The sequence below is a fragment of the Photobacterium toruni genome, assembly GCF_024529955.1.
GTDB lineage: Bacteria > Pseudomonadota > Gammaproteobacteria > Enterobacterales > Vibrionaceae > Photobacterium > Photobacterium toruni.
The window spans coordinates 576,500-1,037,872 of record NZ_AP024855.1 but is presented as its reverse complement, the minus strand read 5'-3'; the positions used below and the strand labels follow the sequence as shown (position 1 = coordinate 1,037,872).

Here is a 461,373-nt window from a genome sequence, read left to right as displayed (position 1 = left end):
ATGATATTCCACTAAAATGAGACATAACCCTAGAGTTAATCTTTTAAAGATTGTCTAATCACTATTATTTCAGCTATAATCAAGTTCTCACGCTAGATTGACTGATTGATTAATAACAATTAGAAATATCTGATTAAAAGGTGCCTCTAGGCGCCTTTTTTATTATCTCGAAAAAATACGCTTTCATTATAATTGAACATATTTTATTCCGAGTAAAAACTGGTGGTATATAATACCACCAGAAAATCATCGTTACATATGTTTAACGCGACGTTTCACTTCTTCTTGTTTACCAAAGTTAAACGGACGTGCATCAGGGCTACCTAAGTATCCACATACACGACGAGTTACTGATACGCGAGATGGCTCATGGTTACCGCATTTAGGACAAGTAAAACCTTTACTGGTACAGTCAAATTCACCAGTAAAACCACAGTCATAACATTCATCAATCGGTGTATTAGTACCGTAGTATGGCACGCGGGTATAACTGTAATCCCACACGTTTTCTAACGCTTCAAGGTTATGCTGAATATTTGGGTATTCGCCATAACAAATAAAGCCACCATTTGCGATATCTGGGTATGCCATTTCAAAGTCAATCTTGTCATATGGATTCACTTTTTTCTCAACATCTAAGTGGAAGCTGTTGGTATAAAATCCGCGGTCTGTTACGCCCGCAACGACGCCAAATTCTTTAGCATCAATAGCACAGAAACGGCTACATAAATTTTCACTTGGTGTACTGTAAAGACTAAAGCCATAACCTGACTCTTCCTTCCATGCATCTGTCGCATCACGTAGACGCTGAACAATAGCAACCGCTTTTTCACGTAGCATTTCACTATCATAAACGTGAGTGTCATTACCATACAATGCATTCACTGTTTCATGAATACCAATGTAGCCTAATGAAATTGAGGCACGACCATGTTTAAAGATTTCAGATACATCATCATCTTCTTTCAAACGTACACCACAAGCGCCTTCCATATAAAGGATAGGTGCAACACGTGCTTTTACGCCATTTAATCGAGTAATACGTGTATCTAGTGCTCGACGAGATAACGCTAAACGTTCATCTAAAATCTCAAAGAAACGCGCTTCATCACCTTGTGCTTCTAGTGCAATACGTGGCAAGTTGATACTTACTACACCAAGGTTATTTCGACCTTCATGAATAAGCTCACCATTTTCTTCATAAGGACCAAGGAAACTACGGCAACCCATTGGCGTTTTAAACGAACCGGTTACTTCAACTAATTTGTCATAGTTTAGAATATCAGGGTACATACGCTTAGATGCGCACTCTAATGCCAATTGCTTAATATCGTAGTTAGCATCATCAGACTTATGGTTAAGGCCATCTTTAATCGCAAAAACAAGCTTAGGGAATACCGCTGTTTTATGATTTTTACCTAAACCTGCAATACGATTTTTAAGAATAGATTGTTGAATTAAACGCGATTCCCACGATGTGCCTAAACCAAAGCCAAAAGTTACAAAAGGAGTTTGACCATTCGCAGTATGTAATGTGTTTACTTCATATTCTAATGATTGAAATGCGTCGTAACATTCTTTTTCAATGCGTGCTTGTGCAAAAGCAATAGGATCAGCAATACCCCACTCTGTTGCTACTTCTAAATGCTTGGCATAGCTAACCGTTACATAAGGAGCTAATACCTCATCAATACGGTTAATCGTGGTGCCACCATAAATATGGCTCGCAACTTGAGCAATAATTTGTGCTGTTACTGCAGTTGCGGTTGAAATTGATCGCGGCGTATCAATTTCAGCATTACCCATCTTAAAGCCATGAGTCAACATGCCATTAAGATCAATTAGCATACAGTTGAACATTGGGAAAAATGGTGAGTAGTCTAAATCATGGTAGTGAATTTCACCGCTTTCATGTGCTTTAACAATGTCACGAGGTAACAAATGTTGAGTGGCATAATGCTTAGCAACAATACCAGCAAGTAGATCACGTTGCGTCGGGATCACTTTACTGTCTTTGTTGGCATTCTCATTTAACAAAGAAGCATTACTTTGTTCAATTAAGCCACGAATTTCATTATTTAAACGGCTTTTCTTCTCACGAGAAATATCACGATCATGACGATATTCAATATAAGCACGAGCAACAACCTTGTGTGGGCCCGCCATCAGCTGCGTTTCTACCGCTTCTTGAATGGCATGGATATCAACATTCTCAGTACCCGAAAATTGTGCTAATACCGCGTTAGCTACTGAGGTAGCATAGGCCTCGTCCATTGTATGGCACTCTGAATCGCTGATGGAATTTGCTGCTCCAATAACGGCTTCTTTAATGCGTAAAACATCGAAAGATACACGGCAACCATCACGCTTTATTACTACAGGATTCACACAAGGCTCCTAAAATCACAGAAAAATGACACTGTCACTTAAACACAAAATATAGTGTTCTATTTATAAGCGGCAACAAGATGTGGTGTATTAGGCGCGATCTAGCGCAAAGAAACCTTGATCGAGATCAATTTTTATAACGAGCAGTTTGTCTTGTGAACGATGATTATGAGCAGCCACAAAATTTTTAATGTAAGCTTATTTGTAAAGCTCATTGTCAATAAATTTATTATCACATTCAGCAAAAAATTTAAAAAAAACACTTGCCTTTCATGCAATACTTGAGACTATTCTAGTCACGATAATTATGGATGTAGCACAATGGATTTTTCGTCCTTAGATACGCGCCTTGATAATACGATATATAAAAATCTACGCATTGGCTTTATTTGGGCATCTAAAATTTCGTTAGTCACTTTAACGCTAATAACAATCGTTATTTGGATTGACTTTATTCATACCAAAAATAGCGATTTATTGCTAACCACCCTGCTTTTTGCCATTCAAGGGCTGCTTTTTGCATTCGGTTGGCTATTTTTTTCACATAATAAGACATTACAACATTATAAAATTATTGCTGCTATTTATGCTTTATTATTCGGAATAACATGGGGAGGGACGATAATTAATCTTAATAACTTAGGCCACGCCTATGTTATTGCCGAGATTGTCGGAAACCTCTTATTTTTGATTGCGCTACTTAGCTTTTACACATATCGAGTAGCTGTTTACCTTGCTACGCTGCCCATTCTTGCTTTTACAACTTGGTACAGTATTGAGGATCCACGGTTTAACCTACTTTTTGGGCTGACTAAATTTATTATCACTCTCATTATTATCGAATCCGGTCGACAACTACTTTTTAAATGGTTTACGACACGGACAACTCAAGAACATGATAATAAACGCTTACTTAATGAACTAGCACAATTATCTTTTACAGACCAACTAACACAAATTAATAATCGTCGTTTTTTTGATTTCGCCATCGATAAACAAATTATTAATGCTAAACATCATAATATTCCACTCTCAATCATTTTAATTGATATTGATTATTTTAAGCTTTTCAATGATAAAAATGGCCATGTCAAAGGTGATATATGCCTAAAATCGGTCGCAGCAACAATCAGCACGAGCTTACTAAGACACAATGACACCGTCTCTCGTTATGGGGGGGAAGAATTCGTTGTATTATTGCCCAATACTGATACTGATGGAGCATGCCGTGTCGCTAAGCGTATTAAACAAAACCTAGCAGCATTAGCTATTGAACATCCATGCTCTGAGATTGATAATTACGTTACGGTCAGCCAAGGAATTGCTACATGGCATATAAACCAACGACCAAATCAATTAATCGAGATTGCAGATAAGCATCTTTATAACGCCAAACGATTAGGCCGTAATCAATACTACAGCGCATAAAAATGAAAAATGTAATGGCATAATTACACTTAAATATAATGATAACGTCACTATCACAGTAATAAATTATAAATTATCTATTTTTCAACGCATCTAAGGCACAGTTAACGTCATGCCAATAATAATGACAAGACTGACTATGCCCTCTTCATCCACTATACTGCTTCTATTATTCACATTATTAGTTGCCAAAAATAGCTACGCACAACCCTTTACTTTAATGAGTTGGAACATGCAATGGCTGTCAACAAAACCAACATCACCAATTATACGATCTGCCGCAGACTATCAGGCTTTACAACAACTATTTATCACTTATTCTCCTGATATTTTGGCATTTCAAGAAGTTGATAGTACTGATGCGTTATATCAAATAATCGATCACCACCAATATCAAATATACGTTTCAGATCGCATTCATAGCCCACAAGATAGATTTAAAATAAATAACCAATATACGGGTTTTGCTGTTAAGCGTCATATCGTTGTCGATGATATAGCAGATTTATCACAATTAAGTTCACCAGCAGTCACATCAGATAATATACGACCATTTAAAAACAAACTACGTTATGGTAGCGTCATTAAAATAATTATTAATAAACAGCCCATAATAATACTCAACCTTCATCTCAAATCTGGTTGCTTTACTAATAAACAGCTTTCAAAGCAAAGAAGTAAATCATGCAAAACACTCGCACAACAGTTGTTCTTAATTAAACAATGGGTTAAGAAGAGTCAACAACACAAATCACAGTCTTTGATTATTGTTGGTGATATTAATCATCAGATCATCGATAACCAACAATTCATCGATAAAATTACAGATAACTCAACAAAAATTCATCGACTCTCTGCTGCTATTAATGCCAATTGTACCGTGAAATTAGCGACCCCAAAATATCGCTATCGTACCTACCACAAGCTAATTGATCATCTTTTTGCAACGACAAACATCACAGCTATCAGTCAGCATCAAATTCAATATAATAAACAACAACTTTCGCAGCACACACTTAGTGATCACTGCCCCTTATTATTTACGCTTTCGATTAATTTGATAGATAATACTTAACTACTCAGCAGCATAACCGCTATTATAATAGCGAACATCAGGAATAATATTATGTTTATTAAGAAGCCGATACATCGTTGCACGTGAAACACCCAAATCTTTCGCAGCAGATGCAACTTGTCCTTTGTGAGTTTCAAGCATTATCACTAACACATCTTTTTCTGCTTCATCTTTTATTGTTCGTAGACTCTGTTTAGTATTTGTTTTTTTAGGTAAATCAAAATGTTCAAGATTAACTTCATTACTGTCATTTAATAGTGAAACCCGTTTTACTTGATTAATTAATTCACGAACATTACCAGGCCAGTTATAACGTAATAATAATTGTTTTGCATCTTCACTATAGTGCATTGCTCGTGTGCTATATTCTTTAGAAAATTTTTGTAAATAATATTCAGCTAATAAAATAATATCAGCACCACGCTCTCTTAATGTAGGTACAGCAACGTGAAATACGTTTAACCGATAATAAAGTTCTTTATTAAATGTCTCATTTTTTACTGCCAGTTCTAAGTCAATGCTTGATGATGCAATAATGCGTACATCAAAGTAATCTTGATCATTTAATTTTTCATTTTCTGGTTGTTGTAAATAATTAAGTAATTTCAATTGTAATGGTTTAGATAATTCTTCTACGCTATTTAATAATACGGTGCCATTTTTAATCGTATTTTTATAGCTTGCATTCTGAAGTGGCTCTAAAAATCTCACTCGTTGATCATCTTCAGCTAATGAAGAACAATTAATTATAGTAATATCATCACTTCGACGTTTACTTAGGTTATGAATTGTCTTAGCAATAAGCTCCTTTCCAACCCCTTGCTCACCACTTAATAAAATATTAACATCAGTCATAGATACACGTTTTATCATATCTTTTAAATGCTTTATTGATTTAGACTCACCATATAATCCGATATCACATTGATGATTAGTATCAACCCAAGACGTCGATTCAATTTCCAACATTCCTAACTGATGGCCCACAGTATCTAATAATTGACTTGAGGGAATCGGGGTAGAGAAGAAATCAACACAGAAATTATTTATAAATTGGCAAATAGAATCAATTTTTAATTGTTCTTTTTTAATAAGAGCAATCCATTTAACATACTTGGTTTTATTTGCTCGTTGTGAAATGCTATTTAAACTAAAATCATTATTACTTAAATCAACAATACATACACATGGACTATATTCTTCTAATATTGCATCAGCCGTTCTCAAATCATAACAGCAATGTGTTTTCCAACCCGCTTGTTCTAATAATGCAATCCAAGGTTCATAAGTACAGCCAATGGCAACAAGACGTCCATTACTCTTCTTTTTATCATTTATAGCTACCATTAGAGTCACCTTTTAAGAAAATAGCCATGATCGATTTATATTAAAAAATATAGATAATATCAGCCTGTTTTGCATTGTATTAACATTAAGAATAGTAATAAAAATACACCATTCAAAAGTTATTAATAATACGAACACTGATATACTTGTTATATTTCATTGAATTAAAAAAGAGTTGCATAAAAAAAATCATATAATTTATTTGCTTTTTTTAAAAAATAAAAAAGACAAATTTGTATTTTATTGTTTATTTGTACAATTTACTGTTTATTAAAATGCAAATAGTTAGACATTGTTCTTATGATCTAAGATCATATTAATACAGAAAAAATCATGGATAACACAAGACGTTGCCTTATTTTTGTTTTATCCTTGCTTAAAATAACAATACGTAATAAATAGGACTACAGTATGTCTACTCCATTGGATGCAGCAATGATTGAAACGATTCAGAGTTTTGATGCAGAAAAACGTTACAAACACTTAGTAAAAGAAGTGGTTGCTAATCGTGAAATATGGATTCTCATCGATGAACATGGATGCGTAATGCTTAATACTGACGATGAAGATTGCGTACCTGTTTGGCCAAATAAAGAATTTGCAGAAGCATGGGCAACAGGCGAATGGGAAACATGTAAAGCTGAAGCTATTTCATTAAATAAATGGCATAGCCGCTGGACACATGGTTTAGAAGATGACGAACTAGCACTCGTTGTATTTCCTATTCCTGAACAAGAAGGTCTTGTTATTTATCCTGACGAACTTGATTACGAATTAAAAACATTAGCCAATAAACGTCGCTAATTAATTATATTTCAATGGGCTAGCATTTATTCTGCTAGCCTTATTTTTATGCCGTTATCTACATATAGGATCTTATGGAAACGCTCATTGAGAGAATCAAAAATACAAAAAATAATGTCAAATTTCAAGATATCATAACAGCCATTAATAATAACTATCATTATCAACCCACCCAATTCATTAATGGCCCAACAAATAATGCGGTAATTAATCTTGAGGGGACAAATGAAGGCTCATGTAAAATATTTGCGTTTGCACATTTACACCAACTCTCTAAATCTGAAACATTAGCTTGTTTCGGCACATTTTATCGTGATGATGTCATTAAGCACCCACACAATAATGATCATCAAAATATTCGTCAATTTATGATTTCAGGTCCCGCACATATTCATTTTGAGCGCTTTCCGTTAACCCTTAAAAAAGAGAAATAAAAACCACTGCTGAAATTTATTACAATGGTTTTTATCGAACTGCCCTATAAATTATAAAGGCTTTTTACAATGACTACACGTTTGTGGCGGCTTCATAAAAAAAGGAGAGCGGCTTGCCTGTCCACAACTATCGCAGAACTTTGTTGAACGAATAGTTAGTAACGTTACAGGAACTAATAAAATCAATATTGAAATCATCCATGCGGTAGGCGGTTGCATAAAAATAATAAAACCACCAATAACAACATTACTAAACACCGTATAAATCGGCCATAAACGACGTTTTTTAGCCACATCATTACCGCGTTGGAATAGCATCACACTTCCCACCGTTAAGCCTAACCAAATGACAATAAAACCAATTAATAAATTTTCCTGCATCTTCTTCCCTTAAAAATATCTCTTATCGCATTAATAGTACCCTCATTACTGTGCTGTATTCTACGCCTATTTAATTGCAGTCATTTCTGACAAAGCGCATAGACAACATAACAGCTAATGTCATGATGCCCGTTTTATGAACCATATTTACAAACAATGTAAATAAACTGTAAAAAATAATTCAAAACTATGAATATCAGCACAGTATTCAATCGTCATTCAGGGTAAAGTTACTAACATGTAAACAGATAACACATTACAACCGACATACCCACTTTTCGCTATGCCCGTTTTAGTATGTTTCGATATTGCAATTGCAATATTTTTAGGAGTTGTTTAATGAACATAAAATCTGTTTTACGTACAAGTTTTGTTCTTTTTTGTATGCTTAGCCGCACCGTTGTGGCAGCTCCAGCGATCGCTCCCGCTTTCAATACTCATGACCAATCACAAACACGCCAGACACAAGCTAGCCGTAAAGCTTTTCAGCGTGATTTAAGTGGTTTATACAGCATTCAATCATGGCGAGATGATAATCTGCGTCAGCCTTTTAACAATTTTAATGATCTTTATTTAGCATCAACTAATGCACAAGTAGAATTACAAACATTGCTACAAAGCGTTAGCCTTGCATCAACGACTGATATTGTTATTCCTAATATTAAATCAGCCCAGCGTTCACAACAAAAAATTGCAACTGAATTACATGGTGAAACAAATAGAATCACCGATATTGCACGCGGATCTATTGTTGCTAAAAATATTCCAGCATTAATTCAAGCTTATGAATTACTTGTAAAAGAGACAACGATTGTCAGTGTGAAGAATCGTTTCAAGAATCCAACGCCATCAGGTTACCGTGATTTGAACGTATTAGTTCGCTTACCTCATAGTCAAATTATTACAGAGGTTCAGCTGCACTTAGATGAAATATCAACAATTAAAAATGGTCCAGAACACGATCTTTATGAAAAAATTCAGCATATTGAACGTCTAGCACAGCAACAACAGCGCCCATTATCTGAATTTGAAACAGCACAAATTAATCAACTACGTCAACAATCTCACCAGCTATATCACACTGCATGGCTAGGTTACTTACAGCCACAAGCAGCATAACTGTCAGACTCAAATAAAGAATAAAGCCCGTGATGATATTCATTAATTGCGGGCTTAGTTGTTTATTTAGCAACCGCCCACCCACTTCCATTCACAATCATGTTATCTTCTACTCAACATAATAATAAAGATGACAGTATGCACCAACCTGATATTTTAGCGACAATCAGAAGCTTTACCGCTATTGAGCAAGCACTTGATTATTTCGATATTGGTTATGATAGCCAATTTATTAACATTAACCGCATACAGCTCATTAAACGATTTAATGGTTATTTAATTATAGAAAAACCAAATGATTGGTTTGCAGCTCGTAGAGCATTAAAGAATGCTTATTGCCGAGTACAACGTTCACAATTAGATAAAACCACAAGCCGAGCTTGCCGTGGTTGCACCAGCTGTCAAAGACGGTAAAGTAATGTGTTAATTAAAATGCTCCAAACCATCAAATACTATTTCAAAACGTCAAAATCATTTATTGAAAAAATACCACATAAGAATAATGTAACTTATTGATAAAACTAATCAATATCACCATGGTGTTTATTTTTTGTTATTACGAATGCACTTATTTGTTTTTTATTGTTTACACGTCTGCTATTGACAATATTATTTGTTTGACCATCATCATGGTTACACTAATTTACTTTCAATTTGCCTAATTTATCATCGTGAAAACGTTTTCAATCTTCTATTATCCTTCGCCATATAAATGGATGCTTTCCAATATGGAGATAGATAATGGTCACAATTTTTAGTCTTGTAATTATATTCCTTGTAGGTCTATTGATTTACAAGAAATACAACCCACAAACAACATTACTGCTAGGCGGTATTATAATGATGGCTGCGGCTATTATTTTTAGTACAGGTACGCCACTTCCTGAAAATATCTCAAGCGGTAATCAATGGCTTGATATCTTTACATTCCTAAAAAATACAACGGCAAAAACAGTCGGTACGCTTGGGCTTATCATCATGGCCGTAGGCGGTTTTGCTAAATATATGGATCACATCGGTGCATCACGTGCGTTGGTTAATATTGCAATTAAACCATTAGGCTACTTTAAAGCACCTTATTTTGTTATGGCTCTGGGTTATATCATGGGTCAGATTCTGAATATCTTTATTCCAAGTGCATCAGGTCTTGGACTGCTATTGATGGTGACTCTTTACCCTATTTTAGTACGTCTTGGGGTAAGTAAAATGTCTGGGGTTGCAGTTATCGCAACAGCCGCTTGTTTAGATTTAGGCCCGGCATCTGGTAACGTAAATTTAGCCGCACGTACTGCTAATGTTCCCGTAACTGAATATTTCATTACTTACCAGTTACCTGTTGCAATCGTAACAATGATAACTATCGCCACGCTACATTTTTTTGTACAACAATGGTTTGATCGTCGCGCTACAGCGAATGATATTGTTGAACTACAAACGGAAGAAGTTCAAGTCGCGCCACCAGCATGGTATGCACTATTACCTATTATACCTCTAGCACTGATCATGATCTTTAGCCCGATGGCTATCGCAACAGTAAAAATTGATGTCGTTACTGCAATGTTTATTTCGATTGCTGTTGCAATGGTATGTGAAGGTATTCGTCATGGCGCTAAACCTATCTTTAAAGATATTTTGGTTTATTTCGATAGCATGGGAAAACAATTTGCACGAGTTGTAACGCTGGTTATTGCCGGTCAAGTGTTTGCACATGGTATGAAAGTCATTGGCTTGCTTGATACTGTCATTAACTTTGCTATTAATGCTTCTGTATCACCTGCATTAATGATCATATTAATGGTAATTATTATTACTTTTGCCGCAATTTTAATGGGATCAGGCAATGCACCATTCTTCTCATTTGCAGCGATGGTGCCAGATATTGCTAATAAAGTCGGTGTTAATGCTGTTGTTATGTTGATGCCAATGCAATTAGCATCAGGTATTGCACGTTCAATGTCGCCGATTACAGGTGCAATTGTTGCTGTTGCAGGTGTTGCTGATGTGTCACCTTTTGAATTAGTGAAACGTACCGCGATTCCAATGATTGGTGCGCTGATTGTTTCAACTGCAATGTCACTGATTTTAGGCTTATAATTTATTGCCATATAAAGAAAACCCCGTTAGTTATTATAATGATAAGTAACTATACGGGGTTTTTATTGTCTCTTATTTATACTGACAACTAAGTTTATACCGACAAATAAGGTTAGATGCGTTCCCAAGGACCATTTGCATTGCCGGGTTTGTCACCTTTAGTCCACCATTTCGCGCGGTAATTATTACCATCAAAGATAACCTCATCACCACCAGTATACGTTTTCGATGCCGACCACCCGCCAACTTCACCAGTCTCTTCTTCTACCCATACCGATGATGTTCCAGGAGTTTCACCTTTAGTCCACCACTGTGCAGTATATGTAATACCGTTATAAACCACGGTATCGCCACTGTTATAGATACTATCGGCATTCCACGTATCACCTACAGTACCACCCTCTGCTTTTACATTAACAACAACTGTTTGTTGAGTAGATGCTTGACCATCAGAAACAGTAATTACGACATTAATAGCAGTATCTGTTGTCACCGTAGGTGCGGTGACAGTAATATTAGCTCCTGTTGCCGTAACCACTACCTGCCCAGTTGACGCCGAATAAGTGAGCATATCACCGTCAGCATCCGTTGCAGTTACTGCAATAACAACATTTTGACCACTTTCAACATCGACGGTTGCAGGTACCGTTAGCTCTGGTGCTGTATTTTCAATAACACCAGAGCCCTTCACATTAACAACCACAGACTTAGTTGCACTCTTGCGCCCATCAGTCACTTTAACCACTACAGATGCCACTATATCTGTTGCTGTATTTGGTGCAGTATAAGTAATGGTTGCTGTGCCATCGCCATTATCTGTTACTTGTGCTTCTACCGAGCTAAAACTTAATCTGTCACCCTCAGCATCAGTGGCTGAAACACTAAAACTGATAGTCTCGCCAGCAACTACAGATTGAGCACTTGGTACTGTTAATTCTGGTGCAGCATTTGGTGTTGTATCAGCACTAAAGACATCATCAATCGCTTCAGCTAGCGGCGAACTTAATTTAGTACACTCTTTTAACTTACTACCATGGTTAATAAAAGTACCTTCACACTGAATATCACCGTGTACTTGCCATACAATCACGCCACCTAAGTCATTATCAACAATGTACTGTGCTTTCTTTTTAATCGAAGGCACATCATCATAACTTAAGAAATATTTACCTTTCACGGCATAAGGGACTTCTGCATTTGCATCCCACTTATGTTCCCAGCCTGACGTTTTAACAATGTAGTTATAGTTCGGTGAACCTTCAAATTCTTTCCAGTTATCAACATCAACAGCACTCAATAGCGGACCATCAACAGACATATTATAAATACGCTTATCTGTTGGCGCACCTAAGTAAGCCTCAGCTTCGGTCGTTTGTACACCTCGACCATAAAATGCAGCACCAAAGTTGATTTTCTCTGATGGAATGCCTTTTTCTGCCATCCAAATACGTAATGTGTCTAGATCGAGTCCAGCATATTCTTCTTCTGGATATGGATATAATGGCGCATTATGCCCCGTTACATTTGACCATGCACCATTAAGGTCATAGGTCATCATATTAAAGTAATCCATTGATTTAACGAGGCGTGGCCAATTAAAGCCTTCGAGCTTAGCCGTAGATGCCGAAAATGCTGCGGTTAATAGTTTATCAGGGCCAATACGCTTACGAATATCTTCCATTAGTTGTTCAAAGTTAGCAAAATCCGCTGGATCTCCAGCAAAATTCATTCCACCAAACCCAGGATATTCCCAATCGATATCAATACCATGAAAACCTAATGCCATTAACTTATCTAAATCATTAAGGAAACGGGCCTTTTTAACAGGATCTGCTGCCATTTCGGGAAAGTGTTTAGACATACTCCAGCCACCTAACGACGCCATAACCTTAACGCCTTTTTGGTTAGCAAGATCAATCAGACCTGGTGCCCCCCCCTCTTTTTTAAGTGGAATCGGCATATTTCCTTCAATGCCTGTTGGCTTATGACGCCAACCATTACCACTTTTAACAAAACCCTGTGCTTTTACTTTTGCAGCATTTTCAGCATCCCATGGCTCATCAACGGGGAACTGGTGAATATATTCCAATTCACCCCACAAAATATGGAAATCCCAGCTTGAATAAACATCAGGGTGTAATAATGAACCTGGCTCTTGCACGCTACCTGGCTTATAAATTTGTTTATTTCGTAAATCACCACTGTGTAACGTACCGTCTTTCGCAACACCAAAAAATGAGAAATTAAGAATAGAGTAAATATCCATATCTACGTTTAAATGCGTCGCTTCACCTTTAACCGAAAAACCCGCATTAGTACCTTTCCATGCTTCCCACTGCGTTAAATAACCAATTACATTTTTATCATGAGTCGGTGCGGCTTGTACTTGAGATGCCGTACTTGCTAATAAAAAACCAGCAATAATGGCTGCAATGTTCGTTTTATTAAATCCCTTTTCCATTTTGTGCTCCACGTTATGATGAATAGCTAATTGCTATATCAGTTTTTATACGTTCAACTGATTTTATAACGATCAATAATGATGTCTGTCATTAACAATCTAGGCACAGTGTGAGTGATCTTTTTTAGTTTAGCGAAAAAAATTCATATTTTTAGGCTCAATAGCTAACATTAATGCAACAACAAGATCGAGTGACATCAATTTTTAGCCACTATATTCAAAAAAAAGTATAAATGGGCAGGCTAAATAAATAAAAAAACAGAGATAATATTTATATAAAAATATCATTCTATCGCTGATAGGATATTTTTTAGGACAATATTTGTGTAAATACACGCAAAAAAAAAGCGAATCGCATAGAACGATTCACTTACACTATTAACCACAATGGTAACAATATTATTATTAACGAATAAATTTATTATAGATAAACAATAGGATAAATGCACCTAATGTGGCCGTTACAATACTGCCTAGATTTACACCGTTAGCATGGCCAAGACCAATAAACTTACCTACAAAACCACCAACAAAAGCACCACCAATACCCAGTGCCATGGTTACAATCCAGCCACCACCATCTTCACCTGGCATTAACCATTTAGCTAATGCGCCAGCAATTAAACCTAAAATAATCCAAGATAAAATGCCCATGTTCTTTCCTCAATTGGCTAATTTTTCACTATTAAAAGAGTTAATGTGATTATGGTATAAATAGACATATATCACACTATTGAGTTCAATAAAAATTACATATCCATAGAGATAACTCATAAGTCATACCACTTGATAGTGATTTTCTAGCTTGTACATCCTCATATCAAGTAAACTACAATCTACTCACTAAGAATTAATAACACTTATTTTTCACGTTATAGAAAGAGAGAATGACACTTAATGAAATACCAATGGATTTTATTTGATGCTGATGAAACATTGTTTCATTTTGATGCCTTTCGCGGCCTTCAACTGATGTTTTCACGTCATAATGTTACCTTTACCCCCGCTGATTTCGAATGTTATGAAACCATTAATAGACCATTATGGGTTGATTATCAAAATGGTAAAATTTCAGCAACGGAGTTACAAAATATTCGCTTTAAATCATGGGCTACAACGCTTTCGTTATCCACAGAGCAGCTTAATCATGATTTCTTAATGGCAATGGCGGATATTTGTACTCCATTAAAAGGGGCCAAAACATTGCTAGAAGCATTAAAGCCACAGGTAAAACTCGGTATTATTACTAATGGATTTACTGCACTACAAGAAATACGTTTGCAACGTACAGATTTTAAAAAATTTTTTGATGTCTTGATTATCTCAGAGCAAGTGGGTGTCGCTAAACCTGATATTCGTATTTTTGATTATGCTTGCCAAAAAATGAACATGACTCAACGTCAAGATATTCTTATGGTTGGTGATAATCCTCAGTCTGATATTTTAGGTGGAATCAATGCTGGTATGGATACGTGTTGGCTTAATATCGATCAAAAGCCACAACCAGAAGGTATTAATCCTACTTATACCGTCTCTTCATTAACAGAATTACAAACATTGCTACTTAGTGAATAATATTTTATAAACAGCTGAATTATATTATGGCTATAATTCAGCTGTTTATATTGCATTCAGTTAATTAATATTAAAAAAATATCCTTACCATGCTTTACAAGCGTCTCAATTCCGATTAAGTTTGAGCCTCATTTTTATTTAGAGCGTATAAGCTATGTCTCAGAACATTAACAACAATCAGGATGCTACAACCATAGCAACCTTACAGATTGCTTGTACGCTAAACTCTGTCGTCGTCGTCATTCTCTGACGCTGACGGTTAACTTATTCGTCAGTAACGCTGGCGGATATGAATTTCACTTCTAAATTATCTCTTCCAGCATACTGACTCAGATTGTTTTATTTGAATTAAGGTATGTCATTTGAAAAGAAAAGAACTTGCAGCTATCGGTTTTATGACCTTTGCATTATTTCTCGGCGCTGGTAACTTAATATTCCCGCCCCTGATGGCACAACAAGCAGGTGAAAACTGGCTTATAGCTATTGCTGGATTTTTATTAACCGCAGTTGGTTTACCGGCATTAACACTCGTTGTTCTTGGTCGTTTATCTTCTGCTGATAAATTAACAGCAGCGTTACCTAAATGGATGGATCGCTCATTTTGGTTTTTAGTATTAACAACGCTTGGGCCCGCTTTTGTTTTACCTCGTGCTGTTACTGTTGCTTATGAAATGGGAATCAAACCGTTTTATTCTGGCAATGGATTAATGATTTTCTCTGCTATTTTTTGTGCTCTCACATTAGTACTTGCTTTAAAGCCAGGGAAACTCGTTGATTATATTGGTAAAGTAATGACACCCGCACTAATTGCAATGCTTGCATTACTGGCGATTTCAGCGATTATTAATCCACTAGGCTCACCAACAACGGCAATTGATACTTACCGTCAGGCTCCAACTGTGAATGGGCTGATTCAAGGTTACATGACATTAGATGCTATTGCTGCAGTCGCTTTTGGTTGGGTTATCATTCAAACTATTCGTAATACTGGCGTAAAATGCAATAAAGCCATTTCTTACTACACTCTTCGCATTGCTCTAATTTACGCATTTCTTATGTCGCTTTGTTACCTTGCTATGGGATATTTAGGCGCGACTTCTTCTGATATTGCACCACAAGCTACCAATGGTGGTGAAATCTTAACTCGTTATGCTGCAGGAGAGTTTGGAACATTAGGCCAACTACTATTAGCAACCATAACTTTAATGGCTTGTTTAACCACAACCGTTGGCTTAACCAATGCTAACGGCGAATATTATAAGAATACCTATGGCGTAAAATTCAAAGTAAGTGCCACCGTTATTATGCTATTAACGGCTATTATTTCTAACGTCGGTTTAGAAACAATTATTCAAGTAAGCCTACCTGCTATTTTGATTTTATGCCCAATTTCAATTTCGTTAATTATCTCAACCTTTTTTATTCGTAATAACTCAACACCAGAGCGACGTCACATCTCGATAAGTCAGACCACGGTTGTGATCGTAGCAACATTATTTGGCAGTATTGATGCATTAAACATTTTAGGTAAATTACCGACGGCAATAGCCTCATTAGCTGAACACTGGTTACCGTTATTTAGTTCACATGCATCTTGGTTAGTCCCAGTCGCTATCACTATTTTTATGAGTAAATTATGTACTCGCAACTCTACAATTCATAATAATGTCGCCATAAGCTAGCATTAGCGCAATGACAATGATCTTAGGGCTAGAGAATATCTAGTCCTAAGCATTAAGCATTAAGCATTAAGCATTAAGCATTAAGCATTAAGCATTAAGCATTAAGCATTAAGCATTAAGCATTAAGCATTAAGCATTAAGCATTAAGCATTAAGCATTAAGCATTAAGCATTAAGCATTAAGCATTAAGCATTAAGCATTAAGCATTAAGCATTAAGCATTTTAAACGTAAAAAAACGACAATTAACAACATAATTAATCAAAGCTGTTACGAAAACTCGATATATATACACGATAATCAACCAACCATTTAATATTAAACACTTTAATCATATTATTTTTACAACCATTAAAAAAAAGTTGAAGAAAGTTATTTACAACACTAAGTTTTCTTTATATTTTTAACCTGTAATTCATATATTCATTAATAGAAGTTGTTAAATTATGCATTCAACCCAGTTTGAACATAGAACACAAAAACAGTTAGCATCGATGATAGCGGTTAACGCTTGGATTGATGTTACTTCTATGACGATAAAAAAAATGTCTCGAATTATTTCCGCTTTTATCCTAGTGATTATTCGCTAGGCTGGCGGGCAAGCTTCCGTCAGCCATGCTGATGGGAGATAGTTTCAACTCTTCATATCATCTTTCAGCAAACCTGCGGAATTATTATTAAACAAAGCAACAGCAATATAAGACTTATACCTTTGAGTTATTAATTACTGTTCGACATTCACAACAATGCAGGTATAACATTTGAAAACACAAGACTTACTCGCTATCGGTCTAATGACCTTCGCCCTATTTCTAGGTGCTGGTAACTTAATCTTTCCGCCCGCGATGGGCTTAGATGCTGGTACATCATTAACTTCAGCTATGAGTGGTTTTTTAGTCACCGCTGTTGGCCTGCCTGCTTTTACTATTATTGTGCTTGGCCGTATTGGTAGCACCAAAAACCTAACTAAAGCACTGCCTAAATGGTTAGCCACCACTTTTTGGGTACTACTATTTACCGCTATTGGTCCAGCATTTGGTATGCCACGTGCCGTTACCGTTGCTTATGAAATGGGATTAAAACCTTTTTTCAAAGCGGATCATCTCGTTGCGTTTTCTATTATATTCTCTGCTTTAACGCTATTTTTAGCATTTAAACCAGGTAACTTAGTCAGTTACATTGGTAAGGTAATGACACCTGCCCTTATTTTATTATTAGCCGGATTAGGGCTAGCAGCTTTCTTTTCTCCTCTTGGTCTACCTGCTGCACCTTATGGTGACTATCAGCACAGCGCCGTTACCAGTGGTTTGATCCAAGGTTACATGACCATGGATGCTATCGCAGCAGTTGGTTTTGGTTGGGTTATCATTCAAGCAATTAAAGAGAAAGGTGTTGTTTCACAAAAAGGTATCGCAAATATCTCGTTTAAAGTTGCGATGATCTATTTTGTATTAATGGGCGGTTGCTATATTGCAATGGGTTATGTTGGCGCAACATCAACATCTATTGCAACTCATGGTATGAATGGCAGTATGATCCTAACGCGTTATGTTGCCGGTGAGTTTGGGGCTTATGGTCAATGGTTACTCGCAGCAATTATTATCATGGCATGTTTAACAACCACAGTAGGTTTAACCAATGCATGTGCTGAATATTATCAACAAACATTTAAGGCCTCATTTGGGTTTACTGCAACAATTATTGTGGTATTAACCGGTATTATTGCCAACTTTGGTCTTAATGATATTTTAAAAATTAGTTTACCTGCGATCTTAGTCTTATGCCCAGTCGCGATAGCACTAGTGTTAGCATCATTAACTGCTTCAGCTATTAATGTTTCAACCTTAACTCACACATCAGTCTTAGTAACCGCGATGGTATTTGGTGCTATTGATGCCGTTAGTATTTTAGGTAAAATGCCAGCAGATCTTAATCAATTCTTTAATGATGCATTACCATTATATCAAGCACATGCAAGTTGGTTATTACCAACATTATTGATCTTATTTATGACAACAATAATGGCTCGCTTACCTATTATTGCACGTAAGTTTAATATTGTTGATTATCGTCTTGATTCAGTAACAAACAATTAGTTCGATAAAACATAATGATAATTGGGGTTATCTATACCTGCTTTAAACGGACGATGAATGAATAATGCATAAAAAAGCCTCTTACAGCTTCAATAAATGAAGGGCTGTAAGAGGCTTTTTATTACACAAAGATCACATGATCTTATTCAGGTAAACGCTCACCTGTCATGAATGCGTGTAAAATCTCAGGGGTTAATTCACCCGCTTCTTCTAAACGCTTAAGTTCTGCCACAATTTTCTTTTGATCATCAATCGATGGAATCGGCAATTCTGGCTCTTTTTCATAATCATCAGGTAACGATATATTAAGATCGTGCATGGTAAACCCTTGGTTATTTAAAACAAATTAATACTTTGGCGATTATACACTGAAAATCAGCCAGAGGTCAGCTTTACCACATTGTAATGATTTGAATTACAATGATGCTTGATGTTGAGCAATTAATCGATCCATCGTTTCTTGTGCGCGTAATTGAGCATGTTCAAATGTCTCTTCTTGGCTCATCGGTTCTACCACTTCATAATAACATTTCAATTTAGGCTCAGTACCTGAAGGACGTACAACAACACGCGCACCATCTTCTAAGTGATAAATTAAAACATCGCTAATCGGTAAATCAATTGCTTCTACAGAACCATCAGCAAAAGTACGCAATGATGTTTTAAAATCTTCTGTACTATTAATCGCTAACTCTGCAATCGCTTGTGGTGGCATTGCCCGTAATGAATCGCCTATTGGTGCTGCTGTTGGATCAAGTGCAATACTGCGCTGCGCATTAATATATAAACCATATTCGCGATAAATGGCTTCTAACTGATCCCAAACGGTTTGCCCTCTCGCAGTAAGTTCTGCGGTTAATTGTGCAAAAGCAACTAATGCGGAGAGTCCATCTTTATCCCATACTGTCGAACCAATGGTGTAGCCTAATGCTTCTTCGTAAGCAAATAAGAATTGATTAGCATCAGTTTGGCGAGCCATTGCGACATTAGTAAGCCATTTAAAACCCGTTAGCGTTTGATAATATTGCGCACTAAGTGCTGCTGCAATTTTACCTAGCAAGGTTGATGAAACAATCGTATTACCGACTAAACTTGTCGATGCTTGCGCATGACTCAGTAAATAATAACCAAATAATGTTCCCACTTGATCGCCGGTTAACATCTGATATTCACCATCAGAACGACGAGCAGCAACAGCAAAACGATCGGCATCAGGATCATTTGCACACGCTAAAATAGCGTCATGTTGTTTTGCTTCTGCAATAACAAGATCCATCGCTCCAGGTTCTTCTGGATTTGGAAATTTAACCGTTGGAAAAGCACCATCAGGCTCTCGTTGCGCAGCTACACTATAAACATGGGTAAAACCAGCATCAGCAAGCAGTGTTTCAGCCATCTCAGCACCCACGCCATGCATCGCAGTATACGCAAGACCAATCGCTTGTGGATTATGATGATTATTTAATAGTGGTGTCGCGTTTATAGCTTGGCGATAATCTTGATAATAGCCATCATCGAGCCAAACCAATAAGCCTTTCTCCTCTGCTTCGGCTAAATCCATAAGATGTAATTCAGATTGGGTCGCTTTATCAATTTCGGCCGCAATACCGGCATCATGAGGCGGAATAATCTGTGCACCATTATTCCAATACACTTTAAAACCATTATAAGCTGGCGGGTTATGGCTCGCCGTAACAACAACAGCCGCAGCAGTATGTAAATGTTTAACACCAAAAGCGACAATAGGTGTCGCTGCTACTTTAGTCGTAAGATAAACTTTAATACCTTGGGCCGTTAACACTGCCGCGGTATCATGAGCAAATTGACGAGAATCGGGACGACCATCATAACCAATCACGACCCCTTTATATGCGGCGTCGTTATTCGTTTGAAGAAGATATTGACCAAGCCCAGTCGCCGTTTCTTGAATCACAAGTCGATTCATTCGGTTTGGCCCAGCACCAACAACTCCACGTAAACCTGCAGTACCAAATGCTAATCGTCCATTAAAGCGATCAGCTAGTTCTGCAAGTGCATTATCAGCAACTAATTGTTGTAATTCTTGGCATGATTTAGGATCTGGATCACGTTGTAACCAACGTATTATTTCATTATTCATTGTTATTATCCTAGTATGTTTATCATCATCACAACCAATAGTAATGGCTGAACTATTTTGATATCGACAGACACTACTATCGTTCGCTATTTATCATTACCATCGCTATAGCAATACAAATGATAAATACTCTCATTAAGATATTCCCTATTGAATTAAATTACAACTCTCTTGAAATAACATTTAATAAGTAAACAATGCCTTTATCTATCGCTATTACTGTTTTCGCGCACACCTTTAAAACAGTAATACCAAAAACATCCTCTTGCCAAATATTTTAAATGTAAAAAAAGCCTCAAAAAGAGGCTTTTTCATATTGCGGGGGATTTACCACATCAAATCATCAGGAATAACGAAATCTGCATACGGATCATCTTCATCAACAATACTGTCATCAACTACGTTATTAAGTACAATTGATTCTTGATCACGTAAAGCAATTTTATCCGCAACCGTCGCGGGAATAACTTCATAACCATCAAGATAACGAGCAATAGCAAGACGGCCATTAACAAGCTGTTTTTGCATTAACTTATCAACGTAAATTTTCTTAACCGTAGTACCGTCAGTAAAGTTATAACCAATATCACCGTTATTACGATCTAAGCGGTTCATTTCAATTAATTGTTTTACTTGTGAGATAAAGGCTTTTTGTAGTGCATCTTCATCTCGTTGACGATTGAGTGCTTTGTCTTTCTCAAGTTGAGAGACACGATTTTCCTCAACAGCAGCCTTTGCTTCTTTCGCTTGTGTGCGTGATTTCTTTGTTGTCTTACCGGCTTTTTTTAGCTTTTTCTTATCGATAAGACCTGCTTTTAGCATTTGCTCTTGTAGGCTTAGCTTTGCCATTGAAACTCCATCAATTATTCATTGCGATGAGTGATTATGTCACTCATTAATTTATAGCTATCATTATCTCTGTTTGGTCTAAAATAGGTCAAGCGTTGTCATTATAATTATTATCGATAAAAATGGATAAACCACTATTAAATACCGTTAAGCTCACTCTATATTATATGCGTTGAAAATCATAAACTGATCCTAATTTTAAAATATGAGTAAGCTCATCTAATGCGGTCTGAGACTGTAATAACAATGATGGATCAGCAAAATCAGCCTCTACTAATCGATCCCGATAATGTAAATGAATCCATGCTTGTAGTTGTTTAAATAATGAATCAGTCAATAATACTGCAGGATTAACCGCTTGCTGTTCTTCAACAGTTAATACCACTCTTAAACGCAAACATGCTGGACCACCACCATTTTGCATACTCTGGCTTAAATCAAATAAATCAACACGATTAATACCGAGGTTCGATTGCAATAACTGCTGAATATATTGCCATACTCGCGAATTATCCTGACACTGTTGCGGTAAAATTAAACTAACATCACCATTAGGCAACGTCACTAATTGTGAATTAAATAAGTAACTACTGATAGCATCACTGATACTTACGAGATCATCAGGTACTTCTATAATGGAAAAATTAGCCCCCATTTTCATATGGAGTTGCTGATAGAGATCAGCTTTATTTAAAAAAGCCTGTTGGTGACAAAATAACGTTTGCTGATTTCCAACCGCAATCACATCATTATGAAACACACCTTGATCAATTAATAACGGATTCTGTTGAGCCATCACAACCTGCTGCGGATCTAATTGATGTAATCGTGCAATAGCCGCACTCGCCTCATAGGTTTGTCGAGCGGGATATTGCGTTAGTGCCTGTTGCTGTTGATCAAAACCATAGCCGCCAAAAACAAACATTTCGACACCTTGATTTCCATACTGATCACAAAAACGCGTATGGTTAGCTGCCCCCTCATCTCCTAACTGTGCAGATGCAGGTAATGGCTGGTGATGACAAAAATGACGATCATCATTAAACATTGCAGCCAAAATACGCGCTGTTGTTTGATGCTCAATAGAACGATGGAAGTGGCTCACTAAATTAGCCGGCGTAAAATGTATCCGTCGATCATTTGTGTCTGCTGATGGTGAGACGGTTGCAGCATTAGCAGCCCACATGCTTGATGCTGAATAACAACTGGTTAATAGCTGAGGTGCATGTTGTGATGCTTGTTGTAACACACAACGATCACTGCCACTAAAACCTAATCGACGTAATATCTTGATCTCAGGCCGCATTTGAGGCGCAATAACACCTTGAATTAATCCTAAATTAGCTAGCGCATACATTTTCTCTAGCCCTTGTAATGCCGCATGCTTAGGGTTTGATACTTGGTGTTTATAAGTTACAGAAGCAATATTGCCTACAGATAAACCACTGTAGTTATGTGTAGGCCCTACTAACCCATCAAAATTAGCCTCATATGCCATTATCGATGCCCTCCATGCCTAATCTAAAGTGTGTACTATTATTATAGCTCGCACCAATTAAATTAATTTCAGTCTCCATTAAGGCGACTGGTTTACCATCATTCTAGAGAATAGTTAGCGGTGCTTTCACTATAAAACGCTACACTTTATAAAAATCACAAAAAAACACCATTTAATTATTGCGTAATAGCATCAACATCCTTTAAAATTAACTCATCCGATGAGTTTTATAAGTATTTGTTATAAAAAATACCCGTTGTACTACTGTGAATAATAGCTACAATGCTCAGCCCCAAACCAAAGCATGGCATTTCAAACTAAGGTTTTGCTCTATGAAAGTAAAAGTGGTCGATTTTATCAAACGTAAGCGTGAGGTGTTATCACATCACCAGTTTGAATTTAAAGACTGGCTATCACCATCAATTCGCGATTACTGGATCGAATTTCTCAATAAAGCCAACAGCAGTCACTTTGCAACTTGGGTAAAAGATCACAATCTTGTATCGATCTCTAATGGCGAGACAGTATCTGAACCGATTGAGATTGAAATGCATCCAGAAGCAGCCAAAGTCATGAATGAACTCACAGCATCGTTAGGTGAAGAGATTCATGTTGGTGAATGGCTAACCGTTGATCAATTACGTATCAATAATTTTGCCAATGTCACAGACGATCATCAATGGATCCATACAGATCCTCAAAAAGCCGCAGCAGAATCACCTTTTAAAACAACCATTGCACATGGTTTTTTAACGCTTTCACTCCTCTCTGTATTAACAGACAGTGTTGATCCTGCAAGCCCCAAATTTCCATCGGCAAAAATGACTGTAAATTATGGCTTAAATCAAGTTCGATTCCCTTATCCTGTTAAAGCAGGGGTTAACATTCGTGCTAGAACAAAAATTCAATCTGTAACCCCTATTAAACGTGGTTTAGAAATAGTGCAAGAGATCACTATTGAAATCGAAGGCTGCCGTCGTCCTGCCTGTGTTGCTGAGTCAGTCATGCGCCTTTATTTTTAGTTAGCAGCTAGTTCACATGCTATTTATTTAAAAAAAGCCGATCCGTCGGCTTTTTCTTTATTGGCATTAAATTTAAGAAAAAAAGCAAAAAATCACTACTTTGATGATGTTATCCATTTCAGATTGCATGGATTTAACAGCCTAAAACCTAACTTTTCATTAATAGCGGTTTACCTCTAGAAGAAGACTGGTATGGTAGCCGAACATTTTTTGGCTGGGTATCATTATGAACAAGTGGATTAAATTCATTCCCCTCATTTTATTGATTGGCTATTTCATCACTTATGATGTCTTTAACCAAACAAGTCAACCAACACCAACAGAACAAACAACAAATAATCAGTAACAAATCTCATTATGATAATTTTTTCAGATCATAAATAGATTAGAGGTAGCATGGTAATCAATCCATGCTCTTACTAATTTAGCATTAACTACACCTATCTATCACTGCTCGTTTTTCATATATTCTTCGATAATTATCTGCATATACTCTGTTACCTGCTCATCCTATTTACGTCTTTACTTCACCTATGTATTTGTAAAATAACAAATAGTAACCTTACCTTGCAATTATCGTTATTTGCATCTCAAAATTGTGATGCTATTCTTAATTTACGATCTAGAAAGCACTAAGATTCTCTAGGCAAGTCATAATTAAGAACATGTTACCAAATCACATTTGTTCCAGTTTATAGGATGTGATTTGGTTTTTTTTATCAATGAACATTAATAATTTTCCTCGCCGCTATTGACTGCTTTACCTCTTTTAAATGACAAGGTAAATTCATTGCATCCACATTTAGTCAGGTATGCATGATGTCTTCAAAAATTAGAGTTCTGATCTCAGACTCAACCAATCCATGGTTCAATCTTGCTGTTGAAGATGCTATTTTTCGCACAATGTCTCCTCAACAACGGGTGTTATTCTTATGGCGCAATGACAATACAGTTGTTATTGGACGAGCACAAAACCCATGGAAAGAATGTAATACACTAAAAATGGAACAAGATGGTATTACGCTTGCTCGCCGTCAAAGTGGTGGTGGTGCTGTCTTTCATGATCTTGGCAATACTAATTTCACCTTTATGGCTGGCAAACCTGATTACAATAAAACGGTATCAACTGATATCGTGTTGGCCGCATTAAAACAGCTAGGTATTAATAGTAAAGCAACGGGCCGTAATGACTTAGTTGTTGAAGATAATGAAGGCGAGCGTAAGTTTTCGGGATCTGCTTACCGTGAAACCATGGATCGTGGTTTCCATCATGGTACCTTATTATTAAGTGCCGATTTAACACGATTAGCAAACTACCTTAATCCTGATAAAAAGAAACTGGCTGCAAAAGGGATCACTTCTGTTCGTTCACGCGTGACAAACCTTAATCAAATTATTGCAAATATTGATCATAAAATGGTCTGTGATGCCATTATTAAAACGTTCTGTGGTTATTATAATGATCATGTTGAAGCTGAACATATCTCACCACAAGCCTTACCAGAATTAACTGGTTTTAATGATACCTTTGCTAAATTTAGTCGGTGGGAGTGGAATTTTGGTAATACACCTCAGTTCACACACAGCTTAGATGAACGTTTTACTTGGGGGGGAGTCGAACTACATCTTGATATTAATAAAGGTGTAATTACAGAGGTAAAACTATTTACTGACAGCCTAGATCCTGCGCCATTAGAACTATTAGAGCAACGATTACTTAATCTATCTTATAATACTGCGGCTATCACAACAGCCATCAGTAATTTAATCATTGAATATCCATACTATAATGATGTTTTGATGGATATAGATAAATGGTTACAAACTACAATTAATTAATATTATTAGAATTACAATAAAAGAGTAGTTGCATCAATATAATAACAAGACCGCGTTAATCGTCGGTCTTGTTATCAAAAAATAGCCTTTATTATTCCTTTTTATCACTACAATCATCACAACACGGATTTATCATTCTTTCTTGGCAATTGTATGGCTCAATATGAATAATAATATCAACCACTTCATTTAAGTTTTTTAATAAATGTGTTTTAAAATTTTCAGTAATATTATGAGCACGTTCAACACTCATTTCAGGATCAACCAACAAATGGAAGTCTAACAAAATTGTACTTCCTGTACGGCGACTTCTTATTTCATGCACTTCTTTAATATCTTTATCTTCAGCAGCATATGCTTGAATTTGTTTTTCAATATCAAAATCAGCTTGTGCTTCGGTTAACTCTAAAATAGCTGGCCATAAAATTTCAAAAGACGCTTTTAATATCATTACTGTTACGATTAATGCTGCAATTTGGTCTAAATAGTGAAAACTAGGAAAGAAATAATTTGCAATCACAGCAATAGCAACAGGCAATGAACTCAATGCATCAGAACGGTGGTGCCAAGCATTTGCATATAAAGCACGACTATTAATACTTTTCGCCTGAATGGCAGTCCAACGATAAAGTACCTCTTTAACAATAATAGATGCTATAGCAGCACTAAATGCTAACATTCCAGGTTGTGAATGTGCTTGTGTACTGATTGAATGAAGTGAATCCCAGCCGATACCGAGACCAACAATGGCTAAAATAAAACCAATAAAGATATTGGTTAACGTTTCAAAACGTCCATGCCCATACGGATGCTCTTTATCCGCAGGTGCTGTCCAATAACGCGATCCAATCAAAATAGCAGTATCGGTCACCAAGTCAGAAAAACTGTGTACACCATCGGCAATAAGTGCCTGACTGCCCGTCAGTTTACCGATGGTAATTTTTATAAATGCTAAAGCAATATTTGCAATAGACCCGACCCAGGTAACCTTCTGAATTAACTTAACGGCCTTTTTAGACATAACGCCCCATAAAATAGAAAAAATGGTAGCGATTATAATAACGAATTTAACTCACAAAATATGATCTTTTTTACCAGTATCGCTACTTTCCTTTGTAACTTTCAATAGCCTGATAACAATGACAATTAATCGTATGATCATTTACCATTCCTACCGCTTGCATAAAAGCATAGCAGGTTATATTCCCCATAAATTTAAATCCATGCCGTTTTAGAAATTGGCTCAAGGCAAGTGATGTCGAGGTGGTAATCGGCACATATTTCGTAGAGGGCCAATGATTAATTAAAGGTTCATTGTTGACAAATTGCCACAATGGAATGGCTAAACTGCCATACTGATGCTGAAGTGCTTTTGCTGCGCGTGCATTCGTAAATACTGAACGTAGCTTACCGCGATGCCGAACAACATCATAGCATTCAATAATTACTGATATACGTGATTCAATTTCTTGATCAGTATAAGTGGCAAGTTTATCAATATCATAATTTTCAAATGCATCCCGATACCCTATACGCTTTTTTAAAATAGTATACCAATTAAGCCCTGCCTGAGCGCCCTCTAATGTGAGAAACTCAAATAAATAACGATCATCTTTATTCGGTTTACCCCATTCATTATCATGATATTGATGCTCTAAATTCGAATGAGAAGCCCAAAAACACAATCTATTAGAATCTGTCATATCAACCTTAAATAATTATAATCAACATTTAAAAAATATTTTTTAACATATACAGATTTAATCAATAAGTATATCTAAGGATATCTCTCTTTAATATTAAGATATTTTAATATAAGTTATTCGCAAGCATCATTATTACCTAAAAATACTTATCAACATCACATTATCTACATTTACTATAAATATGTTTTTTTAGTTTGGTTTATTTACGGCATACTAATGACGTCTATAGCATAGATCGATTCATTAAGGGATTAAATATGAAAAATATTGCGGAATTCATCGCACAAATAGAAAACGAAAAATGCACATATAATGCTTGGGTATATGCAAAGGAAGGATGCTATAAACAACTAAGTAGTAGTAATACTACAAATTGCTATTCATACCTTAGAGAAATGACTGAATACCATTTACAAATTGTTGTTGAGTTAAACAATAATAAATCAGACAATTATTTATTATTGTCTGAAATAAATGTTGCGACTCATATTATATTTAACGATCAAAAAGTAACTGCCATTGCTGCATAATAATACGTATGAATAATAAAAAATTAGGCTAGTTTGACCTTCATAAAAAACAGATCGTAATGATCTGTTTTTTTTGCCAGAACCATTTGAGTATATTTTATCATTTGAATCATTAAACTAACAGTTACATATGCTTCTTGTTGGTTATAATAGACATTCTTTAATTATAAAACAAACATAAATTTATAAAATGGTGATGTACGTCAAAACCTTAGCGTGTCTTTGATAAATTATATAGCAATATCTCTTTCCCAACCTCACAAGCAGAGTAGCCTTGCTGCCATCCGTCGCTAAAACGGCTTGATGTACTGTTTAAGGTTACATCTTGCGTATAGCTATATCCCACCACTTGAGCTTTTGCTAACGCTGAGTCACATCCTTGGTTGTAGCCATAATGATAAAGACTATCATATTCAGTAGTATTCACATATTGATCGGGTAAAAAACGCATATCACCATTATTGGTGTGAGTACAACCAACCAGTAATAGCACAGTACTACATACTGAAATTATATTTTTTTGCATGCTATCTCCTTCCACCATGCTTTATTTAACTTATTTCAGTCTAGCAATAAATTGCATTTTTCACTGAAAATAAACGCGTCTCTTTGAGCCAATTCAAAAAAAAACCGCTAACATCACTGTTAGCGGCTTATTACTTATCATTAACAATATCACATTAACGATTAAGGATCTTGTGACTCAGGTTTTGGTAGGTAGTGTTCTGGTTTTAAACCTAAGAATTCAGGAAGTAATGTACCTACTGATATTGATGACCATGTACCGGTTAAGACACCAATAAACATCGCAATAGAGAAGCCCTGTAGCGATGCCCCACCTAATAACCATAATGAACCGATAGTCATCAACGTTGTACCGGATGTCACCATCGTACGCGAGAACGTTGCAATAATCGCTTCATTGTTAGTTGCTTCAATATCTTGTTTTGGTTTCGCAATGAGAAGTTCACGAATACGGTCAGCAATAACAATCGAGTCATTCAATGAGTAACCCAAGATAGCTAAGATCGCTGCCAGTACTGTTAAGTTAAACTCCATTTGTGTCATAGCAAAGAAACCAACAGCTAAAATAACATCATGCATTAGGGCAAGTAGTGCACCTGCAGCAAGACGCCATTCAAAACGGTAGCTTAAGTAACCTAGAATACAAAGCATAGTAACAAGTAATGCTAGACCACCTTGAGATGCCATTTCAGCACCTACTTGAGGGCCAACAATACTGGTATTTAATACTTGTACTTTTGCATGAAGCGGATCAAGTACTTGCGTAATATCTGGGTATGTTACACCTTTCGCTGGTACAGCATAGCGTAGGATCCAACGTCCAGGTTCATCTGCAGCAATTACCACGACATCTTGCTTAAAGCCAGCATCCATCAATGGTTCAATTTCACTGCTGGTGATTTGACTGTTCATCTGTACTTCACTAACAACACCGCCAGTAAAATCAAGACCCCAGTTTAAGCCACGAATACAAATAAAGCTGATCGAGATAACCATTAACGCAATTGACACAATACCGGTCATATAACGCAATTTAGTTAAGTTTGTAATAATCCAATTTTTCATTGCGTTAAACCCTTACATCTCGACGAGAATCACGACCCCAAACCAAGTTAATAATGGCGCGGGAAGTAAATATACCAGTAAACATACTGGTTAGAAGACCTAGACCTAACGTCAATGCAAAGCCTTGAATTGGACCATTACCGATAGAGTAAAGTACCACTGCGGTGATCATTGTTGTAAAGTTGGCATCGAAAATAGTACCAAATGCACTACTGAAACCACGATCAATCGCTTGAGCAAAACTGCGCCCTTCTCGAACCATATCGCGAATACGTTCAAAAATAAGCACGTTGGTATCAACGGCCATACCCACGGTTAATACCAAACCAGCAATACCCGGTAGGGTTAATACTGCCCCTGGAATCAAGGCAATTAAACCGAAAAGCATGATCATGTTAGTGATCAACGCAATGTTTGCAACCCAACCTAGGCGACGGTACCACAATGCCATAAATACTAATGTCACACCTAAACCTAATGCTAACGCTGCAAAACCATTTTTAATGTTTTCAGCACCCAATGTTGGACCAATTGTACGCTCTTCAACGATAGTTACAGGCGCAGTTAATGAACCTGCACGTAGTAGTAACGCTAATTGTTGCGCATCAGCAAGAGAACCTGCACCGGTAATACGGAAACGGCTACCTAACTGAGTTTGAATAGTTGCAACACTGATGATCTTATTCGTTTGCTGTGTTTGCCCTTTCGCATTACGAGTATATTCGCTGTAAGACGTTGCCATTGGCTGACCCACGTTATTACGTGAGAAATCTGACATCATGCTACCACCCGCACTGTCTAAGGTAATATTAACCTCAGGCGTACCCATTTCACCCATGCTCGCACGAGCATCGATAATATGATCACCCGTTAATACAGGCTTACGGCTCACACGTACTGGACGACCTTCTTTATCGTCAATGATCATGGTGCTACCTGTGCCTTCTTGCTTAACTGCATAGAAAGCAAGACTTGCCGTTGCACCAATAACGTTTTTCGCTGCAGCTGGATCTTGTACACCAGGAAGCTCAATACGAATACGGTTTTCACCTTGGCGCTGTACAGAAGCTTCTGTAATACCAAGTTGCTCAATACGACCACGCATGGTTTGCAAGTTCTGCTGTACTGTTAGGTTACGCAGATTCGTTTGCTCATCTTCACGCATAGACAAGACTAAGTTATCGCCTTCGCCATTCTTCGCTTGCCATTGTGGGTACTGAGTACGAAGGTATGTACGAATTTTATCATTCGCTTCTTCACTTGGCAGACGCACAATAACTTGGTTGTTATTGGTCATTTCTGAACGTGCCGCGCGAATATCTTGCTTACGGAAATCGCTACGAAGATCATCAGTCAGCTGCTGTGCATGCTGCTTATAAACTTCTTTCATATCGACATCAAGTAAGAACTGCACACCACCACGTAAATCAAGACCGAGCTTAATCGGCTCAAAACCTAGGCCTAACAGCCATTTCGGTGCAGCCGGTTCTAGTGCTAATGTTAAACGACCTTCATTGTGAACAATACTGTTTAATGCTTCTTTAGTATTCGTTTGTTCTTTAGTTGAATTAACGACCACAATAGTACGAGTTGGCTGCTGTTCAATAGTTTTGGCTTCAATGCCATTTTCTTTTAGAACACGTTGAATCTCAAAAGGTGTTGGCATTGCGCCGCCTTTCGCACTGATTTGTACTGCTGCATTTTCGCCATACCAGGTTGGAATAGCACTGAGCAACATAATCGAGACTGTCACAATTAACACAACATACTTCCATGCTGAGTAATGATTCAGAATCTGTTTATTATTCTTTTTTCTCATTATTTTAAGCCATATATCTAGCAACAAGCTCATCTTGTTGCGACCGATAACACATCAATAATTATTGTTAATTTTATCTTTCAAATAGAAACATTACCGCTTGTTATCATATTCACAGCCGATAACCGTTGGTATTAATAATAGCTATTGATAAATTGAATACATAAATTAATAAAACATTTATGTGTCGAGGAAAGCAACATCACTAAGTAAAGCACACCATGCCATAAATGACATAAGCACCAGTAATGTCTTATGCGGTAACGAACGAATGCCCGTAATGTGAATAGAGTAAATTAGATTCTTTCCAGCCAGAGACTCGAGATGCTGAAGATTTTATTGTTAAAATCCAATCAGTTTGAGGGCTGAGGGGTTCTGCATATCCAATAGCAAGCATTGGTATAGGAAGTAAGGGAAGTTCAAATGCCAGTTCAAAGGTTGGCGCTATTTCATCAGCACTATGATAAAAGCTATTCAAAGATCGTGTAGAGATATTAATCATATTACTTAAATTAATAACTTCAGCACGATGATGCTTTCCACTATGGAGCGGTAGTTTAATATTCGTTGGCGATGGAAAATTCCATACTAACCTTGTGCCGTAAAAAGAAACAGGTAAACCATTGTTACTTACATAGCGATCTGTAGGATGTTTTTGTCTCGGCGCTTGCTCAGTCTTATGTTGATGCGTAAAAGGCTGAACAGTGTGATTGGCTATATCCGTCGTCACCGTAGTAGTGTTCATTATATTAATATTCAATACTGGTGCTTCAATAACATCAGTATAAACCGGACTGGTTGACGTGAAATGCATAATATTTGGCTGTGGCGATGCGGAAGCAAATGAGCTTGCTCCTAAACATAACACCAATAGCATTATACGTAGCACAACTGACAACATGAGGTTTGACTAAACCAATCCGTAAAATAAAAGTAAGGGTTATGATAATTGGCAACACAAATTGTTACAAGCGATTAATTTCGAATAATTAATCCTGTTGATAATCTTCACTTATTTGCATAAAACACATACAACTCATTCCCATTTACGCAATAATGCAGTCTGTTATAATATTACAAATTGCTCACAATTAAAATCAAGGAAGTATTAACGATGACAGCAAACGTTGCTTTTTTAGGCCTTGGGACAATGGGTTACCCTATGGCTGGTCACCTCGCTAAAGCGGGATACCATGTTACCGTTTATAACCGAACTCAAACAAAAGCAGAGGCTTGGGCTCAAGAATATGATGGTACTATTGCCCTTACGCCTTGTGATGCAGCAAAAGAAGCCGACATTATTTTCACCTGTGTGGGTAACGATGATGACGTACGCGAAATTTATAAAGGCCCACAAGGTATTTTAGTCACCGCTAAGCCAGGGGCTATTTTAGTCGACCATACCACTGCCTCGGCTGATATTGCGCGTGAAATTGCAAATGCTGCTCATGTTATTGGTTGTGATTTTTTAGATGCACCCGTCTCAGGTGGTGAAGCGGGAGCTATCAATGGCTGCTTAACCGTTATGGTGGGTGGTAATGAAGCGGTATTTAATAAAGCCAAACATGCTATTTCACAATATGCAAAAGCAACAACACTCATGGGTGAAACAGGTTATGGTCAAATAACAAAAATGGCCAATCAATTATGTATTGCGGGTGTTTTGCAAGGATTATCAGAAGCCGTCACCCTCGCCAAAGCCGTTGGACTGGATATCCATACCATGACTGAAGTATTAAAGCATGGCGCAGCTGGATCATGGCAATTAGAAAATCGCGCGCAAACCATGGCGGTAGATTCCTTTGATTTTGGCTTTGCCATTGACTGGATGCGTAAAGATCTTGCGATTTGCTTTGATGCTGCCGAGAAACTTAATGTTGAGCTTCCATTAGCCAAACAAGTTGATGCTGAATATGAAAAATTACAACATCGTGGATTTAATCGCGCAGATACATCAATCTTAATCAAACAATTTGATAAATAGTAACTTAAAATACTAAACACTAGAAATAACAAAGCCGTAGCAACAATCTTTGCTACGGCTTAATCATTTTTTATATCTAGATTGTTTATCTAGAAAGCATATTAATTAAAGTGTGACAAAAATACCCGCTAAGGTTGCACTCATTAAGTTCGCTAATGTTGCCGCCATCACTGCTTTAAAGCCTAATTTTGCTACATCACTACGACGCTCAGGTGCCATTACGCCAATTGAACCAATCTGAATCGCAATAGAGCCGATATTAGCAAAACCACATAACGCAAAAGTAATAATAACTTGAGTATGCTCTGATAATGTCTCTTTAATTGAAGCAAAATCCATGAAGGCCACAAATTCATTTAGAATCAGTTTTTCACCAATAAACGTACCCGCTGCCATCATTTCGTGGGTTGGTACGCCAATAACAAATGCTAATGGTGAAAAGATATAGCCAAGAATAAGTTGCATGCTCAGTGGTGTCGTTGCAAACCATTGTGATACGGTATCCATGCCAATCGCAGAGGTTAAACTTGCTAGGCCATAACCTACTTGCTCTAGGCCAGCATTCGCCATTGCAATCACACTGACAAATGCAATTAACATCGTACCAATCGCAACTGATACTTTCATACCGTTCATTGCACCAGCCGCCAATGCATCAATCGCATTACTGTGCTCACTGGTTGCCATTTCAATTTCAACTTGTTCTTCTGGTACTTGTTGTTCTGGCACTAAAATCTTAGCCATTAACAAACCACCTGGCGCAGCCATAAAACTAGCAGCAATTAGAAATTTAAGATCAACACCTAAACCTGCATAACCACCTAATACTGAACCCGCAACAGATGCCATACCACATGTCATTACAACAAAAAGCTCAGAACGGGTCATTTTAGCTAAGAATGGACGCACCAATAATGGAGACTCACCCTGTGACAAAAATATATTACCCGTTGCAACTAATGATTCCGCGCGGCTAGTACCCAATAATTTCTGAATACCACCACCTAATACTTTAATTATCCATTGCATAATACCGAAGTAGTATAGCAATGAAATTAAAGCACTAATAAAGATCACCAATGGTAAGACACGGATCGCAAACACAAAACCGCTTTTCTCAATGTTAGATAAATCACCAAAAACAAACTGTATACCAACATCAGCAAAGCTTAATAAACCCGCAATACCGTGGCTCATTGCGCCAAGCATTTTTTGTCCAAGAGGCACATACAGTACCAATGCTGCAAAACCAGCTTGTAGCACTAAAGCACCCAGCACTGTGCGCCAGTTAATAGCTTTACGGTTATCTGAAAGTAAAATTGCGAATAAAACCAGTACGACAATACCGGCCAAACTAATTAACAACTGCATTATTTCGTCCTATTGTGTTGCGAATAATGTAGGTATTGATTGTGTTGTGGCATCGGAAAAACATTTGCTGAAGGGTCAACAAAAGATGGATATTACGCCAATATGCGTAAATAACTAAAGGGGTGTTCGTCCAATGGTACAACATACAAGTCACCTAAATTAACAAGCTATAGTTAACGCCGGTCCAACTCCGTGGGTCGTTCACATATCCTAGTGACAGCTTGTAATAAGGTGGCTGAACGTAATTGTTCTGGCCGAGGCGAGAGTATATAGAGATCTTGGTCACATTAAAAATTTAGTATAGTGTTTTTTTACATTTATACATAATTAGCATAAATAATAACCTGAATACGCCATTTTCAGACTATTATATTGAAAAAAATGCACAAAAAAGCCCAGTTATGTGTAGATAACTAGGCTTTAACAATTCAATATACCACCAGCAAATATAACCACTAAACAAAACAGATGACTAACTGTTATTTTGTTAATGCGTTATTTAGCCACTCATCAAATGCAGTTTTAGGCATTGCACCATTTAGCATGTCTACCATTTTACCGCCTTTAAAGACCATAATGGTTGGAATGCTACGAATACGGTATTGGCTGGCTAATGCCTGTTGCGCTTCAGTATCGATCTTAACAAAACGCGCAGTGCCATTACGTTCATTGGCAACATCTGCAAAAACGGGAGCAAAACCGACACATGGGTTACACCAAGGAGCCCAAAAATCAACAACGACAGGTTTATCACCATTGATTAAATTTGCAAAGTTATCTGGAGTGCCTTCTATCGGCATACCATCAAGCAATTTTTCTTTACAAGTTCCACATGTCGCTTCATCGTTAATACGATCAAGAGGTAAACGGTTCAACGCTTTACAATGTGGGCAGCGAGTTGTCATGGTTGTCATAATGAATATCCGAATCTAATTCTAAACTATTGCTATTTAATCTATCCCCATCATTATCAAAACAAAAGCTGTTTTTACTGATTAAGCTGATAGGAAAAACCTATGGATCTAGATTGGTGTTATATGATCAGTGGTTACCAATAAACTAAAGCAAAAAACTAAACGGATTAAAAATTGATCTTCTTTAATCCGTTTAATACCGTTAAACGATCTTATTCACTCAATGGCTGTTCTGCTACCGTCTTCTCGGCCTTAGAACAAGTCCAGCCTAACGTACCTAACTTAGCCGCAAAGGTTTGAGCTTTCGTTTCACAGTAACCAATCTCATGGCTTGCACTCCATAACACTTGGCTACCACTTGCTTTAGTATATTTAACATCACAAGGTACTTTGTGACCCGGTTGGCTATAAACTACCTCAACAGTACGCTCTGCGGTGCCATCTTTGCACACATACCTCTCTTGTGCTGATGCTTGAAAAGATAAAATAGACAACATCAACAATAACATTACTTTCATAATAACCTCAGGGTAAGAGCTTTCGCATTAAGTTTAGTCGGCTTTAGAACCAATACCTTTATCTATTGCATTCTAAACACTAACATTTGTATGATGTATACTCCATTAACATAAACAATAGAATTCTCTAATGACAAACTCTACCTCTGTTCCCGTTAAACGTATTCGTCGTATGCGTCGCACCGCTAATATGCGCGATCTTGTACGTGAACATGAATTTAAATTGGCTGATCTTATTCACCCTCTCTTCATTGAAGAACATTTAACAGAAGCAGTAGCCATTAGCACAATGCCCGGTATTTCGCGTATTCCAGAAACCATGCTAGCTGATGAAATAAATACCCTTTATAAGCTTGGTATTCGCTATGTAATGCCATTTGGTATCTCGCACACGAAAGATGAGATCGGCAGTGATACATGGAATGATAACGGCTTACTCGCACGTATGGTAAAAACCATTAAAGCCGCCTGCCCTGACATGATGGTGATCCCTGATATTTGTTTTTGTGAATACACTACTCACGGTCATTGTGGCGTTTACCATGATGAGCATGTATTAAATGACGAAACGCTAGAATTATTAGTTAAGCAAAGTGTCACAGCAGCAAAAGCAGGTGCCGATATGTTAGCCCCATCAGCAATGATGGACGGCCAAGTAAAAGCCATTCGTGAAGGATTAGATGCCGCTGGGTTTGAACATGTTGCAATTTTGGCGCATGCAGTAAAGTTTGCGTCTGCTTTTTATGGTCCTTTCCGTACCGCAGTTGATTGTGAATTAAGCGGTGATCGCAAAGCCTACCAAATGGATTGTGCTAATGGTCGTCAAGCCTTAGTCGAAGCTTTGCTTGATGAAGAAGAAGGTGCTGATATTCTAATGGTGAAACCCGGCACACCTTACCTTGATGTGGTTGCCAATCTTCGTCATAAAACCAATTTACCATTGGCAGTCTATCAAGTCGGTGGCGAATATGCAGGAATCAAGTTTGCCGCATTAGCAGGCGCATTAGATGAAAAGCGTGTGGTCTATGAAACATTAACTGGCTTTAAACGTGCCGGTGCTGATCTTATTGTCAGCTACTACACCAAACAAGTCGCTGAATGGTTGGCACAAGATAAAGCCTAATCGGTTCAATGAACTTGTCTTTAAGCATCATTGTTTCAATAGCAATGATGCTTTGAGGGTGTCCTATACTTTTAGAAGGCATGGACTTTTGATATATATTCTGTAGTAACCAATGATACTACTTATAACAAACAAAACATCGATTAATACCGCAACCGGTGAGCCAACGATCACATCATGCACACCCCACACTACTGTTCCTATAACCATCAGCCACCGCATTAGCTTATCATTGCTACTAAACGATGCTTTTGTATGCAATAACGATGCTGTACAGCTCAGAATACTTGTTAAACCACTGAAAGTTATAACAGTACCTAATAAAGTAACCAAATAGAACAGCCACTTTATTTTAGGGTTTGAGATAAAAATACCAGCTAAGTATCGGCACGATCCTATTATCAGCAAACACGCAGCCGTCCACTCATCAAGCAGCATGAAATGAGCTGCAATCAATAATGCAGATATACATAAAGCAGACAAAAGCACAGTACGATTTTTAAATTGAAACGATGCGATATCAAATAGCGCAGCTAAACCAACCAATATTTGGGAGGCGACAAAAAGGGACATAACCCCTCCAATAATAACCAAGTAATATAGAAAACGTCCTAGCCGCTCAAGGCTATGAAACGCTGAACAATATGATTCAGGTTATAAATTGCAGGGGAGGTATATCGCGACTGCGTGAGTCTGAAGAAGTTGAGAATGACAGGTAGAGGGAACTTGAACGTTAAATAGACTCATGTTGTATTCCTCCTGTCAGGGTCGCTAATAATAAGCGCGATCCTACAGGAAAATATCGAAGAAAAAAAGTGATGCCACCTTTCGTTACCATTCACCATAGCCCAAAAGAAAAAAAACTAACAAAACTAACAAAACTAAAGGACAGCCAAATATTTAAGCTCTTAAATTTAGCCCCTAATAAAATAACCATTCATCTAAAATAGACTCATTAACTATAAAAATTACCACTTAGTCTTTAATTTATTGGTAAATAAGTGCTAATACTATATTTCGCGATCGCCAATGCCCGCAATCCTAACGGTTATTACGCTATTTTCATCTAGTTATGAAGCTATGTCTATTTAGGGTGTAACTGGTGACTCGCTGATTTTCCTTTGCACCAATGCCCACCTGCATGTTGTTTGAAAGCACACATTCGAGACCATTTTCCACTTACATTGGCATAACGCTCCATAAACTGTTCACTGTGCTCAAGCCAAGCATCTGACGTTATCCCCAATTGTTGTAAAATCTTGGGCTGGTTAGATGTAATAAAGCCCTTTTTATCATTACGAATACATCGGCCTGTCCAGTCAATAAGCTCAAGATAATCGGCAAAAGCAACGTCTATTCCTGCTTTTTTAGCTTGGTGCTCAGCGCCTACAAAAGGTAATAATTGAAAATGGTTAGCGCGGGGTGATACTTTACTTGATCGAGAGATTTTAGGTTGATGATATTCGCGAATGCGCTGCTGAATCGAGGTGAAATCTGATTGCTCTAATGATGGCGCCACGCCCGCTCTAATAGGATTTAAATCAACGTACATCATGCACGATAGTAATGCTTGTTGATCCAAAAGAGCTTGCGACTTAAACCGTCCTTCCCAAAATGCGCCTTTACATTGATCTTCTTTATTAGCTTTTCGCGCGATCTCTTCATTTAAACAGCGCATAAACCAGCTAATACTGCCTAAGCGTTGTTGCCATTCAGTGACTAAGGCTGACAGTGCTTGTTGTTTATCCGGGCTAATTTGACCCTCTTTTAAAAAATCGACCGCTATAGGATGCCCATTAAACAACTGCAACCAACGTGATATCACTTCTTCTGGGGTTAGCTTTTGTTGTTGTTCAGTATCTATTTTTAGTACTAAATGGTAATGGTTATTCATCACCGCATAAGCACAGACATCGATACAAAATACCATCGACAATTGTTTGATTTTATTGACTATCCAACCACGGCGATGGTGATAATTTTTACCGTTATACGGATCGTTCCCACATAAATATGCCCGCCGAACACAGCGGTTAATCACATGATAAAAAGGCGTTATTTGAGGCTCTATCAATTTCCGTCTTGAGGTTGTCATTCGTTTCACCATAAGCAACTTGAAGCTTAAGTGTAGTCACTCATGGTTGATGCGCAATATTATGGCTGTCCTTTATTTTTTGCAGAATATAGGACAGCCATATCTTTACTTTAAAAATCAAATGCGCTGTGAGTCGATTTCCTATCACCATAGCGGCATTCACTGTAAGGAATAACAGAGGGTTAAGCTCAGCATTCATCATCAGGGATGACGATAATCAGCCCTGGCAATAATGTTAATTATTATCTGTTTTCTAAAGGGAAGTTCTGGGTGTCCTATTTTGATTTATACCTTGCGATGACAATGCTGAGATATACAATACGGAATGCAAACACGAAACAAAAACATTACCACACATTTCCGTAATATGATTATTAAGTTCACTATCTTTATAAGAATGATGTGCAAAATAATTTCTTGATGTAACGAACTTCAATAATTGTTTGAAAAAATACTTCTGATCTTTCGACCAATTCTTACCAACATTGCAAGCATCAACCTTTGAGAAGATATCTTCGGGTCTCTCTCTTAGCTCAGTTAAGCCCCAATTTTCTTTATCAGCAATAGCCTTGAATACAGAAGTGCTTTTACTATCACTAATAAGTCCTGGCAACTCTAGAAACAGCTTTTTTAAGAGATCTGGTTCTTGCGTTCCAGAGAGTGAACTAAATACCTCTCGTATAATGATCTCAGTTCTAATTGAAAGAATAAGGAGGTTATCAATAACTCTAGGTTGAACTAACCGGATATCACCCTTTTTATTTATTAGTTCATGGAGATCATAAAAACCTCTAATCCAAGGGTTGAAACTATCTAATGATTTTAAATAATCATATATTGTTGATAGATCATAACAAGACAACCAATCTTTTATATTTCCCGAATAATACGGAACATATTGTTTAAAAGACTCGAAAAATTTTACTTCCTCGAAATCTAGAACATCTTTCAACTGTGACCAACTCTGCATTTGACGATCTTTATAAATCCAAGTGTCTATTACCTCGCTTTCTTTCATCCCTGCGTAACAAAGCCACTCAAACAGAAAATATATATCTCTTTTTAAGAGATTTAGTGCAGATTCATAAGTTGCCAAACCTGATATTTTAGACTTATTTTTCCAATCATGATGAATCTCTAGAAGCGTTGTCATATCAGATTTCAAATCCAATATAGACGAATTACAGTGCGTTAACAGAAAGTCGGATATGTCGCTATAAGTAAATCTTATAGTGTTATTAGACATTTCAACCCTTGTAATAAATGACCTAAAAAGAGCCAATCTATTAAAGCTAGAGCTGTATTTATCAACCCATAACTTATTAACCTGATTATAGTTCTTCTTAAAAATATCAATACCATCAGTTTTACTGAGGTAGCGATCTATAAATTTACAATTCTGAACTGTCTCAAATATAATATAAGCACGCCAATAAGCCATATATGACTCATATGGCCTAAATTTATGGCCATTAGAATGTTCATAAGCAGCCAAATTAACTGGATGATTAGTCTTATATTTTTCTCTGAACAATTCATTAAGACTAGAATCATATGGATGTATGAAATCCAGTAGATCTGAATCATCGTGCGAAATGATATATACATCATGGTATGTAGCATTTTTCACAAAATCACTTGAACTTTCTTTTACTTGTTCACCTAGACAAGGGTAACGTTCCCAGTTAAGAAAATATTCTTTTGGTAGTTCAACGAAGAGCTCATCAGTATTGTCACCATCTAGAATTAGGTCTATTAGCTTAATATCGTAAGGTAGTTTCTTTATTCCAAATTTTTTTTCAATATAAGAAGCAAACCTCCCACCGCACAAGCGCATTGGTGATCCATTATGAAGTGATATATTTAAATAGCTCAAATAATAATCATCTTCACTATACGTAATGTTACGATGCATAATAAAACTCCATGTGAATAAAGGTATAACAACTTATTATATTAACAACTTGCCCGAATTTGTTCTTTGAACATACGCCCGTATTTATCTCTTAACAATATAAAAAACTTTATAAATCAGATGCGTTTTTACTTATGGATCCCGATAGTAATCACAAAATCGGGCACTTGCCATTTAGTTTCCGGTTTTTCTACTAACAACTGGTGCTGTACATAAATACAGTACAAAAGAGCTGCATCAAACGAATACAGGACAGCCATATATTTACTTTAAAAATTCAACGCGCTGATAGTAGATTCCCTATCGCCCTCGCGGGCATTCACTGTAGGGAATGACGGTAGTTGTTTGGGGGCATAAGCAACATCTGTAAACGTCATTGGCTTGAATGTGGGTTTCTCTGGAATAGATGATACAGGTTCTGCTGTTGGGGTGTTATCTGAACAAGAAAAAGGGACACCGAGTGGTATCCCTATTGGTGTACTGAGAGTACAGGCAAGATTCTTTAGCGTGTAGCGAGCATTATCAAAACAGTCTAATGCTCCATTTGTACTAACCAACTTGTTTTTAAGTTGCTCAGCGTTCGCTTTGGCGGTGATGGCACTTTTTGTTCTTAGGGATACGGTAACACTTGCTCGTGGTTTACCTGTATTGCCTACACATGTCATCCGCTGATGATAAATGTTACCTCTTTTAATAACCGTGAAGTAAATCCTGTCTGGTTTTTGGTTTAGTGACTCTCTTAGTGACCTATTTAGTGACGAATTCATGATTGTTAGCCTTTATGAGGCTTACGCTAACCCACTCAATACTTAATGTAATAAACCCAACTCTCGCGCTTCGGCGAGGGTTAACCCACTGGCTTGAATATCGCGTAGCATCTCAATGCGTCGTCTTGCAGCACCTTGCTGCTTCTTGCTATCTGCGATGTTGGTCGCCGAATCGTCTTTGTGTTCCCACTTAGATGAAACGGAAGAAATTTCTGAATAATCGATAGAGTTAATAGACACAATACCCTCCTAAAGAAACCTGTGTCGACATGCAGTACTTAGTATCAAAGGTTTTTAATTGAAAAAAGCACATAACAACAACTTTGTGAACAAGGCCATATTCGTAATAAAATAACCAAAAAATACTAGTAATAGATCTATTTATTGCGTAGTTTTGATCATTCACGTCTCACAAATAACAATGCTCAACCGCAAATATTTATTTCTCTATGTTGCCTTTTTGCCTCATGTATTTATTCGCTTTTATTTCTCAAAAACTGAACTAATTTCATAACGTCACGTTAAGACCATTAGAAGTAAAAATCATTAACGACATACACAGTTAATACACTTCGTTGTTTCACTATTAACAACAGATTAGGTATCATTTTACAGTCTAAAATGTGAAACTTTACATTACGAAAATTTACCTATAGCTCGCTATCTAAAAAGCGTACCGTATCAAGATAGCTTTAATTAAGGTCTACTATTATGAATGCAATGTTATCTGAACGTGCCCAATCAGGCGCTTTATCAAATCCAAACACGTTTGCTGAATATCTCACTTTTGTTTTTAAAGCAGATATTGATGCCAAAGCCGTTAGTGATGCTTTCGCTAAAATTCAGATCATTGAAAAATCTATTGGGCAAAAAGATTCAACCGCAGACCTTAGCTTTACAGTGGCGGTTTCTCACCATGGTTGGTCTACAGCTTTCCCAACAACGCCTGCACCTGCTTTACTGCAAGACTTTAAAGCGATGGCTGATGGCGAACGTCAATTCCCAAGCACTCCGGGTGATGTGTTTATCATGATTAAATCCGAGCGTATGGATTTAAACTACCAAGCAGCTAAATATTTGGCGCTAGCATTTGCTGACGTTGCAACATTAATCGAAGATATTCAAGGCTTTAAATACCTTGATAGTCGTGACATGATTGATTTTGTTGATGGCACAGAAAACCCTAAAAATGAATCTCGCATGAAAGCGGTATTAGTGGTTGATGATCTTGATATTCACCAAGGTGGTAGCTACTTAACGGTTCAACGTTACATTGATCGTCAAGGTCTATGGGATAAGCAATCAACAGAATACCAAGAGCAAGTTGTTGGTCGTACCAAGCTCGATGATATTGAACTTGATGATGATGTGAAGCCTGTTTGGGCGCACAATAATAAAAGTAAAGTGATCGTTGACGATAAAGAAATTAAAATGCTGCGTCAAAACCGTCCTTACGGTAATGCAATGGAGCATGGCACGATGTTCATCGGGTTAACTGCATCACCTATTACAATGAGTACATCATTACAACAAATGATCAATGCAGATAGTAATGGTCACTACGACCGTTTACTTGATTTTGTTGAAGCGAAAACAGGGACTAATTACTTTATCGTTTCACAAACATTACTCGATACTTTTGCGGATTAATATTCATAAATAATTGGTTATCTTTATCAGCCCATTAACGTTTATCGCTAATGGGCTGATTACATTGCGCCGTGAATAAATACGTAATTAGTCAATATAAATAGACGTATGTAAATATTTGTTATCACTAACTCATTGAATCTATTAATACGTATTTTAATTTACAGAATAATGGCTTGCTTCCTAACAATTTCTGTTGTCCCCTATAGACTTACTTATTATTAGCGTTTTTTTTATCATATCGATGAAAAAACATTTTCTCTGGGGGCAAGAATGTATAACACCCTTTTTACTCGCCTATCACTCGCTGCAGTTATTGCTGTTGTTGCGGGTTGTAGCTCAACACCACCACCACCGCCAAAACCTGCACCTGACTACAGTTTTAAAACCGTCACGAAAAAATTCATCGCTGCCGATAGCACTCGTAGTAATGGCGTTGTTGTTGATAAAGGGATGTTTTATCCTAAAGAGACTTTTTCTTATAGTTACCGTTATTGCTCAAATAGCAACCAACAAGCACAACTAGATATGGAACAGTTCAACCAATTAGCGGCTCAAACATGTTCGATCAACAAAGGTTCAATGGTTAATTTAGAGACGGGCACGTGGTGTGTTCAACATCCTAATACTGTTCAAGAAAAACCCCTCTTTGCAGCACGCATTTCTACTATTGATCTATGGGCTGATATTTGTTCTGGCGGTCCTTTCGTCACCATGCGCATTATTGAAAACCGTGATATTCCGCAATCAGCATGGATCGATGGAGCTGCATTATTAGGTTATCAACCCTATTCCGTACATCGTACATTAATGACGACCAAGGCTATTAATCACCTTGATGATGCGACGCCACCACCGACAGAAGAAGCATGGACGGAGGAGACTGCCTTTATTGCGACTCATGTAGGTGAAACTGTGTGTATGTATAAAAAGTCGAAGAACGATGCCTACGGGGTAACTTACAAAGGTACGATTGAAAGTGTAAAAGATGGCCGCGTTCGAGTGCTTGCAACGCGCAAGATCAAGGGGGATGTTCGTATTGCACCAATTTCAACGCCACTACCATGGCATAAAAAAGCCATTATAGAAGCTGATGCTAAATCTTGGTTTATCTGCCAATAACAACGCTAATTTGTATACCTATAAAGGCATATAACTTACGTAAAACAGCGCGACGATATTGCATTCAATACCGCCGCGCTGTTTATTCTAATATGTAGATGTTTGTTGATTTTTAATCGATTTACACTATAAATTGATTAAAGAAAGCCAGTGTTTCACACAATGCCTGATTTCGAATAACATCTTTTTCCATCAAAATTTCATGCCGCGCATTACGGATAATTTTCATATGACAATTTTCGTTCTGCCCACAAAATCGAAGATGGCTATTATTATCAACAATAGTGTCACTACCCGCTTGTAAAAGAAGTACTGGAATGGTTATTTTTTCAACATCACGAATGCAATGATTGGCCGCTTCAATTGCTTGCCATAACCAGCGCGGACTTGGGCCACCGATACGCAGCTCTGGATGGAGTTGATATAAATTTTTAGCCCAAACATAACGTAATTTACTTTGACAGACCGTGTTATTTTCAAAAGGCTCTTCATGATAACACCTTTGCCCAAGCACATATGATGGCTCATGTTGATAGTGCTCCATAAGCTTAGCAATGGATGACGCAATTAATTTTAGCGGCACTGGCATATGAATACCAAACATAGGGGCATTTAAGACGACGGCATCAAATTGACTATTATATTTTTCTAAGTAAAGAGTGCTGATTGCCCCACCCATTGAATGAGCCAATAAAAAACGATGCTGATATACTCTTTCTTTATCAACAATGTTAGTAATAAATGTGTGTAAGTCATCAACATAATCATCAAAACTATGCACATGACCAAGTTCGTGATCCGTTGTTAATCGACCAGAAGCACCTTGGCCTCGATGATCATACGCATAAACATCATAACCCTGTCGCGAGAATTCAAAGAAAATTTCTTGATACTTCCAAAAACTTTCATTACGCCCATTCACAATCACAATACAGCGCGTATTTATCGGATTAGTTACACTGATCCATTGGATCTGCACACCATCTTTACCACTAAATGCATTTTGTTTTCGCTGCAACCACATACTGTGAACATCATTTTCCATTAACTGTATAAACACCGACTCCTTGGTTGAAAACTCAACATTTTTCTGGCTCATTTATTCGCAACTTCTTAGTAAAAAAACCTCAAATATGTCACCTTGAAATGACACGCTTCAAATTTTAACATTAAGCATATTTCATTAAATCAACAGGTTCTTCTTCATTGTTATCTTTTATTTTAGAAGGTTTTTCTTTAATATTGATATTAATATGACGACCAACAGTATTTAAAAAATATTTACCCGATTGATACCCCAAATGATAATCCATCTCAAGTGATGCTAAATCACTACCGATCATTTTTGAACTCAACGTTTTTTGCGGATAAATTTCAAAAATAGTCACGTCATCGGGCGGATTACTTAAAAACTCTTGAGTTTTACGGTAATTATCTTCGTGCTCTAACAACATTTCAATCATACCTGCCGCTTTAGAATGCCCTAAAGCACGACGAATATTTGTCATCCAACAATGATCAAATGAGGTATCTATTGGTACCGTGCGTACGACAACAATATGACGATAACCGCGTTCATAAGCTTCTTGTACTGGAATAGGCGCACATAAACCACCATCAACCCAAAACTCATTTTGAGAAAATATCGGCTGTTTATTTAAAACGGGCACAGCGCAAGAAGCTTTTAATGCCAAAGACCAATTATCGCTGTTTAAATTAAAATACGTCGCTTGATGGCTTGTCACACCACTTGCTGATGCTAGCACTGTACGTGAGCGCATATTTTCACGTCCTTGCTGCCAATCAAGTTCTAGGTTGGTGCGTGTTTGTTTCATTAACCAGTCAAGATCTAACCCTTCTCGACCAAAGATAAAGCGATAAACATCAAAAAAATGATGATCTGTCGTCGCTTGTGTAATAACTTTATAAGCATGCTTATATTGACCACAAATATACGACGCTAAATTAAGAGATCCCGCTGATGTGCCCACCATCAACGAAAATGGATTAAAATCAGCTTCTAAAAAAGCATCTAATACGCCTGCGGTAAAAATACCGCGTTGACCACCACCTTCGGTAACTAAAGCTATTTTCGATATATCGGTTGCATCAAAAGAAAATCCTTCGATATTTTGTACTGCATAAGAGATGTGTTTACCAGTCATAACATTTTTACTTTTCTTTGGGCATTTGTCATACAAATTAATAAGGAGCGACAAGTATAGTCATTGTTGAGAAAAGTATAAATTACTCAAAATAATAACTGATATTCTAAATATGGATCGCTTGACTCATCATAATTACGTCTATCTATATAATTATTCAGTTACATAAGATAAAAATATTTTATGGACATTTACACGTGCTTTTAATTTTGCCGCTAACAAATACAACCCTCCTAATTTACGGTGCAAAAAAATAGCATCAACAGGCGGTGTATGCCAGTAACCTTGTTTCATGCTTAATTGACTGCCTGCATCACGAATTCGACGTACCATAGTTGATTGGCCAAAATCGTACTCACCTTGATATTTCAATGGCTCACAAGCTTGTACACACAGTGCTAATAACGCTTGTTGTGCTTGCGGTTCAATTGGCTGAGAGAAAAATCCAATCTGTTTTAATGCGGCCAGCATTTGAGATTGATCATCAACAATTGCTCCCGCCATTAATTGCCGATAACCTTCTGCAATCACTTCGGAATATTCCCGAGTGGCGCCAAAATCAAGTAACACTAATTTTTTAGCCTCAATATCGTAACGGTAATTAGCAAAATTAGGATCTGTCTGTACAAGCCTAAATTCAAAGATTTCTCGAAACAATAAGCTAAAAGCTAACTCAATAACATGATTACGCACAGTTTGAGGTTGATCGACTAATTGATCAACATCAACCCCACCAACAAATGTCATTGCAAGAATATGTTCAGTAGTCAAATCCTCTGCAATATTTGGTAGTACATAACGGCTATCCGTCGCTAATAATTGCTGATATTTTTTTACATATTGCGCTTCAAGTAAATAATCAGCCTCTGCATGCAGTTGCTTTTTTGCTTCACTCAATAATTCAGACACATCGACTTGTTTTGGAACTAAACCACTAATATTTAATAACGTAGCGACATTATTAACATCACTATCAATACTTTTATTAATCCCAGGATATTGAATTTTTAGAGCGAGTAGACGTCCGTCTTGTGTTGTGGCCTTATGCACTTGCCCAATAGATGCAGCAGCAATGGGATAAAAGGAAAACTGACTAAATTGCTGTTGCCAATCACTCCCCCATTGTTGTTCCAGCGAATGGTTAAGCTGACTAATCGGCATTGGCTTTGCATTTGCTTGCAAGCGAGACAGCAACTCTGTTAATTGAGGCGGTAATATATCCCCACTATCCATTGAGAGTAATTGTCCAACCTTCATTGCCGCACCGCGTAAATCAGCCAGTTGATCAGCAACACGTTTAATATTTGTTGGCGTTAATATTAAATCGCTCACTTTAGGTCGGTGCCCTGTGGCTAATTGCTTTGCTCCTTCAGCGACCATGCCGGATGCAACCTTCGTGGCTAATGATCCTAATTTAGCTAAGCGAGATAAACGACTACTAGGAACTTTCGCATATTGCTTTTTATCATTCATTTACATGATCCTTTACTATGAACTATCTAAAAAAAAGGCCGATAATGCCAGCTAAAAATAGCTTACATTACCGACCTTTTCTAACAATAGACCTTATTCGTATTCAGGTTCATTACGCGTTTTGAAATTTACGAGTAAACCCAACACAAAGACCACAACGGTTACAATAAAGATCGATTGGAACACATGGTGATACTGAGCAGCAGATGCAATCAAATCAGCAGCATTAGTTGCTTGCGTACCTGTTGATGTTAATTCGGCAATATTAGCGGCTAAGTAGTTAGCAACTGAGCCCCCCATTAGCATATAAATACCCGCGACGGTACCCGTTGCACCTTGAGGGTTCATACGTGTGATTGCAGATAGCGCTACGGGATCAATAAATAGCTCGGCAATACCAATTAAGAATAAACCAATAAACAACCATAGGAATGTTGTATGACCGCTAGCCATCGCTAATTTAGACGATAAAGCAATTAAACTAAAACCAGCAGTAAGCAGGAATAAACCCATATTCAGCTTAGTTAACGTACGTACAGATATTTGACGCGATGCCAACACTTTCCATAACCAAGCGACAGCAATACCACCAACAATAACTGCAACAGGGTTTACTGATTGGAAAAATGCGGTAGGAATATGATAGCCAAAGATATCGGTATCAATATTACGTTCAATAAACAAGCTAATAGAGCTACCACCTTGTTGATCAAATGCCCAAAACACCATACCAAATAGCATAAAGTAAATTATTGCATTTAATTTCTTACGATCTTCTGTATTACTCTTACGGTATAAACGAAACATCTGTAATGCAGAGAAAGCTAAGATAACAGCAAGAATATAACCAGCGAGCAAATCTTGTAATACAAACACTAAGCCAACGGCACAGACGATCACACCCAAAATGATCAGTTGCCAGTGACTAAAACCTGCAGTCTTTTGACGAAGTGCTGGTAAATTTACTTTTTGAACATGCGCAAAGTGTTTACGACCAGTACTAAAGATAATTAAACCGATTAGCATACCGATACCTGCAAGTGCAAAACCTACGTTCCAGCCCCAACGACTCGCAGCGTAACCACAGAATATCGGAGCTAATGCTGAACCAACATTACCGCCAATATAGGAAATAGAAAAACCAGATTCACGTGCTTCTTCATGGTCTTTATATAACTCACCCAATAAACAGCTTGAGTTAGTTTTAAAAAAACCATAACCACAAATAATCAATGCTAATGCCGCATAAAGTATCGTGTTGTCGTGACTAGGAATACTCAATACAGCATGCCCAGCAACCATTAGTGAACCACCAATAATCACTGACCAATAATTACCTAAATAGCGGTCAGCTAAGTAACCACCAAGAATAGGGGTCACATAAACTAATGACGTATAAGCACCATAAAGAGCATAGGCATGGTCATCAGACATTAAAAGTTTTTGCGTTAAAAAGAGAATTAATAACGACCGCATGCCGTAATAACTAAAGAATTCCCACATCTGTATTGCTATGAGGTGAAAAAGCCCTTTAGGCTGAGAGGATAATTGCATATTATTTCCTAATAAAGGGGCCATATAGGCTAACGGTAATAATTGTTATTTGATTTGAAATACCGTTGGTATTTAATACTGAAAATACACTGAACATCTACAAGCTCAAGCTTAATCTTGCTCCATATTTAGTATCTTAATTTTCATATAAATAAAACGAACATTATTGGCTATAAAAAAATGGCAAACGATTATATGCCATTTTGCGATATTATCTACTTATAGTTACATTATTGCAACCAAGATCACATAAAAAATCATATAAAACCAACCATGCGCATAATTATTCACTTTTAGTGCAATAAAAAAAGCCGCCAAATAATCTGTTGAAACATCAACAGTCATTTAACGGCTTTTATTTATTACCAACTAATAACAATAAAAATTATAGCGTTAGATCCAACTCATTATGTATTAATACGATACATTGCGAAGCGAATAACATTTTTGGCCCTAAGCTAATTTTTTCTGCACCTAAACGTTTTAAGCTATTAAAGCTTTTTTTCGGCATTGGCATATGATCGGTCAGTAAAAAACAAGGATTTGCGGCAAGTTCGATATCTCGAACAAAGTCACCCTTTTTATCAAGCATGTATAATTGATAATCTTCTGCAAGTTCACCAACTAACTTCTCAAAGCTGATAGTGCGAACACAAATACCAGGTTCGACATTACGCAATTGTTCTTTATTCATACCAATGGATTTATCTAACGCATGCGCTATTTTATCCAACCAAGCTTGCTCATGAAATCCAGATAAATTAGTGATCTCATTTGAATTGAAACTGATCGTGCGAGAAAAGTCTTGAGTACTTTCAAGAACTAAATGCACCATAATATCTTCACGATGTGATTGCGCTACAAAAATAGCATTCATTAAAACGTGAGCCAAAATCTCAGTGTGAGCATCTTGTCCAACGGATGCTAATAACATCTTACTGTCTGTTGGAGCAGAACGGGCTCGTAATACGAAAGCGCGCATAATCAATATCCTAGCTGTTTAAATTTTTCTCGTTAATCATCATAATAGAAAATTAACGATAGATTGCCGTTATTATCCTAGGTTTTACAGTCGATGTAACCTTAAATGATAAAATCAGCAAAAGAATACTGATTAGTCGCTATTATTAATAGATATTAGGAGGATCTTATGAAATTAATCATATTCTATGACAGCAGTTGTCCACTTTGTATTGCCGAAATGCGCCAACTACAAACACACAATAATCATCAACAACTTTCATTTGAAGATATTCTTGCCGCTGATTTTAATCAACGTTTTCCCTATATAAATATTACTGACGCATCAACAATATTACATGGGTTATATTTTCCTGATCCTCAACAATCACCACAATTATTACTTGGGCTAGATGTTACTTATCTTGCTTGGAAATCAATAGGAAAGAAAAAATGGTTAGCATTATTACGCTGGCCTATCATTCGTTTTTTTGCCGATAAATGTTATCTGTTTTTTGCCCGTAATCGCTACAAAATTTCTTATTTATTTACCGGAAAATCACGCTGCAAAAATTGTAAGATAGATTAGTGTCGCTGTCTGCGACAACGCTCAGAGCAATATTTAACGTCATTCCAGCATCGTTGCCATTTTTTTCGCCATGAAAAAGGACGTCCGCACACGACACAAATTTTTTGTGGTAACGCTGATTTCTTCATAAAAAACCACTATTTTAATTTTTTCAGCATATCGCGCAAGCAGTGAAAAGTTACATTATTGAGTGTAATTGATCTTATCGTTAGTTGAAAATATTCATCATGATGCATCAAATTATAATGCGTAATACAAACACGTAATATTGTTATCTCACGTACTTTGACAGCAAGAAAAACATTGATGGTTTGTCATACTCTCTTTAAATGCGACTTCATTAGCCGTTCACGATTAAGATCCTACTAAGCTCACAAAACACCGTAATCATCATATTAATTCTCTTGTTAATAACAATAAATAATGGAATATTCACCCTCATTATGAGTGCTTAGAAACACCACTCTCAATAATGTCTTCTTCAGGATGAATATAATGAATATTGTTGATCGTTTTATAAATTACACGCGCATTAATACCACCACTAATCGTGAAAATGGTGCTGCTGGTATTATGCCTTCATCGTTAGGACAAATGGAATTAGCGACACTATTAGCTGCTGAACTCACTCAACTCGGTTTACAAAATATTGTCTTACGTGAAAGTGCTATTTTAACGGCAACCTTACCGAGCAATAGTTCAAAAACGATCCCTACAGTGGCTTTTTTTGGTCATTTAGACACCAGCGCAGAACAAAGTAATGATACCCATGCCCACATCGTTAATTACACTGGCGGTGATATTATTCTTAATTCCGCATTAAATATCGTTCTCAAACAAGCTGAATTTCCAGAGCTAAACCAATATCAAAATCAAGATATTATTGTCACTGACGGCACCAGTTTATTGGGCGCAGATGATAAAGCTGCTATTGCTGCCATTATGCACGCATTGACGGTACTTATTGATAATCCTGATATTGAGCATGGCGACGTTAAGATCGCATTTGTTCCAGACGAAGAGCAAGGCTTACGGGGAGCAAAAGCCTTTGATGTTGAGGCTTTTGGTGCAGACTTTGGGTATACCTTAGATTGTTGTGGTATTGGTGAATTTGTTGATGAAAACTGGAATGCGGGTGATGTTGTCGTCACATTTACAGGTCAATCAGCTCACCCGATGTCAGCAAAGGGTAAACTTAAAAACTCACTGTTAATGGCACACAAATTTATTGCGATGCTGCCAGCAGGAGAGGCCCCTGAATATACTGATGGTCGTGAAGGTTATTATTGGGTCAAAGATCTAAGCGGTAACAGTGCTAAAACCGTATTAAAAATGGATGTAAGAGATTTCACACAACAAGGTTATCAGCAACGAATGCAATTTTTGGCCACCTTAGCCGAAAATTGCCAAGCGTTATGGGGCAAGGCTGCGGTTTCTATCACTCTTGCAGATCGTTATCAAAATGTAGCAAATAGCTTACAAGGTGATGCCAGTTTTCCGATTGCAATCGCCAAACAAGCTTATGCTCGTAATGATATTGAAATGAAAACAACCCCGATGCGTGGTGGTTATGATGGTGCGGTGTTATCTCAAAAAGGTTTACCTTGCCCGAATATTTTTACCGGTGCGCATAACTTCCACTCTATCTATGAATATTTACCTGTGCCGTCATTACAAGCAGCAAGCAATGTTGTGGTTGATGTGATCCGTATAACTGCTGAGCAGTATGGAAGGTGAAGACGAGGTTTCGAGGTTTCGAGGTTAATAACGTACCTTCTAATTATAAGTACACTGCTTATATTGATTGATTGTTTGTACTTACGTTATATATAAATAGACAAATAAAAAAATGGGCGAGTTACTGAGTAACTCGCCCATTATAATTTTTAATTACGCTACGATTAACGTAGGATCATTTGCTCGCGCTCAGGACCTACAGATACCATTTTAACTGGCACACCCATTAGTTCTTCAATACGAAGTACATACTGTTGTGCACCTTCTGGTAATTCTTCAAACTTACGGCAACCCGTAATGTCTTCATCCCAGCCCATCATTTGCTCATATACTGCTGTTAGAGATGCAGTTTGTGGCCAAATTGGGTTTTCAGTGTGATCGCCATCGTAAGCAACACAGATTTTAAGATCTTTCATACCGCTTAGGCAGTCAATCTTAGTTAATGCGATTTCTGTTGCTGCTTGTAATTCAATACCATTACGTGTTGCAACTGCATCAAAGTAGCCCATATCACGTGGACGACCCGTTGTTGCACCGAACTCTTTTGCATCTTCACGGAACTGGTCTTGATCTTCCATTGCAGTGATCAATGTACCTGTACCTACTGAAGAGCTGAATGATTTAGCAACAGCAATAACACGCTCAGGGTGAAGAGCAGGTAAACCACTACCGATACCAGCATAAGCTGCAGTTACGTTAGATGATGTAGTCCATGGGTATTCACCGTAAACTAAGTCACGGCCAGCACCTAGTTGTGCTTCAAACAATAATGTTTTGTCTTCTTTTTGTAGCGCTTTTAGTGGCTCAGTAACGTTACAAATGCTGTCACGCCAAGGTTGAGACACTTCAAGTAGCCACTCTGTCATTTCTTCAGCCGTTTGCGTAAATTCCATTGAAGGATATAACGCTTTAAGCTGTGGCAATTTCCAATCCATCATGAATTGAATACGCTCAAGTAGTACTGCAGGCTGCTTTAACCAACCAACAAGAATACCTTTCTTCATTACACGGTCGCCATATGCAGGTGCGATACCTTGACGTGTTGAACCGTAAGCACCGTCACCTAGACGTTGTTCTTCTAGTGTATCTTCTAGTGCGTGTAATGGTAGACATAGTGTTGCACGATCAGAGATGCAAAGTTTAACTTCAACACCTGATGTTGCTACTTCTTCGATTTCTAGGCTTAGTTTTTCTGGGCTGATCACCATACCAGGGCCTAAAACAGCGATACAATCGGGGTTAAATACGCCGCTTGGTAATTGGTGTAGTTTAAAAGTACCAAAATCGTTAACAACAGTATGACCTGCGTTATTACCACCTTGGAAACGAATACTTGCTGAAGCTTGGTCTGCTAAATAATCAACAATACGACCTTTACCTTCATCACCCCAGTTAGCACCAACAACAACAATAGACGACATAATTAACTCTCCTCAAAAGTGATGACTCTATCCTATGCTCAATAACCCAATAAAAATAATTAATAATCGTTATTAACTTGATAAGAATCTCTTATATGCCGTACATTACTTATTGTCTTTATTCAGATAATATGGCACCTAGTAATAACATTGAAACCAATATAGAAGGTAAAAATGATAGATTTGCATTGGCTTAATACATTTGTTGCACTTTCTAAACATCAACATTTTGGTAAAACAGCAACCTCGCTTCATATGACTCAACCAAATGTTAGTCTTCATATAAAACAATTAGAGCAGACCACGCGCGTCAAATTAATTGAAAGGAATCCATTTCGCTTAACACAAGCGGGAGAACGACTACTAAAAAGTGCCGAAAACACATTAATGGAATTACAAATTTGCCAAGCAGATCTTAATGCGATTAATGAACTAAACCAAGGCACCCTGACTATTGCAGCCAGTGATATTATTTCTCGGTTATTACTTATTAGCCCTTTTCAAGCATTTAAAAAAGAATATCCCGGTATCGATTTATCGCTTTTTAATACTACCTCATCACAAGCAACAGAATTGGTAAAAAGTGCTAAAGCGGATTTAGGTTTTGTTATTGCCCAAAAAGAAAGTCAACCATTACACTTTATGGAATTACGCCAAGTTAAATGGTGTGCGCTCGGTAATGGATTAGAACGTTGGCAACAATTGTCGCATGATCCTGATGCAGTCATTGAACCTCAATCTCTTGCAGCAGAAGAGCCGACACTCATCTTATTAGGCCATGATACACGTACTCGAGAATTGATTGATTTAGCGTTACCAAGCCTTCAATTAGCAAAATATCATGTAATGGAAGTGGGCAGTGTTGATGCTCAAATTGATTGGGCTGAAGCAGGATTTGGGGTCGCTATTGTACCGAGTTTTTCATTACATTCTAAATTACATCTACAAACCACTATTACACCGTTACCACATTTTCCAACCACCAGCCTTGGCTATATAGTGCGTCAAAATCAAGTATTATCACGTGCGATTAAACAATTATTACGCTGGGTGGATGATGAGATTCAACGCTCACAATAATTAGTCTGTTATTAGCCATATAAAGTCGTTAGAACATACCCTGATATCTATTTCCAATAAAGAGGCATCAGGGCATTTTCTTATTACTTAATCGTCATCATTTTGCTTAAGCGTATAAGCATCCGCTAAATCGCCAGTGATACGCTGACCATTTTTATCAAGTCGGAAAATACGATGCTCACCAACAAAATATTTCACTGATTGGTTACTGGTAAGATTCAATGTAATGGTGTCACCACGATCATTCCACTTAAAGTTACCTTTATTAACGAATGGCTTCGTGTCTTTACCTTGGTAGGTTTCATTTAAAACAAACGTACCGTCTTTATTTAACGTTAAGCTCGTCTCAATACCAGAACAATCACCACAAGGCTGAATACCATTATATTCACCCATCCAATCTAATGAATTTCTTGCATTATGCACGTCAGCCTGTTCAGTTGCAGAAACATCTGTGCTATTTTTTGCTTGATCACAACCTGCTAACGCAAGTACAACCATCGCGGCTAATAAATATTTTTTTTTCACCGTAAACTCCTTGTGAAAAAAAGAATAACCGAGCACTCTATTAGTAATGCTCGGCTTCTTAATGTACGTATCAATATTATTATTTATTCTATTGATTAATTTGTTAAATCAGTGACTTTTTTCTCAGCTGAATCAACAGATTTATTCATCATATCAGCAGCATCATTTATGGCTGATTTTGTTTTATCAATAGCTGTATCTTTTACTTCTGTTGCATTATCAGCAGCATCAGTTGCTGCATTTTCCATCGCATCTTTGGTATTATCTGCTACTTTTTTCGATGCATCAATCGCGTTAGTCGTTGCATCTTCTGCGCTATTTTTTAGCTCAGATGTTTTATCTTCAATCACATGCGTAGAGTCAGATACGGCTTGTTTAGAATCAGCCATCGCCTCATCAGAGCTACCCACTACGTCATTTTTCATTTCTTTCGCTTTATTAACAGCATCGTTAACTGTATTTTTCACTGTATCAGCAGAATCATTTACCGCTTTCTTTGTTGAATCAAGCATTGTATCTGTTGTGGAAGCAGCATCATCTTTGACTTGTGTCGTGGTTGCTTTTACTGAAGCCGCAGATTCTTTTGCCGAATCATGACTTGCTTGGTCACAACCCACAAGCACTAAACCTGCAATAGCGATAGCAATAATACTTTTTTTCATATCAACTCCTGTAAAATCCAACTTAAAATATAACCTTAACAGTATCTACGATTTATATGAAAAACATATCCAGTTAACGTCATGTCAAAGTCAATAATAGGTCATTTTCTTTGGTTATGCGGTATTAAATCTGTTTTATTTATAAAAATACAATCCTAAATACGATAAATTATATTTATATTTTTTAACAAATATCATCATCTAATAACATCTTATATCAACAATAAAAACACTGCCGTTTTATAATTAAGAAACTTTTGCAGGAAAATTAATCACCGTACCTTCAGCGGTTAATATATCTATAATCAAAGGTGCTCCATGCTGATCAAGAAATAATTCACCAATCGCACTTTGATTAATTAACCGATGATGACCCGCAATATCAGGATCCCGTTTTTCAATTAGTAACCGCTTACGTTTAGTTAACCAGTTAAGAGGTGAATGAGGGCTATAAAGGCACCGATCCATTACATCACAAAAACGCAACAATCGATTTGGAAATTCATTTTTCAACCCGCTACAGGTTATTTGAAATATTTTAAACTGCCCTTTCAAATTACGAAGCGTAATATCATAAGCAAATGAATAATGAACATCACCCGATAATATTATAAATGTCGTGGGTGTTTTAGTATGAGTAAAAATACTTAATAACGTATTTGCAGAGCCAGGATGTGCCATCCAATTTTCAGCATCTACCACTAAAGGCTGCCCTAATAGCGTCATCATTCGTTGTAAAGTTTCAATAAATTTCACCCCAAAAATAGGGGCTGCAGAAACAATAATCACCGCAGGCTCATGTAATAATTCTTGCTGCAATTCAACCAATGCTTCCCAATCCATTAACCCAGATGGTCGATTGGCACGAGATTCTGAACGCCAGCGACGAGTACGCGTATCTAACACGACAATTTTAGGCACCGTTGCAATGGTATAATGCCAATCTTCAAAACGGTAGAAATACGCTGCCAGCGTATCGTGTTTCTCAGTGGTCGGTTGCTCAAAAAACGTTCGCGCGAGGGCTAAACAAGCTGGCGTGAATTTTTCAGGTGCATTTCCCCAACCTTGACATAACCAATAGCTAATTAAAGCATTACCAATAATACGACGTGAAAATAGATTATTATAAGCCGCTGTTTCCCAACGTCTATTTAGCTGAAAGTCATCTGTAATATCATGATCATCAAAAATCATGTAGGTTGGAATATGCGCCATTAAACGACGAACATTATCAAGCCCTGCGACAAAGTCATCAATAATAGGTACTTCATGTTGCCATGTTTGCTGCCATTTAAGTGATACAGCAACCCCTGCATTACAGTACCCATTACGAACAAAACGGTCACGATCAACAAATTTCCACAATGTTGGTGACCATACCAATAAATACATTGCAAAAAATTCACTGAAACTAATTAAATGATTTTCACATTCTCGCGAACTAAAAATCGGCTGAGTTGTTGTAGGTAAATAATGCCGCCACCCACTTTCATTATTAATATAGTGTGGCAGTAATTTATCACGGCCGTAAAGCTTATGCGGATGTTGATATAAAGCTGTCGTATCTGCAATTTTTGCTTGTTCAAAGCTTTCATCAGGTAAGCCTAATAATACCGTTATTTGTTCAATTGCATCCAGCATTGGTCCCGCAACATGATCCGCATAAATTTGATCGCCACTCATCATTAATAAACTAGGGCGTTCCATCGCAGCTAACGTACTCACTTTATGATCAGCGGCAACTAAACTGTCTTTACTTGGATAATGCGGATTACGGCATGAACCATGTAATACGTAATCAGCCCGTTGTTGAATAACAACCTGTAATCGAGATTCATCGCCATACAATAAATTAGGAACTAATTCAGTTAATAAGCCTTCAGCCGTCGTTATTTGGTACTCCAAAGGAATATTCTGTGGAAAATCACCCTTAAAATGTGCAAGTACGACCCATGCCTGCTTGCCAATTTGAATTTGATGAGAAGAGTCAAATTTTGCCTCATAAAAAGGCGTTTCACTTGTACCTATGAAAACACTGAAATCAGCTTCAAATTGACGGGTTGTAACTAACCATAATGTTAATTCTTTAGCGGTTGCTTTACGTAAAATAGGCCCCGCTATAATTAATGGTAGAGGATCTCTTGCCACCATATTTTTCATTTTTTCTACCGTCTCTAAATCAGAAGTTGCTAGTTGTGTTGTGCAAACATTGTTTTAAGTTCTTGATACATCCAACGTAATACTGGGCCATTGCCTTGATCACGGCGCTTTACCAATCCCATATCTATCCAAGGTGAGGTGGGAATATTTTCAATGGATAACCTTACAACGCCATCTTTAAAAATTGAATAATTAAATACATGATCAGGCACAAATGCCCATCCCATATTTCTCAATACAAATGCTGTGATCGAATAATAACTATCAATGTGCCAATAGTTAGCTGAAAGTGCATCAGTATGGTAATACCCCATTCGATCACAAATTAACAATTGGCGATATTGACTTAGTTGCTGCATTGTTGGTGCTGATATTTTTGCTAATGGGTGGTTTTTCGCAACAATTAATGATGAATTAAATTCACAAATAGGAGTGAATTCCAAACTATTTGGTAATGTCTTACTAAAAAACAAAATCCCCAAATCTGCAGTTAAGTCATTAACTTGACTTGCAATATCATCTTTTGAACCACTAATAATCGTCAATTTTAATAATGGGAAAGTAACCGAAACTCGTTCAAAAAACTCTTCAAATACAGTCGTCGGTGTCGCTTCATCCATTGCAATCGTCAATGATACTTCTTCGCCTTTCGTCAACGTCAAGGCACGAGATTGTAAACGATCGCACTGAGCTAACACCACTTTTGCTTCTTCATACATTTGCTCCCCCGCAGGGGTTAACACCGGTAAACGCGCACTACGATCAAACAAATCAAACCCTAAATCCGCCTCAAGATTACTGATTGCAGTACTGATACGCGATTGTGCCTTACCTATTCGTCGAGCTGCACCTGAAAAAGAGCCTTGCTCTACTGAAATAACAAACGCATTAAGCTGATCTAATGTCCAATCCATCACTACTAAACCATCCGAAAATAAGATAGATATTATCTTTGAACAATCTAATAAACAAGGATAATACCGCTACTAATATGCGACTAATATAATGAGAATCCTGATGTCATTAACCCACTCTCCACCGCCAACACTCACTATTAACCAAAATTTTTGGCGTTATGCTATCCCCTCAATTGCTGCAATGTTAGTCACAGGGTTATATCAAATTGTTGATGGTATTTTTGTTGGCCATTATGTGGGTTATCAAGGATTAGCGGCGATCAATATGGCGTGGCCAATTACCTATTTATTGTCAGGTTTAGGATTGATGATCGGTATTGGTAGCGGAACACTGATTTCTATCGCCAGAGGAGAAAATAATGCACAGCATGCACAACGCGCACTGGATCATGCTGTATTATTAATTGCTGTCATCAGTGTTATTGCATTCGCGTTATTTGTACATTTTGGTGAAACATTATTAACCATTCAAGGTGCTAACCACACTATAAAAGCATTAGCATTCCAATATGTACAAAGTTTTGGATGGGCAGCCTTTATTACTATTTTTGCTGGTGCCATGCCAATGCTTATTCGTAATGATGATAGCCCTAAAATAGCAACTGGCTTATTAATTGCGGGAGCATTAACCAATATTGTATTAGATTATCTCTTTATTGGAGTTTTTAAGTGGCAATTACAAGGTGCAGCCATTGCAACCATTATTGCGCAAAGTATTACTGTTGTAGGAGGGATTATCTATTTTTATTCTTCATATTCGCCACTTCGCATCCATTTTATAATCAAAAACATTCAATTTAAGCATTGCTGGAAAATCGTTAGTCTTGGTTCATCCGTTCTAATCATGTACCTCTATGCAAGCTTTGTTGTGGCATTACATAATTATCAATTTATGCAATATGGTACTGAACTCACGGTAGGTGCATTTGCCATTGTCGGCTATATGATGACTTTGTATTATCTTGTTGCTGAAGGTATTGCTGAAGGCATGCAACCGCCAGTCAGTTATTACTACGGGGCAAAACAACCAATCAACATAAAAAAAACAACATATTTAGCAATTAAAATCACAATTATTGCAGGTATTACCTGGTTTTCATTGTTGTATAGTTTTCCACGTACATTAATTGGACTATTTAATAGTAGTCATTCCGCCTTAACTTCAGAAGCTATTGCAGGCATTCAACTTCACTTATTTGCAATGTTTTTAGATGGCTTAATTGTTCTTGCAACCGTGTATTTTATGGCTGTTAACAAAGCCGGCAAAGCGTTAGCTATTTCGGTCAGTAATATGTTAGTTCAACTACCTTTCCTATACTTTTTGCCACAATGGTTAGGTGTAAAAGGTGTTTGGCTATCAATGCCATTATCGACAATCTTATTAAGCTTAATAGTTATGCCCCTTCTATGGTCTGATATTCATCAACGCTGTAGACCAAATATTGATAGCTTAGTCAGTAGTCATTAATCCACAATCAATCATTTAGATAACAACTAGAATTGTTGAGTTATTTAACAATTCTAGTTATTTTACAATGTAAATCACCTCAAAAATTTAAGAGCCTTTCTTTTCAAAAAGCGAAGCAAAATGGGTATTAAGATCTATTCTTACTAGATAAGAGACGCCATCATAATTAATGCTCAGGCTGTTTGATACAATATGACATCATTGGCTTAATATTTGCTTATTTTTAAGAATAATAATCAATTTTGAGGCAAAACCTACAATGCATTCATTAATATCTGATTCAATATCATTACAAATTGGTGCGCTTCAAAATATGCAGCGCCAATTAACAACGACACAATCTGACGTGCTAATGGATCTGATCCAGCGTCAAACAGGTCAAATTATATTTTCAGGTATCGGAAAATCAGGCCATATCGCCAAAAAAATCACAAGCTCAATAAAAAGTCTTGGTATTAATGCTGCATTCCTTCATGCAAGTGAGGCTATGCATGGTGATATTGGACCATTAAATAATAATGATCTGGTTTTCTTAATTTCAAATTCTGGTGAAACAGCCGAAATACTTGCGCTACAGTGTCAACTTAAATGCCGACATATCCCTATGATTTCATTGACGAGAAGCCATACTAACAGCGTAGCAATACAAGCAGATCTTAATCTTATCGCAGGCTCAATAACAGAAGCCGATCCTTACAGTATATTACCCACCTCATCAACAACGTGTGCATTAGTCATGGGCGATGCTATTACGATTGCGATTGCTCACTATCATGCATTTTCTAAGACTATTTTTGCTAAAAACCATCCCCATGGCAACTTAGGTTTAAATGCTTTAAAGCCTCTTAAAACACAGTTGCAATCAGTGCCCATCATCGATCAAAACACACCATTACAACAAGTATTATCACAGTTATTATCAGGCCATCAAGGATGTGTTTTAGTCGGCGAACAGCAACGACTCCAAGGTCTCATTACCGAAGGAGATCTCAATCGTGCCATTTCTCACAACCCTCATCATTGGCAAAATATTCCAGCCAAAGAAATCATGTCTACCAGCCCAATAATTTTAGATGAGCAACATACGGTGCATGATGCCGAACAAGTGATGCAACAACACAACATTAATACTATTGTTATAACATATCATAATAATGACCAGCACATATTAGGTGTTTATACGCGTATTTACAGGAAGAAAATATGAAGATAATTGCAGTTGTTCCAGCCAAAGGGAATAGTGATCGAATACCATCAAAAAATAGTCAGCTTCTTGATGGTAAGCCTTTATTTCTTAATATGTTAGAGAAATTACTTAAGTGCCCATCGATCAATGAAGTATGGCTTGATACTGATAGTGATGAATTTATCGATATTGCCAGTGAACTTCCAATTCATATAATGAAACGCGATCCTCATTTATCAAGTAATAAAACAGATGGTAATGCGTTATTTTTAAATGAAGTGACACATATTGATGCAGATATTTATTTACAAGTTCTATGTACAAGCCCATTTATTGATATTAAAACAATTGAAGAAACTTTAGCGACACTGATAAATAATCCAAATTATGACAGTGCAGTAATGGTAAAAAAAGAAAAACAATATTTATGGAGTAATAACCGACCAGCTTATAATATTGATCATATACCAAACAGTATCGATCTTAATGATACGATCATTGAAACTATGGGTATGTATATTATGTACCGTGATAAAGCACTTCAATTAAAAAGACGTATCGGTAATAAGCCGTATCTCATTTATGCAACTCCCATAGAAGCCATTGACGTAAATTGGGCGGAAGATTTTCAATTAGCTAATTTGATTGCTGCAGGAATACGAGAAAAAGAAAACCATTTATTACAAAATATTTCAGCATCGATATCCAGTGCTATCTTATCCGATATATTAGATGAGTTAGGCTACTCAAACCAAGTCATAAAAAAACTAAAACCTTACTCTCCTACAAAAATTTTTGGGCGCGCAAAAACATTAAAATTACGTAAAAAACGTCAACACGAATCGCCTGCTGGTATTTATAATGCATTAAATACTTATAATTATATTGTTCCTAATGACATTATTGTTGTTGAGAATGAGATTTCAGATTATGCCTATTTTGGTGAGTTAAATGCAAACCTAGCCATTAGAGCAGGAGCTATCGGAACCATTATTGATGGCGTAACCCGTGATAGCCAAGATGTAGCAAATTTGAATTATCCTGTTTTTTCTAAAGGCTATAATTGCCAAGATGTGAAAAATCGCGCTGTCGTTGAACATTTCAATAAAACCATTGTTATTGACAATATTACGGTTGAACCTAATTGTCTAATTTATGCTGACAATGAAGGTATTGTTGTTATACCTCAGCAAGTAGAACACCAAGTAATTGAGCTTGCTCTGACTCTTACTCGTAATGAACGACATATATTAAATGATATATCAAATGATATTAATGTCGATGAATTGGTGGCGAAATATGGCTTTTTCTAATGTTCCTTTTTTTTCTATCATAATACCAATATACAATGTAGAAAATTATTTAGAAGATAGTTTACAATCGGTATTAGCACAAAGCTTCTTAAATTTTGAAGTCATCATGATTAATGATGGAAGCCAAGACAGTAGTGTTAAAATCTGTCAAAAATTCATCGAAAAAGATCATCGTTTTAGACTTATTGAACAAACGAATAGAGGGCTAAGTGGCGCTCGAAATACTGGAATTCGCCATGCGAAAGGGCACTTCATTGCCTTTTTAGATGGTGATGATTTATGGCATAAAGATAAATTAAGAGCTCATTATTATTTACATCAACTACGCCATGATATTTCGATGAGTTATAGTCAATCTACCTTTATAAATATGGATAATACCTCAATTAATCTTCAGCAAACACCTAAGCTAGATAACATATCAATAAGTGATCTTTATTGTAGAAATCCGATTGGGAATGGCTCTTCTGCAATAATAAAAACTACAATTCTAAGGGAAATAGGGTTTTATTGTCAAAAGCATCATTCTGATCTTCAATATTTTGATGAAACATTAACTCAATCAGAAGATGTTGAATGTTGGATAAGATTATATACGAAGACGAATCTAAAAATTAAAGGGCTCGCATTTCCATTAACAATGTACAGAATAAATATTCAAGGATTATCTTCTGACTATAAAAATCAGCTTTTAAATTGGTTAAAAATGAGTGTCAAAGTCAGTCGTTATAACAAAAATTTAATTAAAGAATATAAAAACAGAGCATTAGCTTATCAATTAAGATATATTTCACGTTGGGCAATAATAAAAATCAAAAAGAAAGAATCACTTTTTTACATATTAAAAGCTCTTCGAATTTACCCCAAAATAATAATCGAAGAACCAACACGAACAATTATTACATTAGGATCTAGCATCCTATTACTTATATTACCAAAAATAGTATTTAATAATTTATTTACTGCCGTTCAACAAAAATTTGGCCGTTATCTTCAAAGTCAATCGCATTAATATTACATTTATAAAAACAAGCACGTAACATCATGCCAATGAACAACCATCCTGGCCACATTACATATGACAATATTTCAATGTTTTCAGTAAATGAATACATTAAAAAAATAAAAATAACAAAAAAACCAGATAAATAATCACGCCGAATAAAACTTTTAAAAAACAAATATATCGTGGTAACGATTAAAGGAATAACATATAATAAAAGACCTATTATACCTTTTATGAATAACAATCCAATAAACGTATTATGACTGCCAATTGGCATAAATTGAACAATATGTGGCCCACGTTCAACATTTCCATGACCAAACCAAAAAGATTCATTATACCAACGATATAAACCAATATTATTTAATGTTTTCCTTATCATACTTGAATCTGAACGCATACTATTTATATAATTCATTAAATCAATAATACCGCCAATGATTTCATCAATAAAAATCCCAAAAAATAACAAAGAAAAAAGCATTATAAATAAAACAATAACAATATCAAAAAAGTAACTTATAAAATAACCAGATAGTAATAAAAACAATATTATTATTCCAGCTCTAGACTCAGATAATAATATTAAGAGAACAGCTGAAAATATAGCTATATATTTTTCTTTATCTGATGGTCGAGGTAAAATAATTGACAGTGCTAACAATGCATAAAAAGCTAATGCCGGTGACCATGGTGCAAATAATTGCCATCTTGGTAAACCAGTATTAATATCATTCCAATATAACCATACTTTAAAAAACTGCTCCCCCCCACCACCAAATATTTTTAATGGTGAAATATAAAGTAATGTTGGAAAATTTAAAAATGCAACAGCAATAAGAAAAGGAGAAATAATTAAACTTTGCCATAAAATATTTATTATGGCTTTTTGTAATAAACAATATCTAATTGGTAAAATAGTACCTATAAAAATAAATATACCAATTAACGCCCAACCTTTTGCCCACCCAACGCTTGACTTAACTATCATTAATAACGAATGGCCCGTATTTAAAGAACCAATAATGACAACAGCCTCAACCAACAATATTGATAAAATCCACATAATGGATAAAGAATGAATTGCAATTTTATTATTAAATATAATTAAAGTTGCTCGATACAATAAAAACCAAGCCAATATCGGACCTATAAGGTATAAGCCGCCAACTAAGTATAATGGGTAAGTAAATACTATAATATAATATATTATCTTTTCATCGGTATTTTTGAATGTTGCCTTCTGTAATAAATGCATAAAATCGCAACCCAAATAATAGTAGAAAATACTCCAATAATAATTACAATTAGATGTATATGTTTATTCTTCTCATTTACTATTTTAGCATCTTCCCATAAATGAATATCAGGATAAATATGTTCTGCGTCATCAATATACGCCTGTTCATTACTTAATTTAGAAAAATAAATAGCTTCATGAAGCTCCAATTTTTTAGTTAACATTTCCAATTGATTTTGTTTATCTAATATTTTTACTACAGTTTTCTTTAAATCTTTTATTTCAACATCAATTTGATTAAATTCATTAACCGTAGTTTGATATTTTATTTTATTTAGTACGTAAACTTTAAAAATTTCAGAACGTTCATCAATATCAATGCTTAAAATAAGTTTTTTTGTATTCTCATCATTTAATTTTTTATCTAAAGATAATAATCTGTAATTTATATTTTTAGTCAATTTTTTATATTCTTCTTTTAATTGTTTTAAATCCGGATTATTATTACCACTGGTAACGGAAAGTAATGATATTTTTGTAAATACTTCTGCTCTCTCTTGATGAAGTTTTTTCAAAATATAATCAGAATTAATAAATAATGCTAATGATGCTTCTTCTGCTGTTAATTGCAAGATATTCTCAAACTTTTCTAATTGTGTTGTTAGTGATACTAGTTCAATTTTCTTTTTGAGTAAAAGATCTTCTAATTCATATAACTTTTTTGCATAATAATTATTAGAGTCATCATGTAATAGATTATAATTAATTCTTATACTTCTAATTTTATCCGTTAATAACTCTATTTTGGCTTTTTCTTTGTTAACTTTAATTTCATTTGTTATATTCCTAAATTCAATATATTTTCTTCGATGATCATCTATTCTGTTTTTTAACTTATACAATAGTGTTTCTAATATCAAAACTAAATTATGATTATGATCACTAGTCATAGAAATTTTAATCAATGGCGTTTGAGGTACATTTATAATTTTAGGGGTCGGAATATCCTTTAATAACAGATCAAGTTCATGAGCAATCTCATATCTTAGTTCATTACTCATAATTATTTCTTTATATGTTTCTTTAGGATCAATCTTCATATTAGAAAATATTGATTTATTATTTGTTGTCATTTCACCAATACTCAGTAATTTTAATCGAGTATCAGATTGAGATGAAGGAAATATAATAGTCAATCTTCCTTCATATTTCCCTTTCAAAAAGGCACTTCCAAGCAATATACTCCAAATAAAAATGGAGCCTAGCATAAAAAAAATGAAATAATGCTTTAATACTTTAATTACCATCCTATCAACCCATGCATAAGAGTAATTGGTAGCAAAGTTTCGGTTAATGATTTGACAATAGCTAAATAGTTTGTCATTCCGGAATCATAACAAGCCATCTTATCCCCATTCATTAAATAAGGATTATAATGTGGGTTATTTCTATATTTAATCAAGTCATAAGTACTAATTTTTAATGCTACTAAATTCTCATCATTATTCAATGATGTGATAAGTAAAACACCACGATCACTATTTGTTGACTCTGTTCCTCCAATACAGTTAGCACCAAATGCCGCATCTATTAATCTAGAACCATATGGCATTTCTCGAGTATCTCGATTTATATTACTTAAATTATTATTTTCTGCCGGTATTGTTGTATTAGATAAAAATAACTTAATCCCAATAGGTGTTATTTTTGAAACACGAATCAATGTACTATCAACACATAATGAGGAACCAATATAGATTTCATCACCATTAACTAACGGTATATCCCTAAACCCTGCATCACTAAAAATACCATTAAAATCAATTGAATAACTAACTCCATTACGAACTAATCTCACATTCGTTATATCAGCAGTAGGTCTTATTCCCCCTGCCAATTTTATTGCTAAAGTAAGCATTTTATCTTCAGTGTGAGATATTCCTAAATCTTTATACTGATTTAATATAGGGTCGTTTTTATTTATAATAATAAATCCTGGTTTAAAGACTTCACCATTCACTTTTATAGAAATAGGTGCATATTTTATAACTGTTATGACTGAGTAAAAAATATCCTTTTTAAATATATGATTAGAGACATAAGAAGATGATATTTTTTCACTTAGCTCATCAATAGCTAAACCTTCAGCTTTTATTGGTTCAATCCATGGTAAATATATATTACCATTTGATTTTATTATATAATCTTTAGATAATGTCTCATTGTTCATTATTTTAATATTTAAAACATCACCCGCTGATAACATTTCATTTCTATTTAAAACTGCATTTATACTATTATTGATATTTCCTTTTATATTACGGTTTGTATATTTTTGGTCGCTATTATAGCTGCAGTTAGCATTACAATAATTTAAACAATTTGTTGCACTATAACTATTAATGGACTGTTTGTTTGAACAGCCAAATAACACTCCAATAATTAACAAAACAGTAACAATATGCATTACATTGCTCCTCTCGCATAAAGCACTGCTGGAATTGTTTTAATCAATATAAAGAGATCCAACATTATTGTTCTGGTTATTACATAATTTAAATCCAACTCAAATTGCTTTTTGCATGACAACTCAGAACGTCCAGAAATTTGCCAGAGCCCAGTCATACCTGGCTTTATGAATAAACGTAATTTATGTATCTGGGTATACTTTTCAACTTCTGATTCTAAAGCGGGTCTTGGCCCAACTAATTTCATATCCCCTTTTAATACATTAAAAAATTGCGGTATTTCATCAATAGAAAATTTCCTTAGCCAATATCCTATTTTTGTTATTCTTGGATCTGATTTATTTTTATACCTTATCCCATCACTAATATAATTATTCAATTCCTCTTCATCTAAAGTTATATTATTATCCATTGTAGTATATTTATACATAATAAAACGTTGCCCATTCTTACCGACTCTAATTTGTTTAAATATTGGATTTCTACGCTCCAAACAAAACAGCAAGCAATAAAGAGTTAGATGAAATGGACTCCATATTATTAATGCACTAACTGAAATAGCAACATCAATTGATCTTGATAACAAATTTAAAAAAAACAATTTAACATTTAAAATATTTGATATATTCCAATATATAAAATTTACATTTCCTACAATATACCTATTCCATAATCTTGTTGGCTCTTGATATAGTCTATATAACCACTCACATCCAATTTGCCTGATCATTAATGGTGCTCGTTGTACTTTACCTGCATAAAAATCAAACATTCCACCAACACAAATAATAACGTTAACAGATAATTTTTCATAATTATCGATAACCCATTGTTCTTGTATTGGCGTTCCAAACCCAACAAATAATATCTGTGTTTTTGATTTATTAATATAATCTATAATTACTTTATCATCATTGAAATAACCATGATGACTACCAGCGATATTAAGTTTAGGATAGATATTTTTAAACTTAGCTAATGCTTTTTTAGAAATATCGCCCTTTCCACCAAGGAAAAATACTGACCACTTTTCCTGTTCCGCTAATTCTAAAATCTTTGGACTAAAGTCAGTGCCATTAATATTATCTCCTGGTAGTATTCCTTTTAATTTTAAAGCCCATTTAAGACCAATACCATCAGGTAATACTAAATTAAATTTGGATAAATTTTTACGATAACAGTGACTATCTTTCAGCTTATTTAAACAATCAGCATTAATATAACCAATTAGACTTGGATTTTTCCTCGGTATCGCAATAATCAGCTGTTTTACTATATTTAAAGCTACATTTTGATGACCATTAAAAACATCAATCCCAAACCATCTTATTCGCTGATTAATTGGTTTATCTGATACTTTGAATAATAATGAGTAAGCATATAACAATGGATATACACATTTTTTCCACCAATAAATTTTCAATTCTACATCATCATTTAAATGATGATATTCAGCGGGTTTAATGCCTAAATTTTCATGTATATCTCGTGCAGAAAAAGCACCTACTCCCTGATTATCACTGCTATAAGCTATTTTTGGAGAATAACCAATAAGGTGTAAGTCTCCTTTTACTACCGCTAATAGCCTTGCTAATCGACTTGTCTCACAAAATCGATAATCAAATCCACAACAATATTCGTATCGGCTTAATACTCGTCCACATAAGCTATAGTTTTGAATCGCATAACAAACCCATACGGGAAAACTAACTACACTGTATAGCAGTGCTATTAAACGATCGAGTATAGATACATCAGTTATCATTACTCTATTCATCACTCTATTCATAACGCTACCTATGGATAATAATTAATGAAAATACAATGTGTTATATTTAACTATAATCTTCCAAAGCAAACGGACGAGACATATAACATTCTAATTAAGAATAACTTTTCTCCAGATCACATTATTGTGGTTGATAATGGTTCAGATAAAGCTCCACAGGCACTTTCAACCAATTTATCATTACCCTTTAATGTTCGTTTTTCTGGACAAGCAAATACAACCCTTCAATTTCTTATGCACTACCACCCATCTGAATATTACTTACTCATAACGACCAGTGCAGAACTTGATTCAAAACTCAACTACTTTCAGATCTGTCATCAGATTATTGCTGAACGTTCAAAATCTTTTGGTGTCGTCATGGCTTCCCTTATTGATGGTGAGACTGAGAAAATTACGCCACAGCAATCTCATCATGACTTAATGCATCAAATGACACCTTATCGTGCTGTTTATTCTGCTCAACCTATTATGACTCTAGTTTCGCACCAACTTTTATCTATCTGTTACAAAAAACATGCCGCTTATTTCAATACTGACTTAAAAAGAGGACACGGTATCGATATTGAGCTTCAACATATGGCTTTAAGTCACGGATTAACAACTGTTGTATCACGCGATCTATGGGTACATTGGAAGACAAATCAAGCACATAAATTAAACCTCGCGGATGAATCTGCTTATGAATATCGCTGCCAAGCTCAAGCTGAAATGGAAAAATGTTTTGCAAAAAGATACGGAGAGCAATGGGAAATACAATTTAGGTCGCAATTTGCAAAGGTAACTGACACAAAAATGAAAATAACGGCAAAAAACCGATACAAATTCGCATCCTTACGACAACTATGGTATCGAATTAAATTCTCTTTTTTTAAACTTAGAAAAAAAATCAAATAGTCTTTTAATTGGTATTAATCTTGCTAGATATAAATACAGTAAAAATAAGAATGCATTTAAGAATAGGATATTCTATGACGTCTTTTTTTAAAAAATCATCAGCTTATTTGATATCCAATATTTTAAATGGTCTATCATTACTGTTTCTATTACCGTTTTTAACCCGTTCTCTTTCTGCTCAAGAATATAGTCAGATTATACTATTTCAAACATTGATTTTTGGCTTATTATCTTTTATACACTTAAATGTTTTTCAGGCATCAAATATAAAATTCTTTGATAAAAATTCAACGGAAAAAGATATTCAACACTATAATACAGGCTGTATTATCTTACTTATTATTTCTATTACTTTATTTCTATTGATATTATTAAATAATCTCTCATTTCTATCTAACTTATTATCATTACCAGAGTCGTGGGTAATATATGCTATGGTTATCGCTATATCACAAACAGTGATACAATTTTGTTTATGGCAATGGCAAATGAGAAAAAAAGCCTACCAATATTCAATTTTTAATTCCTGCTATATTTTATTTTCATCATTCTTTACATTAATACTGCTTTATTTATTACATGACAAAATAGAAGCTAGAGTCTATGCATTACTTGTTGTTTCTGCGATTTTTTTTTGTTTTCAACCTTTATTATCATCAAAAACAACTGGCTACTTTTCTCTTGTGTTTCACTAGCCATAATAAAAGATATTCTCAAGGTAGGTCTTCCTTTAGTTCCTCATTCGATCGGTATTTTTATTTTAGTTGGTGCTGATAAATTTATCATCGGCAAAATCCTTGGTCTTACCACAATTTCATCATATCTTGTTGTATTTCAAATCAGTGCCGTTTTTATTTTTGTATTTGATGCTATCAATAAAAGCTATTACCCATGGTTATTTGAAAAATTAAATGAAAACAATGAAAAGACAAAAAAGAAATTGTGGTTTTTAACCTATATTTATTTTATTTTGTTACTCATAATATCGATATTTTTCTTTTTTCATGGCTCTACATTAATTACCTTAATTGCGGGTAAAAATTATATTATTAATGATAGTATTGTTGGTCTTATATTTCTTGGGCAAATATTTGGAGGTATGTATTTAATGATCAATAATTACTTGTTTTATGAAAAAAGAACCAGCTTAATTTCAATGATAACTATCATATCAGGGGCTATACATTTGTTATTAATTTCTTTATTTTCATATTATTTTGGGATCACAGGTGCTGCATTATCTTTTTGTCTCTCTAAGTGTCTTCAATTTTTACTGACATGGGTAAAGGTCTACGAAACAACAACCTTATCATTAGCAAGTAAAGGCGAATAAATCGTTCTCTATTCGCCAATATATTCTATGCTAACTGCACCTTTATCCATTGTGCAATATCTTTAATTTGTAGCATGCACACTTGGTGTTCCATTGGATAGGTTCGCCATTGCGGATGATAACCTGCCGCTATCAAATCATCACGAGCCATTTCACCTAATTTAGGAACAACGACAGGATCATAGCGACCATGCATGATCTCAATGGCAATCTCTCGATTAGCTTCACTGTATTGAATAATATTTGAGGTTGGGAAATAGGTTGATAATGTAAGTAATCCTGCTAGGGGTTTGGCATAACATAGAGCAGCATGATATACCACAGCCCCTCCCTGAGAAAATCCAGCTAAAATGATCCGCTCAGATGCAATACCGCGGCTGATCTCACGCTCAATTAAGTCAGTAACAGATTGGGCTGAATCTATCAGCTGATCAACATTAAGCTTACGTGCTACATCCAATGAAATAATGTCATACCATGCCGGCATAACAGCACCACCATTGATAGTTACAGGAATGGAGCTGGCATGAGGAAAGATAAACCGTACTGGCATATCAGCAGGTAAATTTAACTCTGGAAGTAGCGCTTCAAAATCATGGCCGTTAGAGCCTAAACCATGCAACCAAATAACACTTGCGGTCGCTTCAACGATGGGTTCTACTTCAACACAAGGCAAATAGGTCATATTCATATTTTTATCCTTTATTAACCTTGCTCACTATATCGCTGACTTTATTACTTGTGCAAGTCGAGATGGTGCTAAGATTGGATCAGGATCGGTCTTATTAAAAAATTCACTCACAACATCAACAATGGCTGATTGTACGTCCGCAGTTGTCGCTAAATTTTGTGAAAAACTAGGGACCAAATCGCCAGATAATGAGGCTTGCTTAAAAGCTTGCATAGAATCTAACGCGCACTGATCAAATGTAGACATATCCATATCTAATCGAACCGGAATCGAACCTTTATTTAAATTAAATACTTTTTGAAAATAAGGCGTTAATAATATTTTAGCTAAATCATGTTGTGCAATATTATCCGCTTCAGTACCTTTTAATTTAAAAAAAGCTAAACTATCGATGTTAAATGTAAACTGATACTGCGTACCTGGTGCTGGCACACATAAATAATCGATTCCAGGTCGCTCGCCAGCTTGAGCAAACTCACCTTTCGCCCAATCCCCCATAAACTGCATTGCAGCTTGACCATCAATGACCATTTCAGTCGCGGAATTCCAATGCCGACCTTCAGCTTGAGGGTCAATATACGTTTTCATACGTTTAAACTGTTGAAAGACTTCGACCATTTTATCGCTATTGATAACCGCCATATCAAGATCAACAAACGCTTTACGGTAATCCGCAGAGCCCAATACGGCTAAAGCAATACTTTCAAACAAAGTGGCATCTTGCCAAGGTTGACCTCCGTGCGCTAATGCAATAAATCCTGCAGCTTTAATTTTATCTGCGGCTACAAAGAATTCAGCTAAGGTTGTCGGTACGGTCGCTCCCGCAGCTTTAAATACTTTAGGATTAACCCATAACCAATTAACACGATGCACATTAATCGGCACTGCTACATAATGATTATTATATTTCATTATATTTGCAACCACAGGCGGTAAGACTTTATCCCAGTGTTCTTGCTGAGCGACCGCATCCAATGAGGTTAAAAATCCTAACCGTCCCCATTCTTGAATATCATGACCTTTTAATTGCGCAGCCGTCGGTGGATTACCAGAAACGGCTCGCATTTTTAGTACCGTCATTGCACTTTCGCCACCGCCACCAGCCACAGCAAAATCTTTCCAACTGTCGCCTTGTTGCTCCATCATTTGTTTCAGTACTTTAACGGATTTAGCTTCACCACTAGATGTCCACCAATGCAGTACTTCAACTTGACCTGCAGCATTCGCCTTTATTGCAAACAACCAAGATAAAACTGAGATAAATATTAGGTATTTTAGCTTCATACTTTCTCCTTCTTTAAGTCAATGCAACAGACAAAACACGAGGTAGTATCACTATCACGATAAGCCCTTTGGTTAAACCATTTTTAATCATCAACTTACCACCATGTGCATGAATAATATTACGTGCAATGCCCATTCCTAAACCATGCCCATCACCATCCGTTGCTAAACGAAAATAAGGTTCAAATACCGCTGATAATGATGATTCAGGAATGCCTTGGCCTTGATCAGTGATAGTCATAATAATTTTGTCAGGCTTATCTATTACTGCGACAGTAACTTTATGGCCGTACTTAACCCCATTATCAATTAAATTACTTAAACATCGTTTTAAACCCAATTCTTTCCCCATCATTGGCGAAATAATGAAGGTCGGTAGCGTTACTTTTTGTTCATGGTGATTATGTCGTTCGGCAATACTTGCTAGTAATAAATTCAAATCAATCGGGACAATATTTTCGTGTAAATCCGTGTCTTTTACACATTGTAACGCGCCTTTAACCATCATCTCTAACTCATCAAGATCATGATTAAATTTATCAATTTTTTTATCGTCATCCATTAACTCAACGCGTAACCGTAATCGTGTAATCGGCGTTTTAAGATCATGAGAAATCGATGAAAATAGCTGCTCTCGATCTTCAATATAGCGTCGTAGCCGTAACTGCATGCGGTTAAATGCCTGAGTCGCCATTACTAATTCTGTTGCCCCTTGCTCTTTTAATGGCGGTTGGTAAATATCAAGACTTAACGCATTTGCCGCATCAGCCAATTGTTTTAACGGCTTTGTTTGACGGCGTACCATAATATAGGTAAAGACTAATAATAAACTGGTGATAAAGACTAAAAATAAGATTTGCTGGTGAGTGATCACTTCATCTTTTAGATTCATATAAGGGGCTGGCAATAACGCCGCAATATACAACCATTGATTTTTTTCTAATTCAATCTGCACGACTAAAATAGGTGGATTTAGGGGTTCTAAACTTAATGTATTATGTACCCATGAACGAGGTAAATCGCTCAATAAAATATCATTTTTTAGAACATGTAGCGTTTCAGGACGAGAAAATTCAACTTTTATCGTCGATAATCGCGGTAGTTTTTGGTGAAGCACCTTTTCAAAAACAGAAACTGCCATCTGTTTTTGTTCTGAATGTGCGATAGGATTAATTCGAATTTCTTCATCATTAAAAGAGACAAAAAAACGCGTCCCTCCCATATTACGTAGCTGGTCTAACACAATATGACGATATTGCATTGGTAGTGATTGGAAAAACGTCACCGTTGAAGCAAACATTGTTGCCATGCTTGCTGATGTTGATTGCAAGCCATCTAAATCTCGCTGTTTCGATTGACTATACCAAATAGACGTTGCAATAACTTGTGCCAAAAAAACGGCTAATAACGTTAACCATAATGTTCTCGCAACCAATGATTTCGGGTACAACACTTTCCAATTCATCGAGCATTATCCATAGCGTAAAAAAGTGTGACGCTCATACAAGCCATCACACTTTATTAGGTGTCATTATGATAGGGTTAAACGTCTTCATAAACCACATCAGCAGTAAAGATATAACCATTACCGCGACTGGTTCTTATTAACCGTTGAGTGCGCCCCTTATCACCTAACCGTTGTCGTAATCGACTTAAAGCAACATCAATACCACGCTCAGAAGGTAAGGTATCTCGTCCTCGAGTTGCATAAGAAATAGTGTCACGATCTAATATTTCTTGTGGACGTGATAAAAACAACATCAATAATGAATAATCACCTCCCGTAAGTTCAAAATCTTGTTTTTTATTGAGATCAAACAAACAGTGTGTTGTGGTATCAAGTCGCCAATTTGCAAAACGAATAAACTTAGCTTCTGTAGATATAGACTGACTTTCTGTAGGCTTTATTCGCCTTAATAAAGCTTTAATACGAGCCAATAACTGACGAGGGCTAAATGGCTTAGCAATATAGTCATCAGCCCCTATTTCAAGACCAATGATCTGATCCATCTCATCAGAAACAGCCGTTAGCATGATGATAGGTACATTTGAGCTTTTACGAATATACTGACACAAAGTAAAGCCATCATCGCCTGGCATCATCACGTCTAATAAAATTAAATCAGGGTAACCAGCAGCTAAACGCCGTTTCATCTCCTCGCCCCCCGCCGCCGTAATTACCTCAAAGCCGTTTTTTGTTAAATATTCATCCAGTAATTCACGGATTTCTTGGTCATCGTCAACAACGAGTACTGTTTTGGTTGCACCCATTTTACTCACCCTTACAAATTAGAAAGCGCATTTAAACTGATGTTTTTAACTGCGCATTCTATAACAAGTAGACAAAATGCTTCAATGCTGAATAAAACGCACCATGTGATCTATCTATCACTAAGCATATTCAATCAACAAACATTGACGATAAACAACGAAAAACACTCAAGACAATAACGTCAAGAGTGTTTGTTTAAAAACCAACAATAGAAAAAGAGTGATTCTACTCTCGTGAAGCACCTTGCTCGCTTAATGCTTCTGCTAATGTTGATCGTGATAATCGACCAGTAACGTCACCATCTTTATTAATCACAGGCAGTGGATGCTCACTGTCTAATGTGTCTGGGATCACCGTTTCCAATAAAGCATCGGTTGTTATCGCAGGTACGGTCTCTAACATCGATGAATCAATCGCTTTGCTGTAATCAGATTCATTTACACGTTCTAACGTCTGTTGAGTGATCACGCCTTGATACCCTTCATCATCAATGAAATAACCGTAATTATCTTTTGCATTACGCATTTCTGCTATCGCTTCGCCAATGGTTTCAGCTGAAATTCTAACCCCTTGTGGCTTCATTACTGTCGCAACTGTTAACGCTCGAGCGCGATTCACATCTTTAACAAATGCTTCTACATAATCATCAGCAGGGTTAAGTAAAATATCAACAGGTTTACCTTGTTGGATCAACTTACCATCACGCAAAATAGCAATGCGATCACCTAACCGTAATGCTTCATCAAGATCATGAGTAATAAAAATAATCGTTTTATGCAGTTTTTCTTGTAATTCAATAAGCTGATCTTGCATTTCACTTCTAATAAGGGGGTCTAATGCAGAAAAAGCTTCATCCATTAACAATACTTCAGCATTTGTACATAATGCCCGCGCTAATCCCACTCGCTGTTGTTGTCCTCCAGATAAATTAGCTGGATAACTTTGTTCATATCCAGCTAATCCAACCGTGGTTAGCCATTGTTGCGCTTGTTGTTGCCACTGATCAGATTTAACCCCTTGAACCTGTAAACCATAACCAACATTTTGCAATACGGTACGATGCGGCATTAAACCAAACCGTTGAAATACCATCGACATTTTATGACGACGGAAATCCTGTAATTGCTTGGCATTTAAGGTCATTACATCTGTATTTTCTATCGTAATGCTACCTTCTGTCGGTTCAATCAAGCGATTAAAATGGCGTATTAATGTCGATTTACCAGAGCCTGACAGCCCCATAATGACAAAAATTTCACCCGGATAAATATTCAAATTAATATCACTTAAGCCCACGGTATGACCGGTTTCAGCCAAAATAGCATCTTTAGATTGTCCGGCTTTTACCTTGGTAAGTACTTGCTTATCTTTAGGACCAAAGATCTTATACAGATTTTTAACTTGAATAAGTGGAACACTGTTATGTTTATTACTCATTTGGGTGTCCCTCCTAAATGCTGCTGACTTCGTTGAGCATAGCTTTGAGAGATACGGTCAAAAATAATCGCTAGTGCCACAATAGCTAAACCATTTAGCAACCCTAAGGTGAAATACTGATTCGTAATTGATTTAAGGACTGGTTGGCCTAGCCCTTTAACGCCAATCATCGATGCAATAACCACCATCGCCAATGCCATCATAATCGTTTGATTTATACCCGCCATTATATTGGGCATTGCTAAAGGAATTTGTACGCCAAATAAACGTTGCATAGAGCTTGCACCATAAGCGGTTGCCGCCTCCAATACTTCTTCGTCCACTAAACGAATGCCTAAGTTTGTTAAACGAATAACAGGAGGGACGGCATAAATAACAACGGCTATCACACCTGGAATTTTACCAATCCCGAGTAACATCACTACGGGGATTAAATAGACAAAGGCAGGCATGGTTTGCATCACATCAAGTAGTGGCGTCACAATACGTTGAATACGATCGGATCTTGCCATTGCGATGCCTGTTGGTATACCTATTGCAATAGCGACCAAAGTGGAGACTAAAATAATACTCATGGTGCGCATGGTATTATCCCACATTCCAAAAACACCAATCAGCACAAAAGAAATCACAACCCCAAGCGATAACTTCCAAGAGCGACTAGCCATATAAGCGATTGCCGCTAATACCGCAATCACTAACCACCAAGGCGTCGCCAGTAACAGTTTTTCAAACCAAATTAAAAAGGTCAGTAAAGGATCAAAAAAGCTTTCAATGGTATCACCATATTCGCGAGAAAATGCACGATAACTACCATCTAATGTTTTCCTTATTTCAACTAACTGTGCTCGTTCAAGTTGAGGAAATTCTGTTATCCATGAATCATTTGACATAAGTATCATCCATTTACTTATAAATCTTGTAATGCAGTTTTAACTTTTTTAGCTACATCTGTTGATACCCATTGGGTCCAAATAGCTTCATGGTTGGTTAAAAATTCCACCATAATCGCTTCACCATCAGCTTGATTCTCTTCCATCCATGCTAATAACCCATTCATTTCATTATTGGTAAATGAACGTGCTGATAAATATTTTACGGCGTCTGTTGAACGAGCAGCAAATGAGGTAGTAATAATTGTATCAACTGCTGATGGTGGGTACATCGTGACTTTAGGATCGACACATTCAGGATCGGTGATACACGATGAGAAGTATTTCGCATCAACACCTGAACCGAAATCAACCTTAACCATTTTATATTTACCAAGAACGGCGGTAGGAGCCCAGTAATAACCAAACCATGGTTGTTTTCGCTCATAAGCCTTAGCGATTGAACCTGATAAACCCGCACCTGAACCGGGATCAATCAAGTCAAATCCAGACTGAGCTAAATCAAGTGCTTTAAATAAATTACCTGCTGATATTTGACAGTTCCAACCAGCAGGACAACCGTAAAATGCTGCTTTTTCAGGATCCTCTGGATGAGTAAATAACTTTGCATTTTTCTTTATACCTGCAATGGTGACCAATTCTGGTATCTGTTCGACCATATATTCAGGCACCCAAAACCCTTCTTCGCCACCATCAGAAAATGTTGGTCCCGCAAATTTTAGTCGCCCTTCTTTTACACCACGATCAAGCGCACTTTTTAATGAATTACTCCACATTTCAGGTGCAATATCTGGCTCTCCTTTTTCAATCATGGACGTACCCGTTGGCATTGTGTCACCTGGTACTAATTCCGTATCACAGCCATAACCATGTTGTAAAATAAAACTATCAACGTTGGCAATTAAAGTCGCCGAGTTCCAATTCATATCAGCAATTGTTACTTTGCCACATTCTTCTGCATTTATTTGTGTTGAAAAACCTATCGTGAATAAAGACGCTATAACTAACTTACGCATAAATAATTTCCCTTTATTTACCTACAACTAAACGTATATAATACTTAGTAGTCTAAACAAATAATCACTCCAGCACAAAGAAATACAACAAATAAACCACAATAAACACACAATTGAATAGCGATAAATCATCATTTTATCTACGAATATCGTTTTATTTATACTGAATATAAATACTACTTTTTATCGTTTTTATGACTAATTTTGCTTATTATGGTTTCAGTATTTATTAGTGATGGAAATAACAATGTATAAATTAGTTGCACTTGATATGGACGGCACATTACTGAATTCAGATGGCACTATTTCAGCAATCAATAAACAAGCAATTGCTGCTGCGCGCGAGCAAGGTGTCTATGTAGTATTAGCATCTGGCCGTCCGATTGAGGGTATGACATGGGCCTTGAAAGAGCTTAATATGGACAGCGATAATGATTTTGTATTGTCATATAACGCATCTTTAGTACAGCGTGTTGCAAGTCAAGAAGTGGTTAGAAGTCAAACCTTAAAAGGTATTGATGCTAAAACTATTGCAGCCATTGCCCATGATCTTGGTGTTCATGTTCATGCCTTTTCTCGTCGTCAGGGTTTAATTACTCCTGAGCATAATTACTATACTGATCATGAAGCTAAAATTAATGGCTTAACCATCACATTAGCAAATTTTGCAGAGCTTGATGACAATGAAGAAATCATGAAAGTAATGATCATTGATGAAGCTGAACGTCTTGAAGCGGCTATCGCACAATTACCTTCTGACCTATACCAACAGTATACTATTGTAAGAAGTGCACCATTTTTCCTTGAGTTTATGCATACCAATAGCAATAAAGGGGTGGGTGTTAAAGCACTAGCAGATTTCTTAAATATTAAACAAGATGAAGTTATTGCAATGGGTGATGCCGGGAATGATCATCACATGATTGAATTTGCGGGTTTAGGTGTGGCGATGGGAAATGCTACCGATGAAACAAAAGCGATTGCTAACTATATTACCGATACTAATAATAACGGTGGTGTTGCGCAAGTTATTGAGAAATTTATTCTTAACGCTTAATATCTAAAAATAGATGTTAAAAAAGCCAGTCATACTGGCTTTTTTTCGTTATGACTATTGTTAATTATTTAGCAAGAGTCACACTATCAACGTCAATTGTACGTACTGTCCAATCTTTATCTACTTCACCACGAATGATGATTTTAGTTGCTGGTGTTACTGTCATACCATGCCAATCTTTGTGATCGATCTCGATTTTCATTTCACCAGTTGCATCTTTGAACATGTAATCTTCTTTACCAATTGAAGATATAATATGACCAGTAAGCTCTACAGCTGCATTATCATCTGCTTGTGAAGCGGCTTTTACTGTGTTTAATACAGGAATAGCACTTGGACCATTAAAACCACCTTGGTTCTGAGCAAGTGGTGCAGCCTCTTGAGGGCCACTAAAACCGCCTTGATTAGATTGCTGTGCCGCCATTACTGACATTGATGAAAACACAAGAACTGAAGCTACAAGTAATTTTTTCATTCGTCTATCTTCCACAGAATTATTTAATGATGACATAATGTCTTAGGTATAATCGTTTGAAGTATAACGCTAAGCGATTAATTTCGAAATATTATTTAATCTCTATAAATGATAAATCACCTTTACAATATTTATGCTATTTCTTTGATCATATGTGACGCTAGAAAAACTGACACTATTGTTTCAATATTATCTTCCAGTACTTTGCCTTCACAATTTGGAGAGATGTTCATTACTTGCGGCCAAAAAAGCAGCCCTTGAAATAAGCTAATGTAAATATTCGTCAACAATATTACATTTTTATCAACCATACATTTAGCAGTAATCGCCTGCTGAAACCAATCCGTTATCGCTTTCGTACTGTATAAATCTTTAATCAAATTTAATGCTAATTCAGGTTGACGCAAAAACTCCATCACAATCGTACGTGATAATGCAATACCGTATGTTGAATACAGAATATCAGCTTCACGACGAGTAATTGCCGTCAATTGCTCTGTTAATGTTTTGGTAGGATCAAACTCATACTTAACATTTTCACTTACAGACTCTTGAATAATGGTGAGTACTGAAACAAATAACACCTCTTTACTCTCGAAGTGACGGTATAGCGTTCGTTTAGAGACCCCAGCTTCTGTTGAGATACGATCCATATTAGACGCTAAAAATCCATGCGTTATAAATTCTTCCTTGGCAGCTTCAATAATGGCTAAGTGTTTACGTTCAGTTTGCTTCATCCTTAAGAGATTCCCCATCGTGTTTTATTTCAGATTATGAGCGCAGTCTAACAATCTGAAACAAAAAAGTATACTTGCTAGTTTACAATTAACTTTTTATCACTAAAATGCACTTTAAGTTTGCTTTTTTGGCAATCAATGTAATTAACCAATTTAATGATAGTGGAGAACACGGTGAAAACTCATTCAGCAATGTCCAATGTGGCATCGTTAACAATTAATAAGCTGGCTGTTGCCATTAGCTTATCTTTAGCGGTCGTGATCTTGTCAGGATGTGATAGTCAAAAAGAAACAACTGTCACTGCACCTATCGTTAATCTTGCATTAACTGAAATTGTGATGCCAAAAGCAAATACAAACTTAAATTTTAATGGTGTGATCCGTTCTGCTGAACGCGCCGATTTATCCTTTCAAATTAATGGCCGAGTGAGTCATATTTTTGTTAATGAGGGTGATAAAGTCCATCAAGGTCAACTGCTGGCAAAATTAGATCCTAAAGATGCTCAAACAGCATTTTCAGCGGCACAACTTGAATTAAACAACGCTAAAAAAGATTACTTACGTGGAAAGGCAATTTATGAGAACTCACAAGCGATTGCAAAAAGTGATCTTGATGAACTACTAACACGCTACGATTTAGCACAAAATCGCCTTGAAGAAACAAAAAATCAGCTTGCTTATACCCAATTAAAAGCTCCTTTTTCAGGCATTATTGGTCGTAAGTTAATTGATAATCATGTGCAAATTCAAGCAAATAAATCAGTATTAACGTTACATAATCTTGATAATTTAGAAGTAGTGATCAATATCCCCGACACCATAATGCTAACAGGGATGCAATGTGATAAAGCCAATGCTGAAATCAATAATATTCCAGGACACTTATTACCATTAAGTTTACGCACTTATTCAACTCAAGCAGATCCTATTACACAGACGTTCTCTGTTGTATTAGGTATCGATGATTTAAAAGGGCTAAATATCTTGCCCGGTATGGCTGTCAAAGTATCGCCAAGTTTAACGGAGTGCCCAGAAGAAAATAATAACCCGCTAACAGTGCCATTAACCGCCGTTGTCCCTGATAACCAAAACAAACAATTTGTGTGGGTCGTCGGTATGAATAACATTGTTGAAAAACGTTATATCAAAGTGGGCACTATCAATAAAAATTGCATCACGGTTCCTTTTGGCCTTAAGGCTGGTGAGCGTATTGTTATTGCTGGCGTATCAAAATTAAAAAATGGTATGGAAATTCGCCCATACACAGACACAACTCAAAACGGAGTGTAATTAATGGATATCGCTCGCTATACCATAGCCAAGCGCACCAGTGTTTGGGTAATGATTGCTATCATTCTCATTGGTGGCTACATCAGCTATCTAAAATTAGGTCGTTTTGAAGATCCTGAATTTGTGATCCGTCAAGCTGTTATTATTACACCTTATGCGGGAGCAACAGCACAAGAAGTTTCTGATGAAGTCACTGATATTATTGAAGGTGCAGTACAATCATTACAAGAACTGAAAGAAGTTAAATCCGTATCTAAACAAGGTATGTCTGAAGTTACCGTTGAGATAAAACTTGAGTTTGCGAAAACCCAAGCAGACCTTCAACAAGTATGGGACAAATTACGCCGCAAAGTGGTGGATGCACAGCGTCAATTACCACCAGGTGCGGGCCCATCAATTGTTAATGATGACTTCTCTGACGTTTATGCATTGTTCTTTGCCGTAACCGGTGAAGGGTTTACTGATAAGCAACTATCAGATTATGTTGATAGCTTACGTCGTGAATTAGTACTTGTTCCCGGCGTTGCTAAAACAGCGACCCTAGCAGAGCAGCAAGAAACGATTTTTGTTGAATTCACCAGTGAGCGTTTAGCTAAGTTTGGGCTATCTGTCGATAATGTTCTATCGGTATTACAAAAACAAAACATTGTTAATGTCGCTGGTAGTTTAACCGCCAATGGAATGCGTATTCCTGTAATACCGACACCAAATGTAAATTCTTTTAATGACTTACGTAATCTACAAGTCGGAATTGGTGATAATCACACCGTATTGCATCTTAAAGATATAGCGACCGTTAAACGTGGCTATCAAGAACCAGCATCAATGTTGATGCGCTATAACGGTGAACGTGCAATTGGCTTTGGTATTTCTAACGTTACTGGTGGTAACGTGGTTGATATGGGTGATGCAGTTAAAGCTCGTATTGCTGAATTAGAAGGCCAACGTCCACTGGGTATAGAACTGAATGTTATCTCAATGCAATCAGATTCTGTGCGTGATTCAGTAACGAACTTTATTGATAATCTTATTGCAGCAGTCGTCATTGTATTTATTGTACTATTGCTGTTTATGGGGGTTCGCTCAGGCATCATTATTGGTTTTGTGTTAGTGCTCACTGTCGCAGGTACGCTATGTATCATGCTTATTGATGACATTGCAATGCAACGTATCTCTCTTGGCGCCCTGATTATTGCTCTGGGTATGCTGGTAGATAATGCCATAGTGGTTACTGACGGTATTTTAGTTCGTTTACAAAATGATGAAGATCGTGAAGTTGTTATTCCAGAAGTCGTTAATGCAACTAAATGGCCACTATTAGGCGGTACGGTTGTTGGTATCTGTGCGTTTAGTGCTATCGGCTTGTCACCATCAGATATGGGTGAATATGCCGGTTCGTTATTCTGGGTTATCCTTTACTCTATGCTTTTAAGTTGGCTCTTTGCAGTAACGGTGACGCCACTACTGTGTCACCAATTCCTAAAAGTTAAAGTGAAGACAGGTACGGATAAACCAAGCAAAGTTGTTATTGGTTATAAAGGCTTATTATCGTGGGTACTGCTTCATCGTAAAACAACTGGGCTATTGTTAGTCGCAACACTTGTCGGTGCAATGTGGGGAGTTAAATATGTTCCTCCAGGCTTTATGCCTGAATCACAACGCGCACAATTTGTGGTTGATGTTTACTTACCGCAAGGTACTGATATTCAAAATACACAAGCAATTGTGGCTAACATAGAACAAGATGTTAAACAAAAGCCAGGTATCAGTAATATCTCAAGCTTCATCGGTGGTGGCGGATTACGTTTCATGCTGACTTATGCACCAGAAGCTCGTAACCCAAGCTACGGTCAATTACTGATCGACATTGATGATTATCGTAATATTGCGCCATTATTAGTTGAACTTCAAAAAGAGCTTGATATTAAATACCCAGAAGCATCAATCAAAGTGTGGAAATTCATGCTTGGTCGAGGCGGCGGTAAGAAAATTGAAGCTGGCTTTAAAGGCCCTGATAGTAAGGTCTTACGTAACCTTGCAGAACAAGCTAAAACTATCATGCTAAATGATCCTAACTTAATCGCGGTTCAAGATGATTGGCGTCAGCAAGTTCCGGTAATAAAGCCAATATACTCAACGGAAAAGGCACAACGTTTTGGCTTAACTAATCAAGAAATAAGTCAGGCAATTGCTCAAACATTGACAGGCCGAAACATTGGTGTTTACCGCGAGGGCAATGATTTAATCCCGATCATTGTGCGAGCACCAGACAATGAACGTACTCATGAACGAGCGATTGAAAATACTGAAGTTTATAGCCGTATGGTCAATGGGTTAATTCCTGTAAGCCAATTAGTCGAGTCGGTTAACGTTGCTTGGGAAGATGCAATCCTACGCCGTATAAACCGTATTCCAACGATTCTGGTTCAAGCAGATCCTGCACCAGGAGTCTTTACTGCTGATGCTTTCAATGATCTACGCAGCAAAATAGAAGCAATTGAGTTACCACCAGGCTATGAGTTGACATGGTACGGTGAATATAAAGCGTCAAATGATGCTAATGAAGGTCTTGCAACATCAGCCCCTTACGGCTTTGCTGCAATGATTTTAGCCGTGATCTTTATGTTTAACGCGCTACGTCAACCATTAGTGATTTGGTTAACGGTACCTTTTGCTTTAGTGGGTGTCACTGTTGGCTTAGTTATTTTCCAAACGCCATTTGAATTTATGGCGATTCTGGGCTTCCTAAGTTTAATCGGTATGATGGTGAAAAATGCTATCGTATTAGTTGACCAAACCGATGTTGAAATCGCAGACGGTAAAACACCGTATCAGGCAATTATTGACTCAGCACTTAGTCGTGCACGTCCAGTCTTACTGGGTGCATTTACGACTATCTTAGGTGTTGCGCCATTATTGGTAGATCCATTCTTTAAGAGTATGGCAGTAACGATTATGTTTGGTCTGTTGTTTGCAACCATCCTGACATTAGTTGTGATTCCATTACTGTATGCAGTTTTGTTCCGCGTTAAAGTAGACACACCACAGCAATAAACAAGCGAAAAGGGAGTGACATCATTGATGCTCACTCCCTTTTTTTATCTGTTAAACGTTATAAACAACAACACTATTATTGAAATTATTTTTTAATATAATCAACAAGATCTGCAGCTAAACGTCGCAATACGCCTGAGTCTGGATGTGTATGAGACAATACACGAATACCATAAATACCCATCACTAAAAATTGTGCTAGCTGTTGGCTATCTCGCTGATTATCAATTTCATTATTTTGCTGTGCTAACGCAAGTTGCCCTGCCAATGCTTGCTGCCATTGTTTTAGCATGTCGCTGATAATATCCGCCACTTCAATATCTTGTTGAGCAAGTTCACTCAAGGCCTTTTGCAATAAACAATCTTTGATCTGTTCACGCTCACACTCATCAACAACATGTTCAAGGTAAGTTGTAATTGCTTTCATCACTGATGTTGATTGCGAAAACAAAGCCACAAACTGTGCATAGCGTTGATCGCTATAATGCTCTAATGCTGCTAATAGCAACCCTCGTTTGTTTTTAAAAGCGCAATAAATCGAGCCAGGATGAAGCCCTGTTGCCTGCTTTAAATCTTGCATACTGGTATTTTTATAACCTTTAGTTATAAAAATATCCATTGCCGATCGTAATACACAATCACGATCAAATTCAGCACTACGCATAATGACTCTCTTTTGCTTTAATTCATGCTAGTTTACTTAACATTGAGCAATCATTCAAAAAACTCTTGAATGATTGCTCAAATAAGTCTAATTTGAATGAGCATTCAAATTAGAGGTAAAAATCATGCTCGATACTCTATTTCATCCTTTTGTACTTAACGATACGCTTACATTAAAAAACCGTATCCTTATGGCGCCATTAACACGTTGTATGGCTGATGATAACCTTGTTCCAACACCAGCAATGGTTGATTATTATGCCCGTCGTGCAGATACCGGACTTATTATTTCAGAAGCTATTTTAATCAGGGCTGATGGTCAAGGTTACCCACATACTCCAGGATTATTTACTCCAGAACAAATTAACGGCTGGCGTAACGTAACAGAAGCTGTTCATAATAATGGCGGTAAAATCTTCGCACAATTATGGCACACAGGTCGTGTCGCTCATCCGTTCTTTTTTGGTGGTGAATATGTACTTGCCCCTTCAGCTATTGCGCTTGAAGGTACTTTACCAAGAATGCGAGAATTGACTTACACCATACCTAAACCTGCTACTAAATCAGACATTGAACAACTTATAACTGATTTTAGTCAAGCAGCAGCAAATGCCATTGATGCTGGTTTTGATGGCGTAGAAATTCATGGAGCAAATGGTTATTTGATCGATCAATTTCTACATTTCAGTACCAATGAACGTAAAGATGAATTTGGTGGAACACCTGAAAATATGGCTCGTTTTCCATTGGCCATTATTGATGCAATTAGCCAGCGTATTGGTCAAGATCGTACCGGTTTACGTTTATCACCAGGTGGCTACTTCAATATTGAAGGTGATGCGCGAGATCGAGCTGTATTTGATTATTTATTACCAGAAGTTGAAAAACGGTGTTTAGCTTATTTACATGTTGGTATTTTTGATGACAGCATGCATTTTGAATACCTTGATGGTAGCGTGTCACACTATATGCGTACGCATTATCAACGCACCTTAGTTGGTGTCGGTTGCTATAGCCCACAAACAGGCAGTAATGCAATCGAAGCAGGAAAATTTGATTTATTAGCTATTGGTCGTCCATTAATTGCTAATCCTGATTATATTCATAAAGTACAAACAGGTAAGCAACTTACGCCATATGACGATACAATGCTCACTCAATTAATCTAATACATTTTTTACGCCTTAATCTTATAATATTAAGGCGTTTATTTTACAGTTATTCATAATTTAGTTATAAATAACGAAAAATTATTATTTGCATTGGTATAGATAGACAAAAGCCCAGTTTAGCTCTTATGATAATAATAGCTAAAATAATAATGATAGAAAATAATGATGAATATCAAACAGCAGCAATCAACCAAAAAAATACTTTTGGTGAGTTTATTTCTCGCGGTAAGTAGTTATACCTCACAGGCTAATGCTGAAACAGCATTGCCTTCAACAGTAAATAATTCTTTAGATTATAGCAGCAGCAATAGCCTGCTTTTAGAGCAATATAAAGATAACTTTGTTCTACCTTTTTATTATACCCAGTCTCCAAATATCAAAGAATATCAATCAATTATACCGGAAGATGGTAAATTAAGTAAATATAATGTCAACTTTCAGATCAGCTTGAAATATCGCTTATTTTCAGGTCTTATTGATGATAATGACCAACTATATTTTGCTTATACTCAACGCTCAAATTGGCAAGCCTATGCATCGTCAGCATTCTTCCGTGATACAGAATATGAACCTTCTGTTTTCTGGACTTTTCCCACAAAAACAACGTATACCGATGGCTTTCACTATGCTGGTAGTACGTTAGGTTTAGTCCATCAATCTAATGGACGTGGAGGTGAACAAGAGCGCAGCTGGAATCGTGCATTTGTTGACATGACGTTCAAAAAAAATAACTTAACATTAAGTATTAAGCCATGGGCGCGGCTCGATTTCGGTGCTAAAGATTATAATAAAGATATCAATAACTATCTTGGCTATGGTCGTATCAGCATGAATTGGAATATTGATGGCAAAAGTATGATCACTTTTACCGTACGAAATGCACTTGAAAGTGGTTTCTCACGAGGTTATGAAAAAATCACCTTAAACTTCCCGATTTATAAACGTCTGCGTGGCTATTTAATATTTGAAAGTGGTTATGGTATTTCTATTTCAGACTACAATCATTACGATAATGCCGGTGGTATTGGTTTTTCATTTTAATTAGATGATTATATTTATCTCTAGTATTAAGTAGCATATAAACAATATGCATAAAATAACTAGAGATAAAAATCCTATTAATATAATAAGAATCTAATTGCTGAAAAATATATTAATCTCATCTTTAGCTTCTTATTTAGCAATTATTACTTTACTCTCACTATATTATATGTCTTTAATAGCACATCTATGCTATGAGATATTTATTCCTCTTATTTGCCATTACTATTAAAATAATTTATTGATAAAACTAGCCTGTGAATATTAATCAATCAACATACTTATCTGTACTCATTCAGACGCTATCATTAGCTCCCTATCCTGCTGGTTTAAAAACGAAAGATGGTGTTTTTGAATATGGCAATGAGGCTTATCGAAAACTCGTTAATGCACCACAAGATATTAAAGGATTAAAAGATAGTGATTTTCTCTGTGATACTGCCGCATTTCACGATATTTTTCTTGAACAAGATAAATTATCATTAACACAAAATAAAACCATCATGACCATTGATGTGCACAATTACGCTGATGGACTGGATGCATATGTATTTACTAAACAACCCATTTTTATTAATGGCGTACCTTGGGGGGTTCAATTTACAGCAAATAAAGTAAAAGATTTAATAAATATGACGTCGTTTATAGAGGTACTTGCTGCTGGTAAATCAAATCTATCATTTAATACACCCCATCCTTTAGCTCCTAAATTAACATCATCTCAAGAAATTGTATTATTTTGGTTATTACGAGGACGACAAACGAAACAAATAGCACAACTTATTCATCGAACCCCTAAAGCCGTAGAAAAACACATCGCAAATTTAGTTTCTCGATTTTCTTGCTATGGTATTTCAAGTCGCACTGGATTAATTGAATATGCGCGTGGTAATGGTTGGTTAGCATTAATACCTGCACAACTGTTTAAAACGTCAATGTCTATTATTATCAATAATGATCAACCGAGTAATTAAGATTAAAAGTTACAGTAACTTAAGCAAGGGATTGTTTAGTTACATTAAATTGAAGCTATCATTTGTCAATTATTACTCATCTTATCATTAATCATTTATACGCCTAACAATCAGCTTAAAATTAATATTAACAGATCATACTCAACAATTTTAATGCAACAACGCATTTATCACATTTTAAATGAGAATAACCGTACCAGAAATAACGCCACTTTTGCTGCTCTTTTTATCTTTCCGCAAATCAATACGGTATGATAACTGCCAATCAATGGTTAGCGGGTATTAAGATATGTATCATCAAACACTTAAAAAATATTTTGGCTTTGATTCTTTACGTTTAGGACAAGAGGAAGTCATTACCCGTGTTCTCAATGGGCATTCTGCTGCCGCAATATTTCCGACAGGTTCGGGAAAATCGTTATGTTATCAGTTACCTGCAATTGAATTGCCTCATCTTACTTTAGTTATCTCGCCATTATTAGCATTAATGAAAGATCAACTCGATTTTTTAGCAACAAAAGGCATTCCTGCCGCTTCTATTGATTCCAGCCAAACTTGGCAGCAAACGCAACAAGTCATGCAACAAATTCGTCAAGGCGAAATCAAAGTATTAATGATTTCAGTTGAACGACTAAAAAACGAACGCTTTCGCCACTTTATTAGTCAAATTGCAATTTCATTATTAGTTGTTGATGAAGCACACTGTATTTCAGAATGGGGGCATAATTTCCGCCCCGATTACCTGAAATTACCACACTATCAACAAGCCTTAAATATTCCACAAGTGTTATTACTTACAGCAACAGCAACCCCTGCAGTTATTCAAGATATGCAGGATAAATTTGCGATTGCTAAAGATAATATTATTGTGACGGGTTTTTACCGCGATAACCTTGATTTAACGGTATTAGCAGCAGATGAAGATGAAAAAATAGATACCCTTAAACATCAACTTTCTCAGCGAAGTAATGAACCATCAATTGTTTATGTCACCTTACAGCACACAGCAGAGCAAGTCGCCGATGCACTTACTCGCAATCACTTTCCTGCGCAAGCTTACCATGCTGGAATGGACGCCGATCACCGTCAGACTATTCAACAACAATTTATGAATGGCGAAATCAATTGTATTGTAGCAACCATTGCTTTTGGTATGGGAATTGATAAGTCTAATATTCGCCAAGTAATTCATTTTGATTTACCCAAATCAATCGAGAATTACAGTCAAGAAATTGGACGAGCAGGACGAGACGGTGAAATATCACAATGTACTGTTATCGCAAATAAATCAGGATTAAATGTATTAGAAAATTTTGTTTTTGGTGATACTCCCGACCGCAGTGCAATTGCTTATATTTTGCATGAAATACAAGCACAAGATCAGCAATGGGAAATCATGAGTGGCCGTCTATCAAAAGACAGTAATATTCGTTTATTACCGCTCAAAACATTATTGGTCTATCTTGAAATTCGCCATATTATTGAGCCTATGTTCACTTATTTTGCCGATTACCGCTACAAAATGAATGTGTCTCAATATGAGATTGCTCAACGCTTTCAAGGTGAACATCGTCAGTTTATTGAAACCATTTTTGCGTGCTCACCCAAAGCACGAGTTTGGCATACGTTAGATATGGATGCATTATGGCAGGGCTACCAAGTTGATAGAAAACGGGTTGTCGCAGCGATTGATTATTTGCATGAGCAAGGTTGGATCACCCTTGAAAGTAAGCAAATGACTGATGTTTATCGTATTAATCAACATCAATTTAATATCGAAACGGAAACAGAAGCGTTATATCAATTATTTCAACAAAAAGAACACAGCGAAATTAATCGTATTGAAAATATGATTGCCTTTTTTGAAAGTAAAAATTGTTTAAGCCATAAATTAGCCAGCTATTTTGCAGATCATCATGCACCTAAACAGTGTGGTCATTGCTCTGTTTGCCGTGGTAAATCCATTACCTTACCAGCATTACCTTCACTGCCCGAGATCAGCGATCAACAAATAATGATGTGGACTGATAGCTTTATTCTACGCAATGATAGTACTCCCTCAATAGCCGCTATCACCCGCTTTTTGCATGGTATGAGTACGCCATTAAATAGCAAAATAAAAGCCAAGCAATTGGAGGGATTTGGAATATTAGAAGCCTATCCTTTTCAACAAACCTTTGCCCATATTTGTCGCTTATACAGCCATAATAGTTGAAAAAACCATCATTAATTAAATCAATTTATTACTTTAATTGCTAAAAACTGACTTTTCATATTAATAAATAGCGATCTGACTTACATCGCTTTAAAATACATAAATTAACTAATAGGAAGTAAAGTTATGACTACAGAAAATCAAGAATACCAACCATGTGACGCTTGTGGTGTTTCAGCTGAAATGGGCTTTATGATCAAAGAAAATGATGATATTGCTGATGTACAGATTTTTGCTAAGGGCAAAACTGCATTGGAATTAGAACTTGCGAATTACCTAGCACTAGCACAACAAGTTAATGCTAATTTTAAAGTAGAAACAACACCAGTTGATGAAACAAGTACAGAATTAACAGCTCGAATCCAATTTGAATGTAGTGCTGAAAAATTAATTTTTGAACTTAAAAGCCGCTCTCTAGCGAAATAATTTATCAAATAAGCGGTGATTACCGCTTTGATAGCCAATAAAGCCAGTAAACAATCGTATCTTGTAATTAACGCAAAATACAATCTGATACTGGCTTTATTATTTATTCTTGGCAGCAGTTACAGACGTAGAAACAGCCTGACGCACGCCCCATTTTAAAGGACCATTTAACTCAATCTCTTGTGCCGGAATACATTCCAAAACAATATTACCAGTAGTGATAACGGCCCCTAATGAGTATCCTTCTCCTGCGTACAAGCAATAACGTTGTGATAATGTATTTAACTGAAGTTCAGTCATGGGTTGAATCACTGCTATATTCTCAGTGCTATATTGCTTAGCATGGCTTATCACAACAAACCCGATAATACCGATAATCACTAACCATCCCCGCTTTAAAAAACGCATGATCTATCCTTATATGCTGTTATTCACATCTGTCATTTATATCAATGATTCATCGTCATGACACGATTAAGAATACTAATCACAATAAGTTTCTTAATGAATAGATTAGTATAATCAATAAACAAGAAGATATTATCTTTACTAAACAACAGATAAAAAAAAAGCCCAGAATCATCTGGGCTTAAAATATACTACTGCAATTAAGATTCAGAAAGTGGTAATACTTGCTTCACATAATCACCAGGGGCAACGCATAACGGAACATAAGTTTCATTACCCATTGCGCGTGGCGGTACTTGCTCAGCAGGACTAAATTCTGTTAACCATACATTCCAATGCGTCCACCAAGAACCTTCTTGACGTTTTGCACCTGCGAACCAAACATCTGCATTTTCTTCTTTGCTATCATTAACCCAGAAGCCATATTTATTCTTCTGAGGATGATTCACAATACCTGCAATATGGCCTGATTCACCTAAAACAAATGTTGATTTACCACCTAATTGTTTAGCACCACGGTAAGTACCTTGCCATAAAGCAATATGATCTTCTTGTGTAGAAATAAAGTATGTAGGTACTTTAATCTTACTCAAATCAATATACACACCGCCAACTTTATAGCCTTTATTTTCAACTAATTTATTATCTAAGTAGAACTGACGTAACAATGTATTGTGGCATTTAGCCGCAACATTCGTACTATCACCATTCCAATAGAGTAAATCAAAATCAATTAAGCTATTGCCTTTCAGATAGTTATTAACGTAATAGTTCCAATACAAACTATTTTCACGTAATAAACTAAATGTCACGCTCAGCGAACGTCCATCCATGTAACCCGCAGCATTATTTTGAGCTTCAATTGCCGAAATAATAGGATCGTTGATGTAAGCACCAATTTCACCAGGCTGAGAGAAATCTAATAGTGTCGTAAAGAATGACGCTGATTTAATACGATTACGCATACGTTTAGCAGCATAATATGCTAATGTTGTTGCTAATAACGTACCACCAATACAATAACCAGCAGTATTAATGTGTTTTTGACCCGTAATATCTTCTACAGCATCAACCGCTTTAACAACACCATCTAAGACATAATCTTCAAAATCAATATCTTTTAGCGATACATCAGGATTGCGCCACGACATCATAAATACTGTATGCCCTTGCTCAACAAGCCAACGCACCATTGAGTTATGCTCTCGCAAATCAAGAATATAGTATTTATTAATAAACGGTGGTACAACCAATAATGGCGTTTTATTTACAGCTTCGGTCAGTGGTTTATATTGAATTAATTCAAATAATTCATTTTTAAAAACCACCTCTCCTTCAGTGTTAGCAATACTGACACCAAGTTCAAATGCACCATCATTAGTCATTCGAATTTTTAATACATCAGCACTACTTTGTAGATCTTCTTGTAACAATTCCATCCCTTTAATCAAATTTTCACCATTTGTTTCAACGGTCAATTTGGCTAATTCAGGATTGGTTGTAACAAAATTAGTCGGTGACATTGCATTGATAGCTTGACGAGAGAAATAGCCTAAGCGTTCTTTCGCTTTTTCATCTACACCTTCAATAGAATCAATGGTTTCACGCATTGTATTACTGAATAGTAAATATGATTGCTTAATATAATTATAAAAAGCTTCATTTTCCCATGCAGGATCATTAAAGCGTTTGTCATCTTTTGCAGGCTTAATAAAGGCGCTTTCTGCTGTCGTATTACCGATTGCAACATTTTGCCAAATCTTAACTTGATTTTCCCACCAATCCATTTGGACTTTAACTAAAGCTTCAGGCTGAGCAACTGCTTTTTCTAAAAATTCAGTCGCATCTTCCAAGTTAATATCATTAAGTGCTTTAGTTACTGGGGTATTCATGGCTGCCTTGCCGGAGTCTAACTCCTTCCACCATAACTGGTTCATATCTTGGAGCTTGGCAAAGTAGTCCGAAAAGAAGTGATTGTTCATAACAAAAACCCTGTACTTGGACTAAGTAATCAGCCATATAATCATCTTATATGGCTGATTGATATAAGTTTTAGATAATTACGCAGTGACTAAGCACAGCGTAATATACCGTTACTTACTTAAATGGCAGGTGTTGCTTGTTTAACATTCTCTGCAACAAACTCTTCAACTTCAGTTTTAAAGCTTTGTGCTACAGAAGAAAATTTATTGCTATCATCAAGAAGCTGTTGAGAAAGCTTAGTAAGTGTCTCAAGCTGCTGACCATTAAATGCTGTTAGTGACTGAATATCTTTTACTTCACTTACTGCTTTAAGTTGCTTCAAGCCAAGATCGCTATAAGCACGAACAGCAGACAATTGAAGCTCAGTTAATTGCTCAACATTTTTAGCAAATACTTTGTTGAATTTCGCGTATGGTGCTAGTGTTTTTTCTGTTTGCTCAGAAAAAGATTTAAACATTTCCGTATACATAAAACATTCCTCATTGATAGTAATAAAAGTGTGGCCTAATAAGTAGTACCACACTGATTGTATTAGTTTATTTACTTACACACGTTTTAAAATAACTGCAGTACCCATACCGCCACCTACACACAATGTTGCCATGCCGTATTTATCATCACGACGGCGCATTTCATGTAATAAGCTAACAAGGATACGGCTACCAGATGCACCTAGAGGGTGACCCAGAGCAATTGCACCACCATTTACATTCGCACGTTCAACTAAATCTTCCACTTTCGTGCCAGTTTCTCTAGCGACTTCATGGAATACACCTAATGCTTGACCAGCAAAGGCTTCGTTAAATTCAAGAAGATCAATATCTTCAATTGAAAGATTTGCTTTTTCTAAGGCTTTAATTACCGCAGGAACAGGACCTAAGCCCATGATCTCAGGCGCAACACCAGCTTGAGCATAGCTTTCAACTTCTGCTAACGGTGTTAAATTATATTTAGCAACAGCAGCTTCTGATGCAACAATAATTGCACTTGCACCATCGTTAATACCAGAAGCATTACCCGCAGTAACAGACCCATCACGATTAAAAGCAGGACGAAGCTTAGCAAGATCATCAATAGAAGCATTGGCTTTTGGATATTCGTCAGTATCGACAATCACTGTTTCACGACGACTAACGACTTCTACAGGACAAATTTCAGCAACAAAGCGTCCTTGTTCAATCGCAGCTACTGCTTTTTGTTGACTAGCAAGTGCAAAGTTATCTTGCTGCTCACGTGTTAAACCAACTTTTTCCACCACATTTTCAGCAGTAACACCCATATGGTAGTTATTAAATACGTCAGTTAAACCATCAGCAATTAAAAGATCTGTTAGCTCAAGGTTACCCATTTTTTGACCATCACGGATCTTTGATGATGCACAAAACGGAATTTGAGACATATTTTCAGCACCAGCAGCAATCACAAGATCTGCATCACCCGCTTTGATATGAGCAGCAGCATCCATCAATGCTTTCATACCACTACCACAAACCATGTTAAGCGAGTAAGCTGGCACTTCATTGGGTAAACCAGCATAAATAGCAGCTTGACGCCCAGGACCCATACCTTGACCTGCACCAACGACATTACCTAAAATAACTTCATCAATCGCATCTGCTGGAACGTCGATTTGCGCTAATGCACCTTTAATTGCAACCGCTCCGAGTTGTGCTGCAGAAACTGATTTTAGCGCACCATTAAAACTACCGATTGGGGTACGTTTTGCGGCAACAATGTATACCTTAGCCATATTTTGCATCCTTTCTATATATGTTTTGTTATTATGTCTTTGTTATAACAGGCACAATTAGTGCATGTATAAACCACCATTTACTGACAATGTTTCACCAGTAATGTATGCCGCTGCATCACTTGCTAAAAAGACAACCGCTGCCGCAACTTCTTGAGGCTGCGCTAAGCGTTTCATCGGAATTTCTGCTTTAATTGATTCAAGTACTTCAGGTTTAATCGCTTCAACCATCGCCGTACCGGTATAACCAGGGGCAATTGCATTAACAGTAACACCAGCGCGTGCACCTTCTGCTGCTAACGCTTTAGTAAAGCCAATCATGCCAGCTTTAGCCGCTGAGTAATTCGTTTGGCCAAACTGTCCTTTAAGACCATTAACTGAAGTAATATTAATGATACGAGCATTACCATGTTGGCACATAGATTCAAATAACGGTTGAGTGACATTAAATAAACTGTTGAGATTAGTATTAATAACGTCATTCCATTGTTCAGCCGTCATGCGTTTGAACATGGTATCTTTAGTGATACCTGCATTATTAACCAAAACATCAATATTGCCTTCTTGCTCTAATAATGCAGCCAAAGACTCTTTACAAAATGTGGTATCAGTTACATCTAAAGGTAGCAATTTTACGGATTCATCTGAGTAATTATTTTCCTTCAACCACTCTTTCGCTGACTGCTCACTTTTAGGATGATGAGTAGCAATAACACGAAAGCCAGCATCAACTAAGGCCTGAGTAATTGAAGAACCGATACCACCTTTTGCGCCAGTCACTAATGCTACTTTTTTCATTTCTAAGGCTCCTTCCTTTGATCTTATTTGTATTTATTAAAATAAATTTTTAAGCAAGTTTATGATTACATTTGGTGATCACTTGTCTGATGACAGATTCAAGATAACACCAATTAATTACAAACATATTGCATATAACGAACATAACAACACAGATGCATATCTATGGCAAGCAAAGGAGTTAACATTTTTAGAACTGCAAACACTCACTATTAACAAAAAAGTCACTAACAAATTACTTTATCATTAGTTTTAACATTTAGTCATCTCTCACAATCAACACTGTAAAAATAAAAACCATTTTAAATTAAACAATTACAAACAAAAAAAAACAAACAATAACCTAAACCGTTAAATATTTGTTATTAAATGCTAATGTTATGAGATATTTATATAGGCATATTATTTGATGACGTTTCAAAAAGATAACGATTGCTATTATTTTGATCCGCATTGGAAATGTTACAAAAATGGCACAAAACATAATTTATAGATTGAAGCTATAACTTTCATCCCAATACGATTAAACATAAAAATTATTCAATCAATCACATAGATTTCATGATCTCTTTTCATCAATAAGAGAATTAAATGTGAACTTAATCAAGATTTAGTAGTCCGAAAAAAAACTGTTTCATCTTCAGTATTTTGAATACCAAAGGAAATATCTGTATGTTAGCAAGCACATTCCAACGTCTAAATGATTACCTTCAAAGTCAGGTTATCGGTCAGCCTAATTTAGTCAAACAACTCTTAATTGCGTTACTAGCAGATGGGCATATTCTTGTTGAAGGTCCTCCTGGACTAGCAAAAACACGGGCTGTAAAAGTACTGTCTGATTGCATTGAAGGCGACTTTCATCGTATCCAATTCACTCCCGATTTATTGCCTTCAGATTTAACAGGTACTGATATTTTCCGTCCTGAGACCGCTGAATTTACTTTTCAACCCGGTCCTATCTTTAACTCATTAGTACTAGCAGATGAAATTAACCGCGCCCCCGCTAAAGTGCAGGCCGCGATGTTAGAAGCAATGGCTGAAAAACAAATTACGGCGGGTCGTAAAACTTACCCATTACCAGAATTATTTTTAGTAATGGCGACCCAAAATCCAATCGAGCAAGAGGGAACTTATCCACTTCCTGAAGCACAATTAGATCGCTTTTTATTACAACTTAATGTTGACTACCCTAATGCTGAAAGCGAGCTTGAAATTCTACGTCTTAATCGTGGTGAAGCGCTTGGTGTAGAAAAATCAGAACCAATCTGTATTAGTCAAAGTGATATTTTTGCCGCTCGAAAAGAAATATTAAATATTCATATGGCTGATGATGTTGAGCATTACATTATTCGATTAGTCATGGCGACACGTGAACCACATCGTTTTAGTGAACAATTACAATCATGGTTACAAATGGGGGTTAGTCCACGTGCAACATTAGCACTTGATCGTTGTGCACGTGCTCACGCTTGGCTTAGTGGTCGTGATTTTGTCACACCAGAAGATGTTCAGATTATGGCTTACCCTGTATTACGCCACCGCCTATTATTAAGTTATGAGGCACAAGCTGAAGGTATTGCTGCAGATCAAGTGGTTGAAACACTTATTTCTCAGGTCGCTAGCTTATGAAACCTACACACATCAACGTAGCGCTGCCACTCCATAGCGATGGCGTCAATGTGTGTCTAGCAGAGCTACTGCAATATAAAAATCAAGCGGTAAGATGGCTGGCACCCGCTAAAAGTATTTGGTCACAACTCAATGGTCATCATCAAAGCCGCCACAAAGGGCGTGGAATGAACTTCTCAGAAGTGCGCCCTTATCAAGCTGGCGATGATATCCGTTCTATTGACTGGCGAGTAACTGCGCGTACAGGAAAAACGCACACCAAATTATTTACCGAAGAACGTGAACAGCCGATTATGCTGTTTATCGACCTCAGTAATAGCATGCAATTTGGTTCACAGTTACTATTAAAATCAGTACAAGCAGCACATTTTGCGAGTCTATTAAGTTGGTTAGCTATAGATGAGCAAGATCGTATTGGTGCCATTATTTATAATGGAATTAATACTATAGAGTGTAAACCTACAGCGCGTCAGCGTGGGCCATTACAGATTATTAATGCATTAATTTCAGCTCAACACGATGCTCTACAAGCGGTAAATACCACCAACCACGATGGTTTTTCAATTGCACTTAAACGGTTACATTATCTATGCCCCAAAGGCAGTGAAATTATTATTATCAGTGATTTTTATACACTAAAAACTACTGATAAACGTCGCTTAAGCCAACTTCGACAGCATAATCGTATTCAATTTGTCCAAATTCATGATCCACTTGAACAAGGGCAAACACAATTCCGTGGCTATGAGCATGTTACTGATAATCAACAATCAGCATGGCTGGATTTCTCGGCAAAAAAAACACGTGATTCACTCAGCCAACAATATCAAATACATCAGAATTTTATTCATGAAATGGCAACCTCACTTGCTATACCATTGCATACTCTTTCTGCCGCACAGCCGCTATTGCAACAACTTGGCGCTCATTCTCAAGGAATAAGGTAATGACACAACTTACAGCACCAGCATTGCCATTGGCGGATATTCATCTTCACACAGAACCAAGCTTTTGGCCTCTTGCTTGGGGATGGTGGGCAGTAATTATTGTTAGCCTTATTCTTATAAGTTTGGGAGGGTATCGTTTTCGCTCTCACCGTCATTATTTTACAGCGAAAAAAGAAGCTCTTACCCTATTAAAAACCTACCGCTTTAACGATGGTATTACGGCAGTTAATACGGTACTGAAACAAGCGGCATTAAGCTATTTTCCACGGACGGTTATAGCCCCTTTAACAGGTATACAATGGCTGACTTTTCTTGATCAGCAATTACCAACGAAATACCGTGGTTTTATCAAACAACAGCAACTATGGCAGCAAGGTCTTTTTTCCTCAAAACCTCTCACCGAACAACAATTTCAAGAATGCCAGCAGCAGGCATTATTATGGCTACACCATGCCCTGCCCGCAAAAAACAATGATCATGGTAATGCTTCATCGATGATCACTAAGGAGTCGTCCAATGTTTGAATTTGTATGGCTATGGGCATGGGCCTTATTACCATTAGCTTGGTTCGTTTATCGATTCAGTAAACCCATCGCACAACCTGCAGCGATTCATTTGCCTCAGCTACCGCAAGGTGTTGGCCAAAAACAACCCAGCTCTATTATTCGAAAAGTGTTAATGACTTTAGTATGGGTGAGCCTTGTGTGTGCAATGGCTCGACCAGTATGGTATGGCGATCCGATAGAAATCAAACCAGAACACAGAGACATGCTATTGGCGGTCGATCTTTCAGGATCAATGGCCATTCCAGACATGGTGACTAAAAATGGTCAAAGTATTGATCGGCTCACTGCCGTCAAACATGTATTGGCTGATTTTATTGCTAAACGGAAAGGTGATCGTATTGGACTGGTCGTCTTTGCTGATCATGGCTACTTACAAACACCATTAACCTTTGATCGCAAAACCGTTGAACAACAACTTAATCGCACCGTACTGGGCTTAATTGGCCAAAGTACTGCAATTGGTGAAGGACTTGGGGTTGCAACAAAAACCTTTATCGACAGTAAAGCACCACAACGAGTGATTATTTTACTCAGTGATGGGGGGAATACTTCAGGCGTTATCGATCCTATTGAAGCAGCAAAACTGGCACAAGAAAGCCACGTTAAAATTTATACCATAGGTGTAGGTGCTGACAAAATGATTCAAAAAGGCTTCTTTGGAGATCGAGTTGTCAATCCGTCATCAGATCTGGATGAAAAAACATTAAGCAAGATCGCTGCGATGACTGGCGGTGAGTATTTCCGCGCGCGAAATCCACAACAACTCGCAAAAATTTACGATGTTATTAATAAACTTCAACCCGTTAATAATGCTCAACAAACATGGCGACCACGTGATGAGCTATTCCGTTATCCATTAGCGTTAGCACTGCTTTTATCCGTTATCATCGCTTTTATGAGGAAACGTCATGGCTGATTTTACCTTTCTACATCCATTGTGGTTTGCTGCATTAATTCCTGTGATCATTGTTCTGCCATGGCTAAAAGGTAAAGCACAGCATTCAGGCTTAATTGCTCCCCACCTTGCACAAAAATTGGGGCTAACCCAGCAACAGTCAAAAAGATGGCCAATTGTTTTATTCGCATTAGGCTCATTTATCGCAGTCATCGCCATGGCAGGACCGAGCTGGCAAAAAGTTAAACTTCCCGCTTATAACCTAAGTGGAGCACGCGTATTAGTGATGAACATGTCGCAATCAATGTACGCAACAGACATAAAACCTAACCGTCTAACTCAAGAAAGATTTAAAGCGTTAGATATGCTACCTGGTTGGAAAGAAGGTAGTACTGGTCTGGTTGCTTTTGCTGGCGATGGCTATGAAGTCAGTCCATTAACAACAGATAGCAGCACATTGCGCAATTTAATTCCAAACTTATCCCCTAATATTATGCCAATTGCAGGAAACAATGCAGCATCAGGCCTTGCTGAAGCCATACGATTACTCAAGCAAGCAGGCCATAATAGTGGTGATATTATTTTAATGACAGACGGTATAACCAAAGCCGTTGCTCAACAAGCATTGGCCGATCTTAAAGGAACGCATTACCGCGTCTCTATTCTTGCAATGGGTACTGTTGAAGGCGCACCGATCTTACTTCCCGATGGCAGTTTATTGTCTAAAAACGGCACTCCCGTTATCAGTAAAATTGATATTAATACGTTAATGTCAATTACGGACAGTACTGGTGGCATATTACAAATGGCTCAAGCGACGGATAATGATGTTAATGCGATTATTAACTTTACAGCAAAACCATTAGCCAGCAGAGAAAAAGGTCATCAGAAAGAATTACAAGAACGTTTAAACGGCGGTTTCTGGTTAATTATTCCACTGCTATTATTAGCGTTACTGGGATTTCGTCGTGGTGTTGTTTTAGCTGCAATGTTTATTTTGATCCCCATTGATCACGCGCAAGCAAGTCCATGGACCAACACTAACCGCCAAGCGTATGAAACATTTACTGATGGCAATTATAAACAAGCGGCCCAAGAGTTTACGTCACCACAATGGAAAGGTATTGCTGAATATAAAGCCCAGCAATATGATCAAGCGATAGAGACCTTAAAGCCACTACAAGATCCAACTTCGCAATATAATCTCGGCAATGCTTATGCTCAAAAAGGTGATTATAAAAAAGCCGCTGCGACTTATGAGAAGCTGTTAAAACAACAACCTGATTTCGCTGATGCTAAGAAAAATCTCAGTATTGTTGAGCAAGCTGAAAAGCAAAAACAACAGCAACAAAAAAAATCAGGGAAACAAGGTCAGCAAAGCAATAAAGACCAGCAGCAACAAGGTCAGCAAGGCAATAAAGACCAGCAGCAACAAGGTCAGCAAGGCAATAAAGACCAGCAGCAACAAGGTCAGCAAGGCAATAAAGACCAGCAGCAACAAGGTCAGCAAGGCAATAAAGACCAGCAGCAACAAGGTCAGCAAGGCAATAAAGACCAGCAGCAACAAGGTCAGCAAGGCAATAAAGACCAGCAGCAACAAGGTCAGCAAGGCAATAAAGACCAGCAGCAACAAGGTCAGCAAGGCAATAAAGACCAGCAGCAACAAGGTCAGCAAGGCAATAAAGACCAGCAGCAACAAGGTCAGCAAAGCAATAAAGACCAACAGCAACAAGGTCAGCAAAGCAATAAAGACCAACAGCAACAAGGTCAGCAAGGTCAGCAAGGTCAGCAAGGTCAGCAAGGTCAGCAAGGCAATAAAGACCAACAACAACAACAACCGTCAATGAGTGAAGCAAAAAAGAAACAGCAAGCTCAAAATAATGCACAGCAAGCATTAAGCCAACAAGCTCAACAAGCTCAACAAGCTCAACAAGCTCAACAAGCTCAACAAGCTCAACAAGCGAAGCAACCAAATAAAGACGGTAAAGATCAACAACCATCAACAGTAACAATGCAACAAGGAAAACCAACCGGTGAACAGCAGCAAGTGCTTTCAGTAAGCAACCCTATATTGAAAAAGCTTGAACAAGTACCCGATGATACAGCGGAGTTAATTCGAGCCCAATTAATGTTGCAAGCACAGCAAAGAGCCAAGCAGCAACAAAGTAATAAACCATGGTAATAGAGAAAATAAAAATGTCAGTAAATCAAAAAATTTGGACTAAAAAAAGCCAATCACCATGGTTATTACTTCTAACCATGCTCATGGCATTATTGCCCTTACAAGCAATGGCTGCGCAAGCAGAAGCGACAGTATCGAAAAATATTGTTGCCGTTAATCAAGTGTTTGAACTAACTGTTTCAGTTGATACTGCAATCAACCCTAACAGTGTCGATTTTAGTGTATTAAGATCTGATTTTGCTTATGGTCAGCCCAGCGTCAGTAGCTCAACATCGTTAATAAATGGAACCATGTCTCGCAATACAACATGGACGCTTGCCCTTGCAGCTAAAAAGGTTGGAACCGCAACTATACCTGCCTTTAAAATTGGTAGCTCTCAAACAACACCTATTACAATTAGCGTACTCAAAAGCAGTCAAAAAAATAATGCCGCAGTATCAAACCAAGCTAATATTCAAGTGACGGCTGCAATCGATAAAAATACGCTTTATGTGGGTGAAAGTATTAATTATCGCGTGAAAATGCTCATTGGTGAGCAACTTTCTCAAGCCTCATTAACCGCCCCATCCGGTGATGGTTTAGCTGTATCACAAGTAGGTCAAGATGCTCAAAACAATATCGTCCAAAATGGTCGACGTTATTTAGTCATTACGCGTAATTATCAAATTACAGCGGAAAAAGCAGGAAAGGTGATCATTCACGGCTCAACATTCAACGGGAATGCTGTACGCGGTGCTAATGGTTTTAACTCAGGCGTTAATATTCCCGTAAATGAAAGCGCGAAAAGTATCACCGTAGACATCAAAGCTAAACCTACTGATTACAAAGGGTTATGGTTACCAACCCCCAATTTACAATTACAACAAACATGGCAACCACAAGTTTCGAACCAAAACATCGTTACCGTTAAGGTTGGTGAGCCCATCACTCGTACCATTACATTACGAATTAAAGATGTCGCTCAAAGTAATATGCCCAATATCAATTTAACTTACCCTGATACAATACGACTTTACAATGAAAAACCTGAATACCGTACTGAAAATGGTTACAGCGTTATGACGTTAAAACAAGTCATTATTCCTCGCCAAGCAGGTAAAGTGTCACTACCGCCTCTCACCATTAATTGGTGGAATACCACCGTGGCGAAACAACAACAAAGTGAAATTACAGGTTTAACCTTAAACGTAATTGCCGATCCGACAGCAAATAATCAATTGTCACCGCCAGCTGCAATACCACCAGCAGTATCAATTAATTCAGAAAAAGCGTCTATAACAACAACTATCTGGCCATGGGCTACGCTATTTTTTGCCAGCTTATGGTTAATTACCTTGGTATTACTAGTTAAAAAACGCCAACAAACAGCGGTTATGCCGTCAATAGTTACTGCAGAAAAAACAACTGTTATATCAGATCTTGAAAATTCCATTAAAGCCAATGATCCGATAAAAGTACAAACTTACTATCAACAATGGCGAGCACAACAATATTCAATACTCACAACCCAACCACAGTTATTACAACAACTCGATAATGAAGTTCAATCAATGATGGCGGTTCATTATTCTCCTTTAGAGAGAGTATGGAACAACCAAATATTATTGACGTTATTAACCCAAGCTAAACAACTTACAATAACAAAACAGCCATCTATGACATTATCGAGTCTAGACCCTCAATAACGGATACTAAAAAATAGAAGGCTACTTCAATAGCCTTATCAAAACGCTTAAGATTGGTTGCTATATTGATAGGAACAAACCAATTTTAGGCGTTTTCCTTTCTGTAACTAAATGTAAAACAAAGCAACATTACCCTCCATTTCGGCAAACAAAACACCCAATAAATTCGCAATGATTAACCATCTTATCTTAATTAATATTTTTTATTTACGTGACGCACACCAATAAAAATACGCATATTGCTGCTTAATTGTAAAATTATCGTAATAGAGATTGTTAAAAAACAGCAATAAGTATGCTTATTAAAAGAAGACTGGCTATTTTAAACAGATCCTGTTAAAAAATGTTTCTGTTACAAAATATAAAACGCAAACACAAACAAACACAACAATAAAAATGCAGGATGAACTATGAGCCAATCACAACCCTTTCTTGCCAGAGTCGCTAATGGCAGTTTAGTAATACAAATATTGGTGGGTATTATTGCCGGTGTTGCTTTAGCCGTTATCTCCCCATCATCAGCACTGAGTATGAGCTCTTTGGGCGGGCTATTTGTTGCCGCATTAAAGGCTGTCGCACCTATCTTAGTGTTTATTTTGGTGGCATCATCAATTGCCAATCAAAAAAAAGGTACTCACACAAATATGAAGCCAATAATTTTCCTTTATTTATTAGGAACATTATTAGCAGCATTTACCGCAGTAGCAATGAGCTTTCTTTTTCCTACCACTTTAACGCTTGTTACTAACACGACCTCTATTGCTCCACCTGAAGGTATTGCGGAAGTTATTAATTCCCTATTTTTCAAAATTGTCGATAACCCAATCAATGCATTAATGACAGGTAACTTTATTGGTATTCTTGCATGGGCAATTGCATTAGGCTTCTCGCTACACCAAGCAAGTGATGCAACAAAACAAGTATTCCAAGACATGTCTGATGGCGTAACATTAATTGTACGCTTTATTATTCGTCTTGCTCCTATTGGTATTTTTGGCCTTGTTGCTCAAACTTTTGCTCAAACAGGCTTTAATGCATTATTAGGTTATGCACACTTATTAGGGGTATTACTTGGTTCAATGGCTATTATTGCGTTAGTTGTTAACCCAATTATCGTATTTGCCAAAATTAAAGCGAATCCTTACCCATTGGTATTTCGTTGTTTACGCGAAAGTGGTATTACCGCCTTCTTTACCCGTAGTTCAGCAGCAAACATTCCAGTTAATATGAGATTGTGTGAAGATCTTAAACTGCATGAAGATACTTATTCCGTTTCTATTCCTTTAGGCGCAACCATCAATATGGGTGGTGCTGCTATTACGATTACCATCTTAACATTGGCCGCAGTGCATACTCTGGGTATTGAAGTTGATCTTGCAACAGCAGTATTACTTAGTGTGGTTGCTGCAGTATCGGCATGTGGCGCATCTGGTGTTGCAGGTGGCTCACTATTATTAATACCATTAGCTGCAAGTTTATTTGGTATTCCAAATGAAATTGCAATGCAAGTTGTCGCTGTCGGCTTTATTATTGGGGTAATTCAAGACTCAGCAGAAACAGCATTAAACAGTTCAACAGATGTGGTCTTTACCGCAGCTGCATGTTTAGCCGCAGAGCGTAAACAAGCAAAAGTACGCCTACAAAAATCATAAGTACGTTGCTAACAATATAAAAACACAACATTAAAAATGCGGCTATCACACACATGATAGCCGCATTTTTTTATCCATTATGCTGTGTTAATTAGTAGATATTAGTTGCTTTACGAATCGCGTTATTTGAGCGATGAATTACACCATTAACCACTTTTCGTTTCTTCTTTTTCACTGCGCGTTCAACACTTTTCTCAGCATACGTACCATTTTTAAGTTCTGTCATGGTTCTTTGCGTATTATCGTACTTCGTTTGCGTGCGTCTAATAGCCTGCTGAGAATCATTCACCGTATTTTCAATATGAGATAATTGATTATCTAGATGCTTGATTACACTATCAGCCTGCACCGATGTTGATGCTGCTAATAATGCAACAAAAGGAATAATTCGAAGTGTTCTTTGTACCATAACAAGTTTCTCTCAATTCAAAATACAGTCTTATTGTACAAATCTTAGCTACAAAAATACTGATTTCAGACTAAAATGTAATAATAAATTCCACAAAGGCCATGATTATTACATTTTTATATATAATCCAGTCGTTATTCGAAAAAAATCAGCTAATATCGAAACCTAAATATTGATAAAAAGATCTAATGACGATGATTGAATTATTTAGTTGGTAAGTATGTGTATTCGCCCGATAAAATCGAGTGATATAGACCAACATTACCCCTATTAACATCAATAAAGAGGGCGTCGTCATGACAACTATCACTGCGCATAATACGGGCTATACCATCGCTAAATCAGCGGTAACTAAAGCAAGCAAACAACTTTCTGCTGCGGGATATTTTACTGATATTTTTTGTATGGATCGAAGATTTAGATTAGTGATCACCAATGACAAACGCTTACCCTATGAATATGCTATTCACTTTATTCCTAGCGTTGATGGCGATGCAACCCATCTTGAAGTCTTTATCAAAACAGATCAAACGCGCTATTTTGTCGACGATTTTTCAGAGCCAGAACTCATTGCAGATATTATCAATCATTATCAGCATTACAACAGCAGTGAGTTTTAACACGATTGTTTATAACTAGAAGCCTTGTATATTTATAAAAAAAACCTGCCACTGCATAAACAGTGACAGGCGAACCGGAATACAACTACTACTATTATAATTATAATTTACAAATACTTACATTGACCAAATATAGAAAACTTGCGCCTTCATTCGAATAATAATCCCACGAATAACATCGAGAAAGCCAAGGAAGCTAATAGGTTTTTCAGCACTGATCCAAGCTAAGCCGACTGAACCAACTGGAATATCATAACCTTCTGTTTCGTAAAGTTTCAAACGTACAAAGTGGTGTTTATTTGCTATATTTGCACCTGTTGTTTGGCGAACATTGGTTTCACGTCCAATCAAATTACCTTGCGATTCACCTGTTGCCTCAACAATCCCTTCCACTTCCGCAGCAAAGACTTTACCTGGGTAAACAGCAGAAGCAAATTCAGCCATCTGTCCTGGTTTTACATTACGAATAGCTTGATGATTAACTCGCATTAATACATATTTTTCATCGGTATACATTTGAATACGTGGAATCGAACCCACATACAGCCCTTCACGCATAATGAAATTAGTAACAAAACCATCAGCAGGTGCATAAACTTTAGTATTGTCTAAATCCCACTGCGCTTTAGCGACATTTTCTTTCGCCGTAATAACATCAACATCACGACTGTTAAAGGTTAACTGAGCTTTTTCTATTTCTAATTGGGCTTTTTTAACCGCAATATGGGCTTTTTCTATTTGTGAATCCAACATGATTTGTTGTGACTTAGCAACATCAACAGCAGTACGTTGCTCATCTAACATACTTGCCGTTATGGTATGTTTTACTACCTTATTTTGCTTTACATATCGCGCCAGCATTGTATTTTTTAAACGATAGTCAGCCGTTGCTACTGATAATTGTTTAGTTATAATATCGATATCTTTCACGGCAGCAGTCTTTGCCGTTTGTGCCATTGCAATATCTTGCTTAGCCATATCTCGAGCAACTTCTGCCGCCTCAAGACTTGCTTGTGTTTTATTAAGAGCAATAACATATGGCTCAGGCTCAAGTTCATAGACTAATTGGCCTTGGGTCACTTTACTATTAGGCGCAACATAAATACCCTTTACACGCCCATTTATCGACGTTGAAGGTGGTCGTAGTTGCACATGTGGCGATTGCACTAATGAACCGCCAGATAAATCCATTGGCGCATAAGTAATTAAACCAAACCATACAAAGACTAACCAACTACCACCACCAATATATGCAAAAGCTTGAGTGAATTTATTCCATGGCATGCCGACTAAACGCAACAAATAAATAAACAGAGCCCAAACAGCTAAACCTTCTAACATACTACTTCTCCTCTGTTTCTGTAGTCATAGCAGGCGCTACAGGTAAACGATCACCATGCCAAATATCTCGAATGCGGCATAACGCTTTTTCTCCATCCACAAATGCAATAATAACCGCCAATACCCACACCCAATGCCACACAAAGCCAATCCATGTGAGTGCCGTTATTAAGCCTATTTGATGATGTTCTTTTGTTGATGCTTTATGGATTGGCAATTCATGTATTTTCCAAAAACCAATTCCAACAGCAGCAATAGTTGCAATCAATACCACCCCCGCAAACACACTTAATGCAGTGTCTACATTGGTGCCGACAAAAGGCATACTCAGTAAACTCATTCATACTCTCCGGTTCAAAACTAAAATAATTAAAAAGCATCACTCATGTAGTGATGAATAACTGCCATTATGGAGAGTGATCACATTTGCAGTATAAAAAAAGTCCATTTAAATTAAAAATAGCGCATATTTAATATAATCAGACTATAACTAATAACAATCCCCCTCTTCGCCACACAACCAATAGGCGTAAATAAGAAGAAAATTATGATTAATGTCGCCTTTATTCGTACCGCCTTTCTTAAACCATTAGAAATTGGCTTACAAAAACGCTATGGAATCAGCTTTGCTGAATTAGGCATTCCCTCGCAGTTATTAAAAGAACCGATGTCTTTGATCCCTTTTAATGATTATTTACAGTGGTTAGAGCGTATTGAAGAATTAACCCAAGATTCGGCTTATATGATTAAAATTGCAGCCGATATTACCTTTGAAAATATTGGTCCTATTGGTAATTGGTACGTAACTTGTCCCGATCTCGCGTTAGCATTTCGACGAATCAACTATGGCGTATCATGCCTACAAGGCGGGGCGTCTTATCACGGTCAACAATCAGGAAATATCATCAAATGGGTATACCATAATAGTTATGCGCATGGTCGAGCAGCGAGTTTTGACAGCTTAAAAATGGCAATTTTATTTACTCAAGTTACTCGTAATTATATGGGGGATGATTATGTACCTTTAAAAATAGAATTATCCGGTACTGAGATAGTAGATTCGGCGATTCAACAGTTTTTTGGGTGTCCCATCACATGGCAATCACCCGCAACAAAAGTTTGGTTAAACCTATCAATGTTAGAGCATGGAAATCAGCGTCCTTTGCCAATAGCGAAACCGATTCTTGTTTCTAACTTACAATTAGATGATTTACTGAATATGCCTCAGCCTTTAGATCTTGCGAAAGTCATGTTTGAGATCATTAACTATTCACGTTATTACGGCTTTCCTACTCTGGATTTTGTAGCTAAAAAAGTGGGGTTATCACGCCAACAATTACAACGTCGATTGCATGATAACGGTTGGACATTCACCAGTATGACAAATTATATTTTATGTAATGTGGCGATAAAATACATGCTATCAGGCATGAGTATCGAAACAATAGCGACCTTACTTAGCTACAATAATGTTCAAAGTTTCAGTAAAGCATTTAAACGTAATCGTGGTCTAACACCAGCACAATACCAGCACCAACTATTGGAACGTAGCCTTAATTAACGGGCATATTCTCTTTTAAACAGCCATAAAAAAACGCTAAATAACTTTTCTTATTTAGCGTTTTTTTTATTGTTATATCAATTAGATTAAGCCATGACATGAACTAATTTATCGGTAACAGATTGTTCTAATTGTTGTTCGGTCTCAGTGTTAACAAAATGTTCATTAATCGTCGACATTAATACAATCGGCCCCATCATCGTCACTTTCAGTGGTGTTCCACTAAAACCAAATTGTAAATCTGATAAATCGGCTGTTGAGTAATTATAACGACAATCAAATTTATCACTCGCAATATGCAGTAAATCAAAATCTTTACGATGACATGAAATATGTGCGCACCAATACATCGCATCAATAATCTCATCTTGGCGCATAGCACGAATCACAAAACGCCAACTTCCTTCTTCACCATAAAAATCAACGGGAAATTGATTTTTTTTCTTTCGTCTCTTAAACAACTCAAACCTTCCACAGCCTATTTAATGCTTTAAGTTATCCTAAAATTAAATCATAGCCTGTAAAAAAAGAGATACTAGCCGCAATTTAATTTATTTCAAACTTATTAACTACATGAATTATGCAGAGATTCGCAAAAAATATAAATTAAAAGATAATAAAAAAGAAGGGATTATTTATAAAAAACGGACAGTTAAATTCAATTCGTTTGCATTGAGATATATTTGTTTACATTTTAGGGGTTGTATTTAACAAATCTCTGCCTATAATGCTGAAAACCGGAGCGTCTGCCAACGCTCCGGTTTTTTTGTGCCTGCTCAAAAGGTAAAAAGTTACCTGCCAGTAACGAGTTAACCCGAGTGGCATTCGATAATATTTAAGGGATAAATATCATGCGTATCGAACAAGATCTAAAATTAGGCTTTAAAGATGTATTATTTCGTCCAAAACGCTCAACATTGAAAAGTCGCTCTCAAGTTGACTTAACCCGCGATTTTACATTTAAACATAGTGGTCGTCAATGGTCTGGTGTACCTATTATTGCCGCTAATATGGATTCAGTTGGTAGCTTTGATATGGCTATCGCTTTAGCACAACATAAAGTAATGACGGCTATTCACAAACATTACACCGTTGAGCAATGGGCTGAATTTATTCATGCTAACGATGCTTCAGTGTTAAATAATGTCATGGTCTCAACAGGCACATCTGATGCTGATTTCCAAAAAACCAAAGATATTATGGCGCTAACTGATGACATCATCTTTATCTGTATTGATATTGCTAATGGCTACTCAGAGCACCTTGTCGAGTACGTTGAACGTGTTCGCGCCCAATTCCCTGACAAAGTAATCAGTGCTGGTAACGTTGTTACGGGTGATATGGTTGAAGAGCTTATTCTTGCCGGCGCAGATATTGTTAAAGTCGGTATCGGCCCAGGTTCAGTATGTACTACTCGTGTTAAAACTGGCGTTGGTTACCCACAACTTTCAGCTATCATTGAATGTGCCGATGCTGCTCATGGCCTAGGTGGTCGTATCATTGGTGACGGTGGTTGTTCATGTGCGGGTGATGTATCAAAAGCCTTTGGTGGTGGTGCTGATTTCGTGATGCTTGGCGGTATGCTTGCAGGTCACAGTGAAAGCAACGGTGAAATCATTGAACAAGACGGCAAGCAGTTCATGAAGTTCTATGGCATGTCGAGCCAAAGCGCAATGGACAAGCACTCTGGTGGCGTTGCAACATACCGCGCTGCTGAAGGTAAAACCGTACTACTTCCTTACCGTGGTTCAGTAAACTTGACCATTCAAGACATCATGGGCGGTGTACGCTCAACGTGTACTTATGTTGGTGCAGCGCAACTGAAAGAATTAACTAAGCGTACAACTTTCATTCGCGTTCAAGAGCAAGAAAACAACGTATACGGTAAAGAATAAACTTACCTGTTATTAGTTATCCTGTTGCGCATTAAGCTTTAAAAGCTATCTAAAGCCAGAGAAAGACACTGATCTTACTCTGGTTTTTTGTTTTCTGCTTTTAGTCTAGCTCACACTAGAATTGGCTGTCGTTTATTTTGTTACTATTTTGCTCCATTCCTTGCCCAAAATACCAACTTGCTAATTTCAACTAACTGAATAAGTTTCAGTCTATTTGAGTAATGAAGGTTTGCTCATCACCCACAAAAGCTACAAAGCCACCGTGATAGATAAATACTCGACCACGCCCCTCTACTAAGCAAGCAAGCTGTGGGTACAAATCTTGTTCATTATTCTGGCTTTGAAATATCCCAGTATCAGTAATTACGCCGCTAAGTGTCGGCAAATATCCATAAGTGCGCTTGGCTTGATCAATCAGGCTCAATTCGCTGGCAGTAGAGAAGCAAAGGGGGATCGCACCAGCTTCTTCGATAAATAACGTTTTCAGTTCTTCAAAAGCTGTGATCACCAGCCAGTCGATACCATTAACATGATGGATATACATAGAGTTTCTCGGTTATTCTGATGCGAAGATTCTATCACGAATGTAGTCGAGATTTAGAGGCTCAAAGCGGCAATTAGGTGCTATTTTCGAACATTTACGCAATCAACTTGGAATACGTTTCTGCCCCATTATCATTCAGAGCAAATACTCATTCATATCGTATTAACGTAAATTTGGATTAGTTTTATTTGCTGTGTATCTAACCAGATGTAACGAAGCATGATGATTTTAATTTTATCGTTGGAGTTCCGTTTCTAATAAGACTGATTAAATACATTTTTTACTTTCTATATTTCAAATAAACACTTTGAAACAAAATAATGCAATCAATCTCATGATATTTATAAATTAAATTAATTATGATTGTAAAATTTAGGGGGGCATTCTTTTGCGTGATAGTAAGAATGTTTACTAATAAGCTGTTATAAATCAGAAATATTTATGAGAACTATTCAAGAACAATTCAATAAAATCCTCGAAGATTTGGTTACTGATAACCCAGCTAAAGCGAGAGAGCTAGATATCAAAAAACTGGTTGCTGACTTAACTCCAGAATTTGTAGATATGATCGGTAAATCATTGCATTCCTCAATGCCTGAAATGCTTTCAAATCGCAGGTCAGATTTTAGCTCGTTTGCGGATATGAATGTTGAAAAATGGCAGTCGGCTTTTGATTTACTTGAAACGCATATTGTAATCTGCACTGAAGCGGGAGAAACTCTAAATTCAAAATATCGCCCAGAAGCAGCAGAGCATGGGGACTTGATATTTGACCTCTTAGTTCGTCATCACGCTAGAGCCTGCCACATAGCAAACGAAATTTTATGCTTATTAAAGAATGGGTTCCCTGATGCTGCACACTCTAGATGGAGAGCACTACATGAAGTGAATGCCACTGCCCTATTCATTTTTAATCACGGTCAAGAGTGTGCCGAACGCTTTTATTTTCATGATGTTGTGGACGTTTATGACGCTATGAAAGAGCATCGTAAATACGAGGAGCGACTACAAGCAAAGGGACCAACAGATCTAGAGATGAATGATTTAAAAAAGGTTTATGATGATCTTATAAAAAAATATGGTAGAAACTACGCTGGGCATTATGGGTGGGCTGCATATTTGTTTCCGGAACATAGTCGCGTAGGCTTCGGTGCCATTGAGAAAGATGTAGGGCTTGAACATATGCGTCCTTATTATAAATGGGCAAGCCAAAATATTCATGCAGGTTCGAAAGGATTAAGAAACCGCCTAGCCCTTGCTGATTGTAGCGAAGATATATTAGTAGTTGGGCAAAGTAATTCAGGTATGACAGATCCAGCTCATGCTACAGCCATTAGTTTACTTGGGGTAACGAGTACATTACTGACCTATAAGCCTTCAATGGATACAATTGTAATGATGCAAATAGCGGCAAAGTACTCAGATAATATTGGTCGTGAATTTCTCAGGCTTTCGAGGAATACTGATTTATAACAATCAATTGAAGTCGGATAGCTAACCTGTGGTACTTTTGGTTCAGGTTGGCAGCAGTTACGGTGGCTGGGCTTGAGCTTAGTGGTGTTAGCAGCCGCTTATATTGGGCGTTATGTTTTCGAAGCAATTCATCTAATTTTTGGAGGGTCGATGGGCTATAAAATTGAGAAAACGGATCAATATCGGAAATGTTTAGAAGAAGCATATGATCCACAAATTTCGAAAAAGCGAGCAAAGGAATTGCTTGAGGGTTTCTTATATTTCAAATCTAAAACAGTAAGTAGTGGGACGCCTCAAAAAGCTGAAGATGCGATTGTGCATCTACAGGGGATTGTTAGTTGAAGTGGCATAGTTAATTTGGCCACTTAGCTATACTTTTCCTAATCTATATCTACTTGGTTAGAGTTTGAAATCTAAGAAGCTTCTGTCCAGCACCGAGCTAGCTTTCATGGCTAGCTCAAATTTTGCCAGTGAAGTGCTCAAATAAACGATAAAACGTCCTTCATTTTGTGATAAGGACGTTTTTAGATGCAGAAATTAAGATTATTTCTCTCGCACGTAAGAAGTTTGCACCAAGGTTTCTAGCACTACTTCACTCTTGATTACTTTGAAGTTCAACGGCTGTTTTAGTTCACCAAATAAAGGTGCGCCGCCGCCAAGGAGGATAGGAAAACGAGTGATCACCATTTCATCGATCAGATCTTGTTTGAGGAAGTTTTGAATCGTCACGCCACCATCGATATATAAATCATTAAATCCCTTAGCATTCAGATCCGCGATAATGTCTTTTAATTCACCGTTGACTAAGAATACTTTGTCTTCATAGCCTGATGGCACTTTCGTCATGGTGTTGCTTAACACGAATACAGGTTTTGTATAAGGCCAATTGCAATCAAAACTCAGAACGACATCTAGAGTATTGCGCCCCATCACCAAACCGTCAATTCGCTCCATCAACGCAAAGAAACCAGTATCGATATTGTCTGGATTTGGTACTGAATGTAGCCACTCAAGTTTGCCTTGCTTATCTGCGATGAAACCATCTAGACTGGTTGCAATAAATACGATATTTGCCATAAGTACCTTATCAAATTGGTCAAGGTGAGTTAATCACCAGACTCGCTCAACGTCCCTGTATTGGAATGATTTAACTTAGATGCTAACAACAGCATAAACAAACCTAAAGAGTAAAAAACAATCAATACTTTTTAAGTATTTTTCGGTTTATTGAAGAAAGCACGAAGATTTTTCACAATCAAAAAAAATGTTAATAAAATTGGTAGCGATATCATTAAAATCAAACTGGCAGCTTCAATATTGAGAAATATAAAAGACTTAAGAACGGTAGGATTAGTAAGATCTAACATAACAAACTCCAATGTTGTATTTTTAATGCATGTTATTAGATAGCACCTATTATGGCAAGAAATTTAGATCTTATTGATACCAAATTCATTGATAACCCAAATGATTATTAACTTATTTATTGTTGCAGAACTAATTGATTATTCTTTAATTGGTATATCTGTGATTTCGCGACATTCGCAGGTAAAGCGTAAGGCGTATTTTCACCATGGGTTTTATAATCAATTTTAATCATTAGCGGATTATTGCTAACAATGGCAATTTTTTCGATATTAATTCGATCACCAATAAACACATTGGCTAAATTATCTAAGTGTTTATTCTCTTGCTCAAATACTGATAAATAATAAAATGCGCCACTGCCTGAATTAGTCGTTACAAAAGATGTTGCTATATATTTACCTTGTTGGACTGCTTGATTAATATCAAGATAAATAGTTGTATTATCAACACCATCTGATGTCTTATATTCTCCCATAAGATAAGGTTGTTGCTGTAATTTTTTGATTGAATTTAACGTAATACTCGTGGTTGTATCAGGTACTTTAAGTTGCCATTGCTGAGGTTGGGTTATCAACTCTTTTAATGCTACAACTTTGTCTGTACGGGCTACAGCATAAAAAGCCCCCGCCCCAACGGTGATCGCAATAACCCATATTATCCACTTTTTCATCTGCTTCCCTTCTTTTAAATCCAGCTGCTAAACCGTTTTCAACTTAGCATTGCCCTTGTATGTTCTAAGATTTTGATGCTAAATATCTATTGGCAATAACCATACCTAAAATCATAGCAGCAACAAAAGCAAATACTGCATAATTACCACCACCAATATTTGTAATAGCAGGACCCGGGCAAAAACCTGCCAAGCCCCAACCCATACCAAAAATAATGGCTCCAGCAGTTAATTTAGCATCAATCTTATTACAATTTTTAGGCGCGATTACATCACCATTAATAGCTGTTTTACGCTTCTTTATAATCAGATGATAACAAGGCGTAAAGACTAATAAAGCCCCTATCATTACAAAAGCAAGGCTGGGATCCCAATGACCAAAAATATCTAAAAAAGCGATAACTTTATGAGGATTAACCATTTCTGATATAACCATTCCTGAACCAAACAGAACCCCAGCAATAGCCCCCACGACAATACGATTTATTTTTAATCGACTCATTATAAATCACCTAATAAATGACGAATAAATACAACAATAATGGCTGACCCCATAAAAATACACGTCGCATAAATTGAACGTTTAGAAAAACGCCCCATACCAACAATGCCGTGGCCACTGGTACACCCATTACCTAAACGAGTACCAAAACCAACCAATAAACCCGCAATTAAAACAGTTCCAATATTATGTTCATTAATAGTCGGTAATGTTGCGCCCAACGGGGATACAATAAACACACTTAAGATCATTCCGATCAAAAATGCCGTTTTCCACCCTAAATCTTGTTTTTCTCGCTTAATTACGCCATTGATAATGCCGCTGATTCCTGCTGTTTTACCAATAAACAGCATCAATATAACCGCAGATAATCCAAGCAACATACCGCCAAATAATGACGCCCATGGCATTTGAAAAGTCATACTCACCTCGCCTACTCTTCATCACAAAAAATATCATGGAAACTGGTTATAAGCGCTTTAATACGCTGATCAGCCAATGAATAAAAAACTGATTGTGCTTCTTTGCGTATCTTTACGATTTTATTCTTTCGTAAAATCGCTAAATGTTGTGAAAATGCTGATTGACTTAGGGTTGAATTAAGCTGCAATTGATTCGCACTCATTTCCCCTTCCATTAACTGGCACAGCACAATTAATCTTTCAGGGTGCGTCATTGTTTTTAATAATTCTGCGACTTCTGTTGCTCGTTGTTTCATTTCATCTAATTGCATTTTTATAGCTTCTTGATAATCACATTAAAAAATTCACTTAACTATACCCCATAAAATTAGATAAGACTAATTTAGAATAACCTTTATTAGCATTATCTAATATATTGCCGTATAGTACATTCAGTTTTAATATTGGAGTCGAATACTATGCCTAAAATTGTCATCATCGGTGGTGTTGCAGGAGGTGCTTCAGCTGCTGCTAGAGCACGTCGTTTAAGTGAAACTGCAGAAATAAACTGTTATTACAAACACCTGAAAGTTTTCTAGCGCGCTTTAATGTTGATGTTCGCACCATGAGTGAAGTGATAAGTATTGATCGAAAAAATAAAACGGTAACAGTACATACGCTTCTTGATGATACTCAATACACTGAAAGTTATGACTTTTTATTATTAAGCCCTGGCGCTAACCCTATCATACCTCCCATTGCTGGTATCAATAATCCATTAACTTATTCATTACGAAATATTATGGATATGGATCGTATTATCCAAACAATTGAGAACAATAAAATCAACCATGCAACGGTTGTTGGTGGTGGATTTATTGGCTTAGAGATGATGGAGGCATTCCACCAGCGCGGTATAAAAACAACATTATTAGAGCGTTCAGATCAAGTAATGATGCCTGTTGATCGTGAAATGGCTGGGTTTGCACATGCTGAAATTCGTGAAAAAGGGATTGATTTACGCCTTAATACCGCGCTCACTGCCGTTCAATTTAGTGCAGAGACAAAAATTAATGGTGACTTAACCTTATCATTAAGTAATGGGGATTCATTACAAACCGATATGCTGATCATGGCCATTGGAGTAAGCCCCGAAACCCAATTAGCAAAAGATGCGGGGTTAGACATTGGGCTCATCGGTGGCATTAAAACAAATGCACAAATGCAAACCAGTGATCCCGCTATTTTTGCTGTTGGTGATGCAATTGAAGAAACTGATTTTGTTACCCAACAACAAACGGTTATTCCTCTTGCAGGACCTGCCAATCGTCAAGGTCGAATCGCAGCAAATAACATGCTAGGTCGTCATGATAGTTACCAAGGAACACAAGGTACATCAATCTGTAAAGTCTTTGATTTAGCCATTGCCACAACAGGAAAGAATGAAAAACAATTAAAACGTGACGGTATTCGTTTTGAAAAAGTTTATGTTCATACCGCCAGTCACGCCAGTTATTATCCGGGGGCTGAAACAGTCTCTTTTAAAATGTTATTTGATCCAATAACAGGAAAAATTTTAGGGGCGCAAGCTGTCGGTAAAGATGGTATTGATAAGCGTATTGATATTATGGCCGTTGCCCAACGCGCAGGAATGACTGTTGAACAGCTTCAACATATTGAATTAACCTATGCTCCACCTTTTGGTAGTGCTAAAGATGTCATTAATCAGGCAGCTTTTGTTGCGAACAATATCATCAATGGCGATGCGACGCCGATCCATTTTGATGAGATAGACAATTTAACTGACACTCAACTCTTACTTGATGTGCGTAATCCTGGTGAGTTAAAGACCCAAGGTTATATTGATAACGCAATAAACATTCCTGTCGATGAATTGCGACACCGCATGCACGAATTACCCAAAGATAAAGAAATCGTGGTTTATTGTCAGGTTGGTTTACGGGGTAATGTTGCTTATCGTCAATTAGTCAATAATGGCTTTAAAGCGCGTAATCTTATTGGTGGTTATCATACTTATCAATATTCTAAAAAATAGATGTCAATGTACGCCGTTTAAAAGCCTTCGGCTGAAGGCTTTTTACTCTCTTTATATCTATAAATTATTACTCTGTTTGGCTCTTAACATATAGCATTAACGGCTAGCTATCTCAGGCATTATTGGACTTTTTATTCACAGGTTCATAGACTGATAACACATCACCAACGCACACTTGCTCATATAAGTATTGTGATCCTTCTTGGCTATCACATCCTTGCGGTACGGCAATTTGATAAACATCATCAACGACAACATCATACAAAGAATAGGCTAATTTTAAGCCATTCGGTAATTTAATCGTGACATAAGCGCCAGTATTAAATGGCGGTAAAGCACCAAGATCGGTACGACTTAAATAAAAACGCTTAACCGTCGCCGAGTGAGCGACAATTTTTACAACTCGCATCTCTAACTTAATTAACCCTTCAAGTCGTGGATTCCAATCTTCGATAACATTTGTCACTAACCGACGCTGAAAAACCTGCTTCACCTCGGTTCCTAATTCAGGCAATTTTGTCAGAGCTGTTATTGCGGCAATATCATTGGTTGCGGTATAAAGATAATGTTGTACTTTGGCAATTGTCCATTGCGGATAAGGTCGCTCAATGATTTTTAATTCATCATTTAAGTTTATATCCCCCGCTTGTAATACACGATAAAACCAACCCGTTTTGCTGTTATTTTGTGAGTATCGTGCAATCGTTGGCTCTTTAAAGCGGTGGTTGAGTTTAAAACACGGCTGCCTTGGTTGTGTAACTTGTAATATCACCGACCCAATAGCCACTTTATCGCCAATACAAATATTATGCTCATTCATGCCAGCAACGACTAGGTTTTCCCCATATCCACCATGAATAAATAGTGAGGCTGATTGGGGAAACTGATCGCGTAACTGAATATAATGCTCGCTATCAAACTGCAACACTGCCCGCTCAACACCACCATGGAAACGTTCAGCTTGCTCATCACCTGCAAATCCCAATGCCGTTACGTTAACTTTTTCTATTGGTTTTTTTTCAATACCGGTTCGAAAAAAATACCCTTGCCCAGTAACACGACCACAACGTAACTGTTGAACAATTGAATGTGGGAGCATAATGACTCTCCTTATAATGGTATTGATATCGCGGCTATAATGACGAATATCTTTTCCATAAATCAAAAGACATTACGTATAAATAATAAAAAGGCCGCTAATACCACGAATATACGAGGTTTATACGGCCTTAGAAATACAGCTATAAGTAAACTTATTTTTGTAGTTGCTGTTTAGCAGCTTCTACTTTTGAAAAATCTAAACCTAGCTCTTCAACTGCTTCTTTAATTAATGCAGGGTTTTGCATCACTTGTGCCATTAGCATTTGTAGTTTATCTTGCGGCAAACCTAGTTGGCTAATGGTTGTCATTGCTGCTAGAGGATTTTGAGTTAACATTTGGAAAATATTGTTGATCTGCTCATCATTAATATTATTCTCTTTCAACAACGCAATAATTGGATTCATTACACTACCTTTTGTGATCACTAAATGAAATAAGCGCCAGTTTAACATTTGCTGGCACCTTGTTGCACCATCAATAAAAAAACCGTAAATAACAACGTTAAATACGCTGCTAAATACGGTTTTATCATGATCCTAGTTAGCCGCTATAGCGGTTAGTAATGATTAATGTATTGCCAATGACTATTACTTGGATCTGGTGATTCAGAAGGCCAAGGGAAATAACCATAACTGGTGGTCTTTAGGCGGTAATAATGGGTTTTACCATCATGGAAATGATAGGTGTAAATATCACCAACATTGCCCTTTTTACCATTGTCGCCCCAATTACCGAAACTGTCTTGTTTATACCAATCTAAAACTAATTGCTCAAATACTGCTTGGTTAGTGCCCATTTCCACAACCAATTGATTAAGCGAATTATCATCACCTAAATAAATCCAATCACGATTTGAAGCTTTATTGGTTGGGAATGCATCACCTTTGGCGGGGATCCGCTGAATAAAGTATTCATTAATTCCCTCAGCCGTCGGGTTAATAAATACTGCGCTGTTTGATGAATTCCATGAGGTTATCAAACGCTGATCCCAGGTAAATAATGCTGGCTGCTTAAAGTAATCTTTAATGCGTTCAACATTTGATACCATATCGCGGTTTAATCGCAGTGGATTGAAATCAAAATTAACATAAGATTCAGCTGAGCCTAAATATTTCCAATCATTATTACTGTGGTGATCGGTTGGAAATGCTCCCGCGGTTAATGTTTTCATTAAGAAATAATCACGCGTATTTAATTCACTGTTTTGATGTACATAAACAGCACCAATACGCTGATGTTTATCAACTATGGCGTGATTTAATTCACCATTGCCATAACGTTCAGCAACCCACTGATCAAATAAAGCGATGGTTTCAAAATCATATTGTGCTAAATCACTTTGTTCAGCTAATGATTTTTGGGATTCAATCGCTATATCATAGCCTTGTCCCTTACCGATGGTAATCGCTGCAGCAGGATGTTCAGTATTGGTGATAAAAGTACGAGAATCGAGTCTTACTTGACCTAAATCATCATAGTTGACATCAGGTTGTTTAGCGGCAATCAATTGATCAAGATAGCCAACAAACGCCCATCCACTATTTGATTGACCAGAACCGGGGAAATACCAATAGTGTTGAGTCTGCAATTTAAATAATTCAACACGACCATTTCGATGATATTCAAAGACATCACCAACCTTACCCCAACGGTTATTCTCACCCCAAGTATAAAAACGATCTTGAGCAAACTGAGTTAATAACTCACGTCGAACGACGGCTTCTAAACTGGTTTGAGGACAATCAACAGTTACCGTTTGTGGTGCACGATCACGCGCTAAGTTAAAATGCAGTTTGTTACTTAAACCGCTATTTTTACGACTCCCCTCAAGCCCAATAAGCTGTTGCGAATTATCCCCGTAAGTTACTGTAGCCCAGCATTGACCAGCCACAGGTTGTGGTAAGTCATAAACATTGCCTGAACTGCCATATAAAGCAGGATAAATATAACTGGTATTGGTCTGTTGTGGATCATAGAAACCCACCACGGTCATTACCTCAACCCCTTGGGCGATTGGTTTTAACTTAGTGGTAGTTGATACCGGCTCAAATTGTTGTTCGATAGCATTCCAATGGCTATATCCACTGGCCGATGCCGCATCGAGATAATCTTTAGTTTCAAGATAATTTTGAATACGTTTTGATGAATACCCCGTGAATAATGGATAACTTGACGTTGATGAGTCAAACCCACCTCCACCCATAGGATCGGTTCCATAACCATAATTTGTTTTGTATGGTGAAACCATAATATTGCCATAGGCATATTCACCATCAACTTTAGCCTGCCAATTAAGGTTATCTGCCATATTGCCACGGTATGCATCATAACCCCAGCCGGTGGTCGCTCCATGAGTCGCATGTGCGTAACCACCCGGATAATGCCCCATACTTAATGCGTGACCAATCTCATGAGTGACTTCATTACCCGTTGTACCAGCAAGAAGTACCATACCATTACCACCAGATAATCCATGGGTATAATTGCCAATATTGCCTTTATCATTTTTATAACGACCAATAGAGTGACCAATAACAATCGCGGGATAATTATTCGCTTGCCATTGACTCGCTCCTGAACTAGCAACGCCATAATTTGCATTTGCAATACCCAGCTGAATTAACGACTTCGTTATATCTTCACGCATATCACCACTGTGAGCGCCTGGAGATGCATACTCGCTGTATTGCGTTTTTATATCACCATTAGACATCACAACTTTATCTAACTTAATCGGTAAGTAACTACTGATCGTCATTGATGCTAATGGAAAACGTTGAAAAAGCTCTGAGCCATAATGTGCCGTTTGTAATTCTAATGGTTTTGCCGCTGGCGGCTCAGTTAACATACCAATTCGAATCATGGGTAAATCAAGATGTGCTGGTATAGCGAAATCAATACGATCAGCACTTAACTCACCACTTAAACCGGCATAAGTTGAAAATTGTAAACTTAATCCTTTCTCAACCCAGTTCCATGGCAGCACTGTCGTAAATGAGCGTTTGGAATACACCACATCTTTACGATCATCATGCTTGCTACGATCTGATTCTAAAATGTGCAGAGGGCTCGTCATTTGGCGTGTTTCAAGTAACACCCCATCTTTGAAGATTTTCAGCTCAATACTTTGCGGGTTATCGTTAGCCATCGGAGTAACAACGAGTAATGCTTCACGCTGCGAAACGATCCGTTGTTGTTCTTTCTCATCATTACCAAAAGGTTCTGCTGTTTGGTTTTGAATAAACCGTACTTGTGCGGCAAAATCACCGCTGAGATGATTCGTAACGGGTTGGTCATCAATAAAACCGTAAGCATCAATTAATGCAGCATTATAAGGTAGACAGTCTTGAGCGGTAGCACTGACTAAATCTTTATCGCCAATAAGATATTGAACATTACATTGTTTATTTTTATTCAAATAATCTAAATAATTGTAACCAAATTGGTCATTATAAATATAAACACCATCCATTTGGTTAACTAATTTCCATGGCATTTGAATAAAATCAAACATAGCCTCAGCTGAACGATCTGCATAATCAAAACCATCAACAAAAGGCATAAAAGAAGGTAAATTGTTGGTTGTTAGTGCATATAAATAGCCATTATATTTAAGAAAACGGTGTCCATCCCGTATTTCAATATTCGTAGGATCTTCGATCAATTTTTGAGTTTCAATAATACGCTGCAATACTTTGGCTTTCATTTGCTCAAGTTGTTGCATCGTTTCTGTTTGTGGACTTGGATCAGCAAAACTTATTGTCGAATAACCGCACAATAATGCACTTACTGCAATAGCAATACGTTTAACATTCATATCTAAACCTTATTTATAGTAACTATAAGAAATATACATATGAACGTAATATGCCGCCACTCTCGTCGTACTATTTTTTAGAACAATTACGCTTGAAAGGTATTTATTTGACTCAATGTCACATTTTAATGTTATTTTTTGATAAAATTATTCACTGTAGCTATAATCAAAATAAGAAAATCATCATAAAAATGGCTCGCCTAACGACTCTTTGATGATTCCAAAATTATATAACACTAATTACGTAACGATTATTTTTGATAATACTGTTTTGCATCTCGCATTACAGAAAATGGAATAAAAGCACAACGAAGATAACCTGAAATAATATGGCCGCTATAAAGAATATTAATCTTATATCGAATAGAAATAATATTCGCCACCATAAACCAACTAAAAATTAAAGCGATCACACTGCCATAAAAAATAAAAAAACTAAAATCAGAAATCAAAAAAATAAGATTAATGATTAACAGAGCTTTAGATAGGTTAGACAATTTAGGTGTTCGTGAGAGAGATACTTTTGTCATAAAATGAAATTTATTGTTGTCGAGAAAACCGCCAATAATATGCTTATTATCAATAATGCATAATAGGTATTTAATGAAAACATTTTTACAGAGAAAATATTATTTCTGGTGCATATTACGCTGTTTATCCTTGTATAAAAAAGGCGATCCGAAGATCGCCTGAGTATTATTTTTTCATATTATTCATATTATTCATAATATTTATGCTTTTTGCTCTTCAAGCTCTAGCATTTCTTCTTTCTGCTTAATAATATCGTTAAAGTTTATTCGCGCTTCTTGCGCTAATTCTGATGCTTCAAGCTTGGCTTCTTTTGCTGCCATCGCTTCGGCTGTTAAACGGTGTAATTCATCTGCCAACTCTTGAGGAACATCACCAGAATCACCACCACTTGCTAATGCTTCGGCACGAATCTTTTTCTTAATATTCCAAATTTTATTCAATGCGTCACGCTCAGTATCTGCAGCGTCAATGGCAAGATCTTTTAATTGCTCAAACTTCGCTAATGCCATCCCTTCTTTTGACCATGGATCAACATCTGGTAAGTCTTCAATATTAATCACAGGATCTTCGTAACCATCTTGATGGCTTAAATCAAGTGACGCTGCTTTTACCGCTGAAACCATTAACATTACAGTGATAAATAACAGAGGCAGACCACCGACAATAGCGGCTGTCTGTAGGGTTTCTAACCCACCCATAAACATTAATACAGAAGGCATAAATGACATTGCAAATGCCCAGAACAAACGGTTCCATCGCATTGGCTCTTCTGTTACATCATTTTGAACAACAGAAGCAAGGATATATGAAATAGAATCAAACGTTGTGGCGGTAAAAATCAAACACAATAATGTGAATACTGCAATAACGATAGTATTAAACGGCAGTTGCTCAAGAATAGAGAAAATCGCTTTTGTTGCACCATCTGCATTCAAAATACCAACAACATCAAGCGTACCTGATAGTTGTAGTGATAATCCATAATTGCCCAATACCATAAAGAATAAGAAGCAACCCATAGAGCCAAAGAAGATAGAGCCTGTCACCATTTGCTTAATTGTACGACCACGTGAAATACGTGCGATAAATAAGCCCATGCTTGGCGCAAACACTAACCACCATGCCCAATAGAAAATAGTCCAATCTTGTGGAAAGTGGGTATCTTCAAAAGTACCGTAGCCACCAAAAGGTTCGGCCCATGTTGCCATAATAAAGAAGTTAGATAGCATACGGCCTAATGAATCTAAGCCAGTTTCTAACATAAAGATAGTTGGTCCAGCGGCTAGAATAAATGCCAATAAACCTAACGCACCCCAAAAGTTAATATTACTTAGTACCTTAATGCCTTTTTCCATACCCGCATAAGCAGAATAACCAAAAATACAAGTACATAGAAGAAGAACAATAATTTGAGTTTCTGTATTTTTAGGTGTTCCAAATAAGTAATGTGCACCTTCAGTTATCAATGGTGCCGCTAAACCTAACGTTGTCGCACCACCGCCTAATAAACCAAAAATAAACAGTACATCAATAACTTTACCCACCCAACCATGACTGCGAGCTTCACCAATAACAGGCATTAACGCAGCAGATACTTTTAATACAGGCTGTTTACGGACATAAAAGAAATAAGCAATTGGCACTGCTGGCACTAAATATATACACCATGCAATCGGTCCCCAGTGGAAAACACCATAGGTTGCAGCCCAACGAACAGCTTCTTCACTGCCAGGTTGTAATTGGAAAGGTGGACTTTGGTAGTAATAAGCCCACTCAATCGCGCCCCAATACAAAATACTCGCACCGATACCACCACAGAAAAGCATTGCTGCCCATGATGCGGTTTTAAATTCAGGCGCCTCATCTGCATCACCCAATTTAATTTGGCCAATATCAGAAAAGACAATGTAGATCATAAAAAAGAAAGCCGCCATGCCAAGTGCTAAGTATAAAAATCCTAGCTGGTCGGTCATAAAGGTCTTAGCAACAGCAATCCATTCTGCACCTTCTTTAGGAAATAAAAGAAGTGGCACAACCACTGAGATCAACATTGCTAATGCCCCAAAAAATGTCGGCTTATCAATTAACTCAAAATTTTTACGTAATGTATTCAAACGATATCCTTACTGCTATATATCATCCATGAAAGTTACATATATGATGTTCTTTTAACACTAAACACACAAATGACAACAACAATGGTAACGATGAATTTTTTTTATCAAACTTAAAATAATCAATTATTTACACGAATAGTGACGTATCGATGAATTAACAAGCGAAATAGCAGCCCTTCTGTTACAAATTGAAACATATAACCTTAATGATCACTCACCAAGATAAACTAGAAATAAAATAATATGATATCTAGCCGTTATCTTATGCAACAATACCTGCAACATTAATAATATGAGCCGTTAGATCTTCCTTTTAAATAAAACGTAATGAATAAATTATTTTGTTACCATTGACAGACACCATCAAAGTGATGGACGACCACAATACAAATACTATCGTTGAAAATTACATATTGAATTTTTTACATTTTTCTAATTATTTTTATTACTAATTAATGCCCCTAATACATCTATTTTAATTTCTACCTTTAATAAAAAAGAACTAAAATGACAATTAAAAAGAAAAAATGGGATTTAGTTACAACTATAGTAATTATTTTTAGTGTCTTATTATAAAAGTTAAGTACAATAGGCAAAATTCCTTTTATTTAGAATTAATAACATGATTGAAACTCTTTTAAATCTACGCTCTTTAAGAGCTCAAGCGCGTGAAATGTCTATTGAAGATCTACAAGAAGGTCTACAGAAGTTCACCCAAGTCGTTGAAGAACGTCGCGTAGAAGAAGAAGCAGCTAAAGCTGAAAATAAAGAACAAGAAGCAAAACTGCAGAAATACCGCGATATGCTTGCAGCTGAAGGTATTACACCAGAAGAATTAATTGCATTAATGGGTGATACTCCAAAAACAAAGAAAAAGCGTGCAACTCGTCCAGCTAAATACAAGTTTGTTGATGAAAATGGTGATGAAAAAACGTGGACAGGCCAAGGTCGTACACCTAAAGCACTGCAACAACTACTAGATAATGGCGATACGCTTGCAAGCTTTGAAATCTAACTGATATATAGCATCTTTAATTAAGTTAATGATGAATAAACGCTCGTTGAATTCACAATGAGCGTTTTTTATATCTCTCAATATGTAAAAATAATTACCTTATTTTGAACATTTTACTTATTTTCAGCGGCTTGCTGCTCTAAGGTATCATTACGCGTTGTAAACAGCTTATAACTCATAATAATAATCACTAATGCTTTAATAACCATCATCTGTGGGTTACCAAAATAACCAACCATTCCAACAAACCCTGATAACAACATTAATATGCGGTATTTTTTTAATTCCGTCATATATAATGCAATGACAATCACACCTAAATCAACAAACTGTAAACCAACAGCTAACGTTGGTTCTGCAATAAACGCATTAACCGCAATATAAATTATATATGATATGCCGATAACCATTACTGCAGCTAACAATTGAATAACTATTTTAGCTGTTTGAGTAAAATCTTTAAAATATCGATATAAATTAATCGCAGTAACCGATAAGTTAAGAATAACTTTCGGCCACCACCCCATCAAAATTGACCATATTGTATCATTTGTCGCAGAAGCAAAAGCAGCATAACGGGTAACTTTCATCGTGTTAAATATAGTAATTAATATATAAAACACCACAGATGTCCATCCTAATATATCTTTTAATAGATCAATCACAGCAACATCTCTCAACATACCATTAACGATTAATGGTGATTTTAATATTAATATTTAACGTTTATCCATATAAAAGGTGGAATAACACTAAAATTTTAGTCAATAATATTATATTGTTTTCTATTATTACATCAAGCGATAGTGCTCATTTAAGATTAATAATAGTTTTTTTATTACCTTATAAAATATACATATTAAATTTCATTTTATAATATAGCTATATTTTATCTAAACATACTACCCACTATGCTATTAGCATATTGGCATTAATAAATAGATTCACATTATTATCGTTTAATTAAGTATTTATTTTATAGAGAAATGGCTAAGAGAAGAAATATCAATATTGAAAATAGGCATACGTTTATAAGCTATCTAATGCTCAAATCCCTATCTTCTACTAATGCCAAAAAACCGCTAATCTATTAGCGGTCTTTTATATCTATTTTTATCATTTAATTTAAAATCAATTAGTTATCTAAAAAATAGACAGTATTAAAACTTGACTGACACATCGTTAACACTGATGCTGTTAACCTAAGTGCCATATTAATAGAATCATCAGATTCATCACAAGAGCGTAGTAATGTAATATGATTATTTAAACAAGTGTACCCTTGGTTAACTAAGCATGCTGCAATACACGCATAGTAATAACCCGTTACATCTTCAACATCTAATTCTTTTAATGGTGCCAATTGCATCGCATTCGTCATTTTAGAACTTAAATCAATATTATGAATTGCCATATAATAAGCATTCGTCGCAGCCATTCTTACCACTGCATGATGAATATCTTTACGTTGATTTATAGTTATATCACCAACAAGATGCTGAATCGTTTGTAACACACTCTTATCCTGAGTAGCCAAAGCTGCGGCATAAACAATATATTGCATTCGGTTAGTAGATAATAATGATTGGCGAGATATTAATGCATTAAGTAATTCTGAATGTTCACAAGCTTCATCGGTAATTGGCATAACAATACTCCTAAACTTATGAGTGATAACAATTTATCACCCACAAATTTATAATATGCCTATCAATATAAAGCGCAATCTACAGATATGGAGCATAACTCTGTATTTATGATCATCTATATTATTTAATAATAAACACACTTTACCTTTACGCTGATACTGAAAATAGCGTTTCTACATCATAATGATCATTCACTAAAGATCGTTTTAATCGAGTCAGATTTTTTATTTGTAATTGACGAATTCGCTCTCTGGTTAACCCAACAGCATCTGCAACCTCTTGTAATGTCTGAGGTTCATAGCCCAATAACCCAAAACGGCGACAAATAATTTCACGATCACGTTCAGTCAATGTAAATAACATTTTTTTCGTGATCATTTTCATATCATTATTCTCTAATTCTTTATCTAGATTAGAGTCTTCATCAGCAACAAAGTACGACAACGAATTATTATCGTCTTCATTCAATGTTTGTTCAAATGATAAAACATGCTGGTTATTTGTCATTAAGAAAGAAATTTCACTCACATCACGCTTTAAATAATCGGCAATTTCTTCTTGTGATGGCTCATTGTTATTTTTAGTCATTAAATCACGATGGGCTCGTAAAATAGTATTTACTTCTTTTGATACGTGGACAGGCAAGCGAATAGTTCGACTTTGATTATGAATAGCGCGCTCAATTGTCTGTTTAATCCACCACGATGCATAAGTAGAAAATCGAAAACCTTTTTCTGGATCGAATTTTTCAACCGCGGTAATTAAACCGATATTACCTTCGTCAATTAAATCACTCAATAATAAAGCAGAAGCTCGATATTTTTTAGCCAAACTAACGACAAGACGTAAATTTGATTCAATAAGAATACGCTTCGCCTCAGCATCACCTAATAATGACTTACGACTATATAAAATCTCGTCCGTTTTTGTTAATAGAGGCTTAAACGATATATCATTTAAATAAAGACGGACAACATCATTTTCAAACGCAACTTCTTTCATACATCATCCCTGACTACAAAATGTTAACTACAAGTTGCATAATAATGCCGTTATTATCACTTTCGCAACAATTTATTTCAAAAAAAACAACCCTTGCCCAATAATAATCAACAACCTGTAAGGAACCATCTTAATAGTTATTTTCTATGTATACTATATAGGGCTAAGGTATACTATTTATTAACCTAAACACGGAAAATAAAAAAGTAGTCTCCTATGCATTCTTTTATGAAAAAAACAATTCTCGTCACTCTTACTATTGGTGCTCTATTTTCTACAGCTGCTAATGCAACCAATTCTATTGTTGTTCAATCATGCGTTACGAATCAAAATTATGATGAACAAGGTCTTATCGATTGTTTACAACAAGCAACAAAAAGTGCCAAAGAGCAAGTCTATAACTTCACGAATCAAGGCGCTATTTATGATAAAAAAATCAATGAGCACTGTAGTAGTGAAAAAACAGCCATTGATAAAGGGGTTATCGTTAGTAGTGATCATGCAAAATTAGCAATGTGCTATGCCAATGCATGGTCAACAGCACGTGATACTCTACTTGGTGAAAAAAAGGATGTCACATTAACAACAGACGTTTACAAGGATAAATAATGAGACAGTTATCAGATTATCAGCAACAAATTCAGTCATTAATTTGTAATAATGAATATTCACTACCCCAAGCAATCTCAATATTAAGATCATTACTTGAAGATATTGAGAATAATGACGCCATTACAGACGTCGCTATGTATACTGAATAAGTTAAGTTACATCAACAAGCTGCAGCTATAATACTATCACTAATATATGACTCAATTTCTTGGTAAAGAAGTTGAGTTGCTGGATTCTGCATTTTCTCATAATTACTCACCAAATAATAACCTGGAATTTTATCTGGTATCACATTCATATCAATGGCCTCGACAAGCAGACCTTGTTCTAAGTATGATTCAACAAAAAAACGATTTATAAACGCAATTCCAATACCTTGTATTGCCGCTTCAATCGCATGCATTGAATTTTGAAAATAGACCTTACTTTGATTAGGATAGGGTTTTATATTGTTATTTGCTAAAATTAAATCCCATTGAATCAATCTATTTGTAGTCTCAATCAAAGTACTTGTCGCTAATAATTCTTGAGAAAGATCAATTAAAGGCTTATCAATATAATCGGGGGCACATACGGCTATCATTTGTTCCTCAAATAATAACCTACAATATTTTTCATTCGGCTTCTCAATACAATAACGAATTGATATATCTATATTTTCTTTATTTAAATCCAACATTTCAATCGTATCAACAAAGACGACTGAAATATCATTTTCACTTAAATACTCATAATTAATACGCGGTAATAACCACTTATTTAATAATGTCGGTGGTATCGATACTGTCATTTTCTGGGTTTTTGTAACAAAACCAATATCCGTTGTTGCCTGATCTAGATCTTTCAATATCAGTGCAATACGGTTGAAATAACGTATTCCCGCATTCGTTAATTTAATACCTCGATGTTGTCGAATAAATAATTTTTGACCAATAAATGCTTCAAGTGTCTGAATTTGATGACTTACAGCACCTGGCGTTACAAATAGCTCTTCAGCCGCTAATTTAAAGCTTTGCAATCTTGCAGAAGCTTCAAAATAAATAATACCTTTTAAGGGAGGAAACGGTCTCACATTTTATCCTTGAGTGATTTTTTCTCAACTATTGGTGCAGTTCTATTGATTTGAGCTATTGTAACTAATAACACATTATACGTATAAGATATTTCGTCTGAACGTTTAATGATTGTTAGATAACAATAGAACATTAGAATGACGTCAGTTTCAACTAATAGGTACCATTATGAAAATTAAGACACTTGCTGTGGCGCTGCTTTTTACTCTGCCATCTTTTATGTCACAAGCAGCTATGACATTAACAAGTCAAAATGTTACAAATGATCACACCTTAAGTAATTCTCAACTTTTTAACCAATGGGGCTGTACTGGTAAAAATGAGTCTCCTCAATTAAGTTGGACAGATGTTCCTGCAGGAACTAAAAGTTTCGCTGTAACTATGTACGATCCAGATGCACCAACAGGAAGCGGTTGGTGGCACTGGAGTGTAATTAACATTCCTGCAGATGTACATTCATTAGCAGAAGGCGCTGGTACCGTTGGTGGTAAAGCATTACCTAAAGGTGCAAGCATGGTTACTAATGACTTTGGCTTTAAAGGTTTTGGCGGCGCATGTCCTCCACCAAAGGCAAAACCACATAATTACCAAATTACTGTATATGCGTTAAATACTGCGAACATTAAACTACCTGAAAATGCATCTCCTGCATTAGCGGGTTATAACATTCTTGCGCACGTTATTGGTAAAGCACGTCTTGTTGCTCCTACTAACGCACGATAACAATAACTAATTGATATCGATAAAAACCATTCTCTGAGTGGTTTTTTTATACTATAAATATGAGCTTGTATTTAGCGCTAATTCTCTATGAAATATAAACAAATACAATTACTAGCCATCAATCAATGCTAGTTATCTACTTAAATTTAAAGACCACGTACAAGATAAAATACAAGTTTCAAAAAACAATCTATCGCTTATCATCTATCATTTACGCCCCAAAATCTTTAACGCTGATATTATTAGTACGATTTACTCTTATTGATGTTCAATTTGTCAGTTGTATTTCTCTCAATCTCAATTTCAATGACGTTCTCTTTTGTCATTTCCAGTATAAGATCCTGAGTAAGAGAGTAAGAGAGTAAGAGAGTAAGAGAGTAAGAGACAAAATATAAGATCTTTAGGTATGAATGGGATAAATATAATGAAAAGGATATGACTTGTAACGGTATGAAAAAATCGATTAACGCAGAGAACTAAAGCAGAAAGTGTTATTTACAAATGCCAGATACTACAAAAGCGCAAATAACAATGTTATTTACGCTTTTATCAAACTTTATAGATTAACTATAAAATTATAGAGCTACAACGTTTGCAGCTTGAAGACCTTTTTGGCCTTGTTCTACTTCAAAAGACACTTTCTGGCCTTCAGCAAGAGTTTTGAAGCCTTCAGAAGCGATTGCACGGAAGTGAACGAATACGTCAGCGCCGCCGTTGTCTTGAGTAATGAAACCAAAACCTTTCTCTTCGTTAAACCACTTTACTAGACCAGTTGATTTGTTAGACATGATGTGTCCCTTATATAAATTCTTTAAAATTATCGCAAAATGCGATGCACTGCAGCTCGAATTATTCAATATGACGATGAAAAGCGAAGGGAAACACTAGTTTACACAACAATAACGAAGATGCTTCTAGGGGTTTTTCTTTAACTTAATTCTCAATCAATAACTCTGGCTACAGAGTAAGAGCATATTGTCATTAAACGATGTGGTTGTAAAGTTTTTTATAGATTGCACTCTATAAGTGTCTAAAAAAAACGCATACATATCAATAACCACACGCCGCTATTTTATATAAAATAATACTACGAATAAAATTAGCGACGTATGAATACCATTAGATTCTCATCAATAAAAAACAGCTTATGCTTGTGTACTAACGGCCTTTTTCTTAAATCGATACAATGCTAATAATGGCAATAATGCCACATAAGAAAACATCAAAAAACCAAACGTATATACAAACGCTAATAGCGTTGATTGCTGATGTAATAATGCACTTATTTGAGCGATAAAGTTAGGATCAGTAACTGTCGTATGATGCTGCATCGCCTGCTGCTGCAATATTGGATTAGTTGCAGTAATATCAGCACCTAACGCATGCCACTCACGTTGTTGCGTACGGCTAAAATACGTATTTACAATTGAAATACCAAATGAACTACCAATAGTTCGGCAGAGATTGTACATCACCGCACCACCAACAGCGTATTTTGCCTCTAAGGTGCGATAAGCCATTTGACTCAACGGTGCAAATACTAATCCCATTCCCATTCCTTGAATGATTGACGGTACAAGAACCCAATAGAAATTAATATTCATTGAGTACTGCATCATTAAGTAGGTACCAAAAATATTAAAGCCTAGCCCTACCGCGACCAACATTCGAGGATCTAATCTATCCATGTATTGCGCCATAACGAGCAATACAATAGCGGAGGCTAATCCTCGCGGAGCCATGACAAAACCAGTAGTTTCAACTGGGTAGTTTAGTAATTGTTCCAACATCATTGGTTGAAGTTGAGTTATACCAAACAGTCCCATAGAAAAACCAGCCATGATCAAACATGACACTGCAAGATTGCGGTCTTTTAACAACCACATCGGTGCGATATCTCCCTTTGTACGCCACGAACGCACAATAAAGAATATCCAAGCAACTGCACTGATAATCAATGAAAAAAGAATAAAGTTAGATTCAAACCATCCCTCTTCATTACCTCTATCAAGTACCATCTGCAAGAGACCAATACCAATGGCCATACCAATCACTAACGGCCAATCTAACTTTGTTTCGCCTTTTCCATCAATTTTAACGAAGAGATAAACCAATGTTAGACACAATGCACCTACAGGTACGTTAACGTAAAAAATCCAGCGCCAGTCCATATTTTCAGTGATAATACCACCGACAGTCGGACCTAAAATTGGCCCTAACAAAATACCTACGCTAAATAACGCCATTGCTTTACCGCGCTGATCTGCAGGGTAAATTTGAACCATCGTAGATTGTGCTAATGGAATAACTGACGCACCAAAAGCACCTTGCATAATACGAAAAGTAACCATTTCAGTAAGGCTATCAGCTTGACCACACAAAGCTGAAGTCACAATAAAACCGATAACAGATACGATCAATAATCTACGTACACCAAACTTAAGTGCAAAATAACTGGCAAGAGGAATACAAATCGCTTCAGCCATTGAGTAGGAAGTAAGTACCCACGTCACCTGCTCAGATGTAACCCCTAATGCCCCCATCATATGCGGTAGTGCAACGTTGGCAATCGTCATATCTAGCAATACCATGATCGCTGATAACATAACGGCAAAGGTGATCCATAAACGGTTAGCTGGTGTAACTAGCCCACTCATTAGTTAGTCTCTGATTGTGTATCAATAGTAACGTCAGCACTGGCACCAACACGAAGTAATGGCTTATTTTTCAGATCAGTAAACTTTACTCGCACAGGGAAACGTTGTGGTACTTTAACCCAGTTACCAGTGGCATTTTCAGGAGGCAATAATGAGAAAGACGAACCACTTGCTGGAGAAAGCGCTTCAACCTGCGCCTGATAAGTTACATTAGGATACATATCTAAAACGACTGTCGCAGTCATTCCTTTTTTTAGTAAACCAATATCTTTTTCTTTATAATTTGCTTGTAACCATGCCGTGTTATCTTCAATTAATGGCATCATCGCCAACCCTGGAGATACAACACTACCTGGACGAACACTGATTTTTCCTAACTCACCATCATATGGTGCGTAAATATTGGTATAAGATAAATTCAATGTTGCTTGGCTTAATGCCGCAGCGGCTTGTTTTACCTGTGGTGCTTCATTGCCTTTCGCACCTTGCTGATTAATTAATTGCGACATTTTTGCACGAGCAGCTTCAAGTGTTGTTTGTGCTCCTGCTAGCTTCGCTTTTACATCATCACCTTGTTGTGCTGGTAATAATTTACGATTCACTAAATCCATTACACGGTGATATGTTTTTTGCACATCAACCAAATTTGCATCAGCCGCACGTACATTTGCACTGGCCGCTAAAATTGCATCATCAGTGGCTTTGTTTTGTTGGGTTGCTACTTCATAAGCCGCTTTTGCTTGTTCTAACTGAATTTCATAAGGCGCAGGATCAATCTTAATTAATAAATCACCTTCAGTTACATGTTGATAATTTTTAACATTTACATTAAGTACCTTGCCACTAATTTGTGGTGCTACATAAAGGATGTTGGCATGAATATAAGCATCATCAGTACTTGGATATGCTTTTTGATGTTGAATATAAAAATATCCTGCAGTGCCTAAACCCGCAGCAACAACAATTAAAAGGAGTAAATTGCGAAATCTATTTGATTTTTTTATTGGCGTTGATTGTTCTATTTGAGCTGTATCTGTCGTTGTCATGAATTAATCCTATTTAGCTAATAGATAGCCAAATTTGAGTCTAGATGATAAATATTATTTTAGCTAAAAATGTTTAGTTTACTCACCACGAGTACAACGACACATTAATATTAATGCCAATATATTGTTATAAAAATAACTACACTAATGAGTATATTCAAATAATAAGCCTGCTAACCAAGGCTTTCAAGTGCACAAATCTGTGATGCAGCTCTAATAATCGATTGTTTTAACTATTAGTGAGATGAATTAGAGTAAAAGCATTAATTTAGCCATTAAAACCTTACTAAACGACCATTATCAAGTAATGTTTAAGTTTTTTATTGTTTAACTTTAAATATAAAATCTTAATATTCATTTTTATGTTTGATCGGATTTCAAGCATTCTTCTTATGATAAATGGCTATAAACAATATTTATTCTTAAACAAGATTGTTTGACTATATAAACAAAAAAACCTCAATTATTATTGAGGTTTTATAAAGATACAAAATATAACGTCACGAATAAAAATAAGTCTATTAATAATTAGTAACGATGACTCACTTTATCGACTAGATACAATATCGAACGATACTCAATCCCGCTATGTTCGGATAAACCTATCTCACAGGTTCGACTGTTTGAATATCCTTCACTACAACCCACTGGCACTTGTGCTTTTAATGGTGCCAACGCGCTCGCATTAAGTTCTGGTTTCGTAAAACCTTTATCACCTGCAAAACCGCAACAAGTAATATCGTCAGGAATAATGACCTGGGTCGCACATGCTCTTGTTACCTGTTCAATAATGGCCGCTAACCCTTGGCGACGAGATGTACAGGTAATATGCAACATTACCGGCGCTTGCTGCGGTGTAATCATCAACCTTGGCAATACAAAATCAGCCACAAATTTAAACGGTTCATAAATAGTAAGATCTTGGCGTAAATGCTGCTTACTGGTACTTGAACATGGGCTGGTATCCATCAATATTGGATAGTGTCCTTGGCAAGAAGATAGCCATAATTCTTGTTCTAATTGTTTTGCTTTTACTTGAGCTGTTTCCGGAAAGCCTTTACTCGTATAAGGCATACCGCAACATAAATTATTTAAACCCGCAGGTAATATCACTTCATATCCTGCTTTTTCTAATAAAGAAATTGTCACCTCAGCCAATGGACGTTTATCTTTTGCCTGTGCCTCAACCCCCATATTTCGAGCAGAGCAACTTGGGAAATACACCACCCGCTCTTTGGTTATTCCACTAATAACAGGTGTGATTATTTTAGCGGCAGGTAAAGGCATATGTGGTGTCCATTGCGGTACCTTATGTCCTGAAAGTTGGTAAGCTGTTTGAGTTAACTTACGCATTCGATTCGTGCCCAAAACTTGATGCATCTTACTTGCTACAGTTAACCCTGCTTTTGCAGAAGCTGTAACCGTTGCAAAATGTTCTCCTGTCCATGAAGCAATTTTCTTCGCTTTTTCAGTATGATTTTGACGTAACTTACGCACTAAATCACCCATATTAATTCCAACAGGACAACGTTCAGCGCATAGACCCGTTGCAGCACAAGTATCTAACCCATAATAACGATAGGTTTTTTCCATTGCCGCTAAGCCCGCAGGATCTTCATTACTACGGCGCAAGCGTGATATCTCACGAAACACCGTATTACGCTGACGTGGTGTTAACGATAAATTACGAGATGGACACACAGGCTCACAAAAACCACATTCAACACATTTATCAATAAGCTCATCGGCAACAGGCATTGCTTTTAAATTTTTAATATGAGCTTTTTCATCGGCATTAATAATAACGCCAGGATTTAATACCCCGCGAGTATCAAAAATGGCTTTAATTGCAAGCATTAGCTGATAACCGTCATGACCCCATTCAAGTTCAATAAACGGTGCCATATTACGACCAGTACCATGCTCTGCTTTTAATGATCCTTGGTAATCAACAGCTACAAGTTGAGCCACCGCATCCATAAATGCACTGTAACGCTCGATTTCAGGTTGAGTATCAAATGCTTGAGTAAAGACAAAATGTAAATTTCCCGCTAAGGCATGCCCAAAAATAATGGCTTCAGTATAATTAAATTGAGTAAATAGTGTTTGTAAATCTCGTACCGCAGGCGCTAATTGCTCTATAGGAAATGCAACATCTTCAATAATAACGGTAGTGCCACTTTCTCGTACTGCACCAACGGCTGGAAACAACTCTTTACGAATGCCCCATAACTGCTCACATACTTTCGCATCACGGCTAAAATCGACTTGCTCAATTGGTAAAAATGCATTGATTATCTGTTGCAATTCTTCCGCTTGATGCTGTAATTCTGGCTCATCTTCAGCATGAATTTCAATTAATAATGCTGCCGCTTCAGTGTTACCATCAAGGCCCAGTTGAGCGATAAAACTTGGCATTCCTGGCTTTTCAGCAACAGATGCTAATGAACGGCTATCCATTAACTCAACGGCTGCAACTCGTGTTTTACTTAATTGGCTAACAGCAAGGCACGTCTGTTCAATATCAGCAAAAACAAACAATCCAGAAGCTTTAAAAGCATGATTAATCACCGTGTTATAAGTGACATCTGCAATAAAGCCCAATGTTCCTTCAGAGCCAATGAATAAATGTTGTAATACATCAATTGGATCATCAAAATCCACCAGCGCATTTAAACTATAACCTGTGGTATTTTTTAACCGGTATTTATGACGGATCTTATCGGCTAATACATCATCAACCTGACACTTATTCACTAATAACATCAATTCTGAGAGCATCTCAGCATGGCTATTCTTAAACGTGGCAACACTATCTCTATCTAACGTATTAAGTAAAGTACCATCAGCTAATACCACGGTCATTCCCGCAATAGTACGGTAGCTATTTTGAGAAGTACCACAGCACATGCCTGACGCATTATTAGCAACAATACCCCCAATTTTACAGCTATTGATAGAGCCAGGATCGGGGCCAATTTTACGACCAAATGGTGCTAAAATACTATTCGCCTCAGCACCTATGATCCCTGGTTGTAACCAAATTTGAGCACCATCATTAAGTACTTTATAGTCGCGCCAACGTCGAGTTAACGTGATTAGAACGGAATCTGATTGTGCTTGACCAGAAAGGCTTGTACCTGCGGCACGAAAAGTCATCGGAATCTGACATGCATAACACGTTTTTATCGCAAAAATAACTTCATCAAGTGTGTCAAGTTGTAGAACTAATTGCGGTAACAAACGGTAAAAACTGGCATCAGTACCGTATGCCAACGTTAATGTTGGATCAGTAATAATTCTTTTTTCATCAATTTGTTGGCGTAATTGTTCTATTAAGTTCAAATAAGCAGGTTGCATCATTACTCCATGTAGTCATCATAAGTATAAAATGTATATTTATAATTTTAATAAGGGATGAATAATATTACTGCGATAGGTATAGTTAATATATATTGATTAATTCACATCTCTGTTGCAAAAACTATACTAATGCAAACCACTAAAAATTTATTATTGTTCTACCATCTCATTGAAACCGGTTCATTTTCTAAAGCTGCAGATCATGTAGGCTTAACTAAATCTGTTGTCAGTAAACGCATAACCGGATTAGAAACAGCATTAGGCGTACAACTTATATACCGTACCACGCGTAAATTGACTCTAACCGAAGCTGGTGAAGTCTTTTATTATCATGCAAAAGCTGTTTATAACGCTGTCCAAAGTGCAAATAATGCGATGAGTGGATTAGGTGAGAGTTTAACCGGCACGATTCGCCTAACCGTTCCCACTATTTCTGGTGAACTTATTTTGCCAGAGGCCATTGCCGCTTTTAGTGAGAAATATCCCGATATTCATATTGAAATGGATTTAGATAATCGTTTTATTGATTTGGTACAAGAAGGGTTTGATTTAGCAATTCGTACAGGAGCGATGCCTGATTCAAGCTTTATTGCTCGTCAATTGGTTAAAGCTCGCTGGGTTATATGTGGTTCACCAGCCTATCTTAATAAACAGGGAATACCGCTTGATACTGAACAATTAAGCGACCATAACTGCCTCTGTTATAGCTTTCAAGAAACAGGAGCAAATGCATGGTTAGTCAATGATAAATTAGGTATCCGTACAATTGACGTTCACGGTAATTTTACAACAAATAATGCAACGGCACTGCGCGGTGCAGCCTTACATGGTCAAGGCTTAATCTATGTACCAAAAGTATTAGTGGCTCAAGATCTCGCTCAAGGTACATTGGTTGAAGTTCTAACAATGTCCGTTGCTAAATCATTAGGAATTTATGCGGTATATCCTTATACCAAGCAACAACCGACTAAAGTAAAATTATTCATAGAGCATTTATATCATTATTATCAACACCATCGAGATCAGTTTCAATAAACTCAAATAGCATTATTCAATATTGATGACATCGAACCCAATGATATTACCGCCTATATGAACATTGACTTCCTCATCAATTTCACAGCCAAGTAATGCTTCACCAAATGGAGAGCTTGGCGTAACAGTGATCACCGCTTCACCGTCAATGATAAATTTTAACCCTCCAGCAGCAGGACCTAAAAAAACTGATTTAGGATCACCAAATTGATCTTCTAAAGAGATTAAATGCCCAACAACGACTGTTTTTTGTTGCGTCGGCATTTTTACCAATAAATGCTGATAAGCACTAATATCAGCCTTACATTCAGCAACTCGCTGTGCTTGACCATGGGCAAGATAAGATGCTTCTAATGCAAAGGTGTCATATTTATTTTCAGCAACATTTTCATCATCTGTTGCAGTATTATAGGCACGCATTGCCGCTTCCGTTGCTATTTGTAACGTTTGCTCTAACTGTTCTTGAATACGTTCAAGTAACACATCTTTATTCATCACCGATTAACCAACTTAGCCAAATGGGCGCTGATTATACATTGAATGAAGAGACAAACAAAAACAGTACTCACTCGTTTCATAAATACGCATCTAGGGCTCAAGAAATATCGATACTACCCGATACAAGTACTTATCATCATTAAAATAACTATATCTATCAATATGCGTATTTTTAAACAATGCTTATGCTTTATATTATTACTCGTTATAGCACAGCCAGTGTTAGCACTCACTCCAATCCATTTACTTAATTATCAAGATAGCTATGGTAATATTTCATTAAAATACAGCGGTAATATTCGTCTACCCGATCCCCTAATCGTTAACGGTCATCTTAATCTCGAAAATAGCCGTATTAGCATGTTACCTTTAAGTCTTACCGTGAAGGGGAATCTTAATTTAGCCTATAGCAATATTGAATACCTACCGCTAGCGTTAAAAGTCGACGGGTATATCAACCTTGCTTATTCTAAGATAAAAGAACTTAATTTCGGTCTACGGGTCCTCGGCGATCTTAGTGTTGCTCATACTCAACTTAAAAAACTACCTGATAATCTTTATGTAAAAGGCAATTTGTTACTCCAAAATAGTAACATCCTTACTTTACCGAATAAATTAGTCGTTGACGGTAATATTTATATTGGGAATATGCCACTAACAACAATTCCAGATGATATCACTCTCGGCGGTTTTTTATATCGATAGTAAAAATATAGCAATAAACTTAATAAGATACGATACAACACCAAAGCAAACGATTGCCTTTTATGTGTAGCGTTTAAATAATATTTTTAATAAGTTCGCGGAATAAAATAGTATAAGTTAGCCAGAAATTTTATAACGTAAATATATATTTCTGGCTACTTTGCGATTGATCTTTGTTATAAACAATCTTCAACAAACACTCAATTAGAGGATAATTAAGTGCATTCATTTCTTTATTTTTTACAAAGAAACGTTTATCTCCAACTTAAGCGTTTACGGCTTTAGTTGTTTGATTCTTATGGTAAAACCACTGTCTACGACTACGTGTTTTCATTATAAACCTCTCATTTTTTCCCAATGAGCAAGGTTGATATCACTGTATATTAATACCGTTCTTACTCGACTATTCGTGTTCTATCTAATCAATACTATATGACATTAAAATGACATGATAATTAAATTATTATAAACACTATCTTTTATGTGTATTTATCTATGACAACAACTCTTAATTATAAGTTCCATTATCAATAAATATTACTGTGATAAGACTTTATGGCAGGATAATTTAGGAAAGAAAATAATCTAAGACTTTCTGATTTTTAAAATAACTGTCACCCAACAATCTGTATCAACCTAGTAAATATAATTATTTTTTTCCTTTTTGACAACACCCATTATCTTTTTTTTGTGAGATCTATCGTTATTTCGTTAATTAAAAGACGAAAAAAAAGCTAACCTATTACTAAATAAGATAAAATATATTCCTAATATTTTAAATACCCCTACAACATATCATTGCCGACTAACAAACTACACAGTAATAGCCTTAAATTGCCAATTCAATACAGCTTAATATCTATCGTTGATAGGTTATTGATAAGGTTCACATAATAATAATTTCGTGTCACTCCACAAATTTTACTTTTTAGCCCAGTTACTTACTCAATAATTGATCATGGCACTATAAATTAATTATTATTTATTGATTAATAGTCATATCTAGCCATATTTATGAGTCTATATTATGAACAAAAATCAACCACTGTTAACAACTGAACGCTTAATTCTTCGGCCTTTAGAATTATCGGATGCAACAAAAATACAACGACTAGCTGGCAATGTTGATATTGCTAACGGTACTATCAGTGTTCCACATCCTTATTCTGATGGATTAGCCGGAAAATGGATAGGTAAACACTTAGCGGGTTGGCATAGCCATCAGTCTGCTATTTTTGCCATTACACTAAAAAGTAACCATCAACTTATAGGTTGTGCTGGCTTAGAAAATATTAATCAACACAGCGCACAACTCGGCTATTGGATTGGCGTTCCTTTCTGGGGGCAAGGTTATTGTACTGAAGCCGTTGAACGCATTAAAGAGTTTGGCTTTAATAAGCTTAATTTAGACCACCTATATGGTCGGCATCTAAAAGCAGTTTCAGGACCTGAAAATGTCATGCTAAAAATCGGTATGAAGAATGTATCAACATTAACAATTCCAAGTCATCACATTGCACAAGATAATATTGCGATTTATGAATTATTCAAACAAGTTGCCTGTTAAAGGCCCCTTAATGACCGTTTATAATATCTGGGAGAGTAGTATTTATACTTATTAATCGTTAGCATACAGGTAACTTGCACTACGTATTAATAGGTATTAACCGTGAAATCACCCTGTGTTGCTAAATGTAAAAATAATGCTGGCATTTGCAGTGGCTGCTTACGAACAATGACCGAAATCAGCCACTGGATAGCCTATCCAGAACAACAACAATTGGCAATAATGGCCGAGATTAAAGCAATTAAATCGACCCACCAATGTCCACAATGCTTACAACCTGCACAATGTGATATTCAAGCAGGAAAATCGACGTGCTGGTGTTTTGATATTGAGCCCCGCCAAACAGTAACAGATTCACTCAATAATTGCCTTTGTCGACAATGCTTATCATTAAGGCCCACCTTATAATTTTTCACAAATATCGCTGCACCATAAATCCATGGCCCGTTTTACTTCACGATTGCATACCAGCGTAAGTCACTTGACCACTGCAACGGCTACCACTTAACGATAAGAGCATCTAATGCTCATTCGCGATAAATACTCACTGGAATAAATATGGATATAAAAGTCAATAAGCGTCAAGCGCAACTCCTTAACAATACAATCACGCAGTGGCAGCAGCAACAATTAATAGCGCCCCAGCAAGCACAGCAACTGCGTCAAAGCTATCATGTCATTAATTTTGATTGGAAACTCCTTGCGGTTTATTCCTTTTGGGTTGCTATCGCCTGCTTTATTCTTTCTGTTATCTTATTAGTCGCAGATGACTATCTCATCGCATTAATTTCACGTCTCATCAACACACCAGCAAGCGTATTAACAGTGTTAAGTGCTGTCTTGGCTGGGCTTTTATTTTACTTTGGTGTCAAACGCCGTCAACGCTATCCAGAAAAGACAGTGAGTAATGAAGCGATGTTCTTTTTTGGAGTGCTCATAACAGCAGTAGCAAGTGGTTTTCTAAGTCATACAGCTTTAGCATCACATTGGCGTGATAGTATTTTTATTCTTATTCCAACGGTTGTTTATGTGATTATTGGGCTTCAACTGCGCTCTGTTTTAGTATGGCTATTTTCTTTATTAAGTATTGGTTTATGGGTTCTAACTGAAACCTCTTATCTCACACACAACCATTACCTTTTTTGGGGAATGAATATTCCATTACGATTTATTTTTGTAGGAATGATGATTATAGGATTAAGTGCTCTCTTTAAGCCTCACAATCGATTCTATTTTGCGAAAGAAGCTACCTTATTTATAGGACTAAGCTATTTCTTTACTGCATTATGGATGCTAACTATTTTTGGTAATTACGACAGTTTACGGGCTTGGTCAAACATACAACAGATTGACCTATGGGGCTGGAGTGTTGCGATGCTCTTGATCACACTAGGTGCGATTTTTTATGGTATTAAATATAATAATTCTTTAATTCGAGCTTTTGGCATTATTTTTTTATTGTTGTGCCTCTATAGTCGTTATTTTGAATATTTCTGGGACACCTTATATAAAGCCCTCTTTTTTGCAATTTTGGCGTTCAGTTTTTGGGGAATAGGCAGTCGTGCAGAAAAAATTTGGCAATTAGGGAATAAAAGTTAATAAAAAGCCGCTGTCAAAATATATTGATCAGCGGCATTATTTATAATTTACAGTGTTAACTATAAGAACATAAAGTAGAAACATAAATTATTTAACTGCATGCCTTTCTAAATTATATAAACGAATTTCATGCAGTACACGCTCAGTTAACATATCATTCATGGTGTTTCGCATTGATTCCTGCATATCAGAAATAACGGGAAATACATTCTGGTGCATTTCATCTAAACAATTTTTAGAAACTTTCATTTTCAAATCAAACTCAAATGAAGCTAATTCTAAAAATTTTTCCATTCGCTCAATAACAACATCTATCATGTAACTATCAGCGCCTAAATCCAACAATTCTTGTTCAACAATTAATTCTAACGGTGTACGATCTCGAGGCTGTTCTTTTACTGGAAAAGCAAGAATATTTGACATCATATCCTCCTCATAATCAGTAATAATCATCCGTTGATAATTATTATAATAACATTGCTGTTACATTCATCCTATGTGTTATTTTCATAATTGAAAAGCCTATTTTTAATAAAACTTATCATTCGTCTAAAAAATCAATGTTACACTTCAGCGAAAAAAATAAAATAACCATTATTTATCAAAAAGTTAAAAACAAAATATCGTTATGTTAAAATTTATCATATTTATTTTATTTACAATTAGCTTGTTGTATTTTATGAGGACACATTGCAATTTTGAAACTGTATAATGAAAATAATTTCAATTTCGAGTATAACTAACCACAATAATAACAAACTATAATTTAAAATTTTTAGTCACTTTATTCTTTAAGCAGGGGGAAGGATTATATGAAAAAGATATTAACGGTTGCAGGGGCGCTTGCTATTGCATTTACTCTAAATGGTTGTTCTGATAATGAAGTTGGTGATGTGTCTTTAGGTATGTTTACAACTAAAGATATTAAGCTCAATACATTAATTGATCCTATTGTACCTGGCGTTACTTGCCATATCGCGAGTATTGAAGCTGATTTAAGTTTAGCGGATCCTTCAGACTCATCAATTTCATGTCGTCAAACGGGTGAAATAACTCCAGAGATGATAGCTAAAATAGATAAATCAAAATCAGGTGAAGTTGTCTTTAAAAAATCTAAAAGTATTTTCTTTAAGACAATGAAAATACGCCGTATTTATGATCCCCAATCAGAAACATTGATGTATTTATCATACTCCACAAAAACGACCACTGGCAGTTATAAACATAGCTTATCAACCGTACCATTATGGGGCACAAAGGCTTATGTTTCACCAACAGAAAATGAAAATGTAGACAACAAATAAGAATTAATAATGTAGCCTCTGCCTATTAAATATAATAGAGAGGCTTTTAACGCTAACAAATAAAAGTATTTACGTTTTTTAATAAAAAATAACGGTTATCTATTCCGTTATTGTTCCTGTCATTATTAGTATTATGGTTAGCAATGTCGTTTCTATACTAACCATAATAAAATAGTCTAATTTAGTATAAAATGATAACTACAATATTCGAGGTGATTTTCGAGGATAACGCTTCAGTAATAATGAGCCAATAACAGCCATACATATTCCAGCGAGTAAAACAATAATATTTTTATCTTTATCAACAGCTAATATATTTTCTGCATATGTATTGTGATACAAATCAGAGCCAGCGAGATTAAGAAACGCGCCCATTTCAGTAAAGATATGCTCTTGACCTATCATGCCACTCAGTGACATAACACTCCATAGAAGAGAAATTACACCTAAAGAAACCGAAATAAAACCCCAACTTTGTTTAACGTCCATATTCAAACCTATGTATTACAATTTCATGCAGCTAATAATTAAATTTTCATGAGAATATTACAATTAATCCATAAAAACAATTCACAAACTAAATGTTATTAATATTACACTGGCTATTATTTACTCTTTTTGTGACCTCTATTCAATTTATCAACAATAAAAAAAGCGATACCGAAGTATCGCTAAGTAGTGTCATATATAAAAATATATTTATTTATTTTTAGGTCGGAAAGGTTTAATAACGGCTTCATTACATGTTAGAAATGGTCCATTCATTAAATCAATACAATATGGAATAGCAGGGAAAACAGCATCTAAACATTCACGAATAGATTTTGGTTTACCTGGTAAATTTACGATTAAACTATCACCACGCAAGCCTGCCGTTTGACGTGATAAAATGGCTGTTGGTACAAACTTTAATGATTCAGCGCGCATTAGCTCACCAAAACCAGGCATCATACGATCACAAACAGCTTCTGTTGCTTCTGGTGTTACATCACGCTTTGCTGGACCTGTTCCGCCCGTTGTAACAACGAGACTACATTGCTGTACGTCTGTCATCTCAATTAATGTTGCTTCAATCACATCCTGTTCATCAGGAATGACTTTATAAATAGGCTCCCACTCAGAGGTAAGATAATCATTTAATGTATCAATAATTGCTTGGCCTGAAATATCATCATAAATACCAGCACTTGCGCGATCACTAACGGTTACGATACCAATTTTTGCTTTACTCATGTGTTGCCTCATTCTCTTAAAATCAATCTTCCCCTGAATAGTAACATTTACATCACCATCAATAACGACTCAATATATGAAAATCGACAGGTCGATGAAAATCTAAGATAACTAGCGCTCAAAACCACCGTCTTACTTGGCGACAATATTGTACATAATCTTCACCAAACAACTGCAACAATACTTTTTCTTCTGGCTTTATTTGATAGTGATTAACCACTAACACAAAGATGATGAGCCCTAAAATTGTCGATAATTCACCATAGAGAAATATTGCAGCAATTAACACTAGCAGTAAACTGACATACATTGGATTACGGCTATATTGATATATACCACGAGTAACTAATCGTGCTGTTTGTTGCGGAACAAAAGGGCTAATCGTTGTATCGGCTTTCACTAAAGCTAATACAGCTAAAAAGCCAACCACTATCGCAATAGTAATAAATGGTATAGCGACAATCCATGATGGTTTAAATTGCCACAAAGGGATTAAGTAAGTACACACATACATGATAAATAATGCCAACAGCGTTAGCACTGGCGGTGGTATTTTTAAGCCCACAGTTATTATCCTTACTGATATAGTTAATTATTTACCCGATTCAACTCAACTTACCACTGATACTATAAAATAATAAGGTTATCTCAGCAGTATCTAAAACAACAAAATTAAAGCAAAACATCAAATTAGAATAGCGACCATAGTCAATTAACAACCGACCTATTAATAACATTATCCTGAAGGATAAATTTATCGTTTTTTAATTCTTTTATCGATAAACTTGTATCATCCAAAATGTAACGTAGTTTTTTGTATGACAACTTTAGTGTATTTATCTGGTTATTCGCCTCAACTACTTGAACAAGTGCAACAACTTATTGAAACTAAAAAATTAGGTGAGTATTTAACGAAAAAATACCCAGAAAAACATAACATTACAACAGAGAAAGCTCTTTATAATTATACTATTGATTTGCAAAGAAAAAACATAAAAAAATCACCAGCCATCAGTAAAGTTGGTTATGATAAAAATATTCATACCATCCACAATGCTTTGGGGTTACATACTTTTGTATCTCGTATACAAGGGAGTAAATTGAAAGCTAAGCATGAAATTAGAATAGCTCAAGTATTTAGAACTGCTCCGTTAGAATTTTTAAGAATGATTGTTATTCACGAGTTAGCTACTCTTACAGACTAGTGTCGAAAAAATACTCTTACACTATTGCAATTCTGGAAAAATAATACACAGTAATATAAACGGTGTTCATTTAGATAGGATGCAGAATGGCTAAATTGATAGTATCTCAAAATGTATTCACAGATAGCTCTCTAACGTTTGACTCATCATCTCATCCTTTTTTTACACAAAATGGAAAAAATTTAGGTTGTTTACCTACTCTTTATGGAAAAGATGGTCAATTCATAGATATCGTTAATAGCTGGTTCTTTGACCTAAAAGCAGTAAAACATTTAGTAGATCTCAGCTCCTATTCAAGAGCGTTACGTTTATACTGGTCTTTTCTAGAAGAGCAGAACCTCGAATGGAATAATTTTCCTCCTATAAAAAGACTGAAACCTACATATCAATTTAGACACCATCTAATCACGCTCATTGAAGATACCGCAATAGCCCATTCAACAGCAAACCATTACTTAAGCCATGTCGTTCAGTTTTATATCTGGGCAATTCATGGCAACTATCTCAAGATAGAAAATGAAAATGCAGCTCCATTTTGTCTTGAATTCATTGACATAAAAAGGAGCGATAAACTCGCTCATCTAAAAAAGAAATTTACTGTTCAAACTAGCGATTTAAGAATTCGTGTTCCCAAAGTAGCACAGACAAACAATGTAAACTCAATGAATGCATTAAGTCGAGAAGATCTAAAATTACTAGCGAATAAACTATTAAATGAATCTATAGAATTTCGATTACAATGTTTATTAGGGCTTCAATGTGGATTGCGAATAAATGAGATATCCACTTTAACAACTGATGCGATAAATCAAGCTATACCACTTACAGAAAATAAATCTCGTTATTCCATAACTATTGGTTTAAACAATGGTGTACAAACAAAATATAAAAAAACTCGAAAAATTGAAATTTCATATCAATTACTAATAGCACTAAAAAATTACTCTATAAGTGAGCGCTATTTAAAACGTTTAAAAAAACTCAAACATAAACAATTACCTGATTACCACCGAGACTCAGCCAGCGTTAATAATTTCTCTGGCATCGGTGGTGATTTTGCACCACATTTAATTAGCGTATTGAATATATCTTCAACTCGAAACCGATAATTAAATCGAAAACAGAATTCACCAAGATAACGAGGAATATGCTTTTCTCTAATTGCGTGATATGTCCCTTTTATCGAATTTTTAACGTTACCAATCATGGTATCGACCCAATAAAATGCAGCTTCATATTGGTGAAGTTCTTTACCATTTTTTGGTAATGAACCATGAATAATATCTGCTGCTAACAGACCATTAAAACAGGGTAAACCATCTGATATGACTAACGTTTTTTCTTGTAAATGCTTTTTAGCCCAATCTGTAATTTCTTGTTTTTTAAAACAAGAAACAACACTTAGCCGCATATAAATAGGATGACCTTCTTCATTCAAAGAGATCGCTGATACAAAAGGTGTTTTACCTTTGGCACCACGTCCTCGCTTTCCTTTTTGTTTACCTCCAATATATGCATCATCCAATTGCACGATATTGCCTAACTTTCGATTATCATCATGCTCTTTCATCACTTGCATGAGCTTATGTTTTATTCGCCATGCTGCGTTATAAGAAACCCCTAATTTACGCTTTAGCTCTAATGCTGAAATACTGTTTTTATCTTGTGTGATGAGATAAATAGCTAAAAACCAAGTAGTTAACGGTAATTTTGAATGGGAAAATAAAGTACCTGCCGTCAATGATGTCTGATGGTGACACTTATTACATTGATATAATGACCGCGATTTAAGTTCACAATAACTTTTAGAAGCACAGGTAGGGCAAACGTAACCATTTTTCCATCGAATATTAAATAAACGCTCTCTACATTGAATTTCTGTCCCATACATTTGCATAAATTCGGGTATAGAAAAGCCTTTCTGAAATTGGATTGAATTCTTAGGCATAACGTCACTCCTATACTTCAATATCTTAAAGTATAGGAGATAATTTAACAGTGGCTGTTAAATAGTGGTAATCAGGAACAATTAAATGTAATACAAAGCTTGCCAAATCATAAAGTGAAAGCTTTAGAACGAAGCATCATCTTTACTCCTCTGTTTATAAGTAATTATGGCAATCCTACTGAGAGTAAAGTAATTAGTGCTAGATGGGCTGATTTTAGAAAAAACGTTCGTATGATTGATTTAACATTCCATCATAAATTTCATGATTTACGCTGTACTTATGGGACATACAGACTTAATGATTTACTTCAATCTGGCATAGATACTAGTGAAGCACTCGATTGTATAATGTCATGGATGGGGCATAATCATGAACAAACGACTTGGAAATATTTACGTTACTTAAAAAGAAAGGAAATATTCTTAAACCAATTATCTTTATTAGATGAAATAATGCATGATGCTATAAATGGGGATATTATTAATGAATAATTCAATCTACCGATTTAAATGGGATCCAGAACTTTATATTACACTTGAAAAAGATGATTTTCACCGAAGATACATAGATTTCAATAGAGTTCGATATTTTAATCTTCCTCGTAAAAATGAAATAATTAAAGGGGAATGTACCTTTGCAAGTCGTGACGAATTAGTTAATAAATTTAAAAGTGAAATCAACTCAATAATTAACACCTATGCTGTTGAAAGTATTATTTCCATGGTAAGTAAAACCTTTTCTTATATTATATGGAGTGATAAAAAAAAGCTATGTTTATTTGCAGAACCATCAATAAAAAAATATAGTGAATACCTTTATCAACGAGTACAGAGAAAAGAAATAAAACGAAGTTCATATTGTCATATTATACACGACCTAAAATTAGTATTTTCTCTTTTAGGTTATAATGAAAACTATTTTGATAATATATTATTAGTATCTAGAAATGATCAAGAATCAAACCAATCTTATTCTCGTTCAGATCTAAAAAAAATTTTACCATTATTAAGAGCATTATTTAAACAAACTGCCACTCAATTTTTAGATAATCCTGAAAAGCATAAATCTAGTTATGTTTCATCATATACTATGACTTTTGAATGGAATGGAAAAAAAACAAGATTTGTAGTGGAATAAGCAAAATGATGGTAGCTGCTACTTATTTAATGGCTTATTATACTAGTACTAACACTACCCAATTATTTACCCTTAAACGCCCCCAAAAAGCAGGATTTAGCATTAAAGATGAATGGTATACAATGCCAGTATTTAAACGAAGATCATTTAAAATAATTCATGTTGAAATTGGACAACACAATCTCAATATACCTAAATACTGTATGAATTTTTTTGACACTCTTCTTAAAGTCTCTACTGCGATAGATAATTCGAAAGATGCATTATTATTTCAGTTATGTATAAGTAATGATGTAATACCTATATCATCATCAACCTTATCATCATTTAATAAAAGATTCATACGTAGATATCATCCAATGACGGATGATAGAGGAAATGAATTATTACCTAAAATATCAAGATTTAGACAGACGGGAAGTCAATTATCACAAATAAATCAAGGTGAATTAGCTTCTTCTATAATCTTAGGTAATACTCCAAATGTTATACAGAAACACTACACAACTGGTAATGATCATGATAACAATAAAATGTTACAAGAAACTATTTCAATCCGTTATGAACAAGCTCGAACCAAAGAACCAATAAATAAAATTAAAGAAACACTACATATTTCAACATTAACGTATGAAGAATACCTTAAAAAATTGTCTCCAAATTTAAAAGTCTCAGCAAATGGTACGTATTGCTCAGATCCTTTTGGAAAGAAATCAAAAATATTCAATAAACGTTCAAGTAAATACAAAGATAACCTAACACTAGCATGTGCTGATTTATTAGCATGCTTTGGATGTGAACATCAAGTAATCATACAATCACTTGATGACATATGGTGTTTATTATCCTTCAAAGAAAACTTAGAAGAATCATTATATCTTCATATAGATAGCAAGCATTATGAAGATAATTTCAAAAAAACAATAGACTTTATTGATAAGGAAATATTACCAAGACTTGATAAGAAATTAATTAAATCATCCAATTATAAACTTGTAAATGAAGGAAGGCATCCACTCTGGAAAGATATTGATTCTATGATATTATCATAAATAGGAACTTTAAAATGACTAATAAATTAAATATACCATCAGATTATCCCATTGAACATTTAGCTATTAATTATGATATTGTATCATTAGTGAAAAATAAAGAATGGGACAAATTGAATAATATTGCCATCTGTAAAGATAAAGAAAATAATATAATATCTAAATTTGGTGATACAAAATGGAGCTTAAAACCTTATTTTTCAGAAAATTATATACGGGAACATGAATTTAATTTTGAACAGTTCAAATCATCATTCACATTAACAATAGAATTAAAACTGATAATCTATGGATGGATATTTCATAAATCAGGCCGTCAGGTTACTCCTGCAAAACCAAGAACAATTATAAGTCGTTATTCAGATCTGAAATTAATCTATCAGTTTTTACTAACACATGAAAAGACATCACTTAAAGCACTTGGAGATCCTAAACTTTGGAATTACTTCGAAGAATATATTAAAGAAAAAAAGTTATCTCAACATACGATTGAACTTAAATTTGTAGCAATAAACAATATACTATTACTGCAAAAATGGATTGACATTGATTTTAATATATCAAAAATAAAATCAAAAGAATTAGCTGTGAAATTAAGTAACAAAACACAGCAGCAAACATTAACAATACCAGAAAGGATAGCTGATAACATATATTCAGCTGCTATTGAAAAAATTGAGATGGCTTTCCCATATAGATATTATTTACTAAATACTGAAATTGACATTCAGAATGACTATATTTTTCGAACAAAAGAATTAGACCGATTAATTGATAGTGGGAATCTAAATCATATTACGACTAAACGCCGATATTCGGCAAAAAAATCAGAAATAAAATCAATACCAATAACAGAAATTATAAATAGAAATTTAAGTAACACTCCATTATCTCATTATAACTTTGATGGTAGGAGTTGGATTTCATACTATAATGATTTAATTACAGCATGTTACATATGCTGTGGAGCATTCACTGGAATGAGAGATTCTGAATTAAAAGAATTAAGTATTGATAGTTATTTTGAAGAGAATATAGATGGAAAAACCTTCCATTTACTTCAGTCTAAAACATTTAAATTTGGTGAAAAAAAAGCCACTTGGGTTACTGCAGCCATCTGCAAAAAAGCTATTGAATTAATGTCCATTTTAACAAAAGAATGGAGATCAGCATGTAATAAAAATTCACCAACTAAAATTAAAAATATATGGATAAATCAAGTAGTTCGTTCAAAATATCCATCTACAATTACTAATTGGCCTCATAGATTAAAAACATTCGTTATATTGAACAATATTATTGTTACAGAGGACGATTATGATGAGTGTATAAAATCTAATCCCAACAGTTTAGACTTAATAAAACAAAATATTTTCATAAATAAACCATGGCCTTTAAGTTCTCACCAATTCCGGCGTTCACTCGCTTTTTATACTATAAAGCATCGTCTTGGTAGTACAATATCCTTAAAACAACAGTTTAAGCATTTATACTTACAAATGACTGAGTGGTATTGCGAAGGAAGCATATCAAATAGATTAAAAGATCTTGAAATGGATAAAGACCTACAAATACTATTAGATGAAACAAAAATACAAGATACAACTCAAAAATTTTTTGATTGGGTACATAATGATAAACCATTATCAGGAGTTCATGGTAAAGCTATAGTTGCAATGAGAAATGATATCCCTCATATTTATAGCTCATGGGATATTATTTATGACATTGTAAAAAAAGGGCAGCTCACCTTACATGGAACAATGCATAGCTACTGCAAAAATGGATATAAGTGTGATATGGATGGCATTATAAATCCGACTTTTTGTATTGATTGTTCAAGCGGAAGTAGCATTATTGATGAAGATAATGCTCAATGGTGGCAAAAAAAGCATTTAGACTTAACTAAGTATCTAGCTTCAAATATATCTGTCTCACCTTCAATTTATTCTCATTGTATTACTCAAATCAGGGCTGCAGAAAGTGTCATGACTGATTTTGGAATAGATTTTAGTGTCTATACACATCCAGTGGAGTTTAAAGAATTATGAGCAAAAAAGAAGATACTCTATACGCTCTTGAAGCTGCTTTAGAACGTATCCTACAACAGCAAACTAAACGTATACCCTCTACGCGGAAGCTCAGTGTACGCGCCGTAGAAGAAGAAGCAAACCTTGGTAATGGTAGTGGATACTATTATCCTGAAATAATTGCTAAGATAAAAAAAGAAAAAATCAACTTACCTTCTCATAGTAAAAATCCTACCAAAGACGTATCACCAAAATTACGAGATAGAATAAAAAAAGAAACTAAAATCAAAGAGAAATATAAACAAGAGAAAAATGTGCTAAAAGCACTTGTTTCAAAAATGGCTACTGATCACCATCATTTCAACGATGCACTTAGAAAAGCTAATGCCAAAATAGATGAATTAGAAAAAATAAATACTGAGCTAAGAAACCAATTAGCCTATTTTAAAAGGAATAAAATAAAAAATATAAATTAAATATTTATATTAGTTTTAAAAAACAAACACTAAAATATATAAAATACTATACCATATACTTATTTGTTCCGTCAGAATTGATTATCAGCAATTTTATATCCAATTTTTTTAGTATATCATATTTTAAAAATTGTCCGATATCATCATGCCAGAGACAAGCAATTACTTTTTGTTTATTTGGATATCTTAAGCTGTAAGTTATTATTTGACCAATTGCCTGAAAAATATTAGCTCTAGTACCAAATTTTTTTACTTCAACTAATTCATGTGTACCAATAATGTCTACTTGTCCACCATAAATATACATATTAGTTTTATTTACATCAGAATTCGCCCCATCAAACATTCGTAAATTAATAAGATAATTTATAATATCTCTCTCTGCTAAATCATCAGCATAAGAATGTCTATCAATATGTTTTAAGTTAGATATCTTACCATGAGTGTTAGTGACGTTTTTAGAGTTAAGTAATGATCCTCGTCTTGACCTAGACCAACCTGAAGGCCTCTTTTTTTCATATCTATCCTCCCCTTCTTTATCTTTTTTTATTTTACGTATCATTTGTTCAGATAATCCATATTTTTCTGCTATTTCAGATATTTTTATCTCTCCTTTCAAATCACCGTATATTTTTCTATTTCTAATATACCTTTTATTATTATTAAAATCAACAACTTGATTCTGAGCCACATTATATGAACAATGAACAATATCTGCCACATTCTGAGTATTGATAGATATATATTCATCTGGAATTTTACTGCTATTTTTGTTTTTTCTATGTAAAAACTCACAGCAATTTGTACAAGCTTTTTTTAAATCATCAGCATTTCTTGGTAAAGCCGGAGCATGTTCTGCATTTGCAGATAATGATAATTCTATTGCTAATTCTTTATTGCCAACATTAATGATTTTAGCTTTTATTTCATCAATACCTGATAATATATGAGCTTCTAATCTATGGTAACCATCAACCAAATAATATTTTTCTTCCTCAGTATTCATATCATTACTTTCAATGATGGTTATTGGGGTTAAATTATCCCCCTCTGAAATACTTTCTATTAAATTAGCAATATGTGCTTGAGAATGATTAGCTCTATGTTGTGTTTCTGGAGCTATGATAATATCTTCAATCAATATCGTCTTAACTTTTACATCATAATTTTTATTAATCATTCTCATCCTCAACTTTGTAAAGAAAAATATAACATAATTATATAATTACAATATTAAGTGAAGCACCACTGAATATAATTATAATTTCCAATAAAACCTTGAAATTAATTATAGTTTAAAAATATAGTTTCATTTAAACAATATATCTCACTTTTACCTCAGAATTAAAATAATTATAAAGTAAAGAAGAGCTAGTAATTTACTGACTCTTCTTTAAAAATCCACATCATTTTTTAATAAATAGACTGCACAGTTTCATCACCAAACCAATATCGCAACAAAGCTAAAGAATTTTCAGACAATTGTTGTGTTATCAATACTGTCAAATTTATCTTCGGTCTAGAACACGCAACATAAAATAGATTACGTTCTAGTGCATCTTTTTTATTAGACGGATATCCTATGTTTAACAACGTGAAATTCCATCCCCTACCTAATACAATTAGCACGTTATCAAACTAGGCACCATTGTAGGGGCCAATTTCACTTACCCACGACAGCTAGACTAAACATGTCTTCAGCATCATTTATGTCAATGATTTATTTAATATTTGTATTCGCCTCACACATAGGGGCAAGTGACATCACAATGAGTCTTAGTGACCTCCACCACCAATAAACGGCCAAATAACTTCCGGCTTCATTGGTAGAAATGAGCCCATGTGCGATATTGTTTCTTAGGTTTGGACCATGCCAATGTACGAGGAGGGCTTTCATCTCAAACAATAAATCTTGGTCGAATATCTCTGCTGTTTCTTCTTTATCGAGAAGTTTAGAGAGACCAATCTCCGTCTCTTGGCTATCTTTAATCACGGTAGTTGCGACACTGCATTCGTTTAAGACGTTTCTGACGATATGCTCCCATTGAGGTACCAACATATGTATGGCAGTAGCAAAGTCATACTCGAAACCTAAATAGAGCCCACGGGCAAATAAGCGTGCTCTATCGGTGGGAACAAATGGGCTCAACTTGCACATTTCTAGTAATTGATGAAAGGATATTCGATGCTCTTCCAATAATTGGTTTAGACCATGAATAATTGAGGCCTGAGAGACAAATTCTGCATAGTGACAAGCTTTCTCAACAAGTACCGTAAATTTATCACTTTCCTCGACATCACTTTCGATTCCAAGGGGGTTTGAACGCCCAGCAGAGCGGCCATCACTTGTGAATCTTACTGTACTAAATAGCCTAGTGAAGAGTGTATTTTCAAGTTGGCTTTTCAATGAATCTTCAGCATAAATCAGAGTTACAGGTTTACAGATTAGTGCTAGAGATTGTATCGCAGTAGCTGTATCAACCAAACCTGACATATACTCTATTGAAGCTTTCACAGATTCAGATACATCTACTGAAGGCATTTTTATAACAGGCAATTCAGCAACGGCTTTCTGACCAACAACTCTCAGTGAATTTCTCAATTCGAGTATTTTGCTATCTATCTCGAATTTGTCCCTATATCTCGTTGGAATGGCTGTATATGAATGAAAAGCATTTTCATAGAAATGCTTTCTAACAAAAGAATGATCTATTGCTTCCGCCTCCAGCTCCCACGAATTAGCTGTAAGGTATTTGCAAAGCAGCCATTGCTCTTCATCGCCCTCAGCACCGAATCGGTCTGCAGCAAACAACAAATAACTGCGTGCTGCGTTGAAGTTCTTTTCCCTAATAAAGTACTGTCCTCTTTCTAAAAAACGTATCCCTAGCCAAGTCGACTTCCCTTTAGCTAAGGCATATTCGAATAGGAGGTTAGCCACTTGAAGATGAAAGTATGGGCTAGAATTAATGAAGTCGCCTTCTAAAGAGGATAACAGTTTTCTTTCCAAAGCTGTGACTTGCTTTTCTGCCCCTTTTCGTAGCTGCAAACCAAGACATAATGCACGCTCGTAAAAGTCTTTAGTGCCCTCGTTCCAAGTCACAGGTTCTACAGGGTATTCCGAATAATTCTCGATAGCAGCTATCGCATCTTTATAGTTTTTTGGCTTCACGAGAAGCCATCTAATGTCAGCAATTCGAGCTTTGATAGCAAGGCACTCACAATGCGATGCAAGCTTTTCCAATATATCTAAGTCATTATCAGTAAGATTCTCCGCAATTGAATCTAGCTCATGAGCTCGGTAAGGATCATTGACGCTACTTGGTGAAAACCTAAACAACATGATTTTTGCTAGCACATAGTAGAGTTTTGCTAGCTCATCGTTTTCTTTCTCTCTCTCAGTGTCCCCTTTCCGGCCAAGCTGTAAGCTAAACGTACCATTGGGGACGCTTAATCTAGGCAAATCAATTGTGTAATTACTGTATATCTTTTCCGAAATCAGAATATCATCTGAATAGTTAGCCATGAATTTAACCTAATGAAGAAAGTAGATTTTACTACGTCAATGAAAAACGAATTATCACACCCAATTTTCTACTTAACACTTAGAGTATGGATATAATAATACTCATTTTTTTCAATTAATTACAATGCAATCAAACCTAGAAAGACCAGTTAATTTAGCATGCTATTTCTTAGGCTTAACCGCGCTCTGCTTACAACAAGTAACACGTTATCACTGTATATATTTTCCGGTAAAAATACACCACAAAGCGCATATGTGAAAGCGCAACTTTGCTCTCACATAAAATGAATCAGTCTTGCTCAAACGAGCATAAATAATCAGTATTCTACGGTGAATATGTGATGGTGAAAGATTAGTTTTCTTAAGGGAGATTTTGTGTTTTGTGAGTTAAGTGAAGAACCCCTAAGTTGGAATGAATTAGATATCAGAGTCATCGCAGCTGTCATAAAGGGAGCACTTAAATGTACATGGACAAAACCTTGTTAGGCTTTCTATTCTATTTAGGCTGATAAGCATTAGGGAAAGTATTGGTAACTTCTTCACAAAGTACCTTTAGAGTACAAAAAGACCGCCACTGTGGACGGTCATTTAACAGTAATTCTATTTATGCGTACTAAAAAATCAGTTAATTGGGAATCCATAATATTATTAGCTTTACAACTAATTCATATACACCATAAAATGCCAGCACCATTGGCAATCCGAACTCTAATAGACTGAATTTAATGATTTCTTGCCAATGGTAGTTTTTGAAACTATCTTCATATCTTTTCATTCGAGCTAAGTCTTGCTCTATCACTGGCTGCATACTACTACACCATGCAGATTCAAAGCGGTCTTTTAACTCATCAGGATCTAGCTTTTTTTCATTAGCTGCGTATACAACTGCATCTTTCATACTCGAATAAATACTATTTAAAGTATGTTTATTACAGTATAAATTAGAATCAACCGCTAACTGACTAGGTGAAAGGCTATAATCAGATGTATGCCGTTTAGTGTAATCATCAGTATCTTCTTTGATTAGCTGCAAACGCCATTTCCAATACTCATCATAAGTACACCATGTAAAGTAAATAATGTGGTATAGCAATACGCATAACAAAACAGAAAATAGTTTTGTATCCGTAACACCATTAATCTTTACAACTGATAAATTAATACTATCTAATTTTACATTTAAAACGGTTAGAGCAAATGCAATCAGTGCCGTTATATTTAAATTACGTCTTACTTTGTTAGTTTTATCTGAAAGTTCTAAGAATGGTTGAGCTAAAAACTTTCCATCTAACGCAGAACTCATGATTTTGTTTTTTTTATATTTATCCAAATTACCGAAATCCCAATAAACGGCTGTATTTAACATATGCTATCTTTAACGAACTTCGTGATCAAAGCGCAATACAATTGTACAGTAAAGCATGCACTTTCATAAGAAAAAGCATAAAAAACAAGCTCAAACTTGATGTTGTAATTTTGTTACTGATTTCAGAATATTCAATCAGCGCGGTGTTTGCGCATAAAAGTCTAAAAAGTGACGTTTACTAAAAGATTAAATCGCTTGGTGATCACATTGAGCTAGTAGCAGCTACTAGCTCAATATTGGACAAAAGCTTCTCAGAATGATTGATGTATCTAAATTAATTAGTATTAGGAAAAGTATGTTTTACACTTCGGATAGGTGTCGGCTTCGCGACACATATCCTTATTTGTTACATATCCTTATTTGTTATACCAATTTACTCACCCCAAAAGTCAGGCTCTAGCTCACCAAAATTAACACTCGATGGTGACGACAAGAACTCAACATCTGTTATCTCAACAGAGGTAAAGTCGTCACTATCTGTAAAATCACCAGAAAAAGTGATTAGAACCTCTGTTTCGTAATCAAATGTAGTGGTAGCTGAGCATCCATCTAAAAATACATAATCTTTATCAATGGAGTCATGAACCGATAACGAAAACGAACAAGAGGCGTCAGCCTCTATGTTTAATATTGCTTGTACAACAACTTGTTCAGAATCAACTTCTACTAGCTGTAAGCTTGGAGAAGATCCGTCTGATACAAACTCCATTGAATTAAACGACACTTCGACCATGTCATTTTGTTCCCAGAAAAAACCTGAACAAGCATCTGCATCAAGGTCTAAACCATCAGTATAGTTAGTCGCACTATCTTCAATTTGCGAGTAAAAAGGACTGTCGCTTCCCTCAACGAGCGTTTTCGCAAGCGAAGTGAAGAAAGTGTAAGGCGCCGTTTTTGGTTGGAATATCGACAATGCTTCAGCAAAGTCTTGGGTGCAATCAATCCATTCCGAGTTTTCAGCATACTTTAACCAATCATTATCACTGGTGACCGCGATTATTTTCTTATCATTTTCCTCAGCCCATGCTTCAAGTGTCAGAAGGGCGATTGCATCTGGAAACTCATTTTTTTTGTTGCCACTTTGTGCAAATGGAGGCTCATTTTGGAAGTAAGCACTGATTAATGATTTAACGTCAAGATGGTCTTCTGAATCAATGACTAGTAATCCAGTACTTTCCACGAAAGATTGTAATCGAGTTGCTGTTACTTCATCGATGGAGTTAGCCAATAACAAGCCTTTTGCATCATTTACAACAGATTCATCCACATTTAAATGCACATTTGTGTTTTTTAGTGATTTCTCCAATGAAGATCTAGCGTCACTAACTTTTTTCTTTAGATGCGTCTCCACTTCTTGATAAACAATATCAGAAAGAACAACATCTACATCGGTAGGTTTAAATTGCTCTAACTTTTTAAACAACCCCGACTCAATACGTAAACCATTACCATCAAATATTGATGTGTCGATGCTAATTGCACCATATTCAACTGAACTCATTATTTATCCCTAGCTACCGACTTAATGACTAAAAAGTTAGGCAATAGTACATTGGGTATTCATATGGTGTCATTACCTTGGTAACACTTTTTTACCTATAAAAATGAGGAGGCAAAGAGTAAGGTGAAAGATATAACTAAAACTAATCCAAAATCACGTTAATACTATATAAATGAGTAAAAGCACTAAACAACTTTGGGGCAATTATGAGTAAGCAAAGATACTTTTATTGAAGGAAATCTGGATAAAGCTGCTTTTTTAAATGCAACTTCATGCATTTCATTATTGTTACTATGGGCTGCTAAAGATAAAATGGTCGTATAACAATCAAGGATTTATAGGTAAATTCAATGGCAGAAACTAAGAACATCGATGAAATCGCGGGGATTGTCTCAAGTCGTGTTTTCTATGAACTCAAATGGGATATGAACACAAAAACAGATCTGAACTGGCAATGTTGTATGCGTTCACAGAAGCAAATGAGACAGGAACTGAAAACAATTTAGAACACTCTCTATTCAAACTTTTGCTATCTACATAATTATGACTTACTTTTGTTCAAATACATGTGAAAAATCTATTTTTATGCTCCTACAGTTAATTATATATTGGACCAACCAAATCCAAGTGAGTTAGATATAAACGCATATCTAGCTCCAACTGATGATAATTAGGCTCCATATGACAGCAAAGTTGATAAAATGCTTTGTTATGATCCTTTTCTTTCAAATGCGCCAACTCATGAATAGTAATCATTCTTAAAAAAGCTAAAGGAGCAGATCTAAATACTCGTGCGATTCTAATCTCATTTTTAGCTTTCAAATTATTCCCTTGTATACGAGATACAAAAGTATGCAGTCCTAAAGCATTATGAACAGAATGAATGTTCTTATCATAAGCCACCTTACTAATAATAGATGTTTTTTTGATATATTTCCTTTGCAAGTCAACAACATAACTGTACAGCGCTTTTTCTGTTGTAATATTATGTTTTTCTGGATATTTATTTGTTAGATACTCTCCTAACCTTTTAGTCTCAATAAGTTGTTGTACTTGCTCAAGTAGTTGAGACGAGTAACCGGATAAATACACTAAAGTCGTCATATAATAAAATTACGCTATACCTAAAATAATCCAAGTCTATCGATAAATGCATTTAAAAACGATCATTTTATTATTCTGGAAAACTTATTAAATTTTCATTATTTCCGCCAAAATATCGGAAAAATCTCATTTTTCTGGAAAATAACAATAAACCTTATTAAACAAAGTCTTCCAGAAAACTTCCAGAATTCAAGTGTAAAGGTAACTTTGTCATTTAAAAGAAAAGGAACATAATAAATCTTTCTATCAGCTATGTTGTTATATGGAGCCTAATTATCACCAATTGGAACTAGACATGCGTTTGTATCTAACACATTTAGATCTAATTGGACCAATATATAATTAGTGACGATAAGCGTTTGAAGTGGTCAAGTAAAACTGTATATCTTTATTGGTATTTAAATTAAATGGCTACTTCCAACAAAAAACTAAAAACTAAAGGACAGCCAAATATTTAAATAAGAACTAAAGGACAGCCAAATATTTAAACACTTAAATTTAGCCCCTAAGAAAATAACCATTCAGCTAAAATAGACTCATTAACTATAAAAATTACCGCTTAGTCTTTAATTTATTGGTAAATAAGTGCTAATACTATATTTCGCGATCGCCAATGCCCGCAATCCTAACGGTTATTACGCTATTTTCATCTAGTTATGAAGCTATGTCTATTTAGGATGTAACTGGTGACTCGCTGATTTTCCTTTGCACCAATGCCCACCTGCATGTTGTTTGAAAGCACACATTCGAGACCATTTTCCGCTTACATTGGCATAACGCTCCATAAACTGTTCACTATGCTCAAACCAAGCATCTGCGGTTATTCCCAATTGTTGTAAAATCTTTGGCTGGTTAGATGCAATAAAGCCTTTTTTATCATTACGAATACACCGACCCGTCCAGTCAATAAGTTCGAGGTAATCGGCAAAAGCAACGTCTATTCCTGCTTTTTTAGCTTGGTGCTCAGCGCCTACAAAAGGTAATAATTGAAAATGGTTAGCGCTGGGTGATGCTTTATTTGATCGAGAGATTTTAGGTTGATAATATTCGCGAATGCGCTGCTGAATCGAGGTGAAATCTGATTGCTCTAGTGATGGCGCCACGCCCGCCCTAATAGGATTTAAATCAACGTACATCATGCACGATAGTAATGCTTGTCGATCCAAAAGAGCTTGCGACTTAAACCGTCCTTCCCAAAATGCGCCTTTACATTGATCTTCTTTATTAGCCTTTCGCGCGATCTCTTCATTTAAACAGCGCATAAACCAGCTAATACTGCCTAATCGTTGTTGCCATTCAGTGACTAAGGCTGACAGTGCTTGTTGTTTATCCGGGCTAATTTGACCCTCTTTTAAAAAATCAACCGCTATAGGATGCCCATTAAATAACTGCAACCAACGTGATATCACTTCTTCAGAGGTTAGCTTTTGTTGTTGTTCAGTATCTATTTTTAGTACTAAATGGTAATGGTTATTCATCACCGCATAAGCACAAACATCGATACAAAATACCATCGACAATTGTTTAATTTTATTGACTATCCAACCACGACGATGATGATAGTTTTTACCGTTATATGGATCGTTCCCACATAAATATGCCCGCCGAACACAGCGGTTAATCACATGATAAAAAGGCGTTATTTGAGGCTCTATCAATTTCCGTCTTGAGGTTGTCATTCATTTCACCATAAGCAACTTGAAGCTTAAGTGTAGTCGCTCATGGTTAATGCGCAATGTTATGGCTGTCCCTTATTTTCTTATAACCAGTAAATAAATATTCAAAGTTTATTTGATATGCGAATGTACCTTACACAAGTTGAACATTTTGGTTCTATTTACAATTAAGGTTATGATACTCATCATAGTGTAATTATGAGATAACATCATGCAACAAGATGAATTTGAAATACTTGTAAAAGAATTAGCACAACTGGATTCAGTATCAGCAATCCTTGAGACGCTAACAAAGAATGAAGAGCCCGAAGTAGCAGAAGCTGCCGCAGCATTAATTGGTCACTTCAGCTTAGCTGAAATTGATGGTGAGAAACGTATTTACCACGTATTTAGCCAAGATAATGACCAAGGGGAACCTGAAGAGTTTGCTGAGTGGGTAATGAATGATGGCGATGAAATGATGCGTTTTATTGCTTGGTTCTTTTACACTACATTTGAAATTACAGATAAAGAAACATATTTAGCTGCTGGTTGTACTTACAAGCCTGTTAAACGTAGTTAATTATACATCTATAGCCAACGATATCGCGTCGTTGGCTATGTTGCTACAACACACACAGACTCAACATTCACTTGTACTATTTTCATGTTGTTGGTCGTGTATTTGCTCCCAGTTACAAAATCGAATCATTACCATGATCGCATCATATTCAGCATTCGTCTTAGCTGCTAATAACCGCTACTTAAAAAAGGTTAACATGGTGGTATTTTTACAACTAAACCATTCGTTATTCATATAATTATCTCCCTTGAATACTCCACCATAGTTACTCAATTAGCTTAAAGTAAAAACAGAAGCTCTTTTTTATTTCTATTCCTGTTTTAGGGGAAAATTATTAACATTACGCAACCAATTGCAATAATTGAAGAAATATCAATCACTGCCGAATTTCTTCTTATAAAGAATGTTTCTGTTAACGACAAAGATATTAATTTCAAGCGTAATATGAATAAAAAATGACAGCATCACTAACAGCTAATCCATTTTTAGCCTACAATAACGACCAAAATATTATGATTCAGGTATAAACATGAAAATTTGTTCAGTTGAACTACGCAGTAACGAAGCCATTATTTGTCTACTCACTCTAGAAGGCGGAATGATTGGTATTCCAGAGTGCCGCACGCAAAAGTTCATTATGGATAATTCTCTTGATAACCAAAAAATGAGAGATTTCCAATTCGCATTTAAAAAACTACTTGATGACTACAAAGTAGAAAAAGTCGTGATCCGTACCCGCGAAACACGCGGAAAATTTGCAGGAAGCTCTGTTGGCTTTAAACTTGAATCTGCTATTCAGTTAATTGATGATCTTGATGTTAACTTTATGTCTAATGCAGATATCAAAGAGAAATTAAAACGTAACCCTATGGCAATTGATTTCCGTGCGACAGGTTTACGTCAATTCCAAGAAGCAGCATTTACTACTGGTTATGCATTTCTTGGTCGCTAATAACAGCGGTTGTAACTAATAATAAAGGCAGAGCATAATCTATATGCTCTACCTTCTTATTTAAAATCAGTTTATTTTTTAGCAATAAGTTGCTGATAACCACCATCTAAATTAATCAATTTACATCGCCCAAGTAGTTTCAATATAGACATCGCAATAACAGAACGGTAACCACTCCTACAATGGACAATATATTCTTTGTCTTCACTCGGTAACTTACCCTGAAGAATGTCAGATAATGGTAACTTTTCAGATTTATTCACAGATCCTTGTTGGTACTCATCAGGTTCTCGAACATCAAGTACAGACGACTCTGTATGCTGGCTTATCTTTTTAAATTCATCAGTCGAAATATGTTTTAATGCGACTCCAGCAGACTCGATATTGATCAATTTAGCATGGATATAACCCAGATCATTAATAATCGTCATAACCTTATCAGCATCAATCGCCGTGGTAATCACCTCAATATCTGCATTTTTATCAGGCAATAACAACTCTAACCAATACTTAAAATTTCCGCCATTAAACCCAACAAACACACTATCTTCAATATGATGTTCTAAGAATTCATCAGGTGATCGAGTATCAATAATAATATGTTTACGATCGGTAAATATGTGCATGAATATTATCCTTTACTTTGAAAAATTTAGTTTTCTTAATAACTGCTTATAAAATATCCACTACGATGTTTTATAAATAAAAAATCAAACTATTTAACAACTTAGGACTAATATAGCACCATAATCATTAAAGATTACACATAAAATAACATTTATCATTGAGATCTCATTCTAACGATCTATATTATTTCCTGATTACCACCGAGACTCAGCCAGCGTTAATAATTTCTCTGGCATCGGTGGTGATTTTGCACCACATTTAATTAGCGTATTGAATATATCTTCAACTCGAAACCGATAATTAAATCGAAAACAGAATTCACCAAGATAACGAGGAATATGCTTTTCTCTAATTGCGTGATATGTCCCTTTTATCGAATTTTTAACGTTACCAATCATGGTATCGACCCAATAAAATGCAGCTTCATATTGGTGAAGTTCTTTACCATTTTTTGGTAATGAACCATGAATAATATCTGCTGCTAACAGACCATTAAAACAGGGTAAACCATCTGATATGACTAACGTTTTTTCTTGTAAATGCTTTTTAGCCCAATCTATAATTTCTTGTTTTTTAAAACAAGAAACAACACTTAGCCGCATATAAATAGGATGACCTTCTTCATTCAAAGAGATCGCTGATACAAAAGGTGTTTTACCTTTGGCACCACGTCCTCGCTTTCCTTTTTGTTTACCTCCAATATATGCATCATCCAATTGCACGATATTGCCTAACTTTCGATTATCATCATGCTCTTTCATCACTTGCATGAGCTTATGTTTTATTCGCCATGCTGCGTTATAAGAAACCCCTAATTTACGCTTTAGCTCTAATGCTGAAATACTGTTTTTATCTTGTGTGATGAGATAAATAGCTAAAAACCAAGTAGTTAACGGTAATTTTGAATGGGAAAATAAAGTACCTGCCGTCAATGATGTCTGATGGTGACACTTATTACATTGATATAATGACCGCGATTTAAGTTCACAATAACTTTTAGAAGCACAGGTAGGGCAAACGTAACCATTTTTCCATCGAATATTAAATAAACGCTCTCTACATTGAATTTCTGTCCCATACATTTGCATAAATTCGGGTATAGAAAAGCCTTTCTGAAATTGGATTGAATTCTTAGGCATAACGTCACTCCTATACTTCAATATCTTAAAGTATAGGAGATAATTTAACAGTGGCTGTTAAATAGTGGTAATCAGGTATTATTTTTATCTTCAATATATTGTTGACATTAGTTATATTAAATCAGCTTATCATTTTATGATAATCTTATTTATTATACAAAAACAACTATACACATAATAATACTCTCACTCATTCCTGATATTTTTATAATGTATAATGTTTCACGAAAAATAATTTAACTATTGGATTTCAATATCATTCTATGAGATCTTATTTAAATTAAGAGTGATATCATAAATATAAAGGATTTTATGGATATAATTACTGAAACATTTACTTATTTATTAGCCAATAAACTTCTTTTTACTATCATAATAGTGGCAATTATTGCTATCGTACGACGCGTTATTTTATCTCAAGTGCGAGGTGATGAATTTTTCGTTACTGAAACACAACGAAAATGGATGTCCCGTACTAAAAATGGCACATTTATTTTGACCTTAGTGGTTTTATTTGCATTATGGCGCTCAGAAATCAATGAGTTCGCACTCTCTGTAACAGCAATTGCTGTTGCTATTGTGGTTGCATCTAAAGAAATTATCTTATGCTTCACCGGCTCTATCCAACGAGCAAGTTCCCGCTCATTCCGCATTGGTGATTGGATCGAGGTTGGAAAAATTTGTGGCGAAGTCATTGAACACAATATGATGGCAACAGTGATTCAAGAAATAGATCTTCATCACGGTCAATATCATTACACCGGTAAAACAGCAACATTACCAAACAGTATGTTTTTTACTTATCCGGTTAAAAACCTTAATTTCATGAAACGTTATGTTTATCATAATTTTTCAATCGTCGTTAGAGACTTTGTAAACCTATATCCATTATTACCGATTATGGTCACTAAAATAGATCATCATAGTGAAGACTTTATTGAAGTTGCACGTCGTTATAATAGCGTGATTGAGAAACATGCGGGGCTAGATTTACCCGGTTCTGAACCTCATATACATATTAGTAGCTCAACAACCGGTGAACAAATCGTGCATTTTATGCTTTTCTGCCCAACAGAACGAGCAACACATCTAGAACAAGATATTCGACGTGATTTTATGGAAGAATACGAGCGTACATTTCCACCTAAAGTAGCATAAAAAACCAATGGTAATTCAACCTAGAATTACCATTATTTCCTAACCATTCAATTAGTTGCCATCAACTATTATTGCAGTTTCAATACCATCATATAAGGCAATAAACTGCTGAGTTAGCTTGTGCTTAGGATCAAAATATAACATTGGACACTGTTGATAGTGAGATTCTTTCATTTTTATAGACTGTGGTAAATACGGCTCTAAAATAGGAAAACCAAGTGTTTTTATCTCTTCTATAATTTGTCGTGGAAACTTTGCTTGTGTATTAAACATGTTCACCACAATACCTTCCAACGTTAAATCACGATTATGATCGTCCCGTAACTCTGCTAAATTATCCATTACCTTGATTAAGGCTTGCTGAGAAAAGCTATCGCAATCAAAAGGAATCAATAATTTATGTGCCGCAATCAAACCTGCTTTAGTGTAAAAATTTAAGTTAGGAGGAGTATCAATATAAATACGATCAAAATCTTCAGCTAAAACATCTAATACTTCACGCAGCTTATAAATTTTATAACGCCGTTCAAGTTCTACTTCTAACTTATCAAGTTTAGGGCTTGAAGGAATAATAAATAGATTATCGTATGCAGTAGCTTGAGGATAATCACGTACAGGGGTCGACATCGCAAACCAAGAGGCCGTTTGATTGAGTAATTCAGCAATTGTTTTATCATTAGGTTGATTGATATCAATCCCTAAATAGGCACTACTGTTACCTTGTACATCAAGATCAATCACGAGTGTTTTATGACCTTTCGCTGCACTGATTGTCGCTAAATTAACGGTGATGCTTGATTTACCCACACCACCTTTCTGATTAAAAATAATCCTGCGCATCTATTTCATCCCTGATCATCGATAACTATTAACAACTATACACATACACGCATATAGTTGTTAGTTAAAGATATCATTTGAATCAATATTCTAGAATACAGCAATTTATTCACCACTAAATTTGATAAAGCTCTAGCGGTAATCCATCTGGATCATTAAAAAAAGTAAAGGCTTTATTGGTTAATGCATCAATACGAATTGGCTCAACATCAACGCCATTATCTTCTAAATAACGCACAGTAACCGCTATATCATCAACAGCAAACGCTAAATGGCGTAATCCCTGTGCTTCAGGATAACTTGGTCGTTGCGGTGCACCATCAAATGAAAATAATTCGATTTGGCTATTATCAGGTAATTTTAAATCTAATTTATATGACTTACGATCTTCACGATAAGTTTCACATACAATCTCTAACTGCAATAATTGTGAATAAAACGCTTTTGATCGTGCATAATCACTACAGATGATAGCTACATGATGAATTGCTTTTAACATTATTATTCTGCCATTATTGTGGGCCCATTTGGCACATCGATGGTATAAAAAGGAGCGAGTAAACGTGGATTATGCTTAATATCAACGTCTTTAATCAAAGTAGCATCATAATTTAAGTACATCAATAATGGATTATCACTTACATTTATTGTCTTTAAACGATTAAAGCTAATATTAATAATTTGCAATTGTGGATTATCACTTAAGTCTAAAGTTGATAATTTATTATGCTCAACACTAATGAGTTGTAATTGAGGATTATGACTAATATTAAGGTTCGTTAATTGATTAGAAGATAGATCCAACCTCTTCAAATATGTTAAATAACGTATTTCTCGCGCATCCCGTATATTAAAATGACGACAATCTAAGGTAGTGATCTGCTTAATTTTTTGTTTACCTTGCGCAACAACACAACGTTTAAAATTAGGATCAACAAACGTTAATGAACTCACCATTTTGGGTGATGCACATCCCGCAAGTACAACACCAATAATAATCACGATAACTGTTTGCCATAAATAGCTAGCGCTATATTGCAGCATCTGACTAATCCTGTTTCAAAGGGCGAATGACTGATTCTAACCCCTCAATCTTAAATTCAAGTGCCAATGCCATTAATAACCCCAATTGCCCATCTGGAAAACCTTGTTTTTGAAACCACAGCAAATATTCCTCAGGTAAATCAATTAAGACTCGACCCGCATATTTACCAAACGGCATTTTCATGTTGGCTAATTGTATAAGATGTTGTTTTTGGAACATAAATACCACACTAATAATATTAACAATCTAAATAATAGTCGCTAAAAATAATAATATATATTAAACAGATAGCTTATAAATATAAGGTGTCATACTAAAAACAATAGATATTATATAAAAATTTATTCAATTAATATTCTATTATTTAATCACTAACATTTACATTTTTAGCGATCTTTGTCACACTTGACGCCCGTTTTTTCATTGATTACAAATGGGTATAACGGTAATCATTCACATTTTTTATTTTCCTATTTATTTATCGTTGATTACCAAAATAGAAAAAATATCAATATATTACAGAAAATCTCGCTTATAAGATTAAGAGACCCTTCATGAAAAAAACGCTATTAACAACGTTATTTATTGCAACAATATTAACAGGTTGTGCAAATTCACCTAAAAATACGGCGGATCTGATTAATACATGGACGGTAAGCTCAATTGACGGTTATACCCAGCCAATCGATGCTTTAACCATCAAACCGCAGCTAACAATCAATAAAAACCTTAGTGTCAATTATTCAGGTTGTAATACATTAACGGGTAAAATACGAATTACTGCACAAGATATTACGACTAAAAATTTAAGATCCACTAAAAAAATGTGTATTCAGACTGAACAAGCAACCGTTGATGGGTTTGTAAAACAAATGCTAACGGGCCCTTCTGACTTTTTAGTCAATAAAAATACATTGATCTTAAGTTCAGATAACCACACGGTGACATTTAAGCGTGCTGTAAATAAATAAACTTATTTTTATATCGCCCACAACAGTTAAACATTGATTGTGGGTTTTTTATAAAAACTATGCCGGTACTGATTCTACTAATAATTCCGTTACAATACGTTTTAATAAAAAAGTTTCACGCTCTATCGACATGCCTTTTTTATCAGAAAATGCCATCGTCTGTTCATTGTGCGCTATCGCATCAAAAATATTGATCCACACTGGTTTCATACCATTTTTCTGCTCATAGTCTTCTAACTGTGTTGAACCTAATTGAGCGTCAATTTTACAGACATAGCAAAATGATTCCATATGCACAATATCATACTCAGCCTTATGCCAAGGTCGATATTCTTCATATACACCAAACGGTTCAATATCATGCACATTCATCGCCCCGGTTTCTTCTGCTAGCTCTCTTATTAAGCCTTGAATCTGATCCTCTCCCGCATCAATACCACCACCCGGTAATGTATAATCATGATAACGGGCAGTATATAGCATCAAGATATTCTCACCTTTAAGAACAATCGCTCGTGTCGCTTGGCGGTGATATATTGTCAATGTAGGTGATTGAAGATCAAATTTAGCTAAATCAGCATGAACAGATAATTTTAAAAAGCGCATCAACTTTTACTCATTCTATTATTACACCTCGATATTCTATCGAATTATCCATTGAAAAACGAATATAAATACTATAAAAAAGCCTCCAAACAAGGAGGCTTTAAGATAGTAAGTGCTTATTTACCAATTGAAAAGATTATTGAAAAAACCTTCCACTTTATGCTTCACTTTTTCCACTTGGCAATTCTGCTTAAGATCCCCATGCGGATCCCAAATAGGCATCCGTGTTGTGCCAGTACAACTTGGAATATATTCACCATTTGCGGCAATGTGATAATTTTCAGCTTCAATATGAGCAGGCTGTCGTAACAGTAATGGCTCAGGCTTGCGGTGTTGAATATAATTGGTATAAAGACGTAATGCGCCACTTGCCCCTGTTAGATGCGTACTTTTGTTATCATCACGCCCCATCCAAACAGTAACCACTTCACGACCATCAATACCGACATACCAACTATCTCGACCATTGTTTGTCGTGCCTGTTTTGCCCGCTAAATGCGTGTTGGGAAATAATTTATTCAATGAATGGGCTGTACCAAATTTAACCGTATCTTGCAGCGCAAACATCGTTAACCATGCCGCTTGTGGAGGAACAACTTCCGCCGCTTTAGGCCAGTTTTGATATAATACCTTGCCCGTTTCATCAACCACTGCATTTAACGCGGTTAATGGTGCTAAGTAGCCTTCATTACCAATACCTTGATACATTTGTGCCACATCCAATGGTGACAAACTAATAGAACCAAGGAATAAAGAAGGAACTTGAGGAATATCTTCCCGTGGAATTCCCAGCTTGGTTAGCGTATCAGTTACCTTATCAACGCCCACAGCCATACCAAGATTCACTGTTGGCACATTGTACGATTTCGCTAATGCTACAAATAATGGCACTTCACCACGATATTTACGATCGTAGTTACGTGGGCTCCAAGTAGCGCCATCATGCATTTTGATCGATAACGGTTGATCTTTTAATGACGTTGCTAAACTAAACTGGGCTGGATTTTCTAACGCGCTCAGATACAACGCGGGCTTAATCACAGATCCCACTTGACGTTGTGCATTAATAGCACGGTTATATCCTGCAAAACCCGGTTTATCACCGCCAACCATGGCTCGAATTTCGCCTGTTGTACGATCAACAATCACAACCGCTGTTTGTAAATCTTTACCTGCACGTTTTTGTAATTCAGGCATTACTTTAGCAACAGCCGCATCAGCTAATTTCTGAGATTGGGGATCAAGTGAGGTAAAAATACGTAATCCTTTACCTGCTTCAAATGCTGCGCCTGCTTTTTGCTCTAACTCAGCTTTTATCTGATCAAAATAGGCGGGTTGACGTCTTGCAAGTTGACCTTTATCTTGAATATCTAGCGGCAGTTTAATCGCAGCTTGATAAACTTTGTCATTGATTTCACCGTCTTTATTCATTAACCCTAAGACGATATTACGACGCGCTTTTGCCCGCTCAGGATGGCGCCAAGGGTTGTAATATGTTGGCCCTTTTACCATACCAATTAGCAATGCAAGTTGATCAACCCGTAGTTCAGATAATGGTCGGTCAAAATAGTAACGTGAAGCTAAAGCAAAACCATGAATGCCATGACCACCAAACTGAGCCAGATACACTTGGTTCATGTAGGCATCAAGCACTTCTTGCTTACCATAGCGAGTATCAATAATGATCGCCATGTAAGCTTCTTTAAATTTACGCCAAAATGAACGCTGGCTACTTAAAAACATATTTTTAGCTAACTGCTGTGTTAGCGTACTGCCACCTTGAACCGTATGCCCGGCTCTAATATTAGCAATAAATGCCCGCGCAATACCGACTAATGAAATACCATCATGCTCATAAAAATGGCGATCTTCAGTATCAATCAGTCCTGCGACTAATAACTTAGGCATTTTATCTTCAGGTAAATAAATGCGTTGCTCATCAGAATGTGCTTCTAACATTCCAAGCATTTTGGGATCAATATGTAAAAATCCCAACTCTTTATTTGTGTCTAAATCCATGATTCGAGTAATGCCGTCATTATTAAACGACACTGAAACATGACGCGCCCCTTCAGGACCTTCTTTAAAATTAAACGGCCGACGTATAAAATCTACTTTCCAACCATTAGCTGCATATTCGCCACTTTGATCAGGCTTGGCTACTTTTTGATACCCTAATACTTTAAGTTCATTAACTAATGTATTATATGTTATCGCGGCACCTGGCTGTAATGCCATTTCTCGAGCATAAACAACAGAAGGTAATTGCCATAATTGACCCGCAAATTTAGCACTTATTTGTTGATTTAAGTCATAACCTAAATAAGCCATACCAGCAGTACCTATTAATGTAGCGCCAATTAAGGCACGTACAATGGCACTGCGTTTTTTCTTTATTTGGGGTATTTGAGAAGGTGATTGTTGATTATTTGACGTCATAAGCCTGTTCAATGTAATAAATTCGTCATTACTACCTTACATAAGTAACGGTAGCAGCCAACATATATTGGTGAAGTATTCATAAAATGATACCAGTATCTTCGCCCTGGCTATCAATAAAATTACTATAACTTAATATGTAAATTTGGTTGTCATCACGTTGTCAGATATTTTAATGTGAATTTATCCGTTTGAGTTTTATTAGCCTTTTACTCATAAATACTCCAAAATACCCTCTTTTCATCATTCGCCCAATGATCAATCCTGATCGGCGTCGTGGTATTTACGAGAAATTATATGCAACGTGACTACACCTTAAACTGCCTTTTAACCATGCCGCGACATGAATTAGAAGAATTTAGCCTTCGCGTAATTGGTCGTATGGTACCAGAAGATGTAATGCAGGAAATATTTACCTTTGATCAAGAAGAAATTGACAGTGACGAGCGTCTAAAATCAACCCAGTTTGATGCGATGTTACGAATGACTGCAGTTGCATTAGGGGAAGTGAATATTGCATTTTCTGATTCTGATAACGCTAAACAAAATAGTGAACGTATGATCCGTTTATTATTGTGGCATTTTTATGCGATCTCTTTTCAGCTAGAAGAAGCGATAACATTAGAACAACACTGCGCTGAAGTAGAAAAAATTCTAGTGAATGCACCAGATAATGCGTTTGGTTGGATCAGTGTATTAACCGAGTTATTACACCGTTATGCCACGTTAAGTGAACAAGAAAGTGAATAATAGCCGCTAATCATTGTGATTTGTCATCACCGTGCATCACGCTAACTTTTTTAGATAACAAAAAGGCGTACCCTTCTAGGTACGCCTTTTTTAATGCTTAATTGCCGATCTTTTATCGTGAATTACACATCACTATTAATAATCGAAATCGCTGTACTCCGGACTATCGAAACGCGAACGAGTCACACGACGTTTCTTCTTACCACGAGATTGCAGATCCAAATCCTGAAAATCATCTGCAAATTCAGAATTGAATTTTGATTTGCTGCCTTTGTGAAATTTTTGGTTTAACTTAGCCATTTGCGTTTCCTGAACTACATCCAGAGTAGATAATTATTAAAATAGAACACTGGCAATTGTAATGTTCTATTGTGACAAAACAGTACTAAGTTAATGCAAGAAACATGACAGACAATCCGGTCCATGGTTCATTGTTTCTTACCTTAGTAGCATTTTTTCTTAGACTAATTCAGGAATTAGCTCCCGTACAACAAGTTATTTTGCTGGTAATGACAAATAATATAAATCAAATGCTTTCGATCACATTCTTAAATGGAACATCGACAATTGCATTAATTAAAGCTTCTTTTTCACTCCCTTCTCGCCATACTAAATAAAGGCTCTGTTCCATAATGGGCGCATCTTCAACAACATACAATTCCCCTAAAACTGCACTACTATCAATAACAAAAGAAGGGAAATAACCCACCCCACCGTTGGCTAAAATATAATCTAAGGCCATTTTACAAGAGTGAGTATGCAGTACTGGTGTACGTTGTAATTCAGGAATACGACTGTGTTCAACGGAAAAACGTGTTCCCCAATCAAGGTAGATAAGTGGCATGTCACGCACATTATGTACATTACAATTAGCCTGATTAGTCACCAATTGTAATTGATAATCACGTATTTTTTGTACATGCAGATGTTCGATCTTTGGTGGCTCACTGGTAATAAACAAATCAATACTTTTATCAAATAAGCGTTTTGCCATACCTTCGCGTTTTACAGATTCTAAACGTAAAGCCAGCCCAGGTACGGTGGCATAAATACGATTGATCCACACTGAAATGCCATCAAACTCCCAAAATAAAGGGGATGCACCAATCGCCAATTGCGTATTTAAGCTATCAGTTAATGCGACATCTTGCTTCGCTCGGCCCCACGTTTGTAAAATTGCTTCAGCATAAGGCTGTAAACGCTCACCAGCGGCAGTAAGATGCACATTTCCACGCTGACGAGAAAATAGCGGGTTACCTAATTGTGACTCAAGCTGGCGGATACGAAAGCTAACTGCAGACTGGGTCAAATATAAGTTATCTGCAGCACGACCAAAATGACGTGTTTTGGTAACTTCCAAGAACGTTTTAAGTAATTCAGTATCCACGGAAAAATTCTCAATAAGAAGAGTAGGTTAAATAGAAAAAAAACGGTATATATAAGTCATTATATAGTGAATTAATTCAATGTTAATACCTTACAGAATAGTACAAGCGATTAATGCTGAATATTAATCATTTTTTTTTATCGTAACAATGAAAAAATATTGATTTACAACATGGCAAGTCTGGATAAATATCAGCGCAAATCACATCAAGGACTTTATGAATGAGAAGTGAAGGTAAATTTTACGACGATAAAAACTTTCCGCGCGGCTTTAATCGCTCGGGCGTTTTTACTATTAGTGAAACCAGCGTATTAGAAAACTATGGACGTTCTATGCGGGCACTATTTGATGGCACAACCCAACCCATTGATGAATCTGAAGTTCAGTTTTTAGCTGAAGTTCAAGGTCAACAACAAGCGGTGTCTGAATTTGGTAAATGCTGGCTGAAATACCTAAACCACACCACTCATAAAACACGTAGTTATACATTATGTGTTTCACAACGAGCACATACGACAGGCTCGTACGGTGATGATGATGATAGCGATAGTGGTACTGATAACGACCTAGATTATTAAGTCATACTTTTAGAAACGGATTTTCAAGACAATCGCCAACAAAATGAAGCCATCCCACTCTGTGTGATGGCTTATTTCTTTATATTAGCCTGTGAAAATATTTAACAGGCCACTTTTTGGTATAGCTATGAAAATTTGTTTTGTTATGTATCCGTGGGAACGCGTTGAAGCAGAAAACGACTCTACTTTACGTTTGATTCATGAAGCCGCAAGCCGCGGTCACACGGTTGCAATTACAACACCGAGTAACTTAACCATGCGCGACAGTATGGCAATTGCTTTCTGTAACGTATTAAAAAAAGGTGAAGTCTCAAACAATATTCCAAGCTTCTACCGTAAAGCTGAATTTAATAACGCTGAACTGCCATTAGCTGGCTTTGACGTTATTTTTATGCGAGCTAATCCACCGTTAGACACGATGGCACTGAACTTCTTAGATTCAGTACGTGACCATACTTTTATCGTTAACGATATTGACGGTCTACGCGTTGCAAATAACAAGCTTTATACTGCTTCACTACCTGATCCAAACAAAGAATTTATTCCTGTTACTCACGTCTCTAAAAACCGTGATTACCTTGAACGTGTTCTTGATGAATCACCACAAGATCGTATGATCCTTAAACCACTAAACGGTTACGGCGGTAAAGGCGTGATCTTGGTTGAGAAAAGCGCTAAATCAAGTGTGAAATCATTATTAGATTTCTACATCGGTGATGATCAGAACTACGTTATCTTACAAGACTACATTGAAGGCGCAGAGCAAGGCGATGTGCGTATCATGCTCCTAAACGGTGAGCCTATCGGCGCAATGCGTCGTATTCCTGCAGAAGGCGATGTACGTTCAAATATTCATGCTGGCGGTCGCGAAGTAAAACACGTATTAACTAAGCAAGAATTAGCACTTTGTAAGCATATTGGACCTAAATTAGTGCGTGATGGTCTGTACTTTGTTGGTCTCGATGTTATTAACGGCAAATTAGTTGAAGTTAATGTTTTAAGCCCTGGTGGTATTACCCGTATTAACCGCTTAAACCGTGTCAAACTACAACGTAATGTGCTTGATTTTGTAGAAAGCGTTGTGATGGCTAAAGAGGTTGGTATCACCCGCAAAAATGATTTCCGAAAGGTCATAGCCGATGCATCTTACTGAGTTAGAAATTTTAGCGAAAATACGTAGCCTTACTCCATTTGAAGCGTATCTTGACGATGGTAGCTTGATGATTCGCATCAGTGAATATCAACCTTATATTGCAACAGCAATCCATAATGGTCATCAATTGCGCCAATCACTGCAAGCGCAGTGTGCGTTAACGGAAGAAGAACGTTATTTTGAAGAAGATCCTTATACTGGAGACTTCATTTCTTCATTGCCAATCGTATTGCAAGGGGAAGATTCACGGTATGAGTATGATCTCAACCGTGCGCCTGAAAATTGCATCTATGATGACGCATGGGGAAAGAATGTTTGGCTAACACCGCTTAGTGAGGCTGAACGCGAAATAACCCTCGCTAAACACCAAAGTTACTATCGTATTCTACAGTGCTTAGTTGAAACCTTAGAGCTACAATTTGGCTTGTGTCTAATTTACGATATCCATTCGTATAATTACCAGCGTATTGATACTGCAACACCTACATTTAATGTCGGTACTATGCAGGTAAACCGTCGTCGATGGCGCAAAGAAATTGATGTCTTACTTGAAGGGCTTAACCATGTTGAGCTACCTAATATAGATGTTAATGCGCTTGAAAATGATATTTTTAAAGGGTTAGGTTACCAAGCAACATTCATTAAACAACACTTCAAAAACACCTTAATTATGCCAATTGAGGTCAAAAAGATTTTCATGAACGAAGAAGGCGGCGAAGCCTACCCGCTTGTGATTGAAAAATTGAATGAGTCAATGAAAACAGTGATCACTGAACATGCGGCATTCACTATCACCAAGCGAACCAAAGCTAAAGGGCTTACTGGTAGCGATGTGTTAGCTTCGAATCTGTCTAAAGAAGTGATTAACCTTGATCGTAAACTATATAAAATAGCAAGAGGTATCAATACCTTAAGCTATATTAACCCAACAAACTTAAAGCAAGAGAAGCGACGTTTTTTAAGTAAACCATACAGCTATCAGCCACAGTTTACTTACCGTCAATTAGATTTGGATCCGTATAAATTCCGTGAACAGCTTTACCGCTTGCCAGTGGAAACGATCCGCGATGCTGACGTACAAAAAATGTACCGTAAAGTCATCGATCAGCTTGCTGTACGTATTGATCTATTATGCAGCATTGGTACTGATGAGTTTTTATATAACTCGCTACGTTATTACGGTCAGCCAGATGAACGTGATATTGCGAATGCGAAATTCATTCTCCATGCGTGTGAATATAAAGATCAACAACCAGCCAATATTAGTGCCAAAGAAGCAATTGAAGCTTTTAAAATAGCAGCAGCTGAATATGACATTCCTTGTAAAGTGGTGTCATCAAAACAGCTAATTGCTCGTGCAATGGTGAGTGGCAAAGTGATTAAGGTCAATCCAAATAGTCGCTTTACCCAAGGTGATTTAGATGCCTTAATCCACCATGAACTAGGTGTTCACCTTGTCACCTCAGTGAATGCTGAAAGACAACCACTTAAAATTCTACAACTAGGCTTACCGGGTAATACTCATACTCAAGAAGGTCTAGCCATTTTATGTGAACATTTATCAGGTAGTTTTCCACTTCATCGCCTAAAAACATTGGCGTTACGTGTGGTTGCTGTTGAAATGATGGTTAACGGTGATAGTTTTAACGACTGTTTTAACAGCTTACGTCATGATTATGATGTCTGTGATGATGAAGCCTTTACCATTACAGCACGAGCTTATCGTGGTGGTGGTTTTACTAAAGACTTCCTGTATCTACGAGGCTTAAAAGATGCTATTCATGCATATCAAACAGAAGATTTAACTTCATTGTTTATCGGTAAAACAGGGTTTGAATTTAAACCCTTACTTGATGAGTTAATTGAGCGTGGCATTCTAAAAGCACCAAGCTTTATGCCCAAGGCTCTTGATATTGATGCTGATATTGATCCAGTAATGGACTTTATGCTGAACTCTATTCGTTAACCGTTAACCCTAAAACAAAAAAGCGACCATTTCGGTCGCTTTTTTATTATCTATAATTGCGGTTTACATCGGTAAACGCTTACTGTCAACACGAATAATTGTGCATGTTAATATAACTAAGATAACTGCAATTACAGCGAGTAATACAAATACACCATTCCATGAATAGCTTGTTTGGATCATCGCAATAGGCGCACCGGCAAGTGCCGCACCAATGTAAGTAACACCACCTTTCAGACCCGTTGCAGCACCGGCACCATCAGCATGTGATGCTTCAATAATACCTAATGCAAACAACATTTGCGGAGCATAAATACCAGCACCGATAATAAAGAAACACGCAGCAACTAGCATGTAGTCAATATGCAGTGTTAATGCCACACCAACCATACCGCCAATTAAGACAAAGCAATAAATTAAAATTGTTTTCCAGCGATCAGCGCCAAAGAATTTATCTGAAATAATACCAGATGTTAAACCACCAACAATGCCACCGACTTCAAACCAAGCAACTAAAGAGTTAGATTTAACTAAGTCCCAGTGTAGTACATCAACGAAGTAAACACTTACCCAATCGCTCGAAACAGTACGGATCACATAAATACATAAGTCACCGCCGATAGCCAACCAAATAATAGGATTAGTCAAAATATAGCGTTGAAACATTACCCACATTGATAATCCAGTTTCAGAACGCTTATTAATCTCTAGTTGTTTAGTATCATTACGCCAAACACCCACATTCGGTAATCCATAATTTTCAGGCTTACCACGCATTAAAATAGCAGCTATCAATGCTTGTACTGCCGTAATAACAGCAGGAACATAAAATGCATAACGCCAGTTACCAGTATAAGCAATAACGGCAGAAGCAATTAATGGGGCTAATGCGCCACCGACATTATGAGATGTGTTCCATAGCGAATACCAACCACCACGCTCAGATTTTGAGTACCACTGACTGATTGCTTTTGCGATAGGTGGAAAACCACAGCCTTGAACCACTGCGGTTGAACAATACAATACTAACAGCATAGTCACACTATTAGTCATACCAATACCGACGTTGATAATGGCAATTACAACTAATACTGGTGCTAAAAATAAACGAGGATTAATTCTATCGGCAAGAAGACCTGAACTAAACTTTGAAAGGCCGTATAGAATATAATAAATCGAAGAGGCTAAACCGAACTGAACAACAGTCATGCCTAAATCTTTCATTAATAATGGTGCAGCGGCAGCAAACGCTTTTCTTGAAATATACATCACTGTATAAGTTAAGAAAGTAGTAATAATTATTTGCCAACGAAGGCGTTTATAAGTTGCATCTAATTTAGGGTTATTCATCTAATATGAGTCGTTCAAAGAGGGTATTTATAATGCGCACAGCCTACTCTTGGACACAATTAGTTACAATTTAATTATTTGATTATTATTTATACGTTAGCCTATTCATTTGACAAATAGTTAAATCAACCACGTAATCAGTATAAAATGCCTAAGCTATATATTTAAACAAAATAATAAACCACAAAACACAAAATAACAGACTTTAATAAAAAGCAATAAATTACTACGCTGTATAATATATGACTAAAAAAATCATATCTACGTTAAAAAATAAAATATATTTTCATAAAAAAAACAATATACCAACATTAACATCACTTAAATAACAATGAACCCAGTTTGATATGCTGTTATAAAATGACAATTAATAAAAAAGGCAGTCTTCACTGCCTTTTATATATAATTGCCGGTTTTACTTAATTAGCAGGTACAACACGTGTTGTACTTCCTTGCTGATAAATATCAACTCGCTGACCAACGCGGAAGATCATATTAGGATCGACTTGCTGTACAACGGCGACAGTACGACCACTATCTAACTTGATGACAATATTAACACCTTGGCGTTTACTGATTGCATCTCCAGCGGTATTACCTAACGCGCCACCAGCAAGTGCACCACCAATTGCTGCAATATCAGAGCCTGATCCGCCACCAATTTTAGAGCCTAAAATACCACCGACAGCAGCACCAGCAAGCGTACCAATGGTACTTTCGCCATCAGAACTCATTGTTACGGCGTCTAATTTGGTGATTGTCCCAGTCGAAACTGTTTGCATCGTGCGAGCTTCACCAACATTGTAAGCATCACCATAAGGGTTTTGAGCACAACCCACGACACCTAATGACAACATCATCGCGACAGCAACCATTACTTTTTTATTTGCTATTGATTTATGACTCAAGGCAACCTCCTGCTAATTTAAACGTAACTTTACTCATTAAGTGTGGCTGTAAAATTAACATTTGCCACATCTTATTTACTCAACTTCCGCCAATATAAAACAGCGTACATTTAATTGCAAAAAAAAAGAGCATCAATATGCTCTTTTTATTAAGATTAATGTTCTATTTTCGTGCTCGCCGCATTAGCCAATAACTGATTCCAGCAAAGCCAATAAACTGTAACCACAGTTGCCCCCAGCGATCAATTTCTTGAGCAAACGTCGCTCCTAATTGATTCAGACCAAGAAAACCATTTATTGCCGCAGTAGAAGGCACTAATTGTGCAATATAATTAATAACCGTCGGTATTGCTGATGGCGGCCAAATAAATCCAGCACTAAACACCAATGGTAGCGAACTTAATAACACCACCAGTGTTACTAATTCACAACGAGGTAATAGCTGACCTAACACCATTCCAAGCATAATCACTGCTAATAAAAATGGAATTATCATCATGGCTAAGTCGCTAATCGATGCCAATCTATTTACGCCGTAGTAAACATAACTAAATCCAAAATAATACATTACTAATGGTAAATAGATTAAAGTGAATAAGCATGCGCGTACTGCCATTACCATCCAAATTGGGTATTGCGCCCAATAACCGGTTTTACCTACAGCCCGAGCTTCATTTTCTGCCGCCCCCATCATGCCCACTCCAATCAATAAAGTCTGATGTAGGATCAACACAAATACGGCAGGTACAACGTAATTAATATAGCCCATGGTGACGTTAAATACGGGTCGCATATTAAGTTTCATTGCCGTCACATGCTGTTTCGCCTCTACTTCACCATCACCAGTTAACATCATGCGATTAATTTTAGCTTTAACGGCTAAGCCATTACCGGCACTATTTAAGCCTTCAACTACCGTACCATACACTAAAAATAAGGCCGCATTACCAGCATAAGCCAATGTGGGACTGGTTCCCATCATTACATCACGATAGAAATGCTCGGGGATCACTAAAATACCATCAACCTGACGATCCTCTAGTGCCACGGTCGCTGCATGAATACTGCCAAGATGCTGCGTAATATTCACTTGTGGTGTGGCATTTGCCATTCGAATTAACTCTCGACTCATTTGGCTATGATCAAGATTCACCACTGCGACACGTTGATCTCGTGGTAATTCATTAATATACGGTAATGGATATAAAAAAGAATAAAAGACTACGCCACCAAAGACAGTAAAAACCAACGAAAAATTACTGAAAATAGCTTTTAATTCATGCTTAAATAAATCACCCCAACTCATGATGATCTCCCGCAGCTGTGCTCATTATTGCCAATGCCTTTTTACGACGAACTAGCATTAATCCTATCGCCAAAAATAAAGCGCATATAAAGCTACTTAATACCAACAATTGATGCGAGGCTTGATACCAACCACTACCATAATCGACTTGCTGTAATTGCACTTCAATATAATGACTTACTGGTAATAACCCACGCCACATTTTGGCAATAATAGGCATATCCGTCGCAGGGAAAGTAACCCCCATAAAAGCAAATGCTGGCGCAGTATAGGCCGCAACAAAACTCATTGCGCGTGGTGCTTCCATCGTGACAAAATAAATCAAACTCGCCATACTTTGACAAGCAAATATCATCAATATTTGAGCGACAATTAATAGCCCCCAATGACCATGCATCGGCCAATCAAGCGCAATATACATCCACCATAAAAACAGCAGACCCTGAATTAAAAATAAGCCTGAATATGCTAATAGTTTACCCAGTATTTTTTGACAAGGTGTTTGTGCTAGCCACTGCCACAACCCCTGACCCCGTGATTCATGTACTAACGCCAACACGGTCGTTGCAACAATTAAAATTTGCCAAATAGAAGGAATAATTGCTGAAACTAAAAATTGACCATAATGGCTATTACTATTAAACAAAGGGGTTATTTGAGCTTGAATAGGAACAGCTATTCCTAGTGCTTGTAGAGGAATTGGCGCGCCAGAACTCATATTCCTCATCGCTTCAACACCTGCATTATAAGTGCCAGTAACTTGTAACATCGCCGAACTAATGACTTTACCGATTAAGATAAATTGCCCATTGTAAAATGTTGTTATTTGCGGTGCTTGACCTAATTTAACGTCTTTTTCATAGTTATCAGGGATCACCACCATTGCATAAATATCATTCGCCCGCATCGCAGCACTGGCGGTATGATCATCCGTAAATTGACGTGTAACAGCCATACTCGGACTAGCATCAATATAGCGAGTTAACTGACGTGACATTTGGCTATGATCAAGATCTACAATACCAACCGGTAAATTACGCGCAATACCCGTCGCAAAAATCGCCCACATTGTCAAAAACAATAATACAGGTAGCCAAATCACCAATGCTCGCAACCATGCATCTTGCCAAATCGTATGCCACTCTTTTTTTATTGCCGAATAAATAACCATATCATTACTCAACAATCACACTCATACCAACCCGTAAACCATCAATAGGCTGAGTCGGACGAGCTTCTACTTCAAATGTTCGCATATCAAAGCCTTTAGCGGTGTCGGTAGCACGCCAAGTTGCGAAATCACCCATTACAGCCACATGAGTTACTTTTAACTGGTAACTTTTATCCCCTAAAGCTGGAATAGTAACCTTGAAAGTTTTACCTTCTTGATAGTCTTTAAGCTTATCTTCACGCACATTAAATACAGCCCATGCGTCACTAATATCAATGATATTCACCACCGGAAAACCTTGTGGTGCTAATTCGCCATCGTGAAGTAACACTTGTGATACTTCACCTTTATGCCAACTACTTACCTTTGTATCGGCAACATAAGCTTGAACTTCAGCAACAGCCCCCGCTGCCATTTTGACTTTTTCTTGAGCAGCACGCTTAGTTTCAGCCCGCGCACCTTCTGTTGCCATTTGGTACATTTGAAAAGCAGCACTTTCAGTAAATTGAGCAGCTTGCCATTGGGTATACACTTCATCACGTTTTTGTTCAGCTAACACACCGTCTTTATAAAGGTTATTAATTCGAACATAGGTTTTTTGCATCAGTGCCGCCGCAGCTTTAGCTTTGCCCCACTGATCTTTTGCTGCTGCGATTTGTTGAATACGCGCACCTTTTTCTGCTTCTTGCGCTAATGCACCTGCCGCTTGCTCACCCGCTTGAGCCTGTTCTAATTTAGCGTCAATTTCAGGGCTTAAAATAGTAAAGATCAATTGTCCTGATTGAACTTCATCGCCTTTACGCACTAAAACTTTATCAATACGTCCAGGTACTTTTGAGGCAATATTATATTGCTGGGCTTCAATTTGCCCTTGCATACGCTCAGGTTGCGGTTGGTATGCTTGCCAAAAGGTATAACCTAACCATCCAACCACTGCGATAACAGGAACCGCGACTGCAATTGCTTTTAACTTACTCATTATAATTTGACCTCGATCCCTTGATATTGCTGATAATTTTTAAATGTATTCATTTCACCACTAATGGCAAGTAAACGAGTTAAGCAAGCAACATATTGATAAGCTGCGGCTAACCGCTGAGTTTTAATGCTGGCAACAAAAAGTTCAGCATCAACAACATCTAATGACGTTGATAACCCTTGTCCAAATGCTTTTTCTCGTAAGACACTATTTTCATTAGCAAGAGCTAAACTCGATGCTAAACCCTTATATTCTTCTAGAGCTTGTTTCGCTTCACGGTATGTCTTTTCAACTAATACCGTCAGATCTTGCTGGGCTTGCGCGCGTAAATGGTTAACTTGTGTCACCATTGAATGGGCAGCACTTAATTTCCCTGAACGACCAGAGTTATCTATCAATGGTACACTCACCCCAACGCCAACCGCCCAATCAGGTGCTAATGTAGCGGCCAAACTACCACTATCATGTAAATTATAATCACCATATAAGTACACTTCAGGGTAATATTTTCCTTGTTCTACATCTATCAAGCCCCCCGCTTGCTTACGTTTAGCATCTAAAATATGCAAGCCAGGATAGGTTGCCAACGTTTTATCAACAAAAGCAGACATTGGTGGTAATGAGTTATTAATAAATAGCCCAGTTAATGGCATTGCTGGCGTAGTTTGTTTTAATAACTGCGTTAGCGCTACTTGTGCGATTTCTAAATCACGAAAAGATTTTTGCTGTTCTACTTTGGCTTTATCATACGCAGCTTGCGCTTGTAAACGCTCAACTCGTGCAATTTGACCTTGTTGTTCCAGCTTTATCGCATCTTCATAATGACGTTTTAAACCATTAGCGACATCAGTACGCGTTTGTAATACATTTTTTGCTAATACCACCCCAAAATAAAAGCGGGATAAGTCTTCAAACTTTGCTTGTTGCTGCATGGCTAACATATATTTAGCTTGATCTGTTTTTCCTTCAGCAATATCTTGCGCCGCATTAATACGACCACCAGTAAATATTGGCCAAATCGCACGAATCGAACTAGTAAATACATCACGATCAGAAATATTAGATGTCAAAGCCGAGTTTAATTGTGAATTAGATATAATATTATTAATTACTTGACCAATTTCAGTCTGTGAAGCTGAGGTACTACCAAAAAGATCAGATGGCGACAATTTAATATCATGATCTAAGCGGGTATAATTAGCCCCCACTGTGACCTTAGGCAAATACATATCTCGAGCTGCATCTTGCATATATTGTGCTTGTTCAATACTGGCACGATTCGCCGCTAAACCATCGTTTGTCGTAACAACCGTATGCCAAGCATCATTAAAACTAATAGGTGCAGCATGTACCGTAGGTACGATTGCTAATAATGCAATCGTGAGTTGCTTCACCATCAATGGCCTAATCTTCATGTATTAACCTTTAACCCCTTTCAAGCTATACGCAAATATAGAGTACATACTCTAAAATAATAAATTTTAACAGATAATTAAAAGATTACTGTATTTTAATTATCTGTCTGTTACGTAAAAATATAAATGTCATTTTAACTACAAACAAAATAGCCCACAAAAATGTGGGCTATTAATATTTAATCAAAAAATCACAGTTATTTAATAAGTAATAACTAACGTGCTAAACGAATTAATGAGCGTCCTAATAAACACTCTAGTTCACTAATACTTTGTTTACCATAACGTTGTTCACAAAGTGTAAATAAACGTTCAATGCCATGATGGGCAAATTCATGTGATGTTTCAGCTGAAGAAATATGATGAAATAACAATCGTAAAATAGCACGAAACTTTTCATCTTCTAATGCGGCAGACCAGCTTGTTGCAAAGACCTGCAAATCACCAGTTAGATCCAACTTATCAACAAAGAGATGATAGATACGTCCATCAAGTGCATGAGCAAAATCTTGCTTTTTAGGGAAGTGGTGACTAATACCGGTTCTTGATATACCTGTTTGATTACTCAAAGTGGTATACGACATTTTGTCATAACCTAAGGTCAGTATTTGCTCAATCACTGCATCCATAATGGTCTGAATGGTGATCTCTGTGTCTTCTTTACTACGCTTGGGCATAATGCGTTGGCTCTGTTCTAATCATTTTATGCAACGATAATACTCTTAACACCGAATAATCGAGTCAAGAATATTGGTTCGCTGTAGTATTACAAAATGTTTTTCGCTTAACTAGGGTTAACCCACATTATTAACGATTAAATTTTCTCGCATGTTGTTCAATGTCACGATATAAAATTTTAGTCCAATAAGGTTGCGTATTAGCGGCAAGTAATCGACCTTTTCTTGGATCGTGAGGGCTAATTAATACTTCTATATTAGAAATCCCTGTACGTTCGGCTAATAAAAATAGTTCCTCAATCGCATAATCCCCCATCGCTAAACATCCAACCGACGCTTGTTTCCCATGAATAAAAATATTACTCCCAGGTGAAGTTCGTCCTTCTAATTGCGCATATTTTTGATCAAACGCATTCGGATAATTAAGCTTCATTGATAAATGATAACGACTATTTGGGTTTAGCAATGACACTTGGTAAATGCCTTCAGGGACTTGTTTATCACCCTCACGCATTTTAGGTCCGGTATGCCCACTCATTTTTTGTATATCGTAACGTTTTACATAAGACCATTTATTCTTTTCTTTCGCCCACAGCTCAACACTTTGCTCTTTTTTCATCGCAAATAAAGCAATATTTTTAGGCGGATAGCTTAATCCAACATTATCAAAATAGCGTTTTAATCGAGGCTCAACAAAAGGCGAATAACGGTTCATGACATCACTGACAGTACGGCTACCTGTTGGTGGATATAACGCATAAGTTGATGATGGTATATGTAATGATTCTGCACGAGCGCAACTGATTGATGTTAACACTAGCATTACTGGACAAATAACGTTCTTCAGCACACGGCCCTCAATGATAATTTTTCTATACGCATAACATTGCGATAATTCCTCGATAACCAATCATAATCTCTGGCTAGACGATACTAGTTTACTTGAATTATTGATTAAACAACCATCAATTTATAGTCATATTTTAATGAAATCGTAAACTTGTACAGTCATCGTGATCTAACTCGTTAAAATCTTTACAATAGCTATTATAATTTATACTTATTTAAAAATGAGACCATTTTGCATACGTTAGAACAATTACGCTCCGGCCAACTTGAAGGCATTACACATTTAGCTTTAAGTGAACAACTGACTCACTTTCCCGAAGAGATTCTAACGCTCGCAAGTAGCTTAGAAGTATTAGATCTGACCAACAACCAATTAAGTCAGTTACCTGATAATTTTAGCCAACTGACTAAATTACGCATTATTTTTATTTCCAATAATTGTTTTACTGAATTACCAACAGTTTTAGGTGCTTGCCCTAATCTTGAAATGATCGGTTTTAAATCTAATCAAATCACCACCGTTGACGCCAGATCACTACCTAAAAAGTTACGCTGGCTGATATTAACTGATAATAAAATAGCAACACTTCCTGAAGCTCTCGGCAATTGTATTCATTTACAAAAACTGGCATTAGCAGGTAATGCTCTTACTACGTTACCTCTTTCTATGGATAAGTTAGTTAACTTACAATTAATTCGCTTATCAGCAAATACATTAACTGCATTTCCAGATCAATTATTAAATTTACCTAAATTAGCTTGGCTTGCTTTTTCTGGTAATCATTTTAATCGTAATCAATATGTGAATAATTCACTGCCTTATGTCGCTTCAAGTGATTATCAACTTGATAAAGTATTAGGCCAAGGAGCATCTGGGGTGATCTCTTTAGCTCAATGGCGATCTAATCCACATCAACTTGATAGCGATATTGCGGTTAAAGTTTTTAAAGGCCAAGTCACCTCTGATGGTTATCCACAAGATGAATTAAATGCGTGTTTAAAAACAGGGGCACATCCAAACCTAGTTGCTTCATTAGCACAAGTTGATGAACCTCATTATCTCGCATTAGTCATGGCATTAATTCCATCTGATTATCATAACCTTGGCTTACCACCTACATTAACAACTTGCACACGAGATACATTTCCAACTGAATTTACACTGTCAATTGCAGCAATACAGACGATTGTTAAACAAATGACAGCTGTGATTAACCATATGCAGGCACAAGGTGTCGCTCATGGTGATATTTACGCACATAACGTTTTGGTTAACGATAAAGCGAATATTTTAGTCGGTGATTTTGGGGCCGCGTCTATTTATGATGATTTATCGCTTGAACAACAACAGAAAATTGCAACTATTGAGTGGCGAGCGGTAGGCTATTTTATTGATGATTTATTATCTATTTGCCAGATACAAGATCACAAGACAGCACAATACCAACAGTTATATTCCCAAGCACAGGGTTATATTTCCGCTTAATTATTATTGCTATTGTCTTTTTATCCTTACTCAATTTATCAACCTTAGCTAAATTGAGTAAGTTCATCGACAACTATTTCAGACTCGCTGCCAAATAGTATTTACCATAGATCAATAGCTTAAATAAAAAATATCATCATTACCTTATAAAAACCACAAACTAACGCACAGAGGCATACTTGACTATATTGAATATTGCGGCTTAAATTTAACATAATAATAACATTGAGTTATTTATAATCCATTTCGATAACGGAGTACTTATGACTCAACTGCAAACACCCGCTGATATGATCATCAAATGGGCCAATGAGCGGCCTAACGAAGTTTATTTAAAGCAAATTATCAATCGCCAATTTGTTAATTACACCTATGCGAGTGTTGCAGATAAAGCTCAACGATTAGTAACGGCATTTCAACAATTAGGCCTTCAACCAGGTGAACGTATTGCACTGATCTCCAAAAATTGTGCTGAATGGTTTATTTGTGATTTAGCAATGATGCTCGGTGGTTATGTCAGTGTGCCAATATTTCCTACTGCAGGAACTGAAACGATCACCCATTGTATTGATCATAGTGATGCGAAGTTAATTATTATCGGTAAGCTGGACAGTCCAATAGCGATCAACGAAGTTCTTACCCACCATACGCAATTACCAACGATTGCCTTTTCTTACTCAGGTATACCAATATGCCAATATCAATTCGATGAGCTCATTGAGCAATACTTACCAACCTCTGAACGCCGAGCACATCATAATACTGATTTAATGTCGATTGTTTACACATCGGGTACTTCTGGCCTGCCAAAAGGCGCAATGCTAACTTACGGTGCATTTGTATGGTCATCACAAAAAATCATTGAGCATATTGGATTAAATGCAAATGAACGCTTATTTTCATATTTACCATTAGCGCATATCACTGAGCGGGTTTATATTTTTGGCTCTTCTATTATGTCTGGACTCCAAGTTGCTTTTCCTGAATCTCTCGATACTTTTATTGATGATGTAAAAATGCATCGTCCGACTATTTTTGTATCGGTGCCCCGCTTATGGACCTTATTTCAACAACGGATACAAGATAAACTGCCACAAGCAAAATTAAATTTACTGTTAAAGATTCCATTCGTATCGACATGGATTAAGCGTAAATTAGCGCAAGGATTAGGCCTTGATCAGGCTCGTGTTCTTGGCTGTGGATCCGCTCCGGTATCAGCAGGTTTATTGCATTGGTATGAAAGTATTGGCCTCAATATTACTGAAGCATGGGGAATGACAGAATCATTTGCCTATAGCACTCTTAATCACCCTTATCGTAGTGACAAAGTAGGTACTGTTGGTAATGCAGGGCCTGGTATTGAATTAAAAATTGCCGCTGATAAAGAAATCTTAGTGCGGAGTAAAGGTTTATTCAGTGGCTATTATAATAATTCACAAGCCACACAAGAAAGTTTTGATAATGATGGCTGGCTATACACTGGCGATATGGGAGAGTTAGACAGTGATGGCTATTTAACGATTCAAGGACGTAAAAAAGACACCTTCAAAACCGCTAAAGGCAAATTTGTATCTCCCGTCCCTATCGAAAAACGTTTAATGGATTTAGGTAATTTTGAGATGGTTTGTTTAATTGGATCCGGCATGTCAGCTCCTATCTTGTTAGCCGTTGCTCATAACTATAATCCATTCGATCAGTCTCGGTATGAGAAAAAACTCCAAGCAATTATTCAAAAAATAAACACCGAGCTTGAATCTCATCAAAAAATTAAAGGGGTGCTAATGGTTAAAGAACCATGGAGCATTGATAATGGTATTTTAACACCAACATTAAAAATAAAGCGTCATATATTAGAGCAACAATACGCCACAATTGATGATAATTGGAATAACGAACAACTAGTAAAATGGCAATAATGCCGAATACTTAATAATTTTTTAGTTAATTTCTTATACCATAAGAATAGTATTAAATTAGTATATCATCTTAAAACCAGCAAAATTCAATATAAAATAATTGAATTTCACAACAACTCATAACTTATAATCAAATATCTCAATATATTTAATTAATTGTGCAATGAAATCGCATAAGTGTCCTTTTATATTTACACTCTTATTCTATAAACCAGCACTCTGCGATATTGAATTAAATAATAATAGTTCTAGAATAAAACCTTCTTCCCATTATTTTTATATTTTAAAAAGGATTATTCTCATGGCTAAAGGTGATATCAAAACATGTAAAGGCAAACGTCGTGCTCATTCTCATGGCAATGCTCGTTTAACTACTGAAGGCAAAAGAAAACATCATAGTGCTTAATGCTATAATTATAAATGATACTAATTCAATTTATTATTTTAATTGAATTAGTATTATATTATTTTCATGATCACTTACTTGCACGCCTTCAAATCTTGACCTTTTTTAAAAGGTACCATTATCATCCTAAAATATAGCTAAATAAATATAGTTAATATCTGCTTAAATTCATCAAAATTATAAGAAATAGTAATCATCAATAGAAATAAAATATATATTATTCATATTGATAATTATTTTTAATATATAGCATATCTCATTTTTAAATAATCCTAATAAACATCCTCACATCGCTGACAAGAGTGAATTCTATTGTGAAGTGGTAAGGCTTACGATGATCGTTATTTGAAATGACACACGCAAAAAAGCCCCGTCATTTCTGACGAGGCTTCGTTGTGTTGGCGGAGCGGACGGGACTCGAACCCGCGACCCCCGGCGTGACAGGCCGGTATTCTAACCAACTGAACTACCGCTCCAATTCTGTATGAAGCTCGATTATATCAAACTTCTAGAATATGGCGGAGAGATAGGGATTTGAACCCTAGATACGCTATAAACGTATGCTGGTTTTCAAGACCAGTGCTTTCAACCGCTCAGCCATCTCTCCAATGCCGCGCATAATAGCGAGGTTAACAGATACTGTAAAGATAAAATTTAATCAAACACACCAAGTGATTACTATTTATACTACTATGACATTTTATCACTGCTTTGTGCATAAAAAAGGCCGACATATTGTCGACCTTAATAATGACGAATAAATATAAACTTTATTTTTCAGCAGCAATTACAGAAATTTCAACCAGTAGAGCATCGCGTGCCATACTCGCTTCAACACAAGCTCGCGCTGGAGCATAACCTTCAGGTACCCAGTTATCCCACACGGCATTCATCTCAGCAAACAAACTCATATCTTTAATATAAATAGTTGCAGAAAGCATGTGTTCTTTATCACTACCTGCTTGTACTAGTAGTCGTTCAACTTTATCAAGCATCGTTTGTGTCTGCTCTGTAATGTCTTTCGTTGCATCTGCACAAACTTGACCACAAAGATAAATAGTACCATTGTGCTTAACAACACGACTCATACGGGCTTTCGTTTCTTGACGCTCGATCATAATACTCTCTCTGATAGGGTTTAATAATTTACGATTAACCCGCTCAATATAGCAATTATTTTTACTTTTTTATCACTAACTGCAAATAAATTTTAATTATTTCGTTAATGAATCTTCTAATCGTGCTTTCCAAATGGCCATTGCTAATGCAGGTTTACGTAAAACTTCTGGCGTTGGAATCCAACCATGCTTAATTTTAGCAAACACATCAAAACGTTCAGCAGTACCAGCCATCGCTTCAGCAACGACTTTACCGGCAATATTAGTCAATCCAACACCATGACCGGTATAGCCATGAGCCACATAAATATCATTACCCAAATGATCAATTTGCGGCATATAAGAACGTGTTACCGCGAATAATCCCCCCCAATGATATTCCATTTTCACATCGGAAAGTTGCGGGAATACGGTGATCATACGCTGACGTAGACGCTCACTTGAATCACTGTATTCGCCATTAAATGGGTGATTAACGCCACCAAATAAAATACGACCGTCCGGTGTTGGACGGTAATAATCGAGACTATTATTTAAATCTGACATTGCCATCATATTACTGATAGGTTGACGATCACCCAATTGCTCAGTAACGCCAATATAAGACACTACTGGTAATACCACGCTTTGTGCTTTACGGTGTAATCCATCAAGGTACGCATTACACGCTAATAGTACTTGTTTTGCTTTAACCTGACCTTTGGGCGTATGGATAATATGTGGATTACCTTTATCCAGTTTTACCGCTGGCGTATTCTCAAAAACAGTCGCCCCTAAACTTAACGCCGCTTGTGCTAAACCTAGGGTGTAATTCAATGGATGCATATGAGCGCTATTTGAGTCATACAGACCACCTAAATAACGTTCCGTGTGCGCCACTTGATTAACTTTATCCTTATCCCACCAGCTAGCACTTGGATAATCATAACGACTCTGTTTTAAATCATGCCAAGATTTTAGTTCTGTCTCTTGGCTTTTTTTCAACGCTAATTCGATATAACCTTGTTGAAAGTCACAATCAATATTAAATTTCTCAATGCGATCACGAGCGATATCAACGGCTTCACAAGAAAGATCCCACAGTTGTTTACCCCACTCTGGCCCGTATGTTTCATCAACTTCACGTAATCCTAGGCAATAGCCCACTAAACACTGACCACCATTACGTCCAGATCCTCCCCATGCTAAACGTTGTGATTCAAGTACCACCACAGAGAATCCTTTTTGACGTAATTCAATCGCAGCATTTAATCCCGTCATACCACCACCAATAATACAAACATCAGCTTCAATTGCTTGATCTAGTAGGGGTTGTTCAGGTAATGCATTAACGGTTGCTTGGTAGTAACTATCGATATATTGACTGTTGATTGACATTCCAATTGCCCACAAAAAAAATACAGGTTAAAAATCGCGCGGATAATGTCATGAGTTTTATTGCTTCACAAGTAATTTATTACTGTGACTTAGCTCATGTTTTAGCTTGATTGTTTTTGACACTAACAAACTTCTGTCTAATATCCGCGCTCAGATCTGACTTACCTGGTCAATGAGGAATTAATAATATGAAGAAAATATTCAAAGGGGTGACCACACTAGCATTCGCACTTTCAGCATTTAATGTTTCGGCAGCAAATGATGTGCTTAACGTTTACAACTGGGCTGAATACATGCCAACAGACGTAATCAAAGCCTTTGAGAAAGAATATGATGTCACCGTCAATTACTCTACATTTGATAGCAATGAATCGATGTACACCAAACTAAAACTACTTGATAGTAAAGGTTATGATGTTGTATTTGCTTCAACGTATTTTATTGAGAAAATGGCACGAGAAGGCATGCTTGCAAAAATAGATAAAAGCAAGATGCAGCACTTAAATGACATCTATTCTGGCCTAATGAAACAACCGTTTGATCCTAATAATGATTACTCTTTACCTTATGTATGGGGTGTGACGGGAATTAGCTACAATGCAGAAGTGATCACATCTGATCAGGTAACCAGCTGGAAAGATTTATGGAACACCAATTTCAAACAACAAGTAATGTTACTTGATGATGTTCGAGATGTGTTCGGTATGGCATTACGGGCCCAAGGCCACAGTATTAACAGCACTAACGAAGCTGAAATTAAACAAGCTTATGAAAAGTTACGTCAACTACGTTCAAACGTGGTGGTTTACAATTCTGATGCGCCTCATGTCCCTTATGTAACCGGGGAAGCAATGGTTGGTATGCAATGGAATGGTAACGCTTTTATGGCAAAAAAAGAGATGCCAGAGCTTAAGTTTGTTTATCCAACCGATGGCGCTATTTTATGGATGGATAACTTTATCGTTCCTAAAGGTAGCGAGCACAAAGATCTCGCATTTAAATTTATCGATTTCTTTATGCGACCTGAAAATCAAGCCAAAATTGTTGAAGAGCTAGGATTCCCTGCGCCAAACAAGCAAGCTAAACAGTTTTTACCGACTGAATTACAAAATGATTCAATGATTTTCCCAACAGATGCACAAATCAACAATGGGGAGTTTACTGATGATATCGGTGATGCGGTGAATATTTACCAAAAATATTGGCAGATGCTAAAGAGCTAATCACAAAAAAGGCTACAGTTAGTCATTAACTGTAGCCTCTCTAGTTTTATAACAAACTCAAAAAATCAGTTCATCACTAAACCAGCTGCATTCAATTGTGGAACTAAATCAGTTACTGCAAGTGGTGTATTCCAATCAATATTAATTAATGTTGTGCCCATTTTACGGCATGCCTGTGGCAATACTGCGTCATGAAAGGCATTAATATCACTGATATACCCCAGATCTAATCCCATTTCTTCTGCACGACCACGCTGACGCATACGGCTATAAGCCACTTCAGGATCAGTCTTTAAATAAATACAGTAATCAATAGTAGGATATTGATTAATTTGGCCAATCAAATGCTGATAACATGCCATATGTTTAGCAATATCTTCAGCTGTGCTGTTGTAATTAGCAATACAAGCATGTGTAAAGACTAAATCACTCAGCAAAGAACGTTCAATAATATAGACGCCTTGAGGATCTAAATTATTCAATAATTCAGCGCGTTGTGCAGTAATGTAACATTGAAAATGACTACGTGCATCGACGTTAAAAGGGTCGCGAGTAAATTCACCTAATAGATGTTGAAATTCAGGATCAGAATCTACTGGCTCTAAAATGGCCGTCGCATTTAAAGCTGCTGCTAATTGAGGGAGTAATGTCGATTTACCAGCACCGATATTACCTTCTACACATATAATTTTGGGCTTATCCAAGAACTTTTCCCTCTGAGGACTTATAGACAGAGAACCACGCGGTGATACTCTTAATATTTGCTAATGCAATCAGCTCGACATTTTGAAACTAATCGTCACAAAAAACCATGCTTTATGTGTTGTTTGATTATTTAAAAAGCAAAACAGAGCACTTTAATTATGAATTTAACGTTAGCAAGAATAATCGCCGTAAAGCCACCGCATCAAAAAAATAAAAAAATCACTAAATACAATAAATTACTTGTGATTTAAAAATCCAGATGCAAAAAAGCCCCGTCATTACTGACGAGGCTTCGTTGTGTTGGCGGAGCGGACGGGACTCGAACCCGCGACCCCCGGCGTGACAGGCCGGTATTCTAACCAACTGAACTACCGCTCCAATTCTGTATGAAACTCGATTAAATCAAATTTCTAGAATATGGCGGAGAGATAGGGATTTGAACCCTAGATACGCTATAAACGTATGCTGGTTTTCAAGACCAGTGCTTTCAACCGCTCAGCCATCTCTCCAATGCCGCGAATAATACCTATCATCACGGTAGCTGTAAAGCTTTTTTTTTATAAAAACACTATAATTAATGCTACTTGTATTGCTATTTGTTCAAAACAATTAAAAAACAACCTTTACGTCTACAAAAGTATCAATTTCATGTTGTTAGCCATTACTAAAAATGTATTAAACAAAATGAACAATAGTTTGAATTAACTTAGTCGCTAATTTTGCCGTTTGATTTTCGTAATCATACTCAGGGTTTAACTCTGCAATATCGACAATTTTCACTTTGCCACTCATCATTATATGTTTAATCGCCCATTCAACCATCGATAAACTCACACCATGCATGCGTGTCATATTTGCACCCGGTGCTATCGATGATGAAAATACGTCAAGATCAATACTTAACTGAATACAATCAACACTATCAATAAAACTATCTAATTGTTCTTGGACATGCTTTTTATTGCGAGTGGTCATTTGATTATCAAGTAACCACTGACAACCAAGATCCTCAGCAAGTTTAAACATTGCTTGTGAATTTGCGTGATCACAAATACCTAAACCAAGAAAATCAAAACTGCGCTGTTGTTCTTTGCTATAGCACCACGCGGCATGAAATGCAGATCCTGCTCGTAATGATAATGAAGGTCTTAACTCAAAATGGGCATCAAAATTGATCACTCCCACCCGTTGTGGTATTAACTGTGGTTGTTGATCTTCAGTAATAATAACTGGGGCTGGCATTATTTCAGTACTAAAATCAGATAATGCTTGGTAACTGGCAATTGAGATCTCATGTCCGCCACCAAGAACAACAGGAAAGTGCCCCTCACGCAAACAACGCAATAACAATTGATATTGTCTCTGACTTACAGCAGCAAAACTATGATCACTCGTGGTTTGTTCGATATCGCCCGCATCATAAAAGGGTAATTTCGTTTGAGCATGTGTATACGGTAATATACGTCGAATACTAGCGGGGCCTTCTTTAGCCCCTTGTAAACCTCGCCCCCAATCAAGACTAAGATCGGAAATTACGCCAACAAGCATAATTCCAGGCTGATGTTGCTGAATATAAGGGCTGATGAGCGTATGCTTGCGATGGCATCGCATCGGTTTTTGTGGCTCATTTTTAAATAACTTTTTTAATTGATCAACTAACATACGCCTATCTTCCCTATTATTCACTAGCAGCACACACTAGTGCTGTGGTGGTAATGCTCTTGCAGCTTGTAATACACTCATTACGATTTTATTTTTACGGCTATTTATACGCTCGGCGGGTGCCATAACGCTAACCGCACCAACAACCTTATTACCCACAAATACCGGAGCACTTACACCAGAAACACCAGCATCAATTTCTGAAGTACTAATAGCAAAGCCATCTTGCTTAATCAGATCTAACTCAGCAATCCAAGTGTCAATCTGTGTTTGTTCAGTAATATCATAGTGTTCTAAGATCGTTAATTGACGAGCTAAGGGTAAATAGGCCAAAATCACCTTAGCAGAAGCGCCACGAATCAATGGCTGACTTTGACCTTTTTCATAACTACAACGCAACGCATAAGGGCTATCAATACTGTCAACACATAAGGCATTAAACCCAACAGCAACCATATAAGCCGACATCTCACCCGTTTGTTGTTGTAAACGTTTTAAAATAGGTCTTACACCATCAGGTAATGGTGAATTCATTTCAAAATTACGTTGCAACTGTAGCGCAGCAGGGCCTGCACTATAGGTATTACAACCATGATTTTCTTCAATTAAATTCCAATCGCGAAGTAATGCCAAATAACGATATAAGCTACTTATTGGCATTTCCATTTCGGCACTTAATTGTTGTGCTTGTAGCGGTACATTTGATGCTGCTATATGAACCAGCACTTGCAATAATTTTTCATTAGCACTGAGTGAATGAGTCACAGGTCAGTTATCTCTAATTTGTGTGATGATTATTTGTAACCAATTATAGCGCGAACAACAAGTGCTATTCTTGTATTGTGAGAAAATATAGGATTTATTTGCTTTGATTTATTACATTACGAGAAATTAATCTATATTTGAAATCTTTAGCTTCAAAAATAACCATCGTGGGTACGCTTTTCTTCGGTGGTTTATTATTTCAACGTAAAAATAAAAAAATCGACTTTAACCAGCATAAATACAGATCTAACTAGCCAGAATAAAGGGGTGCTGGTAAAATATTTACATAATTGACCGTCTAAAACAGTAAAAGAGAGTGATTCCTCATGGGAAGAAAGTTCGAAGTACGCAAGTTGTCTATGGCAAAAACCCAAGGCGCTAAGATCAAGGTTTACTCTAAGTACGGTAAAGAAATCTACGTTTGCGCTAAGAACGGTAGTCCAGATCCGGATAGCAACCTAGCACTTCGCCGTCTTATTGAAAAAGCGAAAAAAGATCAGGTTCCAAGCCACGTTATCGAAAAAGCAATTGATAAAGCGAAAGGCGGCGGCGGTGAAGATTACTCAACTGCACGTTATGAAGGTTTTGGTCCAGGCAACTGCATGGTTATCGTTGACTGTCTAACAGACAACAACAACCGTACTTTCATGGACGTTCGTCAAGCATTCGTTAAAAACAATGCAAAAATCGGTAGCCCAGGCACCGTTGGTCACATGTTTGAACACCAAGCTGTGTTTGAATTTAAAGGCACTGACGAAGAAGTTGTTCTTGAAAATCTAATGATGGAAGACGTAGACGTTACTGACATCACTTGTGAAGATGGCGAGATCACCGTTTATGCTCCACACACTGAATTCTTTAAAGTGAAAAACGCACTTGCTGCAACAATGGCTGACGTTATCATTGATTCAGAGGAAATTGCTTTCGTTCCACAGACAATGACTGAATTGGCTGGTGATGATATTGCAATGTTTGAAAAATTCCTAGATGCACTAAACGATTGTGATGACGTACAAAACGTTTACCACAACGCTGAAATGGCTGACTAATTTTAGTCTTTCATTTTTCACAAAAAGGTCACTTCGGTGGCCTTTTTGTTTATCTATTACGTCAATATTTTCATTTTTCTAGCTTTACTCATTATTCCGACCACTGTGCCATTCTTTTCATCCCTACTTCTTAGATATTATATTGAAAAAAAGAGCTGCGATTATGCTTGTGAGTCTCATTATTAAAGCCTATAACTAATTAAGCTATTAGCACATATTCAATTAATGTGATGTATTTAAGTCGGGGTTTAAGAGCCAATATGAATATTTTAATCGTATTAACATCTCATCAAAATTTAGGCACAACCACAGCAAAAACAGGCCTCTGGTTAGATGAATTTACGGTCCCTTATTATCTATTTAAAGATAATAACGCAACTGTAACCCTCGCCTCGCCATTAGGTAGACAAGTGCCTATTGATCCCAAAAGTGATACACCAGAGATGCAAACAGAATCTGTTGTTCGCTTTAAAAATGATACTGATGCCACCACGCAATTAGCCAATACATTATTATTATCCACAATTAATCCTGCCGATTATGATGCTGTATTTTACCCAGGCGGGCATGGACCATTATGGGATTTATCACAAGATTTAGCATCAAAACATATTATTGAATCAAGTTACCAGCACAATAAACCTACAGGGCTTGTTTGCCATGGACCTGCAGCATTAAAAGCACCGACAAACGCTGATGGTAGTTCACTTATCACCGGTAAAAACGTCACCGGCTTTAGCAACAGTGAAGAAAATGCAGTTGGATTAAGTGATGTAGTTCCTTTTCTGCTTGAAGATATGTTAACTCATCAAGGGGCACATTATAGCCAAGGCCCTGATTGGCAAAGTTATATAGTGGTCGATAAAAATCTCATCACAGGTCAAAATCCAGCCTCAGCACAAGCCGTTGCCGCAGAGATCATTCGTCAATTGCAAACAAATTAATATTAAAAACTTATCCATACATTATATATTTACCCGCGTAATCGAATGATTGCGTGGGTGGGTTACAGTTTCAAATTCTGTTTATCAACAATGAATTATCATTTTTTACTCATTGATTTAGTTGTAACTTATGTTTACATTATCGCTTATCAACCAACGGTTAGCGCTTAATTTAACCATAAGGTATATATGAAAAAATACTTCTTACTCTTCGCTCTTAGCTGTATTTCTTATACGGCAAATGCCACTGAGATTACTCAACCAAAGCCAACAAAACTAAATAGTCTCTCAGTCTATTCCACAAATCATATTAATAATAAAAAAATAATATTAAACACTACCAATCAGGCGATAATTCCAAATTTTTCTCGTTGTACAGTTTCTATTCATCAAGAACGACATTCAGCAACCGTAAATAATAACTTCAACTCATGCCAATAATATTCAGAAAATAAATGTCGATGTATTGTTAACAAAAAAGCCTCGCTATATTATTTAATTAGCGAGGCTTTAAATATTCGATCATTCTATAATCAGAACATTATTTATTATATAACGGCCAATGATCAAAATAGATATGGTTTGCTTGCCAATCAACTTTTGAATGATTATCGGCTAATAAATAGTGTGCCACCGTAAATGCAAATTCAAAACTCACGCCTAACCCACGTCCAGTAATAAATTGACCATCAACAACAACTTTTTGTTTAACAAACTCACCATCATCAAATTTTTCAGCCAGTTTATCACCAGTGGTATAAGTGCGACCTTGCAATAGATGATGCGCAGCAAGTACTTTTGCGCCAGATGAGCATAATGCACAAATATATTTATTGGCTTCAATATGACGTTTTAAAAAAGCAATAACATTGGCATTTGCTGATAAATTATCCGTTCCTTGTGGACCACCAGGCATCATAACGGCATCATAATTACAATCAAATTTATCCACTAGCAGGTGATCCGCGCTAATTTTAGTTTCAAAGTAGCTATTAAGTACCGTGGTTTCCATACAAGATAATACATCCACTTTAATATCTAAGCGGCGCATAATATCGATAAAAACCACCGCTTCGCCTTCTTCAAAACCATCAGCGAGCAATACTGCTACGTGTTTTACATTGGCCATCATCAATCCCTATGCCTTCATCTGCGCAATCATTGCACACACTTCACGTACATTACCGGCAATCAGATCCCAATCATGATTGGTAATTGCATTCGTTGGGGCAATCCATGTTCCACCACAAGCAATCACTTGCGGAATCGCTAAATACTCACTCAAATTAAGTGGTGTCACCCCTCCAGTTGGCATTAACTGAACCTGACTATAAGGCCCAACTAATGATTTAAGCATATTCACACCACCGGAAGCTTCTGCTGGAAAAAACTTCAGAGCACTCACGCCTAGCTCTAATGCTTGTTCAACTAAACTGGGGTTATTCACACCAGGGATCATTTTGATATTATTGGCGAGACAATATTTAACCGTGGTTGGATTAAATCCAGGGCTAATAACAAAATCAGCACCAGCAGCAATCGCCGCATTCACTTGCTCAACGGTTAAAACAGTACCTGCACATAACACGATATCAGGATAAGCGGCACGAATTAAACGAATCGATTCCGCGGCAGCTGCTGTACGAAAAGTAATTTCAGCGGCAGGTAAACCATTATCAACTAATATTTTTGCAAGAGGTACAGCATCTGCTGCATGTTCAATTTGAATTACAGGCATGACTCGCAATGCACGCAAACGATCAATCCATTCATTTGTCATCATAATTACTACTCATTAAGTCCGTTAAATATTGGGTACATTGCTCTGGAATAACTGCACCTCGATGTTGAATCACTTGTGCTGCAAGATTATTTCCCCATTGGCAGCAGGCAATCATTGGCATCCCTTTAGCCCATGCAGCTAAATAAGCCGCATTAAAGGAATCACCCGCGGCAGTTGTATCAACAACTGCATCAATCTTGTTACCATCAACATAACCTTGTTGACCCGCTTGTGACCACATAGCCCCTTTGCTACCTAATTTCACCACCACTTGACTAACACCTAAACGGTGCAAACGATCAGCAATAATTTCAGCAGGCGTATTCAATTCACCGCGTAATAAATCTTCATCATCAGCGGTAACTAACGCAATATCAGCTAAGCGATACAATTCTGATAGCCAGGTTTTAGCATGAGTAGCACCATTCCATAACCGTGGTCGATAATTAGAATCAACCGCAATTTTACAACCCGATGCTTTTAACTTTTCAAGGGCCTCAACGAGCTTAATTTTGCCATGTTCAGGTAAGATAGCCAAAGAGATCCCTGAGAGGTAGATCAAATCATAGTCTTTTAGTTGCGCAATAATTTGTGAAAACTGAGGATGCTCACAGATATAACGTGCGGCTGAATCACCACGCCAATAATGAAAACTACGCTCTCCTTGTGGATCTATTTCAATGGCATACATACCGGGTAATTTATCGCGTTCACGTATTACAAAGCGGCAATCAATGCCTTCATGCTGCCATGCATCAACCATAGCATTACTATAATTATCAACGCCTAATGCGGTGATATAGCTAGGGGAACTTTGAGGAAGTAATCGAGAAAGATAAATTGCGGTATTGAGCGTATCACCACCAAAATTTTGTTGCTGAGTTGCAAAAGGCGCGCCACTCAGCTCAATCATGCACTCGCCTAAAATAGCGATATTGCGCTTTATTGCTGACGTTGGAAATGTCATTTTTCCTCACCTATTAACCATTATTCGCTATCAGAAAAAAGGCCATGACGACGAGATGTGAAAATCAATCATGGCCAAAAAACATCATCACTCAAAGTTATAAATGTAATTCCAAATAAAGCTGGTTAGCTTAAGGGGGAAATGGCATTACATTGTGTCATCCCTGGCGAGAGGTTCTAGTCTGTGGCTAATTACGCTTTTCCTTCGCTACCACATACGCGAATTTTATCTTGAATCACTTTCTTCATTGCCGCTTTACCCGGAATAATATAATGACGCGGATCATTCGCTTGAGGGTGCTCAATAAAGTATTGCTTCACAGCATCAGCAAAGGCGATTTTAAGCTCAGTCGCCACATTCACTTTGGTGATACCAAGTTCGATACAACGACGTACATCTTCATCTGGTACGCCTGATGCACCATGAAGCACTAATGGTGTGTCTGTTTTACTGCGAATAATACCTAGACGATCAAAATCTAATCGCGGCTGCTCTTTGTACATACCATGAGCCGTACCAATAGCAATTGCTAATGAATCGATACCCGTTGCATTAATAAATTCAACAGCAGCATCAGGATCGGTATAAAGTGCATCTTTATCTTCAACAATAAGATCGTCTTCTTGACCCCCTAATCGACCTAGCTCAGCTTCAACAGAACAATCCCAACCATGACAAAATTGCACGACTTTACGAGTAAGATCAATATTGCCTTCAAAGCTATGATGAGAGCCATCAATCATCGCTGATTTAATGCCCGCTTCGACTTTAGTACGAATATCACTGAACGACTCATGATGATCCATATGTAACGCAATAGGCGTTTGATAAATATCAGCCGCTTTAAGACAAATACCGACTAAATAATCAGTGCCCGCATAAGAATAAGTTCCAGGCGTGCCAGCAAGAATAACGGGAGAACGCATCTCTGCCGCTGTTTCAAGTACAACTTGAATTGTCTCAAGATTATGAATATTAAAAGCAGGAACGGCATAACCACCTAGCTGCGCTTTCAACAGCATTTCACGCGAAGAAACCAAAAACATAAAAACCCCAAACCTTCCGTTAACTTTCGATTTAGATAATATTCGAAAACAAAAACAAATAAAAAGATCTGAATCACATAAACACTTTCAAATCGAAAATAAATGACAAAATGAAATCAAAAGAAATGTGACATCTTGGATGAATAACAGGTAATACCTTTACGCAATAAGTTATTCTTCGGTCTTTCTGCCCGTCCGAGGATCGTTTCTAACCAATAATGACGTAAAGATTGAGACTCTAAACGTCGAGATAATGGACTTTGCTCGGTGATATAATCATTTTTAAATATCACCACCACCTCTTTCGTTTCGAAAATGCCAATGGCTTGCGCATTTATCGCTGTAAGTTCAACATTAAAATCCCCTTGCTCAATAGGTAATGGTTGGGGCTCTGCTTGCCATAGACCACATCGATCACCACAAAATAACGCGATATTCAAGGCTCGCAATGACCAAAAGCTGCTAGCAGGACCACTGTAGTTATCAACTAAACGCGTATCGTCATCAAACAACCCTTGCGTTGGTGCGCCATGTTGCATCGCACCATGACTAATAAAATATTCCAAACTAGTAGCAAATGCCCGTTGAGCCTCACCTGCAGTAATAGCTTCACTGTGTTGATCAACAGCCATTATCAAAGGAGCTGCTGCGGCAAGACGATAACAAGCACTACGGCCAAAGAAAGGCAGGCCTTCTGCAGTAAATAAATAGCGATATTGACGAACAAAATCAGTGAGTGTTTGGCGAATAAATTCGCTATCAAAACTTGAATCTATTTGATCGAGCCAATAGAGTGAGTAATGAAATCCCCATGCATTATAATAATCATAATTGCCTTTCGCACCATCACGGAACCAGCCATCACCAACATGAAACTCTTTAATTCGTTGGTATTTATCTTGTGCGATTGTGTCCTCACCCGTTAATGCTTTAATGACAAACTGCACCGTCAAAGGAAAGAGATGCCAATTATTATCAACCGTTTGGCAGTGGTTAACTTGCTTAAACCAAGTGATAATTTGGGTTTGTTCTACTGCCGTCATTTGTTGCCACACATGGTCACGACTCAACCATAGCGCCAATGCTAAATCGGCACTTTCACAAATACGTTGGTCATAATCATGCAATTGACCCCAGTACCCTCCATGTTGAGGATCCGTTCCAGCTAAGAAAGCATTACGTAACATTGTGACAAAGTCTAAGGGCTGACCATTAAGCGCTTCTAATGGCTGTGAACCATGCTGGCTTATCCATGCAGCTAATGTGGGCAATACTCGACTAGAACCTTCCATCGCATCTGTACGTGCACTTTGCTGACTAGGACGCCCTGGATAATAAGCATGGCTATAGTCCCAGACCGCGTAATGTTCAAACGCTTCCGCCACATAACGCACCAAATATTGGCATTTATTCTCAAGACTTAATGCGTTATTAGTAAAACATGCAGCCACTGCTGCATCATTATTTGAATACGTCGCGGCTTTCATTTTTAAACGTACCAGTCGTTGTTTAAATAGCGTTAAGTACATAGCTGGAGTTGGATGTTCATAAGGAATAGTCGGACGTTCAGTTGCTTGAATGGGTTTCGCTATATAAGATGGTGGTTGTACTGTCTCAAGAGGGGTCTTTAACGCCGACTCAGAAAGTGAAACAGTCGCTTGAATATCATTTATCATTTATTATCCTCCATGAACAATAACGCACCACAACCGTGTTGATATAATGTCAACATAATTGCAGTGCGATAGTGGTTGACTCGTGATTAACCTTTTGCTGATTCCGTTAGCACTTGGTAACGATCTTGTCCCCATGCTACTGGTTTTGGCTTATCTTTGATCCACTCATAAAAAGCTTGTTTCATTTGCTTTACTTTTTGTGGATATTGCTGAGCAAGATCTTTTGATTCACTAGGATCAAGCTTGTCATTGAATAATTTCACTTTGTTAGTGCCATCATCATAGAAATACAGTGCCCAATCTTGATCTCGAATTGCCCATGAACCTTTAGATAGTTTTTCTAAATTTGGGTTCTTAGGAATATCATTAGATTCATACGTGATCCATTTCCAGTAGCCATGCCAAAATGCATCATTTTCTTCACTGTAATGCTTCGCGCCAGGACCTGCCCAGTAAATATATTGGTGTGGTGATTGTTGAGTTTTACCTTCAAGGACCGGCAAAATATTTTTACCGTCAACCTTCATCTCTTCTGGAATAGCAATCCCAGCAGCACTTAACGCAGTAGGTAAAATATCTAATGCTGAAATCAAGGTGTTATTGGTGCCACCAGCGGGAATATGTTGTGGCCAATAAGCTACAAACGGCACTCGTACGCCACCGTTATACATTTGACCTTTATAGCCACGATCCATACCATTCATTGGCATTGGGGATTCATGCACTGCACCATTATCAGATAAGAAGAAAATCAGCGTATTATCTAATTCACCTTTTTTCTTCAGCAATTCGACAATTTTTCCAAGCCCTTCATCAGCCGCATTGATCGCTGCAAAATATTTATCCGCTTCCACATTACCGGTATTAAAACGCTCCATGTATTTCGCAGGTGACGCTTCTTCTAATGGAATATGCGGTACGCTAAAGGCAAGATTGATAAAGAAAGGCTTATCGCCACTTTGCTCTATAAACTGCAATGCTTCATTGGTTAAGTTATGGGTTAAATAACCCGGTGCTGGAATATTTTTACCATTTTGATAAATCGCAGGTGAATTCCACAATGCAGCACCAGAGGCATAAAAACTATAAGAATAATCAAAACCGCGATTCTCTGGTGAGTATTCTTTTGGCGTTACTGGAATTTGATTATCGTGATAGTCACGGGTTTTATTATTATCAGCAACAGCATTTTTACTGCTTATTTTAGCATTATGCCATTTACCAATATTGGCAGTATTGTAGCCATTTTCTTGAAATAGAGCAGGAAGCAATTTGATATCTAATGGTACACCTTGAAGCGCATCATCATTACTGTAAGTACCAAAACTGGTTGGGTAACGACCGGTAAAAATACCCGCACGAGAAGGACCACAAACAGGGTGAGCCACAAAAGCATTGGTCATTTTCACGCCTTGCTGCGCTAAACTCGCCACCGTTGGCATCGCACGTTTAGCAGCGTCAACCATTTTATCAAAATCACCTTGGTAGCGAACAGGCACTGGCCGCTCTGCTAAGGTTTTTTTATTCAAACTGTCTAATGCAAAATCTAATTGACCTGTCCCCAGATCATCCATAACCACTAATAATACATTGGGTTGTTTGGCTGTGGCTGTTGTTGGGGCTGCATTTGCTACAGCAGAAGAGGCCATGCAAGCAGCGGCCACAAAACTTGCAATTACCGTCTTCTTCGTCGAGGACAGATTCATTGTATACTCCTTGTAATATACTGCTGTAACACACAGCAATACGTCTTAAAATTCAATTTAATAATTACTATTAGGCTGAGCGTAATTGCGCTAAATAAGGCAATGCATCTATTGCGGTTCCACCTTGTTGAATCGCCTGACTCATCATGTGCATTGCTGGGGCGGTATGGCGAAAGATCTGCTGATAAGAACCACACAGATAATTTTGTTTATGCTTTTCACCCGCGACACTGACTAAGCGGTGTTTTGGACAACCGCCATAACACAAACCGTGGACCTCACATTGCTGACATTGTTGAGTGAGCTTTTGTGATTTAGCACTCCCAAACCGCTGCTGCTGTTTACTGGTGGCTAACTTAACCAGCTCGGTAGTAGCAATGTTGCCAAGTTTATTGGCGGGATAAACATAATGATCACACGAGTAAATATCACCATTGGCTTCAATCACCATCGCTTGACCACATTCTTTTGACTGCACACAGACAGAGGCGGGATAACCAAGCCACGTCGCTAAAATACTGTCAAACATACGTACAAACACCGTACCCACATCGTGTTGTAACCATTCATCAAACACCTCAGTCATAAACTGACCATAGCCATCAGCAGGCACAGAAAAATGGGTTAATGGAGCATCTTTTTGTGGTGAATAATGGCCGCTGCTATTATTGGCTTGATACTGTGGTTGAACTTCAACGATAGGAATAAACTGTAAGTGGCAGGCACCTAATGAGGTTAAGAAGCGGTATGTTTCACGACCTTTATTCCAGTTTTGATCATTGATAACCGTCAGAATATTAAATTCAACCTGATACTCTAAAAGTAATTCAATTGCTTTTTTAACCCGCTCAAAAGTAGGTTTACCGTTGACAGATATACGATATTTATCATGAACTTCTGGCGTACCATCAACAGAAACCCCAATCAGAAACTTATGTTCGGCAAAAAATTGCGCCCACTGGCGATTAATCGCAACCGCATTGGTTTGAAAGCTATTGGTAATATTCTTACCAGCGCCATATTGTGCTTGGTATTTAACCACGTTACGGTAAAAATCCAGTCCAGCGAGCGTGGGTTCACCACCCTGCCATGAAAAGTCGATATCAGTACTATTTTGACTCGCAATATAATGGCGAACATACCGTTTTAGCGTCGCATCTGACATTTGATCACAACTTGCAACTGTCGCACTAGGAATCATATGACTAGCAGCAGAGCCACAATGGTTATCATTGGCATGACCAACAACAGTTTCTTTTTCTAAATAGAAACAATAATCACATTTTAAATTACAACGATAACTGGTTGGCTTAGCCATCATATGAAAACGTGCTTGTTGAGAATGGAATGAAGACAATGCCATAGTGAACCTTTTAAAATGCTTTCGAAATACTGATAACTCATCATACGAAAGAAAACGAAAGATTAAAGTGGCAAAGATCACAAACGAATAAAAATGAAAGATAACGTAAGTGTTTTTATCTTATGAAATAGGAAGTGAAACAAAAAAGCCGCCACTAAATAGAGAAGAACAACTATTTAATGAACGAAAGCTATTTTTAACTACATATTTGTCCTATCTGATAGGTAAATATTCACAAAACCAAAACAAAAGCATTTGAAAGAAAAATTACCTTAAAAAGGTGATATTCATTCATAAATGAAAAATCAAAAGAATTTGAAAGAAAATTTGATTATAGAAAATGATAGGGATCAATTTTATGCTACGCCTATTTAATTACGCTGGCGTACGAATTATAACCATCAGGAACCTTATGAATGAATATCTTTTCTTTTTCTAATAACAAAAAACAACTAATCGCCCTGAGTATTATATTGGCGTTGTCTGGCTGTAATCATGAAAATATAAATTCGACTCATGATAGCCTTAATGGTAAGGGCGCTCAGCTCGAACCTGGAGGGTATATGTACTTCTTTGAGAACGAAGTGCCCGCTGCAATTACAACAAATGCAACTCAACCATTAACAATTTCTAATCTTCATTTTAAAGATGGTAAACACGCATTAAAATGGCAGTATTCTTCAGGCAGTAACCTTACCTTTCATCAAAATATTGGTTATTCCCCAGAAAAAGAAAATGATATAAATCCACAAACGTTTATGGCATGGATATATAACGAAACACCATCAGATAAGACACTAAAATTTAAATTTGGTAATAAAAATGACACTAACGTTTATTTTGAATATGGCTTAAATTTTGATGGTTGGCGTGGAATTGCCGTTCCTTTCCGTGATATGAAGGGAGCAGCAACAGCAAGTATGGATCGATTACAAATATTAGCCCCAGATCATAATGGCACACTGTATTTAGACCAAATAATGGTTTCAGTACCCGTTGATAATCGTTGGCCAACAGCGGATATACAACAGCCTTATGTTAATTCAGGGGTAGTTAATATGGCGAGTAAAAACTGGACCGCCTTATTAATGTATGACCAAATGCTAAAACACCACCAGCCTACCTTTACCTATAATGTACAATTTGATGACACTACAGGTGATACTGCTAATTTATATCGACAATTTGATCATCACTTAAATATCCAAGCTAACAATTCTATATCTCAAACAAAAATTGATGATAATCTTGCTAAATACTCACCTTTTTTAATCAGCAAAAACCAAGATGGTAGCTGGCAAGGAAAACCATTAGATCACCCTAAACGCCAAAATTTCTTAAAAACAGGAATTGTTAGCAGCACGACATTATCTCCCTTAACAGATACAGCAAATATCCGCGATTTAGGTAAGGTGATGTTGGAAACTGCGAAATTTTTACGTACAAATTCACTTTCAGAGGCGAATCGTCAACAACTTGAAGATCAATTTATACAAGCACTACAGTATGCTTTAGATCAAGGATGGCAAGGTGGCTCTGGACAGCAAATAATCACCCATGTAGGTTATCAAACGAAGGAATTTTTTGATGCCTTATTTATTAGCCGTCATTTATTAGCTAAGCATCAATTATTGCAACCAGCACAACAAGCAATGATGTGGTTTAATGCTAGTGGCCGTATTTATGAAAAAGATAAAGAGATCATTGCCTCTAATGTAGACATACTCAATACACAACTTCAGTGGATGATAAAAAGCTTTTTATTACTGCCAGATCAAAATGAACGTCACCTCATGCTAGAGCAGCTTCAGCAATGGTTAAGTAAAACACTATTGGCTTCAGATGGCTTAGGTGGCGGTTTTAAATCAGATGGCAGCATTTTCCATCATTCACAACATTATCCAGCATATGGTAAGGATGCTTTTGGGGGATTAGCTGCCGCTATTTATGGTTTAAGTGCCAGCCCTTATCAAATAACAACCGCAGCCCATCAACGTATTAAAGACGCACTCTTAAAGATGCGTATTTATACTAAAAATAGTTATATTCCAATCGTATTAAGTGGACGTCACCCTGATGGCAAACAAAAAATCACCTCAATTCCTTTTAAATGGTTAGCATTAGCAGGATCGCCAGATAAAACTCAACCAATTGATAAAGAGTTAGCAGCTGCGTATGCCAATCTCATTAATAAGCCGTCATTTGAAGGGATTAAGGCCGAGGCTGAACCTACAGGAGCATGGGCTATGAACTATGCATCAATGGCAGTAATGCGAGGGAAAAACACCAAGACACCTCAAAACTCTTGGTTACTGACAGCGCGTGGTTTTAGCCGCTACCTCGTTGGTAATGAAACCTATGCAGCCAACAATTTATATGGCCGTTATCTGCAATATGGTCAACTGGAAATCACACCATCAAATATTAAGAAGCGAGCATTTAGTCATAATGGCTGGAATTGGAATCGTTATCCAGGAACAACAACCGTACAGTTAGATAATACTGAACTACAAGCCAGTCTGACGCAACTGCCAGGGGCTGGAATTGAAGAAATGTTATTATCAACACAAACTTATTCTGGTGCCAATCGCTTCAATGATCATGCGACGATGTTTGCAGTTAAGTTACAAGGTCATAAGAAATATAATCAACAAAATTTTAGCGCCAATAAATCATACTTTATGTTTGATAATACGGTAATTGCGTTAGGTTCTAATATTAACCATGATGATATTAACAATCCTGTTCAAACAACCTTATTCCAACATAATATTAGCGATTTATCCCCCGTTGAAATTAACGGTTCAACCATTAATCAATTAGAAGCCACTCAAACATTTGATGGTGATATTACCTTACTAGATCCCGCAGGTAACCGTTACTATATATCGACAACAGCAGCACAACCGCTATTATTTAGCTACAATAAACAAATATCTAATGATGAAGATGACGGTAAAGAAACTCAAGGTCAATTTACAACTGCAGTCATTAATCACGGTATAACACCGATAAATCAAGGCTATGAATACGCAATAGTAATTGAAACAGAAACAAAAGATAAGCCACAATATCGTGTGATTCAAAAAGATAACGCTGTACATGCGGTTGAAAGTATCAATGGTATTGAAGCTTATGCCTTCTTTGAGCCTGCAACAATTAAAACAGCAAAACACCTCTTATCGGCCGCCACAGCATCACAAATTATGTTACAAGAATATTCAAATGGGCATCGACTAAACCTCAGTGTCGTTAATCCTGATTTAGCGCTGTATAAAGGCCAAGACCCTGAACAAATAGATGCTAATGGGGAGCAAATTGAAGTTAGTATTTATGATCGAGATTGGCGCTATAGTCTTTCACAGCCCGTTATAACAAAATTCACATTGAAGGATAAATGGCAATTAGCGACGTCAAATAACGCCGTAAACATCACATATAATGGCGATAATACTGAAATTACCACTACAACAATCGATGCTATACCATTACTCTTTAACCTATCAAAAATATAATTGTCATACGCTAATTTAAATAAAACTAAGCCCTAATAAGATCTGAACAGAGCTTTCTAGGGCTTTTTTCCTTCCATAATACTAAGTTAAAACGTACCGCCAGTATGCCAAAAGATACCAATCACCATTGCCATGTCCATTAGGAATCCCAAACTGTTACCAACCCAAATAGGGGGATTTTTATGAACAAAACCATATACAGCCCATAATGCTGCTAATAAAGCATAGAGCACCCAAGTAGTAAGAGATAATCCTAAAGCATGTTCACTGTGAGAAAAAAATAATTTATATAATTGTGGCAACGTTGCTAATGGGCCAATGACTCCCATTAATAACATGAAAGGTTCAAATGCGCTTGCCAAATGCTTAAAACGGGTTGTCATCTATAATCCTTATACTTTGTTAATACCCTAATAATATTCAAAAAATATATTGAAAAAAACAAATCATTACCAAACAATAACAAATACCGCTAAATGTTCACAATATACACTTTTTCATATCAACAACCATTGACTTACTACTCAATCACACTATTCTGGATCAAGAAAAAATGATGAAATGTATACAAACAATGGAAGGTGTTAAATGGATTTACTACGCGGTTTATATTTATTACTAGAATCAATATTTGAATAATGAAGCTACTATTTACCAACCATTAAGCCGTAAGTGCATCATTTAGTTCATTTACTTACGGCTTTTTATTTTGTGTCATCTGCTTTTAAAAACGCCCCAATCACAGCGTACAATTGCTGACAATGCAGCGGTACTACATTCTCTAGATTTAAAAACGCATGTACCATATCAGGTACATGGTAATGCTGCGCACTAATGCCTTGCTGACATAATTTATGATAATAGGTGATACCTTCATCCCTCAAAGGACAAAACTCAGTCGTAATCACTAACGTCGATGGAAATCCACTCCATATTGGTAACCATAATGGTGAAGCCATAGATCGATCTTGATGATTCTGAAAATACTGCTCAAAATACCATTGCACTTTATTTCTTTGAAGAAAATAACCATTACCGTTTATTACCACGGAGGGTAACGATAATGTGTAATCAAGACTAGGATAAATAAGCACCTGTTTATTAATATGTATCTTATCATCCTCAATAGCACACACGGTGGCGGCCAATGCCCCCCCCGCAGAATCACCACCAATCGCTAGGTACGGAATATAATTAACCGCCATCTTATTAAGCCGTGAAAAAAGATGTTGTAAGCATAAACGCACATCATTAATCGCTGCGGGATAGGGATATTCAGGAGCTAGCCGATAATCAATCGCAACAATAATATACTGGCAGGCTAACGCCAACTTACGGCAGATAGGATCATAAACCTCAAGATTGCCTGCAACATGCCCTCCACCATGTAAATACACCAATACGGGTAAGGCTGTTTGTGGCTGAGGATGATAAATACGAATAGCGACATTTTCGATAATATCATCAGTGATCATTTCAATATGCGGTATATCAGTAATGAATGTTCGAGTTATGGTTGCTAATCCCGCTCGTACACTGGCGGTATTAAATTCACTATCAGCAGCTATTGAAGCTGTTAATTCATGGTTAAATTGCTGTAACCAGATGGCCAGTGAATCATCTACTTTACGCATAATTTATCTCGTCTATCTCCAAATATTATTTATTGCGTTCGCCGTTAAAAATCGCAAAACGATCAGCAAAAAAATAATAGCCAAATATGATCTATGGAGATAACATCATACTATATAAGATAAAAAAAAGATGATAAGCGGGGAAACTTATCATCTAAAACTTATTATTTAACTCATTCTTAGCTTAATAAAATTAAAGCGCATCATGATTATAATTTATAATTTTCACACTACTGCGAGTCACTAAGGTTGGTTCAATTTGAATCACTTGTGTCGCACTTGCTTGGTGATCTAAACGGGTTAATAAGGTTTCAACCGCAGCCTGACCTAAGTGATACTTTGGCTGATGAATCGTCGTCAATGCTGGTGACATAAATTTAGCGATATGAATATCATCATAACCAATCACCGATAAATCATCAGGAACACGAATACCGCACTCATTCGCTGCATTCATTACCCCCAATGCCATCATGTCATTAGACACAAAAATAGCACTAGGTAACGTGCCATGCTGCTTCATTTTCATAAAAGCATCATAGCCACCTTCACATTCAAAATCGGATTCAATGATCCAATTAGCATCAAAAGGTAAACCTGCCTCATTCATTGCACGTTTATAACCTTCATAACGCATTTGAGCTTGATGTCGAAGCAATGGCCCAGTTATACAACCAATATCTACATGACCCGCTTCAATCAAATATTGGGTCGCCATATAGCCTCCCCGCAAAGAATTATCTTGAATCTTATCGCTGGTAAATAATATTGGCCCCCAATCCATAACGACAACAGGAATATCAGGATATTGCTCAAATACCTCAATACGCTCACCTTCTAATGATGAACACATTAAGATCAAACCATCAACCCGCTTTTGCAATAAGGTATTGATCGATTCGCGCATGCGTTGGTGATCACCTTCGGTATTACACAAAATAAGGCTATACCCATTTTGATAACAACTACGCTCAACACCTTTAACGACTTCACCAAAAAATGGATTAGTTGATGTTGTCACCAACATGCCAAATGTTTTAGTGCGATTAACTTTAAAACTACGCGCCAACACTGATGGCCCGTTATAATGCAGTTCTTTTGCCGCGTTATTAACCCGCTCTGATATTTCATCACTAACAAAGCGAGTTTTATTAATAACATGACTCACCGTGGATGTAGAAACCCCAGCTAATTTTGCGATATCTTTCATCGTAGCCATGTTATTGATCCTTGGTGAGTAATTACGTCTACTTATTGCTGGGCGAGAAAATCTTCAACCTCTTTACGGGTTGGAATTGATGTTTGAGCACCAAAACGAGTCACGGAAATAGCCGCCGCTGCATGAGCAAATTTGATTGCTGATTCTAAAGCTAAACCATCTAACAAACCAGTCACGAATGCACCGTTAAACGTATCACCTGCCGCCGTAGTATCAGTTACTTCAACGTTAAAGCCTGCAATAATGTCTCCACACCCATCCTGACTTAGCCATACACCTTTAGCGCCAAGGGTGATCATTACCGTTTTAATTCCCTTTGCGTGCAGAATATTCGCCGCTTGTTGCGCACTTTCAGCATCAGTAACCGTCACTCCAGTCAGCACTTCAGCTTCAGTTTCATTGGGCGTGATCATATCGACACATGCTAATAATTCATCAGACAACGCTCGAGCTGGGGCCGGATTTAAGATCACAATGGTATTTGCGTCCTTGGCAACTTGCGCCGCTTTTTCAATACCACATAACGGCGTTTCTAATTGCATTAATAAATAATCAGCATCACGAATACGATCTAAATCAGCATCAATCGCAGCAGCTGTTAACTTTGCGTTCGCTTCCGCAGAAAGACAAATACTGTTCTCGCCACTGTCTGATACTTGAATCATTGCAATACCCGTTGGACAATTCGGCTCCATTTTTACGGCAGTAATATCAATGCCATCCATACGGAAGTTTTCACGAATATTAATTCCAAATGAATCATCTCCTACACAAGCGATAAAGCCGATATCTGCATGTAAACGCGCAGCAGCCACCGCTTGGTTAGCGCCTTTTCCCCCAGGAATAACTTGATAATGACGACCATGAAGCGTCTCGCCTGGACGTGGGAAAGAAGGGACTTGCAGAACATGGTCAGCGTTAACACTACCTAATACCACTAACTTATTCATAGGATTTTCCTCGGCTCTTCGTGAGCCTTTCTAGTAGAACATAACAAAAATGGATGATTTTAATTTTTAGTTAATTAATCACTGAAATAAAAAATCAAAAGCATCCATTTTACTCTCTCCAGTTATGGTTAAAACATAATCAGGAGAGAGTAACTACTCATTAATAACGATTTAGAACGATTGGCAAATACCCGTACGTACACTAAAAGATCGCTCTTCATTTGGTTGAAGATAAATCAAACTTCCACGCTCTTTAGCAGCTAAGAAACCTTCAGGTCGACACGTTGCAGGTAATGCAAATGCGGCAACTTGTTGATCACCACTGCATAATAGCCATCGCGTTGCACAATTAAATTCATGGGTATCAAATTCAGTCTGCAAATATTTATCAGCACTGATCTGCATTTTAAATATGGCTTTATCGACATAACGTGCAATATCATCCATGCAATACACAACTTCAGGATCATGCATTTCAGGTTGATCTAAGATCGCAATCGGTGCTGATGTTTTCAAGCCTTCGTTATATGCCAACCACTGCGGTGTCGGTTGTACATGTGCAGGTACACTTTCGCGTAGCATTAAGGCACTGTCTGGAATGTTCTGCGTCATTACTGCATTTTCAACATATGTGGCGTTGATATGACACATATACTGCAACGGCATATTCACCGTGGCAAGATTTTTCACCGTCATGTTGATATCAAATTGGCTGGCATCTTTATTCAACTGTACTGAAGGGGTCGCTAAATAATGATCACCAAACCCCATTACATATTCATAAGAGCCTTTGATAACAACACTGTCATTATCGATTTCTAACCATGCTGCATCCATTGTTGCACAAGGCATTTCACCATGTAATACATGATCATCTTGGGGTGATGGACAACCCATACGAATCATGCCTGCATGAAAAGCAAAACACCCATAAGTTTCAACCACTGTTTTGGCAAATTTTGGTTCAGAGAACATATTTTTCATGCACAAATCAGTATTTAAAAATTGAGCATCCCAAATCATCTGTCCCATAAATGGCAATACCACTAAATGCCCTTTGGCGTTTTTAATTTCAAGCGCATGCACACCTGAATGATATCGAAAGCTATGGATCTCAAAATGTTCAGACTGAGCGATTAACGTTCTTTGTTTGGTGAAATTTTCTTTATATAACGGTAGAGTAAACATATTTAATTCCTCGCAAAATTGACCACCCATATTTGAGTGGTCATAATCGAACATTACGCTTTAGCTGCCACAAAATTGAATCTTTGCTTATATTTCTTTTCATTCATGAAGTAGACAAATACCACCGCGAAACACAATGCGCTCACAATAAATGACGACTGTAAGCCAATATTATCGGCAAGTAGACCTTGAATAACAGGAATAGCCGCACCGCCAATAATAGACATCACCACAAAACCACCAGCCGTTTCTGTATAACGTGTATCAACAGATTGTAAGGTAGAAGCAAAAATCGTAGCCCAACAAGGTGCAAACAAGGCTGATGTACCTACCGCAACCCAAACAGCACTGAAGTTAGGAATAAAGGTGACATACATCAAGCAAAGAAAACCGATTGATGAGTAGCCCATTAATACATTTTCTTGTGAGGTTTTAGTGAATAAGTAGTTCGCTAATAGCTTACCTAAGAAGTACATAATGAAGGCATACAATAAGTAGTTCGCCGCATCATGCTCAACCATATTATGATCTAACTCTAACGCTAAACGAATGGTGAATGACCATACAGCTACTTGCATACCAACATAAGCAAACTGAGTCGCAATACCTTTAAAGAAACGTTTATTGCCCATTAAGTAAGATAGCGTCTCACCAAACGATGGTTGACTGTCCTTGCTATCTGATGCTGCTTTACAATTAGGGTATTCAGTTACCGCAATTAAAATAGCGATCGTTGCTATCACGCCAACTAGCCATTTGTACGGTTCTAGTGTTTGTTGTAATACTTGCTCTTTAAACGCATCAAGCTCAGGACCTGTTAGGGTCGCCATCATATGGCCAACATCAACACCTTCTTGAAAAATCAGATGCTTACCAAGTAACAAACCAATAATGTAACCCATTGCATTAATTGTATGAGAAACGTTTAAACGCAATGTCGCACGCTCTGGCTCACCAATCATTGCCGAATAGGTATTACATGATGTTTCAAGGAACGATAGTCCAATCGCAATACAGAAAATTGCGGCTAAGAACATGGTATATGTACCGGCATGAGATGCAGGAAAGAACATCAAGCAACCAAAAATATACAGTGCAAGGCCTAATAAAATTGCTAATTTATAAGAGGTCTTTTTCACAACCATCGAAGCGGGAATAGCCACTAAAAAGTAAGCGCCATAAAACGCTGACTGTACAAGTGCTGAAGCAAAATTAGAGAGATCAAAAATTGATTTAAACTGAGTTATCAATACATCATTCAGTGCTGCTGCTGCTGACCAAAGTGCAAATACTGATGATAATAATAAAAATTGGAATATCGGGGTTCTATTTAAATAACCATCGGCATGTTGAATTGTATTATTCTTAATAAACATAATTTATCTTCCATAAAATAATCGTTCTAATCAAAGAGCATGATTTTTCTTGGTTTTTAAAGTTCGTTTGCTTGATAAGTATTAAATTTTTCAAGCGAAGGATATGATGATTGCGTCCCTTTCTCTGTCACTGAAAGTCCTGCAAAAATAGATGCTTTTTCCAGTGCTAATGTCACATCCCCTGTTTGAGTAAAGAAATGTGAAAAACAACCGATAAACGCGTCCCCTGCACCGGAGGTATCCACCGCATTCACTTTAATGGGATCTGCGAGATGCTCGCCAGTCTTAGATATCCACAGTGAACCGCGCGATCCCATCGTCACAATTAAATTCTTTAAACCATGTTCAAATAACATATTCGCAGCTTGATTGATCTCTTCAATCGTTGAAACAGGTTTACCTGTTAATATTTCAAGTTCAGTTTCGTTCGGTACAAAAAAATCACATTTACAAACATATTCCAGAGATAGTTCAGGTATAGCCGGCGCGGGATTAAGTAAAACAGTAATATTGTGTTTTTTAGCAAAATCAATCGCGTAATAAACGGTTTCTAAAGGCACTTCTAGCTGCAATACAATCATATCGACTGTTTTTAATTCCGCCTCTGCGCTATCGATATCTGCCGGAGTAAGGTAATTATTTGCCCCTTTTACAATTAAAATAGAATTTTGTGACGTGGTTGTATTAACAAAAATAGGCGCAACACCAGTACTGACACCATTCACCTTGGTCACAAATTTTGTATCTATGTGTTGGCTACGATAATTTGCTAAGCTCATCGCTGCAAATTGGTCATCACCCACTTTTGACACCATTAATACTTGTGCGCCCAATTTAGCCGCTGCCACTGCTTGGTTAGCGCCTTTACCACCATTACCAATAGCAAATGCGGTTGCTTCAAGTGTTTCACCACATTTAGCAACACGATCACCATAGGTAATTAAATCTACATTGGTCGAACCAATAACTGCTATCTTTTTCATATCAAATATCTTCTAGTCACGTTAAACAAATAAGCAAAGAGCACGACTTCTATGAGTTAAAAAACAACACCCGTTTGAAAAATAACATTGGCATACGGTGTATATTCTCCCGTCCTCACAACCGCACGACTTTGCGCTGTGCGTTGCTTAAATTCCTCATGAGATAAATATGAAATATGAATCGGTTTAGCGGTTGCTGTACTTTCTTGATCTAAAATAGCTAACAATGCTTGATGATGTGCTGGGCTAACGTCAGCAAACTCAGCGGCCATAATAACCCCTTCAATTTGTGATTCAGACAACATTACTTTCACCGTATCAAGAAAACTTGGTACACCATGAGTTAACGCAAGATCAATGCGCTTTACATGTTGAGGGATCGGTAGCCCTGCATCACAAATAGTGATTTCATCTGTATGTCCTAGCGTTGCTACAAGGTATGACAGTTCGGCATTAATTAGTGTACTTTTTTTCATTTGGTAGACCTTCTTATTACACGTTATACCGCTCAAACTTTCTGTCTTAGAGTTGATGTTTTTTAAGTGACAGAAAACACATCGAAACGTTTCGATGTGAATAATAAACTTACCAACACATTTCACCAGAGTGAAATATAGAAGGTGTGAGAACGATCGCTTTCAACGATAATAAAAGAATCAAAATATCTATTTAGCTCACACTTTCATATCGAAACGTTTCGATTAAAGTAAAAAAACGCTAAGTGAGACAGTATGGCAACAAGTAGGCCAACAATGTTTCAGAAAAAGATAATATGCTGATTTATAAACAAAAAAAGCCATATTCAAATTGAAATATGGCTTTTTTATCTGTCTATTTTACAACATAACGTCGTTATACTCGTCGGTAAGGTAAATATACCGGCTCCCACATATGCTCAGATAATGTTTGCTTAAGATCTTTATCCCGTAGATAACCACAGGTACCCGTCGCTTGCATCTGAGTCAAAATTGAATGAGCGACATGAAGAGAAACAGCTTTCAACGCACTAATTCGAGGATAAATACATCCTCTTGCAATATCATCATCACTCACACACTCAGCAAGTGCATAAGATGCCGTAGTAAACATATCTTGAGTGATTTTTTCTGTTTGCGACACAATAGACGCTAATCCAACGCCAGGGAAAATAAACACATTATTGCCCTGCCCAATACGGTACTGATGGCCATTATATTCAACATCAGAGAATGGACTACCTGTTGCAACGATCGCTTGTCCATCACTCCAATGATAAATCGCTTCAGGAATAGCTTCACAATTGGCAGTAGGATTTGATAATGGAAATATAATCGGTCGTGCCGTATATTCCATCATCTTTTGAATATGTTCCGCCATAAACGCGCCACCAATACCACTTGCGCCTAATAATACGGTAACGGGATGATTATTAATAAGCTCTGTTAAACTGATCTTACCCAATTTGGCAGCTTGCCACCCCGCTGAAATTGAACGTGATTTAGCATAGCGACGTTTATAATCTTCAAGCCCGTCACGATCATCAAACACCACCCCTTGAGAATCAAGAATAAAAATCTTGGCGCGCGCAGAATGATGCGTACAGCCTTCTTTTAGTAGCCCAGCATAGATTTGATCAGCAACACCCACACCACCGGCTCCGGCGCCATAGATCACATAGGTTTGATCAACTAAACGTTCTTGCTTGATCTTACATGCTCCCAAAATACCGGCTAATACAACCGAACCCGTCCCTTGAATATCATCATTAAACGATGGCAAGCTATCTTCGTAATCACTCAGATTATCAAACGCGTTAGCTTTACTAAAATCTTCCCATTGTAAGACTGCTTTTGGAAAATGGCGTTTAACTTGTTTGACAAATGCCTTAATAAAACGCTTATAAGCGTCACCACGAAGCCTTTTACGTGAAATCCCTAAATACATCGGATCATCAAGTAAGTCTTGGTTATCAGTACCTACATCTAACACAATCGGCAAACAATGCGCAGGATGAATGCCGGCACCTAATGTATAGAGTGATAACTTACCAATCGGAATCCCCATACCACCAACACCTTGATCACCAATCCCTAAAATTCCTTGGCTATCTGTTACAACAATAATTTTGATGTCTTTACCCATAAAATGGCGCGACATCTCACCCATTGCACCCACGTTTTCTTCGGTAATATATAACCCACGTGCTTTTTGATAACGATGACTAAATTCTTGACAGGCTTTACCCACCGTTGGGGTATAAATGATGGGCGTCATTTCTTCTACATGGCGTGAAAGTAAGGCATAAAAAAGCGTTTCATTACGATCTTGAAGCGATCGTAAAAAGAGGTATTTTTCAATATCTGTGGAGGCATTACTAAAGCCGTCATAAACACGGTTAAGTTGATCATCAAACGTTTGTACTCGCGGGGGTAATAACCCCGTCAATTGAAAAGCATCACGCTCTTCTTGAGTAAAAGCCGTACTTTTATTTAAAGTGCGATCATTGAGTAACTCGGTGCCCGTTAATGACACTGGACGAAACACGTTCCCTTGCGAATCTTTCCATCTGAGGTACTTACCGATAGTCATATTCTATCTCCGTGTATAACAACAATAGCAACACACTTTATGATCACAGATAACCATAACGACTGTTATTCGTAATGATAAAGCCACAATATAAAATGAAGTGTATATCTAACCACTTTATAAAAATGTGAACAGTCGCATTTTTAACCATATTCACGATTAAAAATAGTTATGTGCTTACTTTGTTATACTCAGAAAATATCACATATCGCTGATATCATTAATCAATAAATGTTATAACGTTAGCCTATAAATTTTCACGTCTTATTGCTACTTTATCACAACAAAATGGTTTAATTTTTAGATTATCTCGTGCTTGTAAATCGGCATCACTATAAAGTTGATATTTCAAATGCTGAAAAAAACCATCTTTATAATCAACACCTACAGCACGAATAATGGTTAATATTTGTTGAAATTCAATATATCGAAAATCATAGATTAACTGTAATTTATGCGCCGATTTAACTGTGGCTGACATAATATATTGATTAGCTTTTAATGTTGCTAACATCGTTTCAATACTCGTTGTCGATCCGTCAATATAACAACGACGATGATGAGGCTCAATCGCTACTAATTGTTTCATCCTCAACCCCTTACTGCCAATAAGAAGCAATTAATAACACCACAAAAATTGCAGCGATTAACTTTAATAGTAACCCCAAGCTAGCTCCACCCTTAGGTGCTTTATTACAACAACTCATATAAACCTCTATTATCGGCTATCAACACTATTTGATAGCATCATAAAGGTTACATAAAGGGGAAGGTCAAGGGGCAGGAATAACGAGAATCAAAGCATAAATACAAAAAAAGCACCAGTCATAGACTGATGCCTTTAAATAAATACGTCGATATCAGCAGTTATATACTTTCAATATTTCTACCAGACGTTTCAAAACGGTATTTATGCGTTACCCATGCGCCCAATAATGACGTCACCACTAAGCATAATAAAAGTGTAAAAACACCAATTCCATGTAATAAAATAGGAAATAAGAACGCCGTTAAAATAGCACCAAACTTAGCAATTGATGCTGCAAAACCCGCACCTTTTGCCCTAATTTTTACAGGAAAAACCTCTCCTGAAATCAAATATGTCTGTGCATTTGGACCTAAGTTATTCATAAAATTAAATAACATAAATCCTAAAAACAGCATATACATCTGATAATCACCATGCATTTTCACTGAAACAGCAGCGCACAATAAACCAACAGCACAACCGATAAAACCATAAATCTGCAGTTTCATACGGCCAACGGATTCAGAAAAGATAATCGCACAGATAACGCCAACAATTAACAAACAGTCAATAACAGCAGTACCTTTCGCTAAATAAACCGTATTAGCAATTGTATTATGTAACGCATCACCGCCCGTAGCTTGATGGGGATCAAGTACAGACGCAAGAATAACTGGCGTAAAGATACCAATACCATAAGTACCGAGATCTTGAATAAACCAAGGCACTGATGCCAAAATGGTTTTTGCGCGATATTTTTCCTTAAATAACCGTTTATAGCCATGTATCCAAGAGGTTAATTCAACTTCATCACTCGGTGTATCTTCAATTGGCATTGTCGACTGTTGAGATCGATCTAATAATCGCTTAAGTGATATTTCAGCATCAGCCTTACGATTTTTAGACAAAAGCCAATGCGCACTTTCTGGAATAAAGAAACGTGCAATCGTAATTGCCAATGACGGAATCAAAGCAATAACATACATCAATCGCCATGCATTAATGTCGTTCACATATGTCAAGACAACAATACCTGTCAAAATACCTAACAAAACACCAATAGACTGAAATGCAAACGCTCCCAGAACCAACTTACCGCGGTTTTTGGAAGGTATACTTTCAGATATCATTAAGTGAGCCGTAGGATAATCACACCCTAAAGCTAAACCAATGCCAAAGTTAAATACTAAAATACTAAAATACGACTGGCTAGTTGCCATTCCTATCAAGCATATAGAGAGTAAAGCCATCTCAATAATGAACATTTTCTTACGTCCATAAAGATCAGATAGCCCACCCAGAGCACTTGCTCCAATTAAAATACCAAACAGAATCGAGGAACTAATTATACCTTTCTGTAGCTCTGTTAAATGAAATTGTAGGGTCAATAATGGTAGCGTTAACCCCATCATAAAAACGATCATACCCTCAAAAAACTTACCAAATGTCGCTAATAACCAAATTCGCCATTGCACACGTGTCATTGACATTGAATATTTATTAGTAACTGAATTACTGACGGATGTCTCATCAATATAATTCTGGATCGTATTTTGCGGTTGAATCTCTATTTTTTGATTCATGTTAAAATCAACAATGCTTATTGTCTTAATTTAGACGAATATCAGTATTAAAGTTGGCAGTATATAAACATATATCACAACCAAAAATGAAATTTATTTTCTAAACGTATTTAATCGTCATTATGCACCTACAATTACCTAATTAACGACAGCGTGTTAAAAAAAACCAATAAAATCAAAAATTACCCATAAAAAACATAGTGTTAAAATAAAATAAAAAACAATAAAAATAGCTTATCGTTGCTTATTTTTAGGTTTATTTTATATTTCAAGATCAAAAATAAAATATAAAATACTATTTATTATATCTAAATTAACTAATATTTGAGCAATATTAGTTATTTTTCAATGAGAATTAAATCAAAAAAACCTCTAATTCTATATTTAATTATGAAAAAAATGAATATTAACAATCATTTCCTATTCTTATTATTAATCAATAGACACATGTTTTTTATACAATAACAACCTAATACAAATAACAAATCACATACCAGTAATCATTATTACAATAACGTTACTGTAAATATCAGTTTATTCACATACCGTGTTAACTTTATAAAAGCTGCAAATTTTTAAGTTAAAATCAAACTGAGCCTTATAACTATAGACATAATTAATAAAAAACATCATTCATTTTTTTAATAAAACATCTTGTTTAATTTATTTTATTTTGATACGTTGACAGCATGATAAAGATAGCAAGCAATACCTTACCCCTTTTCTTTTGGTGGCGTTCTTCATAGGAGCGGCGCTAAATAATAGTTATCTTTCTATTTCATTTTGCCGCCGGAAGGTTGCAAATGAATACGCCTAATCTTATCCGTATTTCCTCACCTCTCCGGCCGTACTTTTCGGAGAATAATATGAATGCTCAAATATCCATTACACCCAATCAGCCAATTATCCTTACTGGCGATCGTGCTACAGGTCAGCTTCACCTTGGTCATTATGTTGGTTCATTACAGCAACGGGTACAATTACAGCATCAATACCAGCAAAATATTCTAGTGGCTGATATGCAAGGTCTTACCGATAATGGTCATAATCCTCATAAAGTTGCCACTAATATTCTTAATGTCGTCGCTGATTATTTAGCGGTTGGTATTGATCCAAAACTGACCACCATTTGTCTTCAATCCGCTATTCCTGCGCTTGCCGAATTAACCATGTACTATGCTAATCTCGTTTCTATTGCACGTTTAGAGCGAAACCCTACCGTTAAAAATGAAATTCAATCAAAAGCGTTTGGTCGATCTATTCCTGCTGGTTTTTTAACTTACCCTATTTCTCAAGCCGCTGATATTACTGCATTTCGTGCCAGTTTAATTCCTGTCGGTGATGATCAACTACCGATGCTTGAACAAACCAATGAAATTGTTAGAAAAATAAATACCATTGCAGGTAAAAATATTTTGGTGGAATGCCAGCCGCTATTAAGCAAAGTCGCTCGCTTACCGAGTACGGATGGCAAAAATAAAATGTCAAAATCAATGGGGAATACCATCACATTAGGTGCCGATAGTAAGACGATTTCACAAGCAGTAAAATCAATGTATACCGATCCTAATCATCTTCGAGTCGAAGATCCTGGCTGTGTAGAAGGCAATATAGTGTTTACTTACCTTGATGCTTTCCATCCTGATAGTGCTTATATTGAGACATTAAAACAGCAATATCGTCAAGGTGGATTAGGTGACGGCACCACTAAGAAAATTTTAGAGCAATGCCTACAAGATTTAATCTCACCTATACGCAAACGTCGTACTGATTTTTTAAACAATCAAGATTATCTCATTGAAGTTCTTAAAATGGGCACTGAACATGCTAATCAACAAACTCAACAAGTCTTAACCGATATTAAAACGGCTTTTGGTTTAAATCTATTTTAGTCATTAGCGATATCTATAATAATTAAACATAGGTATCGCTTTTAATCATAATATCTTTAAAATACTTTGTTTTATTTATTATAAGATAATCATTCATGACGATAAAATCACTCACTCTTTCTCTTATATTATGTTCAACGGTAAGTGCATGTTCGGTAATGAATGAACAACAATGTCAGACGGCAAATTGGTCTGCTTTAGGGTATTTAGATGGCTCACAAGGCGCATCTGCTAATCAATTTAATGATAGAAGTTCTGCATGCTCTAAATATAATGTTCGAGCTAATTTTAATGAATATCAAACCAGTTATAAGCAGGGATTAGCAACATACTGCACTGAAAGTCATGGTTTTTACGTTGGTTCAAATGGCAGTAACTATCTTGGTGTTTGCCCACAAGCCACCTCTACTGCATTTTTACGTGGTTATCGTCAAGGACAGCAATTATTTACCTTAAAAAATAAAGTTACTCAGGCCGAGCAAGCATTACAAAATGCACAATATGATATAGAGCATCAGCAACAGCGATTAAATAAACTAAAGAACAGTCTCATTTACGATAAGTTAACCGCTCGCGAACGACAACAGAAATTAGAGAAAATAGAAGCAATCAATCAACAGCCTAATTTAATCAAAAAGAAAAAAGAGCAGTTAAATCGACTAAAAAAACAATTAGCTACATTAGAGTCAACACTAAATTATTAACTGTTTTTATTTGTGTGGATCCTTTTTATAGCACGGATCCACACAAATTTAATATCAAGATAAATCAGCAGCCAGATGTCTCTAATTTATATTGCGGTATATTCCAATTTTGGAAACCATAAGATAAATAACAGTTCAAAGTAGGAGCTGTTTTGGGAGTAATATGAATGGGAAATCTAGCAGTAATACCACCGCCTTGAATATTCCAATCTTCTCCTAAATTAAGAATCTTTTTTAAGTTATCTTCATTAGGTAAAATATAACCATAATGCAATGTAACCTCGTTACCATTAATATCGATGCTATTCTTTGGAGCATTACTACCTATAGATGGAGTACCTTCCTGTGCTTGAGAATGCTCTAGCCCTTTCATTGCCGCTTTTGCATAAACCATTTCATTAGCAGCTTTTAAACTGCCTTCAAGCCCTTTTAAATCAGCAATACGAGCATCGCGTTGTAATCCCATGAACTTAGGCGCAGCTACAACGGCTAAGATGCCTAAAATAACAATCACGACCACCAATTCAATTAATGTAAAACCTTTATTTTTCATTTTATCCTATATAATTATTGCTATTAACAATTAAATATATACCAAAACATGAAGCAAATCACATAAACAAGCAAAATACCAATACTTATTATTCTAAATACGTTAAGTAACAATCACTTTATTTTTGTTGTTTTGCGTTCGACTAATGATGCAGGGATCATTAACCTGATAAAACTATTATTATCATGTTGAACTTGATCTACAATAATTTTAACGGCTTCTTGTGCTAGTCGTTTAAAATCTTGCCTAAATGTTGTTAACTGATAACTTAACCATTCGGTTTGTGGAATATTATCAAATCCAATAACTTGTAAATCTTCAGGAATCTTCAAATTACATTCAAACCTTGCTACATCCATAACTGCCATAGCTAAATTATCCGTTGCACAAAAAATAGCTTCTGGTCGATTTTTTTTATTTAAAAAGCATCGAATGTCATTTATTGAATTGAGATAATCATAGTCTGCTTCGATAATCATCGGGAGTTGCCCAGTTAAAATTTTAAACTCACTACAGAAACCCTTTTTCCGTTCATCGTTAGTTAACGTCGGTACTTCACCAGTTAAATAAGCCGCCGAATTAACACCTGACTGATAAAAATGTTGAGCCGCTACTTGGCCTGCACTAAAATTATCACTAATAACATAACTACTTTTAGTATCTTCAACAACGCGTGCATATTGGACTATAGGAATATTAAACTTCTCACATTCTTGATATAAAGATTTATTCAATGTTGCTGAAGCAGCAATAACACCATCGACACGATATTGAAAAATATTAGGGATCGAATGCTGATTATTGTCATCAACCATCCAAGGGATCAACACTGCAGAATAACCTAACTGTTGCAGTTCACTAGAAATCAACTGTAAGGTTTTCATGTGAATGGGATAATCAGCATCAGGAAAAACAAGACCAATTAATTTAGATTCATTGGTGGTTAAACTTCGAGCAAAAGCATTAGGCCGATAATTTAACGTTTTTGCTGCTTCATAAACTTTTTTCTTCGTTTTTTCAGAAACAGCACTACCTGCAATAAAAACACGAGAAACAGTGGATTGAGAGACCCCCGCAAGTTTAGCGACATCTTTTGATGTGATAGTTTGCTTTACTGAATTCATTTTACACTTATAGAAATATTAACTAATAATCGATATTCATAATAATAATTTATCTTTTAAAATAAACCTCATTATAAATCGAGAGTGACATGTTCTAACACAAAAATATAAAAAAACCCGAGCTATTGAACTCGGGTTCTTATTGAATTACAACAAAATTATAATGTTGGGTTCATAATTTGTTGTGTACGTTCAAAAACATCAAGACCTTGCTGCTTTAACCAGTATGGTAAGTCAATTAATACCCAGTTCTCTGATAGCTTATCACCATCACGGTAATAAACATCGACAACTTGCATATCTGCACGAATCTCACCACCAGGTAAACCTAGGAAACCACCAATTGGCGTATTTGATAGGTTTGGCCAGCCAAAGAAGCAAGAGAAGTTACCTTCAGCAAAACGACAAACGTGACCGTTAAATTGCTTGTCTTTTAGGTTATTACGGAATGGCAGCTGATGCTGTTGTTGGTAACGAGGGATCGTATAAGATGCACCGATACCACACGGACCGTACCAAATCATATCCTTAGACCAGCTTATCTCAAGTACTTCAGGAGGACAGCCCATCGCACCACTTGCATTAAGTGCCGATAAATCATCAACCATCTTATTCACAAGTGCTAATGTCGCCACACCTTCTTCTTCAGGTGCATCGTCAAACAATAGACCGTCATGATTACGAGGACCTGGGTATACGAAATGTTTACCTGTTGATGGTGGTAGTGGGTAACAACCAGCTTCATCCATCATGCCTAGCAAATCAACAAATAAACCTGTTTTCGTGATCTTACCGTTTTCAACACAGTTAAATTCTACATAACGAACGTTCATGATCTTACCAGTAGGACGTAAACCTAAGAATTCAGCATCAAATAAGCCCATAAAGTGACCCATGCTCATTACCCACTGCTCACCGCTGATTTCATTAGTACCACCGATGAAGATATCTTGACGACGTTGCATACGTGTCATTGACTTCATAAGAGGCGCCCAGAAAACGTCTGCTGTTGCTTCTGCACCTTGCTGCTCACGGAAAGGATAAACACCGCGCCATAGATAATCTTTAGAAGTGAATGACTTTAATACTTCTGCAACGGTTTCTGGCGTTGCATTTTCCATTGCAGCAAAGTATTCACGAACAATACGCTTAGTTTCTTGATATTTTGACATGATAATTTCCATATTTAATCCGATCTGAAGTACTGGTCAGTATCGTTTATAATTTAAAATAACGTTGTTTAATTAATGAACTGTAATAACTTACACTGTTACTGCTTTGGGTGTTTTTTCTTTATAGAAAATGCCACCTTTTAATGTTTCAGGCAGTGTGAACCACAACAAACCAGCGATGATCCAAACAATAGGCGATCCCCACATTGCTGTTTCTAAATTCGTACGTTCCTGAATAAAGATAAGTACCATTGGTGCCCACATGCCGATAATTCGCCCACCGTGGAATAATGCTGCACCATAGCTACGTAAATGCGATGGGAATAACTCTGAGAAATAGCCTCCCCATACTGCTGATGACGATAAACCAAAGTTATAAATAAGACCTAAAATCGCTAACATATTTAGGCTACCAATCATCATATTACTTGGCGCAACAAAGAAAACTGATGCCATAATACCGGCTAGAATAAGACCAAATGCATTAACTTTACGTCCATATTTATCGGCAACAGCTCCCCAAATCCACGCGCCAAATAAAGATCCAAAAGCTGAGATAGAGAAAATAACGCCAATTGTTGCTCCATCAAAATGACGAACTTCTTTTAAATATGTAGTAACGAACCCACTAAAGAATTGATAACCGTAAAAATTAAGCCCAGCAAGTAATAAACACGACAAAGTAATTAGTCGATAAGGTTTACTTAGCATCTCTCCCCAAGAGCCTTTTTTCACTGATTCATTACTTGATGATGATTGTTCTTCTTCACCATAAGCAATCACTTTTTTATCGCTCGGCAATACAAAAATCATTAATACTGCAGCAACAAGTGGTGGAATACCGCCGATCCACATTAAACTTTGCCAAGGTGCATCAATACTTGCAATAAAGGCGGCATAAGCTCCCATCACCATTAATGCTACTGAGAACATAGAAGAAGCAAATGCTGTTAACTTACCTCGAACAGTTGGCGTAAATAAGCCAATCATCAAACTAACGGCAACGGTAAAGTAACCACCAAGAGACATACCAATAATGAAACGCATTAACGCCCACATTGCGTAATCGGTAAACAACATATTAATAATGGTTGCACCACCATTAAGTGCAGTGATCACTATCAACGTTGATTTTTTACCAAAATTACTTGCTACCCAAGCACAACTTAACGCGCCGATTAACGCACCAATTGATTGCCAAGTGTAAAATTGCGCTGTATCAGAAAGGGTAATACCATCATAGGCTTCAACAATATACGGGCGTACGTAGTCAATAATAACAAAGTTATAACAATAGAAAAAATAACCAACCAAAATAGCAAAATAGGCAGCTACCCTTTGAATCATCGGAACTTCGCTCATGTGTCTTTTAGCATTCATGACCGATAAACCTCTAATTTATAAAAAATTTATATTTAATTAAACACATTGAAAATAATTTATTAAATTTTCAAGTGCCTTAGCTTCGAGATAGATAATAATATTTTCTATAGTTAAAGATCCGTGATCAAAGTCGGCATAAAAATGAGTACGTACCCATTAATGCTATTTTAGCGAGTAAGATCACATATATTACATATAAATAGCAATGTGATCTTTTAGGCATATATGACGCAACATTAGTGACTGAAATCACAATTAAAATGATAAAAATCATGCTTAAAATCATTTACAGGTAATATCACAACAAAGATTAAATATATTAGAAATGTAGGAAAGCCAAGAATGGTTACGCACTCAAGTTTTGCAGTCATTGCGATATATCTATTATTAACAATACTCATTAGTTACTTAGTAAATAAACGTTATTGTGTAGGCGGTGATTTTTCTACTGGTGGGAAACAATTTGGGTGGTTTTCAGCTGGCATTTCTATTCTTGCGACATATATTAGCGCAATGACATTTGTCGGCATGCCTGGCTGGGTGTATAGCTCAGGAATGGAAGCGATGAGTATGCATTTAAACTATCCTATCGTGATATTTTTTGCAGTTCTTTTTTTTGTGCCTGTTTTTTATAAACTCAAACTAACGTCTATTTATGAATATCTAGAGCATCGTTTTGGGATCTATGCGCGAACCATTAACTCGCTGATCTTTATTTTAGTCCAATGCCTTTCCTCTGGGGTAGTACTTTACGCGATTGCCTTGATCTTAATTCAAGTCGTCCCAATCTCGATTTCAGAATCCATTATTTATATTAGTTTATTTACTGCAATTTATACTTATGCTGGTGGTATATCTACAGTAATTTGGACTGATATGCTGCAATCAACCATTCTCGTCATTGGTAGTATTGCAATTATGGTTTGTTTATTAATGGAAATAAATAGCGGCTTATCACTGACTCAAGAACATGTCAATATTATTAATCTTGATTTTGATTTTGGCGTTGATACAACAATATGGGCTGGCGTGGTTGCGGTCAGTTTTTTACATCTTAGTGTTTATGGCGCAAATCAGTTAATTATTCAACGAACCTTAGCAACAAAATGTGTAAAAACAGCACAAAAATCAATGCTTTTATGTGGTTATGGTGCTTTCTTTATCTATTTATTCTTTGCCGTACTCGGAGTTTTATTAAACATTTTTTATCAAAACCAACCTTTTGTAAATAGTAATGAAGTGATTCTAGATTTTGTCTTTAATCACACCAATCCATTAATTATTGGTTTAGTTATTTCTGCCTTAGCGGCTGCAGCAATGTCAACGCTTGATTCGACTTATAATTCGATCGCAACCGTAGCAACATTTGATATCTACAAACGTTTTATTAATAAAAACAAACCCAATCACCATTATGACAAAATCGCTCGAAAAATGAGTTTAGCCGCTGCGATTTTGGTGATCATTCCTGCTTTAACGGCAATTTCCAATGAATCAGTCCTAAAAACGATTGCCAGTTTAACCTCTATTTTTGTGGGGATTCGTTTAGGCTCATTTGTGCTAGGATTATTTTTTACTAAAGCAAATGAGAAAGGCGTTATCATGGGCAGCATTATGAGTATGATAGCTATCTTTATTGCTCGCAACGCTGATATTTCATGGCCTTGGTTTGCCCCCTTAGGTACAGGTGTTTTTATCTTCTTTGGTGTGTTCACCAGTTATATCTGGGGAGAAAATACCATTGAACAACAATCCTTTATTAAAAGCCAACGTACATTATTTGAAAAGCCAACCTCAAGTCACTACGGACTATTATTATTTGCTTTACTTACCATTGGTGCTTGTTCACTTTTCCCTAACTGGCTTTTAATGGTATTAACCGCAAAATAAAAAACGCAAAAAAAGCCCCTGCGCTCGGTACAGTGCAGGGGCTTTAGATAGTGACGGTAAACTTACGTTCACCAATAATAAATAACATCCTGTATATTTATTACTTTGTCCCTTGGTATTAGGCTGGAGACCTATAGAGACGGGAACCAGTAAGCATAAGGCCATAACCACATGCTATCGCTATGGTGATTTAGCCATAACACACGGTTAACGTTTTATTCCAACTGATTTAACGGCGCATTTGTTTCTGAGTTAATTCAACCGCACGTAATTGTGCCATTGCTTTCGCCAGATCCATTTCCGCCATCGCGAAGTTAACATCATCAGCATGCCTGTTGATATTTTCTTCTGCGGCGCGACGAGCTTCATCAGCGCGGGCTTGGTCGATGTCCTTCCCATGCATTGCCGTATCGGCAAGTACAGTTACTACGTTGGGCTGAACTTCAACAATACCGCCTGAGATATAAAGGATTTCTTCGGGATCCTTCAAATCTGTGACGAAGCTTGCCACACCAGGTTTTAAGCGGCTCAATAAAGGAGAGTGACCAGGGCGAATACCCAACTCACCATCGGAGCCTGAAACTGCCAGCGCGTGAGCTGGACCAGAGAACAACGGTCCCTCAGCACTTACGATATTGAGTTGGAACGTGTTCTCGGTAACGCCAATAGCCATAATGCCTCCTCAAGCCTTATAAGGTTTTCGCTTTTTCGAGTACATTTTCAATGCTACCGCAGTACAAGAATGCTTGTTCTGGAATATCATCATACTCACCGCTTAATAGGCCTTTAAAGCCTGCGATAGTCTCTTTAAGAGAAACGAAAATACCTTTTTGACCAGTAAATACTTCTGCTACGTGGTAAGGCTGAGTCAGAAAACGTTCAATCTTACGTGCACGAGATACTGTTAATTTATCCTCTTCAGATAATTCATCCATACCTAAAATAGCAATAATATCTTTCAATTCTTTATAACGCTGAAGCACTGTCTGTACACCACGAGCAACATCATAGTGCTCTTGACCAACAACCAATGGATCAAGCTGACGAGAGGTTGAGTCCAATGGATCAATCGCAGGGTATAGACCCAATGCGGCGATATTACGTGACAATACAACGGTTGCATCTAAGTGAGCAAAGGTCGTTGCTGGTGATGGGTCAGTCAAGTCATCGGCAGGTACATATACCGCTTGAATAGAGGTAATAGAACCCGTCTTAGTTGAAGTAATACGCTCTTGTAGTACCCCCATCTCTTCAGCCAATGTTGGTTGGTAACCTACCGCTGATGGCATCCGACCTAATAGTGCTGATACCTCAGTACCCGCAAGTGTGTAACGGTAGATGTTATCGATAAATAACAACACATCACGACCTTCATCACGGAAACTTTCCGCAATGGTTAAACCTGTTAATGCAACACGTAGACGGTTACCTGGGGGCTCGTTCATCTGACCATAAACCATGGCTACTTTATCCAGTACCCCAGCTTCTTTCATCTCGAAATAGAAGTCATTACCTTCACGAGTACGTTCACCAACACCAGTAAATACTGATAAACCTGAGTGGGCTTTAGCGATATTGTTGATAAGTTCCATCATGTTAACGGTCTTACCTACACCCGCACCACCAAACAGACCTACTTTACCGCCTTTTGCAAACGGACAAATAAGATCGATAACCTTAACGCCTGTTTCTAGTAATTCAGAGCTGTTTGACTGTTCTTCATAAGAAGGTGCAGCGCGGTGAATGGCATATTTTTTCTTTTCACCAATTTCACCACACTCATCGATTGGGGTACCCAATACGTTCATGATACGGCCAAGCGTTTCTTCACCAACAGGCACAGAAATTGGCGCTTTGGTATTAACCACATCTAACCCACGACGAAGACCGTCTGATGAACCCATTGCGATACAACGTACGACACCGCTACCAATTTGCTGCTGCACTTCTAATACAAGTGCGGCATGCTCACTGTCACTCAGGGTAAGCGCATCATATACACGAGGCACGCTATCTTGATTAAATTCAACGTCAACGACAGCGCCGATGACTTTGACAATCTTACCAGTACTCATTTGATGTCCTTAAAATTCTGTTTAAACGGCTTGTGCCCCAGCTACGATTTCACTTAGCTCTTGGGTAATTGCTGCTTGACGGGCTTTGTTATATACCAGCTGAAGATCATTAATCAGCTCGCCCGCATTATCTGTTGCAGCTTTCATTGCAACCATTCGTGCTGCTTGTTCACAAGCGATACTCTCAACGGCGCCTTGATAGACTTGTGATTCGATATAACGAAGCATCAACTCATTGAGAATCGGTTTAGGATCAGGCTCATAGATATAATCCCAACGACTTGCTTGATTAACATCTGCTGACGTTTCTTGTTCAAGTTCTGGATTAGGTAATAACTGGATTACCTTAGGCATTTGTACCATGGTGTTTACAAATTGGTTGTAAACTAAGAACAAGCGGTCAATTTTGCCTTCATCGAAAAACTCCAACATGGCATTAACCGGGCCTAAAATATCTTCAAGTTTTGGTGAATCACCAATACCTGATGTTTGTGCAATCACGTTGCCTAAACGATGGAAAAACGAAATTGCTTTTGAACCAATCAAGGTGGTATCGACATCAACCCCTTGATCTCGCCATTGGCGCATATCTGCCATGGCTTTCTTGAACAAGTTAATGTTCAAACCACCACATAATCCTCGGTCTGAGGAAATAATGATGTAAGCGACTCGTTTTACTTCACGCTCTTCAAGATAGGGATGCTTATATTCCAACGAACCGGAAGTTAAGTGTCCAATCACCTTACGCATGTTTTCTGCGTAAGGGCGGGTCGCTTCCATATTATGTTGAACTTTACGCATCTTACTTGCGGCAACCATTTGCATTGCACTAGTGATCTTTTGCGTATTTTGTACGCTAGCGATTTTAGTGCGGATCTCTTTTGCATTTGCCATGGTTAGCTCCTAGCTACATTCATACTATGTCGTCTAGACGGAAAATATTCGCGTTACATTAGTACGACTGCGTATCAACGAATGTTTTTAGAAGCTGATGCAAACTTGCTTCGATATCATCGTTGTAATTACCTGATTCATTAATTGAAGCAAGCAATTCTGCATGTTGACTCTTAGCAAATGCCATTAATGCTTCTTCAAATGCACCAATTTGAGATAACTCAACACTGTTCAAATAGCCTTTCTCTGCCGCAAAGATAGCGAGTGCTTGCTCCGCCACTGACATTGGTGAGTATTGCTTTTGCTTCATAAGCTCTGTTACTTTCTCACCATGATCAAGTTGCTTACGCGTCGCATCATCAAGGTCAGAAGAGAACTGCGCAAAGGCTGCAAGTTCACGGTACTGCGCGAGTGCGGTACGAATACCACCGGATAATTTCTTGATAATCTTAGTCTGTGCAGCACCACCAACACGTGATACTGAAATACCGGGATCTACCGCTGGACGTAAGCCTGCGTTAAACAAGTTAGTCTGTAAGAAAATCTGACCATCGGTAATTGAAATTACGTTGGTTGGTACGAATGCTGATACGTCACCCGCTTGAGTTTCGATGATCGGTAACGCAGTTAATGAGCCCGTTTTACCTGTTACTTCACCATTAGTAAAACGCTCAACATAATGTGAGTTTACACGTGAAGCACGCTCTAGTAGACGAGAGTGAAGATAGAAAACATCACCAGGATAAGCTTCACGACCGGGTGGACGTTTAAGCAATAGTGAAATTTGACGGTAAGCAACCGCTTGTTTTGATAAGTCATCATAAACGATTAGCGCATCTTCTCCGCGGTCACGGAAATATTCGCCCATAGTACAACCCGCATAAGGAGCTAAATACTGTAGCGCTGCAGCTTCTGATGCAGAGGCAACCACGATGATTGTATTTTGTAGAGCACCATTTTCATCTAACTTACGTACCACGTTAGCAATGGTTGATGCTTTTTGACCAATAGCAACATAAACAGAATAAATACCAGAGTCTTTCTGATTAATAATGGCATCAATCGCCATTGCTGTTTTACCCGTTTGGCGGTCACCAATGATAAGCTCACGTTGACCACGGCCGATTGGTACCATCGCATCAACCGCTTTATAGCCAGTTTGAATAGGTTGATCCACTGATTTACGGTCAATAACACCCGGAGCAATGATTTCTACCGGAGCGAAACCATCATTCTCAATCGCACCTTTACCATCGATAGGTTGACCGAGGGTATTTACAACACGGCCTAATAAACCTTTACCTACGGGTACTTCTAGAATACGACCCGTTCCCGTTACTTTCATGCCTTCAGCAAGGTCAGCATAAGGACCCATTACTACTGCACCTACAGAATGACGCTCTAGGTTAAGTGCTAACGCATAACGGTTACCAGGCAGTTCAATCATCTCACCTTGCATAACATCAGCAAGACCATTGATATTAATAATACCGTCACTTACAGAGACGATAGTCCCTTCATTACGTGCTTGACTGGTCACGTTGAAGGTTGCGATTCGTTGTCTAATTAAATCGCTAATTTCGTTCGAGTTTAGTTGCATATATATTACCTATTACGCCTGAAGGCTCGTTGCTAGTCGGTTGATAGAGCTTTTAAGCGTACCGTCAATCACCAGTTCTCCTGCATTGATCAGTATGCCGCCTATTAGCGATTCATCGATGTGGCAATCAAGCTCAACACTGCGATTTAATTTTTTCTGCAGCGCCTGCACTAAATTGGCTTGTTGTTGAATGCTTAATGGCTCTGTCGTAGTGACATGCGCAGTAACCATGCGCTCATAATCATCTTTAAGCTCATGAAACAATTCAGCAACTTGAACGATCACATTTAGACGTCCATTTTCAGCCATTACTTTGATCAGATTCTGGCCATGTTCGTCCAATAAACCTTCACAAACGCCCAAGAACATGTCAGTAAACGCTGCTGAATCGTTAGCACCAAACTGTTCGCTGTCTTCAATCTGCTGAGCAATGATTGGTTGACTAGCAACCGTTGCGGCGATGGTCAACATTTGCTCCCATTGTTCCAATGCCTGATTAGCAACTGCATAATCAAATGCAGCTTTGGCATAGGGCTGAGCAATGGTTAGTGGATCTGACATAATGTGCTCTCCGCTTACATATCCGTGATAAGTTTATTAACGAGATCGCGGTTAGCATCAGTATCCAAATTGCGATTAATCAGTTTCTCTGCAGTTTCAATGACCATATCGGACATTTCAGCACGTAGCTCCTGACGAATGCGATTACGTTCGCTTTCTAACTCTGCTTGACCTTGCGCTATAAGACGGGCTTTTTCTTTCACGCCTTCTGCTTGGGCATCTTCGATAATTTGAGCGCGACGCTTATTACCTTGCTCAACTAACTCACTCGCACTTTTCTTTGCATCTTCAAGAACTTTGGCACCATTCGCTTTGGCGATGTCGAGTTCTTTTGCTGCGTTTTCAGTATGAATAAGTCCATCAGCAATATCACGCTGACGTTGTTCAATTAACGCAGTAAGCGGCGGCCATACATATTTCATACATAACCAAACAAAAATCACAAAGGAGATCGCTTGGCCTAGCATGGTTGCATTTAAATTCATACCATCCTCACTATTTAAATAACGTTATGAAAAATAACGGTAGTTCTGGCTATTAAGCCACAGCAAAGATGATGTAAAGACCAATACCAACACCAATCATAGGAACCGCATCCACAAGACCCATCATGATAAAGAACTGCGTACGTAACATCGGCATAAGATCTGGCTGACGTGCCACACCTTCAAGATATTTACCCGCTAAGTTACCAATACCTGCTGCCGCACCTGCAGCACCTAGACCAATCAGTAGTGCACCAGCAACATAAAGAACTGCACTTACAATATCCATGAATGACTCCAAAAATTATTAAATAGTTAAAACATAAATCGAATTTAGTTTATTAATGCTCTTCTGTTGCCATCGCTAGGTACACAACAGTTAGTACCATAAAGATGAAGGCTTGAAGGAACACAATAAGAATGTGGAATAATGCCCATGGAACGCTAAGAGCCCATTGCATCCACCACGGCATCAACGCTATTAGGATGAAAATCATTTCACCTGCGTACATGTTGCCGAACAACCGAAGACCGAGAGAAATTGGTTTTGAAATTAATGTCACTAACTCCAAAACTAAGTTCACCGGATAAAGCCATGGACTTTCAAAAGGTTGCGTCGTGAGTTCTTTAATAAAACCACTTAATCCTTTCGCTTTTAAGGTATAAATTATGATTAACATAAATACACCAAGCGCCATCGACATCGGTACATTGACATCCGCTGAAGGTAATTCACGGAAATGCTCAAAACCAAGTAGACGAGCAAATGCGGGAATAAAATCAACCGGTAATAAATCAATGGTGTTCATTAAGAAAACCCACACAAAAATAGTTAACGCCAATGGGCCAATTAACTTATCTTTAGTTTGAAAAATTTCCGTAACGAGGTTGTTTACAAATTCATAAGTGATCTCAATGAAACATTGCAACTTACCCGGAACACCACTAGTTCCTCGAGAAGCAACATATCTAAAGACACCGATAAACAGTAAACCTAACAACCAAACCATGAACATGGAGTCAATGTTAATGCTCCAAAAACCCTTACCCACAGTGAAGAATGTTAGATGATGCTCAATATAATCGTGAGCGGTAGTTACTGATTCCACCTTACGTCATCCTAAATTGAGGTTTGTTAAGTATCGGAGTTAAAAAGCACCCTAAAAACGTAACGCTATAGGCCAGTAACATAACTTTGTTATCGACCGGTATAAAACGAGCCACAGCTAATATCATTAACGCGGTATAAACCCATTTAACCAACAAGTTAAGCTTGGCTAAATATCTAATATTAACGTCTTTATTTATCTTCAATTTATATGCCGCACTACCAAGTCCGAGCAATGAAGGAATAACAGCAATCGCTACACCTATAATCGCAGATTTCACACCAAACGTATTATTTGTAATACAAATGAAAATTATAAATAAAAATCCAAGTATTAATTGTCCGAGTAATATGATTTTTGCTGCAGAAAAAATATCGTTACACCCTGAGTCTGCTTTCATATTTAAATCCTCTACACCGTCTGTATCTTAACTATTACGGCTCCTTATCATACTTGTGTTTATTACAGAAAATATAAAACCATTAATTAAAGCTTATCAATACAATGTCACGCCAAAGCAACATGAATATTAAATCACTTCCAATTTATCGTTCATCTTAATAACAACCTTAAACGCCAATCTTATTAATTCTATTAACATAGAACCGTAATAATTAACACGACTTATTAATAGTGTTATTTTTCAATGCGTTTAAGCCTTCTATCCGCGGTATAAAATTTACGTCATCAGTTTTACGATAGCTATTAAAATAAATGCAAACAATGATTTCTATTTTTGGTGCTTGATATTGCAACCTAACTTTACATTATAATGTACATATTAAGCATAAGTAATCATTAACAGTTTGTAACTTATTTTCACAATAATTCGTTGTTCGCCTTTTTATTAACCTTCTAAAAAAAAACGTTATTTTCTCTGCTATTGAGGAAAATTCCTTTTAATATACGTTATTCAGCAATTCAGTTAAAACAGCACCGTTAACAAAAAAAACCATAATCAGCTCATTTTAGAAACAAAAACATAATGAAAAAAAAGAAAGATATCTTTATTACAAAAGCGGAAATTTGTCACCACCAACGATATAGCTATGCTTTTTTTGATTACATAAACGCCAAAACTAAAAGTACGATCACTTGTCCTATACATGGAAATTTCAATCAACGACCAGATGTTCACCTTGCAGGGCATGGCTGCCCAGCATGTTCAGGTAAACTAAAAAAGAATATTGATGATTTTATAACTCAAGCAACAACCATTCATCACAACAAGTATTCTTATGGGGGATTTATATATAAAGGGGCATTACAGAAAGGGGTTATATGCTGTCAAATTCATGGTAATTTTGAACAATCTCCTAATGCACATCTAGCAGGAAAAGGCTGCCCTCAATGCGCTAAAAACAGTCAGTATTCACAAACAACCTACATTAAAAAAGCAAATGCTATTCATCATCATAATTATCAATACTCCAATACAAACTATACCAACGCACTTCAAAAAATAGACATCATTTGTCTTATTCATGGGCCTTTCACTCAGCGAGCTGATGCGCATTTACGCGGTGATGGCTGCCCTAAATGTGCAAAAAAAAACCAGAAAAAGACGGTAAAACAATTTATTGTTGATGCAAAAAAAATTCATGGCAAGCGTTATAACTATTCATTATTTGAATACCATAACATGCGTACAAAAGGCATTATTATTTGCAGTATTCATGGCCCTTTTTTTCAATTACCTATCAACCACCTTGCTGGTAGTGGATGCCAAAAATGTGCTCTACAACGAAGGAAAAAGATCAAGAATATAAATAAACAACCACCCATCAAATTATTACAACCTTATTAGAGCACTTAAGATAATCGTTTGTTTTATAATTAAAGACAAAATCCAAAATATTATTTTTATTATATAATAAGCATAATATTAAAAGGTGGATAACAAGAACCGTGTACTTTAAAATGTAAGCGTTTACTATTTTTAAATTTACCATTAATAATGCAATTGAATAAGACTTAATCTTAATGAGAAAATTTCAATAAACTTAAATATCGTCTTAATCAACTTGATCTATATTGATATGGCTATTCTTCCGTTCGATCAGTACTTATAACACTAAAAACGACACTGGGTGATCTGGTCATTGTCAGTTACACTAACGACGAATAACTCAATATTTTAAATTAGTCACTCAGACGGCATATACCATGACACAAAAAAATAACCCACTACACGGCATTACTTTAGAAAAAGTATTGATAGAACTTGTCGAGCACTATGGATGGAATGAACTCGGAGCACGGATTAACATTCGTTGCTTTAACGATGATCCAAGCATCAAATCAAGCCTTAAGTTCTTACGTAAAACTGAGTGGGCACGCACTAAAGTTGAAAACCTGTATCTCGATATGGTTCGTTAACGATCAGAACTAAAAAACTGCTACATTCTTAACTCATTGAGCTAAAAATGTAGCGGCTTCTTATATTATGAGACTTAAACTCGATGTTTATCAGCATAAAGGTTACAACAACTGTTAGGCGGAACAGTGATTAAAATGACTTATTGTAACTGTAAAAACGTGATCGCTTGTGGTTTTTCGGCAAAGGTAAAATATTGAATATCTATATCCCGAAAAAGCGCATCTTCAATTTTAACCACTTTTTCTATCCAGCCAGCATCAGCAACCACCGCAACTTGAGTAATATGCTTTAAACCTGCATGAATCAAGTATTTTAACTCTTCAATAATTGCGGCTAATTCAATACCAGAAAAGCTTTCAATTTCTTCATAGATCACGATCCCACCATGATCAACAGTCTTAGCTTCAGCATCCATTAATACACGCTTCATATCATCTTCTGTCACTTTACCTGACAACGTAAAAGCTACCGCATTTTTAATACCAATATCGATCATAGTTAACATGTAACATTCCTTATTTAATCGTGCATCAATATGTTTAATTACTATGCTCCTTTATCTATACAGCTTCAGCTACTAAACGTTGTTTTTTACTCAATATCACATTGCAGCAATAATAATCAAACTGTCTTAATATTCATTAGAATAGTTACCCACTTTTTTTGTGGATAACATCAAATTATTTAAAATAATCAAATAGATATTGTTTTCAATAGTAAATATTCAAAAATAAAAAAGCCGCACTATGTCAGTGCGGCTGGGATGTTGCACTCAATGTACTTACATGGCACATCAAGTTTGTTACGCTTCGTCACTCATTACGTTGAGCTTGGCGTGTCCGATAACTATGTATGGACCATATTTTGACGAAGAAGCAAGATTTTTACGGTATTGCTATCCAAATTGTTAACAACTAAGAGTGTTACCTTAGAAGCTTTTACGTATTTCACTTACTGTTACGCGTTGCAACTTGATTGTTATTAATAACGGGTTGAATAGGTCTACTAACAACAACCGGGACCTGAATCCCTGAGTTAGATGAAAACAGCTTGTTTCCTCCGTAAGCTCGATAATATATCTCAGTTCAGGTTAATTAAACTATGGTAGACAAATCGAAAATAGGCAAATTTAAAAGTATAATATTTATCAAAAGATAGACTCAATCACTCTCTTTACCTATAAATAAATTTAAAAATCAAAACGTTAATAAAAGCAGAATAAAATACACTTCAAAAAAAATCAGTAACAATATAATAACGACACGTATTACCAATAACGCTATACATAATTAATTTTTATAATTTTATTGCTTTCTATAAAAACACACTCATAATGTTAGAGTATTACCATTTCAAACACCTCAAAAATGAAATCAAAGATTTCCCATCAAATGTTCAAAAACGTGACCTAACAATAAGATTTAAAATTCCACAAAAAAACTAGGAAAAATTCTTAATCCATTTATCAAAAGTATCGGTATCGTCTCGCCATAGTGATTTGTCTTAATTAAAACAAATCTTATTTAAGCCCTAATGAGATTCAGCCGATGGAATTATCAATACTTAAACGAGTCCGTAAGCCTACGCTTGACCTATCGCCAAAAGAACGTCGTAAACTATGGTTTTCTCCTTTTTTAAAATCCTATTTAGTAGTTTTCGTTAGTTACATGGCCATGTATTTGGTCCGTAAAAACTTTAATATTGCTCAGAATGATATGATTTCTGACTATGGTATGAGTTTAACTCAGTTAGGTACCATTGGTCTTGGATTTTCAATTACTTATGGTGTTGGTAAAACCATTCTAAATTACTGGTCTGGTGGTAAGAATGCTAAAAATATTCTTCCTTTAGGTCTACTATTATCAGGTTTTTGTATTCTTGGTATGGGCTTAGTCATGGGACCAAGTTCTAGCCAATTTATTATGATGACCATCCTTTATGCAGCATCAGGCTTTTTCCAGTCAGGCGGCGGTTCTAACTCTGTCGTAACCATTACCAACTGGACGCCCCGTAATCGTCGTGGTCTAGGTGTTGGCTTTTGGAATATTTCACACAATGCAGGTGGTGCTTTAGCTGCTGCTGTGGCTATGTTTGGTGCGGATTATTTCTTTGGTGGTGATGTAAAAGGGATGTTCATTTTCCCAGCCGTAATCGCTATTATTATTGCAATTATCGGTTTCTTTATGGGCAACGATAGCCCAGAAGCTTATGGTCTTGGTACAGTAGAAGAGATTTTTGAAGAGCCAATTTCAGAAGAAGATAATGCAGTTAAAGAAAACAAATTAACTAAGATGCAAATCTTTAAGAAATATGTTCTCTTTAATAAAGTAATCTGGCTACTTTGTTTTGCTAACGTGTTTCTTTACATCGTACGTAGTGGTATTGACCAATGGTCAACAGTTTACGCGCACCAAATTTTAGGTTTCTCTAAAGATGTAGCAAACTCAGGCTTCACCATGTTTGAAGTCGGTGCATTAGTTGGTACGTGTTTATGGGGGCTATTATCCGATTTATTTAATGGCCGTCGTGGTGCTGTATCATGTTTTGCTCTAATTTGTATTGTATTTACCTTAGGGTATTATCAGCATGCAGATTCGATCTTTGCTTACAAAGCATCACTATTTGCATTAGGTTTCTTAGTCTTTGCACCTCAACTTCTTATTGGTGTTGCTGCAATTGGTTTTGTACCAAAACAAGGCCTAGCTGCCGCAGATGGTGTAAAAGGAACATTTGCTTACCTAATTGGTGATTCATTTGCAAAAATTGGTCTTGGCTATATTGCCGAAGGTAATCCTTTCTTTGGCCTTGATGGCTGGACCGGTACTTTTGCTGCAATTAAAGCAGCGGCAATAGCTTGTTGCGTATTAATGGCCATTGTTGCTTTATTTGAAGAAATTAAAATCCGTAAATTAGCACAACAACCAGTAGCACATTAATATATTTAATTAATAAAAAAACGCCTATAATATATAAATTATAGGCGATTTTTTATCTTATTAATTAACATTAAAAATTAATATAAAAAAGATACTTTTAGTTAAAGTATATACAAAATTAAAATTACCACCAAAACTAGAATGGACTAGATTCAGAATAAATATCGATGACAATTAGGTTATGAAAAAAATTATTTATAAACGAATAATAAATATCAACCTCTAGCATTTATATTATTACAATTATCAATGATTAGATGATTCAATACTCATCTGAAGTACATCTTCACCAGCAACAGCAAAATGTAATTCAATCCCCCCTTTTGATGTTATATTTTTTATTAACTTAATATCATGCTGGCTATATTGTTTTAAAATAAGCTCATGAAGTTCTGAAATGAGTTTCTCTTTATCCACAACTGTTGCTTTTTTCTTGCTTTCAAACCACATAAAAACAATTCACATACTGATTATAAACACAGTAATAATAAACCAAAACTATCGTTATCAAAAACACACAATCGTCACTAAGCATTAACAAGATCACAAATGTAATGATTTAAAATAACATTTGAGTCATTTATGGTTATTTATCTTGAAATGGGCTTTTTCGCACTCATAGTACTTATCTTAAATAAACCTTATCATAATGAGATTATGAATAAGCATAAAATTATTGCCTTTCATTTATAATCCAGTTAAACCCCAACAGCCAAATATTTACACTATAAGTATTAATTACACTTACTTGTTATTAGACGTTATATTTTTCTCGTGCTAACAATTAAATGCCATTAAAGTAAAATTACGATTAATAAATATAATTTTTCATTATTATTTAATTTTGATAATTACTAACAAATACTTAACCTCTAATAATAAATAATATTTGACGATAGCTATCAACCTCTATATAAGTGTAATTGATTTCTATTTACATTTATAACTTATTATAAAATTAATAACGTTAATATACTTTTAATCTCAGATTTATTAGTGATTTCGTTCTATTATCATATTCTGTTCGGAGAAATAATAATGGCAAATAGTATTGCCTTATTGGGAAACCCAAACTGCGGAAAAACGACCCTGTTTAATATTTTAACGGGTTCAAGACAACGTACCGGCAATTGGGCGGGCGTAACTGTTGATAAAAAAGAAGGCATTTATCACTATCAAAATCAAACCATTACGGTGGTAGATTTACCAGGAATTTATTCTATGAGTTCCTTTGATGAACAAGGATCTCTTGATGAACAGATTGGATGTGAATATATTTTAAGTGGTGAAGCAGATCTTGTAGTTAATATTGTTGATGCCGCTAATATTGAGCGAAACCTTTATCTAACATTACAATTACTTGAGATGAATGTGCCCTGTCTGGTTGTGCTTAATATGCTAGATATTGCTCGTCAAAAAAATATTGTTATTGATAGTGAAAAATTATCGGCTCAACTTGGTTGCCCTGTAGTCAGTTTAATCGCCAATAAAAATAAAGGTATCGAACCATTAAAAGCAGCGATAGACAAACAACTACTGACTCCTCAATTATCTCAATTTAAAACATACTTTCCTGCGCCACTACAGCAAACTATCACACAATTAGCTGCTGATTTTCCTGATAAATTAATTGCAGACGACAATAAACAATGGTTGGCATTAAGATTACTAGAATCAGATATTTCAGCACAACGCCATGTCATCAATACAGATATTCCAAATCGCGTAACACACTATCAACATTCACTTTATCAGGCATACCATGAAAATGCTGATTTACTAATTGCAGACTCTCGCTATCAAGCTGTCGCGACTCTCGTCAATCAATGTACTTCCCATGAACAAGCAACTCAGCACAAATTAACCCAATGGATTGATTCGATAGTTCTTAATCGTTATTTGGGGATCCCCATCTTTTTGTTCGTCATGTACTTAATGTTTTGGTTTGCAATTAATATTGGCGGTGGGCTTCAACCTATTTTTGATCAAGGTTCAGCCGCCATCTTCATTCATGGCACTGCATGGCTATGCCAATATCTCGGTTTACCCGTTTGGTTAACCGCCATTTTATCACAGGGACTGGGGGGCGGTATTAATACGGTAATGCCTTTTATTCCTCAAATAGGATTAATGTTCTTATATCTTTCGGTATTAGAAGACAGCGGCTATATGGCGCGAGCGGCCTTTGTTATCGACCGTTTGATGCAATCAATAGGCTTACCGGGTAAATCATTTGTACCACTCATTGTTGGATTTGGTTGTAATATTCCATCAATCATGGCTTCACGTACGCTTGAAACACCAAGGGATCGTATTCTAACCTCAATGATGGCGCCTTTTATGTCTTGTGGTGCTCGACTGGCCATTTTTGGCGTTTTTTCTGCTGCGTTTTTTCAAGGAATGGGTAGTTTGATTGTTTTTTCTCTCTACTTATTGGGCATTTTAGTTGCCGTACTCACTGGCTTTATATTAAAGAAAACGTTATTAACGGGCGAACCATCGCCTTTTATCATGGAATTACCGACATACCATGTACCAAGCGTTAAAACGACATTAATCCATAGCTGGAGCCGTCTACGTGGCTTTTTAGTCAAAGCCTGTCGATTGATTATTCCTATTTGTATGATAGTGATGGCACTCAATAGCGTTACATTCTCAGGACGCGTTATTGAACCTGGCCAACAACAACAATCTGCATTATCTGATATTGGTCGTTGGATCACACCAGTACTATCACCACTTGGTGTCAACCAACAAAATTGGCCAGCAAGTGTTGGTTTATTAACGGGATTCTTAGCTAAAGAAGTCGTTGTTGGTACGCTTAACACCCTCTATAGTGCTGAATTAGCCAATAAACAACTCATCGATGGCTCCCACAGTTTCAATTTAGCTGCGGAATTGAAAACGGCATGGCAAGATACTATTGATGGTGTCATAAATAGTTTTTCGTTTACCACCTTAAAAAATCCGATCAAAGCCAGTGAAGCTGATGGCACAATGAATACGACAGCGATGGGACAAATGCAGCATCAATTTGGATCGATGGCCGGTGCATATGCTTATTTAATCTTTGTTTTATTATACGTACCGTGCGTATCGACAATTGGGGTTATCGCTAAAGAAATTGGACGCAATTGGGCTTGGTTTTCTACTTTCTGGGGAATTGCGGTGGCTTATGCATTAGCTATCAGTTTCTATCAAAGCGCTACATTTATGGCGCATCCAACCACCTCTATCGGTTGGGTGATTTTTGCGATATTACTTGTCACTAGTTTCATTATTGGGATTCGTTCTTTAAGTCATAAAGTTAACTGGCAAATGTCAATGCCAACCACGGTTCCACAACATAAAAGTGGAGGATGTCACTAATGATCACCTTAATTGCCGTAAAAAATGCAGTGCGAACAGCAAAGATTATTTCACTGTCTCAACTCAGCCAGCAATTTGATAATGAACCACAATGGCTGTTGGTTTTACTTGATGATTTAATAAAAAGAGGAAAAATAGCGCGGTGTGAAGTAATAAACACATGCAATCAAGAATGCCAAGGATGTCAAACAGCAACCTCAAATATAAATTATCGCTGGTGTGGCGATCAGATACTGAGCGTCAATATTAAATAGTAGTAATGATGCCGCTCTAAAAAACAACACTAAAACAACCTTAATCTGTTGATATCAGTTATAAATATTAATAGCTTAAAAAGCAAAACGGCTTTGAACATATGTCCAAAGCCGTTTTCCTGTTCACTATATTCTGCGTTCCACTTCAGAATATCATCTTAGCGTTCCGGCCTAAGATGGTCACAACTACTTATGCTTCCGCATTGAGTAGTGCTAGTGATTGCTGCGCAATCACAAATTCTTCATTGGTTGGAATAACCATTGCTAACGGCGTATTTGGCTGGCTAATAATGCCTTCAGCACCAAATCGCGCAGCTTCATTACCAGCGACATCTTCACGGTAACCAAAAATTTTCAATAAACGCATAATTTCACGACGTACAGGTAAAGAATTCTCACCAATACCACCAGTAAAGATAATGCCGTCTAGTTCATCTAGTGCAACCATGTACGAAGCAATATATTTTGCAGCACGGTAGCAGAAAACGTCAAACGCAAGTTTAGCGTCATGATTACCCGCTTCCATCGCTTCAATAATACCGCGACAATCACTGGTTAAACCTGAAACACCTAAGAAACCAGAGTTACTAACAAGTTCTTCATGTAGGCGTTCAGGCGTCCAACCTTTTTTCAATAAATATTCTAAAATACTTGGATCAATATCACCGCAACGCGTACCCATCATTAGGCCAGCAAGCGGGGTGAAACCCATTGAAGTATCAATACTCTCACCATTTTTAACAACACATACAGATGCGCCATTACCAAGGTGAACTGAAATAAAGCTTGATGCTTCAACAGGTTTATTAATGCGTTTTGCCGCTTCACGAGTAACATAATAATGGCTCGTACCGTGAGCGCCGTAGCGACGAATATTATATTGCTGACAAACTTCTTTAGAAATTGCATATGTATATGCTTTTTCTGGCATTGTTTGATGGAAAGCCGTATCAAACACAGCAAACTGTGATAATGAAGGAAAAGCTTTTGCCGCTGCGCGCATACCCAAAACATGAGCTGGATTATGTAGCGGAGCTAAATCACTCAACGCTTCAATATCTGCCATTACTTGCTCATCAACATGAACAGTAGAATTAAACTTAGTTCCACCATGTACAACTCGGTGACCAATTGTCACGATGTCATCTTTCATACCAAGTTCATCAACTAAAGCAACAATACGATCAATTGCTTGTTGATGATGACCGTCAAGGCCATTGAGTTTGAATTCTTGCTTTTCACCGTTAACTTTCCAGCTAACAATTGCTTCAGGAAGATTAAAACACTCACCAAGACCACTTAACGTAGCTTCACCGGTTACTGTATCAATCAATGCAAATTTAAGTGAAGAACTACCAGAATTGATTACAAGAACTAAAGAATTGCTCATGGTTATCTCATCAGAATATTTAAGGGCGAATTTCGGATTTATTAACAACATCCAGTTTTTTTATTTACTCAGCTCAATGCGTAATTTTCATTTTACTCAGTAACTCTATTCTACCCCATACTACTCAATTTTTTTTTAATGTCTCAACTTTTGTTTCAAAAACCGCTTAAAAATTTGAATTTTACTGGTTTAGATCAATTTAAAGACTAAAAATCGATTTAATTCGCATAAATCTGCACCATTTAATCAAATTAAGTTGAATTTAATGTGTAAATTTTTTCATAACTTAAGCCGTCATTAATCATGAAACATGAAATTTCAATCAAAAAGCACAAGAAAACGCCACTATAGCGCCATTATTCAAATTGAGTGATGGTATAGACTTAATAAAAATAATATTACCAGTTATGCATTCTTACAGCGAATACAAAATAGTAAGAAAACATTACCGATCACAAACAATTCACTTTTTTTAAAATAAATAACAATTTATTCATCTACAGACAGATCATCCATTGCTATATAATAATCATATAGACGTTCAATATCGGCACTACACATAATTTTTATTGCGGCTTTTAACTGTGATTGCGACCAATTCCACCATTGCATTTCAAGTAATCGCGTAATTTGTGATGCTGTAAATCGTTTTTTAATACATCGCCCGGGGTTACCCACAACAATTGAATAAGGTTCAACATTTTTAGTGACCACTGCACGAGTTCCAATAACCGCACCATCACCAATAGTAACACCGGGCATAATCACGCATTCAGCACCTAGCCAAACATCATTACCAATAATTGTATTACCCGCTCTTTCAAAGCCGTTTTTTACACCATCACCAAACTCAGCAAAATCAAACGGAAAAGATGAAATCCAATCATGTCGATGACCTTGGTTCCCCGCCATCATGATCACAACCCCACTGGCAATTGAACAGAAACGACCAATAATAAGTTTATCAACGTCACCAAAAATACCTGATTGCCACACTTCATTACTTGATTTATCACCTAACAAATAATGGACACATTGATCTTCAAAATGATGTTGATGATAATAACCTGAATAATAACTATAATCGCCCACCTCTATATTAGGATTAGTGATATGTTGTTTAATTTCATAACCGCCAATCCAAGATGGAAATATATTCAACGTCATAACTCACTCCTTGATACTCAACATTTACTGCAAAACAGCATATTATAACTACAATACTAATTATGATGGATCAACAATGACACTTAACCATTTATACAATGCCTACCTAGGTGAGCTTTATGGTATCAGTTTTTTTACCACGTTTATTGAACAGTATAGTGACCCTAGCCATAACAACAAATGGCAAGCTTTATTAGATATAGAGATACTAACAGCTAAAAAACTGCAACAAGCATTGACACCATTAGGTCTAACGAACCCAGGTAATGATCAAAAGATGGCACAAATGGCACAACAAGGTGTAGATGATGCAAATAAATGGCTTCACCTGCCATGGGATACACTTATTGATACAATGGTTATTTGGGTTGCCCCCTACCAGCAACGCTATCAGCAACAGGCGGAGAATGCTCAGCAACACCAAGATTTATTTACACTAGTTGCAGATCATGAGAATGCTATTTATGCTTTTTTAGTGGCAGAACAAGCTAAATCATTCGACAGCCTTCAAATATTACAACGCTTTATTGATAGTCATACCTAAGTAACTAAATAGTATTTTGCTAGTAAGATAACGATTTGATTATAGTGCTATTTAATTGTTACTTGATAACTGACTTGAGCGGTAATACCAGCTTCAAGTTTACCTAATAATTGCCAAGTAATCTCACCTTGATATCCCGAACGATTAAAACCATTAGGAGTCAATATTTGGCAATTTAGGGCTGACGGTAAATAGCCATCATTACAATTGATGGTTGTTACTAATGTTGTAAAGCGAGGCACAGAAGCAAAAATATTGATATTTGAAATCGCATAGCTAGAACTATTGGTAATGTAAATATTGTATTCAATAATGTCACCCGGTTTAGCATCAACCAAGGTAGATGATTCACTATGTTGCGAAATATTGGTCACAGTTTTAGTTAAAGCAACATGCTGAAAGCTTGATGAAAAAACACTATAACTAGTTAAATTTAATACGGAAAAAATTAAAAAACCACCTATAGACTTCAACATAACTCCACCTTTGTAGAGATAATTTTATTACTTCTGATTTTATTGTCTCATTAATTATCCATTGTCTTATTTTTAAGAATAAAGTAATAAAAGCAGTAACGGAAAGATGATCAAGATATGATTTTTTACGGAGAATGTAATTTCAACTAAAGCCAATTGGCCAATAATGAAATAAATTAAGCATATAGCCACTCTAAATTGAGCATATCTTCAATAGCGATAAAACAAAAACAACTAATAAACAATAAGTTAAAAATAAAGCTATTAAAATTTGCGCAACACCTTGATCATCGTTCCAATAACAATAGCCCCTTTCCTGATAGGCTCCTATCGCAATAAAACATACATCCCATAACCTGATTACCACTATTTAACAGCCACTGTTAAATTATCTCCTATACTTTAAGATATTGAAGTATAGGAGTGACGTTATGCCTAAGAATTCAATCCAATTTCAGAAAGGCTTTTCTATACCCGAATTTATGCAAATGTATGGGACAGAAATTCAATGTAGAGAGCGTTTATTTAATATTCGATGGAAAAATGGTTACGTTTGCCCTACCTGTGCTTCTAAAAGTTATTGTGAACTTAAATCGCGGTCATTATATCAATGTAATAAGTGTCACCATCAGACATCATTGACGGCAGGTACTTTATTTTCCCATTCAAAATTACCGTTAACTACTTGGTTTTTAGCTATTTATCTCATCACACAAGATAAAAACAGTATTTCAGCATTAGAGCTAAAGCGTAAATTAGGGGTTTCTTATAACGCAGCATGGCGAATAAAACATAAGCTCATGCAAGTGATGAAAGAGCATGATGATAATCGAAAGTTAGGCAATATCGTGCAATTGGATGATGCATATATTGGAGGTAAACAAAAAGGAAAGCGAGGACGTGGTGCCAAAGGTAAAACACCTTTTGTATCAGCGATCTCTTTGAATGAAGAAGGTCATCCTATTTATATGCGGCTAAGTGTTGTTTCTTGTTTTAAAAAACAAGAAATTATAGATTGGGCTAAAAAGCATTTACAAGAAAAAACGTTAGTCATATCAGATGGTTTACCCTGTTTTAATGGTCTGTTAGCAGCAGATATTATTCATGGTTCATTACCAAAAAATGGTAAAGAACTTCACCAATATGAAGCTGCATTTTATTGGGTCGATACCATGATTGGTAACGTTAAAAATTCGATAAAAGGGACATATCACGCAATTAGAGAAAAGCATATTCCTCGTTATCTTGGTGAATTCTGTTTTCGATTTAATTATCGGTTTCGAGTTGAAGATATATTCAATACGCTAATTAAATGTGGTGCAAAATCACCACCGATGCCAGAGAAATTATTAACGCTGGCTGAGTCTCGGTGGTAATCAGGTCCCATAATGTATAATTATTCATTTTTATTTATAATTAATTTTAATAAATTGCTAGAAAAATCTTATAAATAAAATAAAATCATCTATTTTTACATAGTTATTCTAATTTATGCATGCTAACTATTATTAGTATATTTTTTATTAAAATAAAAATATCATATTTATACTTGGCACTAAAAAATATTTTTTACTATTACACCATATAATAAACAATATGATTTATATAAAAACAGTTAATTTATAAACAATATAAAAAATAAAAATAATGATATGAAAATTTTATATCACTATTTTCATATTTTATAATTTTACTCTTATACCGGTTTAAAGAATAAATTCGATAATGATAACGATAATAAATTAGGTTTTCATAAAAAGATCATCTAGTATTATAAATATCTAAAAAAGCAAAAATAGCGCTCACTTATCAATACTAAACCAAAATGTCAACGGGTGATTTCCCCCCTATTTTGTTGTCTTCAGCTTAGATATAGTTACACTATTAATATTTAACCAATTGGTAAATATTAATATTTATCCGAAAGGATAAAATCAATAAGAGTTGTAATCTGATTTTCAAATAACAATACTTATTGATTATCTCTTCTACACGTCGTACAGGATCAAACTCTTAAGAGTTAATATCTTGTTTTTGCCGATCTCTATGATCGGCTTTTTTTTATTAAATAAATTTTCGCAGATGAAATAAGCATTTTATGCTATATATACATTTACCTAATGTAATAAACTCATTACAATTAACGAAAATTATAATTAATAATAGACATAAAGCTTATAATAAATGGACACACATAGTATTCACCCCTCATTAGATATTTTGAATCAATTACCTGGTTGTTGGGGTTGTAAAGATATCAATTCAGCTTTTGTTTATGTTAATGAGGAATACTCTAAAATAATAGGTTTTAATAACCCACTTGATTGTATTGGTTTCACTGATTTTGATATTCCGCATTTAAGTGAAAAATATGCATATATATTTCAACAACAAGATTTACAAGTAATGACAACTGAAAAACGGTTACGCATACTTGATATTCACCCATATGCGGATGGAGCTTGGCGAGCACACTTATTTACAAAAACAGCATGGAGAGATAATAACAGCAAGATCATTGGAACCATCTTTTCTGGTATCGAATTAAAAGATACATCTTTACTTGAGATAGGCCATTGGCTCTGTCGTACTGATACAATCAAGCAACAACAAGAAAAAAGTAATCATTTCAATAATTCCCCGCTAAATATTTTGCTAAATACACGCGAATCAGAAGTATTATTTCTACTTCTATATGGGAAAAAACCACAATATATATCTAAAACATTGCAATTAGCGGTTAAAACTGTTGAAAACTATGTCGTTCGATTACGCGACAAATTCAATGCTAATTCAAAAGGTGAATTAATTGAGTTAGCACTTGATGCTGGTTTTGGTTCTCATATTCCAGAAAGTATGCTGAAAACTCAACAATCGATTATCTTACGTGAATATTAATAATAATAATTAGCGGAGTACCACATTACTCTGCTAATTTATTAAGTTATGGCGCTAAACGTTCGATATCCCAGTCATTATTTTTACGGCGCAAATAAATAAAACGATCATGTAACCGATGTTCACCACCTTGCCAAAACTCAATCGACTCAAACTTCACTCTATACCCTCCCCAAAAACTAGGAAGTGGTACTTCACCTGCAGAAAATTTTTGTTTTAATTCTAAAAATTTCCCTTCTAAAGCCTGACGAGCAGAAAGACGTGAGCTCTGTTTACTTGCCCAAGCAGCAATTTGACTTTCTTTAGGCCTACTTGAAAAATACTTCATAACATCAAGTGTTGATAATTGTTCGACATATCCCGTCACATGAACTTGGCGCTCAAGCATATGCCATGGAAAATGTAAGCTTATTTTATTATTTATATGTAAGTGTTCAGCCTTACGGCTACTTAAATTAGTATAAAAAACGAACCCCTTATTATCGAGATCTTTTAATAGCACAATTCTCTGAAAAGGTTGACCATCAGCATTAACCGTTGCAATTGTCATCGCTGTGGGATCGGGCAAGTTGGCATCAACAGCCTGTTGTAACCATTGATTAAATAAAACAAGAGGTTCTGATGGTAAATTATCACGACGTAAACCGCCTTTGGTATATTCTCGACGAATATCAGTTAAATCCATTTTCTATCTCCTTGTTCAAAAAACACTTAATAATAAATACCTACATCATCATGAAAAGTAAAATAATAGTCTTTGAAAAATGAAAACTGCCATTTGTTGCAAAAAGAAATGGATACATTTAGCGAAAAAGAACTTTTGTTGATAAACAATCAACTGTATATCGCTGAGTTTTGATAAATTATATCAATTAGATATCTTCATATTCAGCACCTCTATCAACAAGTTATTCATTGAGTGCTGCACTTAACTTCTTTTTGGTGCTCAAATTATGACACTTTTCAAACGACAAGTTATTAGTCTAACCGTATTAGTTTGCTCTGTTATTAGTGCAGTCACTGCACAACAACTTTATTCAAGCTATTCAACATTAAAACATCAACATATCATAACGTCACAAATCGATATTAATCGAGCCTTAGAGATATTACCTCAAGCACTTACAAAACTAAATACTCCAATAATATCAAACGCTCAAGAGAAAAGATTACTAACTATAGTTAATCACCTCTTTTCAAATAATAACTATAGCCAAATTAGTCTAATATCAGCTGATGCTCGTCAACTTATCCGTCAAGATAACGTTGTATCACCGCTTCATTCACCAGCATGGTTTCAATATATCTTTGATATACCATCACATACTGAACAGCGAATCATTGAACATGAAAAGCAATCACTCGGTTTATTAACAATAACAGTACAACCAACACTTAGTTATCAACAATTATGGCAGATAAGTACTCAAACTGTATTATCAAGCCTAGTTATTGCACTAATATCAAATTTGCTTATTGGTGTTATTTGTTTGAAGAACTTCTCGACCTTAAGAAGGTTAACCGCAAGAGCTAAAACAATCGATAATTTAAATCAGGCTCCCCTCTCTATACCTAATGAATCAGATTTAGCTATTATTGTGCGAGCTTTCAATCAAATTTGTTATCAATTAGACACTAACTTTAAAAACCAAGCTGATGAAGCGATGAAATTAAGACAACAGGCGTATCTTGATACCATCTCTGGTCTTGGTAATCGCAGTTTCTTTATCCACCAACTGAGTTCATGGCTCAATGAATCACATAAAGGAGGATTAGGACTAATTCAAACTGATTTGATCAATGAGTGTTATCAAAATGAAGGATTTAAGAAAGGTGATGAGCTAGTAAAAACAATAGCAACACGATTAAATGAAGTATTATTCTTTAATGATGCAACACTTGCTCGCTTATCCAAAGATGAATTTGCTATTCTCATTCCTAACATATCCATTGAAAAACTAAAAGTTTGTAGTAAAGCATTAGTTAATATTTTTAACCATTTAAGTACTGATACTATTAATGACAATGTTGCCATCGGTTTGGTCTTTAATGAAAAGAAAAGTACACCAAGCCAAATATTAACCCTACTGGATAATGCCCTAACACAGGCAAAAATAATGCCGCATGAATCAGTAGCACTTATTAAAGATATAAATAATCAAACAACGCTAGGCAAGCAACAATGGAAAGCATTACTAGAAGAAGCAATCAGTGAAGATTTATTTACTTATAAATATCAACCCGCCACCCTATCAAATGGAATAAATTATCATTATGAAGTTTTCACCGCTATTAAGAAAAATAATAACTATTATTCAGCAGGTATGTTCTTAGGTGCGATAGAAGATTTAAAAATAGGAAGTTGGTTTGATCGACATGTTATTGTTGCAATCATCAATAAATTAAACGCCGATAGAGCAAGTGGACCTTTCGCAATAAATATTACAAATAGTTGTATTAACGATCCAAGCTTTATTCGGTGGTTAGATAATTTATTACAAAATAACGCGTTACTTAGTTCGCGACTATTTTTTGAAATTCAGGAAATTAGCTGTATTCGACACACCGACGCCACCGGTATTTTATGTTCTATTATTCGCAAATACGGCTTTGGCTTTGGTATTGATAACTATGGTCGTAATTTCCAATCATTAACCTATCTAAAAGAGTTACAGCCTAATTATGTAAAGATTGATTACGTCTACACTCATCAACTAAATGATCAAACAAAATCAACAGTATTATCTTCAATCTGTAGAACTGCGCACAGTCTTAATATTAAAGTCATAGCAACACGAGTAGAAACCGAAACGCAATTAGACCGACTGTCTGAACTATTTGTGGGAGGCTATCAAGGCTTCATTACTGACAAGCATCGTCAACCAGCATAAGTTATTTACAGTGTAAATTTAAATTCATTCATAAAGTCTATTTACAGTGTAAATAGACTTTATATTTTCCGCTTTACAGTGTAAATCTCAAACTAACGTTCAACATATTCCATTCTTAATACGTATTTACACTGTAAATACTTATCCTTCCTACACACCAAATAAGCACAAGAGTGCATAATATTTAATTATCAAATGCTGCTCTTTTTGCATCAATTAATCTATTCATTTTATAGATACCATAGGCAACAAAAATATCAGCAGTTAGCTGTAATTGTTAGCTGTAATTGTTAGCTGTAATTGTTAGCTGTAATTGTTAGCTGAGGTTGTTAGCTGAGGTTGTTAGCTGAGATTGTTAGCTGAGGTTGTTGGCTGAGGTTATTGGCTGTAGTTATTGGCTGTGGTTGTTGGCTGTGGTTGTTGGCTGTGGTTGTTGGCTGTGGTTGTTGGCTGTGGTTGTTGGCTGTGGTTGTTGGCTGAGGTTGTTGGCTGAGGTTATTGGCTGAGGTTATTGGCTGAGGTTATTGGCTGAGGTTATTGGCTGAGGTTATTGGCTGTAGTTGTTGGCTGAGGTTATTGGCTGTAGTTATTGGCTGTAGTTATTGGCTGTAGTTATTGGCTGTAGTTATTGGCTGTAGTTATTGGCTGTAGTTATTGGCTGTAGTTATTGGCTGTAGTTATTGGCTGTAGTTATTGGCTGTAGTTATTGGCTGTAGTTATTGGCTGTAGTTATTGGCTGTAGTTATTGGCTGTAGTTATTGGCTGTAGTTATTGGCTGTAGTTATTGGCTGTAGTTATTGGCTGTAGTTATTGGCTGTAGTTATTGGCTGTAGTTATTGGCTGTAGTTATTGGCTGTAGTTATTGGCTGTAGTTATTGGCTGTAGTTATTGGCTGTAGTTATTGGCTGTAGTTATTGGCTGTAGTTATTGACTGTAGTTATTGGCTGAGGTTGTTGGCTGAGGTTATAAGAAAATACAATATTTACAGTGTAAATTAATATAACGATTTACACTGTAAATATGATAGTCACTCAGTTTACACTGTAAACTGAAACACTATCTGATTACCATTTATGATTTTCATATTGTTCAGCAACAGATTTTCCACGCTCCGTTAAGAAGGCTAAAAATGTTTCAGGATGTTGAGTCACAATCAATTCCTGTGGAAAATCAACATGCGCTAACAAGGTTTTAATACTTGTAAAGTTACCAACATCCGCTGAAAAATGGGCATCTGATCCCGTTGTAATTCGAGCACCAAGCTCTTTTGCCAGTACTGCAATATCTTCACATCGAGGAGCACTACCAACACGAGAGCGCCCCAATGATGAATTATTTATTTCAACTAAGACATTATTTTGAGCAGCAGTACGAATAACGGCTTCAAAATCGAAATCATAATTAGGATTACCCGGATGACCAATTGCATCCACAACGCCAGACTGAATAGTATTTATTAATGCTTCAGTATGATCACTTCGTGTCATCGGTTTAAAAACGGGTTCATGCAAACTCGCTATCACCCAATCTAATTTCGCTAAAACGGTATTATCAAGATCAACCTCACCGGCAGTGTTAACGATATTCGCTTCAACACCACGCAAAATAGCGACACCTTCAAGAAATCGAGGGAGTACGCGTTGATTAGCAAAATACCAAAAATGTGGCGCACCAGGCATTGAAGAAGCATGATCAGTATTACAAAACATTTTTAATCCCTTTGCCGCAGCCGCTTGGGCATTTTCAATAATTGTACTGTAGGCATGGCCACTTGATAATGTGTGTGTATGAGTGTCAATTTGAATCTGCATAATAAAAACCTCTAATAAACAGGGAAAGATAAAGAATAATAACGAGCAACTATATTACGTAAATGCTGCTGAGCAACTTTACGACTGACTAAATGATACTGCTCTTCCACCACTGACCAAGGTTGTTTTTGCAAAATCTTAGCTACCGCAAAACCGACCTCATCATTCCAAACACAATTATCTTGCAATAAATACTGTGAGAGCCAACTTTCAAGACTCGCAACCACAACATCATAACCAAGCCCCCCTTGAATAAAGGTTTGTAGCTGATGTTTAATCAGGGCTGGTGACAAACCATAATTTAATGGTTGGTGAACATTTTGAGAATATAATTTAAAAAATAATTGGCTATCAAGTTGACTAAATTGCTCTACTCGTTGGCAAATAAAAGATGCACTAAACAAGGTTACGGCTTCATCGAACCATAATAACGCCGCGCTCGATAATGGCTTAACAAACAATAATGAATGCAGACCACTCGCAGCATCTTTAGTGATCCCTAACCGTAACGGCCGTAATGAACAATGAGACCAAAAATCAACAAGCTCATTAGCGGCACCAAAACTTGTTCCGATATAGTCAATATCCTCATTCAGTGCTTGCTGTAAAACAGCGTCCACCAAATGAGTGCCAATACCTTGCTGTTGAAAATTATCAGCGACAGCAATACGTAATATACGATAACAACGCTGCTCAGCCGCAATCGCATAACCTAAATGAGCAGCTAAAGATTGAGCCAATAAATGCCCTTGTGGACGACGTTTTCCTTGCATCACTAACTGAGCAAGCTCAGCATCAAACCCGCCCTCTTTAGATACAACACAACATCCAATAATTGTCTTTGCCTGTGAAGCAACAATAAGTAATAGCTCAGGATCATCCAACAATTGTTGAATATCATTGGGGGAAGTTTGGTAATGAGCGTTAATCAGCAGACCAAATAACTGGCTTAACAAATGCTCATTGGCCGCCAATTCAGCGCCGGATAATACAAAATAATCAATAGTAGCAGCATCAGAAATAACATCCATCGCCGTACAATTTGGGGCTTGAGCCGATAATAGCAACGCTTTAAAAATCCAAGATTCAAGTGGATCGTCCTTTGCCCATCGAATAGGTTGCTCTAAATGATAGCTGCGCCATTGCGGCATTTTAGCCGTTAATCGTTGTTTGAATTTAATCTCAAATCCTCGCCCTGTCCCCTCATAGCCATGAATGGTAGTCGCAAAAATTAATCGATTATGATTAGCCAGTAATGCCATCAAAATAGGAGCAGGTATAGCAGCCGCTTCATCTACCATAATAAAATCAAACTGTGAGGCGCTGTTAGCTATCTCATCAGCAGCAACAAATTCTAATCGGCTAGCACCAAAGTGTAATTGATGTCGTTGCGGCTGAAGAGCCGTAGCTAAACGTAATTTAGCCAGTTTAAATACAGTCTCTGCACAGGCAAAAGAAGGCGCTGTAACGGCGATTCTAATTGTTCGTGTTTGTAATAATATCGCAGCAGCAATACCAAGTGCTGCCGATTTACCTCGACCACGATCAGCTGACAAGACTAATGGTCGTTTACTATGACCAGTTACAACTTTAATAATCGCTTCCACAGCATCGACTTGACCAGCCGTTAAACACCCACGTTGCACGTTCGAATCTGTAAATGTTTGAGCCACAGTAAAGTAATGTGGTATTGCCGCTAAAGATAATAACTCAACGGGCTGCGACTGCTGAATAAGCATAACTTCAGGTTCTAAAAACAACCGACCTAAACGGTGATAAAATGGAGAACTCCTATCTGAATGTTGCCATGCCGATGGTGCAATAATAACAAAGATACCTCCACCTTTAACGGTGCCAGAAAGCGCGCCTAATGTATTCGCACTTAAACCCTGTAATGCATTGATAACCACCATTTCAAACTCTTGCCCCAGCCATTGCTTTGACTGTTTAAGTGATGAGGTCATAAATGATATTGGCGCATTATCTCCTACCCATAATCGTTGTGAGAAATGCTGACTAATGGTTATTGCCACTGTCGTTGCCCATTCACAATCACCTTCTAAAACGATTAACTGGCGACAAAAATGGTGTGATAGCTGTTGCTGAAGTTGAGCGAAGAAAATATCTAACTGCGCCGACATAAATAGATCCATAAATAAATGACCAACTGATCATAACACAGCCACAACAGGCATAAAAAAACCACGTATAAGAACGTGGTTTTTATTAACGATAATAACGGTTACTTGAGATAATCATTTAAATAAGCAAGCACATCATTAATTTGACGATCACTCATTTTTTTCAATTTAAGCTGTAATTTATCACCATCGCGCATATAAGAGACTTTACCTTTGATTAAATCTTGGGTAGTCGGTTTATTAATAACGATTTTAGGATGTAACTGCTCACCTAATTGCTCTAATTTACCCGTTACTTCACGCGTAATGCGACTAATACCTTGAGCATTAATTGTCTTCCACAATGATGCATTATCACCGCTTAAATCAGCAATCATGTGTTGTTGTTGCTCTTGATTTAAACCAAAGAAAATACGATGAAGTTTAACAATAGTCGGACGACCAAGCTCACCAACACTAGGGTAAGCCATCAACAATTCCATTGGTAAACTAGCAGCTTTTAATGCACCACTTACTAATGCTTCGCTGCATTGTAAATACTTCGCCAGTTCTTTTTGATCAGCAACTTTGCCTGTATCTAACAATGATTGCATCTCTTTACCGCGTTCAAATAACGATAATGGTTTATGCGCATTTGCAACATCAGACAAGAATTTTGCGTGCTCGGTATTAATACCTTTTGCAACATAAATTAAAAAGTCTTTATGAGCAAGAATACAAGACATTCGACGGCGACTACCGTCTAAAACTTCAATACGACCATCATCAAGCCAGCGACCTACCGCGGGATATTGTTGACCACGATCTTTTAATGTTACTAAAATATCAGCTAAAGCATGTTCATTTAAAAAAGCTTGTTCACGAGCATTTTCAGCAAAAACAATCGTTTGATTACTGATATCATCGGCGTTTACTTTTACTAATTCAAACGCAACAGTCTCTTCACCAGCAACGGCTAATTCAATCACAGCGGCTTTATCACGTGCTGCTGTTTGCGCTTCTGTAACGTTTGTTGCGCGACGTTTATCGGCTTTACCAAATAAACGAGCATTAAGATCTGTCGTTTTAATTGCCATCTGTCATTTACTCCTCGTTCAAGTTTGCCCAGTGGCTGTGCATAACACGTTCTAATTCAAGACCAACACGCTGAATAGCTTCTTGAGCGGTAGAAAGTGTCTTTTTACCCCCCTCAAACTCAGCAGCGGTAAGATCAAAAACAGTACTATAAGTGTCTGCACATGTCTCAAAAGCACGACTTCGTGGTACTGTTGCCATCATTACTTGCTCACGTAACAAGTAATTCATCTCTGTTAATACAGAAACTTGCTTTTTATTATCATCTTCAAACATCGTTGGCATCAAACGAATAAATTCTAATCCGTGCCAATCTTCTGGAAACATCTCATAAACAGTCGGTAAATGTTGAAAGAAGTTAACCGTTGATGCCCAGTCTAAACGTTTAGCCGCACAAGGAATAATAAGCGCATTAGATGCATACATTGCATTCCATACTAATGGATCAATATGAGGTCCGGTATCTATCATGATGATATCAAACTCATCAGCAATAGGATCAATCACTTTCTCTTTTAGTAAGCGCACAATATCAAGATCTTGATTTACAGCTAAATCTTGCCATGCATCAGCATTAAACATCGCATCTTCAGGGAACGCTGCAATTGTTTTAAGATTAGGATATTGGGTTGGCATAACCACATTATCCATCACAAAATGCTTATCGGTTAACACACCTTCTGGCACATTATCTAACATTACATCCACAGCAGAATAAATAGTTTCTTGTTTACCAATACTAATCAATGGGTTAAGGAATAAACGTAATGAGCCTTGAGGATCAAGGTCGATAAGACAAATTCGGTAACGTTTATCTAAATCTAATGCTAAACACGCAGCTATATGCACTGCAGTCATTGATTTCCCCGTTCCCCCCTTCTGATTCTGAACATTCACCACCCAAGGTTTACGTCCAGCACCTTCACGCTGATAAAAAGCAGGTTTTTTCGCTGATTCCATTAACTGATGAGCTTCATCAAGCGTTATAGAATAATGGTTAGCTTTATTTTTAGTAAATTGATGACCGGTTGCTTCCATTCGTGAAATTGCATCATCTAACTTTCGACGAGTTAAACCAGAGCGTGTTTCCATCAATGCTTTTGACATCGGTGGAAAAACCTCTTCACGACGTTCCTCTAAAACAATTTCAATACGATCCGCTTGTACTTGTTTGGTTTGCTCTGCGATATTGAGCAAATTTTGTATCGTCTGTTCCCTATTCATTAGTACTCTACGCCATGATAATAGACTTATGCCATTGTACAACAAAGCGCGCATTAAACAATAAAAAGCTGAACAAAAACATGTGATACCAATCTCAACTAAAAAACATAGATTAAAGCAAAAAGCATAAAAAAATATATTTTTTAGACGATAACTAACTCAAAAATCCAAGCTAATCACCCAATTAATATCATTCTATAAAAATGTTACAGCGTCACAAGTTTACAATGTAAATCAAATTGACCTAGATTATTAACGGAACAATGAAAAAAGAGAGTTAATTTACGGGTAATGTAATTTCAATAAAAAAGAGGACTAATTAGAGATTTTATTATATTTGCTAATGAAATCACCTAATTTCATTAGCAAAATAAAAAAAAAGAGCAATATAATTAAAAACAAGCTGAAATAATATATAACGAACAGTTAAAAGTTCATTTTTACTTGATCATTGTTCCCATCAAAAAAGACAAAATATGAAACGATGATCAAGCTTTAATAATCGCTAAAATAGCGCTGTAAACTGGGTTTTTAAGCGCTATTCATAGCGGAAAAATGATCAAGTAAAAGTAAGATGATAACCATCATAGAGTGAACGATACGGAAGCATATAAAATAGTAGATAAAGTACGGAGATCGCTGATTGAATAAGGGCTGTAACGCTATAGCGATAATTCAAAAGACCATAAATAACAGCCTAATTTTCTTAATCAGCAAAATTGAAATACACTAAATACCTGATGATCATTAATCCAACGCTAAATATATGCCAATCCCTATCAATTTACGTTGAATATCATTTCAATTAAGTGTCAATTCAACTTAAAATAACAATCTTCAAAGCTGATAACAAAAGCAAATTCTCTAATTAAACTTGAAAACACATCAACATGATCATCTTTCCTATAAAAAAAGCCGTCAACAGCATCAAAAACCATGATTAACACAGATAAATAGCAACACTTTCATTTTGATTGTGGATAACTTTGTGGAAAAGATGATAATCAGCGATGATCATGCTTTCCATTTTATTATGATCATGTTTTCAGCTTAACAATGATCATCGTTCCAGCGTTATGATGATCATGCTTTCAAGCTTTATATGATCATGTTTCTGGGTTTACTATGATCATCGTTCCACCAACAGTAAAAATTATTTCTTTAATAAACAGATAATTACGTCTATTTTTTTTACCTGATCATTAGATCATATTATCAATAAGATCAGTTTTAATCATAAAGATCAATTTTAAAATCTTTAAATAAAAAACTTTCTTTATTGATCTTTTTCTATTAATCTCTACGGAAAGATGATGCTTCTACGGCTAATGACAAATGAATTCCGCTCGAAATACGAAAAAAAATCCGATTGATAAAATATTGATCGAGGCGCCAAGATCACACAAAGATGGTCATTTATTTATGATCCCGATAAATTTGGTTGATTGGTTACCTCAGTATCAACATTTTAAAGGCGTGACTAAAAGTATTATTGAGTTATTGAATATTATTTCATTACGTGGACTATCAAGCCAAGATGGTATGGTTTCAACCACAGAGCTTATTGAAGCCACCGAAGGACAATTAACTCGAGCGGCTATTCAACAACGCTTACGAGCAGCTGTAAGTGTTGGCTTATTTAATCAACAACCAGTGCGATTTGAAGAAGGTCTTGCTGGTAAAACCATGTTGCATCACTTTATTAATCCGGCATTGCTGATTTCTCAACTTGGTACAGGTAGTTTACTTTCAGACCAATTTAGGCAACGAGAAAAACAAAAACGTTCTAAAGCATTAGCTCAAAATCATGTTAATCGTCGCTTACTGACAGAATATGGTCTTGGTACGCCACCTTCAATGCCAGATGAAGCTGATCAAATTGTAGTATCGCCAACAAGTTGGGCTGGTATTATTGATCAGGCTTTAGCGCCACCACGAACTAAAAAAAGCTATCAAAAAGCAATGGTTGCAATCAGCGGTACTAAGGCGATCATTGAGACACGATCATCAAAGTCGATCATGACTGTTGATGATCTTATGACGCTATTTGCATTGTTTACGCTGACAGTACAGTATCATGATCATCACCTTGCGGATTATGAAATTCAATTACGCTCAATGGCAAATAAAACACCGGTTTATATAACGGATATTTTGGCATTACGTGGTAAAAAAGACAGCGGTCCTGCGCGTGATTCTATTCGTGAAAGTATTGATCGTATTGAATTTACAGATTTTCAATTGCATGAATTAACTGGCCGTTGGCTTAGTGAAAACATGCCTGAAGGTTTTAAAAGTGATCGATTTAGGTTTATTGCTCGTACGATCACCGCATCTGAAGAAGCTCCTCAAGAAGGGGATGATGGCGAAATTCGCATCAAACCTAACTTATATATTTTAGTGTGGGAACCTTCATTTTTTGATGAATTACTTACTCGTGATTATTTCTTTTTATTCCCGCCAGAGATCCTACGTCAACATACTTTAGTGTTTCAGCTATACACCTTTTTTAGAAGTCGCATGTCACGCCGCGTTGTTGATTCGATGCTTTTAAGTGAGTTAAATCAAAAGCTTGCTAGGAATATTGAATGGCGTCGTTTCTCGTCTGATATTATTCGTGAATTAAAGAAATTGGCTGAAGGTAAAGTCACAGATACCATGTTTGCGGTTAATTTATGGGGCTATCATTTAACGATTTCAGCCGATGATATTGATAAACGTTATACTGATTATCGAATTGATATTAAATCAGATGCTGAAGAAGTTATTCGTTATTCTCGTGCAAAAACGACGAACGAAGGCAAACGTAATATGGCTCCAACAATGCCAAATCCATTACGTAATGAGATCATGCCGAAACAAGCATTGGATCAATTATCAGCGATTATTGATGGTGAATTTGAACCTATTCAGCGCAAAGAACCTCGTCCTAGAGGTCGTTTAGGACGTCGTATTAAACTACGTAAGCATCTTGTTGAAATAAACGCTGATGAACTCACTATCGTATTATCCAAATATACCTCTTCAGAAGCCCTACAACGAAGTATTACCGCATTATCAGCAATGACTGGTCATCCTGCCACAACGATTACTGAAGAGTGTCAGGGCTATTTAGAAAAGCTTGATTGGCTTCATGTGGCTGGTGAGCGGGTTAGCTATGAAACGCTGAGTAAAACAGTAGAGTTATATAACAGTCGTCAAGATGAACGCCATTTATCTATTGAGCGTTTAATTTCAGGTTTAGCAGTACGTCGAAAAGTCTGTAAATTAGTGCATGAGGGACATATAACCGACCAAGTATTAACCGCCTTAGATGATGTTGCTAAAGGAATTTAACACGGAAGAGAGAGCAGAATAGATTATCGATGCTCTTTTTGTTTTAATACCGTTATAAGAGGTTAATACGTAATAACTTGATGAGTATTACGTAACATTAAGTATTTATTGCTCGCGGAGTTAGACGATGTTGTTTAGTTATAAGAATTTTAGCAGCGTTTTATTTTGTATTATTATTAGTACACCTGCTGCTAATGTCTATGCCGCTAAAGCAGATCGTCCCGTTATTGATCGCCCCAAAATTGGTTTAGTTCTCAGTGGTGGTGGTGCTAAAGGCGCGGCTCATATTGGTGTGCTTGAAGTTTTAGAAGAAAACCGTATTCCTGTTGATATTGTCACTGGTACAAGCATGGGGGCTTACGTTGGTGGCATGTATGCCATGGGGCTGTCAGCACAAGAAGTAAAACAGCGTACTTTTAATATTAATTGGAATACGGGTTATATTGATCGTGCCAGTCGTAATGATTTATCGTTACGAAGAAAAAATCAAAATGATACTTATCAATTACATACAGATTTAGGTTTAGATATTAATGGTGAATTTAAATCTCGTCCTGGCGCTTTTCAGGGACAAGGATTAGCCGTACTTTTACGGCAACTTACCGATAATTTACCAGCATTAAAAACTTTTGATCGGTTGGCTATCCCTTATCGTAGTGTTGCAACTGACATTACAAAAGTGACTCCCGTTGTGATTGATTCTGGCCATTTAGCAACAGCAATGCAGGCATCAATGACTGTCCCTGGCGCACTAAAACCCGTCCACTTAGATAATAAGTTACTTGTTGATGGTGGCGTCGTTAATAATATGCCCGTTGATATTGCTAAGCAACTTGGCGCTAATGTTATTATTGCAGTAGATTTGCGTGATAGTTTAATGCCTAAAAAAGATTTAGACAGTGCATTAAATATCGTGTCGCAGTTAACGACATTTATGACTAATGCCAGTGCTGATTATCAAAAAAGCTTAATGAAGCCGAGTGATATTTACTTACAACCCAATGTTTCTTTTATGACGGCTGCTGACTTTGATAAGCTTGAGTTAGCGTATCAGGCGGGACGAAAAATAGCACTGGCGTCACTACCTCGGTTATTACGTTATCAGCTCTCACCTCAAGCATATGCCCAATATAATAAACAAAAAAATAGTAGACGCTTGCAGCTATCAGCGCATGATTCTTATTTTATTGATGATATTAAGATTATCAATAACACTAATTTACCTGATAAAACATTGTTAGCTCAATTAGAATTAAAAACAGGAAAAGTGATCTCTAATGATGAATTAGAGCAGGCTGTAAAACGTCTTCAAAGTGAAGATATCTATGGCAGAATTAATTATTCAATAAAACAAAAGAATAATAAAAATATACTTGTTATGGATATTAATGAAAAGTCATGGGGACCGGGATATTTAAATTTCACCCTTGCTTTTGAGGATGATTTTGAAAGCCGGTCCGATTTTTCTTTTGGCGCACAATATATTTATACCGATCTTACAGAGAAAGGTGGTGAATGGTTATTAGAGTGGAAATTAGGTAGTTGGAAAAATATTACTACTGAGTTTTATTTCCCTATTGATTACCAACAGCATTTCTTTACGGCATTTGGTGCTGAAACCAGTAATGAAATTCGTCGATTTGATAATTTCACTTATTATAATTCAAGTGAAGTATTAAAAAATATTGATGCTAAATATAATCAAACTAATGCTTATGCTGAAATGGGGTGGAATATTAAACCATGGGCAGCATTAACTTTGGGTTATAAAGGACAAACTGGAAGTATTACGGTATCAGCACTTGATCGTAAAGAAAATTATGATTTATATGGACCATATTTAGATTTTACCTATGATGATTTAGATAGTTTTTTCTTTCCATCTGATGGTTCTTATTTTAAAAGTAAAATTGGTTATAGTAATACTTTACGTCGACCTGATATCGGTGAATCAGAATCAGGAGATACTATATATTATAATCTTTTGGCAATAAAACCGTTTACATATGATAAACATACCATTGTTGCTTCTATAAAAACGGCAGGTTCAGATGCCGATAATTTATTACCTATTTATGCGCAAGATCTTGGTGGATTATTTAATTTATCGGGCTATCATCGTTATGAATTAAATGGACGTTATAGTGCTTTAACGAGCTTAGTTTATCGTTATCGTGTTATTGATAATAATTTTGGGGCAATTAAATTACCGGTGTATGTGGGTGGTTCTCTTGAGAAAGGAGGAGTCTGGGATCGTACTTCGTCTATGAGTTGGAACAGTGCAATTACTGCTGGTAGTGTATATGTTGCGGTAGATTCTATTTTAGGTCCTGTTTATTTAAGTTATGGTCAAACATCGACAGGGAAGAGTTCATTTTATCTTTCGTTAGGTGGAACACTATAAATATATTTTTATTTAGGTTCTATATTAATCTCTAATAAAAATAGAAAAGCCTCTTAATATAAAAATTAAGAGGCTACCATTGGAGCATTACTTATTTAATATTCCCAATGTGAAATATTATGTGATCCACTAAATTGATTCGGGAAATAATCTTCACATTTACCTTCACGCCATACATCAGCAGTCGCACAGTGTAGACCACCACCAAACGCATAAGCATCACGTAAATCAACTGGAATAACATTAAAGCCGAGTTTATCAAATTGCTCCATTTGAGCTTTTTCACTGGCTTCAACACACACCGTTTTATGGTCAATGATTAAAGTATTCATTGATAACCATGTGCTTGAATAACATAGTGGAGGAGGGTTCTCCCACGCAGGTTTAACCGCTTCAACAATCTGCCAATCATTTTTTTCAAAAATTTCACGTTGGCCAGCAAATAATGGTCGATGTGGATTCAGTAACATTAATCCTGGACGTAAAGGACAGAATGTTGCATCAATATGAATTGGATGGTTATCTGCAAAACTTAGGGTATGAATACGGTATCCCATAGGTTCATACTTACGTTTGATCCAGTGAATACCAGCTAAGTTTGTGGTTAGACCATGCTGAACAAAGATATCTTTACCTAAACGCATAACATCTGCGGCATCAAATAAAATATCTGTTTCTTTGGTGCTGTATTCTTTATTTAATGAACGCGCCATTGTTTCTTCGTCAGATAAGTATTCATAAGCAGCCACATAATCCATGCGGAAACTATCGTCAGATAAACGTGGGCGTGGGGCTTGTTCGATCATGCATTGTTGATCGGATTCAAAATATTCACGTAGAAGATCTGTGTATGCCAAATATTCAAAATAACGGCTTCTAAAGCTCATTGGTGCCATTAAAATACTTTTACCCATGGTGAGCAGGCAATCACGAGGAGGCATGCAACCAAAGCCTGAACTGATTGAAAAATCTGGCGTATTAATTCGATCATGCCAATCAACAGCTCCGGGACGATCAACAATGATGCCACGATTTTCAAGGATCTGTGCAAAGCCATTTAAACATTCATTAGCACGATCAATCGACTCTTGAGTACGACGGCCAGCTTTACTACCACGCATTGGTGAATCTGCAGGGATCTTTTCATTACTCGCAGGACAAGCTTCTGGAATATGTTGGTTATCAGCAATACCAACAATAACATGACGAAGAGGATCAAAATCGTTATAAGACTCAACATGTAATCCAGGTCTAACATAAGGCACACCTGATTCTTTACGCTCAAGCGGTAAAGAAGCATTTGGATAAAAATCGTTAGAAATACTCATTGCAAATTCTCCATGAGAACGAATAGTTGTATTGAAACAGTGTTTATTGGCACATTGCTTATTGAACGCTCTATAACAGATATTTATTATTGTTATTTAACAATGTGTTATGTCGCTGCCTCTCGCTGTTGAAGGTCATGTGTTGTGCTCTTCAATAACTTTATAATGCGCCTTTAAATTTCATTTTATAGCGAAGTTCTGCCGATTAATGTCGATTATATGCTGAGAGTAGTATTTATAGTGGTTGTTACGACGGTTAAATATAAGTAATAAAGAACAATCAGTAATACCGATTTTTATGGCACTATTAATATACTTATTTCAGTTATTACTTAAAAAGCTCGATGGAATATCACATATTTTAAAAAAGAATCTATCGGTCAGTGAATAACGGCTCACTTTTAATTAAAGCATCTGGCTCTATAGCATAAAGTTGTAATAATAAGCTAAGTAAAGGAGAGCTTATTATGTATCAAAAGATAATAGCAAATACGCCTAAATTTTTGATGTTTGATTTACAGCCATTGATTGAGAATGAAAATTTTATTTTTGGGGCTGATTATATATTGATTAGGCCTAAACAAAATGGCTGCATATTACACTTGTCATCAACTCAAATTCCCTTAGTTGTTGGGCAATTAGTATTATTAGCACCTTTTAACCCTTTTAAGATTAGTGTGGAAACTATTAATAACACAGCTAACGTGGGAGATGCACTGCATTTTCGTTTAAATGCATTGGGGCAAACATTTATTGATAGTATTCAATTTACCAATATAAAAAACATGTTGGATAATGCAAAACAAGGATTATTATTTGATAGTGGAGGGTTAGAGCCTGTATTTGAAATTATGGATAGTATAGAAAACTCATTTGATTTTAAGCAACTCCTCAATATATTAACGTTATTGGATCAATTAACAAAAACACCATCGCAACAATGCCTCGATACCCACCAGCTTGCTTTCTCTATGACGAAAAGAACCGAAAATCGGGTTGATATAGTGTTGCAGTACATTGCGACAAACCTTGCTGAACCGCTGACAGTAACGATTGTAGCGCAGCAATTGCATATGGCTGAAAGTACGTTTTCACGTTTTTTTCATACTCATTTAGGGGTAACGTTTCGCCAATATTTAATTGAGCAACGAGTGAAACAAGCAGCAAGATATTTAGTCTCAACCGATTGGACGATAGCGCATATTGGCGCTGAAGTAGGATTTTCGTCATTATCAAATTTTAATGAAAAGTTTAAAACGTTATTGCATGTAACGCCTCGGTATTATCGCGCTAATTATCTGTCGTTACGGGAAAATATTGATAATTCACAATCGATACAAGGACAGTTACAAAAACAATTTCATCAGTGGCAAAGTCGTGTGGTTGTATGAAGAGTAACAAGAGAATAGCCGTAATATTATTCTCTTGTTATTGAATATCGTTAACGTAAAGAGTTAGCAATAAATTGATACTGGCTACATTTTGCTACCAGCGCATAACTACAGCAAGCCAAGAATGACGCATACAGCGGTGCTTCAACCCAACCTAAATGAAACTCAACAAACAGTAAGCAGCCACTAAAAAAGCCAATCACTAATGCACTTAGGGCCGCGTAGATATTACTCGGCAGCCAATGCGCTAATAATGTTGGTGCAACTAATGCCGCCATTAATGTTCCTGAGCCTAAAATAGCCAACATAGAAAGCATAAAGGGAGGAGCAAATAGCATAATGATAAATCCTAGTCCTCCAAGTCCAAATACTGCACTACGATTAAGGAATAATAACTGCTTTGCTGTCAGTGATGACTGTGGCCACAGTGCTTGCCGTAGATCATGAGAAACAGCCCCTGAGATCGCATGTAATACTGAGTTAGCTGTTGATTTCATAGCAAATAAAATAAACAGCGTCACTACTGCAGATAACGAAGGAGATAGAAATTGGGTAAGAAAGACAGGCATAGCATCGTCAGGTGTCGTTAACGTTGGTACTTTGACGCGAATATAGCAGCCAACAATAGGTACTAGACTTAATAAACATGCCATCGGCGTCATATAAGCTGCAACATGGTGTAATTTAGTGGTATTTGCAAAAGCCATAAATCGTATCGACATATAAGGCAGAGTTGCGCTGTAAATAAAGGCATAGGGCAGCACCATTAATACATGCCAGCGACTAGTACCATAAGGACCAGAATCTTGCGGATCTAACAAGTTTTTATCGATAGCATTAAGTTGTTCTATTAACACAGAGGGCGGCAGATCAGTAAAAATGGTCACCATAATAATAATGGCCGATAAACACATGCCAAGCACCATAAACGTATCAGTAAAAGCAACCGCAGCAAGACCACCAATTGAGGTATAGAGAATAATAATCGCTACCATAATTAATGACGCGGTTGTTTGACTGATACCGAGCCATTGTCCCGCTAATAGCCCTAATGCCTTAATTTGACCGACAAGAAAAATAAGTAATAGTACAATGGTGATAATGGCGCAGAAAGCTTGAGTTATTCGTTTGACACTTTGTGGACCATCATGACTGGCTGCAATATATTCTGCAATCGTCAATGTTCCCATGGTTTGAGCTTTTTGATGCAGAAATCGCGCACAAAAAAGTACCGCTAAAATCATGGCAGGGGCAAAGAAAAAATTACCTAATAATTCAATTGCACCATATTTATACGCAACCCCTGGGGATCCCATAAATCCCCAGCCGGAAAATGCTGTTGCAACAATAGTCGAGGCACCAACAAAAGGTCCTAAACAATTAGCGGCCAATAAAAAACCACCCTCACCCTTGCTACTGTGCATCACTTTATTACTGTAAAGGGCTAAACCGACCATAATCGATACGGTCACTAATAATAAGATCCAGTTGAGTGAGGTATTCATAATATCACCTTATGATTGTGGTAGCGGTTTATGAGACAATGTTCTTTTCTTGATAATATTAATCACGATCTCTCCCATCCCCCCCCCAATAACTAATACGCCACCAATGGCTTGTAGAACGGTTAATGATTCACTAAAGACTAAAATTCCCAGCCCAGCCCCAACAACCGTCTCTAAATAAGAAATACAAGCTAATTCAGCGGCTTTTAAATGTTTAGCAGCAATGGTTAATAGTGATAATGCGCCAAAACCAATAAAGAACCCCATTGACAGTAACCATAGCCATGAGGTGCCATCCATTGCCGCTAATGATGGTGGATTAATGACAAAGCAAATTGCAATGGCTATCGCACCAAATGAAAAGTTAAATAATGAACGCGAGTCTGAACCAATATCGGTACGGTAACGACTAAAGAATAAATACAAGCCATAGCCGATACCGGACATTAATCCCAGAATATCACCGACCATATTTTGTTTAGAAAACGACAGCGACAACGTTAGTCCTGTTTGAGGGTTATAACTAATAATGCCGATAATAAATAAACAGCCAATAAATACCGCGGTTAACATTGATGCGGTAAGGGCTGATATTTTTTCCTTTAAGAAAATAGCCGCTAAAATAGTAGAGAAAACAGGACCTGTATAAATTAAAAATACCGCATTAGCTAACGTTGTATATTGGGTTGCAGAGACATAAGCGGCTAAACATAAACCTAAACAGACCCCACTGGTTATCACCGCGGGGGTGAGTTTTATGCTTTTGAGTTGTTGCGCTTTACCTTGGTAGAGCATAATGGCAAAAATACAGATGGCACCAACGATCATCCGTGTAAAAGCAATAACATCACCACTGGTATTAATATTACGAGAAAATAAGCCAACACAGCCCATCAGAGTGGCAGAAACAATCATTGTGGTATATCCAAGCGTTTTAGGGTTCATTTTCGACTCCTTGAATGTGTACTATTTGATTGGTTTACCAATGATCCACCATCGGAATATTGTTGATAGATAAAAACACCAGCAACAGTGATCCAGAGGATGATATTGGCGATAATAAAAGCATCAATTGCCCAATAACCTGTTTGCATTACTCTTTCCTTATCTGTAAGCGGCGGGAGTAATTAAGGGAAATGCTAACTATTTATTGAGAATAATAATTGATGATTTTGAATGAATGAACTAGCTAAAAGCTGCTATGAAATAACCAATAAACGCTCTCTATGCTTAAATGAGATCTGGGTCATTTTTAGAGAGTAAGCGGAAGAGGGAATAGGAATGGATTATTTGGCGGTAGTTTAAAATACTAAAGCTCCTCAAGAAAGGAGCTTTATATTGATAAGCTTACGTTGGAATTATAAACCAATTTGCTCGGTGATAATGGCAATAATTGCTTCTGGTGATTCCGCTTGGCGTAAGCTATCACGGAAACTTTCATGAATAAGTTTGCGGGCAAGACCTGCAAAAATACGCATGTGCTGATCGCCTTGGTCTTTATTTAGGGTTAGCATGATAACAAAATCAACCTCACCAGAATCTGACATCCAATCAATCGGTTTATCAAGGTGAGCAATACTGATGCTTGAATGACGAATATGGTCAGACTTTGTATGTGGAATTGCAAAGCCATGCCCTAAACCGGTAGAGAATACGGCTTCACGTGCCCAAATATCTTCCTCAAGCTTATACACTTCATCTGTACGGCCTTGAATACCTAAGTTACCCACTAATGCTTGGATCACTTGTTCTTTGTTTGCAAAGTCAGCGCCTTTAAATACACATTGTTTAACTAATATTGGTTTAACTTGGGCTTGAGCATGACGTTGTTCAAGTAATGCCTCGACTTCTTCAATGGTGGCGCACTCACATGCTTGTGCAAATAAGGTTTGGCTATCTGAAAAATTAATTTCGGTCAGCTGTGCTTTGGTCGCCGCAATTTTGGGTGCGCTCATACTGATTTCGTCAAGGCCAGCGCCAACAAGTAATGGTAATACTTTACTGTCTGCACCAAGCTCGCCGCATAAACCAACCCATTTACCATGGGCATGCGCAGTCGTAACCACTTGCTTTAATAAGCGTAAGAAAGCAGGCGCTAAGCTGTTATACAGTTTTGATACACTGGCGTTATCACGATCAACCGCTAATAAATATTGGGTCATATCGTTGGATCCGATACTAAAGAAATCCACTTCCTTACAGAATAAATCGACAATAAACGCCACCGATGGAATTTCAACCATGATACCGAGTTGAATATCAGCATCAAAAGCGATGTTTTTGGCTGTTAATTGCTGTTTAACGCGTTCTAGTTGTTGCTTAACCCAACGAATTTCTTCAATGCTTTGAATCATTGGAATCATGATTTTTGCTTTGCCATGCACTGAGGCACGTAAAATAGCCGTTAATTGAGTATGGAACAGTGCTAAGAACTGCGGGTAAATACGCACTGCACGGTAACCTAAGAACGGGTTATTTTCATGGGGTAGGGCAAGGTAATCAATCGGCTTATCACCACCAATGTCCATGGTACGAATGATGACCGGCTTACCATTGGCTGCGGCTAATACTTCACGGTAATGATTAAATTGCTCTTCTTCATCGGGTGCTCGGTGGCGATCCATAAACAGCATTTCAGTGCGGAATAAGCCAATCCCTTCAGCTCCTTGTGCAAACGCATTATCCGCTTCGACTGAACAAGCAATATTGGCGGCAACTTCAATCGTGTGACCATCAGCTGTGGTTGCTTGCTGGTGAGCATACAAACTTTGCTGCTGTTTAATCGTATTCGCCAATGTAATAGCACGATCGAAGTAACCACTAACTTCATTGCTAGGCTCGATAGCCAGTACACCTAACTGAGCATCAACATAAACATGATGATTTAATGCTGCCGCACAGTCTTTAATTTCAATACCAGATAAGGTTGGAATATTAAACGCACGCGCCAAAATCACGGTGTGTGAAGTGCTGCCTGCATGGGTTAATACCAAACCTTGTAATAACGCTTTATCAAGCCCTAAAAATTGACTTGGGGTTAAATCGTTGGCGATCACAATACTTGGTTGTTGGAGTGAAAACTCTGCTTGCTCATCAAGTACTGTTGGGTAAGCTGCGGTTAATAATTGGATCGATACATCTTTGATATCCAGTGCGCGTTCACGTAAGTAACTGCTTGCTGACTGGTCAAGTTGATGACACAATTTTTCCATCATAGCCAAGATAGCATTCGCCGTCGAATGGGTTGCTAGCAGTGTTGTTACGCCATTAATAAAGCTTGAGTCATTAATAATCGCTAAATGGGCGCTGGTGATTTCCTGCTCGTGGTGCGATCCCGTCGCAATGATGTGATTTAAGTGAGTACTAACTTGCGCGAGTGCTTGCTCAAAACGTTGTGCTTCATTGTCATCGTGTACTGCTGTTGCAAACTGCTGTGGATCGACTTGGCTCATCGCAACTAAAACACCACAACCAATGCCAGGAGCAAGACGTTTACCTGTGATCAAATGTGGCTGGTGGCGTAACAATGATTGCGGTAACACGATGTCGCTATCATCAGCTAAGGTCTCTAATGCTTCATCACAATGGGGAAATTGTTGCTCAATGTAAGTCTGAAGTGTCTGACATGCTTGTTCACTGTCTGCACCTTCAAAACTTATTGTGCAGTTATCATTTAATAGCGTATCGGTACCCACTAAGGCTAAAACACTTTTTGCATCACCTGAATTATTGGTGCGGTGATTGGTGAGTGTAATTTGACACTCAAATTGGCGGCACTGTTGTTCTAAATGGTTCGCTGGACGCGCATGAATACCATTAGGTAATACACATTGAAACGAAAATTGGTGAGTCATAAATACGATGCCTTAAATTTATTTAATATTATTGGTGAGCTAACAACAGTTGCTGACATTGAGAAAATATGCGTCGTGGATGCTGTAATGCATCTTGAATAGAAACTTCTAGACAGCGATGTTTTGTAAAACGGTCACTTTGCTCGACATTAATATCGGCCGCGAGGATAACAATATCAGCACGCTCAACATCTTGCTCAGTTAGGCGATTTTCTACTCCCATTGCTCCTTGGGTTTCGACTTTAATTGTGATCCCGAGTTTTTTCGCTGTCTCAGTGAGCTTGTCGGCTGCCATGTAGGTATGTGCAATTCCTGTTGGACATGCGGTGATCGCGACAACTCTCATGTGTTTCTCCTGCTGTTAAATAATCGAATGCTTAAGTAATGACATAAATATAAGCAGTTAATAGAGTGCAGGATAGAAGAGAAACGACGCTTTTATAGGACATTTGTAACCGTAATAACCAACCGTGATAGGGATCTCATTGCTTTATAGAGTGATATTTACAGAATAATTAGCATTTTTGTGCGTTGGTTGTTTAAGGGGAATAACACATAAATACCGTGAGTGTTATGTAGAGAGGATGAAATGATGATTATCTGTAGTATTTAGAGTATGGCTAGTAAATGGCAGAGAAGTTGTCGTTACGTCGAAAGAAAAAGGCAGTATGAGCGGGGGACAGCATACTGCTAAAGATCATTGTTTAATAAAGAATGATAATATTTCATAGATATAAATTATGCGTGAATTATTACTTAATTTTTAAAAATATAAACTGGATAAATATCATTTTAATAGCACTATGCTATCTAATGGTTTTTTATGTGACATCACGCAGCTTAATATTAATAATTAAACTATCATTATTGTTATTTAATTAAATACTCAACTTTATAGTGATCGCTAATTTAATAATTATAAATTGTGATATTGAGCCAAAATATTTCCATATAGCAGTGGGAGCTTCGTTCCAGCTATTTATAACAGCTACAAATATGCAGTGAATGCGTAATTAATCCTATATCTCCATCGATATTTATTTTTAATAATGCTCGTCAATAACGATACAGAATATCATTTAAGAATAACGATCAAATTATGTTCGTGGTCATGAATGATAACTCTGACTGTGAACATCAATTAAATCGATAACAAAAGGATTTGAAATGAAATTCAAACGTACCCTACTTGCAATAGCCGTTATTAGCGCCACATTTGGCTTAACGGGCTGTGATGAAGAAACCAATAATATTACCGTTACTCACCCTAATGGTGGTGATACGTTACCGCCGGTTGATGAAGGTGATAAGCCTGTTTGTCCACCAACTGGCGATGGCGATTGTGATGATAAACCAAGTACTGAAAAGCCGGTTATTGATATGGGCGTACATATTCCAGTTGATTTGTCTGGTATGGATGTTACCCGTTATGTTAACCCTTTTATTGGTACTGGTAATTTAGGTAATACTTACCCAGGTGCTACGACGCCAAATGGTATGGTGCAATTGTCACCAAACAACGGCTCTAATGGTTGGGAATATATTTCTGGTTATTATTACCATGATGCGCGTACCAGTGGTTTCTCTCATACGCATTTATCCGGTGCTGGTGCGGGAGACTTGAATGATATTTTAGTGATGCCGATTAACTCGCGTTCTAATTTTATGATCAACGAAGGCTCCGCCACGCTTAACTTAGAAGCTTCGCATTTTAAACATAAAGATGAGCAAGCAACGGCGGGTTATTATAAAGTTGATTTACTTGATTATGATATTACTGCTGAGCTAACTGCTTCCGATCGTGTTGGTGTCCATCGTTATACGTTCCCGCGTGATCAACAGTCAGAAATTATTGTTAACACTGGTTTTAAACTTAACTGGGATTATACTTCAGACTCGTTTATTCGTTGGGATAAAGAAAATAACCGTTTGATTGGTCATCGTTTATCTGATGGTTGGGCTGCATCTCAAAAAGAATATTTTGTGATGGAGTTTGATCAGCCGATTAAAAATGTCCGTTTTGCTTATTATGACAAAGAGACCAAACAATACGTTAATGCGCCAGCTGATTTTACTGAAATAGGCTCAATTAATGGCTCTCAAACCTATGATGCTGTTAATGATCGTGATGTGTTTGGTAAATATCAATATGCGCGCGCTTATGTTGAATTTGATACCGAAAAACAAGGGTTAACCGTTGAAGCAAAGTTAGCCCTATCAAGCACCGCGATTGGTAACGATGGCACTAATAAAGCGCCATTAAGTGGTGCATTCTTGAATTTGACTGAAGTGGCAAATAAAAACTTTGATCAAGTACGTTTAGATGCTACCAAGGAGTGGGAAGCGTTATTAGGTAAAGTTAAAGTTGAAGGCGATGAAGCCTATAAGCAAACTTTCTATACTGCGATGTACCATGCATTCTTAGGTCAAACCACTCACTCAGATCTTGATGGTAAATATTACCGTGCTTTCCAAGGGCGTAATGCTTATCCAAATGGTCGCCCATCGTGGGGTCAAGAAGCACCTTTAGTGGATGATATTCGTTTAGCTGATGCTAACAACGATGGTAAAGCCGACTTTACTCGTTATGATACTTTCTCATTATGGGATACATACCGTAATGTGCAGCCACTTGCTTCTATTTTGACACCAAATGCATTAGCTGATGTGGTGTTATCGATGTTGTCGTATGCAGAAGAAGAATTTACACCTTTGGATGCCGAAGGTAATGCAAGTCAACCACGTAAAGGTCGTCTACCTGAATGGACATTTAAAGGTAACGAAACCGGCATGATGATGGGGATGCACTCAACCCCGGTTATTTATGATGTACTGGAAAAAGGTATTCTCGATGCGCGTATGACTGAGCTTGGCTTTAGTCAAACCGAGCAAGATGATATTAAAGCGCGTTTGATCAATGCGATGGTAACCGATGCACGTAGTGGCTCAGCAGTTTCGTGGATCAGTGAGTATGAAAAAAATGGTTGGGTGCCAGCACAGCTACATGATGTCGAGGCTGATGCGTATGGTAAGCACTCACCGTTTAAAGACTCATGGACAGCTTCATACTCACTTGAATATTCAATGAATGATTGGATGATCGCTAAATCAATTGCCTTAGTGTTTAATGAAGAGGATCCGCGTTACACGGAATTTGCTGACCGTTCAAATAACTGGCAAGCCCAGTTCGATTTTGGTGGTGAGCCTAATACACCGTGGAAAGGTTGGTTTAAAGCCCGTGATTATAATGGTCAATTTATTGATAAGAACTGGACTGATCCTGTCACTGGTGGAAATACAGGTAAAAACTGGCGTCCTGATATGTTTAACTGGGCGTTCTCAGAGTCAAATGGTTGGCAATACTTCTTTAGTGTGCAACACGATATGCACGGTCTAAAAGATCTGATGACCCAAGTTGATCTTAAATCTAACCCAGACGCTAAAGATGGTGCACTCTTTGCTGCACGCTTAGATGAATATTGGTCAACATACCCAGATCGTAATGCCGGTGATAACCAATTCCCAGTGTTTAATACTGGTAATGTTGGTCAGCATGTTCAAGGTAACGAACCTGATCTTCATGTCCCTTATTTATATAACTACGTAGGTCAGCCATGGAAGACTCAAGCAGCGATTGCAGCATCGACTAATGTTTGCTACGACAATACCGCTGATGGTATTTGTGGTAATGATGACTTTGGTACGCTTTCTTCATGGTTTGTATTCCGTGCTCTTGGTTTCTACCCAGTAAATGCAGGTAGTATCTATGAGATTGGCACGCCAATGTTTGAAACTGCTTCAATTGATGTTGGTAATGGGCAGTCGTTTAATGTTACAGCGAAGAACGTTAGCCGTGACAATATCTTTATTCAAAATGCGACCTTTAATGGTAAAGCGTTTAACCGTACTTACTTAACTCATGATGAAATTATATACGGTGGTGATTTGGTATTCACAATGGGTGATACGCCAAATAAACTGTGGGGAGCGGGTGCAGATTCAATGCCACCAGATACAGGGATTGGTGAGTTCTTACATGAGAAATCATTACCAGTTGGTGCTCGATAGGTAAGTTATGTAAGTAAATATAAGAATTATTTATATCTATTGTTTTATAAATCCTACGGTAAATATCGTAGGATTTTTTTATTCCTGCTATTTATATTCAAATCATAATCGATATCAAATATTGTATTGATTATAAAGTCATTTATAAAATCACTGTTTGTTATTTTATTATTTATTTAAAATTCAAATAAAGCGTAATATTACTAAGAATTATATTATAAATAAAAAAATTAAAGCTATTTAAAATATTTGATAGATTATGCATTATTAATAAGTATTATTGACGAGAAGTAAATAGTTGTCACTAATAAGTGTTGAGTACAATGCGTTTGATATCATTATTTTCAAGCCGCTTAGACTATAAATGGCAATTGGAGATATTTATGCCTATTTCTCGTCGTGACTTTCTTAAATCTGCTATCGCTACGGCTATTGCAGCAAATGGTTTAACATTATTCCCCGCTAATTTTGCATTTGCTGATGATACTCTTTTAATTCCGAGTGCAAGCCATTGGGGCCCTTTCTATGGTGTAGTAAAAGACGGTAAATTAGTCGGTATTCAACCACGTAAAGAAATTGATCCACTGCCAACTGAAATGTTATTAGAAGGCTTATTAAGCCGAACTTATAATAAAACGCGTATTCAATACCCAATGGTACGTAAATCATATTTAGAAAATTTAGGTGGTGACACTAAACCTGAATTACGCGGTAAGGAACCCTTTGTTAGAGTAAGTTGGGATACTGCACTACAACTAACTGCAAGTGCTATTTTGCATACAATTGAAAATAAAGGTAACCAAGGTATTTTTGACTCATCTTATGATGGTTGGTCAAATACAGGCTTATTACGCCCACCTGTTGTTCAAGGTCGTTTCTTTAATTTAATTGGTGGTTGTAGTACCACTATTGGTGACTATTCTGCAGGTGCTTCAACGGTTATTTTGCCGCACATTGTTGGTGATATGGAAGTATATTCACCTCAAACCGCGTGGCCTGTTATTGAAGAAAATACTGAAGTATTTGTATTAGTAGGAAGTGATCCTTGGAAAACAAACCGCGTTGAATTCCGTGTTGCTGATCATCAAATGCAAAGCCATTGGCTGAAGTGGAAGCAAAAAGGGATTAAGTTTATTTCAATTAACCCTAAGCGCACTACAACTGATCATAATTTAGACAGTGAATGGGTGTCAATTATTCCAGGTACAGACACTGCATTATTTAATGCGATGGCCTTCCATTTACAAGATCAAAAATTAGCTGATCTTGAATACTTGAAAAAATATACGGTCGGCTATGAGCAATATCTTGATTATTTATTAGGTAAACAAGATGGCGTAGCTAAAACACCTGAGTGGGCTGCTAAAATCACTGGTATTCCTGCTGATGAAATTAAAAAGCTAGCGGTATTATTTAAATCTAAAAAAACCCAAATTGCCGCAGGTTGGGCCGTTCAACGTGCAGACCATGGTGAAATGATTCACTGGGCAATTATCAACTTTGCAGCAATGGCTGGTAAAATTGGTAAACCAGGCGAAGGCTTTGGTTTTAGTTGGCACTATGGTAACGGCGGTATGCCACAATCAGGTGCATCATTACCTGTGACATTAGGTCAAGGCTTTAACCCTGTCTCAGCAGGTTGTCCAGTTGTTCTTCAATCTGAAATGTTACGTAATCCTGGTAAGTCATTTACTTACAATGGACAAACATTAAAATTCCCTGATATATCAATGGTATATAATTCAGGTAATAACTTGTTTTCACACCAACAAAACCTTAATGCTTTAATTAAAGCAATGAATGACAAAGTTGAGACTTATGTTTGTCAAGATACATGGTGGTGTGCGTCAGCACGATTTGCAGATATTGTTCTACCAGCGACTAGTGCATTAGAACGGGTTGATATTACTTCTGGTGGTACGTATAGCAATAACAAAGTGTATGCTATGCAGCAAGTTATTGAACCTTACGGTGAAAGCTTAGATGACTTTGAAATTTTCCGTCGTTTAGCGAAGATTTTCCACGTAGAAGAAAAATATACTACGGGTAAAGATATGATGACGTTGCTGAAAACAGCTTATGAGTCATCAACTGCTGCTAAAATTAAACCGTTTGATGAATTCTGGAAAGATGGTGTGACTGTAATGCCAACCCCAGAAAAAGCCGATTACTGGCAACGTCATGGTGCATTTTATGATGATCCAGAAAAACATCCTTTACATACGCCATCAGGTAAAATCGAACTGTACAGTGAATCTATCGCTAAAATGAAGCTCGATGATTGCCCACCAGTGCCTACATATATGCAGCCATTTGAATTTTTAGGTAATGCTAAAGAAGGGCAATTGCATATTTTGAGTCCACACCCTTGGATGCGTTTACACTCACAAATGGCAAACGCAGATACTAATAGTTATGAATGTGTTGATGGACGTCAGTATTTGTTGATTAATGATCAAGATGCGCATGCTCAAGGTATTGTTGATGGCGATCTTGTTGAATTACATAATGAACGTGGCGCATTATTGTGTGGTGCTAAATTATCAAAAGAAGTTCGTCGCGGTGTTGCTTGTCTCCATGAAGGCGCATGGATGCAACTTGATAAATTTGGTCGTTGTAATAGTGGTCAAATTAATATTATTACATCGGATCAATCTTGTGGTGGACTTAGTCAAGGCACAAGTGCAAATACTTGTTTGGCATACTATAAAAAATGTACAGATCCATGTTCACCAAACAAAGCCTATGAACCACCAATGATCGAACAACCAACTGGGCCTAATGATGGTTCTGTTTTGCCAATGGTTGATTTGAATATTGATGGTCGTATTGCATTACTTCATAAAGCAAATTCAGGTAAAAAAGCACCGAAGATCAGTCGTGGCCAAGAAATTTTCTATGCGAGTTGTACTATGTGTCACGCCGCACCTAATCCATCAGCACATACTCGTGCACAGTGGGAGGGTATCACACAAAGTATGTTCCCTCGTGCAGGTTTAAATGCCGCTGATCGTAAACTTGTTTTAGAATATTTAGATAAACACGCTGCAAAAGCGTAATTAATCTAGATTTTACATGATTAAAATCCGAACAATTCAATTGAATGTTCGGATTTTTTTGATAAAAAAACGCAGATAATGAGGCCAATACCACAAAATAAAACACCGGATATTGTTAAGCCTTATGATTCATAATAAATTTGGTTGGCTACGAAAATCTTGTGCCTCGCTAAGTTAATCCTGAACAATTAGCTTACGAGGCAGTCCTTTGCTTTGATTCTATTACGCTTCTCTCTATTCAAAATAATAGCGTTTATTAACGTTTTTCCTCTGTTTTTCTTTGTATCAATTAGAACTCAAAATATCATAACTATCTTATTGAATTAAATAATCTTAATCTATGAGGTTATTCATAATTCCGTGGCATTATTGCGTCTTTTTTGTAGCGTATCCATCATGAAATATTCGCTGGTGGATGATACAACTTTCACTATTAATGTTGACGATACTAATATTTACCAGTGCTCAAATATATAAAATTATGCGACTAAAGTGCATTAGCTAGCCATCCTTTTTTACGAATAGTTATGTTTTTAAAGAATAAAAAATGTAACAAAATTTGACAACCATAATTAAATGATTATTATTCTCATTCTCTTTTACCGAAAGATAACATCAAATGATGCTTAATTGGCTGAGGTGATTTTTGATTAATAAAAATAAACTTACTTTAGGGTTGTTATATTTGACAACTGTAAGTGGAACCGTAAATGCAGCAACTGTTTATAAAACGGATGATTCAAAACTAAATATTGGTGGTCGAATTGAAGCGCGAGCTGAGAATACTGAACATGACATTAATGATTTAAGTCGAGCGAGAGTTAAGATTGCTGGTGAGACGAAAATGACAGACGCTATTAGCGGTATTGGTGTTTTTGAACAAGAGTTTAAAGCAAAATCAGAAAAAACACGTTACCTATATGCCGGCATTAAAACGGCATTAGATAGCAGTTATGTAACCCTTGTTTATGGTAAGACAAATGGTGCAATGAGCGTTGTTACTGATATCACCGATATTCAGGCGGTTTATGGTGCGGTTGCGGCAAATAAATTTAAAGTAGGTAAGCGTATCGCCAACAGTATAGCTACTACTTATACCAACGACTTCGGAACCACTTTAAGCGCAAACTATGCTGGAGCAGAAGGTAAAGTCAAAGGCGATTTTGATAGCGGTTTCTCTGTCGCTGGCTCTCAAATAATCGGTGATACTGGTTTCATTACTGCCATCGGTTTTGCTAAACAAACTAAAGTTCAACAGCAATCAAAACAACAATTTGATATTGGTTTAGGTTATCAGCTAGATAAATTATACCTTGGTACGTTATACACAAGGCAGAAAGTTAAGGGAAAAACGGGTAACGGTTACGATGTTGTTGCGGCTTATAAGATTAACTCAAGATATAAAGCGACTATCGGTTTTGGTGAATTGAATTTTGATCAAGCTGATGATACTCGAGCAGTTAACGTGGATATTACTGCAAGATGGAATAGTCAGTTTAGAACCTATGCGGCGATTAATTTCGATACGGTACACAACGATATCCAACAAATGATTGGCATTCGTTACGACTTTTAATTACCAATAAGGCTTTATTATGAAAACTCGCTTAAAAATGTTAACCCTTACTGTTGGCGCAATTATTTCTTGCTCTGTATTTGCCGCAGATTATCCAATGACAATCACCGATATTACTGGTCGCTCGATCACGTTAGATCATCAACCTAAACATATTGCATTAGGTACAGCCCGTAACTTTCCATTATTAGAAATTGTTTACGGTAAAAATGCGGGTAAGCATTTAGTTGCGATGCGTGATGATATGAAAAATTCAGCTCCTAGCATGTATGATCTTTATCTTAAACGCTATCCGTCATTAGCAAAGGTACATACCATAGGCAAGATCAGTAAAGGCCAGTTTGATGCTGAAGCCTTTATTAATATGAAACCCAAGCCTGATGTACTTATTATTGGTTTAGATAGTGCAAAAAAGGCTCAGTCAACAGGATTGATTAACACGTTAGATGCGGCTGGTATTCAGGTGATCACTGCTGATTTCCGAGAAAAAACCATTGCCAACACTTTACACTCAGTAACCACTGTTGCAACCGCATTAGGCCAGCGGCAACGAGGTCAAGCATTCTCTGATTATTACCTTAAACACTTAAACTATATTAAGGATGTAATTGCACAACATCCTCAAATTAAATCAAAAAATGTCTTTCTTGAAACCGCCGCTGGTTATACCTTTGAATCTTGCTGTGATACCTATTCGGGTGGCAATATGAGTGATTTTATTACTCTGTTAAAAGCTGAAAATATTGCGACAAAACCGCTAAAAGGGGCGCATAAAGGGGTAATGTCTCCCGAAACAATTATTACCGCTAAGACTGATGTTTATATCATGCAGTCAGCTGGGTGGATTGATAAGAAAACGGGTAAAGCGACCCATGGCATTCCATTAGGTTATGCCATGAATACTCAAGCAATAGCGGCTCAAACTGAGTTGTTGATGTCACGTGATTGGTTAAAAGCAACCAAAGCATTCCAAACAAAGGATATTTACGCGGTGTATAAGCCGTTTTATAACTCACCTTATAACCTTGTTGCACTTGAGTATTTTGCTAAGTGGATTCGTCCTGAATTATTTAAAGATCTGAATCCTGAGCGAACCTTTGAGGAAATGAATAAACAACTTGGTGATCATGATGTGAAAGGTATTTTTGGTATTAGCAACTTTGAAGCAATGGCGAAACAATCTTAACTGAGCGAAAATAAAAATATTTACGATTGAGATTAGACGTAAAAAGACCACTGATATTAATTCAGTGGTCTGTTATTTTTTACAGTACGTAATGATTATTTTTCACGTAATAGAGATAAAAACTTTTCTCTTGTTAGCTTAGATATGTTGAGTGCTAATCGTTTTTGTAATAATTTAACTTTTTTATCCTTCAATTTACATGCGAGCTTTAAAGATATTAACAATCTCAGCAAGATTTGCTTGACGAGGGTTCGTTAAAGAACACGCATCATTTAGGGCATTTTGTGCCATAAATGCGAGTTTATCTTCAGTAACACCCAGGTCAGCTAGACGTTGCTTAGTCCCTACCTTTTCAGATAGTGCATCAATCGCTTCAAGGGCTGCGTTAACTGCTTGCTCTTGAGTCATGCCTGATACATCAACACCCATTGCTTTTGCGATATCAACAAAACGTTCTGGTACTTGTTGAGCATTGAAGCGTGATACTTCAGCCAATAGGATTGCGTTACATAAACCATGAGATAGGTTGTAAACACCACCTAGTTGGTGTGCCATTGAGTGAACGTAACCTAGAGAAGCATTTGAGAATGCCATCCCTGCTAAGTATTCACCGTACTGCATTGCATCACGTGCAGCGCGGTCTTCACCGTTATTCACGACTGCTTCTAAGTTGTTAACAATTAACTCAATCGCTTTGATTGCAGATGCATCAGTGATTGGCGTTGCTGCTGTTGAAACATAGGCTTCAACTGCATGAGTTAATGCGTCCATCCCTGTTGTTGCCGTTAGGAACGTAGGCATTGCTACCATTAGTTCTGAATCGTTAACTGCGATGATAGGGGTGAAGTGCTTATCAACAACTGGGTATTTAGTTTCATCTTCTTGGTTTGTGATGATAGCAAATACCGTCATTTCTGATGCCGTACCTGCAGTTGTATTCACTGTTACCAATGGAAGTTGTGGTTTTTTCGATAGGTGTACACCTTTTGAGTAATCACGAATATGACCACCGTTAGCTGCCACCAATGCGATACCTTTAGCTGTATCGTGAGAAGAACCACCACCAAATGAAATCACGAAGTCTGCTTTGCTTTGTGTAAGAAGAGCAAGACCATCTTCGATGTTTTTCTCAGTTGGGTTTGGTTGAACACCATCAAATACAACAAAATCTAAGTTATGTGCTTTTAGCTCATCAGTCAGTTTATCCACTAGGCCGATTTCAGCAAGAATACCATCAGTCACGATAAGTGCTTTTTTCAATTCTTTTGATGCTAGTTCAGCACCTAGAGATTGAATAGCGTTAGGACCCATTAAGGTTACAGGTGGCATGTAAAATACATTGCTCATAGTAAAGCTCCGATAATTTTTTATTAATTTTTGATGACTTATCGCGATAGCCATAAGCCTGAATTCGAGTTTACGTTGAGGGATATACTGTAGGGGTGATGTATATCCTTACCGATTTTAGTGTTGCTGTCTGTTTCGATGGGGTTATATTAACAATTACTGAAAAGTTAACAATATACATAAAAACAAAAACACTATTACCAACGTGTAATAATAAAAGGTGTTGAATGATTGCTTGGCTCGTTGATACAGGCTAGTGCTCTCTTGACATAAAAATAAGGTAAGAAGGTTTCTCTGGAAATGATTGTTTTGATTTAAAGTTTATAGCAATATTACTTGTATCTTAATATTGCAACTAATATGAACCTGATTACATAATATGCATGCTGCTAAATATAGTTGTTTTTAGGAAAAAGTCACACTAGGTAACGAGTAAAACCTGTTTGAGACTTTAGAATCGTTTCTTGGGACGATTTTAGTCACATCAGAGTGATAAGCGATTGATGACGAGATGGATTGATTAAATAAATTTATTTTTAATTGTTTGGTCAGATGTAGTGAAAAATAAATTCATATAAGAGAAATGTAGTAACAAGAATCATGACTAAGCATATTATACTGACCGTAAGTAATTCTTTCCGCGATTTAATTTTCAGGCAGTGCATTTTATGATCGACAATAATTTCTTTACTCCGTAGTTTTATATATAAACGATTAGCTTTATTTATATCATTATGACTTGATAATAATGCGTGATCCCATAAGTAAGATCGCTTATTTCCTTGTTTGTTTTCGTTATTTATTTGTTGTCGTATTTTTGTTATTGTTGGTTTTTTACCTGCAAAGAACGGCATTCATAACTCTTTTATATAAAGATTAGACTTGATATTCAAAGTTAATGCATATGGTTTCTATGTCATCGAATGATATTTGAATATGGGTGTGTTTTTTAGCGAGAGAGCATTGCGATCTTTAGTCTTTGGCTAGATGTGAGAAACTCACTCTTTGCGGGAGTGGTTTCTCGGAAAACTTAAAGCACTAACGAAAGATCGTAACTGAATTTTATAGTACTTTTATTAAAAATATAAACTTCGTTCACCCTTTGGGCGAGTTTTAAAACGTCGATGTAACCACATATATTGGCTTGGCGCAGCCATAATTGAATGTTCTACTACTTTATTAATATAAACGGCAGCAGTATGCGGTTCATTGTGTGGAAAATCATTTAATGGTGGATATATCTTTAATGTATATTTACCACTGTTACTATTTCGGATCATAGAAAAAGCCACTGGTACTGCACCAGAAGCATTAACTAATAAACTAGTTCCAGTCGTTGTACAGGCATCTTTTACTGCAAATAATGGTGCAAAGGTTGAGTTACGACCTTGACCATAATCCTGATCAGGAGCATACCATAAGATCTCTCCGTTTTTTAAGCCTCGGAGCATACCTTTTATATTTTTACGATCAAGCATATATTTATTTGAACGTACACGACCTTTAAACTGAAAATAATCAAAACAGGGGTTATTGTTTGGTCGATATACTCCGACGCCTGGGTTTTTCAAACCAAAAGCGCGTGCACCTAATTCTAAATTCATAGAATGTACTGCAATTAATAGAATGCCATTTCCTTGCTGCTGTAATTGTTCAATATACTCTAATCCTTCAATTTCAACGTGCCTCTCCACACGAATATCAGGCCAAAACCATGCCATCGCTGTTTCAAATAATGCTAACCCAGTGTTATCGATATTCTGTAAAATTAAACTTTGCTGCTCTTCTATCGATAAAGAAGGGAAACACAATTTTATATTTTTCTTAATCGTTTCTCGACGACTCGGCATAACCATCATTGCTAATCGACCAATACCTTGTCCTAACCTAAATTGAATAAAATATGGTAGCCAACTTAGAAGATACATCACTCCCATTAATATCAGTACAGACCAATAACGAGGATATAAGAATGATTTTGTAAATGTCGCTTCAGTAAATTTACGCATAATAAAATATAAAGTTTCTCTGTTAATATTTTAAAACCATGTAGTTAACAATAATTTCGAATAAAAAATAGAGCATCAGTAGTCAATAACATCTGCGGATGATACATTTAATTCTTAGATATATATGAGATAGAGGTAATCAGGAAAATATTTATTCAGTCAAAAGTAATATTTAATAATATGTGGTAATACGTTTATATCTGGAAGTTATTAATTTGATAATCTATTTTTAAAATAATATATACTCATAAGTATTTAATAAGGAAGCTTAATATATAGCTAATGAAATGAATATTGCTATCTGTTTTATTGAGCCCTACTCTTTATTAGTAATATATTAACAAAATAATATTAGGTAACAATACCCATAAAAATAAAACACTATTACGAAATAGTAATAATGTTTACAAACAGAATAGTGTATTTTAGCGAAGTAAAATGGGTAGTAATTGTATATCTATGTAATTATAAAACAGGTTTTATATATTATTTTTATGTTTAATTTTCTATATGTTTAATAGAAGAGAGCATTATACTTTTTAGCTATTCATTCTGGCTTAGTAGAAATATTTAAAAATAGTAATAGTTGTGATTTAATAATGAAAAAAAATATATTATTGATTTAATAAGAAAATCAATGAAAATTAGTCATGTAGGTAATGATGAATTAACAATTTTAAATAAAGGAAGATTTGCTAATGCATACGTGTACAGATATAAAACATTAAAACATGATATAACCATAAAGGATTTCCATCATTGTCCATCTATTATAAGAGTAACATATGGAAGATTAATGGCGAAGAAAGAGGTAAATATAATAAACAAATTAAATGGGATTAATGGAATAACATCAAATGCATATATGTTATCACCTTATACTTGCGCATTTAATTATGTTGAAGGGACGGCTATAAAATCAAAATACAATATTCCTGAATTAACTTTTATTCAGCTTGAAAGTATTATTAATTCTATTCATGATAGAGAAATTGTACATCTTGATCTTCGAAATTATGGGAATATTATTACCGATAATAATAATATTCCTTACATTATTGATTTTCAAACAGGAATAAGTACAAAATATTTCCCGAAAATAGTTAAAGCATTATTACGAAAAATAGATATTTCAGGAGTATATAAAGCATGGTATAAATATGATAAAAAATCAATGCCTGACGATAAAATTTTATTTTTGAATGATTTTAAGAGTATCAGAAGGTTATGGCCATTTAAAGGATATCCAATAACCCGACTTATAGAAAGAATTAAAAGTTAATTTTGTTGTTAGTAGTAAATATAAATCTATGAAAATGGTTAATTTTATATTTAACTTTATAGATAATTATATGTTATGTTTTGATACCAATATATTTATATTATATCTAATCGCATAAGATGGATTTTATTAAATATAGTTATTTTAAACTCTATGGATTAGTTGTTAATGGGACAATATGCAGTAATAGCACTGGAATAGATAATATGAATCGTGATAAGTATAGCAGTATGACGTTCATCGTATTCGCCGAGTTTTTATTTGTTATCGCCATGATAATATAAGGAAAGAATTTAAATATTGTGAGTATACATAAATAAGTTTGATATTAAACACCATCAATCATGAAGGTATTTTTTCCTGTGAGGTGGATTTAGAATGACTACAAACTAAAAAGCAGTACAAAAACAGCTAATGTCCCATATTTTGTAAGACTTAGCTACTAAACGTACCAATCTCTCATTACGTATTAATGAAGTTCTGCATTTTTAATATAGGCTATTATTTAATGCTTATAAGAAAATTATAGGTACATCATTACCTTTAGGTATATTGGCAAGCAGATTTAAATCAAATCTGTCGTAACGAAGTAGCAATAATGCTTTTTAATGTATTTTGACGCGGATTATTGATTAGCATTATTTCAGTTGCGTAAAGCAGAAAAACGAGAACGTAAACAATATGAGGCGTTTTGTTTAATCCTAAAAAGTCGGCATGGCAGCCTTTCTTTTATTTAGTCGTTACCCTCTTGTTTCGCATAAAATTTGTGATGTTAAATGCTAACAATTTAAGAGGTCGCCTAAGCGACCTTTGTTGTATCTGCCCTATACAATGTATTGGGTTTATTAGGTGTCTATCATTAAATATTTAATAGTATGTGATTTAAAGTAAGAAAAAGAGGCTTTAATTAACGTCCTTCTTGATAGGTATTTTTACTGATTGAGTGATGTTATTTTTTGAGTAAGAAGTTAACTAATTCAAAATATTCATCAACAGATTTAATATCACTTGTTTTTACTAGGTACTTATTGTTGACTATAACTGCAGGAACACCAGTTAATTCTGCTGCTTCAAAAGATTCATCAAAACGAACCACCATAGCGTTAACAGAAAAACTATTAAATGCGCCATCAAATACTGCTGCAGGCACACCTTCATCTATGAAAAGCTGGCGTATTTCCGCTTCATTATGTGGTGGCTGGTTAAGAGTATGAATACGATTAAATAATACCGGTACCATTTTATCCGTAACATTTAATATCACTGCGGTTGCAAATGCTTTACTCATAACTTTTCCCATTGAACCACCTATAAATGACACATGCATTTTCTGAAGATTCACATTATCTGGTAGCTTAGTTTTTAATTTACGTATTATGGATTCAAATTGAAAACAATGGGGGCAGTAAAATGAGAAATACTCAGTCACTATTGGTGTTGTTGATTGTGGTTGATCTAATACCTTATAGTAATTGCCTTCCGTAAAGTTAGCTGCGTGCACAGAAAAAGACAATAAAGCCGCGCTGATTAGCGTAAGTACGTTTTTCATTAGTTCAGGGTCCTAATATATCGATTTATATCAATAGGTTTGATGTTAAATACTGACTTATTTGAGTCGATATTTTTGTATATTGTTTTAAAACTCAGTCAAAAAAAAGCCGCTGATAAATCAGCGGCCTTTTCGACAGATTAATTACCTATAGTCAGGGTAATTACATGCGAGCTTTAAAGATATTAACAATCTCAGCAAGGTTTGCTTGACGAGGGTTAGTTAAAGAACACGCATCATTTAGAGCATTTTGTGCCATGAATGCTAATTTATCTTCAGTAACACCCAGGTCAGCTAGATGTTGCTTAGTACCTACCTTTTCAGATAGTGCATCAATCGCTTCAAGGGCTGCGTTAACTGCTTGCTCTTGAGTCATACCTGATACATCAACACCCATTGCTTTTGCGATATCAATAAAACGTTCTGGTACTTGTTGAGCATTGAAGCGTGATACTTCAGCCAATAGGATTGCGTTACATAAACCATGAGATAGGTTGTAAACACCACCTAGTTGGTGTGCCATTGAGTGCACGTAACCTAGAGAAGCATTTGAGAATGCCATACCTGCTAAGTACTCACCGTACTGCATTGCATCACGTGCGGCGCGGTCTTGACCGTTATTCACGACTGCTTCTAAGTTGTTAACAATTAACTCAATCGCTTTGATTGCAGATGCATCAGTGATTGGCGTTGCTGCTGTTGAAACATAGGCTTCAACAGCGTGAGTTAATGCGTCCATACCTGTTGTTGCAGTTAGGAACGTAGGCATTGCTACCATTAGTTCTGAATCGTTAACTGCGATGATAGGGGTGAAGTGTTTATCAACTACTGGGTATTTAGTTTCATCTTCTTGGTTTGTGATAATCGCAAATACCGTCATTTCTGATGCCGTACCCGCAGTAGTGTTCACTGTTACCAATGGAAGTTGTGGTTTTTTCGATAGGTGTACACCTTTTGAGTAATCACGAATATGACCACCGTTAGCTGCCACCAATGCGATACCTTTAGCTGTATCGTGAGAAGAGCCACCACCAAATGAAATCACGAAGTCTGCTTTGCTTTGTGCAAGAAGAGCAAGACCATCTTCGATGTTTTTCTCAGTTGGGTTTGGTTGAACACCATCAAACACAACGAAATCTAAGTTATGTGCTGTTAGCTCATCAGTCAGTTTATCCACTAGGCCGATTTCAGCAAGAATACCATCAGTCACGATAAGTGCTTTTTTCAATTCTTTTGATGCTAGTTCAGCACCTAGAGATTGAATAGCGTTAGGACCCATTAAGGTTACAGGTGGCATGTAAAATACATTGCTCATAGTAAAGCTCCGATAATTTTTTATTAATTTTGATGACTTATCGCGATAGCCATAAGCCTGAATTCGAGTTTACGTTGAGGGATATACTGTAGGGGTGATGTATATCCTTACCGATTTTAGTGTTGCTGTCTGTTTTGATGGCTTCATTCTACGCCCTATCATTTAAGTAACAATAGTGGGTGAATCCAAAACACTTTTACGAAATAAATTGCAATAAAGTAGAGAAAAAATGTTTTAGTAAAGCAACGATAATAAAAGAAACAGAATTATTTATCAGTGGCTGATAATAGTTTGTCATTAAAGCTCATGTGGCTATTCTTTTTCGTTACCACAATGCCTGAATGTGATTTGTCCGCGGTACCGTTTACTGCATAATGGTTGGTAACAACAGCATTATTTGCTTGATTATTAAAATGAACGTTGCCTGTGAATGCGCCATCACGTGCTGATGAAGTGTAAGAAGTGGCGATAATAGCGGTCGCGATGATTGCTTTAATAACTGTTTTCATGAGTTGTGTAACCTTATCTTTATTGTTGTTTGTCACGCCGTCGGCGTTTCGGTGGGGGTATATTAACAATTACAAAAAACAAAACAATATACGATAAATGAAAAAGATTATTACATATAAGAGATAATTGAGAATGGTGCAATATCGTTAGATAACATAACGGACGCAATGCGTGCGACCGTTATCGATGAGGAAAGGAGATATAATGAGAGGTTAATGAACTAAATTGGCTGATCTAATTTATCATAACTGCGGAGCTTATAGTTGATGATAGAGAGTATCCAACAACCAATAAATATCGCAATTACTCCAATACCAACCATACCAAAATGATCGGTCATGGTATTAATACCGTCCCAAAATGATCCGCTTAACGTTAAACTTGATGCAATTGCACTTAATGCTTCTAAGCCACCAATAATTAATGCAACAATCACAGAAATACCAGTAATAGTCATGTTGTAGTAAAGCTTGCGTGATGGTTTTGAGAATGCCCACCCATAGGCGCCAAGCATTACCATATTATCCAGTGTATCAATTAATGACATGCCGACAGTAAATAAAACAGGGAAGATCATGATTAACCAGATATTCATTCCTTGAGAAGCATTGGTTGCCGAAAGTGCTAATAGGGTAATTTCACTTGCGGTATCAAAACCAAGTCCAAATAAGAATCCAATAAAATACATGTGCCAGCTTTTATTTATAAATTTAAATGAAAAATGGAAAAGTTTATTTAATGGTCCCGTTAATTGAATATTTAAATCTGCATCTGTTGGGCGAATACCTTGCTTATATGCATTGAATTTTTTATAGACAGAAAGAAAAATTCTAAGGTTGATATAAGCCATGATTAATAAAAATAAAATAGAAACACTGGTGCCTATCATGCCGCCAATATCGCTAATAAATGGAATTTTTGATTTAAATGTACCAACAGTTACCGCAATGGCTGCCGCGGCTAACATTACAATGGTGGAATGACCGAGTGAGAAAAAAGTACCAATGGTGATGGGTTTTTTACCTTGCTCCATCATTTTACGGGTGGTGGTATCAATAGCAGCAATATGATCAGCATCTACGGCATGGCGTAAACCTAAAGACCATGCCAATAGTGACATACCTAGCATTGCGGGGTGCTGATAAAAGGCAAGTACCGCAATAACCCATACCGTTATATTGATTAAGATAAGGCTAGATACCAGCCATATCGCATTTTTTTTCGTATTATCGCTGATTTTCATTAGATTTAGTCTCTAGTCTTTATGATTGATATTTAGAAAGTTACGTTGAGAGAATGAGTGAAATTTAATATTTATCAATAGAGCATACGAAATATAATATTTCTTTTTTAATAATACTTATCATTCTATTTTCTTTGTTAAGTTCTATCATTAGGTTTTAGTCTTGAATGAAGACTATTTAATTTTCTATTTTATTGATCTGTCTTTTTTATAAATACTAAAGCCCCTTTTTATTTATGTTTTATACGTTGTTGGTCATTATAAACATCCCTCTAGCGTATGTATTGATTTTTTAATGGTTGTTATATCGATAAAAGTAGCACAGTATATTTTTGCTCTTTAAATATAAAAATAAATAAAGAAAAATGTTATGTCAGTAACTGTTGAAGGTAAAAAATTATCAGTGGACGCTCAATTTCCACAAGCAGGTCAGTTAGCGCCAGAGTTTACACTATGTGGTGCAGATCTTAGTGATTTGACACTGAGTTCACTTAGAGGAAAGAAGGTTGTTTTAAATATTTTTCCAAGTATTGATACGCCTGTTTGTGCGATGAGTGTACGTGCATTTAATCAAATGGCAGCGGGTATTGATAATACTGTTGTGGTTTGTATTTCAGCAAATTTGCCATTTGCAGCAAATCGATTCTGTACCACAGAAGGGTTTGATAATGTCAAAACAGCATCATTTTTCCGCGAGCCTTAATTTACTCAAACTTATGGTGTAAATATTAATGAAGGGCTATTAAAAGGTCTGGCTGCTCGTGCTGTGATTATTGTCAATGAGGATGGGCTAGTGACTTACAGCGACTTGTTGCAGAAATCAAACATGAACCTAATTATGAAGCCGCAATGAAGGCTTTACGTTAAAAAAATCCCCCTATAGCTAAGTGCTTTTAGGAGAATTTTATTCTCTGTATGACGCCACATTATTTCTCACTGCTGAACATGTTTCAGAATTGTTTCTCTATGCCGCTGAGCCTGTTTATACCGTCGGTTGTCCGTTATTTGATGAAGTACGTTTACCGGTTAATAATGGTTTCTTTATAGTTAAAGTACTAAATAACGCTGATGATAATATGTACATAAAATCGGTGTCTATCAATGGCTATCTATTAGATAGCGGATTGTTCTTTAATCACTCCGAATTTAAAGCTGGAGGTGAACTTAAATTTGTTATGACGGGTGATAAGTTACAAGCAATGACATTGCTGACCAATTAAATAGAATAGTATTAAATTGAATATAAAAGGGACGTTTAAATGACGTCCCTTTTCAAGTTAATACAATATATAAAAACAATTTAAAAAAGAAGAGTTATTTTCTATGGATATTATTATACTGTTTTTTATAATAAAAAAAATAATTTACAGCCGCATAAAAAATAATGATATAGCCTAATGATTCAGAACTTTCTTCAGCAATATTTTTGACTATTCGTTGAAAATTATCACCTAAAATTTGATGCCACATTCCCCCCATACCAAATAATCGAGAATAAACTAAAGTAATACCAAGACCTAAACATAATATTGGGAAATAACTGTTTTTCATTACTTCAGCTAAGGCTTTGAGTGTTTGTTCTCGTTGTTGATTAGCATAGATAAGTGTTGAAAGTGCAACACTTAATGCTGGGAAAACCCAAAAGCCATGAAAGATTAATTGGTCAAAAAATGAGTCTAACTCTCTAATGAGTAAACAACAAAAAAAAGCAGCAATAAGGAAAGCTGTACGCTTATACAGTTTTCTAGTTTGTCCTAAATAAGCAAATACGACAGTTGTTCCTAATAATAGAAATTCTTGAGTATATTCCGTTAAAGATTGTTCAGGAATGTTATTTTTTAAATAAATAACATCATAGTATATAATTGCTATCGGGATTATTAAGATAATTAAAAGGAATAAAAAGTTCGTTAATTTTGAAATAATTGTATTTATGTATGAATGCATATTATTGTCATCGGTCTGTCTAAGTTATTAGTTTGTATTTATTGCTTATTAGCATAAGTAAAAATCCCATATAATTACAATATTAATTTATCGGAAGACGGTGTGTATTTAGAAATATAGCTTATTTTTATTCATAAATACGAACAAAATAATATGCCGAATGTTAATATATGAATTGAAGTGTAATCTAAATTTAGCACTCAACTAATTAAAACATATAGAATAATTATTTTTAGAATTGGAGTGTTAATTAAATAATAAACACTCCATTATTACTAATAGGTAATAATGATTTTATTAATAACGATGATTCAAAATAAACCGTTTTTGTTTTTTGGTTGAAAAATACTCGATATCATATTTTTTATTAGTCTTTTATGATTTACATCTAAATATTAATGTTAACAATTGTGGATGAGTTTCATCATTAAAACATTATTCATATCCAGAATATTAGACAATATAGTGATTATATTACCATATGCATGGTAATGAGCCTTCGCATCATATTCCATATTTGTATAATTTGACTGATGAGCCATGGAAAGCACAAGAATACTTAGATCAAATCATGAACCAGTTCTATACCACAGAGCCGACAGGTTTAATTGGTAATGAAGATGTAGGACAAATGTCGGCATGGTACATCATGAGTGCATTGGGCTTTTATCAAGTAACACCCGCAGATCCTACTTATTCTATCGGTCGTCCACTGTTTGATAAGGTGTCAATTGATGTTGAAGGTGGTGAATTTACTATTGTGGCTGATAATAATAGTCCGGTGAATAAATACGTGCAGTCAGTCACTATTAATGGTCAAGAGTTAGGTGCTAACTTAACCTTTAAACACAGCGATATTAAAGCCGGTGGTGAATTACGGTTTGTGATGACAGGTGATAAGAAACAAGCGTTGCAGGCGACATTTTAATTAATTAGTCAATAGATTAATAGTTATCAAATAAGCGTGCTCTTAGTGATCTAAGCGCACGCTTTTTTGTCATTACTCAGCTGAAAGATCTAACCCAAAATGCTCATCACAGGTGGTTTGACTGGGTTGATTAGTATTGTCGTAACCACAGTGATCGGTTTCGAGAATGTTGTATTCAACACGTGCAGCAGCGAGTAATTGGAAAAATTCTTCTTGGGTCACTTTACGCTCGCGGTAATAACTGGCGTAGGTGGAACTCCCAGAGAAAAAGCCTTGAGCAGTACGAACGCGGCTGTCGTTCGGTGGTAGAGTGGTGAGTTGATTTTGTATGATACTGCCATCAGGCATTCTTACTTGGTAAAGCACAGTATCATCGCCAATCAAGGTGGTATTAGTGTCTAATGTCATGCCAAATGATTCAAATGGACCTGAAATATTACCACTACAATCAGTGGCTTTTTGATCGGCACTGAATATTTTCTCATTGCCATTGATACCACACTGACCATTACCGAGTGCTTCGGTGGTTGCATCACATAATTCTGCTAATTTGGGCGGGTACAAAAACACATTTCGTTGTTTAATCGCGTTTCCAATCACTTCTAAATGAATAAAGCCTTTATAATTATCATAACGGTAAGGCCAACGGCTAGAAACCTGTGGCGTACCGTCTGCACCGAGTAAGGTATATTCACCGACCCAGTAACCGTTCTCCCGTTGCCATGGCGTAAAATCAAGTAATTGGAAATTATCGACATCACAGTTATCTTCTTCGATGGCTAAACTGGGATCGGATTCTTCAGCTGCTTGAGTTGGTTCTTCAGGGATTGGGGTACTGTTAGTATTATCATCATTGCAACCGCTGAGTATGGAGATACTAACGCATAATAATGAGGGTATTAGATATTGAGGTATAGGCATAGAGTGAGTTTCTTAATGGAATAATATATAAAAAATTAGTCAATTGAGATGATCTTGCTGCCTTATTTTTAATAATACTTCGTTGTTTATTATTTGATGATAGCCTTTGTTACAACTTCCTATCTTTCATACAAATTGAAACATATTGCTGATATTTAAAACAAACAAGAGCGAGTATATTTTATTTAAACCCACTTTTTTATTTCTATTTATACGGTTGTTGAGTATCGCAATCGTTTCAAGGACAGCAACAATGACAAGGTTTAAGTTAAAGATCACTCATGGTTTATCTCATCATCCTGATATTATCAAAGTGACGACGGATCCTCGCCAAGCTTTGCGTTTTCTTGAGCGTGAAGTGTCGCCTTATACGCGTGGTTTTACGAAAATTGTCACTATCGATAATAAGCAGTATGTGAAAAGTATTGCAGAAGATGATAGTAAAGCCTTTCGTTATGATTATATACCTTATAATCAACTCGATATTCTATGGCAAAAGGTGTGGGGATTTGTACTTAATAAATGTAAATAATCAAAGGTCGGCTGGTATATAACAACACCCTGTTAGTCTAATCTTAACAGGGTGTTGTTGATTTTAGTGTGGCGATATTATCTTTTGGGTAAGAATAATTACTTAGTCATGATCACTTCAGCTTGACGTTCTTCCGGCTTATCCATGCCCGTTTGCCATAACCAGTAAGTAATATATCCCGGACAATTTAAGCTCACTACTTTATGATTACCATGGCAATCTATCGCATGAATAGTGACGCCTTCGGTATAGCCATCTTTTAGATAATCAAGATCGCGAATCGCTTCATAGACGGCTTCATCTAACGTCATCCCCATCTTCATATATAACACCACAGCATGGGCTGTTGAACAACGAATACTCATTTCCCCTGTGTGAGTACAAGCACAGGCGCCATAACGGCTATCGGCATACGATCCTGCACCAATAATTGGACTGTCACCTAAACGACCGGGGTATTTCCATGCCCAACCCGAAGTCGAGGTTGCTGCAGTAATTTTGCGGTTAATGTCACTGCTTAGAAAAACCGTGGTATCACGCACTCGCTCAGGATCAGTGGCATTATTAGACAGTGGCGCAAGAGGCACGTTAGGAAATGCTGCTTGTTGCTCTGGTGTCATTGCTTGCTCTAGTTTTTGCCACCACACTTGCTTTGAATCTTCAATAAGATTATTACCAGCAATGGCATCAATTTCATTAGCGAAAATTGCAGCACCTTCACCAACTAAAATTTCATGGTTGAGATCGGTCATTACCTGATAGGCGACTTCTATTGGATGAATATAGCCTTTTAACGCTCCAACTGCGCCAGTACGTAAACTGTCGCCATCCATTACCGAAGCATCTAATTCCATTTCACCTAATACATTCGGCCAGCCGCCATAACCGACGGTACGTACGCGTGGATCTAATTCCACCAGCTTAATGCCCTCAACTAAAGCCCGTAAACCTTCTTCACCTGCTTGTAGGCGACGAGCGGATGCTGCAATGCCAGGGTAGGCTTCTGAATTTGCTAATAAGATCATGTTAACTTCCTTGTTATTGGTGCAACCGATCTTGCAAGATCAATTGTTGGCAAAGTTCGGTTAATAATAAAGTGCCGTAGCCCGTTGTGGCTTTAGGATAAATTTTACGGTGGTTCATGCCGAGTGACATTGCGGCAGAATCAATGTGGATCCATTTTTGATCCGGTTGAATAAAGTGTTCTAAAAAAGTAGCCGCAACACATGGGCTACCGTCTGGCTCTTCGCTGCCATGGCGTAGATCAGCAAAGTCACTGTTAAGTGCGGTGGTAAACATGCCACCTGTCGGCATTGGCCATAACAGTTCAGAACATGCTTGACCTGCTGTTTGAGCATTCGCAATCAAGTTATTATCATTACCCATTAATGAGGCATAGGCTTTTCCAAGTGCAATACCAGTGCCTCCCGTTAAGGTGGCAATATCGACTAAATAATCAGGTTGGTAGTGCTGCTGAGCATAATGAAGTACATCAGCAAGCACCATTCGTCCTTCAGCATCAGTGGTAATGATTTCAACATTGGTTTTATTGAGCATGGTGACCACATCACCGGGTTTAATCGCTTTACCTGATGGCATGTTTTCCACTAAGCCACATAAGCCAATCACACGAATCGGTAATTGTAGTTGAGCGATGGCATTTAACGCGCCCACAACGGCTGCCGCCCCGCCCATGTCGACTTTCATGGTACTCATATAACGTGGTTGCTTAATGCTGATACCACCAGAATCAAAGGTGACACCTTTACCGACCATCGCGACGGTAAATCGGGGATCTTGCGGATGGTAATCAAGACATAACAAGCGCGCTTCGCGATCACTACCTTGTGCGATACTCATTAAGCCGCCAAATCCTTGTTCAAGCATCATCACATCATCAAGGTAGGATAATTCAATGTTGTTGATCGCTAATGCTTCTACAGCCTCGATAAAAGATTGTGGATAGAGAATATTACCCGGTTTATTAGTTAACTCGCGTGCAATCAATTGGCTGTGAGCGAGCACTTTACCATCTGCAAATGCAGCATTATCACCAGCACCAGCACCAGCACCAGCACCAGCACCAGCACCAGCATTAAGTAGAGTAAAATCTGCCAGTGTCGGTGCTAATAATGGGCTGTTACGGTGGTGGTAATGATAATTTGATAACGCTAAACCAAAAGAGAGCCATTTCAGCCATTGCTGGCGCTCGAAACAAGCAGCAATGTTGGTATCAATGCACAGTTGTAACGTTGTTGCTTGAGTAAATGTGGTTGCGATTAAATAGCCAATGTCTTGAATATCGGCAACAGTAATAACGTGCTTACTGATCTCAGCATTAAAATCACTCACATCTTGGTTAACGGTTAATGTTGAATGTTCCCTCAAGGTTAAATGCAGTGTTCGAGTTAATTGATCGCATTGATGCTCACGGCTAAAAGTGAATGTTAATAGGTTGCTATTCATTATTTGATTCCACCCTCAGCGATAGGGTGAGGCATTTCAGTTTGAGTCGCTATCAGGGTTTCATCACTACGTTGCTGCCAACGGCGCATGCCTTTGTGTGAACGTAATTGTGGGTTGGCTATTTCATCGACGGCAAAGTTTAATAACGATAAACCGATAGCAATAAAAATCAGCGCCAGACATGGGGCGAGGATTTCCCACCATGCGCCAATCAACATCGACGAAGAGGTCTGAACGTTATATAACATTACTCCCCAACTGATGGCATTTGGATCACCAAGACCAAGGAACGATAAGCTGGCCTCGGTCATGATTGCCAGCAGTACACAGCCTATAAAACTAGCGCCAACAATCGACATTAAGTTAGGTAGAATTTCAACGGCAATAATACGCCAAGGTGACTCACCTAATACTTCTGCCGCACGAATAAACTCTTTTTCGCGTAGGGATAGCGTTTGAGAACGTACCACCCGCGCGCCCCATGCCCATGAAGTGATCGCAATAACAATCGCTATCGTAAATGGCCCCGCTTGCCCAATAAATGCGGCAATAATAAACAGTAGCGGTAGTTGTGGGATCACTAACATGATGTTCATGGCAGCCGTTAATATTTCATCCACTTTACCGCCAAAATAGCCCGCAGAAACGCCAATTAAAGTTGCTAGAAAACACACTAAAACCCCTGCACCTAAACCAACCGCTAGCGATGTGCGTGCGCCATAAATTAATTGCGACCATACATCACGCCCCATACGGGTAGTGCCAAGAATATGGTCGGCTTTTTTTGACATCAGTAGGGTACGTTTATTGGTGGCTAAGTTTTTTGCAATCCAACCATCAGGGTTATTTTGCGCAGCTTTAACCACAAACGCAGGATATTCATGTGGGTTGCCTGTTCCTCTATCGGGGGCATGGCTAGTGATCATTGGCGCAAACAGAGCGGCTAACACAAACACCACTAAAATACAGAGTCCAGTTAATGATTTAGGGTTACGAATTAATAATTGAATAATGCCTTTCATGTTATCGATCTCCCTTACGTAGACGCGGGTCTAACAGCGCAATTAATAGATCGGCCATAAAGTTAAAGAACAACATAAATAGAGTCATCAGTAATAATTGTCCTTGCAGTACTTGGTAATCACGGGCATGAATTGCGTTTAATAACACGGTTCCAAGGCCAGGGTAGTTAAAGATCATCTCCACAATTAACTGTCCACTGATTGCAGTGCCTAAAGCCATTGATAGTGCGGTTACGCTAGGTAGCATCGCATTACGCGCGGCGTAGTTAAATATCACTCGATGCTCACTTAATCCTTTGGCTTTTGCCATAGTGATAAAGTCTTCATTAAGCAAGTTGATCATGTTGTTACGCATGCTAATTAAAAAACCACCAATTTGGCTGACGGTGGCACATAACAACGGCAGGGCAGCGTGGTACATAACATCTTTATAAAATGCCCAACTTGACCAATCTGGTGTAGTACCAGAAGTATACGCATTGCCAATAGGGAACCACTCTAAGCCAATCGCAAAGGTGAACATCACCAGCATTGCAATCACCACTGACGGAATAGATTGCACCACCAATGTTGTCGGCGAAATAAAGGTGTCGTAATAACTGCCACGACGCCAAGCGGCAAAAATACCCATTACCGAGCCAATACAAAATGATAAAACAACTGCGGTTCCGGTTAAAAATAACGACCAGCCAATCGCACTACCAAGGAGATCATTCACCGATAACGGATAAAACTTAATCGACGTTCCCCATTGGCCGGTAAATATATTGGCAAGATAAGAAAAGTATTGCTCATATAAAGGACCATCAACAAAGCCAAGCAGTTTTTGCATGGCTTCAATACGTTCAGGGCTAACATGCGAGGTGGCATTAGCAAACATCATTGTTACTGGATCACCCGGCATTGCGCGAGGTAATATAAAGTTTAAGGTAGCTGCAAATATTAATGCGACAAAATAAAATGATAATCGCCGAAAGAAAAAAACCATTGAATTATTCCTAATAAAGATTTTTATTTAGATTTAAATAGCACTGAAATTAAAAATGATGCGATTAAATAATCGCAGCATTAATAAAGTCATCTATTTATTTCAGCCTAATAAATACCGTCACCAAAAGATGACGGTATTATTTTTTATTATGCTTTTGGTTTTAAATCTAATACGTGTAATAAACGCTCAGGAACGCCAGCCCATGCTAAAGGACGGCCTTTAGGATTATCAGTACTCCACCAACCGGTGTAACGGCTTTCATTAAATTGGTAGACATCAACCCCAGACATCACAGGAATAGTGATTTGATTTTCAGCAATAATTTTTTGAATCTTATGCGCAATCACTTTTTGCTCACTTTGATCGGCTGTTTTATAGAAATTATCCAGTAATTGATCTAATTCGGCATTTTTAAAGAAGTGCATTGCGAAACGGGGCATGCTCGCGCCTTCTTGATAACGTGAATGATAGGCACTGTTCCAGTAACGGTAAGGGTCGGCACCGTTAAAGTAGTTAGTGTAAGCCATATCATAAGTACCATTGGTCATGGCTTGGTTATAGACCGCAAAGTCAGAAGTTTTCGCTTTAACATCAATTCCGGCCATTTGTAACTGCTCAACCCCAAGTTGAACCGTATTATTAAAGTCAGTCCAACCTGTTGGAGATTGAATCGCAATTTCTATCTTTTTACCGGTTGGCGTTTCTACATAACCATCACCATCGATATCTTTAAAGCCAGCTTTAGCTAGTAATGCTTTGGCGTTATCAATGTTATAAGTATTAAAGCCTTTGTATTGGTTATAAATATCTTGATCAGCCCAGAATTCTAAGCCTTTACCTAAGCCTGATGCATAATCATTAACAATACCGTTACCGTAAAAAGCGACATCAATGATTTTTTGGCGATCGATTGCCATTGATAGCGCACGACGGAAATCAAGGTTATTGATGGCTTCGTTATTACCTGAATGCGGTGTTTTAAAATTCATCATAAATGCTTGCGTACTTGCCGCAGGATACCAGTATTTATGGTTTGGATTACGCGCGGCATACAACGCATCAACATCAGGAATAAAGGCACTGGTCCAGTCAAGCTCTGACTTGATGATTTTGTTTAACAGTTGATCGTTATTGGCAATTTGTGGTACCCGTAAACAATCGACTGCTAGGTTGTCGTTATCCCAGTAGTTAGGGTTACGGCATTGCACATAAAGCTGTGGGGTAAAGGTATCAATTTCAGTAAATGGGCCTGAGCCGACAGGGTTTTCATTGGTAAACAATTCTGGTTTTTCAATATCTTTCCAAATGTGTTTCGGCACAATAGGGATCGAAGATATTTCAAATGGCAGATTAGAGTTCGCTTCGGTTAATTCAAAAATGACCTTGTTATCTTGTTGGCGAACGCTTTTGATCCAGCGATCCATACTTTTCGGATCAAGCTCTGGTTTATCATGGATCAGTTGGAATGAATACACCACATCATCAGCGGTAAATGGGGTGCCATCTGACCATTTGACGCCTTCACGAATTTCAAATGTGACTTGCTTAAGATCGTCAGACATATAGTAGTCTTTCGCTAATCGCATCACGGGTTTATTACCATGCATTTGGTTAAAAATAACCAACGGCTCATAAATAAAGTCGGTTGTGGTACGTAAATTGGTTGCTAAGTAAGGGTTAAAGTTACGGATCATGGTGGGATAAAAGTCAGCCACAATCGTTAATTGATTTTTTTCAGCGGCAAAAGAACTTGGAGCGCATAATACGGCTAATGTCACTAACGCGAGCGTATGGACTTTATTTATGATCATGATAATTCCTTATTATAAATGTGAGAAGATAAATTCCGTATAAACATGATGAAAATAGATAGTGTTTATTAATAAATAAAAGTTGTAACAAGACACACATATATAAAGATGCGTATCTGTTGCTGTTATTTATATTATTTTTTCAAGCTTTATAAATTAATAGGTTCCTCGAAGGTGATATACCGTTAAATGCTGGTTTAATGTTTTAAGATCGCAATCACCAATATAATAAAGGCGATGTTTAGTGCCTGTAATATGACTTGGTAATAACGTAAAACTACTGTCATTAAAACGACCTTGGCATTCAAGTTGTGGTTCAACAAATAATGCTGGGTAGTTAGTGTCGAGTTCTAGCCAAATAGTATCGTTATCTTGATACCATTCAGTGCTAATGGTTGGCGTTTGCAATTGCGCATGCTTGAACAAGCACGGGTAATAATCATTTTCAGTCACGCTGCCATCAGCGCCAGTTAAGCTGACATGATAAAAAATTTGTTTCGCTTCAGAGGCTGTTAATACCGCGTCTGTTTGCCATACAATGTCACTGCTGTCAGAGGCGAGCTCGGTATCTATTTGCCATGTCGTCAGTGTATTACCGTACCAATCTACCTTGATCACTGTTCCGCTAATTGGCATCGATTGATGATGATCATTGACCACATGCAGCGTTAAAGGTTGTTGTGGCTGTTGAATAAAGGTTGCCATAATGGGAGCAAAGAAACGTTTTGCATGATGATGGAGTTGTTTCCAGCGTCCGGTGTATTCAATACTTGACCATGAACTTACAGGCCAGCAATCATTAAGTTGCCAATAAAGAATTCCACGGCAATGTTGTTTATGCACTCGCCAAAATTCAGATGCGGTTTTAATGGCTATTGCTTGTTGTACTTGGCTTAAATACAACATATTGGCAAATCCAATCGGAAAGCGGAAATAGCGAGTAAACATTTCAGTCATAATGCTATTACCACGACCGTTCTTTTGGTGTTGTTCAAACGTCGGCGAGGTAACGTTCCAATCTTCATCGTCAGCAAAGGTTTTTACCGTTGGCAAAGATGGCCATGATTGATAACCAAATTCTGAACAAAAACGCGGTTTAACACTGTGGTAGGCATCAAACGATTTACCCGAGTGCCAGACATCCCAAAAATGCATATCGCCACGGTTGTCATCATGCCATGCATCACCAAAATCAAGTTCACCATTACACGGTGAGCTTGCCCAAAAACGGCGGTTTGGATCGTACTGTTCAACGACTTGCTGTAGCATGCGATTTAACCGATCGTAGTTGACCACATATTTTTCGCGGTTGTGTTTAGATTCGTCATACCAGCCAATGGCACCAATGACTTCGTTATCACCACACCATAATGCCAGTGATGGGTGATCTGCTAAACGTTTAACTTGGTCAACAATTTCTAATTCAACATCGGCTAAAAACTCAGGGGTTGATGGATATAACGCGCAGGCAAACATCAGATCTTGCCACACTAATAATCCGAGTTCGTCGCACAACTCATAAAAAATATCATGCTCATACATGCCACCACCCCAGACACGGATCATATTCATGTTAGCAGCAACTGCATCTTCTAATAATTGTCGGTAACGTGCTGGCGTTTGGCGGCTGGGTAGGGCATCTAATGGAATCCAATTGGCACCTTTGGCAGTGATTGGATTGCCATTAACCACAAATGTCATTGCACTACCAATAGCATCTGTTTGCGTATTTAGTGTGAGTTCACGTAAGCCAAGTTTTTTGGAAATGGTTTGGTTATTAAGTGTAACCGCTAATGGGTATAGCGGTTGCTTGCCATAACCTGCAGGCCACCAACGGTGTGGATTAGTCACTACTATAGTGGTGGTAACGGTTTGAATGCCATTATTTGTATTGTCTATAGCAATAGTGTGTACTTGCTTATCAAAGTTAATTTTAAGTGCTTGCTCCGCACAGTCCTTCAGTACTTCGTAATCAATGCTAACGGTGACTTCACAATCCCCATTAGTTAACCATGCTTGTTGGGTTCTGACATGGTGTAAACGAGTCTCATAAATAGGGGTGAGTGTCAGTGAGTTATATACCCCTGTTGATAATAAGCAAATACCCCAATCCCAGCCTGCGTGACATTGAGTTTTACGCAGAGTATTCATGTGTGGAATTTGATTATTACCGACTGCCCATGGCACCGGAAAAGGTAATTTCTCTGCACGTCGTTGAGCTTCACTATCATTACGTGCTAATGCAATATTGATGTGGTTCACACCCTGTTGTAGGTAGGGCAGAACATCAATATGGTAATGGCGGAACATGTTGCTACATGCTAACACTTGTGTACCGTTGATACTTACAATTGCCATGGTATCAACAAATGATAAATTCAAATCGATAGCGGTTGCATTGAGTTGCTCGGCGGTGAGTGTTAGCTGCGTTGTTAGTAGCCACTCACTCTCACCAACCCATTGAATTAATTCTTCATTACAGCCAAAATAAGGTTGGGGCAGTAAATCTGCCTGAATAAGTGCTGAGTGAATGTCGCCAGGCAGTAAACATGGAATAGAAATATGAGAATGCTGTGGTGAAGTGAGTAACCACTGACCATCTAATGAAATATGCGACACGTGAGACTCCTGTCAACTGCGCGAATAAAGTATGAGTGTATTACGCTCGTAAAAAAATTAGCAGTGGACAAAAGGCGCTGTAACTGGATTTATGTACCCAATTGATGGTTATGTGACCGTGTTAAAGACTCTGTGAGATCGTACTATTGTTGTTTGCGGGGGCTATTGAGAGGTTATAGCTGACTGACAAATGACATTGAAATGTGTTTATTTCAATGTCATTTATTTGATGGTGCTATAAAACTTAATTCAAGGTGATTTTTAGGGTGTAATTTTGGCTTGAGTTACGTTTACTGATGGCGTGATATTCACCAATACTAAGATGGTATTGGCCTGTGAAAGGTAACGTATAAGTATCTCGTTGATTAGGATTGGTTGAAATTTCAGATATATCAGCGGCTTGTTTCATTTGTGGATGCTTGATAGTTACCCATAATTTAGCGCTATCGGTTGTTACTAAGGTTGTGATTTTCTGGCCTTGATGACCATAAAAACTAAAGTCATTGGTAACATCATTATCAACGATCCCAGAATATTGATAACTATGAATTTGCTGAGAAAATGGAATGGGTAATGGTGATTCCATTGCTGATGTTGTATTAGCAAAAGCAGAGATACTAATATTACATGCACAAAGAACAATAAGAGCTTGCAGTGATTTTTTCATTTCTTATATCCCATTAAAATAAAAGCATATTAGTCTTATTAGTTTTAATGGGTATCGATAAAAATAGAATATAAATATGCACTAATTCATGTTTTATATGTATTTTTAATGCGCTCGATATTCCGTTGGTGTTTTGCCTGTTTTACGTTTAAATACGCGGCAAAAATAGTTAGAGTCATGATAACCACAGCGATTAGCCACCTCTTCTAAACGGAAGTTGTAGCGTTTTAACATAAATTTTGCCCGTTCTAATCGTACCCACGCAATATAATCGGCAAATCGCATGTGACCTTCTTGACGAAATAAACGTGAGAGGTGATTAGGGGAGATATTAAATCGTTCAGCCACCGTGTTACGGTTGATATTACGATGAAAATTTTCTTGAACGTAAATACAAATGCCTTTAAATAAATCTTGGCTACGACGGGTACAGTCGGCTGTTGGCATTTCAAGCATATCTTTGCAGTAACACAGTAAAGCCATTAATAAAAACTTATCAGCAGGCTGGCGTTTTTTTTCGTGAGTAAGGCTTGAGAGCGCGTTGAGAATATGATCAATCGCGTGGCTACTACGTTGCGGTACACTGTATTTCTGAACATCATAAAAGCCCTCTTCATGTTCACGTTTACTGACTAAACTAAACCCAAGTTGGCTCTTGCCAAACAATAAACTTAATACTGAGCATTCATGTTGCCAATCTGGTTTATTCCACGCATTGGCAGGAATAAATAAAGCGTCACCGACACCTAATGTAATATCTGCCACGTCTGATTGTTGGCTATCAAAGGTGTTGGCATAACGGCCTTTAAAGACCAGTTCAAGGCGTGGAAAGTTAACTTGGTAGCTCGATTCTAGTGGTGGTAATGAGTCGCCTGCAAACCAAATGCTGTTTAATGATTCAAAATCAGAAATGGCACTATCAAGCAAATCAATGAAAATATTATGCATGTCTTGCGTCTACTTATTGTTATTTTTCATGGACGTGAGCTAACTGACATAGAACGCTATATAGCCTATGTGTGAATGTGCACATTATCATTTAGCTGGTAGTTAGAAGCGATATAATGCTTTTTAAATTGTTATCTTGATGCCAGTTTATTTTGATGATGTGGCTGTTTTAGCTGTTATATAAAAAGCCACCTTAAATAATGTGATCTAAGGTGGCTTTGTTAGAGGGGGAAATCATAAGGCACACATTTAATTGCGCCTTATGGGGCGATTAAGCTTGCGCTAAATGCGCTTCAATTTTATCCATAATTTGTGGTGCTTTTTTTACTGCGTCTGCCACACCGACACGGACAATTTTCTTTCCAGCGAAACGTTCTTCGTTTTTAATCGCGATATCTTTAGTCAGAATAATAATATCAGCGTCAGCAACTTCACTCATGGTGATTTCGTTTTCGATACCGATAGAACCTTGAGTTTCAACTTTAACATCCCAGCCTTTGGCTTTTGCTGCAACTTCTAAAGCTTCTGCTGCCATGTAAGTATGTGCAACGCCTGATGGGCAAGAAGTGATAGCTAATAATTTCATGTGATTCTCCAAATTTGTTATTTAATGCGATTTTCGCGTTGATAAATGAATGCAGTGTTATTAATCAAAACTTAGGTCTAGATCATCAGAAGCAGCGGTTGTCGCTTTTTCTTCTTGGCGGTCTGCAATTGGTTTTTTCAAGAAGTTAACCATCAGTGCTGTTGTTACAGAGCCTGCAATGATAGCGACGACATAGAAGATACGACCATCAACAACTGGGAGTACAATCAGACCACCCCAAGGCGCGTGGTTTAGTACACCGAACAAGAATGCGGTTACGTTACCAACGATGCCACCAACAACGATTGATGGGATTACACGTACTGGATCAGACGCTGCGAATGGAATTGCGCCTTCAGTGATACCGATACAACCCATGATACCCGCGGCTTTACCTGCTTCACGCTCTTCATCAGAGTAACGCTTAGGTGATAGTAGCGTAGCAAGGAACATACCTAGAGGTGGCACACAGATAGCAACACCTACACCACCCATTAACCACGGTTGAGTACCCACTTGTGTTTGAGCAAATAAGGTTGCAACTTTGTTGATTGGACCGCCCATATCAAAGGCTGTCATACCACCTAAAATTACACCTAAGAATGCTTTAGAGGTACCAGCCATGCCTTGTAGCCAAGTATTCATGCCTTCCATTGCCATTGCAATCGGTGCACCGATAACCCAGATAACAAGACCTGAAACGATAAATGTGCCACCAATAGGAAGAATGAAATAGGTTGAGATGGCTTTTAGTTTGTTTGACAGTGGAATACGTTTTAGTTGTAGAACAACGTAACCTGCAATGAAACCGACGATGATGGCGCCAATAAAACCAGCGTTAACTTGGTTGGCAAGGTAAGCACCAATCATACCTGGAGCAAGTGCTGGACGGTCAGCGATAGAGTAAGCAATGTAGCCACCTAGCACTGGTACGAATAATGTGAAACCTGCGATACCCATATCCCAAAGGCCTTCAAGGAAAACACCTTGAGGTACAGCACCTTTACCACCTAACATAACTGATAGGGCAAGTAATACACCACCAGCAACAACGAAAGGTAACATGTGACTGGTACCCGTTAAGAGGTGCCGTTTTAGTTGCGATAATTGGTTTTTCATAAGAATAACTCCATTTCGTTATGACAATTTTGGCCACAAATAAGGACAAGAACATAACAGGTTTAAGATGGCGGTAAGCCGTTTTGTTGAAGCTATTATGAGCGGCAGAAGTTATTCTCGATATGGGATAAAGCGCGCATTTACTGGACATTTGTAACCAGCCAAATGAGTTGTGATTTAACTCTCAGGTTGACCATAGGGATAAAGAGATCTAGCGCACAGAACAGGCGCTAATGGTGTTTGTTTTTGATTGCAGCAATAATAAATACGCTTTAACAGCTTAACAAAAGGGGAATTTACACGTTAGAAAGGCAGAAATGAGTGGATTAATCTAACCGCAATCGATATTGATCGGGGGTTGCGCCTGCATATTTCTTAAATAAAGTAATAAACGGTGAGGCTTGGTGATAGCCTAATGTTAATGCCGTTTCGTTAACCGACATTCCTTGGCGTAGTAAATGAAGCGAGTAGATAAATTTCCGCCGTTGTCGCCATTCAGTAAAACTAATCCCTAATTTATTTTTATAATGGCGTGCCAAGGTTCGCTCAGTGGTATGTAACTGTTGTGCCCATTGTGCTAATGACAGGTTATTAATTGGGTTATGTTCTAATTCAACTAAAATTGGCTGTAACAGTTTATCTTCGCTGGTGGGTAAAAATTGGTCGTGCTCTTCACATAATAATACTTGATCAAATAATACCATGATTAAACGTTGGTCTTGCTCGGTAGTCGCAACCATAATTTTGCGCTGACGTAGATCTTCAATAATTGCAGTTATTATATCGGTAACTTCCAGTAAGCATGGATAGGCTGGAAGTTGATCTGATAGCGGAGCACAAATATTCATTGAACAATAATTAAGGCTACGACGAATATAGCTTTTATGTTCAATCATTGCAGGTATCCACAAGGCATAACGAGGTGGTGCTAAAAAACGGTTATTATGGGTGCTGAGCTCAATAATACCATTGGTTACAAGGTGGAGTTGGCCCCAGTAATGGCTATGATCTAAGGTACTGGTATCGGGTTCAAATACTTCATGGACAAAAAATATCGTATCAGGTGGATTATTGTCATCAAGAATAGGGTTATAAATCGTCGCCATGATCAGTTCCAAACAGTATTACGAGTTTATGAGTATATCAGCCCGTAAGTAGAATAGATGCTTACGATAAGTCTATTCTATTTTAAAAGGGTCTAATATTGAAATTATATAGATAAGGTTAGAGTCATCGCTTATTTATAATCATCGTTGTTCTTCTTATTAAGATTGCAAAATTTCAGTCTTAAAAAAATATATATGTTCATTATGGTAAAATAGGAGCGTAATAGAACCTAAAAATTAGTTTTAAAAGCATTACGATTATTAAAAATAAAGAAAGAGTATAGAGGTGATTATTCAATAATTAATATATATAAAAATGATAAATTAAATATTTTTACGAGTAAATTTATTTAATTTATAAACTGCAATGGTTATTTAAAATTGATTCAAGCTAAAAAATGTTTATAATTCAACGGTAAACTATAACATTTTTGAAATATTCTTTGAATCTATAGATATTATTGGATGTAAGTTGTTACTTTTTAAATCGTTATTGAGTAAATGGTTAATTATTATTTAATTTATTTTAAAAATGACAAAGTAAATATCCAGTAATATCTTAAAGTGTATTTTATAAAAAACACATGTGATGAATCGGAGCAAAATTATCTAATGATAAAACGAATAGTCCCATTACTTCTTTTCTATAATAGTATCGCTTTTGCAAACTCACCGCCTAATAGTAAATATTTTTCACCAATTTCAGAATCACGGCGAGCATTACAAGATAGTAACAGAGAAATTAAGCAGCTATCGAAATTGAGTCATAAAGAGCAGATAGAGCAGAATCTGAATAAATCTGAGCTTAAAGCTAAAAAACAAATATTGCCTGAGTCCGATATTTGTTTACCTATATCAGGAATTTATCTTCAGGGTATAACATTATTGAATAATACTGATTTAGAAAATATTACGCCGATTTCTCATGATTGTATTACAACCTCTACCTTAAATTTGCTTGCACGAGAAGTAACCCAACTGTATTTAGACAAAGGTTTTATTACTGCTCGAGTACAATTTATACAACCGAATAAAGATGGAGAGCTGGGCGTTCAGGTTATTGAAGGTTTTATTGAAAAAATTGAAGGGGGTAACTGGTGGATTAATACTCGTTTTTTATTCCCTAATACGATTAATAAACCTTTAAATTTAAGAGCCTTAGATCAAGGTTTAGATCAAGCAAATCGGTTGCAATCAAACCAAGCTACACTAGATATTTTACCTGGTCAATTGAGTGGTGGTTCGATCGTTGTTCTTCATAATCGACATAAACGACCTTGGTTTGTGAGTACTAGTATTGATAATTATGGTCAAATTAATACAGGGGAATGGCTAGGGCATACAACACTTTCTTTTGATAGCCCCTTTGGTATGTCTGATTTTTTTAGCATTAATATAAATACAACTATTAAATCTTATTCAGAAAAATTTAATCGTTCATACACGCTGTTTTATTCAGTTCCTTACGGTAATTTAACATTCAGTAATTTTTATAGCTATTCACAGTATTTAACAAAGCTCCAATTGCCGAATAGTCTTATCGATCTTGATGGTAATACTCAACAGTATGGAATTAAAGGTGATTATTTAGCGTATCGAGATCAAGATAACTTAATTACATTAAGCGGTCAGTTAACGCAAAAGCGTGTTAATAACTATTTTGCCGATGCATTGATTTTGGTGAGTAGTCCAAAATTATCAGTATTAGAGTTGAGCGTGAATCATGCCCATATTTTTACTGATGGGGTATTAAACTCAAATTTTAGTATTGAAAAAGGACTATCTATTTTAGGTATCGATAGTTCAAAAAATATTATTAATAATCAATTTATTAAATATAAATTCGCCCTAGATTTTAATCAATATTTCACTGCTTTTGATGCTAATTATCAATTCAAGCATCAATTATTTGCTCAATATAGCCCTGATCCATTGCCTGGGATTGAATGGTTAAGTCTTACTGAACGCTCAGCAATTCGAGGTTTTAGTCATAGTAGTGTATCTGGTGATAATGGTTGGTATATCCGTAATACATTATCTCGATCATATTGGGTGGCAGGTTCACAAGTTACACCTCGAGTTGGTTTTGATTTGGGGCAAGTTTACCCACAAGGGAAAAGGCGACAAGAGTCAACTGCATTTGGATTTAGCTTAGGAATAACCGCACATTATAACCAAGCAACTATCGATATTGATATCAGCCGAGGAGAAATTGTGTCTGGCTCTGTAACGAGAAATGAGCCGATTATGGCATTGTTTAACCTTGCTTATCAGTTTTAATTAAATGGAATATCGCTATGAAAATAAAAAAATTTACGTTATCTACATCGAGTAAAATTGCCGCAGCCATCACTATTACTATGATTGCCGTACCAAGTTATGCTGTCGGTATTGTGGCTGTTAATGGAGGGCCGAATGTTGCGACTGTAGCTAATGGGGTGGAAGTCATTAATATTGTAAAACCAAATCAAAATGGTTTATCTCATAACCAATACAACCAATACAATGTCAATAAACCTGGTGCCGTACTGAATAACTCCCTAAAAGCTGGACAGTCTCAGTTAGCTGGTCAATTAGGACGAAACCATAATTTACAAGGGCAAGTTGCCAGTGTGATTTTAAATGAAGTGATCTCGCGTAACCCATCTTTACTATTAGGTAAGCAAGAGATTTTTGGTATGGCGGCTGATTATGTATTGGCTAACCCCAATGGTATTACGTGTGATGGCTGTGGTTTTATTAATACAAATCGTTCGTCATTAGTGGTTGGTAATCCATTGATTGAAAATGGTAAATTAGATAAATATCGTATAGATAATCAAAATAAATTACAAATTAATGGACAAGGTCTAACTGCTGCTAATGTGTTAGATTTGATTGCGCCAAGTGTTCATGTCAACGGTACAGTAACAGCGGATGATATCAATGCGATTTCAGGTCATAATCTGGTTTCTCGTGACAAATTAACAGTAACAGAACAGAAGGGTTTACCTCATTCGGTAGATAGTTACTATTTGGGGAGTATGGAAGCGGGTCGTATTCGCATTATTAATACTAATGAAGGTAGTGGCGTTAATTTAGAGGGTATGCTCCATGGTCAAAAGTTGGTGACAGTTGATTCTACGGGGAATGTCATTTTAACTGGGGCAGAGATTAAAGGTGGTGATGTCAGTCTAAAAGGTAAAAAGATCCATACAAAGGGAAAAATCACCAATGAAACGACTTATTATAGTAGTGATAAAAATTATCAAAACTACCGTGGCGGTGTTGATATACATGGAAAAAAAGAGATTCAGCGTCTAAAGCGTACTGAAATTGTAGGCAAAAATATTAGTATTGTTGCTGCAGATGACGCACATTTAACGGCAACACGAGTTTATGGTGATAATGTTGCCATTCAAGGGGGCCAAGTTACTTTAGACAGCCAAGCAACAACACAAAAACAACGTGATACTAATAATAATTGGTTTTATTCTTGGGTTAATAATTCTACTTCTACGACTGAGCAAACAGAGCAGCATGCAACAGAAATTAAAGCGAGTAAAAATGTTCATTTAAATTCAACAAAAGAAGATGTAACGCTAGTAGGTTCGACAGTTAAGGCTGGTGAAAAAGTAGCGCTTGATTCGGTTCGTAATATTGTTCTTTCTGGGGCAGTGGATAAAGCGAAACAAGAGACCCGTCGTCATCTTCGTAATCATACATCAAATTTAATTACTGGTGATTTTCACGATAGTGTTGAGAAAGACAGGTTAAATAACTCAGAATTGACATCAAAAGGTTCACTGGGAATTAATGCTCAAAATAATGTTCGTCTACAAAGCGGTAAAGCTCATGCTAATCAAGATTTAATTATCAATGCCGAACAATATGTTGATATTAATGTACAAAAGACGGCCAATAAGAAAATCATTAAAAATAACCAAACTTATTGGGGAGGAATTGGTGGTGGTAATAATAAAAATAATAGTAATAAAAGTACGGTAAGTCATCGTTCTGAGATTTCATCTGATGGCCATTTATTGATATCAGGTAAAGATGGTATCAACATTTCGGGTAGTAAAGTTTCAGGTAAGAAAGGTGGTTTTGTTGAGACTAAAAATGGTGGGTTACGAATTGATAATTCCGTTAGTACTTTTGTTGATACAGTAAATAATCGTAATGGTACGGCATTTAATTTTACTAAAAATTCAGAAAAATCAACACAAAGCTCAAAAATTGTTCATGGAAGTGAATTGGTATCAGATGCTGATCTTAAAATTCTAAGTCATAATAATGTAGATGTTGTGGGTAGTTTAGTTAAAAGTGCAGGCGCACTAGGTATTGATTCTATGGGGGCAATTAAAGTTGCAGCCAGTGAGAAAGTTGATGATACCAATCGCGTAACAACAGAATTAGATATCGAAGGTCATGTTAAACAGACAAAAGATAAGCAGTATAGTGCGGGTTTGCATATAGATCATAAAACTGAAGCTGAAAAGAGCAGTAGCAGTAAGCACATTGGATCGAATATTGAAGGCGGTAAGATTGATATCAATGCCAAACAGGATGTGACGTTTAAAGGCTCTGAATTAACAACAACCGATGGTGATGCTGATATTCATGGTGAAAGTATTGGTTTCTTAGCTGAACAAGATAAAAACACATCGACCATAACCAAAGATACTATCAATGGCGGTATCCATCTTAATGGTGGTATTGATAAAGTTGGTGGAGGTTTAGATGTGAATTTTGGAAATGAAAAAACAGATAATAATCAAGAGACGGCTGTTGTTTCAAAGACAAATATTACGGGTAATTTGACCATTAATGCTGATAAAAAACTGATTCAACAAGGTACAGTGCATCGCGTTGATGGTACTTATCAAGAAAACGTCCAAGATGTTGATCACTTAGCTGCTATCAATAAAGATAATACGACAACGACTAAATCATCAGGGGGCGTTGACGTCGGTGTGAGTCTTGATTATAGCGGAATTTCTCGTCCAGTTGAAAGTGCGGTAGAGAAAGTTGGTAAAGGCGACGTTACTGAAGCAATTAACGATATTAGCTCTGTTGGTACTCCAAATGTAGGGGTCGATATTAGTGCTAATGGCCAATCATCAAAGCATATCGATAATAAGACCACGGTAACAACAACCCAAGTTCAAGCTGGCTCTGTTGCGATTAATGCCACAGGGAAGGTTACCGATCAAGGTGCTCAATATACGGCAAATCAAGGTAGTATTGAGATTAATGCAGATCAACACAGTAACCAAGCAGTACACAATACTCAGTTTGAATCAAAGCAAGAGACTCACGGTTCTGGTGAATTACGTGTAGCTACCACGACAGGTCAAGATATCAGTCTCGATGGTAAGGGGGAAGGGCGAAATTCATTGAGTGTTACTCAAAATTATCAAGCGATTACAGGTGTAATGGATGCAAATAATGGCGTTTCTGTTAACGTTAATAAAGATGCATTATATCAAGGTATGGATATTCAGACTGATAACGGAGTGGTGAGTGTCAATGCTAGCGGCGATGTGAAGTTTGAGCAAGCAACTAATAGTCATTCAACTAATAAGACAGAAATTAAAGCAAATATTGCTGCAAATGGTGGTACGACACCTGGTGGTAAGAGCGCTGCGGTCGGCTTAGGTGGCAGTTATGATAAGACGGCTGCTGAGTCAAATTCGGCAGTGGCAGGTTCTATTTCTGCGGGTAAAAATGTACAGATTAATGCAGGCCATGATGTGAACATTCAAGGTTTGAAAGTTTTAGCTCAAGGTGATACTTCTATTACTGCAGGAAATAATGCGCATTTTGATACGGCACATTCTAGCAATAGTAATAATGAGATGTCTGTTTCTGGTAGTTTAAATCTGGGTGGGGGTAAATCAAATTCAAAAGAAAGCGTAGGTAAAAATGGTTCATTTGGTGGCGCTCTTGATCTTGGTTTTAAAACTGAAGCTAAAGTGACAAATCAAGGTGCAGTGTTAAGTGGTAATAAGATCAATATTTCTGCTGGTAGTAAAGCCGATGATGCCATTCATAGTATTGGTACGCAAATGAATGCGAATGATGTGTCTTTATCAACAGATAAAGGTGGTATTACTTTAGAATCTACAGGTAATGAACAACATAAAAATAATTGGAATTTAAATGTAAAAGCAAATGTTGCGGGTGGTAAATCTTTTGCGAAAGATGATCAAGGTAACGTTAATCAAGCATCTGGTGTGAAAAGCCATAATATCAGTTCTGGTTTGAACGTAGGGGTTGATAAGCTTAATTGTCAAACTAACCAAAATGCGTATATTGATGCTAAAAATGTAAAGTTAAATACTGATACGGACGTCACCTTAACTGGGGCTAAAGTGAATGCAGATGCAGTTAGTGGTTATATCGGTGGTAGTTTAAATGTAGAAAGTAGAGTGGATAACAATAGTGCTACGACTGTAAATATTGATTTAGGTGCTGGTCATACTAATGATAAAAGTACCAGTGTTACGGCTAAGTTAGCCAAAGTGGGAACTGAACATTTTGCAAATAAAATTGAATCCACGTTAGATAAAACCGTTGATAATGTTGCTAATAAGGTAACCGATAAATACAACAGCTTTGCTCATAAGTATGATGTGAAACAAGATATAGCAGGTGGGGTGACGTTTAATAAAGCCAATAATAAAGTGACGTTGCCAGAAAAAATAATGAATGCGAAATCAGAAAAAACGGCTAGTTGGGATCAAGGTGCTCGAAAAGTGGGTAATGGCGTTAAGAATGCCTTATCTAAACCTGCGGGAACAACAGGTCATGCGGGTTTCGGTTTTGATGTTGTGAATAATAGTTCTGTTATTGAGCAATCTGGTATTGCCACAAAAAATGGTATTAACTTAGATGTAGAAGGTAACACGTATCTTACTGGTGGGGCTCTTATGACAGATAAAGGTAAAGTATCTGTTGGTAGTTCGAGTATCCATACACAAAATGTGAGTGGCTATAATAATCATTATGGTGCAAATCTGGATATTCCTTTTACTGTTGGTGGGTTAACCAGCACTTTAGTGAAAGGTGCAATGAAAAATCAACCAGCATACGGTGCATCGTTATCTTTGAAAAATACGACAATAGCCAGTATTGCAAATAAAAATTGATTATAACGTAGTGTTGTGAATTTGCTGATAATCAAAAACGAGTGTTCAATTTGAGCACTCGTTTTTTAGCTAGTGATAGATTACCAACAGATATAAATAATAAACTCACAAGGAAGGATGAACCAATAGTGACAAAATGGTATTATCTGCGCCCGTTTTACCCCGTGACTCTTGGATAACTTAATGAATTTTGATCGTATTGTCTGTTTTGACCTCGAAATGTGCTGCTGGAATGATGGCCGTACATCACGAACTGGTGAAATCATCGAAATTGGAGTGGCGGAACTGGATTTGAATACGGGCCGTATTGTGCGACGTGCACAACATTATGTAAAACCTGAACATGATGAAATTTCGCCATTTTGTACAGAATTAACGGGTATTAAGCCAGATCTTATTGAGAAAAATGGTAAGCCATTAGCGACTATTTTACGTTCGATTGAACAAAAATTTGGTGGTAAGCATAAGATTTATGCCGCTTGGGGCCATGATGATCGTATTTTAAAGAAAGAGTGTGATGCAAAAGAATTAAAAGTACTCTTTCGTGAGTATTTGAACTTAGCCACGCTTTTTAAATTACAACGTCATGTAACTAATAAACGTTTAGGGCAACGTGCTGCAATGGAAATTGCTGGTGTAAGTTGGGAAGGACGTCAGCATTCAGGTTATGTGGATGCTTATAATTTGGCGCGATTAGCAGCAACAATGTTTTGTGATAAAGAGTAAGTAACGAACGCTATATAACATATTGTTAATCAAAATCTACTCTTCTATTTGAAACCCTAACCATATTACTTATAAACGATAAGTAAGGTGATTAGGGTTTTTTCGTTTTCATTGCTAAATGTCCGACTAAGCATTTTTTATGTCTGATTACGGATATATATTTCTCATAGGAAGTGACAGAATAGCGACGTTCTTTATTTCAATGTCTTTTATTGAAATAACTGTTTTATCTAAGGCTAACAATGTTCTATTTATTACCTTTTTTTACTGTTGCAATCTGGGCAGGGAATGCCATTGTCAATAAGATGGCATTTAGTGTTATAGATCCCGGTGCTATTTCTTTTTATCGGTGGTTTTTTGCTTTAGTTGCGCTAACCCCTTTTTTAGCTAAGTCTGTGTGGCGTGAACGCGTTATCATTAAACCTTATTTGAGTAAGTTAGCTTTTTTAGCTTTACTTGGAATGGTACTTAACCAGTCGTTAGGCTATTTTGCCGCAGCAACCACAAGTGCTACCAATATCGCATTAATTATTTCACTCGTACCATTAGTGAGTATGTTTTTAAGTGTGCCACTATTAGGGCAACGACTATCTCCTTTTGCACTTTTGGGCGCGGTTTTATCATTAAGTGGGCTGGTTTTGATGTTAAGCCATGGTCATATAAGTAACTTGATCAGTCAGGGCATTAAACAAGGTGATGGTTTAATGCTGCTAGCCGCGGTGGTATATGCATTGTATTGTGTGTTACTTAAACGCTGGAAAATGCCGATATCAAATTGGCATTCAGTGTATGTGCAATGCCTATTTGCTGTTGTGATGCTAACGCCATTATTATTGACCAGTCATCGTATGGCGATTACTGCTGCTGCGGCACCATTAATTATGTACGCGGCATTATTAGCTTCAGTATTAGCGCCATGGTTATGGATGCAAAGTATTGAACGCCTAGGGGCAGACAGAACAGCCATGTTCATGAATTTATTACCTATCATGGCAGCTGGTATTGCAAGTGTGATGTTAGGTGAGCAGTTACATAATTATCATTATATTGGTGGTATTATGGTGCTATCAGGTGTGGCATTGGCACAAAAACGTGCGAAAGCGAAAAAACCACTTGATGCTGTTACCGCCTAAGCTGTACTGGTTGATTACACTTTGTTGTTATATTCAAAGATAAAGAAACGCCGCAATTATCATGATTGCGGCATTTTTATTTAACTCATACTTTGTTTAAATAAAGGCCAGTAATGGTGAAATACACAATAAAATCCCCGTCACTATAATAAGGTTAGTGGCTGCGCCTTTATATTTGTGCAAATGGGGAACTTGATAAACTAAATATGCTGGAATTAAACAGCCGACAATACCGAATATAGGTGAACAAATAGATGTAAATGATAAGATCGGTAGGTTTAAAGCCACAGCACCCCACGCAACGAGAACGATAAATACAGTCGTAAAATTATCGACAAGTTTAGTATTGATGTTATTACTTTCAAACTTACGCTCTAAGATATTCATCGCTAAACCACGACAAGCTTCTTTAAAAGCAAGGAACACACCAAAAAATGATGTCACTACGGCAAAGATATTAATCACGATCCCAACAATTGTCGCCCAGCTACCAGGGAAGTAATGAGCAATCATAGCAAGCGCCGAAATATTTAATTCCATCGCGTGCTTAGCTTCAGTTTGATTGATAGCAAAAGTAAACGAGACCGCAAAGAAAAAGACAACGATAAAGAGAATAGTAAATGCAATTTTCATTGCGCGAGTCGCTTTATAACGCGCCACTTCAATTGATTTTTCATGTGAGCGGTAAGAAATAACCATCGGGCTCAATGACTGAATAAACAGAATTGATGTTAGGGTAAATGGCAATGTTATAATGGCATTTTTAAGCATTAGCCCCCAATTTTCCACTGGAGTAACATTGGCTAGGCTCCACTGTGGAACTAACAATATGCCCATAACAGCAACTAAAAAGAGGACTGTTACAGCCATAAATCCAGATATTTTAAATAATATTTTTTCGCTTTTAGAACCGATATAACTTAATAAGCTAATTAAGGCTAAACCATAAAAAACATTATTATTAAGATGGGTTTTTGTTACCCCAAAAGAATGTAAATAAGAGGCGCTATCGTTAGTGACGGTTAAAGAATAAACTAATACCCAAATGACGAGCATTAAGAAATATAATATACCTAATGCAATTCCCCAGTTTTTACCTAAGTAACCAGAAATAACTCCCGGATAATCGGTACATTTTTTAGATTCCGCTAATGTATTAATAAATAGTTTTTGAAATAAATACATTGCTGGGTAGCCGATCACTGCAGAAAGTAAAAATACCCATAATCCCATTACGCCAACCTGCACCGGTAAGAATACGATACCTGCACCGACGGCCATCCCTATGCTCATTACAATCCAACCGATGTCGACATTGTCAAACTTTATCGCTTGTTGCCATTGTTCTTGACTCATATTAGCTCGAACATGTAGCGGAGTATTTTCTGTTACAGGGAATACATTGACTGTTTGGTTCATATTAATTTCAGCCTTGAATAGTTAACCAAAACACAGTGTTTGGCTTATTATTTTAAAGATGGCATTGCCGACCTTGTTCGCGTCTTGTTAGAAATATAAAGCAGTCAAACTATAACTAAATAACAGTAAAAAAGAGTGTTGGTTGCTCATGAAACACGCTTTAAGTTTATGTTTTTTAAATATTTTAGAGCCGCATATCAAAATAGTCATGATGCATGAAACACACACAATATCGAAATGACAAAATGCAGAATGGTGCAATTATTATTGATGAGGCGGCGGTTTTTCTAATAGTGTTCGCGTTGTTTACAATAAGAATTATTGCGCTAATGAGGTGTTTTTTAAATAACTAGAAGTGATATTTTATAACTAAAATGAATATAAAAAGAGGGGAAAGTGCCGTTTTAACTGTTTTTTGCTGAGGATGATTGAAATAGGGCAATATAATCCTCTAGATAAACATAAAAAAGCAAACAAGTTATCTGGCTTTTTTTATCAATCTAGAGGAGTTAGCCACTATATTAAAGTATTTGTGGTTATTTATTAATCATGATATCAAGGATCTGCACATCAGTTTGAGTCATGGATCCATTAGCTAATGCTGACAGGTTGCGAATCGTATTATCAACATTGTGCGCAACAATACCTTCATTTCCTGTTACGCTTAAGCCATCTAATGCCATTAATGCTGATTTTATAGCAGAGCCAGCTGATGATGATACTTTCATTGCGCAACTGGTTTTTGCACCATCACAGATCATGCCAGCAATATCGCCAATCATACTATTGATTGCAGCACTAATTTGTTGAAAATTACCGCCAAGTAACCATGTCATACCAGCAACGGCACCCATTGATGCTGTTGTTGCGCCACATAAGGCGGATAATTTATTTTGATGACTTTTAATATAAATAGCCATTAGGTGTGACAACATTAATCCACGAATAAGCTGTTCTTCGTCGGCTTTAATAAAATCAGCAACAACGACCACTGGCATGGTAGCAGCTATACCTTGATTGCCTGAACCTGAATTACTCATTGCTGGTTTCATCGCGCCGCCCATACGCGCATCTGAAGCCGCGGCCGTACGCAGTAATACATCGGTTAATAAACCCGCAGAAAGTAAACCTCGCTCAATATTACGTTGGAAAGTCGCTCCAACTTGTAAGCCATAGTTACCTTGTAAACCTTCAATAGAAAGGGCGTTATTTAGCTGATAAGCTTGCTCAATAAAGCGAATATCAGCTAAAGGGGCTTGCGTGGCGAAGTCGAAAATATCTTGTGCGCATGCATCAATAAAGGGATTACTATTTTCACTTTTTGAGGCTGTGTGAGTGGTATTTTTAGGATCGGCAATATAAGTCGTTATGCCGTCTTCCTCAATGGCAAGTATATGGGTATGACCATCTGCAATCGTCACACTTGCGGTATGATGTTTTGTTAATACTGTTACTTTGGAATAAAGGATATTACTAACGTTAGCCACACTTACGGAGACTAATTTTTTATCTAGCATCGCTTTTGCTATGGTTACATCCGCAGTGGTTAAATTTTTAAGTACTTCTAATTGGGCTTGGCTATCACCTGCGACTGCACCTGCTGCGGCTGCTATTTCTAGTCCAACCATTCCTGTTCCAGGTACGGTGACTCCCATGCCATTTTTCATTAAATTAGCAGAAACGAGTACGTTAATAGCCGTAATATCTTGATGTTTTATATGAAGCTTATTAACAGCGATGGCTGCGGCTAGTGCAACGGATACGGGCTCTGTACAGCCAAGTGCAGGTACTACATCGCGTTTTACAATATCAACAAATGCTGGCCAAAGTGTATGTTTCATTGCAATCACCTAATGCTCTTTATATAAAGCGTCAAAATTTATGGATAAAGCTAATTGAAGTATTGATTAAATAATTAGCTAACATTTTCTTTTAGTTTGTGATGATGAGTATACGTCTAGTCGTAAAGAAAAAAATCATATAATCATTACTTATAATGCAGATAAGGAGTATTTTTTGCTATTTAAAATTCAACAAATAGGCTTTTGTTACCCTTGTCACAGTTTTTATGGGAATATTTTTTCATTGTGATGATGAGTTTTTTTTATGATAGTAGTGAAAAAATTATTTTTTTGAGTAAAAAAAGCAGTTTATGGTAGCGGGATTGGTCGATTTCTAGGTATCATATTTGAGGAAAGATGACATAAAGGTTGAAGATCAAATGCTTCAACCTTTTCTTTTTTTTAAAAGGTAAACGTTTGCGTTATTGGCTTTGTGCATTATTTCATGGCCAATCCTAACGGATTAAAATCAGAAAATTATAGGAAGACATCATGTCTGCTGACAGTACACCTAATACCCAAGGTTCATCAACTCGCGGCTTAGATCGTTATTTTCAAATATCTGAGCGTGGCAGTAGTGTTAAACAAGAAATTATTGCTGGGTTAACGACTTTTTTAGCAATGGTATATTCAGTCATTGTTGTACCAAGCATGTTAGGTGCCGCTGGTTTTAATCAAAGTGCGGTATTTATTGCAACTTGCTTAGTGGCTGCATTTGGTTCATTACTGATGGGGCTATGGGCTCGATTGCCGATGGCTATTGGCTGTGCAATATCACTTACGGCCTTTACTGCTTTTAGTTTAGTGCTTGGGCAAGGGGTTAGTATTCCTGTTGCGCTTGGTGCTGTATTTTTAATGGGAGTCTTATTTACTCTTATCACAGTGACGGGTATTCGTGGTTGGATCATGAGAAATATGCCAACAGGGATCGCACATGGTACGGGTATCGGTATTGGATTGTTCTTATTACTGATTGCAGCAAATGGCGTTGGTCTGGTTATCAAGAATCCACAAGCGGGTTTGCCGGTGGCATTTGGTCATTTTATGTCATTGCCTGTGATTATGTCATTGGTTGGCTTGGCGGCAATTTTAGGGCTTGAAAAACGTCGTGTACCTGGTGGCATTTTGTTAGTCATTATTGCTATTTCAGTCTTTGGGCTTATCTTTGATCCTAATGTGAAATACCATGGCTTGTTTGCATTGCCTACATTAGGTGGTGAAGGCTCCTTATTAGGCTCTCTTGATATTATGGGAGCGCTTAATCCCGTGATTTTACCTACCGTATTAGCCTTGGTGATGACTGCTATTTTTGATGCGACAGGTACTATTCGTGCGGTTGCGGGTCAGGCTAATTTATTGACTGAACGCGGTAATATTATTAGTGGTGGTAAAGCACTAACCGCCGATTCAGTGAGTAGTATTTTCGCTGGTTTAGTGGGTGGTTCACCTGCTGCTGTTTATATTGAATCTGCGGCGGGTACTGCTGCTGGTGGTAAAACAGGTTTAACAGCAACAACGGTTGGGTTGTTGTTTGTGTTAATGTTATTTTTAGCACCATTAAGTTATTTAGTTCCTGCTTACGCAACTGCTCCTGCATTAATGTATGTGGGTTTATTGATGCTCAGTAACGTTAGTAAGCTCGACATGAACGACTCTGTTGATGCGTTATCGGGCTTATTATGTGCGGTCTTTATTGTTTTAACGGGCAATATTGTGACTGGTATCATGCTTGGTTTCGTCAGTTTAGTTATTGGACGAATCGTTTCGGGTGATTTTAAGCGTTTAAATATTGGCACCGTTATTATTGCGATAGCATTAGTGGTGTTTTACGCCGGAGGTTGGGCGATTTAATCTAATTTTACTCGCTATTTAACGACCATTAACCCGCGCACTCAACGCGGGTTTTTTATACTCAAAATAATAATCCAGATGTTTTTTTTGTAACGGCTCACGCGTAAACTATTTACTCATTTTATGTTGTCATGAAGTTGTAATTAATGAAAAAAACATTATTAGCGTTAATAGTTGCGATTGGATTTAGCCAAACGGCGAATGCCTGTACTGGTATTACATTAGCAACGACGGGGAATGATCATATTCAAGCTCGTACTATCGAGTGGGGGCACAGTGATCTTAATAGTAAGTTAATTATTGCGCCTCGTGATTATTCATATACATCTACCATGCCTGATCAAAAATCAGGGCTAACATGGGTGAGTAAATATGGCTTTGCTGGCATATCTGTTAGTGATGATAAATTCATTGCAGAAGGTGTTAATGAGAAAGGCTTAACGGCAGGATTATTCTATTTTCGAGGTTATGGCTCACTCGCGACTTATGATCCTAAAGATACCGCGAATAATATTACTGATATGGATTTTGTACGGTGGATGTTAAGTCAATACGCCACTGTTGCCGAAGTAGAAGCGGCTTTGAACAACATTAAGATAGTTACGGTATATTTTGATGCTAAAGGTCAGCCTTCTCCAACGGCACATTGGCGAGTATCGGATAAGCAAGGTAACAGTATCGTGATTGAAATAATGGATCACGGTAAAATTCACATCTATAAGAACACGGCTAAAGTGTTAACTAACTCACCAGATTATAACTGGCAGGTCACTAACCTGAATAATTATATTAATTTGCATCCGGGTAGCAGTCAGCCTCAACAAATTAATGGTGTTAGTGCACAATCTTTTGGGGTTGGTTCTAACTTTGTTGGTTTACCGGGGGATATTTCGCCACCGTCACGTTTTGTTCGTGCTGCATTTTATGTTAATAGTGCGCCTGTATTAAAAACGGCTCAACAAGCAGTATCACAAGCCTTTCATATTCTAAATAACTTTGATATACCCATTGGAAGTGAGTTTAATCAAAAAAGCGCTATTCCTAATTTGCCTAGTGCGACGCAATGGACGTCAGTTATTGATCAGAATAACGGTGAGTTATATTACAAGACGATGTACAACAGCACGATCCGTCGAGTTGATTTAGCAACTCTTAACTTCAATGCTAAACAAGAATATAAACAGCCATTAGACAGTGGAAAATTTATCTATCAGAATGTGGTGATTAAGTAAAATGATGGCAGGCCAAATTTTAGTTTAGCTAGATAATATGAATGAGTAAGCTTTTATATCATCGCTTACTCATTCTCTTTACACCCATTTTTGATGTGTTGTATTGATCAAAAATGAGAACTTGCTTTGCGAGATTTACATTTTGCTTCTGTTTATCAATTAATGAATAAATTATCAAAATATAGCCACAAGACTAAAATAGTATGTTTAAACACTATTGATCTGAATATGTTCTTTTAAATCAAGCGATTATAATTTTATATTGATGGCGTAATATGATGGCTGATGAAAATATAATAATAATTAACTCTTTTTTATAGGCGTGATTTTTAATTCATTCTATTTGTGTATCTAACGTTGCAATTTACATGGGATGACAATTAATTTAATGCTGGTAAATTCTAAAACAAGACGAGGTACCTTAGGGTTTTGTCATTGTTTTATTATTTATTAAACGTTGAGAGTAATTATGAAAGTTGTTATTGAAATTTTAGAATCAGGTATATACCGCGATCAAGCTTGGGAAGGTACATTTTTATCAACTAAAGGTGAATTACGTGCTGTAACACCATCTTATGCTGCGCAATTAATTGACCAAGCAAAAGCAGCACTTTATCTTGATGACAATGGGGAAATGAAGTTTGCATAATTACCGATTCGGTAGTAAACATTAGAAATGGCGTTTCTATTAATTAAAATAGAAACGCCATTTTTGTTTTAAGCAATAAATATGAATAGTAATAGTATTTACAATGTAAATTTATTATTAATCAAGTGGTTATTTGAATTTAATTGTATCGAAATGTGGGTTTTTTGTTATTGCTGTTATTGATACAAGATCATCTAACACAATTAATTGCTGCTGGTGATCAACAACTAATGCAATACACTCTTCACGGTTTTGATTATAAAGCGTATCGTGTGCAATACCGATAATATGGCTACCGTCATTCAACGTTAAATCAATATTCAAATTATGCATACACGCTATTTCGATGTAATCATGGTGGTGACAATTTAGCATCTTGTTATCCTTATATAATTCACGATGATATAGAGTGTTGACATAAAAGGTTAGTGAAATAGATTTAAAATATTATGGATAAACGTTAGCAGCGCTCCGAAAAAATTCATTAAATCTGCAATAGATAAATACATTTAATATCTACTCTGTCGGCAATGCTATAAGTAATAGCAAAAGCAAGCTTAAAAATATCCTGTCTACTATATGTAGTATTTTATAGTGTTTATTTTAAATGCGTAAAAATTAATTGGCCAATTTTCGCTATCGCAGCATTTAGTTCAGTGATTGGTTTTCCTGTTTGAGTCACATAAATACTGATCATAATTGGCTGTTTATCTTGTTGCCATACTGCCGCTGTAATACCACGAGATCCATAGGTGCTGTCATAACCTGCACGATCGGCAATATGCCAACCCGCAGGTAAAGCGGCGCGTAATAATGGTTTCGAGACTTTATTTTCCATCATCCAATGTTTTAACTGTATACGTGCTTGTTCTGATAACGCATTACCATAAAGTAAGCGGTATAAGGTTGAATTTATAGCAATAGGGGTGGTGGTATCGCGTTGTTCCGTTGCACTAACATTATTTACATTGGGCTCAATTCGATCAAGACGGGTAGTTTTATCATCAAGCGTTCGAATAAATTGAGTGACGCTTTGAGGCCCTCCAATATTATTAAGCACTAAATTAGCCGCAGTGTTATCACTGGTTAGCATGGTTGCATGACATAATTGAGCGAGTGTCATACTGGTGCCGACATGATTTTTGGTTACTGGTGCATAGCTTAAAATATCACTTTGTTTGATCATTATAGGTTGGTTTACGCTAACCAGCTGAGCATCGGCTTGATGTAATAAGTCAGCACAGGCTAAGGTTTTAAAAGTACTCATCATTGGAACTCGCTGCTCACCATGATAACTCCAACTTTTATTGGTATTGGCATTGTAGATTGCAACGGCAACGTTACCCCCAAGCTGTTGCTCAATATTGGTGAGTTCAAGGGAAAGTTGACTGTTTTGTGCTGATGCTAACGGGCTAAACGAGAGTAATAAAGTACTGATGAGAATGTACCGCTTCATAAATAGAACCTTGGTGTAAATAATGAGGGGTTAAATTTTACGGATATTATGATTGATGTCTTAGTTAAATTGTTAATTATTGTAAATATAATTATTCTGGTTGTGATGTTTACATAGAACGAGCCGATTAATAAAGAGTAACAATTTAATTTGCAGCATCAATTAAAGCGTAGTGGTGAGTGATTAATATATTAGTTTGTGGTTTTTTGTTTAAAAATTGGCTAGTTAGAACTTTTTTGTGTTTTTTTACTTTACAGTGACGGCTGATGGCTATAATATTCACCGCACTTACGGAGAGATGGCTGAGCGGTTGAAAGCACTGGTCTTGAAAACCAGCATACGTTTATAGCGTATCTAGGGTTCAAATCCCTATCTCTCCGCCATATTTAATTGTTAAGTTTCGACTTGGCGATAAAAAAGAAATTAGTGTGCCGACTTAGCTCAGTAGGTAGAGCAACTGACTTGTAATCAGTAGGTCACCAGTTCGACTCCGGTAGTCGGCACCATTAAATTTCGGTGGGATTCCCGAGTGGCCAAAGGGAGCAGATTGTAAATCTGCCGGCACTGCCTTCGAAGGTTCGAATCCTTCTCCCACCACCATAATTTGTAAAGATACATCGCAGGTATCGTATAATGGCTATTACTCCAGCCTTCCAAGCTTGAGATGCGGGTTCGATTCCCGCTACCTGCTCCAAACAATTCCCTCTTAGTTCAGTTGGTAGAACGCCGGACTGTTAATCCGTATGTCACTGGTTCAAGTCCAGTAGAGGGAGCCAAATAGAGAAGCCCGCAAGCAATTGCGGGCTTTTTTACGTTTGGAGAAAAGTGACATTTCTAAATGGTTGCAACATGGGACTTACAACCTTAGTAGACATAACAGATGTTATGTAAAATGGGTGAGGAAGTTCGTCGAAATAGTCTGAAATTCATGAAGTTGGTTAGAATAAAATCGCTTAGTGATCATAAACGAGTTAATACAAAGCTAACTCGTAAATGAACATAAATGTATTAATGATTATGCTCTAATTGAGCTCGCTGTATTTGTTGTTGAATTATAAGATAAAGTTTATTGTTAGGTTTAATAATAAGAGCTTGATCTATTATAGTTTCAGCTTCATCAAAACGTTGTTGTTCTTGAAGAAAGGTTGCGTAACATCCGAGGTAATATGAAATATCAGATTTTACTTCAATAGCGCGCAGAAAATAGGTTTCAGCTTCATCAAAACGTTGCTGTTCTTGAAGTAATACCGCATAGCCCCCTAGGGAATATACATTTTTAGGATCTACTTCAATAGAGCGAAGAAAATAGGTTTCAGCTTCATTAAAACGTTGTTGTTTTTGAAGAAATATTGCATAACTTCTGAGATAATATGCATTTTTGTCTACTTCAATAGCGCGCAGGAAATAGATTTCAGCGTCATCAAAACGTTGTTTTTCTTGAAGAAATATCGCATAACCCCCTAGGGAATATATATTTTTAGGATCTACTTCAATAGAGCGAAGAAAATAGGTTTCAGATTCATTAAAACGTTGTTGTTTTTGAAGAAATATTGCATAACTTCTGAGATAATATGCATTTTTTTCTACTTCAATAGCGCGCAGAAAATAGATTTCAGCTTCATCAAAACGTTGTCGTTCTTGAAGGAAAGTTGCGTAGCTTTCTAGGCTACATCCATATTTAGGATTTACTTCAATAGAGCGAAGAAAATAGGTTTCAGCCTCATCGAAACGTTGTCTTTCTTGAAGAAATTTCGCATAACGTCTGAGATAATATGCATTTTGGCTAATTTCAATGGAGCGCAGAAAGTAGGTCTCAGCTTCATCAAAACGTTGTCGTTCTTGAAGGAAAGTTGCGTAGCTTTCTAGGCTACTTTCATTTTTAGTATCTACTTTAATAGTGCGTATAAAATAGGTTTCAGCTTCATCAAAACGTTCTTGTGCTGCTAGGAATTTTGCATAATGGCTTAATAATTGGTGGCTCTTAGGTAACGTTTCAATAGCTTTTTTCCAAAGCTGTTCTCGCTCTTTATTATCAGTTTGTTCCTCTGCTTTTAGTACCCAGTCTATCCAGTTCCAGTTTTTCTTTTCGTCATTTTGTGGTTTTAATATACATCTAATTTCGTCATTTTCTGTTTTAGTATTTAACGAAAGCATTTGCTCTTGGAGCTGATTAATTAGTTGGTCTGAATTAGTTTTAATTGCGTTGATTAGGTTGGTTCGATCAAAGCCGATAGCCTCACCCATCTGCAACATAAACTCATCAAAATCATCAATAGGTACAAGAACCCCGTGTTGTTTTGATACTAACTCTTTTATTGTTGGATTAGGTTCACCACTAGGGCTGTGATAGCACCAAAATGGTCGTCCTGAAATATCTTTAGGATCAAGGATCTGTAAGAAATCCATTAAACTACCATCATTCCCCCCGTAACCAATAAATACGGGGGTGTAAAATTTAAAAATATTCTTTAATGTTTTTTTCCAAGAGTCACTTAATGTGGCAGTTCCTACGCTGGTGTTGTGTGGATCTGTTAATAAGTCCCTATGTATTTTTGCTACAATTGGTCGGCGTGACATGGGTTTAGCATAACTTGCAAGTGACTCATGACCGATTACATGTGGGTATTCACCACCATAAATAGAGACAGCATCTGCGACTAAATTATCAAAATTAGTAGTGATCACCATTTTGTGACGAGTTTCGGATAAAATCCAAGCCAATATGGCATAACCTAAGCTAGGTTTTCCTTCTGCAATTGCCTTTTCAAGTGCAGCATAGCCAGAGTCATGATCACCTGCAAAACAACGCTCGAAGATTTGTGGATAATGTTTAGCTAGGTTTTCAGGTTCCCAATTATCTAGGCCTAGGGGATTATTTATCAACCATTTTTCGAAGTGTGAATCCTTGGGTAAATGTTGTCGATAATAAATTATTTCCATCCATTCCTGAGCTAATGCTGTTGCGCCTTTTATTTCAGAGTTTATTGATGCGCCAGCGCCTAAGATGAAGGCAAAACGGCGGTCTTTCATATCGTTCTCTATACGTTTTGCTTCGTGCAAAAATCCTTTTAGTGACCACGTTTGTAGCGAAGATTTTTTTGACTCAACAACTTGAAGTTGAACCTCTTTTTTATTTTTTTTCTGTGATGGATTATTCATGCATCTGCTCGCTAGGTGCAATTAATTGAGTGCATTTTACTGTGAACGTATAGGATGCCTATAGTATTGATTTCACACTATTGCGTATTGGTTGTTTAAATGACTTGATCACATTTTGGACGATATAATAAAAACGATACAGTTAGTTAACGATATACTGAGACGGATGTTAAAAAGTGAGTCTTTGCAAAGATCATTTATGCATAATAAGCATCAAAGTGAGGTTTATCATTAGTTTCAATAGCATTAGTTATAATGTCCCAAGCTAAGACTAGTTGTGGATGTACAGCTTCGGGAAGTTGTGTACCTAATGTCATTGACTTTGCATGACACTTCTCGTTCATATATTCATATAGAGCATTAGACTTCATTTCTGCGCCAGCGATACCCTGAAGTAAATTAGGTGCGATATTATCCGTCCCCTGTGTTCTAAAATCTGTCATATTGAACCTAAACGAAAAGTACACCTCCATAATCTTCCTTACATAAGACTGTACCGCAATTGAATCGCATCTCTGTGGTTGTTCCAGGGCCTCTTTAACTTTACTTATTAGATAAGCATACTCAGATCTGTGGTTTTTCAATAAATCAGGTAATAGATCAATCTGTGATTGGTCACCTTTACGATTAATCAAGAAGTATTGCGAACGCTTAAAGTTACCATTTTTCGTCTTGTAGTAAGACATCCACATTTTTACTAGATTGAAAAATTCAAAATTATGTGTAGAAATGAATAGTTGTTCTACTTGATCATGATTCAATTTACTTTTGATAATGCCTAACACATTGTAGATATGGTTCGAATCAAGACTACAGATTGGGTCATCGAGGTAAACTATTGGTTTCACGTCTTGTAATGATTCATCTTCTAGTTGAGTAATGAAGTAAGCAAAGGCGATAGCGGTTCGTTCACCATCAGATAAGTGCTTGGCTTCTCTTTCTTCACGGATGAACTTGTATGAAGCACCAACGGCTCGAATTTCAATGTCAGTCTTACCAAAGTATTGGCTCAGGTTATCATTAAGGCTTTGCGCCCCTTGTTTCGTATTATTCAACTCAGCCTTAATGAAGCCGATACGTTTGTTCTTTGCATCTACATCTTTCTGTATTGCTTTGGCTATGTCTTCAAATGCAGTGATGTCAGTTGACGCTTGCAAATGGTTGTAATCTTGTGTTTCTTGATAAACGTAGTGGCGTTTAACCTCTTCAATAGCATTTCTTTGTTCGGATGAATGATTAGAGGCTCGTTCGTTATGCGCCTTAATTGGTTTATTGAATTTATTTAGTAATTCCGTTGAATCAGGCATTGGATAATCTGAAGCATTAAAAGGTAATGCTTCTGCCATATTGTCTTTTTTGTTGATCAGTAATTGAAGTAACGACTGCTTCATAGTTTGAAAATATTGATTCAATGGTTCAATTTCATTTCTATAGTCATCTAATTCAGCCTGTAAATCTGGATATAACTGGCTAGTATTTGGAATACTTGTAGTTAGTGATTTCGTTTTTACTGTAGCAATAGCAGAATTAATTTTCCGGCTTAATTCTTTATAAGCTTTTGAAAAATAATTATTAAGTTCATCTATGCGTTCAGTTCTGATAGAGCTTTTACAGAATTGACAGGTTGTATGATCTTCATGACGCTCAATACCTTCTTCAACCCAATCCCTTAATTTCTTATCAGTTTCTAATTCACTAATAGTTATCTGTGTTACTGACGTACTCATGATTTCTTGAATGTCAGCTAAGACTGTCGTCATATCTGGTAAAGTAATCGTTGCTTTAGATATACTTGCAACAGCAGTAGCTTTTGCTACATCAATAGACGCACTTAATTGTTCTGGAGTCAGTTTATGCTCTGCTACTGCACTACCGAGCATTGACTTTACACTTGCTACGTTGAAAGTGGATCTTCCAAGAATGTTTAGATCAGTAACATTACGACCAACTGTTGTAAGGCGCTTATTCTTTTCTCTTTCTTTGTCTAAAGCTAACTTTGAATTATTGTCTCGTTCTTTTTCTTTTGCTGGGATAGTTTCTTCTAATTGTTTCAGTTCTTCTTCTAATTCAATATTCTTTTCACCAATAATCAGGACAGAGTTGACACTTGATTCAGAGAAGTTAACGTTCCTCGCTATGTAATCTGAATTGAATACACGCAAGTTTTCAATTTTTTGAATTGCGTTGCTTTTAATTGATAAACCTTCATGCCTGTCAATTTCGAATGAACCAGCTTCAAAGCCTTCAGTTATCTCACCTAGCTGCATTGCTTGAAAAATACGTGATAACGTAGTTTTTCCTGAATAGTTGAAGCCATAGAACAAATTGAATTGATGGAAAGGTTGCCCAGCATTGGTCTTAACATTTTTGAAGATGCCGAAGTTTTTTATTGATTTTATGTTCTTAAACATACGTATATCCCGCATAAATGAGCGGTAGATTGTACTACACCCTATTAATTTTTTGATGTGACTAATATCAACCTGATTGAATAATTTGTTAAACCCACATCTAAGTTAGAATATTTATACTTGGAAGTTATTAATTGCTTCATTACATCAATAATTGCATTTCAATTTCGTGTTTGAGTTATTTTAGGTATACCCCAGAGAAACCAGTTCACGTTACCCTTCAACCCGCATTGCAGTATTTAAGAAACCACCTATAGTAAACCAATTAAAGAAACCAATTTAAATTGAACCAATAAATGCTGATCATTTTAATATAAGAACAAAACCACCAACATCCTAACGAAAGAATATTGGCGGTAATGGTCAATTAAATTAAGAGTATTGAATAACCGCCATGATTAACACAACCACCATGCTGCTTAGCATCGGAACACTGGTGCGTTTAATGACATCAATCGGTGTTAGACCTGCCATGCCCGAAACGGTAATAATAACCCCCGCAACTGGTGACATTGTTCTACCTATACCAGCGGCAAATAAAATAGGCAGTAATGGAAGTAGAGGATTAACACCAAAGTTAGCCGCTATTTGAGGCACAATAGGAATGAAAGCCATTACAGGCGCATTACCTGAACCGGTAATAAATGCAGTTAGTAGAATAAAGCCAGAAAAGACAATAACAATACCGCTTGGACCAAGATCAAATGATTTTGCGGTATCAATAAGTGTGTTTATAGCGCCAATATTGGTTAAACCCGCCGAGAAATATTCAGCAGCAATCATTAACGTTAATACGCTCGCAAATATCATTCCAGTACCTTTTAGCCATGCTTCAAAGTTATCAAAAGCACGCTGAATTGAACGGAATCTTATTGCTTCTATTACAATACAAATACTGATTGTCGACATCATAGCGATGGGAATTGTCATCGTAATAGATTGCATTACCATGCTAGAAAAGCCAAATAAAAAGATAAAAGGTAAAACAGGAAGTAATGCGTAAAATTTAGGGACGGTATCATTATCATCATGTTGCTTTTCTAGTGTTTCTAGATATTTACCTCTATCTTCTGATGGGTTATAGCCATCAACACGGTCACAATGACGTTGCCATACAATATTAACTAAAGGAATTAGAATAAGTAGCATTGCTTGAAATATAGTTTGGTGATTTACCACAAAATCCATGATTTCAACATTAATAGTATTAGCACCAATAACGGCATTAATTTGCCCAGGACCATATTCCCATGCGGTTGGAATTACAATGGTTGCAACCGCTGTTTTAGCACTAATACCCGCATTACGTAATACAGGATAAAGTGTGCCCATTAACAGTAATGATAGTGATGTTGCACCTGTAATAAATACGTACATTAGTGATACAAATATTAAAACAAGTATCAGTAGAATATACGGATTTTTTACCGCCATAACCGGACGAGATGTTGCTTTAACCAGTGCCTGAGATGCACCAATATGATTTAAATAGGTTGAAACACCAGCAATAGAGACTAGTGTTAAACCGACACTGCCTAAACGCGTATTGGTGATTTCGGTAAAGCGTTGCCAAAGGTCAAAAAATAGTGCGCCTTGCGTTTTTCCGTCAGCAAGTACAGGAGCGATACCCGATATAGAGGCGTAAGCCAGCAACAATAAGCCTGCGGTAATTAATGTTGCTTGGGGATTGAATTTTTTTAGCATTGAGTAGGCGACAAGCCCAACTATAAATAGCGTGTAAATATATTCCATGTTGTTCTCATTGATAAAGAAAGATGGAATAATTATTTATTAATCGAAGTAAAAAAAAGCTGATATTTATCTGATAAATAAATAACAAAAATTACTTTAATAATAAGTTAGATCTTAATCTCATTTGAGTACTCAATATGCTGAATGGTTGTTTTAGTTATGTATCTAATTATTGTTGTTATTGTAATGGAGATGATAAATTTATTTGACTGATTATTAATATAATACTTATCTAACGTTTAAATATGATTATTGAGAGTGAATTGTCTATTAAAAACTCAGGAATATAGGTAATACCAAACCTATCTAATGCTGCACTTAATGTATTAACCTTAAATAGGTATTTTATTTGTATGCGATAATCGCAATAGATACTAAATAGTCATGAGCTGAACATTAAATAATGAATAACTGATTTTTGTTGACTGACGAGTTTTTTTAGGTCAAGAAAAAGAAAAGGTATTGATGTTCATGGTGATATTCTCAAAAAAGCGAGTATCAGGTTACAACGTGATCTGTTGGTCAAATAGAATCAAATTAGTTAAATAATGTTAGCGCTTTTACCCTAAAATTCAACGGTAGCTACCTGTAATTATTTTATAAATTATCTTGTAATTGTTTTATAAGATAAGAGATTATGAATTTAACCATGAAATAAATTTAAGATATAAATTATAGTTAAGATAATTATCATAATTACTTATATATTATATTGTTATTTGTTATCAAGATGAATAAACGAGAAAATAAAAATTCAAATATCATGTGATTGTAAATATTAAAGCCAGTCAATGCTTTCTACCGATTATTAACAGAAATTAAATGTAAATGAAGGGCGGGGTAAATTAATCGTATCCTTTAAGTACATACTCTCATTAATAATGAATCTTTTAAAGGAATTGAAAACGTAGTGGAAATTATGACTGATTATTTTTATCGTCATGATGAATTTTTATTTTTTATGGTGATATTTTAGATTAGTAACTAATTTAAATAGATATTTTGAGAGTTAGATTAATGCTAAGCGCGGCATAATTGAAAATTAAGATTCCATTATATGATATGTAATATTATACTCGTTGACCTAAAGAAACGTTTCTATGAACGTTAATATTCTTAAATGTAGCGATAGTCTGAAATCGCTACAAGATCATATGGCACTACTTTTCAGGATGTCGGAAAAACATATGTAAATATTTAAAATTCACACCCCAGCTGTATTTATGATTCTTACATGTTATTTATTTAACATTAAAATACAATTTTGCAACTTAATGTTTTTGCCCTAGGTGTCAAGTTATCGGGGAATTAAAACCTATTGATCTTTTGTGATAACAGCTTCTAAGTATTTTTAATTTACTTAACATAAAAATATTATGGAGTTATTTTTAATATCCTAAAAAGGAATAGAAGATTAGTAATAATTAAATGTTTACGTTATAAATTATCGAAGAAAATGGTATTTAAAAGTAATATAGAAATTAATATTTTTAATGTTCTATAATAGGAATTATTTAAATTGATATTAAATTGATTTAAATATATATATTATTAATAATTAGTGAACAATTTATGTATTTTCATTATCAACCAATTTATATAAATAACCGAATTAGTTATTTAGAAGCTTTACTAAGATTTGAAGACTCTTCTATTAATATAGAAGAGTTTGTGATGAGTCAGAAAAATAAAGTTGATTTTGATTTAATGATTTTATCAAAAGTATTATCTGAAATACAGACATCAAAGTTTGATTTTTTTTCCATAAATATATCCTTGCTGAGTTTGGAATCAGACATATTTACTTATAAATGTATTGAGCTAATAAATAAAAATAAAAAAACAATTACTCTTGAATTGACTGAATATGACAAGAGCTCTAACTTAGAACAAATACATAAAAATATTAGTCAGATTAAGGAAAAAACGAATTGTAAATTCGCACTTGATGATTTTGGTAAGGGATGTGCTAATATTGATTTATTGATTAATTTACCTATCGATATTGTTAAAATTGATCGATGTATTACTCAAAGAATAAGTGATAGTTTTTCTGGGTTTAATTTATTAAAAAATATAATATATAAATTAACAACTATTTTTAAAAAAGATATTGTTGTTGAGGGCGTTGAAAATGAGAGTGAAGTTAAATTATTAGAAAACATCAGTAATAATATAAAGTGTCAGGGGTATTTTTTTGCCAGACCAAGTTTACTTAATTTTTTTACTTTTATAGAAAATGAAAATGAAAATGAAAATTTCATAGATAAAGTTGAAATTAATGTTGATGAATCTTTTGTTATGAAGCTTGAAAAGCTTATATATCAATTAACGATTAATGAAGATTATGAGGTTATTCATAGTGATTATGAGAATATATTTTTTTATGAAAGTAAACCTCAAGAAATCAAGAATAAAGCAAGAGAATTATTGAAGAATATAGGTTCATCTAAAATGGTGTTCATGGCACCTCTTATGATGTCATCTAGCTGTGCGGTTATTATTCGAGATGTAAATGGTTATGTAGTGTATAACAATGATCTTCATATCGATATAATGAAAATGGATCTTGTAGGTATTGAACCAAGTAAACTAATATCACTATATGATTTTTATAAAAGCTGTTTAGAACTTGATAATAAACTAATCTGTAGTCAGGATTGTTTTTCTTATGAGGAGGAGTACATTGAGGAAATTAATGCTGAATATCATATTTTTAGGCAGAAGATTATAAATGATAATAATGTTTATATTATATCTTCTATTTATAGAGGTGTTAATTAAATGCTGAATAATAAAATAAAAACAGTTAGTGGCATATTAATACTATCATTAATTACTTCTTTGTTTAATTTGCATATTAATAAAGAAAAATTAAAAAATGAAATGGAAAATTTATTTAGATATTTAGGTGATAGTATTTATAGATATCAAATTAGTGTTATAAATACAGATGAAAAAGATCATCGTTACATTGTAAAGAATAAAAATTTATTGCTTACACCGAATGAATCTAATAATATTAAATTATTATCAGAAAATATTAAAGAGCTTATCAAAGTTAGCCATGAAAATACTATTATTGGTAATAATTTATGGACAGTAGCTAATATATTTCCTGGTTATATGTATATATATCCTTATAAAAAAGGATATAAAGAATTAATGGATAAAATTCAAGAAAAGAATAGTTATTTTAATTACTTACTGGATGTCGAAAAAATTGATTCCCACTTGGGTAACGATAACCTTTCTGTGTATGAAACCATAAAAGTATATGGACCATATTTTGAGGATATAACGCAAGAAGAATTAATAACGATCTATTATCCTTTATATAATAATAAGATTGTTGAATCTATATTGTTACTAGACATAAAATATGATTTTTTACATGAATATGTTATGAACTATAGCTATAGTAATATGACAGCATTGAAATTATCATCTGACGTAGGTATAAGTGAATTAATTTTTAATATAATAGCAAAACAAAATAATAAAGATACAGTTAATATTCCAATAAATGTTGATTATAAATTACTAGTGTTATTATATATATTGTGTTTTGTTTTATATTCAATTGTTTTTTTAATTTTTCATTTATTTACGAGAAATAAAAAGGATAATCTAACCGGTTTTTATAGGAAAGATTTCTTTAAAAAGACAAGAAAAACAGATTGCATCGTTGTTATTGATATAGACTTTTTTAAACAAGTTAATGATAACCATGGCCATGCTATTGGTGATTTAGTAATAAGCGAAGTTTCTAGAAGAATACGAGGTTTGATTAGAAAAACAGATATACCAATTCGTTGGGGGGGGGAGGAATTTGTTATTTTATTTGATGGATTATTATATGAAAATAATTTAGCAACTAAACTTAATGATTTGTTAAATATAGTTAGTAATGAAAAAATAGAAAATTTGGATATAACAATTTCTATTGGTGCTTTTATAACATCAAAAAAAATAAATTTATCTGAAGCTTTTAATTATGCAGATAAAGCACTTTACGAATCTAAAAATACAGGACGAAATAAGTATACAATATCTGAATATCAATAAGTGTAGAGACGATAAAGCGTTATAATCAGATTTTATGAAATACTAAATTATAGATAAAAACAAATAGGCATGAAACAGAAAGTTTTCACTTTAATTAGCTGTTGTTATTCTGATTATTAGTGATTTTAGCTGTAGTAGTGCTTTAAAAATTCATAAAATTATAAAATAAAGCTAATGATAAAGAGAGTTATAGTGGTAAATATTGCTTTATTTTGTAGGTCGTCCTGTATGACTTTTTATTGATAGACGACCTAATCACGGTTTATTTTAAATGTAGGATCATGTTAGTTATCTTTTTTCCGTCGCTGAATCTCATCTTGAAAGCGTGAGATTGTAAAATCAATAAATGCGCGTAGTCGTCGAGGCATTAAATCACGTTCTGGATAAATAAAGCTTACAGGTATCGGGACTTGTGACGCATAAAGGCTTGGTAATATATGGATAAGTCGTCCTTCCTCAATAAGATTTCGGCATAGAAACTCAGGAATATAGGTAATACCAAACCCATCTAAACAGATATCTAATGCTGCACTTAATGTATTAACCTTAAAGCGGTAGGGAAGCCCTTCAAGGACGTTTTTATTACCCGTTCGTATATTACTGCTCATACGAATTTGGTGATGAGGTGCTTTTAAATCAGCTAAATTTTGCGGTAAGCCATATTGCTCTATGTATTGGGGACTTGCTACCAATACCCGTGTTGAATAATGAAATGTTCTGACGATCAGTGATGAATCTTCAATTTCTCCAACTTGTATCATAACGTCATAGCCTTCTTTAATAAGATCAACTTTACGATTTGATAATTCAATATGCATTTTCAAGTTAGGGTGCAGCATCATAAATGCTTTTACACAATCACCAATAAATCCTTTTCCTACTTCGACAGGCATTACCATTTTTAATGTGCCACAAATTAAATCATGGCTGGCAGTGACTTCAAGTTCAGACTGTTCTAATACTTCTAGAATATGTGAACAAGAACGATAAAAAGTATCGCCTTCTGCTGTTAATACTAATTGGCGGGTTGAGCGGGTTAATAATCGAATCCCTAAATAGCGTTCTAATTCTGCAATTTTTCGACTAACTGTTGATTTTGTTAATTCTAATTCAGCTGCCGCTTGCGTAAAGCTTTGTCGCTCAACGACGCGAGTGAATATTGCGATAGTATTTAAATCGAAGCCAATTTTATTGTTTTTTGTCTGCAACAGTCTTTTCCTTTGTGAAGTATATAACAACAATTAATTCCACTTTATACTTTATACCATAATGTAATTTAGGACAGAAAATGAAAGCTTCTTATACCACTCGTATTGCATCTTCTTTAGTCGCAGTCTTGCTACTATCTGCATGTAGTATGGTGCCACCTTCTCAGCCACAACACCATTCGTTGCTTACGGCACAGCAACTACAATTGTATAAACATGATCTTATAAATATAAAAACAGATTGGTGGACTCAATTTGATGATCAACAATTAAATCAATTAATGGCGTTAGGGTTAACAAATAACTTAACTTTACAACAAGCTCAACAGCGGATTGAACTTGCTAGCCAACAAGTCACTTTAGCTCAAGCAGGTGATAAGCCTAAACTAGATTTAAACATAAGTGGAGGTGCTATCGGTGCTAATTTACAATCTTTAGCACCGAATAATGCTAACTATTCAGCAATGGGAATGTTGCTGCCTTCTTTTTCTTACCAATTTGATTTTTGGGGTAAAAATAAGGCAATCATTGCTGCTGCGACGAGTCAAAAGCTATCATTAGAAGCGCAAGCGGTACAAGCAAAATTACTGTTGTCAGCGGCGATTAGCAGTAGCTACTTTACCTTACAAAATAATTATCGTTTAGAGCGAGATATTCAGCTTTTATTGCGAGAAACTAAAAAACAACAATCTGTTATTGCTGATCAAATTCATCGAGGTTTAGCAAGTAAAGCTGAATTATTTCAACAACAGGGGGATATTGATAAGTTATCAGCGCAGCTTTCAATGACTATCACACAGCAGCAATTGGCAAAAAATCAATTAGCATTATATTTAGCTAAAACACCTGCGCAATTAGGAACGCTATTAACCCCTAATGCTCATCCAATAAATCAATTAAATACGATCACGACGATCCCAATGAATTTACTTGGTCGTCGTGCGGATATTATTGCGAATAAATGGCTTGTTGAAGCAAATCAGCAAGGAATAAAGCAAGCAAAAGCTGCTTATTACCCTAATATGAATTTGATGGTAATGGGGGTTTTTCAAAAACTCTCTTCGATGAACCCTGCCGATCTGTTTTTGGGGGGAGCAACCATTGCTGCGACGTTACCGCTTTATGATGGTGGCGTTCGTGATGCTAATTATGCTTTAGCAAATATTCATTATGATCAAGCAGTAACTATTTATAATCAATCTGTTCTTACCGCCGTAAAACAAGCTTCTGATGCAATTGTTAATTTACAAGAAGCACTTCAGCAACAAGCCTTAGCTTCAGCATCTACAGCGCAATATCAGCAAGCTTATATGATTTTTAAGCACCGCTATCAACGTGGATTAGCCAGCTTTTCAGATATGAATAATGCACAAATAAAATGGCATCAACAGGTTATTCAAACCACGAATGCTGATAATGCAACTTTGCAGAATCAATTACAGCTAATTGTTGCCCTTGGTGGCGGTTATCACAGCCAGAAATAAACAGTTACTCCTTAGCACCATAAATAATATGAGCCCCAAAATGACAAATCAGCCTCTTAATTCTACTTCTCAAAAAAAGCGTAACACTATTTTAGGTGTTTTTATCGTCATCGTTATCGCCGTGGCTGTGACTATTTATTTGTTGATGCCGACCACATCACAAACTACTGATGATGCGTATGTTGCGGGTCAGAGAATAATGATCACCGCACAAGAATCAGGCATGGTTAATGCCATCAATGTTGATGATACACAACGCGTTAAGCAGGGTACACCGTTAGTGGTATTGAATCATAATCCATTGTTATTAAAGCAACAACAAGCTGAAGCTAATCTTAAAAATACGCTGCGTGATGTTCAAAGTAAGTATGTGAAAATGGCGCAGTTAAAAGCACAAATTGCAGCTGAAAAAGTAATGTTAGCGCAAGCAAAGCAAGATTATAAGCGTCGAATTGGTGGTGATAAAGATGGCTCCGTTCTAGCTGAAGTATTATCACATTCAAAAAATGCAGTCATGATTAAAGAGCAAAACTTAATTGCATTAAATAAGCAATTACAAGCGCTACAAACATTATTACCTCAAGAAAATATTTTAGATAATCCACAAGTTCAAATGGCGATTGCGCAATTACGTCATGTTTATCTTGATCAACAAAATGCCACTATTTTTGCCCCTAAAGGTGGCATGGTTATTAATCGTAGTGTGCAGGTTGGTCAACAAATTCAAGCTGGACAACCTTTAATGACTATTGTGCCATTAGATAATGTGTGGGTTGAAGCTAACTTTAAAGAAACCCAGTTACATAATATGCATGAAGGACAACCCGTTACTATTAAATCTGATCTATATGGTGACAAATATACATACACTGGCGTTGTAGCGGGAATTGGTGCGGGTACGGGCAGTGCGTTTTCTGCTATTCCTGCACAAAATGCAACAGGTAACTGGATTAAAATTATTCAACGTGTACCTGTACGTATCTACATTGATTCACAACAAATAAAACAACATCCATTACGCATTGGTATGTCAATGACGGTAACGGTTGATACTAAAGCGATAGTTAATAAGCCGTTTAATTACGCGGTATTTACAGCAAATGAAAGTGCCGAGAAAACAACCAATAAACGATTACAGCTTGTTGATAAAAAAGTAGCCGTATTTGTTAACGATCTCATCAAGGATTAGGTGATGCAATGAATGAATCTGCATCACTAAAAGGTGTCAAGTTGTTGTTGATTACCTTAGCAACGTCCATGGCAACATTCATGATGATCTTAGATACCTCGATAGCCAATGTCGCGATTCCAACAATCGCTGGTAATCTTGGCGTTTCAACTGATCAAGGTACGTGGGTGATCACTGCATTTGGTGCTGCAAATGCGATATCAATGCCAATGACGGGATTTTTAAGTCGTCGTTTCGGTGAGGTAAAGCTATTTATTTTTGCCACTATCGGGTTTGTTATTGCATCAATGCTATGTGGTATGTCGAGCAGTATTGAAATGCTGATCTTCTTTCGTGTTGTACAAGGGGCTGTTTCTGGCTCTATTGCACCTCTATCACAAAGTATTTTACTGCGAAATTTTCCGAGAGAAAAACACGGTTTAGCAATGTCATTATGGTCAATGACTGTTGTGGTTGCTCCTATTATGGGACCAATTTTAGGTGGTGTACTGACTGACAACTATTCATGGTCATGGATATTTTTTATTAATGCTCCGATCGGTATTATTGCCAGTGCATTAGTGTTCTTTTTACTTAAAGGCAAAGAGACAAAAACGCAGCGTGAAAGCGTCGATTATATGGGGATTGGACTCTTAGTTGTTGCGGCTGGTAGTCTGCAAATGATGCTTGATTTGGGTAAAGATCATGATTGGTTTCAATCTAACTTAATTCTAGGATTAATGTTTATTGCCGTACTTTCTTGGGGCTGTATGATCATTTGGGAATGGTACCATGATAATCCAATCGTAAATTTCCGCTTTTTTACGAAACGAAATTTTACGATAGCTGTGATTGTTATGAGTTTAGGGTATATGGTTTACTTTGGCTCAACGGTATTACTTCCTTTATGGCTACAAGGTGTAATGGGATATACCGCGTCTTGGTCTGGTTACGCTACCGCTCCTGTGGGTATTTTAGCGGTTGTGAGTGCGCCTATTATTGGTAAATTAGTCCAAAAAATAGATATTCGATATATTTTAACCTATGCATTTTTGATCTTTTCTGTGGTGGGTTTTTGGCGAAGTACTTATAGTTTAGCGGCTCCGTTTGATTATATTATGATGCCACAATTAATTCAGGGGGCCGCAACATTAGCTTTTTTTGTTCCTCTTCAAAATTTAATTGTTAATAGTGTAAAACCAAATCAAATAGCCAATGCAGTTGCATTATCGACATTCTTTCGTACGCTATTTGGCAGTTTTTCATCGTCAATTGTTACCACTATGTGGGATCAAAGAATGGAGTTTCACCATTCACGTATTGCTGAAGGATTTACTGAGGCTAATCAACAAGTCAGCCAGTTTATTCATTCAATGGGGAATAACCTTGATGCGGTGAATAATATTATTACTCGTCAATCCTATATGATGTCGACGGTCGACTTATTTTGGTTATCGGGAATATTATGTCTATTACTGATCCCGTTAGTATGGCTGGCAAAACCCGTAACAAGATGATTATTTAATGTAATAACTAAAAAATAATCCTCATGTTTAAAGAGTAACTACTATTGATAGTTACTCTTTTTATTTGGGTGATTATTTTTTATGATAAGTCGCATTAGATATTTATAGTGCGTTTTATAAAATGTATGTTTGCATATCTTCTTTTTTTTGATTTATAAGCGTAATATTTTTTACTCTTAAATATCTTAATGTGTAAATACTCAATGAATATCAAAAAAATAGCAAAAATTAGTATTCTTAGTGCGCTAACATTAGTTGTAACTGGTTGTTCACCCGCGTCTGATTCATCACATTCATTTACCTTTGATATCGCGAATTCAACCATTAATCATAATCTTTCTTCAGGCTCAGGCATGGTTGTGAATGATGGCAAATTAATGGTAGTTGGCGATGATTCGCCATGGTTATTTAGTGTAAATAACGATTTTAAAATTAACGCAAAAACATTAATTGACCAATTTCCGGTTAATAAACAAAATCGTATCAATCACAAAATAAAGCCTGATTTTGAATCAATGACAATGGTTAATTACCTGAATAAGCCTTATTACTTAGTGATGGGTTCTGGTAGTAAAGCGGTATTACGTGAGCAAGCTTATTTAATGCCTGTCAATGGTGGTGAAAATCAAAAACTGTCATTGTCTAACTTATATGCTCAACTTCATAAAGCGGCAAACTTTACTCAACAAGAAAAAATTAATATTGAAGGTATTGCCAATACTGGTAATGAAATCTTCATTTTTAATCGCGGTAATGAAGGTAAAAATGCCATTTTCACTATTAATGAAAAAGAATTAATGGATTATTTAGAAGGTAAAGCACAAACATTGCCTTCTTTAAAAGTATATCAAGTTCAATTACCTAAAATTAATGGTGTTCAAGCTTGCTTCTCTGGTGCCGATTATTGGAAAGATACCAATAGTATGCTCTTTACTGCATCGGTTGAAGGTAATAATCAAAGTAGTATTAATGATGGGGCTATTCAAGGAAGTTTCATTGGTGTATTGCCACTGAAAGTTTTAGCAAATAAATCAACCCTTGATTTAACAGCATATAGCCAAGAAATAAAAAATAACGGAAAAGCCGTTATAACTAAAGCTGAATCAATTGCTATTGAAAACCAAACCAATAAACAAGCTAATGGTTACATTGTTAGTGACAATGATAATGGCACCAGCCAATTCTTTACTTTTACCATTGATAAGTAATTTGATTAGAGATTAAATAAAAAAGCAGTAATAGCCTCTTGTTACTGCTTTTTATTTAACAGGTTGCAGGGTTATTGCGTTAATAAAGAAAGACATTTCACCGAACCTCGATCAATAATTATCGGTTTTAAATCTTCATATACAGAGGTCTGATCGATCAATAGTCTTGTGGCTCTTGTTGCCATTTCTGCAATAGGGAAATGAATGCTGGTTAATTTGGGTGATACAAAGGCTGCTCGTTCGCCACTGTCATAGCAAATTAATGAAATATCATCAGGAATGCGTAACCCATATTCAGATATCGCCAATAATGCCCCCAACGCCATTTCTTCGTTACAACAATAAATAGCACTTGGCCGTAGAGACTGTTGAAGTAATTGATTGCACGCTTCATAGCCACTAGGTAAATCATATTGACCTGAAATACAGGCGATAGGTGTTAATTTTGCAGCAATAATTGTATCGATAAACCCTTGATAACGTAATCGACTTGAAGCGCGGGTTTGAGGACCACTAATACAGGCAATATGGCGATGACCATGTTCAATTAAAAATTGGGCAACAAGTATGCTTGCTAAATGATGATCAAAGCTAATACAGCGAGATTCTAATCCAACGATGTTGCGATCTAATAAAATAAAGGCATATGTTTTAGATAAATCGATAAGTTGCTGATCGGTAATACAGCGCACATGCAATATTAAGCCATCACAACGCATGTTATATAACTTATTGATTGCATTTAACTCATTCGCTGCGGTTCCTCCCCCTTGCGTGACAAGTAATTGTTTATGGCTTTTATCGGCTTCTGTTTGGACATTATTCATTAACATGCCAAAGAAACCACCAAGGTAAGATGTGGTTACTAAGCCTAATGTTTGGCTTTGACTTGAAGCTAACGCGCGAGCAGCAGGATTGGGGCTGTAACCTAGATCAATAATGGCTTGTTCGATACGTTGGCGGGTGGCGAGTTTTACGTTACTGTCTCCATTAACCACACGAGAGACCGTTGCGCGAGAAACACCAGCATGAGCTGCAACATTTTCTAATGTAACCATAAATTATCTCTTTTAAATAGGAATGGCCTATAATAAGCCATTCCTGTACATATCGTTAGTGAGAAAATTGAGGTAGGTACTGGGCATTAATGCGAAGTATATCGTCTAAGATTGGTTGTGCTAATTGTGCATCGCCGATCAAAGGGTTGGTGACTAATGCTAATAATGCCGCTTCTTTGTTACCGTGGACGGCAGCTTCAATGGTTAACCGTTCAAACGCTTTTATTTGTTGAGTTAAGCCATGCATTGAATCAGGTAAATGTCCAAATGCTAAGGGATGAGCACCTTGGCTATCGATAATACAATCTGTTTCGATGGCGGCGTCATCAGGTAAACCGATAATTGTGCCATTATTGGTGGTATTGACCACTAACCGTGTGCCTAAATTATTATGGATGGCACATACAAGCTCAATCGCTACTTCTGAATAAAATGAACCACCACGGAAGCTCAGCTGCTCTGGTTTATGGTCAAGTTTCGGATCTTGATATAATTCAAACAGTTCATGTTCGACTTTCATTACCTGTTCGGCTCGTGTTCCTTCATTCGCCGCTTGTTTTATTTCATCTTGTAACATTGTTTGTGTTTGATAAAAATAGCGATGATAAGGACATGGAATCGCCCCTAATGCGCGTAAAAACGCAGGTGACCAAGGCTCTTCTTTAATATTATTCATGGTAAGTGCTGCACCATCACAAAGCATTTCAATCACTTTGTTGGTGACATTCTCACCTTTTAATATTACTTCATGCGCCCATACCATATGGTTAAGACCCGCAAAACGTAGCTGTACATCGTTGTAATCAGCCTTAAGCATAGTCGCAATCATATGGTGCATAGTGACGGGAACATTACACAATCCGATAATTTTGGCATTGCTATAACGAGAAACTGCTTCGGTAACAATACCGGCTGGATTGGTGAAATTGATGATCCATGCATTTGGCGCTAATTGCTCAACTTTTTTAGCAATATCAAGCATAACCGGAATAGTACGTAATGCTTTAGCAAAGCCGCCGACGCCTGTTGTCTCTTGACCAAGTAATCCATATTTAAGCCCTAAACGTTCATCAGCTGCACGTGCGGGTAGTTGACCGACTCTAAATTGGGTTAGAACATAATCAGCGCCTTTGATAGCTTCGTCTGGGGAAAAATGCACGCTGACAATTACATGTGATAATCCGTTATGATCTAGCATTCGACGTGTTAATGCGGCAATGATCTCTACTTTATTGTGGCCTTTTTCAACATCAACTAATGCGATTTCATGTAAAGGAATTTGCTCCCAACGTTGAATAATACCTTCAATAAGTTCAGGTGAATAACTGCTGCCGCCACCAATAATCGCAATTTTTGCTGTGTTCATGTTGTGATTCCTTATCTTATAAAGTTGAAGTACGACGGAACAATTCAATAAAATCTTGTGCTAAGTCTTGGATCACCATGGCATTCATTAAATGATCTTGAGCATGAACGACGATTAATGTCACTTTCAGCTTGCCTTCACCTTCATCAATACCAATTAAATTTGTTTGGATTTTATGGGCTTGATTAATTGCTACTTTTGCTTCGTCTAATAAATTTTGTGCTTGTTTAAAATCATTTTTTCTTGCGGCTTGAATGGCCATTAATGATGCACTTCGAGCACTGCCCGCAGTGACTAATAATTCCATAATAGTTTGTTCGATATCCATGATATTTCCTTAAATTACAATCTAATACTTAGGCATTAGTGGTTGCGGGAGTGGTGTCGATTTCTTGATCGACTAATTGTTTTTCATAGGCTTTGAAGAATGGATACCAAATCACGGTATCAATCACCATCAGTACAACCACTAAGATAAACGCGCGGTAATCCCAAGCAGCTGAAATCATTGCGCCAATAGGAGCAGGCGTTGTCCATGGTGCCATGGCAATCATTTTTTGAACGAGATTTAAATGCAGAGCAAAATAAGCCAAAGTTGCATTGATCATCGGAACAATAATTAATGGGAAGAAAAGTAATGGGTTCATTACTACTGGGGAACCAAAAATTAGCGGTTCATTGATATTAAAGATGGCAGGGATAACACTAAGTTTACCAATGGTACGTAAATGGATGGAGCGGCTACGAAGATAAAGGAATGCTAAAACTAATGTTGAACCAGACCCGCCAACACAAATATAAAATGACCAATAAGGGGCGGTTAGTATTTGTGTAGTGTCCATGCCTTTTGACATTAAAGCAGCGTTAGTCGCAAGGTTTGCCATAAAAATAGGGTTAAGAAGGCCAGTTACAATATTGTCACCGTGAATCCCTGCAAACCATAATAAGTTAGCAATTAATAAGGCGATTAAGATAGCCGGTAGGGTGTCACCGAGGGCGACTAACGGTTGGAAAAGTTGCATGATTGCCGCTGGAAGTAATAACCCATATTGGCTTTGTAAGAATAAGCTAATAGGGTACACCGTGATCATAATACCAATAACGGGATACAATAATTCAAATGAACGTGCAATCGCTGGTGGTACTTGCTCTGGCATTTTGATAGTGATGTTGTATTTTTTTAATAAATGAATTAGCTCAACAGACCATAATGCACAAATTATGGCAGTAAATACCCCTTCACCACCAAGAAAGTCCATCGACATTTTATTTTGGATTTGTGGTGCGGCAGCCAGTAAAAAAGCGGTTAACGATAACATCGCTGCAGTTAAGCCATCGAGCTTATAAGATTTAGCTAAGCTATATGCGGTCCCTAAACTGACAAAAATGCCCATGAGCCCCATTGTCATGAAATAGGGCATAGTAATTATGTCCCAATTACTTTTTGCGAAATGGAGCCACCATTGACCAAAAGATGATTGAGTATCAGCATCAAAAGGTGGGTTAGCAACAATTAACATAATGCTGCCAATAATTAAAAATGGCATGGCTGAAATAAAACCATCACGAATGGCTATAATATGACGTTGGCCGCCAATTTTAGCTGCAATGGGTGCTATTTTATTTTCAACGATATTCATCATCGAGGCATAAAGGCCCATAGTGAACTCCTTTCAATAATAAATCCGGTAAGCACGGGATTAACCGTGCTGTATTAATATTAAAATTATAAAAATAAACAAGAAGGGTAATTAGCCAATTAACGCTAATGCAGTTTCAAGTACTTTATCACCACGCATGGTGCCGTAATCCATCATATTAATAACTGCAACGGGCTTATTCAATGGTGTAGCAAGTTCAGTAATTCGTGCTAGTTCATATTTAACTTGAGGGCCAAGTAATACCACGTCATATTGTGGTAAATGATCTTCAATATCAGAGATAGAAATCGCATTAATCATTGTTTCTAATGCTTGTTCATCTGCGGCTTGTTGCATTTTTTTAACTAACATGCTGGTTGACATTCCAGCTGCACAACAAAGTAAAATCTTTTTCATTTCAATACCTTTATATTTTTTGGTTGGTTATGAGAGCGCTCTCATTTGCGGTAACAATAAGGTTTATAAGGAATACTTTATGTGAGTAAAATCACTATTTTATAAATAAATGTCTTTTACGTATTTATTTGTGTGATTAATGTTTGATTTTAATGGTAATAAGATTAACTTGTTACATTTGAGATTTTATTGTCATTAGTTTGAGTTGATAATTATATTATTTAAAATAATGGGAGTCTCAATTTCACTAAAAATGAGTTGTATGTGGAATTACATCGCTTCATATTTTTGATACGTATCTAACTTTATAATGAATGAATATTGAAAGTAATCTAAGTGTGTTTTTTTACTTATAACGTTCTGTAACTAAAGTTAATATTATTCTAATTTTGAGCATGGTGATGAATATGATGATATCTAAAATATCGACATCGAAGTTGGCGAAAGCAAGAGGTCTTGTCGCTAAAAGTTTATTTAATGAGTTAGCCGATGCAGGTTATATAACGTATGAGAATAAGGAATGGTTGTTAACTGACATAGGTAAAAAAGCACAAGGTGAGTATAAGCAATCAGCTCAGTTTGGACAGTATATTGTTTGGCCTGAAACCTTAGAGATTATTACCACGCCATCGTTTGAGGGTAAAAAATTATCAGCAACTCAAATCAGTAGCCATTTTAAATTATCATCACAGAAGATAAACCAAATACTTGATGAGCTTGGTTGGATCAATAAAGCGGTTAAAGGTTGGAAAGTCAGTCAATCTGGTTCTCGATTAGGTGGCATTCAAAAAGAAGATTCACGAACAGGTATTCCCTATGTTGTATGGGATGAAACAGTATTAACAAATAGTAGCTTACAACATTCCGTTAATGAATTTACAGGGGCTAATGCTGAAGTTAAAAGTACTGATAATTCAGTATCAAATTTTAGACAGAAATTTGAAGCTAAACATCGCTCTGCAGATGGTCATTATGTACGGTCTAAGGCTGAAATGTTGATTGATAATTGGCTTTATATGGCGGGTATTGTGCATGCTTATGAGCGTAAATTACCGATTGAAGAAGATTTATATTGTGATTTTTACCTTCCAACTGGCAAGGTATATATTGAATTTTGGGGATTAGAAGATGATCCTAAATATGCTCATCGTAAGAAAATAAAGCAAGATCTGTATGCAAAATATGGATTTCATCTTATTGAATTAAATGATCATGATGTACAGAATCTTGATGATGTATTACCTCGAATGTTATTAAAGTTTGATATAAAAGCCTATTAAGATAAAGAGTAAAAAAGCAGATTAATCACTCAGTATTATAAGGTGATTAATCTGCTATTTATTATGTATTAAGCTAAAGTTTGGCTAAGAAATAAAAACACACTCATGATCGTTGGTATTGCGCTGTATTTTGCAACTTGTTTAAGTGTAAGTTTTGTTAACCTTGGTGCGAGTAGATTAACTAAGATGCTGATATTACAAAAAATAAAAACAGCGTAGGTCTTTATATCAATGTTGTGGTCTTTGAGTAATTTTATTTGAGCAAGAATTAATATGACATTAAATGTAATACTCAGTACACGAGCTATCTGAAATTGGGGAGTATTAAATTCATTTTGTGATTTATTTTCACTTGCTTTGATGAGGTCATTTTCTGGCTGACTCATAAAGGTTAATTCCTGCTGTAAAAAGGGACAATAGCTGCTTCACTCATTTATAATATTGTGGATTATGAATGATAGTAAGCAATGGATTTTTAAGTTGATTTTATGATGATCGCACAGCAATGTAATTTGTGCAATTATCCACGCAACGAACTTAATTTGCATAAATTTTGGTTATAGAAAAGCTTTTCTGAAACTGGATTAAATTTTTAAATCTAACGTTACTCCTATACTTCAACATTTTGAGGTATAGGAAATAATTTAATAAGGGGTATTAAATGATAGTAATTAGCTTTTTAACAAGGCTTGATCGTTAATACTGGTTTATTATTTTCACCATTTGGTCTTGGATAACGGATATAACATTTATTGTTTTTTAGTTCAGCTCGTTGTTGCCCTTGAGAATCAGTATATTGTTTTACATTGTTTTTAAACGTAATAGCCAAACTTTGGTCGCCATCATTTGGTAGCCATACAGCAACGAAGTCATCATTTGGTGATATTTCATTGCTTGATATTCCACTAACTAATGTAGCTAATGTAGGTGCATAGTTACTCGGATAGCCATACTCAAAAACGCAACTTCTACTTTCTTTTGTACAACCTAGACTAGATAAATCAGCAACAACTGCTGTATTTTTATTCTCGAGAGGAAGCATATCTTCGTGGTTTACAACATAACTTGCGTTTTCTAGCCCTAATATTGTTAACTTGGCATATGTAACATCTAATGTAGACTCAATCGCTCCTTTAAGACCTTTTAATGCTGCATTTCTAGCGTCAACTTGTAAATTCATAAATTTAGGCGCAGCGACCACGGCAAGAATACCTAAAATAACAATCACAACGACAAGTTCTATTAAGGTAAATCCATTTTTTTTCATATGGGTCATCGAGTAAAAAATATAATATATGCTTAAATTGTATAATTCTGACTCAGTAAGTCAATCTGCTGACGGTATTTAATACTCAGTGTCATGATTTTGGCATATGCTTTAGTTGAATATTTTTACGGCAAAATAGCTGTATACATTGTCAGCAACGGCGTTAGCTGTTAGTGTCGGCACCCAATGTATGTGTTTCGACATACTGATTTTATTTTTAGTACATATACAGTCATGTTTCTTATTGAAAATACTGATATATGTTGACGTTTACAGGACATCATTTTGAGTCAGACGGCATTTTCTACCTTAAATCTTCATTCTGATCTATTGGGCAACTTAGACTCATTAGGTTATGAAGCTATGACACCTATTCAAGCTCAGAGTCTTCCGCTTATTATTGATGGCAAGGATGTCATTGCTCAAGGTAAAACAGGATCAGGTAAAACCGCAGCGTTTGGCTTAGGATTATTAAATAACCTTAATGTAAAACGTTTCCGTGTGCAGACATTAGTATTATGTCCAACACGTGAACTTGCTGATCAAGTTGCGAAAGAGATCCGTCGCTTAGCGCGCGCTATTCATAACATCAAAGTACTGACTCTATGTGGCGGTATGCCATTTGGACCTCAAATTGGTTCATTAGAACACGGCGCACATATTATTGTTGGTACGCCAGGACGTGTTGAAGAGCATGTACATAAAGGTTTCTTGTGCCTTGATGAGCTAAATACATTGGTGCTTGATGAAGCTGACCGTATGTTAGAAATGGGTTTTCAAGATTCATTAGATGTGATTATTGATGCTGCGCCAAGTGATCGCCAAACATTGTTATTTAGTGCGACTTACCCAGATCAAATTGCTTCTATTGCAAAGCGTATCATGAAAAACCCAGTGCAAGTAAAAGTAGAGTCTAGCCATGATGATAGCAGTATCTCACAGCACTTTTACAAAGTTAGTGGTAATGAAGATCGTTTAGATGCTGTGCGTTTATTACTGAATCAACACCGTCCTGAATCGTGTGTGATTTTCTGTAATACTAAGCGTGAAGCACAAGAAATGTCTGATGATTTAGAAGACTTTGGCTTCAGTTCTATTGCATTGCATGGTGACTTAGAGCAACGTGAGCGCGATCGTACACTAGTATTGTTCTCTAACAAGAGTAAATCAATTTTAGTTGCAACCGATGTTGCGGCTCGTGGTTTAGATATTGATAATCTTGATATGGTAATTAACTACCATTTAGCACGCGATACTGAAGTACACGTCCACCGTATTGGTCGTACAGGTCGCGCAGGCAGTAAAGGTATTGCATGTTCATTATTTAGCGATAAAGAGCATTACAAGGTTAAATTACTTGAAGATTACCTTGATCGTGATATCGAAGGTGAAGCTCTACCTGCGGGTAATTTATTGGATCAACCGACTTTCCGCCCAGAAATGATCACATTAATGATTGATGGCGGCAAGAAGCAAAAAGTACGCCCTGGTGATATCTTAGGCGCACTAACAGGTGATAAAGGTATTGCCGGTGCTTCAGTTGGTAAGATTAATGTATTTGATCATTGTGCTTATGTTGCTGTTAAACGCGACGTCGCACGAGAAGCATTACAAAAATTAGAAAAGGGTCGTATTAAAGGTCGTAATTTCCGTTCGCGTCAATTACGTTAACCGAGATATTTCTACCCGATAACCGTTATATGATGCCGATGGTTGTGCTTTTAAAAATAAAGCTGCCATCGGCTTTTTTGTCGCTGTAAAAAGGATAATACTAATAGCGGGTTTATTTTTTAAAAAGAGTATCTATTTATGCATCAAGAAATGATTGGATTGACGATTGCCGGCCTTGGTGTGCTTGGACTAGGGTGTCAATGGCTTGCATGGCGAATGAAATTACCAGCGATTTTATTATTGCTTATTGCTGGCTTATTTATTGGTCCTGTTGCTGGCATATTTAACCCAAATATTCTTTTTGGTGATTTATTGTTTCCACTGATTTCATTAGCGGTGGCTGTTATTTTATTTGAGGGTAGTTTAACTCTCAATTTTGCTGAAATAAAAACAGTACGAAAAAACGTAAAAAGTATTGTCACTATCGGTGCCATTATTACATGGGTTATTACCAGTGTTGCTACGCATTATTTATTAGATTTTAGTTGGTCATTGGCGTTCTTATTTGGCTCTATGACGGTAGTCACTGGACCTACAGTAATCGTACCTTTATTACGGACGGTAAGACCGCAAGCAAAACTCGCTAATATTTTACGCTGGGAAGGGATTTTAATTGATCCGATTGGGGCTATATTTGTCGTGATCGTGTATGAATTTATTGTCTCTAGTAGCCAAATGCACAGTCTTGAAGTCTTTGGACTAATGCTACTCGTTGGATTAGTGATTGGCGCTGTTGCGGGATGGCTTATTGCTTATGTGCTACGTAATCATTTGCTTCCAGAATACTTACAGCCATTTGCAGTGTTAGCTGTGGTGCTCGGTGTCTTTGCAGGTGCAAATGCACTTGAATCGGAAGCGGGACTGTTAGCCGTTACTGTTATGGGAATGTGGCTTGCCAATGCTAAAGATGTTGATATTCGCCACATCCTACATTTTAAAGAAAATCTAACAATATTATTAATTTCTGGCTTATTTTTAATTTTAGCATCCCGCATCCAATTAGCTGATTTTCATGCATTAGGCTGGGGAGCAATTGCATTATTTGTGGTTATCCAGTTAGTCGCAAGACCTGCGTCTATTTTTATATCGACAATGTTTAGCCATTTAGTATTTAAAGAAAAATTATTTTTAGCGTGGGTGGCTCCTCGAGGTATTGTTGCTGCGGCAATTTCTGCATTATTTGCCCTTAAATTAATCGATGACGGTGTCGCTGGTGCGCAACTTTTAGTGCCACTGACTTTTATGGTGATTATCGGTACGGTAGTGTTACAAAGTTTAACTGCTCGTCCTATTGCGCGTTTATTAGGGGTTGCAGAGCCATCACCAAAGGGCTTCTTAATTGTTGGCGCTAATGATGTTGCGCGAGAAATTGGATTAGCACTTAAAAAGTATGATTGTCGAGTGGTGATGACTGATTCTAACTGGGATTATATTCGCGCTGCGCGTATGGCGGGTTTAGAAACTTATTATGGTAATGCAGTATCTAGTCATGCTGATGAGTATTTAGATTTAATTGGTGTTGGTCATTTGTTAGCACTGACTCCAGATAAACACTTTAATGCAGTTGCTGCCAGCCATTATGAAACGGATTTTGGTCAACGGAATATCTTTCGCTTAAATGGTCGTCGGCATAATAGTGGCTTAGAAAAACACTCTGCGACTCAAGCTCATAGTGGCGCGGTACTTTTTGGTGATGATATCAGTTATAAAAAATTAGCCAGTTTAATTAACCAAGGTGGAGAAATTAAACATACTAAATTGAGTGATAACTTTACGCTTGAAGATTATTCTCAGCAGTATAAAGGCTCATCACTTATTCCATTATTTGCGGTTGATTTAAAACAAAATATTGTTCCATTTACCGTTGCTTCAACGCTAGAAGCAAAAGCGGGGTGGACGATTATAGCGTTAGTTAAAGAGACTGAACGATGATTATTGAATCATAATGTGTAATAGACTAAAGCACCTTGATGGTGCTTTTTTATTTCTTAATAATTCCCAGTGATAAACATCACACTTCTATTAAAAAATAATTATTTAATCGTTACGTTACTCATCAAAAATAGTTACAAAAGTTACATAGAGGTATTTTTTTGCGGTTATTTTATTTTTGGATAAAGGATCGCATTCCTTTTATCTATTGAACTTATTTCTTGTATCAATATCACATGAATTTTGGAATAAATAATAACCTCACGCATAATTTATAATATTATTTATAGTTGAATTTTATATTCCTTTTAAGTCTTGTTTTTATTGTGTGATATTCCTTCCTATATAGATTATTTTTGTGATAAAAATTATTTCAAAATGTTTCTGTTATTTTTTTTAGTGTTTTTTAGTAAAATAATAAACGTGATTTACCTCAATTTTAGTTATTTTTTTTACCTTTATTATCCACCGCAATTGCAGAATGCTTAGTTGTATTTTGCCCATAAAAAATAGCTGTACGAATAATTATAAGATACAGCTCATCATTAAATATCGGGGGATTTTAAATGATAAAACAATCGACGGTAGTAAAAAAAACCTTATTAGCAGTGACGGTAAGTTCGTTAATGTTTACTGCTGGGTGTAATACTGATGATAATGTAAATTCAATCAGTGAAGAGAAAGATAAACCACAAATAGCGTTGAAATTTAAAAATGTTCTTGATCGAACGGGTACACCAAAGCATTTAGCTGAAGTCAGTGTTGGCAACCATATGGCTTATACGCCATTGCATGATAGTGGTGCGTGGCATGGTCACTTGTTGCCGGATTTACAGCAACACCCTGAAAATATGGGAGGCTTTGGTGTAACGGCAATTGCTGAGGAATATAACACTTCAGTTGCAGAATATTTTGATAAGCTTTCGATTCTAAAAAATGGTCAAGCTGTTAATTTTACAGCGAAGGCATACAGTATTCCTGGTGCTTTAATTCAAACCATGGATGCTGACGGTATTCAGGTTGAAATGAAGTTACAGTTTGTTTCTTCACGGTCATCAATTGTTGAAACGATTATTACTAATACGACGGGTGAAAATTTAGAACTGGTGTGGAACGGTAAACTGGTTGATGGTTATTATGCAAAAGATGGTAAAGCTAATCCTGATTATAAGGCGACGGTAGCGGAACAATTACCTAATTTGACTCGTATAATGACATCGAATGATAGCGGTGACATTGGTATTGCCTTTGGTAAGGAACGTAAGTCATGGATGGTTCGTACTAGCGGCAGTTCTGCATTTAATATCCATCGTAATATAGCGACTACTACCCATTTTAATGGTCTTGAATACCAATCTGTCGCTGAAATTGATGCTGAACCAACACATACGTTATATACCGTATTCAGTCACACTCTAACTGCAGATGAGTGGCAACAAGAAAAAACAGTTGTTAGCGATATTCTAAAAACGCCTATACGTTATATGAATGCAACAACTGAACGTTGGGAACAATATCTTCAACATGGCTTAGTAAATAAAAATGCCACAGCTGATCAAGAACGTGTAGCTGTGAAAGCAATGGAAACATTGACTGCTAACTGGCGTAGCCCTGCTGGCTTTGTTAGTTATGATACGGTAACCCCATCGGTTACTGCGCGTTGGTTCTCTGGTAACTTAACATGGCCGTGGGACACGTGGAAACAAGCTTATGCGATGGCGCATTTTAACCCTGATTTAGCGATGAATAACATTCGTACCGTATTTGAACATCAAGTAAAAGCCGATGATGTGCTGCGTCCATACGACAAAGGTTATCTATTGGATGTGGTTGGTATGAATATGTCTAAAGAACGTGGTAATGCACTTGGTTTAATCGAAATGAATGACTCACAGTCATGGAATGAACGCAATACCAAACCATCATTAGCGTCATGGGCTGTGTGGGAAGTTTATACAACGCTAAAAGATAAATATAACCGTACTGATGATGCTCAAGCGTGGTTGGAGGAGATGTATCCTAAATTAGTTGATTACCATAATTGGTGGTTAACAGCGCGTGACACCAATAATAACGGTATTCCTGAATATGGTGCTGCTGTTGATCCTGCGCATACAACCGAAGATGGGCAATTAATTTATGAATATAAAATAGCGGCTGATCCTGAGAACTGGATCCAAGCTAAAGGTATTGCTGAATATAATAAATTATTAGAATCTTTTAATTATATTGATATTCATAGCCCTGCACAAACCGCAGCGTCATGGGAGTCTGGTCGTGATGATGCAGCAGTATTTGGCTTTATTGATACGATTGCTGATGCTCAAGGTCTAACCGATATTAATGACATTGAACTTGTTGATCAACTGGGTCGTTATGCTCATAAACAACATGGATTTGATAATGCTTATTCTGTAAATGGCGAGCAGGTGACTTATGCTAATACTACGCCAGATAATACGGCTAAATTAAACCAAGCGAAGAAAGATTGGCAAGTGAAGTTTAGCGAAAACCGTGATAAGAGTGGCCAATTAGTCGGTTACTCTCTGATGCAAGAATCTGTAGACCAAGCGTCATATTGGTACAGTGATAATAAATTCTTAGCACAAATAGCAATGGTATTAGGTTACAGTGCACAAGCTGCTGATTTTACTGCTAAGGCTGCTGAAACTAAAGATTATATCAACCAATGTATGTTTGATCGTGAAACAGGCTTTTATTACGATATTAATATCGATGCTAATCAAGCACGTTCATTAAATAATGGCTGTGCTGGTAATCCGATAGTAGCACGAGGCATGGGTGCTGAAGGGTGGTCACCGTTATTTAATGGTGCAGCTAATCAAATTACAGCTGCTGCGGTGGTTAAAAATATGATTGATCCTACGAAGTTTAATACCACTGTACCATTAGGAACCGCCGCAAAAGACAACCCAGCGTATGGTGCAGATATCTATTGGCGTGGTCGCGTGTGGGTTGATCAATTCTACTTTGGTGTTAAAGGTATGACGAATTATGGTTATACTGAACAAGCAAATGAGATGGTTAATAAGCTATTTAAAAATGCAGAAGGTTTAACTCTTGATCGGCCAATTCAAGAGAATTACAACCCTGAAACGGGGGCGGTACAAGGTGCTAATAATTTCTCTTGGAGTTCAGCGCACTTATATATGCTTTACAATGATTTTCTAAAATAAGCTAAATACGCTTTATTGTGTTAATACAGGGTACTTTTCCCCTTGTACCCTAAATTACGCCAATACATGTTAATGTATTGGCGTTTTTTAGATATGTGCTTTTTGTATTAATATTTAATCAATCAAATTTTGATTTTTTAATTGCGTTAAGATCATTAATGTTGCAGTAGAGCTGATACTTACATCATGACTGTTGATCCATCGAATTTCTTCAATTTCAGATGCAGGAAATAGAGAACCATTATATTCAGCATAGTAACAAGTCATATTTACCATTACTCCGTTCGCTTTACCATGAGCTTGGGCTTGAAAGCTACCAGCATAACATAGCGAGTTAGGAGTAAGATCAACGGATAATTCTTCTTGTATCTCACGAATTAATGCTTGGGCGTCTGTTTCCCCCGTATCACGTTTTCCCCCAGGAAGATAATAGAGTGCTTTCCCAAATGAGCGTACCGCAAGTAATTTACGTTGATGAATATGAAGCCAAGCAAGTTTATCAATCGGTTGAAGTAAATTCACAGTATTCTCCTTTACTGCTTTTAGTGTAACATTTTCCATAAATATATAAAAATGAGCTACCATTATATCAATCTATGTTTGCATTAATAATTTTAATCAAATTGTTGCGAAGGATGTCTATTAGTGGTCTTTATAGGCATAATCACCGCCCTTAATGGAATAATGATGGCCACGGTTGGCTTTATGCTTACCAGTTGCTCTAATCCATAAAGGTGCTGGTAGTTTGTGTGATCGTTATGAAATATTAGGAATACTCCATAATGAAAATTCGTTTATCTAGCATCAATTATATATTACTGGTTGCTATTTTTTTTGCTGCTATACAAAACATTGCTTTATGGAAACATCTAAGTGAATTATTTTTAAAAAGCAGTACGAATGATGTGATCTTTATTGCTACAATTCCATTGTTTATTATTGCTGCATTAAATATTATTTTTAATTTATTATTATGGCCATGGATACAGCGTCCATTGCTTTCAATTTTAATATTTATCTCAAGTTTAGCCACGTACGCCATGTATAGTTATGGCGTGTATTTTGACTATGGCATGATTGTTAATGTATTTGAGACTAATTCAGCAGAAGCAAGCAGTTATTTTTCTATGGCAGGTTTGGCATGGATAGTTATTATTGCCATTATTCCTATTTCTATTTTATGGCGAATAAATGTTGTTTATCGTCCCATTGTAAAAGAATTAATTGCCCGTAGTCTGAGTATAATTATTTCATTATTAGTGATTGTTATTATTGCTGCGGGTTACTATAAAGATTATGCCTCGTTGGTACGCAACCACTCTGAAATTAAAGCCCTTATTAATCCAACTAATTATATTTCAGCCACTTTTCGTTATGCTAAATATCAGCTTATTGAAGCTAAGATGCCATTTACTCAGTTAGGGATAGATGCCCAAGATAGTTATCAAGGAGGCAAGCATAATGTTGTGGTCATGGTTGTTGGCGAGGCTTCTCGTTCAATGAACTATTCATTAAATGGTTATGATCGTGATACAAATCCTGAGTTAGCAAAACGTAATGTGATCAGTTTTTTAAATGTAAAATCATGTGGTACGGCAACGGCAGTGTCATTGCCTTGTATGTTCTCGGTAATGACTAAAGCTAATTACAATGCGATAGCGGCTCGTCATCAAGATACCGCGGTAGATATTTTACAACGTGCAGGTATTGATGTTGATTGGAAAGACAATGATAGTGGCTGTAAAGGAGTATGCGATCGGGTTAAGCATATTGTGATTAACGCGGATAGTGATCCTAAGCTTTGTCATGACGGTACCTGTTACGATGCAGTATTATTGAAAAATCTACAGGCACAAATTGATGATGCCAAACAAGATACGTTTATTGTATTACATATTATTGGTAGTCATGGTCCAACATATAACGATCGTTATCCAGCTAAATTTAAAGTGTTCAAGCCAACCTGTAATACCAGCAATTTGCAAGAGTGTAGCCGTGAGCAGGTCACTAACACTTATGACAATACAATTTTATATACCGATCATATTTTAAGCAGTGTGATTGATATACTGAAAAACGACGATCATAACGCCAATACTGCGATGATTTATATGGCAGATCATGGTGAGTCACTGGGGGAAGATGGGGTGTATTTACATGGTCTTCCTTATTCTATTGCACCAAAAGAACAAACAACAGTGCCGCTAATATTATGGTTATCGCCTGCTTATCAGCAAAGTCAACATATAAACCGCCAATGTTTACAGCGTGAAGCGGCTGCTGGTGGCTATTCGCAAGATAATTTATTCCATTCTTTATTAGGCATGATGGACGTTAAAACCACCGTTTACGATCCTAAGTTAGACATATTTTCCCAGTGTCGCAATAATATTATTGAGTGATATATAAAATAAAAAGAGGGCAGAAGTCCTCTTTTACTTTTATTTCATTGTTCAAAATGTATCATGAGTTATAAACACTTTAAGTATTTAAAAAATAACACAGAGAGACAACCATGAAACCTGGCGCTACGGGCTTAAAACGGATCATTAATGCAACCGGATATTCGATACAAGGGTTAAAAGCGGCGTGGATAAATGAAGCCGCTTTTCGTCAAGAAAGTATTCTATTAGTTATCATGACGATCGTATCATTTTTTATGCCAGTGACAAAAATTGAACGATTAATGATGATTAGTTCATTATTTATTGTGGTTATTGCGGAATTGATTAATTCAGCTGTTGAAGCGGTAGTTGATCGTATTGGACCTGAACATCATGAGCTGAGTGGTCGAGCGAAAGATATTGGTTCAGCTGCGGTATTTGTTGCGCTGGCTTTGGTTGTTATCACTTGGGGCAGTATTTTGTATTTATAGTCACTATCTGATCTGTTTATAAATTTACGCCAGTGTTTTAGGTACTTAAAACACTGGCGTTTTTTATTATTTTGTTTGGTTTATGGCCTTTTGACTTGCCCAAAGATGCAATAGGTCTGTTGCAATAGTGGCAGCAGCTAATGCTGTAATATCGGCATGATCATAAGCAGGAGCAACTTCAACTACATCCATACCAATTAAATGAATACCTTGTAAACCACGAATAATTTTCAGGGCTTTATCCGATGTGATACCGCCACAAACAGGCGTACCAGTACCTGGAGCATAAGCAGGATCTAAACAATCGATATCAAAAGTTAAGTAAACCGGCATATCACCGACAGTCGCTTTAATCTTTTCAACAATCTGTGCCACACTCCAATCATTAGCAGTATCAGCTGAGATAACATTAAACCCTAGTTTGTCACTGTGCTCGGTACGAATACCAATTTGCACTGAGCGCGTAGGATCAATTAAACCTTCTTTCGGCGCATGGTAGAACATGGTGCCATGATCAAATTTACTGCCTTGATCATAGGTATCAGTATGGGCATCAAAGTGAATTAATGCCATTTTGCCAAATTGTTTTGCATGAGCGCGAAGTAAGGGCAGTGTAACAAAGTGATCACCACCAAAAGTAAGTAGGGTTTTCCCTTGTTCTAATAAACCGCTCGCATGTGCTTCTAGGCGTTCACACATTTGACCTGCATCACCGCAATCAAAGACTAAATCACCACAATCTGCAATTTTAATTGATTTTAATAGGCTAAAGTTCCATGGCCAGCGTTTACCTTCCCAGGCAAGATTAGTCGATATTTGACGAATAGCACCAGGACCCATGCGACTACCAGAACGGCCAGTAGTCGCCATATCAAATGGTACTCCAGTAATAATAACGTCAGCGTCTGATTCCATTGGTGAAAAATTTAATGGTTGACGTAAAAAGCCAAACGCATTGGCGAATAAAGAATAATCTGGGTAATTAGCTAGTGTTGCCATGGTTTTCTCCAACAACAATATTAGGGCAAAAGACCTACTAAGAGTCCTATCACTATCTTATTGTAGTGCTAGGATACTCTAAATAGGACGACTAATTTTTAGTCTTAAATTGTGCGAACATCTTCTAGATAAGTATATCCTTCGAGCCCATCTGCCAATTCTTTGAGAATACTTTCACGTTCATCTTGTGCAAGATGTTGTGCCGCCATTAACTGATATTGACGTAAGAAATCATTAGGATCTAAGTGTACATAACGTAATACATCACCGACATTATCGCCACGATCTATTTTCTCAATATTATAATTACCATCTGCAGTGCAACGTACAACTGCAGTATCAGTATCACCGAATAAATTATGCATATCGCCTAAAATTTCTTGGTAAGCACCCACCATAAAGAAACCAATACGATAAGGTTGCTCATCACTCCATGTGGGTACTGGTAGTGTGCTTTCTATGCCTTGGTTTTCAACATATTGATCAATCGTACCATCGGAATCACAGGTAATATCTAAGATAATAGCTCGGCGTTCAGGCGCTTTATTTAAATTGCTTAATGGTAAAATAGGAAAGACTTGTTCAATGCCCCATGCATCTGGTAATGATTGGAATAGAGAAAAATTCACAAAAAACTTATCAGCTAAACGCTCATGTAATTCATCGAGTAGCGGTCGATGAGTACGGTTTTGGGCTGATAGTGTGTGAGCTAATTCATGGCATAAACGCAAACTGACTTGTTCTGCCCATGCTCTATCAATAAAACTGATCATACCAACGGCAAAAAGAGAGTGAACTTCTGCTAAATCACTTTGGTTATCATGATAAAGCTCAACTAATGAGCGATGATCAGTATGTTCTGTTAGCTCTTTCCAAGAACGCCACATATTATGCAAAATATGCGGCGCATTTTCAGTCGGTGGATTGATTGATTCTACTTTGTAGCTTTCAATACCCACTACATCGGTAATCAAAACGGCATGATGAGCGGTAAGATTACGGCCTGACTCTGAAATAATACGCGGCATAGGCATGTTATATTCTTTACAAATATCACCTAATACATAGACCACATTATTTGCATATTCATTGATGCTGTAATTCATTGAGCAACTACTTTGACTACGCGTTCCTTCATAATCAACCGCTAAACCACCGCCGACATCAACCGTAGAAATACCAGCCCCTAATTTTTTAAGTTCAGCATAAACACGGCCCGCTTCACCAACACCATTACGGACATCACGAATATTGGCAATCTGTGAGCCTAAATGAAAGTGTAATAGCTGTAAGCAATCAAGCATGTCACGTTGACGTAATGCGTCAATTACGGTTAATACTTGTGATGCAGATAAGCCAAATTTAGATTTTTCGCCACCACTTGCTTGCCATTTACCTTTACCTTGAGAGGCAAGACGGGCACGAATACCTAAACGAGGAGTCACTCCAAGCTCTGCTGCTTCTTGTAAGATAATGTTTAGCTCAGACAGTTTTTCTAGCACGATATAAACTTCGTGACCTAATTTTTCACCGATTAATGCTAATCGAATATATTCTCTGTCTTTATAGCCATTACAGACGATCACCGAGCTTGCTTCTTGTGCCATCGCAAGCACTGCCATTAGCTCTGGTTTACTGCCCGCTTCCAAGCCTAATTGACGTTGTTGTTTAGCATATTGGCTTTTTAAAATTTCACTAACCACTTCTTGCTGCTGGTTTACTTTGATGGGATAAACCGCAAGATATTCGCCTTGATAGCCATAATTCTCAATCGCTTGATTAAAAACGCCACATAGGCTGTCAACGCGGTGGTGAAGAATATCTGGAAAACGAACTAAAACAGGTAATGAAGCACCTGCGGCAATTAATTCATCGGCAAGTTGTGATAACCCAATAGTATTGGTGGGATTATTAACATCAGGACGGGCGATAACAGAACCGTCTGATGCTATATCAAAGTAACCTTGACCCCAGTAAGGTGTGTTGTAAACATTACGGGCATTATTAATTGTCCAATCACTCATTGTTTAATCTCTTCCTGAGCGAAAATACGTCAACCCTCTTAAAGCACAGATGATAAACATCCCTGCGTGGCTGCAGTAAATATCGAAATAGTGTGATGCCTGACGCGATAATGGTCAGAATAAAAGTAGGCTGTTATTGAAATCTAATAACGTCGTCAATGACGGATAGCGTTTTCAATTACAAGCTTCTGGGACTACCTGAGCTGGAATCATCATTACAAGTCATGAACAAGCGAGATGTTGTTGATTGATTAGCTTTGGTTTTAGTTATTGCGTTATCGCATACTTTATTGAGGCTAAAAAAAAGCCTTGAGTATAATGCCGTGAGAGTTTTCATTGTCATTACCCTTAAAGGTAGTGCTGTTACAACAAGCACAATATGACAGGGAATAAGAATGCCCGATGCAATCTCAGTCTACACCTCGAACCAATCCTTGGGTGCGCTGCGATTAGACAATTGAATTGTTTTTAGCGCAAACAAAAAAGATTTATCGTTATGATGAAAGATGATTATTTTAATTAAATATGAATATTAAAATAAATAGCTAAGCATAATAATAGATTGTTTAGTAACAGCTATGCTTAATTAATTAACGATCTATTGCTGTAAATTATTCACGTTTAGGTTAATTGCTTATTTAAAAAGTTACTGCAATAAATAGTATATAATGGTAACAATTAGTTACAAATAATGTATTTAATCCATTTGTTATATTTATAAATACGCAATTATTAAATTAGAACCATATAAGTTCTTAGTGAGGAGTATGCAGTGGCTGGCGTAAGTTTATTAACATTGCTTGATGATATCGCAACCGTTCTTGATGATGTTGCATTAATGACTAAAGTGGCAGCACGTAAAACTGCTGGCGTATTAGGTGATGATTTGGCGCTCAATGCTCAACAAGTATCGGGGGTGCGTGCAGAACGTGAGCTGCCCGTAGTGTGGGGCGTTGCTAAAGGTTCATTTAAAAATAAATTCATATTAGTGCCTGCTGCATTATTAATTAGTGTTATTGCACCATGGTTAATTATGCCAATGCTATTATTGGGTGGTTTGTTTTTATGCTTTGAAGGTGTGGAAAAAATCGCAGAGAAATTATTTTCTGATGGTGATGAAGAGGCACAACAAGCATCGGAGCAATTAGCAACAGAAGCGGTTGATTTAGTTGCTTATGAACGCGAAAAAATAAAAGGTGCAGTAAGAACTGATTTTGTTTTATCAGCTGAAATTATCGTCATTGCATTAGGAACGGTACAAAATCATCCATTCTTAACTCAAGCTATTGTGGTGAGTTTAATTGCAGTTGTTATGACAGCAGGTGTTTATGGTGTTGTTGCCGCTATTGTTAAGCTTGATGATGCTGGGTTATACCTTGTGAATCACAGTAAAGGTGCGGGTTTAAAACGTAGTTTTGGCTCTTTATTAGTGAATGTAGCACCTTATTTAATGAAAATATTAGCTGTTGTCGGCACTATCGCAATGTTCTTAGTTGGAGGGGGCATTGTTGTGCACAGTATTCCACAAGCACATGTCGTGGTAGAACATTTTACTCAGTTGGTCTCTTTTCCAGGATCTCATTCAATTGTGCCGCCATTATTAAATGGTGTTGTTGGCATATTGGCTGGGATTGTCGTGCTGGTGGTTGTGACGTTTATTAATAAAATCCGTGGTAAATCATCCCATTAAATTACGCGGCTAAAAACGTAAACGCTATAAAATAAAAATGCCAGTGATGGTAAGTCACTGGCATTCTTATATTCTTATATTCTTACCATGTGTATTTAATACCCATGCGGTAACGTGTTTGACGGTTATCAGTGTAGCGACTTTGACTCACATTACCGACTTCTACGAAGGGACGCCACATTGTGCCTTCAACGGTTTTGTAGGTGTACATTAAGCGGAAGTTATGCAGATAGTTTGTATCTTTATTATCAAATTGTGGCAGTGCTTTACTTTCCATTTCTTTCCAAATTTGGAACTCATATTGGAAGTCCCAATTGGTAGTATTGTAGCCTAGCCAGAAATCGACCTCTTGGATTTTAGAGACGTAATTCTCTTTGTTTTGGTTTTGTTGATTATAATCCCAGAATTTCCACTTATAACGACCTTGAACACGAATACCATTATCAAAACGGTAATTTAAACGTGCATAAGGAACATAGACGAGTCCGGCAGGGGTAAAATCAAAAGAAAGACCACCGATACCCATAATATTGTCAGTTAATTTCTTATAATAATAGGTTGAAAACTCAGAACCGTTCATAGTCATACCATCAAACATGGTGTTGAGTTGATCATTGTTATAACGAGCGTCTAATTCAAAACCAATATTTTTACCTGTATCTAAAAAGGCTTTTACACGATCACCATGACGATTCGTACCATCGCGATATTCATGGCGATATTCAATCGTGGTTTTGTAATCATTGGCATAGCTAAAACTTGTTGCTGATAAAAGGGTCGTCGCAAGGATTACTTTAGTGATGGTATTCATTGATTGTCCTTAATTTAGTATGAGTTTTGGTGCGCTTTCTCTGTTCAATAGAGAAAGCGTCAAATGAATAAAAAATGGTATTACAGGTTATTTTTGGAACGGCTATAAATACGCATTGGCACTGTGTGCCGGTACGGTTGTTGGTCGCCATGGATCGCCAGTGTGCTCAAGCCATGGTATTAATTCTTCGGTAATTAATTTATCGATAAGCATTGGATTAGTGGCTGCAATATTATCCATTTGGTATGGGTCGATTTGATTGTCATGCAACACATAAGTCAGTGGCTTTCCAATTTTTCTATCAATCATTAAGGTATAACGCTGTGAGCGAATGCCTCGACGCCCATATGACTGACCGCCATAAGGCATAAAAGTATAAAATTGCGAGGTTGGTTTACTATCACCCTCAATACCACGGAGCGTATTGGCGAAGTTAGTGCCTTCAACGGTATCAGGGATCAAATCTTCCATTCCCATTAAGCCCAGCATGGTTGGGTAAATATCGGGTGCTGAAAATAACAGATCATTTTGTTGTGGATTAAGCTTGCCAGGCCAACGGAAAATCATTGGAATACGCATTGCTTCGTCATAATGAACATTTTTGGTTGGGTTACCATTTGAACCCATACAACAGCCGTGATCAGAGAAAAACACCACTAAGGTATCTTCGGTAAGATTAAGGCGATCTAATTCATCAACAATGCGTCCAAATTGCTCATCAACTCCATTAACCATCGCCATATATTCTTTGAAAAACTGCGGACCATAGCCTTCTTGATAGGCTTTATCCCACTGTACATTTGGACGAGTATTTAATTGCTGTGATGTTTTACCACTAAAGCGATCTAAATATTTTTGTGGTACTTGATCATAAGGCGAGTGGGGCGGATTCATAGAAACCACTAACGTAAACGGTTGATCTTGTTTACGGTATTGACCATTTTCATTACGTAAATATTTAATAGCAATATCTGCTTCGTGCTCAGGGCTCCACTGATTTATTCGTAGTGGCTTATCGCGGGTAGTATCATTGGTCCAATACATTGGCGTCATATGCTTATCATAGGTGCCATAGGCATACCAGAAATCAAAGCCATGGCGACGATCTGGGGCTGTCCAATCATTCCAATAACGTCCTTCTGCGGGATTATTGTAACTAGGAATGAAAGGCGCTTGTGGTGCATCTAAGTGCCACTTGCCAATGTAGCCCATGCTATAGCCTTGCTTTTTCAAAACATCAGACCAAGTTAAGGTGCTTTTCTTTAGTTCAATACCAAAATCTTTACCACCAAATTGGCCTTCAACACCAGTGTGGCTATTGCCTTGAATACCATTACGGTAAGGGTATTGCCCAGTCATTAACATGCCACGAAATGGAGTACATAGTGGAAAGTTAGAAACAGCTTGACGTAATACTGCACTTTGGCGAGCAAACTTATCAATATTAGGGGTCATTGATGGATCTTGTTGCATAAACCCTAATGCCTGAGCTCGAAATTCATCAGGAAATATAATGACTAAATTGGGTTTTTTTAATGATCTCTTTGAGCTTAATGTAGATGCAGTTGCAGCTTGGGTATAACCAGCTGATAAGGTTGCAGCAACAGCACCACTGGCTGCCATACCTTTCAGTAATCCTCTGCGTGAGATAGACATCAACGAATCCTTATTAATGATAAATAGAAACAATTGGATTATGTACCTTTGATTTGCTTCGTATCGTAAGTTAATGAAAGCTTTATGACTGTGTAATCGATCACATAAAAGAAAATGAAAGCAAAATAATGTAATCACTTGTTTTATTGCAGTAAATATTATGGAGCCTCAGTGCTATTTTATAAATTGAAAGGATGAAAGGTTGGTTTATTGACTTTCGTTCTATATGATAGAAAGACTTACGCAAGTATGCATGAGTTTTTGTGAAAGATAACGAAAGAATGTGAAAGAGATCAAAAGTTTTGTCTTAGTGCATTGTGGCTTTATTTTTTAGGTGTAAGCTTATTTCGAAATCAAATGAAAGTAATTTTGATTGATTTCACAAGGAGACAAAAGTGAAAAGTGCAATTGAAAGGCGAATGGAAATCGTCAACGTGGTGAATCTAGAAGGAAAAGCCCGTGTCGAGGATCTCGCTGAAAAATTTAATGTATCTAGTGTCACTATTCGCAGTGATCTGAGTTTCTTGGAAAAGAATGGTTATGTTGTGCGCTCTCATGGCGCAGCAATTCCTAACTCAGGTGTGATTGCTGAATTAACCATTCATGAAAAGCGTCGGCATAATGCGGGAGTGAAATCGCTCCTTGGCCAAGCTGCTGCCAAGCTTATTCATCATGGCGACACTGTGATTTTAGATTCAGGGACAACAACGCGTGAAATCGCAGCCAGCTTAAAAAGTATGGAAAATGTTGTTGTTATGACCAATGGTCTGGATGTGGCTATGGAGTTGGCTTCAGCACCCGGTGTTGAAGTATTAATGTCAGGTGGCGTACTTCGTAAAGAAGCGTTATCTTTTTCAGGCTCACAAGCAGAAGCTGGCCTTAAAAACTTTTGTTTTGATAAAGTTTTTCTAGGAGTTGATGGCTTTGACTTGCGAGCAGGTATCACCACGCACAGTGAGCAAGAGGCGAGCCTCAATCGTTTAATGTGTGAAATTTCTGAACAAGTGATTGCAGTCGCTGATTCGACCAAATTTGGTAAACGTAGCTGCCATATGATTCGTGAATTCGGAAATATTGATATCCTAGTAACAGATGCGGGCATTCCTGAAGATTATTTAGCTGGTCTTCGTGAAATGAAAGTTGAAGTTATTATCGTCGAAAAAGAGCATTGACTTATTGACTCCATGATCATGTCACAGATGATGATTATGGAGTTAATTAATGAACACCCTACAAACTCTCGTTCAACGTCATAAAACAGGCGGTAACAATGGTATTTATGCTGTTTGTTCTGCACACCCGCTTGTCATTGAGGCTGCATTTTCTCAAGCGTTGGATGATGGTTCAGTTTTATTAATCGAAGCGACATCAAATCAAGTGGATCAATTTGGTGGCTACACCGGAATGACTCCGATTGATTTTCGTCATTTTGTATTAGCGATGGCTGAACAATTCCACTTTCCTACCGATAATCTTATTTTAGGTGGCGATCATTTAGGTCCTAACCGTTGGCAACATCTCTCTGCTGAAGCTGCGATGTTAAATGCCGATGATTTAATTGCTGCTTATGTCGCTGCTGGTTTTAAGAAAATCCATTTAGATTGCAGCATGTCTTGTGCTGATGATCCGATTCCTCTTTGTGATGAAATTGTTGCTCAGCGTGCTGCACGTTTAGGTGCGATTGCTGAAAAAACAGCGATAGAATCTTTTGGTTATAGTGATTTAGTTTACGTTATTGGTACTGAAGTCCCTGTACCTGGTGGAGCTGCTGAAACATTAAATACCGTTGAAGTTACCTCTCCGCAAGCTGCAATGAAAACAATCGAAACTCATCAACGAGCGTTTACTGAGGCGGGTATCGCTGATTGTTGGACGCGTGTGATTGGATTAGTGGTGCAACCTGGGGTTGAATTTGATCACACCGGCGTTATTGATTATTGCCCAGAGAAAGCAAATCAATTAAGTCATGTGGTTGATAGTTTTCCCCAGATGGTATTTGAAGCACACTCGACAGACTATCAAACTCATGCCGCTTATCGTCAATTAGTACAAGATCACTTTGCTATTTTAAAAGTCGGCCCAGCTTTGACTTTTGCGATGCGTGAAGCGCTATTTAATTTATGTGAAATTGAAGCTGAAATTATTCCTAAAGCACATTGTTCTAATTTGCGTGAATGTATTGAAGCACAAATGTGTGAAGCGCCGCAGCATTGGCAAAAATATTATCACGGTAATGAATCTGAACAACGCTTCTCACGCTGCTTTAGCTTTAGCGATCGTATGCGTTATTACTGGCCTGATAGTGTGATCAATCAAGCTCAAGCAACCTTATTTAGAAATTTATCTCGAGTTGAGATTCCGTTACCGCTTCTTAGTCAATATATGCCACAGCAATTTCAACATCTGCGTGAAGGCTTAATCTCATCAGATCCTAAGGTGTTGGTATTAGACACTATTCGTCAAGTTTTACGTGCTTACTCTCAAGCATGTACTGAAAAATTAATCGCAGAGGTTTAAATACATGGAACAATATTTAGGTTATTCAGCAGCTGAACTTCAACGTTTCTCGGGGTATTGGACCGCGAAAGAAATCAACCAGCAACCTGATTGTTGGGCGCAAACAGCGGCAATTACGCGTGAGTGTGAAGCGCAAATTAAATGCTTTATGGATAAGGTTTATGGTTACTCTAATTTACGCATTGTTTTAACCGGGGCGGGTACGTCAGCATTCGCTGGTCGTTCATTAGCATTAGGCCTTTCTCAGCGTTTACAACGTCGTGTAGAAGCTATCTCAACCACTGATATTGTTTCTAATCCTAGCCAGTGTTTTGCTGAAAATATTCCAACGTTATTAGTGTCGTTTGCGCGCTCTGGTAATAGTCCTGAAAGTGTGGCTGCGGTTGAGCTTGCTAATCAAACCTTAACGGAATGTTTCCACCTAGTGTTGACCTGTAATGCAGATGGAAAGTTATATAAGTGTTGCGAAAATGATAAGCAATCATTTGCATTACTAATGCCAGCAGAAACCAATGATCAATCTTTTGCCATGACATCAAGTTTTTCATCAATGATGGTAGCAGCTTTTTCGGTTCTAATGTATGGCAACGATTACACGAAAGATATCGAAAGCATTTGTAAGTGTTCTGTGGGTTTGATCAAAGATTTAAATACCAAAATAAAGGATACTGCTAATCAAGAACTTGAACGGGTTATTTATTTAGGCAGTGGTGGTTTACAAGGCTTAGCCCAAGAATCGGCATTGAAATTACTTGAACTAACTTCAGGTAAAGTCGTTGCAACATTTGATTCTCCATTAGGGTTCCGCCATGGACCCAAATCTATTGTGAATCAAAATACGATGATTGTGGTGTTCATAAGTAACGACCCATATACCCGTAAATATGACTTAGATCTGTTAACTGAACTTTGTCGCGATAATATTGCAGCTCGAGTGGTAGCGATTACAGCGCAAGTGGATGAGATTGAAGCAAGTGCTGATGTTATTCATGTCCCTGGCATGGAAACCGCGACAGATGTTGAATTACTTTTTCCTTATATGCTGTATGCGCAAATGTACGCGTTCCATCGCGCACTTGCACTAGGAAATACACCTGATAACCCATGTCCTACTGGCGAAGTTAACCGTGTAGTACAAGGAGTTACTATCCATTATTTATATGATTATTTGAAATAATTACGAAAGGTAGAACAATCATGACAACGCCAAACATTGTATGGACACGAATTGATGAACGTTTGCTACATGGTCAAATTCGTATTACTTGGGGTAAACATTCAGGCGCTAACCTTATTTTGGTTGCCAATGATGATGCAGCTGAAGGCCCAAATGCGGCTTTTATGCAAGCAGGTATGAAAGCATCAGCAGGGGGAGAATACGCAGTACGTTTCTTCTCAATCCAAAAAACAATTGATGTTATAGGTAAAGCTTCTCCGCAACAAAAGATTTTTGTGTTGTGTAATAACCCAACTGATGTGGCGCGTTTAGTCGAAGGTGGGGTGCCTATTACTCATTGCAACGTTGGTAATATGCATTATCACGAAGGTAAGCGTCAGATTAATAAGACAGTTTCTGTCGATGATAAAGACATTAACGCTTTTGAACGCATGGTCGCGAAAGGAGTAACTTGTACTATTCAAAATACGCCTGATCAGAAACCAATCGATGTACTTGAACTGGCTACCAGCGCTGCTTAAATCGCGATAGTCAAACGCCAAACGTGTAAAAAGGAATAAATCATGTTTTTTGAAGCTGCGTTAGTAGCGGTGTGGGCTTTCTTTTGTGGTATCGATAAATACGATGTTGCATTGAATATTCACCGTCCGCTTATTACAGGTCCGGTTGTGGGCTTGATCATGGGTGACATGCAAATTGGTTTGATTGCTGGTGCGACATTAGAACTTGCTTGGTTAGGTTTAGTGCCTAACGCGGGGGCTCAGCCACCAGATGTAACGTTAGGTACGATTGCTGCGGTTGCTTTTGCAGTAATGACGGGTCAGTCAGCAGAAGTGGCAATGGGCGTCGGTATGCCGATTGCAGTAATGATGCAAATGTTGGTTATTGGCTTCTTCGCAATGACATCATTCACAATGGGTAAAGCGGATCGCTTTGCAGAGCGTGGAGATTCTGCGGGTATCGATAAACTGTTAATTGTCACAATATTATTACGTGCGATGTTGTATGCCTCAGTTGCTTTTGTAACCGTTTACTTTGGAGAGCATGCTGCAACTTGGATTGATGAAAACGCACCCAAAGCACTGCTAACAGGTTTAGGTATTGGTGCCAAGATGGTTCCTGCGATTGGTTTCGCTATGTTGTTGAAAATTATGTGGTCAAAAGAAGTGGCTGGGGTGTTCTTCATTGGCTTTGTAATGACAACTTACTTAAAACTACCAATTATGGCTGTCGCGATTATCGGCGCCTCAATTGCAGCACTGTACTACTTCTTTAGCGGTTCAAACAACGGCGGCTCTAACAACAATCAACCTGGGGAATTTGAAGATGGCATCTGATATCACTGCGGGAACACTTCGCGATAAAAACACGGAAGAACATGTAAGTTTGGTTGATGATATCGATGCGTATGAAGATACCACGCCACGTAAAGTGATCACTAAGAAAGACCTTTGGATGTGTTCTATCCGCGGTCTATTTATGGAAGGTAACTTTAACTTTGAACGTATGCAAGCGGGTGGTTTTGCTTACTCAATTATTCCAGCACTGAAAAAAATTCACGGTGATAACAAAGCCGATTTAGCCAAAGCATTAAAGAACCACCTTCAGTTTTTCAATGCTTCACCTAAGCTGTTTACCTTCTTATTAGGTACAGCGATTGCGATGGAAGAAAACAAAGAAAAACCATCAACGGTTAACGTAATGAAAGTTGCTGGCATGGGACCAACTGGCGGTATCGGTGATGCCATCGACCACATGACATTGATGCCATTAACCCTAGCGTTAGGTGCGTCAATTGCAATGGAAGGCTCGATTGCAGGTCCATTTGTGTTCTTCTTCTTGTACCAAATTGTTCACTTTGCCGTTTACTTTGGTTTGATGTTCATGGGTTACAAAGCGGGTACTGCCGCGATGGTTAACATGAGCGATTCAACTGAAAAGTTGGCAAAAGCCGCCAATATTATGGGTATCTTTGTTATTGGTGCGCTCTCTGCGACCTTTATTAAAGTGCAGACCACCCTCAGTCTCGAACTGGGGGGAAAAGTGGTGGACTTGCAGACCGCATTATTTGACAAGGTGATGCCAAATATTCTGCCACTGATGCTGGTGTTCTTCATGCTCAAAATGGTGAAAGGCACAGGGTTCTGGGCTAAACCGCCAGTGTTGATTTTCAGCACACTAGCGGCAGGTGTTGTTGGTCATATGCTGGGTATTTTGTAATAAGACCATTGCTTAGTGGTGATGAGAGTCATCATCAATAATATCAAGGGGGACGGTGCTCCCCCTTATTTTCAAGGAAAGAATCATGATTGGTATCGTTGTTTCAGGTCATATTAACTTTGCATCGGGTATGGAATCGGCTGTTCGTGCTATCGCGGGTGAGCAACAGCAAATGACGTATGTAGATTTTGTTGAAACTATGTCTACTGATGAGTTAGAACTTGCATTACGTCAAGCAGCTGCTGATGTAGATAGTGGCGATGGCGTGTTGTTTTTAACTGATATTCCTGGCGGTTCCCCTGCTAATCGTGCGTTAGCAATATTGATGGATACCCCGAATATTGAACTTATTGGTGGCGCTAATTTACCGATGATCGCCAATGCTGCTTTTGAACGTGATGATGCTGATTTAACCGAGCTTGTTGATACGCTGCTTGATATTGGTATGTCATGCATGAAAGACATGCGTCGTGAGCTTAATAGTATGATGGCGCAGCCGACTGAATTTGAATGTGAAGACGGGCTGTAATTATGCGCTTTGCACTTCATCCGCAACGAGTATTCACTCCTTCTGGGATCCGTTATAACCACTATGTAGTCGTGAATAACGGTAAGATTGAAAGCGTTACTGATAGCCGACCTCTCGATTGTGAAGTGATTGAATTAGAAGACCAAACATTAGTTCCTGGTTTTATTGATATTCATATTCATGGTCGTGCAGGCGCTGATGTTATGGATGCAACGCCAGCAGCGTTACAAACCATAGCCCAAGCATTGCCAGCGACGGGGGTGGTGGCATGGGTTGGAACCACAGTAACCGCACCATGGTTAGACATTGTGTCTGCTTTACAGCAAGTTCGTCATTTTTGTGAGCAACCGCAACAATCAGGTGCAAGGTTATTAGGCAGCTTTCTTGAAGGACCTTACTTTACAGCCACACACCGAGGTTCACACCCAACTCAATATTTAACCGCGCCAACCATTGCGGCGTTAGCAGAATTAAAAGAAGTTGCTGCAGATTCATTATTACGCGTAGCCCTTGCTCCTGAATATGATGGTGCTAATGAAGCTATTCAATGGTTAACCGATAACGGTATAAAAACTTCAGTAGCACACACTAATGCCAATTTTGAACAAGTGACCCAAGCGCATCAACACGGTGCTGATTGTGGAGTGCATTTATTTAACGGCATGAGTGGTTTGCATCATCGTGAACCGGGTTGTGCAGGGGCTGTGCTTTATCACGATATGTTAGTTGAACTGATTGCTGATGGTATTCATGTTCACCCTGTAATGATGCAACTTTCTTATCGTATCAAGGGCTACCAAGGTATGGCATTAATCACTGATTGTATGCGTGCTGGTGGTCTTAATGATGGTAAGTACCAACTTGGTGCGCAGATGGTAACCGTTACTAATGGTGAAGCTCGTACTGATGATGGTTCATTAGCGGGAAGCACTTGCAGTTTAGATCAAGCTATTCGCAATATGATTTTGTTAGCCAATGTACCTGAATGGGAAGCAATCCAGATGGCAACCTCAGTCCCTGCAAAGTATTTGGGGATTGACGATCAACTAGGTGCTATCGCTCCTAAATATAACGCCAGTTTTGCCGTACTTAATACACAATTTGAAATTCAAGCAACGTTAATTGATGGTGAATGGTATTACCCAGCATCAAATTAATAGCAATACTTCGTCAGTGTTTATGCCGTATTTTTGTGGTGTGGGTACTGAATAATGTAATGATTTAAGAGGTTTTTCATGGAAATTCGTCAACCAATTCATAGTCAGCATGCCAAGCAATTAGATACTGCGGGTATTCGTGAGCAATTCTTAATTGAAAATATGTTTCAAGAAGGTGAGATCAACCTTACTTACAGCCATATCGATCGCATTATTGTGGGGGCTGCAGTGCCGACCACAACCGCTATCGAGTTTGAAGGCGGTAAAGAAATTGGGGTTGATTACTTTTTACAACGTCGCGAATTAGGTGTGATCAATATCGGTGCACCAGGGTTAGTGATTGTTGATGGTGAAACTTTTGAGATTGGTTCACGTGAAGCTATTTATGTTGGTATGGGCGCTAAAGATATTCGGTTTGAAAGTGTGATTGCCGAGCAACCTGCACGTTTTTACTTAAATTGTGCCCCTGCTCATCACTGTTACCCAACCCGTAAGATTACCCGTGAAGAAGCCTCGCCAGAGCAAATTGGTAGTCAAGAAAACTGTAATGTTCGTACTATTTATAAGTACTTACACCCATCAGTGTTACCAACCTGTCAGTTATTAATGGGCATGACGGAACTCGCTGCAGGTAGTTTGTGGAACACTATGCCATGTCATACCCATGAGCGTCGCATGGAAGTGTATTTATATTTTGATATGAGCCAAGACAACATCGTGTTCCATTACATGGGTGAGCCTCAAGAAACGCGCCATATTGTGGTACGCAATGAACAAGCTGTGATTAGTCCTAGTTGGTCAATTCACTCCGGTGTTGGTACTGCAGCGTATACCTTTATTTGGGGCATGGTGGGTGAAAACCAAACCTTCCACGATATGGATCATGTCGCGATGAGCGATCTTAAATAAGCTACTGTGGCTGATCATTAATCAATTTAGCTGGTAACGCTGGCCACTATTGTTAGCGTTACTATACAAGGATAGAACTCGATGAATATGTTTGATTTAAGCGGTAAAGTTGCGATTGTGACTGGTTGTAATACAGGTCTTGGTCAAGGTATGGCACTAGGACTTGCAAAAGCAGGGGCTGATATTGTTGGGATTGGTCATCAAGCAGCGCCTGAAACTCAAGTACAAGTAGAAGCATTAGGACGTAAATTTCATTACATTACCGCTAACTTAATGCAGCAAGATAAGCTTGAAAGCATCGTTGCAGAAGCAGTAGAAGTGATGGGGCATGTTGATATTTTAATTAACAACGCTGGCATTATTCGTCGTCAAGATCTACTTAAATTTTCTGAAAGTGATTGGGATGATGTGATTAATATTAACCAAAAAACACTGTTCTTCTTATCACAAGCGGTTGCTAAACGTTTTGTTGAACAAGGTAATGGCGGCAAAATCATAAATATCGCTTCAATGTTATCTTTCCAAGGTGGTATTCGCGTACCGTCATACACCGCAAGTAAATCTGCAGTTATGGGGTTAACCCGCGCATTAGCAACTGAACTCGCTGAATATAATATTAATGTTAATGCGATTGCTCCAGGTTATATGGCGACAGATAACACTGAAGCACTACGTGCCGACGCTGATCGTAATGCGGCAATTTTAGAGCGTATTCCAGCTAATCGCTGGGGATTACCGTCTGATTTAGAAGGCCCTGCGGTCTTTTTAGCATCAAGTGCGAGTGATTATATTAATGGTTACACCATCGCTGTTGATGGTGGTTGGTTAGCACGCTAAGGAGAGCAGATCATGGCAGCATTAGGTTCAAAAGAAACGATTTTAACGGCAATGAAGCGTGTTTATCGTTACCAAGCACAAAATCAAACCCGCAGTGTGGTCCGTCGCAGCGGTAAAACCCGTTTTATTAAAGATACTGACTGGGAGCGTGGCGTATTTTGGTCATGTGTCTCTGCAGCATGGTTAGCAACAGATGATAATGAATACCTTGATGGCGTAATGAATTATACCCTTCATACTGGTTTTAGATCTGGTCCGAATGAGCGTTTTGCTGATGATCATATTTGCTGCCAAGCCTACCTTGATGTTTATCCATTAATTGATCAAATTGAAGCGTTAGAGCCAACCATTAAAGCGTTAGATATTATGGTTGATAGTCCACAAGCTGGTCGTAAAGATTGGTGGTGGTGTGATTCCTTATTTATGGCCCCGCCAGCATTTGCTGCACTAACCCAACGTACGGGGGATCCTAAATACCTTGATTATATGAATACCGCATTTTGGGATTCGGTAGATCATCTACTCGATCCTGAAACGGGTTTATTTTACCGTGATTATCGTTATATTCCTGATGGTAATGGTGGTGAACTACGTGAAGCTAACGGTAATAAAGTTTTCTGGAGTCGTGGTATTGGTTGGGTATTAGCTGCTGTGCCACGTTTATTAGCCCGTATGCCTGAAGATTATCCGCAGCGTGAAAAATATTTAGCGTTGTTTACCTCACTTGCTGCAGAAGTAATTAAATATCAACAAGCTGATGGTTTTTGGCGTACAAGTTTACTTGATCCTGAAAATTTCCCCGCCCCAGAAAGCAGTGCCACGGCGTTGTTCTGTTACGGCTTAGCGTGGGGAATTAAGCACGGTCATCTTGATGCTGAAATATACCTGCCAGTAGTTGAAACCTCATGGACGGCACTGCAAAGTTGTATTCACGATAATGGCATGATCGGTTGGGTACAGTTACCTGCATTTAATCCGCGTGATGTCGCCTTTGAACATAATATTGATTACGGTGCTGGCGCATTTTTATTAGCCGCAACCGCTGTCGTTGAGCTAGTCGAATAAATAACAATAACGTCAATGTAATAAGTTGAAAGTCAGGTAAGTTCAAGCCGATTTACGTGTTAGATCGGCTTTTTTTCTGATTCATTGTGGATTAACTAAAAACAATAAATAAGGATATTGGAATGAATAAATTAGTTATCATAGCTGCCGCAGTGACGGCGAGTATGGCAAGTTATAACGTAGTTGCTGAAACAGGTGCCTCCGTGGCTGCGGTATATAATATTAATCATGCCAAGGTTGCTCCTGTTATTGATGGTATTGCCCATGATAATGAATGGAAATCAGCTCAAAAGTTAACTGATTTTACTTTCCCTTGGCGTGATACTCCCGCGCCTGCAACAGAATTTAAAGCAGTGTGGAACGCAGATTCACTCTATTTTCAATATACAGTGGTGGATGCAAATGTAGCGATTGGGACTGATCCTGAGCGTGCTATTTTAGATTCTGATCGAGTAGAAATTTTCCTTGCCAAAGATGCGCAATTATCGCGTTATTACACCATGGAAATTGATCCTAAAGCACGCGTGTTTAGTGCAGAAGCCAGCTATGACATGGTCAATAAAAAACGGGCATCATTAGACAGTAATTGGACATGGAAAGGCTTAGAAACCAAAGCAAGTTTAACCGATAGCGGTTATATCGTTGAAGGTAAATTACCGCTACAAACATTAACTGATTTATCGCTGTGGCAGAATAAACAACAAACACAATTATTGTGTGCTTTGATGCGGGCAGAGTTCACGCAACAAGCGGATGGAAAATTGGATATGGGGTGGATGACATGGATAGATCCCAAAACACCTAAACCTAACTTTCACAACCTACAAACATTTGGCCGTTGTCAGCTAATAAAATAATGACTTGTAATTAATACAGCTCATTAAAAAATAAGGTTTATGCTGATATTTATATCATATGGCATAAGCCTTTTTTTATTTTATAGGTTTGATTCTGTTTTTATGGTGGCGTTTTAGATAGGAATATAATGCAAATATTGGGATAAACACTAAAGTCTGTGAGATAATACTTGGCTAAGGTATAAATCTGCCACTATCTGCGGCTAGGTTTATTCTCTCCGAGATATTTTATTGCATTTCCAATCGAGTTAGTGGACTTAATGATACGTATTAATGAAGTTAAATTACCGTTAGATCATAGTGAAGTAGCTTTACATGATTTTGTCATCAACAAGTTATCGATAAATAAAGACCAACTAGTTGATATTCATATCTTTAAACGTGGTTATGATGCCCGTAAAAAGAATGATATCTATCTGATTTATACTTTAGATATCACTTTAAAAGACGTTGATGAAGAGCAATTACTAACGACGTTTGCTAACGATCATCATGTGAAAGCATCACCAGATACGAGCTATAAATATGTAACTCAAGCGCCTGAAAACATGACTGAGCGCCCAATTGTTATTGGCATGGGACCGTGTGGCTTGTTCACTGGCCTTATTCTGGCGCAGATGGGATTCAAGCCTATTATTCTAGAACGCGGAAAATCAGTGCATGAACGCGCGAAAGATACTTTCCGTTTTTGGCGTACACGTGAGCTAAACACTGAATCAAATGTGCAATTTGGTGAAGGTGGTGCAGGTACATTCTCTGACGGTAAACTATATAGCCAAGTAAAAGATCCTCGTTTCCTTGGTCTTAAAGTAAAACAAGAATTTGTTGCAGCGGGCGCACCCGCTGAAATTATTTATGTTAGCAAACCTCACATTGGTACCTACAAATTGGTAACGATGGTTGAGAAGATGCGTCGTAAAATTATTGAACTTGGCGGTGAGATTCGTTTTGAAACTCGCGTTGAAGAAATCAATATTGAAGATAGCCAAGTCTCTGGCGTTACGTTATCGACAGGTGAAGTGATCCCGTCAAAGCACGTTGCATTAGCGATTGGTCATAGTGCACGTGATACCTTTAAGATGTTGCATGACAAAGGTGTTCACCTTGAAGCGCAATCATTTTCTGTTGGTTTCCGTATTGAACATAAGCAAGAAACTATTGATGCGGCACGCTTTGGTAAAAATGCAGGCCATCCATTGTTAGGTGCGGCGGATTATAAATTGGTTCACCATTGTAAAAATGGTCGTTCAGTTTATAGCTTTTGTATGTGTCCTGGTGGCGTTGTTGTTGCCGCAACATCAGAGCTTGAATCAGTGGTAACTAATGGTATGAGCCAATATTCGCGTAGTGAGCGTAATGCAAACAGTGCGATTGTAGTGGGTATTTCACCACAAGATTTTGCTAACGATCCAATGCAAGGTATTGCGCTACAACGTAAGTTAGAGCGTAACGCTTATGTTCTTGGTGGTAGCACTTATGATGCACCTGCGCAATGTGTTGGTGATTTCTTAGCGGGTAAAACAGTTAGCCAAATGGGTGATGTTGAACCGTCTTATAAGCCAAATGTTAAGTTTACTGATCTAAGTAGCAGTTTGCCTGATTATGCGATTGAAGCGATTCGTGAAGCATTACCTGCGTTTAATAAAAAGATCAAAGGTTTCTCAAACGCCGATAGCATGCTAACCGGTGTTGAAACACGAACTTCTTCTCCTGTACAAATTAAACGTGGAAAAGACTTCCAAAGTATTAATACTAAAGGATTATATCCTGGTGGTGAAGGTGCTGGTTACGCAGGGGGTATTTTATCTGCGGGTATCGATGGTATTAAAGTTGCTGAAGCCATTGCGCTTGATATGTTAAATGCATAATTAGTTAAATCAAAAGGTGTAATAACAGCAAAATAGCATAATGTTATTGCACCTTTTATTCTTTTTATTGGTAATATCTCTGCGGTTGTTACCTTCATTTTTTTCTATTTATTCTCCCTCTTAATATTCTTATTTATAAAAAATTCAGTATTAGAATTGACTGTTAATTTTATAGTTGTAATATTCTTTAGCTGTAATTTATTGTTTTAAAAGTAAAAAATAACTCCTTAATGATATTTATATAATTTTAGTGTTTTTAAAAAGAGTTTTTATTACGCCATATTATTATTTTTATGGTGTGATTTTTTACTAAACTAAAGTTACTTGCCATGCTGAATGTTTAATTACAATAGCCAAAATACGAGTAAAAAGCCTTTTAAAACAAATAAAGGGCTAAGGGTTTACTGATAGTTATAATATGGAAATATAGTCGGATATATATAATAAATGTTAAATGAAAGACGGTTCTTTTTATCATTAATGCCCTATTTGTTATTGTTTGTTGCAGGTACTGTTGATGCGGTTGGCTTTTTACACCTTAAAAACGGAGTATTTGCATCTTTCATGAGTGGCAACTCGACCCATATGGGAATGATGCTGAGTTATCATGATTATCCTCGTGCAGCCATTTATATTGCCATTTTAGGTATTTTTATTATCGGTTCCATGTCTGGTGAATTAATCGCTTTATCTGGACGACGGTTCTACCGTGGTGTGGTAATGGCTTCAGTATCAATGGTGTTGATAGTCGCTATTATTATGGAGTCTTACCTGCCTTTTCTTGCAATTAATTTTATTCTTTGTTATGCGATGGGAATGCAGAATATCGCGTTACGATTAACAATTGAAAAATCAATTCCACTTACATATGCTACTGGATATTTGGTTAATATTGGTCGTTTATTGGCATTGGCTATTGTGGGGCAAGGTGATCGTAAACGGTTGATGCAATACTTGTGTTTATGGGGTTCTTTAATTTCAGGTGCAATGAATGGTGGGTTTATAATGCAAACAATTCCCCAATATTCATTATTTCCAGCATTGGCATTAACCTCATGTATTGCTATCACTTTGTTTTATATTGAATATACCCATCGCTCAACCCCAATTGATACTGAACTGTAATCAAAACAATCCATTCATTCTGTAAATAATAAAAGACCCCCAATAATTGGTATCCAACGATTGAGGGTCAGTTTACTTACTGGCTTTTTTTAGTTAGTAATATACGCATGTTTACCATCAAGCTACTGTTTTCTTCAGTAGTTTGATGTAAAAATAAGACGTGATCGTACTCGCTCAATTGAATGCTATTAATTGCTACATAATGCATATGCCCATAAACTATTATTATCGTTTTATTGATGATAGAGAATGGAATGTATACACCTATCCCTTGCAATACTATTCGTGGTGTTATTTTTGATTTAGATAATACTCTTGTCAGTTCAGCGTTAGATTTTGATTGGTTACGTCAACAATTAAATTGTGCGGCTGATGTCGATCTATTGCAATATATTGCTAAGGTTCCCGACGCTACTTACCGAAAGCAACTTGAAGATAAAGTCGTTGAGCATGAAATTATGGATGCACGTCAGTCTTCTATTATGCCTGGTTGTTACGCTTTATTGTCTTATCTGCGTCAGCAAAATATATCTACCGCAGTTGTTACACGTAACTGTATTCAAGCAGCAAAGCTAAAGATTGATCACCATTGCTTGCAATTTAACCGTATTGTTTCACGTGAAGATTTTCCTCCCAAACCTGCGCCAGATGCATTACTTGATATTATTCAACAATGGCAATTAGCGCCGCAAAACATACTCTATGTTGGCGATTATCTTTATGATTTACAAGCAGCTTATCGTGCCAATATGCCATCGTGTTTAGTGACCAATGGTGAGGACTTACCTTTCACTGACCAAGCATCTATCGTGGTTCAACAGCTTGGTGGTTTAATGAATATTTTACGAGAGCAAGCATATATGTTGTCGCAAGAGCATGCTAGGGTAGAAGTCTAATGTTCAGCTAGGAAATTAATAATGACTAATCCTGTAAACCCAAAAGCATTACTTCATAGCAAATGGACGAAAGTGGTTGTGGATAACAAAGAAAAACATTTTGAGATAGTCACAGTATTATTTAATGATAATCAGCAAGTTGAAAAATGTGTTATTCAAGCAGTAATGACAAATAAACTGTATGACATTGATTGGCATGATTTAAAAAATGATCAAGCTTGGATCATCGGCTGGAATTAAGCATATTGTTGCTCTAGAGCTAACAAGCATCGTTTCTTATCTAGCCCGCCAGCATAGCCGGTTAATTTGCCATTTTTACCGATAACGCGGTGACATGGAATAATAATGGATAGTGGATTTTTACTGTTTGCCATTCCTACTGCTTGGCATGCTTTAATATTGCCAATTGAGATAGCAAGTTGCTGATAACTCCAACACACACCATATGGAATTGTGCTTAATGACAGCCATACTCGCTGTTGGAAATCAGTGCCTTTAGGTGCTAATGGTAAATTAAATTGTTGGCGTGTACCCGCAAAATATTGTTGTAATTGCTGCTTACATTCAATTAATAATGGATGCTGTGGCATGTAGGTAGCGGTTTCTGGTTGTGGTGTTTGGTCTTGATAAAGGATTGCTGTTAGTGCGTCGTCAGTAGAGTACAGTGTTAAACATCCGATGGGTGAATCCATCGTGTGAAAGTAAATGTTCATAATAGAGACCTTCGCGCTACACTTGAAAAAATAGTATAGCGCGGTTTACCGTGAATAAAAAAATAGCTTAATGATGGCGTTTTAGATACTCAAGCGCACCTACAATTGCTGCTACTTGTGCCATATTACATTCTTGATCTGTTACTCGAGGACTATCCGGGTAGACTTCTGTGGTTGAAGTATATTTAGCATCAGTTACGCTAGCACATAGTCCTAATGCTTTTAACGGATAATTAATGACACCTTCTTGTGTAATCGGCTCTCCAATTATATTACCGTCACTGTCTGCTGGCGCAATATGAGTAACATGGCGTACTGAATCAATAATGGCTTTTTGGAAAGCATCTTGAGGATTTTCACTGTCACCAACACCATAAAAACCGTCAGGCACGATATCTACGATATATTCTTTACCGTCACGTGCAGCAAGTGCAGGTCTAAATTCACTTTCATCGCTATCAGTGGTCTCATGCAAATCAAGATGAGCAAGAAAATGCGTGTGTTGCGCTTGAACCAATTTCATTAATGCTGCAGATTCTTCTGCTGGGCTATTGGCATAAAATGAGCGATTGGGATCGACAGTGTTAGGATTCCAACGATTGATCGTTTCATATCCCCATGGGCTCACACAAGGTACAACCATAATATTAAAATCAGTACTGTATTGTTGTGCTTTTTGTGCCAAAAAGGTTAATGCACCATGCACACCACTGGTTTCATAACCGTGAATGCCTCCTGTAATCAATATTGTTGGTTTTGTATCACTCCAATGACGAGTCTTGATTACAAACAGAGGATATTTTTCAGGTGAGTAAGATAAAGCACCATATTGTTCAACGTCGAACTTTTCACTTAGGGTATGAATATGGGCAACAACCTGCTCAAGATAACTACGCTTAATAGTAGTTTGTGCCAGCCATGCCGCTTTTTCTGTGGCATTCCATTTTATACCTGGAGTACCAATTGCGTATCCAAATGAATTATCCATTTTCTTACCTGTATTATTGAGTATCTATTTAAGAGGGTAAACAGCTGATTATATTTAAGCAAATTTTATCTAATGATCACTGTCAAAAAAGAGAAATGTCTCTGATTATACTGAAGTTAAATGACATTTATTAAGTGAGAAGAAAGTAAAGTTAGGTTGCATTTATCTGCTGGTAAATACTATTGTCATACAATTACAGTGGGCTATAGTAACTGGGTTCACAGGATTATTATTAAGGAAAAGACGATGAGTACTACAATCTTGAATGAAGTTCAAATTGAAGATGCTAAACAACACCTTACTCGTCCTCTAGCCACACCTACAGATTTATGTGTAGACGCGACTAAAGAGATTAGTGGAGCGTTAACCGCAATTTTAGCTGATGTATTTGCTATTTATATGAAAACCAAGAATTTTCATTGGCATATGAGTGGTGCGCACTTCCGTGACTACCATTTAATGTTAGATGAACAAAGTGCACAGTTATTTGCAATGACTGATGACATTGCTGAGCGTGCGCGTAAAATTGGTGGTCAAACACTACGTTCAATTGGTGAGATTTCACGGATGCAGCGTATTTTAGATAATGATGCTGAGTTTGTTGAACCTGCGGATATGCTTGCTGAGTTGTGTGAAGATAATAAACAATTAGCCGCTGAACTTCGTGCCGCACATATTTTATGTGATGAACGCAATGATTTCTCTTCAGTGAGTATGATTGATAATTGGATTGATGAAACAGAGCGCCGTGTTTGGTTTCTTTATGAATCATATCGTCATTGAGTGATAATGACATAACGAATATTATGTTGATAAATAAAAGAGAAGCAACTAGGCTTCTCTTTTTTGATTTTATTTAATTATTCGCTAACTCGTCATGCCCCATTTTAAGTCATCATCGAGTTCTTCGATAGCATCGTAAAGATAAGATTCGACCTGCTCTTCTACTAAACCATCAGGTTCTTCAAAGAATGCGATATGGAAGATTGCATCACCTTCGTTTACCAGCGGTAATGTTTGCTGACCGATCACAATACCACTTTGTGGTGCAATAACTGTAGCTTGATTACTGCCTGCAGGATCACTGATGCTTGCAATTATTTGACCTTTCTCTACTTTTTCACCTAATGCAACATGTGAACGTAGCAGGCCATCAGAATCAGCACGTATCCAACGGGTTGCTTTTGGCACCATTGGCTCGATTATTTTTTTACTTCGGCTAGTACGCAACATTTCTAGATGTTGCATGACTTTTAATACCCCTTGTACACCAGAACCAACAGCGTGAGGATCAAGACGCAATGCTTCACCTGCTTCAAAGGTGATCACGGGAATATTAAATTCTTCGGCTGCGGCACGTAATGAGCCCTCACGAAGGCTTGCATCAACCACTACAGGAGAGCCAAATGCCATCGCCATTGCTTTCGCTTGTGGATTATCAAGGTTCGCGCGAATTTGTGGTAAGTTAGTACGGTAAATTGCTGCTGTATGTAAATCAACCACCTGTGTTGCACGGCGTACAACTTGATTAAAATAGTGATATGCCATGCGGCCTGCAATTGACCCCCGCTCAGCACCTGGGAAACAACGGTTGAGATCACGACGATCAGGTAAATAACGTGATTTATGAATAAAGCCAAATACGTTAACAACGGGTACGGCAATAATTGTCCCGTGAAGTTTTGATAAATCTATTTTTTCAATAACTTGACGGACAACTTCAATACCGTTGAGTTCATCACCATGAATGGCAGCATTGATTAATAATACTGGGCCTGGGTGTTTTCCATGCAGAATATCAACAGAGACTGATAAAGGGGAATGAGTATAAAGGCGAGCAATTTCAAGTTCGCAATTAGCATGGTTTCCAGGTTCAACCATTAGATTCGCAAATTCAAACGGAATATTTTTTGTGGCCATAGATACGTCCTGTATATGGGCTATTAGGATATGATGATTAATGTTTTCGCATTGAGATTGCGTTGTAACATCTTGAGAATAATCATTAAGTCCATTTTAAAACAGGAACAATATCACGTTTAATTGATTTTTAAGTAATATAAATGTATCAGAGTGTATCTAAAGTGGAAGGGAAATTGTTGTGGGTATGTTTAATAAAGGCATTACTGTGAGTCAGCAATGCCTTTATAGAGATTATTACGAATCTTTCGGCTCGTTGATAGCGACTTGAATATTACTTTCTTTAGTCGCTAACGGTTGTTGCATTAAACGATTATATTGTGCGACATCAAGTTCAAAGGCTTTCTTTTGTTGATGTGAAACTGATGCTGCTAATGGAATATTCGCCGTTAATGGATTTACAGGTTTACCTCGAACCAATAATTCATAATGAATATGAGGACCAGTAACGCGGCCCGTTCTACCAGATAAAGCAATTTCTTGGCCTCGTTTTACACGTTGACCGACTTTTACCAGAATACGACTATTATGCAGATAGCGGGTACTGTAATTAGCACTGTGCTTGATCACGACATAACGTCCCGCATAAGGGTGATTGATCACTCGTGTTACAACACCATCCCCCGTTGTTAATACTGGTGTGCCTGTTGGTGCTGCAAAATCAACCCCATTATGTGGCTGAACTCGTCCGGTAACCGGATGGCGACGATAAGGATTAAATTGTGAACTAATACGGAATCGTTTTGTGGTTGGATAACGTAAAAATGCTTGTTGTAAACTTTCACCATTTTGGTCATAAAAATTACCATCACTGCTTAAATAAGCCGAGAACTGTTGTTTATTGGTGTATAAGCGTACAGCTTGCAGTTCAGTATCACCACTTGCTTGATTGTTAACATATTTAGCTTTAATAACAACTTCAAAGCGATCACCTGCTTTTACGTCTCGTGTAAAATTTAACTTGTCTTTGAAGATAGCAATAATTTCATTTATTTCACTATAATTGAGACCTGCTTTTTTAGCGGAAAGGCTAAAACTGCCATAAATATTACCGTTGATAACTTTTTCGCGCCATATGCCCGGTAAAGTTATTTCTTTTACATTAAAGTCATTATTTTTCTCACGCGTATAGTTAATCATATGCGCAACATTAAATTGTAGTTGAACTTTATTTAACCGATGATCGCTATCTGTTACCCAAAATCGTAAAATATCATTTGGGCGTAAGTTATCAATTTGTAAGCTATTTAAATCAGCTGCCATGATCTCTTTCACATCAGCTTGCGGTAAGTTTAACTGCGCAAAAATCTCGCTGAGTGTGTCGCCACTTTTAACTTTGTATGAGTAAGTTGGTGGTAGCACAATATCTTTGATAACGGCACTCGGTGTTAGTGTTTTTAATACAACTTGAGGGGTTGTCAATGAAGGTAGTTGTACTTCTTTATGGTGGGTTGAAGATGTAGTGTTAATTGATAATACGGCAGCAGTCGTGATGATTGATAGCCCAAAGAGGCTAATAAGGCGGTAGTTTACAAAATTGGTTAGTACTGTCGTTTTAAACGTAGACATAATGCTCGTCAGTTCTTTTATTTTTAATGAGTGCGTTGCACTTGGTTTATTTGGCGAATAGGTATCAAAACATAGCTTTTCTGAACCTTAAATGAATTAATGCTGTGGACGCTATTTTTTACTTAATTTATCAATAATTACATCTATAAAGTATACAAATAATGAGTATAAGGTATTTTATCTTTCAAATATGCAGAAAAGGCAATTTCGCCCAGTTGATTGATGCAAAATTAGGCTGGGCGAAGATAGTATTTAGGGAAAGATAATATTTTATTATCTTAATAGTTATATTTGTCAGTTATGGCTTTGATAACTACTAGTGTGTTTTTTCTTAGGACGGAGTATGACCTCTTGTTGTTCTAAATGCGGATCTTTATGAGAATTGATCTGTAAATAGTTATTGGTATTGATTGAACTCACTACGTCGGTTTGAATTTTTTCTACGGCCGTTAATTGATGAGTGTGGTCGATATACTCAATCATATGTTGAGTCGTTAACGGTGGCTGCTTGGTGGTAGTTGGCATCGATGCTAATGCTGAGAATGAATGCAGTGTTAGTGATAATGCTAACGTTATTATTAATCGTTTCATGAAAAACCTCATGTTATTCAGAAAAGGTATTTAAACCTACGGCATCTGAATTGAGGGTGAGTTACTGATTCATTTATCATTCATGGCGTCAACATAACGGTTAGCATGATTTAAGTATAGAATAGGCGTTCTGTGATCATTAGAGTGAAGTTGTTATGACAGAATTAGCGCAAGAAATTAGCTTTATGCAACGAGCATTAGCATTATCACATCAAGCATTGCCAGGTTGTCGGCCTAATCCCCCAGTTGGATGCGTGCTAGTGCGAGATGGGAAAATTGTCAGTGAAGGTTTTACACAGTTGCCGGGGTGTCATCATGCAGAAGCGATGGCATTAGCAAATTATGGATTACCACTTAATGATGTGACAGCTTATGTTACTTTAGAACCATGCTCATTTGTTGGTCGTACACCATCTTGTGCGCATACATTAGTTGAAAAGGGAATAATGCGAGTTGTTGTGGCGACTCTTGATCCTGATCCAAGAAATAGTGGTAAAGGCATTGATGTATTAAAACAAGCGGGAATTAAAGTTAGTGTTGGTTTATGTGAGCAAGAGGTATTGGAATTTATATCGCCATACTTATTAAGTAAAATATAAAATTATAATATTACAAAAATAAATAAAAGCCGATTCAAATGGATAATATAATTATTACCACGATTAAATCGGCTTTTAAAATATCACAAATAAAAACGTAAACTTAAATAATTAATTATTTAGTTGAAGTTTTATGATGCTCACGAGATGACTCTTTATGATCATGTTCTTTAGTTTTGTGATGACGGTGTTCGTCATGTTCATGACGGTCGCCATGAGTTTGTTCTGGGTGTTTATGACCTACAGGATCACCACCGTGCTGAGTATGTGGATGGCTTTTTTCATGATCACGTACTTCATGATGGTCACGGTCATGTTTATGTTCTACTTCTTCACCGTAACGATGTTCCATCTTCACATGTTCAGCTTCAGCTGTATGTTGATGACCTTTTTGAGAACCTTGATGTTCTTGGCTATTGTGATGACTCATAATATTAATCCTTCAATAAACAGCGTTAATAATAAGTTGGTGTCTGTCTATGAAATTTAATTTACGCTTATTTTAATTTTGAACAATATACTTTTTTATAATCAAACATTTTATTTTTGATAATTGCTGAATAATAAAAATGGGTATAAGGAATTATAAATATTCATAATGTGTATGTTTGTTCATTTTTTCTTTCTTCCTTTCTCCTTCTAATACTTAGCCATATTCTCCATAAAGATGATTTTTTTAAAGTTGATATTTGTACTTTTTCATTATTTATTTTTGATTTGTTTTTGAGTGCATATTTTATTAATTCTAGCTGTCCCGTTTTATTAAATAATCGGCGATATAAATATAATCTACTTTCTGACCATGAGGATTTATGAACGGATAGGGCGAATAATAACCAATCTGGAAGTGGGTAAGATTGGTAATGGCTTTTTAATTTTTTTATGCATAGATAAATAATCGTCGAGATAAAAAACAAACAAAAAATAATAGACCAATAAGCGGTTAGCCACGAGATTAATGTATGTTTAACTCGTATCGTTTTCCCTTCTAATACTAATTTTTCAGATTGTTGTGTTGTGGTGTTCCAAAATGGAACCGTAACACTTGGCAATATTACTTCCCCACCAGTTTGTAGAATATAAGTTTCAGATTCTTTTCTAAGTGCGGTATGTTCGCCTCTATTGTTGATGTCTTTGAGTTGAATTGGATCGGTATAACGCAGAATGGCTTTATTTCGTGTAGCAGGGAGCAAAGGTGGCAATAGCATTGCTAGAGAATCGGGCACTTTTAATGTGATGGTTCGAGTTATTGCATCACCCACGGTTAATGTTGATGTTTCAATATCCACGTTAGTTTTTTGGGCTGTTGAAGCCTGCCAATCTTGGGTTAGTGCTGCTTCTGGTGCAATAATCCATTCATCTGGATGAGTCATGTTTGCTGTTGGGCGCTGAACTGAAAAACGATGTGGGGAGGTAAATAATACGCCTTGCACATTTTTCCCTGTAGCTACCGAAACGGTAATCTTGATTCCGATAGATGGCACGATAAATTGCCCTGATTGCTGAGCAAAAAGAGGAATCTCCCAACGTTGGTGCGACCAAGTTTGCTCATCTTCCATCTGGCTATAATTGGTTGCTTGTAAATTACGTTGTTGAGCAATAAGGTTTGGGATTGAAATGGTTTCAATTACGGTTCCATCAGTAAACCAACGAGGCGTCGCAATATCAATAGTCAGAATAACAGGTTGGTTAATAGCAATAACGGTTGGTCTTTTCTTATCTAAGTTTGTGCTTTCCGAGCTTAGCCAACTAGTAAGCGTAATTTTATTATTGTTTATCAATTCTTGCATTGTCGGTACTGGTTCTTCTTTGGCATAAAGAGAAAAACTGGTTACGAAAAGCATAAGTAAAAGGGATGCGTGTGCTCGGTGCATTATTCATTTCCTTTTTTAGAAAGCGTTTGTAAGTGGAATTTGTTTTGTAAAAAGTATTTAGGATCAGCTTCTACTCGACGTAACCACTTATCCGCTATTTTCTCATTAGCCAAGATTTGCTCTGCTGAGAGTGTTTGTTTCTTTATTTTTGATTGAAGAACTTGTTCATCGGCACCATCAGCGGTTTGAGGTTCGTTTTCTGGCAGTTCTTGCGATTGTTCAAGTTCACCTGTGTTGGCTTGGCTTTCACTTAAACGGTTAATCTCATCAATCATATTTTGTATCAGATTAAGGTTATGTTTAGCAGGCTTGTTGTTTGGATAGCGCTTCACAATGGAGCTAAGTAAATCCCGAGCAGCAATATACTCTCTCTGTCTGGCAAGTGAATTCGCGGTATTAAATAATAAAACCTCGATGTTCGAATCTTCTCTAGCCTCTTGGTGATTATTTGTTTGCTGGGTATTTTCTAATGCAGTTTGAAGATCAGGGATCCCTGCCATAAATGCGGCATAAGCTTGTTGATATTCTGCCGCATAATAAAATGCGACGCCTTTATGTAATGGGTCTTGATAATGCTGTGCTGCTTTAGCGTAGTTATTTTTATTGAAATACCATTGACCTTGTTGGTCTGGGGTTAACCATAAATCCATCCACCATTGTGTGGTCTTTTCCCATAAGTTCAATGTTGTTACTTGTTGTGAAGGGCTGCTTGTAGATTTACTAGACACCATTTTTGCCATACTCATTGGTGAATAAAGACTAATACTGCTGACTAATACAAAAGCCATACACCATTGAACTAACCATCCACGTCTAAACCATAACGACATTAACAACAGAACGGGAATGAGCAGGTAATAACCAAGATCTTCCCACGGCATTACAGAGTTATTACTTAACTGCATATGACGTTTTATTTGATTATTTAGCCAAGTCACATCGCTGTTATCAATGCTCAATTGAGTGATTTTTCCATGGCTCAATCGACTTAACTCGTTAAGAGAGTCAATATTGAGGGGGAAATTACTTGGTCTATTGGTGTCACCTACCGCAAGAATGAGCAGTTGATTAGAAGAATGAGTAAAATAGTCTTTGAACCCTTGATTATCTTTTGTTGTTACGCTATCGGTTATTAATATAACGGTGCCAGAAGTATTGGATTGGGAAGAAGATAATTGCTTCAATTGTTGCTTTATTAATGGCAGTGTTTTGTATGCGGATTTTCCTTCAATTGGCATTATTTCAGGACTTATCGCAGCAAGATAAGGCACAAAAACAGCAGAATCCTGCGTTAATGGCATCGCAAGGTGTGCGGTGCCTGAATAGACGATTAGGCCTGTTTTTCCGCCTTCTCGTAGGGTTAATAAATCCTGTATTTTTTGTTTTGCTCTTGATAAACGGCTTGGTACAACATCTTTTTCAAGCATTGAAGTGCTAGCATCTAAAACAATCAATAAAGGCGCTTTATCTTCACCAAATGGAGACGGTTCTTTTTGCCATGTAGGACCCGCACAAATAATAATAGTAAAGCTCATAACAACGGTTAATAGTTTTAGAGGTAGCTGTTTTTTCCAACCGTCATCACCGATTAATAATGCGTTTTGCAAATGTGGTGGCAGTTGATTCTGTCGGCTACTTAATGTGTCTTGTCGCCATTTTAGGTAAATAATTACAGCTAATGGCAACAATGACACTAGCCATAATGGGCGAATGAAATGAAATTGAGTGATTATTTGGCTGAGCAAAGGCCAACGGGTTAATTGCAGATCAAGCATGGCGATCTCCTTTGGATTGAACGTGAGTTTGCCATGTGCGTTTACACGATATAAATCCAAAGAAGAACAGGTGCAATAACAAGAGCAACATCATAGGATATTGATGAATACTTTGTTTGGGTCTGTAAGTTGTACTTTGATAAAGCTGAGGCTCTAATTTACCAATTTCACGGTATGCGTTGATTAATTCATCTTTGTTCAGTGCCTGAAATGCCTGACCGCCAGATGCATTAGCAACAGTATTAATAGTATCCATATCAAGGGCTTGCTCTCCTATAGTTTGTGGGTCTCCAACAGCTACCATATGAAGTCGAACGCCTTTTGCTTTTGCAACTTTTGCTGCATCAAGTGGAGGAACGTAACTGTCTGTATCATTACCATCGGTGAGGATGATCGCAACTTTCTCACGAGGTGCGTTGTGTATAAGTTGTTGTGGGATATCACTGTCTTCAAAGCGCTTTATGGTTAAGCCAATCGCATCACCAAGGTGAGTACTTTGACCTGCCATTTCTACACGGGTTTGATTAAGTAAATCGAGCCAAACATCGTGATCGGCGGTAAATGGTGTTTGCACAAAAGCAGCATCACCAAACAGAATTAAACCAAGGCGATCACCTTTACGTGTTTCTGCGAATTCAGTTAGAACTTCTTTCACGGCATCCAGTCTGCTGATCTTTTTGCCATTTTTTGAAGTGAAGTCTTTTTCTGCCATTGAGCCTGATAAATCGACCACGACCATGACATCTCGTCCAATTTGCTCGCGTGTTTGAGGTGCACCTAATAGTGTTGGTTTGGTTAATGCGATTAGGATGAGTAACCATGAGAGAATTAATAGTCCTCGTTGCCACTTTGTTGGTGTTAGACGACTTGCTCCATCAGAGATTGGAATGTTGAGAGCATCAATCAATACCGGAAAGAAAGGGACTTTAATAGCTTGTTGCTTTGTTCTATAAGACGGTGCAATACGTGAAATCAATAAAGGGAGTGGTAATAGCCATAACCACATTGGATACACTAATTCGATATTAGAAAGTGAAACATTAATCATGATTTTTCACTCCATCATTATTTTGAGTGTTGTTAACCACTGAATGGTGACTAATCCAGTCTTTAAATTGATTAATTAGAACAATAACTTGCTCAGGGACGAGGGTGCATTCCGCTTCTGGTTGCCAGATCTCGTTAAAAGCGCGTTTGGTTAATACGGAATGAAAATGAATGCAGTTATTGGTTTTTGTTGATATTAAGAACAGTAATAAGTCGTCTCCTGATTTTGAGGCATTCTTAGGGTCTAAATAAATAGCCACTGATTTTATTAAATAAAACAGTTCACATATTGCTTGATAGGGTCGTTCGCTATTGATGACATCAAGTGCTTGAAGGGCTTGTCGACGATAACGGTTGGCGTGGTAGTGCTTTACTGCACGATAAATTAAAAATATGGTTAGTGCCGCTAATAAGAAAAAGAGTATTTTCCAACCCATTGTTTGAGGTTGCCATGAAATCGAATTTGGTACGGATATATCAATGAGTCCTTTTAAAACATAAGAACTTGGGGGAGTATGAGTTGTCATTATTTACTTCTCAACAAGTGACAAAACTGAGCAATGTGAGTTCCAGAAGTGGAAACATCCATAAAAGGTAACCCTTTCATCGCCATTAAATGACGTAACGTATCGCAACGTTTTTGGTTATGGTTCTCAAGGCTTTGGTTTACTTTTACGCCGTCTCTTTTTTTGTCTAAATTGATTTGATGTGTCCCATTACTCAGCACCCATTTTGATGTTGAGCTGACATCTAATGATTTTTCCATCGGATCACTGATTAAAATGCTTAATACATCATTATTTTTCTGAAGATGTTTCAGTAATAAGGTGTCTTTTTCACTCATGCTCATCCAATCGCTAAAGATAATAATGACGCTGTCTTTGAGCTTTCTTCGATTAAGATCATGAAGGGCATCAGATAAAGAAATAGGGTGGGGATGATTTGTTTCTGCGCTTAATTGCTGGTTAGCGAAAGCGAGCTGTTTGAGATAATGTAATATATCAGCTTGACTGCGTTTTGGTGACATCCATTGTGTATTGTCGTCTTTAATTAGAAACAGTCCCACACGATCACTTTCTTTAATTACACGCCATGCACATAAGCTCGCAAGCTCTGCTGCAACAACAGATTTCATGGTATTAACGGAAGAGAAAAACATGGTTGAACGCTGATCAACACAAAGAACAATATTGTGATCTTTTTCTTCTGTATACGATCTTACATGAGGCTTACCTGTTCTTAAGGTGACCTTCCAATCGAGGTTGCGAATATCATCACCGATGTGATAATGGCGCAGTTCTTCAAAGTTTAACCCTCTACCCCGATAGCCAGATAAGTGACGACCAGAGAGTAAACGGCTGGTTTTTAAATGAGGAAATAACGAGAATCCATTGATATGAGCTTGCAGTTTAACAAGCTGAGAGTGTTCGCAATGGATCCTAGGATCTATAGTTTTATTTAATGAGTTTTTTTTTATTAAATCCATCAGGATTAACCAATAGCAACGGTGTTTAAGAGTATTGCCACAATATCTTGTGTGGATATTCCATCTGCTAGAGCGTCATAGCTTAAGCTAATACGGTGGCCTAACACAGAATGAGCAACCGCTCTAATATCATCGGGAAGTACATGTTCTCTGTTTTCTAACCAAGCGTGGGCACGAGCGCATTTGTCTAATGCGATAGAAGCTCGAGGGCTAGCGCCAACGTCTATCCATTGTGATAATTGAGTCTGTGGATAACGTTCGGGGTGACGAGTTGCCATGACTAAAGCGACGATATAGTTTTCTGCAATGTCAGTAACATGTATCAAAGGCAGCTCTTTTCGTCCTTCTAAAATAGCTCTTGGATCAATCGTTACGGTTTCTTTTTGTAATTGATTTGCTTGCTCGCTTTCTTCATAGCGAACTAAACGAATGATTTCTTTTTCGGCTTCATCATCGGGATAACTTACACTTACTTTCATCATAAAGCGGTCCATTTGTGCTTCTGGTAATGGGTAAGTTCCTTCTTGCTCTACTGAGTTTTGTGTTGCGAGTACCATAAAGAGTTCAGGCAAGGTATGGGTGGTATCACTGACTGTGATAGTGCCTTCAGCCATGGCTTCGAGTAATGCTGCTTGTACCTTTGCTGGAGCACGGTTTATTTCATCGGCCAAAACGATGCTGTTAAAAATAGGACCAGCTTGAAAATGCAATTGAGGTTTGCCATTTATCTCTTGATAAACCTCAGTACCCGTTACATCAGAAGGCAGTAAATCTGGAGTAAATTGAATTCGACCAAACGACGCATTTAATGCATTCGCTAGCGTTTTAATTGAACGTGTTTTTGCCGTTCCTGGTAAGCCTTCAAGTAGGACATGACCATTGGTTAATAAACCGATAATCAGAGATTTAACGACATGAGGTTGGCCAACAACCGATTGGTTTACATGATTAATTAATTTGGCAACCGCATCTTGGGCTTTGTGCATAGTGACTCCAGAAGTATTCATATATTTATTGGTTAAGTGTGTCTTGCTGTTTTTTTAATAAAACAGATAATCCGGTAAGCATAGGGAGGCTTTCATCGAAGAAGGCGCGAATGCCACAGCACAAATAGTTCAATCCAAGTTCACCATCTGGAGATTTTATTAGTCGGTTTTTAGGACACTCTCCCCAACATAAATTTAAGTATGGGCAGGCTTTGCAGTAAGCAGGAAGACTGTCTCTTTTCGCCATTCCAAAACCATGTTGTCGGATTGAAAAAGCAAATTCGTTTAAGCCACGTTCGTTAATATTGCCTAACTTGTATTCAGGGTAGACGTAGTGATCACAGCTAAATACATCACCATTGTGCTCCATTGCTAGGCCTTTACCGCAGAACTCGGCAGTCACACACAGTTGAGATTCTTTACCCATTACTTGAGCAACTGCGGTTTCAAATAGGTTTACTAATACACGCCCTAAGTCGTTGTTTACCCATTCAATGAATACTGTATTTAAAAAGTAGCCCCAGTCATCTGGATCGACAGACCAATCAGTGACGATTGACATTGGGTGTCCGGGTTTAGCTAGCTCACTCCCTTTGTTGGGTATCATTGATTCGTTCCAAAACTGAGGGGCAGTAGTGGCAAAATCTTTGGCTTCAACACAAGGCGTGAATTGAATGTAAGTGGCACCAAGCTCTTTTGTTAAGAATCGATAAACCTCGAGTGGGTGTTTTACGTTATGGCGATTGACGACAACAAGAGCATTAAAAGGAACTTGATAATTTTGCAGGCGCTCAACCGCTGCCATTACTAAATGAAAAGTAGGTTTACCGCTACGAGTCACGCGATACTTATCGTGCAGATCTCTTGGCCCATCAATCGATAAACCAACAAGAAATCCATTATCTTTTAAAAATTGGCACCACTCGTCATTCAATAAAATGCCATTGGTTTGTAAATCGTTTTCAATTTTTACGCCTTTTGGGCAGTGCTTTTGTTGCAGTTGAACGACTTTTCTGAAGTAATCGACACCCAATAAGGTTGGTTCTCCTCCTTGCCATGAAAATATAATCTCGTTGCCATCTTGACTCTCAATATAACTTTTTATAAAGGCTTCTAAGGTTGCATCATCCATTACGGGTTGCTTTGGTTGGTGAAGCAACTCATCCTTATGAAGGTAAAAGCAATATTGGCAATCAAGGTTACATTTTGAACCGCCAGGTTTAGACATTACATGAAAGCGACGTTGATATGCAGGCACCTCACTGTGATCTTTTTCTGCTGTTTTTAGTGGAATAACATCTAACTGTGTTGTTTCTTTCATTGAGTTTTTTTTCATATGGGAAGCCATAATTTGATAAATTTTAAAGGAAATAATAGGGATATCAGAAAGTGATATCCCTATAGGTTAACCAGTGAGAGTGTTATTTCACTTCAACAACAAATGCAGGTGGATCTTGACGCACAGGGAAGTCTTTAAATGTATTCAACATTTTTTGACCTTGAGGTAGAGCCACACCAGTGATTAGGAACTGACGGTCGTAGAACCAAGGACCATAGAACATACTTGTATCGCCGCGTTCGTATGGATCCATTTTCAAATCAAACAATTTTGGTGTGCGTAACATAGTGAATGGACGTTCCCACATTTCCCAGCCAGTCTCGTGCTCTTGGATTGCAAAGTGGAACTTCCAACGCTCATAACGCATTGCAAGTAAGTCGCCATTATCACTCCAGTAGAAGAAGTCTTTACGAGCACTAGGGCCTTTTCCTGTAAGAACTGCTGTTTGATCATAACCATCTAAATGAACTTTATAAGATTTCCCTTGAGCTTTAGTGCCTTCAAGTAAATCTTGTTTTACGTGGTTATTACCGGCTGCGGTAAGAAGTGTTGGGAACCAATCTTCGTGAGAAAAGATGCCATTGATTACCGTTCCAGGTTTGATATGACCAGGCCATTTAACCATTGCTGGCACACGGAATCCGCCTTCCCAACCTGTATTTTTCTCACTACGGAATGGCGTCATACCCGCATCTGGCCATGTATTAATCATTGGGCCATTATCTGTGGTATATACGACAATCGTGTTGTCATCTATTTTTAATTTTTTTATTTCAGCAAGGATTTCACCAACCATGTTGTCGTGTTCAACCATGCCGTCAGCATAATCCCCTAAGCCTGTTTTCTTTTGAGATTTAGGGTCTAAATGTGTGCGGTTATGCATACGAGTTGTATTGATCCAAGTGAAGAAAGGTTTGTCTGCTTTCACTTGCTTTTCCATGAAATCGAAGGCAGCTCCAACGAACTCTTGGTCAACTGTTTCCATACGTTTTTTGGTTAATGGACCTGTATCTTGAATTTTTCCATCAGCGCTTGATTTAATCACTCCGCGAGGGCCAAAGTTTTTACGGAATTCAGGATCTTTAGGGTAGTCAATATTCTCTGGTTGCTCTTCTGCGTTAAGGTGGTAAAGGTTACCGAAGAACTCATCAAAGCCATGATTAGTTGGCAAGAATTCGTCTTTATCACCTAAATGGTTTTTACCAAATTGACCAGTAGCGTAACCGAGTGTTTTTAGCATGGTTGCCATTGTTGGATCTTTTTCACTGATACCAAATGGAGAACCAGGGATCCCTACTTTTGATAGGCCAGTACGTTTTGGCATTTGCCCTGTGATGAAGGCAGAACGACCTGCTGTTGAGCTTTGTTGACCGTAGTAGTCAGTAAACTTTGCACCTTCATTAGCAATACTGTCGATATTTGGTGTTGTATAACCCATCATACCGTCAGTATATGTACTTAGATTTGAGATACCGATGTCATCACCAAAGATAACAACAATATTAGGTTGGTCGGCTGCGTGAGCAACTGCTGAAGCTGCGCCAAGTGCAAGAGTGCAAGCATTTAGCATAAATTTCTTGGTATCTATTTTGTTTGAAATCATAAAATATCCGTAGGGTAGGGAGTCTTTGATCTTTTAAATAACTCAGTGCACAATAAATATAACAGTGGTTAAGTTTTGATAAATAAGCTCAAACAACAGCATTACCAAAGTTTCATTTATGAATGGTGGTTGTTTCGTGGGAATTTAAAAGGAAGTAAAAATGGATTTAAATTTGATTCGTACATTTATGGCAGTATATCAATGCCAATCTTACACAAAAGCGGCGGAATCACTTGAACTTACTCAGCCCGCTGTTAGTGCCGCAATTAAACGGTTAGAGATAGAGATTGAGAAACAATTATTTATTAAAAAAGGACGAGGAATTAAAGCAACCTCAAAAGCCGATACTTTAGCTCGTCGATTCCAACTTGCGTTAGATACTATTGAAAGTGCGGTTAATGATAAAAATACATTATCTGTTTATTGTGCAGAAATTATTCTGCATTCTCTTATCGGTTTAGAATCAATTGATTTTGTAGAATCACCTTGTAGCCAAGCAACGATTTTTCAGCATTTAAGAGAACAGAAAGTTGATCTAGTATTAGATACAGTAACACTAAAAGATCCGTCATTTATGATAGAAGAAGTGTATACCGAGCCTGCAGTAGTTGTTTGTTCAAAATATCATCCTCGCATTCAAAATGAATTAACAAAAGAAATATATTATCGTGAATCACACCTATTATATTCAGGACGTTGGCAGGGGTTAAATGGATTTGAGCAAATGGCGGAAGAGCCGATTGAAGAGAGGAAGATAACCTTAATTGCATCTTCTATTGCTAGTGTTGCGTTGTTCGCTTCCAATAGTGAAAGCTTAGGGCTTATTTCATATTCTTTTGCTAAAAGGTGGGAGAGAAAATTAGATCTTGCAATTTATCCATGCCCTATAAAATTAAAAAATATTGAGTACAAATTTATTTACCATAAACGCTATCTTAATGATCCTCAACATAAAAAAATTAGGGATGAAATTAAATGTAGAATTGCAAGCTTTTACATTGATTAAGATGTTAATTACTTATTATTGAATAAATAAATATTGAATAAATAAAATACTCATAAAAAATGGCCTAACCTTCGTTAGACCATTTTTAGATTTGTTATTTAAGAACAATAAATACGGTTCTTATTAACGATTAACTTATGCTAATAGTTCTTTAGCATTGTTAACGATGTTTTCAACAGTAAAGCCGAATATTTTAAATAGCTCTTCAGCAGGTGCTGATTCGCCAAATGTTGTCATACCGATGATGCGACCGTTAAGACCTACATACTTGTACCAGAAATCAGCAATACCCGCTTCGATAGCGATACGTGCTGTAACATCTGCTGGTAAAACACTTTCACGGTAAGCGACATCTTGCTTATCGAACAAGTCAGTAGCAGGCATAGAAACTAGACGTACTTGACGACCAGCTGCTGTTAGTTCGGCGTATGCTTCTGCTGCGATACCCACTTCAGAACCGGTAGCGATCAAGATTAGCTCTGGCTTACCAGCACAATCTTTAAGAATGTAACCACCCTTAACGATGTTAGCTACTTGCTCTGCAGTACGATCTTGTTGAGTTAGGTTTTGACGAGAGAAGATTAAAGATGTTGGACCATCTTTACGCTCAATCGCGTATTTCCAAGAAACAGCAGATTCAACTTGGTCACATGGACGCCATGTGCTCATGTTTGGTGTTAGACGTAGCGATGATACTTGCTCAACTGGTTGGTGAGTTGGACCATCTTCGCCTAGGCCGATTGAATCGTGTGTGTACACTTGAATGTTCTGAACTTTCATCAGAGCAGCCATGCGTAGTGCGTTACGTGCGTATTCCATAAACATTAGGAATGTTGCGCCGTAAGGAACGAAACCACCGTGTAGTGCCATACCGTTGATGATTGCAGTCATACCAAATTCACGAACACCGTAGTGAATGTAGTTGCCTGAAGCATCTGTTGGTGTGATTGACTTAGAACCAGACCACATGGTTAGGTTTGAAGGCGCTAGGTCAGCAGAACCGCCCATGAATTCAGGTAATAGTTTACCAAATGCTTCAAGTGCGTTTTGAGAGGCTTTACGTGATGCAATGTTAGCTGGGTTTGCTTGCAGATCAGCAATAACTTTGCTTGTTTCAGCTTCCCAGTTAGCAGGTAAATCACCGTTCATACGACGAGTAAATTCAGCCGCTAGTTCAGGGAATGCTGCAGTGTATGCTGCAAACTTCTCGTTCCAAGATGCTTGCTTCGCTTGACCTGCTTCTTTTGCATCCCACTCAGCGTAGATGTCTGCTGGGATTTCAAATGGACCGTGGTTCCAACCAAGGAATTCACGTGCTGCTTTGATTTCTTCAGCGCCTAGTGGAGCACCGTGACAGTCGTGAGAACCCGCTTTGTTTGGTGAACCAAAGCCGATGATTGTTTTACAACAGATCAAAGTAGGCTTAGCTGTTTCAGCTTTTGCTTCTTCAATAGCGGCATTGATTGCTGCTGCATCGTGGCCATCAACGCTACGAATTACGTGCCAGCCGTAAGCTTCAAAACGCTTAGCTGTATCGTCAGCGAACCAACCTTCAACTTCGCCATCGATAGAGATACCGTTGTCATCCCAGAAAGCAACTAGCTTACCAAGACCTAGCGTACCTGCTAGAGAACATGCTTCGTGAGAGATACCTTCCATCATACAACCGTCGCCCATGAAAGCGTAAGTGTTGTGGTTGACGATATCATGACCTTCACGGTTGAATTGTGCAGCCATTGCTTTTTCAGCAAGTGCCATACCAACAGCGTTAGTAATACCTTGGCCTAGAGGACCTGTGGTTGTTTCAACGCCTGGTGCGTAACCGTATTCTGGGTGACCAGGTGTTTTTGAATGCAGTTGACGGAAGTTTTTAAGATCGTCAATTGATAGGTCATAACCTGTTAGGTGAAGTAGAGAGTAAATAAGCATAGAACCGTGGCCGTTTGATAATACAAAACGGTCGCGATCAGCCCATTTAGGATCTTGTGGGTTATGGTCCATATGACCACGCCAAAGAACTTCTGCGATATCAGCCATACCCATAGGTGCGCCTGGGTGACCTGAATTTGCTTGTTGTACACCGTCCATGCTTAGAGCACGAATAGCGTTAGCTAACATTTTATGTTCCATAGTGTTTCCACCAAAATATTAAGTAAATTTTAAATTAAGAAAGCGGCTCTAGGAGCCGCTTTCTGAAATAGTGCTTAGTAATTAAAGACGATCTGCGATCATAGTCTCTAGTTTACCTTGGTCTACTGCGAAGTTACGAATACCTTCAGCTAGTTTCTCAACAGCCATTGCTTCTTGGTTGTGATCCCATAGGAATTCAGCGTGAGTCATTGCAGCTGGACGTGCTTTTTGCTCAGTTGCTGGAAGCAGTTTCTGCTCAACAACACCTGTTGCATCTTCAAGTTCTTGAAGAAGTTGTGGGCTGATAGTTAGACGGTCACAACCTGCTAGCTCTAGGATCTCACCAATGCTACGGAAGCTTGCGCCCATAACTACTGTATTGTAACCGTGTTCTTTGTAGTAGTTGTAGATATTAGTTACAGAGATAACGCCTGGATCTTCTTGCGCTTCAAAGCTACGACCTTCTTTCGCTTTGTACCAATCCATAATACGACCAACGAATGGTGAAATTAGGAATACGCCAGCTTCAGCACATGCACGTGCTTGAGCGAAAGAGAATAGAAGAGTTAAGTTACAGTTGATGCCTTCTTTTTCAAGAATCTCAGCTGCACGAATACCTTCCCAAGTAGACGCAAGTTTGATCAGAATACGATCGTTGCTGATGCCAGCATCGTTGTAAAGTTTGATTAGGTGACGAGCTTTAATTACGCTGCCTTCAGTATCGAAAGAAAGACGTGCGTCAACTTCAGTTGAGATACGACCAGGAACAACGTTTAGGATTTCTTTACCAATGTTTACTGCAAGCATGTCGCAAGTATCTTGGATTTGCTGTGCCTTGTCATTGCTTTGTGCTTTTGCATAAGCAATAGATTGGTCAATTAAAGGTGCGTACTCAGCAATTTGTGCTGCTTTTAAGATCAATGATGGATTTGTTGTCGCATCTTCAGGCTGGTATTTGCTGATATCTTTGATATCACCAGTGTCAGCAACAACAGTAGTTAGTGCGCGTAGTTGTTCTAATTTTGTGCTCATATCTATCGACCTTATGTATAGGGCTTATGTCATGATGGCATTAGTTATAGCCTTAAATGTCATCATGTTCAAAAGAATTAATACTTACTCTAAGCACATCAATGATGATCATTAATCCACGAAGTGAACATATGGACTGCGCTGGAGCATTTGATGGATTGATAATTGTCTTTTTCGGCTTTGTTGTCAATTCAAAATAGGAATAAATCATATTCAGATCGCAATAAAAGCCATTAAAAATTATATTTATGCTTTTGTTAGAAGTAAAAAGTATTTTTTTATTTTTTATAGCGTGAGCATTTGATCTTATATTTGAACATTTGTATTGTTTGATGATGGTTAAAAGTTATTTTTTTATTAAATAATGCGTGTTAAATGTTAATCAATATCAATAAATAGAAGCTAATGGATACATGAAAAGTCATTTTTAGTATCTTTTGCGGTTGGCACTTGTGAGAACGTTAGGGATTTAATTCGACTTAGAATGAAATAGATATTAGCACTGTTAACGTGAGGGGTTGTTAAGTGATAATAAGAAAAGAAAGCTTAAATGGCTAAATAGCAGATATAAAAAATGCCGACCATAGTCAGCATTTTTATTATTTATCAATAGGGATAAATTATAAAGCTACAACGTTTGCAGCTTGTAGACCTTTTTGACCTTGTTCTACTTCAAAAGACATTTTTTGACCTTCAGCCAATGTCTTGAAGCTTTCAGAAGCGATAGCACGGAAGTGAACGAATACGTCAGCACCACCGTTGTCTTGAGTAATGAAACCAAAACCTTTCTCTTCGTTAAACCATTTTACTAAACCAGTTGATGTATTAGACATGTGATGTCCCTTATATAGATGATTAATTAACCGCTAAAATGCGATGTATTAAGTGGTTAAATTATTAATGTTACTGCCAAAACAAGGGAAACACTGAAGTACAAAACGATAACGTTGTTGTAGTTGAAGGTTTAACTGTGACTTGGTGCTGCATTTAATAACGTTCTGAACAACAGAACGAGACAGATAATATCAGTTGTACGTTTTTTGTATAATGACTTTGTTGGGTAGCTAAAAAAACCAATAAATAGTTTATTGGCCTTTTATAGCTTATATTTTAAAATTTAGTTATTGTTACTGGAGTAAGTCAATTACTTGGCTTTGCATTTGGTTTGACTGTCCAAGCATTGCTTGTGATGCTGAACTTAGCACTTTTTCTTTTGCTAATTGCATTGTTGTTTGAGCATAATCTGTATCTTGAATGTTACTTAATGATGCATCAGTACTATTTTTAACATTTTGTAGGTTATTTGAGGCAAATATTAAACGTTTCTGAGATGCACCAAGATGAGATCGTTGTTCTATTGCAGTATCAAGGGCAGCTTTAAGCGTAGAAAGCGTTTTATCTAAATTGTTTGAGTCCGTCAATGAAACACCTTCAAGTTTTAAGCCTTTAGCGCTTAAGTTTACAGTATGAAGATTAATATTATCGTAGCTATTACCTGAGCTCCCAATATTAATAATAAGATTATTAAAACCTCGCTCACCGGGAGTTGATATTGCTTTCCCTAAACCTAATATTGAAGCGGCTGAACCGTTAATTGAATCAATTTTTGCTGCGCCAATTTTTATACCATCGACTGGATTAATTAAGTTAATTTCTAAAAGTCCTTCAGAATTAATTGTGGCATTTGCAGCTACATCTTTATCTAAACCTGTAAATTTAGTATTGATTGCACTATTAATTGTCCCAATAATTTGATTTGCAGATAATGCTTGAGTACCGAATTGCACTTTAATTTTTTCTGAGCTGCTCCCCCCAAGAGTAGGAGGCGTAGCGGTCGTCATTGGCGTAGTTAATATAGTAAAATTTAATTCATTATTGGTGGCCGTAAAAGTTATCCCTTTTGATATATCTTTATTAAATAGAGCTTTCCCAGCAGTATTACCTGCATTATTGAGTAATGAAATGCCATTATAATTCGTTGAATTAGCGTTACGATCTAATTCATTGGCTAGAACGCCAAATTCTTCATTCATCATATCGCGATCTTGAGCAGAATAAGCATCATTTTTACTCATTTCAGTCAATTTAGTCATACGCTGAAGAAGGGTTTCTGTTTCTTTTATTATGCTATCCATGGTTTTAATTAAGTTAATGCCGATATTGGCATTAGTTACGGCTGTATCAAGAGAGTTAGATTGAAGTTGCATGCGTGATGCCATAGCACTACCTGCAACATCATCAGCTGCATTATTAATACGATTTCCTGTTGATAGTTCGTTCATTGCTTTTGCAATTCCAGTTTGAGCTTGATCTACTTGGTTTATAGCCTTACGTGATGCTGAATTATAGTTGATGCTTAACATATTAAATTTTCATTGATATTTAAATTATTTTATTTATCGGTAAAATTATTAATTATTTAAATTCTTTTAAAGAATATTTTTATTTATCTTTCAAGTTAAATTAGTATCGTTAATCGATTTAGTTCTATTGTAGAACTCTTTTTTTAGTTAAAAGATGCATGGTGGATTAACGGATAAATACTAATAATTGGTATGGTAATCAATAAAAAATAATATTATTTTTACATTTCATCGGTATTGTTAATAGTTAATTTAAGTTTTTTATGCCATATTCTATGGAAATTATTTATTTTATGTAATGTGTGATTATTTATAAATGTTTAGTCTATTATAAATTTGGACTGTTTATTAATGATTCTATAGTGATTATCATACTTATTTTTGGCTACAGGCACGACTTAATAGTTTAAATGTTAAATTATTTAATGATATCTATATTAATTACTTATGGATTGGTGTAAGCTTAAAATTAAGCTAGCAGGAAAAAATAAATGTTTGTAGTATTTTTTCTATTATTGATAATAATGGCGTTAAAATTATTTTTATTGCTATTAATTAAGGGGCGGTATGTGGATTTGAAATTTTATCGAGTAGAAAGAAAGTTTGTTTTATAAAATTTTTAAAATGGATGTGTTATTGAATATTTTATAAAAGATTTAGCTTGATTGATTTTTTATCGCACCTATTATTCATTAATAAAATAATGGATAAAAATATCTATAATATATATTTTTGAATGGTGTAGTTATACCGTTTATTCCTCAAACAGTATTAATCTATAATACTTAAACCTGACTGCATAACAACATCGTCACTGTAATAACTGCTCTAACGTCATTGGTGAGGACATTAAGCCCAGGGTTTGCGCAGGGGTTATTCCCTCTTTATTTTGATGACAAAGGTTATGCCAAGCTCGATAAATATCCAATAATGGTAATAAGCTCGCAGGACGTAGTTTACGTCGTGGTTCATTAACCATATGGTTAAATTGATTATAAAATCGTTGTTGATAAGCCGTTGCTGCACGGTGAGTGGCAATTGTTAACCAGCGTTGTTGATCTTTTTTATTACCACCAAGATGACAAATACCTTTATTACCGCTCTTATTACGACTAAATGCCCACCGATCTCGCCACCATCCCATTAATACGATATCAATTTTTTCAGCATGTTGTCCGTGTTGCCATTGCTGATCTTCAACCACGTAAAACGGGTCAATGGTATGGTTATTAACTCGATCAATAAATACTGATAGACACGCTGAACGTAGTAACGTTTCTTGTGGCATAAATACTGCTAAAGTTGGCGTGTTTTGATTGATCAACTCATGTAAATATAAAAAGTGGCTATAGACTGTATATTGAGGACGAATTAGACAGCCTTTGGTTGGATAATTAATACTGACCTGACCACTGAGTGGGTTCTCCATATTGTTACGCGCTAAAATTTGGCGATAAGTGGTATCAATATGGGCTAGTAAGCCTTGTGATAATGGTGGCGTAATTGGTGGATAAAGGTGGTTATGAGGACTAATAAAGCGGGTTCCATTATAATAGGCGTTATGATGAGTGACAGACGTGGTTGCAGGCTGTGTTTGGTAATTAACGTGTTGGCTCATTACATAACCAGAATGAACCTCTGCTGTGGCTATCCATAATACGCCATTATTACTGTGAGGTTGTAATGGTGTCAGATCTGTCGCAAGTTGGCGAGGCTGTGATTGTTTACCTAAACGGGCATCAAAAATAGTTAATTGATGACGGCAACGCGCCGCAATATTATTCAATTGATCATAAAACGTTTTTGGGTTCATCACTAGACGTCGACAAATTTCCCGTACGGTATAACCAGTAAACAAATACGCTAATAATTTTTGTTGTAATTGATTTTTATGATTACTGTTTGACCATGGATCAACAAAAGTATGCAGGCAAGCTCGACAGCGGTAACGTTGGCGTTCACCACTAAAGCCAAAGGCATGATAATGCTGACGATAGGTGAGAACAGGTAAGCCATAATGCGGGCATTGCTGATTTGAACAGGCAGCTAAGCCACTGTTTTGTTGTTGCTTTAAACGCTGTTTTTCCGCGACAACATCGTGGTTATTGATGACTGGCGGAAACGCTCCACATTCACGGCAGATAAGTACTGGGCGTTGAAGATTATTATTTTGTAGCACATATAAATTAGGATCGGTTCGATTAAAATTAGCACAGGCGACGGTTTTGCAATAATTAAATTGAAGATTATCGCAAGCTGGTGGTAACTGATCTAGCGTCGTGGGAAGTGAGGGTGAAGTCATAGATCATTGCCTAGTTGCGATTTAATAATAGGTGATTATACCCAAGTGAAATATTGATATAGAGATATCGTTAACATATCAATGTTATCAAATAGATTAAATATTAACAGGTATAAAAAAAGTGGAAATATATCTAAAAGATATGCTTTCCACTTTTTTGAATCTTTATTATAGATGGCCTACGACCACCATAAAAGATTATAGATTGATTGCTGTTTCTAGTGCTACGTTCATCATTTCATTAAATGAATGTTGACGTGCTTCTGCACTTAATTTCTCACCACGTTTGATGTGATCAGAAACCGTTAGAATAGTCAGTGCCTTAGCACCAAGTTCTGCTGCAACACCGTAGATGCCCGCCGCTTCCATGTCGACACCTAGAATGCCGAGCTTTTCCATCTTATCGAACAGACCAACTTCTGGGCTGTAGAAGAGATCTGCTGAGAATACGTTACCGACACGAACAGCAACATTTTGTGCACGTGCTTGGTTTACCGCTGTTTCTAATAAATGGTAATCAGCAATTGCTGCGAAATCGTGGTTAGCAAAACGGATACGGTTAACTTTAGAGTCAGTTGACGCACCCATTGCAATGATAACGTCCATTAACTTAACGTCATCATGAACAGCACCACAGCTACCAATACGGATGATGTTTTTAACACCAAAATCTTTGATTAGTTCATGTACATAAATAGAGCATGATGGAATACCCATACCATGACCCATTACTGATACAGGTTGACCCTTATAAGTACCAGTGAAACCGTACATACCACGTACATCACATACACGTTTTACATCTTCTAGGTAAGTTTCTGCAATAAACTGCGCACGTAGTGGATCACCTGGCATTAAAATTGTTTCTGCAAAATCGCCAACTTCGGCATTGATATGTGGAGTAGCCATGAAGAGCTCCTAGGTTTATGAGTTATTCAGAAGCAAAGGTTATGCTTCAATTTATGGTCGTAGTTTATGGAATAAGATATTGAGTTCTTGAGATCTAAGTCACAAAATTAAGGCTATTTAATCGAATTTTTGATATTGATTACCAAATCTGTTGAAAATGAGAAGGGTATCGTTTTCTTTTTTGTTGTTAATTAAGAGGGAAAATATACTTATTAATATTTAATTATCTAATAAATATTATTTTTATTTTTAAATGATGATTTTTATTGTTTATATATAAAAAATAACTAACGATTAAAATGTAATGGATTACACCAAGAAAGGTATCAATAGCTTGCTTTTACACTGTAATATTACAATCAATAGAATGACCCTTGAAAAGGGTTCTTCTTGATTCTGATCTTGGGTAGAATTAACAAAAAAGGATAACTGAGAATAATATGTATAATTTAACCCAATTGTCAGATAGCGAAAGAATGCGGATCGAATTAGATAAGCAAGCATCTTACACTGTTTGGAAAGTAAAAAATGGCAAAGTAGGGTATGAAGCTTTTGCGGTATTAACCAACAATATTGAAGATGATGATGAGCGTGATTTTTGCCAGCAAGCAATTACGAAATATAAAACCTTAATGGGTGTCAATTAGTTCATCTTATGACTCTGTTTAATCATAAGTATCAAAATGAGCATTTATAGAGTGGCTTTATGAATAAAATAGTGACTCTTGCTTATGGTGCGTAATTTTTGATTGATTTCATTAGTACAGTATTATTATTGTACTAATCGTGGCTTAAATAGAGATTATTATTCTGATATTGCGTATTATGTGTACAGAAGTTAATCTAATGGTGATAAATCGTGAAAACAACTGAATTTTCTGCTCTTGATAACGACAATGATAACCATGAAATGTCGTTTTCACTACATGCAGAAAAGCGTTCTGGGCATAATGCGCGACCAGCGAATACCCCTGATTTTAGTCAACCAGCATCTCGTTCTGATGCTGTTGATAATAGGATAGTGACAGATACTATGACAAAGCCACGTTCTAAACGTTTAACTGATTGCCCAGCTTGTGATGGTATTGTGTCTCGTCGTGCTCATTTTTGCCCTCACTGCGGAGAACCCGATCCTTCGCGCCATATGCAACGAACACAATGGGTTTCCCGTATTATATGGACGATAATTATTGTAGCCGCCGCTTGGTATGCTTATACGTCCTTAGTGCCACTTATTGTTGATCGCCTTAAAGGGTGATCTAACCACGAATCAATGGTTAAGTAATAACCCTAATAGTTGAATAATCAATTATTGGGGTTTTTTTATGGATATTTATTGTGCTTTTTGCATACCACGGGTTTGATTCATCGTACGAGATCCCGCAGTACCATAGCTGTTAATGTCATAACGATTAGGAGAATAACCGATACGTGCGCGATAACGACGATCAAGTGAATATAAGTTAATATTGTGATTTTCAATAAGTTGTTTGATTACCACATTTATTTCTTTTTGTGGTGTATTTTGTTCTCTAAGGTAGTAATAGAGGTTCTCTGCGCGTTGTTGATTCATTGTGCCCTCCAATAGGAAAGATTTGCCAATAAGCAATTAGGAATACACAGGAAAGTTGATTGAATAACAGCAATGGTGTTGATGTTATATGGCACAGATTATAATCAATATTGAATAAATGATAATCGAATAAATACTTAAATGACTTTTACTAAACCGTAATAATTATTGATTATTTTAGTTGCTAAATGTGTCGATTTAACCAACAATAAAACAACGTTCGAAATGGTAAGAGAATTCATATGTTGAAACAAAATGGCAAAATTTTTGCTGTGAGTATTGGGGTTGGATGCTTAGTGTTACCGTGGTTGCCATTGTTAATTGGTCAATATTCATTGGTGGCGATAGTAAAAGATGCTGCTGGTGGGATTGCATTTACATTGGCTTGGGGGGCAGGTTTACCAGCAGTAGCCAGTTATGGGGTAGCGATAATCATTTTATTAGCACCAATGTTTACAACTTTTTATATTATGCAGCGAATATTAAGAACAATAGCGAACAATAAAAAATTAGGACAAAGACAAAAACAAGAAGACCACAGGTGATCTTCTTGTTATAAATTAGCGCCGAATAAGCGTGATCTTATTTATTATGCACCTTCGAAATGGTAAGTCATATCTGTGGTGTATGTCATTTTAGTAAATAATGTATTGGTCAATTGCTCGGTTAAAGCTAATGCATCAGCGACGGTGGTTTTTTCAAACTCATTGATTAACGCTTGTGCTTTTTTAGGTTGGTGTTTATAAATTTTAAGGTAATTTTTTTCAAGTTCACGCTGTTTTGATGCCGTTTGGACTTCAAACTTATGGTAAGCCGTTTGCACGATTGGAGAGAATACTTTCCAGTTAGTCATTGCAAGTGTTTGCAATTTACGGAAAGCCCAGTTAGCAGATGCACTATCGGCTTTATTTGTACCAATAGTTAATGCATGCGGTACTTCTGTCATGCCTTGGTAATAAGGTAAGTAAACGCCAAGTGCTGTCATACCGTATGAAATGTACGCTACATCACCAATAGCGGTTGGTAAATTAGGGCGCACTTGTAAGATGTGTGATTCTTGAGTACGGAATACCGAAATTGGACGGTAAGCTTCTTGAGGATTTTGGGTTGCGTACGGGTTGTGAGATGTTCCCTGGTAATGATTACGCAGACCTTGTTCAACATCAGCAACACTCAGTTTTTTCGTTGGTTTTAGAAAAACAGGGAAAGTTGTGCCTTGGTCTATTTTAGTGGTTAATCCCTGAGTATACATATGTTGCAATGTCCACACGCGTGGATAGTTATAAGTTACATCGTTAGGTGTATCTTGTGAGTAAGCCGTATGGAAGTTAAATGGCTTGCCGGCTTCTGCTTTATATAACCCATGTTGTTCCGCAAAACTGACTAATGTTGGTGATGCCATGTAATTAGGGTTATTTGGTAAATACGTGCTTAAACGCCCCTGGTTGGCAGAGACAAAATATTTATCAGCAGGAATTTTTTCAGCCATCCATTGGTGACCACTACCACTTTCTAAATACCAAATACCAGTATTATCAACAAAAGCGACGCCAAAACCTTCGGCTGCCCCTTGAGTTTCAATGATCTTACCAAGTAACTCTACGCCTTCTTTTGCAGAGTGAATACGCGGTAAAATCACATTTTCAATGGCATCTTCACCAATCCCTGTTTGAGTTACATAAGGATCAACTTTTAGTGCTTTGTCGCCATTATAGATTGTTTCGGTAGCTGTCATTCCCACGCCAGCAGAGTTAAAGCCAACTTCGCCCATACTCTTACCATCGGTATCAAAATCAGACATTGAAGTGTATTGCAGAGCGTCTTTAGCTGCAGGGTAACTAAAATTATTTGCGTTACCATGGAAATCATTCTGCTGCATTTTTTCTGCTGGATGGAACACAAAATGTTTGGCATTAGTGGCTTGGTAATCTTCATTACGGGCAATAATGTAAGAACCATCAGTAGTTGCTTGGTTACCAACAAGAATAGTTGTACAAGCACTTGCTGGGAATGCGATAACAGCGGTTAACGCAGTTGTTATCGCTGATGCTAAAAAGGGTATCTTTTTCATTTTTTTTATCAGTTGATAGAGTAATTGATCAGTTATACGGGGAAAATTGTCTTTATTTTGTGAGGTATGTCACTTTTAAATATTCTTAGTTGGTATAATTATTTTTCAGTTTTATCATTTATTCTACGATTTTTAAGATAAATACGAGCATATTTATAGTGATAAGTTGTGATGTTATTACTCGGGATTGATCCATTAATCAGGTATTATAAAAAAGAAAATTTATATTAAATATCATTGATATAATGTCACCACTATAACAATAAGAGGACAAAGATAAGCTATGAACAATAAAACACTTATTATCAGTGTATTTACCTCGCTATTATTATCGACCTCAGCGCAAGCTGCTGAACCTTTTGTATTACAACCTGTTGCAGATAATAATACGACGACACCGTTAGCTAAATTTGATGATAGTACTCATTATTTTGTTGGTTTAACCGGTGGTAGCAGTGATATCAGCATGACGGCAGGGACTGTTAATGGTAACAATACCACGCTGATCAATCATTTTTCGGCACCTGATGCTGCGGGATTTATTGGTGTTGATCTTGGTTTTTACACTGCTGGTGGATCCGGCCGTATTTATTATAGCTGGCAAAAAATAAGTACTCAGTCTGATTTAGATGGCATGAAAGCCATTGATACTGATGTGACTTTACACCTTTTAAATGCAGATTATTTTTTCCGTGCAGGTAAAGCAATTAATCCATTTATCGGTGCTCATGTAGGTTACATGACGGCAGATCTAAAAGGTCAGAATTATGGCTCACATAGTCAATCGGGACAGGTTCTTGGTATTCAAGCTGGTGTTGCTTGGCGAATTTCGAACCATATCTCGGCTGAAATAGGAATGCGTAATACTGCCACTCAAGGTGAAGATATTAAGCCATGGTCTTCTAATAAAGCGGCGTCACAAATAAAAAGTGTGCTAGCGGGTTATGCTTCATTGAATTACCGTTTCTAAGGCCTGATTTTTATGTTCCAGTGTGGTGATCGCAATAATATTGGTGTGTTATTGCGGCACTGGAACATTTTATTAAGAGGCAAGAGAACTGAAGGTTTACTCGCCCGTTTAGCCGCGTATAATGCATTTCCCTAGTAAACGACAACCATTATCAATAAAGGACTTCACCTTGAAGCTATTCGTTAGAGACCTCACTGTAATTGACGCATCTTACTTATGTCCACAACGAGGAATGGTGGGTGAAAGCTGGATCCTTGATGTGGTGATGTCGGGTGAGTTGAATGAAATGAGCATGGTGCTTGATTTCAGCCGCGTAAAAAAACAAATTAAACAACTCGTTGATCAATATGTTGATCATCGATTATTGATTCCTTCAGCTTCAGTCGCCATTCAAACCGCTGTAACGAAAGAAAATTACATGACGGTTGATTTGGTCAGTGAACAACACGCTATTCATTTGCACAGCCCAGAGCAAGCTTTTTGTTTTATTGATACTGATGCAATCACTATTGAAAGTGTGACGGAGTATGTGCAGCAACTATTGTTGGGGCATTTACCGAGCAATGTACAAGGATTAGAAATCACCTTACGTCACGAGAAGATTGATGGCGCGTTTTATCATTACAGTCATGGTTTGAAAAAACATGATGGTAACTGCCAGCGTATTGCTCATGGTCACCGTTCACCGGTAGAGTTAGTGGTTAATGGTCAACGCAATGCTGATTTAGAGCAGCAGTGGGCGCAACGTTGGCATGATATTTACCTAGGATCACAAGAAGATGTGATCAGTGTCAGTGAGTTAAATTTAAGTACAGTCGCGGCAAATATCAATGATGAAACCCATTACGGTTTTCGTTATACCGCGCCACAAGGTGAATTTGAATTAGCGATTGCAAAATCAGTGACAGAAATTTTAGCAACGGATACTACAGTTGAATTACTTGCAAGTTACATTGCCGAGCAAATAAAACCGCAATTAGCAGCAACTGATCAGCTGGATGTTTTTGCTTATGAAGGTGTTGGTAAAGGCGCAATGGTAACGTTAGGTTAATCATAGCCTTAGCAATTTGTAATTGATTCAGCGACAAAAAATAAGCTCAGCCTGATATTTATTTATAAAAATATCAGCTTGGGCTTTTTTTTGGTTAAAATTCCATCAAAAAATTGTTAATAGTGAGAGCCTTAGCACTAAATCTACCTTATATCACTTAATCATCAGTTATTTGTGCGTAAACTTAATAATAAATGTCATATATGAGAGGGATCGATTATGTCTTTAGCGCCTCTAACCAGTGACAAGCTGTATCGAGTTGCAGCTCTAAACGGATTGAGTGATGCGTGTAAGTCTACTAAACACCTTACACCATTAGATGAAATAGTAGGACAGGAACGGGCTCAACATGCGGTTGAGTTTGCGATGTCGATAAAAGAAAAAGGCTATAATATTTATGCCATCGGTCGAAATGGTTTAGGCAAACGAACGATGGTGATGCGTTATCTAAATCGGCATGAACCTAATGGTAATAGCCATACATTGCATGATTGGTGCTATGTATCTAATTTTGATGATACGCGCTGCCCGAAAGTATTAAAACTACCGGCAGGGGAAGGTTGTAGCTTTAAAAAAGATATTGAAAATTTAATGAAACGGTTAGTAAAAGCGTTTCCTCTAGCATTTGATAATGAACTTTATTATTCACGCGCTGAAAAATTAAAATCAGCATTGGCTTCAAAACAAGAAGCAACCTTAAAGTCATTAACGAAAAGTGCAGAAGAGCGCGGTATTAGCGTTTCAATTACCACGCAGGGTGATTATCAACTTGTTGCGATGAACGGTAAAGAGCCACACAGTGAAGATAGTTTTGCAGCCTTATCAGCAGATGATCAACAGACGTTTGAAAATACTATCAATGAGTTAGAGGTTGAACTGCGTGGTATCGTACGTAAGCTCACTGAATGGGAAGAGCAATATTCAGATAAGCAACAAAAGCTTGATGAAAATATTGCTCAAGAAGTTGTTGGCCATTGCATTAAAGATCTGCAACTAAAATATAAAAAAGTCGCTGATGTAAAAGCATATTTGGCTGATATGTATGCGGATATCCTAGATCATATTGATATCTTTTTAGAAGAAAACGAAGAACAAGTGGCACTCGCTTATGCATCTTTAGATAAAAAAATGCCACGTCGTTATCAAGTTAATGTCTTAGTACATCAATGTGATACTCGTAAATTTCCGGTCGAGGTTGAAGAGAGCCCTAGTTATCATTCTATCTTTGGTTATGTTGAAAATGCCACTTATAAAGGTACAGTGTTTACTGACTTTTCATTAATTCGAGCAGGTAGTCTTCATCGTGCCAATGGCGGGGTATTGATGATGGACGCGGTGAAAGTGCTTGAGCGCCCGTATGTTTGGGATGGCCTTAAACGTGCCTTACGCGCACAAAAGCTAAATTTAAGCTCACTTGAACGAGAAGTGACACTATCAGGTACGATTTCATTAGAGCCTGAAGCTATTCCTTTGAATGTAAAAATCATTCTGTTTGGTGATTATCAAACGTATCAATTATTACAACATTATGATCCTGAATTTAAGGAACTATTTCGAGTAACGGCTGATTTTGAAGATGATATGCCGCGTAATGATACTTCAGAAGAGCATTATGCCCGTTTCATTGCCAGCATCGTGCATGATAACGATATGCTCCATTGTGATCGCAAGGCAATTGCTCGTATTATTGAATACAGTTCACGCCAAGCCGATGATCAAAACAAGTTATCGCTACACTCGGCAGATATTGCGAACTTATTGCGTGAAACAAATTACGTTGCGCGTGCATCTAATGCCACTATGATTCGTAGCAGCCATGTTGAACAGGCAATGCTAAACCAAGAGCTACGCGTCAGTCGTTTAAAAGATCATGTGATGCAAAGTTTTGTGACAGGAGCAACGTTGTTAGATGTTCATTCTCATGCTGTAGGGCAAGTGAATGCGTTATCGGTGATTGCGACTTCTGATTATCAGTTTGGCGCTCCGAGCCGTATTACAGCAACAACAGCTTATGGCAGTGGTGAAGTATTTGATATTGAGCGTAGTGCTGAATTAGGCGGTAATATCCATTCAAAAGGGGTGATGATTCTATCTGCGTATTTAGCCTCCGTATTTGGAAAAACAGCCAAAATTCCGTTAACAACCCATCTGACCTTTGAGCAATCCTATGGTGGTGTTGATGGTGATAGTGCATCGATGGCGGAAGTGTGTGCGATTGTGTCTGCTTTTTCAGGATTACCATTACGGCAAGATATTGCGATCACCGGCTCAATGAATCAATTTGGTGAAGCGCAGCCCATTGGTGGTGTGAATCAGAAAATTGAAGGCTTCTTTGATGTGTGTGGTATCAAAGGTCGAACAGCTGGGCAAGGGGTGATTATTCCCGAATCTAATGTACATAATTTAATGCTACGCAAAGACATTGTTGAAGCTGTTGAAAAAGGTGAGTTTACTATTTGGGCAATAAATCATGTTTCACAAGCGATTGAGATATTTACGGGTAATGCGGTAGGTGTAGAAGCTGAACAAGGTTTTTACCCATCAAATACTGTCTTTGGTTTAGTGCAAAGTAAACTTAATGCTTTGCGTCGATAGTGAGCTAATAGTAAAGATGAATATGAAGGTAATGTTTTTTAAATGACATATTTTAAGCCGACTAGCAAATAGTTGGCTTTTTCTTATCTTTAAATGCTAAATAACAGATATAAAAAATGCCGGCCTTAGCCAGCATTTTTTTTCATTTATCAATAAAGATAAATTATAGAGCTACAACGTTTGCAGCTTGAAGACCTTTTTGGCCTTGCTCTACTTCAAAAGACACTTTTTGGCCTTCAGCAAGAGTTTTGAAACCTTCAGAAGCGATAGCACGGAAGTGAACGAATACGTCAGCACCGCCGTTGTCTTGAGTAATGAAACCAAAACCTTTCTCTTCGTTAAACCATTTTACTAGACCAGTTGTTTTGTTAGACATGAGATGTCCCTTATTAGTTGAGATTAATTAACCGCTAAAATGCGATGTGCTACGTGGTTAAATTATTAATGTTACTGCCAATACAAGGGAAACACAGAGATACAAAACGAAACCGTCACTGTAGCTTTTAGTTTAACTGTTACTTGGTGTTGCATTTAATAACTCTTAAACAACAGAGCGAGACGGATAATAGCAGCTGTGTTGCTGATGTACACTTATTTTTATGTTTTTTTGGAAAAAAGTTACTTATTTGTAGTAAAAATAATAAATATCTTTTTGATTTATTGGGTGATTTTGGTTTTTGTATTTAGCTTGATGGTTAAATATGGCACTATTACTTAGAGTATTCATAATCGTTCGTGCTTATGAGGTATACAAATAGTATATTAATACAAGAAATGAACGTGAACAGAGGAAGCAATAATGACTCATGAAACTAAAACAATGGAAGTACCTATTGCTATCGCAGAAAGAGTGCAGGCATTAATTGACGGCTTTAAAGCAAAAGAAATATTTAAGGCTGAACGTAAGGCGATAGTTAATAATTTTCTTGCGATGGATGGTCTTAGTTGTGAAATGGCGGTATACAGTTTACCGCAGAGTGAATTACTTGATACGCTTCGGTTTGTCTATGAATTATCGGGTACAAACAGTAAATTCATCACAAATATTCTGATCCAGTCGCGAGAAAATCCAAAGAAAGTACTGTCTGATGCTCAGAGAACAGCGGCTAAGAGTTTGTTATTTAATCTAATTAATGATCCATCTGTTGTTTCAGCAATGAAAGAGATCTAATCGCATTATATTAGATAGAGATGATGAAAAACCTGCATTTACGTTCTATGATAATTAATCACGAGCATGATTAATAAATAGTCTGTTTAGATGCGGGTTTTTATTTAGTGCTTAGCTGTTTACTGAAAACTTACTTCCGTATTGTCAATAATCGTTGATGAACAGGCAAGAACATAGCCTTGTTCAATATCCTCAGCTGTTAATGTCATATTACTGGTTGAGCTAACGCTGTTGGGTGTCACTTTACAGCGACATGAACCACAAACACCACTACGACAAGCAACAAGAATTGGTAAATTAGCATTCTCAAGTGTTGTTGCTAAATTGTCCCCATGATTAACCGTTAATGTTTGGCTAAAAGCTGGAATATCAACATTTACTGTTTTCGTTACTTCTTCTGCTACAGGCGCTATCGTTGGCGTAAAACTTTCTTGAAAGAATTGTGCCATATTAAAATTAAGCTGCTGTAAATAATGACTTACATCCTCCATAAAGCCTTCCGGACCGCATAAATAGACAGTTCGCTGATGGAGATTTGGTGTTAATTGTTCAAGCCACTGTTGATTTAAACGTCCTTGATGGAATTCAGTATCAGCTTTATCTTTTAATAATAACTGTAAGTTAAAATTACTGTGCTCACTATTTAGTTGTACTAATTGCTCAAAAAACAGTGTTTGTGAAGGACTTTTCGCAACATGAATAAAGCAAATATCAATGTTTGCGTTATGCTCAAGCCAATATTTAGCCATCGAATAGACAGGTGTGATACCGCAACCAGCACTGATCAACAGTACACTTTGGTTTTCAGGTGGGTGATCAATACAATTAAACTCACCCGTTGGTTTTAATAATTGTACGTTATCGCCAATCGTTAGTGTGTTTACGAGGTAGGTTGAAACTTTGCCACCATCGACCCGCTTAATGGTTAATTGCAGTGTAGAACGGTGTGGTATTGAACTAATGGAATAGGCACGAAAGAGTAATTTGTTATCGATACGTATACCTAAACTAACAAATTGCCCTGGTTTGAAATCAATAGATTCAGTATTAACCTGTGGCTGTAATTCGATGGTTACAGTGTCTGGTGTTTGTTGCCACTTATTGATACAAACAAATGTTTCGGGTTGGTGATTGTGCCATTTTTCTAACATTATCATACCTATAAAAAACGAGATGAATAAATAAAGCCTCTGCTATTTAAATAAATAGCAGAGGCAATAATATTATGTGCTTGAGATTACGCGCCTAAGATAGTTTTAAGATCTTCCTCTGGCGTTGAGATTGGACGCATATCGAATTTTTCAGCAATAATTGCCAGTAGATTATCAGTTAAAAATGCAGGAGCTGTTGGACCTGTGTAGATACCTTTGACACCCAATGCAAATAAGGTCAATAAGATCACAATCGCTTTTTGTTCAAACCAAGATAATACTAACGTTAGTGGTAACTCGTTGATACCACAATCAAACTCTTTCGCTAATGCGAGTGCTAATTGAATAGCAGAATAAGCATCATTACATTGGCCTACATCGAGTAAACGAGGAATGCCATTAATATCGCCAAAGTTATTTTTATTAAAGCGATATTTACCACAAGCTAAGGTTAAGATTACTGAGTCTTGAGGGACTTGTGCTGCAAAATCAGTGTAGTAACTGCGTTCTGCTTTATCACCATCACAACCACCAACAAGGAAGAAGTGGCCGATATTACCTTGTTTAACTTGATCGATAACAGCAGGTGCGGCTGCCATTAATGCATTACGACCAAAACCGATAGTGATCATATGTTCGATTTCTGTGTGCTTAAAGCCATCTAGTGCTAATGCACAATCAATAACTTGAGCAAAATCATCACCATCAATGTGCGCGACACCAGGCCATGCTACGATGCTGCGTGTAAAGATACGATCTGCATATTGACCTACATTTGGGTTAATTAAGCAGTTTGATGTCATTACGATTGCGCCAGGGAAATTCGCAAATTCAAGCTGCTGATTCTGCCAAGCACTACCATAGTTACCCACTAAGTGAGGATATTTTTTGAGTTCTGGGTAGCTGTGAGCTGGTAACATTTCACCATTGGTGTAAACATTAATACCCTTGCCTTCAGTTTGTTGTAGAATTTTTTCAAGATCATGCAAATCATGACCTGATACTAAAATACATTTGCCCTGAATTGGCTTAACGTTAACTTGGCTTGGTACGGGATGACCAAAAGTATTGGTTTCGCCTAAATCAAGCATCTCCATTACTTTGTAGTTCATTAGACCAATTTCCATTGAACACTCAAGTAATGCATTAAGATCAGTAGGATCTGTGCCTAACCAACCCATGATGTGATGGTATTGTGCATAAATAGCGTTATCTGTTTGTTCTAATACTCGCGCATGCTCCATATAAGCTGCAGCGCCTTTTAGACCATATAAGCATAATAAGCGTAAACCAATCACATCTTCACTGATCGTTTCATAACCGCGGTTAACTGCAACCTGTGGTGCTAATGCCAAGATAGCGTCAATGTTATCTGGTAATTCAAATTCAGCCACTGCCGGTAGGGTAGGTAATGGTTGTTGTGCAAGAGTCATTGCTGCTGTTACGGCTTGTGTTAAACGTGCCTTATAACTCGCTGCAAGATTTGTTAGTGCTAGAATGCGATCACGATCAAAGTTAACATTGGTTAGCGTTGAAAAGAATGCACGCGGTGCCCAATGGTTAATTTCGTCATCAACAATATCAAACGTCTGCGCAAGATCTGCCCAGTATGATACTCCCTGTAAGGTATAAACTAACACATCTTGTAGATCTGAAATTTCAGCAGTTTTACCACACATACCTGCGGCGTAAGAACAGCCCTTTTTGATCGGTGTTTCTATTGTCTGTTCACATTGAATACAAAACATGAAAAAGCTCCAGCGTTTGATTATTTAATTATAAATATGATCTAATCACTACTTAGCATTAACTGTGCCAGTTTTTATATTGTTGTTTTTATTGAGTTTATTTTATTTTGTATTTGTGCGTGTTGTTATAAAGACATCATTGTTGTTGTGTATATGACATCATTAGTTCAGTATTGATACTATTTGATCCCCAGTTTTTTTCCCATACGATAAAGATTTCCACGATCCATTTGCAGAAACTCAGCTGATTTTGCCCAATTTTTATGTTTTTTTTCAAGTATGTGCTCAATGAGTTGTTTTTGATACTCTTCGACTAATTGGCGCATTGGTTGTGATTGTTCAGGGAAAAACCTTGATGTGTTTTTTACATCACCACCAAGGGGGAGATCAAAATATTGACCTGTAATTGTTGTTTGTTCCTCTTGAATGGCCCGTAATGCTGCACGTGTAAGTGTATGTTCTAATTCACGAATATTACCTGGCCATGACTTAGCTTCAAGCATGCTTAATACTTTGGGATGAATATGTAGATTAGGAATATTAAATTGATGGCGCACTTTTTCAAGTAAATAACCTGCTAATACAGGAATATCATCATGACGTTCACGCAGGGAAGGCACAAAGATAGGGAAGACATTAAGGCGGTGATATAAATCTGCACGAAAATGACCAAGCTCGACTTCGGCCTCTAATTGACGGTTGGTTGCTGCGATAATGCGAACATTAACATGTAAATGTTGGTCACTGCCGACACGTTGCAGTTCTCCTTGTTGGATCACGCGTAATAATTTTGCTTGTAAAAGTAGCGGTAATTCGCCAATTTCATCTAAAAAGAGCGTTCCTCCATCTGCTAACTCAAATTTACCTGCTCGATGGCTGTTTGCGCCAGTGAATGCGCCTTTTACATGACCAAACAGCTCACTTTCGGCTAATCCTTCTGGTAGTGCTGCACAGTTAACATAAATCATTGGTGTATCTGCGCGTGCAGATTGAGCATGAATTTCATGAGCAACGAGTTCTTTACCTGTACCCGTTTCACCACTGATCAATACTGCATAGTTAGATTTTGCGACAGTGGCAATATTGGTGCGTAATCGCTGCATTACAGGGCTAATCCCTACCATTTCCCCTTGTTGTGATCGGGCTTGTTGAATCAAAGTATCCGTGAGTGATTTTTGTTTTTTATTTTGATCTTTAAGAGCATTAAATTGAGCTATGTTACGTAGTGTTGCCGCCGCTAAAGCAGCAAACATTTCAATAGCAACAGTTTCAATATCATCAAATGCGCCAACAGTGAGTGAATCTAATGTCAATACACCAACTAATTGGCCTTCTACATAGAGGCTGCAGCCTAAGCAATCATGAATATCAATAGTTTGTTGTTCGTTCAGTAAAATACCATCAAAGGGATCGGGTAAAGCGCTATCAGCATCAAAACGTACTGGTTGCTTACTGGCCATAATGGCTTCTAAGCGAGGATGAGCTTGAGGATAAAAACGACGACCTAATACAGCAGGAGATAAACCTTTAACTGCAACAGGCGTTAATAAACCTTGTTTGTCCAATATAAATAAGGCACTGGCATCACAAGGAAAAACTTGATCGATACCATCAATTAAATGTTGATAATGTTGATCACTGGCGAGGTTAGCACTGAGGTTAAGGGCAATGTTGAGTAGTACATTATCGAGTTTGGAATTCATAATAACCTCGTAGAAATAGGATTATTTTATAACAGATGAAATTGATGTCTTTATTACATCATAGTAAGGCGAGGGTTCATTGTTTTCAAATAAAAAAAAGATGGACTTAGCATCCATCTTTTTAACGTTACATATTTTCTTCTCTTAACAATTTATTGCGCTTGCCAAATTCGTTGACATTCAGCACTTCCATTAGCGGCGATTGGTTTTTCAAATAACCATTGTAGTGGCGCTATTATTGGGCTTGTCGTAAAGCGTATAGATGTTTCAAAAATGGCCGATAAGGGTATTTCAAGGTTGAATTTCTCAAAAGTACCATGCACTTCAACCGGGGTTTGAAGGCTAAAGATCTGTGCTTTTTTAGATCGTGGCGATAAGTATAAGTTAAAGTCACGTTTTTTATAACTAGCGTCAAATGCGCCATGAACTTGAATACGTGAGGTATCAAGTAATAAATCACGTTGCTTTATATTGCCATTATGTACATTAAAACCACCTGCGACACAGTTAAGTACCGAATTATCTTTAGTGGTAAATGTGGGTAACACCGCATCGGCCAAGCTAACAGCCCAAAGATCAATAAGGTTCGCTTGGTAAGCTTTAGGCCATGCTGCAAACCCAATAAACCCATTGGCATTATTCATTAAGCTTTCAGGGGTGTTGGCAATACTGCTTAAGTCAAATTTAGCACTGATTTTACCATGCATCTTTGTCGTTGGATCAAGACGACGGGCGATAATGCCATAATCAAAATTCTTCACTAGTCCATTGAGTTTGATGGCAAATTTGTCGCCTTTAGGTACTACTGAGCCGTCAATATTAATATCTCCACCAGGTAACTGAATGTGTAACGGTTTCAGTGTTAATAAGCCATTTTTTAACGTCCAATCTAATTTACCCGCACCTAACCAATCTTTACCTGAACGCACATTACTGACATTGAGTTTAAAATCAGCATTGAATAAATTTAATCCTTGTGGGCTAATGGCGTCGACAGGTTGTTGTTTAGAGACAATAACGGGCTTTGATTTTTTGTCTTCTGGTAGCCATGCTTGCCAGTTTTTAAGTTTGAAATCATTAATCTGAATAAACGGTGCATTTAATACCAGCTTTATATCAGGGCGATTGTGACCATCACCTTTTAGTGGAGGTAAAAAATCACCATAGCCTTTAAGGGTACTGCTGCCAACCTTGATTAGCATGTCACGCAGATGGTAGCCGACATTATTCATTGATAATGATGCGGCGATTTTTACTGGGCCATAAGGTGGTAATTTTATACCTGTAAACTCATTAAAGCGGTTTAAGTTAGGTGTCGTTGCTTCAAAGGTTAGATTGAGTTTTTTAGGATCAATCGGTAACACAACTTGTGATTGAGCATTAAATTTGATGTCGCCAACACTCGCATTCAATGCGATGGGAATGGATGTACGACCATCATTGGCTTGTTTCAAAGAGATGGAATCTAGTGTGATTGCGACGGGCTTATTAGCGGCTTGCCCATCAAGGGTAAGGTGGGTTGCTGTATTTGGCCCTGTAATAAAGTGGCCTTGATTTAATGCAATATTAAAGGCTTTACCAGTGTAACTATCAGAGAGTTTTAATTTACCGCCATTGAGTTGAGCATCAATTTTTGCCTGCTCCATTAACTCTAGCAGTGTTCGACCTGATAATGAAACGGCAAGTTTGGCGCTATCTAAGCTCATACCAAGATTATTGACGATATTAAATTGCTGTAAAATACGCCCTATATTGGGTTTGTTTACCGCTAAATGTAGTTGTGAATTAATGGTTTGATTATTAATATCAAACGCAATATCACCGTTATAAATACTGCCAGCATAACGAGCGCTAAATGGTGATGTGCTGAGTTTGCCGTTTCGCACTTTGCCTTTAAATGCCATATCATCGACTTGTTGTTGCGCCCACAGCATTTTATTAACATGTAAATTCACATCAGCATCGGCAATGACAATTTTATTGCTTAAAATGGGTACATCAAGATTAACCCCTTGAGTTGGTACGGTTTGTTCGACTTTAGGTAAGCTTGTTTTATTAATAAATTGGCTTAATTGAGTAAAATCAAGCGTACTGAATTGGCTATTTAATTTCAAAAATGGCTGATCGTGTAATAGTTGCCATTGTAAATTTAACTTCCCCTGACTGTTAAGTAGCGTGATATCTGGAATATCAAGATCGAGCCATTGACCATTATTGGTGAGTTTACCTTTGAAATTAAGTTTACCGTGGATGGTTTTGCGAGTACCAAGCCATGGGCTTAGTTTTCCTGCGTCATTACTGTGAACGCTAACATCAAACCAACTACCTTGCTGCCAGTGGGTGTTAATTAACTTTCCCTGTGCTTTTATATCCAATACGGGGCTTGAAAAATGCAGTGATGGTGACCAATCTCGATGATTAATAATATCAGCTAATGTTCCCGCTTTGGCTGCAATATTAACCGGAATATCCATTATTTTACCGCTAATATTTGAGCTAAACGGTTGTTCCATTCCCGAGTGTAACTGTGCTTTATCAATAGCAAATGAGGCTTTGGCCCCCCAGTTTACATTGGCATGATTAATAGAAAGTCCAAGCTGACTGTTATCCAGCCACTGTTGCAGTTTAGTGCCTTCTGTTGTCAATTGCAGCTGGGCATTTTTAAGGTGACCGGTTGCGTTAGGTAAGCCTGAAATCCAACCCGCCATTTCGCCTAATGATGAATTTTTAGCACCTAAAGTAACATCAACCTTTGAGGTCCATTGTGTTGCATCAATGCGGGCATTACCCGTGAATGGAACATTTGCAATATTGGCAGCCATTGGTGCTGATAATTTACCATTTTCACCATTAATCTTAAGTGAAATCGAATTAACAGGCGTACCTAAGCCTTTAATAGTGCCAATGGTTAAGCCAAAGTGAGTTTGAGTTTTCACTAGCCATTGATTAAGTGCTTTTTGTAGTGGTGATTGTTGTGGTGCAGTAGCATACATCATCCCCCGCATCATTTGTGGTTGCGGTTGTAGCCATGGACGAAGGTCGATAACGGGAATATCTAATTTACCTTCAATAATATTTAAGTGCTGCATATTTTGAGCAAAACGAACATTGATGTGGCCATTTGCCGTCGTAATAGGACTACGCACTTGAATATCATTAAATGCAAATCCCTTATTGGATGCTATGAGTTCTGTTGTGAGTGAAAGGGGGGCTACATGTTGTAAATCAAGATCGAGTAGATTTGAAATTTGGCTAGTATTTTTCCAATGTAAACTGATATTAGCTGTCGAGTTATCACTGCTACTAAACGGTGTAATGTTGGCGTCAACATCTAATTCAGCACCAGCAAAGCTGCCTTTTGCAAATAATTGACCATGTTGATTATTAATCAGTTTTTGTAAATCGCCAGTCAATGAAAGATTGTATTCACTGCCCATCGCGTCACCTTTTGTCACTAATAACCATTTATCAGGTTTTGTTAGTGCCAAGTGATCAAGATAACCGCTGTAATAAGCGCCTTTTGTTTGGTCTTCATAATTCACTCGAATTTTATTTGCGGTGATATTGTTACTTAATACTAATTTAAAAGCTGATGATATTGCTGACGGTTTTGATGTTGTTGATGGTTGAGTGAATACCCAGTTTTCTTTACCTTGTTGATCTCGTAGTAAATTTAATGAGATATCGTTAAGGTCAAGATAATCAATCTTAAGGGTGTTTTGTAATAATGGTAATACTGACACTTTGGCCGCAATGTAACCCGATTTTAACATGGGTTGCCATGGCATTGATTTTAGATTAGCAATAGTCACATCACTTAATTCTATCTCAGGACTAAATGATAGGGTGACTGCCATATTGCCTTTTATCTCTGTTTTACGATCAAGGGTTTTGCTTAACCATTGATTGATTTCAGTACGATGTGAACTGAGGTCAAATTTAACGCCATAAGCTAAGATGCCAGAGATTGTAACAATCGGCGTTAATAGTGCGATCATTGTCCATAATGCCACTTTTTTTAGTGTCTTTTTTTTATGAACCTTAGGTGTTATTTGGGGGATATCTTGAGTCATTGTTTCTTCAGTTTCTATCCGTAGTCATGAAAGATAAATTCAGCTGTGATTATTCGTAAAATGAAATTTACTTTTTATAGTTTTCGCTGAAAAATTCGTTATGTTGTCTATTATACAGTGTGACATTTTGCAATGTCGGTGGTTCCATTCTCTTTTGATATTTTAATTGTTAACAGTGCATAATTTGTACATTTTTAGTAAAAATATAACGAGCTATTGATTATCAATGAATTTACTTATTCATTCTAGGCGCATTATTTTTTAGGTTTGGATAAATATGGTGTTATTTATATTGCGAGGATCATTATAAGTTTAGTCGGTATAGAACAGACATTGTTAGCATAATCGACAGGAATAAATAATTGGTCATTAAATTATTATTTAATAGCCATACGTATACGTTATGCTATCACTAATATTATTGATTTTAGAGCGTTATCATGCAAATTTATTTAACGAAATTAGTGACTGAAAGCCGAAATAGTGCTAGCGAGGCAATCGATACGTTATCAACGTTAGAGATGCTAAAAGTTATCAATGATGAAGATAAGAAAGTAGCATTGGCTGTTGAACAAACCTTGCCAGCTATTGCTCAAGCCGTTGATGCGATAGCTGCTGCTTTTTTACAAGGCGGACGTTTAGTTTATGTTGGTGCTGGTACCTCTGGGCGATTAGGTATTCTTGACGCTAGTGAATGTCCGCCAACCTATGGTAGTGCGCCAGAGCAAGTGGTAGGTTTAATTGCAGGTGGTCATCAAGCTATTTTAAAAGCGGTTGAAAACGCAGAAGATAACGCGGAAATGGGAACTGAAGATCTAAAAGCAATCAATTTTTCAGCTAATGATATTCTGGTTGGTATTGCTGCCAGTGGTCGTACTCCTTATGTATTAGGGGCAATGGCTTATGCCAGTTCTGTCAATGCGACTGTCGCTTGTGTAAGTTGTAATCCTCAAAGCCCAATGACAGCAGCGGCTGATATTGTGATCACACCTGTTGTTGGCGCTGAAGTTGTAACGGGATCTTCTCGAATGAAAGCGGGTACTGCGCAAAAATTAGTGCTTAATATGCTAACCACGGGCGCGATGATCCGTATTGGTAAAATTTATGGCAATTTGATGGTTGATGTAGAAGCAACCAACGCCAAACTGGTTGAACGCCAAAAGCAGATTGTAATGCAAGCAACTGAATGCGATCGAGAGCAAGCTGAAATGGCTTTAATAGCGTGTAATGGTCACTGTAAAACAGCAATTGTAATGATATTAACTAATGTTGATAGTCATACGGCGAAAACATTGTTAGAACAAAATAATGGCTATATTCGACCCGCAATTGCTGAACTAAGTTGAGCTTACAGCATGATGTAATACCAAGATAAGAGATAAACACACACGTATGGCTGTGTGTGTTTAACTTAAAATAAGAAGGTTAAATTATATTGATTCAAATTCTTTTTTGAATTTAAGCACTTTTTCTAAGTAACGTCGTGCTTCAGCTTTTGGATGTTTATTGGTTAAGGCCCAATAAACTTGATTGGGTTGTAAATGGTTAATATCTTTCATTGCTTGTTTTCGGTCAGTATCAAATGTTGCTAGTACGCCGCCAGTACCACCGTTATAAGCTGAAATCATAGTGTATTGTTTAGTGGTTAAGTGCTTTACTTCTTTTAAGTAGCGATTCTTTAAAATATAAAAATAGGCCGTGCCTGTATCAATATTATTCGCCGGATTAAATAAATATTCTTTAGTTGGAATACCGGGTTTATTTTTAATAAGTTTAAAGACATCAGCACCTGCTGTTTTAGGAATAACTTGCATTAATCCATAAGCGCCAGCATGACTGACGGCGTAGGGATTAAAACTGCTTTCTGTTTTAATTATGGCGTAAATGAGATCTTCATCAATATCGTAACGTTTGGCTGCTTGGCGAATAAGATTTGAGTACTGATATTCTCGTTGTTCAAGATGGTTCTTGACCATATCTATTTCAACATAATGGGCGGTACCATGTTTCAGCTTTTTGGTTTTAAGTTTATTGGCTATCAGGTAATCTGCGTATTTACCTGCTCGCCAAGGCCATTGGATGTCTTGGTTTTGATGATCTTTAACTTGACCTAATAAAAACGGTTTGCCATTTAAAGGAATAGATTTATCACTAAAGATATCAACTTGTGATGGATCTGCAGGCATTAATAATGTTTCTTCAATTGCTTTTTTAAGTGTGCTCTTATAAGCATAACTAGATACTGTTGAAATATAAATTTTACCACTATCAAAGTCAATATAAGCTCGAGTACGATAACCATCAAAATATTTCACATAACGATGTTTACCTGCTTGTAAATAATTATCTTTACCCCATTGTTTTTTTACTTGCCCCTCAAGATATTTAAGCAATGCTTGGCGTTGAGTTTCTGTAAGAGCTATATGATTATTCGTCGTTGTATTATTAGTATGAGTTGGTGGTACATAATGACAAATACCATTAGGTATTGGTGATGATGAACATGATACCGTTAATATACAAGTAGCGATCGCAAGGCAAGCCTTTTTCATTATTCTCTCTAATTATTATGGATTATGGTTTTTATTAAAAATAGCAATAATATTTTGTGAGCTATATCCTTAAAATACTATTGATTATAAGACGTTAGTTTACCTAAGCTACTTGCCTGTTGATAGCTAAATTTTTTTAATACTCAACCCCCACCTTACTGAGATCATTCTTTTTTGATAACTATTACCTATTGAATTGATAGAAAACGAATATTGTATTTCTGTCTTTGAGTGCTATAAATTGATCTCAACGAATAAACAAGCGGGTTAGTATCGATGGATAAATTTAAGTAATTAGATTTTAAATTTACCCATAAAAATAACGTTACTATATTTTTTAGTTAAGCTATGTTTATTAACAATATGATATTTAATGATTATCAATAATCATACGAACAATTAGGATAATAATAATGTCAAAATGCCCATTCAATCATACGCAAACAGTTAATCCATCTATTAACCCTGGTAATGGTACTTCTCCAAGTGAATGGTGGCCAAATCAGCTTAAATTAGGTTTATTGCATCAACATAATGCTAAATCAAATCCAATGGGTGATGATTTCGATTATGCCGCAGCATTTAAAACATTAAACCTAGAGGCTGTTAAACAAGATCTTCGTGATCTAATGACTGATTCTCAAGATTGGTGGCCTGCAGACTTTGGTCATTATGGTCCTTTCTTTGTTCGTATGGCTTGGCACAGTGCTGGTACTTACCGTACTTCTGATGGCCGTGGTGGTGCGAATACTGGTAACCAACGTTTTGCGCCTCTAAACAGCTGGCCTGATAACGTTAACCTTGATAAAGCGCGTCGTCTAATTTGGCCTATCAAGCAAAAATACGGCAATAAAATCTCTTGGGCTGACTTAATTATCCTAACGGGTAACGTAGCTCTAGAATCAATGGGATTTGAAACAATCGGTTTTGCTGGCGGTCGTGTTGATATCTGGGAACCTGAGTTAGATGTTTATTGGGGTAAAGAGAAAACTTGGCTAGCTGATGATACTCGTTACGAGAAAGATGACGCACAGCGTGATCTAGAAAATCCATTAGCAGCGGTTCAAATGGGTCTAATTTATGTAAACCCAGAAGGTCCAGATGGTAACCCAGATCCACTATTAGCAGCACATGATATTCGTGAAACATTTGCTCGTATGGCAATGGATGATGAAGAAACGGTAGCGTTAATTGCTGGTGGTCATACATTTGGTAAAACCCACGGTGCTGGCGATGCAGCTCAAGTTGGTGCAGAACCAGAAGCTGCGAGTATTGAACAACAAGGTTTCGGCTGGGCATCAAGCTACGGTTGTGGTAATGCTGCTGATACTATTTCAAGTGGTCTAGAAGTAACGTGGACGACAACACCGACACAATGGGGTAATGGTTTCTTCCACAGCTTATTTAGCCATGAGTGGGAATTAGAAAAGAGCCCTGCTGGTGCGCACCAATGGATCGCTAAAGACGGTCGTGATGAATACCCTGATGCATTTGGTGAAGGTAAGCACCGTGGCACAATGTTAACAACAGATATCTCACTACGTGTTGATCCTGTTTATGCTGAAATCTCACGTCGTTTCTACGAGAACCCAGAAGAGTTTGCAGCAGTATTTGCACGCGCTTGGTTTAAACTAACTCACCGTGATATGGGTCCTCGTGCACGTTACTTGGGTTCTGAAATTCCAACTCAAGAGTTCATCTGGCAAGATCTGATCCCTGCAGTTAAATATGATCTTGTAAACGATGCAGATATCACAACACTAAAAACAGCAATCGAAGATTCAGGTTTATCAGTACGTGAATTAGTCTCTACAGCATGGGCATCAGCATCTACATTCCGTGGTTCTGATATGCGTGGTGGCGCTAACGGTGCACGTGTTCGTCTAGCGCCTCAAAAAGATTGGGAAGTAAACGAGCCAGCTCAATTAGATAAAGTATTAACAGTACTTGAAAGCATAAAGGCTAACTTTGCTAAAGAAATATCGCTTGCTGACTTAATCGTACTTGCTGGTGGTGTTGGTATTGAAATGGCAGCGAGAAAAGCGGGCCGTGATGTATCTGTACCGTTTGCAGCGGGTCGTGCTGATGCAACTCAAGCACAAACTGATGTGGCTTCATTTGCTGTTCTTGAGCCTATCGCTGATGGCTTCCGTAACTTTGAAAAAGCAAAATACACCGTTGCAATGGAAGAGTTACTACTTGACCGTGCACAACTACTAACCCTAACTGCGCCTGAAATGACAGTACTAATCGGTGGTATGCGTGTTCTTGATACTAACTATGAGCGTAGTGAATTCGGTGTATTCACAGACCGTAAAGAAACATTAACTAATGATTTCTTTGTAAACTTATTAGATATGGCAACAGTATGGAAACCAACCTCTGTTGACCAAGATATCTTCACTGGTACTGATCGTAAGACTGGCAATCAGAAGTGGATGGCAACACGTGTTGATTTAGTGTTTGGTTCTAACTCTCAACTACGTGCAATCGCTGAAGTGTATGCTTGTGCTGATGCTGAAGATAAGTTCATCAATGACTTCATCAATGCATGGGTTAAAGTAATGAACGCTGACCGTTTTGACCTTAAAAAATAAGCTTACAATTCGGTAGTATCACTACTTGATAATATTTAATGAAGAGGCGCTGATTATCAGCGCCTCTTTTTTTTATGGCTGCTATTCCGTTATTGCTTAACTTTCTCATCATTTTTCTACTATGACAACCAAACTTCCTCTGACATTTTTTGTCTACAATGAATATGAACTATCCACAGTTATTCCTACAGTGAGTGCCTGTGAGAGTGATAGGGAATCTACTCTTAACGTGTTGTAGAATTATTATTTCGTTGATATCTTTTAAGCTTGATTACGTGATGAATAGATCACAGATAATAATTTGTTCTATTCTCTGTCGTGATACGTAAATTAATTCTCGCCATTTCCAATCACGTTGAAGTATATGCTTAAAGAAAAACTGTCATCCATTACTATCAATAATAGCTGGACGATTATCGGGTAAAGTTAGGTGGTATGAGCTTATTCAATATGTTTTTAGTAACAAGAAAGAAAAAACAAGATTTTGGATAAGATTTTTGGTTATATGACAATAGGATATGTGCTTTATAACTAACACTTATTCTAATCATTCACTTACTTATTTTTAAGTCCTAACCGATTAGCCAGTCGATGTAAATTGCTGCAATCAACTTGTAGTGCTGATGCTGATTTTGACCAATTGCCTTGCTGTTGTGCTAGTGTTTTCTTTATATATTGATATTGAAAAACTTCCGTAGCTTCACGAAGTGATAAATGCGTTTTATTATCTTCAATATTTTCTTCAATAGGCACGTTAGTTAAAGGTTGAGTTATTGTATTATTCACTAAGATATTTTTAGCGTGTATGCAGACATTTTTGTTATTTTGTTCAAATTTGGCTACTAATGCCGCTCGATATAAAATATTTTCTAATTCACGTATGTTACCTGGCCAACGATAACTTTCTAATAAATTGATACTGTGAGATGTCAAATATAATTTATAAAGAACTAATTCATGTTTAATTTTTTCTAAAATATATTCGGCAATTGGTAAAATATCAGTCATTCTTTCACGTAATGTTGGCACTATTATTGGATACACATTCAGACGGTGATAGAGATCTTCTCTAAAAGTGTGGTTATTAATCGCCTTGATTAAATCAACATTAGTTGCTGCAATAATACGGACATCGACATGGGATACGGTATCAGCCCCTATCCGTTGAATATCACCATATTGTAGTACCCGCAGTAATTTTGCTTGTAATCGTAGTGATAAGTCACCAATTTCATCTAAAAATAAAGTGCCTTGATTGGCAAGTTCAAATTTTCCGATTCTGTTATTTATTGCGCCAGTAAATGCTCCTTTAATATGTCCAAAAAGTTCACTTTCTGCGATATTCTCAGGTAATGCAGCACAATTAAGATATACCATATTCGAGTAAAAACGATTTGATTTTTGATGAATAGATTCAGCGACTAATTCTTTACCAACGCCTGTTTCTCCTTGAATTAAAACATTTAACTCACTATTTGAGACAATTTCAATATCTTGTTTTAGCTTTTTTGTGGCAGCTGAAAATCCTACTATTTCCCGCTTTGTATTTTTAACTGTATGATTTCTATTAATAATATTAGACATGTCTAGATTATTACTCCTACTTTATCTATAACATGTATTTATAATGTCATTATAACCATGCTAGTGTCATTAGTACTATAAGCCTTTTGGTCTTAATGACTGATTATTTATATAAATTGCATTTAAATCATAATCTTAATAATTGGCATGGCTTATGCCTACAAATGGTTACTTTGATTTTAGAGGACACCGTTTTGAGTAGATTAAAGACCAGCGTGATTATATTATTCGCTATTTGTTTTATCTCTTTTGCTATTTTATTAAGTTTAGGAAGCGAAATATATCAAGAAGCACCACCGATCCCGTCAAAGGTCGTAACAACTTCTGGTAAGGTTATTTTTACTAAAAAAGATATAGAGCAAGGTGAGTTAGTTTGGCGCTCTATGGGGGGGCATGAATTAGGATCTGTTTGGGGTCATGGCTCATATGTGGCTCCTGATTGGACTGCAGATTGGCTCCATCGTGAGAATCAAGCATGGCTTAATATATTAGCGAAACAACAATTTGGACAATTGTATGTGACGTTAGCAAACCCGAAACAAGCTTTTTTACAGCAGCAAATAAAAGATGAGATTAGGCGAAATAGCTTTAATCCAATAACAAAAGTGATCACTGTATCAGATGATCGTGGGCTTGCTATTGATGAGGTTATTACACATAACATCAAACTATTTGGTGATGATAAAAGTTTACATCAGCTTCGCCAAGATTATGCAATGAAAGATAACACTATTCCATCGCATAAACATCGAGAAGAACTTAATGCATTTTTATTCTGGGGGGCTTGGGCTGCAGTAACAAATCGCCTGAATGAGAACTACAGTTATACTAATAATTGGCCGTACGATCCTAGTATAGGTAACATACCTACTTCTAATAATATTGTATGGTCTGTGTTAAGTTTGGTTGTGCTTTTAATGGGTATAGGTGGCCTTGCATGGTATCAAGCGGCACTGCGTCATGAATCACTTCCTAATATTCCCACACACGATCCATTAATCAATATTAAACCGACGCCGTCTCAAAAAGCTGTTGGTAAATACTTTATTACGGCGATTGCATTATTTTTATTACAAATAGTATTAGGTGGAATTACCGCGCACTATTCTGTTGAAGGCCAAGACTTTTATGGTATCCCTTTAGCCAAAATATTACCGTATTCTTTAACTAGAACGTGGCATACCCAGTTGGCTGTTTTTTGGATCGCCACAATATGGTTAGGTACTGGCCTTTATATAGCAACCTCTCTATCAAAACACGAGCCTAAATATCAGCGATTGGGGGTAAACGTGCTATGGGCTGTATTGGTCTTTATCGTTTTCGGTTCGATGGTAGGTGAATGGTTTGCTATTCAACAATACTTCAATTTAGATCTTAGTTTCTTAATTGGCCATCAGGGCATGGAGTATATCGATCTTGGTCGTGTATGGCAGATATTATTATTTATTGGCTTATTAGTTTGGTTAGCATTAGTCACTGCTGCTATTTATCCTAGTTTGGTCAATAACAGTAATGATCGTCCAGTTATCTTAGTGCTTTATTCATCTTGTGTAGCAATTGGTTTATTTTATGGTGCGGGGTTATTACAAGGTAAACATACTAATCTAGCAATGGCCGAGTATTGGCGTTGGTGGGTGGTTCATCTATGGGTTGAGGGATTCTTTGAGACCTTTGCAACATCGGTCATTGCACTTATGTTTGTACGCCTTGGCTTAGTGCGCGCAAAAACGGCAAATAGTGCGGTTGTCTTTACTACTATCATCTTCTTAACTGGTGGTTTGTTAGGCACATTACACCATCTTTATTTTGCAGGTACACCAACATCCATTGTGGCATGGGGAGCTATTTTCTCTGCTCTAGAGGTTGTACCATTGGCTCTAATTGGATTTGAAGCTGTTGAGAGCTATCGTTATTTAAAAACAACACCTTGGATACATAACTATCATTGGGCAATTATGTTTTTTGTTGCCACTGCGTTCTGGAATTTAGTGGGGGCCGGGATCTTAGGCTTTTTAATTAATCCACCGATTTCACTGTATTATATTCAAGGACTTAATACGACAGCTGCTCATGCGCATGGCTCTTTCATGGGAGTATATGGCATGCTAGGTATTGGCTTAATGCTGATTTGTTTACGTGGTATCAGCAGTAAGCGAAAACTATGGAGTGAAAAACTGTTAAAATATGTATTCTGGGCACTGAATTTAGGGTTAGGCGCAATGTTGGTCTTTTCTTTATTACCCGTCGGTATTGTGCAATTTTTTGCCGTTATTAATCATGGTTACTGGTATGCCCGTAGCCCTGAGGTAATACATAGTGAATTAGTCCAACATTTAGTATGGGCTAGAATGCCTGGTGATCTTTTATTTAGCTTGGGAGGTATTATATTAGCTATATTTTTAGTTAAGTTAATCTTTCAAAAGAAACCGATGCTTATAAAATAAAGTGTTAATTTAAGCTAAAGAGGTATTATATTTTAGTACCTCTTTTAAAATAAGATGACAAGAGATGATAGTGAAAGAGAACGTATTAATAATTATCAATATCAAAGATGTATTTCTGATTTATGCTGTTCAATAATTATTGCTATCTTTTCTTTTAATATAGGCAATATTGTTGCTTCAAATGTGGGATTTTTAGAAAGCCAAATATTATTTCTAGGACTAGGGTGAGGAATAACAAAAATGTTATTATCACGGTTTTCTTGATTAAATACTTCGGTAGTGACTGAGGTATTTTTAGCTAAATAATAATCTATTGCATATTTTCCTAGTAAAATAACCAGTTCAACGTTATCTAATTTTGGTAATAAAACCGGATGCCATGTTGCTCTGCATTCAGGACGAGGTGGTTTATCACCTTTTCGTTTGCTATTAGTGATAACAACACCGGGAAAACAGAAACCAATAGGAATAATATTAAAGATATTTTTATTATAAAAATCTTCGTTGTTAACGCCTAGACATGAGCGTAATCTTTCTCCACTCATATCATCAAATAATGTATTTTTAAAATGCGCTTTTTCCCCGGGAGCTTGGCCTAATATTAATATTCTAGCATTATAACCAACTTGTAATAATGGGTTTGGTGGATAAGGTAATTTACTTTTACAAATTTCACATTGACGTATATTAATAAGGAGTTTATCGAGGTTCATAATTTAAATCTTAAATGAATTTAATGAAGATAAAACAATACCATAATTTATCATTATCTTTAAAGGTATAATTAATTATATTTAATTTACGGAATTAGTCTGTTTTTAGCTATATTGTAATACTGTTTATAAACTAAAATGTAATTACAGAAAAAATATTTTAGTATATTTGAATAGTTGGTGATTATAAATACAGGTGAATTTATGAAAAATATGATACTTTATACAATCGGGTCCCCTAATGGGATAAAAATACCTATTCTACTTGAAGAGTTAAAACTAGATTATACTTTAATTAATATTGATATTACTAAAAATGAACAATTCTCACCAGTATTTACTGCTTTGAACCCTAGGCATAAAATACCGGTATTAATTGATAATGAATGCTCGAAGGGTAAATCACATGTTCTTGCAGAATCTTGTTCTATTTTATTATATTTAGCAGATAAATATAATAAATTCATTTCTGATGATTTAAATAGTAGAACTAAAACGATAGAGTGGCTTTTTTATCAAGCAAGTACAGAAGGTACTGTTTTTGGTGCTTATGGACACTTTTCAACTTATCATAAAGATAAGGTTATTGATCCTTATCCAAAGGAAAGGTATTTAAAAGAAACAGTGATTGTTCTTGATTATATAGATAGTGAACTTAAGCATAAATTATTTCTTGTTGATGATAAATATTCAATAGCAGATATAGCAATGTTTCCATGGATTATTTGGATCATTAATTTCTATAACATTGATAAAGTTATCGATATGAGTGCCTATTCAAATATAACTAATTGGGTTGCTCGATGTTGTGCTCGACCAGAAACGATGAAGGGATTAGAGACTTATCATTATTTAGATATTAAAAATAATCATTAATTGTTTATGTGAAACGTAAAAATTGAGGAGATTTATATTTAAATTTCCTCAATTTTCAAGTGATAGATCGTACTGGTTTTTATTAGTAATATTTGATGCTTTTTAATGAATACAACAAATAGAGAGAATATAATCGTTTATATCTACTGGTGATTTTTTATTTATAAAATAAATATCCTGACAAATAAAGGCATAATCACCATTATCAATATCAATGCTATTTAATGTGATAGCTTCAGATAAAAATAAAGGTAATTTTGCATCAATTAATCGTTGTTTATAGTCATTGTTAGAATAGGGAATATATGTAATCTGTTTATGGCAATTTGTATTCATTAAATCTACAATATCTTGCATAGAATAAGCAGCAGAGCCGGTAAAGCTATAGATTTTACCTTGTAGATTTGTGTTCATAGCAATATTAGCTAAGCCTTTCGCAACATCTTGTCGAGAAATAAAACTAATTTTACCTGTTTTTGAATTATCAATAAAAATATTATTATCCAATGCATTAATTATTTCTGTCTCAATATTCTCCATATACCAACAACTGCGGACGATAGTATGGTTTATACCTGATGCTTTCAAATAACTCTCAGTATCAACATGTTGACGTGTAAAAGAGAATTTTGAATAAGGATCAGTTACGGTAATAAAACTTAAGTAAATAATATGTTTAACGTTTTTTTCTTTAGCTACATCAATTAAATTACGGTGTTGTTGTATTCTATGTTCAGTGTCACTATTACCAGAGATGAAAATAATGGTATCAATATTATTCAATGAATCCTTCATTATATCGATATTATCATAATCAAGTGGTGCTAAGTTACAATGATAACCATTGTACTTACTAATATTACGAACACCAGCAACAAAATTAGCCTCGTTATTTAGTAATTCTTTGATAACTAATTGACCAAGATTACCTGACGCTCCGGTTATTAAAATCATAAATAATTTTCCTTATTAAGCTTTCTATTGTCATATTTTAATGTATAGATTCTATATAAATTAATGCCGACACAGATAAAATTCATAGCAAACACAGGCCATGATTGTATTATCAATCCATATATAGCATATAAACTACAGCCCAATAAATTGACATATCTGAGTAATTTTATATTCTTCATTAATAATGATAAGATAATAAATGCTGATGCTATATATCCTAAAAATGTAACTTCCATAGAAACCTTTTAAATACTTTAAGCGGATATTTTTCTTAATTTATTAAGATGCATATAATATGAACCTTTATTGTAGATTATGCAATGTAGATAAAACTAAAAGACTTTTGCATATAATGCAAAAATAAAAGGTATAGGTATGTATAATTACTTATAGTTGGTATTCATTTTTAATATTAACTTATTAATAGCGGTTATATCGCAATGTAAGTTTTGGTACCGATAAACATTACATTTGGTTACATTTGATGGGTTTTCATTTTCTGTATTTACTGCTCAAATACAGCTTCATTCTTTATTGAGGTATCAAAACACATATGGACGACCCCTCGAGTTGTTCTTTAATTCCTGACTCCTTTTCTATGGAGTTTGTTCAATGCTAGAGTTATTTATTCAACCTGAAGCATTAATGATCTTTGCGACCCTATTTGCACTTGAAGTGGTATTAGGCGTCGACAATATCGTATTCATTTCTGTACTTTGTGAACGTCTACCTGTACATCAGCGTAAAATGGCACGTAATCTTGGTATCGCGTTAGCGGTTGCTGCACGTATCGGTTTAGTGTTCTCTATTAGCTGGGTGATGTCATTAACACAACCATTAGTGAATGTGTTGAGTTATGATTTTTCTGGACGTGATTTAATCATGATTGGTGGTGGTGCATTCTTATTAGCTAAAAGCTTAAAAGAATTATGGATGTGTTTCAGCCATGCTCATCAGCAACAAGCAAGCACAGTAAGAGCCGGTATTGCGTTAGTGTTATTGCAGATTGTTGCCGTTGATGCCGTCTTCTCAATGGACTCGGTGATCACTGCGGTTGGTTTAACCAGCGAAGTGCCGCTTATGGTTGCTGCTATTTTAGCCTCTGCTGTCATTATGGTGCTATGTGCTGAGAAAATTAACGATTATGTGATGCGTTATCCGGGATTAAAAACATTGGCGTTACTGTTCTTAGTTATGTTAGGCGGTATGTTGATGGCGGAAGGTTTTGCTATTCACTTGAACAAAGGATATGTGTATTTTGCTATGGCCTTTGGTTTAATTATTGAAACGTGTCATATTTTGCTTAAAAAACAGAATAAAAAAATAATTAGACGAGTATATCCTCAACCCTGTGGTTGGGCGGTAAAAGCTAAGTAAGCCTTAAATGAAAATAACCTAATACCGTTCATTTCAAATGGACGGTATTAGCGTTAATCGAACGTTATTTATATTAAATAAAGCAACAAAAAATAAAATCCCTCTTAATATCTTCATTTGTTAATATCTATATTTTAATCGATAAAAATCAGCCATCTAAAATTACTTAAATATCTACTTCATTAAGATAGATAAATTATCTGTGATTCTCATTTATAACGACATAAAAAGCTGTTAATAAGGGTGGGTTTGATGATTAAAACCTATAATTATTATGTTCAACTATTTTCATTTTAATTTGGTTGAAATAAATAATTCGGCAAAAGTCTAAAATTATGGGAATTGAGCGAGATAAAAAATTGAGTATGCCTTAGCTTATTAAAATATTATGCATTTGATTAAATAAAAACACTTGAATTATTTGCTTTCTAATACCATTTTATGTTGATGTATCAATATATTTTGATGATTAACTTAAAGGAAAAGCAAATATGTGGACTGTTGATCAATTAGTTGAAATTTTAAGTAAAAATGATCAGTGGAAAATCGAGCAAACAGATCAGACTATTATTATTCGTAATCAAGATGGTGTTTCAGCTTATTTAGCAATTGCAGGCGAGCAAATTTTAGTAGAAGCGCCTTTATTTCCAATGGCGATGGTTGCTGATATTGCTAAGCTGAATGACATGATTTTGCGTACTCATGAGATGTTTCCATTGACTAATATTTCAATTCATACCGTTGATGGTGATGATTATTATATCGCATTTGGTAGCTTGAGTAGCCAATCTAAGCAAGAGAGTATTGTTATTGAAGTGGCAACATTATTTGTGAATGTTGAAGGCTTCCTTGATATGTACCAATCATTATTAATCGAGGCATAATCGATGAGTGTATTTAAAAAATTGTTTAATTTAGTGCGTGGTTCGGTAAATAACGCAGCAGAATCTGTTGCTGATGCAAATGCCATTACGATTTTAAATGAAGAATTACGTCAAAGTAAAATTGAGTTGCGTAAATCAGACGAAGCACTGGTTTCAATTATCGCAAAGCGTAAGCTGTCACAACAGAAAGTGAATAGCTTTGATGCGAGTATTAATGAATATGAGAAACATGCTCGTACTGCAATGGAAAAAGGTCAGCAAGAGTTAGCACTTGAGTGTGCACAAAAGGTTGCAGAGTTACGCGGTCAGCAAGCGACTGAGCAAACTTATTGTGATGGATTCTTGAAATCTGAAACAACAATGAAAAGTAAAATCGCTCAAGCAAAAGAACGTTTACGTCAAATTGAGCAACAAGTTGATGTTGTTGCGGCACAAGAAAGTGTTATTAAAGCACAAAGTTCTGTGGCTGCTGCGAACGCGGGCAGTAACAGTAAAATGAGTACTGCACTAGATTCTTTAGACCGTATTAAAGCGCGTCAGGCAGAAGCTTCGGCTAAGTTTGAAGCGGCAGAAGAGTTAGAGTCTGAAGCATCATCATCGTCATTAGATAAAAAATTAGCTGAAGCTGGTATTTCAAAATCAGCATCATCAGCAGAAGATGAACTTGCGCGTATTTTGGGTAAATAACGTCATTTTTCGGCAGTCTTTTTTTATGCCTTTTATCTAGTGGTAAAAGGTATTTTTTGGTATTTGATATGTTTGATTTTTTTAAGAAAAAACCAGTAGAGAAAAAGTCTTTAATTCCAGAAGTGCTTGGATTGAGATTAGGTGGTGTTATTGAATTAGATGCGTTGAAAATGAAAATCATTGAACCTGATTTAACTATTTCTGGTGCTGCTAATACGCAATTAATTCAGGCTGTGGGTGTCGTACAGTTAGATAACGCAACGCGATTGATTCGTTATTATACTGATGATGATGCAATGATTCAGGTTTTAATTGTGGGGGATTCGGATGCGGATGTACAACAGTGCATGTTGTCATATTATTATTCAACAACGCCGATTGATACTGATACTCGGTGGAATGAATGGTTGGCTACGGGCGTTGTAAAATCACATTGGGATCTTGATGGCGTTAATTTTACCAAATTGTGGGAAAACGAATTACCTGTTGCGATGACAGAAACAACATGGACATCAGCAACGGAATATAGCCAAACAGATCAATTTGTTATGCTGTATAGTCGTGATGTAAATGCAGATTTATGTGAAGTGCTGATTGTGTCGGCAGAAGAACAGATAATTAATAATCGTGCTGAACATTGTTTGGTGTTAAGTACCGCGTTTGAGCTACAACCAAATGATTTTAAAGTTAATTAAATTACAAGGACAAGTAGATGTCGAATTTAATGGTGAGCTTATCAACCCTTGGTAATTTTGGGTTATATTTTGGAATTTCTTTAATTTTCTTGATCGCCTTTCGTTTTATTTTTCCATTAGCGACGCCGTATAAAGAATGGCAATTGATTAAAAGTGGCAATGTTGCCGCTGCGGTTGGTATGGGGGGATCGTTTATCGGTTATGCTCTTGCTGTTGGATCTGCAATTTCAAATAGTCAAAATGTAGTAGATTTTGCCGTTTGGGGTGTTGTGGCGCTGGTATCGCAAGTGATTGCCTTTTTGATTATTCGTATTATCTTTTTGCCAAAAATTAGCGAGCGTATTGAACGTGATGAAGTATCCGCTGGTGTTATTTTAGCATCTATTGCTATTGCTGTTGGTTTATTAAATGCAGCGTGTATGACGTATTAATGACCTTGAGGATTATATTATGAAACGTAGTAGTAATATTCATCGTAATCATATGCGCAAATCGAACCAATATCACAATTGGTCGTCGATCACGATGGTTGCTTTAGGTGCAACGGTAGCGCTAACAGGTTGTAATGACAACGAAACACACGCTCAAACTCAATATGATTCATTACAAGATTGTATTAATGCTGATAGTTCTAATCCTAAACAGGTGGAGATGTGTGCAACTGCTTATCAACAAGCGGTAGATGCTGCACCAAAATTTAATTCAGAAAGTGAGTGTCAGTCTTCTGGTACGGATAATTGTCGTCAAATACAAGCGAGTAACAATACCAGTTATTGGGTTCCAGCCCTTGCTGGTTTTATTGTTGGACGAATGATGGACAACGGTCGTCATTATTCATCTCAACCTATTTATTATCCCTCATCAAGACGAACCGCCGATATGGATCAGTGGAACCGTAATCAAAATAATCGCTATAAAGAATCGACATCTCAGAGCTATAACAATAAATATAAAAACGAAAAACCAGCGGTTAGTCGTACAATGTCTCGCGGTGGTTTTGGTTCTAAAGCAAGTGCAAGATCAAGTTGGGGCGGCAGTCGTAGCGGTGGTTGGGGCGGTTAATTTTTAGGCTTTAATAGGTATAAAATAGATCATGTTACGAATTCCAGTAAAAGAGCGTTCAGATTGGCGTATAACAGCCAATGAGTTTGGCTTTCGATTTCACACCTTTGATGGCGAAGAATATTGGACTGAACGGTATTACTATCAATTTTCTTTAAAGCAAATAGAACGCGATCTTGAAAATCCAACTGAAGAACTTAATCAAATGTGTCTTGCAGTGGTGAATGATGTTGTAAACAGTGATGTGTTAATGGAAAAATTTGCGATCCCTCTGGCTAGTTGGGATCTGATACGGAAGAGTTGGCATAATAAAGAACCTTCGTTGTATGGGCGGTTTGATTTTAGCTATGACGGTAAAAATCCAGCTAAATTGCTTGAAGCTAATTTTGATACCCCAACATCGGCGTATGAGTGTGGTTTTTGGCAATGGATTTGGTTAGAAGATAATGTAAAGTTAGATCACATTTCACGTAGTGCAGATCAATTTAATTCATTCCAAGAAAAGTTTATTGCTCGTCTAGCAGTATTAGCAAAAAAAGCGAAAACAAAAGTATTATATTTTGCATGTAGCCTTGAGGGAGGTGAAGAAGATTATGGAACGGTCACCTATTTTGCTGATTGTGCTCGTGTCGCAGGGTTAACACCTAAAATTATTTATATTGAAGATATTGGTGTTGATGGTGAAGGGAACTTTACTGATTTAAATGATCATGTAATTCAATGGCTTTTTAAGTTATACCCCTATGAAATTCTATTTCGAGAGGATTTTTCTAAATATTTAGATAATGGTACTTTATATTTAGAACCACCGTGGAAAGCTATTATCTCAAATAAAGCTATTTTGCCGTTATTATGGGAAAAATATCCTCACCACCCTAATTTATTACCTGCTTATTTTTCAGATAAAAAGCATTTGCTCGATGATAAAAAAGGGATTGTTAAAAAGCCTATTTTTTCACGTGAAGGCGCTAATATTAAAATAGAAAAGAATGGCAACGTTATTGCGGAGTCTGATGGTTTCTATGGTGAAGAAGGATATATTTATCAGGAATTTCATTCATTACCAAAATTTGGAGAGGATTATACTGTTATTGGCAGTTGGGTTATTGGCGATAAAGCGGCAGGGCTTTCTATTCGAGAAGATAATACTTTAATTACAAAGGATTCCTCGCGTTTTATTCCGCATATTATTTTATGAGATAGATAAAGAACCTAGGTATAAATACTTTTATTATTGAAAGTCGATAAAACATAGGTTCTTTTATTAGTTCAATGAGATTAACAACGCATTGATGATTAACTAAAGCGTTTACGTTCCACAAAGAAATGCAGTAATGCCATGCCGCCATGACCAATCAAATAAGCTTCAATTAGCCCAGTTAATGATTTATGTATCTCACGCACTTCATTGGCATAAGGAGAGTGGTTTAGCCATAAGACTAACCAAACCAATGCTGCTGTTTCAATTAAAATTAATGCACCAATACCTAACCCTTGAATAATATTACCTAAACCTTTTTCACGTGGCTCAGGTAATTTCCCTTTCATGATCTGCTTTATATCGTCTTTTAAAATAGCATTATCACCGAAAAGATAAGGGAAAAACTGTCTAAATGATTGTTTAGTTAGCATAAAAATAATCATGCCAATTGTTGCAAGCACCGTCAGTGATCCTAAAATAATATGCACCCACAAGAAAAGAGTATTAAATGCCCCCGCTTTTACTGCACCAGCATGCGTCATATGTACTAGATTACTGTTTAATATTTGGAGAATAATTAATCCAGCAAGTGTGGTATGTAGATGACGTAATCCTACATTAGGAAAATAATGAACAATATAGCGCCAGAATGAACGTAAGATAGGCATGGCATCTCCAATTTATTATACTATGAGTATGAATTATGCAAAAATTCTTATAAATCTAGCATAAGCCATAAATATTTATACGTAATAATTTACTATTATATCGAAAAATAACTACCCATTAATAATGATAGAGGCTGTTTATTTGGTTGTGATCATTAAATAATCACAGTAGGTTTTATTAAGATGATTTTTATATAGGGAGATTTCAGTGAGCCTATCATCCGTTGTACCGACATTATCACAGATACACGTTTATCCAGTAAAATCGATAGCGGCACTCACGCAATCTCAAGCTTGGGTTGAAAAACAAGGGCTAGCATTTGATCGTCGTTTTATGGTTGCTAATGTCGACGGTGTAATGATCACGGCACGTAAATATCCGCAAATGGTAAAAATTACTGCAACACTGATGACGACAGGTTTAGTGCTGCAATACCCAAATAAAACCGATTTAGTTTTACAGTATGCTGATTTTGCAATGACTGATGCATCAGCGACGGTGTGGAATGATAGCTTTAGTGCTTATACAACGACGAGGATTGCGAATCAGTGGTTCAGCGATATTATTGGCGATTCGGTACAGTTACTTTTTTGTGGTCAACAATCAAATCGAGTACGTTCGAAAATAGGCCATAATGTTAGTTTTGCTGATGGTTATCCGCTATTGATTATCAGTGAAGCGTCATTAGCAGCGTTAAATGAACGTAGCAGTGATAATCATACCATGGCACAATTTCGAACCAATTTAGTGGTGTCTAATACTGAGGCTTTTGCAGAAGATGGCTGGAAACGGATCCGTATTGGTGAGGTTGAATTTGAAGCCGTTAAGCCTTGTGCCCGCTGTATTCTTACAACTGTTGATCCTCTTACCGGTAATTTTAATGCGTTAAAAGAGCCATTAAAAACCATGGCAACGTTTCGTGCAGATGCGACAGGTGATGTCTTTTTTGGACAAAACTTAGTGGCCTTAAATGAAGGCATGATTCGTGTTGGGGATGTGATTGAAGTTTTAGAAGCGAAACCAAAACAAGTTTATGTTGATAAGAATGAAACTAAATTATTACTGACCTGTGTTGAGCGTGAAGATATAGCGACTGACTTTACAACGTTTTGGTTTGAGGCTCATCAACAATTACCCTTACCAAGTTATTTACCGGGGCAGCATTTGCCGTTACAACTTGAGATTAATGGTGAGTTTGTTACTCGTTACTATACATTATCTTCAAGTCCCTCTCGGTCGGGACGTTATGCTATTTCAGTAAAACGGATTAATGATGGTCGAATATCTAACTGGTTGCATCAGTATTTTCAGGTTGGCGATGTACTTATTGCTGATAAACCGAGTGGTGATTTTCACTTAGGATTTCATACTGATAAATTATTATTATTATCGGCAGGAAGCGGTATTACGCCGATGTTATCTATGCTGCGCTATTTATCGGATAACAATAATATTCGTGATGTTGTATTTTATCATCAGTGCAGTACTGAATCTGATATTCCTTCTGCGCAAGAATTACAGCAACTTGAAAATAAACATCCCTCTCTTGATTTACGGATTGTGCTTAGCCAGCCACGACGAGATTGGCAAGGTGAATCTGGACGATTAAGCCTGAGTCATTTAGCGATGATCAGCGATTTAGATCAACGCCAAGTGTTTGTGTGTGGTCCCAATGCCTTTATGGATACGGCTAAAAAATTATTATTTAAAATGGGCGTGTCTCCTACGCGCTATCATCAAGAAACGTTTGGACCTTTGCGTGCCTCATCGGTGAAAAAACAAGCCCTCACGCTTAATATTAATGATTATATTTTTAGTGGTAATAATCAGCAAACACTATTAGAACAAGCAGAAACAGCAGGGCTTGTACTTAATTATAGTTGCCGTGCAGGTTTTTGTGGTGCATGTAAAGTAACTTTAACCTCAGGACAGGTTGAACAACCTAATGTACCTGCGTTATCACTACAAGAAAGGCTGCAGGGTAAGATATTAGCGTGTTGTTGTGTTCCTAAAACCGATCTTCAAGTCAGAAAGTAAATTTTTATCGATAATAAAGTGTTGATTTAAACGGCTTCTGTAATAAGAAGCCGTTTTTGCAATAATTAAAAACAAAAAAGTCATTTAAAAGAACAATATTTTGATACTCGCTACTGAAAAGGTATTTGATGTGGAGTATGCTTGCGGCGCAAACGATTACAATTAAGTAAGGATTACGTATGTTCAATAAGCCACTCATCGCATTATCTATCACTTTAGCTCTTTCTGGATGCGCAACCCCACCTGTTGTTCAGCACCAACCATTCTCACTGACGGTTGCTCATATTAATGATACCCATTCTAATTTTGATCCAGTGAAGTCAAGTTTTAAAGCTGATGGTACACGTGTTTATAATGAATTTGGTGGCTATCCTCGCCTACAGACGATGGCGAAGGAATATAAAAACGAAGCTAAGCAAGAAGATCAAAGTTTACTGTTTTTACATGGTGGCGATGCATGGCAAGGCAGTGCATATTTTAAGCTAAACCATGGTGCAATGAATGCTGATATGCTCAGTAAAATGGGCTTAGATGCAATGGCATTGGGTAATCATGAATTCGATCTAAATAATAAAAAACTTAATGCTTTTATTAGTAGCGTTAATTTCCCTATTTTAGCGGCTAATGTTGATACCAGCCAAGATGCCGATCTGAAAAATCAAACCAATTTGCGTCCTTACCAAGTTTTTGCTTTTGATGGTAATAACAAAACCGTTGTTAACGATATTAATCACTTACCAAAAGATAAAAATATTGTTGCTGTATTTGGTTTAGCACTTGATAACATGCCAAATATTGCACCTAATACGGGTGATGTTCAATTTAATGACATGGTGAAAACGGCTCAAGCGACGGTAGATATGCTACAAAGCAAAGGGATTGATAATATTATTGCTTTAACCCATATCGGTAACGCAGTTGATTTAGATGTTGCATCGAAAGTAAATGGTATTGATTTAATTGTTGGTGGCCATTCACATACATTATTAGGTGACTTTACTGATTTAGGGTTAAACAATAATGGTATATATGCTCAGATGGTGAAGAACCCTGACGGTAAATCTGAAACTTGTGTTGTTCAAGCGGGAGAGTATGCACAAGCGATTGGTCGAGTAAATGTCAACTTTGATGCTAAGGGTGATGTGATCCAATGTGCAGGGCATAATACATTGCTAAGTAATGATGAATTTTATCATCATGCAGATCGAAGTAAAAATGATAAATTTAGTCCGGTAGAAACGACACGCGTAGAACAATTTATTGATAATCATGAAAAAATCACCATAGCTGATGAAGATGTTTTATTACGTCAGCGTATTGATAGCAAATATAAACCTGCTGTTGATAAAGCGTATGGCAACACGATTGCTCAAGTACCTTTAGAAATTAAACATGAACGTCGCCCTGGTGATCGCGGTAGTGATAAACATGGTTCAGACGTTGCGCCATTGATTGCTGAAGGACAATATTACTGGGCAAATGAGCCTCAGGTACAAAAAATTACTGGCATGAAAGTGGATTTCGCTTTGATCGGTGCAGGGGGTATTCGTACTAATATCGAAGCTGGGCAATATCGTGAAGGTAACGTATCTTTAGAGCTATTACCGTTTTCTAATTTTATGTCTGTTGTTCCAGTGAAAGGTTCAGTGATTAAACAACTATTAGAACAAACGGTTACAGCGACGCTTCCTGAAGGCTCTCATGCTGGTAAATTCCCATATGGCGGCCATATTCGTTATAGCTTTACAGAAACAGTGCCACATAAAGCCGGTAAGCTGAGTAATGTTGAGGTGATGACTGGTACTGAACAGCATCCTGTTTGGACACCAATTAAAGATAACAAAACTTACAATGTTGCGGTTAACAATTATAACGCAACCGGAAATGATGGTTGGACACCATTATATCAAGCACAGATGAAGCATTCTGGACGTGTAGACCTTGCTTATATTGATGGCAAACTTACTGGATTTAAAGTTAAGAATATTGAGAAAGTAGGCGATAAATACCAAGTCATCTACCAAGGTGCAACGCCAAATTGTAAAGCAGCTAATACAGTATGTAATACTGATGCGCAAGCATTTATTGATTATGTTGGGCAAACCCGTAACCAATTAGTGCCATTAACATATTCAGTAGTGACATTAGATCGTATGACAACAAAATAATATTGATTTAATTTAAGAGTAGGCAGCATGTTATTTAAGACATGTTGCCTTTTTTTATATATTTTTTAGCTCAAAATACAGCCAATACAAATCTATTCATATTTCTTCATCAATATCACTGTCGTTGTTTATAATAAATTACGCATTAAAAGTGTTTATTTTCAATGGCTTATGTTGTTGTTTTGTTATATTGATTGGATTTTTTTAGAAAGGGTAGATTGAATTAACGATGATAAATGTTTTTTTGTTTGTAGATCGTTAAAAGTTAAAAAAAAGGCTATACAATTTGATTAATTTCATTAGTATAGAGCTCGGCCTGTAATTCAGACCTATTTATATGTAACATTATGTTTTAGAAAACTTTCTTTGTAACGCTTTACCAGTGTCATGAAGCTTTCCACTCATAAGCTATAACATAAATAATTCTTTTTCTGGCTATATTGCGCAATTTTGCGAATTATTTAATAAAATATTGGAGACAGTCATGTCTAAATCAACTGGTATCGTTAAGTGGTTTAACGAAGAGAAAGGTTTCGGTTTTATCACTCAAGATAACGGTGGCGCTGACGTATTCGTTCACTTCCGTGCTATCACTGGCGAAGGTTTCAAAACTTTAGCTGAAGGTCAGAAGGTTTCTTTTGACGTTGAACAAGGTCAGAAAGGTCCTCAAGCTGCAAACGTTGAAGCTGCTTAATTCGCACTTAC

391 protein-coding genes, 9 tRNA genes and 4 pseudogenes are annotated in these 461,373 nt (G+C 36.8%); 171 read left to right on the top strand and 233 right to left on the bottom strand.

What is annotated here, in order from left to right; genetic code table 11:
• Positions 1 to 252: 252 nt before the first annotated feature.
• Positions 253 to 2,388: an anaerobic ribonucleoside-triphosphate reductase gene (gene nrdD / locus OC457_RS18785; protein ID WP_080173867.1), complete on the bottom strand. Its 2,136-nt coding sequence runs from the start codon at positions 2,386 to 2,388 to the stop codon at positions 253 to 255.
• A 321-nt stretch (positions 2,389 to 2,709) separates the two neighbouring features.
• On the opposite strand from nrdD, the gene OC457_RS18780 reads away from it, so the two are divergent.
• Together OC457_RS18780 and OC457_RS18775 are read left to right on the top strand one after the other, a co-directional pair.
• The gene (locus OC457_RS18780; RefSeq protein ID WP_080173868.1) at positions 2,710 to 3,816 is read left to right on the top strand and encodes a GGDEF domain-containing protein; all 1,107 of its coding nucleotides are present in this window, start codon (positions 2,710 to 2,712) and stop codon (positions 3,814 to 3,816) included.
• Between the two features lie 232 nt (positions 3,817 to 4,048).
• On the top strand, positions 4,049 to 4,891 hold the full coding sequence (locus tag OC457_RS18775; protein ID WP_262054081.1) for an endonuclease/exonuclease/phosphatase family protein: 843 nt from the start codon (positions 4,049 to 4,051) through the stop codon (positions 4,889 to 4,891).
• Here OC457_RS18775 and OC457_RS18770 read toward each other — a convergent pair whose 3' ends face one another.
• Positions 4,892 to 6,238 carry a sigma-54-dependent transcriptional regulator gene (locus OC457_RS18770; protein ID WP_080173870.1) on the bottom strand — a complete coding sequence of 449 codons (1,347 nt, stop codon included), beginning with the start codon at positions 6,236 to 6,238 and terminating at the stop codon, positions 4,892 to 4,894.
• A 411-nt stretch (positions 6,239 to 6,649) separates the two neighbouring features.
• On the opposite strand from OC457_RS18770, the gene OC457_RS18765 reads away from it, so the two are divergent.
• Together OC457_RS18765 and OC457_RS18760 are read left to right on the top strand one after the other, a co-directional pair.
• The gene (locus OC457_RS18765) at positions 6,650 to 7,042 is read left to right on the top strand and encodes a DUF2750 domain-containing protein (RefSeq protein WP_045036460.1); all 393 of its coding nucleotides are present in this window, start codon (positions 6,650 to 6,652) and stop codon (positions 7,040 to 7,042) included.
• Between the two features lie 74 nt (positions 7,043 to 7,116).
• Positions 7,117 to 7,476, top strand: coding sequence for a HopJ type III effector protein (locus OC457_RS18760; protein ID WP_080173871.1), 360 nt, complete (start codon positions 7,117 to 7,119; stop codon positions 7,474 to 7,476).
• A gap of 51 nt (positions 7,477 to 7,527) precedes the next feature.
• Here OC457_RS18760 and OC457_RS18755 read toward each other — a convergent pair whose 3' ends face one another.
• A complete protein-coding gene (locus OC457_RS18755; protein ID WP_080173872.1) occupies positions 7,528 to 7,857 on the bottom strand; it encodes a hypothetical protein in 330 nt (109 codons plus the stop codon).
• A 339-nt stretch (positions 7,858 to 8,196) separates the two neighbouring features.
• Here OC457_RS18755 and OC457_RS18750 point away from each other — a divergent pair, with 339 nt between their 5' ends.
• The 3 genes from OC457_RS18750 to dcuC (OC457_RS18740) all read left to right on the top strand — a co-directional run bounded on the left by OC457_RS18750 (position 8,197) and on the right by dcuC (OC457_RS18740) (position 11,070).
• The gene (locus tag OC457_RS18750) at positions 8,197 to 8,976 is read left to right on the top strand and encodes a RelA/SpoT domain-containing protein (protein ID WP_080173873.1); all 780 of its coding nucleotides are present in this window, start codon (positions 8,197 to 8,199) and stop codon (positions 8,974 to 8,976) included.
• 138 nt (positions 8,977 to 9,114) lie between these two features.
• Positions 9,115 to 9,390, top strand: a complete 276-nt coding sequence (locus tag OC457_RS18745; protein WP_080173874.1) for a nitrogenase-stabilizing/protective protein NifW — start codon at positions 9,115 to 9,117, stop codon at positions 9,388 to 9,390.
• A 327-nt stretch (positions 9,391 to 9,717) separates the two neighbouring features.
• Positions 9,718 to 11,070 carry a C4-dicarboxylate transporter DcuC gene (gene dcuC / locus OC457_RS18740; protein ID WP_080173875.1) on the top strand — a complete coding sequence of 451 codons (1,353 nt, stop codon included), beginning with the start codon at positions 9,718 to 9,720 and terminating at the stop codon, positions 11,068 to 11,070.
• 112 nt (positions 11,071 to 11,182) lie between these two features.
• Here dcuC (OC457_RS18740) and OC457_RS18735 read toward each other — a convergent pair whose 3' ends face one another.
• Together OC457_RS18735 and OC457_RS18730 are read right to left on the bottom strand one after the other, a co-directional pair.
• Positions 11,183 to 13,531 carry a glycosyl hydrolase family 18 protein gene (locus tag OC457_RS18735; RefSeq protein WP_080173876.1) on the bottom strand — a complete coding sequence of 783 codons (2,349 nt, stop codon included), beginning with the start codon at positions 13,529 to 13,531 and terminating at the stop codon, positions 11,183 to 11,185.
• Between the two features lie 405 nt (positions 13,532 to 13,936).
• A complete protein-coding gene (locus tag OC457_RS18730; protein ID WP_080173877.1) occupies positions 13,937 to 14,185 on the bottom strand; it encodes a GlsB/YeaQ/YmgE family stress response membrane protein in 249 nt (82 codons plus the stop codon).
• Between the two features lie 243 nt (positions 14,186 to 14,428).
• On the opposite strand from OC457_RS18730, the gene yjjG reads away from it, so the two are divergent.
• The 3 genes from yjjG (at position 14,429) to brnQ (OC457_RS18715) (ending at position 18,882) form a co-directional block, all read left to right on the top strand.
• A complete protein-coding gene (yjjG, locus tag OC457_RS18725; protein ID WP_080173878.1) occupies positions 14,429 to 15,106 on the top strand; it encodes a pyrimidine 5'-nucleotidase in 678 nt (225 codons plus the stop codon).
• A gap of 362 nt (positions 15,107 to 15,468) precedes the next feature.
• Positions 15,469 to 16,788: a branched-chain amino acid transport system II carrier protein gene (gene brnQ / locus OC457_RS18720; protein WP_080173879.1), complete on the top strand. Its 1,320-nt coding sequence runs from the start codon at positions 15,469 to 15,471 to the stop codon at positions 16,786 to 16,788.
• 759 nt (positions 16,789 to 17,547) lie between these two features.
• On the top strand, positions 17,548 to 18,882 hold the full coding sequence (gene brnQ, locus OC457_RS18715) for a branched-chain amino acid transport system II carrier protein (protein ID WP_080173880.1): 1,335 nt from the start codon (positions 17,548 to 17,550) through the stop codon (positions 18,880 to 18,882).
• A 142-nt stretch (positions 18,883 to 19,024) separates the two neighbouring features.
• Here brnQ (OC457_RS18715) and OC457_RS18710 read toward each other — a convergent pair whose 3' ends face one another.
• The 4 genes from OC457_RS18710 to astB form a co-directional block, all read right to left on the bottom strand.
• Positions 19,025 to 19,201 (bottom strand): ATPase, encoded by a 177-nt coding sequence (locus OC457_RS18710; protein ID WP_080155695.1) that lies wholly within the window; start codon positions 19,199 to 19,201, stop codon positions 19,025 to 19,027.
• Positions 19,202 to 19,297: 96 nt separating this feature from the next.
• Positions 19,298 to 21,001: a phospho-sugar mutase gene (locus OC457_RS18705; protein WP_080173881.1), complete on the bottom strand. Its 1,704-nt coding sequence runs from the start codon at positions 20,999 to 21,001 to the stop codon at positions 19,298 to 19,300.
• A gap of 327 nt (positions 21,002 to 21,328) precedes the next feature.
• Positions 21,329 to 21,850, bottom strand: a complete 522-nt coding sequence (locus tag OC457_RS18700; protein WP_080173882.1) for a DUF2058 domain-containing protein — start codon at positions 21,848 to 21,850, stop codon at positions 21,329 to 21,331.
• 163 nt (positions 21,851 to 22,013) lie between these two features.
• On the bottom strand, positions 22,014 to 23,351 hold the full coding sequence (astB, locus tag OC457_RS18695; protein WP_080173883.1) for an N-succinylarginine dihydrolase: 1,338 nt from the start codon (positions 23,349 to 23,351) through the stop codon (positions 22,014 to 22,016).
• A gap of 329 nt (positions 23,352 to 23,680) precedes the next feature.
• Here astB and OC457_RS18690 point away from each other — a divergent pair, with 329 nt between their 5' ends.
• Together OC457_RS18690 and OC457_RS18685 are read left to right on the top strand one after the other, a co-directional pair.
• Positions 23,681 to 24,370, top strand: a complete 690-nt coding sequence (locus OC457_RS18690) for a MaoC family dehydratase (protein WP_080173884.1) — start codon at positions 23,681 to 23,683, stop codon at positions 24,368 to 24,370.
• A gap of 819 nt (positions 24,371 to 25,189) precedes the next feature.
• Positions 25,190 to 26,209 (top strand): lipoate--protein ligase, encoded by a 1,020-nt coding sequence (locus OC457_RS18685; RefSeq protein WP_080173885.1) that lies wholly within the window; start codon positions 25,190 to 25,192, stop codon positions 26,207 to 26,209.
• A 91-nt stretch (positions 26,210 to 26,300) separates the two neighbouring features.
• Here OC457_RS18685 and OC457_RS18680 read toward each other — a convergent pair whose 3' ends face one another.
• Positions 26,301 to 27,230: a cation diffusion facilitator family transporter gene (locus tag OC457_RS18680; protein WP_080173886.1), complete on the bottom strand. Its 930-nt coding sequence runs from the start codon at positions 27,228 to 27,230 to the stop codon at positions 26,301 to 26,303.
• An 82-nt stretch (positions 27,231 to 27,312) separates the two neighbouring features.
• Positions 27,313 to 27,912, bottom strand: coding sequence for a DNA-3-methyladenine glycosylase I (locus OC457_RS18675; RefSeq protein WP_080173887.1), 600 nt, complete (start codon positions 27,910 to 27,912; stop codon positions 27,313 to 27,315).
• A gap of 260 nt (positions 27,913 to 28,172) precedes the next feature.
• Between OC457_RS18675 and OC457_RS18670 the strand changes: the two genes are divergently transcribed.
• Positions 28,173 to 28,445 carry a hypothetical protein gene (locus OC457_RS18670; protein ID WP_080173888.1) on the top strand — a complete coding sequence of 91 codons (273 nt, stop codon included), beginning with the start codon at positions 28,173 to 28,175 and terminating at the stop codon, positions 28,443 to 28,445.
• A 211-nt stretch (positions 28,446 to 28,656) separates the two neighbouring features.
• On the opposite strand, the gene OC457_RS18665 is transcribed toward OC457_RS18670, so the two are convergent.
• From OC457_RS18665 to OC457_RS18650, 4 genes are all read right to left on the bottom strand, one after another.
• Positions 28,657 to 28,971, bottom strand: a complete 315-nt coding sequence (locus OC457_RS18665; protein ID WP_080173889.1) for a hypothetical protein — start codon at positions 28,969 to 28,971, stop codon at positions 28,657 to 28,659.
• 161 nt (positions 28,972 to 29,132) lie between these two features.
• Positions 29,133 to 30,035: a protein translocase subunit SecF gene (gene secF, locus OC457_RS18660; protein WP_080173890.1), complete on the bottom strand. Its 903-nt coding sequence runs from the start codon at positions 30,033 to 30,035 to the stop codon at positions 29,133 to 29,135.
• 4 nt (positions 30,036 to 30,039) lie between these two features.
• Positions 30,040 to 31,854 carry a protein translocase subunit SecD gene (gene secD, locus OC457_RS18655; protein WP_080173891.1) on the bottom strand — a complete coding sequence of 605 codons (1,815 nt, stop codon included), beginning with the start codon at positions 31,852 to 31,854 and terminating at the stop codon, positions 30,040 to 30,042.
• A gap of 253 nt (positions 31,855 to 32,107) precedes the next feature.
• Positions 32,108 to 32,755, bottom strand: coding sequence for a hypothetical protein (locus OC457_RS18650; protein WP_080173892.1), 648 nt, complete (start codon positions 32,753 to 32,755; stop codon positions 32,108 to 32,110).
• A 213-nt stretch (positions 32,756 to 32,968) separates the two neighbouring features.
• Here OC457_RS18650 and OC457_RS18645 point away from each other — a divergent pair, with 213 nt between their 5' ends.
• On the top strand, positions 32,969 to 33,838 hold the full coding sequence (locus OC457_RS18645) for an NAD(P)-dependent oxidoreductase (protein ID WP_080173893.1): 870 nt from the start codon (positions 32,969 to 32,971) through the stop codon (positions 33,836 to 33,838).
• Positions 33,839 to 33,943: 105 nt separating this feature from the next.
• Here the strand turns inward: OC457_RS18645 and OC457_RS18640 are convergent, their stop codons facing one another.
• From OC457_RS18640 to OC457_RS18630, 3 genes are all read right to left on the bottom strand, one after another.
• The gene (locus OC457_RS18640; protein WP_080173894.1) at positions 33,944 to 35,209 is read right to left on the bottom strand and encodes a NupC/NupG family nucleoside CNT transporter; all 1,266 of its coding nucleotides are present in this window, start codon (positions 35,207 to 35,209) and stop codon (positions 33,944 to 33,946) included.
• A 479-nt stretch (positions 35,210 to 35,688) separates the two neighbouring features.
• Positions 35,689 to 36,123 (bottom strand): thioredoxin TrxC, encoded by a 435-nt coding sequence (trxC, locus tag OC457_RS18635; protein ID WP_080173895.1) that lies wholly within the window; start codon positions 36,121 to 36,123, stop codon positions 35,689 to 35,691.
• Between the two features lie 212 nt (positions 36,124 to 36,335).
• Positions 36,336 to 36,641, bottom strand: coding sequence for a hypothetical protein (locus tag OC457_RS18630; protein WP_080173896.1), 306 nt, complete (start codon positions 36,639 to 36,641; stop codon positions 36,336 to 36,338).
• A gap of 130 nt (positions 36,642 to 36,771) precedes the next feature.
• On the opposite strand from OC457_RS18630, the gene hemB reads away from it, so the two are divergent.
• Entirely contained in the window at positions 36,772 to 37,764 is a 993-nt protein-coding gene (hemB, locus tag OC457_RS18625) for a porphobilinogen synthase (RefSeq protein ID WP_080173897.1), read from the top strand.
• Between the two features lie 63 nt (positions 37,765 to 37,827).
• On the opposite strand, the gene OC457_RS18620 is transcribed toward hemB, so the two are convergent.
• The 5 genes from OC457_RS18620 to OC457_RS18600 form a co-directional block, all read right to left on the bottom strand.
• Positions 37,828 to 38,337, bottom strand: a complete 510-nt coding sequence (locus OC457_RS18620; RefSeq protein WP_080173898.1) for a YgjV family protein — start codon at positions 38,335 to 38,337, stop codon at positions 37,828 to 37,830.
• 511 nt (positions 38,338 to 38,848) lie between these two features.
• Positions 38,849 to 39,859, bottom strand: a complete 1,011-nt coding sequence (locus OC457_RS18615; protein ID WP_080173899.1) for a transposase — start codon at positions 39,857 to 39,859, stop codon at positions 38,849 to 38,851.
• A 253-nt stretch (positions 39,860 to 40,112) separates the two neighbouring features.
• Positions 40,113 to 41,774: a hypothetical protein gene (locus tag OC457_RS18610; RefSeq protein WP_080173900.1), complete on the bottom strand. Its 1,662-nt coding sequence runs from the start codon at positions 41,772 to 41,774 to the stop codon at positions 40,113 to 40,115.
• Positions 41,775 to 42,043: 269 nt separating this feature from the next.
• Positions 42,044 to 42,439, bottom strand: a complete 396-nt coding sequence (locus OC457_RS18605) for a hypothetical protein (RefSeq protein WP_144379582.1) — start codon at positions 42,437 to 42,439, stop codon at positions 42,044 to 42,046.
• A gap of 144 nt (positions 42,440 to 42,583) precedes the next feature.
• A complete protein-coding gene (locus tag OC457_RS18600) occupies positions 42,584 to 42,781 on the bottom strand; it encodes a hypothetical protein (RefSeq protein WP_036791113.1) in 198 nt (65 codons plus the stop codon).
• Between the two features lie 471 nt (positions 42,782 to 43,252).
• Here OC457_RS18600 and OC457_RS18595 point away from each other — a divergent pair, with 471 nt between their 5' ends.
• On the top strand, positions 43,253 to 44,191 hold the full coding sequence (locus OC457_RS18595) for a Dyp-type peroxidase (protein ID WP_080173902.1): 939 nt from the start codon (positions 43,253 to 43,255) through the stop codon (positions 44,189 to 44,191).
• A gap of 273 nt (positions 44,192 to 44,464) precedes the next feature.
• Entirely contained in the window at positions 44,465 to 45,313 is an 849-nt protein-coding gene (locus tag OC457_RS18590; protein ID WP_080173903.1) for a hypothetical protein, read from the top strand.
• 121 nt (positions 45,314 to 45,434) lie between these two features.
• Here the strand turns inward: OC457_RS18590 and OC457_RS18585 are convergent, their stop codons facing one another.
• The 5 genes from OC457_RS18585 to trmY all read right to left on the bottom strand — a co-directional run bounded on the left by OC457_RS18585 (position 45,435) and on the right by trmY (position 51,487).
• Positions 45,435 to 46,412, bottom strand: a complete 978-nt coding sequence (locus OC457_RS18585) for an alpha/beta fold hydrolase (RefSeq protein WP_235866904.1) — start codon at positions 46,410 to 46,412, stop codon at positions 45,435 to 45,437.
• Positions 46,413 to 46,482: 70 nt separating this feature from the next.
• Positions 46,483 to 47,478 (bottom strand): patatin-like phospholipase family protein, encoded by a 996-nt coding sequence (locus OC457_RS18580; protein WP_080173905.1) that lies wholly within the window; start codon positions 47,476 to 47,478, stop codon positions 46,483 to 46,485.
• A gap of 153 nt (positions 47,479 to 47,631) precedes the next feature.
• Positions 47,632 to 48,951, bottom strand: a complete 1,320-nt coding sequence (locus tag OC457_RS18575; RefSeq protein WP_080173906.1) for an ABC1 kinase family protein — start codon at positions 48,949 to 48,951, stop codon at positions 47,632 to 47,634.
• A gap of 93 nt (positions 48,952 to 49,044) precedes the next feature.
• Positions 49,045 to 50,505: a peptide MFS transporter gene (locus OC457_RS18570; RefSeq protein WP_080173907.1), complete on the bottom strand. Its 1,461-nt coding sequence runs from the start codon at positions 50,503 to 50,505 to the stop codon at positions 49,045 to 49,047.
• Between the two features lie 385 nt (positions 50,506 to 50,890).
• Positions 50,891 to 51,487: a tRNA (pseudouridine(54)-N(1))-methyltransferase TrmY gene (trmY, locus tag OC457_RS18565; RefSeq protein WP_080173908.1), complete on the bottom strand. Its 597-nt coding sequence runs from the start codon at positions 51,485 to 51,487 to the stop codon at positions 50,891 to 50,893.
• Between the two features lie 168 nt (positions 51,488 to 51,655).
• On the opposite strand from trmY, the gene OC457_RS18560 reads away from it, so the two are divergent.
• Positions 51,656 to 52,054: a thiol-disulfide oxidoreductase DCC family protein gene (locus OC457_RS18560; RefSeq protein WP_080173909.1), complete on the top strand. Its 399-nt coding sequence runs from the start codon at positions 51,656 to 51,658 to the stop codon at positions 52,052 to 52,054.
• On the opposite strand, the gene OC457_RS18555 is transcribed toward OC457_RS18560, so the two are convergent.
• Entirely contained in the window at positions 52,051 to 52,182 is a 132-nt protein-coding gene (locus OC457_RS18555; protein WP_080173910.1) for a DUF2256 domain-containing protein, read from the bottom strand. The genes OC457_RS18560 and OC457_RS18555 overlap by 4 nt on opposite strands.
• A 367-nt stretch (positions 52,183 to 52,549) precedes the next feature.
• Here OC457_RS18555 and pepT point away from each other — a divergent pair, with 367 nt between their 5' ends.
• Entirely contained in the window at positions 52,550 to 53,791 is a 1,242-nt protein-coding gene (gene pepT / locus OC457_RS18550; protein WP_080173911.1) for a peptidase T, read from the top strand.
• A gap of 164 nt (positions 53,792 to 53,955) precedes the next feature.
• On the opposite strand, the gene OC457_RS18545 is transcribed toward pepT, so the two are convergent.
• On the bottom strand, positions 53,956 to 55,212 hold the full coding sequence (locus OC457_RS18545; RefSeq protein ID WP_080173912.1) for an adenylosuccinate synthase: 1,257 nt from the start codon (positions 55,210 to 55,212) through the stop codon (positions 53,956 to 53,958).
• Positions 55,213 to 55,386: 174 nt separating this feature from the next.
• Between OC457_RS18545 and OC457_RS18540 the strand changes: the two genes are divergently transcribed.
• On the top strand, positions 55,387 to 56,292 hold the full coding sequence (locus OC457_RS18540; RefSeq protein ID WP_080173913.1) for a LysR family transcriptional regulator: 906 nt from the start codon (positions 55,387 to 55,389) through the stop codon (positions 56,290 to 56,292).
• Between the two features lie 87 nt (positions 56,293 to 56,379).
• On the opposite strand, the gene OC457_RS18535 is transcribed toward OC457_RS18540, so the two are convergent.
• From OC457_RS18535 to OC457_RS18520, 4 genes are all read right to left on the bottom strand, one after another.
• Positions 56,380 to 56,820, bottom strand: coding sequence for a copper resistance protein NlpE (locus tag OC457_RS18535; protein WP_080173914.1), 441 nt, complete (start codon positions 56,818 to 56,820; stop codon positions 56,380 to 56,382).
• 95 nt (positions 56,821 to 56,915) lie between these two features.
• Positions 56,916 to 57,482: a hypothetical protein gene (locus tag OC457_RS18530; protein WP_080173915.1), complete on the bottom strand. Its 567-nt coding sequence runs from the start codon at positions 57,480 to 57,482 to the stop codon at positions 56,916 to 56,918.
• A gap of 246 nt (positions 57,483 to 57,728) precedes the next feature.
• Positions 57,729 to 59,642 (bottom strand): hypothetical protein, encoded by a 1,914-nt coding sequence (locus OC457_RS18525; RefSeq protein ID WP_080173916.1) that lies wholly within the window; start codon positions 59,640 to 59,642, stop codon positions 57,729 to 57,731.
• 29 nt (positions 59,643 to 59,671) lie between these two features.
• Positions 59,672 to 60,556, bottom strand: a complete 885-nt coding sequence (locus tag OC457_RS18520) for a LysR family transcriptional regulator (RefSeq protein WP_080173917.1) — start codon at positions 60,554 to 60,556, stop codon at positions 59,672 to 59,674.
• A gap of 103 nt (positions 60,557 to 60,659) precedes the next feature.
• On the opposite strand from OC457_RS18520, the gene OC457_RS18515 reads away from it, so the two are divergent.
• The 4 genes from OC457_RS18515 (at position 60,660) to OC457_RS18500 (ending at position 65,538) form a co-directional block, all read left to right on the top strand.
• On the top strand, positions 60,660 to 62,027 hold the full coding sequence (locus OC457_RS18515) for an MATE family efflux transporter (RefSeq protein ID WP_080173918.1): 1,368 nt from the start codon (positions 60,660 to 60,662) through the stop codon (positions 62,025 to 62,027).
• Positions 62,028 to 62,286: 259 nt separating this feature from the next.
• Positions 62,287 to 63,234, top strand: coding sequence for a KpsF/GutQ family sugar-phosphate isomerase (locus OC457_RS18510; protein WP_080173919.1), 948 nt, complete (start codon positions 62,287 to 62,289; stop codon positions 63,232 to 63,234).
• Positions 63,231 to 64,526, top strand: coding sequence for an RraA family protein (locus tag OC457_RS18505; protein WP_080173920.1), 1,296 nt, complete (start codon positions 63,231 to 63,233; stop codon positions 64,524 to 64,526). Before OC457_RS18510 ends, OC457_RS18505 begins: the two co-directional genes overlap by 4 nt.
• Positions 64,513 to 65,538 carry a glycosyltransferase family 2 protein gene (locus tag OC457_RS18500; RefSeq protein ID WP_159447841.1) on the top strand — a complete coding sequence of 342 codons (1,026 nt, stop codon included), beginning with the start codon at positions 64,513 to 64,515 and terminating at the stop codon, positions 65,536 to 65,538. Before OC457_RS18505 ends, OC457_RS18500 begins: the two co-directional genes overlap by 14 nt.
• On the opposite strand, the gene OC457_RS18495 is transcribed toward OC457_RS18500, so the two are convergent.
• From OC457_RS18495 to OC457_RS18480, 4 genes are read right to left on the bottom strand one after another with little or no spacing between them, the layout of a single operon-like run.
• Complete coding sequence (locus OC457_RS18495; RefSeq protein ID WP_080173922.1) at positions 65,486 to 66,790, bottom strand: O-antigen ligase family protein; 1,305 nt, start codon at positions 66,788 to 66,790, stop codon at positions 65,486 to 65,488. The genes OC457_RS18500 and OC457_RS18495 overlap by 53 nt on opposite strands.
• On the bottom strand, positions 66,742 to 68,079 hold the full coding sequence (locus tag OC457_RS18490; RefSeq protein ID WP_080173923.1) for a hypothetical protein: 1,338 nt from the start codon (positions 68,077 to 68,079) through the stop codon (positions 66,742 to 66,744). The genes OC457_RS18495 and OC457_RS18490 overlap by 49 nt, the downstream gene beginning before the upstream one ends.
• Positions 68,073 to 69,239 (bottom strand): polysaccharide biosynthesis/export family protein, encoded by a 1,167-nt coding sequence (locus OC457_RS18485; protein WP_080173924.1) that lies wholly within the window; start codon positions 69,237 to 69,239, stop codon positions 68,073 to 68,075. The genes OC457_RS18490 and OC457_RS18485 overlap by 7 nt, the downstream gene beginning before the upstream one ends.
• Positions 69,239 to 71,029: a WecB/TagA/CpsF family glycosyltransferase gene (locus OC457_RS18480; protein ID WP_080173925.1), complete on the bottom strand. Its 1,791-nt coding sequence runs from the start codon at positions 71,027 to 71,029 to the stop codon at positions 69,239 to 69,241. Before OC457_RS18480 ends, OC457_RS18485 begins: the two co-directional genes overlap by 1 nt.
• Positions 71,030 to 71,053: 24 nt before the next feature.
• On the opposite strand from OC457_RS18480, the gene OC457_RS18475 reads away from it, so the two are divergent.
• The 3 genes from OC457_RS18475 (at position 71,054) to OC457_RS18465 (ending at position 73,259) form a co-directional block, all read left to right on the top strand.
• Positions 71,054 to 71,926 (top strand): hypothetical protein, encoded by an 873-nt coding sequence (locus OC457_RS18475; RefSeq protein WP_080173926.1) that lies wholly within the window; start codon positions 71,054 to 71,056, stop codon positions 71,924 to 71,926.
• Positions 71,927 to 72,000: 74 nt separating this feature from the next.
• On the top strand, positions 72,001 to 72,621 hold the full coding sequence (locus OC457_RS18470; RefSeq protein WP_080173927.1) for a hypothetical protein: 621 nt from the start codon (positions 72,001 to 72,003) through the stop codon (positions 72,619 to 72,621).
• The gene (locus OC457_RS18465) at positions 72,561 to 73,259 is read left to right on the top strand and encodes a lipopolysaccharide biosynthesis protein (protein ID WP_080173928.1); all 699 of its coding nucleotides are present in this window, start codon (positions 72,561 to 72,563) and stop codon (positions 73,257 to 73,259) included. Before OC457_RS18470 ends, OC457_RS18465 begins: the two co-directional genes overlap by 61 nt.
• A gap of 25 nt (positions 73,260 to 73,284) precedes the next feature.
• Here the strand turns inward: OC457_RS18465 and OC457_RS18460 are convergent, their stop codons facing one another.
• The 7 genes from OC457_RS18460 to OC457_RS18430 form a co-directional block, all read right to left on the bottom strand.
• Positions 73,285 to 73,944 carry an alpha/beta hydrolase gene (locus OC457_RS18460; protein ID WP_080174008.1) on the bottom strand — a complete coding sequence of 220 codons (660 nt, stop codon included), beginning with the start codon at positions 73,942 to 73,944 and terminating at the stop codon, positions 73,285 to 73,287.
• Between the two features lie 33 nt (positions 73,945 to 73,977).
• A complete protein-coding gene (locus OC457_RS18455) occupies positions 73,978 to 75,234 on the bottom strand; it encodes an ABC transporter substrate-binding protein (protein WP_080173929.1) in 1,257 nt (418 codons plus the stop codon).
• A gap of 13 nt (positions 75,235 to 75,247) precedes the next feature.
• Complete coding sequence (locus tag OC457_RS18450) at positions 75,248 to 76,699, bottom strand: ATP-binding protein (RefSeq protein WP_080173930.1); 1,452 nt, start codon at positions 76,697 to 76,699, stop codon at positions 75,248 to 75,250.
• Positions 76,700 to 76,776: 77 nt separating this feature from the next.
• Positions 76,777 to 77,505 carry a response regulator gene (locus tag OC457_RS18445; protein ID WP_080173931.1) on the bottom strand — a complete coding sequence of 243 codons (729 nt, stop codon included), beginning with the start codon at positions 77,503 to 77,505 and terminating at the stop codon, positions 76,777 to 76,779.
• A gap of 226 nt (positions 77,506 to 77,731) precedes the next feature.
• Positions 77,732 to 78,943, bottom strand: coding sequence for a quaternary amine ABC transporter ATP-binding protein (locus OC457_RS18440; protein ID WP_080173932.1), 1,212 nt, complete (start codon positions 78,941 to 78,943; stop codon positions 77,732 to 77,734).
• A complete protein-coding gene (locus OC457_RS18435; RefSeq protein ID WP_080173933.1) occupies positions 78,940 to 79,836 on the bottom strand; it encodes an ABC transporter permease in 897 nt (298 codons plus the stop codon). The genes OC457_RS18440 and OC457_RS18435 overlap by 4 nt, the downstream gene beginning before the upstream one ends.
• 17 nt (positions 79,837 to 79,853) lie before the next feature.
• Positions 79,854 to 80,852, bottom strand: a complete 999-nt coding sequence (locus OC457_RS18430; protein ID WP_080173934.1) for an ABC transporter substrate-binding protein — start codon at positions 80,850 to 80,852, stop codon at positions 79,854 to 79,856.
• A gap of 247 nt (positions 80,853 to 81,099) precedes the next feature.
• On the opposite strand from OC457_RS18430, the gene yidA reads away from it, so the two are divergent.
• A complete protein-coding gene (gene yidA / locus OC457_RS18425) occupies positions 81,100 to 81,909 on the top strand; it encodes a sugar-phosphatase (RefSeq protein WP_080173935.1) in 810 nt (269 codons plus the stop codon).
• 64 nt (positions 81,910 to 81,973) lie between these two features.
• Here yidA and OC457_RS18420 read toward each other — a convergent pair whose 3' ends face one another.
• Both OC457_RS18420 and OC457_RS18415 read right to left on the bottom strand, forming a co-directional pair.
• Positions 81,974 to 82,384: a YgiW/YdeI family stress tolerance OB fold protein gene (locus tag OC457_RS18420; RefSeq protein ID WP_080173936.1), complete on the bottom strand. Its 411-nt coding sequence runs from the start codon at positions 82,382 to 82,384 to the stop codon at positions 81,974 to 81,976.
• A 131-nt stretch (positions 82,385 to 82,515) separates the two neighbouring features.
• Positions 82,516 to 83,121, bottom strand: a complete 606-nt coding sequence (locus OC457_RS18415; RefSeq protein WP_080173937.1) for a TetR/AcrR family transcriptional regulator — start codon at positions 83,119 to 83,121, stop codon at positions 82,516 to 82,518.
• Positions 83,122 to 83,295: 174 nt separating this feature from the next.
• Between OC457_RS18415 and OC457_RS18410 the strand changes: the two genes are divergently transcribed.
• Together OC457_RS18410 and OC457_RS18405 are read left to right on the top strand one after the other, a co-directional pair.
• Positions 83,296 to 84,411, top strand: a complete 1,116-nt coding sequence (locus tag OC457_RS18410; protein WP_370737958.1) for an efflux RND transporter periplasmic adaptor subunit — start codon at positions 83,296 to 83,298, stop codon at positions 84,409 to 84,411.
• A 3-nt stretch (positions 84,412 to 84,414) separates the two neighbouring features.
• A complete protein-coding gene (locus OC457_RS18405; RefSeq protein WP_080173938.1) occupies positions 84,415 to 87,465 on the top strand; it encodes an efflux RND transporter permease subunit in 3,051 nt (1,016 codons plus the stop codon).
• Between the two features lie 85 nt (positions 87,466 to 87,550).
• Here the strand turns inward: OC457_RS18405 and OC457_RS18400 are convergent, their stop codons facing one another.
• Complete coding sequence (locus OC457_RS18400; protein WP_080173939.1) at positions 87,551 to 88,129, bottom strand: TetR/AcrR family transcriptional regulator; 579 nt, start codon at positions 88,127 to 88,129, stop codon at positions 87,551 to 87,553.
• A 124-nt stretch (positions 88,130 to 88,253) separates the two neighbouring features.
• On the opposite strand from OC457_RS18400, the gene OC457_RS18395 reads away from it, so the two are divergent.
• The 5 genes from OC457_RS18395 to OC457_RS18375 all read left to right on the top strand — a co-directional run bounded on the left by OC457_RS18395 (position 88,254) and on the right by OC457_RS18375 (position 93,956).
• On the top strand, positions 88,254 to 89,297 hold the full coding sequence (locus OC457_RS18395) for an alkene reductase (RefSeq protein WP_080173940.1): 1,044 nt from the start codon (positions 88,254 to 88,256) through the stop codon (positions 89,295 to 89,297).
• 165 nt (positions 89,298 to 89,462) lie between these two features.
• Positions 89,463 to 90,341 (top strand): phospholipase A, encoded by an 879-nt coding sequence (locus OC457_RS18390; protein ID WP_080173941.1) that lies wholly within the window; start codon positions 89,463 to 89,465, stop codon positions 90,339 to 90,341.
• A 257-nt stretch (positions 90,342 to 90,598) separates the two neighbouring features.
• Positions 90,599 to 91,315 carry a LuxR family transcriptional regulator gene (locus OC457_RS18385; protein WP_235866905.1) on the top strand — a complete coding sequence of 239 codons (717 nt, stop codon included), beginning with the start codon at positions 90,599 to 90,601 and terminating at the stop codon, positions 91,313 to 91,315.
• A 289-nt stretch (positions 91,316 to 91,604) separates the two neighbouring features.
• A complete protein-coding gene (locus OC457_RS18380; protein WP_080173942.1) occupies positions 91,605 to 93,530 on the top strand; it encodes a RecQ family ATP-dependent DNA helicase in 1,926 nt (641 codons plus the stop codon).
• Between the two features lie 126 nt (positions 93,531 to 93,656).
• Positions 93,657 to 93,956, top strand: coding sequence for a DUF406 family protein (locus OC457_RS18375; RefSeq protein ID WP_080173943.1), 300 nt, complete (start codon positions 93,657 to 93,659; stop codon positions 93,954 to 93,956).
• A 99-nt stretch (positions 93,957 to 94,055) separates the two neighbouring features.
• Here OC457_RS18375 and OC457_RS18370 read toward each other — a convergent pair whose 3' ends face one another.
• From OC457_RS18370 to OC457_RS18350, 5 genes are all read right to left on the bottom strand, one after another.
• Positions 94,056 to 94,364 carry a DUF1496 domain-containing protein gene (locus OC457_RS18370; protein WP_080173944.1) on the bottom strand — a complete coding sequence of 103 codons (309 nt, stop codon included), beginning with the start codon at positions 94,362 to 94,364 and terminating at the stop codon, positions 94,056 to 94,058.
• A gap of 200 nt (positions 94,365 to 94,564) precedes the next feature.
• A complete protein-coding gene (gene phaC / locus OC457_RS18365) occupies positions 94,565 to 96,346 on the bottom strand; it encodes a class I poly(R)-hydroxyalkanoic acid synthase (protein ID WP_080173945.1) in 1,782 nt (593 codons plus the stop codon).
• Positions 96,347 to 96,465: 119 nt separating this feature from the next.
• The gene (locus OC457_RS18360; protein WP_080173946.1) at positions 96,466 to 96,816 is read right to left on the bottom strand and encodes a phasin family protein; all 351 of its coding nucleotides are present in this window, start codon (positions 96,814 to 96,816) and stop codon (positions 96,466 to 96,468) included.
• Between the two features lie 75 nt (positions 96,817 to 96,891).
• Positions 96,892 to 98,097 carry an acetyl-CoA C-acetyltransferase gene (locus OC457_RS18355; RefSeq protein WP_080173947.1) on the bottom strand — a complete coding sequence of 402 codons (1,206 nt, stop codon included), beginning with the start codon at positions 98,095 to 98,097 and terminating at the stop codon, positions 96,892 to 96,894.
• Positions 98,098 to 98,154: 57 nt separating this feature from the next.
• On the bottom strand, positions 98,155 to 98,895 hold the full coding sequence (locus OC457_RS18350; protein WP_080173948.1) for an SDR family oxidoreductase: 741 nt from the start codon (positions 98,893 to 98,895) through the stop codon (positions 98,155 to 98,157).
• A gap of 672 nt (positions 98,896 to 99,567) precedes the next feature.
• Between OC457_RS18350 and OC457_RS18345 the strand changes: the two genes are divergently transcribed.
• The 7 genes from OC457_RS18345 to sstT all read left to right on the top strand — a co-directional run bounded on the left by OC457_RS18345 (position 99,568) and on the right by sstT (position 108,451).
• Complete coding sequence (locus OC457_RS18345) at positions 99,568 to 100,524, top strand: AAA family ATPase (RefSeq protein ID WP_080173950.1); 957 nt, start codon at positions 99,568 to 99,570, stop codon at positions 100,522 to 100,524.
• Positions 100,521 to 101,471 carry a DUF58 domain-containing protein gene (locus tag OC457_RS18340; RefSeq protein ID WP_080173951.1) on the top strand — a complete coding sequence of 317 codons (951 nt, stop codon included), beginning with the start codon at positions 100,521 to 100,523 and terminating at the stop codon, positions 101,469 to 101,471. Before OC457_RS18345 ends, OC457_RS18340 begins: the two co-directional genes overlap by 4 nt.
• Positions 101,471 to 101,995 (top strand): DUF4381 domain-containing protein, encoded by a 525-nt coding sequence (locus OC457_RS18335; protein WP_080173952.1) that lies wholly within the window; start codon positions 101,471 to 101,473, stop codon positions 101,993 to 101,995. The genes OC457_RS18340 and OC457_RS18335 overlap by 1 nt, the downstream gene beginning before the upstream one ends.
• Positions 101,988 to 102,953 (top strand): vWA domain-containing protein, encoded by a 966-nt coding sequence (locus OC457_RS18330; protein ID WP_080173953.1) that lies wholly within the window; start codon positions 101,988 to 101,990, stop codon positions 102,951 to 102,953. The genes OC457_RS18335 and OC457_RS18330 overlap by 8 nt, the downstream gene beginning before the upstream one ends.
• Positions 102,946 to 105,114, top strand: a complete 2,169-nt coding sequence (locus tag OC457_RS20970; RefSeq protein ID WP_262054080.1) for a VWA domain-containing protein — start codon at positions 102,946 to 102,948, stop codon at positions 105,112 to 105,114. Before OC457_RS18330 ends, OC457_RS20970 begins: the two co-directional genes overlap by 8 nt.
• Before the next feature lie 14 nt (positions 105,115 to 105,128).
• The gene (locus OC457_RS18320) at positions 105,129 to 106,799 is read left to right on the top strand and encodes a BatD family protein (protein ID WP_080173955.1); all 1,671 of its coding nucleotides are present in this window, start codon (positions 105,129 to 105,131) and stop codon (positions 106,797 to 106,799) included.
• A gap of 410 nt (positions 106,800 to 107,209) precedes the next feature.
• Positions 107,210 to 108,451, top strand: coding sequence for a serine/threonine transporter SstT (gene sstT, locus OC457_RS18315; RefSeq protein WP_080173956.1), 1,242 nt, complete (start codon positions 107,210 to 107,212; stop codon positions 108,449 to 108,451).
• Positions 108,452 to 108,542: 91 nt separating this feature from the next.
• Here the strand turns inward: sstT and OC457_RS18310 are convergent, their stop codons facing one another.
• On the bottom strand, positions 108,543 to 108,860 hold the full coding sequence (locus tag OC457_RS18310) for a hypothetical protein (protein WP_080173957.1): 318 nt from the start codon (positions 108,858 to 108,860) through the stop codon (positions 108,543 to 108,545).
• Positions 108,861 to 109,156: 296 nt separating this feature from the next.
• Here OC457_RS18310 and OC457_RS18305 point away from each other — a divergent pair, with 296 nt between their 5' ends.
• Positions 109,157 to 109,480 (top strand): hypothetical protein, encoded by a 324-nt coding sequence (locus OC457_RS18305; protein ID WP_080173958.1) that lies wholly within the window; start codon positions 109,157 to 109,159, stop codon positions 109,478 to 109,480.
• A gap of 117 nt (positions 109,481 to 109,597) precedes the next feature.
• On the opposite strand, the gene OC457_RS18300 is transcribed toward OC457_RS18305, so the two are convergent.
• Together OC457_RS18300 and OC457_RS18295 are read right to left on the bottom strand one after the other, a co-directional pair.
• Positions 109,598 to 110,821, bottom strand: coding sequence for an HlyD family secretion protein (locus OC457_RS18300; RefSeq protein ID WP_080173959.1), 1,224 nt, complete (start codon positions 110,819 to 110,821; stop codon positions 109,598 to 109,600).
• A 1-nt stretch (position 110,822) separates the two neighbouring features.
• Entirely contained in the window at positions 110,823 to 111,161 is a 339-nt protein-coding gene (locus tag OC457_RS18295) for an MFS transporter (protein ID WP_080173960.1), read from the bottom strand.
• 207 nt (positions 111,162 to 111,368) lie between these two features.
• On the opposite strand from OC457_RS18295, the gene OC457_RS18290 reads away from it, so the two are divergent.
• A complete protein-coding gene (locus OC457_RS18290; protein ID WP_080173961.1) occupies positions 111,369 to 112,382 on the top strand; it encodes an AraC family transcriptional regulator in 1,014 nt (337 codons plus the stop codon).
• A gap of 86 nt (positions 112,383 to 112,468) precedes the next feature.
• Here the strand turns inward: OC457_RS18290 and OC457_RS18285 are convergent, their stop codons facing one another.
• Positions 112,469 to 112,843 carry a hypothetical protein gene (locus OC457_RS18285; RefSeq protein ID WP_080173962.1) on the bottom strand — a complete coding sequence of 125 codons (375 nt, stop codon included), beginning with the start codon at positions 112,841 to 112,843 and terminating at the stop codon, positions 112,469 to 112,471.
• A gap of 390 nt (positions 112,844 to 113,233) precedes the next feature.
• Here OC457_RS18285 and OC457_RS18280 point away from each other — a divergent pair, with 390 nt between their 5' ends.
• Positions 113,234 to 114,277 (top strand): GMP reductase, encoded by a 1,044-nt coding sequence (locus OC457_RS18280; protein WP_080173963.1) that lies wholly within the window; start codon positions 113,234 to 113,236, stop codon positions 114,275 to 114,277.
• Positions 114,278 to 114,482: 205 nt separating this feature from the next.
• Here OC457_RS18280 and OC457_RS18275 read toward each other — a convergent pair whose 3' ends face one another.
• Complete coding sequence (locus tag OC457_RS18275; protein WP_080173964.1) at positions 114,483 to 114,821, bottom strand: cytosolic protein; 339 nt, start codon at positions 114,819 to 114,821, stop codon at positions 114,483 to 114,485.
• Positions 114,822 to 115,262: 441 nt separating this feature from the next.
• On the opposite strand from OC457_RS18275, the gene OC457_RS18270 reads away from it, so the two are divergent.
• Together OC457_RS18270 and OC457_RS18265 are read left to right on the top strand one after the other, a co-directional pair.
• Positions 115,263 to 116,294: a DUF5677 domain-containing protein gene (locus OC457_RS18270; protein WP_080173965.1), complete on the top strand. Its 1,032-nt coding sequence runs from the start codon at positions 115,263 to 115,265 to the stop codon at positions 116,292 to 116,294.
• 72 nt (positions 116,295 to 116,366) lie between these two features.
• Entirely contained in the window at positions 116,367 to 116,636 is a 270-nt protein-coding gene (locus OC457_RS18265) for a hypothetical protein (RefSeq protein ID WP_144379584.1), read from the top strand.
• Between the two features lie 201 nt (positions 116,637 to 116,837).
• On the opposite strand, the gene OC457_RS18260 is transcribed toward OC457_RS18265, so the two are convergent.
• The 5 genes from OC457_RS18260 to OC457_RS18240 all read right to left on the bottom strand — a co-directional run bounded on the left by OC457_RS18260 (position 116,838) and on the right by OC457_RS18240 (position 119,567).
• On the bottom strand, positions 116,838 to 117,371 hold the full coding sequence (locus OC457_RS18260; RefSeq protein ID WP_080173967.1) for a dihydrofolate reductase family protein: 534 nt from the start codon (positions 117,369 to 117,371) through the stop codon (positions 116,838 to 116,840).
• A 406-nt stretch (positions 117,372 to 117,777) separates the two neighbouring features.
• Positions 117,778 to 118,332, bottom strand: a complete 555-nt coding sequence (locus tag OC457_RS18255; RefSeq protein WP_080173968.1) for a hypothetical protein — start codon at positions 118,330 to 118,332, stop codon at positions 117,778 to 117,780.
• Between the two features lie 64 nt (positions 118,333 to 118,396).
• Complete coding sequence (locus OC457_RS18250) at positions 118,397 to 118,834, bottom strand: YeeE/YedE family protein (protein WP_080173969.1); 438 nt, start codon at positions 118,832 to 118,834, stop codon at positions 118,397 to 118,399.
• Positions 118,834 to 119,256, bottom strand: coding sequence for a YeeE/YedE family protein (locus OC457_RS18245; RefSeq protein ID WP_080173970.1), 423 nt, complete (start codon positions 119,254 to 119,256; stop codon positions 118,834 to 118,836). Before OC457_RS18245 ends, OC457_RS18250 begins: the two co-directional genes overlap by 1 nt.
• An 11-nt stretch (positions 119,257 to 119,267) precedes the next feature.
• The gene (locus OC457_RS18240; RefSeq protein ID WP_080173971.1) at positions 119,268 to 119,567 is read right to left on the bottom strand and encodes an ArsR/SmtB family transcription factor; all 300 of its coding nucleotides are present in this window, start codon (positions 119,565 to 119,567) and stop codon (positions 119,268 to 119,270) included.
• Between the two features lie 147 nt (positions 119,568 to 119,714).
• Here OC457_RS18240 and OC457_RS18235 point away from each other — a divergent pair.
• Positions 119,715 to 121,291 (top strand): annotated as a pseudogene (locus OC457_RS18235) (FAD-dependent oxidoreductase).
• A 112-nt stretch (positions 121,292 to 121,403) separates the two neighbouring features.
• On the opposite strand, the gene OC457_RS18230 reads toward OC457_RS18235, so the two are convergent.
• The 5 genes from OC457_RS18230 to OC457_RS18210 form a co-directional block, all read right to left on the bottom strand.
• Complete coding sequence (locus tag OC457_RS18230; RefSeq protein ID WP_080173972.1) at positions 121,404 to 122,390, bottom strand: MOSC domain-containing protein; 987 nt, start codon at positions 122,388 to 122,390, stop codon at positions 121,404 to 121,406.
• A gap of 154 nt (positions 122,391 to 122,544) precedes the next feature.
• Positions 122,545 to 122,796, bottom strand: coding sequence for a DUF2999 family protein (locus tag OC457_RS18225; RefSeq protein WP_080174011.1), 252 nt, complete (start codon positions 122,794 to 122,796; stop codon positions 122,545 to 122,547).
• A gap of 152 nt (positions 122,797 to 122,948) precedes the next feature.
• Positions 122,949 to 126,209, bottom strand: coding sequence for a M66 family metalloprotease (locus OC457_RS18220; protein ID WP_080173974.1), 3,261 nt, complete (start codon positions 126,207 to 126,209; stop codon positions 122,949 to 122,951).
• Between the two features lie 251 nt (positions 126,210 to 126,460).
• On the bottom strand, positions 126,461 to 126,739 hold the full coding sequence (locus OC457_RS18215; protein WP_080173975.1) for a hypothetical protein: 279 nt from the start codon (positions 126,737 to 126,739) through the stop codon (positions 126,461 to 126,463).
• Positions 126,740 to 126,940: 201 nt separating this feature from the next.
• Positions 126,941 to 128,854: a BCCT family transporter gene (locus OC457_RS18210; protein ID WP_080173976.1), complete on the bottom strand. Its 1,914-nt coding sequence runs from the start codon at positions 128,852 to 128,854 to the stop codon at positions 126,941 to 126,943.
• A 616-nt stretch (positions 128,855 to 129,470) separates the two neighbouring features.
• Here OC457_RS18210 and OC457_RS18205 point away from each other — a divergent pair.
• Positions 129,471 to 129,872 (top strand): H-NS family histone-like protein, encoded by a 402-nt coding sequence (locus OC457_RS18205; RefSeq protein WP_210436067.1) that lies wholly within the window; start codon positions 129,471 to 129,473, stop codon positions 129,870 to 129,872.
• A 113-nt stretch (positions 129,873 to 129,985) separates the two neighbouring features.
• On the opposite strand, the gene OC457_RS18200 is transcribed toward OC457_RS18205, so the two are convergent.
• From OC457_RS18200 to rpoS, 3 genes are all read right to left on the bottom strand, one after another.
• Entirely contained in the window at positions 129,986 to 130,555 is a 570-nt protein-coding gene (locus OC457_RS18200; protein ID WP_080173978.1) for a hypothetical protein, read from the bottom strand.
• Positions 130,556 to 131,007: 452 nt separating this feature from the next.
• Positions 131,008 to 131,520, bottom strand: a complete 513-nt coding sequence (locus OC457_RS18195; RefSeq protein ID WP_080173979.1) for a hypothetical protein — start codon at positions 131,518 to 131,520, stop codon at positions 131,008 to 131,010.
• 148 nt (positions 131,521 to 131,668) lie between these two features.
• Positions 131,669 to 132,523, bottom strand: coding sequence for an RNA polymerase sigma factor RpoS (rpoS, locus tag OC457_RS18190; RefSeq protein WP_080173980.1), 855 nt, complete (start codon positions 132,521 to 132,523; stop codon positions 131,669 to 131,671).
• A 228-nt stretch (positions 132,524 to 132,751) separates the two neighbouring features.
• Here rpoS and OC457_RS18185 point away from each other — a divergent pair, with 228 nt between their 5' ends.
• On the top strand, positions 132,752 to 133,132 hold the full coding sequence (locus OC457_RS18185) for a hypothetical protein (RefSeq protein WP_235866906.1): 381 nt from the start codon (positions 132,752 to 132,754) through the stop codon (positions 133,130 to 133,132).
• Complete coding sequence (locus tag OC457_RS18180; protein ID WP_159447842.1) at positions 133,132 to 133,284, top strand: hypothetical protein; 153 nt, start codon at positions 133,132 to 133,134, stop codon at positions 133,282 to 133,284. Before OC457_RS18185 ends, OC457_RS18180 begins: the two co-directional genes overlap by 1 nt.
• An 11-nt stretch (positions 133,285 to 133,295) precedes the next feature.
• On the opposite strand, the gene OC457_RS18175 is transcribed toward OC457_RS18180, so the two are convergent.
• Positions 133,296 to 134,207, bottom strand: coding sequence for a LysR family transcriptional regulator (locus OC457_RS18175; RefSeq protein WP_080173982.1), 912 nt, complete (start codon positions 134,205 to 134,207; stop codon positions 133,296 to 133,298).
• A gap of 169 nt (positions 134,208 to 134,376) precedes the next feature.
• On the opposite strand from OC457_RS18175, the gene OC457_RS18170 reads away from it, so the two are divergent.
• Positions 134,377 to 134,931 (top strand): YbhB/YbcL family Raf kinase inhibitor-like protein, encoded by a 555-nt coding sequence (locus OC457_RS18170; RefSeq protein WP_080173983.1) that lies wholly within the window; start codon positions 134,377 to 134,379, stop codon positions 134,929 to 134,931.
• A 575-nt stretch (positions 134,932 to 135,506) separates the two neighbouring features.
• Here the strand turns inward: OC457_RS18170 and cspE (OC457_RS18165) are convergent.
• From cspE (OC457_RS18165) to OC457_RS18150, 4 genes are all read right to left on the bottom strand, one after another.
• A complete protein-coding gene (cspE, locus tag OC457_RS18165) occupies positions 135,507 to 135,719 on the bottom strand; it encodes a transcription antiterminator/RNA stability regulator CspE (protein WP_036791338.1) in 213 nt (70 codons plus the stop codon).
• 357 nt (positions 135,720 to 136,076) lie between these two features.
• Positions 136,077 to 137,588, bottom strand: a complete 1,512-nt coding sequence (locus OC457_RS18160; protein ID WP_080173984.1) for a DHA2 family efflux MFS transporter permease subunit — start codon at positions 137,586 to 137,588, stop codon at positions 136,077 to 136,079.
• Complete coding sequence (locus tag OC457_RS18155) at positions 137,588 to 138,634, bottom strand: HlyD family secretion protein (RefSeq protein ID WP_080173985.1); 1,047 nt, start codon at positions 138,632 to 138,634, stop codon at positions 137,588 to 137,590. The genes OC457_RS18160 and OC457_RS18155 overlap by 1 nt, the downstream gene beginning before the upstream one ends.
• 528 nt (positions 138,635 to 139,162) lie before the next feature.
• Positions 139,163 to 141,994 carry an FAD-binding and (Fe-S)-binding domain-containing protein gene (locus tag OC457_RS18150; RefSeq protein WP_080173986.1) on the bottom strand — a complete coding sequence of 944 codons (2,832 nt, stop codon included), beginning with the start codon at positions 141,992 to 141,994 and terminating at the stop codon, positions 139,163 to 139,165.
• Positions 141,995 to 142,126: 132 nt separating this feature from the next.
• Here OC457_RS18150 and OC457_RS18145 point away from each other — a divergent pair, with 132 nt between their 5' ends.
• Positions 142,127 to 143,032 (top strand): LysR family transcriptional regulator, encoded by a 906-nt coding sequence (locus OC457_RS18145; RefSeq protein ID WP_080173987.1) that lies wholly within the window; start codon positions 142,127 to 142,129, stop codon positions 143,030 to 143,032.
• Positions 143,033 to 143,044: 12 nt separating this feature from the next.
• On the opposite strand, the gene OC457_RS18140 is transcribed toward OC457_RS18145, so the two are convergent.
• Entirely contained in the window at positions 143,045 to 143,527 is a 483-nt protein-coding gene (locus OC457_RS18140) for a transcription elongation factor (RefSeq protein WP_080173988.1), read from the bottom strand.
• Between the two features lie 222 nt (positions 143,528 to 143,749).
• Between OC457_RS18140 and OC457_RS18135 the strand changes: the two genes are divergently transcribed.
• From OC457_RS18135 to OC457_RS18120, 4 genes are all read left to right on the top strand, one after another.
• Positions 143,750 to 144,235 carry a hypothetical protein gene (locus OC457_RS18135; RefSeq protein ID WP_210436063.1) on the top strand — a complete coding sequence of 162 codons (486 nt, stop codon included), beginning with the start codon at positions 143,750 to 143,752 and terminating at the stop codon, positions 144,233 to 144,235.
• Between the two features lie 1,027 nt (positions 144,236 to 145,262).
• Positions 145,263 to 145,802: a GNAT family N-acetyltransferase gene (locus tag OC457_RS18130; protein WP_080173989.1), complete on the top strand. Its 540-nt coding sequence runs from the start codon at positions 145,263 to 145,265 to the stop codon at positions 145,800 to 145,802.
• A 102-nt stretch (positions 145,803 to 145,904) separates the two neighbouring features.
• Positions 145,905 to 146,210, top strand: a complete 306-nt coding sequence (locus OC457_RS18125; protein ID WP_080173990.1) for a cysteine-rich CWC family protein — start codon at positions 145,905 to 145,907, stop codon at positions 146,208 to 146,210.
• A gap of 150 nt (positions 146,211 to 146,360) precedes the next feature.
• On the top strand, positions 146,361 to 147,401 hold the full coding sequence (locus OC457_RS18120; RefSeq protein WP_080173991.1) for a hypothetical protein: 1,041 nt from the start codon (positions 146,361 to 146,363) through the stop codon (positions 147,399 to 147,401).
• 87 nt (positions 147,402 to 147,488) lie between these two features.
• Here OC457_RS18120 and OC457_RS18115 read toward each other — a convergent pair whose 3' ends face one another.
• On the bottom strand, positions 147,489 to 147,827 hold the full coding sequence (locus OC457_RS18115; protein ID WP_235866907.1) for a hypothetical protein: 339 nt from the start codon (positions 147,825 to 147,827) through the stop codon (positions 147,489 to 147,491).
• A gap of 386 nt (positions 147,828 to 148,213) precedes the next feature.
• On the opposite strand from OC457_RS18115, the gene OC457_RS18110 reads away from it, so the two are divergent.
• Entirely contained in the window at positions 148,214 to 148,705 is a 492-nt protein-coding gene (locus OC457_RS18110; RefSeq protein ID WP_080173993.1) for a CreA family protein, read from the top strand.
• A 198-nt stretch (positions 148,706 to 148,903) separates the two neighbouring features.
• On the opposite strand, the gene OC457_RS18105 is transcribed toward OC457_RS18110, so the two are convergent.
• The 3 genes from OC457_RS18105 to OC457_RS18095 form a co-directional block, all read right to left on the bottom strand.
• Positions 148,904 to 149,194, bottom strand: a complete 291-nt coding sequence (locus OC457_RS18105; RefSeq protein WP_080173994.1) for a molybdenum cofactor biosynthesis protein — start codon at positions 149,192 to 149,194, stop codon at positions 148,904 to 148,906.
• Between the two features lie 210 nt (positions 149,195 to 149,404).
• Positions 149,405 to 149,938, bottom strand: coding sequence for a molybdopterin adenylyltransferase (mog, locus tag OC457_RS18100; RefSeq protein WP_080173995.1), 534 nt, complete (start codon positions 149,936 to 149,938; stop codon positions 149,405 to 149,407).
• Positions 149,939 to 150,056: 118 nt separating this feature from the next.
• Positions 150,057 to 150,503: a methyltransferase family protein gene (locus OC457_RS18095; protein ID WP_080173996.1), complete on the bottom strand. Its 447-nt coding sequence runs from the start codon at positions 150,501 to 150,503 to the stop codon at positions 150,057 to 150,059.
• A 253-nt stretch (positions 150,504 to 150,756) separates the two neighbouring features.
• Between OC457_RS18095 and OC457_RS18090 the strand changes: the two genes are divergently transcribed.
• Positions 150,757 to 151,143 carry a M48 family metallopeptidase gene (locus OC457_RS18090; protein ID WP_210436064.1) on the top strand — a complete coding sequence of 129 codons (387 nt, stop codon included), beginning with the start codon at positions 150,757 to 150,759 and terminating at the stop codon, positions 151,141 to 151,143.
• A gap of 86 nt (positions 151,144 to 151,229) precedes the next feature.
• The gene (locus OC457_RS18085; protein ID WP_262054079.1) at positions 151,230 to 152,252 is read left to right on the top strand and encodes a site-specific integrase; all 1,023 of its coding nucleotides are present in this window, start codon (positions 151,230 to 151,232) and stop codon (positions 152,250 to 152,252) included.
• Here OC457_RS18085 and OC457_RS18080 read toward each other — a convergent pair.
• Positions 152,147 to 153,091 carry an IS1595-like element ISPma1 family transposase gene (locus OC457_RS18080; protein WP_080176628.1) on the bottom strand — a complete coding sequence of 315 codons (945 nt, stop codon included), beginning with the start codon at positions 153,089 to 153,091 and terminating at the stop codon, positions 152,147 to 152,149. The two genes, OC457_RS18085 and OC457_RS18080, sit on opposite strands and share 106 nt — an antisense overlap.
• 99 nt (positions 153,092 to 153,190) lie before the next feature.
• Between OC457_RS18080 and OC457_RS18075 the strand changes: the two genes are divergently transcribed.
• Genes OC457_RS18075 through OC457_RS18055 form a run of 5 tightly spaced genes read left to right on the top strand, consistent with a single transcriptional unit; the run spans position 153,191 to position 157,787 of the window.
• Entirely contained in the window at positions 153,191 to 153,583 is a 393-nt protein-coding gene (locus OC457_RS18075) for a hypothetical protein (RefSeq protein WP_080176505.1), read from the top strand.
• Positions 153,576 to 154,229 carry a hypothetical protein gene (locus tag OC457_RS18070; RefSeq protein ID WP_080176506.1) on the top strand — a complete coding sequence of 218 codons (654 nt, stop codon included), beginning with the start codon at positions 153,576 to 153,578 and terminating at the stop codon, positions 154,227 to 154,229. Before OC457_RS18075 ends, OC457_RS18070 begins: the two co-directional genes overlap by 8 nt.
• Positions 154,193 to 155,281 (top strand): hypothetical protein, encoded by a 1,089-nt coding sequence (locus OC457_RS18065; protein WP_080176507.1) that lies wholly within the window; start codon positions 154,193 to 154,195, stop codon positions 155,279 to 155,281. The genes OC457_RS18070 and OC457_RS18065 overlap by 37 nt, the downstream gene beginning before the upstream one ends.
• A 14-nt stretch (positions 155,282 to 155,295) precedes the next feature.
• The gene (locus OC457_RS18060) at positions 155,296 to 157,332 is read left to right on the top strand and encodes a hypothetical protein (protein ID WP_080176508.1); all 2,037 of its coding nucleotides are present in this window, start codon (positions 155,296 to 155,298) and stop codon (positions 157,330 to 157,332) included.
• Complete coding sequence (locus OC457_RS18055; protein ID WP_080176509.1) at positions 157,329 to 157,787, top strand: hypothetical protein; 459 nt, start codon at positions 157,329 to 157,331, stop codon at positions 157,785 to 157,787. The genes OC457_RS18060 and OC457_RS18055 overlap by 4 nt, the downstream gene beginning before the upstream one ends.
• 46 nt (positions 157,788 to 157,833) lie before the next feature.
• On the opposite strand, the gene OC457_RS18050 is transcribed toward OC457_RS18055, so the two are convergent.
• The 5 genes from OC457_RS18050 to OC457_RS18030 form a co-directional block, all read right to left on the bottom strand.
• Entirely contained in the window at positions 157,834 to 158,967 is a 1,134-nt protein-coding gene (locus OC457_RS18050) for a ParB N-terminal domain-containing protein (RefSeq protein ID WP_159447894.1), read from the bottom strand.
• Between the two features lie 540 nt (positions 158,968 to 159,507).
• The gene (locus OC457_RS18045; RefSeq protein ID WP_080176511.1) at positions 159,508 to 161,310 is read right to left on the bottom strand and encodes a DUF4209 domain-containing protein; all 1,803 of its coding nucleotides are present in this window, start codon (positions 161,308 to 161,310) and stop codon (positions 159,508 to 159,510) included.
• Between the two features lie 625 nt (positions 161,311 to 161,935).
• The gene (locus tag OC457_RS18040) at positions 161,936 to 162,676 is read right to left on the bottom strand and encodes a hypothetical protein (RefSeq protein ID WP_080176512.1); all 741 of its coding nucleotides are present in this window, start codon (positions 162,674 to 162,676) and stop codon (positions 161,936 to 161,938) included.
• 373 nt (positions 162,677 to 163,049) lie between these two features.
• Positions 163,050 to 164,177, bottom strand: a complete 1,128-nt coding sequence (locus OC457_RS18035; protein WP_080176513.1) for a PIN domain-containing protein — start codon at positions 164,175 to 164,177, stop codon at positions 163,050 to 163,052.
• Positions 164,178 to 164,774: 597 nt separating this feature from the next.
• The gene (locus OC457_RS18030) at positions 164,775 to 165,281 is read right to left on the bottom strand and encodes a M48 metallopeptidase family protein (protein WP_080176514.1); all 507 of its coding nucleotides are present in this window, start codon (positions 165,279 to 165,281) and stop codon (positions 164,775 to 164,777) included.
• A gap of 205 nt (positions 165,282 to 165,486) precedes the next feature.
• Here OC457_RS18030 and OC457_RS18025 point away from each other — a divergent pair.
• Positions 165,487 to 165,627 (top strand): annotated as a pseudogene (locus OC457_RS18025) (metal-dependent hydrolase); the annotation flags it as partial.
• A 322-nt stretch (positions 165,628 to 165,949) separates the two neighbouring features.
• Here OC457_RS18025 and OC457_RS18020 read toward each other — a convergent pair.
• Positions 165,950 to 166,960 carry a transposase gene (locus OC457_RS18020; protein ID WP_080176515.1) on the bottom strand — a complete coding sequence of 337 codons (1,011 nt, stop codon included), beginning with the start codon at positions 166,958 to 166,960 and terminating at the stop codon, positions 165,950 to 165,952.
• 208 nt (positions 166,961 to 167,168) lie between these two features.
• On the opposite strand from OC457_RS18020, the gene OC457_RS18015 reads away from it, so the two are divergent.
• Complete coding sequence (locus OC457_RS18015; RefSeq protein WP_080176516.1) at positions 167,169 to 167,519, top strand: hypothetical protein; 351 nt, start codon at positions 167,169 to 167,171, stop codon at positions 167,517 to 167,519.
• Between the two features lie 529 nt (positions 167,520 to 168,048).
• Positions 168,049 to 168,471, top strand: a complete 423-nt coding sequence (locus OC457_RS18010) for a DUF3010 family protein (RefSeq protein ID WP_065209108.1) — start codon at positions 168,049 to 168,051, stop codon at positions 168,469 to 168,471.
• Between the two features lie 71 nt (positions 168,472 to 168,542).
• On the opposite strand, the gene OC457_RS18005 is transcribed toward OC457_RS18010, so the two are convergent.
• Both OC457_RS18005 and OC457_RS18000 read right to left on the bottom strand, forming a co-directional pair.
• On the bottom strand, positions 168,543 to 169,097 hold the full coding sequence (locus OC457_RS18005; RefSeq protein WP_080176517.1) for a rhodanese-like domain-containing protein: 555 nt from the start codon (positions 169,095 to 169,097) through the stop codon (positions 168,543 to 168,545).
• A gap of 195 nt (positions 169,098 to 169,292) precedes the next feature.
• Positions 169,293 to 170,237: an IS1595-like element ISPma1 family transposase gene (locus tag OC457_RS18000; RefSeq protein ID WP_262054059.1), complete on the bottom strand. Its 945-nt coding sequence runs from the start codon at positions 170,235 to 170,237 to the stop codon at positions 169,293 to 169,295.
• A gap of 312 nt (positions 170,238 to 170,549) precedes the next feature.
• On the opposite strand from OC457_RS18000, the gene OC457_RS17995 reads away from it, so the two are divergent.
• Positions 170,550 to 171,395 (top strand): mechanosensitive ion channel family protein, encoded by an 846-nt coding sequence (locus OC457_RS17995; RefSeq protein ID WP_080175587.1) that lies wholly within the window; start codon positions 170,550 to 170,552, stop codon positions 171,393 to 171,395.
• Positions 171,396 to 171,446: 51 nt separating this feature from the next.
• Here OC457_RS17995 and OC457_RS17990 read toward each other — a convergent pair whose 3' ends face one another.
• The 4 genes from OC457_RS17990 to OC457_RS17975 all read right to left on the bottom strand — a co-directional run bounded on the left by OC457_RS17990 (position 171,447) and on the right by OC457_RS17975 (position 173,499).
• Positions 171,447 to 172,235 carry a ParA family protein gene (locus OC457_RS17990; RefSeq protein WP_080175586.1) on the bottom strand — a complete coding sequence of 263 codons (789 nt, stop codon included), beginning with the start codon at positions 172,233 to 172,235 and terminating at the stop codon, positions 171,447 to 171,449.
• 115 nt (positions 172,236 to 172,350) lie between these two features.
• The gene (gloA2, locus tag OC457_RS17985; protein WP_080175585.1) at positions 172,351 to 172,734 is read right to left on the bottom strand and encodes an SMU1112c/YaeR family gloxylase I-like metalloprotein; all 384 of its coding nucleotides are present in this window, start codon (positions 172,732 to 172,734) and stop codon (positions 172,351 to 172,353) included.
• A gap of 2 nt (positions 172,735 to 172,736) precedes the next feature.
• Positions 172,737 to 173,279, bottom strand: coding sequence for a leucine-rich repeat domain-containing protein (locus OC457_RS17980; protein WP_080175584.1), 543 nt, complete (start codon positions 173,277 to 173,279; stop codon positions 172,737 to 172,739).
• Positions 173,280 to 173,283: 4 nt separating this feature from the next.
• Positions 173,284 to 173,499 (bottom strand): DUF3820 family protein, encoded by a 216-nt coding sequence (locus OC457_RS17975; protein WP_080175583.1) that lies wholly within the window; start codon positions 173,497 to 173,499, stop codon positions 173,284 to 173,286.
• A gap of 335 nt (positions 173,500 to 173,834) precedes the next feature.
• On the opposite strand from OC457_RS17975, the gene OC457_RS17970 reads away from it, so the two are divergent.
• Complete coding sequence (locus OC457_RS17970) at positions 173,835 to 174,251, top strand: META domain-containing protein (RefSeq protein ID WP_080175582.1); 417 nt, start codon at positions 173,835 to 173,837, stop codon at positions 174,249 to 174,251.
• Between the two features lie 57 nt (positions 174,252 to 174,308).
• Here the strand turns inward: OC457_RS17970 and OC457_RS17965 are convergent, their stop codons facing one another.
• Together OC457_RS17965 and mrcB are read right to left on the bottom strand one after the other, a co-directional pair.
• The gene (locus OC457_RS17965; protein WP_080175581.1) at positions 174,309 to 174,857 is read right to left on the bottom strand and encodes an NUDIX hydrolase; all 549 of its coding nucleotides are present in this window, start codon (positions 174,855 to 174,857) and stop codon (positions 174,309 to 174,311) included.
• Between the two features lie 120 nt (positions 174,858 to 174,977).
• A complete protein-coding gene (mrcB, locus tag OC457_RS17960) occupies positions 174,978 to 177,296 on the bottom strand; it encodes a penicillin-binding protein 1B (protein ID WP_080175580.1) in 2,319 nt (772 codons plus the stop codon).
• 297 nt (positions 177,297 to 177,593) lie between these two features.
• On the opposite strand from mrcB, the gene OC457_RS17955 reads away from it, so the two are divergent.
• A complete protein-coding gene (locus OC457_RS17955) occupies positions 177,594 to 178,046 on the top strand; it encodes an exoribonuclease R (protein WP_080175579.1) in 453 nt (150 codons plus the stop codon).
• 135 nt (positions 178,047 to 178,181) lie between these two features.
• Here the strand turns inward: OC457_RS17955 and OC457_RS17950 are convergent, their stop codons facing one another.
• Both OC457_RS17950 and hdfR read right to left on the bottom strand, forming a co-directional pair.
• Positions 178,182 to 178,346 (bottom strand): hypothetical protein, encoded by a 165-nt coding sequence (locus OC457_RS17950; protein WP_162836320.1) that lies wholly within the window; start codon positions 178,344 to 178,346, stop codon positions 178,182 to 178,184.
• A gap of 226 nt (positions 178,347 to 178,572) precedes the next feature.
• Positions 178,573 to 179,433 carry an HTH-type transcriptional regulator HdfR gene (hdfR, locus tag OC457_RS17945; RefSeq protein ID WP_080175578.1) on the bottom strand — a complete coding sequence of 287 codons (861 nt, stop codon included), beginning with the start codon at positions 179,431 to 179,433 and terminating at the stop codon, positions 178,573 to 178,575.
• Positions 179,434 to 179,654: 221 nt separating this feature from the next.
• Between hdfR and maoP the strand changes: the two genes are divergently transcribed.
• The 3 genes from maoP to OC457_RS17930 all read left to right on the top strand — a co-directional run bounded on the left by maoP (position 179,655) and on the right by OC457_RS17930 (position 183,130).
• Positions 179,655 to 180,011 (top strand): DUF413 domain-containing protein, encoded by a 357-nt coding sequence (gene maoP / locus OC457_RS17940; RefSeq protein WP_080175577.1) that lies wholly within the window; start codon positions 179,655 to 179,657, stop codon positions 180,009 to 180,011.
• Between the two features lie 127 nt (positions 180,012 to 180,138).
• A complete protein-coding gene (gene gshB / locus OC457_RS17935; RefSeq protein WP_080175576.1) occupies positions 180,139 to 181,164 on the top strand; it encodes a glutathione synthase in 1,026 nt (341 codons plus the stop codon).
• Positions 181,151 to 183,130 (top strand): flavohemoglobin expression-modulating QEGLA motif protein, encoded by a 1,980-nt coding sequence (locus OC457_RS17930; RefSeq protein WP_080175575.1) that lies wholly within the window; start codon positions 181,151 to 181,153, stop codon positions 183,128 to 183,130. Before gshB ends, OC457_RS17930 begins: the two co-directional genes overlap by 14 nt.
• A gap of 63 nt (positions 183,131 to 183,193) precedes the next feature.
• Here the strand turns inward: OC457_RS17930 and OC457_RS17925 are convergent, their stop codons facing one another.
• From OC457_RS17925 to OC457_RS17890, 8 genes are all read right to left on the bottom strand, one after another.
• Positions 183,194 to 184,480: an MFS transporter gene (locus OC457_RS17925; RefSeq protein ID WP_080175574.1), complete on the bottom strand. Its 1,287-nt coding sequence runs from the start codon at positions 184,478 to 184,480 to the stop codon at positions 183,194 to 183,196.
• A gap of 419 nt (positions 184,481 to 184,899) precedes the next feature.
• The gene (locus OC457_RS17920; RefSeq protein ID WP_080175592.1) at positions 184,900 to 185,355 is read right to left on the bottom strand and encodes an outer membrane lipoprotein; all 456 of its coding nucleotides are present in this window, start codon (positions 185,353 to 185,355) and stop codon (positions 184,900 to 184,902) included.
• Between the two features lie 196 nt (positions 185,356 to 185,551).
• Positions 185,552 to 186,694 carry an ABC transporter permease gene (locus OC457_RS17915; RefSeq protein ID WP_080175573.1) on the bottom strand — a complete coding sequence of 381 codons (1,143 nt, stop codon included), beginning with the start codon at positions 186,692 to 186,694 and terminating at the stop codon, positions 185,552 to 185,554.
• Positions 186,681 to 187,865, bottom strand: coding sequence for an ABC transporter permease (locus tag OC457_RS17910; protein WP_080175591.1), 1,185 nt, complete (start codon positions 187,863 to 187,865; stop codon positions 186,681 to 186,683). Before OC457_RS17910 ends, OC457_RS17915 begins: the two co-directional genes overlap by 14 nt.
• Before the next feature lie 4 nt (positions 187,866 to 187,869).
• Entirely contained in the window at positions 187,870 to 188,844 is a 975-nt protein-coding gene (locus tag OC457_RS17905; RefSeq protein ID WP_080175572.1) for an HlyD family secretion protein, read from the bottom strand.
• Complete coding sequence (locus OC457_RS17900) at positions 188,844 to 190,259, bottom strand: TolC family protein (RefSeq protein WP_080175571.1); 1,416 nt, start codon at positions 190,257 to 190,259, stop codon at positions 188,844 to 188,846. Before OC457_RS17900 ends, OC457_RS17905 begins: the two co-directional genes overlap by 1 nt.
• 215 nt (positions 190,260 to 190,474) lie before the next feature.
• A complete protein-coding gene (locus tag OC457_RS17895) occupies positions 190,475 to 190,936 on the bottom strand; it encodes a TetR family transcriptional regulator (protein WP_080175570.1) in 462 nt (153 codons plus the stop codon).
• Positions 190,937 to 191,066: 130 nt separating this feature from the next.
• Entirely contained in the window at positions 191,067 to 191,786 is a 720-nt protein-coding gene (locus OC457_RS17890) for a L,D-transpeptidase family protein (protein WP_080175569.1), read from the bottom strand.
• A 231-nt stretch (positions 191,787 to 192,017) separates the two neighbouring features.
• Between OC457_RS17890 and OC457_RS17885 the strand changes: the two genes are divergently transcribed.
• The 3 genes from OC457_RS17885 to OC457_RS17875 all read left to right on the top strand — a co-directional run bounded on the left by OC457_RS17885 (position 192,018) and on the right by OC457_RS17875 (position 195,593).
• Positions 192,018 to 193,271, top strand: coding sequence for a leucine-rich repeat-containing protein kinase family protein (locus OC457_RS17885; RefSeq protein WP_080175568.1), 1,254 nt, complete (start codon positions 192,018 to 192,020; stop codon positions 193,269 to 193,271).
• A gap of 290 nt (positions 193,272 to 193,561) precedes the next feature.
• Positions 193,562 to 195,187, top strand: a complete 1,626-nt coding sequence (locus tag OC457_RS17880) for an AMP-binding protein (protein ID WP_210436100.1) — start codon at positions 193,562 to 193,564, stop codon at positions 195,185 to 195,187.
• A gap of 301 nt (positions 195,188 to 195,488) precedes the next feature.
• The gene (locus OC457_RS17875) at positions 195,489 to 195,593 is read left to right on the top strand and encodes a 30S ribosomal protein THX (RefSeq protein WP_080175566.1); all 105 of its coding nucleotides are present in this window, start codon (positions 195,489 to 195,491) and stop codon (positions 195,591 to 195,593) included.
• Positions 195,594 to 195,992: 399 nt separating this feature from the next.
• On the opposite strand, the gene OC457_RS17870 is transcribed toward OC457_RS17875, so the two are convergent.
• The 4 genes from OC457_RS17870 to OC457_RS17855 form a co-directional block, all read right to left on the bottom strand.
• Positions 195,993 to 196,069 (bottom strand) — tRNA-Asp (locus tag OC457_RS17870).
• 40 nt (positions 196,070 to 196,109) lie between these two features.
• Positions 196,110 to 196,200 (bottom strand) — tRNA-Ser (locus OC457_RS17865).
• Positions 196,201 to 196,363: 163 nt separating this feature from the next.
• Positions 196,364 to 196,711, bottom strand: coding sequence for a RidA family protein (locus OC457_RS17860; protein WP_080175565.1), 348 nt, complete (start codon positions 196,709 to 196,711; stop codon positions 196,364 to 196,366).
• Positions 196,712 to 196,807: 96 nt separating this feature from the next.
• Entirely contained in the window at positions 196,808 to 198,088 is a 1,281-nt protein-coding gene (locus tag OC457_RS17855) for an NAD(P)/FAD-dependent oxidoreductase (RefSeq protein ID WP_080175564.1), read from the bottom strand.
• A 188-nt stretch (positions 198,089 to 198,276) separates the two neighbouring features.
• Here OC457_RS17855 and OC457_RS17850 point away from each other — a divergent pair, with 188 nt between their 5' ends.
• Positions 198,277 to 199,311 carry an ABC transporter substrate-binding protein gene (locus OC457_RS17850; protein WP_080175563.1) on the top strand — a complete coding sequence of 345 codons (1,035 nt, stop codon included), beginning with the start codon at positions 198,277 to 198,279 and terminating at the stop codon, positions 199,309 to 199,311.
• Positions 199,312 to 199,376: 65 nt separating this feature from the next.
• Here OC457_RS17850 and OC457_RS17845 read toward each other — a convergent pair whose 3' ends face one another.
• From OC457_RS17845 to OC457_RS17825, 5 genes are all read right to left on the bottom strand, one after another.
• Entirely contained in the window at positions 199,377 to 200,015 is a 639-nt protein-coding gene (locus OC457_RS17845) for a deoxynucleoside kinase (RefSeq protein WP_159447864.1), read from the bottom strand.
• A 302-nt stretch (positions 200,016 to 200,317) separates the two neighbouring features.
• Positions 200,318 to 200,394 (bottom strand) — tRNA-Asp (locus OC457_RS17840).
• A gap of 40 nt (positions 200,395 to 200,434) precedes the next feature.
• A tRNA-Ser gene (locus OC457_RS17835) sits at positions 200,435 to 200,525 on the bottom strand.
• A gap of 166 nt (positions 200,526 to 200,691) precedes the next feature.
• Positions 200,692 to 201,678 carry a formimidoylglutamase gene (locus OC457_RS17830; protein WP_080175561.1) on the bottom strand — a complete coding sequence of 329 codons (987 nt, stop codon included), beginning with the start codon at positions 201,676 to 201,678 and terminating at the stop codon, positions 200,692 to 200,694.
• Between the two features lie 36 nt (positions 201,679 to 201,714).
• Positions 201,715 to 202,443 (bottom strand): IclR family transcriptional regulator, encoded by a 729-nt coding sequence (locus OC457_RS17825; RefSeq protein WP_080175560.1) that lies wholly within the window; start codon positions 202,441 to 202,443, stop codon positions 201,715 to 201,717.
• Between the two features lie 326 nt (positions 202,444 to 202,769).
• On the opposite strand from OC457_RS17825, the gene OC457_RS17820 reads away from it, so the two are divergent.
• Both OC457_RS17820 and OC457_RS17815 read left to right on the top strand, forming a co-directional pair.
• The gene (locus OC457_RS17820; protein WP_080155491.1) at positions 202,770 to 203,492 is read left to right on the top strand and encodes a YebC/PmpR family DNA-binding transcriptional regulator; all 723 of its coding nucleotides are present in this window, start codon (positions 202,770 to 202,772) and stop codon (positions 203,490 to 203,492) included.
• Between the two features lie 260 nt (positions 203,493 to 203,752).
• On the top strand, positions 203,753 to 204,436 hold the full coding sequence (locus OC457_RS17815) for a type 1 glutamine amidotransferase domain-containing protein (protein ID WP_080175559.1): 684 nt from the start codon (positions 203,753 to 203,755) through the stop codon (positions 204,434 to 204,436).
• A 541-nt stretch (positions 204,437 to 204,977) separates the two neighbouring features.
• Here the strand turns inward: OC457_RS17815 and OC457_RS17810 are convergent.
• The 7 genes from OC457_RS17810 to OC457_RS17780 all read right to left on the bottom strand — a co-directional run bounded on the left by OC457_RS17810 (position 204,978) and on the right by OC457_RS17780 (position 212,977).
• The gene (locus OC457_RS17810) at positions 204,978 to 205,565 is read right to left on the bottom strand and encodes a DJ-1/PfpI family protein (RefSeq protein WP_080175590.1); all 588 of its coding nucleotides are present in this window, start codon (positions 205,563 to 205,565) and stop codon (positions 204,978 to 204,980) included.
• A 9-nt stretch (positions 205,566 to 205,574) separates the two neighbouring features.
• Complete coding sequence (locus OC457_RS17805; RefSeq protein ID WP_080175558.1) at positions 205,575 to 206,219, bottom strand: bifunctional 4-hydroxy-2-oxoglutarate aldolase/2-dehydro-3-deoxy-phosphogluconate aldolase; 645 nt, start codon at positions 206,217 to 206,219, stop codon at positions 205,575 to 205,577.
• Positions 206,206 to 207,186, bottom strand: coding sequence for a sugar kinase (locus OC457_RS17800; RefSeq protein ID WP_080175557.1), 981 nt, complete (start codon positions 207,184 to 207,186; stop codon positions 206,206 to 206,208). Before OC457_RS17800 ends, OC457_RS17805 begins: the two co-directional genes overlap by 14 nt.
• Positions 207,187 to 207,377: 191 nt before the next feature.
• A complete protein-coding gene (locus OC457_RS17795; RefSeq protein WP_080175556.1) occupies positions 207,378 to 208,232 on the bottom strand; it encodes a tagatose bisphosphate family class II aldolase in 855 nt (284 codons plus the stop codon).
• 116 nt (positions 208,233 to 208,348) lie between these two features.
• Positions 208,349 to 209,908, bottom strand: coding sequence for a DUF2264 domain-containing protein (locus OC457_RS17790; protein WP_080175555.1), 1,560 nt, complete (start codon positions 209,906 to 209,908; stop codon positions 208,349 to 208,351).
• A gap of 86 nt (positions 209,909 to 209,994) precedes the next feature.
• Entirely contained in the window at positions 209,995 to 211,614 is a 1,620-nt protein-coding gene (locus tag OC457_RS17785) for a sulfatase family protein (protein WP_080175554.1), read from the bottom strand.
• 70 nt (positions 211,615 to 211,684) lie between these two features.
• A complete protein-coding gene (locus tag OC457_RS17780; RefSeq protein WP_159447863.1) occupies positions 211,685 to 212,977 on the bottom strand; it encodes an anaerobic sulfatase maturase in 1,293 nt (430 codons plus the stop codon).
• Positions 212,978 to 213,393: 416 nt separating this feature from the next.
• On the opposite strand from OC457_RS17780, the gene OC457_RS17775 reads away from it, so the two are divergent.
• Complete coding sequence (locus OC457_RS17775) at positions 213,394 to 216,492, top strand: chondroitinase family polysaccharide lyase (RefSeq protein WP_080175553.1); 3,099 nt, start codon at positions 213,394 to 213,396, stop codon at positions 216,490 to 216,492.
• Positions 216,493 to 216,578: 86 nt separating this feature from the next.
• Here OC457_RS17775 and OC457_RS17770 read toward each other — a convergent pair whose 3' ends face one another.
• The 11 genes from OC457_RS17770 to OC457_RS17720 form a co-directional block, all read right to left on the bottom strand.
• Positions 216,579 to 216,875 (bottom strand): SemiSWEET transporter, encoded by a 297-nt coding sequence (locus OC457_RS17770; RefSeq protein WP_080175552.1) that lies wholly within the window; start codon positions 216,873 to 216,875, stop codon positions 216,579 to 216,581.
• A 321-nt stretch (positions 216,876 to 217,196) separates the two neighbouring features.
• The gene (locus tag OC457_RS17765) at positions 217,197 to 218,126 is read right to left on the bottom strand and encodes an alpha/beta hydrolase (protein WP_080175551.1); all 930 of its coding nucleotides are present in this window, start codon (positions 218,124 to 218,126) and stop codon (positions 217,197 to 217,199) included.
• Between the two features lie 193 nt (positions 218,127 to 218,319).
• A complete protein-coding gene (locus OC457_RS17760) occupies positions 218,320 to 219,345 on the bottom strand; it encodes a substrate-binding domain-containing protein (protein ID WP_080175550.1) in 1,026 nt (341 codons plus the stop codon).
• 32 nt (positions 219,346 to 219,377) lie between these two features.
• Positions 219,378 to 220,295 carry a ribokinase gene (gene rbsK, locus OC457_RS17755; RefSeq protein ID WP_080175549.1) on the bottom strand — a complete coding sequence of 306 codons (918 nt, stop codon included), beginning with the start codon at positions 220,293 to 220,295 and terminating at the stop codon, positions 219,378 to 219,380.
• A gap of 171 nt (positions 220,296 to 220,466) precedes the next feature.
• A complete protein-coding gene (locus OC457_RS17750; RefSeq protein WP_080175588.1) occupies positions 220,467 to 221,483 on the bottom strand; it encodes an aldose 1-epimerase family protein in 1,017 nt (338 codons plus the stop codon).
• 53 nt (positions 221,484 to 221,536) lie between these two features.
• Positions 221,537 to 222,859, bottom strand: a complete 1,323-nt coding sequence (gene fucP / locus OC457_RS17745; RefSeq protein ID WP_080175548.1) for an L-fucose:H+ symporter permease — start codon at positions 222,857 to 222,859, stop codon at positions 221,537 to 221,539.
• 56 nt (positions 222,860 to 222,915) lie between these two features.
• Positions 222,916 to 223,842 (bottom strand): ribokinase, encoded by a 927-nt coding sequence (gene rbsK / locus OC457_RS17740; protein WP_080175547.1) that lies wholly within the window; start codon positions 223,840 to 223,842, stop codon positions 222,916 to 222,918.
• A gap of 56 nt (positions 223,843 to 223,898) precedes the next feature.
• A complete protein-coding gene (rbsD, locus tag OC457_RS17735) occupies positions 223,899 to 224,318 on the bottom strand; it encodes a D-ribose pyranase (RefSeq protein ID WP_080175546.1) in 420 nt (139 codons plus the stop codon).
• 376 nt (positions 224,319 to 224,694) lie between these two features.
• Positions 224,695 to 226,410 carry an NAD-dependent malic enzyme gene (locus OC457_RS17730; protein WP_080175545.1) on the bottom strand — a complete coding sequence of 572 codons (1,716 nt, stop codon included), beginning with the start codon at positions 226,408 to 226,410 and terminating at the stop codon, positions 224,695 to 224,697.
• A 247-nt stretch (positions 226,411 to 226,657) separates the two neighbouring features.
• Complete coding sequence (locus tag OC457_RS17725; RefSeq protein ID WP_080175544.1) at positions 226,658 to 226,999, bottom strand: hypothetical protein; 342 nt, start codon at positions 226,997 to 226,999, stop codon at positions 226,658 to 226,660.
• A 278-nt stretch (positions 227,000 to 227,277) separates the two neighbouring features.
• Positions 227,278 to 228,741: an MFS transporter gene (locus OC457_RS17720; protein WP_080175543.1), complete on the bottom strand. Its 1,464-nt coding sequence runs from the start codon at positions 228,739 to 228,741 to the stop codon at positions 227,278 to 227,280.
• Positions 228,742 to 229,607: 866 nt separating this feature from the next.
• On the opposite strand from OC457_RS17720, the gene trpS reads away from it, so the two are divergent.
• Positions 229,608 to 230,633 carry a tryptophan--tRNA ligase gene (gene trpS / locus OC457_RS17715; RefSeq protein ID WP_080175542.1) on the top strand — a complete coding sequence of 342 codons (1,026 nt, stop codon included), beginning with the start codon at positions 229,608 to 229,610 and terminating at the stop codon, positions 230,631 to 230,633.
• 95 nt (positions 230,634 to 230,728) lie between these two features.
• Positions 230,729 to 231,337, top strand: a complete 609-nt coding sequence (locus OC457_RS17710) for a DUF2799 domain-containing protein (RefSeq protein ID WP_080175541.1) — start codon at positions 230,729 to 230,731, stop codon at positions 231,335 to 231,337.
• Between the two features lie 64 nt (positions 231,338 to 231,401).
• Here OC457_RS17710 and OC457_RS17705 read toward each other — a convergent pair whose 3' ends face one another.
• The 4 genes from OC457_RS17705 to OC457_RS17690 form a co-directional block, all read right to left on the bottom strand.
• Complete coding sequence (locus tag OC457_RS17705) at positions 231,402 to 231,890, bottom strand: prepilin-type N-terminal cleavage/methylation domain-containing protein (protein WP_080175540.1); 489 nt, start codon at positions 231,888 to 231,890, stop codon at positions 231,402 to 231,404.
• Positions 231,891 to 232,003: 113 nt separating this feature from the next.
• Complete coding sequence (locus tag OC457_RS17700; protein WP_080175539.1) at positions 232,004 to 233,014, bottom strand: LacI family DNA-binding transcriptional regulator; 1,011 nt, start codon at positions 233,012 to 233,014, stop codon at positions 232,004 to 232,006.
• A gap of 158 nt (positions 233,015 to 233,172) precedes the next feature.
• Positions 233,173 to 234,186 carry an ester cyclase gene (locus OC457_RS17695; protein WP_080175538.1) on the bottom strand — a complete coding sequence of 338 codons (1,014 nt, stop codon included), beginning with the start codon at positions 234,184 to 234,186 and terminating at the stop codon, positions 233,173 to 233,175.
• 90 nt (positions 234,187 to 234,276) lie between these two features.
• Positions 234,277 to 235,566: an MFS transporter gene (locus OC457_RS17690; protein WP_080175537.1), complete on the bottom strand. Its 1,290-nt coding sequence runs from the start codon at positions 235,564 to 235,566 to the stop codon at positions 234,277 to 234,279.
• Between the two features lie 345 nt (positions 235,567 to 235,911).
• Here OC457_RS17690 and OC457_RS17685 point away from each other — a divergent pair, with 345 nt between their 5' ends.
• Complete coding sequence (locus OC457_RS17685) at positions 235,912 to 237,459, top strand: sodium:solute symporter family transporter (RefSeq protein ID WP_080175536.1); 1,548 nt, start codon at positions 235,912 to 235,914, stop codon at positions 237,457 to 237,459.
• Positions 237,460 to 237,688: 229 nt separating this feature from the next.
• Here the strand turns inward: OC457_RS17685 and OC457_RS17680 are convergent, their stop codons facing one another.
• Genes OC457_RS17680 through OC457_RS17640 form a run of 9 tightly spaced genes read right to left on the bottom strand, consistent with a single transcriptional unit; the run spans position 237,689 to position 244,583 of the window.
• Positions 237,689 to 238,132: a F0F1 ATP synthase subunit epsilon gene (locus tag OC457_RS17680; RefSeq protein WP_080175535.1), complete on the bottom strand. Its 444-nt coding sequence runs from the start codon at positions 238,130 to 238,132 to the stop codon at positions 237,689 to 237,691.
• A gap of 16 nt (positions 238,133 to 238,148) precedes the next feature.
• A complete protein-coding gene (gene atpD / locus OC457_RS17675; RefSeq protein ID WP_080175534.1) occupies positions 238,149 to 239,534 on the bottom strand; it encodes a F0F1 ATP synthase subunit beta in 1,386 nt (461 codons plus the stop codon).
• A 21-nt stretch (positions 239,535 to 239,555) separates the two neighbouring features.
• A complete protein-coding gene (gene atpG, locus OC457_RS17670; protein WP_080175533.1) occupies positions 239,556 to 240,428 on the bottom strand; it encodes a F0F1 ATP synthase subunit gamma in 873 nt (290 codons plus the stop codon).
• 58 nt (positions 240,429 to 240,486) lie between these two features.
• Complete coding sequence (gene atpA / locus OC457_RS17665) at positions 240,487 to 242,028, bottom strand: F0F1 ATP synthase subunit alpha (protein ID WP_080175532.1); 1,542 nt, start codon at positions 242,026 to 242,028, stop codon at positions 240,487 to 240,489.
• A gap of 12 nt (positions 242,029 to 242,040) precedes the next feature.
• The gene (locus OC457_RS17660; protein ID WP_080175531.1) at positions 242,041 to 242,589 is read right to left on the bottom strand and encodes a F0F1 ATP synthase subunit delta; all 549 of its coding nucleotides are present in this window, start codon (positions 242,587 to 242,589) and stop codon (positions 242,041 to 242,043) included.
• 14 nt (positions 242,590 to 242,603) lie between these two features.
• On the bottom strand, positions 242,604 to 243,074 hold the full coding sequence (atpF, locus tag OC457_RS17655; RefSeq protein WP_080175530.1) for a F0F1 ATP synthase subunit B: 471 nt from the start codon (positions 243,072 to 243,074) through the stop codon (positions 242,604 to 242,606).
• Positions 243,075 to 243,126: 52 nt separating this feature from the next.
• A complete protein-coding gene (gene atpE / locus OC457_RS17650; RefSeq protein ID WP_036791577.1) occupies positions 243,127 to 243,363 on the bottom strand; it encodes a F0F1 ATP synthase subunit C in 237 nt (78 codons plus the stop codon).
• A 52-nt stretch (positions 243,364 to 243,415) separates the two neighbouring features.
• On the bottom strand, positions 243,416 to 244,183 hold the full coding sequence (gene atpB / locus OC457_RS17645; protein ID WP_080175529.1) for a F0F1 ATP synthase subunit A: 768 nt from the start codon (positions 244,181 to 244,183) through the stop codon (positions 243,416 to 243,418).
• A gap of 1 nt (position 244,184) precedes the next feature.
• Entirely contained in the window at positions 244,185 to 244,583 is a 399-nt protein-coding gene (locus OC457_RS17640) for a hypothetical protein (protein ID WP_080175528.1), read from the bottom strand.
• A 585-nt stretch (positions 244,584 to 245,168) separates the two neighbouring features.
• Here OC457_RS17640 and OC457_RS17635 point away from each other — a divergent pair.
• Both OC457_RS17635 and OC457_RS17630 read left to right on the top strand, forming a co-directional pair.
• Positions 245,169 to 245,990 carry a hypothetical protein gene (locus OC457_RS17635; protein ID WP_080175527.1) on the top strand — a complete coding sequence of 274 codons (822 nt, stop codon included), beginning with the start codon at positions 245,169 to 245,171 and terminating at the stop codon, positions 245,988 to 245,990.
• Between the two features lie 359 nt (positions 245,991 to 246,349).
• Positions 246,350 to 246,562, top strand: coding sequence for a VF530 family protein (locus OC457_RS17630; RefSeq protein WP_065167185.1), 213 nt, complete (start codon positions 246,350 to 246,352; stop codon positions 246,560 to 246,562).
• Between the two features lie 140 nt (positions 246,563 to 246,702).
• Here the strand turns inward: OC457_RS17630 and OC457_RS17625 are convergent, their stop codons facing one another.
• Positions 246,703 to 247,068 carry a SpoIIAA family protein gene (locus OC457_RS17625; protein WP_080175526.1) on the bottom strand — a complete coding sequence of 122 codons (366 nt, stop codon included), beginning with the start codon at positions 247,066 to 247,068 and terminating at the stop codon, positions 246,703 to 246,705.
• A 1,042-nt stretch (positions 247,069 to 248,110) separates the two neighbouring features.
• Between OC457_RS17625 and uhpT the strand changes: the two genes are divergently transcribed.
• Positions 248,111 to 249,499, top strand: a complete 1,389-nt coding sequence (gene uhpT, locus OC457_RS17620; RefSeq protein ID WP_080175525.1) for a hexose-6-phosphate:phosphate antiporter — start codon at positions 248,111 to 248,113, stop codon at positions 249,497 to 249,499.
• A gap of 246 nt (positions 249,500 to 249,745) precedes the next feature.
• Here the strand turns inward: uhpT and OC457_RS17615 are convergent, their stop codons facing one another.
• Positions 249,746 to 249,949 (bottom strand): hypothetical protein, encoded by a 204-nt coding sequence (locus OC457_RS17615; RefSeq protein ID WP_080175524.1) that lies wholly within the window; start codon positions 249,947 to 249,949, stop codon positions 249,746 to 249,748.
• Between the two features lie 588 nt (positions 249,950 to 250,537).
• Between OC457_RS17615 and feoB the strand changes: the two genes are divergently transcribed.
• Entirely contained in the window at positions 250,538 to 252,868 is a 2,331-nt protein-coding gene (gene feoB, locus OC457_RS17610; RefSeq protein ID WP_080175523.1) for a Fe(2+) transporter permease subunit FeoB, read from the top strand.
• The gene (locus OC457_RS17605) at positions 252,868 to 253,122 is read left to right on the top strand and encodes a FeoC-like transcriptional regulator (RefSeq protein WP_159447862.1); all 255 of its coding nucleotides are present in this window, start codon (positions 252,868 to 252,870) and stop codon (positions 253,120 to 253,122) included. The genes feoB and OC457_RS17605 overlap by 1 nt, the downstream gene beginning before the upstream one ends.
• Positions 253,123 to 253,312: 190 nt before the next feature.
• On the opposite strand, the gene OC457_RS17600 is transcribed toward OC457_RS17605, so the two are convergent.
• Together OC457_RS17600 and OC457_RS17595 are read right to left on the bottom strand one after the other, a co-directional pair.
• A complete protein-coding gene (locus OC457_RS17600) occupies positions 253,313 to 254,512 on the bottom strand; it encodes an acetate/propionate family kinase (RefSeq protein ID WP_080175521.1) in 1,200 nt (399 codons plus the stop codon).
• Between the two features lie 489 nt (positions 254,513 to 255,001).
• Complete coding sequence (locus OC457_RS17595) at positions 255,002 to 255,679, bottom strand: CatB-related O-acetyltransferase (protein ID WP_080175520.1); 678 nt, start codon at positions 255,677 to 255,679, stop codon at positions 255,002 to 255,004.
• A 76-nt stretch (positions 255,680 to 255,755) separates the two neighbouring features.
• Here OC457_RS17595 and OC457_RS17590 point away from each other — a divergent pair, with 76 nt between their 5' ends.
• Entirely contained in the window at positions 255,756 to 256,223 is a 468-nt protein-coding gene (locus OC457_RS17590; RefSeq protein WP_080175519.1) for a hypothetical protein, read from the top strand.
• A 47-nt stretch (positions 256,224 to 256,270) separates the two neighbouring features.
• Here the strand turns inward: OC457_RS17590 and OC457_RS17585 are convergent, their stop codons facing one another.
• Positions 256,271 to 256,699 (bottom strand): hypothetical protein, encoded by a 429-nt coding sequence (locus tag OC457_RS17585; RefSeq protein ID WP_080175518.1) that lies wholly within the window; start codon positions 256,697 to 256,699, stop codon positions 256,271 to 256,273.
• Positions 256,700 to 257,130: 431 nt separating this feature from the next.
• On the opposite strand from OC457_RS17585, the gene OC457_RS17580 reads away from it, so the two are divergent.
• Both OC457_RS17580 and OC457_RS17575 read left to right on the top strand, forming a co-directional pair.
• Entirely contained in the window at positions 257,131 to 258,075 is a 945-nt protein-coding gene (locus OC457_RS17580; RefSeq protein ID WP_262054059.1) for an IS1595-like element ISPma1 family transposase, read from the top strand.
• Positions 258,076 to 258,883: 808 nt separating this feature from the next.
• Positions 258,884 to 259,597, top strand: a complete 714-nt coding sequence (locus OC457_RS17575) for a PAS domain-containing protein (protein WP_080176353.1) — start codon at positions 258,884 to 258,886, stop codon at positions 259,595 to 259,597.
• A gap of 46 nt (positions 259,598 to 259,643) precedes the next feature.
• On the opposite strand, the gene pdxH is transcribed toward OC457_RS17575, so the two are convergent.
• A complete protein-coding gene (gene pdxH / locus OC457_RS17570) occupies positions 259,644 to 260,282 on the bottom strand; it encodes a pyridoxamine 5'-phosphate oxidase (RefSeq protein WP_080176354.1) in 639 nt (212 codons plus the stop codon).
• A gap of 268 nt (positions 260,283 to 260,550) precedes the next feature.
• On the opposite strand from pdxH, the gene OC457_RS17565 reads away from it, so the two are divergent.
• Both OC457_RS17565 and OC457_RS17560 read left to right on the top strand, forming a co-directional pair.
• Positions 260,551 to 262,488, top strand: coding sequence for a bifunctional diguanylate cyclase/phosphodiesterase (locus OC457_RS17565; protein WP_080176355.1), 1,938 nt, complete (start codon positions 260,551 to 260,553; stop codon positions 262,486 to 262,488).
• A 368-nt stretch (positions 262,489 to 262,856) separates the two neighbouring features.
• On the top strand, positions 262,857 to 262,994 hold the full coding sequence (locus OC457_RS17560; protein ID WP_159447888.1) for a hypothetical protein: 138 nt from the start codon (positions 262,857 to 262,859) through the stop codon (positions 262,992 to 262,994).
• A gap of 558 nt (positions 262,995 to 263,552) precedes the next feature.
• On the opposite strand, the gene OC457_RS17555 is transcribed toward OC457_RS17560, so the two are convergent.
• The 4 genes from OC457_RS17555 to OC457_RS17540 form a co-directional block, all read right to left on the bottom strand.
• Positions 263,553 to 264,299: a phosphatase gene (locus tag OC457_RS17555; protein ID WP_080176356.1), complete on the bottom strand. Its 747-nt coding sequence runs from the start codon at positions 264,297 to 264,299 to the stop codon at positions 263,553 to 263,555.
• Positions 264,300 to 264,310: 11 nt separating this feature from the next.
• The gene (locus tag OC457_RS17550; RefSeq protein WP_080176357.1) at positions 264,311 to 266,440 is read right to left on the bottom strand and encodes a tRNA(Met) cytidine acetyltransferase TmcA; all 2,130 of its coding nucleotides are present in this window, start codon (positions 266,438 to 266,440) and stop codon (positions 264,311 to 264,313) included.
• Positions 266,441 to 266,541: 101 nt separating this feature from the next.
• Positions 266,542 to 267,516 carry a ParB/RepB/Spo0J family partition protein gene (locus OC457_RS17545; RefSeq protein WP_080176358.1) on the bottom strand — a complete coding sequence of 325 codons (975 nt, stop codon included), beginning with the start codon at positions 267,514 to 267,516 and terminating at the stop codon, positions 266,542 to 266,544.
• Between the two features lie 7 nt (positions 267,517 to 267,523).
• Positions 267,524 to 268,738: an AAA family ATPase gene (locus OC457_RS17540; protein WP_080176359.1), complete on the bottom strand. Its 1,215-nt coding sequence runs from the start codon at positions 268,736 to 268,738 to the stop codon at positions 267,524 to 267,526.
• A 1,335-nt stretch (positions 268,739 to 270,073) separates the two neighbouring features.
• On the opposite strand from OC457_RS17540, the gene OC457_RS17535 reads away from it, so the two are divergent.
• Complete coding sequence (locus tag OC457_RS17535; RefSeq protein ID WP_080176360.1) at positions 270,074 to 272,074, top strand: replication initiator protein RctB domain-containing protein; 2,001 nt, start codon at positions 270,074 to 270,076, stop codon at positions 272,072 to 272,074.
• A gap of 127 nt (positions 272,075 to 272,201) precedes the next feature.
• A complete protein-coding gene (locus tag OC457_RS17530; RefSeq protein ID WP_080176361.1) occupies positions 272,202 to 274,478 on the top strand; it encodes a patatin-like phospholipase family protein in 2,277 nt (758 codons plus the stop codon).
• A 95-nt stretch (positions 274,479 to 274,573) separates the two neighbouring features.
• Here OC457_RS17530 and OC457_RS17525 read toward each other — a convergent pair whose 3' ends face one another.
• Positions 274,574 to 275,806, bottom strand: a complete 1,233-nt coding sequence (locus OC457_RS17525; RefSeq protein ID WP_080176362.1) for a serine/threonine protein kinase — start codon at positions 275,804 to 275,806, stop codon at positions 274,574 to 274,576.
• Positions 275,807 to 276,273: 467 nt separating this feature from the next.
• On the opposite strand from OC457_RS17525, the gene OC457_RS17520 reads away from it, so the two are divergent.
• The gene (locus tag OC457_RS17520; protein ID WP_080176363.1) at positions 276,274 to 277,197 is read left to right on the top strand and encodes a helix-turn-helix transcriptional regulator; all 924 of its coding nucleotides are present in this window, start codon (positions 276,274 to 276,276) and stop codon (positions 277,195 to 277,197) included.
• A gap of 50 nt (positions 277,198 to 277,247) precedes the next feature.
• Here the strand turns inward: OC457_RS17520 and OC457_RS17515 are convergent, their stop codons facing one another.
• The 5 genes from OC457_RS17515 to OC457_RS17495 form a co-directional block, all read right to left on the bottom strand.
• Complete coding sequence (locus OC457_RS17515; protein ID WP_080176364.1) at positions 277,248 to 278,702, bottom strand: sodium:solute symporter family protein; 1,455 nt, start codon at positions 278,700 to 278,702, stop codon at positions 277,248 to 277,250.
• A gap of 9 nt (positions 278,703 to 278,711) precedes the next feature.
• Positions 278,712 to 279,647, bottom strand: coding sequence for a DMT family transporter (locus OC457_RS17510; RefSeq protein ID WP_080176365.1), 936 nt, complete (start codon positions 279,645 to 279,647; stop codon positions 278,712 to 278,714).
• Positions 279,644 to 279,796 (bottom strand): hypothetical protein, encoded by a 153-nt coding sequence (locus tag OC457_RS17505; protein ID WP_159447889.1) that lies wholly within the window; start codon positions 279,794 to 279,796, stop codon positions 279,644 to 279,646. Before OC457_RS17505 ends, OC457_RS17510 begins: the two co-directional genes overlap by 4 nt.
• Positions 279,797 to 280,060: 264 nt before the next feature.
• Positions 280,061 to 282,556, bottom strand: coding sequence for a phosphoenolpyruvate--protein phosphotransferase (gene ptsP / locus OC457_RS17500; RefSeq protein ID WP_080176366.1), 2,496 nt, complete (start codon positions 282,554 to 282,556; stop codon positions 280,061 to 280,063).
• Between the two features lie 28 nt (positions 282,557 to 282,584).
• The gene (locus tag OC457_RS17495) at positions 282,585 to 282,902 is read right to left on the bottom strand and encodes a PTS fructose transporter subunit IIB (RefSeq protein WP_080176367.1); all 318 of its coding nucleotides are present in this window, start codon (positions 282,900 to 282,902) and stop codon (positions 282,585 to 282,587) included.
• A gap of 821 nt (positions 282,903 to 283,723) precedes the next feature.
• On the opposite strand from OC457_RS17495, the gene OC457_RS17490 reads away from it, so the two are divergent.
• The 4 genes from OC457_RS17490 to OC457_RS17475 all read left to right on the top strand — a co-directional run bounded on the left by OC457_RS17490 (position 283,724) and on the right by OC457_RS17475 (position 292,445).
• Positions 283,724 to 286,624 (top strand): GH92 family glycosyl hydrolase, encoded by a 2,901-nt coding sequence (locus OC457_RS17490; RefSeq protein ID WP_080176368.1) that lies wholly within the window; start codon positions 283,724 to 283,726, stop codon positions 286,622 to 286,624.
• 383 nt (positions 286,625 to 287,007) lie between these two features.
• Positions 287,008 to 289,683, top strand: a complete 2,676-nt coding sequence (locus tag OC457_RS17485) for a molybdopterin-dependent oxidoreductase (RefSeq protein WP_080176369.1) — start codon at positions 287,008 to 287,010, stop codon at positions 289,681 to 289,683.
• Positions 289,684 to 290,368: 685 nt separating this feature from the next.
• Positions 290,369 to 291,259 carry a porin gene (locus OC457_RS17480; protein WP_235866999.1) on the top strand — a complete coding sequence of 297 codons (891 nt, stop codon included), beginning with the start codon at positions 290,369 to 290,371 and terminating at the stop codon, positions 291,257 to 291,259.
• A gap of 19 nt (positions 291,260 to 291,278) precedes the next feature.
• The gene (locus OC457_RS17475) at positions 291,279 to 292,445 is read left to right on the top strand and encodes an ABC transporter substrate-binding protein (RefSeq protein ID WP_080176370.1); all 1,167 of its coding nucleotides are present in this window, start codon (positions 291,279 to 291,281) and stop codon (positions 292,443 to 292,445) included.
• A 195-nt stretch (positions 292,446 to 292,640) separates the two neighbouring features.
• Here OC457_RS17475 and OC457_RS17470 read toward each other — a convergent pair whose 3' ends face one another.
• On the bottom strand, positions 292,641 to 293,792 hold the full coding sequence (locus OC457_RS17470; protein ID WP_262054078.1) for an iron-containing alcohol dehydrogenase: 1,152 nt from the start codon (positions 293,790 to 293,792) through the stop codon (positions 292,641 to 292,643).
• Positions 293,793 to 294,868: 1,076 nt separating this feature from the next.
• The gene (gene lpxL, locus OC457_RS17465; protein ID WP_080176313.1) at positions 294,869 to 295,801 is read right to left on the bottom strand and encodes an LpxL/LpxP family Kdo(2)-lipid IV(A) lauroyl/palmitoleoyl acyltransferase; all 933 of its coding nucleotides are present in this window, start codon (positions 295,799 to 295,801) and stop codon (positions 294,869 to 294,871) included.
• A gap of 637 nt (positions 295,802 to 296,438) precedes the next feature.
• Between lpxL and OC457_RS17460 the strand changes: the two genes are divergently transcribed.
• Positions 296,439 to 297,083 (top strand): hypothetical protein, encoded by a 645-nt coding sequence (locus tag OC457_RS17460; protein ID WP_080176312.1) that lies wholly within the window; start codon positions 296,439 to 296,441, stop codon positions 297,081 to 297,083.
• A gap of 949 nt (positions 297,084 to 298,032) precedes the next feature.
• On the opposite strand, the gene OC457_RS17455 is transcribed toward OC457_RS17460, so the two are convergent.
• The 4 genes from OC457_RS17455 to OC457_RS17440 all read right to left on the bottom strand — a co-directional run bounded on the left by OC457_RS17455 (position 298,033) and on the right by OC457_RS17440 (position 301,700).
• Positions 298,033 to 298,632 carry a thiol:disulfide interchange protein DsbA/DsbL gene (locus OC457_RS17455; protein ID WP_080176311.1) on the bottom strand — a complete coding sequence of 200 codons (600 nt, stop codon included), beginning with the start codon at positions 298,630 to 298,632 and terminating at the stop codon, positions 298,033 to 298,035.
• 163 nt (positions 298,633 to 298,795) lie between these two features.
• Positions 298,796 to 299,947 carry an iron-containing alcohol dehydrogenase gene (locus OC457_RS17450; RefSeq protein ID WP_080176310.1) on the bottom strand — a complete coding sequence of 384 codons (1,152 nt, stop codon included), beginning with the start codon at positions 299,945 to 299,947 and terminating at the stop codon, positions 298,796 to 298,798.
• Between the two features lie 266 nt (positions 299,948 to 300,213).
• Positions 300,214 to 300,456, bottom strand: coding sequence for a hypothetical protein (locus OC457_RS17445; protein ID WP_080176309.1), 243 nt, complete (start codon positions 300,454 to 300,456; stop codon positions 300,214 to 300,216).
• Between the two features lie 221 nt (positions 300,457 to 300,677).
• Entirely contained in the window at positions 300,678 to 301,700 is a 1,023-nt protein-coding gene (locus tag OC457_RS17440) for a HoxN/HupN/NixA family nickel/cobalt transporter (RefSeq protein WP_080176308.1), read from the bottom strand.
• A 370-nt stretch (positions 301,701 to 302,070) separates the two neighbouring features.
• Here OC457_RS17440 and tpx point away from each other — a divergent pair.
• Together tpx and OC457_RS17430 are read left to right on the top strand one after the other, a co-directional pair.
• A pseudogene (gene tpx / locus OC457_RS17435) lies at positions 302,071 to 302,567 on the top strand (thiol peroxidase).
• A gap of 20 nt (positions 302,568 to 302,587) precedes the next feature.
• Positions 302,588 to 302,920 carry a glycoside hydrolase domain-containing protein gene (locus tag OC457_RS17430; protein ID WP_144379615.1) on the top strand — a complete coding sequence of 111 codons (333 nt, stop codon included), beginning with the start codon at positions 302,588 to 302,590 and terminating at the stop codon, positions 302,918 to 302,920.
• Between the two features lie 94 nt (positions 302,921 to 303,014).
• Here the strand turns inward: OC457_RS17430 and OC457_RS17425 are convergent, their stop codons facing one another.
• Positions 303,015 to 303,647: a hypothetical protein gene (locus tag OC457_RS17425; RefSeq protein ID WP_080176307.1), complete on the bottom strand. Its 633-nt coding sequence runs from the start codon at positions 303,645 to 303,647 to the stop codon at positions 303,015 to 303,017.
• Between the two features lie 478 nt (positions 303,648 to 304,125).
• On the opposite strand from OC457_RS17425, the pseudogene OC457_RS17420 reads away from it, so the two are divergent.
• A pseudogene (locus OC457_RS17420) lies at positions 304,126 to 304,575 on the top strand (glycoside hydrolase domain-containing protein); the annotation flags it as partial.
• Between the two features lie 72 nt (positions 304,576 to 304,647).
• Here OC457_RS17420 and OC457_RS17415 read toward each other — a convergent pair.
• Entirely contained in the window at positions 304,648 to 305,496 is an 849-nt protein-coding gene (locus tag OC457_RS17415; protein WP_080176306.1) for a hypothetical protein, read from the bottom strand.
• A 253-nt stretch (positions 305,497 to 305,749) separates the two neighbouring features.
• Here OC457_RS17415 and OC457_RS17410 point away from each other — a divergent pair, with 253 nt between their 5' ends.
• Positions 305,750 to 306,028: a hypothetical protein gene (locus OC457_RS17410; RefSeq protein ID WP_080176305.1), complete on the top strand. Its 279-nt coding sequence runs from the start codon at positions 305,750 to 305,752 to the stop codon at positions 306,026 to 306,028.
• Positions 306,029 to 306,126: 98 nt separating this feature from the next.
• Here the strand turns inward: OC457_RS17410 and OC457_RS17405 are convergent, their stop codons facing one another.
• The 11 genes from OC457_RS17405 to OC457_RS17355 form a co-directional block, all read right to left on the bottom strand.
• Positions 306,127 to 307,053 carry a N(4)-(beta-N-acetylglucosaminyl)-L-asparaginase gene (locus tag OC457_RS17405; RefSeq protein WP_080176304.1) on the bottom strand — a complete coding sequence of 309 codons (927 nt, stop codon included), beginning with the start codon at positions 307,051 to 307,053 and terminating at the stop codon, positions 306,127 to 306,129.
• Between the two features lie 13 nt (positions 307,054 to 307,066).
• Complete coding sequence (locus OC457_RS17400; RefSeq protein WP_080176303.1) at positions 307,067 to 308,494, bottom strand: M17 family metallopeptidase; 1,428 nt, start codon at positions 308,492 to 308,494, stop codon at positions 307,067 to 307,069.
• Positions 308,494 to 309,516, bottom strand: coding sequence for an ABC transporter permease (locus OC457_RS17395; protein ID WP_080176302.1), 1,023 nt, complete (start codon positions 309,514 to 309,516; stop codon positions 308,494 to 308,496). Before OC457_RS17395 ends, OC457_RS17400 begins: the two co-directional genes overlap by 1 nt.
• A 1-nt stretch (position 309,517) precedes the next feature.
• On the bottom strand, positions 309,518 to 310,504 hold the full coding sequence (locus OC457_RS17390) for an ABC transporter permease (protein ID WP_080176301.1): 987 nt from the start codon (positions 310,502 to 310,504) through the stop codon (positions 309,518 to 309,520).
• 149 nt (positions 310,505 to 310,653) lie between these two features.
• Positions 310,654 to 312,201, bottom strand: a complete 1,548-nt coding sequence (locus OC457_RS17385; protein WP_235866998.1) for an ABC transporter substrate-binding protein — start codon at positions 312,199 to 312,201, stop codon at positions 310,654 to 310,656.
• A gap of 273 nt (positions 312,202 to 312,474) precedes the next feature.
• Positions 312,475 to 314,937 carry a beta-mannosidase gene (locus OC457_RS17380; protein ID WP_080176299.1) on the bottom strand — a complete coding sequence of 821 codons (2,463 nt, stop codon included), beginning with the start codon at positions 314,935 to 314,937 and terminating at the stop codon, positions 312,475 to 312,477.
• Between the two features lie 244 nt (positions 314,938 to 315,181).
• On the bottom strand, positions 315,182 to 315,604 hold the full coding sequence (locus OC457_RS17375) for a hypothetical protein (protein ID WP_080176298.1): 423 nt from the start codon (positions 315,602 to 315,604) through the stop codon (positions 315,182 to 315,184).
• Between the two features lie 105 nt (positions 315,605 to 315,709).
• The gene (locus OC457_RS17370; RefSeq protein ID WP_080176297.1) at positions 315,710 to 316,552 is read right to left on the bottom strand and encodes a helix-turn-helix transcriptional regulator; all 843 of its coding nucleotides are present in this window, start codon (positions 316,550 to 316,552) and stop codon (positions 315,710 to 315,712) included.
• Positions 316,553 to 316,823: 271 nt separating this feature from the next.
• Positions 316,824 to 317,138, bottom strand: a complete 315-nt coding sequence (locus tag OC457_RS17365) for a PTS fructose-like transporter subunit IIB (RefSeq protein WP_080156461.1) — start codon at positions 317,136 to 317,138, stop codon at positions 316,824 to 316,826.
• Positions 317,139 to 317,198: 60 nt separating this feature from the next.
• Complete coding sequence (locus OC457_RS17360; RefSeq protein WP_080176296.1) at positions 317,199 to 318,257, bottom strand: PTS fructose transporter subunit EIIC; 1,059 nt, start codon at positions 318,255 to 318,257, stop codon at positions 317,199 to 317,201.
• A gap of 326 nt (positions 318,258 to 318,583) precedes the next feature.
• The gene (locus OC457_RS17355) at positions 318,584 to 319,363 is read right to left on the bottom strand and encodes an AraC family transcriptional regulator (RefSeq protein WP_080176295.1); all 780 of its coding nucleotides are present in this window, start codon (positions 319,361 to 319,363) and stop codon (positions 318,584 to 318,586) included.
• A 612-nt stretch (positions 319,364 to 319,975) separates the two neighbouring features.
• Here OC457_RS17355 and OC457_RS17350 point away from each other — a divergent pair.
• From OC457_RS17350 to OC457_RS17335, 4 genes are all read left to right on the top strand, one after another.
• Positions 319,976 to 321,643: a ShlB/FhaC/HecB family hemolysin secretion/activation protein gene (locus OC457_RS17350; RefSeq protein ID WP_080176294.1), complete on the top strand. Its 1,668-nt coding sequence runs from the start codon at positions 319,976 to 319,978 to the stop codon at positions 321,641 to 321,643.
• Between the two features lie 17 nt (positions 321,644 to 321,660).
• Positions 321,661 to 326,496, top strand: a complete 4,836-nt coding sequence (locus tag OC457_RS17345) for a hemagglutinin repeat-containing protein (RefSeq protein ID WP_080176293.1) — start codon at positions 321,661 to 321,663, stop codon at positions 326,494 to 326,496.
• Between the two features lie 183 nt (positions 326,497 to 326,679).
• A complete protein-coding gene (locus OC457_RS17340) occupies positions 326,680 to 327,222 on the top strand; it encodes a 3'-5' exonuclease (protein ID WP_080176292.1) in 543 nt (180 codons plus the stop codon).
• A gap of 242 nt (positions 327,223 to 327,464) precedes the next feature.
• Positions 327,465 to 328,355, top strand: a complete 891-nt coding sequence (locus tag OC457_RS17335; RefSeq protein ID WP_080176291.1) for a DMT family transporter — start codon at positions 327,465 to 327,467, stop codon at positions 328,353 to 328,355.
• 96 nt (positions 328,356 to 328,451) lie between these two features.
• Here OC457_RS17335 and OC457_RS17330 read toward each other — a convergent pair whose 3' ends face one another.
• Together OC457_RS17330 and OC457_RS17325 are read right to left on the bottom strand one after the other, a co-directional pair.
• Positions 328,452 to 329,711, bottom strand: a complete 1,260-nt coding sequence (locus OC457_RS17330; protein ID WP_096777882.1) for an amino acid permease — start codon at positions 329,709 to 329,711, stop codon at positions 328,452 to 328,454.
• 599 nt (positions 329,712 to 330,310) lie between these two features.
• Entirely contained in the window at positions 330,311 to 331,615 is a 1,305-nt protein-coding gene (locus tag OC457_RS17325; protein ID WP_080176315.1) for an L-cysteine desulfidase family protein, read from the bottom strand.
• Positions 331,616 to 332,107: 492 nt separating this feature from the next.
• Between OC457_RS17325 and OC457_RS17320 the strand changes: the two genes are divergently transcribed.
• The 3 genes from OC457_RS17320 to OC457_RS17310 all read left to right on the top strand — a co-directional run bounded on the left by OC457_RS17320 (position 332,108) and on the right by OC457_RS17310 (position 335,347).
• Positions 332,108 to 333,466 carry an NCS2 family permease gene (locus OC457_RS17320; protein ID WP_080176289.1) on the top strand — a complete coding sequence of 453 codons (1,359 nt, stop codon included), beginning with the start codon at positions 332,108 to 332,110 and terminating at the stop codon, positions 333,464 to 333,466.
• 146 nt (positions 333,467 to 333,612) lie between these two features.
• Complete coding sequence (locus OC457_RS17315) at positions 333,613 to 334,698, top strand: linear amide C-N hydrolase (protein ID WP_080176288.1); 1,086 nt, start codon at positions 333,613 to 333,615, stop codon at positions 334,696 to 334,698.
• 469 nt (positions 334,699 to 335,167) lie between these two features.
• Positions 335,168 to 335,347: a hypothetical protein gene (locus OC457_RS17310; protein ID WP_080176287.1), complete on the top strand. Its 180-nt coding sequence runs from the start codon at positions 335,168 to 335,170 to the stop codon at positions 335,345 to 335,347.
• Positions 335,348 to 335,476: 129 nt separating this feature from the next.
• Here OC457_RS17310 and OC457_RS17305 read toward each other — a convergent pair whose 3' ends face one another.
• Both OC457_RS17305 and bla read right to left on the bottom strand, forming a co-directional pair.
• On the bottom strand, positions 335,477 to 335,722 hold the full coding sequence (locus OC457_RS17305; RefSeq protein WP_080176286.1) for a Rho-binding antiterminator: 246 nt from the start codon (positions 335,720 to 335,722) through the stop codon (positions 335,477 to 335,479).
• A 223-nt stretch (positions 335,723 to 335,945) separates the two neighbouring features.
• Complete coding sequence (gene bla, locus OC457_RS17300) at positions 335,946 to 336,803, bottom strand: class A beta-lactamase (RefSeq protein ID WP_080176285.1); 858 nt, start codon at positions 336,801 to 336,803, stop codon at positions 335,946 to 335,948.
• 292 nt (positions 336,804 to 337,095) lie between these two features.
• Here bla and OC457_RS17295 point away from each other — a divergent pair.
• The 5 genes from OC457_RS17295 to OC457_RS17275 all read left to right on the top strand — a co-directional run bounded on the left by OC457_RS17295 (position 337,096) and on the right by OC457_RS17275 (position 337,579).
• Positions 337,096 to 337,186: transfer RNA gene (locus OC457_RS17295), tRNA-Ser, on the top strand.
• Between the two features lie 47 nt (positions 337,187 to 337,233).
• Positions 337,234 to 337,309 (top strand) — tRNA-Thr (locus OC457_RS17290).
• Positions 337,310 to 337,318: 9 nt separating this feature from the next.
• Positions 337,319 to 337,403: transfer RNA gene (locus OC457_RS17285), tRNA-Tyr, on the top strand.
• 19 nt (positions 337,404 to 337,422) lie between these two features.
• Positions 337,423 to 337,497, top strand: a tRNA-Gly gene (locus tag OC457_RS17280).
• 6 nt (positions 337,498 to 337,503) lie between these two features.
• A tRNA-Asn gene (locus tag OC457_RS17275) sits at positions 337,504 to 337,579 on the top strand.
• 232 nt (positions 337,580 to 337,811) lie between these two features.
• On the opposite strand, the gene OC457_RS17270 is transcribed toward OC457_RS17275, so the two are convergent.
• The 3 genes from OC457_RS17270 to dcuC (OC457_RS17260) form a co-directional block, all read right to left on the bottom strand.
• The gene (locus OC457_RS17270) at positions 337,812 to 339,962 is read right to left on the bottom strand and encodes a tetratricopeptide repeat protein (RefSeq protein WP_080176582.1); all 2,151 of its coding nucleotides are present in this window, start codon (positions 339,960 to 339,962) and stop codon (positions 337,812 to 337,814) included.
• Between the two features lie 197 nt (positions 339,963 to 340,159).
• Positions 340,160 to 342,373: an AAA family ATPase gene (locus OC457_RS17265; protein WP_080176581.1), complete on the bottom strand. Its 2,214-nt coding sequence runs from the start codon at positions 342,371 to 342,373 to the stop codon at positions 340,160 to 340,162.
• A gap of 372 nt (positions 342,374 to 342,745) precedes the next feature.
• Positions 342,746 to 344,125, bottom strand: a complete 1,380-nt coding sequence (gene dcuC / locus OC457_RS17260; protein ID WP_080174661.1) for a C4-dicarboxylate transporter DcuC — start codon at positions 344,123 to 344,125, stop codon at positions 342,746 to 342,748.
• A 1,572-nt stretch (positions 344,126 to 345,697) separates the two neighbouring features.
• Between dcuC (OC457_RS17260) and OC457_RS17255 the strand changes: the two genes are divergently transcribed.
• Both OC457_RS17255 and OC457_RS17250 read left to right on the top strand, forming a co-directional pair.
• On the top strand, positions 345,698 to 346,909 hold the full coding sequence (locus tag OC457_RS17255) for an EAL domain-containing protein (protein WP_080174660.1): 1,212 nt from the start codon (positions 345,698 to 345,700) through the stop codon (positions 346,907 to 346,909).
• Positions 346,910 to 348,193, top strand: coding sequence for a GGDEF domain-containing protein (locus tag OC457_RS17250; protein WP_096777836.1), 1,284 nt, complete (start codon positions 346,910 to 346,912; stop codon positions 348,191 to 348,193).
• A 284-nt stretch (positions 348,194 to 348,477) separates the two neighbouring features.
• Here the strand turns inward: OC457_RS17250 and OC457_RS17245 are convergent, their stop codons facing one another.
• Entirely contained in the window at positions 348,478 to 349,401 is a 924-nt protein-coding gene (locus tag OC457_RS17245) for a LysR family transcriptional regulator (protein WP_080174659.1), read from the bottom strand.
• Between the two features lie 80 nt (positions 349,402 to 349,481).
• Between OC457_RS17245 and OC457_RS17240 the strand changes: the two genes are divergently transcribed.
• The 4 genes from OC457_RS17240 to OC457_RS17225 all read left to right on the top strand — a co-directional run bounded on the left by OC457_RS17240 (position 349,482) and on the right by OC457_RS17225 (position 354,787).
• Entirely contained in the window at positions 349,482 to 350,885 is a 1,404-nt protein-coding gene (locus OC457_RS17240; RefSeq protein WP_080174658.1) for an efflux transporter outer membrane subunit, read from the top strand.
• 40 nt (positions 350,886 to 350,925) lie between these two features.
• Positions 350,926 to 352,074 carry an HlyD family efflux transporter periplasmic adaptor subunit gene (locus OC457_RS17235; protein WP_080174657.1) on the top strand — a complete coding sequence of 383 codons (1,149 nt, stop codon included), beginning with the start codon at positions 350,926 to 350,928 and terminating at the stop codon, positions 352,072 to 352,074.
• 8 nt (positions 352,075 to 352,082) lie between these two features.
• A complete protein-coding gene (locus OC457_RS17230) occupies positions 352,083 to 353,570 on the top strand; it encodes a DHA2 family efflux MFS transporter permease subunit (protein ID WP_080174656.1) in 1,488 nt (495 codons plus the stop codon).
• Between the two features lie 212 nt (positions 353,571 to 353,782).
• Entirely contained in the window at positions 353,783 to 354,787 is a 1,005-nt protein-coding gene (locus OC457_RS17225; RefSeq protein WP_080174655.1) for a DUF6929 family protein, read from the top strand.
• 71 nt (positions 354,788 to 354,858) lie between these two features.
• On the opposite strand, the gene OC457_RS17220 is transcribed toward OC457_RS17225, so the two are convergent.
• The 5 genes from OC457_RS17220 to OC457_RS17200 all read right to left on the bottom strand — a co-directional run bounded on the left by OC457_RS17220 (position 354,859) and on the right by OC457_RS17200 (position 359,268).
• Positions 354,859 to 355,845 (bottom strand): LacI family DNA-binding transcriptional regulator, encoded by a 987-nt coding sequence (locus OC457_RS17220; protein ID WP_080174654.1) that lies wholly within the window; start codon positions 355,843 to 355,845, stop codon positions 354,859 to 354,861.
• Positions 355,846 to 355,900: 55 nt separating this feature from the next.
• Positions 355,901 to 357,211 (bottom strand): 6-phospho-beta-glucosidase, encoded by a 1,311-nt coding sequence (locus tag OC457_RS17215; RefSeq protein ID WP_080174653.1) that lies wholly within the window; start codon positions 357,209 to 357,211, stop codon positions 355,901 to 355,903.
• Positions 357,212 to 357,227: 16 nt separating this feature from the next.
• On the bottom strand, positions 357,228 to 357,539 hold the full coding sequence (locus OC457_RS17210; protein ID WP_080174652.1) for a PTS lactose/cellobiose transporter subunit IIA: 312 nt from the start codon (positions 357,537 to 357,539) through the stop codon (positions 357,228 to 357,230).
• A 28-nt stretch (positions 357,540 to 357,567) separates the two neighbouring features.
• A complete protein-coding gene (locus OC457_RS17205; RefSeq protein ID WP_080174651.1) occupies positions 357,568 to 358,872 on the bottom strand; it encodes a PTS sugar transporter subunit IIC in 1,305 nt (434 codons plus the stop codon).
• A gap of 90 nt (positions 358,873 to 358,962) precedes the next feature.
• Positions 358,963 to 359,268, bottom strand: a complete 306-nt coding sequence (locus OC457_RS17200) for a PTS sugar transporter subunit IIB (protein ID WP_080174650.1) — start codon at positions 359,266 to 359,268, stop codon at positions 358,963 to 358,965.
• A gap of 410 nt (positions 359,269 to 359,678) precedes the next feature.
• Here OC457_RS17200 and OC457_RS17195 point away from each other — a divergent pair, with 410 nt between their 5' ends.
• Positions 359,679 to 360,548: a glycerol kinase gene (locus OC457_RS17195; protein WP_080174665.1), complete on the top strand. Its 870-nt coding sequence runs from the start codon at positions 359,679 to 359,681 to the stop codon at positions 360,546 to 360,548.
• Positions 360,549 to 360,616: 68 nt separating this feature from the next.
• Here the strand turns inward: OC457_RS17195 and OC457_RS17190 are convergent, their stop codons facing one another.
• Both OC457_RS17190 and OC457_RS17185 read right to left on the bottom strand, forming a co-directional pair.
• Positions 360,617 to 360,934, bottom strand: coding sequence for a fumarate hydratase (locus OC457_RS17190; protein WP_080174649.1), 318 nt, complete (start codon positions 360,932 to 360,934; stop codon positions 360,617 to 360,619).
• Between the two features lie 293 nt (positions 360,935 to 361,227).
• Positions 361,228 to 361,815 (bottom strand): type II secretion system protein, encoded by a 588-nt coding sequence (locus OC457_RS17185; protein ID WP_080174648.1) that lies wholly within the window; start codon positions 361,813 to 361,815, stop codon positions 361,228 to 361,230.
• A 285-nt stretch (positions 361,816 to 362,100) separates the two neighbouring features.
• On the opposite strand from OC457_RS17185, the gene dbpA reads away from it, so the two are divergent.
• From dbpA to ygjK, 3 genes are all read left to right on the top strand, one after another.
• Entirely contained in the window at positions 362,101 to 363,486 is a 1,386-nt protein-coding gene (gene dbpA, locus OC457_RS17180; protein ID WP_080174647.1) for an ATP-dependent RNA helicase DbpA, read from the top strand.
• Between the two features lie 138 nt (positions 363,487 to 363,624).
• Positions 363,625 to 365,418 (top strand): cation:proton antiporter, encoded by a 1,794-nt coding sequence (locus OC457_RS17175; protein ID WP_080174646.1) that lies wholly within the window; start codon positions 363,625 to 363,627, stop codon positions 365,416 to 365,418.
• A 566-nt stretch (positions 365,419 to 365,984) separates the two neighbouring features.
• A complete protein-coding gene (ygjK, locus tag OC457_RS17170; RefSeq protein WP_080174645.1) occupies positions 365,985 to 368,615 on the top strand; it encodes an alpha-glucosidase in 2,631 nt (876 codons plus the stop codon).
• A 114-nt stretch (positions 368,616 to 368,729) separates the two neighbouring features.
• On the opposite strand, the gene OC457_RS17165 is transcribed toward ygjK, so the two are convergent.
• Entirely contained in the window at positions 368,730 to 369,137 is a 408-nt protein-coding gene (locus OC457_RS17165; RefSeq protein WP_235866935.1) for an NUDIX hydrolase, read from the bottom strand.
• Positions 369,138 to 369,397: 260 nt separating this feature from the next.
• On the opposite strand from OC457_RS17165, the gene eptA reads away from it, so the two are divergent.
• Entirely contained in the window at positions 369,398 to 371,017 is a 1,620-nt protein-coding gene (eptA, locus tag OC457_RS17160) for a phosphoethanolamine transferase EptA (protein ID WP_080174644.1), read from the top strand.
• A gap of 113 nt (positions 371,018 to 371,130) precedes the next feature.
• Complete coding sequence (locus OC457_RS17155; RefSeq protein ID WP_080174643.1) at positions 371,131 to 371,490, top strand: diacylglycerol kinase; 360 nt, start codon at positions 371,131 to 371,133, stop codon at positions 371,488 to 371,490.
• Positions 371,491 to 371,556: 66 nt separating this feature from the next.
• Here OC457_RS17155 and speB read toward each other — a convergent pair whose 3' ends face one another.
• The gene (gene speB / locus OC457_RS17150; RefSeq protein WP_080174642.1) at positions 371,557 to 372,489 is read right to left on the bottom strand and encodes an agmatinase; all 933 of its coding nucleotides are present in this window, start codon (positions 372,487 to 372,489) and stop codon (positions 371,557 to 371,559) included.
• Positions 372,490 to 372,593: 104 nt separating this feature from the next.
• Entirely contained in the window at positions 372,594 to 374,513 is a 1,920-nt protein-coding gene (speA, locus tag OC457_RS17145) for a biosynthetic arginine decarboxylase (protein WP_080174641.1), read from the bottom strand.
• Between the two features lie 772 nt (positions 374,514 to 375,285).
• Here speA and OC457_RS17140 point away from each other — a divergent pair.
• A complete protein-coding gene (locus OC457_RS17140) occupies positions 375,286 to 376,203 on the top strand; it encodes a DUF808 domain-containing protein (RefSeq protein WP_080174640.1) in 918 nt (305 codons plus the stop codon).
• An 82-nt stretch (positions 376,204 to 376,285) separates the two neighbouring features.
• Here the strand turns inward: OC457_RS17140 and OC457_RS17135 are convergent, their stop codons facing one another.
• Entirely contained in the window at positions 376,286 to 377,014 is a 729-nt protein-coding gene (locus tag OC457_RS17135) for an oligogalacturonate-specific porin KdgM family protein (protein ID WP_080174639.1), read from the bottom strand.
• Positions 377,015 to 377,116: 102 nt separating this feature from the next.
• Positions 377,117 to 378,670, bottom strand: coding sequence for a sulfatase family protein (locus OC457_RS17130; RefSeq protein WP_080174638.1), 1,554 nt, complete (start codon positions 378,668 to 378,670; stop codon positions 377,117 to 377,119).
• Positions 378,671 to 379,065: 395 nt separating this feature from the next.
• On the opposite strand from OC457_RS17130, the gene agaR reads away from it, so the two are divergent.
• The 16 genes from agaR to OC457_RS17050 all read left to right on the top strand — a co-directional run bounded on the left by agaR (position 379,066) and on the right by OC457_RS17050 (position 394,067).
• Complete coding sequence (gene agaR / locus OC457_RS17125; RefSeq protein ID WP_080174637.1) at positions 379,066 to 379,842, top strand: transcriptional repressor AgaR; 777 nt, start codon at positions 379,066 to 379,068, stop codon at positions 379,840 to 379,842.
• Between the two features lie 49 nt (positions 379,843 to 379,891).
• Entirely contained in the window at positions 379,892 to 381,187 is a 1,296-nt protein-coding gene (gene kbaZ / locus OC457_RS17120) for a tagatose-bisphosphate aldolase subunit KbaZ (RefSeq protein WP_080174636.1), read from the top strand.
• Positions 381,188 to 381,191: 4 nt separating this feature from the next.
• Positions 381,192 to 382,364: an SIS domain-containing protein gene (locus tag OC457_RS17115; protein ID WP_080174635.1), complete on the top strand. Its 1,173-nt coding sequence runs from the start codon at positions 381,192 to 381,194 to the stop codon at positions 382,362 to 382,364.
• Positions 382,365 to 382,384: 20 nt separating this feature from the next.
• Positions 382,385 to 382,885, top strand: a complete 501-nt coding sequence (gene agaV, locus OC457_RS17110; protein ID WP_080174634.1) for a PTS N-acetylgalactosamine transporter subunit IIB — start codon at positions 382,385 to 382,387, stop codon at positions 382,883 to 382,885.
• Positions 382,886 to 382,927: 42 nt separating this feature from the next.
• On the top strand, positions 382,928 to 383,701 hold the full coding sequence (gene agaW, locus OC457_RS17105; protein WP_080174633.1) for a PTS N-acetylgalactosamine transporter subunit IIC: 774 nt from the start codon (positions 382,928 to 382,930) through the stop codon (positions 383,699 to 383,701).
• Complete coding sequence (locus OC457_RS17100) at positions 383,691 to 384,584, top strand: PTS system mannose/fructose/sorbose family transporter subunit IID (protein WP_080174632.1); 894 nt, start codon at positions 383,691 to 383,693, stop codon at positions 384,582 to 384,584. The genes agaW and OC457_RS17100 overlap by 11 nt, the downstream gene beginning before the upstream one ends.
• Before the next feature lie 85 nt (positions 384,585 to 384,669).
• Positions 384,670 to 385,113, top strand: a complete 444-nt coding sequence (agaF, locus tag OC457_RS17095; protein WP_080174631.1) for a PTS galactosamine/N-acetylgalactosamine transporter subunit IIA — start codon at positions 384,670 to 384,672, stop codon at positions 385,111 to 385,113.
• A 2-nt stretch (positions 385,114 to 385,115) separates the two neighbouring features.
• Positions 385,116 to 386,270, top strand: a complete 1,155-nt coding sequence (gene nagA, locus OC457_RS17090) for an N-acetylglucosamine-6-phosphate deacetylase (RefSeq protein WP_080174630.1) — start codon at positions 385,116 to 385,118, stop codon at positions 386,268 to 386,270.
• Between the two features lie 78 nt (positions 386,271 to 386,348).
• Complete coding sequence (kduI, locus tag OC457_RS17085) at positions 386,349 to 387,179, top strand: 5-dehydro-4-deoxy-D-glucuronate isomerase (RefSeq protein WP_080174629.1); 831 nt, start codon at positions 386,349 to 386,351, stop codon at positions 387,177 to 387,179.
• Between the two features lie 81 nt (positions 387,180 to 387,260).
• Positions 387,261 to 388,016 (top strand): 2-dehydro-3-deoxy-D-gluconate 5-dehydrogenase KduD, encoded by a 756-nt coding sequence (gene kduD, locus OC457_RS17080; RefSeq protein ID WP_080174628.1) that lies wholly within the window; start codon positions 387,261 to 387,263, stop codon positions 388,014 to 388,016.
• A 12-nt stretch (positions 388,017 to 388,028) separates the two neighbouring features.
• Positions 388,029 to 389,081, top strand: a complete 1,053-nt coding sequence (locus OC457_RS17075; protein WP_080174627.1) for a glycoside hydrolase family 88/105 protein — start codon at positions 388,029 to 388,031, stop codon at positions 389,079 to 389,081.
• Between the two features lie 122 nt (positions 389,082 to 389,203).
• Positions 389,204 to 389,938 (top strand): carbohydrate-binding family 9-like protein, encoded by a 735-nt coding sequence (locus OC457_RS17070; RefSeq protein ID WP_080174626.1) that lies wholly within the window; start codon positions 389,204 to 389,206, stop codon positions 389,936 to 389,938.
• 260 nt (positions 389,939 to 390,198) lie between these two features.
• Positions 390,199 to 391,806: an NAD(P)/FAD-dependent oxidoreductase gene (locus OC457_RS17065; protein ID WP_080174625.1), complete on the top strand. Its 1,608-nt coding sequence runs from the start codon at positions 390,199 to 390,201 to the stop codon at positions 391,804 to 391,806.
• Between the two features lie 447 nt (positions 391,807 to 392,253).
• Positions 392,254 to 392,931 (top strand): YoaK family protein, encoded by a 678-nt coding sequence (locus OC457_RS17060; RefSeq protein WP_080174624.1) that lies wholly within the window; start codon positions 392,254 to 392,256, stop codon positions 392,929 to 392,931.
• Between the two features lie 254 nt (positions 392,932 to 393,185).
• Entirely contained in the window at positions 393,186 to 393,827 is a 642-nt protein-coding gene (locus OC457_RS17055; protein WP_080174623.1) for an HAD family hydrolase, read from the top strand.
• 21 nt (positions 393,828 to 393,848) lie between these two features.
• Entirely contained in the window at positions 393,849 to 394,067 is a 219-nt protein-coding gene (locus OC457_RS17050) for a TIGR02450 family Trp-rich protein (protein WP_080174622.1), read from the top strand.
• Here OC457_RS17050 and OC457_RS17045 read toward each other — a convergent pair.
• Both OC457_RS17045 and OC457_RS17040 read right to left on the bottom strand, forming a co-directional pair.
• Positions 394,064 to 394,540 (bottom strand): methylated-DNA--[protein]-cysteine S-methyltransferase, encoded by a 477-nt coding sequence (locus OC457_RS17045; protein ID WP_080174621.1) that lies wholly within the window; start codon positions 394,538 to 394,540, stop codon positions 394,064 to 394,066. The two genes, OC457_RS17050 and OC457_RS17045, sit on opposite strands and share 4 nt — an antisense overlap.
• 67 nt (positions 394,541 to 394,607) lie before the next feature.
• Entirely contained in the window at positions 394,608 to 395,528 is a 921-nt protein-coding gene (locus tag OC457_RS17040; RefSeq protein WP_080174620.1) for a M14 family metallopeptidase, read from the bottom strand.
• A gap of 246 nt (positions 395,529 to 395,774) precedes the next feature.
• Here OC457_RS17040 and OC457_RS17035 point away from each other — a divergent pair, with 246 nt between their 5' ends.
• Positions 395,775 to 396,311: a Dps family protein gene (locus OC457_RS17035; protein ID WP_080174619.1), complete on the top strand. Its 537-nt coding sequence runs from the start codon at positions 395,775 to 395,777 to the stop codon at positions 396,309 to 396,311.
• 84 nt (positions 396,312 to 396,395) lie between these two features.
• On the opposite strand, the gene OC457_RS17030 is transcribed toward OC457_RS17035, so the two are convergent.
• The 3 genes from OC457_RS17030 to OC457_RS17020 all read right to left on the bottom strand — a co-directional run bounded on the left by OC457_RS17030 (position 396,396) and on the right by OC457_RS17020 (position 399,608).
• Positions 396,396 to 397,448, bottom strand: coding sequence for a succinylglutamate desuccinylase/aspartoacylase family protein (locus OC457_RS17030; RefSeq protein WP_080174618.1), 1,053 nt, complete (start codon positions 397,446 to 397,448; stop codon positions 396,396 to 396,398).
• Positions 397,449 to 397,685: 237 nt separating this feature from the next.
• Complete coding sequence (locus OC457_RS17025) at positions 397,686 to 399,017, bottom strand: peptidoglycan DD-metalloendopeptidase family protein (RefSeq protein ID WP_080174617.1); 1,332 nt, start codon at positions 399,015 to 399,017, stop codon at positions 397,686 to 397,688.
• Positions 399,018 to 399,311: 294 nt separating this feature from the next.
• Positions 399,312 to 399,608, bottom strand: a complete 297-nt coding sequence (locus OC457_RS17020) for a hypothetical protein (protein ID WP_080174616.1) — start codon at positions 399,606 to 399,608, stop codon at positions 399,312 to 399,314.
• 155 nt (positions 399,609 to 399,763) lie between these two features.
• On the opposite strand from OC457_RS17020, the gene OC457_RS17015 reads away from it, so the two are divergent.
• Entirely contained in the window at positions 399,764 to 400,207 is a 444-nt protein-coding gene (locus OC457_RS17015) for a bifunctional diaminohydroxyphosphoribosylaminopyrimidine deaminase/5-amino-6-(5-phosphoribosylamino)uracil reductase RibD (RefSeq protein ID WP_080174615.1), read from the top strand.
• Positions 400,208 to 400,322: 115 nt separating this feature from the next.
• Here OC457_RS17015 and OC457_RS17010 read toward each other — a convergent pair whose 3' ends face one another.
• The 9 genes from OC457_RS17010 to OC457_RS16970 form a co-directional block, all read right to left on the bottom strand.
• The gene (locus OC457_RS17010) at positions 400,323 to 400,637 is read right to left on the bottom strand and encodes a cation diffusion facilitator family transporter (RefSeq protein WP_080174614.1); all 315 of its coding nucleotides are present in this window, start codon (positions 400,635 to 400,637) and stop codon (positions 400,323 to 400,325) included.
• 163 nt (positions 400,638 to 400,800) lie between these two features.
• A complete protein-coding gene (locus OC457_RS17005; RefSeq protein WP_080174613.1) occupies positions 400,801 to 402,081 on the bottom strand; it encodes a BatD family protein in 1,281 nt (426 codons plus the stop codon).
• Positions 402,081 to 403,856 carry a vWA domain-containing protein gene (locus OC457_RS17000; RefSeq protein WP_080174612.1) on the bottom strand — a complete coding sequence of 592 codons (1,776 nt, stop codon included), beginning with the start codon at positions 403,854 to 403,856 and terminating at the stop codon, positions 402,081 to 402,083. Before OC457_RS17000 ends, OC457_RS17005 begins: the two co-directional genes overlap by 1 nt.
• Complete coding sequence (locus tag OC457_RS16995; RefSeq protein WP_080174611.1) at positions 403,849 to 404,904, bottom strand: vWA domain-containing protein; 1,056 nt, start codon at positions 404,902 to 404,904, stop codon at positions 403,849 to 403,851. The genes OC457_RS17000 and OC457_RS16995 overlap by 8 nt, the downstream gene beginning before the upstream one ends.
• The gene (locus OC457_RS16990) at positions 404,897 to 405,430 is read right to left on the bottom strand and encodes a DUF4381 domain-containing protein (RefSeq protein ID WP_080174610.1); all 534 of its coding nucleotides are present in this window, start codon (positions 405,428 to 405,430) and stop codon (positions 404,897 to 404,899) included. Before OC457_RS16990 ends, OC457_RS16995 begins: the two co-directional genes overlap by 8 nt.
• Entirely contained in the window at positions 405,430 to 406,389 is a 960-nt protein-coding gene (locus OC457_RS16985; RefSeq protein ID WP_080174609.1) for a DUF58 domain-containing protein, read from the bottom strand. The genes OC457_RS16990 and OC457_RS16985 overlap by 1 nt, the downstream gene beginning before the upstream one ends.
• Before the next feature lie 5 nt (positions 406,390 to 406,394).
• Entirely contained in the window at positions 406,395 to 407,375 is a 981-nt protein-coding gene (locus OC457_RS16980) for an AAA family ATPase (protein ID WP_080174608.1), read from the bottom strand.
• Positions 407,376 to 407,400: 25 nt separating this feature from the next.
• The gene (locus OC457_RS16975) at positions 407,401 to 408,711 is read right to left on the bottom strand and encodes an anaerobic sulfatase maturase (RefSeq protein ID WP_080174607.1); all 1,311 of its coding nucleotides are present in this window, start codon (positions 408,709 to 408,711) and stop codon (positions 407,401 to 407,403) included.
• A gap of 85 nt (positions 408,712 to 408,796) precedes the next feature.
• Positions 408,797 to 410,317, bottom strand: a complete 1,521-nt coding sequence (locus tag OC457_RS16970; RefSeq protein WP_080174606.1) for an arylsulfatase — start codon at positions 410,315 to 410,317, stop codon at positions 408,797 to 408,799.
• A gap of 160 nt (positions 410,318 to 410,477) precedes the next feature.
• Between OC457_RS16970 and OC457_RS16965 the strand changes: the two genes are divergently transcribed.
• A complete protein-coding gene (locus tag OC457_RS16965; RefSeq protein WP_080174605.1) occupies positions 410,478 to 411,323 on the top strand; it encodes a LysR family transcriptional regulator in 846 nt (281 codons plus the stop codon).
• A gap of 135 nt (positions 411,324 to 411,458) precedes the next feature.
• Here the strand turns inward: OC457_RS16965 and tkt are convergent, their stop codons facing one another.
• The 6 genes from tkt to deoD form a co-directional block, all read right to left on the bottom strand.
• On the bottom strand, positions 411,459 to 413,453 hold the full coding sequence (gene tkt / locus OC457_RS16960; protein ID WP_262054077.1) for a transketolase: 1,995 nt from the start codon (positions 413,451 to 413,453) through the stop codon (positions 411,459 to 411,461).
• A gap of 81 nt (positions 413,454 to 413,534) precedes the next feature.
• Positions 413,535 to 414,485, bottom strand: a complete 951-nt coding sequence (tal, locus tag OC457_RS16955) for a transaldolase (RefSeq protein ID WP_080174603.1) — start codon at positions 414,483 to 414,485, stop codon at positions 413,535 to 413,537.
• Between the two features lie 620 nt (positions 414,486 to 415,105).
• On the bottom strand, positions 415,106 to 415,318 hold the full coding sequence (gene cspE, locus OC457_RS16950; RefSeq protein ID WP_080174602.1) for a transcription antiterminator/RNA stability regulator CspE: 213 nt from the start codon (positions 415,316 to 415,318) through the stop codon (positions 415,106 to 415,108).
• 294 nt (positions 415,319 to 415,612) lie between these two features.
• On the bottom strand, positions 415,613 to 416,848 hold the full coding sequence (locus OC457_RS16945; protein WP_080174601.1) for a flagellin N-terminal helical domain-containing protein: 1,236 nt from the start codon (positions 416,846 to 416,848) through the stop codon (positions 415,613 to 415,615).
• A gap of 811 nt (positions 416,849 to 417,659) precedes the next feature.
• The gene (locus tag OC457_RS16940; protein WP_080174600.1) at positions 417,660 to 419,150 is read right to left on the bottom strand and encodes a lactate dehydrogenase; all 1,491 of its coding nucleotides are present in this window, start codon (positions 419,148 to 419,150) and stop codon (positions 417,660 to 417,662) included.
• Between the two features lie 198 nt (positions 419,151 to 419,348).
• Complete coding sequence (gene deoD, locus OC457_RS16935) at positions 419,349 to 420,059, bottom strand: purine-nucleoside phosphorylase (protein WP_080174599.1); 711 nt, start codon at positions 420,057 to 420,059, stop codon at positions 419,349 to 419,351.
• A 440-nt stretch (positions 420,060 to 420,499) separates the two neighbouring features.
• On the opposite strand from deoD, the gene OC457_RS16930 reads away from it, so the two are divergent.
• Complete coding sequence (locus tag OC457_RS16930) at positions 420,500 to 420,706, top strand: DUF3283 family protein (protein ID WP_080174598.1); 207 nt, start codon at positions 420,500 to 420,502, stop codon at positions 420,704 to 420,706.
• Between the two features lie 212 nt (positions 420,707 to 420,918).
• A complete protein-coding gene (locus OC457_RS16925) occupies positions 420,919 to 421,317 on the top strand; it encodes a zinc ribbon domain-containing protein (protein ID WP_235866934.1) in 399 nt (132 codons plus the stop codon).
• A gap of 75 nt (positions 421,318 to 421,392) precedes the next feature.
• On the opposite strand, the gene OC457_RS16920 is transcribed toward OC457_RS16925, so the two are convergent.
• Positions 421,393 to 421,632: a hypothetical protein gene (locus tag OC457_RS16920; RefSeq protein ID WP_080174596.1), complete on the bottom strand. Its 240-nt coding sequence runs from the start codon at positions 421,630 to 421,632 to the stop codon at positions 421,393 to 421,395.
• Between the two features lie 242 nt (positions 421,633 to 421,874).
• Here OC457_RS16920 and OC457_RS16915 point away from each other — a divergent pair, with 242 nt between their 5' ends.
• Positions 421,875 to 422,177, top strand: a complete 303-nt coding sequence (locus OC457_RS16915) for a hypothetical protein (protein WP_080174595.1) — start codon at positions 421,875 to 421,877, stop codon at positions 422,175 to 422,177.
• 44 nt (positions 422,178 to 422,221) lie between these two features.
• Here OC457_RS16915 and OC457_RS16910 read toward each other — a convergent pair whose 3' ends face one another.
• Positions 422,222 to 423,703 carry a C69 family dipeptidase gene (locus OC457_RS16910; RefSeq protein WP_080174594.1) on the bottom strand — a complete coding sequence of 494 codons (1,482 nt, stop codon included), beginning with the start codon at positions 423,701 to 423,703 and terminating at the stop codon, positions 422,222 to 422,224.
• A gap of 283 nt (positions 423,704 to 423,986) precedes the next feature.
• Here OC457_RS16910 and OC457_RS16905 point away from each other — a divergent pair, with 283 nt between their 5' ends.
• From OC457_RS16905 to OC457_RS16895, 3 genes are all read left to right on the top strand, one after another.
• The gene (locus OC457_RS16905; protein ID WP_080174593.1) at positions 423,987 to 424,673 is read left to right on the top strand and encodes a hypothetical protein; all 687 of its coding nucleotides are present in this window, start codon (positions 423,987 to 423,989) and stop codon (positions 424,671 to 424,673) included.
• 169 nt (positions 424,674 to 424,842) lie between these two features.
• Complete coding sequence (locus OC457_RS16900) at positions 424,843 to 425,724, top strand: 6-carboxytetrahydropterin synthase (RefSeq protein WP_080174592.1); 882 nt, start codon at positions 424,843 to 424,845, stop codon at positions 425,722 to 425,724.
• Between the two features lie 219 nt (positions 425,725 to 425,943).
• On the top strand, positions 425,944 to 428,319 hold the full coding sequence (locus OC457_RS16895) for a Lon protease family protein (RefSeq protein ID WP_080174591.1): 2,376 nt from the start codon (positions 425,944 to 425,946) through the stop codon (positions 428,317 to 428,319).
• 163 nt (positions 428,320 to 428,482) lie between these two features.
• Here the strand turns inward: OC457_RS16895 and cspE (OC457_RS16890) are convergent, their stop codons facing one another.
• Positions 428,483 to 428,695 (bottom strand): transcription antiterminator/RNA stability regulator CspE, encoded by a 213-nt coding sequence (gene cspE, locus OC457_RS16890; protein ID WP_005372751.1) that lies wholly within the window; start codon positions 428,693 to 428,695, stop codon positions 428,483 to 428,485.
• 423 nt (positions 428,696 to 429,118) lie between these two features.
• On the opposite strand from cspE (OC457_RS16890), the gene OC457_RS16885 reads away from it, so the two are divergent.
• The gene (locus tag OC457_RS16885; RefSeq protein WP_080174590.1) at positions 429,119 to 429,490 is read left to right on the top strand and encodes a hypothetical protein; all 372 of its coding nucleotides are present in this window, start codon (positions 429,119 to 429,121) and stop codon (positions 429,488 to 429,490) included.
• A gap of 119 nt (positions 429,491 to 429,609) precedes the next feature.
• On the opposite strand, the gene OC457_RS16880 is transcribed toward OC457_RS16885, so the two are convergent.
• The 4 genes from OC457_RS16880 to OC457_RS16865 all read right to left on the bottom strand — a co-directional run bounded on the left by OC457_RS16880 (position 429,610) and on the right by OC457_RS16865 (position 438,165).
• On the bottom strand, positions 429,610 to 430,641 hold the full coding sequence (locus tag OC457_RS16880; protein WP_080174589.1) for a hybrid-cluster NAD(P)-dependent oxidoreductase: 1,032 nt from the start codon (positions 430,639 to 430,641) through the stop codon (positions 429,610 to 429,612).
• Positions 430,642 to 430,727: 86 nt separating this feature from the next.
• Positions 430,728 to 432,389 carry a hydroxylamine reductase gene (gene hcp, locus OC457_RS16875; RefSeq protein WP_080174588.1) on the bottom strand — a complete coding sequence of 554 codons (1,662 nt, stop codon included), beginning with the start codon at positions 432,387 to 432,389 and terminating at the stop codon, positions 430,728 to 430,730.
• Between the two features lie 179 nt (positions 432,390 to 432,568).
• Positions 432,569 to 434,092 carry a nitric oxide reductase transcriptional regulator NorR gene (norR, locus tag OC457_RS16870; RefSeq protein WP_080174587.1) on the bottom strand — a complete coding sequence of 508 codons (1,524 nt, stop codon included), beginning with the start codon at positions 434,090 to 434,092 and terminating at the stop codon, positions 432,569 to 432,571.
• A 152-nt stretch (positions 434,093 to 434,244) separates the two neighbouring features.
• On the bottom strand, positions 434,245 to 438,165 hold the full coding sequence (locus OC457_RS16865) for an AsmA family protein (RefSeq protein ID WP_080174586.1): 3,921 nt from the start codon (positions 438,163 to 438,165) through the stop codon (positions 434,245 to 434,247).
• Between the two features lie 440 nt (positions 438,166 to 438,605).
• Here OC457_RS16865 and murQ point away from each other — a divergent pair, with 440 nt between their 5' ends.
• Positions 438,606 to 439,511 (top strand): N-acetylmuramic acid 6-phosphate etherase, encoded by a 906-nt coding sequence (murQ, locus tag OC457_RS16860; RefSeq protein ID WP_210436077.1) that lies wholly within the window; start codon positions 438,606 to 438,608, stop codon positions 439,509 to 439,511.
• A gap of 84 nt (positions 439,512 to 439,595) precedes the next feature.
• Here the strand turns inward: murQ and mltC are convergent, their stop codons facing one another.
• Positions 439,596 to 440,717, bottom strand: coding sequence for a membrane-bound lytic murein transglycosylase MltC (gene mltC / locus OC457_RS16855; RefSeq protein ID WP_080174584.1), 1,122 nt, complete (start codon positions 440,715 to 440,717; stop codon positions 439,596 to 439,598).
• A gap of 413 nt (positions 440,718 to 441,130) precedes the next feature.
• Here mltC and katG point away from each other — a divergent pair, with 413 nt between their 5' ends.
• Positions 441,131 to 443,314, top strand: a complete 2,184-nt coding sequence (gene katG / locus OC457_RS16850; protein ID WP_080174583.1) for a catalase/peroxidase HPI — start codon at positions 441,131 to 441,133, stop codon at positions 443,312 to 443,314.
• Positions 443,315 to 443,869: 555 nt separating this feature from the next.
• Here katG and OC457_RS16845 read toward each other — a convergent pair.
• Positions 443,870 to 444,898, bottom strand: coding sequence for a sigma 54-interacting transcriptional regulator (locus tag OC457_RS16845; protein ID WP_080174582.1), 1,029 nt, complete (start codon positions 444,896 to 444,898; stop codon positions 443,870 to 443,872).
• 194 nt (positions 444,899 to 445,092) lie between these two features.
• Here OC457_RS16845 and OC457_RS16840 point away from each other — a divergent pair, with 194 nt between their 5' ends.
• Positions 445,093 to 447,342, top strand: coding sequence for a nitric-oxide reductase large subunit (locus OC457_RS16840; RefSeq protein ID WP_080174663.1), 2,250 nt, complete (start codon positions 445,093 to 445,095; stop codon positions 447,340 to 447,342).
• A gap of 101 nt (positions 447,343 to 447,443) precedes the next feature.
• Here OC457_RS16840 and OC457_RS16835 read toward each other — a convergent pair whose 3' ends face one another.
• Entirely contained in the window at positions 447,444 to 448,055 is a 612-nt protein-coding gene (locus tag OC457_RS16835; RefSeq protein WP_080174581.1) for a uracil-DNA glycosylase family protein, read from the bottom strand.
• Positions 448,056 to 448,259: 204 nt separating this feature from the next.
• Between OC457_RS16835 and OC457_RS16830 the strand changes: the two genes are divergently transcribed.
• Complete coding sequence (locus OC457_RS16830; RefSeq protein ID WP_080174580.1) at positions 448,260 to 448,931, top strand: glutathione S-transferase N-terminal domain-containing protein; 672 nt, start codon at positions 448,260 to 448,262, stop codon at positions 448,929 to 448,931.
• Between the two features lie 102 nt (positions 448,932 to 449,033).
• Here the strand turns inward: OC457_RS16830 and OC457_RS16825 are convergent, their stop codons facing one another.
• Positions 449,034 to 449,885 carry an NAD(P)H-binding protein gene (locus OC457_RS16825; protein ID WP_080174579.1) on the bottom strand — a complete coding sequence of 284 codons (852 nt, stop codon included), beginning with the start codon at positions 449,883 to 449,885 and terminating at the stop codon, positions 449,034 to 449,036.
• A 615-nt stretch (positions 449,886 to 450,500) separates the two neighbouring features.
• Between OC457_RS16825 and OC457_RS16820 the strand changes: the two genes are divergently transcribed.
• The 7 genes from OC457_RS16820 (at position 450,501) to OC457_RS16790 (ending at position 455,791) form a co-directional block, all read left to right on the top strand.
• Positions 450,501 to 451,265 carry a TerC family protein gene (locus OC457_RS16820; RefSeq protein WP_080174577.1) on the top strand — a complete coding sequence of 255 codons (765 nt, stop codon included), beginning with the start codon at positions 450,501 to 450,503 and terminating at the stop codon, positions 451,263 to 451,265.
• A 491-nt stretch (positions 451,266 to 451,756) separates the two neighbouring features.
• Positions 451,757 to 452,149, top strand: a complete 393-nt coding sequence (locus OC457_RS16815) for a DUF2170 family protein (RefSeq protein ID WP_080174576.1) — start codon at positions 451,757 to 451,759, stop codon at positions 452,147 to 452,149.
• A 3-nt stretch (positions 452,150 to 452,152) separates the two neighbouring features.
• Positions 452,153 to 452,836, top strand: coding sequence for a PspA/IM30 family protein (locus OC457_RS16810; RefSeq protein WP_080174575.1), 684 nt, complete (start codon positions 452,153 to 452,155; stop codon positions 452,834 to 452,836).
• A 68-nt stretch (positions 452,837 to 452,904) separates the two neighbouring features.
• On the top strand, positions 452,905 to 453,531 hold the full coding sequence (locus OC457_RS16805; protein WP_080174574.1) for a YjfK family protein: 627 nt from the start codon (positions 452,905 to 452,907) through the stop codon (positions 453,529 to 453,531).
• 17 nt (positions 453,532 to 453,548) lie between these two features.
• Positions 453,549 to 453,962, top strand: a complete 414-nt coding sequence (locus tag OC457_RS16800) for a DUF350 domain-containing protein (protein ID WP_080174573.1) — start codon at positions 453,549 to 453,551, stop codon at positions 453,960 to 453,962.
• A 19-nt stretch (positions 453,963 to 453,981) separates the two neighbouring features.
• Positions 453,982 to 454,593 (top strand): DUF1190 domain-containing protein, encoded by a 612-nt coding sequence (locus OC457_RS16795; protein WP_080174572.1) that lies wholly within the window; start codon positions 453,982 to 453,984, stop codon positions 454,591 to 454,593.
• A 31-nt stretch (positions 454,594 to 454,624) separates the two neighbouring features.
• Positions 454,625 to 455,791, top strand: a complete 1,167-nt coding sequence (locus OC457_RS16790) for a glutathionylspermidine synthase family protein (RefSeq protein ID WP_080174571.1) — start codon at positions 454,625 to 454,627, stop codon at positions 455,789 to 455,791.
• 98 nt (positions 455,792 to 455,889) lie between these two features.
• Here OC457_RS16790 and OC457_RS16785 read toward each other — a convergent pair whose 3' ends face one another.
• Positions 455,890 to 456,462 (bottom strand): cytochrome b/b6 domain-containing protein, encoded by a 573-nt coding sequence (locus tag OC457_RS16785; RefSeq protein WP_080174570.1) that lies wholly within the window; start codon positions 456,460 to 456,462, stop codon positions 455,890 to 455,892.
• Between the two features lie 208 nt (positions 456,463 to 456,670).
• Between OC457_RS16785 and OC457_RS16780 the strand changes: the two genes are divergently transcribed.
• The 3 genes from OC457_RS16780 (at position 456,671) to cspE (OC457_RS16770) (ending at position 461,362) form a co-directional block, all read left to right on the top strand.
• Positions 456,671 to 458,500 carry a hybrid-cluster NAD(P)-dependent oxidoreductase gene (locus OC457_RS16780; protein ID WP_080174569.1) on the top strand — a complete coding sequence of 610 codons (1,830 nt, stop codon included), beginning with the start codon at positions 456,671 to 456,673 and terminating at the stop codon, positions 458,498 to 458,500.
• 179 nt (positions 458,501 to 458,679) lie between these two features.
• Positions 458,680 to 460,668: a bifunctional metallophosphatase/5'-nucleotidase gene (locus OC457_RS16775; protein WP_080174568.1), complete on the top strand. Its 1,989-nt coding sequence runs from the start codon at positions 458,680 to 458,682 to the stop codon at positions 460,666 to 460,668.
• Between the two features lie 484 nt (positions 460,669 to 461,152).
• Positions 461,153 to 461,362: a transcription antiterminator/RNA stability regulator CspE gene (gene cspE, locus OC457_RS16770; RefSeq protein ID WP_036792221.1), complete on the top strand. Its 210-nt coding sequence runs from the start codon at positions 461,153 to 461,155 to the stop codon at positions 461,360 to 461,362.
• Positions 461,363 to 461,373 lie beyond the last annotated feature (11 nt).

Excerpts from the sequence above, each read along its gene's own strand:
- OC457_RS17625 (WP_080175526.1), bottom strand. The coding sequence starts at position 247,068 with ATGTTAACTATGATCGATATTGGTATTAAAAATGCGGTAGCTTTTACG.
- OC457_RS17355 (WP_080176295.1), bottom strand. The coding sequence starts at position 319,363 with ATGGCGACGATTTATAACCCTATTCTTGATGACAATAATCCACCTGAT.
- OC457_RS16775 (WP_080174568.1), top strand. The coding sequence starts at position 458,680 with ATGTTCAATAAGCCACTCATCGCATTATCTATCACTTTAGCTCTTTCT.
- dcuC (WP_080174661.1), bottom strand. The coding sequence starts at position 344,125 with ATGGAATATATTTACACGCTATTTATAGTTGGGCTTGTCGCCTACTCA.
- OC457_RS16975 (WP_080174607.1), bottom strand. The coding sequence starts at position 408,711 with ATGAAAAAAAACTCAATGAAAGAAACAACACAGTTAGATGTTATTCCA.
- kduI (WP_080174629.1), top strand. The coding sequence starts at position 386,349 with ATGGAAATTCGTCAACCAATTCATAGTCAGCATGCCAAGCAATTAGAT.
- OC457_RS16800 (WP_080174573.1), top strand. The coding sequence starts at position 453,549 with ATGTCGAATTTAATGGTGAGCTTATCAACCCTTGGTAATTTTGGGTTA.
- OC457_RS18250 (WP_080173969.1), bottom strand. The coding sequence starts at position 118,834 with ATGAGTCGATTAAAAATAAATCGTATTGTCGTGGGGGCTATTGCTGGG.
- OC457_RS17450 (WP_080176310.1), bottom strand. The coding sequence starts at position 299,947 with ATGAGCAATGTATTTTACATGCCACCTGTAACCTTAATGGGTCCTAAC.
- OC457_RS17950 (WP_162836320.1), bottom strand. The coding sequence starts at position 178,346 with ATGGCTAAGTTAAACCAAAAATTTCACAAAGGCAGCAAATCAAAATTC.
- OC457_RS18120 (WP_080173991.1), top strand. The coding sequence starts at position 146,361 with ATGGATATAAAAGTCAATAAGCGTCAAGCGCAACTCCTTAACAATACA.
- OC457_RS17580 (WP_262054059.1), top strand. The coding sequence starts at position 257,131 with ATGCCTAAGAATTCAATCCAATTTCAGAAAGGCTTTTCTATACCCGAA.
- OC457_RS17900 (WP_080175571.1), bottom strand. The coding sequence starts at position 190,259 with ATGAAGATTAGGCCATTGATGGTGAAGCAACTCACGATTGCATTATTA.
- OC457_RS18355 (WP_080173947.1), bottom strand. The coding sequence starts at position 98,097 with ATGGCTAAGGTATACATTGTTGCCGCAAAACGTACCCCAATCGGTAGT.
- OC457_RS18220 (WP_080173974.1), bottom strand. The coding sequence starts at position 126,209 with ATGAATGTTAAACGTATTGCTATTGCAGTAAGTGCATTATTGTGCGGT.
- bla (WP_080176285.1), bottom strand. The coding sequence starts at position 336,803 with ATGAAGCGGTACATTCTCATCAGTACTTTATTACTCTCGTTTAGCCCG.
- OC457_RS16845 (WP_080174582.1), bottom strand. The coding sequence starts at position 444,898 with ATGTCTAATATTATTAATAGAAATCATACAGTTAAAAATACAAAGCGG.
- OC457_RS17395 (WP_080176302.1), bottom strand. The coding sequence starts at position 309,516 with ATGAAAGGCATTATTCAATTATTAATTCGTAACCCTAAATCATTAACT.
- OC457_RS18290 (WP_080173961.1), top strand. The coding sequence starts at position 111,369 with ATGATTAATGTCGCCTTTATTCGTACCGCCTTTCTTAAACCATTAGAA.
- OC457_RS18700 (WP_080173882.1), bottom strand. The coding sequence starts at position 21,850 with ATGGCAAAGCTAAGCCTACAAGAGCAAATGCTAAAAGCAGGTCTTATC.
- OC457_RS17710 (WP_080175541.1), top strand. The coding sequence starts at position 230,729 with ATGACGATAAAATCACTCACTCTTTCTCTTATATTATGTTCAACGGTA.
- deoD (WP_080174599.1), bottom strand. The coding sequence starts at position 420,059 with ATGGCTACTCCACATATCAATGCCGAAGTTGGCGATTTTGCAGAAACA.
- OC457_RS17195 (WP_080174665.1), top strand. The coding sequence starts at position 359,679 with ATGATATCTAAAATATCGACATCGAAGTTGGCGAAAGCAAGAGGTCTT.
- OC457_RS18260 (WP_080173967.1), bottom strand. The coding sequence starts at position 117,371 with ATGGCAAATATCGTATTTATTGCAACCAGTCTAGATGGTTTCATCGCA.
- OC457_RS18280 (WP_080173963.1), top strand. The coding sequence starts at position 113,234 with ATGCGTATCGAACAAGATCTAAAATTAGGCTTTAAAGATGTATTATTT.
- OC457_RS18275 (WP_080173964.1), bottom strand. The coding sequence starts at position 114,821 with ATGTATATCCATCATGTTAATGGTATCGACTGGCTGGTGATCACAGCT.
- OC457_RS17980 (WP_080175584.1), bottom strand. The coding sequence starts at position 173,279 with ATGCTGCAATATAGCGCTAGCTATTTATGGCAAACAGTTATCGTGATT.
- hemB (WP_080173897.1), top strand. The coding sequence starts at position 36,772 with ATGACAAACTCTACCTCTGTTCCCGTTAAACGTATTCGTCGTATGCGT.
- OC457_RS17360 (WP_080176296.1), bottom strand. The coding sequence starts at position 318,257 with ATGAAAAACCAATTATCGCAACTAAAACGGCACCTCTTAACGGGTACC.
- OC457_RS17690 (WP_080175537.1), bottom strand. The coding sequence starts at position 235,566 with ATGAATGCTAAAAGACACATGAGCGAAGTTCCGATGATTCAAAGGGTA.
- OC457_RS17475 (WP_080176370.1), top strand. The coding sequence starts at position 291,279 with ATGAAAACTCGCTTAAAAATGTTAACCCTTACTGTTGGCGCAATTATT.
- OC457_RS18500 (WP_159447841.1), top strand. The coding sequence starts at position 64,513 with ATGGCTTTTTCTAATGTTCCTTTTTTTTCTATCATAATACCAATATAC.
- OC457_RS18055 (WP_080176509.1), top strand. The coding sequence starts at position 157,329 with ATGAGCAAAAAAGAAGATACTCTATACGCTCTTGAAGCTGCTTTAGAA.
- OC457_RS18615 (WP_080173899.1), bottom strand. The coding sequence starts at position 39,859 with ATGACAACCTCAAGACGGAAATTGATAGAGCCTCAAATAACGCCTTTT.
- OC457_RS17050 (WP_080174622.1), top strand. The coding sequence starts at position 393,849 with ATGACTAATCCTGTAAACCCAAAAGCATTACTTCATAGCAAATGGACG.
- OC457_RS17600 (WP_080175521.1), bottom strand. The coding sequence starts at position 254,512 with ATGAGCAATTCTTTAGTTCTTGTAATCAATTCTGGTAGTTCTTCACTT.
- OC457_RS18230 (WP_080173972.1), bottom strand. The coding sequence starts at position 122,390 with ATGCTCCCACATTCAATTGTTCAACAGTTACGTTGTGGTCGTGTTACT.
- OC457_RS17250 (WP_096777836.1), top strand. The coding sequence starts at position 346,910 with ATGCTGAATAATAAAATAAAAACAGTTAGTGGCATATTAATACTATCA.
- OC457_RS17705 (WP_080175540.1), bottom strand. The coding sequence starts at position 231,890 with ATGAAAAATAAAGGTTTTACATTAATTGAATTGGTGGTCGTGATTGTT.
- OC457_RS16785 (WP_080174570.1), bottom strand. The coding sequence starts at position 456,462 with ATGCCTATCTTACGTTCATTCTGGCGCTATATTGTTCATTATTTTCCT.
- OC457_RS16895 (WP_080174591.1), top strand. The coding sequence starts at position 425,944 with ATGTCTTTAGCGCCTCTAACCAGTGACAAGCTGTATCGAGTTGCAGCT.
- OC457_RS18505 (WP_080173920.1), top strand. The coding sequence starts at position 63,231 with ATGAAGATAATTGCAGTTGTTCCAGCCAAAGGGAATAGTGATCGAATA.
- OC457_RS16830 (WP_080174580.1), top strand. The coding sequence starts at position 448,260 with ATGAAAAATATGATACTTTATACAATCGGGTCCCCTAATGGGATAAAA.
- feoB (WP_080175523.1), top strand. The coding sequence starts at position 250,538 with ATGGCAAATAGTATTGCCTTATTGGGAAACCCAAACTGCGGAAAAACG.
- OC457_RS18160 (WP_080173984.1), bottom strand. The coding sequence starts at position 137,588 with ATGAGTGGGCTAGTTACACCAGCTAACCGTTTATGGATCACCTTTGCC.
- OC457_RS17075 (WP_080174627.1), top strand. The coding sequence starts at position 388,029 with ATGGCAGCATTAGGTTCAAAAGAAACGATTTTAACGGCAATGAAGCGT.
- OC457_RS17445 (WP_080176309.1), bottom strand. The coding sequence starts at position 300,456 with ATGAAAACAGTTATTAAAGCAATCATCGCGACCGCTATTATCGCCACT.
- rbsD (WP_080175546.1), bottom strand. The coding sequence starts at position 224,318 with ATGAAAAAAAGTACACTAATTAATGCCGAACTGTCATACCTTGTAGCA.
- OC457_RS18445 (WP_080173931.1), bottom strand. The coding sequence starts at position 77,505 with ATGGGTGCAACCAAAACAGTACTCGTTGTTGACGATGACCAAGAAATC.
- secD (WP_080173891.1), bottom strand. The coding sequence starts at position 31,854 with ATGAGAAAAAAGAATAATAAACAGATTCTGAATCATTACTCAGCATGG.
- OC457_RS17025 (WP_080174617.1), bottom strand. The coding sequence starts at position 399,017 with ATGTCTACGTTTAAAACGACAGTACTAACCAATTTTGTAAACTACCGC.
- trmY (WP_080173908.1), bottom strand. The coding sequence starts at position 51,487 with ATGCGCGCTTTCGTATTACGAGCCCGTTCTGCTCCAACAGACAGTAAG.
- uhpT (WP_080175525.1), top strand. The coding sequence starts at position 248,111 with ATGGAATTATCAATACTTAAACGAGTCCGTAAGCCTACGCTTGACCTA.
- OC457_RS17630 (WP_065167185.1), top strand. The coding sequence starts at position 246,350 with ATGACACAAAAAAATAACCCACTACACGGCATTACTTTAGAAAAAGTA.
- OC457_RS18400 (WP_080173939.1), bottom strand. The coding sequence starts at position 88,129 with ATGCGTAGTGCTGAATTTGATCGTGATTGTGTATTACGATCGGCAATG.
- OC457_RS18440 (WP_080173932.1), bottom strand. The coding sequence starts at position 78,943 with ATGAGTAATAAACATAACAGTGTTCCACTTATTCAAGTTAAAAATCTG.
- OC457_RS16945 (WP_080174601.1), bottom strand. The coding sequence starts at position 416,848 with ATGTTAAGCATCAACTATAATTCAGCATCACGTAAGGCTATAAACCAA.
- OC457_RS18070 (WP_080176506.1), top strand. The coding sequence starts at position 153,576 with ATGAATAATTCAATCTACCGATTTAAATGGGATCCAGAACTTTATATT.
- OC457_RS18750 (WP_080173873.1), top strand. The coding sequence starts at position 8,197 with ATGAACATAAAATCTGTTTTACGTACAAGTTTTGTTCTTTTTTGTATG.
- OC457_RS17995 (WP_080175587.1), top strand. The coding sequence starts at position 170,550 with ATGGATATAATTACTGAAACATTTACTTATTTATTAGCCAATAAACTT.
- OC457_RS17035 (WP_080174619.1), top strand. The coding sequence starts at position 395,775 with ATGAGTACTACAATCTTGAATGAAGTTCAAATTGAAGATGCTAAACAA.
- OC457_RS17535 (WP_080176360.1), top strand. The coding sequence starts at position 270,074 with ATGAATTCCGCTCGAAATACGAAAAAAAATCCGATTGATAAAATATTG.
- OC457_RS18710 (WP_080155695.1), bottom strand. The coding sequence starts at position 19,201 with ATGCACGATCTTAATATATCGTTACCTGATGATTATGAAAAAGAGCCA.
- OC457_RS18340 (WP_080173951.1), top strand. The coding sequence starts at position 100,521 with ATGAAACCTACACACATCAACGTAGCGCTGCCACTCCATAGCGATGGC.
- eptA (WP_080174644.1), top strand. The coding sequence starts at position 369,398 with ATGAAAATTCGTTTATCTAGCATCAATTATATATTACTGGTTGCTATT.
- OC457_RS18735 (WP_080173876.1), bottom strand. The coding sequence starts at position 13,531 with ATGGAAAAGGGATTTAATAAAACGAACATTGCAGCCATTATTGCTGGT.
- rbsK (WP_080175549.1), bottom strand. The coding sequence starts at position 220,295 with ATGAATAAGTTAGTGGTATTAGGTAGTGTTAACGCTGACCATGTTCTG.
- OC457_RS17565 (WP_080176355.1), top strand. The coding sequence starts at position 260,551 with ATGACACTTTTCAAACGACAAGTTATTAGTCTAACCGTATTAGTTTGC.
- OC457_RS17590 (WP_080175519.1), top strand. The coding sequence starts at position 255,756 with ATGACACTTAACCATTTATACAATGCCTACCTAGGTGAGCTTTATGGT.
- OC457_RS17005 (WP_080174613.1), bottom strand. The coding sequence starts at position 402,081 with ATGCACCGAGCACACGCATCCCTTTTACTTATGCTTTTCGTAACCAGT.
- OC457_RS18115 (WP_235866907.1), bottom strand. The coding sequence starts at position 147,827 with ATGATGTCAAATATTCTTGCTTTTCCAGTAAAAGAACAGCCTCGAGAT.
- OC457_RS18680 (WP_080173886.1), bottom strand. The coding sequence starts at position 27,230 with ATGTCTAAAAAGGCCGTTAAGTTAATTCAGAAGGTTACCTGGGTCGGG.
- OC457_RS18085 (WP_262054079.1), top strand. The coding sequence starts at position 151,230 with ATGGCTAAATTGATAGTATCTCAAAATGTATTCACAGATAGCTCTCTA.
- OC457_RS16835 (WP_080174581.1), bottom strand. The coding sequence starts at position 448,055 with ATGAACCTCGATAAACTCCTTATTAATATACGTCAATGTGAAATTTGT.
- OC457_RS17185 (WP_080174648.1), bottom strand. The coding sequence starts at position 361,815 with ATGAAAAAAAATGGATTTACCTTAATAGAACTTGTCGTTGTGATTGTT.
- OC457_RS17345 (WP_080176293.1), top strand. The coding sequence starts at position 321,661 with ATGAAAATAAAAAAATTTACGTTATCTACATCGAGTAAAATTGCCGCA.
- OC457_RS17225 (WP_080174655.1), top strand. The coding sequence starts at position 353,783 with ATGAATATCAAAAAAATAGCAAAAATTAGTATTCTTAGTGCGCTAACA.
- cspE (WP_005372751.1), bottom strand. The coding sequence starts at position 428,695 with ATGTCTAACAAAACAACTGGTCTAGTAAAATGGTTTAACGAAGAGAAA.
- agaV (WP_080174634.1), top strand. The coding sequence starts at position 382,385 with ATGACAACGCCAAACATTGTATGGACACGAATTGATGAACGTTTGCTA.
- OC457_RS16995 (WP_080174611.1), bottom strand. The coding sequence starts at position 404,904 with ATGATTAATGTTTCACTTTCTAATATCGAATTAGTGTATCCAATGTGG.
- atpG (WP_080175533.1), bottom strand. The coding sequence starts at position 240,428 with ATGGCAAATGCAAAAGAGATCCGCACTAAAATCGCTAGCGTACAAAAT.
- OC457_RS18495 (WP_080173922.1), bottom strand. The coding sequence starts at position 66,790 with ATGCATTTATTACAGAAGGCAACATTCAAAAATACCGATGAAAAGATA.
- OC457_RS18575 (WP_080173906.1), bottom strand. The coding sequence starts at position 48,951 with ATGAATGATAAAAAGCAATATGCGAAAGTTCCTAGTAGTCGTTTATCT.
- mltC (WP_080174584.1), bottom strand. The coding sequence starts at position 440,717 with ATGAAAAAGGCTTGCCTTGCGATCGCTACTTGTATATTAACGGTATCA.
- OC457_RS17850 (WP_080175563.1), top strand. The coding sequence starts at position 198,277 with ATGAAGAAAATATTCAAAGGGGTGACCACACTAGCATTCGCACTTTCA.
- OC457_RS18470 (WP_080173927.1), top strand. The coding sequence starts at position 72,001 with ATGACGTCTTTTTTTAAAAAATCATCAGCTTATTTGATATCCAATATT.
- OC457_RS18555 (WP_080173910.1), bottom strand. The coding sequence starts at position 52,182 with ATGAAGAAATCAGCGTTACCACAAAAAATTTGTGTCGTGTGCGGACGT.
- OC457_RS17340 (WP_080176292.1), top strand. The coding sequence starts at position 326,680 with ATGAATTTTGATCGTATTGTCTGTTTTGACCTCGAAATGTGCTGCTGG.
- OC457_RS17975 (WP_080175583.1), bottom strand. The coding sequence starts at position 173,499 with ATGTTCCAAAAACAACATCTTATACAATTAGCCAACATGAAAATGCCG.
- OC457_RS18015 (WP_080176516.1), top strand. The coding sequence starts at position 167,169 with ATGCAACAAGATGAATTTGAAATACTTGTAAAAGAATTAGCACAACTG.
- mrcB (WP_080175580.1), bottom strand. The coding sequence starts at position 177,296 with ATGACGTCAAATAATCAACAATCACCTTCTCAAATACCCCAAATAAAG.
- OC457_RS17385 (WP_235866998.1), bottom strand. The coding sequence starts at position 312,201 with ATGATCCGTAACTTTAACCCTTACTTAGCAACCAATTTACGTACCACA.
- OC457_RS17270 (WP_080176582.1), bottom strand. The coding sequence starts at position 339,962 with ATGAATAATCCATCACAGAAAAAAAATAAAAAAGAGGTTCAACTTCAA.
- OC457_RS18010 (WP_065209108.1), top strand. The coding sequence starts at position 168,049 with ATGAAAATTTGTTCAGTTGAACTACGCAGTAACGAAGCCATTATTTGT.
- OC457_RS18480 (WP_080173925.1), bottom strand. The coding sequence starts at position 71,029 with ATGAATAGAGTGATGAATAGAGTAATGATAACTGATGTATCTATACTC.
- OC457_RS18705 (WP_080173881.1), bottom strand. The coding sequence starts at position 21,001 with ATGAATAATGAAATAATACGTTGGTTACAACGTGATCCAGATCCTAAA.
- OC457_RS18200 (WP_080173978.1), bottom strand. The coding sequence starts at position 130,555 with ATGTTGAGAGATGTTGCTGTGATTGATCTATTAAAAGATATATTAGGA.
- OC457_RS17895 (WP_080175570.1), bottom strand. The coding sequence starts at position 190,936 with ATGCCCAAGCGTAGTAAAGAAGACACAGAGATCACCATTCAGACCATT.
- OC457_RS18140 (WP_080173988.1), bottom strand. The coding sequence starts at position 143,527 with ATGAATAAAGATGTGTTACTTGAACGTATTCAAGAACAGTTAGAGCAA.
- OC457_RS17240 (WP_080174658.1), top strand. The coding sequence starts at position 349,482 with ATGAAAGCTTCTTATACCACTCGTATTGCATCTTCTTTAGTCGCAGTC.
- OC457_RS18155 (WP_080173985.1), bottom strand. The coding sequence starts at position 138,634 with ATGACAACGACAGATACAGCTCAAATAGAACAATCAACGCCAATAAAA.
- OC457_RS18000 (WP_262054059.1), bottom strand. The coding sequence starts at position 170,237 with ATGCCTAAGAATTCAATCCAATTTCAGAAAGGCTTTTCTATACCCGAA.
- OC457_RS18390 (WP_080173941.1), top strand. The coding sequence starts at position 89,463 with ATGATGAATATCAAACAGCAGCAATCAACCAAAAAAATACTTTTGGTG.
- OC457_RS17915 (WP_080175573.1), bottom strand. The coding sequence starts at position 186,694 with ATGAGTTGGGGTGATTTATTTAAGCATGAATTAAAAGCTATTTTCAGT.
- rpoS (WP_080173980.1), bottom strand. The coding sequence starts at position 132,523 with ATGAAAGAAGTTGCGTTTGAAAATGATGTTGTCCGTCTTTATTTAAAT.
- OC457_RS17920 (WP_080175592.1), bottom strand. The coding sequence starts at position 185,355 with ATGGTTGCTGTCGCGATGATGTTGTCATTAGGTGTCGTGGGTTGTGCT.
- OC457_RS17910 (WP_080175591.1), bottom strand. The coding sequence starts at position 187,865 with ATGGTTATTTATTCGGCAATAAAAAAAGAGTGGCATACGATTTGGCAA.
- OC457_RS17680 (WP_080175535.1), bottom strand. The coding sequence starts at position 238,132 with ATGGCTATTGGCGTTACCGAGAACACGTTCCAACTCAATATCGTAAGT.
- atpF (WP_080175530.1), bottom strand. The coding sequence starts at position 243,074 with ATGAATTTAAATGCAACCATGCTAGGCCAAGCGATCTCCTTTGTGATT.
- OC457_RS18475 (WP_080173926.1), top strand. The coding sequence starts at position 71,054 with ATGAAAATACAATGTGTTATATTTAACTATAATCTTCCAAAGCAAACG.
- OC457_RS18170 (WP_080173983.1), top strand. The coding sequence starts at position 134,377 with ATGAAAATTAAGACACTTGCTGTGGCGCTGCTTTTTACTCTGCCATCT.
- OC457_RS18360 (WP_080173946.1), bottom strand. The coding sequence starts at position 96,816 with ATGTATACGGAAATGTTTAAATCTTTTTCTGAGCAAACAGAAAAAACA.
- OC457_RS18345 (WP_080173950.1), top strand. The coding sequence starts at position 99,568 with ATGTTAGCAAGCACATTCCAACGTCTAAATGATTACCTTCAAAGTCAG.
- ptsP (WP_080176366.1), bottom strand. The coding sequence starts at position 282,556 with ATGACTCACCAATTTTCGTTTCAATGTGTATTACCTAATGGTATTCAT.
- OC457_RS18580 (WP_080173905.1), bottom strand. The coding sequence starts at position 47,478 with ATGACTGGTAAACACATCTCTTATGCAGTACAAAATATCGAAGGATTT.
- OC457_RS17325 (WP_080176315.1), bottom strand. The coding sequence starts at position 331,615 with ATGAAACATACACTTTGGCCAGCATTTGTTGATATTGTAAAACGCGAT.
- OC457_RS17530 (WP_080176361.1), top strand. The coding sequence starts at position 272,202 with ATGTTGTTTAGTTATAAGAATTTTAGCAGCGTTTTATTTTGTATTATT.
- OC457_RS17615 (WP_080175524.1), bottom strand. The coding sequence starts at position 249,949 with ATGTGGTTTGAAAGCAAGAAAAAAGCAACAGTTGTGGATAAAGAGAAA.
- murQ (WP_210436077.1), top strand. The coding sequence starts at position 438,606 with ATGCAAATTTATTTAACGAAATTAGTGACTGAAAGCCGAAATAGTGCT.
- OC457_RS17525 (WP_080176362.1), bottom strand. The coding sequence starts at position 275,806 with ATGAGTATTTCTAACGATTTTTATCCAAATGCTTCTTTACCGCTTGAG.
- OC457_RS17315 (WP_080176288.1), top strand. The coding sequence starts at position 333,613 with ATGAAAAAAACATTATTAGCGTTAATAGTTGCGATTGGATTTAGCCAA.
- OC457_RS18045 (WP_080176511.1), bottom strand. The coding sequence starts at position 161,310 with ATGGCTAACTATTCAGATGATATTCTGATTTCGGAAAAGATATACAGT.
- OC457_RS18430 (WP_080173934.1), bottom strand. The coding sequence starts at position 80,852 with ATGCGTAAGTTAGTTATAGCGTCTTTATTCACGATAGGTTTTTCAACA.
- OC457_RS17930 (WP_080175575.1), top strand. The coding sequence starts at position 181,151 with ATGCATCTTACTGAGTTAGAAATTTTAGCGAAAATACGTAGCCTTACT.
- OC457_RS17235 (WP_080174657.1), top strand. The coding sequence starts at position 350,926 with ATGACAAATCAGCCTCTTAATTCTACTTCTCAAAAAAAGCGTAACACT.
- OC457_RS17230 (WP_080174656.1), top strand. The coding sequence starts at position 352,083 with ATGAATGAATCTGCATCACTAAAAGGTGTCAAGTTGTTGTTGATTACC.
- OC457_RS16790 (WP_080174571.1), top strand. The coding sequence starts at position 454,625 with ATGTTACGAATTCCAGTAAAAGAGCGTTCAGATTGGCGTATAACAGCC.
- OC457_RS18450 (WP_080173930.1), bottom strand. The coding sequence starts at position 76,699 with ATGAATTGGAAAGTGTTGTACCCGAAATCATTGGTTGCGAGAACATTA.
- OC457_RS16865 (WP_080174586.1), bottom strand. The coding sequence starts at position 438,165 with ATGACTCAAGATATCCCCCAAATAACACCTAAGGTTCATAAAAAAAAG.
- OC457_RS17990 (WP_080175586.1), bottom strand. The coding sequence starts at position 172,235 with ATGCGCAGGATTATTTTTAATCAGAAAGGTGGTGTGGGTAAATCAAGC.
- OC457_RS17350 (WP_080176294.1), top strand. The coding sequence starts at position 319,976 with ATGATAAAACGAATAGTCCCATTACTTCTTTTCTATAATAGTATCGCT.
- agaF (WP_080174631.1), top strand. The coding sequence starts at position 384,670 with ATGATTGGTATCGTTGTTTCAGGTCATATTAACTTTGCATCGGGTATG.
- OC457_RS16820 (WP_080174577.1), top strand. The coding sequence starts at position 450,501 with ATGCTAGAGTTATTTATTCAACCTGAAGCATTAATGATCTTTGCGACC.
- OC457_RS17215 (WP_080174653.1), bottom strand. The coding sequence starts at position 357,211 with ATGAACACAGCAAAAATTGCGATTATTGGTGGCGGCAGCAGTTATTCA.
- mog (WP_080173995.1), bottom strand. The coding sequence starts at position 149,938 with ATGAGTAAAGCAAAAATTGGTATCGTAACCGTTAGTGATCGCGCAAGT.
- OC457_RS17065 (WP_080174625.1), top strand. The coding sequence starts at position 390,199 with ATGATACGTATTAATGAAGTTAAATTACCGTTAGATCATAGTGAAGTA.
- OC457_RS17575 (WP_080176353.1), top strand. The coding sequence starts at position 258,884 with ATGGACACACATAGTATTCACCCCTCATTAGATATTTTGAATCAATTA.
- OC457_RS17365 (WP_080156461.1), bottom strand. The coding sequence starts at position 317,138 with ATGAAATTATTAGCTATCACTTCTTGCCCATCAGGCGTTGCACATACT.
- OC457_RS17030 (WP_080174618.1), bottom strand. The coding sequence starts at position 397,448 with ATGGCCACAAAAAATATTCCGTTTGAATTTGCGAATCTAATGGTTGAA.
- OC457_RS17070 (WP_080174626.1), top strand. The coding sequence starts at position 389,204 with ATGAATAAATTAGTTATCATAGCTGCCGCAGTGACGGCGAGTATGGCA.
- OC457_RS18295 (WP_080173960.1), bottom strand. The coding sequence starts at position 111,161 with ATGAGTTTACTGAGTATGCCTTTTGTCGGCACCAATGTAGACACTGCA.
- OC457_RS18510 (WP_080173919.1), top strand. The coding sequence starts at position 62,287 with ATGCATTCATTAATATCTGATTCAATATCATTACAAATTGGTGCGCTT.
- OC457_RS18610 (WP_080173900.1), bottom strand. The coding sequence starts at position 41,774 with ATGCATCGTAACATTACGTATAGTGAAGATGATTATTATTTGAGCTAT.
- OC457_RS18030 (WP_080176514.1), bottom strand. The coding sequence starts at position 165,281 with ATGACGACTTTAGTGTATTTATCCGGTTACTCGTCTCAACTACTTGAG.
- OC457_RS17905 (WP_080175572.1), bottom strand. The coding sequence starts at position 188,844 with ATGAGTAAGTTAAAAGCAATTGCAGTCGCGGTTCCTGTTATCGCAGTG.
- cspE (WP_036792221.1), top strand. The coding sequence starts at position 461,153 with ATGTCTAAATCAACTGGTATCGTTAAGTGGTTTAACGAAGAGAAAGGT.
- OC457_RS17660 (WP_080175531.1), bottom strand. The coding sequence starts at position 242,589 with ATGTCAGATCCACTAACCATTGCTCAGCCCTATGCCAAAGCTGCATTT.
- OC457_RS17550 (WP_080176357.1), bottom strand. The coding sequence starts at position 266,440 with ATGTCGGCGCAGTTAGATATTTTCTTCGCTCAACTTCAGCAACAGCTA.
- OC457_RS17115 (WP_080174635.1), top strand. The coding sequence starts at position 381,192 with ATGGAACAATATTTAGGTTATTCAGCAGCTGAACTTCAACGTTTCTCG.
- OC457_RS18775 (WP_262054081.1), top strand. The coding sequence starts at position 4,049 with ATGCAATGGCTGTCAACAAAACCAACATCACCAATTATACGATCTGCC.
- OC457_RS18035 (WP_080176513.1), bottom strand. The coding sequence starts at position 164,177 with ATGAGTTCAGTTGAATATGGTGCAATTAGCATCGACACATCAATATTT.
- OC457_RS17490 (WP_080176368.1), top strand. The coding sequence starts at position 283,724 with ATGAAATTCAAACGTACCCTACTTGCAATAGCCGTTATTAGCGCCACA.
- OC457_RS16795 (WP_080174572.1), top strand. The coding sequence starts at position 453,982 with ATGAAACGTAGTAGTAATATTCATCGTAATCATATGCGCAAATCGAAC.
- OC457_RS17685 (WP_080175536.1), top strand. The coding sequence starts at position 235,912 with ATGGTTACGCACTCAAGTTTTGCAGTCATTGCGATATATCTATTATTA.
- OC457_RS18005 (WP_080176517.1), bottom strand. The coding sequence starts at position 169,097 with ATGCACATATTTACCGATCGTAAACATATTATTATTGATACTCGATCA.
- gshB (WP_080175576.1), top strand. The coding sequence starts at position 180,139 with ATGAAAATTTGTTTTGTTATGTATCCGTGGGAACGCGTTGAAGCAGAA.
- OC457_RS16905 (WP_080174593.1), top strand. The coding sequence starts at position 423,987 with ATGAACAATAAAACACTTATTATCAGTGTATTTACCTCGCTATTATTA.
- OC457_RS18515 (WP_080173918.1), top strand. The coding sequence starts at position 60,660 with ATGTCATTAACCCACTCTCCACCGCCAACACTCACTATTAACCAAAAT.
- OC457_RS17040 (WP_080174620.1), bottom strand. The coding sequence starts at position 395,528 with ATGGATAATTCATTTGGATACGCAATTGGTACTCCAGGTATAAAATGG.
- OC457_RS18645 (WP_080173893.1), top strand. The coding sequence starts at position 32,969 with ATGACAGCAAACGTTGCTTTTTTAGGCCTTGGGACAATGGGTTACCCT.
- OC457_RS18255 (WP_080173968.1), bottom strand. The coding sequence starts at position 118,332 with ATGAAAAAGTGGATAATATGGGTTATTGCGATCACCGTTGGGGCGGGG.
- kbaZ (WP_080174636.1), top strand. The coding sequence starts at position 379,892 with ATGAACACCCTACAAACTCTCGTTCAACGTCATAAAACAGGCGGTAAC.
- OC457_RS16920 (WP_080174596.1), bottom strand. The coding sequence starts at position 421,632 with ATGAATCAACAACGCGCAGAGAACCTCTATTACTACCTTAGAGAACAA.
- OC457_RS18195 (WP_080173979.1), bottom strand. The coding sequence starts at position 131,520 with ATGCCAATTACCGATGAAGCTTGTGAACATTCAGAATTACTTAATGCA.
- OC457_RS18745 (WP_080173874.1), top strand. The coding sequence starts at position 9,115 with ATGCACCAACCTGATATTTTAGCGACAATCAGAAGCTTTACCGCTATT.
- trxC (WP_080173895.1), bottom strand. The coding sequence starts at position 36,123 with ATGACAACCATGACAACTCGCTGCCCACATTGTAAAGCGTTGAACCGT.
- OC457_RS16970 (WP_080174606.1), bottom strand. The coding sequence starts at position 410,317 with ATGATTTCAAACAAAATAGATACCAAGAAATTTATGCTAAATGCTTGC.
- OC457_RS18185 (WP_235866906.1), top strand. The coding sequence starts at position 132,752 with ATGAAAAAAACAATTCTCGTCACTCTTACTATTGGTGCTCTATTTTCT.
- OC457_RS17390 (WP_080176301.1), bottom strand. The coding sequence starts at position 310,504 with ATGGTTTTTTTCTTTCGGCGATTATCATTTTATTTTGTCGCATTAATA.
- OC457_RS18670 (WP_080173888.1), top strand. The coding sequence starts at position 28,173 with ATGAAAAATATTGCGGAATTCATCGCACAAATAGAAAACGAAAAATGC.
- OC457_RS18080 (WP_080176628.1), bottom strand. The coding sequence starts at position 153,091 with ATGCCTAAGAATTCAATCCAATTTCAGAAAGGCTTTTCTATACCCGAA.
- OC457_RS18570 (WP_080173907.1), bottom strand. The coding sequence starts at position 50,505 with ATGCAATTATCCTCTCAGCCTAAAGGGCTTTTTCACCTCATAGCAATA.
- maoP (WP_080175577.1), top strand. The coding sequence starts at position 179,655 with ATGAGAAGTGAAGGTAAATTTTACGACGATAAAAACTTTCCGCGCGGC.
- OC457_RS18640 (WP_080173894.1), bottom strand. The coding sequence starts at position 35,209 with ATGCAGTTGTTAATTAGTTTGGCCGGTATTGTCGTACTGGTTTTATTC.
- hcp (WP_080174588.1), bottom strand. The coding sequence starts at position 432,389 with ATGTTTTGTATTCAATGTGAACAGACAATAGAAACACCGATCAAAAAG.
- OC457_RS18130 (WP_080173989.1), top strand. The coding sequence starts at position 145,263 with ATGAACAAAAATCAACCACTGTTAACAACTGAACGCTTAATTCTTCGG.
- OC457_RS18270 (WP_080173965.1), top strand. The coding sequence starts at position 115,263 with ATGAGAACTATTCAAGAACAATTCAATAAAATCCTCGAAGATTTGGTT.
- OC457_RS17700 (WP_080175539.1), bottom strand. The coding sequence starts at position 233,014 with ATGAATTCAGTAAAGCAAACTATCACATCAAAAGATGTCGCTAAACTT.
- OC457_RS17760 (WP_080175550.1), bottom strand. The coding sequence starts at position 219,345 with ATGGCTACGATGAAAGATATCGCAAAATTAGCTGGGGTTTCTACATCC.
- OC457_RS17640 (WP_080175528.1), bottom strand. The coding sequence starts at position 244,583 with ATGAAAGCAGACTCAGGGTGTAACGATATTTTTTCTGCAGCAAAAATC.
- OC457_RS18040 (WP_080176512.1), bottom strand. The coding sequence starts at position 162,676 with ATGTTAAATACAGCCGTTTATTGGGATTTCGGTAATTTGGATAAATAT.
- OC457_RS17820 (WP_080155491.1), top strand. The coding sequence starts at position 202,770 with ATGGGAAGAAAGTTCGAAGTACGCAAGTTGTCTATGGCAAAAACCCAA.
- OC457_RS17190 (WP_080174649.1), bottom strand. The coding sequence starts at position 360,934 with ATGAGTCAGCCAGAAAATGACCTCATCAAAGCAAGTGAAAATAAATCA.
- OC457_RS18240 (WP_080173971.1), bottom strand. The coding sequence starts at position 119,567 with ATGCAATTAGATGAAATGAAACAACGAGCAACAGAAGTCGCAGAATTA.
- lpxL (WP_080176313.1), bottom strand. The coding sequence starts at position 295,801 with ATGCGTAAATTTACTGAAGCGACATTTACAAAATCATTCTTATATCCT.
- OC457_RS17830 (WP_080175561.1), bottom strand. The coding sequence starts at position 201,678 with ATGTTAGTTGATCAATTAAAAAAGTTATTTAAAAATGAGCCACAAAAA.
- OC457_RS17720 (WP_080175543.1), bottom strand. The coding sequence starts at position 228,741 with ATGAATCAAAAAATAGAGATTCAACCGCAAAATACGATCCAGAATTAT.
- OC457_RS18490 (WP_080173923.1), bottom strand. The coding sequence starts at position 68,079 with ATGGTAATTAAAGTATTAAAGCATTATTTCATTTTTTTTATGCTAGGC.
- OC457_RS18370 (WP_080173944.1), bottom strand. The coding sequence starts at position 94,364 with ATGCGTTTTTTAAAGCGGGGATGGTTAGTGATTATCGGTATTATCGGG.
- OC457_RS16815 (WP_080174576.1), top strand. The coding sequence starts at position 451,757 with ATGTGGACTGTTGATCAATTAGTTGAAATTTTAAGTAAAAATGATCAG.
- OC457_RS18395 (WP_080173940.1), top strand. The coding sequence starts at position 88,254 with ATGCTCGATACTCTATTTCATCCTTTTGTACTTAACGATACGCTTACA.
- OC457_RS18060 (WP_080176508.1), top strand. The coding sequence starts at position 155,296 with ATGACTAATAAATTAAATATACCATCAGATTATCCCATTGAACATTTA.
- OC457_RS17255 (WP_080174660.1), top strand. The coding sequence starts at position 345,698 with ATGTATTTTCATTATCAACCAATTTATATAAATAACCGAATTAGTTAT.
- OC457_RS18530 (WP_080173915.1), bottom strand. The coding sequence starts at position 57,482 with ATGAAAAAAAGTATTATTGCTATCGCTATTGCAGGTTTAGTGCTTGTG.
- OC457_RS18590 (WP_080173903.1), top strand. The coding sequence starts at position 44,465 with ATGTATAACACCCTTTTTACTCGCCTATCACTCGCTGCAGTTATTGCT.
- pepT (WP_080173911.1), top strand. The coding sequence starts at position 52,550 with ATGAATATTGTTGATCGTTTTATAAATTACACGCGCATTAATACCACC.
- OC457_RS18350 (WP_080173948.1), bottom strand. The coding sequence starts at position 98,895 with ATGAAAAAAGTAGCATTAGTGACTGGCGCAAAAGGTGGTATCGGTTCT.
- cspE (WP_036791338.1), bottom strand. The coding sequence starts at position 135,719 with ATGTCTAACAAATCAACTGGTCTAGTAAAGTGGTTTAACGAAGAGAAA.
- OC457_RS17785 (WP_080175554.1), bottom strand. The coding sequence starts at position 211,614 with ATGAATCTGTCCTCGACGAAGAAGACGGTAATTGCAAGTTTTGTGGCC.
- OC457_RS17155 (WP_080174643.1), top strand. The coding sequence starts at position 371,131 with ATGAAACCTGGCGCTACGGGCTTAAAACGGATCATTAATGCAACCGGA.
- OC457_RS18560 (WP_080173909.1), top strand. The coding sequence starts at position 51,656 with ATGAAATTAATCATATTCTATGACAGCAGTTGTCCACTTTGTATTGCC.
- OC457_RS17695 (WP_080175538.1), bottom strand. The coding sequence starts at position 234,186 with ATGTCAAAATATCAAGAAACTAAGCGTATTGTTCGTGAATACTTTGCT.
- OC457_RS17175 (WP_080174646.1), top strand. The coding sequence starts at position 363,625 with ATGCATCAAGAAATGATTGGATTGACGATTGCCGGCCTTGGTGTGCTT.
- OC457_RS16825 (WP_080174579.1), bottom strand. The coding sequence starts at position 449,885 with ATGATTTTAATAACCGGAGCGTCAGGTAATCTTGGTCAATTAGTTATC.
- OC457_RS16880 (WP_080174589.1), bottom strand. The coding sequence starts at position 430,641 with ATGTTAGAAAAATGGCACAATCACCAACCCGAAACATTTGTTTGTATC.
- OC457_RS17100 (WP_080174632.1), top strand. The coding sequence starts at position 383,691 with ATGGCATCTGATATCACTGCGGGAACACTTCGCGATAAAAACACGGAA.
- OC457_RS17055 (WP_080174623.1), top strand. The coding sequence starts at position 393,186 with ATGTATACACCTATCCCTTGCAATACTATTCGTGGTGTTATTTTTGAT.
- OC457_RS17965 (WP_080175581.1), bottom strand. The coding sequence starts at position 174,857 with ATGCGCTTTTTAAAATTATCTGTTCATGCTGATTTAGCTAAATTTGAT.
- OC457_RS18520 (WP_080173917.1), bottom strand. The coding sequence starts at position 60,556 with ATGGATTGGACATTAGATCAGCTTAATGCGTTTGTTATTTCAGTAGAG.
- OC457_RS18415 (WP_080173937.1), bottom strand. The coding sequence starts at position 83,121 with ATGAAGCAAACTGAACGTAAACACTTAGCCATTATTGAAGCTGCCAAG.
- katG (WP_080174583.1), top strand. The coding sequence starts at position 441,131 with ATGTCAAAATGCCCATTCAATCATACGCAAACAGTTAATCCATCTATT.
- OC457_RS17400 (WP_080176303.1), bottom strand. The coding sequence starts at position 308,494 with ATGAATAGCAACCTATTAACATTCACTTTTAGCCGTGAGCATCAATGC.
- OC457_RS18300 (WP_080173959.1), bottom strand. The coding sequence starts at position 110,821 with ATGTTAGAAGGTTTAGCTGTTTGGGCTCTGTTTATTTATTTGTTGCGT.
- OC457_RS17510 (WP_080176365.1), bottom strand. The coding sequence starts at position 279,647 with ATGAACCCTAAAACGCTTGGATATACCACAATGATTGTTTCTGCCACT.
- OC457_RS17310 (WP_080176287.1), top strand. The coding sequence starts at position 335,168 with ATGAAAGTTGTTATTGAAATTTTAGAATCAGGTATATACCGCGATCAA.
- OC457_RS18320 (WP_080173955.1), top strand. The coding sequence starts at position 105,129 with ATGTCAGTAAATCAAAAAATTTGGACTAAAAAAAGCCAATCACCATGG.
- phaC (WP_080173945.1), bottom strand. The coding sequence starts at position 96,346 with ATGAACAATCACTTCTTTTCGGACTACTTTGCCAAGCTCCAAGATATG.
- OC457_RS18525 (WP_080173916.1), bottom strand. The coding sequence starts at position 59,642 with ATGAAAAATATGGTGGCAAGAGATCCTCTACCATTAATTATAGCGGGG.
- OC457_RS18585 (WP_235866904.1), bottom strand. The coding sequence starts at position 46,412 with ATGAGCCAGAAAAATGTTGAGTTTTCAACCAAGGAGTCGGTGTTTATA.
- OC457_RS18245 (WP_080173970.1), bottom strand. The coding sequence starts at position 119,256 with ATGACTTTTCAAATGCCATGGGCGTCATTATTTGGCGGTATGTTGCTT.
- OC457_RS17750 (WP_080175588.1), bottom strand. The coding sequence starts at position 221,483 with ATGTTTACTCTACCGTTATATAAAGAAAATTTCACCAAACAAAGAACG.
- dcuC (WP_080173875.1), top strand. The coding sequence starts at position 9,718 with ATGGTCACAATTTTTAGTCTTGTAATTATATTCCTTGTAGGTCTATTG.
- OC457_RS17765 (WP_080175551.1), bottom strand. The coding sequence starts at position 218,126 with ATGCGTAAAGTAGATGATTCACTGGCCATCTGGTTACAGCAATTTAAC.
- OC457_RS18460 (WP_080174008.1), bottom strand. The coding sequence starts at position 73,944 with ATGACCTATTTGCCTTGTGTTGAAGTAGAACCCATCGTTGAAGCGACC.
- OC457_RS18595 (WP_080173902.1), top strand. The coding sequence starts at position 43,253 with ATGAATGCAATGTTATCTGAACGTGCCCAATCAGGCGCTTTATCAAAT.
- atpE (WP_036791577.1), bottom strand. The coding sequence starts at position 243,363 with ATGGATATTGTAAGTGCAGTTCTTTATGTTGCTGGTGCACTACTGATT.
- OC457_RS18305 (WP_080173958.1), top strand. The coding sequence starts at position 109,157 with ATGACAACTATCACTGCGCATAATACGGGCTATACCATCGCTAAATCA.
- sstT (WP_080173956.1), top strand. The coding sequence starts at position 107,210 with ATGAGCCAATCACAACCCTTTCTTGCCAGAGTCGCTAATGGCAGTTTA.
- OC457_RS18630 (WP_080173896.1), bottom strand. The coding sequence starts at position 36,641 with ATGAAAGTAATGTTATTGTTGATGTTGTCTATTTTATCTTTTCAAGCA.
- OC457_RS17485 (WP_080176369.1), top strand. The coding sequence starts at position 287,008 with ATGCCTATTTCTCGTCGTGACTTTCTTAAATCTGCTATCGCTACGGCT.
- OC457_RS17595 (WP_080175520.1), bottom strand. The coding sequence starts at position 255,679 with ATGACGTTGAATATATTTCCATCTTGGATTGGCGGTTATGAAATTAAA.
- OC457_RS18455 (WP_080173929.1), bottom strand. The coding sequence starts at position 75,234 with ATGAAGCTAAAATACCTAATATTTATCTCAGTTTTATCTTGGTTGTTT.
- OC457_RS18770 (WP_080173870.1), bottom strand. The coding sequence starts at position 6,238 with ATGGTAGCTATAAATGATAAAAAGAAGAGTAATGGACGTCTTGTTGCC.
- OC457_RS18150 (WP_080173986.1), bottom strand. The coding sequence starts at position 141,994 with ATGCAACCTGCTTATTTGAACTTAATAGAACAATTACGCCAACAAATT.
- OC457_RS16885 (WP_080174590.1), top strand. The coding sequence starts at position 429,119 with ATGACTCATGAAACTAAAACAATGGAAGTACCTATTGCTATCGCAGAA.
- OC457_RS17205 (WP_080174651.1), bottom strand. The coding sequence starts at position 358,872 with ATGGGCCTTTATGCCTCGATGATGAATATCGTTGAAAATAAAATAGCA.
- OC457_RS16930 (WP_080174598.1), top strand. The coding sequence starts at position 420,500 with ATGTATAATTTAACCCAATTGTCAGATAGCGAAAGAATGCGGATCGAA.
- OC457_RS17795 (WP_080175556.1), bottom strand. The coding sequence starts at position 208,232 with ATGTTTTTGGTTTCTTCGCGTGAAATGCTGTTGAAAGCGCAGCTAGGT.
- OC457_RS18605 (WP_144379582.1), bottom strand. The coding sequence starts at position 42,439 with ATGACATGTGTAGGCAATACAGGTAAACCACGAGCAAGTGTTACCGTA.
- OC457_RS17545 (WP_080176358.1), bottom strand. The coding sequence starts at position 267,516 with ATGGCAATTAAAACGACAGATCTTAATGCTCGTTTATTTGGTAAAGCC.
- OC457_RS17855 (WP_080175564.1), bottom strand. The coding sequence starts at position 198,088 with ATGTCAATCAACAGTCAATATATCGATAGTTACTACCAAGCAACCGTT.
- OC457_RS17815 (WP_080175559.1), top strand. The coding sequence starts at position 203,753 with ATGAATATTTTAATCGTATTAACATCTCATCAAAATTTAGGCACAACC.
- OC457_RS17925 (WP_080175574.1), bottom strand. The coding sequence starts at position 184,480 with ATGAATAACCCTAAATTAGATGCAACTTATAAACGCCTTCGTTGGCAA.
- yidA (WP_080173935.1), top strand. The coding sequence starts at position 81,100 with ATGTATAAATTAGTTGCACTTGATATGGACGGCACATTACTGAATTCA.
- atpD (WP_080175534.1), bottom strand. The coding sequence starts at position 239,534 with ATGAGTACTGGTAAGATTGTCAAAGTCATCGGCGCTGTCGTTGACGTT.
- OC457_RS17775 (WP_080175553.1), top strand. The coding sequence starts at position 213,394 with ATGAATATCTTTTCTTTTTCTAATAACAAAAAACAACTAATCGCCCTG.
- OC457_RS17955 (WP_080175579.1), top strand. The coding sequence starts at position 177,594 with ATGCAACGTGACTACACCTTAAACTGCCTTTTAACCATGCCGCGACAT.
- OC457_RS17405 (WP_080176304.1), bottom strand. The coding sequence starts at position 307,053 with ATGATCTTATTAGCAAATTCAGAAGCCTACCCTGGCATTGCAGCATCC.
- OC457_RS17410 (WP_080176305.1), top strand. The coding sequence starts at position 305,750 with ATGACAAGGTTTAAGTTAAAGATCACTCATGGTTTATCTCATCATCCT.
- OC457_RS16965 (WP_080174605.1), top strand. The coding sequence starts at position 410,478 with ATGGATTTAAATTTGATTCGTACATTTATGGCAGTATATCAATGCCAA.
- atpA (WP_080175532.1), bottom strand. The coding sequence starts at position 242,028 with ATGCAACTAAACTCGAACGAAATTAGCGATTTAATTAGACAACGAATC.
- OC457_RS18665 (WP_080173889.1), bottom strand. The coding sequence starts at position 28,971 with ATGCAAAAAAATATAATTTCAGTATGTAGTACTGTGCTATTACTGGTT.
- fucP (WP_080175548.1), bottom strand. The coding sequence starts at position 222,859 with ATGTTTATTAAGAATAATACAATTCAACATGCCGATGGTTATTTAAAT.
- cspE (WP_080174602.1), bottom strand. The coding sequence starts at position 415,318 with ATGTCTAATACATCAACTGGTTTAGTAAAATGGTTTAACGAAGAGAAA.
- OC457_RS17015 (WP_080174615.1), top strand. The coding sequence starts at position 399,764 with ATGACAGAATTAGCGCAAGAAATTAGCTTTATGCAACGAGCATTAGCA.
- OC457_RS17515 (WP_080176364.1), bottom strand. The coding sequence starts at position 278,702 with ATGAATACCTCACTCAACTGGATCTTATTATTAGTGACCGTATCGATT.
- OC457_RS18620 (WP_080173898.1), bottom strand. The coding sequence starts at position 38,337 with ATGTCCCTTTTTGTCGCCTCCCAAATATTGGTTGGTTTAGCTGCGCTA.
- OC457_RS18545 (WP_080173912.1), bottom strand. The coding sequence starts at position 55,212 with ATGTCGTCTATTGTTGTTGTTGGTGCTAACTGGGGTGATGAAGGTAAA.
- OC457_RS17875 (WP_080175566.1), top strand. The coding sequence starts at position 195,489 with ATGGCTAAAGGTGATATCAAAACATGTAAAGGCAAACGTCGTGCTCAT.
- OC457_RS17860 (WP_080175565.1), bottom strand. The coding sequence starts at position 196,711 with ATGATCGAGCGTCAAGAAACGAAAGCCCGTATGAGTCGTGTTGTTAAG.
- ygjK (WP_080174645.1), top strand. The coding sequence starts at position 365,985 with ATGATAAAACAATCGACGGTAGTAAAAAAAACCTTATTAGCAGTGACG.
- OC457_RS17305 (WP_080176286.1), bottom strand. The coding sequence starts at position 335,722 with ATGCTAAATTGTCACCACCATGATTACATCGAAATAGCGTGTATGCAT.
- OC457_RS18020 (WP_080176515.1), bottom strand. The coding sequence starts at position 166,960 with ATGACAACCTCAAGACGGAAATTGATAGAGCCTCAAATAACGCCTTTT.
- OC457_RS17635 (WP_080175527.1), top strand. The coding sequence starts at position 245,169 with ATGAAAAAAAAGAAAGATATCTTTATTACAAAAGCGGAAATTTGTCAC.
- OC457_RS17555 (WP_080176356.1), bottom strand. The coding sequence starts at position 264,299 with ATGCAGATTCAAATTGACACTCATACACACACATTATCAAGTGGCCAT.
- OC457_RS17375 (WP_080176298.1), bottom strand. The coding sequence starts at position 315,604 with ATGAAAAAATCACTGCAAGCTCTTATTGTTCTTTGTGCATGTAATATT.
- OC457_RS18180 (WP_159447842.1), top strand. The coding sequence starts at position 133,132 with ATGAGACAGTTATCAGATTATCAGCAACAAATTCAGTCATTAATTTGT.
- OC457_RS18485 (WP_080173924.1), bottom strand. The coding sequence starts at position 69,239 with ATGCATATTGTTACTGTTTTGTTAATTATTGGAGTGTTATTTGGCTGT.
- OC457_RS16985 (WP_080174609.1), bottom strand. The coding sequence starts at position 406,389 with ATGGATTTAATAAAAAAAAACTCATTAAATAAAACTATAGATCCTAGG.
- OC457_RS18225 (WP_080174011.1), bottom strand. The coding sequence starts at position 122,796 with ATGAATCCAATTATTGCGTTGTTGAAAGAGAATAATATTAATGATGAG.
- OC457_RS17800 (WP_080175557.1), bottom strand. The coding sequence starts at position 207,186 with ATGACATTTCCAACGTCAGCAATAAAGCGCAATATCGCTATTTTAGGC.
- OC457_RS17210 (WP_080174652.1), bottom strand. The coding sequence starts at position 357,539 with ATGGATATCGAACAAACTATTATGGAATTATTAGTCACTGCGGGCAGT.
- OC457_RS18145 (WP_080173987.1), top strand. The coding sequence starts at position 142,127 with ATGCAAACCACTAAAAATTTATTATTGTTCTACCATCTCATTGAAACC.
- OC457_RS17810 (WP_080175590.1), bottom strand. The coding sequence starts at position 205,565 with ATGGCCAATGTAAAACACGTAGCAGTATTGCTCGCTGATGGTTTTGAA.
- OC457_RS18730 (WP_080173877.1), bottom strand. The coding sequence starts at position 14,185 with ATGGGCATTTTATCTTGGATTATTTTAGGTTTAATTGCTGGCGCATTA.
- OC457_RS18685 (WP_080173885.1), top strand. The coding sequence starts at position 25,190 with ATGTCTTCAAAAATTAGAGTTCTGATCTCAGACTCAACCAATCCATGG.
- OC457_RS17505 (WP_159447889.1), bottom strand. The coding sequence starts at position 279,796 with ATGCAAACAGGTTATTGGGCAATTGATGCTTTTATTATCGCCAATATC.
- OC457_RS18110 (WP_080173993.1), top strand. The coding sequence starts at position 148,214 with ATGAAAAAGATATTAACGGTTGCAGGGGCGCTTGCTATTGCATTTACT.
- OC457_RS17805 (WP_080175558.1), bottom strand. The coding sequence starts at position 206,219 with ATGATGACAAATGAATGGATTGATCGTTTGCGTGCATTGCGAGTCATG.
- OC457_RS17605 (WP_159447862.1), top strand. The coding sequence starts at position 252,868 with ATGATCACCTTAATTGCCGTAAAAAATGCAGTGCGAACAGCAAAGATT.
- OC457_RS16990 (WP_080174610.1), bottom strand. The coding sequence starts at position 405,430 with ATGACAACTCATACTCCCCCAAGTTCTTATGTTTTAAAAGGACTCATT.
- OC457_RS17790 (WP_080175555.1), bottom strand. The coding sequence starts at position 209,908 with ATGATAAATGATATTCAAGCGACTGTTTCACTTTCTGAGTCGGCGTTA.
- OC457_RS16805 (WP_080174574.1), top strand. The coding sequence starts at position 452,905 with ATGTTTGATTTTTTTAAGAAAAAACCAGTAGAGAAAAAGTCTTTAATT.
- OC457_RS17370 (WP_080176297.1), bottom strand. The coding sequence starts at position 316,552 with ATGCATAATATTTTCATTGATTTGCTTGATAGTGCCATTTCTGATTTT.
- OC457_RS17540 (WP_080176359.1), bottom strand. The coding sequence starts at position 268,738 with ATGAATAGGGAACAGACGATACAAAATTTGCTCAATATCGCAGAGCAA.
- nagA (WP_080174630.1), top strand. The coding sequence starts at position 385,116 with ATGCGCTTTGCACTTCATCCGCAACGAGTATTCACTCCTTCTGGGATC.
- OC457_RS17130 (WP_080174638.1), bottom strand. The coding sequence starts at position 378,670 with ATGTCTATCTCACGCAGAGGATTACTGAAAGGTATGGCAGCCAGTGGT.
- OC457_RS17335 (WP_080176291.1), top strand. The coding sequence starts at position 327,465 with ATGTTCTATTTATTACCTTTTTTTACTGTTGCAATCTGGGCAGGGAAT.
- OC457_RS17495 (WP_080176367.1), bottom strand. The coding sequence starts at position 282,902 with ATGAGAGTTGTCGCGATCACCGCATGTCCAACAGGAATTGCACATACC.
- OC457_RS17770 (WP_080175552.1), bottom strand. The coding sequence starts at position 216,875 with ATGACAACCCGTTTTAAGCATTTGGCAAGCGCATTTGAACCTTTCATG.
- OC457_RS18065 (WP_080176507.1), top strand. The coding sequence starts at position 154,193 with ATGGAATGGAAAAAAAACAAGATTTGTAGTGGAATAAGCAAAATGATG.
- secF (WP_080173890.1), bottom strand. The coding sequence starts at position 30,035 with ATGAAAAATTGGATTATTACAAACTTAACTAAATTGCGTTATATGACC.
- OC457_RS17730 (WP_080175545.1), bottom strand. The coding sequence starts at position 226,410 with ATGACTATCGGTAAGTACCTCAGATGGAAAGATTCGCAAGGGAACGTG.
- OC457_RS18690 (WP_080173884.1), top strand. The coding sequence starts at position 23,681 with ATGAAAGTAAAAGTGGTCGATTTTATCAAACGTAAGCGTGAGGTGTTA.
- OC457_RS17585 (WP_080175518.1), bottom strand. The coding sequence starts at position 256,699 with ATGTTGAAGTCTATAGGTGGTTTTTTAATTTTTTCCGTATTAAATTTA.
- OC457_RS20970 (WP_262054080.1), top strand. The coding sequence starts at position 102,946 with ATGGCTGATTTTACCTTTCTACATCCATTGTGGTTTGCTGCATTAATT.
- OC457_RS18650 (WP_080173892.1), bottom strand. The coding sequence starts at position 32,755 with ATGTTGTCAGTTGTGCTACGTATAATGCTATTGGTGTTATGTTTAGGA.
- OC457_RS17460 (WP_080176312.1), top strand. The coding sequence starts at position 296,439 with ATGAAAATTAGTCATGTAGGTAATGATGAATTAACAATTTTAAATAAA.
- OC457_RS18050 (WP_159447894.1), bottom strand. The coding sequence starts at position 158,967 with ATGATTAATAAAAATTATGATGTAAAAGTTAAGACGATATTGATTGAA.
- gloA2 (WP_080175585.1), bottom strand. The coding sequence starts at position 172,734 with ATGTTAAAAGCAATTCATCATGTAGCTATCATCTGTAGTGATTATGCA.
- OC457_RS18375 (WP_080173943.1), top strand. The coding sequence starts at position 93,657 with ATGACTACAGAAAATCAAGAATACCAACCATGTGACGCTTGTGGTGTT.
- OC457_RS17415 (WP_080176306.1), bottom strand. The coding sequence starts at position 305,496 with ATGCCTATACCTCAATATCTAATACCCTCATTATTATGCGTTAGTATC.
- OC457_RS18330 (WP_080173953.1), top strand. The coding sequence starts at position 101,988 with ATGTTTGAATTTGTATGGCTATGGGCATGGGCCTTATTACCATTAGCT.
- OC457_RS17020 (WP_080174616.1), bottom strand. The coding sequence starts at position 399,608 with ATGAAACGATTAATAATAACGTTAGCATTATCACTAACACTGCATTCA.
- OC457_RS17880 (WP_210436100.1), top strand. The coding sequence starts at position 193,562 with ATGATCATCAAATGGGCCAATGAGCGGCCTAACGAAGTTTATTTAAAG.
- OC457_RS18215 (WP_080173975.1), bottom strand. The coding sequence starts at position 126,739 with ATGACAAAAGTATCTCTCTCACGAACACCTAAATTGTCTAACCTATCT.
- tkt (WP_262054077.1), bottom strand. The coding sequence starts at position 413,453 with ATGGAACATAAAATGTTAGCTAACGCTATTCGTGCTCTAAGCATGGAC.
- OC457_RS18760 (WP_080173871.1), top strand. The coding sequence starts at position 7,117 with ATGGAAACGCTCATTGAGAGAATCAAAAATACAAAAAATAATGTCAAA.
- OC457_RS18105 (WP_080173994.1), bottom strand. The coding sequence starts at position 149,194 with ATGGACGTTAAACAAAGTTGGGGTTTTATTTCGGTTTCTTTAGGTGTA.
- OC457_RS16940 (WP_080174600.1), bottom strand. The coding sequence starts at position 419,150 with ATGACTTCACCCTCACTTCCCACGACGCTAGATCAGTTACCACCAGCT.
- OC457_RS18405 (WP_080173938.1), top strand. The coding sequence starts at position 84,415 with ATGGATATCGCTCGCTATACCATAGCCAAGCGCACCAGTGTTTGGGTA.
- OC457_RS17010 (WP_080174614.1), bottom strand. The coding sequence starts at position 400,637 with ATGAGTCATCACAATAGCCAAGAACATCAAGGTTCTCAAAAAGGTCAT.
- OC457_RS18090 (WP_210436064.1), top strand. The coding sequence starts at position 150,757 with ATGACAACTTTAGTGTATTTATCTGGTTATTCGCCTCAACTACTTGAA.
- agaW (WP_080174633.1), top strand. The coding sequence starts at position 382,928 with ATGTTTTTTGAAGCTGCGTTAGTAGCGGTGTGGGCTTTCTTTTGTGGT.
- OC457_RS17000 (WP_080174612.1), bottom strand. The coding sequence starts at position 403,856 with ATGCTTGATCTGCAATTAACCCGTTGGCCTTTGCTCAGCCAAATAATC.
- OC457_RS18420 (WP_080173936.1), bottom strand. The coding sequence starts at position 82,384 with ATGAAAAAATTACTTGTAGCTTCAGTTCTTGTGTTTTCATCAATGTCA.
- OC457_RS16810 (WP_080174575.1), top strand. The coding sequence starts at position 452,153 with ATGAGTGTATTTAAAAAATTGTTTAATTTAGTGCGTGGTTCGGTAAAT.
- OC457_RS17330 (WP_096777882.1), bottom strand. The coding sequence starts at position 329,711 with ATGAGTCAAGAACAATGGCAACAAGCGATAAAGTTTGACAATGTCGAC.
- OC457_RS18310 (WP_080173957.1), bottom strand. The coding sequence starts at position 108,860 with ATGGTACAAAGAACACTTCGAATTATTCCTTTTGTTGCATTATTAGCA.
- tal (WP_080174603.1), bottom strand. The coding sequence starts at position 414,485 with ATGAGCACAAAATTAGAACAACTACGCGCACTAACTACTGTTGTTGCT.
- norR (WP_080174587.1), bottom strand. The coding sequence starts at position 434,092 with ATGAATTCCAAACTCGATAATGTACTACTCAACATTGCCCTTAACCTC.
- OC457_RS16915 (WP_080174595.1), top strand. The coding sequence starts at position 421,875 with ATGTTGAAACAAAATGGCAAAATTTTTGCTGTGAGTATTGGGGTTGGA.
- yjjG (WP_080173878.1), top strand. The coding sequence starts at position 14,429 with ATGAAATACCAATGGATTTTATTTGATGCTGATGAAACATTGTTTCAT.
- OC457_RS17045 (WP_080174621.1), bottom strand. The coding sequence starts at position 394,540 with ATGAACATTTACTTTCACACGATGGATTCACCCATCGGATGTTTAACA.
- OC457_RS17520 (WP_080176363.1), top strand. The coding sequence starts at position 276,274 with ATGTATCAAAAGATAATAGCAAATACGCCTAAATTTTTGATGTTTGAT.
- OC457_RS18435 (WP_080173933.1), bottom strand. The coding sequence starts at position 79,836 with ATGTCAAATGATTCATGGATAACAGAATTTCCTCAACTTGAACGAGCA.
- OC457_RS17200 (WP_080174650.1), bottom strand. The coding sequence starts at position 359,268 with ATGAAAAAGATTTTACTTTGTTGTGCAGCTGGAATGTCAACCAGCATG.
- OC457_RS17470 (WP_262054078.1), bottom strand. The coding sequence starts at position 293,792 with ATGAGCAATGTATTTTACATGCCACCTGTAACCTTAATGGGTCCTAAC.
- trpS (WP_080175542.1), top strand. The coding sequence starts at position 229,608 with ATGAATGCTCAAATATCCATTACACCCAATCAGCCAATTATCCTTACT.
- OC457_RS18380 (WP_080173942.1), top strand. The coding sequence starts at position 91,605 with ATGTATCATCAAACACTTAAAAAATATTTTGGCTTTGATTCTTTACGT.
- OC457_RS17455 (WP_080176311.1), bottom strand. The coding sequence starts at position 298,632 with ATGAAAAACGTACTTACGCTAATCAGCGCGGCTTTATTGTCTTTTTCT.
- OC457_RS17135 (WP_080174639.1), bottom strand. The coding sequence starts at position 377,014 with ATGAATACCATCACTAAAGTAATCCTTGCGACGACCCTTTTATCAGCA.
- OC457_RS17220 (WP_080174654.1), bottom strand. The coding sequence starts at position 355,845 with ATGGTTACATTAGAAAATGTTGCAGCTCATGCTGGTGTTTCTCGCGCA.
- OC457_RS17725 (WP_080175544.1), bottom strand. The coding sequence starts at position 226,999 with ATGAAACAATTAGTAGCGATTGAGCCTCATCATCGTCGTTGTTATATT.
- OC457_RS18540 (WP_080173913.1), top strand. The coding sequence starts at position 55,387 with ATGATAGATTTGCATTGGCTTAATACATTTGTTGCACTTTCTAAACAT.
- OC457_RS17970 (WP_080175582.1), top strand. The coding sequence starts at position 173,835 with ATGAAAAAAACGCTATTAACAACGTTATTTATTGCAACAATATTAACA.
- OC457_RS17265 (WP_080176581.1), bottom strand. The coding sequence starts at position 342,373 with ATGTTTAAGAACATAAAATCAATAAAAAACTTCGGCATCTTCAAAAAT.
- OC457_RS18780 (WP_080173868.1), top strand. The coding sequence starts at position 2,710 with ATGGATTTTTCGTCCTTAGATACGCGCCTTGATAATACGATATATAAA.
- OC457_RS18755 (WP_080173872.1), bottom strand. The coding sequence starts at position 7,857 with ATGCAGGAAAATTTATTAATTGGTTTTATTGTCATTTGGTTAGGCTTA.
- OC457_RS17440 (WP_080176308.1), bottom strand. The coding sequence starts at position 301,700 with ATGAAAATCAGCGATAATACGAAAAAAAATGCGATATGGCTGGTATCT.
- kduD (WP_080174628.1), top strand. The coding sequence starts at position 387,261 with ATGAATATGTTTGATTTAAGCGGTAAAGTTGCGATTGTGACTGGTTGT.
- pdxH (WP_080176354.1), bottom strand. The coding sequence starts at position 260,282 with ATGGATTTAACTGATATTCGTCGAGAATATACCAAAGGCGGTTTACGT.
- speB (WP_080174642.1), bottom strand. The coding sequence starts at position 372,489 with ATGGCAACACTAGCTAATTACCCAGATTATTCTTTATTCGCCAATGCG.
- OC457_RS18335 (WP_080173952.1), top strand. The coding sequence starts at position 101,471 with ATGACACAACTTACAGCACCAGCATTGCCATTGGCGGATATTCATCTT.
- OC457_RS18675 (WP_080173887.1), bottom strand. The coding sequence starts at position 27,912 with ATGACAGATTCTAATAGATTGTGTTTTTGGGCTTCTCATTCGAATTTA.
- OC457_RS17060 (WP_080174624.1), top strand. The coding sequence starts at position 392,254 with ATGTTAAATGAAAGACGGTTCTTTTTATCATTAATGCCCTATTTGTTA.
- OC457_RS17320 (WP_080176289.1), top strand. The coding sequence starts at position 332,108 with ATGTCTGCTGACAGTACACCTAATACCCAAGGTTCATCAACTCGCGGC.
- rbsK (WP_080175547.1), bottom strand. The coding sequence starts at position 223,842 with ATGAAAAAGATAGCAGTTATTGGTTCGACCAATGTAGATTTAATTACC.
- OC457_RS16980 (WP_080174608.1), bottom strand. The coding sequence starts at position 407,375 with ATGCACAAAGCCCAAGATGCGGTTGCCAAATTAATTAATCATGTAAAC.
- OC457_RS18765 (WP_045036460.1), top strand. The coding sequence starts at position 6,650 with ATGTCTACTCCATTGGATGCAGCAATGATTGAAACGATTCAGAGTTTT.
- OC457_RS17780 (WP_159447863.1), bottom strand. The coding sequence starts at position 212,977 with ATGGCATTGTCTTCATTCCATTCTCAACAAGCACGTTTTCATATGATG.
- speA (WP_080174641.1), bottom strand. The coding sequence starts at position 374,513 with ATGAGTGATTGGACAATTAATAATGCCCGTAATGTTTACAACACACCT.
- OC457_RS16910 (WP_080174594.1), bottom strand. The coding sequence starts at position 423,703 with ATGAAAAAGATACCCTTTTTAGCATCAGCGATAACAACTGCGTTAACC.
- OC457_RS17425 (WP_080176307.1), bottom strand. The coding sequence starts at position 303,647 with ATGCATTCATACATAAATACAATTATTTCAAAATTAACGAACTTTTTA.